The 461,373-nt window shown below is 65.2% G+C and carries 415 protein-coding genes, 4 tRNA genes, 2 CRISPR repeat arrays and 1 riboswitch (2 of these 422 running past the window's edge); of the genes, 229 read left to right on the top strand and 190 right to left on the bottom strand.

Annotation, left to right across the window (positions count from 1 at the left end):
• Together DND132_RS17020 and DND132_RS17015 are read left to right on the top strand one after the other, a co-directional pair.
• On the top strand, positions 1–86 hold the 3' portion of the coding sequence (locus DND132_RS17020; RefSeq protein WP_014324012.1) for a tRNA dihydrouridine synthase. Its footprint begins 934 nt before the window's first position; the window shows 86 of its 1,020 coding nt (coding positions 935–1,020); the start codon falls outside the window, past its left edge; the stop codon is at positions 84–86.
• Positions 87–148: 62 nt separating this feature from the next.
• Positions 149–1,153: a chemotaxis protein gene (locus DND132_RS17015; protein WP_014324011.1), complete on the top strand. Its 1,005-nt coding sequence runs from the start codon at positions 149–151 to the stop codon at positions 1,151–1,153.
• A 419-nt stretch (positions 1,154–1,572) separates the two neighbouring features.
• Here DND132_RS17015 and hypE read toward each other — a convergent pair whose 3' ends face one another.
• The 3 genes from hypE to DND132_RS17000 all read right to left on the bottom strand — a co-directional run bounded on the left by hypE (position 1,573) and on the right by DND132_RS17000 (position 4,629).
• The gene (hypE, locus tag DND132_RS17010) at positions 1,573–2,577 is read right to left on the bottom strand and encodes a hydrogenase expression/formation protein HypE (RefSeq protein WP_014324010.1); all 1,005 of its coding nucleotides are present in this window, start codon (positions 2,575–2,577) and stop codon (positions 1,573–1,575) included.
• Positions 2,578–2,714: 137 nt separating this feature from the next.
• A complete protein-coding gene (gene hypD, locus DND132_RS17005) occupies positions 2,715–3,809 on the bottom strand; it encodes a hydrogenase formation protein HypD (RefSeq protein WP_014324009.1) in 1,095 nt (364 codons plus the stop codon).
• Between the two features lie 145 nt (positions 3,810–3,954).
• Positions 3,955–4,629: a hypothetical protein gene (locus DND132_RS17000; protein WP_014324008.1), complete on the bottom strand. Its 675-nt coding sequence runs from the start codon at positions 4,627–4,629 to the stop codon at positions 3,955–3,957.
• Positions 4,630–4,827: 198 nt separating this feature from the next.
• Between DND132_RS17000 and DND132_RS16995 the strand changes: the two genes are divergently transcribed.
• The 6 genes from DND132_RS16995 to DND132_RS16970 are packed head-to-tail and all read left to right on the top strand — an operon-like array spanning position 4,828 to position 10,347.
• Positions 4,828–5,469: an HD domain-containing protein gene (locus DND132_RS16995; RefSeq protein WP_014324007.1), complete on the top strand. Its 642-nt coding sequence runs from the start codon at positions 4,828–4,830 to the stop codon at positions 5,467–5,469.
• On the top strand, positions 5,435–6,346 hold the full coding sequence (locus DND132_RS16990) for a D-alanine--D-alanine ligase family protein (protein ID WP_014324006.1): 912 nt from the start codon (positions 5,435–5,437) through the stop codon (positions 6,344–6,346). The genes DND132_RS16995 and DND132_RS16990 overlap by 35 nt, the downstream gene beginning before the upstream one ends.
• Positions 6,347–7,633 carry a 3-deoxy-D-manno-octulosonic acid transferase gene (locus DND132_RS16985; protein WP_014324005.1) on the top strand — a complete coding sequence of 429 codons (1,287 nt, stop codon included), beginning with the start codon at positions 6,347–6,349 and terminating at the stop codon, positions 7,631–7,633.
• Between the two features lie 18 nt (positions 7,634–7,651).
• On the top strand, positions 7,652–8,392 hold the full coding sequence (gene kdsB, locus DND132_RS16980) for a 3-deoxy-manno-octulosonate cytidylyltransferase (protein ID WP_014324004.1): 741 nt from the start codon (positions 7,652–7,654) through the stop codon (positions 8,390–8,392).
• Positions 8,392–9,516: a glutamine-hydrolyzing carbamoyl-phosphate synthase small subunit gene (gene carA / locus DND132_RS16975; RefSeq protein WP_014324003.1), complete on the top strand. Its 1,125-nt coding sequence runs from the start codon at positions 8,392–8,394 to the stop codon at positions 9,514–9,516. Before kdsB ends, carA begins: the two co-directional genes overlap by 1 nt.
• Before the next feature lie 30 nt (positions 9,517–9,546).
• Complete coding sequence (locus tag DND132_RS16970; protein ID WP_014324002.1) at positions 9,547–10,347, top strand: tetratricopeptide repeat protein; 801 nt, start codon at positions 9,547–9,549, stop codon at positions 10,345–10,347.
• A 354-nt stretch (positions 10,348–10,701) separates the two neighbouring features.
• Here the strand turns inward: DND132_RS16970 and gmhB are convergent, their stop codons facing one another.
• From gmhB to DND132_RS16945, 5 genes are all read right to left on the bottom strand, one after another.
• Positions 10,702–11,241: a D-glycero-beta-D-manno-heptose 1,7-bisphosphate 7-phosphatase gene (gene gmhB / locus DND132_RS16965; RefSeq protein WP_014324001.1), complete on the bottom strand. Its 540-nt coding sequence runs from the start codon at positions 11,239–11,241 to the stop codon at positions 10,702–10,704.
• A 2-nt stretch (positions 11,242–11,243) separates the two neighbouring features.
• Positions 11,244–12,254 carry a 4-hydroxythreonine-4-phosphate dehydrogenase PdxA gene (gene pdxA, locus DND132_RS16960; RefSeq protein ID WP_014324000.1) on the bottom strand — a complete coding sequence of 337 codons (1,011 nt, stop codon included), beginning with the start codon at positions 12,252–12,254 and terminating at the stop codon, positions 11,244–11,246.
• A gap of 74 nt (positions 12,255–12,328) precedes the next feature.
• Complete coding sequence (locus DND132_RS16955) at positions 12,329–12,814, bottom strand: NUDIX domain-containing protein (protein WP_014323999.1); 486 nt, start codon at positions 12,812–12,814, stop codon at positions 12,329–12,331.
• A 487-nt stretch (positions 12,815–13,301) separates the two neighbouring features.
• On the bottom strand, positions 13,302–13,913 hold the full coding sequence (locus tag DND132_RS16950; RefSeq protein WP_014323998.1) for an L-threonylcarbamoyladenylate synthase: 612 nt from the start codon (positions 13,911–13,913) through the stop codon (positions 13,302–13,304).
• Between the two features lie 10 nt (positions 13,914–13,923).
• Complete coding sequence (locus tag DND132_RS16945) at positions 13,924–14,514, bottom strand: TrmH family RNA methyltransferase (RefSeq protein WP_014323997.1); 591 nt, start codon at positions 14,512–14,514, stop codon at positions 13,924–13,926.
• A 183-nt stretch (positions 14,515–14,697) separates the two neighbouring features.
• On the opposite strand from DND132_RS16945, the gene DND132_RS16940 reads away from it, so the two are divergent.
• The 9 genes from DND132_RS16940 (at position 14,698) to DND132_RS16900 (ending at position 23,114) form a co-directional block, all read left to right on the top strand.
• Positions 14,698–15,093 carry a response regulator gene (locus tag DND132_RS16940; protein ID WP_014323996.1) on the top strand — a complete coding sequence of 132 codons (396 nt, stop codon included), beginning with the start codon at positions 14,698–14,700 and terminating at the stop codon, positions 15,091–15,093.
• 15 nt (positions 15,094–15,108) lie between these two features.
• On the top strand, positions 15,109–15,834 hold the full coding sequence (locus tag DND132_RS16935) for an Hpt domain-containing protein (protein WP_014323995.1): 726 nt from the start codon (positions 15,109–15,111) through the stop codon (positions 15,832–15,834).
• 9 nt (positions 15,835–15,843) lie between these two features.
• On the top strand, positions 15,844–17,541 hold the full coding sequence (locus DND132_RS16930) for a chemotaxis protein CheA (protein ID WP_014323994.1): 1,698 nt from the start codon (positions 15,844–15,846) through the stop codon (positions 17,539–17,541).
• A riboswitch (cobalamin riboswitch) is annotated at positions 17,537–17,713 on the top strand. Its footprint overlaps the gene before it by 5 nt.
• A gap of 126 nt (positions 17,714–17,839) precedes the next feature.
• The gene (locus DND132_RS16925) at positions 17,840–18,814 is read left to right on the top strand and encodes a sirohydrochlorin cobaltochelatase (RefSeq protein WP_014323993.1); all 975 of its coding nucleotides are present in this window, start codon (positions 17,840–17,842) and stop codon (positions 18,812–18,814) included.
• 4 nt (positions 18,815–18,818) lie between these two features.
• The gene (locus tag DND132_RS16920; RefSeq protein ID WP_014323992.1) at positions 18,819–19,868 is read left to right on the top strand and encodes a FecCD family ABC transporter permease; all 1,050 of its coding nucleotides are present in this window, start codon (positions 18,819–18,821) and stop codon (positions 19,866–19,868) included.
• On the top strand, positions 19,861–20,646 hold the full coding sequence (locus DND132_RS16915) for an ABC transporter ATP-binding protein (RefSeq protein ID WP_014323991.1): 786 nt from the start codon (positions 19,861–19,863) through the stop codon (positions 20,644–20,646). The genes DND132_RS16920 and DND132_RS16915 overlap by 8 nt, the downstream gene beginning before the upstream one ends.
• Complete coding sequence (locus DND132_RS16910; RefSeq protein WP_014323990.1) at positions 20,643–21,536, top strand: ABC transporter substrate-binding protein; 894 nt, start codon at positions 20,643–20,645, stop codon at positions 21,534–21,536. Before DND132_RS16915 ends, DND132_RS16910 begins: the two co-directional genes overlap by 4 nt.
• A 73-nt stretch (positions 21,537–21,609) precedes the next feature.
• Entirely contained in the window at positions 21,610–22,323 is a 714-nt protein-coding gene (cobI, locus tag DND132_RS16905) for a precorrin-2 C(20)-methyltransferase (protein WP_014323989.1), read from the top strand.
• Positions 22,320–23,114 (top strand): sirohydrochlorin cobaltochelatase, encoded by a 795-nt coding sequence (locus DND132_RS16900; protein ID WP_014323988.1) that lies wholly within the window; start codon positions 22,320–22,322, stop codon positions 23,112–23,114. The genes cobI and DND132_RS16900 overlap by 4 nt, the downstream gene beginning before the upstream one ends.
• A gap of 186 nt (positions 23,115–23,300) precedes the next feature.
• Here DND132_RS16900 and DND132_RS16895 read toward each other — a convergent pair whose 3' ends face one another.
• On the bottom strand, positions 23,301–24,197 hold the full coding sequence (locus DND132_RS16895) for an alpha/beta fold hydrolase (RefSeq protein ID WP_014323987.1): 897 nt from the start codon (positions 24,195–24,197) through the stop codon (positions 23,301–23,303).
• 124 nt (positions 24,198–24,321) lie between these two features.
• On the opposite strand from DND132_RS16895, the gene DND132_RS16890 reads away from it, so the two are divergent.
• Genes DND132_RS16890 through lipA form a run of 4 tightly spaced genes read left to right on the top strand, consistent with a single transcriptional unit; the run spans position 24,322 to position 28,447 of the window.
• Positions 24,322–25,878 carry an ASKHA domain-containing protein gene (locus DND132_RS16890; RefSeq protein WP_014323986.1) on the top strand — a complete coding sequence of 519 codons (1,557 nt, stop codon included), beginning with the start codon at positions 24,322–24,324 and terminating at the stop codon, positions 25,876–25,878.
• Positions 25,868–26,989, top strand: a complete 1,122-nt coding sequence (locus DND132_RS16885) for a small ribosomal subunit Rsm22 family protein (protein WP_014323985.1) — start codon at positions 25,868–25,870, stop codon at positions 26,987–26,989. Before DND132_RS16890 ends, DND132_RS16885 begins: the two co-directional genes overlap by 11 nt.
• Positions 26,989–27,648 carry a lipoyl(octanoyl) transferase LipB gene (lipB, locus tag DND132_RS16880; protein ID WP_014323984.1) on the top strand — a complete coding sequence of 220 codons (660 nt, stop codon included), beginning with the start codon at positions 26,989–26,991 and terminating at the stop codon, positions 27,646–27,648. Before DND132_RS16885 ends, lipB begins: the two co-directional genes overlap by 1 nt.
• On the top strand, positions 27,578–28,447 hold the full coding sequence (gene lipA / locus DND132_RS16875) for a lipoyl synthase (RefSeq protein WP_041915843.1): 870 nt from the start codon (positions 27,578–27,580) through the stop codon (positions 28,445–28,447). The genes lipB and lipA overlap by 71 nt, the downstream gene beginning before the upstream one ends.
• Before the next feature lie 136 nt (positions 28,448–28,583).
• Here lipA and recJ read toward each other — a convergent pair whose 3' ends face one another.
• The 9 genes from recJ to DND132_RS16830 are packed head-to-tail and all read right to left on the bottom strand — an operon-like array spanning position 28,584 to position 36,522.
• Entirely contained in the window at positions 28,584–30,293 is a 1,710-nt protein-coding gene (gene recJ, locus DND132_RS16870) for a single-stranded-DNA-specific exonuclease RecJ (protein ID WP_014323982.1), read from the bottom strand.
• Between the two features lie 18 nt (positions 30,294–30,311).
• Complete coding sequence (locus DND132_RS16865) at positions 30,312–31,172, bottom strand: HDOD domain-containing protein (RefSeq protein ID WP_014323981.1); 861 nt, start codon at positions 31,170–31,172, stop codon at positions 30,312–30,314.
• Between the two features lie 42 nt (positions 31,173–31,214).
• Positions 31,215–32,108, bottom strand: a complete 894-nt coding sequence (locus tag DND132_RS16860; RefSeq protein WP_014323980.1) for a tetratricopeptide repeat protein — start codon at positions 32,106–32,108, stop codon at positions 31,215–31,217.
• Positions 32,109–32,117: 9 nt separating this feature from the next.
• The gene (gene pyrF, locus DND132_RS16855) at positions 32,118–32,822 is read right to left on the bottom strand and encodes an orotidine-5'-phosphate decarboxylase (protein ID WP_014323979.1); all 705 of its coding nucleotides are present in this window, start codon (positions 32,820–32,822) and stop codon (positions 32,118–32,120) included.
• Positions 32,815–33,456, bottom strand: coding sequence for a guanylate kinase (gmk, locus tag DND132_RS16850; protein ID WP_014323978.1), 642 nt, complete (start codon positions 33,454–33,456; stop codon positions 32,815–32,817). Before gmk ends, pyrF begins: the two co-directional genes overlap by 8 nt.
• Entirely contained in the window at positions 33,457–33,711 is a 255-nt protein-coding gene (locus DND132_RS16845; RefSeq protein ID WP_014323977.1) for a DUF370 domain-containing protein, read from the bottom strand. It lies immediately after the preceding gene.
• A gap of 6 nt (positions 33,712–33,717) precedes the next feature.
• Positions 33,718–34,599 (bottom strand): YicC/YloC family endoribonuclease, encoded by an 882-nt coding sequence (locus DND132_RS16840; protein WP_014323976.1) that lies wholly within the window; start codon positions 34,597–34,599, stop codon positions 33,718–33,720.
• A 43-nt stretch (positions 34,600–34,642) separates the two neighbouring features.
• Positions 34,643–35,176, bottom strand: a complete 534-nt coding sequence (locus DND132_RS16835; RefSeq protein WP_014323975.1) for a DUF4416 family protein — start codon at positions 35,174–35,176, stop codon at positions 34,643–34,645.
• The gene (locus DND132_RS16830; RefSeq protein ID WP_014323974.1) at positions 35,173–36,522 is read right to left on the bottom strand and encodes a MiaB/RimO family radical SAM methylthiotransferase; all 1,350 of its coding nucleotides are present in this window, start codon (positions 36,520–36,522) and stop codon (positions 35,173–35,175) included. The genes DND132_RS16835 and DND132_RS16830 overlap by 4 nt, the downstream gene beginning before the upstream one ends.
• Positions 36,523–36,583: 61 nt before the next feature.
• Between DND132_RS16830 and DND132_RS16825 the strand changes: the two genes are divergently transcribed.
• Positions 36,584–37,201: a tetratricopeptide repeat protein gene (locus tag DND132_RS16825; protein WP_014323973.1), complete on the top strand. Its 618-nt coding sequence runs from the start codon at positions 36,584–36,586 to the stop codon at positions 37,199–37,201.
• Here the strand turns inward: DND132_RS16825 and mnmA are convergent, their stop codons facing one another.
• Positions 37,202–38,239 (bottom strand): tRNA 2-thiouridine(34) synthase MnmA, encoded by a 1,038-nt coding sequence (gene mnmA / locus DND132_RS16820; RefSeq protein WP_014323972.1) that lies wholly within the window; start codon positions 38,237–38,239, stop codon positions 37,202–37,204.
• A gap of 134 nt (positions 38,240–38,373) precedes the next feature.
• Here mnmA and DND132_RS16815 point away from each other — a divergent pair, with 134 nt between their 5' ends.
• The gene (locus DND132_RS16815; RefSeq protein WP_014323971.1) at positions 38,374–40,113 is read left to right on the top strand and encodes a dipeptidase; all 1,740 of its coding nucleotides are present in this window, start codon (positions 38,374–38,376) and stop codon (positions 40,111–40,113) included.
• A gap of 124 nt (positions 40,114–40,237) precedes the next feature.
• On the opposite strand, the gene gatA is transcribed toward DND132_RS16815, so the two are convergent.
• The 7 genes from gatA to DND132_RS16780 form a co-directional block, all read right to left on the bottom strand.
• On the bottom strand, positions 40,238–41,695 hold the full coding sequence (gene gatA / locus DND132_RS16810; protein WP_014323970.1) for an Asp-tRNA(Asn)/Glu-tRNA(Gln) amidotransferase subunit GatA: 1,458 nt from the start codon (positions 41,693–41,695) through the stop codon (positions 40,238–40,240).
• Positions 41,696–41,722: 27 nt separating this feature from the next.
• Positions 41,723–42,007 (bottom strand): Asp-tRNA(Asn)/Glu-tRNA(Gln) amidotransferase subunit GatC, encoded by a 285-nt coding sequence (gene gatC, locus DND132_RS16805; protein ID WP_014323969.1) that lies wholly within the window; start codon positions 42,005–42,007, stop codon positions 41,723–41,725.
• A 21-nt stretch (positions 42,008–42,028) separates the two neighbouring features.
• Positions 42,029–44,083, bottom strand: a complete 2,055-nt coding sequence (locus DND132_RS16800) for a type 1 periplasmic-binding domain-containing protein (protein ID WP_238528204.1) — start codon at positions 44,081–44,083, stop codon at positions 42,029–42,031.
• Positions 44,084–44,191: 108 nt separating this feature from the next.
• Entirely contained in the window at positions 44,192–46,108 is a 1,917-nt protein-coding gene (gene dnaK / locus DND132_RS16795) for a molecular chaperone DnaK (protein ID WP_014323967.1), read from the bottom strand.
• Positions 46,109–46,212: 104 nt separating this feature from the next.
• Entirely contained in the window at positions 46,213–46,842 is a 630-nt protein-coding gene (locus tag DND132_RS16790) for a nucleotide exchange factor GrpE (RefSeq protein WP_014323966.1), read from the bottom strand.
• Between the two features lie 175 nt (positions 46,843–47,017).
• Positions 47,018–48,496 (bottom strand): tetratricopeptide repeat protein, encoded by a 1,479-nt coding sequence (locus DND132_RS16785; RefSeq protein ID WP_014323965.1) that lies wholly within the window; start codon positions 48,494–48,496, stop codon positions 47,018–47,020.
• Positions 48,497–48,600: 104 nt separating this feature from the next.
• Positions 48,601–49,806 (bottom strand): aminopeptidase, encoded by a 1,206-nt coding sequence (locus tag DND132_RS16780; protein ID WP_014323964.1) that lies wholly within the window; start codon positions 49,804–49,806, stop codon positions 48,601–48,603.
• 173 nt (positions 49,807–49,979) lie between these two features.
• On the opposite strand from DND132_RS16780, the gene DND132_RS16775 reads away from it, so the two are divergent.
• The gene (locus DND132_RS16775; protein ID WP_014323963.1) at positions 49,980–50,954 is read left to right on the top strand and encodes a YheT family hydrolase; all 975 of its coding nucleotides are present in this window, start codon (positions 49,980–49,982) and stop codon (positions 50,952–50,954) included.
• A 76-nt stretch (positions 50,955–51,030) separates the two neighbouring features.
• Here the strand turns inward: DND132_RS16775 and DND132_RS16770 are convergent, their stop codons facing one another.
• The 4 genes from DND132_RS16770 to DND132_RS16755 form a co-directional block, all read right to left on the bottom strand.
• A complete protein-coding gene (locus DND132_RS16770) occupies positions 51,031–52,185 on the bottom strand; it encodes an MFS transporter (RefSeq protein ID WP_014323962.1) in 1,155 nt (384 codons plus the stop codon).
• A gap of 145 nt (positions 52,186–52,330) precedes the next feature.
• A complete protein-coding gene (gene clpB, locus DND132_RS16765) occupies positions 52,331–54,928 on the bottom strand; it encodes an ATP-dependent chaperone ClpB (RefSeq protein WP_014323961.1) in 2,598 nt (865 codons plus the stop codon).
• Positions 54,929–54,959: 31 nt separating this feature from the next.
• A complete protein-coding gene (locus DND132_RS16760; RefSeq protein WP_148267025.1) occupies positions 54,960–55,295 on the bottom strand; it encodes a chaperone modulator CbpM in 336 nt (111 codons plus the stop codon).
• Positions 55,296–55,305: 10 nt separating this feature from the next.
• The gene (locus DND132_RS16755) at positions 55,306–56,289 is read right to left on the bottom strand and encodes a DnaJ C-terminal domain-containing protein (RefSeq protein ID WP_014323959.1); all 984 of its coding nucleotides are present in this window, start codon (positions 56,287–56,289) and stop codon (positions 55,306–55,308) included.
• 140 nt (positions 56,290–56,429) lie between these two features.
• On the opposite strand from DND132_RS16755, the gene DND132_RS16750 reads away from it, so the two are divergent.
• Positions 56,430–56,987, top strand: a complete 558-nt coding sequence (locus DND132_RS16750) for a BON domain-containing protein (RefSeq protein WP_014323958.1) — start codon at positions 56,430–56,432, stop codon at positions 56,985–56,987.
• Between the two features lie 25 nt (positions 56,988–57,012).
• On the opposite strand, the gene DND132_RS16745 is transcribed toward DND132_RS16750, so the two are convergent.
• A complete protein-coding gene (locus tag DND132_RS16745; RefSeq protein ID WP_041915841.1) occupies positions 57,013–57,615 on the bottom strand; it encodes a PHP domain-containing protein in 603 nt (200 codons plus the stop codon).
• Between the two features lie 99 nt (positions 57,616–57,714).
• On the opposite strand from DND132_RS16745, the gene DND132_RS16740 reads away from it, so the two are divergent.
• Positions 57,715–59,037, top strand: a complete 1,323-nt coding sequence (locus tag DND132_RS16740) for a BPG-independent phosphoglycerate mutase family protein (RefSeq protein ID WP_014323956.1) — start codon at positions 57,715–57,717, stop codon at positions 59,035–59,037.
• Between the two features lie 2 nt (positions 59,038–59,039).
• Positions 59,040–59,588, top strand: coding sequence for a nucleotidyl transferase family protein (locus tag DND132_RS16735; RefSeq protein WP_014323955.1), 549 nt, complete (start codon positions 59,040–59,042; stop codon positions 59,586–59,588).
• Between the two features lie 205 nt (positions 59,589–59,793).
• On the opposite strand, the gene DND132_RS16730 is transcribed toward DND132_RS16735, so the two are convergent.
• Both DND132_RS16730 and DND132_RS16725 read right to left on the bottom strand, forming a co-directional pair.
• Positions 59,794–60,537, bottom strand: a complete 744-nt coding sequence (locus DND132_RS16730; protein WP_014323954.1) for a rhomboid family intramembrane serine protease — start codon at positions 60,535–60,537, stop codon at positions 59,794–59,796.
• Positions 60,534–62,222 carry a dephospho-CoA kinase gene (locus DND132_RS16725; protein ID WP_014323953.1) on the bottom strand — a complete coding sequence of 563 codons (1,689 nt, stop codon included), beginning with the start codon at positions 62,220–62,222 and terminating at the stop codon, positions 60,534–60,536. The genes DND132_RS16730 and DND132_RS16725 overlap by 4 nt, the downstream gene beginning before the upstream one ends.
• Positions 62,223–62,393: 171 nt before the next feature.
• Here DND132_RS16725 and upp point away from each other — a divergent pair, with 171 nt between their 5' ends.
• The 4 genes from upp to DND132_RS16705 all read left to right on the top strand — a co-directional run bounded on the left by upp (position 62,394) and on the right by DND132_RS16705 (position 66,276).
• Positions 62,394–63,020: a uracil phosphoribosyltransferase gene (gene upp, locus DND132_RS16720; RefSeq protein ID WP_014323952.1), complete on the top strand. Its 627-nt coding sequence runs from the start codon at positions 62,394–62,396 to the stop codon at positions 63,018–63,020.
• 95 nt (positions 63,021–63,115) lie between these two features.
• Positions 63,116–64,480, top strand: coding sequence for a uracil-xanthine permease family protein (locus DND132_RS16715; protein ID WP_014323951.1), 1,365 nt, complete (start codon positions 63,116–63,118; stop codon positions 64,478–64,480).
• A gap of 107 nt (positions 64,481–64,587) precedes the next feature.
• A complete protein-coding gene (locus DND132_RS16710) occupies positions 64,588–65,346 on the top strand; it encodes a glycosyltransferase family 2 protein (RefSeq protein ID WP_014323950.1) in 759 nt (252 codons plus the stop codon).
• Positions 65,347–65,448: 102 nt separating this feature from the next.
• The gene (locus tag DND132_RS16705) at positions 65,449–66,276 is read left to right on the top strand and encodes a mechanosensitive ion channel family protein (protein ID WP_014323949.1); all 828 of its coding nucleotides are present in this window, start codon (positions 65,449–65,451) and stop codon (positions 66,274–66,276) included.
• Between the two features lie 667 nt (positions 66,277–66,943).
• On the opposite strand, the gene hisA is transcribed toward DND132_RS16705, so the two are convergent.
• The 20 genes from hisA to DND132_RS16610 all read right to left on the bottom strand — a co-directional run bounded on the left by hisA (position 66,944) and on the right by DND132_RS16610 (position 85,446).
• On the bottom strand, positions 66,944–67,672 hold the full coding sequence (hisA, locus tag DND132_RS16700; RefSeq protein ID WP_014323948.1) for a 1-(5-phosphoribosyl)-5-[(5-phosphoribosylamino)methylideneamino]imidazole-4-carboxamide isomerase: 729 nt from the start codon (positions 67,670–67,672) through the stop codon (positions 66,944–66,946).
• Entirely contained in the window at positions 67,669–68,319 is a 651-nt protein-coding gene (locus DND132_RS16695; protein ID WP_014323947.1) for a hypothetical protein, read from the bottom strand. The genes hisA and DND132_RS16695 overlap by 4 nt, the downstream gene beginning before the upstream one ends.
• Positions 68,319–68,900, bottom strand: coding sequence for an imidazoleglycerol-phosphate dehydratase HisB (gene hisB, locus DND132_RS16690; RefSeq protein WP_014323946.1), 582 nt, complete (start codon positions 68,898–68,900; stop codon positions 68,319–68,321). The genes DND132_RS16695 and hisB overlap by 1 nt, the downstream gene beginning before the upstream one ends.
• Positions 68,901–69,012: 112 nt before the next feature.
• The gene (gene tatC, locus DND132_RS16685; RefSeq protein WP_014323945.1) at positions 69,013–70,404 is read right to left on the bottom strand and encodes a twin-arginine translocase subunit TatC; all 1,392 of its coding nucleotides are present in this window, start codon (positions 70,402–70,404) and stop codon (positions 69,013–69,015) included.
• A gap of 6 nt (positions 70,405–70,410) precedes the next feature.
• A complete protein-coding gene (gene tatB / locus DND132_RS16680) occupies positions 70,411–70,761 on the bottom strand; it encodes a Sec-independent protein translocase protein TatB (protein ID WP_014323944.1) in 351 nt (116 codons plus the stop codon).
• A 34-nt stretch (positions 70,762–70,795) separates the two neighbouring features.
• The gene (gene guaA / locus DND132_RS16675; protein ID WP_014323943.1) at positions 70,796–72,340 is read right to left on the bottom strand and encodes a glutamine-hydrolyzing GMP synthase; all 1,545 of its coding nucleotides are present in this window, start codon (positions 72,338–72,340) and stop codon (positions 70,796–70,798) included.
• A 67-nt stretch (positions 72,341–72,407) separates the two neighbouring features.
• Complete coding sequence (gene guaB / locus DND132_RS16670; RefSeq protein ID WP_014323942.1) at positions 72,408–73,862, bottom strand: IMP dehydrogenase; 1,455 nt, start codon at positions 73,860–73,862, stop codon at positions 72,408–72,410.
• A 70-nt stretch (positions 73,863–73,932) separates the two neighbouring features.
• Positions 73,933–74,640, bottom strand: a complete 708-nt coding sequence (locus DND132_RS16665; protein WP_041915840.1) for an ABC transporter ATP-binding protein — start codon at positions 74,638–74,640, stop codon at positions 73,933–73,935.
• 4 nt (positions 74,641–74,644) lie between these two features.
• A complete protein-coding gene (locus DND132_RS16660) occupies positions 74,645–75,439 on the bottom strand; it encodes an ABC transporter ATP-binding protein (protein WP_014323940.1) in 795 nt (264 codons plus the stop codon).
• Positions 75,432–76,697, bottom strand: a complete 1,266-nt coding sequence (locus DND132_RS16655) for an ABC transporter permease subunit (RefSeq protein ID WP_050814027.1) — start codon at positions 76,695–76,697, stop codon at positions 75,432–75,434. Before DND132_RS16655 ends, DND132_RS16660 begins: the two co-directional genes overlap by 8 nt.
• 69 nt (positions 76,698–76,766) lie before the next feature.
• Positions 76,767–77,669, bottom strand: a complete 903-nt coding sequence (locus DND132_RS16650) for a branched-chain amino acid ABC transporter permease (protein WP_014323938.1) — start codon at positions 77,667–77,669, stop codon at positions 76,767–76,769.
• An 82-nt stretch (positions 77,670–77,751) separates the two neighbouring features.
• Entirely contained in the window at positions 77,752–78,939 is a 1,188-nt protein-coding gene (locus DND132_RS16645) for a branched-chain amino acid ABC transporter substrate-binding protein (RefSeq protein ID WP_014323937.1), read from the bottom strand.
• A gap of 184 nt (positions 78,940–79,123) precedes the next feature.
• On the bottom strand, positions 79,124–79,726 hold the full coding sequence (locus DND132_RS16640) for a tetratricopeptide repeat protein (protein ID WP_014323936.1): 603 nt from the start codon (positions 79,724–79,726) through the stop codon (positions 79,124–79,126).
• Complete coding sequence (locus tag DND132_RS18120) at positions 79,716–79,862, bottom strand: CcmD family protein (RefSeq protein WP_014323935.1); 147 nt, start codon at positions 79,860–79,862, stop codon at positions 79,716–79,718. Before DND132_RS18120 ends, DND132_RS16640 begins: the two co-directional genes overlap by 11 nt.
• 28 nt (positions 79,863–79,890) lie before the next feature.
• Positions 79,891–80,553 carry a cytochrome c biogenesis protein gene (locus DND132_RS16635; RefSeq protein ID WP_014323934.1) on the bottom strand — a complete coding sequence of 221 codons (663 nt, stop codon included), beginning with the start codon at positions 80,551–80,553 and terminating at the stop codon, positions 79,891–79,893.
• Between the two features lie 2 nt (positions 80,554–80,555).
• Complete coding sequence (locus DND132_RS16630) at positions 80,556–81,233, bottom strand: heme exporter protein CcmB (RefSeq protein ID WP_014323933.1); 678 nt, start codon at positions 81,231–81,233, stop codon at positions 80,556–80,558.
• The gene (locus tag DND132_RS16625) at positions 81,227–81,892 is read right to left on the bottom strand and encodes an ABC transporter ATP-binding protein (RefSeq protein ID WP_014323932.1); all 666 of its coding nucleotides are present in this window, start codon (positions 81,890–81,892) and stop codon (positions 81,227–81,229) included. Before DND132_RS16625 ends, DND132_RS16630 begins: the two co-directional genes overlap by 7 nt.
• Before the next feature lies 1 nt (position 81,893).
• Positions 81,894–83,792 carry a heme lyase CcmF/NrfE family subunit gene (locus DND132_RS16620; RefSeq protein WP_014323931.1) on the bottom strand — a complete coding sequence of 633 codons (1,899 nt, stop codon included), beginning with the start codon at positions 83,790–83,792 and terminating at the stop codon, positions 81,894–81,896.
• 131 nt (positions 83,793–83,923) lie between these two features.
• Positions 83,924–84,364: a cytochrome c maturation protein CcmE gene (locus DND132_RS16615; protein WP_014323930.1), complete on the bottom strand. Its 441-nt coding sequence runs from the start codon at positions 84,362–84,364 to the stop codon at positions 83,924–83,926.
• 23 nt (positions 84,365–84,387) lie between these two features.
• Positions 84,388–85,446, bottom strand: a complete 1,059-nt coding sequence (locus tag DND132_RS16610) for a hemolysin family protein (protein ID WP_014323929.1) — start codon at positions 85,444–85,446, stop codon at positions 84,388–84,390.
• A gap of 131 nt (positions 85,447–85,577) precedes the next feature.
• Here DND132_RS16610 and DND132_RS16605 point away from each other — a divergent pair, with 131 nt between their 5' ends.
• A complete protein-coding gene (locus tag DND132_RS16605; RefSeq protein WP_014323928.1) occupies positions 85,578–86,588 on the top strand; it encodes a glycosyltransferase family 9 protein in 1,011 nt (336 codons plus the stop codon).
• Between the two features lie 16 nt (positions 86,589–86,604).
• Here the strand turns inward: DND132_RS16605 and DND132_RS16600 are convergent, their stop codons facing one another.
• From DND132_RS16600 to DND132_RS16590, 3 genes are all read right to left on the bottom strand, one after another.
• Positions 86,605–87,420 (bottom strand): hypothetical protein, encoded by an 816-nt coding sequence (locus DND132_RS16600; RefSeq protein WP_148267023.1) that lies wholly within the window; start codon positions 87,418–87,420, stop codon positions 86,605–86,607.
• 2 nt (positions 87,421–87,422) lie between these two features.
• Positions 87,423–88,097 (bottom strand): nicotinate (nicotinamide) nucleotide adenylyltransferase, encoded by a 675-nt coding sequence (gene nadD / locus DND132_RS16595; RefSeq protein WP_014323926.1) that lies wholly within the window; start codon positions 88,095–88,097, stop codon positions 87,423–87,425.
• 587 nt (positions 88,098–88,684) lie between these two features.
• Entirely contained in the window at positions 88,685–89,944 is a 1,260-nt protein-coding gene (locus tag DND132_RS16590; RefSeq protein WP_014323925.1) for a glutamate-5-semialdehyde dehydrogenase, read from the bottom strand.
• Positions 89,945–90,278: 334 nt separating this feature from the next.
• On the opposite strand from DND132_RS16590, the gene DND132_RS16585 reads away from it, so the two are divergent.
• From DND132_RS16585 to DND132_RS16570, 4 genes are read left to right on the top strand one after another with little or no spacing between them, the layout of a single operon-like run.
• Positions 90,279–90,932, top strand: a complete 654-nt coding sequence (locus tag DND132_RS16585) for a YfgM family protein (RefSeq protein WP_014323924.1) — start codon at positions 90,279–90,281, stop codon at positions 90,930–90,932.
• 55 nt (positions 90,933–90,987) lie between these two features.
• Complete coding sequence (gene iorA / locus DND132_RS16580) at positions 90,988–92,820, top strand: indolepyruvate ferredoxin oxidoreductase subunit alpha (RefSeq protein WP_014323923.1); 1,833 nt, start codon at positions 90,988–90,990, stop codon at positions 92,818–92,820.
• 2 nt (positions 92,821–92,822) lie between these two features.
• Complete coding sequence (locus DND132_RS16575) at positions 92,823–93,419, top strand: indolepyruvate oxidoreductase subunit beta (RefSeq protein WP_014323922.1); 597 nt, start codon at positions 92,823–92,825, stop codon at positions 93,417–93,419.
• 10 nt (positions 93,420–93,429) lie between these two features.
• Positions 93,430–95,013: a sigma-54-dependent Fis family transcriptional regulator gene (locus tag DND132_RS16570; protein ID WP_014323921.1), complete on the top strand. Its 1,584-nt coding sequence runs from the start codon at positions 93,430–93,432 to the stop codon at positions 95,011–95,013.
• 70 nt (positions 95,014–95,083) lie between these two features.
• On the opposite strand, the gene DND132_RS18400 is transcribed toward DND132_RS16570, so the two are convergent.
• A complete protein-coding gene (locus DND132_RS18400) occupies positions 95,084–95,734 on the bottom strand; it encodes a hypothetical protein (protein ID WP_014323920.1) in 651 nt (216 codons plus the stop codon).
• Positions 95,735–95,828: 94 nt separating this feature from the next.
• Entirely contained in the window at positions 95,829–96,377 is a 549-nt protein-coding gene (locus DND132_RS16565; protein ID WP_014323919.1) for a hypothetical protein, read from the bottom strand.
• 481 nt (positions 96,378–96,858) lie between these two features.
• On the opposite strand from DND132_RS16565, the gene msrB reads away from it, so the two are divergent.
• From msrB to DND132_RS18115, 3 genes are all read left to right on the top strand, one after another.
• A complete protein-coding gene (gene msrB / locus DND132_RS16560) occupies positions 96,859–97,989 on the top strand; it encodes a peptide-methionine (R)-S-oxide reductase MsrB (RefSeq protein WP_014323918.1) in 1,131 nt (376 codons plus the stop codon).
• Positions 97,990–98,337: 348 nt separating this feature from the next.
• Positions 98,338–98,799 (top strand): DUF6790 family protein, encoded by a 462-nt coding sequence (locus DND132_RS16555; RefSeq protein ID WP_014323917.1) that lies wholly within the window; start codon positions 98,338–98,340, stop codon positions 98,797–98,799.
• A 44-nt stretch (positions 98,800–98,843) separates the two neighbouring features.
• Positions 98,844–99,500 carry an SEC-C domain-containing protein gene (locus DND132_RS18115; protein WP_014323916.1) on the top strand — a complete coding sequence of 219 codons (657 nt, stop codon included), beginning with the start codon at positions 98,844–98,846 and terminating at the stop codon, positions 99,498–99,500.
• Positions 99,501–99,684: 184 nt separating this feature from the next.
• Here DND132_RS18115 and DND132_RS16550 read toward each other — a convergent pair whose 3' ends face one another.
• Together DND132_RS16550 and DND132_RS16545 are read right to left on the bottom strand one after the other, a co-directional pair.
• Complete coding sequence (locus tag DND132_RS16550; protein WP_014323915.1) at positions 99,685–99,867, bottom strand: hypothetical protein; 183 nt, start codon at positions 99,865–99,867, stop codon at positions 99,685–99,687.
• A gap of 100 nt (positions 99,868–99,967) precedes the next feature.
• Positions 99,968–102,247, bottom strand: a complete 2,280-nt coding sequence (locus DND132_RS16545) for a cysteine synthase (RefSeq protein WP_014323914.1) — start codon at positions 102,245–102,247, stop codon at positions 99,968–99,970.
• Between the two features lie 139 nt (positions 102,248–102,386).
• Here DND132_RS16545 and DND132_RS16540 point away from each other — a divergent pair, with 139 nt between their 5' ends.
• The 5 genes from DND132_RS16540 to DND132_RS16520 all read left to right on the top strand — a co-directional run bounded on the left by DND132_RS16540 (position 102,387) and on the right by DND132_RS16520 (position 107,445).
• Positions 102,387–104,156: a motility associated factor glycosyltransferase family protein gene (locus DND132_RS16540; protein WP_014323913.1), complete on the top strand. Its 1,770-nt coding sequence runs from the start codon at positions 102,387–102,389 to the stop codon at positions 104,154–104,156.
• Between the two features lie 99 nt (positions 104,157–104,255).
• Positions 104,256–104,453, top strand: coding sequence for a hypothetical protein (locus tag DND132_RS16535; protein ID WP_014323912.1), 198 nt, complete (start codon positions 104,256–104,258; stop codon positions 104,451–104,453).
• A 50-nt stretch (positions 104,454–104,503) separates the two neighbouring features.
• The gene (locus DND132_RS16530) at positions 104,504–105,124 is read left to right on the top strand and encodes a phosphatase PAP2 family protein (protein WP_014323911.1); all 621 of its coding nucleotides are present in this window, start codon (positions 104,504–104,506) and stop codon (positions 105,122–105,124) included.
• A gap of 1 nt (position 105,125) precedes the next feature.
• Positions 105,126–106,745 (top strand): ArnT family glycosyltransferase, encoded by a 1,620-nt coding sequence (locus DND132_RS16525; RefSeq protein WP_014323910.1) that lies wholly within the window; start codon positions 105,126–105,128, stop codon positions 106,743–106,745.
• Between the two features lie 70 nt (positions 106,746–106,815).
• Positions 106,816–107,445, top strand: a complete 630-nt coding sequence (locus tag DND132_RS16520) for a BON domain-containing protein (protein WP_014323909.1) — start codon at positions 106,816–106,818, stop codon at positions 107,443–107,445.
• Positions 107,446–107,976: 531 nt separating this feature from the next.
• Here DND132_RS16520 and DND132_RS16515 read toward each other — a convergent pair.
• Positions 107,977–108,900 carry a Gfo/Idh/MocA family protein gene (locus DND132_RS16515; protein ID WP_014323908.1) on the bottom strand — a complete coding sequence of 308 codons (924 nt, stop codon included), beginning with the start codon at positions 108,898–108,900 and terminating at the stop codon, positions 107,977–107,979.
• A 130-nt stretch (positions 108,901–109,030) separates the two neighbouring features.
• Between DND132_RS16515 and lpxB the strand changes: the two genes are divergently transcribed.
• From lpxB to DND132_RS16500, 3 genes are read left to right on the top strand one after another with little or no spacing between them, the layout of a single operon-like run.
• A complete protein-coding gene (gene lpxB, locus DND132_RS16510; RefSeq protein ID WP_014323907.1) occupies positions 109,031–110,170 on the top strand; it encodes a lipid-A-disaccharide synthase in 1,140 nt (379 codons plus the stop codon).
• A gap of 39 nt (positions 110,171–110,209) precedes the next feature.
• A complete protein-coding gene (locus tag DND132_RS16505) occupies positions 110,210–111,898 on the top strand; it encodes a glycosyltransferase family 2 protein (protein ID WP_014323906.1) in 1,689 nt (562 codons plus the stop codon).
• Between the two features lie 30 nt (positions 111,899–111,928).
• Positions 111,929–112,252 carry a hypothetical protein gene (locus DND132_RS16500; protein ID WP_014323905.1) on the top strand — a complete coding sequence of 108 codons (324 nt, stop codon included), beginning with the start codon at positions 111,929–111,931 and terminating at the stop codon, positions 112,250–112,252.
• Positions 112,253–112,495: 243 nt separating this feature from the next.
• Here the strand turns inward: DND132_RS16500 and DND132_RS16495 are convergent, their stop codons facing one another.
• Genes DND132_RS16495 through DND132_RS16485 form a run of 3 tightly spaced genes read right to left on the bottom strand, consistent with a single transcriptional unit; the run spans position 112,496 to position 115,025 of the window.
• A complete protein-coding gene (locus tag DND132_RS16495; RefSeq protein WP_014323904.1) occupies positions 112,496–113,296 on the bottom strand; it encodes a sulfite exporter TauE/SafE family protein in 801 nt (266 codons plus the stop codon).
• A gap of 11 nt (positions 113,297–113,307) precedes the next feature.
• A complete protein-coding gene (locus tag DND132_RS16490) occupies positions 113,308–114,324 on the bottom strand; it encodes an alpha-hydroxy-acid oxidizing protein (RefSeq protein WP_014323903.1) in 1,017 nt (338 codons plus the stop codon).
• A 2-nt stretch (positions 114,325–114,326) separates the two neighbouring features.
• Complete coding sequence (locus tag DND132_RS16485; RefSeq protein ID WP_238528192.1) at positions 114,327–115,025, bottom strand: FadR/GntR family transcriptional regulator; 699 nt, start codon at positions 115,023–115,025, stop codon at positions 114,327–114,329.
• A gap of 265 nt (positions 115,026–115,290) precedes the next feature.
• Here DND132_RS16485 and DND132_RS16480 point away from each other — a divergent pair, with 265 nt between their 5' ends.
• Entirely contained in the window at positions 115,291–116,640 is a 1,350-nt protein-coding gene (locus DND132_RS16480) for an APC family permease (RefSeq protein WP_014323901.1), read from the top strand.
• Between the two features lie 222 nt (positions 116,641–116,862).
• On the opposite strand, the gene DND132_RS16475 is transcribed toward DND132_RS16480, so the two are convergent.
• A complete protein-coding gene (locus DND132_RS16475; protein WP_014323900.1) occupies positions 116,863–118,056 on the bottom strand; it encodes a metallophosphoesterase in 1,194 nt (397 codons plus the stop codon).
• Between the two features lie 146 nt (positions 118,057–118,202).
• Here DND132_RS16475 and DND132_RS16470 point away from each other — a divergent pair, with 146 nt between their 5' ends.
• Positions 118,203–119,429, top strand: coding sequence for a mechanosensitive ion channel family protein (locus tag DND132_RS16470; protein ID WP_014323899.1), 1,227 nt, complete (start codon positions 118,203–118,205; stop codon positions 119,427–119,429).
• Here the strand turns inward: DND132_RS16470 and DND132_RS16465 are convergent.
• Positions 119,426–120,496 (bottom strand): DUF6765 family protein, encoded by a 1,071-nt coding sequence (locus DND132_RS16465; RefSeq protein WP_014323898.1) that lies wholly within the window; start codon positions 120,494–120,496, stop codon positions 119,426–119,428. The two genes, DND132_RS16470 and DND132_RS16465, sit on opposite strands and share 4 nt — an antisense overlap.
• Before the next feature lie 674 nt (positions 120,497–121,170).
• On the opposite strand from DND132_RS16465, the gene DND132_RS16460 reads away from it, so the two are divergent.
• From DND132_RS16460 to DND132_RS16450, 4 genes are all read left to right on the top strand, one after another.
• Complete coding sequence (locus DND132_RS16460) at positions 121,171–121,854, top strand: anaerobic ribonucleoside-triphosphate reductase activating protein (RefSeq protein WP_014323897.1); 684 nt, start codon at positions 121,171–121,173, stop codon at positions 121,852–121,854.
• Entirely contained in the window at positions 121,802–123,859 is a 2,058-nt protein-coding gene (locus DND132_RS16455; RefSeq protein WP_014323896.1) for a ribonucleoside triphosphate reductase, read from the top strand. The genes DND132_RS16460 and DND132_RS16455 overlap by 53 nt, the downstream gene beginning before the upstream one ends.
• A 163-nt stretch (positions 123,860–124,022) precedes the next feature.
• Positions 124,023–125,015, top strand: coding sequence for a ParA family protein (locus DND132_RS18110; RefSeq protein WP_014323895.1), 993 nt, complete (start codon positions 124,023–124,025; stop codon positions 125,013–125,015).
• Between the two features lie 57 nt (positions 125,016–125,072).
• A complete protein-coding gene (locus DND132_RS16450) occupies positions 125,073–125,669 on the top strand; it encodes a hypothetical protein (protein WP_014323894.1) in 597 nt (198 codons plus the stop codon).
• A 9-nt stretch (positions 125,670–125,678) separates the two neighbouring features.
• Here the strand turns inward: DND132_RS16450 and DND132_RS16445 are convergent, their stop codons facing one another.
• On the bottom strand, positions 125,679–126,101 hold the full coding sequence (locus tag DND132_RS16445; RefSeq protein ID WP_014323893.1) for a hypothetical protein: 423 nt from the start codon (positions 126,099–126,101) through the stop codon (positions 125,679–125,681).
• Positions 126,102–126,247: 146 nt separating this feature from the next.
• Between DND132_RS16445 and DND132_RS16440 the strand changes: the two genes are divergently transcribed.
• From DND132_RS16440 to DND132_RS16425, 3 genes are all read left to right on the top strand, one after another.
• Entirely contained in the window at positions 126,248–126,628 is a 381-nt protein-coding gene (locus tag DND132_RS16440) for a hypothetical protein (protein ID WP_014323892.1), read from the top strand.
• A 341-nt stretch (positions 126,629–126,969) separates the two neighbouring features.
• Positions 126,970–127,344, top strand: coding sequence for a thioredoxin family protein (locus tag DND132_RS16430; protein ID WP_014323891.1), 375 nt, complete (start codon positions 126,970–126,972; stop codon positions 127,342–127,344).
• A 5-nt stretch (positions 127,345–127,349) separates the two neighbouring features.
• Positions 127,350–128,057: a cytochrome c biogenesis CcdA family protein gene (locus tag DND132_RS16425; RefSeq protein ID WP_014323890.1), complete on the top strand. Its 708-nt coding sequence runs from the start codon at positions 127,350–127,352 to the stop codon at positions 128,055–128,057.
• A 133-nt stretch (positions 128,058–128,190) separates the two neighbouring features.
• On the opposite strand, the gene DND132_RS16420 is transcribed toward DND132_RS16425, so the two are convergent.
• A complete protein-coding gene (locus tag DND132_RS16420; protein WP_014323889.1) occupies positions 128,191–128,814 on the bottom strand; it encodes a D-sedoheptulose 7-phosphate isomerase in 624 nt (207 codons plus the stop codon).
• A gap of 208 nt (positions 128,815–129,022) precedes the next feature.
• On the opposite strand from DND132_RS16420, the gene purU reads away from it, so the two are divergent.
• Positions 129,023–129,904: a formyltetrahydrofolate deformylase gene (gene purU, locus DND132_RS16415; protein ID WP_014323888.1), complete on the top strand. Its 882-nt coding sequence runs from the start codon at positions 129,023–129,025 to the stop codon at positions 129,902–129,904.
• A gap of 49 nt (positions 129,905–129,953) precedes the next feature.
• Here purU and DND132_RS16410 read toward each other — a convergent pair whose 3' ends face one another.
• Positions 129,954–131,495 carry a hypothetical protein gene (locus DND132_RS16410; RefSeq protein ID WP_014323887.1) on the bottom strand — a complete coding sequence of 514 codons (1,542 nt, stop codon included), beginning with the start codon at positions 131,493–131,495 and terminating at the stop codon, positions 129,954–129,956.
• A 113-nt stretch (positions 131,496–131,608) separates the two neighbouring features.
• Here DND132_RS16410 and DND132_RS16405 point away from each other — a divergent pair, with 113 nt between their 5' ends.
• Positions 131,609–131,956 (top strand): zinc ribbon domain-containing protein, encoded by a 348-nt coding sequence (locus tag DND132_RS16405; protein ID WP_148267019.1) that lies wholly within the window; start codon positions 131,609–131,611, stop codon positions 131,954–131,956.
• A gap of 611 nt (positions 131,957–132,567) precedes the next feature.
• On the opposite strand, the gene DND132_RS16400 is transcribed toward DND132_RS16405, so the two are convergent.
• The 5 genes from DND132_RS16400 to DND132_RS16380 all read right to left on the bottom strand — a co-directional run bounded on the left by DND132_RS16400 (position 132,568) and on the right by DND132_RS16380 (position 136,172).
• The gene (locus DND132_RS16400; protein WP_014323885.1) at positions 132,568–133,110 is read right to left on the bottom strand and encodes a hypothetical protein; all 543 of its coding nucleotides are present in this window, start codon (positions 133,108–133,110) and stop codon (positions 132,568–132,570) included.
• 11 nt (positions 133,111–133,121) lie between these two features.
• Positions 133,122–133,328: a hypothetical protein gene (locus tag DND132_RS16395; RefSeq protein WP_041916227.1), complete on the bottom strand. Its 207-nt coding sequence runs from the start codon at positions 133,326–133,328 to the stop codon at positions 133,122–133,124.
• Between the two features lie 106 nt (positions 133,329–133,434).
• Positions 133,435–134,235 carry a metal ABC transporter permease gene (locus tag DND132_RS16390; protein ID WP_014323883.1) on the bottom strand — a complete coding sequence of 267 codons (801 nt, stop codon included), beginning with the start codon at positions 134,233–134,235 and terminating at the stop codon, positions 133,435–133,437.
• Positions 134,235–135,074 carry a metal ABC transporter ATP-binding protein gene (locus DND132_RS16385; RefSeq protein WP_014323882.1) on the bottom strand — a complete coding sequence of 280 codons (840 nt, stop codon included), beginning with the start codon at positions 135,072–135,074 and terminating at the stop codon, positions 134,235–134,237. The genes DND132_RS16390 and DND132_RS16385 overlap by 1 nt, the downstream gene beginning before the upstream one ends.
• 72 nt (positions 135,075–135,146) lie before the next feature.
• Positions 135,147–136,172, bottom strand: coding sequence for a rhomboid family intramembrane serine protease (locus DND132_RS16380; protein ID WP_014323881.1), 1,026 nt, complete (start codon positions 136,170–136,172; stop codon positions 135,147–135,149).
• 114 nt (positions 136,173–136,286) lie between these two features.
• On the opposite strand from DND132_RS16380, the gene DND132_RS16375 reads away from it, so the two are divergent.
• On the top strand, positions 136,287–137,384 hold the full coding sequence (locus DND132_RS16375) for a glycoside hydrolase family 3 protein (protein ID WP_238528190.1): 1,098 nt from the start codon (positions 136,287–136,289) through the stop codon (positions 137,382–137,384).
• A gap of 72 nt (positions 137,385–137,456) precedes the next feature.
• Here DND132_RS16375 and DND132_RS17895 read toward each other — a convergent pair whose 3' ends face one another.
• The 4 genes from DND132_RS17895 to DND132_RS16355 form a co-directional block, all read right to left on the bottom strand.
• Entirely contained in the window at positions 137,457–137,924 is a 468-nt protein-coding gene (locus DND132_RS17895; protein ID WP_014323879.1) for an META domain-containing protein, read from the bottom strand.
• A gap of 129 nt (positions 137,925–138,053) precedes the next feature.
• Entirely contained in the window at positions 138,054–139,400 is a 1,347-nt protein-coding gene (locus DND132_RS16365; RefSeq protein ID WP_014323878.1) for a TrpB-like pyridoxal phosphate-dependent enzyme, read from the bottom strand.
• A gap of 289 nt (positions 139,401–139,689) precedes the next feature.
• Positions 139,690–140,184 (bottom strand): GNAT family N-acetyltransferase, encoded by a 495-nt coding sequence (locus DND132_RS17890; protein WP_014323877.1) that lies wholly within the window; start codon positions 140,182–140,184, stop codon positions 139,690–139,692.
• A 3-nt stretch (positions 140,185–140,187) separates the two neighbouring features.
• A complete protein-coding gene (locus DND132_RS16355; RefSeq protein WP_014323876.1) occupies positions 140,188–140,919 on the bottom strand; it encodes an SIR2 family NAD-dependent protein deacylase in 732 nt (243 codons plus the stop codon).
• A gap of 156 nt (positions 140,920–141,075) precedes the next feature.
• Between DND132_RS16355 and icd the strand changes: the two genes are divergently transcribed.
• From icd to DND132_RS16330, 5 genes are all read left to right on the top strand, one after another.
• Complete coding sequence (icd, locus tag DND132_RS16350) at positions 141,076–142,218, top strand: NADP-dependent isocitrate dehydrogenase (protein ID WP_014323875.1); 1,143 nt, start codon at positions 141,076–141,078, stop codon at positions 142,216–142,218.
• A gap of 256 nt (positions 142,219–142,474) precedes the next feature.
• Positions 142,475–144,067, top strand: coding sequence for an acetolactate synthase large subunit (locus DND132_RS16345; RefSeq protein WP_014323874.1), 1,593 nt, complete (start codon positions 142,475–142,477; stop codon positions 144,065–144,067).
• A gap of 151 nt (positions 144,068–144,218) precedes the next feature.
• Entirely contained in the window at positions 144,219–145,304 is a 1,086-nt protein-coding gene (locus DND132_RS17885; RefSeq protein ID WP_014323873.1) for a class I SAM-dependent methyltransferase, read from the top strand.
• 138 nt (positions 145,305–145,442) lie between these two features.
• A complete protein-coding gene (locus tag DND132_RS16335) occupies positions 145,443–145,997 on the top strand; it encodes a HyaD/HybD family hydrogenase maturation endopeptidase (RefSeq protein ID WP_014323872.1) in 555 nt (184 codons plus the stop codon).
• Positions 145,966–146,223 (top strand): HypC/HybG/HupF family hydrogenase formation chaperone, encoded by a 258-nt coding sequence (locus DND132_RS16330; RefSeq protein ID WP_014323871.1) that lies wholly within the window; start codon positions 145,966–145,968, stop codon positions 146,221–146,223. Before DND132_RS16335 ends, DND132_RS16330 begins: the two co-directional genes overlap by 32 nt.
• 81 nt (positions 146,224–146,304) lie before the next feature.
• Here DND132_RS16330 and DND132_RS16325 read toward each other — a convergent pair whose 3' ends face one another.
• The 4 genes from DND132_RS16325 to DND132_RS16310 form a co-directional block, all read right to left on the bottom strand.
• Positions 146,305–146,634 carry a DMT family transporter gene (locus tag DND132_RS16325; protein ID WP_014323870.1) on the bottom strand — a complete coding sequence of 110 codons (330 nt, stop codon included), beginning with the start codon at positions 146,632–146,634 and terminating at the stop codon, positions 146,305–146,307.
• Between the two features lie 20 nt (positions 146,635–146,654).
• Positions 146,655–147,044 carry a hypothetical protein gene (locus DND132_RS16320; RefSeq protein ID WP_238528186.1) on the bottom strand — a complete coding sequence of 130 codons (390 nt, stop codon included), beginning with the start codon at positions 147,042–147,044 and terminating at the stop codon, positions 146,655–146,657.
• A 744-nt stretch (positions 147,045–147,788) separates the two neighbouring features.
• A complete protein-coding gene (locus tag DND132_RS16315; RefSeq protein ID WP_014323868.1) occupies positions 147,789–149,507 on the bottom strand; it encodes a nickel-dependent hydrogenase large subunit in 1,719 nt (572 codons plus the stop codon).
• A gap of 65 nt (positions 149,508–149,572) precedes the next feature.
• On the bottom strand, positions 149,573–150,559 hold the full coding sequence (locus DND132_RS16310) for a hydrogenase small subunit (RefSeq protein WP_014323867.1): 987 nt from the start codon (positions 150,557–150,559) through the stop codon (positions 149,573–149,575).
• 485 nt (positions 150,560–151,044) lie between these two features.
• Between DND132_RS16310 and DND132_RS16305 the strand changes: the two genes are divergently transcribed.
• The 4 genes from DND132_RS16305 to DND132_RS17880 all read left to right on the top strand — a co-directional run bounded on the left by DND132_RS16305 (position 151,045) and on the right by DND132_RS17880 (position 154,576).
• Entirely contained in the window at positions 151,045–151,344 is a 300-nt protein-coding gene (locus tag DND132_RS16305; protein WP_014323866.1) for an MTH1187 family thiamine-binding protein, read from the top strand.
• Positions 151,345–151,357: 13 nt separating this feature from the next.
• Positions 151,358–153,322 carry a sensor domain-containing diguanylate cyclase gene (locus tag DND132_RS16300; RefSeq protein WP_014323865.1) on the top strand — a complete coding sequence of 655 codons (1,965 nt, stop codon included), beginning with the start codon at positions 151,358–151,360 and terminating at the stop codon, positions 153,320–153,322.
• Positions 153,323–153,389: 67 nt separating this feature from the next.
• On the top strand, positions 153,390–154,043 hold the full coding sequence (locus tag DND132_RS16295; RefSeq protein ID WP_238528388.1) for a Crp/Fnr family transcriptional regulator: 654 nt from the start codon (positions 153,390–153,392) through the stop codon (positions 154,041–154,043).
• Positions 154,040–154,576 carry a GNAT family N-acetyltransferase gene (locus DND132_RS17880; RefSeq protein WP_014323863.1) on the top strand — a complete coding sequence of 179 codons (537 nt, stop codon included), beginning with the start codon at positions 154,040–154,042 and terminating at the stop codon, positions 154,574–154,576. The genes DND132_RS16295 and DND132_RS17880 overlap by 4 nt, the downstream gene beginning before the upstream one ends.
• Before the next feature lie 7 nt (positions 154,577–154,583).
• Here DND132_RS17880 and DND132_RS16285 read toward each other — a convergent pair whose 3' ends face one another.
• Together DND132_RS16285 and DND132_RS16280 are read right to left on the bottom strand one after the other, a co-directional pair.
• Positions 154,584–155,330, bottom strand: coding sequence for a UPF0280 family protein (locus tag DND132_RS16285; RefSeq protein ID WP_014323862.1), 747 nt, complete (start codon positions 155,328–155,330; stop codon positions 154,584–154,586).
• 247 nt (positions 155,331–155,577) lie between these two features.
• The gene (locus DND132_RS16280) at positions 155,578–156,231 is read right to left on the bottom strand and encodes a lactate utilization protein (protein ID WP_014323861.1); all 654 of its coding nucleotides are present in this window, start codon (positions 156,229–156,231) and stop codon (positions 155,578–155,580) included.
• 230 nt (positions 156,232–156,461) lie between these two features.
• Here DND132_RS16280 and rpmH point away from each other — a divergent pair, with 230 nt between their 5' ends.
• The 7 genes from rpmH (at position 156,462) to DND132_RS16255 (ending at position 161,947) form a co-directional block, all read left to right on the top strand.
• Entirely contained in the window at positions 156,462–156,596 is a 135-nt protein-coding gene (rpmH, locus tag DND132_RS18105; protein WP_071546398.1) for a 50S ribosomal protein L34, read from the top strand.
• Positions 156,584–156,955 carry a ribonuclease P protein component gene (gene rnpA, locus DND132_RS16275; RefSeq protein WP_014323860.1) on the top strand — a complete coding sequence of 124 codons (372 nt, stop codon included), beginning with the start codon at positions 156,584–156,586 and terminating at the stop codon, positions 156,953–156,955. The genes rpmH and rnpA overlap by 13 nt, the downstream gene beginning before the upstream one ends.
• Positions 156,956–156,962: 7 nt before the next feature.
• The gene (gene yidD, locus DND132_RS18100; RefSeq protein ID WP_081475961.1) at positions 156,963–157,244 is read left to right on the top strand and encodes a membrane protein insertion efficiency factor YidD; all 282 of its coding nucleotides are present in this window, start codon (positions 156,963–156,965) and stop codon (positions 157,242–157,244) included.
• Complete coding sequence (gene yidC / locus DND132_RS16270) at positions 157,214–158,881, top strand: membrane protein insertase YidC (RefSeq protein WP_014323858.1); 1,668 nt, start codon at positions 157,214–157,216, stop codon at positions 158,879–158,881. The genes yidD and yidC overlap by 31 nt, the downstream gene beginning before the upstream one ends.
• 45 nt (positions 158,882–158,926) lie before the next feature.
• Entirely contained in the window at positions 158,927–160,066 is a 1,140-nt protein-coding gene (locus DND132_RS16265) for a Jag family protein (protein ID WP_014323857.1), read from the top strand.
• A gap of 218 nt (positions 160,067–160,284) precedes the next feature.
• Positions 160,285–161,676: a tRNA uridine-5-carboxymethylaminomethyl(34) synthesis GTPase MnmE gene (gene mnmE, locus DND132_RS16260; RefSeq protein ID WP_014323856.1), complete on the top strand. Its 1,392-nt coding sequence runs from the start codon at positions 160,285–160,287 to the stop codon at positions 161,674–161,676.
• 1 nt (position 161,677) lies between these two features.
• Complete coding sequence (locus DND132_RS16255; protein ID WP_014323855.1) at positions 161,678–161,947, top strand: hypothetical protein; 270 nt, start codon at positions 161,678–161,680, stop codon at positions 161,945–161,947.
• A gap of 76 nt (positions 161,948–162,023) precedes the next feature.
• Here the strand turns inward: DND132_RS16255 and nhaA are convergent, their stop codons facing one another.
• A complete protein-coding gene (gene nhaA, locus DND132_RS16250; RefSeq protein ID WP_014323854.1) occupies positions 162,024–163,391 on the bottom strand; it encodes a Na+/H+ antiporter NhaA in 1,368 nt (455 codons plus the stop codon).
• A 202-nt stretch (positions 163,392–163,593) separates the two neighbouring features.
• On the opposite strand from nhaA, the gene DND132_RS16245 reads away from it, so the two are divergent.
• The 4 genes from DND132_RS16245 to DND132_RS16230 are packed head-to-tail and all read left to right on the top strand — an operon-like array spanning position 163,594 to position 166,268.
• A complete protein-coding gene (locus tag DND132_RS16245; protein ID WP_014323853.1) occupies positions 163,594–164,043 on the top strand; it encodes a pyridoxamine 5'-phosphate oxidase family protein in 450 nt (149 codons plus the stop codon).
• 9 nt (positions 164,044–164,052) lie between these two features.
• A complete protein-coding gene (locus DND132_RS16240) occupies positions 164,053–164,631 on the top strand; it encodes a GDSL-type esterase/lipase family protein (RefSeq protein ID WP_014323852.1) in 579 nt (192 codons plus the stop codon).
• A gap of 3 nt (positions 164,632–164,634) precedes the next feature.
• The gene (locus DND132_RS16235) at positions 164,635–165,675 is read left to right on the top strand and encodes a threonine aldolase family protein (protein WP_014323851.1); all 1,041 of its coding nucleotides are present in this window, start codon (positions 164,635–164,637) and stop codon (positions 165,673–165,675) included.
• The gene (locus tag DND132_RS16230; protein WP_014323850.1) at positions 165,672–166,268 is read left to right on the top strand and encodes an LOG family protein; all 597 of its coding nucleotides are present in this window, start codon (positions 165,672–165,674) and stop codon (positions 166,266–166,268) included. The genes DND132_RS16235 and DND132_RS16230 overlap by 4 nt, the downstream gene beginning before the upstream one ends.
• 29 nt (positions 166,269–166,297) lie before the next feature.
• Here DND132_RS16230 and DND132_RS16225 read toward each other — a convergent pair whose 3' ends face one another.
• The 3 genes from DND132_RS16225 to DND132_RS16215 all read right to left on the bottom strand — a co-directional run bounded on the left by DND132_RS16225 (position 166,298) and on the right by DND132_RS16215 (position 170,639).
• The gene (locus tag DND132_RS16225; RefSeq protein WP_014323849.1) at positions 166,298–167,920 is read right to left on the bottom strand and encodes an OpgD/OpgG family glucan biosynthesis protein; all 1,623 of its coding nucleotides are present in this window, start codon (positions 167,918–167,920) and stop codon (positions 166,298–166,300) included.
• 70 nt (positions 167,921–167,990) lie between these two features.
• Positions 167,991–168,722: a DsbA family protein gene (locus DND132_RS16220; protein ID WP_014323848.1), complete on the bottom strand. Its 732-nt coding sequence runs from the start codon at positions 168,720–168,722 to the stop codon at positions 167,991–167,993.
• An 81-nt stretch (positions 168,723–168,803) separates the two neighbouring features.
• Positions 168,804–170,639, bottom strand: coding sequence for a lysophospholipid acyltransferase family protein (locus DND132_RS16215; RefSeq protein WP_014323847.1), 1,836 nt, complete (start codon positions 170,637–170,639; stop codon positions 168,804–168,806).
• Between the two features lie 222 nt (positions 170,640–170,861).
• Between DND132_RS16215 and DND132_RS16210 the strand changes: the two genes are divergently transcribed.
• The 4 genes from DND132_RS16210 to DND132_RS16195 all read left to right on the top strand — a co-directional run bounded on the left by DND132_RS16210 (position 170,862) and on the right by DND132_RS16195 (position 174,098).
• Positions 170,862–171,296, top strand: coding sequence for a bacteriohemerythrin (locus tag DND132_RS16210; protein WP_014323846.1), 435 nt, complete (start codon positions 170,862–170,864; stop codon positions 171,294–171,296).
• A 169-nt stretch (positions 171,297–171,465) separates the two neighbouring features.
• Positions 171,466–171,753 (top strand): co-chaperone GroES, encoded by a 288-nt coding sequence (gene groES / locus DND132_RS16205; protein ID WP_014323845.1) that lies wholly within the window; start codon positions 171,466–171,468, stop codon positions 171,751–171,753.
• Positions 171,754–171,813: 60 nt separating this feature from the next.
• Positions 171,814–173,466 carry a chaperonin GroEL gene (groL, locus tag DND132_RS16200; protein WP_014323844.1) on the top strand — a complete coding sequence of 551 codons (1,653 nt, stop codon included), beginning with the start codon at positions 171,814–171,816 and terminating at the stop codon, positions 173,464–173,466.
• A 179-nt stretch (positions 173,467–173,645) separates the two neighbouring features.
• Positions 173,646–174,098: a hypothetical protein gene (locus tag DND132_RS16195; protein WP_014323843.1), complete on the top strand. Its 453-nt coding sequence runs from the start codon at positions 173,646–173,648 to the stop codon at positions 174,096–174,098.
• Positions 174,099–174,189: 91 nt separating this feature from the next.
• On the opposite strand, the gene DND132_RS16190 is transcribed toward DND132_RS16195, so the two are convergent.
• Together DND132_RS16190 and DND132_RS16185 are read right to left on the bottom strand one after the other, a co-directional pair.
• Positions 174,190–174,567 carry a PH domain-containing protein gene (locus DND132_RS16190; protein WP_014323842.1) on the bottom strand — a complete coding sequence of 126 codons (378 nt, stop codon included), beginning with the start codon at positions 174,565–174,567 and terminating at the stop codon, positions 174,190–174,192.
• Between the two features lie 251 nt (positions 174,568–174,818).
• On the bottom strand, positions 174,819–175,709 hold the full coding sequence (locus DND132_RS16185) for a LysR family transcriptional regulator (RefSeq protein WP_014323841.1): 891 nt from the start codon (positions 175,707–175,709) through the stop codon (positions 174,819–174,821).
• A 97-nt stretch (positions 175,710–175,806) separates the two neighbouring features.
• On the opposite strand from DND132_RS16185, the gene DND132_RS18395 reads away from it, so the two are divergent.
• Entirely contained in the window at positions 175,807–176,307 is a 501-nt protein-coding gene (locus DND132_RS18395; RefSeq protein WP_014323840.1) for an SMP-30/gluconolactonase/LRE family protein, read from the top strand.
• A 125-nt stretch (positions 176,308–176,432) separates the two neighbouring features.
• Here DND132_RS18395 and DND132_RS16175 read toward each other — a convergent pair whose 3' ends face one another.
• Positions 176,433–177,278: a tetratricopeptide repeat protein gene (locus DND132_RS16175; RefSeq protein ID WP_238528185.1), complete on the bottom strand. Its 846-nt coding sequence runs from the start codon at positions 177,276–177,278 to the stop codon at positions 176,433–176,435.
• Positions 177,279–177,492: 214 nt separating this feature from the next.
• Here DND132_RS16175 and DND132_RS16170 point away from each other — a divergent pair, with 214 nt between their 5' ends.
• Positions 177,493–178,719, top strand: coding sequence for a M48 family metallopeptidase (locus DND132_RS16170; RefSeq protein ID WP_014323838.1), 1,227 nt, complete (start codon positions 177,493–177,495; stop codon positions 178,717–178,719).
• A 337-nt stretch (positions 178,720–179,056) separates the two neighbouring features.
• Here the strand turns inward: DND132_RS16170 and DND132_RS16165 are convergent, their stop codons facing one another.
• Positions 179,057–181,480, bottom strand: coding sequence for a tetratricopeptide repeat-containing diguanylate cyclase (locus DND132_RS16165; RefSeq protein WP_014323837.1), 2,424 nt, complete (start codon positions 181,478–181,480; stop codon positions 179,057–179,059).
• 201 nt (positions 181,481–181,681) lie between these two features.
• Between DND132_RS16165 and panC the strand changes: the two genes are divergently transcribed.
• From panC to metK, 3 genes are read left to right on the top strand one after another with little or no spacing between them, the layout of a single operon-like run.
• Positions 181,682–182,530: a pantoate--beta-alanine ligase gene (gene panC / locus DND132_RS16160; protein ID WP_014323836.1), complete on the top strand. Its 849-nt coding sequence runs from the start codon at positions 181,682–181,684 to the stop codon at positions 182,528–182,530.
• Positions 182,531–182,535: 5 nt separating this feature from the next.
• Complete coding sequence (gene panD / locus DND132_RS16155) at positions 182,536–182,916, top strand: aspartate 1-decarboxylase (protein ID WP_014323835.1); 381 nt, start codon at positions 182,536–182,538, stop codon at positions 182,914–182,916.
• 36 nt (positions 182,917–182,952) lie between these two features.
• Entirely contained in the window at positions 182,953–184,122 is a 1,170-nt protein-coding gene (metK, locus tag DND132_RS16150; protein ID WP_014323834.1) for a methionine adenosyltransferase, read from the top strand.
• An 82-nt stretch (positions 184,123–184,204) separates the two neighbouring features.
• On the opposite strand, the gene DND132_RS16145 is transcribed toward metK, so the two are convergent.
• From DND132_RS16145 to DND132_RS16135, 3 genes are all read right to left on the bottom strand, one after another.
• Positions 184,205–185,437: an EAL domain-containing protein gene (locus DND132_RS16145; RefSeq protein WP_238528183.1), complete on the bottom strand. Its 1,233-nt coding sequence runs from the start codon at positions 185,435–185,437 to the stop codon at positions 184,205–184,207.
• Positions 185,438–185,563: 126 nt separating this feature from the next.
• Entirely contained in the window at positions 185,564–185,896 is a 333-nt protein-coding gene (locus DND132_RS16140) for a P-II family nitrogen regulator (RefSeq protein WP_014323832.1), read from the bottom strand.
• 46 nt (positions 185,897–185,942) lie between these two features.
• Positions 185,943–187,277, bottom strand: a complete 1,335-nt coding sequence (locus DND132_RS16135; protein WP_014323831.1) for an ammonium transporter — start codon at positions 187,275–187,277, stop codon at positions 185,943–185,945.
• 553 nt (positions 187,278–187,830) lie between these two features.
• Here DND132_RS16135 and DND132_RS16130 point away from each other — a divergent pair.
• The 15 genes from DND132_RS16130 (at position 187,831) to DND132_RS16060 (ending at position 203,254) form a co-directional block, all read left to right on the top strand.
• Positions 187,831–188,628: a 2-amino-3,7-dideoxy-D-threo-hept-6-ulosonate synthase gene (locus DND132_RS16130; protein WP_014323830.1), complete on the top strand. Its 798-nt coding sequence runs from the start codon at positions 187,831–187,833 to the stop codon at positions 188,626–188,628.
• A gap of 10 nt (positions 188,629–188,638) precedes the next feature.
• Positions 188,639–189,622, top strand: coding sequence for a 3-dehydroquinate synthase II family protein (locus tag DND132_RS16125; RefSeq protein WP_014323829.1), 984 nt, complete (start codon positions 188,639–188,641; stop codon positions 189,620–189,622).
• Between the two features lie 138 nt (positions 189,623–189,760).
• On the top strand, positions 189,761–190,867 hold the full coding sequence (pheA, locus tag DND132_RS16120; protein WP_014323828.1) for a prephenate dehydratase: 1,107 nt from the start codon (positions 189,761–189,763) through the stop codon (positions 190,865–190,867).
• Positions 190,864–192,204, top strand: a complete 1,341-nt coding sequence (aroA, locus tag DND132_RS16115; RefSeq protein ID WP_014323827.1) for a 3-phosphoshikimate 1-carboxyvinyltransferase — start codon at positions 190,864–190,866, stop codon at positions 192,202–192,204. The genes pheA and aroA overlap by 4 nt, the downstream gene beginning before the upstream one ends.
• 18 nt (positions 192,205–192,222) lie before the next feature.
• Positions 192,223–192,993, top strand: coding sequence for a prephenate dehydrogenase (locus DND132_RS16110; protein WP_014323826.1), 771 nt, complete (start codon positions 192,223–192,225; stop codon positions 192,991–192,993).
• Between the two features lie 246 nt (positions 192,994–193,239).
• A complete protein-coding gene (locus tag DND132_RS16105; protein WP_014323825.1) occupies positions 193,240–194,706 on the top strand; it encodes an anthranilate synthase component I family protein in 1,467 nt (488 codons plus the stop codon).
• Positions 194,687–195,259 (top strand): anthranilate synthase component II, encoded by a 573-nt coding sequence (locus DND132_RS16100; protein WP_014323824.1) that lies wholly within the window; start codon positions 194,687–194,689, stop codon positions 195,257–195,259. The genes DND132_RS16105 and DND132_RS16100 overlap by 20 nt, the downstream gene beginning before the upstream one ends.
• Positions 195,260–195,263: 4 nt before the next feature.
• On the top strand, positions 195,264–196,271 hold the full coding sequence (gene trpD, locus DND132_RS16095) for an anthranilate phosphoribosyltransferase (protein ID WP_014323823.1): 1,008 nt from the start codon (positions 195,264–195,266) through the stop codon (positions 196,269–196,271).
• A complete protein-coding gene (locus DND132_RS16090; RefSeq protein ID WP_014323822.1) occupies positions 196,261–197,031 on the top strand; it encodes an indole-3-glycerol phosphate synthase TrpC in 771 nt (256 codons plus the stop codon). Before trpD ends, DND132_RS16090 begins: the two co-directional genes overlap by 11 nt.
• A 1-nt stretch (position 197,032) precedes the next feature.
• Positions 197,033–197,659 carry a phosphoribosylanthranilate isomerase gene (locus tag DND132_RS16085; RefSeq protein WP_014323821.1) on the top strand — a complete coding sequence of 209 codons (627 nt, stop codon included), beginning with the start codon at positions 197,033–197,035 and terminating at the stop codon, positions 197,657–197,659.
• 9 nt (positions 197,660–197,668) lie between these two features.
• A complete protein-coding gene (trpB, locus tag DND132_RS16080; protein ID WP_014323820.1) occupies positions 197,669–198,832 on the top strand; it encodes a tryptophan synthase subunit beta in 1,164 nt (387 codons plus the stop codon).
• 9 nt (positions 198,833–198,841) lie between these two features.
• Positions 198,842–199,603, top strand: a complete 762-nt coding sequence (gene trpA / locus DND132_RS16075; protein ID WP_014323819.1) for a tryptophan synthase subunit alpha — start codon at positions 198,842–198,844, stop codon at positions 199,601–199,603.
• Positions 199,604–199,757: 154 nt separating this feature from the next.
• Positions 199,758–200,333: a class I SAM-dependent methyltransferase gene (locus DND132_RS16070; RefSeq protein WP_041915835.1), complete on the top strand. Its 576-nt coding sequence runs from the start codon at positions 199,758–199,760 to the stop codon at positions 200,331–200,333.
• Between the two features lie 297 nt (positions 200,334–200,630).
• Complete coding sequence (locus DND132_RS16065; RefSeq protein ID WP_148267017.1) at positions 200,631–202,214, top strand: ArnT family glycosyltransferase; 1,584 nt, start codon at positions 200,631–200,633, stop codon at positions 202,212–202,214.
• Between the two features lie 224 nt (positions 202,215–202,438).
• The gene (locus tag DND132_RS16060; RefSeq protein ID WP_014323816.1) at positions 202,439–203,254 is read left to right on the top strand and encodes a BON domain-containing protein; all 816 of its coding nucleotides are present in this window, start codon (positions 202,439–202,441) and stop codon (positions 203,252–203,254) included.
• Positions 203,255–203,352: 98 nt separating this feature from the next.
• Here the strand turns inward: DND132_RS16060 and DND132_RS16055 are convergent, their stop codons facing one another.
• Positions 203,353–204,135 carry a prepilin peptidase gene (locus DND132_RS16055; protein WP_014323815.1) on the bottom strand — a complete coding sequence of 261 codons (783 nt, stop codon included), beginning with the start codon at positions 204,133–204,135 and terminating at the stop codon, positions 203,353–203,355.
• 131 nt (positions 204,136–204,266) lie between these two features.
• On the opposite strand from DND132_RS16055, the gene DND132_RS16050 reads away from it, so the two are divergent.
• From DND132_RS16050 to DND132_RS16020, 7 genes are all read left to right on the top strand, one after another.
• A complete protein-coding gene (locus DND132_RS16050) occupies positions 204,267–205,556 on the top strand; it encodes a phenylacetate--CoA ligase family protein (RefSeq protein WP_014323814.1) in 1,290 nt (429 codons plus the stop codon).
• 12 nt (positions 205,557–205,568) lie between these two features.
• On the top strand, positions 205,569–207,113 hold the full coding sequence (locus DND132_RS16045) for a sialidase family protein (RefSeq protein WP_014323813.1): 1,545 nt from the start codon (positions 205,569–205,571) through the stop codon (positions 207,111–207,113).
• Between the two features lie 4 nt (positions 207,114–207,117).
• Positions 207,118–207,417, top strand: a complete 300-nt coding sequence (locus tag DND132_RS16040) for a hypothetical protein (protein WP_014323812.1) — start codon at positions 207,118–207,120, stop codon at positions 207,415–207,417.
• A 237-nt stretch (positions 207,418–207,654) separates the two neighbouring features.
• Entirely contained in the window at positions 207,655–207,918 is a 264-nt protein-coding gene (locus DND132_RS16035) for an RNA recognition motif domain-containing protein (RefSeq protein ID WP_014323811.1), read from the top strand.
• Between the two features lie 91 nt (positions 207,919–208,009).
• Positions 208,010–208,228, top strand: coding sequence for a translation initiation factor IF-1 (infA, locus tag DND132_RS16030; RefSeq protein WP_014323810.1), 219 nt, complete (start codon positions 208,010–208,012; stop codon positions 208,226–208,228).
• A gap of 176 nt (positions 208,229–208,404) precedes the next feature.
• Positions 208,405–210,060: a DEAD/DEAH box helicase gene (locus DND132_RS16025; protein ID WP_014323809.1), complete on the top strand. Its 1,656-nt coding sequence runs from the start codon at positions 208,405–208,407 to the stop codon at positions 210,058–210,060.
• Between the two features lie 110 nt (positions 210,061–210,170).
• Complete coding sequence (locus DND132_RS16020; protein ID WP_014323808.1) at positions 210,171–213,122, top strand: sensor histidine kinase; 2,952 nt, start codon at positions 210,171–210,173, stop codon at positions 213,120–213,122.
• 84 nt (positions 213,123–213,206) lie between these two features.
• Here the strand turns inward: DND132_RS16020 and DND132_RS16015 are convergent.
• A tRNA-Arg gene (locus DND132_RS16015) sits at positions 213,207–213,283 on the bottom strand.
• Positions 213,284–213,504: 221 nt separating this feature from the next.
• On the opposite strand from DND132_RS16015, the gene DND132_RS16010 reads away from it, so the two are divergent.
• From DND132_RS16010 to DND132_RS15960, 11 genes are all read left to right on the top strand, one after another.
• Positions 213,505–214,926, top strand: a complete 1,422-nt coding sequence (locus tag DND132_RS16010) for a DegQ family serine endoprotease (protein ID WP_014323807.1) — start codon at positions 213,505–213,507, stop codon at positions 214,924–214,926.
• A gap of 51 nt (positions 214,927–214,977) precedes the next feature.
• A complete protein-coding gene (ispE, locus tag DND132_RS16005; RefSeq protein WP_014323806.1) occupies positions 214,978–215,844 on the top strand; it encodes a 4-(cytidine 5'-diphospho)-2-C-methyl-D-erythritol kinase in 867 nt (288 codons plus the stop codon).
• Positions 215,845–216,212: 368 nt separating this feature from the next.
• A tRNA-Gln gene (locus DND132_RS16000) sits at positions 216,213–216,287 on the top strand.
• A 31-nt stretch (positions 216,288–216,318) separates the two neighbouring features.
• A complete protein-coding gene (locus tag DND132_RS15995; protein WP_014323805.1) occupies positions 216,319–217,257 on the top strand; it encodes a ribose-phosphate diphosphokinase in 939 nt (312 codons plus the stop codon).
• Between the two features lie 95 nt (positions 217,258–217,352).
• Positions 217,353–217,973, top strand: a complete 621-nt coding sequence (locus DND132_RS15990) for a 50S ribosomal protein L25 (RefSeq protein ID WP_014323804.1) — start codon at positions 217,353–217,355, stop codon at positions 217,971–217,973.
• A 131-nt stretch (positions 217,974–218,104) separates the two neighbouring features.
• Positions 218,105–218,722, top strand: a complete 618-nt coding sequence (gene pth / locus DND132_RS15985) for an aminoacyl-tRNA hydrolase (protein WP_014323803.1) — start codon at positions 218,105–218,107, stop codon at positions 218,720–218,722.
• An 82-nt stretch (positions 218,723–218,804) separates the two neighbouring features.
• Positions 218,805–219,320 carry a CarD family transcriptional regulator gene (locus tag DND132_RS15980; protein ID WP_014323802.1) on the top strand — a complete coding sequence of 172 codons (516 nt, stop codon included), beginning with the start codon at positions 218,805–218,807 and terminating at the stop codon, positions 219,318–219,320.
• 287 nt (positions 219,321–219,607) lie between these two features.
• Positions 219,608–220,972, top strand: a complete 1,365-nt coding sequence (gene rho / locus DND132_RS15975) for a transcription termination factor Rho (protein WP_014323801.1) — start codon at positions 219,608–219,610, stop codon at positions 220,970–220,972.
• A 428-nt stretch (positions 220,973–221,400) separates the two neighbouring features.
• Positions 221,401–222,837, top strand: a complete 1,437-nt coding sequence (locus DND132_RS15970; protein WP_014323800.1) for a beta-barrel assembly-enhancing protease — start codon at positions 221,401–221,403, stop codon at positions 222,835–222,837.
• A gap of 67 nt (positions 222,838–222,904) precedes the next feature.
• Positions 222,905–223,888: a bifunctional riboflavin kinase/FAD synthetase gene (locus tag DND132_RS15965; protein ID WP_014323799.1), complete on the top strand. Its 984-nt coding sequence runs from the start codon at positions 222,905–222,907 to the stop codon at positions 223,886–223,888.
• Positions 223,889–223,893: 5 nt separating this feature from the next.
• Positions 223,894–225,786: a chloride channel protein gene (locus DND132_RS15960; protein ID WP_041915834.1), complete on the top strand. Its 1,893-nt coding sequence runs from the start codon at positions 223,894–223,896 to the stop codon at positions 225,784–225,786.
• A gap of 10 nt (positions 225,787–225,796) precedes the next feature.
• Here the strand turns inward: DND132_RS15960 and DND132_RS17875 are convergent, their stop codons facing one another.
• Positions 225,797–226,981 carry a hybrid sensor histidine kinase/response regulator gene (locus DND132_RS17875; RefSeq protein ID WP_014323797.1) on the bottom strand — a complete coding sequence of 395 codons (1,185 nt, stop codon included), beginning with the start codon at positions 226,979–226,981 and terminating at the stop codon, positions 225,797–225,799.
• 95 nt (positions 226,982–227,076) lie between these two features.
• Between DND132_RS17875 and DND132_RS15950 the strand changes: the two genes are divergently transcribed.
• The 6 genes from DND132_RS15950 (at position 227,077) to DND132_RS15925 (ending at position 232,352) form a co-directional block, all read left to right on the top strand.
• Entirely contained in the window at positions 227,077–227,625 is a 549-nt protein-coding gene (locus DND132_RS15950; RefSeq protein WP_014323796.1) for a macro domain-containing protein, read from the top strand.
• Positions 227,626–227,634: 9 nt separating this feature from the next.
• Positions 227,635–228,174, top strand: coding sequence for an ATP-dependent protease subunit HslV (gene hslV / locus DND132_RS15945; RefSeq protein ID WP_014323795.1), 540 nt, complete (start codon positions 227,635–227,637; stop codon positions 228,172–228,174).
• 254 nt (positions 228,175–228,428) lie between these two features.
• Complete coding sequence (gene hslU / locus DND132_RS15940) at positions 228,429–229,814, top strand: ATP-dependent protease ATPase subunit HslU (protein ID WP_014323794.1); 1,386 nt, start codon at positions 228,429–228,431, stop codon at positions 229,812–229,814.
• A 7-nt stretch (positions 229,815–229,821) separates the two neighbouring features.
• Positions 229,822–230,610, top strand: a complete 789-nt coding sequence (speB, locus tag DND132_RS15935; RefSeq protein ID WP_014323793.1) for an agmatinase — start codon at positions 229,822–229,824, stop codon at positions 230,608–230,610.
• A gap of 107 nt (positions 230,611–230,717) precedes the next feature.
• Positions 230,718–232,139, top strand: a complete 1,422-nt coding sequence (locus tag DND132_RS17870; RefSeq protein ID WP_014323792.1) for a sensor histidine kinase — start codon at positions 230,718–230,720, stop codon at positions 232,137–232,139.
• A 15-nt stretch (positions 232,140–232,154) separates the two neighbouring features.
• Positions 232,155–232,352 carry a 2-hydroxymuconate tautomerase family protein gene (locus DND132_RS15925; RefSeq protein ID WP_014323791.1) on the top strand — a complete coding sequence of 66 codons (198 nt, stop codon included), beginning with the start codon at positions 232,155–232,157 and terminating at the stop codon, positions 232,350–232,352.
• 6 nt (positions 232,353–232,358) lie between these two features.
• On the opposite strand, the gene DND132_RS15920 is transcribed toward DND132_RS15925, so the two are convergent.
• From DND132_RS15920 to DND132_RS15905, 4 genes are all read right to left on the bottom strand, one after another.
• Positions 232,359–234,464 (bottom strand): acetate--CoA ligase family protein, encoded by a 2,106-nt coding sequence (locus DND132_RS15920; RefSeq protein WP_014323790.1) that lies wholly within the window; start codon positions 234,462–234,464, stop codon positions 232,359–232,361.
• A 76-nt stretch (positions 234,465–234,540) separates the two neighbouring features.
• Complete coding sequence (locus tag DND132_RS15915; RefSeq protein WP_014323789.1) at positions 234,541–234,912, bottom strand: hypothetical protein; 372 nt, start codon at positions 234,910–234,912, stop codon at positions 234,541–234,543.
• A gap of 43 nt (positions 234,913–234,955) precedes the next feature.
• The gene (locus tag DND132_RS15910; RefSeq protein ID WP_148267016.1) at positions 234,956–237,256 is read right to left on the bottom strand and encodes a mechanosensitive ion channel domain-containing protein; all 2,301 of its coding nucleotides are present in this window, start codon (positions 237,254–237,256) and stop codon (positions 234,956–234,958) included.
• A 69-nt stretch (positions 237,257–237,325) separates the two neighbouring features.
• Positions 237,326–238,051 carry an MBL fold metallo-hydrolase gene (locus tag DND132_RS15905; protein WP_014323787.1) on the bottom strand — a complete coding sequence of 242 codons (726 nt, stop codon included), beginning with the start codon at positions 238,049–238,051 and terminating at the stop codon, positions 237,326–237,328.
• 111 nt (positions 238,052–238,162) lie between these two features.
• Here DND132_RS15905 and DND132_RS15900 point away from each other — a divergent pair, with 111 nt between their 5' ends.
• A complete protein-coding gene (locus DND132_RS15900) occupies positions 238,163–238,537 on the top strand; it encodes a hypothetical protein (RefSeq protein ID WP_014323786.1) in 375 nt (124 codons plus the stop codon).
• A 63-nt stretch (positions 238,538–238,600) separates the two neighbouring features.
• Positions 238,601–240,649 carry a hydantoinase/oxoprolinase family protein gene (locus DND132_RS15895; RefSeq protein ID WP_014323785.1) on the top strand — a complete coding sequence of 683 codons (2,049 nt, stop codon included), beginning with the start codon at positions 238,601–238,603 and terminating at the stop codon, positions 240,647–240,649.
• Here DND132_RS15895 and DND132_RS17865 read toward each other — a convergent pair whose 3' ends face one another.
• Positions 240,650–243,973, bottom strand: coding sequence for a cache domain-containing protein (locus DND132_RS17865; RefSeq protein ID WP_014323784.1), 3,324 nt, complete (start codon positions 243,971–243,973; stop codon positions 240,650–240,652).
• Between the two features lie 263 nt (positions 243,974–244,236).
• Between DND132_RS17865 and DND132_RS15885 the strand changes: the two genes are divergently transcribed.
• The 6 genes from DND132_RS15885 to DND132_RS15860 all read left to right on the top strand — a co-directional run bounded on the left by DND132_RS15885 (position 244,237) and on the right by DND132_RS15860 (position 252,420).
• Positions 244,237–244,312, top strand: a tRNA-Thr gene (locus DND132_RS15885).
• Between the two features lie 248 nt (positions 244,313–244,560).
• Complete coding sequence (locus DND132_RS15880) at positions 244,561–247,590, top strand: type I restriction endonuclease subunit R (protein ID WP_014323783.1); 3,030 nt, start codon at positions 244,561–244,563, stop codon at positions 247,588–247,590.
• The gene (locus DND132_RS15875) at positions 247,580–248,785 is read left to right on the top strand and encodes a restriction endonuclease subunit S (RefSeq protein ID WP_081475959.1); all 1,206 of its coding nucleotides are present in this window, start codon (positions 247,580–247,582) and stop codon (positions 248,783–248,785) included. The genes DND132_RS15880 and DND132_RS15875 overlap by 11 nt, the downstream gene beginning before the upstream one ends.
• 3 nt (positions 248,786–248,788) lie before the next feature.
• Positions 248,789–249,928: an AAA family ATPase gene (locus DND132_RS15870; protein WP_014323781.1), complete on the top strand. Its 1,140-nt coding sequence runs from the start codon at positions 248,789–248,791 to the stop codon at positions 249,926–249,928.
• Positions 249,925–251,547 carry a type I restriction-modification system subunit M gene (locus DND132_RS15865; protein WP_014323780.1) on the top strand — a complete coding sequence of 541 codons (1,623 nt, stop codon included), beginning with the start codon at positions 249,925–249,927 and terminating at the stop codon, positions 251,545–251,547. Before DND132_RS15870 ends, DND132_RS15865 begins: the two co-directional genes overlap by 4 nt.
• A gap of 18 nt (positions 251,548–251,565) precedes the next feature.
• On the top strand, positions 251,566–252,420 hold the full coding sequence (locus DND132_RS15860) for a GIY-YIG nuclease family protein (RefSeq protein WP_014323779.1): 855 nt from the start codon (positions 251,566–251,568) through the stop codon (positions 252,418–252,420).
• Between the two features lie 23 nt (positions 252,421–252,443).
• On the opposite strand, the gene DND132_RS15855 is transcribed toward DND132_RS15860, so the two are convergent.
• The 3 genes from DND132_RS15855 to DND132_RS15845 all read right to left on the bottom strand — a co-directional run bounded on the left by DND132_RS15855 (position 252,444) and on the right by DND132_RS15845 (position 253,638).
• Complete coding sequence (locus tag DND132_RS15855) at positions 252,444–252,752, bottom strand: hypothetical protein (protein WP_014323778.1); 309 nt, start codon at positions 252,750–252,752, stop codon at positions 252,444–252,446.
• Positions 252,745–253,071: a DUF2958 domain-containing protein gene (locus DND132_RS15850; RefSeq protein ID WP_014323777.1), complete on the bottom strand. Its 327-nt coding sequence runs from the start codon at positions 253,069–253,071 to the stop codon at positions 252,745–252,747. The genes DND132_RS15855 and DND132_RS15850 overlap by 8 nt, the downstream gene beginning before the upstream one ends.
• 135 nt (positions 253,072–253,206) lie before the next feature.
• On the bottom strand, positions 253,207–253,638 hold the full coding sequence (locus tag DND132_RS15845) for a Ros/MucR family transcriptional regulator (RefSeq protein WP_014323776.1): 432 nt from the start codon (positions 253,636–253,638) through the stop codon (positions 253,207–253,209).
• A 436-nt stretch (positions 253,639–254,074) separates the two neighbouring features.
• On the opposite strand from DND132_RS15845, the gene DND132_RS15840 reads away from it, so the two are divergent.
• The 9 genes from DND132_RS15840 to DND132_RS18095 all read left to right on the top strand — a co-directional run bounded on the left by DND132_RS15840 (position 254,075) and on the right by DND132_RS18095 (position 262,942).
• Complete coding sequence (locus tag DND132_RS15840) at positions 254,075–254,923, top strand: hypothetical protein (RefSeq protein ID WP_014323775.1); 849 nt, start codon at positions 254,075–254,077, stop codon at positions 254,921–254,923.
• A 447-nt stretch (positions 254,924–255,370) separates the two neighbouring features.
• Positions 255,371–256,864, top strand: coding sequence for a primase-helicase family protein (locus tag DND132_RS15835; protein ID WP_014323774.1), 1,494 nt, complete (start codon positions 255,371–255,373; stop codon positions 256,862–256,864).
• A 286-nt stretch (positions 256,865–257,150) separates the two neighbouring features.
• Complete coding sequence (locus DND132_RS15830) at positions 257,151–257,735, top strand: primase/helicase family protein (protein WP_014323773.1); 585 nt, start codon at positions 257,151–257,153, stop codon at positions 257,733–257,735.
• 546 nt (positions 257,736–258,281) lie between these two features.
• The gene (locus tag DND132_RS15825) at positions 258,282–258,881 is read left to right on the top strand and encodes a tyrosine-type recombinase/integrase (RefSeq protein ID WP_014323772.1); all 600 of its coding nucleotides are present in this window, start codon (positions 258,282–258,284) and stop codon (positions 258,879–258,881) included.
• Positions 258,882–258,987: 106 nt separating this feature from the next.
• A complete protein-coding gene (locus DND132_RS15820) occupies positions 258,988–259,224 on the top strand; it encodes a MerR family transcriptional regulator (RefSeq protein ID WP_014323771.1) in 237 nt (78 codons plus the stop codon).
• Positions 259,225–259,226: 2 nt separating this feature from the next.
• Positions 259,227–260,249, top strand: coding sequence for a tyrosine-type recombinase/integrase (locus DND132_RS15815; protein WP_014323770.1), 1,023 nt, complete (start codon positions 259,227–259,229; stop codon positions 260,247–260,249).
• Positions 260,250–260,315: 66 nt separating this feature from the next.
• Positions 260,316–261,521, top strand: a complete 1,206-nt coding sequence (locus DND132_RS15810) for a hypothetical protein (RefSeq protein ID WP_014323769.1) — start codon at positions 260,316–260,318, stop codon at positions 261,519–261,521.
• Between the two features lie 217 nt (positions 261,522–261,738).
• On the top strand, positions 261,739–262,242 hold the full coding sequence (locus tag DND132_RS18390) for a dCTP deaminase domain-containing protein (protein WP_190275292.1): 504 nt from the start codon (positions 261,739–261,741) through the stop codon (positions 262,240–262,242).
• Between the two features lie 10 nt (positions 262,243–262,252).
• On the top strand, positions 262,253–262,942 hold the full coding sequence (locus tag DND132_RS18095; protein ID WP_014323768.1) for a dCTP deaminase domain-containing protein: 690 nt from the start codon (positions 262,253–262,255) through the stop codon (positions 262,940–262,942).
• A 963-nt stretch (positions 262,943–263,905) separates the two neighbouring features.
• On the opposite strand, the gene DND132_RS18380 is transcribed toward DND132_RS18095, so the two are convergent.
• From DND132_RS18380 to DND132_RS15775, 7 genes are all read right to left on the bottom strand, one after another.
• The gene (locus tag DND132_RS18380; protein ID WP_014323767.1) at positions 263,906–264,820 is read right to left on the bottom strand and encodes a hypothetical protein; all 915 of its coding nucleotides are present in this window, start codon (positions 264,818–264,820) and stop codon (positions 263,906–263,908) included.
• Positions 264,821–265,395: 575 nt separating this feature from the next.
• Positions 265,396–266,085: a GntR family transcriptional regulator gene (locus tag DND132_RS15800; RefSeq protein ID WP_014323766.1), complete on the bottom strand. Its 690-nt coding sequence runs from the start codon at positions 266,083–266,085 to the stop codon at positions 265,396–265,398.
• A gap of 7 nt (positions 266,086–266,092) precedes the next feature.
• The gene (hutI, locus tag DND132_RS15795) at positions 266,093–267,346 is read right to left on the bottom strand and encodes an imidazolonepropionase (protein ID WP_014323765.1); all 1,254 of its coding nucleotides are present in this window, start codon (positions 267,344–267,346) and stop codon (positions 266,093–266,095) included.
• 34 nt (positions 267,347–267,380) lie between these two features.
• Entirely contained in the window at positions 267,381–268,064 is a 684-nt protein-coding gene (locus DND132_RS15790) for an AroM family protein (RefSeq protein WP_014323764.1), read from the bottom strand.
• Between the two features lie 89 nt (positions 268,065–268,153).
• Positions 268,154–269,002: an ABC transporter substrate-binding protein gene (locus DND132_RS15785; RefSeq protein ID WP_014323763.1), complete on the bottom strand. Its 849-nt coding sequence runs from the start codon at positions 269,000–269,002 to the stop codon at positions 268,154–268,156.
• 190 nt (positions 269,003–269,192) lie between these two features.
• Complete coding sequence (locus DND132_RS15780) at positions 269,193–269,963, bottom strand: amino acid ABC transporter ATP-binding protein (RefSeq protein WP_014323762.1); 771 nt, start codon at positions 269,961–269,963, stop codon at positions 269,193–269,195.
• 2 nt (positions 269,964–269,965) lie between these two features.
• Positions 269,966–270,844, bottom strand: coding sequence for an amino acid ABC transporter permease (locus DND132_RS15775; RefSeq protein WP_014323761.1), 879 nt, complete (start codon positions 270,842–270,844; stop codon positions 269,966–269,968).
• Between the two features lie 522 nt (positions 270,845–271,366).
• Between DND132_RS15775 and DND132_RS15770 the strand changes: the two genes are divergently transcribed.
• From DND132_RS15770 to DND132_RS15730, 9 genes are all read left to right on the top strand, one after another.
• On the top strand, positions 271,367–272,674 hold the full coding sequence (locus tag DND132_RS15770; protein ID WP_014323760.1) for a hypothetical protein: 1,308 nt from the start codon (positions 271,367–271,369) through the stop codon (positions 272,672–272,674).
• Positions 272,658–273,767: a pyridoxal phosphate-dependent aminotransferase gene (locus DND132_RS15765; protein WP_014323759.1), complete on the top strand. Its 1,110-nt coding sequence runs from the start codon at positions 272,658–272,660 to the stop codon at positions 273,765–273,767. Before DND132_RS15770 ends, DND132_RS15765 begins: the two co-directional genes overlap by 17 nt.
• A gap of 183 nt (positions 273,768–273,950) precedes the next feature.
• Positions 273,951–275,426 (top strand): adenine nucleotide alpha hydrolase family protein, encoded by a 1,476-nt coding sequence (locus DND132_RS15760; protein WP_014323758.1) that lies wholly within the window; start codon positions 273,951–273,953, stop codon positions 275,424–275,426.
• Positions 275,427–275,511: 85 nt separating this feature from the next.
• Positions 275,512–276,312, top strand: coding sequence for a ThiF family adenylyltransferase (locus DND132_RS15755; protein ID WP_014323757.1), 801 nt, complete (start codon positions 275,512–275,514; stop codon positions 276,310–276,312).
• A 108-nt stretch (positions 276,313–276,420) separates the two neighbouring features.
• Complete coding sequence (locus DND132_RS15750) at positions 276,421–277,404, top strand: GNAT family N-acetyltransferase (protein WP_014323756.1); 984 nt, start codon at positions 276,421–276,423, stop codon at positions 277,402–277,404.
• Positions 277,405–277,714: 310 nt separating this feature from the next.
• Positions 277,715–279,148: a circularly permuted type 2 ATP-grasp protein gene (locus DND132_RS15745; RefSeq protein ID WP_014323755.1), complete on the top strand. Its 1,434-nt coding sequence runs from the start codon at positions 277,715–277,717 to the stop codon at positions 279,146–279,148.
• A 42-nt stretch (positions 279,149–279,190) separates the two neighbouring features.
• Positions 279,191–280,168: an alpha-E domain-containing protein gene (locus DND132_RS15740; protein ID WP_014323754.1), complete on the top strand. Its 978-nt coding sequence runs from the start codon at positions 279,191–279,193 to the stop codon at positions 280,166–280,168.
• A 13-nt stretch (positions 280,169–280,181) separates the two neighbouring features.
• The gene (locus tag DND132_RS15735) at positions 280,182–280,946 is read left to right on the top strand and encodes a proteasome-type protease (RefSeq protein WP_014323753.1); all 765 of its coding nucleotides are present in this window, start codon (positions 280,182–280,184) and stop codon (positions 280,944–280,946) included.
• 2 nt (positions 280,947–280,948) lie between these two features.
• Positions 280,949–281,791 carry a transglutaminase family protein gene (locus DND132_RS15730; protein WP_014323752.1) on the top strand — a complete coding sequence of 281 codons (843 nt, stop codon included), beginning with the start codon at positions 280,949–280,951 and terminating at the stop codon, positions 281,789–281,791.
• A gap of 170 nt (positions 281,792–281,961) precedes the next feature.
• A CRISPR array of direct repeats spans positions 281,962–287,638; the repeat unit is 32 nt; unit sequence GTTTCAATCCACGCCCCCGCGTGGGGGGCGAC.
• A 101-nt stretch (positions 287,639–287,739) separates the two neighbouring features.
• Positions 287,740–288,500: direct repeats of the CRISPR family, unit length 32 nt; unit sequence GTTTCAATCCACGCCCCCGCGTGGGGGGCGAC.
• A gap of 179 nt (positions 288,501–288,679) precedes the next feature.
• Here the strand turns inward: DND132_RS15730 and cas2 are convergent.
• From cas2 to DND132_RS15665, 13 genes are all read right to left on the bottom strand, one after another.
• Positions 288,680–288,973, bottom strand: a complete 294-nt coding sequence (cas2, locus tag DND132_RS15725) for a CRISPR-associated endonuclease Cas2 (RefSeq protein ID WP_014323751.1) — start codon at positions 288,971–288,973, stop codon at positions 288,680–288,682.
• Positions 288,974–288,975: 2 nt separating this feature from the next.
• On the bottom strand, positions 288,976–290,007 hold the full coding sequence (cas1c, locus tag DND132_RS15720; RefSeq protein WP_014323750.1) for a type I-C CRISPR-associated endonuclease Cas1c: 1,032 nt from the start codon (positions 290,005–290,007) through the stop codon (positions 288,976–288,978).
• Complete coding sequence (gene cas4 / locus DND132_RS15715) at positions 290,004–290,615, bottom strand: CRISPR-associated protein Cas4 (RefSeq protein WP_014323749.1); 612 nt, start codon at positions 290,613–290,615, stop codon at positions 290,004–290,006. The genes cas1c and cas4 overlap by 4 nt, the downstream gene beginning before the upstream one ends.
• A 2-nt stretch (positions 290,616–290,617) precedes the next feature.
• Positions 290,618–291,493, bottom strand: a complete 876-nt coding sequence (gene cas7c / locus DND132_RS15710; protein ID WP_014323748.1) for a type I-C CRISPR-associated protein Cas7/Csd2 — start codon at positions 291,491–291,493, stop codon at positions 290,618–290,620.
• 3 nt (positions 291,494–291,496) lie between these two features.
• Complete coding sequence (cas8c, locus tag DND132_RS15705) at positions 291,497–293,212, bottom strand: type I-C CRISPR-associated protein Cas8c/Csd1 (RefSeq protein WP_014323747.1); 1,716 nt, start codon at positions 293,210–293,212, stop codon at positions 291,497–291,499.
• Positions 293,209–293,877, bottom strand: coding sequence for a type I-C CRISPR-associated protein Cas5c (gene cas5c, locus DND132_RS15700; protein ID WP_014323746.1), 669 nt, complete (start codon positions 293,875–293,877; stop codon positions 293,209–293,211). Before cas5c ends, cas8c begins: the two co-directional genes overlap by 4 nt.
• A gap of 25 nt (positions 293,878–293,902) precedes the next feature.
• Positions 293,903–296,068 (bottom strand): CRISPR-associated helicase/endonuclease Cas3, encoded by a 2,166-nt coding sequence (locus tag DND132_RS15695; RefSeq protein ID WP_014323745.1) that lies wholly within the window; start codon positions 296,066–296,068, stop codon positions 293,903–293,905.
• Positions 296,069–296,247: 179 nt separating this feature from the next.
• A complete protein-coding gene (locus DND132_RS15690) occupies positions 296,248–299,325 on the bottom strand; it encodes a molybdopterin dinucleotide binding domain-containing protein (RefSeq protein WP_014323744.1) in 3,078 nt (1,025 codons plus the stop codon).
• Positions 299,318–300,289: an NrfD/PsrC family molybdoenzyme membrane anchor subunit gene (nrfD, locus tag DND132_RS15685; protein WP_014323743.1), complete on the bottom strand. Its 972-nt coding sequence runs from the start codon at positions 300,287–300,289 to the stop codon at positions 299,318–299,320. Before nrfD (DND132_RS15685) ends, DND132_RS15690 begins: the two co-directional genes overlap by 8 nt.
• A complete protein-coding gene (locus DND132_RS15680) occupies positions 300,282–301,001 on the bottom strand; it encodes a 4Fe-4S dicluster domain-containing protein (RefSeq protein ID WP_014323742.1) in 720 nt (239 codons plus the stop codon). The genes nrfD (DND132_RS15685) and DND132_RS15680 overlap by 8 nt, the downstream gene beginning before the upstream one ends.
• 230 nt (positions 301,002–301,231) lie before the next feature.
• Positions 301,232–301,882: a response regulator gene (locus tag DND132_RS15675; protein ID WP_014323741.1), complete on the bottom strand. Its 651-nt coding sequence runs from the start codon at positions 301,880–301,882 to the stop codon at positions 301,232–301,234.
• Positions 301,875–303,740, bottom strand: coding sequence for an ATP-binding protein (locus DND132_RS15670; protein WP_014323740.1), 1,866 nt, complete (start codon positions 303,738–303,740; stop codon positions 301,875–301,877). Before DND132_RS15670 ends, DND132_RS15675 begins: the two co-directional genes overlap by 8 nt.
• A gap of 83 nt (positions 303,741–303,823) precedes the next feature.
• Complete coding sequence (locus DND132_RS15665; protein ID WP_014323739.1) at positions 303,824–304,618, bottom strand: MBL fold metallo-hydrolase; 795 nt, start codon at positions 304,616–304,618, stop codon at positions 303,824–303,826.
• Between the two features lie 177 nt (positions 304,619–304,795).
• On the opposite strand from DND132_RS15665, the gene DND132_RS15660 reads away from it, so the two are divergent.
• The 3 genes from DND132_RS15660 to DND132_RS15650 all read left to right on the top strand — a co-directional run bounded on the left by DND132_RS15660 (position 304,796) and on the right by DND132_RS15650 (position 306,790).
• Entirely contained in the window at positions 304,796–305,773 is a 978-nt protein-coding gene (locus DND132_RS15660) for a lipoate--protein ligase (RefSeq protein WP_014323738.1), read from the top strand.
• 215 nt (positions 305,774–305,988) lie between these two features.
• Entirely contained in the window at positions 305,989–306,291 is a 303-nt protein-coding gene (locus DND132_RS15655; protein ID WP_238528178.1) for a carboxymuconolactone decarboxylase family protein, read from the top strand.
• Positions 306,292–306,400: 109 nt separating this feature from the next.
• Positions 306,401–306,790 carry a PaaI family thioesterase gene (locus DND132_RS15650; RefSeq protein ID WP_014323736.1) on the top strand — a complete coding sequence of 130 codons (390 nt, stop codon included), beginning with the start codon at positions 306,401–306,403 and terminating at the stop codon, positions 306,788–306,790.
• 161 nt (positions 306,791–306,951) lie between these two features.
• Here DND132_RS15650 and DND132_RS15645 read toward each other — a convergent pair whose 3' ends face one another.
• The 6 genes from DND132_RS15645 to DND132_RS15620 form a co-directional block, all read right to left on the bottom strand.
• Positions 306,952–307,260, bottom strand: coding sequence for a DUF6506 family protein (locus DND132_RS15645; protein ID WP_014323735.1), 309 nt, complete (start codon positions 307,258–307,260; stop codon positions 306,952–306,954).
• Between the two features lie 15 nt (positions 307,261–307,275).
• Positions 307,276–308,265, bottom strand: a complete 990-nt coding sequence (locus DND132_RS15640; RefSeq protein ID WP_014323734.1) for an NAD(+)/NADH kinase — start codon at positions 308,263–308,265, stop codon at positions 307,276–307,278.
• Between the two features lie 65 nt (positions 308,266–308,330).
• Positions 308,331–309,302 carry an alpha-ketoacid dehydrogenase subunit beta gene (locus tag DND132_RS15635; protein WP_014323733.1) on the bottom strand — a complete coding sequence of 324 codons (972 nt, stop codon included), beginning with the start codon at positions 309,300–309,302 and terminating at the stop codon, positions 308,331–308,333.
• Positions 309,303–309,350: 48 nt separating this feature from the next.
• Positions 309,351–310,310, bottom strand: coding sequence for a thiamine pyrophosphate-dependent dehydrogenase E1 component subunit alpha (locus DND132_RS15630; RefSeq protein ID WP_014323732.1), 960 nt, complete (start codon positions 310,308–310,310; stop codon positions 309,351–309,353).
• An 18-nt stretch (positions 310,311–310,328) separates the two neighbouring features.
• Positions 310,329–310,754, bottom strand: a complete 426-nt coding sequence (locus DND132_RS15625; RefSeq protein WP_014323731.1) for a Lin0512 family protein — start codon at positions 310,752–310,754, stop codon at positions 310,329–310,331.
• Positions 310,755–310,764: 10 nt separating this feature from the next.
• Positions 310,765–312,102, bottom strand: a complete 1,338-nt coding sequence (locus DND132_RS15620; protein WP_014323730.1) for a 2-oxo acid dehydrogenase subunit E2 — start codon at positions 312,100–312,102, stop codon at positions 310,765–310,767.
• A gap of 387 nt (positions 312,103–312,489) precedes the next feature.
• On the opposite strand from DND132_RS15620, the gene DND132_RS15615 reads away from it, so the two are divergent.
• A complete protein-coding gene (locus DND132_RS15615) occupies positions 312,490–314,490 on the top strand; it encodes a sigma-54-dependent Fis family transcriptional regulator (protein WP_238528177.1) in 2,001 nt (666 codons plus the stop codon).
• A 138-nt stretch (positions 314,491–314,628) separates the two neighbouring features.
• Here the strand turns inward: DND132_RS15615 and DND132_RS15610 are convergent, their stop codons facing one another.
• The 5 genes from DND132_RS15610 to DND132_RS15590 form a co-directional block, all read right to left on the bottom strand.
• A complete protein-coding gene (locus tag DND132_RS15610) occupies positions 314,629–315,429 on the bottom strand; it encodes a dimethyl sulfoxide reductase anchor subunit family protein (RefSeq protein ID WP_014323728.1) in 801 nt (266 codons plus the stop codon).
• A gap of 2 nt (positions 315,430–315,431) precedes the next feature.
• Positions 315,432–315,989, bottom strand: a complete 558-nt coding sequence (locus tag DND132_RS15605) for a 4Fe-4S dicluster domain-containing protein (RefSeq protein ID WP_014323727.1) — start codon at positions 315,987–315,989, stop codon at positions 315,432–315,434.
• An 11-nt stretch (positions 315,990–316,000) separates the two neighbouring features.
• The gene (locus DND132_RS15600; RefSeq protein WP_014323726.1) at positions 316,001–318,244 is read right to left on the bottom strand and encodes a molybdopterin-dependent oxidoreductase; all 2,244 of its coding nucleotides are present in this window, start codon (positions 318,242–318,244) and stop codon (positions 316,001–316,003) included.
• 33 nt (positions 318,245–318,277) lie between these two features.
• Positions 318,278–318,844 (bottom strand): TorD/DmsD family molecular chaperone, encoded by a 567-nt coding sequence (locus tag DND132_RS15595; RefSeq protein ID WP_014323725.1) that lies wholly within the window; start codon positions 318,842–318,844, stop codon positions 318,278–318,280.
• A 123-nt stretch (positions 318,845–318,967) separates the two neighbouring features.
• A complete protein-coding gene (locus DND132_RS15590) occupies positions 318,968–320,302 on the bottom strand; it encodes a LuxR C-terminal-related transcriptional regulator (RefSeq protein WP_014323724.1) in 1,335 nt (444 codons plus the stop codon).
• Between the two features lie 72 nt (positions 320,303–320,374).
• Between DND132_RS15590 and DND132_RS15585 the strand changes: the two genes are divergently transcribed.
• Positions 320,375–320,791, top strand: coding sequence for a hypothetical protein (locus DND132_RS15585; protein ID WP_041915828.1), 417 nt, complete (start codon positions 320,375–320,377; stop codon positions 320,789–320,791).
• A 75-nt stretch (positions 320,792–320,866) separates the two neighbouring features.
• Here DND132_RS15585 and DND132_RS17860 read toward each other — a convergent pair whose 3' ends face one another.
• Genes DND132_RS17860 through DND132_RS15570 form a run of 3 tightly spaced genes read right to left on the bottom strand, consistent with a single transcriptional unit; the run spans position 320,867 to position 325,090 of the window.
• Positions 320,867–323,032, bottom strand: a complete 2,166-nt coding sequence (locus tag DND132_RS17860; protein ID WP_014323722.1) for a tetrathionate reductase family octaheme c-type cytochrome — start codon at positions 323,030–323,032, stop codon at positions 320,867–320,869.
• Entirely contained in the window at positions 323,029–324,192 is a 1,164-nt protein-coding gene (nrfD, locus tag DND132_RS15575) for an NrfD/PsrC family molybdoenzyme membrane anchor subunit (RefSeq protein ID WP_014323721.1), read from the bottom strand. Before nrfD (DND132_RS15575) ends, DND132_RS17860 begins: the two co-directional genes overlap by 4 nt.
• On the bottom strand, positions 324,182–325,090 hold the full coding sequence (locus DND132_RS15570) for a 4Fe-4S dicluster domain-containing protein (protein WP_014323720.1): 909 nt from the start codon (positions 325,088–325,090) through the stop codon (positions 324,182–324,184). Before DND132_RS15570 ends, nrfD (DND132_RS15575) begins: the two co-directional genes overlap by 11 nt.
• Before the next feature lie 110 nt (positions 325,091–325,200).
• Between DND132_RS15570 and DND132_RS15565 the strand changes: the two genes are divergently transcribed.
• The 22 genes from DND132_RS15565 (at position 325,201) to DND132_RS15460 (ending at position 357,338) form a co-directional block, all read left to right on the top strand.
• A complete protein-coding gene (locus DND132_RS15565) occupies positions 325,201–325,881 on the top strand; it encodes a Crp/Fnr family transcriptional regulator (RefSeq protein ID WP_014323719.1) in 681 nt (226 codons plus the stop codon).
• A 430-nt stretch (positions 325,882–326,311) separates the two neighbouring features.
• Positions 326,312–327,556: an efflux RND transporter periplasmic adaptor subunit gene (locus DND132_RS15560; RefSeq protein ID WP_014323718.1), complete on the top strand. Its 1,245-nt coding sequence runs from the start codon at positions 326,312–326,314 to the stop codon at positions 327,554–327,556.
• Complete coding sequence (locus DND132_RS15555) at positions 327,556–330,657, top strand: efflux RND transporter permease subunit (RefSeq protein ID WP_014323717.1); 3,102 nt, start codon at positions 327,556–327,558, stop codon at positions 330,655–330,657. Before DND132_RS15560 ends, DND132_RS15555 begins: the two co-directional genes overlap by 1 nt.
• Before the next feature lie 180 nt (positions 330,658–330,837).
• Complete coding sequence (locus DND132_RS17855) at positions 330,838–334,053, top strand: transporter substrate-binding domain-containing protein (protein WP_050813989.1); 3,216 nt, start codon at positions 330,838–330,840, stop codon at positions 334,051–334,053.
• A gap of 205 nt (positions 334,054–334,258) precedes the next feature.
• Positions 334,259–336,217, top strand: a complete 1,959-nt coding sequence (locus tag DND132_RS15545) for an amylo-alpha-1,6-glucosidase (RefSeq protein WP_014323715.1) — start codon at positions 334,259–334,261, stop codon at positions 336,215–336,217.
• Between the two features lie 4 nt (positions 336,218–336,221).
• On the top strand, positions 336,222–337,508 hold the full coding sequence (locus tag DND132_RS15540; protein ID WP_014323714.1) for a glycosyltransferase family 4 protein: 1,287 nt from the start codon (positions 336,222–336,224) through the stop codon (positions 337,506–337,508).
• Positions 337,505–338,707, top strand: a complete 1,203-nt coding sequence (locus tag DND132_RS15535) for a glycoside hydrolase family 57 protein (protein WP_014323713.1) — start codon at positions 337,505–337,507, stop codon at positions 338,705–338,707. Before DND132_RS15540 ends, DND132_RS15535 begins: the two co-directional genes overlap by 4 nt.
• A 12-nt stretch (positions 338,708–338,719) precedes the next feature.
• Entirely contained in the window at positions 338,720–342,958 is a 4,239-nt protein-coding gene (glgP, locus tag DND132_RS15530; protein ID WP_014323712.1) for an alpha-glucan family phosphorylase, read from the top strand.
• A gap of 439 nt (positions 342,959–343,397) precedes the next feature.
• The gene (locus DND132_RS15525) at positions 343,398–344,798 is read left to right on the top strand and encodes a sigma-54 dependent transcriptional regulator (protein WP_014323711.1); all 1,401 of its coding nucleotides are present in this window, start codon (positions 343,398–343,400) and stop codon (positions 344,796–344,798) included.
• Positions 344,799–345,068: 270 nt separating this feature from the next.
• The gene (locus tag DND132_RS15520) at positions 345,069–345,341 is read left to right on the top strand and encodes a hypothetical protein (protein WP_014323710.1); all 273 of its coding nucleotides are present in this window, start codon (positions 345,069–345,071) and stop codon (positions 345,339–345,341) included.
• A 3-nt stretch (positions 345,342–345,344) separates the two neighbouring features.
• A complete protein-coding gene (locus DND132_RS15515; protein ID WP_014323709.1) occupies positions 345,345–345,695 on the top strand; it encodes a hypothetical protein in 351 nt (116 codons plus the stop codon).
• A gap of 26 nt (positions 345,696–345,721) precedes the next feature.
• Positions 345,722–346,285: a GNAT family N-acetyltransferase gene (locus DND132_RS15510; protein WP_014323708.1), complete on the top strand. Its 564-nt coding sequence runs from the start codon at positions 345,722–345,724 to the stop codon at positions 346,283–346,285.
• A gap of 12 nt (positions 346,286–346,297) precedes the next feature.
• Complete coding sequence (locus DND132_RS15505; RefSeq protein ID WP_014323707.1) at positions 346,298–346,570, top strand: hypothetical protein; 273 nt, start codon at positions 346,298–346,300, stop codon at positions 346,568–346,570.
• A gap of 54 nt (positions 346,571–346,624) precedes the next feature.
• Complete coding sequence (locus DND132_RS15500) at positions 346,625–347,269, top strand: SET domain-containing protein (RefSeq protein ID WP_014323706.1); 645 nt, start codon at positions 346,625–346,627, stop codon at positions 347,267–347,269.
• A gap of 89 nt (positions 347,270–347,358) precedes the next feature.
• Complete coding sequence (locus tag DND132_RS15495; protein WP_014323705.1) at positions 347,359–348,435, top strand: acyltransferase family protein; 1,077 nt, start codon at positions 347,359–347,361, stop codon at positions 348,433–348,435.
• Positions 348,436–348,471: 36 nt separating this feature from the next.
• Complete coding sequence (potA, locus tag DND132_RS15490) at positions 348,472–349,590, top strand: spermidine/putrescine ABC transporter ATP-binding protein PotA (RefSeq protein ID WP_014323704.1); 1,119 nt, start codon at positions 348,472–348,474, stop codon at positions 349,588–349,590.
• The gene (potB, locus tag DND132_RS15485; RefSeq protein ID WP_014323703.1) at positions 349,580–350,431 is read left to right on the top strand and encodes a spermidine/putrescine ABC transporter permease PotB; all 852 of its coding nucleotides are present in this window, start codon (positions 349,580–349,582) and stop codon (positions 350,429–350,431) included. Before potA ends, potB begins: the two co-directional genes overlap by 11 nt.
• Positions 350,428–351,195 carry a spermidine/putrescine ABC transporter permease PotC gene (gene potC, locus DND132_RS15480; RefSeq protein WP_014323702.1) on the top strand — a complete coding sequence of 256 codons (768 nt, stop codon included), beginning with the start codon at positions 350,428–350,430 and terminating at the stop codon, positions 351,193–351,195. The genes potB and potC overlap by 4 nt, the downstream gene beginning before the upstream one ends.
• On the top strand, positions 351,192–352,226 hold the full coding sequence (locus DND132_RS15475; protein WP_014323701.1) for an extracellular solute-binding protein: 1,035 nt from the start codon (positions 351,192–351,194) through the stop codon (positions 352,224–352,226). The genes potC and DND132_RS15475 overlap by 4 nt, the downstream gene beginning before the upstream one ends.
• Positions 352,227–352,453: 227 nt before the next feature.
• Positions 352,454–353,137 (top strand): CerR family C-terminal domain-containing protein, encoded by a 684-nt coding sequence (locus DND132_RS17850; protein ID WP_014323700.1) that lies wholly within the window; start codon positions 352,454–352,456, stop codon positions 353,135–353,137.
• Positions 353,134–354,225, top strand: coding sequence for an efflux RND transporter periplasmic adaptor subunit (locus DND132_RS15465; RefSeq protein ID WP_014323699.1), 1,092 nt, complete (start codon positions 353,134–353,136; stop codon positions 354,223–354,225). Before DND132_RS17850 ends, DND132_RS15465 begins: the two co-directional genes overlap by 4 nt.
• 2 nt (positions 354,226–354,227) lie before the next feature.
• Entirely contained in the window at positions 354,228–357,338 is a 3,111-nt protein-coding gene (locus tag DND132_RS15460) for an efflux RND transporter permease subunit (protein ID WP_014323698.1), read from the top strand.
• 102 nt (positions 357,339–357,440) lie between these two features.
• Here the strand turns inward: DND132_RS15460 and DND132_RS15455 are convergent, their stop codons facing one another.
• The 4 genes from DND132_RS15455 to DND132_RS15440 are packed head-to-tail and all read right to left on the bottom strand — an operon-like array spanning position 357,441 to position 362,105.
• Positions 357,441–358,952, bottom strand: coding sequence for an ATP-binding protein (locus DND132_RS15455; RefSeq protein WP_014323697.1), 1,512 nt, complete (start codon positions 358,950–358,952; stop codon positions 357,441–357,443).
• Entirely contained in the window at positions 358,945–359,481 is a 537-nt protein-coding gene (locus DND132_RS15450) for a YfiR family protein (RefSeq protein WP_014323696.1), read from the bottom strand. The genes DND132_RS15455 and DND132_RS15450 overlap by 8 nt, the downstream gene beginning before the upstream one ends.
• Positions 359,481–361,394: a TonB-dependent receptor plug domain-containing protein gene (locus DND132_RS15445; protein ID WP_014323695.1), complete on the bottom strand. Its 1,914-nt coding sequence runs from the start codon at positions 361,392–361,394 to the stop codon at positions 359,481–359,483. Before DND132_RS15445 ends, DND132_RS15450 begins: the two co-directional genes overlap by 1 nt.
• A complete protein-coding gene (locus tag DND132_RS15440; protein ID WP_014323694.1) occupies positions 361,395–362,105 on the bottom strand; it encodes a response regulator transcription factor in 711 nt (236 codons plus the stop codon). It abuts the gene before it with no gap.
• A gap of 256 nt (positions 362,106–362,361) precedes the next feature.
• On the opposite strand from DND132_RS15440, the gene DND132_RS15435 reads away from it, so the two are divergent.
• From DND132_RS15435 to fliD, 7 genes are all read left to right on the top strand, one after another.
• Positions 362,362–363,222, top strand: coding sequence for a flagellin N-terminal helical domain-containing protein (locus DND132_RS15435; protein WP_014323693.1), 861 nt, complete (start codon positions 362,362–362,364; stop codon positions 363,220–363,222).
• A 327-nt stretch (positions 363,223–363,549) separates the two neighbouring features.
• Complete coding sequence (locus DND132_RS15430; RefSeq protein ID WP_014323692.1) at positions 363,550–364,134, top strand: RNA polymerase sigma factor; 585 nt, start codon at positions 363,550–363,552, stop codon at positions 364,132–364,134.
• The gene (locus tag DND132_RS15425) at positions 364,131–364,808 is read left to right on the top strand and encodes a flagellar hook assembly protein FlgD (RefSeq protein WP_014323691.1); all 678 of its coding nucleotides are present in this window, start codon (positions 364,131–364,133) and stop codon (positions 364,806–364,808) included. The genes DND132_RS15430 and DND132_RS15425 overlap by 4 nt, the downstream gene beginning before the upstream one ends.
• Before the next feature lie 30 nt (positions 364,809–364,838).
• A complete protein-coding gene (locus tag DND132_RS15420) occupies positions 364,839–366,389 on the top strand; it encodes a flagellar hook protein FlgE (RefSeq protein ID WP_014323690.1) in 1,551 nt (516 codons plus the stop codon).
• Positions 366,390–366,416: 27 nt separating this feature from the next.
• Complete coding sequence (gene flgK / locus DND132_RS15415) at positions 366,417–368,426, top strand: flagellar hook-associated protein FlgK (protein WP_014323689.1); 2,010 nt, start codon at positions 366,417–366,419, stop codon at positions 368,424–368,426.
• A gap of 16 nt (positions 368,427–368,442) precedes the next feature.
• Positions 368,443–369,636, top strand: coding sequence for a flagellin N-terminal helical domain-containing protein (locus tag DND132_RS15410; RefSeq protein WP_014323688.1), 1,194 nt, complete (start codon positions 368,443–368,445; stop codon positions 369,634–369,636).
• 9 nt (positions 369,637–369,645) lie between these two features.
• On the top strand, positions 369,646–371,370 hold the full coding sequence (gene fliD, locus DND132_RS15405; RefSeq protein ID WP_014323687.1) for a flagellar filament capping protein FliD: 1,725 nt from the start codon (positions 369,646–369,648) through the stop codon (positions 371,368–371,370).
• Between the two features lie 222 nt (positions 371,371–371,592).
• On the opposite strand, the gene DND132_RS17845 is transcribed toward fliD, so the two are convergent.
• Complete coding sequence (locus DND132_RS17845) at positions 371,593–372,063, bottom strand: EF-hand domain-containing protein (protein WP_014323686.1); 471 nt, start codon at positions 372,061–372,063, stop codon at positions 371,593–371,595.
• A gap of 265 nt (positions 372,064–372,328) precedes the next feature.
• Here DND132_RS17845 and fdhD point away from each other — a divergent pair, with 265 nt between their 5' ends.
• From fdhD to DND132_RS15350, 9 genes are all read left to right on the top strand, one after another.
• Positions 372,329–373,114 carry a formate dehydrogenase accessory sulfurtransferase FdhD gene (gene fdhD / locus DND132_RS15395; RefSeq protein WP_014323685.1) on the top strand — a complete coding sequence of 262 codons (786 nt, stop codon included), beginning with the start codon at positions 372,329–372,331 and terminating at the stop codon, positions 373,112–373,114.
• A 231-nt stretch (positions 373,115–373,345) separates the two neighbouring features.
• On the top strand, positions 373,346–374,233 hold the full coding sequence (locus DND132_RS15390) for a formate dehydrogenase accessory protein FdhE (RefSeq protein ID WP_014323684.1): 888 nt from the start codon (positions 373,346–373,348) through the stop codon (positions 374,231–374,233).
• A gap of 60 nt (positions 374,234–374,293) precedes the next feature.
• Positions 374,294–375,178, top strand: coding sequence for a transposase (locus DND132_RS15385; RefSeq protein WP_050814024.1), 885 nt, complete (start codon positions 374,294–374,296; stop codon positions 375,176–375,178).
• A gap of 283 nt (positions 375,179–375,461) precedes the next feature.
• Positions 375,462–375,692, top strand: a complete 231-nt coding sequence (locus DND132_RS15380; protein WP_014323682.1) for a hypothetical protein — start codon at positions 375,462–375,464, stop codon at positions 375,690–375,692.
• Positions 375,693–375,716: 24 nt separating this feature from the next.
• Positions 375,717–378,743, top strand: coding sequence for a formate dehydrogenase-N subunit alpha (gene fdnG, locus DND132_RS15370; protein ID WP_014323681.1), 3,027 nt, complete (start codon positions 375,717–375,719; stop codon positions 378,741–378,743).
• Between the two features lie 12 nt (positions 378,744–378,755).
• A complete protein-coding gene (locus tag DND132_RS15365) occupies positions 378,756–379,481 on the top strand; it encodes a 4Fe-4S dicluster domain-containing protein (RefSeq protein WP_014323680.1) in 726 nt (241 codons plus the stop codon).
• Between the two features lie 295 nt (positions 379,482–379,776).
• Positions 379,777–381,000, top strand: coding sequence for an ABC transporter substrate-binding protein (locus DND132_RS15360; protein ID WP_014323679.1), 1,224 nt, complete (start codon positions 379,777–379,779; stop codon positions 380,998–381,000).
• Positions 380,997–383,006 carry an ATP-binding protein gene (locus tag DND132_RS15355; RefSeq protein ID WP_014323678.1) on the top strand — a complete coding sequence of 670 codons (2,010 nt, stop codon included), beginning with the start codon at positions 380,997–380,999 and terminating at the stop codon, positions 383,004–383,006. The genes DND132_RS15360 and DND132_RS15355 overlap by 4 nt, the downstream gene beginning before the upstream one ends.
• Positions 383,003–383,716, top strand: coding sequence for a response regulator (locus DND132_RS15350; protein WP_014323677.1), 714 nt, complete (start codon positions 383,003–383,005; stop codon positions 383,714–383,716). The genes DND132_RS15355 and DND132_RS15350 overlap by 4 nt, the downstream gene beginning before the upstream one ends.
• A gap of 3 nt (positions 383,717–383,719) precedes the next feature.
• On the opposite strand, the gene DND132_RS15345 is transcribed toward DND132_RS15350, so the two are convergent.
• Positions 383,720–384,298 (bottom strand): peroxiredoxin, encoded by a 579-nt coding sequence (locus tag DND132_RS15345; RefSeq protein ID WP_014323676.1) that lies wholly within the window; start codon positions 384,296–384,298, stop codon positions 383,720–383,722.
• Between the two features lie 9 nt (positions 384,299–384,307).
• A complete protein-coding gene (locus DND132_RS15340) occupies positions 384,308–384,838 on the bottom strand; it encodes a TlpA disulfide reductase family protein (RefSeq protein WP_014323675.1) in 531 nt (176 codons plus the stop codon).
• Between the two features lie 180 nt (positions 384,839–385,018).
• Here DND132_RS15340 and DND132_RS15335 point away from each other — a divergent pair, with 180 nt between their 5' ends.
• Complete coding sequence (locus DND132_RS15335) at positions 385,019–385,729, top strand: SIMPL domain-containing protein (RefSeq protein WP_014323674.1); 711 nt, start codon at positions 385,019–385,021, stop codon at positions 385,727–385,729.
• Between the two features lie 6 nt (positions 385,730–385,735).
• Here DND132_RS15335 and DND132_RS15330 read toward each other — a convergent pair whose 3' ends face one another.
• From DND132_RS15330 to DND132_RS15295, 8 genes are read right to left on the bottom strand one after another with little or no spacing between them, the layout of a single operon-like run.
• Positions 385,736–386,161, bottom strand: a complete 426-nt coding sequence (locus DND132_RS15330; protein WP_014323673.1) for a hypothetical protein — start codon at positions 386,159–386,161, stop codon at positions 385,736–385,738.
• 16 nt (positions 386,162–386,177) lie between these two features.
• Positions 386,178–387,032: a UbiA family prenyltransferase gene (locus DND132_RS15325; protein ID WP_014323672.1), complete on the bottom strand. Its 855-nt coding sequence runs from the start codon at positions 387,030–387,032 to the stop codon at positions 386,178–386,180.
• Positions 387,029–388,252 carry a cytochrome c oxidase subunit II gene (gene coxB / locus DND132_RS15320; protein WP_014323671.1) on the bottom strand — a complete coding sequence of 408 codons (1,224 nt, stop codon included), beginning with the start codon at positions 388,250–388,252 and terminating at the stop codon, positions 387,029–387,031. The genes DND132_RS15325 and coxB overlap by 4 nt, the downstream gene beginning before the upstream one ends.
• Positions 388,253–388,255: 3 nt before the next feature.
• A complete protein-coding gene (locus DND132_RS15315) occupies positions 388,256–388,549 on the bottom strand; it encodes a cytochrome C oxidase subunit IV family protein (RefSeq protein ID WP_014323670.1) in 294 nt (97 codons plus the stop codon).
• An 11-nt stretch (positions 388,550–388,560) separates the two neighbouring features.
• Entirely contained in the window at positions 388,561–389,157 is a 597-nt protein-coding gene (locus DND132_RS15310; RefSeq protein ID WP_014323669.1) for a cytochrome c oxidase subunit 3 family protein, read from the bottom strand.
• Complete coding sequence (gene ctaD / locus DND132_RS15305; protein ID WP_014323668.1) at positions 389,144–390,766, bottom strand: cytochrome c oxidase subunit I; 1,623 nt, start codon at positions 390,764–390,766, stop codon at positions 389,144–389,146. The genes DND132_RS15310 and ctaD overlap by 14 nt, the downstream gene beginning before the upstream one ends.
• Positions 390,767–391,669, bottom strand: a complete 903-nt coding sequence (locus DND132_RS15300) for an SCO family protein (RefSeq protein ID WP_014323667.1) — start codon at positions 391,667–391,669, stop codon at positions 390,767–390,769.
• A gap of 9 nt (positions 391,670–391,678) precedes the next feature.
• Positions 391,679–391,984, bottom strand: a complete 306-nt coding sequence (locus tag DND132_RS15295) for a c-type cytochrome (RefSeq protein ID WP_014323666.1) — start codon at positions 391,982–391,984, stop codon at positions 391,679–391,681.
• Between the two features lie 222 nt (positions 391,985–392,206).
• On the opposite strand from DND132_RS15295, the gene DND132_RS15290 reads away from it, so the two are divergent.
• The 8 genes from DND132_RS15290 to tmcA all read left to right on the top strand — a co-directional run bounded on the left by DND132_RS15290 (position 392,207) and on the right by tmcA (position 400,953).
• Positions 392,207–394,270, top strand: coding sequence for a methyl-accepting chemotaxis protein (locus DND132_RS15290; RefSeq protein WP_014323665.1), 2,064 nt, complete (start codon positions 392,207–392,209; stop codon positions 394,268–394,270).
• A gap of 307 nt (positions 394,271–394,577) precedes the next feature.
• Complete coding sequence (locus tag DND132_RS15285) at positions 394,578–394,985, top strand: TadE family protein (protein ID WP_014323664.1); 408 nt, start codon at positions 394,578–394,580, stop codon at positions 394,983–394,985.
• Between the two features lie 4 nt (positions 394,986–394,989).
• Complete coding sequence (locus DND132_RS15280; protein WP_014323663.1) at positions 394,990–395,379, top strand: TadE/TadG family type IV pilus assembly protein; 390 nt, start codon at positions 394,990–394,992, stop codon at positions 395,377–395,379.
• Between the two features lie 5 nt (positions 395,380–395,384).
• Positions 395,385–396,554, top strand: a complete 1,170-nt coding sequence (locus DND132_RS15275) for a pilus assembly protein TadG-related protein (protein ID WP_014323662.1) — start codon at positions 395,385–395,387, stop codon at positions 396,552–396,554.
• Between the two features lie 702 nt (positions 396,555–397,256).
• Positions 397,257–398,516, top strand: coding sequence for an electron transfer complex subunit TmcD (gene tmcD / locus DND132_RS15270; protein WP_014323661.1), 1,260 nt, complete (start codon positions 397,257–397,259; stop codon positions 398,514–398,516).
• Positions 398,517–398,529: 13 nt separating this feature from the next.
• Positions 398,530–399,189 carry a TmcC family electron transfer complex membrane anchor subunit gene (gene tmcC / locus DND132_RS15265; protein ID WP_014323660.1) on the top strand — a complete coding sequence of 220 codons (660 nt, stop codon included), beginning with the start codon at positions 398,530–398,532 and terminating at the stop codon, positions 399,187–399,189.
• Positions 399,190–399,221: 32 nt separating this feature from the next.
• Positions 399,222–400,541 (top strand): electron transfer complex ferredoxin TmcB, encoded by a 1,320-nt coding sequence (gene tmcB / locus DND132_RS15260; RefSeq protein WP_014323659.1) that lies wholly within the window; start codon positions 399,222–399,224, stop codon positions 400,539–400,541.
• A 10-nt stretch (positions 400,542–400,551) separates the two neighbouring features.
• Positions 400,552–400,953: an acidic tetraheme cytochrome c3 TmcA gene (tmcA, locus tag DND132_RS15255; protein WP_014323658.1), complete on the top strand. Its 402-nt coding sequence runs from the start codon at positions 400,552–400,554 to the stop codon at positions 400,951–400,953.
• A gap of 452 nt (positions 400,954–401,405) precedes the next feature.
• Here the strand turns inward: tmcA and DND132_RS15250 are convergent, their stop codons facing one another.
• The 5 genes from DND132_RS15250 to DND132_RS15230 all read right to left on the bottom strand — a co-directional run bounded on the left by DND132_RS15250 (position 401,406) and on the right by DND132_RS15230 (position 407,067).
• Positions 401,406–403,994, bottom strand: a complete 2,589-nt coding sequence (locus DND132_RS15250; RefSeq protein ID WP_014323657.1) for a PEP/pyruvate-binding domain-containing protein — start codon at positions 403,992–403,994, stop codon at positions 401,406–401,408.
• A 79-nt stretch (positions 403,995–404,073) separates the two neighbouring features.
• The gene (locus DND132_RS15245; protein ID WP_014323656.1) at positions 404,074–404,484 is read right to left on the bottom strand and encodes a sigma-54-dependent transcriptional regulator; all 411 of its coding nucleotides are present in this window, start codon (positions 404,482–404,484) and stop codon (positions 404,074–404,076) included.
• A gap of 27 nt (positions 404,485–404,511) precedes the next feature.
• Positions 404,512–404,883, bottom strand: coding sequence for a response regulator (locus tag DND132_RS15240; protein ID WP_014323655.1), 372 nt, complete (start codon positions 404,881–404,883; stop codon positions 404,512–404,514).
• A gap of 9 nt (positions 404,884–404,892) precedes the next feature.
• Positions 404,893–405,327 carry a response regulator gene (locus DND132_RS15235; RefSeq protein ID WP_014323654.1) on the bottom strand — a complete coding sequence of 145 codons (435 nt, stop codon included), beginning with the start codon at positions 405,325–405,327 and terminating at the stop codon, positions 404,893–404,895.
• A gap of 27 nt (positions 405,328–405,354) precedes the next feature.
• Positions 405,355–407,067, bottom strand: a complete 1,713-nt coding sequence (locus DND132_RS15230) for a sensor histidine kinase (RefSeq protein ID WP_014323653.1) — start codon at positions 407,065–407,067, stop codon at positions 405,355–405,357.
• 284 nt (positions 407,068–407,351) lie between these two features.
• On the opposite strand from DND132_RS15230, the gene DND132_RS15225 reads away from it, so the two are divergent.
• Positions 407,352–411,059 (top strand): DUF748 domain-containing protein, encoded by a 3,708-nt coding sequence (locus DND132_RS15225; RefSeq protein WP_014323652.1) that lies wholly within the window; start codon positions 407,352–407,354, stop codon positions 411,057–411,059.
• Positions 411,060–411,325: 266 nt separating this feature from the next.
• Here DND132_RS15225 and moaA read toward each other — a convergent pair whose 3' ends face one another.
• The 3 genes from moaA to ispH all read right to left on the bottom strand — a co-directional run bounded on the left by moaA (position 411,326) and on the right by ispH (position 414,250).
• The gene (moaA, locus tag DND132_RS15220) at positions 411,326–412,333 is read right to left on the bottom strand and encodes a GTP 3',8-cyclase MoaA (protein WP_014323651.1); all 1,008 of its coding nucleotides are present in this window, start codon (positions 412,331–412,333) and stop codon (positions 411,326–411,328) included.
• Between the two features lie 8 nt (positions 412,334–412,341).
• Positions 412,342–412,704 (bottom strand): molybdenum cofactor biosynthesis protein MoaE, encoded by a 363-nt coding sequence (locus DND132_RS15215; RefSeq protein ID WP_014323650.1) that lies wholly within the window; start codon positions 412,702–412,704, stop codon positions 412,342–412,344.
• A gap of 697 nt (positions 412,705–413,401) precedes the next feature.
• Positions 413,402–414,250: a 4-hydroxy-3-methylbut-2-enyl diphosphate reductase gene (ispH, locus tag DND132_RS15210; protein WP_014323649.1), complete on the bottom strand. Its 849-nt coding sequence runs from the start codon at positions 414,248–414,250 to the stop codon at positions 413,402–413,404.
• Positions 414,251–414,394: 144 nt separating this feature from the next.
• Between ispH and DND132_RS15205 the strand changes: the two genes are divergently transcribed.
• Together DND132_RS15205 and DND132_RS15200 are read left to right on the top strand one after the other, a co-directional pair.
• Positions 414,395–415,027 (top strand): TetR/AcrR family transcriptional regulator, encoded by a 633-nt coding sequence (locus DND132_RS15205; RefSeq protein WP_014323648.1) that lies wholly within the window; start codon positions 414,395–414,397, stop codon positions 415,025–415,027.
• Between the two features lie 119 nt (positions 415,028–415,146).
• The gene (locus tag DND132_RS15200) at positions 415,147–415,932 is read left to right on the top strand and encodes a glutaminyl-peptide cyclotransferase (RefSeq protein WP_190275290.1); all 786 of its coding nucleotides are present in this window, start codon (positions 415,147–415,149) and stop codon (positions 415,930–415,932) included.
• On the opposite strand, the gene lgt is transcribed toward DND132_RS15200, so the two are convergent.
• Positions 415,924–416,706, bottom strand: a complete 783-nt coding sequence (gene lgt, locus DND132_RS15195) for a prolipoprotein diacylglyceryl transferase (protein ID WP_014323646.1) — start codon at positions 416,704–416,706, stop codon at positions 415,924–415,926. The genes DND132_RS15200 and lgt overlap by 9 nt on opposite strands.
• Before the next feature lie 120 nt (positions 416,707–416,826).
• On the opposite strand from lgt, the gene DND132_RS15190 reads away from it, so the two are divergent.
• From DND132_RS15190 to DND132_RS15170, 5 genes are all read left to right on the top strand, one after another.
• Complete coding sequence (locus tag DND132_RS15190) at positions 416,827–417,573, top strand: hypothetical protein (RefSeq protein ID WP_014323645.1); 747 nt, start codon at positions 416,827–416,829, stop codon at positions 417,571–417,573.
• Positions 417,574–417,589: 16 nt separating this feature from the next.
• Positions 417,590–418,249, top strand: coding sequence for a hypothetical protein (locus DND132_RS15185; protein ID WP_014323644.1), 660 nt, complete (start codon positions 417,590–417,592; stop codon positions 418,247–418,249).
• A gap of 118 nt (positions 418,250–418,367) precedes the next feature.
• Positions 418,368–418,982: a 3'-5' exonuclease gene (locus DND132_RS15180; RefSeq protein WP_014323643.1), complete on the top strand. Its 615-nt coding sequence runs from the start codon at positions 418,368–418,370 to the stop codon at positions 418,980–418,982.
• 140 nt (positions 418,983–419,122) lie between these two features.
• Positions 419,123–420,340, top strand: coding sequence for a methyltransferase domain-containing protein (locus DND132_RS15175; protein ID WP_014323642.1), 1,218 nt, complete (start codon positions 419,123–419,125; stop codon positions 420,338–420,340).
• A 3-nt stretch (positions 420,341–420,343) separates the two neighbouring features.
• Positions 420,344–421,336: a glycosyltransferase family protein gene (locus DND132_RS15170; protein ID WP_014323641.1), complete on the top strand. Its 993-nt coding sequence runs from the start codon at positions 420,344–420,346 to the stop codon at positions 421,334–421,336.
• On the opposite strand, the gene arfB is transcribed toward DND132_RS15170, so the two are convergent.
• Positions 421,333–421,758: an alternative ribosome rescue aminoacyl-tRNA hydrolase ArfB gene (arfB, locus tag DND132_RS15165; protein WP_014323640.1), complete on the bottom strand. Its 426-nt coding sequence runs from the start codon at positions 421,756–421,758 to the stop codon at positions 421,333–421,335. The two genes, DND132_RS15170 and arfB, sit on opposite strands and share 4 nt — an antisense overlap.
• A gap of 103 nt (positions 421,759–421,861) precedes the next feature.
• On the opposite strand from arfB, the gene DND132_RS15160 reads away from it, so the two are divergent.
• Positions 421,862–422,350 carry a YchJ family protein gene (locus DND132_RS15160; RefSeq protein ID WP_014323639.1) on the top strand — a complete coding sequence of 163 codons (489 nt, stop codon included), beginning with the start codon at positions 421,862–421,864 and terminating at the stop codon, positions 422,348–422,350.
• 184 nt (positions 422,351–422,534) lie between these two features.
• Here DND132_RS15160 and DND132_RS15155 read toward each other — a convergent pair whose 3' ends face one another.
• The 10 genes from DND132_RS15155 to ispG form a co-directional block, all read right to left on the bottom strand.
• Positions 422,535–423,434 (bottom strand): class I SAM-dependent methyltransferase, encoded by a 900-nt coding sequence (locus tag DND132_RS15155; protein ID WP_014323638.1) that lies wholly within the window; start codon positions 423,432–423,434, stop codon positions 422,535–422,537.
• A 2-nt stretch (positions 423,435–423,436) separates the two neighbouring features.
• Positions 423,437–425,338, bottom strand: coding sequence for a 1-deoxy-D-xylulose-5-phosphate synthase (gene dxs / locus DND132_RS15150; protein ID WP_014323637.1), 1,902 nt, complete (start codon positions 425,336–425,338; stop codon positions 423,437–423,439).
• 21 nt (positions 425,339–425,359) lie between these two features.
• Entirely contained in the window at positions 425,360–426,253 is an 894-nt protein-coding gene (locus DND132_RS15145) for a polyprenyl synthetase family protein (RefSeq protein ID WP_014323636.1), read from the bottom strand.
• Positions 426,250–426,492 carry an exodeoxyribonuclease VII small subunit gene (xseB, locus tag DND132_RS15140; protein WP_014323635.1) on the bottom strand — a complete coding sequence of 81 codons (243 nt, stop codon included), beginning with the start codon at positions 426,490–426,492 and terminating at the stop codon, positions 426,250–426,252. The genes DND132_RS15145 and xseB overlap by 4 nt, the downstream gene beginning before the upstream one ends.
• 20 nt (positions 426,493–426,512) lie before the next feature.
• Positions 426,513–427,436 (bottom strand): M23 family metallopeptidase, encoded by a 924-nt coding sequence (locus DND132_RS15135; RefSeq protein WP_014323634.1) that lies wholly within the window; start codon positions 427,434–427,436, stop codon positions 426,513–426,515.
• A 20-nt stretch (positions 427,437–427,456) separates the two neighbouring features.
• The gene (locus DND132_RS15130) at positions 427,457–428,332 is read right to left on the bottom strand and encodes a M23 family metallopeptidase (RefSeq protein ID WP_238528176.1); all 876 of its coding nucleotides are present in this window, start codon (positions 428,330–428,332) and stop codon (positions 427,457–427,459) included.
• A gap of 33 nt (positions 428,333–428,365) precedes the next feature.
• On the bottom strand, positions 428,366–429,856 hold the full coding sequence (gene xseA, locus DND132_RS15125) for an exodeoxyribonuclease VII large subunit (protein WP_014323632.1): 1,491 nt from the start codon (positions 429,854–429,856) through the stop codon (positions 428,366–428,368).
• A 159-nt stretch (positions 429,857–430,015) separates the two neighbouring features.
• Positions 430,016–430,627, bottom strand: a complete 612-nt coding sequence (locus DND132_RS15120) for a LysE family translocator (RefSeq protein WP_014323631.1) — start codon at positions 430,625–430,627, stop codon at positions 430,016–430,018.
• A 128-nt stretch (positions 430,628–430,755) separates the two neighbouring features.
• Positions 430,756–432,498, bottom strand: coding sequence for a proline--tRNA ligase (locus tag DND132_RS15115; protein WP_014323630.1), 1,743 nt, complete (start codon positions 432,496–432,498; stop codon positions 430,756–430,758).
• Positions 432,499–433,572 (bottom strand): flavodoxin-dependent (E)-4-hydroxy-3-methylbut-2-enyl-diphosphate synthase, encoded by a 1,074-nt coding sequence (ispG, locus tag DND132_RS15110; protein ID WP_014323629.1) that lies wholly within the window; start codon positions 433,570–433,572, stop codon positions 432,499–432,501. It abuts the gene before it with no gap.
• A gap of 317 nt (positions 433,573–433,889) precedes the next feature.
• Here ispG and DND132_RS15105 point away from each other — a divergent pair, with 317 nt between their 5' ends.
• From DND132_RS15105 to DND132_RS15090, 4 genes are read left to right on the top strand one after another with little or no spacing between them, the layout of a single operon-like run.
• Positions 433,890–434,996 (top strand): iron ABC transporter substrate-binding protein, encoded by a 1,107-nt coding sequence (locus tag DND132_RS15105; protein WP_014323628.1) that lies wholly within the window; start codon positions 433,890–433,892, stop codon positions 434,994–434,996.
• Positions 434,997–436,067, top strand: a complete 1,071-nt coding sequence (locus DND132_RS15100) for a FecCD family ABC transporter permease (RefSeq protein ID WP_014323627.1) — start codon at positions 434,997–434,999, stop codon at positions 436,065–436,067. It begins immediately after the preceding gene.
• Entirely contained in the window at positions 436,064–436,819 is a 756-nt protein-coding gene (locus tag DND132_RS15095; RefSeq protein ID WP_014323626.1) for an ABC transporter ATP-binding protein, read from the top strand. The genes DND132_RS15100 and DND132_RS15095 overlap by 4 nt, the downstream gene beginning before the upstream one ends.
• A 51-nt stretch (positions 436,820–436,870) precedes the next feature.
• Positions 436,871–437,410: an FmdE family protein gene (locus tag DND132_RS15090; protein ID WP_014323625.1), complete on the top strand. Its 540-nt coding sequence runs from the start codon at positions 436,871–436,873 to the stop codon at positions 437,408–437,410.
• Between the two features lie 165 nt (positions 437,411–437,575).
• Here the strand turns inward: DND132_RS15090 and DND132_RS15085 are convergent, their stop codons facing one another.
• From DND132_RS15085 to DND132_RS15055, 7 genes are all read right to left on the bottom strand, one after another.
• Entirely contained in the window at positions 437,576–438,076 is a 501-nt protein-coding gene (locus DND132_RS15085) for a 4Fe-4S binding protein (protein ID WP_014323624.1), read from the bottom strand.
• 9 nt (positions 438,077–438,085) lie between these two features.
• Complete coding sequence (locus DND132_RS15080) at positions 438,086–439,165, bottom strand: hydrogenase large subunit (RefSeq protein ID WP_014323623.1); 1,080 nt, start codon at positions 439,163–439,165, stop codon at positions 438,086–438,088.
• A 9-nt stretch (positions 439,166–439,174) separates the two neighbouring features.
• Positions 439,175–439,543, bottom strand: a complete 369-nt coding sequence (locus DND132_RS15075) for an NADH-quinone oxidoreductase subunit C (RefSeq protein WP_014323622.1) — start codon at positions 439,541–439,543, stop codon at positions 439,175–439,177.
• 18 nt (positions 439,544–439,561) lie between these two features.
• Positions 439,562–440,005, bottom strand: a complete 444-nt coding sequence (locus DND132_RS15070; protein ID WP_014323621.1) for an NADH-quinone oxidoreductase subunit B family protein — start codon at positions 440,003–440,005, stop codon at positions 439,562–439,564.
• A gap of 3 nt (positions 440,006–440,008) precedes the next feature.
• Positions 440,009–440,857 carry a respiratory chain complex I subunit 1 family protein gene (locus DND132_RS15065; RefSeq protein ID WP_014323620.1) on the bottom strand — a complete coding sequence of 283 codons (849 nt, stop codon included), beginning with the start codon at positions 440,855–440,857 and terminating at the stop codon, positions 440,009–440,011.
• Positions 440,857–442,758 (bottom strand): NADH-quinone oxidoreductase subunit 5 family protein, encoded by a 1,902-nt coding sequence (locus DND132_RS15060; RefSeq protein WP_014323619.1) that lies wholly within the window; start codon positions 442,756–442,758, stop codon positions 440,857–440,859. Before DND132_RS15060 ends, DND132_RS15065 begins: the two co-directional genes overlap by 1 nt.
• Positions 442,759–443,081: 323 nt before the next feature.
• Positions 443,082–443,759 carry a phosphoadenosine phosphosulfate reductase family protein gene (locus DND132_RS15055; RefSeq protein WP_014323618.1) on the bottom strand — a complete coding sequence of 226 codons (678 nt, stop codon included), beginning with the start codon at positions 443,757–443,759 and terminating at the stop codon, positions 443,082–443,084.
• Positions 443,760–443,813: 54 nt separating this feature from the next.
• Here DND132_RS15055 and DND132_RS15050 point away from each other — a divergent pair, with 54 nt between their 5' ends.
• The 5 genes from DND132_RS15050 (at position 443,814) to DND132_RS18605 (ending at position 446,474) form a co-directional block, all read left to right on the top strand.
• The gene (locus tag DND132_RS15050; protein WP_014323617.1) at positions 443,814–444,245 is read left to right on the top strand and encodes a pyridoxamine 5'-phosphate oxidase family protein; all 432 of its coding nucleotides are present in this window, start codon (positions 443,814–443,816) and stop codon (positions 444,243–444,245) included.
• A gap of 52 nt (positions 444,246–444,297) precedes the next feature.
• Positions 444,298–444,374, top strand: a tRNA-Arg gene (locus DND132_RS15045).
• A 130-nt stretch (positions 444,375–444,504) separates the two neighbouring features.
• Positions 444,505–445,485, top strand: coding sequence for a 2-hydroxyacid dehydrogenase (locus DND132_RS15040; protein ID WP_014323616.1), 981 nt, complete (start codon positions 444,505–444,507; stop codon positions 445,483–445,485).
• A gap of 43 nt (positions 445,486–445,528) precedes the next feature.
• A complete protein-coding gene (locus DND132_RS17840; protein ID WP_014323615.1) occupies positions 445,529–446,158 on the top strand; it encodes a phosphatase PAP2 family protein in 630 nt (209 codons plus the stop codon).
• Positions 446,159–446,312: 154 nt separating this feature from the next.
• Positions 446,313–446,474, top strand: coding sequence for a hypothetical protein (locus DND132_RS18605; protein WP_190275289.1), 162 nt, complete (start codon positions 446,313–446,315; stop codon positions 446,472–446,474).
• A gap of 89 nt (positions 446,475–446,563) precedes the next feature.
• Here the strand turns inward: DND132_RS18605 and DND132_RS15030 are convergent, their stop codons facing one another.
• From DND132_RS15030 to DND132_RS15010, 5 genes are all read right to left on the bottom strand, one after another.
• Positions 446,564–448,330, bottom strand: coding sequence for a M14/M99 family metallopeptidase (locus tag DND132_RS15030; protein ID WP_014323613.1), 1,767 nt, complete (start codon positions 448,328–448,330; stop codon positions 446,564–446,566).
• Positions 448,281–448,988 carry a hypothetical protein gene (locus tag DND132_RS15025; RefSeq protein ID WP_014323612.1) on the bottom strand — a complete coding sequence of 236 codons (708 nt, stop codon included), beginning with the start codon at positions 448,986–448,988 and terminating at the stop codon, positions 448,281–448,283. The genes DND132_RS15030 and DND132_RS15025 overlap by 50 nt, the downstream gene beginning before the upstream one ends.
• The gene (locus DND132_RS15020; protein WP_014323611.1) at positions 448,985–450,244 is read right to left on the bottom strand and encodes a L,D-transpeptidase family protein; all 1,260 of its coding nucleotides are present in this window, start codon (positions 450,242–450,244) and stop codon (positions 448,985–448,987) included. The genes DND132_RS15025 and DND132_RS15020 overlap by 4 nt, the downstream gene beginning before the upstream one ends.
• Positions 450,245–450,409: 165 nt before the next feature.
• Entirely contained in the window at positions 450,410–451,708 is a 1,299-nt protein-coding gene (purB, locus tag DND132_RS15015; RefSeq protein WP_014323610.1) for an adenylosuccinate lyase, read from the bottom strand.
• A 126-nt stretch (positions 451,709–451,834) separates the two neighbouring features.
• The gene (locus tag DND132_RS15010; protein WP_014323609.1) at positions 451,835–452,146 is read right to left on the bottom strand and encodes an FmdB family zinc ribbon protein; all 312 of its coding nucleotides are present in this window, start codon (positions 452,144–452,146) and stop codon (positions 451,835–451,837) included.
• 423 nt (positions 452,147–452,569) lie between these two features.
• On the opposite strand from DND132_RS15010, the gene DND132_RS15005 reads away from it, so the two are divergent.
• Entirely contained in the window at positions 452,570–453,073 is a 504-nt protein-coding gene (locus DND132_RS15005; protein ID WP_014323607.1) for a hypothetical protein, read from the top strand.
• A 74-nt stretch (positions 453,074–453,147) separates the two neighbouring features.
• On the opposite strand, the gene DND132_RS18375 is transcribed toward DND132_RS15005, so the two are convergent.
• A complete protein-coding gene (locus DND132_RS18375) occupies positions 453,148–453,393 on the bottom strand; it encodes a hypothetical protein (protein WP_014323606.1) in 246 nt (81 codons plus the stop codon).
• Positions 453,394–453,577: 184 nt separating this feature from the next.
• The gene (locus DND132_RS15000; protein WP_014323605.1) at positions 453,578–454,174 is read right to left on the bottom strand and encodes a hypothetical protein; all 597 of its coding nucleotides are present in this window, start codon (positions 454,172–454,174) and stop codon (positions 453,578–453,580) included.
• A gap of 177 nt (positions 454,175–454,351) precedes the next feature.
• Here DND132_RS15000 and DND132_RS14995 point away from each other — a divergent pair, with 177 nt between their 5' ends.
• The 5 genes from DND132_RS14995 to DND132_RS14975 all read left to right on the top strand — a co-directional run bounded on the left by DND132_RS14995 (position 454,352) and on the right by DND132_RS14975 (position 460,435).
• Positions 454,352–454,624 (top strand): acylphosphatase, encoded by a 273-nt coding sequence (locus tag DND132_RS14995; protein WP_014323604.1) that lies wholly within the window; start codon positions 454,352–454,354, stop codon positions 454,622–454,624.
• A gap of 295 nt (positions 454,625–454,919) precedes the next feature.
• Entirely contained in the window at positions 454,920–456,335 is a 1,416-nt protein-coding gene (locus DND132_RS14990; RefSeq protein WP_014323603.1) for a HAMP domain-containing sensor histidine kinase, read from the top strand.
• 12 nt (positions 456,336–456,347) lie between these two features.
• The gene (locus tag DND132_RS14985) at positions 456,348–457,751 is read left to right on the top strand and encodes a sigma-54-dependent transcriptional regulator (protein WP_014323602.1); all 1,404 of its coding nucleotides are present in this window, start codon (positions 456,348–456,350) and stop codon (positions 457,749–457,751) included.
• Positions 457,752–457,865: 114 nt separating this feature from the next.
• Positions 457,866–458,819 carry a chemotaxis protein gene (locus DND132_RS14980; protein WP_014323601.1) on the top strand — a complete coding sequence of 318 codons (954 nt, stop codon included), beginning with the start codon at positions 457,866–457,868 and terminating at the stop codon, positions 458,817–458,819.
• A gap of 26 nt (positions 458,820–458,845) precedes the next feature.
• Positions 458,846–460,435: a DUF885 family protein gene (locus tag DND132_RS14975; RefSeq protein ID WP_014323600.1), complete on the top strand. Its 1,590-nt coding sequence runs from the start codon at positions 458,846–458,848 to the stop codon at positions 460,433–460,435.
• 19 nt (positions 460,436–460,454) lie between these two features.
• Here the strand turns inward: DND132_RS14975 and DND132_RS14970 are convergent, their stop codons facing one another.
• Positions 460,455–461,373: the 3' portion of an HD-GYP domain-containing protein gene (locus DND132_RS14970; protein WP_014323599.1), read on the bottom strand. The gene runs 821 nt beyond the window's last position; 919 of the gene's 1,740 nt are visible here — the last part of the coding sequence; its start codon lies beyond the right edge, outside the window; its stop codon occupies positions 460,455–460,457.

Below are 461,373 nucleotides of genomic sequence, written 5' to 3'. Positions count from 1 at the left end.
TGGAGGAGGCCGCGCGGGTCATCCGCGACCTGGAACGGGCCGACCCGGACACCCCCTGGCCCCCTGTTGACGACATTTGCCAATAACGTTTACAACCACCCCTGCGGTTTCAATCATTTCACCTCCTTGACAAGGAAACGGTACCAGCATGGCCAGCCAGTCCACCGACATTCTGCTTGAAGCGGGCACCAACGAACTGGAAATCGTCGAGTTCTATCTCGAGGAGGAGCCCAAGGCGTCCGACGAGGCCGAGCCCAACCAGGAGGACCACGCCCTCGAGGAGGGCCACAAGCCCAGCCGCAAGGGCTACTACGGCGTGAACGTGGCCAAGGTCCTCGAGATCATCCGCATGCCCAAGGTCACGGAGATGCCCGAGGTCTCCCACCCCGCCGTGCTCGGAGCCTTCAACCTGCGCTCCCGGATCATCCCCCTGCTCGACCTGTGCATCTGGCTCAAGAAGAAGCGCGTGGAGAACGAACCGCCCAAGGTCATCGTCACCGAATTCAACCAGGTCACCTCGGCCTTCATGGTCTCGGGCGTGACCCGCATCCACCGCATCTCCTGGGAGGACGTGGAAGCGCCCAACAAGTACGTCTCCGCCCTGTCGTCCGAGTCCATCACCGGCGTGGTCAAGTTCGACGACCGCATCGTCTTCATCCTGGACCTGGAGCGCATCGTCTCGGAACTCAACCCGGCCATGCGGTTGCGCTTCGACGACAACTTCGAGCTCGACGGCTACTCCGGGTACAAGGCGCTCATCGCCGACGACTCGCCGCTCATCCGCGAGATGATCCGCGACATGCTCGGCCAGGCCGGGTTCCAGGTGGAAAAGACCAACAACGGCCGGGAGTGCTGGGACCGGCTGGTGGAGATCAAGAAGCGCGCCCTGGACGAGGACCGGCCCATCACCGATTACGTCCAGGTCCTGGTCTCGGACATCGAGATGCCCATGATGGACGGCCACCACCTGTGCAAGCGCGTCAAGGAGGACCCGGTCCTGCGGGACCTGCCGGTCATCCTCTTCTCCTCCCTGATCACCGACAAACTGCGTCATCGGGGGGAGACGGTCGGCGCCGACGACCAGATTTCCAAACCCGAGATCACGCACCTCGCGCGCCGGGCTGCGGCTTTGATCGAGGCGCGGCGCGGGTAGCGGCTTCGATAGCGGGCCACCTCACATTTTTTCCTTGAGTTCTGGTCTTCGGATATTAGCGGCTTTCGATAGCGGGCCATCTGCACATTTTTTCCGGCCGCGCCAATCCTCACGTAGACGGCTACGCTGCGGTTGTCGCGGCCGGAAGAAAATGCACAGCTGACCCACTCTCGAAAGCCTAGCGCGAGCGCGGAGAGCCGCTGTCGGGTGCTGCGCACCCGAATCGCTCCAGAAGAATTGAACAATGGAAGGCCTTCGACTCAGCAATGAGACGAAGGTTTTTTTATGTGCGCGCACCCGCGAAGCGGATAGGAAAAGTTTAGGAAAGGATGGGGATGGGGGTCCGGGGGAAGGGGAAGGAAAGCCCTTTTCAAAGGGTTTTCCTTCCCCTTCCCCCGGCCGCCGGAGGCATTCTTTTTCTAGCAGATTCTCGGGAGTTGTTCGCCTTCGAGCATGCCGAGGAGGCGTTTGCCGCCGAGTTGGGTGACGAGGACGACCTTGCCGGGGTTGGCGTCGGTCATGGTGCCGATGCGTTTGGCATCGTGACCGAGCGGATCGGCGTGCATGATTTCGAGGGCCTTGTCCGCGTATTCGGCGGGCAGGATGCAGCTGAACTTGCCCTCGTTGGCCAGGTAGAGCGGGTCCAGGCCGAGGATGGAACAGCCGCCCTTGACCTCGGCCCGCACCGGGATGGCGGTCTCGGTCAGCTCGCAACAGACGTTGGAGCTCTTGGTGATCTCGTTCAGGGTGGTGGCCAGGCCGCCGCGGGTGGGGTCGCGCAGGACGTGGACCTCGGGCAGCTCGCGCACGAGTTTGACCAGCAGGTGGTTGAGGGCGGCGGAGTCGGACTGGACCTTGGCCTCGAAGTCCAGGCCCTCGCGGGTGCCGAGCACGGTCAGGCCGTGGTCGCCGATGGTCCCGGAGACCAGGACCGCGTCGCCCGTGCGGGCCGCGTCGCCGCTCGGGGCCGGGTCGGCGATGACCTCGCCGATGCCCGTGGTGTTGATGAAGATCTTGTCGCAGGCCCCCTTGGGCACGACCTTGGTGTCGCCGGTCACGACCTTGACCCCGGCGTGTTTGGCGGCCTCGCCCATGGACTGGACGATGCGCTCCAGGTCGGCCATGGGCAGCCCCTCCTCGATGATGTAGCCGCAGGTGATGTAGCGCGGCACCGCGCCCATCATGGCCACGTCGTTGACCGTGCCGTGCACGGCCAGCGAGCCGATGTCGCCGCCCGGAAAGAAGATCGGGTCCACGGTGAACGAGTCGGTGGACATGGCGATCCTGCCGGACAGATCAAGCACGGCCGCGTCGTTCAGGCGGTCTAGCTCGTCGTTGCCGAGATATTTCAGGAAGAGTTCGGAAATCAGGCGCTGGGAAGCGCGGCCGCCGCTGCCGTAGTCGAGTAACACCTTGTCAGACATGATATCAACCTTCCAGGCTGTTCAAAAACGTGCGAGTGCAAGGCGCAAGAAAAGTTCAAGGCCGCCGCGTACAAAACGTACGCAAGGGTTTGAACTTTTCGCAGCAACGCAGCAATCGTGCATTTTTCAACAGCCTGTTAATCCAATTTGTATTTGTAGTAGGCGGCGCAGGAACCCTCGGTGGAAACCATGCACGGGCCGACCGGGTTGGCCGGGGTGCAGGCCTTGCCGAACAGGGGGCACTGGTCGGGCTGCTTGATGCCCTTGAGGATGTCGCCGCATTTGCAGCCGGGCAGGGACGGGCCGTCCTTGATCTCGATGCCGAACTGCTTCTTGGCGTCGAAGGCTTCCCACTCGGGCCGGATTTCCAGGCCGGAGCCGGGGATCAGGCCCAAGCCGCGCCACAGGGCGTCGCAGGGCTCGAAGACCTCGTACATGATCTCCAGCGCCTTGGGGTTGCCGTTCTCGCCGACGATGCGCGTGTAGTTGTTGGCCACGTGGGCCTCGCCCCGGTTGCGCCACTCGATCATCTGGTTCAGGGACTGGAGGATGTCCAGGGGCTCGAACCCGGTGACCACGGCGGACTTGGCGTAGTTCTCGGCGATGAAGTTGTAGGGCGCAACCCCGATGATGGCCGAGACGTGGCCGGGCAGGATGAAGCCGTCGATGTTGATGGCTTCGTCCGACAGCAGCGCGTCCAGGGCCGTGGGCACGGTCTTGTGGAAACAGAGGATGCGCAGGTTGTCGATGCCCTGGTCGCGGGCCATCTTCATGGTCGCGGCGATGGTCGGGGCCGTGGTCTCGAAGCCCACGCCGATGAAGACCACCAGGTCGCCGGGGTTTTCCCGGGCCAGCTTGAGGGTGTCGAAGGGCGAATAGACCACCTTGACCCGCGCCCCGTCGGCCACGGCCTTCTTGAGGTTGCGGCCCTTGTCTCCGGGCACGCGCATGAGGTCGCCGAAGGTGGCCATGATGACCTTGTCGCGCCCGGCCAGGTCCAGGAAGGCGTTGACCTCGGACTCGTGGGTCACGCAGACCGGACAGCCCGGCCCGGACAGGTGGACGATCTTTTCGGGCAGCAGGGAACGCAGGCCGGACTGGAAGATGGCCACGGTGTGGGTGCCGCAGACCTCCATGAAGCGCAGCTCCCGGTCCAGCTCGGATTCCATCTTGTCGAGGATTTTCCGGCACAGGGCCGGATCACGAAACTTTTCCAGTAATTCGAAGCTCAAAGCATAGTCCTTTAGGCTGATTTCGGAACCGGATTCATCAGGTTAGCGACAGTCATATACCCTCTGAATGATATGGGCAAATGAAAAACCCGCCGTGTCGGCCGGTGGCCTCGGCGGGGTGAGGGAACGGGCCCGCGAAGGAGGTCTAGTCCGCTTTCCGCGTCCTTTGCCGGGCCGCGTCGCGGAGCATGTACAGGGCGGCCACCTGGGCCGCCACCAGGCTCAGGGGCATCAGGGCGGTGACGACCACGGCCAGGGTCCCGGACAGGTAGTAGGCCAGGCGCTCGGGGTGGATCAGAATGGCGATGGTCCGCAGCCCGTTGAACAGGGCGAACAGGGAGTAGCACACCCCGGCCGCGGTGACCGCCCGGTTGTCCATGGACGACAGGAAAAGGGTCATGGACAGGTTGGCGGACAGGATGAGCAGGACCACGCAGGTGAGGGTCAACCGGACCTGGTAGGCGGGGTCGATGTAGTAGAACCAGAAGACGCCCAGGGCCTCGCCCGCCAGGAGCGCGCACGACACCGACACGGCCAGGCGCCCCGGCCTGCCCTCGAGAAAGAGGTGGGTGCCCATCCAGACCACGGCCACCCCGCCGGTCAGGAGCAGGTGGGTGGCGAACCCCTTGATCCAGTCGCCGTAATAGAAGTCCGCGCCCACGCCGATGGCCGCCAGCCCGATGGCCGCGTAGCCCGTCGCCCACCAGGAAACGCCCGGCAGCCGGGGCTTCCGGTTCAGGCGGCGCATGCGCCAGGCCAGGATGAGGACGGCCAGTCCGCCCAGAAAGAAGGTCGCCTGCAAGATGACTTCGCCGTTCACGGACTCCTCCCACTATGCCACGCATAGCACAATCCTCGGGAGATCGCCAGAATGCGGGGGAAAAGAATAACATGGACTCCGGCCGGCCCGTTTTTCCGGGGGTGTCCGCTTTATTTTTTCGGGCCGGGCTGGTAGATGGAATCCATCGGATGCGCTTGTGCATCCCGGCCAACCCGACGCGCCCAGCGCACGCACGCCATGTCCGCCAAGGAAAACACCCTCAAGGCCTCCGGCCAGCCCCGGTCGCCGCTGCCCCCGCCGCCCCCCGCGCGGTTCGATCCCGCCCTGTTCGTCCCGGACGACGCCCGGTGCGTCCGGTACTGGGAGGAGTTCGCCATGCTCGACAACGTGGCCGAGCACAGCCGCATGGTCGCGACCGTGGCCACCTTCCTGGCCGAACGGGCCGTGGAAAGGGGCCTGGACGTGGACGTGCCCACGGTGCGCGCCTCGGCCATGCTCCATGACCTGGCCAAGACCTACTGCATCCGCCACGGCGGCAACCACAGCCAGCTGGGCGGGGCCTGGGTGGCCGAACTGACCGGCAATCCGGTCATCGCCTCCGGCGTGACCCATCACGTCTACTGGCCCTTCGCCATGGACCTGGCGCGCTACTTCACCCCCCTGGCCGTGCTCTACGCGGACAAGCGCGTGAACCACAACCGGCTGGTGTCCATCGAGGCCCGCTTCAAGGACCTGATCATCCGGTACGGCATCCCCCTGAATCTCCAGGACCGCATCAACGAAACCAAGCGGCAGGCCCTGGAGTTGGAACAACTGTTATGCGACACACTCGAGGTGGACCTCAATGCATGTGATTTTGATAGCGGGCGGCTGGTCTGACGAACGCGACGTCTCCCTGTCCGGGGCCCGGAAAATCCGCTCCGCCCTGGACGAACTCGGCCATGACGTGACCTTCTTCGACCCGGCGGACGACTTCCGGAACCTGCTCTCCATCGCCAAGGGCGCGGACTTCGCCTTCATCAACCTGCACGGCACGCCCGGCGAGGACGGCCTGATCCAGGCGGTCCTGGACAAGGCGGGCTGCCCCTACCAGGGCGCGGGTCCGGCCGCCTCCTACCTGGCCCTGAACAAGGCCGCCTCCAAGGAAGTCTTCGAGGCCAACGGCATCAACACCCCGGAGTGGCAGCTGATCACCCCCACCCAGGGGCGCGAAACCCCGCTCGAACTCTCCCTGCCCGTGTTCGTTAAGCCGGACAAGGGCGGCTCGTCGCTGGGCATGTCCCTGGTCAAGCGGGCCGAGGACTTTCCGGCGGCTCTGGACAAGGTCTTCGCCATGTGCCAGTCCGCGCTGGTCGAGACCTTCATCCCCGGCGTGGAGCTGACCTGCGGCATCCTCGGCAACGAGGCCCTGCCCCTGATCATGATCACCCCCCGCGTGGGGTCCGACTTCTTCGACTACGAGAACAAGTACGCGGCCGACGGGGCCGAGGAGATCTGCCCGGCACCGGTGGACGAGGGCCTGGTCCGGACCATCCAGGAGCAGATGCTCGTGGCCCACGCGGCCCTGGGGCTGACCGGCTACAGCCGGGGCGACTTCATCGCCACCCCAGACGGCGAGACCTACCTGCTCGAGGTCAACACCCTGCCCGGCATGACCCCCACCAGCCTGCTGCCCAGGGCGGCGGCCCACGTGGGCTACTCCTTCACCGAACTCATCGCCGAACTGATCCGGCTCGGCCTGGAAGGCAGGGGCTAGATGGCGAAGACCGCCGCGGACGTGGCGATCAAGGCCTACGGCCTGGCCTGGAAGGCCGCCCTGCCCCTGCTGCGCTTCAACGGACGGCTCCGGGAGGGCTGGGAACAGCGCACCCTGGGAACCGGGGTGCCCGCCCCGGCCCGTCTGTGGATGCAGGCGGCCAGCGGCGGCGAGGCCTACCTGGCCTGGGAGGTCCTCAAGCACCTCAAGCCGGTGGGCAACGAGACCCTGCGCGTGCTGGTGACCACCAACACCCTCCAGGGACACCAGACCCTGGTCCGGGCCGCCGAGGAGATCAACGGGCGCAAGGCCGGGCTGGCGGTCCAGCCGTGGTATTTCCCCTTCGACGCCCCGGACCTCATGCGCCGCATGGTCGAGCGGGTCCGGCCCGAGCTGGCCGTGCTCCTGGAGACCGAGATCTGGCCGGGCTTCCTTTCCGCCTGCAAGCGGCGCGGCGTGTCCGTGCTCCTGGCCAACGGGCGCATGAGCACCAAGTCCCTGGCCGGGTACATGGCCTGGCCCGGCCTGTTCCGGGCGCTGGCCCCGGACCGGGTCCTGGCCGTGTCCGAGACCGACGGCCGCCGCTTCGCCACCCTGTTCGGCCGCGACCGGGTCGGGGTCATGCCGAACATCAAGTTCGACCGCATGGGCGACGCCCGGCTCACGCCCCGCAAGGACAATCCCCTCCGCGACCTGATCGGTCCGAAGGACCCCTTCGTCATCTTCGGCTCGGTGCGCCGGGAGGAGGAGCACGACGTCACCCGGCTGGCCGCCGGACTCCTGTCCGCCCGCCCGGCGGTGGTGCTCGGCCTGTTCCCCCGGCACATGCACCACCTGGACCTGTGGCGCCGGGCCATGGACGGGGCCGGGCTCAACTGGGTCCTGCGCTCCAAGCTTTCCGGCCCGGCCCGACCCGGAACGGTCGTCCTGTGGGACACCTTCGGCGAACTGGTCCCGGCCTACGGGCTGGCCTCGGCCGCCTTCGTGGGCGGCTCCCTGGCCCCCCTGGGAGGACAGAATTTCCTCGAACCCCTGACCAGCGGCGTGACCCCGGTCACCGGCCCGCACTGGAAGAACTTCGCCTGGGTGGGCCGCGAGATCATCGACTCCGGCCTGGCCGTGGAGGCGAAGGACTGGCAGGACGCCCTGGAATCGTTGAAGAAGATTCTCGACGACACCCCGCCGCGCAGGACCGTGGCCGCAGCCGCGAACCGGTACATCCGCGACCGCCGGGGCGGCGCGGAAGCGGTCGCCAAACAGGTTGCCGATTTCCTGGATAATGATTAAGAACGCAGTGCAGCAGCAATGAGCGAATTTCCCGAATGTCACGGCATCATCCCCGCCAGGTACGACTCCTCGCGGTTCCCGGGCAAGCCTCTGGTCGAGATCGGCGGCAAGCCCATGTTCTGGCACGTCTGGTCGCGGGCCTCGGCCTGCCCCCAGATGACCAGCGTCACCCTGGCCACGGACGATGCGCGCATCTTCGACGCGGCCCAGGCGCTGGGCGTGCCCGTGGTCATGACCCGGCGCGACCATAGCAGCGGCACGGACCGCGTGCTCGAAGCGGCGCGGGCCCTGTCCATTGACTCGGACGCGGTCGTGGTTAACATTCAGGGAGACGAGCCGTGCCTGGAACCGGGCATGCTCACCGAACTGCTCCGGCCCTTCGAGGACCGGCGGGTCATGGTCACCACCCTGGCCACGTCCATCGGCCCGGACGAGGCGGCCTCGCCCGACCGGGTCAAGGTGGTCCGGGCAAAGGACGGCCGCGCGCTCTATTTCTCCCGCTCGCTGGTGCCGTTCGACCGCGACGGGAAGCTGCACGGGTTCCTGCTGCACATCGGGCTCTACGGCTTCCGCATGGAGGCCCTGGAACGGTTCGGCAGCCTGGACCCGAGCCCGCTGGAGCAGCGGGAGAAACTGGAACAGCTCCGTCTGCTCGAGGACGGCATCGATATTTACGTAACCGAGACGCGGCACGCCTGCCACGGGGTGGACAGGCCCGAGGACCTCGTCAAGGTCAAGACCATTCTGGAGAACCATTGATGAAAGCGATCCTTGCCCTCGAAGACGGCACGATTTTCCAGGGGACGAGCTTCACCGGCCAGGGCGAAGCCTCCGGCGAGGTCATCTTCAACACCGGCATGACCGGCTACCAGGAGATCCTGACCGACCCGTCCTACACCGGGCAGATGGTCACCATGACCTACCCGCTCATCGGCAACTACGGGGTCAACCCCGAGGACGTGGAGTCGCACAAGGTCCAGGCCGCGGGCTTCATCGTCAAGGAATGCTGCAAGAAGCCGAGCAACTGGCGCTCGACCATGTCCCTGCCCGACTACCTGACCCAGGCCGGGGTCATGGGCATCGAGGGCATCGACACCCGCGCCCTGACCCGCCACCTGCGCCTCAACGGGGCCCAGCGCGGCTTCATGGCCACGGGCGACGCCGACCCGGCCGAACTGGTCGAAAAGGCCCGGTCCATCGAGAACATGGAAGGCCTCAACCTGGCCGACCGCGTGTCCTGCGACCGCGCCTACACCTGGGACGGCAAAAAGCCCGCGTTCATCGACGATATCCGGGACTTCGCCTGGAAGGGCACCGGCCCCAAGCTGGCCGTGTACGACTTCGGCATCAAGTGGAACATCCTGCGGCTCATGGAGGCCGAGGGCTTCGACATGATCGTCCTGCCCTCCCACTTCACCGCCGCCCAGGTGCGCGAACTCGGCCCGGACGCCGTGTTCCTGTCCAACGGCCCCGGTGACCCGGCCGCCGTGACCACCGCCGTGGAGGCGGCCAAGGATTTGTGCCGGGACCTGCCCGTGGCGGGCATCTGCCTGGGCCACCAGATCCTCGGCCTGGCCATGGGCGGGACCACCTATAAGCTCAAGTTCGGCCACCACGGCTGCAACCACCCGGTCATGGACCTCCAGACCGAGAAGATCGAAATCTCCTCCCAGAACCACGGCTTCTGCGTGGACGTGGACGGCCTCGACTTCCTGGAAAAGACCCACGTCAACCTGAACGACAACACCCTGGAAGGATTCCGCCACCGGGAGAAGCCCATCCTGGCCATCCAGTACCACCCGGAAGCCGGGCCCGGCCCCCACGACAGCCGCTATTTCTTTCCGAGATTTCGTGATATGGTCAGGGAAAGCACCGGGGTATAACCCCCCGCCAACCTCAGCCGGGAACGCCGCATGTCCACTGATCTGATCAAGTCGCGCAAGAAGCTGAACTCCGTCGCCACCCTCCTGAAGCAAGGCAAGTACATGCCCGCGGTGCAGGCGGTCCACGACGGCCTCATTCTCTTCCTCAAGAATCAGGTCATGAAGAACGAGCGCGACGAGTTCGAGGAAATCCTCCAGAAGGTCACCTACGTGCTCAACTCCGACAAGGAGCTGCGCAAGATCTACCCCCTGGTCATCAGCTACGAGCCCGGCAAGGAGCGTCCCCTGCTCGACGCCATGCGCGAACTGCTCCAGGAGCTGCAAAAGGCCCTCAACGAGGAGGTCCAGGGCGACCTGGAGGCCCTCAACGCCCAGAAACGGGCCGAACTGGAAAAGGGCCAGGCCCACCTGGACGCCCAGGAATGGGACAAGGCCCAGGCCGTGTTCGACCAGCTGGTGCACACCTTCAGCGGCGACTCCGAGCTCAAGGCCGACATAGCCGACCGCTACCTCAACGCGGGCCGCTACAAAGAGGCCTACGCCATGTTGGACGACGCCCTCAAGGACGACCCCAACGCCATCCACCTCTACAACCGCATCGGCATGGTCCTGCGCAAGATGCAGGACTTCGAGACCGCCGAGAAATACTACCTCAAGGCCCTGACCCTGACCACCGACGACGAATACCTGCACTACAACATGGGCCGCCTCTACTACGACTGGCGCAAATGGGGCAAAATGGCCAGCTCCGCCAACAAGGCCGTGGAAATCAACCCCGACTTCGCCGAAGCCGTCAAAATGCTCAAATTCGCCCAGAAAAAAATGGGCTGACACCGACGACATCATTTCCCAACGAAAAGGGCTCCCTGACGGGAGCCCTTTTCGTTGGGAAATGCCTCCGGCGGCCAGAGGGGAAACTTTTGAAAAAGTTTCCCCTCTGGACTCCCCTTCCAAACTTTTTATCGCCGCTTCGCGGAGACCGTGCGAACGCGAAAAGCCCGACCTTTTCCCCCTCGCGGCCTCGTCCAAATAACTCCCTTCCCGGCGCCCGCACCCCGCTAAGCGGCACCAAGAAGTTTAGGAGGGTGAGTGGGGGTTGGGTGGTCCAGGGGGGAAGGGGGCGAGACGGAAGCCCTTTTCCAAAGGGTTCCCTCTCGCCCCCTTCCCCCCTGGGCGCCGCACAACCTACAACAAACTTTCGATGTACAGGGCGGCGGCGAAGAGGTCGTCGCAGACGTGGTCGGCGAGGGGACCGCATTTGGCTTCCTGGGCCGCGCCCTTGCCGGTGCGCACGAGGATGGTGGCGGCCCCGGTATTGCGGCCCAGGCTGATGTCGGCGGCCTTGTCGCCGATCATGAAGGCATGGGCCGGGTCGAAGTCGAGTTCGGCGGCGGCCTGGAGCATGAGGCCGGGGTTGGGCTTGCGGCAGTTGCACTTGTCCTGGGGCTGGTGCGGGCAGTAGAACACGCCGTCGATGGTCACGCCCTGTTCGGCCAGGAGGTCGACCATGCGCTGGTTGCAGGCGTGGACCGCGTCCTCGTCGTAGTAGCCGCGCGCCACGCCGCTCTGGTTGGTCAGCACGGCCAGGCCGAAGCCCATGCCCTGGAGCCGCTTGAGGCCCTCGGCGGCCTGGGGCAGGAGCTCCACGCCCTCGGGGTCGTGCAGGTAGTGTTTGTCCTTGATGATGGTGCCGTCGCGGTCGAGGAGGACGTAGCGTTTGAACATGCCTAGTCCGTTCGGCCGACCAGTTTTCGGAGCATGTCCAGGGCGGCGCGGAAGCTGTCGATGGAGGCCTCGCCCGTGCCCACCAGGTCGTAGCCCGTGCCGTGGTCCGGCGAGGTGCGCGGGTACGGCAGGCCGAGGGTGACATTCACGGCGCGGCTGAAGTGCAGCAGCTTGAGCGGGGCCAGCCCCTGGTCGTGGTACATGGCCAGCACGGCCGGATATTGTCCCTTGGCCGCAAAGTGGAAGATGGTGTCGCCCGGCACGGGCCCCACGGCCTGGATGCCCTCGGCGGCGGCCTGTTCCAGGGCCGGAATGATGGTCGTGATCTCCTCGTCGCCGATGCGCCCGGACTCCCCGGCGTGGGGGTTCAGTCCGCAGACCCCGATGGGCCCGTCCAGGCCGAGGGTGGTCAGGAAGCCGGCGGTCAGGCGCAGGCAGTGCAGGATGCGCTCCTTCGTGATCAGGCCGGGCACGTCGCGCAGGCGCGGGTGGGTGGTCACGAGCGAGACGCGCAGCTTGGGCGAGGGGTCGTCCGGGTCGTGGCCGCACAGGTACATGCACACGTTGTCGCGGCCCACGCCGAGCTTTTCGGCGAGAAATTCCGTGTGGCCGGGGAAGTCGAACCCGGCGGCGTTGAGCATGGCCTTGTTCAGGGGGCAGGTCAGCAGTCCCTGGGCCAGGCCGGACTTGAGGGCCGTGACGGCCGCGTCCAGGCTGACGCCCGCGCACAGGCCGCCCTCGCAGCACGCCTCGCCGGGCGGGAAAGTCACGTCGGCCAGTTCGGGCGGCTGGTGGATGTACACGCCGGGCTTCTTGTCGGCGATGGCGTCCAGGCTGTCCAGGGAGGAGAAGAAACGGGGCGCGCCCAGCCGGGCCAGTTCACGGTCAAGGGCCGGGGCCGGGCCGATGAGCAGGAAACGGTCCCCTTCGTCGCCGCGCTCCAGAAAATGGCGGGTCACCAGTTCGGGCCCGAGGCCGCAGGGATCACCGAGGGTAATGCATAGGGTTCGCATGATCGTCTCACCTTGGATGCGGTCTGTCCGGAAGATGTCCGGTTCCTAAAGGCTACGCCCGGCCCAGGTCCAAGTCAATGCGCGTCCGGACAGCCCTTGCCCCGGGCCTTGGCGTTGGCGAGGAAGTCCGCCAGGATCTTGGCGTGGTCGAAGGCCAGCTCGGGCCATTGCCCCATGGGAAAGACCGAGGCGTCGGCCGCGTCGTCGCCCGCCATGAGCCTTGCCGGGTCCACGGGCTCGCCGGTGTAGACCACGCTCATGGTGTGGCCGCGCGGGTCGCGGTTCGGGTCCGAGTAGACCCCGAGCAGCCCGGTCAAGCGCACGTCGAGCCCGGTCTCCTCCTTCATCTCGCGCACGGCGGCCTGCTCGCAGGTCTCGCCGTAGTCCACGAACCCGCCGGGCAACGCCCAGCCCAAGGGCGGATTGCGCCGCTTGATGAGAACCACGCCCCGCCCGCCCCCAGTCAGGTCCATGACGATGACCACGTCCACCGTGGGGGTGGGATTCCGATACACCTCGATCTCGCCCCCGCAGTGGGGGCAGGTCCGAACTCTGCCCATGACTCGCTCCTTGGCTGGTTCCAGACCGGACTGTTCCCAAACCCGGTCACGAAGTCAAACCCCGACCAGCGCGATTCCACTTTTTTTACCCCGCCGCCACGCCGCCGGGCGCGAACTCCCTCGCCGCGAGCCGTGGCCCATGCGCGAAGAAGTGTCGGCAGCGATCAAACAACATGCTGTTTTTACTTGGAATATTTGCAAAGCACAGACCATACGAGAAAGGCTTCATCGGACCGTCCGGTGAAGCCTTGGCTTTCTCGTGTGCAAAAAAAGGAAGAAGTTGCTTTGGATATAGCAACCCCCGTGCCATCGGGCCGACAGATGCGGATTTTTCAATAAAACATAATTAAATCAATGTGTTGCAAGACTACGTCGGACAAAGAAAAAATCCTGCGCCCTGAAAGGGGTACAAGATTTTTTACCTCGGACCGGGAACGGTCCATTTCCCGTGTATGCGGGTTCAAGTATTTTGACCCGCCGCGCGGGATCAGGCGTTGCGCACGGCCACGGAGAACCCCTTGTCGCACAGTTTCTTGATGGATATCTCGCCCTCGCGGATGATCTCGAGCTTGCTCGAACCGAGCAGGCGGACCACGGTGGAGGCCTTGTGCCCGCGCGGCCACGGCGGATCGAAGTAGGAGCCGTCGACCATCTCCAGGAGCGCGGGATCGATGTCCTCGGGCAGGGCCGCCGGGGGCTTGCCCGACAGGTTCGCGCTGGTGGCCACGATGGGCTTGCGGAACCGGCGGGACAGTTCGGAGGCGAAGGGATGGCCGGACCAGCGAACCGAAGTGTAACCCTCGTCGTCGGACAGCCAGGCGGGCAGGTCGGGCAGGGCCTTGACCAGGATGGACAGCGGGCCGGGCCAGAACGCGCCCGCCAGGTCGAGCAGGGAGCGGGTCTTTTCGCCGGTGACCAGGTCGAGCATGTCCATGCCCCCGATGATCAGGGGCAGGGGCCGCTCCTCGGAACGCCCTTTGACCTCGGCCACGCGGTTGCAGGCCGCCTCGCTGGTGGCGTCGCAGCCCAGCGCGTAGAGCGTCTCCGTGGGGTAGATGACGATGCCGCCGGAACGCAGGACCTTGAGCAATTCTTGCATGACAGTCTCCTTACCTCATATACCATTGGGGTTTGAGCGATTCCAGTTCCTCCCGCGAGAAGGAGGGTTCGTCGTACATGCCTGCGGCGTCCCGCTGGGTGAACGCCTGGTACAAAATGATGGCCGCGGCCACCGACACGTTGAAGCTCTGCACCATGCCCTGCATGGGGATGTATATCTCGTCCGGAACCAGGGCGGCCAGATCCGGGGACGTGCCCCGGTGCTCGTTGCTCAGGATGATCGCCGTGGGCTTGGTGAAGTCGAAGTCCATGACCGGCCGGGCCGAGTCCGAGAACCCCGTCCTGAGAACGCGCATGCCCCGCCCCTTGAGTTCGGCGACCATCTCGGCCGCGTCCACGTGCTCGGTGCGCTCGACCCACTTTGTGGCCGAGCCCGAACTCTTCAGGGCCAGGTCCGGCCACTGGGAGTCGGTGTAGTAGAGATGGACCCCGGCCACGCCGAAGGCGTCGCAGCTCCTGAGCACCGCCGAGACGTTGTGCGGGTCCCAGATGTTGTCCATGACCAGGGTCAGGTCCTTCTGCCGCCGGGCCAGCACCGCGTCGATGCGCCGTTTCCTCGCTTCCGTAATCTGTTTGGACATGCGGGGTTGGTATACATTCTGCTATGGTTTGGCAACCCCGGAGCACGTTCCGGACCGGCGCAAGCGGTGAGATTATAATGGAATGCGCATTATTAATTTTTATCATCATGTTGACATTTTTCCATTTTACATAGGAAAAGAAAGCCTGGAGCCCCTTTTCCCGGTAAGAAAGCGGAGTATGCAATGCGTGCACTCATTGTCGAAGACGAATTTTTGAGCCGCAAGGTCCTGCGGTCCTTCCTGATGACCCTTTTCGACGTGGACATCGTGGTCAACGGCCGGGAAGCGGTCGAGGCCTTCCGCATGGGCCACGGCGAGGGCAGGCCCTACGACCTGATCCTCATGGACATCATGATGCCCGAGGTGGACGGCATCGAGGCGTTGCAGAAGATTCGGGACCTCGAAACGGCCAACGACTACACCCCCAGGGTCAAAGTGATCATGACCACGGCCCTGGACGATCCCCGGACGGTCATCCGGACCTTTCACGACGGCGAGGCCTCGGCCTACATCGTCAAGCCCGTGGCCAAGGACAAGCTGTACGCCGAGCTGGAAAAGCTCGGACTTCTGCACAAGTAAGACCGAGGACAGGCCATGAGCGAAGACCCGATGGTTGAGGAATTCTTCTCCGAGGTGAACGACAAGTACTACCCCCAGGTCATGGAGGGACTCGAACTGCTCGAGGGCGCGGAGCTGGCCCAGGGCATCGAGATCCTGGCCCGGCCCCTGCATACCATCAAGGGCGTAACCGGCTTCATGACGGGCTTCGAGGAGGCCTCCCACTTCACCCACAAGATCGAGGATTTCCTGAAGAAGGTGCAGTCCGGCGAGGTGGAGTCCACCCCGGACAACGTGACCCTGCTGTCGCGCGGGGTGAACATGATCTTCCAGGTCCTGGAGCAGCTGCGCGAGGGCGACCTGGACACCGGGGAGCAGGAGGAGGTCCTGGGACTGATCAAGGAGGCGTCCTCCACCGAGCAGGCCGAGGGCGAGGCCCAGGGCGCGGGCGTGGACGTGGAGACCCGCGACGGCGTGACCGTCATCAGGGTCAAGGACCCGCGCGTGCACCTGGACGGCCAGTTCAAGCCCATCCTCTCGGCCATCCTGTGCATCGAGCCCGGCGACGCCGTGCTCCTCGACCTGTCCGGGGTACTGACCTTCGGCTCCGGGGCGTGGGCCGCCGTGGCGAGCATGGGCACCACCTTCAAGATCGCGGCCTGCAACGTCTCCCCGGACGCCCGTCAGACCCTCATCGGCTGGGGCTTCGACAAGACCATCTCACTGTATCCCGACAGGGAAACCTACTTCACCGCGCAATAAGGGGACGCCATGCAGGACAGCATCATCCAGTGCATCGAGGACATCGAAAAGCAGATCCTCGAGGTGGACGCCACCGGCCAGGGGGTCGAGGCGGTTGTCGACGCACTCGGCCTGTCGTGCATGCAGCTCTCCTCGGCAGGGGTCATCGCCCTGCTCGACATGCTGAAGGACGGCATCACCCCGGTCAACAGCGACATCATCTCCTCCCTGCTCGGCATCTGCGAGGCCCAGAAGAAGTTCTTCTTCGCCCTGGGCGGTCTGCTCGAGGGCAGCGCCGACGCCCTGGCCAAGATCCGGACCAAACCGTCCGCGCCCGTGGTCGAGGAATCCGAGGCGGAGGCGGCCAAGGCCTTCGAGGAACCGCCCGCCGCCGAGGCCGAGGTCCCCGAAGAGGCGGCCCCGGCCGAGTCCGCCCCGGCCGGCGAGCCCGACAAGGCCGACGCCAAGGCGGACAACCGGACCGACGCCAAGAGCTCGGCCACTGCCATCTCCTCCATCCGCGTGGCCACGGACCGGCTGGACCGGGTCATCGAGCTGGTCGGCAAGCTCATGGTCACCTACGCCGTCATCGCCCAGGGCGGGGCCACGAGCATGACCCAGATGGCTTCCAGCCTGCGCGAACTGGACAACGTCATCACCCGGCTCCAGCAGGAGGTCAACGCCATCCGCCTGGTGCCGCTCAAGCAGATTTTCATGCCCATGCACCGGCTGGTCAAGAGCCTGTCCCAGAAGATCGGCAAGAAGCTCGACTTCGAGGTCAAGGGCGACGAGCTGGCCCTGGACAAGACCATCGTGGAGTCCCTGAACGAGCCCCTGGTTCACCTGCTGCGCAACGCCGTGGATCACGGCCTGGAGGACCCCGCGGGGCGCAAGGCCGCGGGCAAGCCGGAGAGCGGCACCGTGACCCTGGCCGCCTGGCGCAAGGGCGACAGCGCCTTCATCCAGGTGTCCGACGACGGGCGCGGCCTGGACCCGGACCGCATCCTGGCCAAGGCCCTGGAAAAGGGGCTGGCCGACCCGGACAAGGAGTACGAGACCGAGGAAATCCTCCAGTTCGTGCTCCAGAGCGGCTTCTCCACCGCCGAGAAGATCACCGACGTGTCCGGGCGCGGCGTGGGCATGGACGCGGTGGTCAACGCCATCAAGGTCGCCCTGGACGGCGACGTGTCCATCGAGAGCACGCTCGGCAAGGGCGCGGCCTTCACCATCACCGTCCCCCTGGACCGCTCGGCCAACGAGGGCATCGTCGACGCCCTGGTCTGCAAGGTGGGCGGCGATACCTTCATCATGCCCAGCCGCGACGTGGTCGAGATATACATGCCCCGGCGCCACGACGTGGTCGAGCTGCCCGACGGCCGCGAGACCGTGGACGTGCGCGGCGAGATTCATGCCCTGCTCCGCCTGGCCGACCTCCTGGAGCTGACCCCGGAGATCGACAACATCGAGATGGCCCAGGCCATCGTGGTCCGGGTGGGCGACTACAAGGGGGCCATCCTGGTGGACGAGGTCCTCAGGCAGCAGCAGGTGGTCATCACCGGCTTCACCGTGCCCGTGAACGAGATCTTCGACGTGCCCATCCTGGGCTACGGCATGATGGGCGAATCCGACGCCCTGGTCATTGACGCCGAGGAGATGATCCAGCAGTTCCAGGCGCGCATCGCCCGGAACGCGCAGTCGTCCTTGACAGGAACGCCCGCCGGGGCATAGTGCTCAGTCTTCAGGTGTCCTCGGACTCGATAGGGAATCCCGTGAAAATCGGGAGCGGACCCGCCGCCGTGACGTCCTGCCGAACCGTCTCCATTCACGCCACTGGGCCTCGCCTGGGAAGGCGGAGACGGGAGGGACCAGCCGGAAGACCTGCCTGAAGCGATCACAAGGACTTGCCACGGTGGTACGTGGGCTTGCCGCCGAGGTATCGAAGGGAAAAATACGGACTCCCCTTCCTCTGAATTCGCTGAGGAAGGGGCTTTTCTTTTCCCTTACCCGCCCTTTTTCGGAGAACATCATGACGTTCGTCAGAAACGCCGCCTTCCTGCTGCTCGCCCTGCTCCTGGCCGTCCCGGCCCGGGCCGGGCACCACGACGAGGGCCCGGTCAAGACGGCCATCGTCCTGGCCGCCTTCGGCACCTCCTACCCCGAAGCGGTCAAATCCATCCTGAACATCAAGACCAAGGTGGAACAGGCCAACCCCGGCGTGCCCGTGCGCCTGGCCTTCACCTCCAACATCATCCGCCGCATCTGGCAGAAGCGCCAGGACGACGCGGCCTGGCAAAAGGCCCACGCGGACATCCCCGCCGAGGTCCTGTTCGTCAAGCACCCCCTGGCGACCATCGCGGACCTCCAGAACGACGGCTACCGCGACGTCGCCGTCCAGTCCCTGCACGTCTTCGCGGGCGAGGAGTTCACCGACCTGGCCGCCCTGGTCGACGGGCTCCGGTCCATCCACACCATGAAGGCCAAGAACGAGCCCTTCGTCCGTCTGGTCCTGGGTCGTCCCGCCCTGGGCATGCCCGGCGACGCCCGGCCATACGGCGAGGACATGGCCCGCGCGGCCAAGGCCCTCAAGGGCGACGTGGACCAGGCCAGGGAGATGGGCGCGGCCCTGGTCTACATGGGCCACGGCAACGACTTCTTCTCCACGGGCATCTACGCGGAGTTCCAGAAGGTGCTCCAGGCCGAGTACGACTACCCCATCTTCATCGGCTGCGTGGAGGGCTACCCGGCCTTCGACGACATGACCCCGCAGCTCAAGGCGTCGGGCGAGAGGAAGGTCCTGCTCAAGCCGTTCATGATCGTGGCCGGGGACCACGCCTCCAACGACATGGCCGGGGACGAGGACGACTCGTGGAAGGTCATGCTGACCAAACAGGGCTTCGACGTGACCACCGACCTGCGCGGCCTGGGCATGCTCGACGGCTGGGCCGCCATCTACGTGGACCATCTCGCCGACGCCATGACCCAAAAACCGGGCGCGAAATAACCGCATGACCGACGCCGCTCCCCGCACCCCCCTGCGCAACGGCCTGACCGTGGCCCTGCTCGCCGCCGGGCTGGCCGGGCTGGTCCTGGCCGCCTGCACCCTGGGAGTCGTCCACATCCCGCCGGACGAAGTCCTGCGCGGGCTGCTTGACGGCCTCACGGGAGGGGTGTCGGGAGCGGCGGATTCCCTGGACTCCACCGGCGCGGGCATCCTCTTCGACGTCCGGCTGCCGCGCATCCTGACCTGCACGGCCGTGGGCTTCGGCCTGGCCGTGGCGGGCGCGGTCTTCCAGGGGCTGCTCCTGAACCCCCTGGCCGACCCGTTCACCCTGGGCGTGTCCTCGGGCGCGGCCTTCGGCGCGGCCCTGGCCCTGCTCCTGGGGCTCGCCTTCCTCGGCCCGGCCACCCTGCTGGTCCTGGCCTTCGCGGGCGCGGCCCTGACGCTGGCCGCCGTCATCTCCCTGGCCGGGCGGGACGGCGAACTCTCCCCGGCCTCGCTCATCCTGGCCGGCGTCATCGTCTCGGCCATCCTCTCGGCGGGCATCAGCTGCATCAAGTACCTGGCCGACGAGCGCGTCTCGGTCATCGTCTTCTGGCTCATGGGCAGCTTCGTGGGCCGGACCCCGCAGGACGCGGCCCTGGCCGGCGCGGCCGCCCTGTTCGCCTTCGCGGTCTGCCTCTATTTCGCGCGCGACCTGAACGTCATGAGCCTGGGCACGCGCCCGGCCCGCAGCCTGGGCGTGAACACCGGCCGGGTGCGGCTCATCCTGCTGGTGACCGCCTCCCTGGTCAGCGCGGTCTGCGTGGCCGTGAGCGGGGTCATCGGCTTCGTCGGGCTCATCGTGCCCCACCTCATGCGCATGGTCGTGGGCCCGGACAACCGCTGGCTCCTGCCCGCGTCGGGCCTGGGCGGGGCCATCCTGCTCCTGGCCGCCGACACCGTGACCCGCGCCTTCCTGCCCCATGAGGTGCCCATCGGCGTGCTCACCGCCCTCATCGGCGGACCGGTCTTCTGCTGGATATTCAGCCGCTCGCGGAGGCTCTCCCGTGGATAGCGCGACCTTCGCCCTCCGGGACCTCGGCTTCGCCTACGGCGACGTCCCGGTCCTCCGCGATCTGGACCTCGGCTTCGCACCCGGCCTGCTGCACGGCGTGGTCGGGCCCAACGGCAGCGGCAAGTCCACCCTGCTCGCCCTGCTGGCGGGCCTGCTCAAGCCCACCTCGGGCGCGGTCCGCCTGGACGGCGAGGACGTCTCGGCCTGTCCCCCGGACCGGCTGGCCCGGCGCTGCGCCATGGTCGCCCAGGACCAGCCCCTGCGCTTCCCCTTCACCGTGGCCCAGACCGTGCTCATGGGGCGGCACCCGCACATCCCCCGGTTCGGCCGGGCCGACGCCCGCGACCGCGAGATCGTCGAGCGCGCCCTGACCGCAATGGACCTCGCGGACCTGCGCGGCCGCGCCGTGGCCGACCTGTCCGGGGGCGAACGCCAGCGCACGGCCGTGGCGCGCGGCCTGGCCCAGGACACCCCGGTCCTGCTCCTGGACGAGCCCACCTCGGCCATGGACATCCGTCACGCCATGGCGACCATGGAGGAGCTGGCCCGGCTGGCCGAGGACGGACGCACCGTGGTGGCCGTGCTCCACGACCTGAACCTGGCCGCCCGCTACTGCGACGCCGTGCTCATGCTGGACAATGGGGCCGTTCACGCCTATGGCAACGTGTCCCGGACACTCACCCCCGAAAACATCCACGCGGTCTTCGGCGTGCGCGCCGCCGTCCTGGACACCGAACACGGACCGCTCATCGCCTATATCCAAGGGAACCGATCTTGAAACGTTTCTTCCTGACCCTCGCCTTCATCCTGCTCCTGTGCTCCACCGCCCAGGCCCGGACCATCACCGACGACTCCGGTCGGACCATCACCTTCGACAAGCCGTTCACCCGGATCATCTCCCTGTACGGCGCGCACACCGAAAATCTCTTCAGCCTCGGCCTGGACGACCGCATCATCGGCGTGTCCACGGGCGAGGACTACCCGGTCGCGGCCCTGGACAAGCCGACCTTCAACGCCCGCGACGGCGTGGAGAAGTTCCTGGCCGCCAAGCCGGACCTGATCCTCATCCGTCCCATGCACATGCGCGCCTACACCGGGCTGTGGAACGCGCTTGCGCGCCACGGCGTCACCGTGGTCTCGCTCCAGCCCGACACCGTGGAGGCCATGTACGACTACTGGCGCACCCTGGGCAAACTGACCGGCCGCGACATGCAGGCCGAATACATGGTCGAGGACTTCCGCGACGGCGTGCGCCGCGCCGAGGACCGGCTGGCGACCATCCCCATGGACGAGCGGCCCGGCGTGTTCTTCGAGTCCATCCACTCCAAGACCGCCACCTTCTCGCCCGGCTCCATGCCCCTGTTCGTCCTGGAAAAGGCGGGCGGCATCAACGTGGCCGCCGACGCCCGGCCCCGCCACGGCACCAACATCGCGGACTACGGCCTGGAGCGGCTCCTGGCCAGGGGCGATAAGGTGGACGTCTACCTGGCCCAGCGCGGAACCATGAACGAGGTCTCGGTGCCGGACATCGTGGACGGCCCGGCCGCCTCGCGCATCAAGGCGGTCCTGACCCGCAACGTCTTCCTGGTGGACGAGCGGCTGGTCTCGCGGCCCACCCTGCGGCTCCTCGAAGGCATCGACAACGTCTTCCGCCTCCTCCACCCCTAGACCATCCCGAGTTGACGCGCCCGCGCAAAACAGACACAGTCGGCTACCGGCACAAACAGGACGGATATCCATCGTGACCAAGAAAGGCACCCTCTACGGCATCGGGGTCGGCCCCGGCGACCCGGAACTGCTCACCCTCAAGGCCGTGCGCGTCCTCGGCCAGGTGGACGTCATCTTTGCCGCCGCCTCCACCAAGAACGACTATTCCACGGCCTACGCCATCGCCAAGCCGCACCTCAAGGACGACGTGCGCATCGTCCGCCTGGGCTTCCCCATGACCAAGGACAACGACGCCCTGGAGGCCGCCTGGGCCGAGAACGCCCGGCTCGTGGCCGAGGTCCTGGACCGGGGCGAGGACGCCGCCTTCCTGACCCTGGGCGACCCCCTGACCTACTCCACCTACGGCTACCTGCAACGCACCCTGCTGGCCATGAACCCGGACCTGCGCCTGCGCGCCATCCCCGGCATCACCTCCTTCCACGCGGCCGCCGCGCGCATCGGCCTGGTCCTGTGCGAGTCCAAGGAGTCCCTGCTGATCACCTCGGGCGTGGCCGACTCCGCCCGCCTGGAAGAGCAGCTGAACAGCGCCGACAACGCCGTCATCCTCAAGGCGTACAAGAATTTCGATGAGATACGCGCCCTGCTGACCAAGCTCCGCCTGGCCGACACCACGGTCCTGGTCTCCCGTCTGGGCATGGACGACGAATCCATCCTCATGGACATCAAGGACGCCCCCAGGCAGCCGCACTACTTCTCCCTGGCCCTGGTCAAGAGGAACAAGGCATGAGCACCGCCATCGTCCTGGCCGCCTTCGGCTCGCGGCACAAGAACGCCATGGCCTCGCTGAGCCACATCGTCGAGCGCGTCCGGACGGCCTATCCCGACCTGCCCGTGCGCGTGGCCTACACCTCCAAGACCATCCGGGGACACATGAAGAAGGCGGGCGAGGCGGTGGACTCCGTGCCCGCCGCCCTGGACAGGCTCCGGGACGAGGGCGTGACCCACGTGGCCATCCAGTCCCTGCACCTCATCCCCGGCACCGAGTTCCACGAGCTGCTGGGCCTGGCCAACGAGCGCATGCTCAGCGCGGACGGCTTCCGCCGGGTGGAGGTCGGCTTTCCCCTGGTGGCGGGCGAGGCGGGCGTCGAGGCGGTGGCCGAGGCGGTCCTGACCATCGCCGAACAGGGCAAGGGCGAGAACGACGCCGTGCTGTTCATGGGCCACGGCACCAAGCACGACGGCAACGTCTACTACGAGGCCCTGCACCGCGCCTTCCAGGAGCGCGACCCGTCCGTGCACATGGGCGCCATGGAGGCCGAACCCGGCATCGACGCGGTCATCGAGCGGTTCCAGGCCGACGGCGTGAGAAAGGCCCACCTCCTGCCCTTCCTGTTCGGCGCGGGCTGGCACGCGGCCCGGGACATGGTCGGCGACTCCGAGACCAGCTGGAAGACCCGCCTGGAACGGGCGGGCATCGAATGCGAGGCGGTGCTCCGGGGCGCGGGCGAATACGACTGCCTGGTGGACATCTGGCTGAGCCACCTCCACGACGCCCTCAAGCGCATGGACCGCTGCTAGGGGCGGTTGCCCCCGGCCCCCCATCCCCTTTCCCTTCCGAAACTTTTTGTGCCGCTTCGCGGGGAGCGGCGAGGTGCGGCATGGTGTGCCGCTTCTCCGGGTTGGTACGGACTCGGTATGGGGGAACGCCTTTGGATCAGGCGGGCCGCATGGACCGCTGCCGGGGGCGCTTCCGCCCCATCTCCCTTACTCTTGAGCGGGCGACTGTTGCCGGTCCGCCGCCCCCATGTGTTCGGCCATGGCCTCCACGATGCGCGGCCAGACCGGCGTCGGCAGGTCGTGGCCCATGCCCTCGATGACCAGCAGCCGCGCGCCCGGTATGAGCCGGGCCGTCTCCCTGCCGCCCTCCAGGGACATGAAGGGGTCCCTGTCGCCGTGGATCACGAGCGTGGGGGCCTCGATCGAGGCGATGGCGGAGGGCCGGTAGCCGTGGGCCACGACGGCCAGCCCCTGGCGGGCCATGCCCTGCGGATGGTAGGACCGGTCGAAGCCTTCGCCCAGGAGACGGCGCAGCCGTTCCTCCTCGAAGGGAAATCCGGGGCTCCACAGCTTCCGCCACATGGCCACCTGGTGCGCGACGAATGCCCCGCGCTCGGCCGGGACGGGCTTGTACACCTCGGCCAGGACGTCGTCCGCGATCTTCGGCAGATCGGGGTTCCCGGTGCTCGACATGATGCACGTCAGGCTCAGGACGCGCGCCGGATGCCGGTACGCGACGGCCTGGGCGATCATGCCCCCGACCGAGGCCCCGCAGACGTGCGCCCTGTCGATGCCGAGGGCGTCGAGCAGGCCCGCGGCGTCGTCCGCCATATCCTCAAGTGTGTAGGCGGGCGTCACGGGCTCACCGGCCATGACCGCCGCCATGTCGGGCACGCCCGCCTCGTCGAACGTGGTGGACAGGCCGATGTCCCGGTTGTCGAAACGGATCACGTGGTAGCCCCGCCCCGCCAGCATTTCGCAGAACCCGGCCTCCCAGTAGATCATCTGGCTTCCCCCGCCCATGATCAACAGCAATGCGGGGTCCTTGCCGTCGCCGAACGTGTCGTACTCGATGTCGATGCCATTGGCCCTTGCCCGGGACATGTCGCCTCCCTTGGGGTTGATGCGCCGCCGACCAAGACCCCTACCAACTTCTCCCCCGGCCGCCAAGCCCATCCCGCCGTTTACACGGCCCCGCCCTTGGGCTAGTCTGCCCCCTGGAGACCACGTGAGCATACTGATACACACCTTCGACGGCGGGCGCTTCGCCCTGGAGCCGAGACCGGGCGACACCCTGGCCCGGACCATCTTTCTCTCCCGGCTGTGGCACGGCGTGCCCCTGTGCTCGGGACTGGGCAAGTGCGGCCTGTGCCGCGTGCGCTACCTCAAGGACGCGCCCGAACCGGCCCGCGAAGAGCTGAAAAAGCTCGGCCGCGACAAGCTCGACCAGGGGTGGCGGCTCTCCTGCCTGCACCCGTCCGAGCCGTGCGAGATCGAGCTGCCCGAGCCGGTGCGCAGCCCGCGCGCCGTGCGCGCCCTCAAGCAGGCGGGCGGCGATTTCGCCCTGGCCGTGGACCTGGGGACCACCTCCATCCACTGGACCGCTTTGGTGGACGGCGAGCCCGTGGCCACGGGCCGGGAGCTCAACCCGCAGATGGGCATGGGCTCCGAGGTCATGTCCCGGCTGGCGGCCGCGGCCGACGCGGAAGGCCGGTTCGTGCTCCGCGCCCTGATCACCGACCGCATCACTGAGCTGGCAGGGCTTGCCGAGCGCAACCTGGGCGGCCGGTGCGTGGCCCTGGCCGTGTCCGGCAACCCGGCCATGACGTACATCCTGCTCGGCAAAAAGCCCGACGACCTGGCCGCCGCGCCCTACCGGCTGTCCTATTTCGGCGGCGACGAGAAGCGGCTGGGCGCGGGACTGCCCCCCGCGTACATCCCGCCCCTGCTCGCGCCGTTCGTCGGGGCCGATCTGTCCGCCGGGCTGACCGCCATCGAATACGGCGGCACCCCGCAATACCCCTTCCTGCTGGCCGACCTGGGCACCAACGGCGAATTCATCCTGGCCCTGTCCCCCGAGAAACGGCTGTGCGCCAGCGTGCCCATGGGCCCGGCCCTGGAGGGCGTGGGCCTGTCCTTCGGCCGCACCGCCGGACCCGGCGCCATCACCGGCTTTCGGTTGACCCCCAAGGGGCTGGAGGTCCGCTATTTTGAGGACGCGGGCGCGGCCGACGCCGCCCGCGGCGGCATGACCGGCACGGGCTACCTGTCCCTGGCCGCCATCCTGCGCGCCCACGGCGTGCTGGACGAGTCCGGCCGCTTCGCCCAGGGGACCACCCCCCTGGCCGCCCGCCTGGCCGGGCAGGTGACCGCCGTGGACGGCGAGCCCGCCTTCACGGTCAACGAGGCGGTCCGCTTCCCGGCATCGGACGTGGAGGAGATATTGAAGGTCAAGGCGGCCTTCAACCTGGCCGTGTCCGCCCTGCTCAAGGCCGCCGGGATCGGTCCCGGCGCGCTCCGGGAGATCCACCTGGCGGGCGCGCTCGGCGAACATGTCTCGCCCGCCGACCTGGAGACCCTGGGCTTCCTGCCCCCCGGCTGCGCGGCCCGGACCGTCAAGGCGGGCAACACCTCCCTCCGGGGCACGGAGCTGCTCCTGAGCGACCCGCAGGCGCGGACCTTCGCCGAGTCGCTGCCCGAGGGACTGACCCTCGTGGACCTGACCGGCGACGCCGATTTCGGCGACCAATTCATCAAGAGGATGCGTTTTTCCTATGTCGATTGACGGCCTTTTTCCCCTGCTGACCGAGGACAACTGCGCGCAGCTCGACCGGTTCGAGACCCTGCTCAAGGCGGTCTGGCCGCTCAAGGGCAAGCACCGCGAGCAGCTCAAGTACGACATCCGCGACATGTCGCGCAGCCTGACCAACGAGCGGTCCACCCGGCGCAAGGAGTACATGACCGACGCCAAGTTCCTGTCGCCGTACCTCTATTATTTCCTGCCCTGGAACCTGTTCCGCCTGTCCCGGCTGTTCACCGGCCTGGAGCTGGACATCCCCGAGGACGGCCAGGTGGCGGACCTGGGCACCGGCCCGCTGACCACGGTCCTGGCCCTGTGGATGGCCCGGCCGCACCTGCGCGCGCGCAGACTCTCCTTCACCTGCCTGGACATCGCGCCCAAGACCATGCACACGGGCGTGCAGCTCTTCCAGGCCCTGGCCGGGAAGGACTCGCCCTGGCGCATCAAGACCGTCAAGGGCGGGTTCACGGAGCACATCCGCGACAAGGCGGACCTGCTCATGGCCGCCAACGCCTTTAACGAGCTGGACTGGTCCGGCCGGTCCACCCGGCCCCAGGCCGAGAAGCTGGCCGCGCACATGGTCGGGGCCACCAAGGACACCGGCCGCATCCTGCTGGTCGAGACCGGCGTGCGCCTGGCCGGGCGGATCATCAGCGAGATGCGCGCCCAGTTCCTGGAAAAGGGGTACAAGCCCATCGCGCCCTGCCCGCACACGGTCGAGTGTCCCATGCCCGCCATGGGCCAGGGACCCTGGTGCCACTTCAACTTCTCCACCAAGGGCGCGCCCGCCTGGCTGGAGGCCGTGTCCGCCGAGGCCGACCTGGCCAAGGACAACGTATCCCTCAACTTCCTCTATCTTTCGCCCGGCGGCGCAGCCCATCGGGGGCTGGTCCGGGCCGTGTCCGAACCGTTCAAGCTCCACGGCGGCAAAGGCCAGTACGCCTGCTCCGACCGGGGGCTGACCCTGCTCGAATACGCGCCGGGCATCCGGCCCCTGTTTCCGGGCCAGCAAATCGCGCCCGACTGGCCGTCCAACCCGAAGACGGACCTCAAGTCCAAGGCGCTCATCCTTCCGTACAAGGTCCAAGGAAAGTAATGAAGATCATCGACCTGGGGCTCATCGGCTACAAGGACGCCGAGGCCCTGCAACTGGAGACGCTGGACGGTGTGCTGAACGGCGACCGGGACAACACCCTGTTCCTGCTGGAACACCCCAAGGTCATCACCCTGGGCCGCCAGGGCGGGGCCGAGAACCTGCACCTGAACCCCGAACAGCTTGAGGCCCACGGCATCGAGCTGGTCCAGACCACGCGCGGCGGGAACATCACCTGCCACTTCCCCGGCCAGCTGGTGGCCTACCCCATCTGGCGGGTGGAGAAGCGACCCGGCGGCATGCGCAAGTTCTTCGACGACATGGAGCAGGCGGTCATGGACACCTGCGCCCACTTCGGGGTCGCGACCATCAGGCGGCCCAAGCATCCGGGCGTCTGGGTGGACGAAACGCGCAAAATATGTTCCATGGGCATCGGTGTGCGCCACTGGGTGACCTACCACGGCCTGGCCCTGAACGTGGCCAGCGATACCAGTCTTTTCAACGCCATCACCCTGTGCGGCATCCAGGGCGCGGTGCCCACTTCCATCTCCGCCGAAGCCGGGCGGGACATCCCCATGGAGGACGTCAAGCATGTCTTTACACGAGCCTTTGCAAAAGCCTTTGCGGATTCCGCCGTGGCTGCGGATCAAGCTGCCGAGTAACGAAAACTTCGCCAACACCGCGGAGCTGATCGGCGACCTGCACCTGAACACGGTCTGCCAAAGCGCCAAGTGCCCCAACAAATGGGAGTGCTTCTCCAAGAACGTGGCCACCTTCCTGGTCATGGGGGCCATCTGCACGCGCAACTGCGCCTTCTGCAACATCGCCTCCGGGGACATGGAGCCGCTCGACCCCACCGAGCCCGCCCGCGTGGCCGAGGCCGCCCGGCGGCTGAAGCTCCGCCACGTGGTCATCACCTCGGTCACCCGCGACGACCTCGAGGACGGCGGGTCCGCCCACTTCGCGGCCTGCATCCGGGCCGTGCGCGAGGTCCTGCCCGACTGCACCGTGGAGGTCCTCATCCCGGACTTCCAGGGCAGTGAACCCGCGCTCAAGACCGTGCTCGACGCGGGGCCCAACGTGCTCAACCACAACCTGGAGACCGTGCCGGTCCTGTACGACCACATCCGGCCCCAGGCCGACTACCGCCAGTCCCTGGCCGTGCTCGAGAACGCCAAGCGCCTGCGCCCGGACATCCCGACCAAGTCCGGGATCATGGTCGGACTGGGCGAAACCGACGAGCAGATCATGACCGTGCTGGACGACCTGGCGGCCATCGACTGCGACATCGTGACCATCGGCCAGTACATGCAGCCCAGCCGCCAGCACCCCATGGTCCGGCGCTACGTGGAGCCCGAGGTCTTCGAAATGTACGCCGAGGAGGGCAAGAAGCGCGGCATCCGCCACATGTTCAGCGCCCCGCTGGTCCGGTCGAGCTACAACGCCGCCGACTTCGTCTAGACGAAACGGAATCGAATGAAAACAACAGGGCCGACACGGTAATACCGCGTCGGCCCTGTTGTTTTCACGCCAACGGCGCGCTCCGGGGACCAAGCCACCCGACAATAGCCGTGCAACCCCCTTCCATTCCCGATTGCTAAAATATCCAGTCCCGAATCCGCAGGTCGATGCTCGGGACGCCCCGGAATCTATCTATCTTGGGGGTGAAGGCGAAGCGCATGGTCCGGCCCTGGACGGCGCGGGTCAGGGAGCCGGCCATTCGCCAGGCCTTGCCGGGCAGCTTGGTGCCGCTCTCCTGGTCTTCGAGGACGAGTTTGACGTGTTCGCCTTCGCGGCCGAACAGGGCGTGTTCGGCCACGCGGACGGGCCTGGTGGCGAAGACCGGTTCGGGATTGCCCATGCCGAAGGGCTGAAGCAGTTCCAGTTCCCTGAGCAGGGTGTTGTTGATGTTGGAGAAGGCCAGTTCGTGGTCGAGCTTGAGGGTCGGGGTGAGGGGCTTGGCCCCGAGTGTCTCGACCACATGGGCGTTGAACCGCTCGCGCAGGGCTTCGAGGTTCGAGGGGTCGAGGGAGAGCCCGGCGGCCTGGGCGTGGCCGCCGAATCCGGCGAGCACGTCGCTCACCTGGGCCAGACCGTCGTGCAGGTTGAACTCCGGGATGCTCCGGCCGGACCCCTTGAGCGGCCCTTCGGGACCGTCGGGTGCGCAGAGCAGCAGCGTGGGCCGGTAGTATTTTTCGGCCACGCGCGAGGCCACGATGCCGATGATGCCCGGATGCCAGTGATCGGCGAACAGGACCAGACCGGCCATGTGGCGCATGGTCTCGGCCTGGGCCAGGGCCTCGTCCGCGATCTCCTGCTCCTGGCGGCGGCGCTCCATGTTGATGGCGTCCAGTTCCTCGGCGATGGGCATGGCCGAGTCGAAATCCTTGGCCAGCAGCAGGTTCAGGGCCTTTTCCGGGTCGCCCATGCGCCCGGCCGCGTTGATGCGCGGAGCCAGATGGAAGCCGATCTGCCCGGCCCCCAGCTCGGCCTGGCGGGCGTAGTCGCTGACCACTTTGAGCGCGGCCATGCCGGGCCGCCTGGCCTCCTTGATGACCAGCAGGCCGTTCTTGACCAGGATGCGGTTCTGGCCGGTCAGCTTGACGATGTCCGCGATGGTCCCGAGGGCCACCAGGTCGAGCAGCGGGCGCACGTCCACCTTGTCGCCGGGCAGCAGGTTGTTCAGGGCGACCACGAGCATGAAGGCCACGCCCACCCCGGCCAGGTCGTCGCACGGACCGCCTTCGGCCAGGCGCGGGTCGCACACGGCGTGGGCCTCGGGCAGGGTCTCGCCGGGCAGGTGGTGGTCCGTGACCACAACGGTCATGCCCAGCTCGCGGGCGCGGGCCACGGGCGCGAGGTCCGAGATGCCGCAGTCCACGGTCAGGAGCACGTCCGCGCCCCGGGCATGGAGCGCCTCCACGCCCGGCACGTTCATGCCGTAGCCCTCCTCCATGCGGTTGGGCAGGTGGTGCATGACCTCCCGGCCGCGCAGGGCGAAGAATTCCTTGATGACCGCCGTGGCCGTGATGCCGTCCACGTCGTAGTCGCCCCAGACGGCCAGGGTGCCGCCCCGATCCAGGGCGCGGGCCAGGGTTTCGGCGGCCTCGGTCAGGCCGGGCACCGCTGCCGGGTTGGCCATGTGCCGGAGCAGCGGGCTGAGAAAGCGGTCCATGTCGCCCAGGTCGGTCAGTCCCCGGTTCCAGAGGATTTCGACGATGAGCGGCGAAACGTTCAGTTCCTCGGCCATGGCCGCGGCCGACGACGGTGCGGTCCCCTCGTTGCGGGGTTTCCAGATGCAAGGCAAGGTGATGATCCCGTGTGGTCAGGAGAGTATGTTCACGAATTGTTCGATGTCGTCCGAGTCGACCAGCTCCTCGGCGACTTCCAGGATGTCGTCCATGTCCACGTCCACCGCCTGGCAGAGGTCGTCCACCCGCTCCCCGTACTGCCCGTCCGGGTCGTCCACGGCGTGGACCACGCTGTCGGCAAGACTGATGACGTTGGACTCGTTGGAAAATTCCGGCGACAGGTCCGGCGAGTGATGCCAGTTGACCGGCTCCACCAGGGCGGCGGGCAGGTCCCAGGAGCGCAGCACCAGGGCGCCGATGACCGCGTGGTCCAGCCCCCAGTACTCCTCCTCGGCGTCGCTGTCGGCCAGCTCCCCGCTCTCGGCCAGTTCGCGGATGGCCGCCCAGTCCGAGGGCCGCTTCAGGGCGGTGACGAGCTTGCCGAAGTCGTGGAGCAGCCCGGAGGTGAACAGGTTCTCCGGCTTGCCCACGTCGGTCATGTCGGACAGTTCCTTGGCCACCATGGCGACCATGAACTGGTGCGCCCAGTAGCGCCCCAGGTCGAAATCCTCGGGCAGGGGGTAGCGCTGGGTCAGGCCGTTGACGCCCAACGCCAGGACGATGTTGCGGATCTCGGCCATGCCGAGCACGGCGGCCGCGCGCGGCACGGACTGGACCTCGGCCTGGAGACCGTAATAGGCGGAATTGGCCAGCTTCAGGATGCGGGCGGTAAGCCCCTGGTCCTTGCTCAGGGTCTCGCCCACGTCTTCCATGGAGGCCAGGGAGCCGTTGCCGGTCTGGACGAACAGCCGGCTCAGGACCTCGGGCGAGAACGGCAGGTCCTCGCGCATGAGCGGCAGTTCCTGAAGGAAGCCCTGGATCTTGTCCTGATTCATGAACACTCCTGCCCCGAGCCGCCCGGCGGCTCACCGGACGCCTTAATCCAGCTTGATGGGTGCGGAAGGGGCCGGTTTTTTCCCGTCCGCCGCAGCCGTATCGTCCCCGGACCGCGCGGCCGGCCTGACGGCCGACACGTCCGGTCCCTCGCCCTTGCCCACGTATCCCTTTTCCTTGAGAAAGGCCCAGAACTTCAGGCTCGCCTCGAGATTCGGGTTCAGCTCCAGGCTCTTGACCAGATATTTCCTGCACCCCTCGATGTTGCCCTTCTCGAAGTAGCAGCGGGCGATGTTGTGGAAGAGGTGCTCGTCGTTCTGAACCAGCTGCTCGGCCCGAAGATAATACTTCAGGGCCTGGTCGTACATCCTGTTCTTGCGCATGTTGATGCCGAAGTCGTTGAACAGGTGCTTGTGCTCGGTGTTGAAGGCGGCCTCCAGCCCCACCAGCCGCTCGAAGATGTCGTTGGCCTTGGCCTGGTCGCCACGGTCGAGGTAGGTCAGCCCCAGGCCGAAGTTGGCCCGGACGTTCTCCTCGTCGATGGCCATGGCCTGCTTGTACTCGAACTCGGCGGAGTAGGCCGCGCCCCGCTCGCGATGCTTTTCGCCGCGCACGATGGCCCCGTCCAGCTCCTTCATGGCCGGGTAGACCGTGGACACGTAGAACTCGGGTTCGGGGTTGAACTTGGTCAGGAAGTCGTCGCGCGGGATGTTGCGCTTGGGGCCGGAGGGCACGTAGTTCCGGTTCAGGGGCTGGACGGAAATTTCGCCGGAGTCGAGCTCCTCGGCGTCCCAGTATGTCTTCTGGATCGTCTTGCGCTGGGTGGTCCCGGTGCCGACCCTGGCCACGGTCTGCGTGGAGAAGATGCCCTTGATCTTCTCGGCCCCGTCCCGCACTATCTCGTGCCGCGTCTCGGCACCCTGCCCGTGTTCGGCCATCCAACGCTCCTATCGGGCCCGGTTCATCTCCTCGATGATTGCCCGGGCCGCTTCTTCGGGCCGTTCGGCCCCGGTGATCGGCCTGCCCACCACCAGGAAATCCGACCCGCTGCGCACCGCCTGCGCGGGCGTGACCACCCGCCGCTGGTCCCCGGCCTCGCTTGCGGCCGGCCGGATGCCGGGGGTCAGACAGGCGAACGCGCTCCCGCAGGACGCCTTGATCCGCTCCACCTCCAGGCCCGAGCAGACCACGCCATTTAAGCCATATTGCTTGGCTTTCACAGCCAGGTCAAGGGCCATCTCCGAGGGGCCGGGCGCGCCCGGGACGGGCAGGTCGCCCGCCGCCATGCTGGTCAGCATGGTCACGGCCAGGACCAGGGGCGGCTCCTGACCGGGCAAAGCGCCCTCAAGGCACCCCGCCATGGCCGCCTCGGCCATGCGCTGCCCGCCCAGGGCGTGGATGTTGACCATGTCCACGCCCAGCCGGGCCGCCGAGCGCACCGCGCCCTGCACCGTATTGGGAATGTCGAAGAATTTCAGGTCCAGGAAGACCTTGAAGCCCATGTCCTTGAGACCGGCGATCATTTTGGGGCCTTCGGCCGTGAACAGTTCCAGGCCGACCTTCATCCACGGGGCCGCGCCGCGAAGGGTCCGGGCCGTGGACAGGGCCGAGGCCGCGTCCTTGAAATCCAGTGCGACGACGAGTTCAGCCATTGTTCTTCCAGGTCTGCATGATGTTGTCGAGGATACCGGGCCTCAGCGACGGCTTGCACCGTCCGGCCAGGTACACGGCCTTGAGTTCGTCGTAGGCCTCGGCGAGGTCGTCGTTGACCACCCAGTAGTCGAACCACTCGGCCTGGGCCAGCTCGCCCGAGGCATTGGTCAGCCGTTTGGCGATGGACTCCTCGGAGTCCGTGCCGCGCCCCTTGAGACGGCGGACCAGCTCCTCGCGCGACGGCGGGAGCAGGAACACGAAGGTCCCCTTGTAGAAGGTCTTCTTGAGCTGCTTGGCGCCCTGCACGTCGATGTCGAAGAGCACGTCCTGCCCCCGGTGAAGCATCTCCTCCACCGGCTTGGTGGCCGTGCCGTAGAAATTGCCGTGGACCTCGGCCCACTCGCAGAAGGCCCCCCGGCTGCGCATGGCCACGAAGGTCTCGCGGGAGACGAAGTGGTACTCCCGGCCGTCCTGCTCGACGCCGCGCGGGGCGCGGGTGGTGTAGGAGATGGAGAAGCCGAAGTCCGGGTATTCCTCGCGCAGCATGGCGATCAGTGTGCTCTTGCCCGTGCCGCTGGGCGCACAGACCACCAGGACCTGGCCCAGCCGGAATTTGTGATCGTCAAAGGTCACCTATTCCCCCTCGTCCGCGCTGAACCGCTGCCCGATGGTCTCGGCCTGGATGGCAGACAGGACAACGTGGTTGGAGTCGGTGACGATGATCGCCCTGGTCTTGCGGCCCTGGGTGGCGTCGATGAGCCGCCCCTCGGCGCGGGCGTCCTCGCGCAGCCGCCGCATGGGCGCGCTGGACGGGTTGACGATGGACACGACCCGGTCGAGGACCACGAAGTTGCCGAAGCCGACGTTGAGTAATCCCTGTTTCTGCATGGCCACCTACTCGATGTTTTGCACCTGTTCGCGGCAGCGTTCCAGCTCCGCCTTGAAATCCACCACCAACCGGCTGACCTCGGTGTCCTGGGCCTTGTTGCCGCAGGTGTTGATCTCGCGGAAGGTCTCCTGGACCAGGAAGTCCAGCTTCTTGCCCACGTCGTCCTTGTCGGCCAGGACCTCGGCCAGCCGGTCCAGGTGGGCGTCCAGCCGGGTCAGCTCCTCGGACACGTCGAGCTTGTCCGTGAGGTAGGCCACCTCCTGGAGCATGCGGTCCTCGGAGAACTCGACATTGGCCGAGTCCAGCATGTCGGTGATGCGCTGCCGAAGCCCCGCCTTCTTGGCCTCGAGGATGTCGGGCACGCGCTCGCGGACCTTGTCGGCCAGGCCGCGCAGGGTGGCGAAGCGGGCCGTGAGGTCTGCCACCAGGGCCTCGCCCTCGCGGGCCCGGGCGTTCACCCAATCGGCCAGGGCGGCTTCGAGCCCCTTGTTCAGGCTTTCGGTCAGGCCGGGGTCGGGCTCGTTGGAGTTGTCCCGCCACAGGGACGGCATGGCCAGGAGCCGGTTGTAGTCCGGATTGAAAATCTCCTGCCGCCTCTCGGCCAGCTTCTCCATCTGACGGATCATGGCCGTGGCCATGGTCTCGTTGAAGGACACGCCGAGCACCTCGGCGTCCAGGACCTCGAGGTTCAGGGAGACATCCACACGGCCGCGCGAGGCGTAGGTGCGGACGACGCGCTCCCAGCCGTTCTCCAGGGAGCGCAGGGAGCCGGGGATGCGCCACTTCACGTCCAGAAAACGGCCATTGACGCTCTTGATCTCCCAGACGTGCGTCCAGGCGTGGGCATTGGTCTCGGACCGGCCGAAGCCGGTCATGCTTACAGGCATATGTTTTTCCTTGTGGTTGTAAGCCGCGTGTTGTGCGAAAGAATCACGTTTGCGGCTTGCTGAGCATGGTTTTATACGACAGGCGCAGCTTTGTCAGCCGCGTTTTCATGGCCTCCCCGGCATAGTCCGGGAAGGTCCAGGGAAAATCCACCCAGTGCTTGCGCTGCCACATGAGCGTCAGGTCCGCCCAGATGCCGTCCTTGAGATAGACCCGGTGGGAAAAATTCTTGCCCGTGGCCAGGACCAGGGACTGCTGGGTCAGGAAGCCGGGGTCCAGGTTGAAGAGCCGCCGCCCGTCCCGGGCGAAGCGTCGCTCCAGCCCGTTGGTCCACAGCTTGACGTCGGCCAGCTCATCCAGGGGACGCAGTTCGTCGAAGGCCAGCAGCCGCCGGGTGATGGGCGCGCCCAGCTCCTCGTCGTAGTAGTCGGTCTCCACGAAGGGGAACGGCTCCGAGGCCTGGAACGGGCCGAACCGCTCGGTCAGGACGGCCTGGACCTCGGGCCAGAACGCGTCCCAGTCCGCGCTCAGCACGGAGATGACCAGCATGCCGGGGTCCGGGGTGCGGGGCGTGCTCATGCCTCGGCCTCCTCCGGCCCAAAGGGCCCGACCACGACCACGCCCTTGTCCACGCGCAGGGGGCGCGCCCTGACCAGGGAACGCGGCGGGGCGTCCGGCGGGGTCTCGAACCGGCAGGCCGCATAGTACTCGGACACCCCTCGCCCGCGTGCGTCCTGGACGAGCACGTCCAGATGCGGCAGGTCCAGAAGCGTCTTGAGAAAGGCCGCCTTTTTCCGGCCCACGAGCTTGCGCAGCCGGGCGGCGCGCTCCTTGCGCACCGGCACGTCCACCGCGCCGGGCAGGTCCACGGCGCGGGTGCCGGGCCGCTCGGAATAGGGAAAGACGTGGCCGTAGGTCAGAGGCAGGGCCCGGCACAGGTCCAGGGTGTGCTCGAACCGTTCCTCGGTCTCGCCGGGGAAGCCGGTGATCAGGTCCGCGCCCAGGCCCATGACCGGCCAGAATGCCTTAAGCCGGTCCATGAAGTCCACGGCGGACTGCGGCGAATAGTGGCCGCGCCCCATGGCCTTGAGCACGTCCGGGTCCCCGCTTTGCAGGGAGAGATGCAGCTGCGGGCAGACCAGCCGGGACGCGCCGAGAACGTCCAGCGCCTTGTCGGTCAGCTGGCCCGGCTCCACGGACGAGATGCGCAGCCGCGCCCGCCCGGTCCACTCCGGGGCGAAGTTCGTTTCCAGGCGGGCCACCAGGTCCCAGAAATCCGGTTTGCCGGGCAGGTCGCGCCCGAAGTGGCGCAGGTTGATGCCGCTCAGGATGAACTCGCGGAAGCCCGCCCCGAGCAGACGGGCCACCTCGCCCTCCACCTCGGCCGGATCGCGGCTCACGGACCGGCCGCGCGTCAGGGGCACGATGCAGTAGGTGCAGAAATGGGAGCAGCCGTCCTGGACCTTGACCACGGCCCGGGCCCGGCCGTAGCCGGTGATGGAAAAGGGCGCGAACCGGACCCCTTCGGCCTTGTCCGGCACGTTCCCGTCCAAATTGGGGCTCGCTTCGAGGCTGCCCAAACCCGGACCGTCCAATCCCGGACCGTCCAGGAGCCGCGCCTTGTCCGCCTGGGAGACCACCCGGACCACGCCGGGCAGTTGGGCCAGCTCCTCGGGCATGACCTGGGCCGCGCACCCGGTGACGATGATCCCCGCCTCGGGGTTGTCGCGGTGGAAGCGGCGCACGGCCTGGCGCAGGTCGGCCACGGCGTTGGCGGTCACGGCGCAGGAGTTGACCAGGATCAGGTCCGCCGCGCGCGGGTCGTCCACCTCCACGGCGGACCGGCCGGTCCAGGCCTCGGCGATGGACCGGGTCTCGTACTGGTTTATCTTGCAGCCCAGGGTGGCGGTGTGAAAGGTTGTCATGCTAGAATATATCTGTCCGGTTCGTAAAAAAAGTTCATCCACACTAGCCGAGGTGGTCCCCATGAAGCAAACGATTCCCGCCCATCGCCGATCCGGCACCGCGTCCTCCTCCCTGGTCGGCCGCCTGGCCGCCCTGCTGGCCTGCCTGCTGCTGGCGGCCTGCGTGAACACCCTCGGGGTGGGCGTGGGCGTGGGCAACAACGGCGGCACCCGCGTGGGCGTGGGCATGGGCGCGGGCACGACCTCGGTGGGCGTGGGCGCGGGCGGGTTCGGGGTCGCCCTGAACACCTACGGCGACTTCCTGAACAACGGCCCGAACGAGGCCTATCTCAACAACAAGGCAGGAATCAAGCAGTTGAACGACGGAAATTTGGATGCGGCCCGCAAAATCTTCACCGACACCCTCGAAAAATACCCGGACCTGCCCGACTCCACCTACTATCTCGGCCTGACGCTCATCTACCAGGGCGAACGCGAGACGGGCTTCGGCCTGCTCAAGACCTACCGGGAACCCCTTTACTACCGGGCCACCAGCGCGGTCCAGCGCATGGCCGCCTACCTGGAGAAGAAGCCGGAACTGACCGCCGAGAAGATCCACAAGACCATGAACAAGGAGCGGCGCGAGGGGTTCGATCAGGACCTGCGCGAACGGATGGAGATGCGCCGCGACACCTGGTAGCTACAACGCCTTCTCGATGACCCCGCCGCCGAGCACGGTCCCCGACTCGTCGTAGACCGCCGCCACCTGGCCGGGCGTGGGCCGCGTGTGCGGCTCCAGGAAATCAAAATACAGCCTGCCGCCGGTCAGCCGCACCCTTGCGGGCTTGGCCTTCTGGCGGTAGCGGGTCTGGACCAGCACGGTCCCGGGCCAGGACTCCACCGGACACATGAGGTTGACCTGTCCGGCCACGCACCCCTTGGCCGCCAGAAACTCCTTCGGGCCCACGATCAGGGTGTTGCCGGGCACGTCCTTCTCGAGCACGTACAGGGGCTCGGACCAGGCGATGCCCAGGCCGCGCCGCTGGCCCTGGGTGTGCCGCCACAGCCCCTGGTGCCCGCCGACGACCCGCCCGTCCGGCAGAACCGCGGGCCCCGGACCGGGCATGTCCCCGCGCGAGGTCAGGAAGTGCTGGTAGTCGTCGTCCGGCACGAAGCAGATCTCCTGGCTCTCGGCCTTGAGCGGCGGGGTCAGGCCGTGGGCCGCGAGCACGGCGGGCACGTCCCGCTTGAGGGTCCGTGCCAGGGGGAACTCGGCCAGGCGCAGCTTCTCCACCGGGACCATGGACAGGAAATAGCTCTGGTCCTTGGACTGGTCCGCGCCGCGCACGAGCATCCGCCCCTGCGCCCGGTCCTCCATGCTGACGTAGTGCCCGGTGGCCAGCCGTTCCGCCCCGAGGTTGCGGGCCGCGTCGAAGAGCACCCCGAACTTCATGCGCGGGTTGCACATGGCGCACGGGTTGGGCGTCAGCCCGGCCTTGTACTCTGCCACGAACGGTTTGATGACCCGGTCGTCGAAGGACGCGTGCAGGTCCAGCGCGTGGAACGGCACGCCGAGCACGGCGCACGCCCCGGCCAGCCCGGTCGTGACCGTCTCCCAGGCCGGGGACGGCGGCAGGAAATGGCCGTGCACGGCCAGCAGCGGTTCGCCCCGCTCCTTGAGCAGGGCAAGGGCCAGCAGGCTGTCCATGCCGCCCGAAACGGCCACGGCGATGGTCATCGACATTCTCCCCTGTGCGTCATGTGCCGCATCCTACGAGACTGAGCGAAAAATGGGAAGATATTATACTGTTGCGGCCCGCCGGCGGCATGCTATGCTCGCCTCCGTTTCGGAACGTCATCAAGGAGCCCTGCATGAAATTCCCCATTCTTCCGGTCGCGGCCTTTTGCCTGGCCGTCCTGTTCGCGGTTCCCCAGGCCCCGGCCTGCACCACCATGATCGTCACACCCGGCGCCAGCGCGGACGGGTCCATGCTGGTCGCGCACTCGGACGACGACGAGCTGGGCGACCAGCGGATCATCTACGTCCCCGCCAAAAAGCAGGTGGGGGAACGAAAGATATACGCGGACGCCTACCGCTACCCGCGCATCGTCACCGACGACCGGGGGCCGGGATACGATACCCCCGGCTTCGAGCCCACCCCGTATCTGGCCAGGATTCCCTTTGAACGCATCTGGAAGCTGCTCGGCCGCAGACAGGAGACCTCGTTCGCCTATTTCGACGGCAACTACGGGATCATGAACGAAAAGAACCTGATGATGGGCGAGTGCACCAACGGGGCCAACTACGAGCCGCGCCCCAGCCGCAAGGGAAACGGTCGGCCGCAGCGCATCTTCTACAGCTCGGAGCTGTCGCGCATCGCCCTGGAGAACTGCGCCACCGCGAGCGAGGCCGTGAACCTCATGGGCGCGCTCATCGACGAGTACGGCTTCTTCTCCACGGGCGAGACCCTGCTGGTGGGCGACGGGAACGAGGCCTGGGTCTTCGAGATGTGCGCCCTGCCCGACGCCAAGTACCACTCGGCCTGGGTGGCCCGGCGCTTGCCGGACGGCGAATACTTCGTGGCCGCCAACACCTTCCGCATCCGCGACGTGGTCAAGGACGATCCGGCCAATTTCCGGTACTCCAGGCTGCTCATCCCCGGCCTGAAGAAGCTCGGCTGGTGGGACGAGAGCAAACAGGGGCCCGTGGACTGGCTGCGCGCGGTCTCCCCCGGCGAATACAACCACCCCTACTATTCGCTCCGGCGCGTCTGGCGGGCCATGGACCGGGTCAACCCGGACCTGGGGTTGTCGCCGTGGGTCAGGGACACCTACACCCGCGACTACCCGTTCTCCATCCCGCCCAAAAACAAGCTGGCCGTGACCGACGTCTTCTCCCTCTACCGCGACCACTACGAGGGCACGCAGTTCGACCTGACCAAGGGCACGGCCGCCGGACCCTACGGCGACCCGCACCGCTTTGTCGGGCCCTACGACGGCAACCAGAACAACGTGGACAAGGAGAAGAAGTTCCACGGGGCCTGGGAGCGGGCCATCTCGGTCTTCTACCAGGGCTACACCTTCGTCTGCCAGACCCGGCCCAAGGGTCCGGACATGACCAGGGGACTGGTCTGGTTCGGCCCGGACGTGTCCTATACCACGGTCTTCACCCCGTTCTTCGCCAAGGCCGCGCAGTTGCCCGCGTCCTACCAGACCGGCGCTCCGCAGCAGTACGACCCGGCCTCGGCCTGGTGGGCCTTCGACCTCCTGGCCAACTGGTCGCGCCTGAACTTCCGGCGCATGACCGAGGTGGACATCAAGCCCGCGCAACAGGCCCTGGAGGCCGAGGCCCTGGCCGCCCTCCCGGCCCTGGACAAGGCCGTGGCGGACAAGCCCGAGGAGGAACAGCGCCGCCTGGTCACCGCCTTCGGCGACAAGACCGCCGCCAAGGTGCTCACCACCTGGAAGGACCTGACCCACACCCTGTTCGCCAAGTACTCGGACGGCTACATCAACCTGCCGGACAGCGACGCAAAGGCCATCGGCTACCCGTCCTCCTGGCTGAACGCGACGGACTACCGCAACGGGCCGACCACCTACGACATGAAGTAACGCAAAAAGGCCGCCAATCCGGGCCAAGGGTCTTGGCCCCAAGCCGAAACCAATAATTCACCCAATAAAAAAAAGCCGGTTGCCGACAGATGTCGGCAACCGGCTTTCGCGTTGCGATACAGCCCTACAGTTCGGGCATGGACAGGGGCGGCAGGACGCGCTCCAGCCGTTCGGCCACGGAGAGCATGGCCTGCTCGGAGAAGGCCGGGCCCATGAGCTGGAGGCCCACCGGCATGTGCGAGTCCCTGCCGAGCCCAACGGGCAGGGACATGGCCGGGATGCCCGCCAGGTTGGCTGAAATGGTGAAGATGTCCATGAGGTACATCTGCAGCGGGTCGGCCTTGTCGCCCGTGACGAAGGCCGTGGTAGGGCAGACCGGGCCGGCGATCAGGTCGCACTGCTCGAAGGCCTTGTCGAAATCCTGGCGCAGCAGGCGGCGGACCTTGGCGGCCTTGTTGTAGTAGGCGTCGTAGTAGCCGCTGGAGAGGACGTAGGTGCCCATGATGATGCGCCGCTGCACCTCGTCGCCGAACCCTTCGGTACGGCTGGCGGTGTACATGTCGATCAACTCCTCGGCCTTCTTGTTGCGGTAGCCGAAGCGCACGCCGTCGAACCGCGACAGGTTGGACGAGGCCTCGGCCATGGCGATGATGTAGTAGGTGGCGATGGCGTATTCGGTCAGGGCCAGCTTGACCGGCACGGTCACGGCCCCGAGCTTCTCCATCTCAGCCACGGCGGCCCGGCAGGCCTCCTTGACCTCGGCGTCCAGCCCCTCGCCCCAGTACTCCTCGGGCAGGCCGATGCGCACGCCCTTCAGGTCCTCGCGGCCCAGGGCCGCCAGGTAGTCCGGGACCTCGACGTCCACGGAGGTGGAGTCCTTGGGATCGTGCCCGGCCATGACCTGGAGCAGACGCGCGGCGTCCTCCACGGACCGGGTCATGGGCCCGATCTGGTCGAGCGACGAGCCGTAGGCGATGAGCCCGAAGCGGGAGATGCGCCCGTAGGTCGGCTTGAGACCGACGATGCCGCAGAAGGACGACGGGGTGCGGATGGACCCGCCGGTGTCGGTGCCGAGCGCGCCGAAGCACTGCCCCGCCGCCACCGTGGCTCCGGAACCGCCCGAGGACCCGCCGGGCACGCGTTCCACGTCCCAGGGGTTGGCGGTCATGAAAAAGGCGGAGTTCTCGGTGGACGAGCCCATGGCGAACTCGTCCATGTTGGCCTTGCCGATGAACACGGCCCCGGCCTCCTTCAACCTGGCCACGGCCGTGGCGTCGTAGAAGGGCACGAAATTCTCGAGAATCCTCGACCCGCAGGTGGTCCGGACGCCCTTGGTGGTCAGCAGGTCCTTGAGGACCATGGGCACGCCCCACAGCGGCTTGGACGGATCGGGCCCGGCCGCGTCCAGGGCCTCGGCCTGTTTCAGGGCCTCGTCGCCCATGACCGTGATCAGCGCCCTGACCTTGGGCTCGGTGGCCTCGATGCGCGCAAGGCAGTGCTCGACCACCTCGACAACCTTCACGTCCCCCGCCTGGAGCAGGGCCGCGATCTCGGAAAGGGTCTTCGTATGCAGTTCAGACATTAATCAATCCTGAATGATGTCAAAATATTACACAATGCGCGGAACAATGAAGAACTGGCCGTCCTGCTCGGGGGCGTTGGCCAGAATCTCCTCGCGTCTGTAGTCCTTGCGCACCTCGTCCCGGCGCAGCACCGTGGTGTGCTTGACCGGGCTGTACAGAGGCTCCACGTCGTCCGTATCCAGCTCGCCGAGCTTGTCCATGTAGGCGAGGATGTCGCCGAGCTGCCCGGCGAACAATTCCAGCTTGTCCTCGGGCAGGTCGAGCCGGGAGAGGCGGGCGACCTTGGCCACTTCTTCGGGACTGATCTTCATGGTTGTCTCCTTATGCGCCGCCTAGGGGGTCGGCGGCAGGTCGGGGTTGCGGGCGGGCTTGGCCGCCTCCTCCAACCGCTTCTCGTAATTTTCCATGCGTTTCTCGCGCCGCGCCTGGGCGCGGGCGATGCTCTCGGCGAACTTCGCGGGGTCCACGATGCGCTTGCCGTTGGCCGCCGGGGTGAACAGGTACAGGTCCTGGCTGGCCGTGCCGTTCTCGTCCCAGGTCATGGGGGCCATGCTGAAGTCCATGTCCTCGGCCTTGAGGATGCGCTCGTTGACCTGGGCGCTGTCCCAGGACGCGGGCAGGGTGCCGAGCCTTCCGGCGAAGCGCAGGAAGTCGTAGCCCAGCGCCACCCAGAAGTCGGCCTGGCCCAGCCCTTCCTCGGTCAGGGCCGATTGCAGGGCCCGCCCGCCGTCGGAGCCGTCCCACCATGCGCCGGGGCAGACCGCCAGCCGGTAGTAGTGCTCGTCCACGTCGCGGGCGTCGTCCAGGGCCCGGCTCCACAGGCCGGGGCCGAGGAAGACCAGCTGGTCCCCCTCGTAGAAGAAGAAGTTGGGCAGCAGGGTCTGGGCCTGGCGCCAGCCGTCCGGGATGAACACGGCCCCGAAGTCCGGCATGGGCAGGGGCACGTCCTTGTTGTCGCTGAAGTCGGCGGGCACGTTCAGGAGCTTGCCCACGCGCCGGGTCCACTGCTTGAGATCGTGCGGCGGATAGGACTGCATGCCCTTGATCCGCCCGCCCAGCGGCGCGGCCTCACGGTAGAAGGTCTGGGCCATGGTCCGGCCGAATTTCTCCTCGGGGTAGAACACGGCCAGGTCGGTGATACCGAGCTTGTCCACGGTCAGGTGGACCAGGCTGCGCACCTCGTCGTTCCGGCTGGTGAAGAAGCGCCAGGCGTCCTTGCCCTCGGTCAGGTCGCCGAGGGAGGACAGGAAGGCGAACACGGCGCGCTTTTCGAGCACCCCGGCCGCCGGGGAATCGGCCTCGTAGAACCGCTTGAAGGCGTCGATGCGCAGGGGCCCGCCGACCACGGTGAAGTGGCTCGGCAGCTCGGCCAGCCGAGCCTCCCAGCCCGGGGCCTCGGTGTTGACGACCTTGATCTCCACGTCCACGCCCTCCTGGGCCAGCCGCCACTGGGCCAGCCCGGCGCCGCGCAGGATCTTCACGCCCACCTTGGCGTAGGGCCCGGTCACGGGCAGGGCCAGGGCCAGGCCGATGCGCGGCACGCCGTAGCGCGCCTCCAGCTCGGCCAGCTTGTTCCGCAGGGGGATGGGATCGGCCAGCTCGCTCGACGCGGCCAGGTCGCGCAGGGTCCGCCAGTCGGCGGACCACGCCTCCTTGTCCGAAGCGATGCGCACGCCGCGCTCGAAGGCGGTCAGGGCATAGGGGAACCGCCACTGGTTGGCCGGAGTGACCGCCCCGGCCAGGTCGTCCACCTGGGTGTCGTCCATGGCGGCCAGTTTCAGGGAAAATTCATGCTCGAACAGGGACCGGGCCTGGATGTCCGGGGCCTGGGCGTAGAACGTGTCGAGCACGTCCAGGGCCTGCGCGTAGTCCTCGTGGGCACGGAAGTAGTCCGCGTACCACAGGGCCACCTCCTGCTTGGTCACCCAGGGCACGTTGACCGCGTCCCGGACCCACTGCAGGTGGTTCTGCAAACGCTCGGTCTTGCCCAGGGCGGCCATGGCCCCTAGGTAGAGGCGCTCCCAGTCCGCCCGCTCCAGGGCGGCGGTGTCCTGGTTGGCCCACTGCTCCAGAGCGATGCGCGCCTGGTGGTAGTGGCCGTTCTGCGAGGCGGCCTCGGCCAGCCGGACGTAGACCACGGGCAGTTCGCTCCTGACCAGGTCGGGCCGTTCCAGGGCGGCGGCGTAGTAGAGTTCTGTGGCTTCCCAGTGCTTGGCCTGCCAGGCTGCGTCGGCCTCCACCAGGAGGTTGGGCGTGGACAGCATGTCCACGCTCTTGACGGGCTGGGTCCGGGGCGCGCAGCCCCAGAACATCAGGACGAGCAGGACCAGGGCGGCCGCTATCGTGACGGTATGGGCGGAGTTTTTCATGAGGACGGCTTGGTGCATTGTCGGTTCGGCGACGGCCGGTGGCCGCAACCAGATAAAAAAACCCGGCCCGCAATGCTGCGGACCGGGTAATGCTATACTTCGCTTGGCCTGTGAAGGCAAGCCGAACTACTTGACTTCGGTGTAGTCGGCGTCCACCACGTCGTCGTCATCCTTGGCAGAGGAGGAACCGGCGTCGGCTCCGGCCGCGCCCGCCGCCCCGCCGGGGTTGGCACCCTGGGCGTTCTGCTGGGCGTAGAGCTGTTCGGCCAGCTTGTGCGAGGCCTGGGCCAGTTCGTCGGCACGGGCCTTGATCTGGTCGGCGTCGTCGGCCTCGAGCGCCTTCTTGACGGCCTCGATCTTGCTCTCGATGTCCGCCTTCAGGGTCGCATCGACCTTGTCGCCCAGGTCGCGCAGGGATTTCTCCGAGGTGTAGACCAGGGTATCGGCCTGGTTGCGGGCCTCGATGAGGTGCTGCTTCTTCTTGTCCTCGTCGGCGTGGGCCTCGGCGTCCTTGACCATCTGGTTGATCTCGTCCTCGGACAGGCCCGAGCTGGCCGTGATCTGGATGGACTGTTCGCGGCCGGTGCCCAGGTCCTTGGCGTTGACGTGCACGATGCCGTTGGCGTCGATGTCGAAGCCGACCTCGATCTGCGGCACGCCGCGCGGCGCCGGCGGAATGCCGGTCAGCTCGAAGTTGCCGAGCAGCTTGTTGTCCGCGCACATGGGACGCTCGCCCTGGAAGACCCGGATGGACACGGACGGCTGGTTGTCGGCCGCGGTCGTGAAGACCTGGGACTTCTTGGTCGGGATGGTCGTGTTGCGCTCGATCAGGTGCGTCATCACACCGCCCATGGTCTCGATGCCCAGCGACAGCGGGGTCACGTCGAGCAGCAGGACGTCCTTGACGTCGCCGGCCAGGATGCCGCCCTGGATGGCCGCGCCCATGGCCACGACCTCGTCCGGGTTCACGGAGCGGTTGGGCTCCTTGCCGAAGAAGGACTTCACCTTGGCCTGGACCAGGGGCATACGGGTCATGCCGCCGACCAGGATGACCTCGTCGATGTCGGACGCGGACAGACCGGCGTCCTTCAGGGCCTTGCGGCACGGCTCCACGGTGCGGTCCACCAGGTCCTCGACGAGCTTTTCGAGCTTGCCGCGGCTGATCTTGACCATCATGTGCTTGGGACCGTTCTGGTCGGCCGTGATGAACGGCAGGTTGACCTCGGTCTCCATGGAGGAGGACAGCTCGTGCTTGGCCTTTTCGGCGGCTTCCTTCAGCCGCTGCAGGGCCATGCGGTCCTTGGACAGGTCGATGCCGTTCTCCTTCTTGAACTCGTCCACCAGGTACTCGATGATCCTGTGGTCGAAGTCCTCGCCGCCCAGGAAGGTGTCGCCGTTGGTGGCGCGCACTTCGACGACGTTGTCGCCCACTTCCAGGATGGAGATATCGAACGTGCCGCCGCCGAGGTCGAAGACCGCGATCTTCTCGTTGGCCTTCTTGTCGAAGCCGTAGGCCAGCGACGCGGCGGTGGGCTCGTTGATGATGCGCTTGACCTCGAGACCGGCGATCTTGCCCGCGTCCTTGGTGGCCTGGCGCTGCGAATCGTTGAAGTAGGCCGGGACAGTGATGACGGCCTCGGTGACGGGCTCGCCCAGGTAGGTCTCGGCGTCCTTCTTCAGCTTCTGCAGAATCATGGCGGAGACTTCGGGCGGAGAATATTTCTTGCCGCCGATCTCGACCCAGGCGTCATTGCCGTTGCCGGCCACGATCTTGTACGGACAGTGTTCCTTCCACTTGTTCACCTCGGGGGCATTCGCGGAACGTCCCATGAGGCGCTTGATGGCGAAGACGGTCTTCTCGGGGTTGGTGACGGACTGACGCTTGGCGATGTCGCCCACCAGCCGCTCCTTGTCGGTGAAGGCCACCACGGACGGGGTGGTCCGGCCGCCTTCGGGGTTGGTGACGCATTTCGGATCCTTACCCTCCATCACGTAGACGCAGGAGTTGGTGGTTCCAAGGTCGATCCCTATGATCTTACCCATATGTATGTCCTCCTAAGATATGAAAGTCGTATTCGACGTAAATTTTCGTTACTTTCTTCAATAATCACGCGTTGGCCCTTGTAAAGGCCGCGGCGGGAAAAAACCTACGGCTTGTTGACCATGACCTTGGCCGGGCGCAGCAGCCGCCCCTTCAGGCGGTAGCCGTTCTGGACCACCTGGGCGACGCGGTTGTCCTCCAGGGCGGGGTCCTGCACGGTGCCCACGGCCTCGTGGATCTCGGGGTCGAACTCGACCCCCCTGGTCGCCTGCACCGCCTCCAGGCCATGGTTCCTGATCGTGTCCAGGAAGATCTTGCGGGTCATGTCCACGCCGACCACGAAGTTCTTGCACTCGGGCGACAGATTGTCGGTGTGGGCCAGGGCCAGGTCCAGGTTGTCGAGGATGGGCAGCAGGTCGGCCAGGATGGACTCGCCCGCGTACTTCTTCATTTCCTCGGTCTCGCGGAGCAGCCGCTTCTTGACGTTCTCCGAGTCGGCCAGGGCGCGCAGACGGATACCTTCCGCCTCCTTGAACACGTCGCAGCCGGGACAGACCGACTCCTTGCACAGGGCGGTCAGCTCCTCCTTGCTCAGGGACACCTCGGCCTGTTCCCCTTGGGGCGCGTTGTCCACAGCCCCACGGGGGGCCGGGCCGTCGACGGCCGGTTCTTCAAATATCCGCCCCTCGTCGTCGTACAGACCGTTGATGGGCACTTCGTTATTGTTTTTCGCCATGAAATCAGTTCCTTGAGAAACGTATTTGGTAATGAAAAGGCTCGCGGGAAGCGAGACTTGAGGGGAAAATAAGCATGGGGATAAGGTTGTCAATAACCGGGAAGACAAGAAAACCGCACACCGGACGCCCTGTTTGCGCGACCGGGGCGGGACCGGCTCGGGACAGGGGGGAAAGCTACAGGCGGACGGGGCGGCCCCGGCCCGCGGTGACCTCGCGCAGGAGCTTTTCCGCGTCCTGGTAGCCGGGGGCGATTTCAAGAAGATAGGTAAGGATCTCGATCGCTTCACGGGGCATGTCCCCGCGCGCCAGGGTGGAGCCAACGGTGTAGGCCAGGGCGGGATTGTCCCGGTACATGTCCGGGTTGATGACCAGGGCGTTGCGCATGTGCTCCGCGGCCTGGCGGTACTGTTGCCCCTCGCCGTAGGCCAGGGAGATGTTGTACTGGATGTTCTCGTCCTCGGGGGCGTACCGGGCGGCCTCGCCGTAGGCCTCGATGGCCTCGTTCCACAGCCCCTGCTTGCGCAGGGAGATGCCCAGCCGGTTGTACACGGACATGGTCAGGGCGCTCTTGGAGTTCTTCACCAGCTCCAGGCTCCGGCGGTAGTACTTGGCGGCCATGCCGGGGTCGAAGCGGGAGGCCATCTCTGCGATGTCCAGCGACATCTCGCCCACCGCGCCCAGGGCCTCCTCCTTGGCCGCGTCGATGGCCTTGTCGAAATACTCCTCCGCTCCCTTGGAATCGCCCCGCTCGAAATGCATCTCGGCGATGCGGATCTTGCGCGAGCAGTTCAGGGGCGACATGTGGTCGAGCTTGCACAGGTACTTGAGGGCCTCGTCCCGGTTGTCGTCCTCGCAGTGCATGGCCGCGATCTTCTGCAACGGCTCCAGGTAGTCGCTGGAGACGTCCTCGGCCAGGCGGTAGGCGAGCATGGCCTCCTCCCGCCGGGCCAGCCCCTTCTTGGCGTCGCCCAGCAGGACCATGGCCGCCGCGTGCCGGGGCCAGCGCTCCAGGATGTGCTCGGCCACGTCCTGGGCCTCTTCGAACCGGTTGGCACGGACGTGTTCGCGCCCCTCGCAGACCAGGGCGTCCGCCTCGCACCGGGGCTTGAGCATGAAGGCGATCTTCTTGATCACGGAGTTGATGCTCGCGGGCTTCTTCAGGAAGGAGTCCGCCCCGTCCTCGTAGAACTGGAAGAGCCGCTCGCGGTTGATCTCCCGCGAGATCACGGCCACCCGCATGTCCGGGTACATGGGCTTGACGTGGCGCAGGTAGGAGATGGTCAGCTCCGAGTCCAGGGAGTACTCGAGAAAGAGGAAGGGGGAGGCGCCGTCCGCGCTCAGGCCCTTGAGCAGGATCGAGGCCGCGGTCAGGTCCTGGACCGCGTGCAGCGACCCGGCGGGCACGCCCACCGCCTGGCACACGGCGGAACGGAAGGTCTGGATGAAGGTCTTGTCGTGGGAGACGACCAGGAACACGCCGTTGTCGTCGGCAAAATCGACGATGACGTCGCGATACTTGTTCGCCACTTCCTCATCGGTCTTGACCACGTAGAGATTCTTGGTCTCGGAACGGCGCCGGGCCTCCAGTTCCTGCAATTCCGCCTGCTCGGTCCGGACCAGATAGAGACTTTTGTGCTTCTCGTTCTTCTTCATGGCGATACCCGCTGTTCTATACAACAGGTCAAACCGCGAAGACAAGAAAAATTCTTGGAATTTCAGAGGATGCCGCCCCGTTTTCCGAAGCGGGATTCCCACCGTCAGAGGCGGAATTGGCCGTTCTCGTAGATCAGCCTCGGGCTGCCGTCCCCAAGCCGGGCCGTGACCCGCTTGGGCTGGGTGTTGACCAGGTCCCAGTGCATGTCGGACGAGTTGAAGCCGAGCTCGTATTCCAGCTCCGGGGTGAGCAGTTCGGGCGGGCCGGAAAAGCTCTCGAGCACCGAGCCGCCCAGGGCCAGGTGGCAGTTGCCGAGCTCCCCGCCGTAGTTCTCGTCCAGCAGGGTGTGGGCCATGAACCGGTCCACCCTGGAGAAACGCCGGTCGGTCAGGGAGAACTCCCCCACCCGGCGCGCGCCCGCGTCCGAGTAGAGCTGCTGCTGGACGAACACCTGGCCGGTCCCGGCCTCGGCCCGCGAGGCGATGCCCCCGGAGAAGTCCAGGGCCATGTCCGCCACCAGATGCCCGTAGCGCAGGGTCGGCTGGTTGGCGTAGTAGGTCCCGTCCACCTTGCGCGCGTCCGGGGCCACGTAGACTTCGTAGCCGGGAATGTTGGCCCCGTTCACGCCCACGAAGCGGCGGTTGTCGCCGATGCCCACGGTCAGGTCGATGTCCTCGGACTCCACCCTGAGGGAGCGGATGACCATGCCGTCCAGCCAGGCGCAGACCTCGCCGACCTCCTTCTTCAGCCGCCGCCACTCGGCCGTGGGATCGGGCATGTTCAGCCAGCAGGCGCGCTTCAGGGCGTGGGCGTACTCGTCCAGCGTCATGCCCGCCCCCTCGGCCAGGGCCTCGGTGGGATAGAGGCAGGTGGTCCAGCCCATGCTCCCGGACTGCCTGCGCCGCTGGAGGATGCGCCGGTTGGGCGCGTCGGCCCGCCGGGCCTCGGCGATGGTCTTCGGGTTCACGGTCTGGAGATAGGTCAGGCTCTCCGGGGCGATGATGGTGATCACCCCGGAGGTCCGGGAGTAGAGCTCGGCCAGACCGGGCTGCTGGAAGAGGAGCTGGCCGTAGCTGGAGTTGAGGTAGCGCTCCATCTCCATGTAGGGCGTGGGCTGGGCCAGGGCCACGGGCATGAGGTGCATGTCCATGAGCCGGGAGTAAACCGCCTCGGCCAGGGCCAGGCCGGGGATGTCGTAGCGGATGAGGACCATCTCGCTGTTGCGCAGGGGACGCTTCCTGGACTGGTTCAGGGCCCAGGTCAGGACCTCGGCGTAGTTCTCCATGTCGGTCTGGTCGTACAGCGGCACGCGGGCTCCTCGGGTTTCGCGCCACGCATCGGGCGGTGATCCAGGGTAGCCAATGAGGCCGGGTCCGGGCAACCGTTTTCGCGCCCCCGACGCCGCCCCCCCCCGGAGGCGCGGGACGAACAAACCGCCGCGCACCGCTTTACTTCGCGGCCGGGCGGTCGTACACCACAGCCATGCCCGTACTGCCCATCCCCGACTATCGGCCCCCGTTCCCCTTCGCCTCGGGCCACCTGGCCACCCTGTACCCGCCCCTCTTCCGGCTCACGCCCCTGACCGCCCCCGAACCCGAACGCGTGGAGCTGGCCGACTCGGACTTCCTGGACCTGGACTGGCATCGCTCGCGCACGGGCGAGACCAACCGGCTGGTCATCGTCAGCCACGGCCTGGAGGGCAACGCTCGGCGCAAGTACACCCTCGGCATGGCCGTCATGGCCAACGCCCTGGGCTGGGACGCGGCCTGCTGGACCCAGCGCGGGTGCGGCGACGAGCCCAACCGCCTGCCCCGTTGCTACCACTCGGGCGAGACCAACGACCTGCACGAGATCGTCCTGCACTGCCTGGCCACGGGGCGATACGACAAGATCGTGCTCATCGGCTTCTCCATGGGCGGCAACCAGATCCTCAAGTACCTGGGCGAAGACCCGGACCGCGTGCCCGCGCAGGTGGCCGGGGCCGTGGCCTTTTCCACGCCCTGCGACCTGGACGCGGCCGAGCGGGTCATCTCCGCCCACCGCGTCTATTTCGAATATTTCATGCGCGGCCTGCGCGAGAAGATGCGCGAAAAGGGCGAGCGCTTCCCCGAGGTGGTGGACGCATCCCAGCTCAAGGGCATCCGCACCCTGCGCGAGTTCGACAACCGCTTCACCGCGCCCATCGGCGGTTTCGCCGACGCCGCCGACTACTATGCCAAGGCCTCCTCGCTCCAGTTCCTGCGCGCCATCCGCGTGCCCACCCTGCTGGTCAACGCCCAGAACGACCCCTTCCTGACCCCGTCCTGCTTCCCGGTGACCGAGGCCATGTCCAACGCCAGTCTGTTCCTGGAGATGCCGCTGTACGGCGGCCACGTGGGCTTCGTGGCCAAGGACCGGGACAACGTCTACTGGTCCGAGCGGCGGGCCGAAACCTTCCTGCGCGAAATTCCGGTCTGACCGTCCCCCCGGACAAAGCGAAAAAAGCCCGCGCGCATCTCTGCGCACGGGCTTTTCGCCGTCTCCGGCCCCGGGCCTAGTTGAACCGGCAGCGCTTCCTGACGGCCAGCAGGGAGAGCAGCGGGATCGCGGTGCCGAGCAGACCGAGCACGCCCAGAACCATGGGCTTGTCGGGCCAGTCCAGGGAGATGAGCTGCATGGACAGGGCCGCGACGAAGAATATCTCGAAGGTCAGGATGCCCGAGGCCGCTCCCACGTCCGTGTCCACCTGGTCGAGGATCATGGAATTGGAGATGGGCCGGGAGAAGCCCACGCTCAGCGACATGCAGAACATGGGCAGGGCCAGGGTCAGGGGCGTGCGCCCGCCGAGAATGAGCATCAGGATGGTCGAGGCGAACAGGAAGGCGAAGGTGGCGTAGAGCATGTGCAGGGGCTTGTACGTGCCGACCATCCGGGTGCAGACCAGGGAGCCGAGCATGAACCCGATGGCGTTGGCCCCGAAGTAGATGCCGAAGGCCTGTTCGGACAGGCCCAAGGTGTTGATGTACATGTCCGCCGAGCCGCCGATGAAGGCGAAGTGCGGCAGGGACATGAGGGCGAAGCCGGTGGCCAGGACCGCGAAGGGCAGGTTCCCGAGCACCAGCCGGTACCGCCCGGCCACGGCCAGGAAGCCGCCGCGGGTGAACTCCGTAAGCGGCTCCTTGAGGCGGAGTACGCCGTACAGGCCGATCAGGGCCATCCCGGCCTGGACCACGAAGATCCAGCGCCAGGAGGCGAACTTGAGCATCAGCCCGCCGATGGACGGGGCCAGCATGGGGGCCAGGGCCATGATCACCCCCATGTGGGCCAGGATCTTCTGCCGCCGAGCCCCATCATAGAGGTCCTTGGACAGGGCCAGGGCCAGGGCCGCCCCGGCCGCCGCGCCCGCCGCCTGGAGGCACCGGAACGCGAGCAGGAAGCCGATGGACGGGGACAGGGCGCAGCCGAAGGAGGCAATGATGAACAGGAGCAGGCCGCCGATGAGCACCGGCCTGCGCCCGAACCGGTCGGACAGCGGGCCGTGGATGAGCAGGAAGACGCTGAACACGCCCATGAACAGGACCATGGACAGGTTGGCCGTGGCGTAGGAGATGCCCCACAGTGTTTGCAGGGTGGGGATGGCGGGCAGGTACATGTCCGTGGACAGCGGCGGGAAGGCCGCCAGCAGTGCCAGCAGGATCAGGTTGGGCATGAACACCTCGGTAATTGTTGAAGGCGCAACCATCGGGAAAGACCGGGCGGATGTCAAGCGCGATTGCGGTACGCGGCCGCAGCAGGCCGTAAAAAGGCCGGCACCCCATTGGGGTACCGGCCTCGGATATCGTCGTGTTTTCGGGCTATTCGAAGACCAGCTCCTCGCCGCGTTCGTCCACGGTGACGGTCTGGCCGTCGGTCAGGTCGCCGCCGATGAGGCGCTTGGCCAGCGGCGTCTCCAGGTGATGCTGGAGGTAGCGGTGCAGGGGCCGCGCGCCGAAGGACGGGTCGTAGGCCGACTCGGCGATGAACGCCTTGGCCCGGTCCGTCAGGACCAGGTCGATGTTGCGGTCCTCAAGCCGCTTGCGCAGCCCGCCCACCAGCAGGTCGATGATGCCGATGAGCTGTTCCCGGGTCAGCGGCCGGAAGAGCACGGTCTCGTCCACGCGGTTCAGGAACTCGGGCCGGAAGTGGCGCCGCAGCACCTCGCGCACCTGGTCCTCCACGCCCGGCTTGAACTCCCCGTTCGCGTCGATGCCGTCGAGCATGTATTCCGCGCCCAGGTTGGAGGTCATGATCACGATGGTGTTCTTGAAGTCCACCGTGCGCCCGTGGGAGTCGGTCAGCCGCCCGTCGTCCAGAATCTGCAGGAGCACATTGAACACGTCGTGGTGCGCCTTCTCGATCTCGTCGAACAGGATGACCGAGTACGGCTTGCGCCGCACGGCCTCGGTCAGCTGGCCGCCCTCGTCGTAGCCCACGTAGCCCGGAGGCGCGCCGATGAGCCGCGCCACGGTGTGCTTCTCCATGTACTCGGACATGTCGATGCGGACCATGTTGTCCTCGGTGTCGAACAGGGCCGAGGCCAGGGTCTTGCACAGCTCGGTCTTGCCCACGCCCGTGGGGCCGAGGAAGATGAACGAGCCGATGGGCCGGGTCGGGTCCTTGAGCCCGGCCCGGGCGCGCAGCACCGCGTCGGCCACGGCCTGGACGGCCTGGTCCTGGCCGATGACCCGCTCATGCAGGACGTCGGCCAGCCGGAGCAGCTTCTCGCGCTCCCCTTCCATGAGCCGGGACACGGGGATGCCGGTCCACTTGGCGATGACCTGGGCGATGTCGTCCGGGCCGACCTCCTCGCGGACCATGCGCGGTCCGTCGCCGGTCTCCAGGGCCTCGTTGCGCTGGGCCAGCTCCTTCTCCAACTGGGGCAGCTTGCCGTATTCCAGCTCGGCGGCCCGGTTGTAGTCGGGAATGCGCTTGGCCTCGTCGATCTCGCGGCGGGTGGCCTCGATCTCGCTCTTCAGGGCTCGCAGCCGCTCGATGCCGGACTTCTCGTTCTCCCACTGGGCCAGCATGGCGGACTGGGATTCCTTGAGTTCGGCCAGCTTCTTCTCCAGCTCGACGAGCCGTTCGCGGGACGCCTTGTCGGTTTCCCGCTTCAGGGCCTCGCGCTCGATCTCGTACTGCATGATCTGGCGGTTGGCCGTGTCCAGCTCATAGGGCTGGGAGTCGATCTCGGTGCGGATCAGGGCCGCGGCCTCGTCGATGAGGTCGATGGCCTTGTCCGGCAGCTGCCGGTCGGTGATGTACCGGCTGGACAGCACGGCCGCCTCGACGATGGCCCCGTCCGCGATGCGCACGCCGTGGTGCACCTCGAACCGCTCGCGCAGGCCGCGCAGGATGGAGATGGTGTCCTCCACGGACGGCTCCTCCACCAGCACGGTCTGGAAGCGGCGCTCCAGGGCCGGGTCCTTCTCGATGTACTTGCGGTACTCGTCCAGCGTGGTCGCGCCGATGCAGTGCAGCTCGCCGCGCGCCAGCATGGGCTTCAGGATGTTGCTCGCATCCATGGCCCCGTCGGTCTTGCCCGCGCCCACGATGGTGTGCAGCTCGTCGATGAACATGATGATCCGTCCCTCGGACTCGGCCACCTCCTTGAGCACGGCCTTGAGCCGCTCCTCGAACTCGCCGCGGTACTTGGCCCCGGCCACGAGGGCGGACATGTCGAGGGAGAAGACGGTCTTGTCCTTCAGGCCCTCGGGCACGTCGCCCTTGACGATGCGCTGGGCCAGCCCCTCGGCGATGGCGGTCTTGCCCACGCCCGCCTCGCCGATGAGCACCGGGTTGTTCTTGGTGCGGCGGGACAGGATGCGGATGACGCGGCGAATTTCGGAGTCGCGGCCGATGACCGGGTCGAGCTTGCCCGAGCGGGCCTCCTCCACCAGGTCGCGTCCGTACTTCTTCAGGGATTCGTAGGTGGCCTCGGGGTTGTCCGAGGTCACGCGCTGCTTGCCGCGCACTTCCTCAAGGGCGGCCAGGACCTTGTTCTTGTCCAGGCCGAACTGTTTGTTGACGCGGCCCACGCCGGAATTGCCGGGCTCGTCCATGAGGGCCACAAAGACGTGCTCCACGGAGACGTATTCGTCCTTCATGCGCTTGCGCATGTCGTCGGCGGCGACCAGGGCCTGCTGCATGCGCTGGGTGACCATGACCTGGTCCGGGCGCGCGCCCGAGCCGGACACGCTGGGCATTTTTGCGATCTCGGCGTCGATGGCCCCGAGATAGGCGTCCGGGGCCACGCCGAGCTTGCGCAGGATCTGGCCTGCCAGGCCGTTTTCCTGGGCCACCAGGGCGTGCATCAGGTGTTCGCAGTCTATCTGTTGATGGCCGCTCCGAATGGCCAGATTCTGGGCCTCGGAAACGGCTTCCTGGGTCTTGCGGGTGAATGTGTTGATATCCATATGATGATTACCTCCTCACGAAATATGTCGGTCAGACGAGACGCTTGAGCTCCCCGACCTCGACCTCCAGCTCCTCGATCCGCTCGAGCAGGTCCACGATGATGGACCCGCCGTAGACCGAGACCTCGAGGTCGTGGACCAGGCGCATGAGCTTGTGGATGCGGTAGACGTCCTTGAGCCGGAACAGGTACTCCTCGGCCCCGGTCTTCTTGGGGCTGATCCAGCCGAGATCGACCAGTTCGCTCACCTCGGCGGGCTGGATGGAGGTCAGCTGGACCAGTTGGGCCCAGGCCACGTATTCGCTGCGCTCGGGCAGGTTCAGGCCCGGCATGTGCATGATCATTTCCTGCAATTTTCTCGTGGTCATTGTCCTACCCCTAGAACGTTCTCGGCTTGAAGTCCGAGACCTTCTGCAATTGTTCGAACAGGTCGCGCTCCTTGGCCGAAAGCCGCTCGGGAACCTGGATCATGATGCGCACGTACTGGTCGCCCTTCTTGGCCCCGGAGCCGAGGCCCCGGCCCTTGATGCGCAGCTTCTTGCCCGAGCCGATGCCCGGCGGAATCTTCATCTCCACGGCCCCGTCCAGGGTGGGAATGCGCGCGGTGGTGCCGAGCGCCGCCTCCCAGGGACTGAGCGGCAGGTCGAGGACGACGTCCGATTCGGCCACCTTGAACATGGGGTGCGGCATGAGCCGGATCTTCAGGTACAGGTCGCCCTTGGGTCCGCCGCCCATGCCGGGATTGCCCTGGCCCGCCAGGCGGATCTTCTGGCCGTCCTTGATGCCCGCGGGCACCGTGACCTCGAGGGTCTTGGTGTTCACGCGCGGGATGCCGTCGGGACCGGCGGTCTGCTCCTGGAGGGTGATGGACTTCTTGCCGCCCCGGTACGCCTCCTCGAGGGTCAGCTCGTAGGACGCCTCGGAGTCCGCGCCCCTGCGGGGACGCGCCTTGAAGCCGCCGCCGAAGTCTCCCTGCGAGAAGCCGCCCTGCTGGAAGCCGCCGCGGAACGAGCCGCCGCCCCCGCCGAAGATGGTCTCGAAGAAGTCGGAGAAGCCCGCGCCGCCACCGCCGAAGCCGCCGCCTCCGCCGCCGAAGTGGACGTTTTCGTAGCCCGGCGGCGGCTGGAAGTTCTGGCCATGCTCCCAATTGGAGCCGAACTGGTCATAGAGCTTGCGCTTCTTCTCGTCCTTGAGGACTTCGTAGGCCTCGTTGATCTCCTTGAACTTGTCCTCGGCTTCCTTGTTGTTGGGATTGAGATCGGGGTGATACTTTCGGGCCAGCTTCTTGAAAGCCTTGCCGATCTCTTCCTTGGAAGCGGTACGGGACACGCCGAGGAGTTTGTAGTAGTCTCTATATTCCATCAGAATCGTTTTCCTTGGACGAATTGTATTTTATTCAACGCCTACCTAAAGTAATATGCCTTTGCATGGTGTCAAGACCGGAATCGCGGCAACCGAATATTTTTCCACAGAGTTATCCACATACCTCGGAAGGAGGAAATATGCAGCGTCCCACTCTCCCGGCCCTTGTCGTGCTCATCCTCGGCCTGGCCCTGTCGTCCCTGGCCTGGACCCCGTGGGGGGCCATCTACGGCAGCGCGCGCGACGAGCGCAGCGTGGGCGATCAGGCCACGGACAAGCAGATATCCCTGTCCATCAAGGCAGACCTGGCGGACAAGGATTCCGGACTGGCCCTCAAGGTCCATGTCTATTGTTTCCTGAAGCACGTCTATCTGGTGGGAGCCATCGACGACACGGCCTTCCGCGCCTTTGCCGTGAAGACGGCCAAGGGGACCAAGGATGTGGCCAAGGTGACCACCTACTTCGTGGCCGAGTCGGACACCACGTCCGCCGACCTGGAGCTGGCCGCCAAGGTGCGCACCGCGCTCATCGGCAACGGGGACCTGAGCTCCACCCAGATCGAGCAGGAGGCCATGAACGGCGAGGTGGTCCTGCTCGGCATGGTCCGGAGCAAGGCGGACGCCGCCCTGGCCGTGAAGACGGCCAAGGGGGTCGAGGGCGTGCGCAAGGTCACGTCCTTCCTGATTCCGACCAAGTAGGGAGCGGGCCTGCGGCCCGGAGGGATCAGGCCGCCGAGCGGTGGCGGGCCGAGGGACGGCACAGTCCCCGGTTCAGGGCGTCGATCAGGTCCGCCTTGGAGTTGACCGGCACGGTGAACCGCGTGGGGCAGCGGCCCAGCTCTTCCAGGGCGTGGGCGTCGGACCCGGCCACGAAGGTCATGTCGTGACCCGAGGCCAGCTCCAAGGCATGGCGGTTCTCGGCGGCGGAGTTGCGCCCGTTCTCCACCTCGGCGATGGCGCACAGCCCCCGGTCAAAGATGACCGGGTCGGCCGGACGCCAGGTCCGGCACGGGTGGGCCGCGATGGCCGCGCCGCCCAGGGCGCGCACCTCGGGCAGCAGGATTTCGGCGGACAGCCCGTGGGGCAGGGAGCGGACGTCGCCGAAGAGCAGGTAATCGCCCTGGTCCGTGGTGTACTCCATGCCTACGATGAGCAGCAGCCCGTCCGGCTGGAATCCCTCCCGGCATTGAGTCAGGATGGACATGGTGTCGTGATCGGTGATACAAACGGCGTCAAGACCCAGCGACCGGGCATTGGCCAGGATTTCCGAGGGTTTCAGGACGCTGCACGGCGAACATGTCGAATGGACGTGTAGATCTATGAGCATATGCACAGTGTACACGCGCACCCGCCCTTTGCAATGAGATTGTATTAATGAGAATTGTTATCGGAATAGATTGTATCTATATATTCAGTGGGGTCGTCCGTGCCTGACACATGTCTGCTCATCCTGCTGGACGGCCTGGGCGACCGTGCCCATGCCCACCTCGGCCACCGCACCCCGCTCCAGGCGGCGGCCACGCCCTGCCTGGACCGGCTGGCCGGGCTCGGGGCCACGGGGCTGTACCACGCCTCCTTTTTCGGCCAGCCCCTGCCCTCGGAAAACGCCCACTTCGCCCTGTTCGGCGGCCGGCCTGACGAGTTCCCCGGACGCGGCGCGCTGGAGGCCCTCGGCGCGGGCCTCGACCTCGGCCCGGACGACGTGGCCCTGCTTGCCCACTTCGCCCACATCGGCCCGGACGCGGACAACCGGCTGACCCTGCTGCGCGACAAGGTGCCGATCGCGCCGGACGAGGCCGACGCCCTGTTCGCCGCCCTGCCGCCCTTCACGCGCGACGGCGTGACCGCCAGCCTGCACCCGGTGGGCGGCCTGTTCGGTGTGCTGGTGCTGCGCGGCGACGTCTCGCCCTTCGTCACCGACACCAACCCCATGGTGGACGGCCGCCTCCTGCCGCGTCCCCTGCCCCTGCGGGAGCAGGCCCACGACCCGGCGGCCCGGCGCACGGCCGCGTTCCTGGCCGACTACCTGGTCCGGGCGCACCGCATCCTGGCCGACCTGCCCATGAACCGCGCACGGGAACAGGCCGGACAGGTCCCGGCCGACGGGCTGGTCACCCAGCGGGCCGGGCGGCTCAAGCCCTGCCCCTCCCTGCGCGAACGGTACGGGTTGCGCGGCCTGTCCATCGCCACCGGGGCCATGTACGCGGGGCTGGCCCGGTTCACGGGCATGGAATTTCTCCGGGCGCGCGACACGGGCGATCCGGGCGCGGACCTGGCCGAGCGCATCCGCCTGGCCCTGGACCGGGCGGACGATTTCGACTTCATCCACGTGCACACCAAGACCCCGGACCAGGCGGCCCACACCAAGGACCCGGAGGCCAAGGTCCGGGTCATCGAGTCCCTGGACCGGGGGCTCAAAGGGGTGGCCGACGCCATCCTGGCCGACCCGCGTCTGCTCCTGGCCGTGACCGGGGACCACTCCACCCCGAGCTGCGGCGGGCTGATCCACTCGGGCGAGCCGGTACCGCTGCTGTTCGCGGGCGAGGGCGTGCGGAGGGACGCGGTGACCGCCTTCGACGAGATCAGTGTGGCCGGAGGCGCGCTGGGCTGCATGCGCGGCCGCGAATTCCTCTTTTCGGTCCTGAACTACCTGGACCGCGCCCGGCTGGTCGGCATCCACGACACGCCCGACCCGGTGGAGTACTGGCCCGGCGACCACCCCCCGTTCATCCTCGACCCCCAGGAGTGACCATGCACCCCCTCGGCTTCATCCACGGACGGTTCCAGGTCCTGCACAACGACCATCTGGTCTACCTGCTGGCGGGCAAGGCGCTGTGCGACCGGCTGATCATCGGCGTGACCAACCCGGACGCGGCCACCACCCGCGACGAGGCGACCAACCCGGCCCGGTCCAGCCGGGAGAACAACCCCCTGACCTTCGAGGAGCGCAAGGCCATGATCGAGGCCGCCCTGATGGAGGCCGGAGTGGACCGGCACGCCTTCTCGGTGATCCCCTTCCCCATCAACTGCCCGGAGCTGCTCGAACAGCGCGCCCCGCGCGACGCGGTCTACTTCCTGACCATCTACGACGACTGGGGACGGGAGAAGCTCAGGCGGTTCCGGGAGCTGGGCCTGAAGACCGAGGTCATGTGGGAGCGGCCCGAGCGTGAAAAGGGCATCAACGGCACGGCCGTGCGCGCGGCCATCCGCGACGGCGGCGAGTGGCGCTCCCTGGTCCCGCCCGCCGTGGCGGCATTGGTGGACCGCTGGCACCTGGCCGAACGGTTCCGGCACCCATAATCTATACTAGATATCGCACTCCGCGCCGAAGGCGCCATAGAGGGATGCAAGGGTGCGAGCCCTTGCCCGCCGACAAATCCGCAGGACAGCGGATTTGGACCGCGCCCGATAAGGCGCGGCCCCGTAGGGGTGAGCCCCAGGACGGGGCGAATCAAGGCGAAACCACCCGACATCGCCGCGAAGCGGCATCCACACCTGCTTCCTCTTACAACGCAGGCGGCGGCCCCGGCTCCTCGGGGTCGTAGTCCTTGCTGTCCGGGTTGTAGCAGTAACGGCAGCGGCCGGGTCTGCGGAACCAGCGGATGAGGACGATGCCGGTGAGGAAGCCCCCAACGTGCGCCCACCAGGCCACGTTCTGGGCGCTTTGGGCCGTGGAGTACACCCCGGAGAGGATCTGCATGACGAACCAGAATCCCAGGAACAGGGAGGCGGGGATGCGGAAAAAGAGGGGGAGGAAAAAGACCGGGATGAGGGTCAGGACCCGGCCGTGGGGGTAGAGCACGATGTACGCGCCCATGACCCCGGCGATGGCTCCGGACGCCCCGACCACGGGCAGGGGCGAGGTCCGCTCGAAGGCCATGTGCGTGGCCACGGCGGCCAGGCCGCAGAGCACGTAGAAGAGCACGAACCAGCCGTGCCCGGTGACGTCCTCGATGTTGTCGCCGAAGATCCAGAGCATCCACATGTTCAGGATGACGTGCAGCCAGCCGCCGTGCAGGAACATGTAGGTCAGGAACGGCCAGCCCATGGTGTCGGGGAAACCGGCCCAGGCCGCCCAGTCCGGCTCGAAGAACCGGGCCGGAACGACCCCGAACAGATAGAAGACCCGCGCCCTGGCCTCGGGCGGCAGGGAGAACACGAACAGGAAGACCACGAAATTGAGCGCGATGATGGTCGTCACGGCGTAGGGCCGGGTGACGCGCGGCACGTTGTCGCGGATGGGGATCACGCAGGGTTCCTCACGGCGTCGAGTTCGGCGGCCAGTTCCGGCCACAGGGCGTCCATGCGATCGGCGGCCTCGCGGTTGCGCCGCTCCCAGGCGGTCAGGGCGGCCTGATCCAGGCGGCGCGCGCCGTCGGCCAGTTCGGCCAGCCCCCGGTCGTTGTCCACGACGAGGTCGCAGGCCGCGAGCTTGTCGGCCTCGGGCCACTGCCAGGAGTCGAACACGGCCAGGACCTCGGGCGGCAGACGGCGCAGCTCGCGCAGCTCGCCGGTCCGCTTGGCCTCGGGACAACGCACCCCGGCCACCAGGTCCACCGCGCCGGTCTTGTGCCAGCCCCCTTCCAGGAGCAGGGGGACCTCGGCGTAGGCCACGGGCTCGTCCCGATGGGCCTGGAAAAACGCTTCGCACTGGTGGCGGACCATGGGGTGGATCATGTCCATGACCTCCCGGCGCATCCCCTCGGACGCGCACATGGCCGCGAACAGCGCCCGCTTGTCCACGCTCCCGTCGTCCAGGGTGTAATTCCCGCCGAACCGCTGCCGGATCATGGCCGCGCCGTCGCCGCCCGGCCCGTACAGCCCGGCCACGCACTCGTCGGCCGAGAAGCAGGGCCGCCCCATGTCGCGCAAGGCCTTGAGCAGGGCGGACTTGCCGCCGCCCGGCATGCCCACGATGCCCACCCGCAGGCATTCCCGGGTCAGCCCGGCGAGCAGCGCGCGGAAGTCCTCGGGCGGGGCCAGCCAGCGGGTCACCGGCTCGCCCGTGACCGGGTGGGGCACGGACAGGTAGAAGGCGTGGAGCATCTGGCGCGGGGCCAGCCCGGCCAGCCGGTCGGGCCGCCGCGACCATTCGGCGTTCTCGCGCGGGCCGTAGGCCGCGTCGCCGATCAGGGGGTGGCCGATGTGGGCCATATGCACGCGGATCTGGTGGGTCCGGCCGGTGTGGATGCGCACGGCCGCCAGGGAGGCCAGGCCGCGCGGACCGGTCCAGAGCACGCGGTAGTCGCTGCGCGCCTCGCGCCCGCCCTTGGGCAGCACGGCCATGAGGGTCTTGTGGGTCGGATGGCGTCCCATGGGCGCGTCGATGACCCCCTCGGCCAGCTCGGGACGCCCGTGGACCAGGGCCAGGTAGACCTTGAAGGTCTCGTGCCCGGCGAAGCTCGCGGACAGGGCCAGTCGGGCCGACTCGGTGCGGGCCACGGCCATGAGCCCGGAGGTGTCCTTGTCCAGGCGGTGGACGATGCCGGGCCGCTGCGGGTCCATGCCGCTGTTTTCGGCCGCGATGTCCGGCCATTGATGGATGAGCAGGTTGACCAGGGTGGGGCCGGGCTCGCTGGGCGCGGGGTGCACGGTCAGCCCGGCGGGCTTGACGATCACGAGCATGTGCTCGTCCTCGTACACGGCCTCGATGTCGCCCGACACCGGCTCGGGCGGCGAGGCCGGGCCCAGGGGGTCGGCCTCGGGCGCGGCGGCCCGGATGACCGCGACCTGGCCACGGGCCAGCTTGAGGTTGCCTTTGGTCGTGACCTCGCCGTCCACCAGGGCCAGGCCGGACTCGATCCAGCCCTTGACCCGGCCCCGGGAGACGCCCTCCCCTGCCAGTTCGCGGCCCCAGAACTTGTCCAGCCGGGTGCCCGCGTCGGACAGGGTCACGGTCCGTTCCCACCGCTGTTCGGATTTCTCGTTCGTCATGACAAAGGTGATATACCGGGAATCATTGGAAAGTAAAATTCAAATTGATTTTATGCACTCATCGTTGACAAAATTGGCTCTTGACCCCCCTCCGGCATCGGCTTAGAAAAAAGAAATTTTGCGCAATTGAAACTTTCTGTAGATATTATCAAAACCCAAAGAGAGGCAAAGATGGCCTTACACCTGGTTGACCACCCGCTGATCCGGCACAAGGTCGGTCTGCTCCGTCAGCACGACATTTCCACCAGCCATTTCCGAACCCTGGCCAACGAGATCACCCGCCTGCTGACCTACGAGGCGACCAAGGATTTCGAGACCGAAAAGAAGATCATCAAGGGCTGGGCGGGCAAGGTCGAGGTGGACTGCATCAAGGGCAAGAAGGTCACCGTGGTGCCCATCCTGCGCGCGGGCCTGGGCATGCTCGACGGCGTGTACGACATGATCCCCGGCGCCAAGGCGTCCGTGGTCGGCTTCTACCGCAACGAGGAGACCCTGGAGCCGGTCCAGTACTACGTCAAGCTGGCCAAGAACATCCAGGAGCGCATGGCGCTCATCCTGGACCCCATGCTCGCCACCGGCGGCACCCTGAACGCGACCATCAAGCTGCTCAAGGAAGCGGGCTGCAAGTCCATCCGCGGGCTGTTCCTGTGCGCCGCGCCCGAGGGCATCAACCGCATCCTGACGGAACACCCGGACGTGGACATCTACACCGCCGCGGTGGACGAGAAATTGAACGACGTGGGCTACATCATCCCCGGTCTCGGCGACGCGGGGGACAAGATATTCGGCACCAAATAGGCAACGGGGCACGCTTCAAAGCGTGCCTTTTTTTGAGACCCGAGGGGCAACACAGGAGTCGGGGGGCTCCGCAACCAAGAGAGGAGTCGGCAAACATGAGTGACGTGCATTCCACCGAGTACAATTTCAAACTAAAGGACGCGCTGCTCGGCGCGCAGATGCTCTTCGTGGCATTCGGCGCGCTGGTCCTGGTGCCCATCCTGACGGGCATCGATTCCAACGTGGCCCTGTTCACGGCGGGCATCGGCACCCTGCTGTTCCAGGTCATCACCAAGGGCAAGGTCCCGGTCTTCCTGGCCTCGTCCTTCGCCTTCCTGCCGCCGCTCTTCGCGGCCCAGCAGGGCGAGTTCACCTATCCCCAGATCATGTGCGGCCTGGTCGCGGCGGGCGGTCTGTACGTGATCATCAGCCTGTGCATCCGCTTCTTCGGCGCGGGCTTCCTGCACAAGCTCCTGCCCCCCATCGTCACCGGCCCGGTGATCATGCTCATCGGCCTGATTCTCTGCCCGGTGGCCGTGAACATGGCGATGGGTCACAACGGCCAGGTCTGGCTCGAACCCCAGATTCCGTCCATGATCGTGGCCGGCGTGGCCCTGCTGACGACCATCCTGGTCTCCCTGCTCGGCAAGGGCTGGCTCAAGCTCGTGCCCATCCTGTGCGGCATCGCGGCGGGCTACGTCTGCTCCCTGATCCTGGACGCCTCCGGCCTGACCGCCTCCATGTACAACGAATTCGTGGGCTCGGCCGTGGACGGCAAGATCAACGGCATGGGGTTGGCCCCGTGGATGGACGGCACCCTGATCTCCCTGGCCCCCGTGAGCCAGGCCAAGCTCTTCGCCATCCCGAACTTCTCCCTGCCCACCTGGAGCTGGGAGGCCATCCTCTACGTGGTGCCCATCGCCATCGCCCCGGCCATCGAGCACTTCGGCGACATCCTGGCCATCGGCTCCATCTCCGGCAAGGACTACGTCAAGGACCCCGGCATCCAGAACACCATGCTCGGCGACGGCCTGGCCACCTCCCTGGCCTCCATGCTCGGCGGCCCCCCGAACACCACCTACTCCGAGGTCTCCGGCGCCGTGGCCCTGACCCGCGCCTTCAACCCGGCCATCATGACCTGGGCGGCCATCACCGCCGTGCTGCTCGCCTTTGTCGGCAAGCTCGGCGGCTTGCTGAACACCATCCCCATGCCGGTCATGGGCGGCATCATGCTGCTCCTGTTCGGGGCCATCACCGTCATCGGCCTGAGCACCCTGGTCCGGGCCCAGCTCGACCTGCTCCTGCCGCGCAACATGATCATCGTGGCCATCATCCTGGTCTTCGGCCTGGGCGGCATGGTCCTGAACGTCGGCATCACCGATCTCAAGGGCATCGGCCTCGGCGCCATTGCGGGCGTGGTCCTGAACCTCATCCTGCCCTGCAAGGACTGCAACACCGAAAACGACCCCGCCGAACTCTAGCAACCCGTGCACCCAAGGCCCCCCTTCGCGCGAAGGGGGGCCTTTTCGTTTCGGATGGACCGCGCCGCCGTTAGCGGCTATGCTTCGCGGGTCCAAGGAGATTTGCCATGCGCGAAACCGTGACCGGCCTGGTCCTGACCTACAACGGCGAGCGGCTGCTCGAAAAATGCCTCAAGTCGCTCGACTTCTGCGACGAGCTGCTGGTGGTGGACTCGCAGTCCACGGACCGCACCCGCGAGATCGCCGAGGCCTGCGGCGCGCGGGTCCTGGTCCGCGCCTGGCCCGGCCCGGTGGACCAGTTCCGCTTCGCCCTGCGCGAGATCGGCACCACCTGGGTGGTCTCCCTGGACCAGGACGAGTTCCTGACCGACGAGCTGCGCCGCAACATCGAGGACAAGCTCGATGCCGACGAGCCCGTGGCGGGCTATTACGTGCCCAGGAGCTCCTTTTATTTCAACCGTTTCATGAAGCACTCCGGGTGGTACCCGGACTACCTGTTCCGAGTCTTCCGCAACGGCAAAATGGATGTCACGGCCTCGGGCGCGCACTACCACTTCAACCCGCGCGGCGAGACCCTGAAGCTCTCGGGCGACATCCTCCACTACCCCTACGAATCCTTCCGGCAGCACATGGACAAGATCAACTACTATGCCGAGGAGGGCGCGGCCGCCCTGCGCGAAAAGGGCCGCAGGGGCGGGCCGGGCCGGGCCCTGCTCCACGCCGTGGGGCGCTTCGTCAAGCTCTACCTGCTCAAGCTCGGCTTCCTGGACGGCACCGCCGGATTGTGCAATGCCCTGGCCGGATTCTACTACACCTTCCAGAAATACATCCGCGTGGAGGAGCGCGGGAAATGGGGTGACGGGTAGCCGATATTTCTTTCCATTTCCCCAATAAAATTGTTTCGATATCCCCTGCCTTGTGCTAATCATTCCCACATCGCGATCACATCCCATTTCTTTGGAGGAAACATGGACATCAACATTTCGCAAATGACGGATACTATTGTCAATTATGTCACGGAGTATGGCCTGCGCATCGTCGTGGCCCTGCTCATATTCGTTGTCGGACGGATCATCGCCAAGGCCCTAGCCAACGGGACCCAGAAGGTCCTGATCAAGGCCAAGGTGGACGAGACCCTGGCCACGTTCCTGAAAAACATCACCTACTACGCGCTGGTCGCCGCCGTGGTCATCGCGGCCCTGGGCCAGGCGGGCATCAACGTCACCAGCTTCCTGGCAGTACTCGGCGCCGCCGGCCTGGCCGTCGGCCTGGCCCTGAAGGATTCCCTGTCCAACTTCGCGGCGGGCGTCATGCTCATCCTGCTCAAGTTCTTCAAGAAGGGCGACTACGTCACCGCGGGCGGCGAGTCCGGCACGGTCACGGCCATCAACATCTTCAACACCGTGCTGACCACCCCGGACAACCGGGTCATCACCGTGCCCAACTCCGCCGTGCTCGGCGGGACCATCACCAACGTCACGGCCAACGACACCCGGCGCGTGGACATGGTCTTCGGCATCGGTTACGGCGACGACCTGCTCAAGGCCAAGAAGACCCTGGAGCGCATCGTCTCGGAAGAGCCGCGCGTCCTGGCCGAACCGGCCCCGACCATCGAGGTCTCCGAGCTGGCCGATTCCTCCGTGAATTTCGTGGTCCGGCCCTGGTGCAAGACCGGCGACTACTGGGGGGTGTTCTTCGCCCTGACCGAGAAGGTCAAGCTGGTTTTCGACCAGGAGGGCATTTCCATCCCGTTCCCTCAGCAGGACGTGCACATGTATCCCACGGACAAGCAGTAGGTTGCTGCAGGCGCAGCGAGCCTGAAGATTGATGGAAGGCCGCCCCTTGGGGCGGCCTTTTTTTGTGCTTGATGCGGGGGAAGGAAGAGGGAAGAGGAAAGAAGAAGAAGAGGAAGAGAAAGAGGAAGAGGGAGAGAAGAAAAGAGCCGTCGCTGGCGCTCCTCCAGGTTTAAAACAGCCCTCCCGGCGGGGTTCTTTCTTTTGCCGGCCCAAAAGAAAGAACCAAAGAAAAGGGCCGGGCCGTGGCGCGGCCGCCCGGGTTCGAGCGCCGAGAATCCGATCCGCTCGGGACGGCTCCATCCGAGCAAAAGTAGAGGGCGAGTCTCCACGGGAACGCCCCTTTTAAGGAATACCTCCGGGCCACGGGAGCGGAGCCGCCGCCGTCTCGCGGTCGGCTTCCAGGCCGAACAGGGCTCGCTGGGTGCTGGTGGGCCCTGCCGGGGTGGAAGGTTGGCCTTTGACGGGGTGTGCGGAGGACATCCTTTTGAAGGGGGATGAAGAGGCCTTTGGGGTGTACTATGAGTTGAGAGCCGCTGTCGGGTGTCTGCGCCACCCGAATCGCTCCGATGGGAAAAGAAAAAGGCCTTCGACTCGGTATCGAGTCGAAGGCCTTTTTGGGATTTGTTTTTTGCGGCCTGCGGGTGCGCAGGCAGTAAAATCGACGATTTTACTGGGCGTCGATCCAGGCGTTGGCTTCCTTGACGTCGAGGGTGCCGACGTAGATGGCCCGGCCGGAGATGGCGCCCTCCAGGCCCTTCTTGGACAGGGGGTAGAGATGCTTGATGTCGTCCAGGGTGTGGACGCCGCCGGCGGCGATGACCGGGATGGTCGTCTTGGCGCACAGGACGGCCAGGGCGTCGAGGTTGACGCCGGTCTGCATGCCGTCGCGGGCAATATCCGTGTAGACGATGAAGCGGATGCCGTCGGCTTCGAGCCGGGGCAGCACGTCGTCGATGGTCAGCCCCGCGTCCTCGACCCAACCCTTGGTCTTGAGCTTGCCGTCCACTGCGTCCAGGGACACGCCGATGCGGCCGGGCAGCGCCTTGCACAGGTCGGAGAACAGGGCCGGGTCCTCCAGGGCCATGGTCCCTATGATCAGCCGGTGCACGCCCGCCTCGATGTACTTTTGGGCCGTGGCGATGTCGCGGATGCCGCCGCCCAGCTGGACCGGGATGGTCAGCTCGGCGCAGATCGCCTTGATCAGCTCGAAATTCCGGGGCACGCCGGAAAAGGCCCCGTCCAGGTCCACCACGTGGAGGTAGCGCGCGCCCATGTCCTGCCAGGAGCGCGCCTGGGCCACCGGGTCCGGGGCGAACACCGTGACCGCGTCCTCCTTGCCCTGGGCCAGGCGGACGCATTCACCATTCTTGATATCGACAGCGGGAAAGAGAATCATAAGCCGAGTTCCGTGAGTTTCTCGTCGATGCCGTCCTGGGCCAGGCGGGTGGCGGTCACCCACTTGCCGCCCCGGGCGGCGAACTTCTTGGCGTTGTAGAGGTTCTCCAGCAGGGCCTGCTGGGTCTCCTCGTAGCGGGAGCGGATCATCCGCTCGTTCTTGACGTCGATGAGGTAGAAGTCGATGGCCACCGAGGCCGGGGTCTCCACGCCCGCGTCGCTGCCCACCCGCTCATGCCAGGTGGTCAACTGAGGCACCAGGAGAAAGTCTGCCTGGATGCACTTGCCCACGCCGAGCCAGTACTTCCACGCGGACACCTTGGGTTTGCCGGAGTCCTCGAACACGACCACGTCCTCGCACTGGCGCACGGCGTCCGGGGTGATGTAGTCGAAAACCTGGTGGGCGCGCAGGGTGTCCACCAGAATCATGTCCAGGGTTTCGAGGGTCCCGGCGGGCGCGGGCTTGCCCTCTTCCTCAAGGTAGCCGGCCAGCAGCTCCCAGTTGAAGGTCGGGTTGGTGAACCCGGCCACGGCCAGCTTGCCCTCGGGGCGCGGCACGGCCGCCGTGCGGGTCTTGCCGCAGCCGGCCACGGTAAGCAGGGCCACGCAGAGCAGGGCCAGTGCGGTGAAGACAGCGGAGCGTTTCATCAGTCGAGACTCCCTTTGGTGCTGGAGACGCCCTTGCGGCCCACCGTGACCGCCTGGGCCAGGGCCAGGCCCAGGGCCTTGAAGGCCGCTTCCAGCAGATGATGGCCGTTCAGGCCGTACTCGAATTTGACGTGCAGGTTCATGCCCGCCTTGTACGCAACGGACTTGAGAAATTCACGCCAGACGTCCTTTTCGTCGCCCGCGATGAAGTCGGGCAGGAGCGCGTCGTCATAGACGATGTACGGACGGCCGGACAGGTCCACGACCACTTCGGCCAGGGCCTCGTCCATGGGCACCTTGGCCGAGGCCACGCGGTTGATGCCCTGCTTGTCGCCCAGGGCCTCGGCCAGGGCCTGGCCCAGGCACAACCCGATGTCCTCGAGGCTGTGGTGGGTGTCGATCTCCAGGTCGCCCCGGCAGGTCAGGTCCAGGTCGAACCCGGCCCAGAAGGCGCACAGGGTGAGCATGTGATCCGCGAACCCGATGCCGGTGTCCACGTTCACGGTCCCCGTCCCGTCGAGGGTCAGGGTCAGTCTGATGTCCGTTTCCTTGGTGGTCCGAGCCACTGTGGCCTGGCGCATGGCGCACTCCTTTCCTGTAGAACGTAGCGTCATCCCCATACATAGAGGAAAAGACTAGAAAAATAAACAGGGCAGGCACCGGCTTTTGCGATGCCCGCCCCGGTTGCGGTCGTTACGGCGTCTCTTCCCCGCCGCCCTCGGCCGCCGCGTCCAGCTCGGCCTGGGCCTTGGCCTCGGCCTCGGCCAGCTTCTTCAGGTGGCGCTTCTCCTTCTTGCCGAAGAAGAAGGCCACCCAGATGCCGACCTCGTAGAGGACGATCAGCGGCCCGGCCATGAGGCACTGGGTGAAGGGATCCGGCGGGGTCAGGATGGCCGCCACCACAAAGGCGATCAGGATGGCGTACTTGCGCTTCTTGCGCAGCCCGGTGGATGAAACCAGCCCCAGCCGGGCCAGGAAGAAGATGAACAGGGGCAGTTCGAAGACGAACCCGAAGGCGAACAGCAGTTTCAGGCAGAAACTCAGGTATTCGTTGAGCTTGGGAACGAACTGGATGCCCTCGTTGGAGAATCCGGCAAAGAAGTCGAAGGCGTACGGGAAGACCTGGAAATAGCCGAACAGGGCGCCGCCGGTGAAGAACAGCCCGGACAGCAGGGCCATGGGCACCATCCACTTGCGCTCGTGGGAGTACAGGCCCGGCGCGATGAAGCCCCATATCTGGGCGAACACGTAGGGGCTGACCAGGAAGAGGCCCGCCACGATGGATATCTTGATGTGCGCGAAAAAGGCCTCTGCCGGGTAGGTGTACTGGAAGTGCCCTTCCCTGGCCACGGCCATGAGGGCCTTTTGCAGGGCGGCCATGAATATCTGCATCTGCTCGGGGTGGTGGAACCCGTTGGCCTCGAGCATCTTCTGGAAGACCGCGCCGAACTGCTGGTAGAACTCCGGGGTCAGCAGCGGCGTGGGACCGGCCTCGGCCTGCTTCTGAAAGACGTCGATCATGGGCTGCATGAGGATGTCGAACATCTGCCCGGCAAAGGAGTAGCAGGCGACCATGCCCACGCCCACGGCGATGAAGGCGCGGGTCAGGCGCGAACGGAGCTCGGCCAGGTGGTCGAGCAGGGACATCTGCGCCCCCTCGCCGTCGCCGGGCTCCTCGTCGTCCTCGTCTTCCTCGGGCTCGTCGGCATCGTCCTCGGGCTCGTCCCGCTGAATGCCGTCGGCCGGATCGTCCGTTCCGCCGTCGCCGGAACCGCCGCCAGCCGCCACGGGCACGGCCGCGTCGCCGGACTCGTCCGCGCCCTCGGCCTCGGCGGCCTCGTCCGCGTCGTCGGAACCGATCTCGGCATATCCGGGCAGATCGGAATAATCGGGCACGTACGCCGCATAGCCCGTCTCGGTCTTCGCCTCGGCGGAATCGGTCGGCGCCTCGACGGAATCAGCCGACTCCTCGGCGGATTCAGCCGGGTCCTCGTCCAACAGGGAAGGATCCTCGTCGGGCGTCACCGGGGTCTCGGCAACGGACTTCTCTTCGGTCTCTTTGACGTCGTCTTTATCGGAACGCATTCGAACCTAGGCCTTCTTCTCTTCGGCCCCGGCTTCCTCGGCCGTGGCCGCGGCATCCTTGGACGGTTCGGACGCGGGCGCGGCTTCGGCGGCAGCGGCCTCGGCGGCTGCGGCCTCCTCCTTGGCCTTGGCGGCCTTGCGCTTGGCCAACTCGGCGTCCACTTCCTTCTTGCGCGACTCGGCCTCGGCCTTGGAGACCTCCACGTCCAGGGTGGACTTGACCTCGTTGCCGACGCGCTTGAACTCGGCCACGCCCTTGCCCAGAGAGCGCAACAGCTCGGGCAGCTTCTGGGGGCCGATGACGATGAGGGCCACCACGCAGATAATCAGTAATTCGGGTCCGCCTATTCCAAACATATGCTCACCTGGGGCTGGGGGTTGCTCACTCGGGTTATTCCCATTCGATGGTGCTCGGCGGCTTGGAGGAGATGTCCAGAACCACGCGGTTGACGCCCTTGACTTCGCGGATGATCCGGTTGGACATGCGGGCCAGCAGCTCCGAGGGGAGCCGCGACCAGTCCGCGGTCATGGCGTCCAGCGAATCCACGATGCGCAGGGCGATGACGTTCTCATAGGTCCGGTCGTCGCCCATGACGCCCACGGTCTTGAGCGGCAGGAGCACGGCGAAGCCCTGCCAGACCTTGCGGTACCAGTCGGCGGCCATCATCTCGTTCTGGACGATCTTGTCGGCCAGGCGGAGGATCTGGAGGCGCTCCTCGGTGACTTCGCCGATGACGCGGATGGACAGCCCCGGACCGGGGAACGGCTGACGCCAGATGATGTGCTCGGGCAGGCCGAGCTCATAGGCCGCGCGGCGCACCTCGTCCTTGAACAGCTCGCGCAGGGGCTCCACCAACTTGAGATTCATGGTCTCGGGCAGGCCGCCCACGTTGTGGTGGGACTTGATCACCGCCGAGGGGCCCTTGAAGGATTCGGACTCGATGACGTCCGGGTACAGGGTGCCCTGCCCCAGGAATTCCACGCCCTTGATGGCCTTGGCCTCGCGGTCGAAGACCTCGATGAACTTATGGCCGATGATCTTGCGCTTCTTCTCCGGGTCCTCGACGCCCTTGAGGTTGTCCAGGAACTCGCTCGAGGCGTCCACCATCTTGACGTTCAGGTCGAAGTGTTCGGCCAGGAAGCCGATGACCTCCTCGCGTTCGCCCATGCGCAGCAACCCGTTGTCCACGAAGATGCAGTGCAGGTTCTTGCCGATGGCCTTGTGCAGCATGACCGCGGCCACGGTGGAGTCGATGCCGCCGGACAGTCCGAGCACGACCTTGGCGTCGCCCACCTGCTCCTTCAGGGATTCGATGGTCGTGTCCACGAAGGAGGACATGGACCAGGAGGCCTCAAGCCCGGCCACCTTGAACAGGAAGTTCTGGATGATCAGGGAGCCGTCCGTGGTGTGGGCCACCTCGGGGTGGAACTGGAGGGCGTAGAACTTCCGTTTCGGGTCGCCCATGGCCGCGAACTCGATGGAGTCGGTCTTGCCCATGGGCACGAACCCTTCGGGCAGCGCCTCGACGCGGTCGCCGTGGGACATCCACACGGTCAGGTCGTCCTTGTCCTTCACTCCGTCGAACAGGATGCAGTCGTTCTGGGCGGTGAACTGGGCGCGGCCGTATTCACGGTCCGTGGAGGCCACCACCCGGCCGCCCAGGTTGTGGGCCAGCAGCTGCATGCCGTAGCAGATGCCCAGCACCGGAATGCCCATGTCGAGGTATTCCATGTTCAGCGCGGGGCAGCCGCCTTCCAGGACGCTGGACGGGCCGCCGGACAGGATCAGGGCCGAGGGCTTGAACGCCTTGACCCGCTCGGGATCGACGTTGCAGGGGTGAATCTCGGAATACACCCCGGCCTCGCGCACTCGGCGTGCGATCAGCTGAGTGAACTGGCTGCCAAAATCAAGGATGAGTACTCTGTTGTCGTGCATGCGTTTCTCTCTAATTCACAATGGGAGAAATGAAAAGGCGAATTACCATTACCGGGGGTCGCCGGGGCTAGCCCTCGCCCCGGTAGTTGGGCGATTCCTTGGTGATGGTCACGTCGTGGACGTGGGACTCGCGCAGCCCGGCCGAGGAGATCTGGACCAGCTTGGCCTTCTCGTACAGCTCCTGGATGGTGGCCGAGCCGGTGTAGCCCATGCCCGAGCGCAGGCCGCCGATGAACTGGTACAGGGACTCGCCCACCTTGCCGCGATACGGCACCCGGCCGACGATGCCCTCGGGGACCAGCTTCTTGGACTTCTCCTGGAAGTAGCGGTCGGAGCTGCCCTTCTTCATGGCGTCGATGGAGCCCATGCCCCGGTACTGCTTGTAGGTCCGGCCCTGGAACAGGATGGTCTCGCCCGGGGACTCCTCGGTGCCCGCCAGGACCGAGCCCATCATGCAGGAGTGCGCGCCCACGGCGAGCGCCTTGACCACGTCGCCGGAGTACTTGATGCCGCCGTCGGCGATGATGCACCGGTCGGCCTCGCGGGCGGCCCGGCTGGCCTCCATGACCGCGGTGATCTGCGGCACGCCCACGCCGGCCACGATGCGGGTGGTGCAGATGGAGCCGGGGCCGATGCCGACCTTGACCGTGTCCACGCCCGCCTCGATAAGCGCCTTGGCGCCCTCGTAGGTGGCCACGTTGCCGCCGACCAGCTGGACCTGGGGGAAGGCGGCGCGCAGCTCGCGAACGGACTTGAGGATGTTCTCGGAGTGGCCGTGGGCCGAATCCAGGACCAGGAAGTCCGCGCCCGCGTGCAGCAGGGCCTCGGACCGGGTCAGGCAGTCCTTGCCGACGCCGATGGCCGCGCCGACCAGCAACCGTCCGCGACCGTCCTTGACCGCGTCGGGGTACTTCTTGTGCTTGTTGATGTCCTTGATGGTGATCAACCCCTTGAGACGGTTCTCCTCGTCCACCACGAGCAGCTTCTCGATGCGGTGCTGGTGCAGCTTGCGCTTGGCCTCCTCGTTGTCGATGCCCTCGGGCACGGTGACCAGGTCTCGGGAGGTCATCAGCTCGGAGACCATGGACTTGTCGTCCTGGACGAAGCGGATGTCGCGGTTGGTGATGATGCCCACCAGATGGTCGCCCTTGACCACGGGCAGACCGGAGATGCGGTACTCGCTCATGATCGCCTTGACCTTGCCCAGGTCGTCGTCGGGATGGACCGTGATGGGGTCGGAGATCATGCCGGACTCGGACTTCTTGACCCGGTCGATCTCCCTCGCCTGCTCGCGCACGGACATGTTCTTGTGGATGACGCCCGCCCCGCCGTGCCGGGCCATGGAGATGGCCATGCGGGACTCGGTGACCGTGTCCATGGCGGCCGAGATCAGCGGAATGTTCAGTTTGATCCCCGGGGTGAGGTAGGTGGACACGTCCACCGCGTCGGGCAGGATGTTGGAATATGCAGGCATCAACAGGACATCGTCGAAAGTCAGTGCCTTATCGAGTATTTTGCTCATGTCATTCCTCCAGAGCTTGGTTGGCTGTATACGACAAGGCCGAGCGTCGCGCCCGGCCTCGTTGTTCCCTTTATAGGCCCAGGTAGGCCCGTTTTACCTGCTCGTTCGCGAGCAGCTTGTCGCAGGTGTCGGACAGGACCACCCTCCCGTTCTCCATGACGTACCCGCGGTGCCCGATCTTGAGGGCCAGGTTGGCGTTCTGCTCCACCAGGAAGATGGTCGTGTTGTTCTCGCTGTTGACCTTCCTGATGATCTCGAAGATCTGCTTGACCACCAGCGGGGCCAGCCCCATGGACGGCTCGTCCAGGAGCAGGAGCGTGGGCCGGGCCATGAGCGCGCGGCCGATGGCCAGCATCTGCTGCTCGCCGCCGGACAGGGTACCGCCCTGCTGCCTGCGCCGCCGGGCCAGGATGGGGAAGAGGTCGAAGCAGTACTCCATGTCCCGCTTGATCTCCGCCTTGTTCTTGCGCATGAACGCGCCCATGTCCAGGTTCTCCTGGACGGTCAGTTCGGGAAAGATCAGGCGGCCTTCGGGCACCTGGCAGATGCCCCGGCTGACGATGGCGTTGGGCGAAAGCTTGGTGATGTCGTCGTCCTGGTACAGGACCTGGCCGCTGCGGGCCTGGACCACGCCGCAGATGGTCATCAGGGTGGTGGACTTGCCCGCGCCGTTGGCCCCGATCAGGGTGATGATCTCGCCCCGGTCCACATACAGGTCCACGTCGTACAGGGCCTGGATGTTGCCGTAAAAGCTGTTGACGTTCTTGAGTTCGAGCATCCTGCTAGTCATCGTGTTCCTCCCCGAGGTAGGCCTTGATGACCTCCGGATTCGCCGCGATCTCATCGGGCGTGCCGTCCGCGATCATCCGCCCGTAGTCCAGGACGTAGATGCGGTCGGACATGGACATGACCATCTTCATGTCGTGCTCGATGAGCATGATGGAGATGTTGAACTGTTCGCGGATGTGAAGGATCAGCTCCTCCAGGTCCCGGGTCTCCTGCGGGTTCATGCCCGCGGCGGGCTCGTCCAGGAGCAGGAGGAACGGGTCCGTGGCCATGGCCCGTGCGATCTCGAGGCGGCGCTGCTTGCCGTAGGGCATGTTCATGGCCAGCTCGTTGACGAACTCCGAGAGCCCGACCATCTCCAGCAGATCGTAGGATTTCTGGATGACCGCCTGCTCTTCGCGGCGCGTTGCCCGGTTGCGCGAGATGGCTCCCCAGATGGAGGACTTGGTCCGGCAGTGGGTGCCGATCATGACGTTCTCGAGCGCGGTCATGGACGGGAACAGGCGGATGTTCTGGAAGGTCCGGGCCATGCCCAGCTCGGTCACGAGGTTGGGCTTCTTGCCGTTGATGCGCCGGGTGTGCCCCTCGGCCTTGGGGTCGATGAGCACATCGCCGGCCGTGGGCGTGTAGATGCCGGTGATGCAGTTGAAGAAGGTGGTCTTGCCCGCGCCGTTAGGCCCGATCAGGGCCACGATCTCCTTGTCGTTGACCACGAGATCGACTTCGTCCAGGGCGCGGATGCCCCCGAAGTCCTTGCTCACGGCGCTGACGTTCAGGACTGGATTACTCATGGGCGGCCCCCGTGTCTGCGACCTTGTATTGATAGATCTTGCGCTTGGCGCTGATCAGTCCCTGGGGCCGGAAGACCATGACCAGGACCATGATGGACCCGAACAGGAGCATGCGGAACTGGGCGAACTCGCGCAGGTACTCGGGCACCAGGATGAGGATGACGGCCCCGGCGATGACGCCCCGGATGGAGCCCATGCCGCCGATGACCACGATGGAAAGAATGATGGCCGATTCCCAGAAGGTGAACGAGGCCGGGTTGATGAAGGTCGTCTTGGCCGCGAAGACCACGCCGGCCATGCCCGCCCAGGTGGCGCCCAGGGCGAAGGCCATGAGCTTGGTCTTCATCTTGTCGATGCCCATGGCCTGACAGGCGATCTCGTCCTCGCGCAGGGCCAGCCAGGCGCGCCCGATGCGGGAGTTCTGCAGCCGGTTGACGCAGAAGATGGTCAGGACCATCAGGCCGACCATGATGTAGAACATGTACAGGGTGGACCCTTCCACGTTGAGTTCGAGGCCGAACAGGCCGGGCCGGGCGATGGACGAAATACCGGAGGGGCCCATGGTCACGTCGCCCCAGTTCTCGAGGATCAGGCGGATGATCTCGCCGAAGCCCAGGGTGACGATGGCCAGGTAGTCACCCTTGAGCCGGAGCACCGGGAAACCGAGCAGGAGGCCGAGAACGGCCCCGAGGACCGCGCCCACGGGGAGCATGTACCAGAAGCCCAAGTGCCAATGCATGTTGCACAGGGCGTAGGCGTAGGCGCCCACGGCGTAGAAGGCCACGTACCCCAGGTCGAGCAGACCCGCCAGCCCGACCACGATGTTCAGCCCCAGGCCGAGCACGATGTAGATCAGGCAGGTGATCATGATGTTGGTCTGATAGAGATTGAAGACCAGGGGGAAGGCCACGGCGGCCAGGGCCAGCACGCCCAGGGCCGCGAGCTTGAAGACCGGATGGGACTGCATCTGGGTCAGCAGGGCCTCGAAGGGGGTCTCCTTGCGGGAGTCGTCCTTCTTGAGTTCCTTGCGGGCCAGCAGCCAGCGCCAGACGAAGGAACCGAAGAAGACGGCCGCGGCCACATAGCCGATCCGCTGCCAGTGCCAGACCACGGTGTGCTCGATGGTGTTCACCCGGATGACCATGATCGGGAAGGTCAGGAAGATGAACCACAGGGCCGCCAGCAGAGACTTGCGGACCGCCTGGGCGTACCCGTCGCACCCCGCGGCCAGGAAGTTCCTGACGTAGTTCTGGTTCATGGTGTTGTTTGCGTTGCTCACTGTATATTCCTTGCGCGGTGAGCGGCTTGTTCGAGCCGCGATGATGCCTTAGACCTTCTGGGTCTTTTCCTTGCCCATGATGCCCGACGGCCTGAAGATCAGGATGAGGACGAGCAGCAGGAAGGCGAAAACGTCCTCGTAGTCCGAGGAGACGTACCCGGTGGCGAAGGCCTCGGTCAGGCCGAGAACCAGGCCGCCGAGCATGGCTCCGGGCAGGGAGCCGATGCCGCCGAGCACTGCGGCGGTGAACGCCTTGATGCCCGCGATGAAGCCTATGTAGTAGTTGATCTGGCCGATGTGCGAGGCGATGAGCACGCCGCCCACGGCCGCCAGGCTCGAACCGATGATGAAGGTGGCGGAGATGACCATGTCCACGTTGATGCCTACCAGCATGGCCATCTTGCGGTTCTGGGCCGTGGCCCGCATGGCCTTGCCCAGCTTGGTGAACTTGATGAACAGCGTGAGCCCCACGCAGGAGGCGACGGTGGCCAGGATGATGACCAGTTCGGCCGAACTCATGACCGTGCCCAGTTTCTTCATGAAGCCGAAGTGCGGGATGAGCTCGGGAAAGGGCAGGAAGTCCGAGGTCTGGGCGAGCATGACGTAGTTCTGGAGGAAGATCGACATGCCGATGGCCGAGATGAGGGGCGACAGGCGGGGGGCGTTGCGTAGCGGCTTGTAGGCCATCTTCTCGATGGTGAAGCCGTAGGCCGCCGCCCAGATGACCGCGCACACGATGGCGATGACCAGGATGGCCGGGCCGGGGAAGCCCAGCATGGTCAGCAGCCCGGCCACGATGAGCCCGGTGAAGGCGCCGATCATGTATATCTCGCCGTGCGCGAAGTTGATCAGCTCGATGATGCCGTAGACCATGGTGTAGCCCAGGGCGATCAGAGCATAGATGCTGCCGCGGGTGAGGCCCCCCATGAACAGCTCAAGGAAATATTCCATTGTCGTGATTCCTGTTCATTAAATAAATCCAGGGGACGGGCTTTGGCCCGTCCCCTGGTATAATCCGCTTGGAAGCCTATAGTTACTTGACTTCCACGTAGTTGCCGTCTTTCACCTGGTACATGGAGAAACCGACGCCTTCGGCGTCGCCCTTGGCGTCGAACTTGATCTTGCCGACCGGGGTGTCCACGTAGCTGGTGCGCAGGGCGTTGCAGACCGCGTCGTAATCGGTGCTGCCGGCGACCTTGACCGCGTTCAGCAGGGCCAGGGCGGCGGAGTACGCCTCGGGGAAGAAGGCGCCGGGCTCGGTGCCGTACTTGGCCTTGTGGGCGGCGACGGCCTCAAGGTACAGGGGGTTCTTGGAGAAGTCCATGGGACCGGAGGCGTACACGCCCTCGGCGTACTTGCCGGCGACCTTGATGAAGGTGTCGTCCTTCACGCCGTCATCGGACAGGAAGGGAATTTCCAGGCCCTTCTTGCGCATGCCGGTGACGATCTTGGAGGCCTCGGGATGGTAGCCGCCGAAGATGACGCCGTCAGCGCCGGAGCTCTTGATCTTCTGGACAACGGCGGAGTAGTCCACCGCGCCGGGGGTCACGCCCTCGAACAGGGCGACTTCCATGCCGGGATCGGCCTCGACGAACTGCTTGGCGAAGGTGGCGAAGCCCTTGCCGTAGTCGCCCTTGTCGTGGATGACGGCGATCTTCTTGAGACCGAGGCTCTTGGCGTAGGAGACATCCAGGGCGGCCTGGGCGTCATCGGAGGAGATGGTGCGGAAGAAGTTCGGGTAATCGCCGGACTGGGTCAGCGGCGGGTTGGTGGCAGACGGGGACATGACCACGATCTTGCCGGACAGGTAGATGGGCAGCGCGGCCTTGGTGGCGCCGGAGCAGATGTGGCCCAGCACGATCTTCACGCCGTCGGAGAGCAGCTTGGTGGCGACGTTGGTGGCCAGCTCGGGCTTGCACTGGTCGTCCTGAGGCATGACCTCGACCATGGCGCCATTGATGCCGCCGGCCGCGTTGATCTTCTCGGCCACCAGCTCGGCGGCGTTGACGGTGGGCAGGCCATAGGACGCCAGATCGCCGGAATGGGCGCCGGCCACGCCGAGGACGAGCTTCTGGGCCGGAGCGGGCGCCTTGGCGACCTCGCCGGTTTCCACGTCGGCCTTCTTGTCGTTTTTCTCATCCTTTTTCGCTTCGCCGCCACAGGCCGCCAGCATGGCCGCCATGACGAGACACAGAGCAATCAGACTCAGCTTGACTCTCATGCTACCTCTCCTCGAAATGTATAAGGGTTCGTTACCACTCAATGTGCTAAACCGGTTGACCGCCGGAAATGCCGTCTCCAGCGGGTAAAGCCACGGAATGTGACATTGTAGTTATTTTCAGCCTCTTGTCAATCCTGTAGGGGGCTATGTTACAGAACACAACCACATGGGATCGTTGATGATCCTAATTGGCCAACTCCTGGCGGGCCAGCTTTATCATTTCCGCATCTTGTTTTTCCAAAGCCAGGACCTTTTCGAAGTATGTTTGGGCAACGTCCGGTTTTTGCAAATTATGCTTGTAAATCACGCCCAGATTGAAAAGCGCCAGGGTGTCCTCGGGGTCGACCTTGAGGATGGTCTCGTAGGCCTCCACGGCCTTGGGGTACTCCTGCTTGTTGAAGTAGGCAATGCCCACGGCCTTGAGCACCGTGACGTCGTCCGGCTTGAGCTGCCGGGCCTTTTCCAGCGGCTCCAGGGCGCGGTCCCAGGCGCGCATCATCAGGAACGAGTTGCCCAGGCCGACCAGGGCGTCCAGGTCGTCCGGGTTCTGCTTGACCCGGTCCATGTACTCCTTGACCCGGGACATGGCCCCGTTCATGGCCCCGCCCATGGCCGGGCCGCCCTCCCCTTCGCCCGCGTCGGCGAAGCTGCGCGAGGCCTGGGCCCGGACGAACAGGTTGGGGTTCTCCATGCGATAGATGAAGCTGGTCGCGAACATGGCCGCGAGCGACACGAACACGGCCAGGATCACGGCCTTGCGGCCGAACGGGACGCGGCTATCCGTCATGGTCGTCCCCCAGGAGTTCCAGCTGACGGATGCGCTTTTCCAGCCCGGCGGAGCGGGAGGCCAGGAAGGCCAGATAGCCGGCCACGCCGAGCCAGACGGCCACGTTGGCGATGAAGATGTAGACGGTTGCGGACATGGTGTATCCTCGCTGTAGCGTGTTGGTTTTATTCCTCGTCCCAGACGAGCATGGCCTCGAGACGGGCCTTCTGGCCGAGCTGGCGGATGCGGGTCAGGAGCATGGCCCCCCAGAGCAGCCCGAAGGCGACGAGCCCGGCGAAGACCGTGTACCACATGCGCGCCTCCATGCCCGAGCCCTGGCGGGCCAGGCCGTCGGGATGGGCGCTGCCCCAGAGCTTGGCCGCGAAGAAGACCAGGGGCACGTCCAGGAAGGCGACGATGCCGAGCACGGCGCAGACCAGGGCCTTGCGGTCGCGGCCCATGGGGGTGTTGCGCAGGACCAGGTAGCCCGCGTAGACGTACCACATGATCAGGGCGGTGGTCAGCTTCGGGTCCCACAGCCACCAGTGGCCCCATTCGGCCCTGGCCCAGGTGGACCCGGAGAGAAGGGTCATGGTGGCGAAGAGCACGCCCAGCTCCCCTGCCCCGGCCGCCACCCGGTCGTACCGGTCGCTGCGGGTGAACAGGTAGAGGATGGAGGCGACAAAGACCACGAAGAAGGAGACCAGCGCCCACCAGGAGCACGGCAGGTGCATGTAAAAGATTTTCTGCACCGGCCCGGACTGGGCGATGGGCGCGTAGTACCAGATCATGACCTGGTGGGCCACCAGGGCGATGCCCGCCAGGATGGCCAGTATGCTGACTTTCATAACTATTCTTCCCCACTATAGACGAACGGGAACAGGAACAGCCCGGCCCCGCCGAACAGGCAGTCAAAGGCGAAGATCAGGCCGAGCCACTTGTCGTAGCCCATGGTGTGCTCGGGCGAGAAACACAGGCCGAACAGGGTGATGCCGGACAGGAGCACGGGCAGGAGCAGCGGGAACACGATGACCGACAGCAGCGACTCGCGGGCCGCCTGCCCCTGGGAGAGCGCCCCGAGGAGCGCGCCGATGATGACCAGTCCGGCGTCCGCGCCGAACAGCGTGACCCAGAGCAGCCACCACGGGCCGTTGACCGTCTGGCCCAGGAAGGCCGCCGTGGCCGGGAGAAAGACCAACTGCGAGACGAACAGCAGGCCGAACCCGGCCAGTCCCTTGCCCAGCCAGACCGCGTGCACCGGCGCGGGCGAGGACAGGATGCCGATCCGCGCGCCGTTCATTTCCTCTATGGAAAACAGGTCGTTGAAGACCAGGACCAGACCGAAGGCCGAGGCCAGCCAGAAGATGGCCCCCGCGGCCTGGGGCGAGATGGCCCCGCCCAGCGGCTTGGACAGCGAAAACAGGAAGATCAGCAGCAGGCCGAGCAGGACCGCCTGGACCAGCCCCTGCCCGCCGGACAGGGAGAGCTTGAGGTCCTTTTTGGCGATGACCAGGGTGCGTTTCAGCATGCGCCCTCCGGAGTGTAGGCCGAGGCCGGACCGAAATACTCCGCCCGGCGGCCGCCCAGGGCAAGGACCGTGTCGGCCAGGGCCGCGTCCTCGACCACGTGGTGGCTGATCCAGACGATGGCCGTGCCCTGGTCGCGCAGCCCGGTGATCTCCCCGCGCAGCCGCCTGAGCGACGCCGGGTCCAGCCCGGTGCCGGGCTCGTCGAGAAAGATGAGCCTCGGGTCCGCCTGGTAGATGCGCGCCAGGTTGAGGCGCTGGGCCATGCCGCGCGAGAACGACCCGGCCTTTTCCTCGGCCGCCCGCTCCAGCCCGACCCGCTTGAGCAGGGCCATGAGCTCGTCCCGGGACGGGGAGAGCCCGTACATGGCCCCCCAGAACTTCAGATTCTCCAGGGCGGACAGACCGGGATAGAGGAAGGTGGCGTGGCCCAGGTAGGCCACGTCCTCGGGGTCGAGGTCGAGCACGACCTCCCCGGCCGACGGCTTGCTCAACCCGGCCATGATGCGCATAAGCGTGGACTTGCCCGCGCCGTTGGGACCGGCCACCAGCATTATCTCGCCCGGCCGGACCTCGCAGGATATCTCCTTGAAGACGAGCTTGTTGCCGAAGAACTTGGCCGCCCGCCTCACGGTCAGCAGCGGTTTGCCCGCGCCGGACATCCTAGCGGACCTCTCCGGGCCGGGGCGTGCGCCTGAGCAGCAGGAAGGCGAGCAGGCACATGATCGTGCCGCCGATCCAGATCCAGTTGACCAGCGGGTTGACGCTGATCTTGAAGCTCGCCTTGTTGTCCTCGGTCAGGCCGAGCAGCGTGGCGTAGAGCTCGTCGCCGAAACTCGGCACGGTGGCCACCTCGGCGTACTGCTGGTTGCTGAAATTCTTGTAGATACGCTTGTCGGGCCGGAGCACGCCCTTGTCCCGGCCGTCCTTGGTCACGGCCAGGGTGGCCGTGGCACGGGCCAGGATGTCGCCCACGTTGCGATCCTCCTGGAGGCCGGTGTAGGTCACGGTGAACTCGCCGATGGCCACGGATTCGCCCTGGGCCAGGACGACCTCGCGCTCGGTCTTGTACGGCCCGGAAAAGGCCACGCCCAGGGCCAGCAGCACCAGCCCCACGTGGACGCCGTAGGCCCCCCAGGACTGGCGCACGGCGCGCAGGGCCGGGTACAGGGCGAAGAGCAGCCCCACGCCGACCAGGGCGGCCACCGAGGCGGCGGCGGTCAGGGCGGCCAGGATGTTGGTCATGCCCGACAGGTAGAACCCGGCGAAGGCGACCACCAGGACCGCGGCCACCGCGCTCAGCCCCTTCACGTTGCGCACCCCGCCCTTCCAGCCCAGCCAGGGGCAGAAGCAGAAGATGAGCACCAGGAAGGCCATGAACGGCAGGCAGACCCGGTTGTAGAAATGGGCGTCCAGCCCCATGGGGGACGCGGTCCACAGGCGGCTGATGACCGGCCACATGGTCCCCAGGGTGACCACCAGGCCGAGCGCCAGGAGGAACCAGGCGGTAATGACCAGCATGCCCTGGCGGCTGAAGAAGTCGGACAGGGAGCGATGCACCTGCCGCTCGGACAGGAAGACGATCATCAGGGTCACGGCCAGGATGATCATCATGGACCAGAACAGGGGCTGGGCCACGCCGGACTCGCCGAAGGTGTGCAGGGAGTCGATGACCCCGGACCGGGTCAGGTAGGTGGAGAAGATGCACAGGACCAGGGTCAGGGACATGAGGAAGACGTTGGTCCGTTGCAGGGCGTTGCGCCGGGACTCGATGATGGTCGTGTGCAGCACGGCGGTGCCCGCGAACCAGGGGATCAGCGAGGCGTTCTCCACCGGGTCCCAGGCCCAGTAGCCGCCCCAGCCGAGCTCCATGTAGGACCACCAGCCGCCCAGAATGATGCCCGCGGTCAGAAAGATCCAGGCCAGGACGTTCCAGTTGCGGACCACCTTGATCCAGGACTTCCGCTCGCCCGCGATGGACGACGCCAGGGCCGCGCAGGCCGGGATGGTGTACAGGGCGAAGCCCATGAACAGCAGCGGCGGATGGAAGATCATGCCGGGGTTGCGCAGCAGCGGGTTCAGGCCGCGTCCGTCGCCCGGGGCCGGGACGATCTCGATGAACGGGTTGGACCAGCCGGTCAGCAGGAGCAGGAAGAAGCCCTGCACGGCCAGGAAAAAGAGCCAGAAGAAGAGCTTGGTGTCGGCGGTCAGGGACCTGTAGCCGGGCGTGGCCGCGAAGATCATGCCGGACACGGCGATGATCAGCTCCCAGCACAGCAGCGACCCCTCGCGGCCGCCCCACAGGGCGGTCAGGGTGTAGATGAAGGACAGGGCGTTGTCCACGTTGTTGTAGACGTAGCGGAAGGAGTAGTCCCGCGTGGTCAGGGCCGCCAGCAGGACCAGGGTGGAGAAGATGACGCCGCAGGCGGCGATGAACTGGCCCCGCTCGACGACCACCAGGGCCTCGCCCTTCCTGTTCCAGGCGGCGAACCCGGCGAATCCGGCGAGAAAGAGGAAGGCGAGCAGGGAAAACAGTAAACCGACGTATCCGGTCAGATGCATAGAGGCTCCTTACGACAAATTCGACAAGCTGGGAAAGGGATCGCCGGGCCGTGAACCGGCACGTCCCTCCGGCGGGTCCGACGGGGATAGGGGGGAAAGGACCGGGGCGCAATCATGTGAAAAAGATTTCACTAACCCGCCTGCCCCTGCTGCGCGTCCATCTGCTTGCTCTTCTCCTCGTACTTGGAGGGGCACTTGGTGACCAGGGTCCTGGCCACGAAGACCCGGCCGTCCGGCGAGAACTTCCCTTCCACGATGACCTCCACGTCGGCCTTGAAGGTGTCGGGCAGCGCGCCCTTGTATTCCACCCGCAGGGTCTTGTCGTGATCCACCTTGTCCACCAGGTCGAAGTCCGCCCCGAGCTTGCCGTCGGCGATGGACAGTCCCCTGGGCGAGACCTTGCCGAAGAGCCGGGCGTTGCCGATTTCGGCGCGGTCCTGGGCCAGGGCCTCGGTCACGTTGAGGAAGTAGACCGAATCCTGGGTCAGGCCGGAAAAGATGAGGTAGGACAGGCCGCCCAGGAAGAGCACCAGGGCGACGGCGTACACGATTTTGCTGGAATTCTTGGCCATATGGTTCCTTGCGCGGTGCGCAGCTAGTGCTTTTCCTCGTCCGGCGAGCCGTTCCGGGCGCGGGTCAGTTCGTCCCGCTGGGTGCGGGCGAGTTCCCGCATATCCGCCACCTGGTCGGTCTCGTCAATTATTTCACTGCCCAGGATCTCCTCGAGCACGTCCTCCAGGGAGACCACCCCGGCCACCCCGCCGTACTCGTCCAGGACCACGGCCAGGTGCATGCGGCTGCCAAGGAACTGGACCAGGAGCTTGTCCAGGGTGACGGTCTCCAGGACGAAGCGCACCGGCCGCATGATGTCCGACAGCTTGAGCTCGTCCCGGTCGTCGGCCAGGGCCTCGAGCACCAGCCGCCGGTAGACCACGCCCACGATGTCCTCCGGGTCCTCGTCGTACACCGGGATGCGGCTGTGCGGCCAGTTGGGATGCTCCTCCCTGGCCTGGGCCACGGTCATGTCCGCGGGCAGCGAGAAGACCACGGTCCTCGGGGTCATGATCCGCTCCACGGTCTTGGAATCCAGGGAGAGGATGTTCCGGATGGAGGTCTCCTCGTACTGCTTGATCACCCCGGAACGGCGCGTCAGGCTGACGATGGCCCGGATGTCGTCCTCGGTGTGGTCCGGCTTGGATTCCCGGTGGCTCACGGCCTTCGAGAGCACGCCCATGACGGCGATGACCGGCTTGAACACCCAGACCATGCCCCGCAGGGGATGGGACAGGGGCGGCGCGATCACGTCCGAATAGAGCACGCCCACGGTCTTGGGCATGATCTCCGTGAAGATGAGAATAATTACTGTAAAGCCCACTGTAAAGAGCCAAAGCGTGTCTTCGCCGTACAACTTGGCCCAGGCCCAGCCGGCCACGGACGCCCCGGCGGTGTGGGCGCAGGTGTTCAGCGTCAGGATGGCGGTGATGGGCTCGTCGATCTTGGATCGGAGCTTATGGAGCAATGCCGCCGACTTGCTGCCGCTGTCCTTGAGCTTCTGGATGTCGGCCCAGCTCATGGAATAGAGGGCCGCTTCGGCCAGGGAACAGAATGCGGACACGAAGACGGCCACGCCGACGGCGAGTATGAGAGTAACCATGGGTTCTTTTCACTTCCTGAAAACGGGAGGCACGAACAACGTGCATTACCGATGGATGTAGCAGATGCCACAGACCTGCGCAACACGCAACAGGCTTGACTTCCAGGGCGATTGAGGCGAACAGGACGGGCATGATTTCCCGCGCTGTCAAGCAACCCGCCGTGGTCTTCCGCCTCGGGCACATGGGCGACGTGGCCCTGGCCACCGGCGTCCTGTCCCACTGGCGCGAGCTCCTGGGGGACGCCTTCGTCTTCGTGACCAGGGAGGCCAACCTGCCCCTGCTCGAAAACCATCCCGCCGTGGCCGAAACCGTGGGCCTGTCCCCGGAGGACCTGACCGGCGCGGGCTGGTTCCGCAGGTGCGGCGACCTGGCCCGGCAATACGCGGGCGCCACGCTCGTCGACCTGCACGGCACCCTGCGCTCGCGCATCCTGGCCCTGCGCTGGAAGGGCGAGGTCCGCCGCTATCCCAAGTTCGGCCTGGCCCGCCGTTTGTTCGAGCGCACCCGCCTGGAACGCCTCCGCGTGAAGCTCGAGGCCCTGAACGTGCCCCAGCGGTACGCCCTGGCCCTGGACCGGACCGCGCCGCCGCGCGAGGCCGTGCTGCCGCGCATCTTCCTGACCGAAGCCGAGAAGGAGGCCGCCGCGAGGCTGCTCGCGCCCGTCTCCTGCGAGGGGCCGCTGGTGGCCCTGCACCCCTACGCCACCCACCCGGCCAAGCAGTGGCCCGCCGAAAACTGGATGCGGCTGGCCGCCCTGTTGGACGAGGCGGACATGAACTGGTTTGTGGTGGGAAGAAGCGACACGCCGCTGACCAACGGCCACGAGCGCGACCTGACCAACGCCACCGGCCTGCGCGCCACCTGCGGGCTGCTTGGCCGGGCCGACCTGCTGGTCACGGGCGACTCCGGCCCCATGCACCTGGCGGGCGGCGTGGGCACCCCTGTGGTCGCCCTGTTCGGCCCCACGGCCAGGGCCTGGGGCTTCTACCCGGCCGGTCCGCGCGACAGGGTCCTGGAACGGGACCTGCCCTGCCGCCCCTGCTCCCTGCACGGGGCCGGACGCTGCGCGCACGGCTTCGAGTGCATGACCGGGATCACCCCCGACACGGTCATGGACGCGGTCCGCGCCGTCCTGGCCTGATCTCCCGCGACCGCGTTCAGCGGCGCTTCCTGACCACGTAGCGCAGTTCGTCCGGGGTGAATTCCACGGGGTCGATGACCAATCCGTACACGTTGATGGTATCCCCGCCGTCCAGGATGACAACGCTGCCGGACACGGGCTCGTCCTTGCCCGGCTCGTATTCGCTGAACGCGATGGTCCCGCCGCAGACCCCCTTGTCGTCGCACCGGGCTTCCCGGTAGCGCTCCTCGAACCGCGTCCGGACCACCGGAAGCACGCCCGCGCCGGTCACGAACAGTCCGCGCTCGCCCCCGGTCCAGGCCTCGTCCAGGCGCGTCCCGGCGTCCAGGTCGAACCACGGGCGTCCGCCCACGACCCGGCCGGTGTGGTCCACGCGCAGGCCGAGCCGCCGCCCCGCCGGGACCATGGGCCTGGGGACCTCGGCCAGGAAGGTGTCGTCGCGCAGCATGAAATACACGGCCCAGCCCACGTCCGGGTCCAGCCGCCCCACGGGCGCGCCCAGGGGCAGGACCAAATCCATGGCCCGGACCGGCCGCAGGACCGGATACAGGACCTCCACCGCGCCGGACAGCAGCAGTTCGCCCGGCCGCACCGTCAGTTCGCGGTCCAGCTCCACGTCCACGCCCACCCCGGTCTTCGCGGGAAAGGGCAAAACCTTGAAGACCTCGCCGTCCGAGGGGACCACGGGCGGTTCCGGTGCGCTCCGCTCCGGCGGCATGGCCACCTCCACGGGTGTGGACGGCGCTTCTACCATGCCCATGATCAGGTAGGTGCCCCAGGCCGCGACCACGAAGAGCGCCGCGCAGGCCAGGGGCAGAAACAGCCGTTGCACGGTCACGCCCCCCGGCGCGCGCCCCAGTGGAGGGCGATCTCGTCGGCCCGCTCCTCCAGCAGGTCACGGACCCCGTCCGGCACGAGCAGGCTCAGGTTGCGGTGGTCCCGCCAGCGGCGACGGATGTGCCCGCCCTTGATGTCCAGGCGGGGCGTGTCCAGCAGCCGGATGGTGTTGCCGCCGGGCAGCCGCCACCGGCCCACGTCAGTGAGCGCGGTCTCGGGCTCGGCCTCGGGCCAGTGCTCGGTCACGAACCCGGCCACGTCGTCGGCCGCCTCCCAGCGGTTGACCACCACCAGCGAGGCCAGGGCCGGAATCTCCAGCCCGCGCCGCCAGGTGTGCAGCTCCAGGAAGGTGGACGCGCCGAGGATGAAGAAGAGCTCGTCGGCCGGGCCCTCGGTGCGGTAGCAGGTCAGGGTGTCGCAGGTGAAGGACGGGCCGGACCGCTCGGCCTCCAGGGAGTTGGCCCCCAGGCCCGCAATGCCTTCGAGGGCCCGCCGGACCAGCTCCAGGCGCAGTTCGAAGGGCAGCATGTCCCCGCCCCGTTTGTGCGGCGGCTCGCTCGCCGGAACCAGCTCCACCCGGTCGAGCCCGAGCTGCTCCAGGACCTCCACGGCCATGCGCACGTGCCCGGTGTGCACCGGGTTGAAGCTGCCGCCCAATATCCCTCTCTTCACGCCTGATCTCCTTTGTTGGGGACAGCATAGCCTTTCCTCCCCCGCCCGCGCAAGGCGGGCGGGGGAGGAAAGGCATGCCTCCGGCGGCCAGGGGGGAAACTTTTGAAAAAGTTCCCCCCCTGGACCCCCCTTCCAAACTTTTTGTCGCTCGCTTCGCTCGGGTCCGTGGTGCGGAAAAGGGCGCAAAAAAAACCGCCCCGAAGGACGGTCTATTCCATTCTCTTTTCTTCATCCCCGCGCCCGCACGGAGCGAGGCCGACAATCCCGCTTTTGTCACCGCGCTGGCGTCCTCTTCCTCCTCCGCGCTCGGAATAGGCTTTCGAGAGTGGGTCAGCCGTGCATTTTATTCCAGGGGGCTTTCACCGCAGCGTATTGCGGCATACGTGAGAATGAAAAAAACCGCCCCGAAGGACGGTCCATTTCTTTCAATTTTTTCAACCCCCCGCGCCCGCACGGAGCGAGGCTTTCGAGAGTGGGTCAGCCGTGCATTTTCTCCTGGGGGGCTTTCACCGCAGCGTAGCCGTCTACGTGAGGATGAAAGCCCCCCAGGAGAAAATGTGCGGATGGCCCGCTCTCGGAAGCCGCCACTACTCCCGAATTTGGCCTTCGCCCAGGAGGACGAACTTCGCGCTGGTCAGCTCCTTGATGCCCATGGGGCCATAGGCGTGCAGCTTGGAGGTGGAGATGCCGATTTCCGCGCCCAGGCCGAGCTGCGCCCCGTCGTTGAAGCGCGTGGTCGCGTTGGCCACCACCAGTGAGGCGTCCACCTCGCGAATGAAGCGCATGCAGTTGGCGTAGTCCTCGGACAGGATGGACTCCGTGTGGTTGGAGCCGTGGGCCGCGATGTAGTCCATGGCCTCGTCCAGGTCCCGGACCACCCGGACGGCCAGGATCAGGTCCAGGAACTCGTAGCCCCAGTCCGCGTCCACGGCGGGCCGGGCGAACTCGCCGAGCAGGGGCAGGGACCTGGGGCAGGCCCTAAACTGCACGCCCTTGGGGCCCATGGCCGCCGCCACCCTGGGCAGCAGGGCCCCGGCCACGTCCTCATGGATTAGCAGGCACTCCACGGCGTTGCAGCCGCTGGGGTACTGCATCTTGGCGTTCTCGATAATCGGCACGGCCTTGTCGATGTCGCAGGAGGCGTCAGCGAAGATCTGGCACACTCCCTTGTAGTGCTTGAGCACGGGCATGGTCGCCTGGCTGGTCACGGCCCGGATGAGGCCCTCGCCGCCGCGTGGGATGACCACGTCGATGTACTCTTCGAGCTTGAGCAGTTCGGTCACGGCCGCGCGGTCCGTGGTCGGCGGCACCTGGACCGCGTCGCGGGGCAGCCCGGCCCGCTCCAGGGCCGTGTGCATCAGCTCCGCCAGGCACTTGTTGGAGTGGAAGGCCTCGCTGCCGCCGCGCAGGATGACCGCGTTGCCCGCCTTGAGGCAGAGGATGCCCGCGTCCACCGTGGCGTTGGGCCGGGACTCGTAGATCATGGCCACCACGCCGAGCGGCACGCGCATGCGGCCCACGAGCATGCCGTTGGGCCGCTTGACCATGGACTCGATCTCGCCCACGGGGTCGGCCATGGCCGCCACCTCGCGGCACCCGTTGACCATGGACTTGAGCACCTTGTCGCTGATGGTCAGCCGCTGCACGCGGGCCTTGTCCAGGCCGCGCTCGGCCGCGGCGTCGAGGTCGAGCTTGTTGGCCTCGGCAATGGCCGGAGACTCGGCCTCCAGCAGGTCGGCCAGGATCAGCAGGGCGTCCCGCTTGGCCTTGCCCGATGCCGCCGAAAGCCGCCGCGCGGCCGCCTTGGCCCGCTTGCCCATCTCCACCATCTGTTCGCGTATGTCCATCCTCGCACTCCTTGAAAAATGTCATGGCCGCAACCGAAGGAAATTCAGTTCCGGCAGGCCCAATTTGCTAACCTCCGCCGGGGTCCGAAGTCAATTCCCCCGTTGACGAACCGAATACACTTTGGACCGGCCATTGCCGAAGGATTTACATTTTTTGTTATCGGCTCCGGCAACGGCTTGATTACTAGCGCTGTTTTTGGCTATTTTGCCTTTTCGCGCCAAAATAGCCTTTGACCTTTTTTACAATTTTGCTTATCAAGCCCTCTGCGTTGCCGGGCCTTGCTTCCCGGCCCGTCACCCACGAAAATCACCCTCATGGAGGCATGAAAATCCCATGGCTGCAACCAATCCCGTTCAACCCGACGTGCTGGCCGACATCGAGTCGCGCACGCCCCAATCCCTGCACCCCATCCTCGAAGCCGCCTTCAAGTACCGCAAGCAGCTGATCCTCGCGGTCTGCGCCATCCTGGCCGTGACCGTGGCCTACGCGGGCTACAAGGCCTGGGCCGCCCGGGCCGAGGCCAACGCCCAGGCCGCCCTTGGCGACATCATGGTCACCACCGTGGGCGCGGACCGGCTGGCCAAGCTCGAGGCCCTGCGCCAGGACGTGACAGCCTCGGTCAAGCCCGCCGTCATCCTCGAGGCCGCCCAGACGGCCATGTCCCTGGGCGACTACGCCAAGGCCCAGGCCTACTGGGAAGACCTGGTCGGCCTGACCGAGGGCGAGATGCAGTTCGTCGCCCGCCTGGGCCGCGCCAAGGCCATGGCCCTGGCAGGCAATGGCGCCGAGGCCCTCAAGGAGATGAAGGAGCTGGCCGGGCTGGCCTCCGCCGCCTACACCGTGCCGGTCTACCGGCAGCTCGCCCTGGCCGCCGAGGCCGCGGGCGACAAGGCCGAGGCCCTGGCCGCCTACAAGAAGCTGGACGGCGAGAACGTCGGCGACAAGGCCTACATCGAGTACAAGATCTCCCAGTTGGAAATGAACTAACCGAATCATCAAATAGAAAGGCCGGACGTTCACGCCCGGCCGCAGGAGAGGCAACATGGCAAATCCGCTCTTGGGTGACACCCCCGGCGTCACCCAGCTGCTCCTCGGCAACGAAGCCATCGTGCGCGGCGCCGTGGAGGCGGGCATCCAGGTGGTAACCTGCTACCCCGGCACCCCGTCCAGCGAGGTGCCCGACACGCTCTACCGCATCTCGCCCGAAGGCAAGTACTACTTCGAATACTCGGTCAATGAAAAGGTCGCCCTCGAGGTGGCCGGAGGCGCGACCCTGGGCGGCGCCATGGCCATGTGCACCATGAAGCACGTGGGCGTGAACGTGGCCGCCGATCCGCTCATGACCCTGTGCTACGTGGGCGCTCCCGGCGGGCTGATGCTCCTGTCCGCCGACGACCCCGGTTGCCATTCCAGCCAGAACGAGCAGGACAACCGCATCTACGCCCGCCTCGGCGGCATGCCGGTCTTCGAGCCCGCCTCGGCCCAGGAGGCCAAGGACATGGCCCGCGACGGCCTGCTCCTTTCGAAAAAGCACAGTGCGCCTCTGCTCCTGCGCACCACCACCCGCGTGAACCACCTGCGCGGCGCGGTCACCTTCGGTCCGGCCCCGGACCCGGGCAAGCCCGCCGGCTTCACCCGCAATCCGTCCCACAACGTGCCCATCCCGGCATTTTCCCGGCCCATGCACGTCCGCCTCATGGAGCGCATGGCCGCCCTGCAGGAGGAGTCCGAGAACTCCCCGTACAACACCGTTTCCGGCAGCGGCAAATACGGCATCGCCTGCTCGGGCATCTCCCGCGCCTACGTGGCCGACGCCCTGGACAACGCGGGGTTGGCCGACCAGGTCACCATCCTGGAGCTGGGCTTCTCCCACCCCCTGCCCGAGAACAAGTGCCTCGACTTCCTCAAGTCCGTGGACACGGTCCTGGTGGTCGAGGAGCTGGAACCGGTCCTGGAGAACGACCTCCGCGTCCTGGCCCAGAAGCACAAGCTCGACATCGAGATCAAGGGCAAGGACGTGCTCCCGCGCAACGACGAGTTCACCGTGACCATGGTCGAGAACGTCATCCGCGAGGGCCTCGGCCAGGGGCCGGTGCCCACCTGCGAATGTTCCCTGCCCGACCTGCCGGGCCGTCCGCCGAACCTCTGCGCGGGCTGCCCGCACCGCGGCACCTATTTCGCCGCGCGCAAGGTCTTCGGCGACGACGCCATCTACTCCTCGGACATCGGCTGCTACACTCTCGGCCTGCTGCCCCCCCTGCAGACCGCCGACTTCCTGCTGTGCATGGGCTCGTCCATCTCGGCGGGCAGCGGCATGGCCAAGGCCACCGGCCGGACCGTGGTCGGCTTCATCGGCGACTCGACCTTCTTCCATTCCGGCCTGACCGGCGTGGCCAACGCGGTCTTCAACAGCCATGACATCCTCATCATCGTCCTGGACAACCGGACCACGGCCATGACCGGCCACCAGCCCAACCCGGGCGTGGACAAGACGGTCATCGGCGACAACGACCATCCCCTGGACATCGAGACCGCCGTGCGCGGCCTGGGCGTCACCGAGGTGCGCACGGTCAACCCGTTCAACCAGAAGAAGACCATGGCCGCCATGGAAGAGCTGAAGGACATGACCGGCGTGCGCGTGCTCATCGCCAAGGAGCCCTGCCCGCTCTACACCCGCCGGGTCTACAAGAAGGTCGCCCCGCAGGTGGCCTATGTGGCCGAGTCCTGCACCGGCCGGTTCGACTGCCTGGACAAGTTGGCCTGCCCGGCCATGTACAAGGAAGGCGGCAAGGCCGCCGTCAATCCGATCCTGTGCAACGGCTGCATGCTCTGCCTCCAGGTCTGCGGACACATCAAAGCCAAGAAGAGAGGCTAACCATGGCCGATACCAAGAAAATCCGCATATTCATGACCGGCGTGGGCGGCCAGGGCACCCTGACCGCCACCACCCTGCTGGCCAAGACCGTCCTCAGCCAGGGCCTGACCGTGACCTCCGGCGAAATCCACGGCATGGCCCAGCGCGGCGGCGTGGTCGAGTCCACCGTGCTCATCGGCTGCAAGTCGCCCAAGATCGGTCTCGGCGAGGCCGACATCCTCCTCGGGTTCGAGCCCATGGAGACCATGCGCGCCCTGCCCTACCTGCGCCAGGGCGGCCTGGTGGTCTCGTCCACCGAGTACATGCCGCCCCTGTCCGTGGCCATGGGCAAACAGGACTGCCCGACCATCGACGACATCAAGAAGGCCGTGTCCACCTGCACGAGCAAGGCGTACTTCATGGCCAACCAGTCCATCGGCCTGGAGGCGGGCGCGGTGCAGGCAGGCAACGTGGCCATGCTCGGCGCCCTGTGCGCGGCGGGCGAACTGCCCTTCGGCCCCGAGGCCCTGGAGGCCGCCATCAAGGCGAACATGCCCGCCAAGATTCAGGCCGTGAACCTCAAAGCCCTGGAGCTCGGCGTCAAGGCCCTGAACTCCTAGAGAAAGTACAATGGCAACCAACACACAGGACCACTCCGGGGATCTCAGCTACCTGCACACGCTGAGGACCATTCAGGAGACCTTGAGGAAGGAAACGACCCTCGAGGAATCGCTCAACGCGCTCCTGAAGACCCTGGCCCTGGATATGGAATACGTCCGGGCGTTCATGGTCATCATGGACCCCAAGACCGAGAACCTGAAGCTCTCGCTGACGTACAGCCCGGCCCAGTCCGACGACGTGACCTACTCGCCGGGCCGGGGCATCATCGGGCGGGTCTTCGACTCGGGCCAGTCCATCAGCGTGCCGCGCATGTCAGACGATCCCGAGTTCCTGAACAAGGCCTTCGGCCGCAGCCCGGAGGAGCTCCGCAAGCTCGGCTTCATCTGCGTCCCGGTCATCAACCTGCGCTCGGACGAGTCCGAGGTCATCGGGGCCCTGTCCGTGGACGTGCCGCTCATCCCTGCCGACGACATGGCCGCCCACCGCGACTTCCTCGAGGTGGTGGCGGGCATCATCGCCGGGCACGTGGCCCAGCTCCAGGAGGAGATGGCCACCCAGAACCACCTGCTCTCCCAGGGCCTCATGGCCGGGGGAGCCGACACCACCCCGCCCAAGGACTTCGTGGCCGCCTCCAAGGCCATGCGCCTGGTCCTGCGCCAGTCCACCCAGGTGGCCCCGAGCCGGGCCACGGCGTTGCTGCGCGGCGAGTCCGGCACCGGCAAGGAGCTCCTGGCCGAGGCCATCCACCAGGCCAGCCCACGGGCGGACAAGCCGCTCATCAAGCTGAACTGCGCGGCCCTGCCCAGCGAACTCATCGAGTCCGAGCTGTTCGGCCACCAGAAGGGCGCCTTCACCGGTGCCTTCCAGACCAAGCGCGGCCTGTTCGAGGTGGCGGACCAGGGCACCCTGTTCCTGGACGAGATCGGCGAGCTGTCCATGGACGCCCAGGCCAAGGTGCTGCGGGCCATCCAGGAAAAAGAGATCCAGCGGGTCGGTTCCGAACAGACCATCACCGTGGACGTGCGCCTCATCTGCGCCACCCACCAGCCGCTCGAGGAGCTGCTGGAAAAGGGGCTGTTCCGCGAGGACCTGTACTACCGCATCAACGTCTTCCCCATCTTCATACCGCCCCTCAAGGAGCGGCGAGAGGACATCCTGCCTCTCGCGGAACACTTCCTGGCCGAATTCACCGACGAATACGGCAAGGAGGTCAAGCGCATCTCCACGCCCGCCATCGAGCTGCTGGTCATGTACCACTGGCCAGGAAACGTGCGCGAGCTGAAGAACTGCATGGAGCGCGCGGTCCTGCTCTGCGAGGAGCAGGTCATCCGCACCTACCATCTGCCGCCGACCCTGCAGTCGGCCGAGAGTTCGGCCACGGGCACCAACCTCTCCTTCGGCGAGGCCGTGGCCAAGTTCGAGCAGGAGCTGCTCATCGACTCGCTCAAGAAGACCGGCGGCAACATGCTGCAATCGGCCCGCGACCTGCGCGTGTCCTACCGGATCGTCAACTACAAGGTGAAGAAGTACAACATCGACGTGAAGAAGTACTCGCAGACCAAGAAAAAGCCCAAGAAGAAGCTCGAAGTCTAGCTTCGGCTGGAAACGATACGAAAAAAGGCGGCCCGGATGTGATCCGGGCCGCCTTTTCATATCCTGTTAACTACTTCCAGGAATAAGGGATACGCAAAGTTGGTCGTGGCGGTAAACTTATTGTATGAATTTCATTTCTAAACCGAAAGCAATGTCTAAATATGATTGCTATTACTTCATTATTGATCTCCACAACGCCATCATCACGCCACATAGTCAATAGCTTCATTTTTTTCAATTTTTTCCTATTTCTTCTTCCGTGATGGACTATATAATTCCTCAAATCTCGCATATCACCCCAAAAATCATGCTTCAAATCATCCTTGTTCGACAGACCAATCGCTATTGCAATTTCATTTTGCAAATACGCATCCCAATGCTCATATAAAGAAATCACACACATTCCACCTACAAGATTTGCATTGCGACCATTCTCTTCAGTCCTCTCACGAATATCTGCTACTTTTGGTCTATGTAGTCCAGATGCTGCAAACTCTCCCCCATAGAATTTCTCATGAGAAAAATTGAGTAAGCTTAGAAGTCCAGAACTTTTTCCTCCCATCAGTTTTATTAATTCTGACTGTTTCTCATCAAGGTTCACATTTATTAGACGAAACCCTATGCACGCATCTAAATAAAGACCATGAATAGAAGCCAAAAATTGATCGAACTCGTGATAAAGATCACGCAACCTGTTTCTGTCAATACTATCTATACTCATTTTCTTTATATGCAATTTACTTTGACAACATGCAACGAAAAAAGGCGGCCCGGATGTGATCCGGGCCGCCTTTTATATCCGTCGTGCGAAAACGCTATTTGAAGGAACGGGAGAACAAATCCTCCAGCGCCTTCTTGCCGTTTTCCTCAAGGAAGCGGGTGCCGGTGCCGGTGAAGTGGCCGGCGGTGATCTTGGGGGCGTCCACCGCGACCCACGCGCCGTGCTCCCAGGTGGACCATGCATCCTTGGCCTGGTCGAAGACGAACAGCTCCTTGTTGCAGATCTTGGCGAACTCCGCACCCCAGCCGGTGCCGCCCTTGACCGTGCCGTCGTCCAGGATGGTGCCGACCACGAAGATCTGCTGGCTGGCGTCCACCTGCCACATGATGGTCTGCAGGACCTTGCGCATCTTTTCCGCGTTGGTGAACTTGCGGTTCAGGAGCCTGGACACGTAGGTCAGGCTGACGTCCTTCTGGGTCAGTTCCTCGTCGGTCAGGACCCGCACGCCGCGGGTGCGCTCGATGCGGTGGCCTTCGAAGGTGAAGTTCACCTCGGACAGGCCGTGGTACTCGGCGAGCTTGCCGAACTGATTCTCGGCACCCTGGGCGCCGCCGCTGAAAAGAACGTAATTCTGGTTGGGCATGGTCTCTCCTTGCTGTGATTGAATGCGAAATTCGGTCGCGGCCTACGGCCCGACACGGGTACTATGCACATCACGGGGCCGCGAAGCAATGCCACTTGCCCCAAAACAAATCAAAAATCCACCCTTTTCCGGCAAAAAATACCGAATGGCCGTTTTTCCCGCGCCCCGCCCGAACTACGCGCACCCCCCAGCACGCCCCCGCGCGCCCTTCACGGGCTCCCGCGCAGCCCCTCACAAGCCCGCACCACCTTCCCCCCGTCACTTCCCCCACACCGCCCCCGCCCTCACACCATCAGACCCGCCTCACCGTCCCCGAAGCCCCTTCACCGCCAGGTCGCACCCTCCATCGCCCCCTTGTCGCCCCCCCCAACCACCACCGCCGCATCCCCTGCCGCCGCCCGCTCAGACCATTGACTTGGTCCGGTTCATGTCTATATATCTTCCGATAACAGCTACTATTAGCGAAAACGGAGGCGATCCCATGTTCCGCAAACCCGCGCTCATCGTCCTGGCCGGAGCCGTGCTCCTGGCCGCAGGAATCGGATCGACCCTGTTTTCGACATCGGAGGAACAGGCCATGGCTGACAACGGCAATACCCACTTCGAGACGGCCACCCTGGCGGGCGGTTGTTTCTGGTGCGTGGAGGCGGACATGCAGAAGCTGCCCGGCGTGATCAAGGTCGTCTCGGGCTATGCGGGCGGCAGCGAACCCGATCCCACCTACGAACAGGTCTCAAGCGGGACCACGGGCCACCGCGAGGCGGTCCAGGTGACCTTCGACCCTGCGCGCATCGGCTACGCCCAGATTCTCGACCACTACTGGCGCCACTTCGACCCCACGGACGGCGGCGGCTCCTTCGGAGACCGGGGGTTCCAGTACACCTCGGCCATCTTCTACCACGACAAGGCCCAACGCGCCGTGGCCGAAGCCTCGAAAAAGGCCCTGGACGAATCCGGCCGGTTCGATGGCCCGGTGGTCACCGCCGTCGTCGAATTCACCACCTTCTACCCGGCCGAGGGCTACCACCAGAACTACTGCCGGTTCAATCCCGTGCGCTACAAGACCTACCGCCACTTCTCGGGCCGCGACCGGTTCACGGCCGAGCACTGGGGCGAAGAGGCCGAGGCTGTGGTCAAGACGGCCCGCGCCCAAACCGAACCCCCGGCCCCCGAGCCCTTCCTCAAGCCCGCCCCGGACGTCCTCAAGCGCACGCTCACCCCGCTCCAGTACGACGTGACCCAGCGCGAAGGCACGGAACCGCCCTTCAACAACCGCTACTGGGACAACCACGCGGACGGCATCTACGTGGACGTGGTCAGCGGCGAACCGCTCTTCGCCAGCACGGACAAGTTCGATTCCGGCTCGGGCTGGCCGAGCTTCACCCGCCCCCTGGTCCCGGAAAACCTGGTTGAAAGGGAGGACCGCTCCCTCTTCGCCGCGCGCACCGAAGTGCGGAGCAAAGGAGGCGACTCGCACCTGGGCCACGTGTTCAACGACGGCCCCGCGCCCACCGGCCTGCGCTACTGCCTGAACTCCGCCGCCCTGCGCTTCATCCCAAAGGATGAAATGGCCGCCGAAGGCTACGCGAAATTCCTGTATCTCTTTGACTGAGCGACGCACCATGCCGCACCGTACAAGGGAGCCGTTCCGGGAGGGGGACGGCTCCCTTTTTGTGTGGGCAATCGCATTGTTGATGAAATCAGATGTTGAAGCCGCTGCGCGGCGATGGACGGGTGACTTGATTCGCCCCGTCCTGGGGCTCACCCCTTCGGGGTCGCGCCTTGTCAGGCGCGGTCCAAATCCGCTGTCCTGCGGATTTGTCGCCTACGGCGGACAGGGGCTTGCGGCGCAAAGGGGGTAGCCGAGGAAGGATGTTCGGGGTTTTGACGGCTCGGGCTTTTCGATATAGCGTGCCGTAAGGTCTCCACCCGACCGTCACCCGAACCAAGGGAGCGAAACATGTTCGTCTTCTACCTGGCCGCTGCCGCCGTCGTCCTGGCCCTCCTCAACATGCTCTTCACCGGCGCGCCCTTTTTCGCCACCCTCCTGGCCTGGCTCCTCGGGGTCCAGGTCGGCCTGGGCGCGCTCTGGGCCTTCCTCGGCCACTACTACAAATCCGACGAGGTCGCCGCCTACATCGGCTGGCGGCCGGGCAGCCCCTTCCAGAAGGAAATCGCCTTCACCAACCTCGCCCTGGGCGTCTGCGGCGTCCTCGCCTTTTTCCTCCGCCACTCCCCCCTGCGCGACGGCTTCTGGCTGGCCACCATCCTCTTCGCCACCTGCTTCCTGGTCGGCGCCTTCACCGTCCACGCCCGCGACCTCCGCGTAGGCGGCAACAAAAAACCCGGCAACGCCGGGCCCGTGTTCTTCGCGGACATCGGCATGCCGGTAATCTTGTGGGTGTTGTATTGGTTGCGGTAAGAAATCCACAGAATCAATATTAGTCGTCAGTGAAGAAATAAATCATGGAAATCGTACCTCCGAATATAACGGAAGAAGTCAAAGACTTTTGCTCCGAAATATCAACTGGACCACTAGTATATTTATCTATACAAAAAGAAAAATATTCTTTGCTTGATGAATGCTTTCCCAATGTTCAAAAAAAAATTGAACAAGATGGCGGGAATATCCTTTATGGTTGGAAAATATGGATGATACCGAATCTTTTTATTGAAGCTGAATTTCACTCTATATGGGAATCTGAGCAAGGTGATTGGATAGATATCACACCTAATCGCAGTGGAGAGAATAAAATTTTATTCCTTCATGATAAAAATAATGGATACAACGATAAACAAGTTAATAACATCAGGAAAAATTTATCCAACAACAGACTAATCGATGATTATATCTTAATTAACAATGCGTTGTATCATTTTACTAATTATGGAGAAAATTCATTCCAACGTGTCAGAACATTCGAAGATATAGATGCAGATATTCTAGAATGGATATATGAGTGGAAAGAAAGCCTTGAAGAACTTATTGAGATTGGTAATGGGCCAGGCTGTTCTTGTCCTTGCGGTTCCGGTCTGAAGTACAAAAAATGTCACGCCAAAGAACTACGGAAAATGGCTGCTGCTATAGTTAAAAAATTTAACGCGGATATCCGAAATAAATAAGAGAAGAAGCTAACTGCATTAAGAGTCTCCATTATGCAGCTGGTAATCGCATTCCCTTTTCCCCACTGCAGCTCTTCCGACAAAATACTTCTGTATTGTTGGCCCGACGGAAGACACAAAATCAAATCGAGTTGAGTTCGAGCAGCCTAGGAATCCCGACCATTAGCCGTCTACTCCACGGGACTCACGAGGACGGCTTGGCCTCCGCCAATGCCCGGAGCATGGTGTTGAAGACGCTGGAGGGGTTTTCGTTGCCGGCTCCGGCGGATTCGAGGGCCACGATGTAGGCCAGGATGTAGTCTTCCGAGACGCCCTTCTGCTTCAGGAGGGGCATTGCCGACTGGATGCTGTCCGTGTTCACTGCCATGGGATGAAGACCTCCGTATTTCTACCGCCACCGTACCGGCAAAATGCAAAAAGGGCCACCCTGGGGGCGGCCCTTTTTATTCTCGTATCGTGCAGGATTTCTAGGTGTTGAAGACTCTCGGCGCGCCGCCTGTGTCTTCCACCCGGAATCCGGCGGCGGCGATCTTGTCGCGCAGTTCGTCGGACAGGGCGAAGTCCTTTGCCTCGCGCGCCTTCTGGCGGTCGGCCACCAAGCCCTGGACCGGGACGGGCAGGTCGGACAGGGGCACGGGCATCTGGGCGGGGTCGAGGATGGCCAGGATGGCGTCCATGGCCTTGAGTTCGTCCAGGCAGGCCCGGGCGGCCGCGCCGGTCAGCCGGTCGTCCCCGGCCCACTGGTTGACCTGCTTGATGAACCGGAACAGGGCGGGCCAGAAATGGTGCAGCTTGAGGCCGTCGTCCATGGCCGTGCGGAAGGCCGCCTTGAGGTCGAAGACCGCCTGCTCCACGTCGGTCGAGACCGTGTCGCCGCGCGCGTCGAGCGCCAGGGTCAGGGCCACCGCGCCCTCCTGGATGCGCCGCCAGTTGCGCGCCCACATGGCCAGGTTGTCGGCCGAGGCGCAGAGCGGCTTGCGCGGGGCGGCGGACAGGAGCCACAGCCGGGCCGCGCGGAACCCGCCGAGGGTTTCGGCCACCGTGGCCAGGGTCTCGCCCTCGGCGTCCGAGGTCTGCTGGCAGGCGGTCCACGCCTGGACCTCGCGCCCGGCCGTGGACCAGATGGCCCGCAGGTTCTCCAGGTGCGGGAAGCGGTGCTTGTCCGAACCGATCATCACGTCCGTGCGCGGCAGCTCGTCGAGCGCCATGGCCGCGTGCTGCAAAAACCAGCTCGGCCGCACGTTGCCCCACTGGGTCTCCAGGACCTCGCCGCGCTTCAGGTCCATGAGCGAGGCGCGCTTGAGCAAGGTGAAATCCAGCGGGTTGTCCTTGACGTAGGCGTCCAGGTCCACGGTGCGGCCGCCCGAGACCTTGTCCATGTCCACGGTGCCGATCTCGCCGTACCGCTTGTCGCGGAACACGTCGAAGTAGACGCTGCGCAGCTTCTCGTAGGCCAGCCCCTTGCCCAGGAGCTTGCGGCACAGGGAAAGCGCGGTCTCGTTGCTGGCCGAGGACAGGGGAAATTTCAGTTCATCGGACAACCCCATAGCCCGGCCGCGCGCCAGGATGTCTTCGCGCCGCGACTCGGCCAGGGAGGCCCGGTCCGTGTCCGCCTCGCGGGCGGCCGCCAGGGTGCGGTCGTCCATGTCGGTCAGCCCGGCCACGCCCGAGGCCTTGACCCCGCGCCCGGCCAGGTGGCGGAGGAACACGTCGAGCAGCACCAGCCGCCGCCAGGAGTCCAGGCCGTCCGGGTTGTCCAGGCTCGGGCCCATGGTGTACGCGCAAAGGCCCGCGCCGGTGTTGAGCATCTTGTCCGCGCCCGTGGCCATGTCGAAAATCGTCACCCCGCTGCCCGACTGCCGCCGGTAGAGGTGGGTGGACAGGTAGCGCTCGCCCGAGTCCGGGAAGATGACTACGATCAGCCCCTTGTCCAGCCGCTCGGCCATCTGCAACGCTCCGCCCAGCGCCGCGCCCGAGCTCATGCCCGCGAAGATGCCCTCCTCGCGCGCCAGCCTGCGGCAGTTCTCGAAGGCGTCCTCGTCCTCCACGTGCAGGACCTCGTCCAGGGCGGTCTTGTCGTAGATGCCCGGCGGGTAGGATTCGAGCATGTTCTTGAGGCCCTGAATCTTGTGACCCGCGTAGGGCTCCACCGCGGCCACGTAGACCTTGCCCATCTCGTGCAGCCGTTTCGCGATGCCCATGGCCGTGCCCGAGGTGCCGAGCGTCATGACGCAGTGCGTCACCGCGCCGCCGGTCTGGTCCCAGATTTCCAGCCCGGTGCCCATGTAGTGCGCCTGGATGGAGGCCGGGTTGTTGTACTGGTCCATGAGCACGTACTTGTCCGGCTCCTCGCGGGCGTAGCGGTAGGCCTGCTCGATGGCCCCGTCCGTGGCCAGGTGGCCCGGCGTCAGCTCCAGCTCCGCCCCGTAGGCGGCCATGATCATCTTGCGCTCCTCGCTCGCCGTCTCGGGCATGAGCAGCTTGATGCGGTACCCCTTGATGGCCGCGACCATGGCCAGCCCGACCCCGGTGTTGCCCGAGGTGGCCTCGATGATGATCTTGTCCCTGGTCAGCTCGCCCGATCGCTCGGCGGCCTCAATCATGGCGGCGGCCACGCGGTCCTTGATGGACCCGCCGGGGTTCTGGCTCTCGATCTTGGCCAAAATCCTGACGTTGGGATTGGGGTTGAGGTGGCGAATCTCCACCAGCGGCGTATTGCCGATCAGCTCAAGCAGGTTCTTGTTCATCGTAGCGCCCTGAAATCATGCGGCTTGGGTTCTGGATCAATGCCCGCACCCTAGGGCAAAAACAGCCCCGGCGCAACTGGCATGCAAAGTGCATTTTCCCGGCGGAACCGTCCATTTTTTGAGCATGCGAGGCCGCGCCATGAATCCGTATCCGTTCCTAAAGGACAACATCGAATACCTGCAACGCACCGGGAATCCCATCTTCCAGTGGCTCTCCTCCCGCCCGTTCAACGAGGACAAGCTCAAGACGCGGCTCTTCCCCAACGAGGCCGGGCTCCTCGACTGGGAGATGGACAACGGCAAGGGAATGTTCGCCTCCCTGCCGCCCCAGGGGCTCTACGCCAACTGGGTCCACCCGGAAAAGGCGGTCACCTCGGCCACATTCATCGTCGGCTGCAACCTCGGCTACGGGGTCAACCACGTCCTGACCCACACCCCGGACACGCACAAGGTCATGCTCCTGGAGCCGCGCTCCGAGATGCTCCTGGCCTGCCTGGGCCAGACCGACTACCGCCCGTTCTTCGAGAGAAAGAAATTCCACCTGATGGTCCCGGACGAGCGCTTCCTGTCCGAGGTGGTCCGCAACCTGGACCTCCAGTTCATCTACGGCCAGATTCACCTCAAGAGCGACATCCCCAGCCGCCAGCTCGGCCCGGAATACGCCCGCTGGTCCACCTGGCTGCGCCACAAGCTCGAAAACTTCTCCCTGGAGCTGTCCACCCTGCGCCACCGCCAGGACGTCATGGTCAAGAACGAGATCGACAACTTCGCCAAGGCCATGCGCGACGGCAGCCTCAAGTCCATGGAGGGCAAGGGTGCGGGCGTGGGCGCGGTCATCCTCGGCGCGGGCCCGTCGCTCGAGACCATGGCCCCGCTGCTCAAGGCCAAGACGGGCCACGTGCTCTACACCTGCGCCCTCCAGACCGTGCCCTCCCTGCAGAACCTGGGCATCAAGCCCCACCTGTGCGCGGCCATCGACTACGACGCGACCATGCTCAAGGTCTTCGAGCGGCTGGACCCGGACTTCGTTCAGGACGTGCCTCTCGTCTACTCCACCAAGATCGACCCCATGGTCCTCAAGCGCTACCCCGGCCCGACCCTGCCCCTGTGGACCGTGGGCGGCGTGGGCACCTACGTGCTCAAGGAACGGGACCTGGTGCTCGACGCGGGCGGCAACGTCTCGGTGACCCTGTCGCGATTCCTGCGCTACTGCGGGGTCTCCCACCTGCTCCTGGCCGGGCAGGACTACGCCTGGATCAACGGCCGGTCCCACTCGGGCGGCCACCACAACCACACCACCGACCTGCACCGCCGGTCCTGGCACCAGACCACGCGCAACCTGGACGGCGAGGAAATCCTGACCACCCTGCAATACATGACCGCCAAGCGCGAGCTGGAGGAGGACCTCAAGCGGTCCGAATTTCCCGTCTTCAACCTCTACGGCGGCGGCGCTGTCATCGAGGGCGCCACCGTGGTGGACGTGGATACGGCCTACGACAAGGGCATCCTGGCCTCGGCCCCCGGCGCGGTGGAAGGCTTCCTGCGCGATCTGGCGGCCTGCCGCCGGGGCACCCCGCCCCTGCGCATGGAGCCGCGCTCGCCCCGCTGGACCACCTCCCTGCGCAACATGGAAAAGCACCTCGCCAAGCTGTTCAAAAATCTCAAGGCCAACCAGAAGGAAATCCACGCAGCCCTGACCCGAGTGGAGCTGTTCGTCAAGCAGGACCCGCTCTACGGCCCGTACCTGTTCAACGAGATCGTGGACCTGGCCGGGCTGACCAGGGCCAAGTCCGCCTTCGAGGCCGGGGACCTGGGCGAGTTCAAGCGCATCGCCAAAAACGTCCTGCGCAAGGTCCGCGAAATCGACCGCAAGGTCTGCCTTGCCGAGGACGAGCAGGCCGTGGCCTGATTCCGCACACAACACGCCAACCTCCCGCAAACACGGACGATCCGTTAAAAATCACGGGGTGCTTGTCTTTGCGGCGGTTCCGTGAAATAGTGCCCCGCCATGGACGAGAAGAAACCCTTTCTGACCGAGGACGGCACCCTGGTCATCCCCTTCGAGTGCTCGGACAACGCCGACAAGTACTGGAAACAGGAAGGCAAGTCCCTGACCGACATCCTCAAGGAACTCAAGGCGAGCCCCGAGGTCTGGGCCCGGTACACCCACGAGCCCTACCCCTCCAACGGGGACGGCGAGTCCTAGGCGCGCCGCGCCCGGCTTGCCTGGCTCCTCCCGATGGCTTATAAACCCGCATGCGCTGCACTTCCCTGAAACACTGGGCGCTCTATTCCGCGCCCCTGCTCATCGTCCTCGGCCTGCTCTGGTTCGGGTTCGGGAGCGAGCGGGAGGTGGCCGCGTTCTTCAAGGATCACCGCGCGGCCCACGCCGGGCTCAAGACCTTCCTGCGCCTGGTCACGGATTGGTGCAACCCCCTGTTCTACGTCTTCTACGCGGGCATGCTCCTGACCGCCTGGCGGTCCGGCAACCGCGAACGGCTGCGCTTCGTCCTCGTCCTGCTGGTGGTCCAGGGGGTGGTGGCCGGACTGGCCGTGCACTTCACCAAATATCTCATCGGCAGACCCCGGCCCGGCCAGGGCGGCTGGTACGAGCCGCTGTCCGGCCGCGCCGCCCAGGAGGCCCTGCCCTCGGGCCACACCACCGAGATCACCGGCTGGACCCTGCCCCTGGCCCTGCGCGCAGCGCGCGCGGCCGTGCCCCTGCTTCTCGGCCTGTTCCTGGCCCTGGTGGGCTTCTCGCGGGTCTACCTCGGCTGGCACCATCCCACGGACGTCTTCTTCGGCTGGCTGCTCGGCAGCGTGGGCGGTTTCGCCGCCGTGATCATCGCCGATTCCTCGCTTTTCAGGAGATCATGACATGAGCGTCGCCCGCACCATCTGGACCCGGCTCGAAAACCATCCCTGGCTGACCATGACCCTGGCCGTCCTGGCCCAGACTTGGTTCACCCTGAACAACCGCGCCCTGTGGTTCTCGGACGAGGTCCGCTACGCCGACGCCTACCGGAACCTGGCCCAGGGCGGCAAGTGGATGGTCCTGGCCCTGAACGGCCAGGCATACCCGGACAAGCCGCCGGTCTACTTCTGGTTCCTCTGGCTCATCGACAAGCTCACGCCGCTCGACCCGCCCGCCGTGTTCTTCGCGGGCGCGGCCTGCTCCGGCCTGTTCTTCCTGTTCGCGGCCTACGCCCTGGCCCGGACCCTCAAGTTCGACCGGACCACCTCGCTCGCCTCCTCCCTGATCCTGATCTCCACCTTCATGGTCGCGGCCCTGCTGCACTACTCGCGCATGGACCTCATGTTCGCGGGCCTGATCATCCTGAGCCACGCCGCCTTCTACCGGGCCTACACCGACAGGACCGAAGGCTGGTGGCCGGTCTGGGGATTCGCCCTGGCCGGGGCCGCCACCCTGGTCAAGGGGCCGCTCGGCTTCCTCTTTCCCCTGATGAACGTCGCCCTGTTCCTGGCCTTCAAGGGCGAACTCAAGCGGCTCTTCTCCCGGCGCACCGGGCTCGGACTGCTGGTCATGCTGACCATGCTCGCCGCCTGGGTGGCGGGCGTGATCCTGGCCGAGGGTCCGCGCTTCCTGATCGACACCGTGCTCGGCAAGCAGATCCTGGAGCGGGCCACCCACACCTTCCACCACAAGGAATCCTGGTGGTGGTACTTCGCGGCCTTCCCCCTGGCCTGGCTGCCGTGGACCCTGGCCGTGTTCGCGGCCCCGCTGCGCCGCCTCCTGTCCCTGTCCTTCTGGGGCGAGCTGTGGGGCGGACGCCGCCAGGCCGGTGCCAGGACCTTCCTGTGGATCATGTTCCTCGCCACCTTCATTTTCCTTTCGAGCCTGTCCGGCAAGGTCTTCATCTACGTCCTGCCCATGTTCCCGCCGCTGGCCATCCTCATCGCCGACGACCTGCGGACCATGAGCGAGGTCCGCGCCCGGCGGCTGTGGACCCTGGTGGGCGGCCTGTGGATCGTGGTGGGCGCGGCCCTGCTCCTGGTCGGCGACCTCATCCCCCTGCCCGTGCCCGTGCACGGCATGGGCATCTGCGCGGCCGTGCTCGTCCTCGGCGGCGGGGCCATCGTGACCGTGCGCGCCGAAGGGTTCCGCGCCGCGCTCCTGACCTGCGCCCTGGCCATGATCCTGTGGATCCACCCCGTGGGCCTGCTGGCCGCACCCTCCCTGGACGACGCCATGAGCCCCAAGCGCCAGGCCCTGGTCCTCAAGGACTACATCGAGCGCGGCTACGCGCCCTTCTCGGCCAGGGTCTACTCCGGCATCTACACCTGGTACGCCGACCACGATTACCCCGAGTACGACAACTACGCGCAGCTCATGGAGGAAATGGCCAAGCACGACAAGGTCGTCCTGGTCATGCGCGAGAGCCACTGGCGGGACATCGAGGACAAGCTGCCTGAATTCCACGTGGTGGACCGGCAGTCCATCGCGGGCCTGGTCCACATCCTGGCCATCAAGGGCTGACCGTGAGGGACTGACCGTCGCGATAGTGTTAGACATTATCTAGACCTTTCACTATACTCCAGGGTCAATGATGCCCGAAAAAGCGTGCCTGGCGGCGCTGGCCGTCCTCCTTTCCGCGCTCCTCGCCGGATGCGCGCTGTACCCCGCGGTCCAGGTGGCGGGCGGGGCCATGACCGGCTACGACGCCGTGGTCATGGCCGACGACTACCTGCCGCGAGACAACGTGGAGGGCGGGGCTCTGGGCATCGTCCACGACACCCAGCTGGAGCGCCGCCTGCGCGAGCGGCTGGAGCTCAACGACCTGCATCTGTCGGCCCACGTCATCGACTCCAGGGCATATCTCATCGGCCAGGTGCGCAGCCGCACCCAGGCCGACTACGCCATCCGCACGGCGGCCACGGTCCAGGGCATCCGGACCATCACCTGCAAGTTCTACCCCGCGCCCCCGGCCAGGGCGGCCGCCCGCGACGCGGCCCGCGACGAACTGCTGACCAGGGAGCTGGCCGAGCGGTTCGGCGAGACCAAACGCCTCCAGGGCACGGACCTGCGCGTGGAGGTCGTGCGCAGCCACGCCATCCTCATCGGCCGGACCCGAGACTACAGCCAGAAGACGGCGGCCCTCGCCATTGCGGCGGAGATCAACGGGTTGACCGAAATAATTGATTACATCACCGTTGAGGGTGAGGTGGCCAAGTCATAATCCGGCTTCCGCTGGCGGAGGGTGGATGCAGGACGGGGAGCGGCTTCCGATAGCGGGCCATCTGCACATTTTTTCCGGCCGCGCCAATCCTCACGTAGCCGGCTATCGCTGCTGTCGTCATCTCTAAGACCGAGCAAGCTCGGCCTAAGAACTGATGCACACTGCGGTTGTCGCGGCCGGAAGAAAATGCACAGCCGACCCACTCTCGACAAATCCCCAGGACAGCGGATTTGGACGTTGCGGTCTTTCCGCAACACCCCGAAGGGGTGAGCCCCAGGACGGGGCGAATCAAAGCCTAGTGCCAGCGCGGTAAGAGAGCCACTGTCGGATGCTGCGCATCCGAAGCGCTCCAGAAGAATGAAGAAGGAATGCCTTTGACCCAGGGGTGGGTCGGAGGCCTTTTTGTTGTGAATTGCCCCGCGAAACGGCGATACAAAATTTAGGAAAGGAAGGGGATGGGGGTCCGGGGAAGGGAGGAAAGCCCTTTTCAAAGGGTTTTCCTTCCCCTTCCCCCGGCCGCCGGAGGCGAATTTATTTGTTCAGGCCCGCGAAGATGCGTTCGAAGGTTTTGAGGACTTCGAGGCCGTCTTCGCCGGTGATGGGGACCGGGGTGTTGTTGCGCAGGGCGTCGAGGAAGGCGGTCAGTTCGGCCTTGATGGGTTCGCGGGCCACGACCGGCCATTCGCGCACGGAGTAGGTCTTGTCGGTCTCGGAGAAGGGCGAGTATTCCGTGACGCTCTGGGCGATGAGGTCGGCGACCACGAACTTGGACTTGCAGGCCACGCTGATCTTGCGGCTCCGGAACGGGGTCACCCAGTTGGTGGTGATCTGGGCCAGGACGCCGTTTTCCATCTCGGCGGCGATGAGGGCGGAGTCCTCGTGCTTGCCGAAGGAGGCCGAGGCCACCGCGTGCACGGCCTTGATGTCCGAGCCGGTCAGGTAGCGGATCAGGTCGATGTCGTGGGACCCGAGGTCCTTGATGACGCCCACGTCCTGGATGCGCACCGGGTACGGGCTGACGCGCTCGATATGCACGGAGATGACGTCGTCGCCGAGCAGGGACTTGACCCGCTCGATGGACGGGTTGAAGCGCTCCACGTGGCCGACCATGAGGGGCACGCCCTTTTCGCGGGACTTGGCCACCAGTTCCTCGCCCTCGGCGGCCGTGGCGGCCAGGGGCTTCTCGATGATCGCGGCCACGCCCCGGTCGAGCAGGCGCATGCCCGCCTCGTGGTGCAGGAAGGTGGGCACGCAGACGGACACGGCGTCCGGCTCGAAGGCGAGCAGCTCGTCCAGGGTGGCGAAGGTCCGCACGCCGAACCGGGCGGCCACGGCCTCGCGCGCCTTGGCGTCCACGTCGACCACGCCGACCACTTCCACGCCCGGCATTTCCGTATAGTTGCGCAGGTGGATGCCGCCCATGCGGCCCAGTCCGACCACTCCGACTTTCAACATGTGTGTATCCTCGTTCTGGAGTTCACGTTGCGAGTGTCTAGTACAGGGCAACGGCGGCCATGGCAACCCCGGCGAGAGGTGCGGACCGGTTCGTCTTGCGGCCGGGCGGGACATGGGCTACTGACTGTGCATGAGCACTGGCAATCCATCCGGCCCCATCTGGTTCAGCGTGGGCGAGGCCTCGGGCGACCTGCACGGCGCGGAGCTGATGAAGGCGTTCCGGGCCATGGACCCGGACGTGTCCTTCACCGGCATGGGCGGCCCGGCCATGGAGCGGGAGGGGTTCGTGCCGCGCCACTCCATGCGCGAGATATCCCTGGTGGGCATCACCGAGATCCTCGGCGGCCTGCCGCGCATCCTCAAGCTGCTCGGAATCATCAAGAAGGAGCTGGCGGCCCTCCGGCCCAGGGCCATCGTCCTGGTGGACTGCCCGGAGTTCAATTTCCGCATCGCGCGCATGGCCAGGAAGCTCGGCATCCCGGTCTACTACTACATCAGCCCGCAGATATGGGCCTGGCGCTCGGGCCGGGCGAACTTCCTGCGCGAATTCGTCCGCAAGGTCATCTGCATCCTGCCCTTCGAGAAGGATTTCTACGCCAAATACGGCATGGACGTGGCCTATGTGGGCCACCCGCTCATGGACGTGCTGCCGCTCGACCGGCTGGACGCCATGGCCGTGCGCGGGAACCGCATCGGGCTGCTGCCGGGCAGCCGAACCAGGGAGGTGACCTCCCTGCTGCCGGTCTTCGCGGACGCGGCCCGGCGGCTGGCCGTGGACCATCCGGACCTGGAATACGTGCTGGTCCGCGCGCCGGGCATGGACGAGGCGCTGCTGCGCTCCCTGTGGCCCACCGACATCCCGGTGTCCTTCGTCTCCCCGGACGAGCGCTACGAGACCTTCCGCTCCTGCCGGTTCATCATGGCCGCCTCGGGCACCGTGACCCTGGAGACCGCCCTCATCGGCACCCCGGTACTGGTGGCCTACAAGGTCTCGCCCCTGTCCGAGCTGGTCGGCAGACTGCTCATCAACGTCAAGTACATCTCCCTGCCCAACCTCATCCTGGGACGCGAGATATATCCCGAGTTCATCGGCCGGGACGCCTCGGCCGAGAACCTGGCCCGCACGGCCGGGGCCTGGCTGGACGACCCGGCGGCCTACGGCGAGGTCAAGGACGGCCTCAAGGTCCTGCGCACCATGGTCGGCGACCCCGGCGCGCCCGGCCGGGCCGCGCGCATCATCCTCGACGACCTCGAAGGGCCGGCCTGCTGACCGGCCCGGAACCGGAATTTCCGCAACTCGGCAAGAATCATGAACCACTTCGCCTTCCCCCGCACCCTGCCGCCCTGCGCGCCCATCGAGCCCGCCTTCCCGCGCCACCTGTCCGGCTGGCACCTGGGCATGGGCCAGGCCGAGGCGCTGCCCAGGCTGCTCCAGGGGCTGTTCATCCTGAGCGAGGACAACCCCGGCTGCCGCAACGTGGCCGTGGGCATGGCCCTGTGGGGCATGCAGACCTACCCGCTGGCCCCGGACGTGGCCCGCTGGGCGGTCCGGGGCGTCAACCTCGGGCTCAAGGCGGACCGCGCCCTGACCCGGCTCATGGTCCTGGCCGCCGACCTTGAGCGGCCCGCGGAGGGCGAGGCCACGGACGCCTGGTACGCCCTGGCCCGCCAGGACGACCGCAGCCTGATCCTGCGCTTCCTGGCCGTGGTCCTCGGCGACCCGGCCAAGGGTCTGGGCTGGCTGGAGCACGTCTGGCGGGACCTCCTGCTCCTGGGCAGACCGGAGATCGCCATGGCCGCCCTGGACATGGTCAAGTGGACCGAGGCCACCCTGCCCCTGCGGGCGCGGTTTGAGGCGGACCGGGCCTTCCACTGCCTGCCGCCCGAGGAGGCCCTGCCGGTCATCGAGGCGCTGGACCCGGCCACCTGGGGACTGTGGCGGGCCTATGCGGGCGGCGAGACCCTGCTGCGCATGGGCCGCAAGGGCGAGGCCAAGGGGGCTTTGGCCGGGCTGTGGCAGGCCGTCCCGTGGCACGTCAACCTGACTCTGAAGCTCCACGACATCTTTTTCCCCGCGCCCGTGGCCGCGCCCGAGGCGTGCGCCGAGGCGGCCGTGCTGGTCTACTCCTGGAACAAGGCGGACCTCCTGGCCGCGACCCTGGATTCCCTGCACGCCAGCGACATCGGCCCGGCCCGCGTCTTCGCCCTGAACAACGGGTCCACGGACCACACGGACCGGGTCCTGGCCAGGGCGGCCCGGCAGTTCGGCGCGGACCGCTTCCACGTGGAGACCCTGCCGGTCAACGTGGGCGCGCCCGCCGCGCGCAACTGGCTCCTGTCCCTGCCCGAGGTGCGCGGGACCAAATGGGCCGCCTTCCTGGACGACGACGTGGTCCTGCCCGGCGACTGGCTGCGGCGGCTGCTCGGCCCGGTGGCGGGCCGCGACGACATCGGCAGCGTGGGCTGCCGGATCACCGCCGCCGTGCCGCCCTTCGGCCTGCAATCGGCGGACTACAACATGATCCCCGCGCCGCCGTCCGAGCCGGTCCCGGACACCCTGCCCAACCGGGTGCCGCTCTACGACAACTGCGCGGGCGGCCCGGACACCGGGCTGTTCACCTACACCCGCCCCTGTCTGTCCGTGTCCGGCTGCTGCCACCTGGTGAGCCTGGCCTCCATCGAACGCACGGGCGGCTTCGACCTGCGCTACACCCCGTCCCAGTTCGACGACCTGGACCGCGACCTGCGGGCGGGGCTGGACAACACCCCGGCCCTGTACGTGGGCGGCCTGGCCGTGCGCCACGTGCAGCACTCGTCCCTGGCCAAGTCCCAGACCGCCCGCCAGATCGGCATGGTCATGGGCAACAAACTGAAATTGAACACCAAGTACTCGGATGAGGAACTGGCCCGCCTGGGCTGGGAGAACCGGACGCGCCTGTGGACCGACCTCGAACAAAAGGCCCGCGCCCTGGCCGACCGCCTGGGCCTCGGCGCCTGAGCCCCGCCCGTTCCCCGAGGGAGAAAGACCATGGAAGATGTCCGCGTGTACGGCGATTTTCACCGCGTGAACCAGGAGATGTTCGACAAGATCAAGGACATCTGCCCCTTCGAGCAGGTGGCCTACGACGGCGACGTCCTGCGCGTTGACCACGAGGGCAAGTACATCCTCATCGACGACTTCATCGAGGCCGTGCGCGACCTGTTGCCCGAAAACGGCTACGGCCACGTGGAGTTCATCGACCAGCTCGACTGGACCGTGACCCGCTACACCATCAAGCCCGGCAAAATCGAGGAAAAACTCATCCACGTGGACAACGTCCTCGACGCCCACCAGCACGAACACGGCCTCTAACCCCGATCTCACCCACAAAAAAAGGACCGCCCCGCAGTCCTCTCTTCTTCCACCCTGGAGTGATTCGGGTGCGCAGCACCCGACAACGGCTCTCTCCCCCGCGCCCGGAATAGGCTTGGGAGAGGGGGTCGAATGTGCATTTTTCGTGGACCTGTCTGATCCTCACGTAGCTAGGCTACGCTGCGGTCAGACAGGCCCACGAAAAATGTGCAGGCGGCCCGCTATCGCAAGCCGCCCGCCGTTCTACATGAATGCTTTATACAGCATGCGGGTGCCGACGAGGAAGAGGAGGATCGCGAAGATCTTCTTGAGCTTGGTCACGGGCAGGCTGTGGGCCAGCTTGGCCCCGAAGGGCGCGGTCAGGGTGCTGGTCACGATGATGCCGAGCAGGGCCGGAATGTACACATAACCGATGTGCGGGCCGGGAATGCCCTGCACGGACCAGCCGTTGACGATGTACCCGGTGGTGCCCGCCAGGGCGATGGGCAGCCCCACGGCCGCCGCCGTGGCGATGGCCGCGTGCATGGTCAGGTTGCACCAGGACAGGAACGGCACGGTCAGGGTGCCGCCGCCGATGCCGACCAGGGCCGAGAACACGCCGATGCCGCTGCCCGCCGCAAAGGTCCCGGCCTTGCCGGGCAGCTCGTGGGCGGCCTTGGGCTTGATGTTCAGGAGCATCTGGGTGGCCACGTAATACAGGAACAGACCGAAGAAGATCTTCAAGAACGTGGTGGACAGCAGGGAGGCGATCCACGACCCCAGGTAGGTGCCGATGATGATGCCCGGAGCCAGCCGCCAGAAGGCGGTGTAGTTGATGGCCCCGCGCTTGTGGTGGGCGCGCATGCTGGAGATGGAGGTGAAGATGATCGTGGCCATGGAGGTGCCCAGGGCGATGTGCTGGATGTGCTCCATCGGGAAGTGCTGCCACTCGAAGGCGAAGTTGAGCATGGGCACGATGACCAGGCCCCCGCCGATGCCGAGCAGCCCGGCCAGGACCCCGGCCACCGCCCCAAGGCAGACGTAGAGTATGTAGGTGGTGATCACGCGAGGCTCCTTTAGAACAGGACGTTGGCGTCGATGGAGGCGATGTCCTTGCAGCCGGTCAGGACCATGGCTCCGGAGAGCTGGGCCTTGATGGTCGCGTAGTACTTCTCGACCCCTTCCTGCAGGCCGCCCACGGCGGCCACGGACACCGGGCGGCCGATGAGCACGCCGTCGGCCCCGAGCGCCAGCATCTTGAGCACGTCCGCGCCGGTGCGGATGCCGCCGTCCACCAGGATGGTGATCTTGCCGTGGACCTTTTCGGCCACGTCGGGCAGGGCCTCGGCCGTGCCGGGGGTGTGGTCGAGCACGCGCCCGCCGTGGTTGGAGACCACGATGGCGTCCGCGCCCGCCTTGACGGCCAGTTCGGCCTCATCCGGGGTCATGATCCCCTTGAGGATGAACTTCGCGCCCCAGCCGTGCACCAGGTCGATGATCTTCTTCAGCTCGGACACGGGCTTGGGCGCCACGGGGCGGCCCATCTGGCGCAGGGTGATCAGCCCGGCCGCGTCCACGTCCATGCCGAACACGGTGCAGCCGGTCTTGCGCGCCTTCTCGAGCTTCTCGTTCAGCTCCTCGCCTTCCCACGGCTTGATGAACGGGATGCCCCGGCCCGCGTTCTTCTCGATGGCCGCGAACCCGGCCTCGTGGATGAAGGGCGGCACGCCGTCGCCGGTGCAGCCGATGACCCCGGCCGCTCTGGAGCCGCCGATCACGGCGTCGATGTAGTCCTCCTCGGACACGCCGCCGCCCATGTTGAAGGACACGCCGCCGATGGGCGCGGCCATGACCGGCATGGACAGGTCGATGCCGAGCAGGGTGGTGGAGGTGTCGGGCTCGGCCGCGTCGTGCAGCAGACGCATGTTCAGACGGAAGCCCTCCAGGGCCTCGACGTTGGCCTTGAAGGACGCGCCCGTGCCCAGGCCGCCCATGCCGGGCACCTCGCCCGCGCAGGCCTTGCCGTCGCAGACCTTGCACACTCGGCAGAATCCCTTCATCAGTTCTCGTGCTTTCTCTTTGATTTCCTTCATCGCTATCTCCTTGAGTATACTCCTCTTTGATTATCAAAGATGATTCTTTCCACTTCGTCGAGATGCTCCCGCATGGCCCGCTCGGCCTGCATGGCGTGGCCGTTCCTGACGGCCTCCACGATGGCCCGGTGGGCGGCCAGGGAGGCCTTGGCCCGCCGGGGCGACTGGACCTCCTCGGCCCGACTGCGCGAGAACCCCTCATGCAGGGCCGTGACCATTTCGCGCAACACAGGGTTGCCCGAGGCCTCGGCCAGGGCCTGGTGAAAGCGGTGGTCGATGCCCGCCCCGCTCTCGCCGTCCGCAATGGCCTGTTCCTGCTCCATGATGATGGCCTCGAGCCGGGTCTTGGCGTCCGGAGAGCCGTTGCGCGCGGCCAGGGCCGCGATCTCGGGCTCGAGCATCTTGCGCACCTCGAAGACGTCCTGGAGGCCGTAGTTCCCGGCCAGGACCGCCTCGATCAGCGCCCCCTCCCGGTTCCCGTCGTCCGGACGGCTGACAAAGGTCCCCGCGCCCTGGCGGCTGGTCAGCAACCCGGACTCTGACAGGATCTTGATGCCCTCGCGCACCGTGGTGCGGGACACGCCGAACTGCTCGGCCAGCCGGCGCTCGGCAGGCAGCCGGTCGCCGGGCTGCAACCGCCCGTGATCGATCATCTCCCTGATCTGGCTGACGATCTCGCCGGATATGCTCTTTCTGCTCACTGGTCTGGCTTCCATGGATACGCCTCGCAAAATTGGTTGGACCAATTGGATTTAGGTCATGTTGACCTGGGAGTCAAGCGACAATGCGCGCGCCGTGCCCGGCCGTGCGCGGTCGAGCCGAACGGATGCGGGAAAGGGCTGGACGTAACCGGGCCGGGGCGGTAATGGGTCCAAGGCCCGTCGCCGCAGGAGGTGCGGTCAAAGGGAAGGACGGGCAGCTATCGCAAACCCCCTATACGGCCCTACAGGGCGACCCAATATCATCATGAACAACCTACAAAAAAAGTACGGATTCTGGACCGCGACCGCCATGGTCGTGGGCATCGTCATCGGCTCGGGCGTATTCTTCAAGGCGGACAACGTGCTCGAGGCCTCGAACGGGAGCCTGCCCACGGCCCTGTCCGCCTGGCTCATCGGCGGCGTGATCATGGTCGTCACCGCCTACGTCTTCTCCAAGATCGCCACCCGCATCCAGAAGATCAACGGCGTGGTGGACTACTTCGAACAGGCCTACGGCAAAAACGCCGGATACATGGTGGCCTGGTTCATGACCTTCATCTACTATCCCACCCTGGTGGCCGTGCTGGCCTGGGTCTCGGCCAACTACACCCAGGGACTGATGGGCGTGGAGGGCGCCCTGTGGCCGCTGGCCTGGGGCTACCTGACGGCCTTCTTCCTGCTCAACTACTTCTCGCCGGTCCTGGCCGGGCGGTGGCAGGTGGCCTCCACCGTCATCAAGCTCATCCCCCTGGCCCTGGTGGCCGTGGTCGGGACCATCACCGGGATGCACTCGGGCATGACCATGGAAAACTTCACCACCGCGGCCAGGACCGTGTCCCAGGGAGGCGGCGGCCTGGCCCTGGCCACCCTGTCCACGGCCTTCGCCTACGAGGGCTGGATCATCGCCACGGTCATCAACGCGGAGCTCAAGGACGCCAGGCGCACCCTGCCCCGCGCCCTGGTGGTCGGGACCATCGCCGTGGTCTGCATCTACATGCTCTACTACCTGGGCATCTCGGGCGTGCTGACCAACGAGCAGGTCCTGGCCGAGGGCGACGCGGCCCCGGTGCGGGTCATCGCCCTCATCTTCGGCCGCCTGGGTGGCACCCTGCTCACGGTTTTCGTGATCATCTCCTGCCTGGGCACCCTGAACGGCCTGATCATGGGCTCGGCGCGCGGCATGTTCTCCATCGCCTCGCGCGGCCTGGGCCCGCGCCCGGACCTGTTCAGCAAGGTCAATCCCCTGACCAACAGCACCACCCTATCGGCGGTCATCGGCTACGTCCTCTCCTGCTTCTGGCTCCTGGTCTGGTACGGCAACTTCGCGGGCTGGTGGGGCAACTTCATGGACATCTCCGAGCTGCCCATCGCCTTCCTCTACGTCATCTACATCTCCCTCTACGTCTGGGTCATGAAGACCTTCACCGACCTCGGCCCCTTCAACCGCTACGCCTGCCCCTGCCTGGCCGGGGCCGGTTCCCTGTACATCATCTGGGGGGCCATCCAGAAGACCATGTTCCTGCACTTCCTGGTCCTGTCCCTGCTCATCCTGGTGGCGGGCGCGTGGCTCATGCACGGCGACCGGCCGCGCAACCGCCGACGCGAACGGGCCTGATCGAACGGCACGAACGGCAACGGGCCGACGCGCGCATTGCGTGCGTCGGCCCTTTTTTTGTCGAGAGTGAGAGAAATCAGGACATGAAGGCCGTTTCGCGGCGATGGACGGGTGACTTCGCCTCCGGTGGGCAAGGGTTCGCACCCTTGCATCCCACTAAGGCGCCTTCGGCGCGACCCTATCCGCTTCGCAAAGGCCGCGGGGGCCTTCCCCCTGATTCGTCTAGGCCCGTCGCAGGGTGTGCAGGGTGATCTCCGGGGCGGTGCCGATGCGCATGGGCGGGCCCCAGTAGCCGGTGCCCATGTTCACGTAGAGCAGCGTGTCCTCGTGCACGTACAGACCGCGCACGAAGGTCTGAAAGAGGTGGATGACGTAGTTGTACGGAAAGTACTGCCCGCCGTGGGTGTGCCCGGACAGCTGGATGTCGAAGCCCGCCTCGGCCGCGCCGTACACGGAATCGGGCTCGTGAGCCAGGAGCACGGACACGTCGTGCGGCGGAGCGCCCGCCATGGCCCTGGACGGCGAGGACGCCTGGCCCGGCACGGACCCGCCCATGCGCAGGTCCGTGACCCCGCCCAGCAGCAGCCTGCCCCGGCCCGTGTCGATGACCGCGTGCTCGTTGATCAGCGGGCGCATGCCCAGCCGCCTCGTCTCGGCGAGCCACTCGAAGACCCCGGAATAATACTCGTGGTTGCCGGTGCAGAACCACACCCCGTGCGGGGCGCGCAGGTCGCCGAAGGGCTCCACGTCCGCCTTGAGCCCGTCCACGGCCCCGTCCACCAGGTCGCCGGTATGCACGATGATGTCGGGCTCGAGCCCGTTGACCTCGTCCACCACCTTGCGCGCCCATCCGCCCCGGATGGTCGGACCGATGTGCGTGTCCGAGATCTGGGCGATGGTCAGGCCGTCCAGGCCGTCCGGCAGTCCGGGCACGGGCAGGTCGTTTTTGATGACCGTGGGCCTGCGCCGGGCGTTGTACACCCCGAAGCCCGCCATGGGCAGGGCCGCGGCCAGGAAGAGCCCGTTGGAGGCGTTCAGCAGGAAGCGCCGCCGGTCTCGGTCCGGACCCATGAAATAGGGCCGCCGGCTGCGCCGGACGAACAACCGCTTCACGCCGGAGACCGTGCGCCCGAACAGGCTCGGGATGTCGCGGGCCAGCATGAAGACCACCAGGATGGAAATGAACCCGAGAAAGGTGAACCCGATCCAGTCGATGGAGTCGCAGGCCACCAGCTGGACCCGGTCGGTGCGGTGCAGCATCCAGGTCAGCCGGTGCCCGAACAGGAGCAGGGCCAGCAGAAACCAGAGCGTCAGCTTGCGCTTGATGCCGATGTGCAGCGGATTGATCAGCCGCCACCCCAGGTACAGGACCAGCAGGGTGGAGACGGTCATGACGATGATGAACCAGTAACCCATGTATCGTTCCTCGGGACTTTTTCCCGGCCAGCATGGAGGACATCGCGCCCGTTGTCAAACCGGGTCCGCCCCCCTGCGGGCGGTTCTCAAGGCGGGGGGAATCTGCTAGAAACGGGGCAGACCACGCGCACAAGGAGCCGCACCCCGTGAACCTCGACCTGTCCCTCACCCTGCCCGTCACCCTCATCGACTCGGACCCGATCCTGGACCTCGCGACCAAGACCGGCCTCCTGATCGCGGGCGGCCTGATCGCCTTCTTCCTGGCGCGGGCGCTGCTGGTGCGCGGGGCCAGGGCCTTCGCCCACCGGACCAACAACAGCTTCGACGACTTCCTGCTCAAGGCCGGGTTCTTCTCGAGGGCCGCGCTCCTGGCCCCGGCCCTGGTCTTCTTCTGGGGGCTGGAATTCTTCTCCGGGCTCAAAGGGGTCCTGGACCACCTGATCTACGCCTACCTGGCCGTGGCCGTGGTCCTGATCCTGGCCAAACTCCTGGACGCCCTGTCCGGACTGTACCGGACCTTCGAGGTCTCCAACCGCCGCCCCATCAAGGGGTACGTGCAGCTCGTCAAGCTGTTCATCTACATGCTCGGCGGGGTCTCGGTGGTGGCCATCATGCTCGGCGAGTCGCCCTGGGGCCTGCTCTCGGGCATCGGCGCCATGACCGCGGTGCTCATGCTGGTCTTCCGCGACACCCTGCTCTCCCTGGTGGCGGGCATCCAGATGTCGGCCAACGACCTGCTCCACGCCGGGGACTGGATCGAGATGCCCGCCATGAACGCGGACGGCACGGTCATCGACATCGCCCTGAACACGGTCAAGGTCCAGAACTGGGACATGACCGTCACGGCCATCCCGACCTTCAAGTTCCTGGACACCCCGTTCAAGAACTGGGAGAGCATGACGCAAAGCGGCGGCCGCCGGATGAAGCGGGCCATCATGATCGACCAGTCGTCCATCCGCTTCGCCGACCCCGCCCTCAAGGAGCGGTTGATGAAGGTCCAGCACCTGGCCCCGTTCATGATCATGCGCCAGAAGGAGATCGACGCCGCCAACGCCGCGTCCGGGGCCGATCCGTCCTCGCCGCTCAACGGGCGGCGCATGACCAACATCGGCCTGTTCCGCTACTACGCCCGGGAATACCTGCGCGCCCACCCCAAGATCCGCCAGGATATGACCCTGCTCGTGCGCCAGCTCCAGCCCCACGCCGACGACGGCCTGCCGCTCGAGATCTACTGCTTCACCAGCGACACGGCCTGGGAGCTGCACGAGGACATCGTCTCCGGCATCATGGACCACTTCCTGGCCGCCCTGCCCGAGTTCGACCTGCGCGCCTACCAGCGCAACGCCCTGGTGGACACGCGCTCCGCCGACTAGACCACGAGCAGGTCCGCACCCGGCAGCACCTCGGTCAGGACCGCGTCCAGATAACGCCGCGCCGCCCGGTTGAAGAGGTAGGCGTGGGTCAGGGTCGCCCCCGCATTGTTCTCCATGACTGCGAACCGCCACGGCGCGTCGTCGTAGGCCACGTCCCGGTCCTCGGGCAGGGCCGGGAAGAGCGAGCCGTCCGCGATGCGCTCCCGCCACAGGCCGCAGCGCGCCGCCAGCTCGGGCTCGATCCGGCCCAGGAGTGAACGCAGGGCGCCCGAGGTCTGCCGGGAGAAGGAGGCGTGCCCGTCGCTCTGCTCCATCGACGGCAAGCCGTTGCGGTAGGCCCGGAACAGGGCGTGCAGCCGGGTGCAGGCGAGGTAAAAGGACCCCGGATTGTCCCGTTCCTCCAGGTCGTAGCCCGGATAGAGCTCCGGGGCGGTCTTGTACCGGAATCCCCACTTCAGGTACGGCAGGTCCGGGAAGGTGGCCACCGAGGCGTGCCCCAGCCGGGTCTCCTCGGCCACGGAACCGGTGAACCGCCCCTCGAAGGTCCGGCACACCCCCTCGGCCCAGGCCTCGAAGGACCCCTTGTTCCGGACCGTCAGGGTCCGCTGGTCGATGCGGTTGCGGTCCGACGCCATGCCGCAGAACCCGTAATGGGCATAGGTGTCCTGAAGCACGTGGCCGACCAGGCCGAGAAAGTGCAGGCCGTGAGCCTTTCGGCGCTCGCCCAAGGCCAGGTTCAGGACCGCCTCGGCCACGTGATTGTCCGGCTCGCCCCACAGGCAGATGAGCCGCCGCTCCCCGTCGTTGCCCTGATTGCCTGGCAGGAAATGGAACGGCAGCCAGACCTGCCACTGGTCAATGGTGTTGGAATTCTTGGCCAGCTCGAACATGCCGTGGGACGAGACCACGGGCAGGAGATACGCCCGCCCGTTCAGGGAGACCGGCGCGGCCAGGGTCGCGTCGTCCACGAACTGGTCGGCCGTGGCCACGATCCGCGCCTCCTCCGGCGCAAAGCCCGCGATGCGGGCCACCGCATACGTACCGTAAAAATGCATGTCCTTCTGCACGGCGCTCCTCCTTTGGTCCGCGTTTCACCGGACAATCTATACACCATCAACGCATCCTCGCCAAGAGGAACCGCAAAGCAGGCAAATCCCGTGCCGGAATTCCACCCCCAAAACAGCCCGAAATGGCCTTGACGGGCGCTGTCCCTTGGCGGGCGGGGGTTTGCCGCGAACCAGGAAAAACTCCCGAATAGATTGTTCTTTTTCCTGTGGAATACGGCCACTTTTCTGTTCCCAACCCGGAGCCCTTGTGGTAAGCACCTTTCAGCGCTTCACCGCCGATCTTTTCCCGCCCGTCACAATCCCCTTCTGTCGAAAACCAATCCCGCTGAAATCGAAAAAACTTTTTTCTAAACTTACTCTAGAAAAAAGTTAAATATTATGGCGTGTTCATCATTTAACAACAGTTGAAAACTTTTCCATAGTTATGATAATCGCTCACAACTGCTGATAACTCCGAAAATTCACTTATGTAGCTAAATGTTTTCACGCTCCCCCCTGTACAAAATTCCGGTGCTGGGATAGGGTGTGGCTCACGCGCTCACGCCTTTTTCCCTGCGGGAATCGCGTCCGCGCCCGCCCCGGGAGTGGTGACGGTAACAGCATCCCCGGACATTATCATTACTTACGCCATGCGCTGCCGCCGGGTGCGGTGCGTTGTTTCCCGAGGAGTCGAGATGAGCGAGCCGAAAGGGGCCTGGAATTTTGTCCGCGGGTTCGAGAACCTGAGCCTGTGCGATTGGCCCGGAAGGACCTCCTGCATCATCTTCCTGGGCGGCTGCAACCTGCGCTGCCCCACCTGCCACAACTTCCAGCTCGCCTGGGACATGCACTCCCTGCCGGTCATCGACGCGCAGCGCGTCCGGGCCTACCTGCGCGACCGCGCGGGCTGGCTGGACGGCGTGACCATCTCCGGCGGCGAGCCCACCACGGTGCCCGGCGTGGGCGAACTGGCCTTCGAGATCCGGAAGACCGGGCTGCCCGTGAAGATGGACAGCAACGGCATGCGCCCGGAAGTGGTCGCCGAACTCCTCCAGGAAAAGCTCGTCGACACCTTTGCCGTGGACGTCAAGGGGCCCTTCGCCAAGTACCCGTCCCTGACCGGCAACGCCGTGTCCGAGATCGCGGCGAGGGCGAACCTGACCCGCATCTTCGAGATGGCCGAGGCCCGGCCCGACGCCTTCTATTTCCGCATCACGCAGGTGCCCGGCCTGACCCGGGCCGACATCGCCGTCGCCCAAAGCTATCTGCCCCCCCGCCATGAACTGAAAATCCAGAAATACGTGCCCCCAAGGAGGACGCCGGAGCATGCCAAGCCAAATCATGAAGAGAGACGGCCGGCTGGAAACGTGGTCAACTGACCGCATCGCACAGGCCATTTTCAAGGCGCTCAGCGCCAGCGGGATCAAGGACCCGCTCCTGGCCCGGCGGCTGGCCCGTAAGGTCGAGAAGAAGCTCGACGGCATGGACATCCCGGAGCAGGAGCACGTCCAGAACATGGTCGAGCAGGTGCTCATGGAGGGTCGGCAGTACGACATCGCCAAGAAGTACATCCTGTACCGCGAGAAGCGCCGCCAGCTCCGCTCCCAGAAGGCGGCCTACCTGGACATCAAGGACGTCATCGACACCTACCTTGACCAGGCCGACTGGCGCGTCAACGAGAACGCCAACATGACCCACTCCTTCCAGGGGCTCATGCTGCACCTGTCCGGCACGGTCCAGGCCCGCTACGCCCTGGAGAAGTACCCCGAGGAGATCCGCCTGGCCCACGAGCACGGCTATTTCCACATCCACGACCTGTCCTTCGGCCTGGCCGGGTACTGCGCGGGCTGGTCCCTGCGCGACCTGCTCCTGGAGGGCTTCAACCTGGAGGGCCGCGCCTCGGCCGGACCGGCCAGGCACTTCGACACGGCGCTCGGCCAGATGAACAATTTTCTCGGCACGCTGCAGAACGAATGGGCGGGCGCCCAGGCCTTCAACAACGTGGACACCTACCTGGCCCCGTTCATCCGCGAGGACGGGCTGCCCTACGACCAGGTGCGCCAGTGCATGCAGAAATTCGTCTTCAACCTCAACACCACCTCGCGCTGGGGCGGCCAGTCGCCGTTCACCAACCTGTCCTTCGACCTGGTGGCCCCCAAGCACATCGCCAAGGAACCGGTCATCATCGGCGGCAAATACGACGACGAGCTGACCTACGGCGACTTCCAGGAAGAGATGGACATGATCAACCGGGCGTACATCGAGGTCATGCTCGAGGGCGACCACTGCGACCGCATCTTCTCCTTCCCCATCCCGACCTACAACGTCACCGAGGACTTCCCCTGGGAATCCGAGATCGGCGAGAAGCTCATGAAGCTGACCGCCAAGTACGGCGTGCCCTACTTCCAGAACTTCATCAGCTCGGACCTGAACCCCGAGGACGTGCGCTCCATGTGCTGCCGGCTCCAGATGGACCTGCGCGAACTGCGCAACAAGACCGGCGGCCTGTTCGGCGCGGGCGACCTGACCGGCTCCATCGGCGTGGTCACCCTGAACCTACCCAAGCTGGCCTACCTGTCCCAATCCGAAGACGACTTCCTGGACATGGTCGAGGAATACGCCGAGCTGGCCAAGGACTCCCTGGAATACAAGCGCAAGATCATTAACAACAACCTCGAAGCGGGCATGTTCCCCTGGTCCCGCCGCTACCTCAAGAACGGCTACAAGGGCCACTTCTCGACCATCGGCCTGCTCGGCGGCCACGAGGCCTGCCTGAACCTCATCGGCAAGGGCATCCAGACCGAGGGCGGCGTGCGCCTCATGCGCCGCACCCTGAACCACCTGCGCCGCATCACCGCCCGCTTCCAGGAGGAGACCGGCAACCTCTACAACCTCGAGGCCACGCCCGCCGAAGGCACCAGCTACCGGCTGGCCAAGATCGACAAGGCCCTCTACGCCGACATCAAGACCCAGGGCAACGGCACCCCCTACTACACCAACTCCACGCAACTGCCCGTGGGCATCTCCGAGGACGTGCTCTACGCCCTGGAGCACCAGAACCAGCTCCAGCCGCTGTACACCGGCGGCACGGTCTTCCACACCTTCCTGGGCGAGGCCGTGACCGATCCCAAGTCCCTGAAGAACTTCATCCTCAAGGCGTTCTCCAAGACCAAGATTCCGTACATCTCCATCACGCCCACCTTCTCCATCTGCAAGGAGCACGGCTACATCCTGGGCGAACACTTCGAATGCCCCACCTGCGGCCAGGAGGCCGAGGTCTACACCCGCATCGTGGGCTACTACCGGCCCGTGTCCCGCTGGAACAAGGGCAAACAGGCGGAATACACCGACCGCGTGGTCTTCAGCGACTGCCTGTGCAACTAATCGAGTTCTGAAGGCCCTCTTGAGGAAGGGGGCCTGAGGATAGTGGAATGTAATGCCCGCTGCCCCCCCGCAGCGGGCATTACGCATTTTGTCATCAAATTACGTATAACCATAGACAGTCTCTACCCTTTTCATTATCAAAACATTACCAGGAGGTATCAAAATGAAGGTAGTATCGATATTCAACAATAAGGGCGGAGTAGGAAAAACAACATACATGTATCATATTGCGCACTTACTCGAACATGAAGATAAAACGGTCCTTCTTGCTGACCTAGATAGCCAGTGCAATCTTTCAGCATACCTGATGCCCGATTCAGAATTGGAGAAAAGTTGGAAATCCGACCGAGGAAACAGTATATGGAATGCCATTGAACCTATGTATGAACGAACGGGCGACTTCAGAAAACGTCAACCTTCCCAGGTGAATTCATCTTACCCAAATTTGTATATTATTCCTGGGGACATTCTTCTCAGTAATTTCGAAGACACACTGGGCGACTCGTGGAATAGTGCAAAAGGTGGCGATGCTGGCGCACTACGAGTTCAAACTGCGATATACAGATTTATCATTTGGGCGGCACAACGAGTGAATGCCGACGTTGTAATGGTAGATCTTGGGCCAAATCTCGGCGCGTTAAACCGAACAATGCTTATCGCTAGCGACTACTTTATTGTCCCAATATCTCCTGACTTATTTTCAATTCGAGGAACTCAAAACCTCGGTGCAAAACTTGAAACATGGAGAAAGGAATGGCAGCAATGCAAGGATGCGTACAAGGGAAAAACAGTCCCCCTTCCTGAGGGCAAGCCAACTTTTTTAGGGTATGTAACTCAGCAACATAATGTACGGAATACTAAATCTGGAATGACTAACGGATGGAATATTTTTGGGCAACGGGTAGAAAGCGCAGTAAAGGATAATATTATCAAACGCCTTGATCCGATAGGACAAGTCCATCATTGGAAAAATAATAATTGGAACATTGGAAAGATTCCCAACTTGCACAGTTTGATTCCGTATTCGCTTGAAGCACGTAAGCCGGTTTTTGACTGCCGTTCCAAAGATGGACTTACTGGCTCACACATAACTAAAGCAAAAAATTCAAAAGCTCTTTTTATTCCCATCGTCAATAAACTTCTTGAAGTGTTATAGGTTATCGTAAAATACATGTATTTTTGCCTAAGGAATAACAAGAGATAGGCACTGCTCATGACGTATCTCAAGGAATTCAAGGGCGCTGTGTCGCGCACGAAGAAGCTGGGGCTGGGGGACGTGACGGTCAATGAGACGGCGGTGGTTCTGGACCAGGCCGTGCTCAACGCCATCGAGGCCACCGGGCACATTCCGTTCCGGCAGCGGGCGGTGCAGGGACTGAACGTCAACTTCGGCATGTTCCACATGCTGGCCAAGAAGTTCCACATTCCGGGCGGCGTGCTGACCATGGGCAACGTGGCCGTGAACGGGGAGATGCGCTTCCCGGTCACGCCCGCGCATTTCCGCAAGATGGTCGAGAACGAGTCGGGCGAGGACGCCTTGGGCACCTATCACATTTGGACCACGTTGCCCGGGGGGCTCATCCTGGACCACGTGCTGCCCTCGATCCTGGCCGGGGACGGGCTCCTCGAGGTGGACGAGGCCGTGCCCTCGGAGCGGTACCTGTACGGCCCGGCCGACGAACTGCCCCACGGGATCACCTACCACCCCATGGTCGCGGGGCTGGAATTCCTGATCGCCTCGGGCACCGTGGACCGCGAAGCCATGGAATACCTCATGGGCGAAAAGTTCCCCAAGCAGTACAAGGGCTGATCCGGCCCGTCAGTTCATCAGATTTCTAAGCCAGACCTGGAAGGCGGGTTCGACCTCGTCCGGGATGCGCACGAGGTCCGGGCGGCCCCGGACCAGCAGCACCCGGATGACCGTACCGGGCCGGTACTGCCGCCACAGGCTGTCCGGCAGCCGGGCCTCGGCCCGCCGCGCGATCCCGTCCCGGTCCACGTAGGTGTACTCGATGACCACCCTGGCGTGGGGATGGGCCTCGTCCGTATCCGTGCGCAGGTGCAGGACCAAGCCCGAGGAGACCTCCTCGCCGAACAGCCGGGCGCGCTCGGCGCGCAGGATGTCGTAGGGGATGGCGGCGATCCCCCAGACGATGAAGGCCACGACGGCCGCGCCCACCAGGATGCGTATGAGCCGCTGCCTGGGTGTGCGCTTGGGTGCGGAACCGGACAAGTAGACCATATTTCAAACGATACATCCCCGCCCGGCCCCGCGCAAGGGGAGGAAAAATCCGCCTTCCGCGCGGACCGTCCTTGCCATTCACCGGTGGCCGGAGTAACAGTACGAAGCGGCGACCGACCGTTGCCGACTTGAGGGAATCAACACATATGCCAAACGATATCAGGCAATTGGAAGAAAGCATCCTGCGCATGACCGCCGTGGTCCGTGCCAAGCAGGCCGCCCTGACCGCCCAGAGCTTCGGCGAGGAGACCGACCCGAAACTGCGCCCGCGCGGGTGGTGGGTCCTGGCCTGCGGCGAGCCCTTCGACGCGACCTCCTTCGACCAGCGCGAGCTGGCCCGCCAGCGCCTGCTGGCCGACACGCGCAAGGCGGGCCTGGTCCTGCCCGAGAACATCTGGGTCTGGGACGAAAACGGTACCGCCCAGCTGGTCATCAGCACGGTTCCCTCCATCCAGCGCGCCAACATCCTGGCCCAGAAGCTCCGCGAAAAGGGGCTGACCATCCGCATCAAGCGCGAGGATTTCTGATCCGGCGCGCGCCGACCGCAAGGATTTCGTCATGAAGAAAGCGGCCACCATTCTCACCCACGGACCAGCGGACCGGGAATACGGGTTCCCGGCCGGGGACGGGCTCCAGGACGACGTCCGGCCGACCTCCAACGACGCGGGAATCTCCATGGCGACGGCCCTTTTTTTGCGACAACAGTTGAAAAAAATGCCAAATGTAATCCACAACGCACCGCGAGACGGACGGGTTGCGCACTCGTTCCCAGCGGCACCGTTGCCGGAAAAACACTCAACCCGATAAAAGGATACGACTCGTGACAACAAGAATGACAATCCCGGCTTGCCTGCTTCTTCTCGCGTGCATGGTCCTTTTAGCCGCCCCCGCCGGGGCGCAGGAACCCGACGCGCCGGTCCCGGCGGCCGATCTGATTTCCGGCGAGCCCCACCCCATGCCCATCGCGGGGCTGGTCACCATGGTGGATATCGGCGCGCATTCCTGCATCCCCTGCAAGATGATGACGCCGATCATCGAGGAATTGTCCAAGGAATATGATGGACGGGCCGCCATCGCCTTCATCGACGTATGGAAGCATCGGGACGAGGCGTCCAGGTACGGCATCACCGCGATACCGACGCAGATATTCTACGATGCGCAGGGCAAGGAGCGGTACCGGCACGTGGGCTACCTGGACAAGGCGAGCATCGTCGCCAAGCTGACCGAACTCGGCGTCGAATAATCCCGATGGCCCAGTTGTTCATCCTCATCAATCAATGGATGACGGGCGGGGTGCTGCTCGGCGCGCTGGGGTGTTTCCTCTGGGGCATGGTCAGCGTCCTGTTCAGCCCCTGCCATCTGGCGTCCATCCCGCTCATCGTCGGGTACGTGGCGGGCCAGGACAAGATCATCGAGGGGAGGCAGGCCACGGTGTTCGCCCTGCTGTTCACCTCCGGCCTGTTCATCACCATCGCGGCCATCGGTGTGGTCTGTTCCCTGCTGGGCCGCATGCTCGGCGACGTGGGGCCCTACTGGACCATCGTCGTGGGGCTGGTGCTCCTGTGGGTCGCCCTGGACATGCTCGGCGTGTCCAAGTGTACCCTGTCCGGCGGTCTGATGGCCAGGCTGAAGCTCAAGGGGATGCTCGGCGCCTTCATCCTCGGACTGGCCTATGGCGTGTTGTCGGGGTCCTGCACCTTCGGTTTCATTGCCCCCATCCTCGCCATCATAACGGTCCAGGAGAAGATACTCACCGGCGTGGTCTTCATCCTGCTCTTCGCCACCGGACACTGCATCCCCATCGCCGTGGCCGGCGGCTCGACCGCCCTGGTCGGGAAGCTGCTCGCCAATTCGGCCTGGCAACGCGGCGGAACGGTGTTTCGCCGCCTGGCCGGAGGGCTGATCGCCCTTCTCGGGCTCTACTTCATCGCGAAACCGTTCTTCGGTGCGGCCTAGCCTCGGCCAATTCCGCCTTCGATCCCATTGCCCCAAAGGAAATGGCCCCGACTCGGTCGGGGCCATTTCATCAACCGCCTGTGAACGCCTCGTGAGCGATCACGGCGACATGTGGTCGATGCCTGTCTCGGGCCTAGCCCCTGGGTTCGGGCAGGTAGGGGGTCAGCTCGGCCACGGCCTCGAACAGGAAATGGTCCACCAGAAAGCAGAAGGCATGCCCGGCGGCGATGTGGATTTCCTGAACCACGGCGGTGTCGCCCGACGGCACCGTGACCAGGAAGTCGGACACGGCGGCCATCTCAGCGCCGCTCTGGCCGGTCAGGCCCACGGTGACGATGTCGTTGCGCTTGGCCTCGCGCATGGCCCGGATGACGTTGGTGCTGGTGCCCGAGGTGGACAATCCCACCAGGATGTCGCCGGGCCGCCCCAGGGCGAGGAGCTGCTTGGAGAAGACCTCGTCGAAGCTGTAGTCGTTGCCGATGGCGGTCAGGGCCGAGGTGTCCGTGGTCAGGGCCAGGCCGGGCAGGGGCGGGCGCTCCATGCGGAAGCGGTTGGTGAACTCGGCGGCCAGGTGCTGGCTGTCGGCGGCGGACCCGCCGTTGCCGCAGAACATGACCTTGCCGCCCCCGGCCAGGCACACGGCCATGGCACGGGCGATCTCGACCACCAGCTCGGCCTTGGTATCGAAGAAGGCCTTGCGTGCGGCCAGTCCGGCCGAGGCGTGATCCATCACTTTCTGAAGAGCGGATTCAGACATGCGTCCCTCGTTTGTGGTTGTCTTCGTAAAATAGTCAGCCCTGCCTATACTGCCGAAATCGGCCCTTGCCAACCCCCGCCGGACAACGGGCAAGGAAAAGACTTTTGTTCGACCATTTTTTGCGGTACAGCGCAATGTTGCGTCCGGCGCGGGCCGTTTCCCTGCCGGACCGAACTTCATTCAGAACGCATCAAGGCAATCGAAGACCATGACCGAATCCAAGGAAAGCACCGTCAGGCTGCTCATCACCTGCCCCGACCAGCCGGGCATCGTGGCCGCCGTATCCGGCTACCTGCACCGCAAGAACGCCAACATCATCCACTCCGACCAGCACTCCACCGACCCCGAGGGCGGCCGGTTCTTCATGCGCAACGAGTTCTTCCTGCCCGGCCTGGACATGGACGGCCTGGAGGAGCTCCGCCGCGAGTTCGCCGAGGAGGTCACGAACGGCTTCGTCATGGACTGGTCCCTGAACCCGGTCTGGGTGCCCAAGAGGATGGTCATACTATGCTCCAAGGTGGACCACGCCCTCATGGAGCTGCTCTGGCGCTGGAAACGCGGCGACCTGGACGCCGAGGTGGCCATGGTCATCTCCAACCACCCGACCCTGCAGCGCGAGGTGGAGAACTTCGACGTGCCCTTCCACCACGTCCCCGTGGGCCCGTCCCTGCGCGACAAGGTCAAGGCCGAGGACACCATGATCGAACTCATGAACGGCCAGGTGGACCTCATCGTCCTCGCCCGGTACATGCAGATCCTGACCTCGGACTTCGTCAAGCGCTACCCCAGCCGGATCATCAACATCCACCACTCGTTCCTGCCCGCCTTCGTCGGCGCGGACCCCTACCGCCGGGCCTACGAGCGCGGCGTCAAGCTCATCGGGGCCACGGCCCACTACGTCACCGAGAAGCTGGACGAGGGCCCGATCATCGAGCAGGACGTCATCCGCGTGACCCACAGCCACACCGTGGACGACCTCAAGCGGCTGGGCGGCGACATCGAGCGCCACGTCCTGGCCCGGGCCGTGAAATGGCACCTGGAGGACCGGGTCATCGTGGACGGCAACAAGACCATCGTCTTCCGCCGCTAGCCGCGCCCGAATACCCCGATTTCGCAGGAGACCGCCGCCCGGCAACGGGTCAGGCGGTCTTTTGCACGCCGTACTTCTGCAGGATTTCGGTCAGCCGGACCGTCAGGTTGGTGGTCGTCCGGGCCACCAGTTCCAGGTTGATCAGGACCATGATGTCCACCCGGAACACGGCCCGCTTCCACAGCTCGGCCAGCCCCTGTCGCAGCTCGGGTTCGAGGGAGAGCATGGCCATGGCGTCGGCCAGCTGCTGGGCCGTTTTGGGCTTGAACAGCAGGGTGCCCTCGCGGGTCACGTCGTTGCCGAAGAGCTGCTTCTTGCGAATCTTGGACATGCCGGGCAACCCGTCCACGGCCTGGGCGGACACCCGCCGGGCGCGGCCGCTGCGCACCTGGATCTTGCCGCCCTCCTCGCGCCCGCACTCCTTGAGAATCTGGATGAAGTGGTTCTCGAGCAGGAAAAAGAGGATTTTTTCAAGCACCGGCAGGCTGAAGTCCTTTTTCAGCGGCAGGATGCCCTGGATCTGGTCCGGGACCACGGCCTCCAGCGCCTTGTAGAAATGGTCGCTGGTCACGCCGATGGCGATGGACGCGCCCAGCCCCAGGCCCACTATCTGCTCAAGCACGAACTTGAACCAGGCCTGCTCCTTCTTGCGCTCCTCGGGGTCCTTGTCCCCGGCCTCGCCCCGGCGCGCGGCCTCGGCCTCGGCCACCCGCGCCCGGTACTGGGTCTCGAACTCCTCGGCCACCGGGTCCACGCAGGCCATGCGCGCCGCGTGCAGCAGCTCGCCCGCCGTAAACTTGTCGAACTGCGACAACACCTTCAGCCCCTTGACCAGCATGGCCTGGACCAGCTTGGCCCGCTCCCGGCCAGCGGGCTCCTCACGGGCCGCGATGTAGCTGTTCTGGATGCGGGTCTTGGAAATCTCCTGGTCCGTGGGGTTCAGTTTGGACAGGATATCGTCGAACAGGAAGCGGATGACCAGAAAGGTCCGCTCCTTGGCGATCTCGTACTTCCCGCCCTCCAATATCTCCCCGTGGGCCTCGGCCACCCGGCTGGCGATGAACTCCTCCACGAAGGCGCTCCAGAACGCCTGGTCCAAACGGTGCTTCTCGATGAGCGCCCCATAGGGCTCCAGGCTCTGTCTGCCGAAATAGCGCAGGACCAGCTCCTCGAAATTGTCCGTCACCAGGGCCATGGCGTAGACGATGCCCTGAGCGCACTTGACCAGCACGGCCTCGGTGTTCAGCAGGGTCGCCTCCAGCTCCTCGCGTCGCGCCGCGTCCCCGGTCTTGACCGCCTTGTCGTAGTGGGCCAGCAGGATGATGAACCGGCCCACGCGCTCATGGATGAACTCGTAGCCCGGATGGCCCACCCGGCCCGCCAGCAGCTCCCGCACGCTGCTGCGCTGCGCCTCGAGCATGGGATATTCGTTGATGCCCGGACTGTTGATCTCCAGGATCTCCAGCAGCATCTCCCGCTCGGTGACCTCGCGCAGTGAGGAGCGCTCCCTCAGGGCGCGCAATCGCTTCCAGTAGGCGTCGAGGCGCGTTTCATTGTCCGGCCTCGCGCCGCGTGCGGGTGCGTCTGTCATGGGCTCGATGATCCTCAATGTCGCTTGATACTTGCGTAATCCAATGCCGTCGCCGCGTGTCAGCAACAGCATTACCACCAACCGCGCCGGAGTGGAAGGGGCCGGGCCGCCTCTTGACCTTTCTCCCCTCGGGCGGCCATAACCTCCCTGTGATCACCTGCACCAAATGCGGCACCCGAAACGCCGACAACACCCTGGCCTGCGCCCGCTGCGGCAACAAGCTCCAATCCTCCCGCCGCGCCACGGCCGGCCCGGACACCGGCACCGCGCCGCTGGAACCGTTCCGGCACCAAGGCGTCTCCCCCGACCTTCTGCGTTCCCTCAAACGCATGCTCGAGGCCTGGGCCTACGTCCTCATCCTCGGCTCCGTGGCCGCCGCCTGCATCGTCTACCGAATCTGGTGGCCCCTCTACCCCACCGTCGCCCTCATCGCCCTGCTCCTCTGGCTGCGAAGGGTGTAGTCGAGGATGCCGCCTGCGGCGGCCAGGGGGGAAGGGGGGCGAGAGGGAAGCCGGGGGGAAGGGGGGCGAGAGGGAACCCTTTGCAAAGTGGCCCCCCCATCCCCCCACTCACCCTCCTAAACTCTTTGGGCCGCTTCGCGGGGGCGTAGTAGCATAAAAACCTACTCCTTACCCCTCGGTCCCGACACGCCGCTCTGCCAAATTTCCTTGTCCTTCGCCCCTCTCGGCGGCGTGGGCAACCGTCCCGAAGGGTTCGCGCCGGGCGGCCCTCCGAGGCCCGTGGCCGTCCGGCGCGAACCCTTCGGGACACCGCCCGCCCGCGCACAACCAATCCCCCGCCAACAATCTCCCCCTCTCCCGCCCCTTCCCAATCCGCACGTCATCGCGCGTCCGCACGCCCCTGCCGCAGGCACACAAAAAGTTTGGGAGGGTCCAGGGAACCCTTTTCAAAGGGTTCTCTGGCGGGGTCCGGGGCAGCGCCCCGGCCGCCGGAGGCGCCCGCCCGGCGAGGGCCCGCCGGAGGCATTTCCCCTCCCGCTCTCCCGCCTCAGGCACGCAAAAAGGCCCCCGCGCAAAGTCGGGGGCCTTGGGTGATTCGGTGGGGCCGGGGTTTATTGGGCCGGGGGCGTGCCCTGGGTATTGGGTTGTTGGCCCTGGGTAGCGGGTTGTTGTTCGGGCGGCAGGACTTCGAGGGCCTTTTTCAGGTCTTCCTCAAGCAGGTCCGGGATGGGACGGTCCCAGAATTTTTCCTCCTTGACGTCCTCTTCGGTTTTTTCGGTGCAGCAGACGATGGGGTCGGTGCGGGTGCATTCCGAGGAGGAGTATTCGACCACGGCGCATTTGCTGGCCGTGTCGAAGTCGTAGGGGATGGTCCGGGTGAGTTTGAGAAATTCCCTGCCCTGGACGCGGATCTTGTCTTCGCCGATGCCGACCACGAAGCGGGCTTCCTGTTTGGCGTAGAACACGGAGAAGAGGTAGATGTTGTCCCGGACCTTGGCCACGTAGTTGATTTCCTGGGGGTCCTTGCACAGGATGCGGCCCAGCACCTGCTTGCCCAGGCAGATGTCCATGTCCATGTAGTCCGAGGCGCGGGCCGGGACGGAGGTGGCGGCCAGGGCCAGGATCAGGGCCAGGGCGATGAGGATGCGTCGCATTGTCCTTCCTTTTATCCCAGGTCGAGGAAGAGCTGGAACCCTTCGGGGTCGCGGGTTTCGCACCGCTCCTTGCAGCCGCAGCAGCGGTAGTGGCCCTTTTTCAGGTACCACTGGGCCTTCCACGAGCAATCGCAGTTGAAGTACTCGTACACCGAGGCGTCCACGGCGCCCCGGTACCGGGTGTATCCTTTCTGTTTGAGCTGTTCCTTGTATTCCATGGTCATGCGCCCGGTTGTTTGTCGGGCCTCGGGTCAGGAAAAGATGTACACCGGCCGGGGATAATTTGCAAAAGCCATTCCATAGGAAAAAACAGCCCCTTACGCCCTAGGTGGTTTTCTGCGGGACGAGCAGGGAGAGGAAGAAGCCGATGGCGGCCACGGCGATGATGGACGCGCCCGAGGTGATGTCCAGGGCGTAGGAGAAGAGCAGCCCGGTGACGGTGAAAATGCAGGACAGGATGGTGGATACGATCATCATGACGTGCAGGGAGCCGGTCCGCCTTTCGGCGATGAAGGGCGGGATGGTCAGCAGGGCGATGACCAGGATGAGGCCGACCACGCGGATGATCATGACCACGCACAGGCCGACCATGACGATGAGCAGGATGTACAGGAAATTGACGGGCACGCCGCGGGACCGGGCGAACTCCTCGTCGAAGCTCATGACCGTGAAGCCCCGGTAGAAGATGAGAACCAGGAGGGTGACCAGGGCGGCCATGGCGGCCATGAGCCAGAGGTCCGAGCGCGGCACGGCCAGGATGGAGCCGAACAGGTAGCTCATGAGGTCCACGTTGTAGCCGGGGGTGAAGTCCAGCAGGATGATGCCCAGCGCCATGCCCGCGGCCCAGATGACGCCGATGACCGTGTCCACGCGCTCGCGGGCGTGCAGGGTGACCAGGGCCATGATCAGGGCCATGCACACGGTGAAGGCGGCGGTCACGGGCAGGACCGGCAGGCCGAGGAGGAAGGCCAGCCCCACGCCGCCGTAGGAGGCGTGAGCGATGCCGCCGGAGATGAAGACGATGCGGTTGACCACCACCAGGGTGCCGATGACCCCGCAGATGAGGCTGGCGAGCAGCCCGGCGGCCAGGGCGTTCTGCATGAAATCGTAGCTCAGGACGTCCATCACGCCTCCCCTCCCTTGTCGGCCGCTTCGGCGTCCGGGGCCGGGCCGTCCAGCGCGCCCTCGTGCGGGGCGAGCACACGGTGCGGCACGCGGCCGTGGGTGACCAGTTCCACCGGGCAGCAGTGGTCCCCGGTGCCGCCGTAGGTCAGGGTGAACATATCGTCGGTGATCTCCGGGGCGTTGTGGAAATGCAGGGTGTGATTGACGCAGGCCACGGACTTGACGCCCGAGGCCAGGAACGAGACGTCGTGGCTGACCATGATGATGGTCATGTCCCGGTTCAGCTCGTTGAGCAGGGAGAACAGGGACATGCGGCTGGCCGTGTCCACGCTGGCCGTGGGCTCGTCGAGCAGGAGCAGTTCCGGGTCGTCCACCAGGGCGCGGGCGATGAACACGCGCTGTTTCTGGCCGCCGGACAGCCGGGCCAGGCCGCGTTTCTCGAAGTCGAGCATGCCCACCCTTCGGAGTGCCCGGCGGGCCTTGTCGTGATCGGTCCCGGAGTGCCGCCCGGCCATGGCCTTGAAGCCGGGCCGGACCGTGCCCATGCAGACCGCCTCGAGCACGGTGATGGGGAAGGTGCCGGCCACCACGGTGTGCTGGGGCAGGTACCCGATGCGCCCCCCGGCCTCGCCCGGAGGCAGGCCGAGCACGCGGATGGCGCCCCGGTCGGGTCGGATCAGGCCGAGCATGAGCTTGAGCAGGGTGGACTTGCCCCCGCCGTTGGGCCCGAGCACGGCCAGGTAGTCGCCCCGCTCGATGCGCAGATCGACGTTCTCCAGCACCGGCAGACCGCCCGGCGCGTAGTACAGACCCTGTATGTCAACAACGGGCTCGGCCACGTGAAACTCCTGATGAAAACGGGTTGGAGGGACATCCATATCGATCAAGGCAACGTAGCACAAGCATTGAGATCACGCCAGCCAGGCCCAGCCCCAGGCCGCACAGGGCAGGCCCAGGGCCGCGAGGTAAAGCCGGAAGTCCGTCTCCTTGGAGGGCAGGCCGAAGCGGGTGGCGGCCAGCCCGACGAGGGCGCCCAGCCCGAGCCCGGAGAGGAAGCCGAAGAGGTGCGCCCCCAGGTCGATGTTGCCCTCGCCGTCGCCGACCCCGAGCATGGCCAGCAGCCCGAGCCCCGCGCCGAATGGGATGAGCGCGGTCCGAACAAAACGCAGGAAACGTTGGAACCACGGGCCGTTGCCCAATCCGTGCAGGCCGCCGCCCACGCCGAATGGGGCGATCCCGGCCAGCAGCCCGGCCGCACCGAAGGTGGCCGTGGAAAAGCCGATTGCGTCGTGATGGATGCCCAGGACCAGGGTGTTGAACAGGTTGCCGAGGATGCCGGAGACCACGGTCAGCAGCCAGGCCGCGCCCGAGCCGAGCCGCCGCGCGGCCAGCCAGATGAACACCCCGCCGATGGCCGCGTTCCCGGCCACGTGCGGGCCGTCCGCGTGCAGGGTCAGGGCCGTGCACAGCCGCCACCACTGGCCGGACAGGATGGCCCCGCCGTCGGCGCTGCCCAGGCGGACCCACAGGTCCGGGTACAGACCCAGGCCCGGATAGGTCCGCGAATAGGCCCAGTAGAAGAGGATGAGCAGGGCTAGGCCGAACAGGGTCGGCTCCAGCCCGCCCACGGGGCGAAGGTCGGCCAGCGCCACCCGGGCCAGTTCCGGCCGGTTCTCCTCGAAATACAGGTCGATCTCCTGCACGGCCCGGTCCGCGTACCACTCCTGGACCGTGACCGCGTAGCCCCAGCCCTGCTCGGCGGACAGCCGCCGCAGCCGGTGGGGCACGTGGCGCGAGGCCAGGATCAGGGACCACAGCTGGGCCTCCCGGTGGGACAGGGGATCGGCGTCCTCGCCCCGCACCAGGGGCACGAGGTCGATCCAGGCGTGGCGCAGGACGCGGCGGAAGAAGCCGGGACGGGCGGTGTGAACGGGCATGCGCCAATGTATAGCAATTCCGGCCCGGAGCAAACGGTTTCGCCCTTGCACCGGGGGGCGGCCCGCCCTATGCTGGCCCGGACCCGCAACCTCCAAGCCCCGAAGAGTCCCGCCATGCGCACCCGTTTCGCCGCCCTGCTCCTGCTGGCCTGCTGCCTGCTCCCCGCCCCCGCCCTCGCCCACGGTGCGGACCTGGACACCATGATCGGCCAGATGATCCTGGCCGGGTTCCGGGGATTCACCGTGAACCAACGCTCGACCATCGTCCGCGACATCCGCGAGCGTCACCTGGGCGGGGTCATCCTGTTCGACTACGACATGTTCTGGGGTGCCGGACAGCGCAACATCCGGTCCGTGGAGCAGGTCCGCAGGCTGGTCAAGGACCTCAAGGCGGGGGCCGACATTCCGCTCCTGGTGGCCGTGGACCAGGAGGGCGGCAAGGTCCAGCGGCTCAAGGCCCGGTACGGTTTTCGCGAGACCCCGTCCGCCGCGGACCTCGGGGCCGGGAGCGACGACGCGGTGCGCGAGGCCGGGGTCGTGGTCGGGGCCGACCTGTCGTCCGTGGGCTTCAACCTGAACTTCGCCCCGGTGGTGGACGTCAACGTGGACCCGGACAGCCCGGCCATCGGCAGGCTCGGGCGCAGCTTTTCGAGCGACCCCGAACGGGTGGCCCGGTGCGCCGGAATCTTCATGGACGAACTGCACCGGGCGCGCGTGCTCTCCTGCCTGAAGCACTTCCCCGGCCACGGGTCCGCCGGGACCGACTCGCACAAGGGGCTGACCGACGTGACCGCCACCTGGTCCGGGGCCGAGCTCATCCCCTACCGGGAGCTGATCGCGGCAGGCAGGGCGGACATGGTCATGACCGCCCACATCTTCAACGCCCGCCTGGACCCCGACTATCCGGCCACCCTGTCGAAAAAGGTCATCACCGGCCTGCTGCGGGGCGAACTCGGCTTTGACGGCGTGATCGTCACCGACGACATGGACATGGGGGCCATCGCCGACGAGTACGGCCGCCGGGAGGCCGTGCGCCGGGCCATCGAGGCGGGGGCGGACATCCTCCTCTTCGGCAACAACCTGTCCTTCGACGAGCACATCGTGGAAAAGGTCCACGCCCTGATCCGGTCCATGGTCGATGACGGCACCATCCCCAAAGCGCGCATCGAGGCGTCCTTCGCCCGGATCATGCGGCTCAAGCGGTCGCTGTAGGTCCCCTGGACAAAAAAACGCCGGTCGCCTTGCGGGCAACCGGCGGTCGGTGCGTTCCCGGAACGGGTCCGGCTACCAGAACAGGCCGGAGTCGCCGGAGGTGAAGACCACCTCGCCCTGGCTCTCGGTCTCCAGGATCAGTTCGTCCGAGCCGTCCTCCATGGACAGGCGGCGGACCTTGGCCAGCACGGTCAGGAAGGTGTACTCCTTCTCGTCCATGCCCGGCCCGCAGGACTTGCGGGTGGAGGCCAGGGGGCCGAACTCAAGGTAGTCGTCGGTCAGGGTGTAGGTGCCCGTGAAGTGGTTGCACCCGCCGAACCCCTCCACCGTGCCGTCGGCGTTGAACTTCAGGGTCCGCGCCGGATCCTCGTCGAAGTCGCGGGCCACGACCCTGCGCAGGGTCCAAGTCTTGCCCACCAGGGCCTGGCGGATGGCGCTCTCGTTCATGGTCTGGGTCTCGTGGGTCCCGCACCCGCCCAAGGCGGCCAGGGCGGCCAGGACCAGGGCGAGGCAACAGATTCTCTTCCAAACGATCCGCATAATTCGTCTCCTTGCTCAATGAATACGGGACCATGATTACCAGGGGTGGAGCCCGGTTGCAAGGAGGCGAAAAAACCCCCGGCGCGGAACTCCGGGCCGGGGGTGTGCTGCGGGGTGACGGAGGGGGGGCTACTTGACCACCGGGCAGGACTTGAGCGCCTGCTCGATGTCGCGCTGGGGCAGCTCGAAGTTGGTCAGGAGCCCCTGGTTGAAGGCGTCGTAGGAGGCCAGGTCGAGCATACCGTGGCCCGAGTACAGGAAGACGATGACGTCGTCCGGCCCGGCGGTTTTGGCCGCCTCGATGGCCCCCTTGATGGCGTGGGAGGTCTCGGGCGCGGGCAGGAAGCCCTCGGTCTGCATGAACAGCTTGGCCGCCTCGAAACAGTCGGTCTGGAAGTAGGCCACCGGGTCGCACAGCCCCTCGTGGACGATGTTGCACAGGATGGGCGCGTCGCCGTGGTAGCGCAGCCCGCCCGCGTGGATGGGCGCGGGCATGAAGTCGTGGCCCAGCGTGTGCATCTTGACCAGCGGGGTCAGCCGGGCCATGTCGCCGAAGTCGTAGCGGTACTCGCCGCGGGTCAGGGTCGGGCACGCCTTGGGCTCCACCGCGATGAACTTGACCGGGTCGCCCTCGAGCTTCTGCGGCAGGAAAGGCAGGACCAGGCCGCCGAAGTTGGAGCCGCCGCCCACGCAGCCCACCAAGTGGGTGGCCTTCTCGCCGATCATGGCCAGCTGCTTCTGGACCTCCAGGCCGGTGATGGTCTGGTGGATGAGCACGTGGTTGAGCACCGAGCCCAGGGCGTACTTGGTGTCGTCGTGGGTGGCCGCGTCCTCCACGGCCTCGGAGATGGCCAGCCCCAGCGATCCCTTGCAGTCCGGGTCCCTGGCCAGCATCTCGCGGCCCGTGCGGGTCTGGTCCGAGGGCGAGGCGAAGATGGTGCCGCCGTAAGTGTTGATGATCATCTTGCGGTACGGCTTCTGGTCGTAGGACACCCGGACCATGTAGACCACGCACTCCATGCCGTACTGGGCGCAGGCGAAGGACAGGGCCGTGCCCCACTGGCCCGCGCCGGTCTCGGTGGCCAGCCGCTTCACGCCCTCGGTCTTGTTGTACCAGGCCTGGGGCACCGAGGTGTTGGGTTTGTGCGAACCCGCCGGGGACACGGACTCGTCCTTGTAGAATATCTTGCACTTGGCCCCGATGGCCCGTTCCAGCCGGTCGGCGCGCACCAGGGGCGAGGGCCGCCAGATCCGGTAGACGTCCATGACCTCGGCCGGGATGTCGATGAACCGGTCCGTGCTCATTTCCTGGGCGATGAGGGAGTCGGGGAAGATGGGCGAGAGCATGTCCGGGGTCAGCGGCTCCATGGTCTCCGGGTTGAGGGGCGGGGCCATGGGCGTGGGCAGGTCCGGCATGGGGTTGTACCACTGGGTGGGCATCTGGTCCTGGGGCAGGAAAATCTTCTTCACTGACATGTGTTCCTCCGAACGGTTGCGCGATCGGGACCGATGCGGGCGGAAGCTTCCCGGCTCCCCGTCCGGCCCCTGCGGGTTGACGAAAAAAACCGTCGGCGTTGCAGCCGGCGGCATTTCCGATGTCCAACCGCGCGCGGAAGCACGCCGCCGCCAGGACCGGCAGCGGATCGCTTCATTGCGCGACTAGGAATCGGGCCGCTTGACGTTACGCCACCCGCGTCCACAAAAGTAATTGTATGATATGGGTGTATTCATAGACAAACCCATTACGCTCTTTCGAACATCCGCGTCAAGGCGCGGCGGGCTTTTCCGGCTCGTCCAGGGCGAGGACCATGGGCACGAAGCGGATGCCGTCGCGCTCCTCCTCGCCGCCCGCCGGGACGAACCCCATGGCGGCGTAGGCCCCGACCGATCCCGGCGAGGCATTGACCGTCATCCGGCCGGGTGTAGGGAGGTCCCGCAGGCAGCGCTCCCCGGCCAGCCGCATGAGCGTCCGGCCCACCCCGCGCCCCCGGTGCTCACCGGAGACGAAGAACAGGGCCACGTGGCCGCCGTCCGCCACGTCGATGACGCCGACGATCCCCCCGGCCCGCCGGGCGGCAAGGGCGAATCCCCTGCCCGATCTGCGGGAAAAAGAGGACCGGCACAGGAACGCCTCGAAGGCGATGCGCCCGGTCGAGGAAAAGCCGGGGGCGACGAAGGCGGCGAAGACCTCGCGCACCAGATCGCGGGCCTGCTCCTCCCGTTCGGGCGTCAGCAATTCATAGATGATGTCGGCGGCCATGGCTCACCCGGCCAGCCCGCCCGCCAGCTCGGGCAGGATGTCTCCGGCCGGGCCGTGCAGGGCGAAGTCCATGAACCCGGTGTTCGGGGTCGGCTCCATATTGACCTCCACGGTCACGGCCCCATGGTCCTTGGCCAGTTGGTAGAACGACGCGGCGGGCTGGACCAGATTCGAGGTGCCCACCGACAGGAACACGTCCGCCTTGGCCACGGCCTCTATGGCCAGCTTGAGCACGCCGGGCACGAGCGGTTCGCCGAACCAGACCACGCCGGGCCGCAGCAGATGGCCGCAGACCGGGCAGTCCGGCAGGTCCGGCAGCTCGGAGAAGTCCTCCCGCGCGTGGGAGCAGACCGTGCAGCACAGCTGCCACAGGGAACCGTGCATCTCGAGCACCTTGCGGCTGCCCGCGCGGGCGTGCAGCCCGTCCACGTTCTGGGTGATCAGAAGAAAATTCGGCATCTGGCGTTCCATGGCCGCCAACGCCAGGTGCGCCGCGTTGGGGTAGCAGTTCCCCACCAGCCTGCGCCGCCAGTTGTAGAATTCCCAGACCAGCTCCGGGTGCGCGGCAAAGGCGTCCGGCCGGGCCAGGTCCTCGGCCCGGTGGTGCTTCCACAGCCCGTCGCGGCCCCGGAAGGTGGGCACCCCGCTCTCGGCGGACACCCCCGCCCCGGTCAGCACGACCACCCGCCGGTCGCCGCCCAGCAACGCCTTGACCATCTCCAGTTCAGCCTGCACGATATCTCCGATTGTCCGTCATTTCGTCATGTTCAGGGCCGAAAACCGCGCCGGTACGCCATTTCCCCGGCCCGGCGCTTGCAATCCGGCCGAATAAACGTCATAGTCCGCTTCTTCATTTTGCAACCGTCCCGACCACATGCCCAGGAGGATACATTGGCTACCAGAACAGTCTATTACATCGAAGGCGACGGCATCGGCGCCGAGGTCTGGGCCGCAGGCCGCCCCGTCCTGAACAAGGCCGTGGAACTGGCCTATGGCGGGGCCAACCGGCTCGACTGGCAGGAACTGCTGGCCGGTGAGAAGGGCTTCGCCGAGACCGGCGAGTACCTGCCCCAGGCGACCATGGACGCCCTGTCCAAGGCCGACCTGGCCATGAAGGGCCCCCTGAACACGCCCGTGGGCAAGGGGTACCGCAGCCTGAACGTGACCATGCGCCAGGTCTTCGACCTCTACGCCTGCATCCGTCCCATCAAGTATTTCAAGGGGATCGAGTCCCCGGTCAAGCGTCCCGACCTGGTCGACATGGTCGTGTTCCGCGAAAACACCGAGGACGTGTACGCGGGTATTGAATATCAGTCCGGCACCCCGGAAGCCAGGAAATTGATCGAATTTCTCGTGGACGAGCTGGGCGCCTCCATCGACGCCACCGCCTCCGTGGGCATCAAGCCCATCACCCCGGCGGGCTCCAAGCGGCTGGTCAGGAAGGCCCTGGACTTCGCCATCGCCGAGGGCAGGCCGTCCGTGACCCTGGTCCACAAGGGCAACATCATGAAGACCACCGAGGGCGGCTTCCGCGCCTGGGGCTACGAGCTGGCCGACGAGGAATACCAGGGCCGGGTCGTGCGCGAGGGCCAGGACGGCGAGGGCGTGATCCTCAAGGACCGCATCGCCGACGCCATGTTCCAGAACGTGCTCATGTACCCCGAGCAGTACTCGGTCATCGCCACCACCAACCTGAACGGCGACTACATCTCCGACGCCCTGGCCGCGCAGGTGGGCGGGCTGGGCCTGGCCCCCGGCGTGAACATGGGCGACAAGCTCGCCTTCTTCGAGCCGACCCACGGCACCGCCCCGACCATCGCGGGCAAGGACATGGCCAACCCCGGCTCCCTGGTCCTGTCCGGGGCCATGCTCCTGGAACACATCGGCTGGCATGAGGCCGCCGCGCTGATCCACGCCTCGGTCGAGAAGACCCTGGCCGCCAAGAAGGTCACCGTGGACCTGGCCGCCCAGATCAACGGCTCCACGCGGGTGGGCTGCAAGGAGTTCGGCGAGCTGCTGCTGGCCAATCTCTAACCCCCGCTTTCCCGAACGTCCCGGCGGGCCGCGACCATGCGTCGCGGCCCGCCGTTTTTCTTGGGCGGCCCGTGCCCGGCTTGACCCCCGTCGCTCCCTTGGCTACCCTCTTTCATGGCGGAAACCGTTTTCCGCCGGGCCCCCGCCCGCCAGAGATCGCCCGTCCCGGCTCCGGGACGCCTGACCCTTCGGACACACGCCTCCGGCCCCGCCCGGACACCATACTCCGCAACACCCTGAACCAAGGAGTCGCCACATGCCTCAACATACCCCCGAAATCACCGAAACCGGCCAATGCATGGAATGCAACGGCGCGGACAGCCTGGTCGCCACGCTGGTCAACAGCGGCGTGGAGGTCTGCTTCGCCAACCCCGGCACCTCGGAGATGCACTTCGTCTCCGCCCTGGACCGCATCCCCGGCATGCGCGCGGTCCTCTGCCTGTTCGAGGGCGTGGCCACGGGCGCGGCCGACGGCTACGCGCGCATGACCGGCAAGCCCGCCTGCACCCTGCTCCACCTCGGCCCCGGCTTCGCCAACGGCATGGCCAACCTGCACAACGCCCGCAAGGGCCAGTCCCCGGTGGTCAACATCGTCGGCGACCACGCCACCTACCACGAGCGTTACGACGCGCCCCTGACCTCCAACGTGGTCGGCTTCGCCGAGGCCATCTCCCACTGGGTACGCCGTCCGCGCAGCGCCCGCAGCGTGGCCCTGGACGCGGCCGAGGCGGTCCGCGCCGCGCGCGTGGCCCCGGGTCAGGTGGCCACCCTGATCCTGCCCGCGGACACGGCCTGGCTCCCGGCCGAGCGGCCCGCGCCCGGACTGGAAGCGCCCGGCCCCGCGCCCGTGTACCAGGACGCCATCGAGGGCGCCGCCAAGGCCCTGACCAATGGCAAGAAGACCGCCATCCTCCTGCGCGGGGCCGTGCTCTACGGCGACGGCCTCAATGCCGCCGGGTGCGTTGCGGCCAAGACCGGGGCCACCCTGTTCTGCGACACCTTCACCCCGCGCATGCGCTCCGGCGCGGGCGCGCCCGTGGTCGAGCGGCTGCCCTACCGGGGCAAGGACGTCCTGGCCCGGCTCGACGAATTCGAGCAGCTCCTGCTGGTCGGGGCCGAGTCGCCGGTCTCCTTCTTCGCCTATCCCGGCCAGGAGAGCTGGCTGACCCCGCCCCACTGCGCCATCCTGACCCTGGCCCACGCCAGCGAGGACGGCAACAGCGCGCTCATCCGCCTGGCCGAGGCGGTGGACGCCGCGCCCGACTGCCCCATGGTCGAGCTCGCCCCGCCCAGCCTGCCCGCCGACGGCCCGCTGACCGCCGAGGCCGCCATGCGCATCGTGGCCGCCCTGCTGCCCGAGAACGCCATCGTCACGGACGAAGGCATCACCTCCACCCTGCCCTACGCCAACATGCTCGCCCAGGCCGCGCCCCACGACTACCTGGCCCTGACCGGCGGCTCCATCGGCGGCATCCTGCCGCTCTCCACCGGGGCCGCCGTGGCCGCGCCGGACCGCAAGGTGGTCTGCCTCGAGGGCGACGGCAGCGCCATGTACACGGTGCAGTCCCTGTGGACCCAGGCCCGCGAGAACCTGGACGTGGTCACCGTGCTCTACGCCAACCGCTCCTACGCCGTCCTCAACCAGGAACTCAAGCTGGTCCGGGCCGCGTCCAAGGGCGACAAGGCCCTGGCCCTCCTGGACCTGCACAACCCGTCCCTGGACTGGGTGCGCATCGCCGAAGGCTTGGGCGTAGAGGCCGTGCGCGCCGAGACCACCCAGGGGTTCGCCGACGCCCTGCGCGCCGCCCTGAGCGCCAAGGGCCCCCGGCTCATCGAGGCCGTCCTCTAGCCGCTCCGCGAAGCGGGCCGGGACTATCGCGTCCCGGCCCGCGCCGCGCTTTCTCCCACCACATCTCACTCCGCTCCGCCCGTGGCATGGGTCGTGCAATCCTTTTCCGGACGCCCGCGAAACGATCCGCCGGGCGTAAAGGAGCGCGACCGTGTACCTGCAGGAACTGCAACGGAACTGGAACACCTTCGGCCGGGAAGACCCCCTGTGGGCCGTGGCCTCACAGCCCGACAAGGTGGATAACGGCTGGGATGTCCAGGAGTTTTTTGAAACCGGCACGCGCTACGTGGCGCGCATCGTCCAGTGGATGGAAACCAACGGCCTGCCTGCGGGCCGGGGGGCCGCCCTGGACTTCGGCTGCGGAGTCGGAAGATTGACGCAGCCCCTGTGCGACCATTTCAAGACCTGCGTGGGCGTGGACATCGCCCCGTCCATGATCGCCAGGGCCAAGGAGTACAACCGGTTCGGCGCGCGCTGCGTGTATCGCCTCAACGAGACCGACGACCTCGGCCTGTTCCCGAACGGAAGCTTCGACATGGTCCACACCGCCCACGTACTCCAGCACATCCGGCCCGAGGTGGCGATCCGTTACATCGCCGAGTTCCTCCGCGTGCTCAAGCCCGGCGGCCTGGCCGCCTTCCACTGTCCCAGCGCCCCGGCGGTCTACGCCTATCCCGAGGAGGGCGTGTCGTGCGCCCTGTCCACCGGCCCCGGCCCCCTGTCCATGGAGCACGGCACCCGGCTGACCGTGCCCGTGCGCGTGACCAATACCGGCGCGCACTCCATCGGCATGGACAAGCGGACCAACGCGCCCGTGCGCCTGATCCATCACTGGTACAACCTCGACACCGACGAGCTGGCCCAGAACCACGGCCGCATGAACCTGCCCGGCACGGTGCTCGGACCGGGCGAGTCCCTGGACATGGACTACCGGGCCGCCTCCCCGGCCGCGCCCGGCAACTACGCCCTGGCCCTCACGGCCCTGGATTACCGGGGATGCTCCCTGGCCGCCCCCGAAGAGGCGCAGTGTTCGGTCGCGGTCCTGGTCCTTCCCGCCACGAGCGGGACCCAGGGTGCGGCCCTGGCGGCCCAACGGCCCTACAGCGAGACCCACGCCATTCCGGTGGAGACCGTGGAGCGGGTGGTGGCCTCGGCGGGCGGACGCATCCTGCACGTGGAGTCCCACCAGAACCTGCCTGGCGGCCAGGTCAGCTCCCTCTATTACGCCACGCGCTGAGGAGGCGGCCGGGCCACACGCTGAAGAGGCGACGAACGGGCCGCGCGTCCGGCCCCGAACGGCGTTTCGGGCCCGGTTCGGGCATGGTTTTCCGTTTTAGACCTTGCGAAAACCTTGGCTCTCTACTAAGTGAAAGCCATGCCTGAAAAAGATACACGCATTCTCATCCTGGGCGTCGGCAACATCCTGTTCACCGACGAAGGCTTCGGCGTCCGGGTGGCCGAGGATCTGGAGCAGAAATACCAGTTTTCCGACAACGTCACCGTGCTCGACGGCGGCACCCTGGGACTCAAGCTCATGGGCCCGATCATGGAGTCGGACTACCTGATCATCGTGGACATCGTGCTCAACGACGGCGAGCCGGGCGAGATATTCCGCCTGCTGGGCGAGGATTTGAACAAGGCGTGCGCCTTCAAGAATTCCCTGCACCAGACCGACTTGCTCGATACGCTGGCCCAGTGTAGCATCATCGGAAACGTCCCGGACGAGGTGGTTCTCTTCGGCATCGAGCCGGTCAACTACCACGACATGTCCGCCGCCCTGTCCCCGGAGCTCACGGCCCGGCTGCCGCAGATGGAAGCCCTGGTCCTCGATGAAGTGGAGCGCGCGGGCGGCTCCTACGCCCTTCGGACGGACAAGAACCCCGCAACGGAGAAGATCTATGTGCCTCGCGATACCAGCAGAAATTCTTGAAATCAGTGACGGCGTCGCCACCTGCAAGGTGGGCGAAGGCGACACCACGGTCCAGGCGTCCATCATGCTCATGGACGAGGACGTGCACATCGGCGACTACATCATCATCCACGCCGGGTTCGCCCTGCGCAAGCTCGACCCCAAGGAGGCGGAGGAAAGCCTCAAGATCCTCCGCGACATGGTCGAACTCCTGGGCGGCGAGAACTATCAACACGAGATGCTCTAGCCGTCCCAGCCGTCCCGTCGGACGCGCGAAAAGGCCCGGAACGAAACCGTTCCGGGCCTTTTTGCGTGCCGGGTGCGGAAGTTAGTGGCTCACGGTCTTGGAAAAGATGTTGATGACCGCCACCCCGGCCACGATCAGGCCCATGCCGAGCATGGCCGGAAGGTCCAGGGACTGCTTGTAGACGACCACCCCGGCCAGGCCGATGAGCACGATGCCGAGCCCCGCCCAGATGGCGTAGGCCACGCCCATGGGGATGGTCCGCAGGACCAGGGCCAGGAGGAAGAAGGCCAGCCCGTACCCGGCCACCACCACGGCGGACGGGCCGAGGCGGGTGAACCCGTCGCTCGCCTGGAGCGCGGTGGTGCCGATGACTTCGCAGACGATGGCCAGGGCCAGATAGACGTATCCCATGTTGCTCTCCAGCGAGGTCGTTACGGCCGGACGCGCCGCTTCCGGCCGGGCAGGAACGAGGTGCGCAGAAAAGTCGGGCTGGCGAAGGCCAGCGGGTTGCGGACCACCAGGTCCGGCAGGATGTGGTACCAGCGGTAGCCGAGCCCGTGGAAGTAGGCCCGGGCGCGGTCCAGATGCCCGGTCTCCCGGGCCGCGTGCAGGGCGGCGTCCCGCTGGCAGCGCGACCGTGCAAGCGGCCGCAGGATGCGCTCGCTGAACCCGTAGCGCAGGAGCATCCCCTTGATCCGGCGGTACTCCCGATGCCGCGACACGCCGTCGGCCAGGGCGAAGAAGGCGACCACCAGCCAGCACCCCCCCCACCAGCCCAGGGCAACACCGGCCGCCGCATTCCCGGCCGACCAATGGGCCACCCCGGCTCCCTTCAGCCCAAGGGCGAGCAAAAGCGCCCCGCTCCCGGTCACATACGGCCACGGCGCGGCCTTCACATACCGCACCCCGCGCCCCACCACGCCAAGTTTCTCTCCTCTCCGCATACCCCAACCCCTAGCCCACCAACCACCCAAAGGTCAAACCCGCCCCCCCAACCAGATGCCGTCATTCCCCCTTCGCCGCCCCTAGCGATTCGGGCGGCGCAGCCGCCCGACAACGACGCACCCGCACCACCCCATCGCCCCCCATCTCTTCACGACGCCCCAGCGATTCGGGTGGCGCAGCCGCCCGACAGCGACGCTCGCGCACCACTCCCCCCTCGACATCTCAAGCGCCTTGGGCGGCGCAGCCACCCAACAGCGACGCGACCGCACGGCCTCCCGCCAGCCCCCCTCCCGCGCCCCTCCCCACCCCCGATCCCGCACGGATCGAGGCTTCGCAGAGTGGGTCAGCCGTGCATTTTCCGAGGGGGGATTTGACCGCAGCGTAGCCCCCCTACGTGAGGATCAAATCCCCCCTCGGAAAATGTGCGGATGGCCCGCTATCCGAAGCCGCCGCCCGAAGCGGCAAATGTGCGGATGGCCCGCCATCCGAAGCCGCCGCCCGAAGCGGCAAATGTGCGGATGGCCCGCCATCCGAAGCCGCCGCCCGCAGGCGCAAGCCCGAAAAAAAGAGGCCCGGCATAAGCCGGGCCTCTATTTTTTCGCGCGTTCGCGCCTGCGCAATTACAGGACGCGGAACTTCTTGACGTTACCGGTCTTGTTATCAATGACATGCACGCCGCAGGCGATGCAGGGGTCATAGGAGTGGACGGTACGCAGGATCTCGACCGGGCGTTCCGGATCGGCGATCGGGGTGTTGTCCAGCAGGGCCTCTTCGGTCGGGCCGGGGATGTTGTTGTCGCAGCGGGGACCGAGGTTCCAGGTGGACGGGACCACGAGCTGGAAGTTGTCGATCTTGCCGCCCTTGATGCTCATCCAGTGGCTCAGGCCGCCGCGGGGGGCGTTGACGAAGCCGACGCCCTGCGCCTCGGAGGGCATGTCCCAATCCTTGCAGATGTCGAGGTTGCCCTTGGCGATGTTCTCCTTCAGATCGTTGACCATGTCTTCGGTCTTCAGGCAGGTGATCAGGCACTCGATACCGCGGGCGCCGGTGCGGCCCAGGGTCGAGAACAGGGCATCCGGGCCGACTTCCAGTTTGCCGAGCACGAAGTTGACGTACTTGACGAACTCGGGATGACCCAGGCCGTAGTTGACCAGACAGGTGGCCAGGGGGCCGACCTCGGTGGCTCTGCCGTCGTAGCGGGGAGCCTTCATCCAGGAGTACTTCGCCTTGTCGTCCAGGCTGGTGTACATGGGATCGGTGACGCCGGCGTAGGGATGCTTGGGCGTGTCGTCCTTGTACCAGGAGTGCTTGACGTGCTCTTCGATCTTGGTCGGATCAAAGGCCATGACGTCGGTGATCTTGCGGTCGAAGATGACGCCGGGTTTGATGTACCGGGAGTTCAGGTCGGCCTCGCCACCCTGAGCCGGGTATTCGCCGAAGCTCATGAAGTTGGTGGTGCCGCCGATCTTGGCCCAGTCCTTGTAGTAGCCGGCAACGGCGATGAGGTCCGGGATGTAGCAGTCGAGGATGAAGTCCTTGATGTCCGCGTACAGAGCCAGGAAGTCATTGATGTACTTGTCGGTCAGGCCTTCGTAGCAGGTCACGCCACCCATGACGGTGAACTGGGTGTGCGGGTTCTTGGCGCCGAACACTGCCATGGCCCGGGCGGCCTTGACCTGCAGGTGCAGGGCGTTGAGGTAGTGGTTGGTGGCCAGCAGGTTGACCTCGGGCGGCAGGACGTAGGCCGGGTGGCCGCCGAGGAAGTAAGCGTTGGTGAAGATGCCCAGACGGCCGGAGTCGACGATGCTCTTGACGGTGTCCTTGGTCTTCTGAAGGTCTTCCTTGGAGGAGACGATCTTGGGATCGGGGCGCACGGTCTTGGCGACGGCGGCGGCGATTTCGGCGGTCTTGCTGACGTCGGCGGACAGACAGCCGGTGACGTCAACGAAGTCCAGGGCATGCAGGTGATAGAAGTGCACGATATGGTCATGCATGAACTGCGCGGCCATCACCAGGTTGCGGATGATGGTGGCGTTGTGGGGCAGTTCCTTGTCCACGCCGACGGCGTTGTCGACGCAACGGATGGAAGCGAGCGCGTGCACGTAGGTGCAGACGCCGCAGGAGCGCTGGGTGAAGTGCTGGGCATCGCGGGGATCACGGCCTTTCAGGATGATCTCCAGACCGCGGAACAGCTGGGAGCTGCTGCGGACGTCAACGATTTTGCCATCTTCGACCACGGCCTCGATGCGCAGGTGACCCTCGATCCTGGTGACCGGATCAACTACTACGTCGTGTTTCCCGTGCGCCATCGGGGCGGCTTTGGGGGAGCAACCAGACATATTGTATCCTCCTTAAGAATTCTGATTCAGTCTGCGTTAGTTGAACGAAACCTGGCGACAACCCATTAGAGCTGGGTCAGGTCGCTGTAGAAGTAGGTCTCGCCATCCCAGTCGGCGCCGTCCCAGAAATCGGGCTGCGAGCAGCCGATGCAGGGATGGCCGGACTGAACAGGCCAGTTGTACTGGTTGAACTTGACCGTGGGGCAGTTGTTGAAGGTCTCGGGACCACGACAACCGAGTTTACGCAGACACCAGCCCTTGCGGGCTTCTTCGGAACCGAAGGAAGGTGCGAATTCGTCAGCGTCGAAATGCGCCTGCCTCGGGCAGTTGTCGTGCACGGTCTCGCCGTAGAAGGGGATCGGACGGCCGACGGCGTCGAGCTCGGGAACACCCTTGGTGAGGAAGTGCACGATGGTGCCGACCAGGGAGAACGGGTTCGGCGGGCAGCCGGGCACGTTGATGATGGCCTTGCCCGGGAACAGTTCGCCGATGCCCTTGGCAGCGGTCGGGTTCGGGGCGGCCTTCTGCACGCCGCCGTAGGAGGCGCAGGTGCCGTACGTGATGGTCGCGGCGGCGCCGTTGACGACCTTGGTGGTCGTGTCGAGCATGGTGTGCCCGCCGACCTTGCCGTAAGCGCCGGCCTCGTTGGCGGTACCGGCCGGAGCGGTCGGAACGCCGCCCTCGATGACGGCCACGTAGTTGCCGCCGTTGACCGTATCCCACAGGGCCTTTTCGGCGGCGTGACCCGCTGCGGCCATGATGGTTTCATGGTAGTTCAGCGAGATGTAGTCCAGGATGAGGGCGTCGATGTAAGGCTCGACGGTTCTCAGGATGGATTCCGAACACCCGGTGCATTCGGCGTTGTGCAGCCAGACCACGTTGGGCCTGTTGTCAGCTGTGAGGGCCTCGGCGACTTTCGGGGCGAAAGCCGGACCCATGCCCATCACTGCGGCCACGGTTCCGCAGAACTTCATGAAATCACGCCGGGAGACACCGCGCTTTTCCAGCCGTTCCACGGCACCTTCCTTGCCATGACCTACGGAAAATTTCATAGAACACCTCCGTAATAAAATGAGTCTGTTATGCTGAGAACACCGTTATTCCCAGCACAACCGCCGGGCACACGCCCGAACTCGGACCTAGACCGTCTCTTTGCCACGATTAACAAAAAAGTGACACGATCAACATTCTTTTTCCGAGTTCGTGCTATAACCCCCCGGAAAAATTAATTAACAAAGTCCTATCGCGCTTTACAAACAAAATCAATAGGCAACTTCAAAAAACTTTCAAGCGAATCGGCAAGCTAGGGTCCAGACGAGAACACGTGACAAAAATCACAGGACGTCCTGTCCGCAAGCCCCGGCGGGCCGTGGGTCGCACCGGCCCGGCCGCCCGAACCGCCCCCCTCGGAACGGCCGACTTCCGCCCGCAAGAGTCGGAAAATGACAAAACAAACAATAATTGATTCCATTCTTCCACTCCGGGTACAATTCGGCTAGAACAGGAGCCGAATCAACAATCCGAGGAGGACCTTTCCATGGGTGTCATCATTGATCTTTCCATCTTTCCCCTGGACAAGGGCGGTTCCGGCCTGAGCACCTACGTCTCCCGCGCCCTGAACGTCATCAAGGAGTCCGGGCTGAAATACCGCCTCTGCCCCATGGGCACCAGCATCGAAGGCGAATGGGACGACGTCATGAAGGTGGTGGACGGCTGCTACCGCGCCATCGCGAAGGACTCGGACCGGCTGTACATGACCATCAAGGTGGACGCCCGCAAGGGCCGCGACGACGGCATGAGCCAGAAACTCCACAGCGTGGAAAGCAAGCTCGCGTAGGGAGCGACCGCCCATGGCCGCACCTCCGGACAGACAGGCCGAACGGGCCGACGCCCCCCGCCCGGGGCCGCCCGGCATGTTCGACGCCAGGTCCCTGGTCTTCAAGTTCCTGGTGCGCATCCTGCCGCTTCTGGTGGTGGGTACTCTGACGCTCATGCTCGTGGTCGGGAACTTCACCCGGCACGACGCCATGACCAAGATCGACACCGACGTCGGCGTCTTCGCCACGGCCACCAGCCGCGTGCTGGACGGGCTGCTGTGGAACTACCAGACCGAGGAGATGGTCAGCGCCCTGGCGACCATCTCCAGCAACCCGGCCATGCTCGGGGCCGAGATTTACGACGAGAAGGGCGACCTCTTCCTGTCCTACGGCATCACGCCGGAGGACCGGGTGGACGGGCTCAAGACCGTGTGGCGGGACATCTACCGGCGCATGCCGGACGGGACCCGCGCGGACATGGGCAGGCTGGCCATCCACTACACGCACACCTTTGCGGAGCGGCGCTTCCGCCAGGAGTTCCTGTGGCAGATGATCTCCTACCTGGCGATCATCGCCGTGACCCTGGCCGGGGCGGTCTTCGCCTTCCACCGGACCGTGAGCCGCCCGCTCGATGCGCTGCTGGCCGCCATCCGCACCACCGGGGAGACCGGCCGCTGGACCGAGGCGGACTGGCGCAGCGACGACGAGATCGGCGAGGTCATCGAAGCCCACAACGCCACCCTGCGGCACATCGCGGCCAAGGAGGCGGCCCTGGCCGACAGCGAGAAGCGCTACCGCCAGCTCTTCGAGAACGCTCTGGTGGGCATCTACCTCATCGCGCCGGACGGCATGGTCATCGAGGGCAACAGGACCGTGGCCGACATCATGGGCTACCCGTCCACCGGCAGCATGGTCAGGGTCAGCGCCCTGAACCACTACGTGCACCCCGAGGACCGGAACCGGCTGTGGGAGCTCCTGCGCCGGGACGGGGAGGTCTCCCGCTTCCGGCTCCAACTGCGCCGCCTGGACGACACGCGCCTGTGGGCCGAGCTCTCGGGACGGCTGACCCCCGAGGGGTTCTTCAACGGCATCATGCAGGACGTCACGGACCAGGTGGCGGCCGAGCGGGCCATGGCGGAACGCGACGAACTGCACCGCGCCTTCTTCGAGGAGAACAAGGCGGTCATGATCCTGCACGACCCCCTGGACTCGACCATCCAGTTCGTCAATCCGGCGGCCTGCCGATACTACGGCTACAGCAACGAGGAACTGACCTCCATGACCATCCGCCAGCTGGACTGCATGAGCGACGACCAGATGTACCGGGAGCTCAAGGCGGCGTCCGAAGAGCGGCGCAACTATTTCAAGCACGTGCACACCCTCAAGGACGGCACCCGGCGGGACGTGGAGGTCTTCACCGGACCGGTCTCCCTGGGCCGCCGCCAGCTGCACTACTCCATCGTCCACGACGTCACCGAGAAGCGGCGGCTGGAGGCACGCCTCGAACGCATGGCCACCCGCGACCAGCTGACCGGGGCATACAACCGCCACGCCTTTTTCCAGCGGGCCCGGCACGAACTGGCGCGGGCCAGGCGGTTCAACCGCCCCCTGGCCGTGCTCATGTGCGACCTCGACCACTTCAAGGAGGTCAACGACTCCCACGGCCACGCCATCGGGGACGAGGTCCTGCGCACCTTCGCCCTGCGCTGCAGGGCCGATTCCCGCAAGACCGACGTCTTCGCCCGCATGGGCGGCGAGGAGTTCGCCGCCCTGCTGGTGGAGACCGACGCCGAACGGGCCGTGGAGGTGGCCGAACGCATCCGGGCCATGACCGCGTCCAAACCCGTCTCCACCGAGGTCGGCGACATGGCCGTGACCGTGTCCATCGGGGTGGCGGCCCTGAACGCCGAGGACTCCATCAACGAACTGCTCAAGCGGGCCGACGAGGCCCTGTACAAGGCCAAGGAATCGGGCCGCAACTCGGTGGTCCTGCGCTGACCGGCGCGGTCGCCGGACAGCCGGCAGCAATCATCCGCAACAAGGGAAAAGGAACCCCGCCGTGTCCATGATCACCCAGCAGAACGTCCAGTTGAAACCGGTCTCGCGCGGGAACTACCTGATGCGCAACGTGCTCAGGCACAACGTGGTCTTCACCGAGGGCGGCAAGGGCGACGCCGCCTACATCCTGACCGAGGGCAGGATCGAGATTTCCGGCACCGTGGCGGACCGCAAGAAGGTCTTCGCCATACTCAAGCCCATCTCCATCTTCGGCGAGATGGCCCTGTTCCTGGACGACGGCGTGCGCACGGCCACGGCCATCGCCCTGGAGGACTCCAAGGTCATCGTGGTCACGCGCGACGACCTGGAGGAATTCATGCGCCAATCGCCCAGGGTCATCGCCTCGATCATAACCGTGCTGGTCAACCGGCTCAAGGCCACCACGCGCAAGGCCATGAAGGTCCCGTCCGTGGGGCTCGGCGTGGTCCGCATCCTCGACCTCTTCTCCGCCTGCGGCACGACGGAGCTGAAGTACGACGCCACGGTCAGGAGCCTGGCCGAGGCCTTCGTCGCCGGACCGGAGCGCATCGAGGGCTATCTCCACGGCCTGGCCGACCAGGGTCTGGTGGCCATCGGCCGGGACGCGGACGACGTGCGCATCATCCGCATCCGGGAGCGGGACCTGCTCGGTGCGGTCATGCGCAACCGGGAGGAGGCGTGACCGACTTCCTGCGCACCGTCCTGCGCACGGACCGCTGCCTGCTGCGCCCGTGGCGCGCGGAGGACACGCCCCTGATCCCGCCCGTGGCCAGCACGCGGGACATCTCCTGGAACACCTCCTTCCGCTTTCCCCACCCCTTTGACGAGACGGCGGCCAAACGGCTGGTCCGCTGGAGCCGCGACGGCGCGGGCGAAGACAAGTGGCAGTTCGCGGTCTTCCTCGACGGGGAGCTGGCGGGCAGCTGCGGGACCGTCCGGGGCGAGGGCGTGGAGGCGCACACGGCCACCACGGGCTACTGGCTCGACCCGTCTCTCTGGGGCCGGGGGCTGGCCACCGAGGTCGTCACCGAGCTGGTCCGCTACATGCGCGACCAGACCGCCATCGAACAGCTCACGGCCACCTGCTTCGGCTGGAATCCGGCCTCGCGCCGAGTGCTGGAGAAGACCGGCTTCCGCCTGGAGGGCGTGCGCCGGGGGGTGGTCCGCAAGTGGGGCCGGACCACGGACCTGTGGATTTACGGCCAGTGGCTCTGAGCCCGGCCTAGTCCAGGGCCACCAGTTCCAGATCGCCCCAGGCGGCCACCTTGGCGTCGAACTGGGCGAAGACCCCGTCCAGCCCGTGGGGGGCCAGTTCGCGGGCCCGCTTCAGGACCCGGTCCAGATCCTTTTCCGAGTGGAGCAGATTGCCCAGGGCCGTGGCCGCGGCGTCGGCCAGCCGGGCGTCCCGGGCGCGCACGGCCACCAGGTCGCCGGTCCCGAGGCTCAGGGAATGGCCGATGGTCCCGCTGGAGGCGCACAGGGCCACGGGAAAGGCGTCGGCCGCCAGGCGCAGGCCGATGGACGCCCCGGACTCGGGCTCGGCCAGCAGGGCGACCACCCGTTCGCGCGTGGAGCACAGGTAGGTGTCCCCGCCGTTCTCCACCAGGATGTTCGGGCTGCGCGGCGCGAAGGCCTCGCCCACGGCCTGGGCCACGGCCCCGGCCACGGCGGCCATGGGCCCCACTCCGCACGATGCGGCCGCGTCGGCCATGGCCCGGACGATGTCCGGCGCGGTATCAGGAACGGCCACGGGCGTCAGGCTCTCGGCGAACTCCCGGTGAAAGAGAATCCAGTTCTTGATATCGCCGCGCACCTTGGTCACGAAGGCCGCGATCTCGTCGCGCAGGTCCAGCTCGGCGACCACGAGCAGGTCGGTCTGCTCCACGGCCACCTGAAAGCGGACCTCGCCCTCCCGGGCTCGGACCATGCGCCGGTAGCCGCGCTCCGAGGAAAGATGCTTCCCGCCCATCACCAGCCCCTCCGAACCGATGTTCCAAACACGGAACAACATACGAACACGTTTACGAACATTTTTTCCACACCACCCCCGGTTATGAACATTTTAGGAACACCCCTCATCCACACCAAACCCCGCAAAGCGGCACTAAAAAGTTTAGGAAGGAAGAGGGGATGGGGGTCCGGGGGAAGGGGAGAGGGAAACCCTTTTCTCAAAGGGTTTCCCTCTCCCCTTCCCCCGGCCGCCGGAGGCCTCCCCCTTAAAACCCCTCGTCGGCGTTGATGAGAACGATTTTGATGCGGCCTTTGGGGAAGGATTTTTCGGTGATCGTCCAGACGTTGCAGATGCGGTCGGGCGAGGAGCAGTCCATGCAGTAGCCGGTCTTGACGCAGGGGGTCTTCATGTTCAGGCGCATGGTGTTGACGGGCGCCACGTACTCCTTGATCCGCTCCATGGCCCGTTCCAGGTCGGGCACGAGCTTGTTGCGGCCGATGAGCAGGACCACGTTGCGCGGGCCGAAGGTGATGGCCCCCACGCGGTTGCCGTACATGTCGAGGTTGACCAGGTGGCCCTCGCGGGTCACGGCGTTGGTCCCGGTGAAGAAGCAGTCCGCCAGCAGGGCGCGGCGGCGCAGCTCGTACTTGTCCTCGGTGGACAGGGACTGGTCCCAGGTGTCCAGGGCTTCGTAGTCCGGGCTGTCGCGCAGGTAGTCGTACAGGCCGGAGGCGGCCAGGGTGGCGGACCCGCCCCAGGACACGGTTTTGGGCCGGATGTCCGGCAGGATCTCGTTGACCACGACCTCGCGCGCCCCGGCCGGGGTGTCGGCCATGTACACGTCGAAGCCGTTGTGTTCGAGCTGTTCCTTGAGATCGGCGAGGTTCAGACGCCAGTAGTTGTCCATGGGCTTGTCCATGCTGTCTCCGATATATACTTCCTTAGAAGGGTAAATTGTGGCAATTGGGAAAACGGTCGTTTTTTCACTCGCCAAGCGGTGAAAAAGCTTGTAGCAGAAAACCCGCCCGGCCGGAAGCGGGGTCCCGGAACGACCGTGAAAATAGCGCTTGACGGTCCCGGTGGCAGCGGTTATATGCTTCCGTTCAACGCAACTTCCAACAAAATTTCACTCTTCAGGAGATTACCGATATGAAACGCACGTATCAGCCCAGCAAATGCCGTCGCAAAAGAACTCACGGTTTCCTGGTGCGCTCCCGCACCAAAAACGGTCGCAAGGTGCTTGCCCGCCGCCGCGCAAAAGGTCGTAAGAGATTAGCCGTCTAGCTTGGAACAAGGAGCGCCGGCTGCTCAGAAGCCCTGAATTCAAAGCTTGTTACGAACAGGGCAAGAAGCATTTCACCCGAAGTTTCATCCTGTTCATCCTCAAGCGCAGCAGCCCCGGACCCGGTATACGTCTGGGGCTGACTGTCAGTAAAAAGATGGGGCATGCAGTGGCGCGCAACCGTATAAAGAGGGTGGTGCGCGAGTATTTCAGGCTGCATCAATTCGATTTTGATTTGCCTCTGGATGTCGTCGTTGTTCCGAAGCGGAACCTTGAGGCCAAGCAGCTGACCCTCGCCCTCGCCACAGAAGAGTTTACCCCGCTTTTAAGCCGTTTGCGGGCGGAAGCGGCGGCCTCTTAGAGAGGAAATGATGCGCTCCATTTTTCTGGCGCTCATTTGGTTTTACCAAAAACTCATCTCCCCCTTGCTGCCTCCGGCGTGCAGGTTCCATCCGACGTGCTCCGAGTACGCCAAGGAAGCCCTGATCCGCCACGGCGCCTTCAAGGGGAGCCTTCTTACGCTTTGGCGTCTCCTTCGTTGCCAGCCTCTATGCCGCGGGGGATTTGACCCCGTCCCGGCCGTTTGGCCCGATTCCAAAACCAAAGCGAGATTCACCCCATGGAGAAGAAGGAGCAAATCCGTCTTGTAATTGCCCTGGTCCTGAGCTTCATTGTCCTCTTCGGATGGCAATATCTCACCGGGCCCTCGGCGGAACAAAAGGCGGAAATGGCCCGCAAGGCCGCCGAGGCCGAGCAGAAGACGGCCGCCCTCACCCAGAAGACCCAAGACGCAGCCGAACTCGCCAAGGAAGCTGCTCCCGTTGCCGATTTCGTGCCCACCGACGGCGTGTCCGTCACGGTGGACACCCCGCTGTACACCGCCGTGTTCACTTCCCAGGGCGGCGTGCTCGAAAAGTTCATCCTCAAGAACTACCGCGAGACCATCCAGAAGGACTCACCGTTCGTGGACCTGGTCGGTCCCAACGCCTTCGCCAAGGGGCCGCTGGGCCTGATCCTGACCCTGAACGACAAGGAATACCACACCTGGAAGCGCGGCAAATGGGCCTTCTCCGGCTCCGACCTGACCCTGGCCGAGGGTGACGGCACCAAGACCCTGACCTTCACCGGCCAGGTGGACGGCTACCGCATCGAGCGGGTCCTGACCTTCCACCCGGACACCTATCTCATCGACGAGTCCGCCACGGTCACCAACCTGACCGGCACCGGGGCCGAGGGCGCCCTGTCCTTCACCGCCGCGGCCAAGTCCATGTCCGACGAGGACGACCGCTACAACCCGACCAAGATCGCCTACCTGACCAAGGACACGCGCAAGGAGATGACCGACCGCGACGACCTCAAGAAGGACGGCATCACGGCCCCGGCCGACCTCAAGTGGGGGGCCATCGAGTCCAACTACTTCCTGTTCGCGGTCATTCCCGGCGGCGAGAACGCCTCCCTGTCCGGCGGCGTGCAGGACGACATCTTCCGCATGGCCGTGACCGACAAGGCCACCTTCATGCCCAACGTGGCCAAGACCCTCAAGACCAGCTACTTCGTCGGTCCCACGGACCGCAAGATGCTGAACGCCATGCCCAACGACCTGGCCGACGCCGTGAACTTCGGCTGGTTCGACTTCCTGGCCAAGCCCCTGCTGGTGGGCCTGAACTTCTTCTACGGCTTCGTCGGCAACTACGGCGTGGCCATCATCATCCTGACCGTGATCATCAAGCTGATCTTCTGGCCCCTGTCCCAGAAGAGCTACGGCTCCATGGAAAAGATGAAGAAGCTCCAGCCCATGGTCGCCAAGCTGCGCGAGAAGTACGGCGACGACAAGCAGCGCCTCAACCAGGAGACCATGGCCCTGTACAAGACGTACAAGGTCAACCCCATGGGCGGCTGCCTGCCCATGGTCGTGCAGATTCCTGTCTTCTTCGGCCTGTACAAGGCCCTGCTCGGCGCCGTGGAACTTCGCCACGCGCCGTTCATCGCGCACCTGCCCTTCACCGACCTGCCCTGGCTGGCCGACCTGTCCGCCAAGGACCCGTACTACATCTCGCCGATCATCATGGGCGCGTCCATGTTCCTGCAACAGAAGATGACCCCGAGCGCGGGCGATCCCACGCAGCAGAAGATCATGCTCATCATGCCGCTGGTCTTCACCTTCATGTTCCTCCAGTTCCCCTCGGGCCTGGTCATCTACTGGCTGTTCAACAACCTCCTGTCCATCGGACAGCAGTTGATGATCGCCAGGAAGTCCAGGGTCAAGACCGCCGCGAGCAACGACTAACGCCTCCGGGGGGCTTCATCACCCCGGCTTGATAAGGATACGAGAATGAGCGACTTCAAGGAATTCCAGGGCAAGGACCTGGACGAAGCAATCGAAAGCGCATGTGACTATTTCAACCTGCAACGCGAACGCCTGGAAATCGAGATCCTGGCCGGAGGCTCCTCCGGCATCTTCGGCATCATGGGCGTGAAGAAGGCCAAGGTCCAGGCCCGGCCGCGCGCCCAGGTGAACGCCTCCGACATCCTCAACGGCGAGACCAAGCCGTCCAGGCCCAAACGCCAGGCCAAGCCCAAGGCCGAGCCCAGGGTCGAGGAAGCCCCGGCCAGGGCGGAAGAACCTCTGCCGGAAGAGCCCCTGGACGACGACGAATTCGACGACATCGAGGACATCGCGGACATCCGGGAAGCCGACGTGGTCGAGGAGTACGAGGACGAGCCCAACGGCAACTTCATCCCCGTGGAGGAGTTCAACGACGTCAACGGCAACGTGGCCCGGCCCGAGCCGGACGACGACGCCCCCCGCCGCGCCCAGCGCGACCGGAAGCCCCGCCAGCCCAAGGGCGGCGAGCGGAAGGGCCGCGAACGCAAGCCGCGTGAGCCCCGCGAGCGCAAGCCGCGCGAACCCCGTGAGCCCAGGGAGCCCCGCGAACCGCGCGAACCGCGCGAGGAACGTCCCCGCACCGACATGTCCGAGTTCGACCCGGCGGCCCTGGAGACCGCCGTGCGCGAGGTCATGGCCGAGCTGCTGACCCCCATCGTGGGCGAGACCCCCGTGGAGATCACCCTGGAATCCGACCGGGTCAAGGTGTTCATCGACGACGAGGAGAACTCCGGCCTGATCATCGGCCGCGAGGGACAGACCCTGTCCTCCATCCAGTACCTGGTCAACCGCCTGGTCTCCCGCAAGATGGAGGGATCGGTGCGCATCCAGGTGGACACCGGCGACTACCGCGAGCGCCAGGACGACAAGCTCCGCCAGATCGCCTGGCACCTGGCCGAGAAGGCGGACAGCCTGGGCCGGACCCAGTCCACCAAGCCCCTGTCCTCCTACCACCGCCGGGTCATCCACCTGGCCCTGCAGGACAACGAGGCGGTCTTCACCCGCTCCAAGGGCGACGGTCCCATGAAGCGCGTGCTCATCGTCCCGAAGAGCCGCAAGAGCAATAACGGCCGCGCACGGTACTAACGGCGCGGCTTCCGATAGCGGGCCATCTGCACATTTTTCGGGCTTCGTTAAATCCTCACCGTAGCTAGGCTACGCCACCGGTTTAACTTCGCCCGAGGAAATGCACCGCTGCCCCACTCTCGAAAGCCTTATGAATCCGAAAAGGCCGCTCACCCGAGCGGCCTTTTTCACGTCTGAACGGCTTTGCCATTCCGGCGAAGCTCCTGTAAGGAATCTCCATGCTCGATCCCCGGCACGCACAGGACACCATCGCGGCCATCGCCACCCCGCCCGGCGACGGCGGCGTGGGCATTATCCGCATCAGCGGACCCCGCGCCCGGGCCATCGCCCGCGCCCTGTTCCGACCCGCTGTCGCGTCCTTCACGGACTTCGCGCCCTACCGGCTGCACCACGGCCGGGTGGTCGATGCCCGCGAAGCGGTCCTGGACGACGTGCTCTGCGCCTTCATGCCCGGCCCGAACTCCTACACCGGCGAGGACGTGGTCGAACTCAACTGCCACGGCGGACGCACCGTGCTCGCCGCCGTCCTGCAGGAATGCCTGGACCGGGGCGCGCGCCTGGCCGAGCGCGGCGAGTTCACCTACCGCGCCTTCATGCACGGGCGCATGGACCTGTCCCAGGCCGAGGCCGTGGCCGAGATGATCCACGCGCCCACCAAGGCGGCCCTGCACCTGGCCCAGGTCAAGCTGTCCGGCCTGCTCGGGCGCAGGATCGCGGACCTGCGCGCCCGGCTCGAAGGGCTGCGCGCCCAGCTGGCCGTGGCTGTGGATTTCCCGGACGAGGAGCTGGAATGCCTCTCCCCGGACGAGCTGGCCGGAACCGTCGAGGCCGTGCGCGCCGACATCGCCGGGCTGCTCCGCGCCGTGGACCGCACCCGGGCCTGGCGCGAGGGGGCCCTGGTGGTCCTGGCCGGACGGGTCAACGCGGGCAAGTCCAGCCTGATGAACGCCCTGCTCGGCCGCAACCGGGCCATCGTCACGGACCGCCCCGGCACCACTCGCGACTACCTTGAGGAGACCCTGAACCTCGACGGGCTGTCCATCCGCCTGGCCGACACCGCGGGCATGCGCGCCACGGACGACGCCGTGGAGGCCGCCGGGCTGGAGATGGGCCGCGAACTCAGGGACCGGGCCGCCCTGGTCCTGCTCCTCCTGGACGGGACCGCGGCCGCCGACGCCGAGACCCTGGACGCAGCCCGGCGCATGGGCCCGGACAAGGGGCTGGCCGTGCTGAACAAAGCGGACCTCGACGCCTTCGACGAGACCGGCGGCGCACAGCTTGCGGCCCTCGGTTTCGAGACCCTGGCCGTATCGGCCAAAACCGGCGCGGGGCTGGACCGGCTGGCCGCGCGCATCCGCGAGCGGGTCCTGCGCGGCGCGGGACAACCCGACCCGGACGAACTCGCGCCCAACGCCCGCCAGGCCGCCGTGCTGGCAGAGGCCGACCGCGAGCTGGCCGGCCTGGCCGCCGACGCCGGGGCCGGAATCCCCTACGACCTCCTGAGCGTGCGCCTGGAGACCGCCTGCGACGTGCTCGCGTCCATCACCGGCGAGATCGCGGCGAACGACGTCCTCAACGCCATCTTCGATACCTTCTGCATAGGGAAATGACATGACCGACCAACCCGAAATTATCGACGTGCAGCACGTTACCTGCGGCCTGGTGCCGCTCATGCAGACCTACCTGGAGGGCTCGGAACCCGACGTGGAGAGCCTGTCCTTCAAGGTCCGCCAGGGCATCCAGACCGAGTTGTGGAACTCCTTCGGCACGGGCAGCCGCTGGCGGCTGACCGACATCCGTCAGGACCTGTTCTTCGACGTGGCCACCTTCGTGCGCGTGCAGGTCTCCGAGCTCGACCCCCTGGGTCTGGCCGACTTCTAGCCCCCGCTGCGGAACGAAAGAGCCCCCGCCGGTCCATGACCGGCGGGGGCTTTCGGTTGCTTGTCGCGCAGGCGGCCTAGGCGTCGGTGATGTGCTCCGCTCCGGCGGCCGGGGCTTCCGGGGCCAGGTAGCGCAGGACCAGGTAGCCGAGAATCCCCGAGACCAGGGAGGCGAACAGGATGGCGATCTTGGCCAGGGCCACCAGGGAGGTGCCCTCGTCGAAGGCCAGGTTGCCGATGAAGATGGACATGGTGAAGCCCACGCCCGCCAGGCAGGCCGCGCCCCACAGGTGGACCAGGGTGGTCCGGTCCGGGAACCGGGCCAGGCCGAGCTTGCTGACCAGCAGGCACGCCCCGGTCACGCCGACCTGCTTGCCCACCACCAGGCCGAGGAACACGCCCAGGGCCACCGGGGAGAACAGGTGGCCGAAGACCTCGGCGTCCATGGGCACGCCCGCGTTGGCCAGGGCGAAGACCGGCATGATGAAGAAGGAGACCCACGGGTGCAGGGCATGCTCGATGTTCTGCAACGGCGTGGTGGCCGCCTCGTAGGCGTGCTCCATGGCGTGCAGGGCCATCTGCTGCTCCTTGTTGGTCAGGACGTTCTTGCCCGGCGTGATGGCCAGCTCGAAGACCTCGGCGGCCTCGCGCAGCTCCGAGACGAAGGCGGCGCAGTTCATGCGCGTCCCGGCCGGGATGGTCATGGCCGCCAGCACGCCCGCGATGGTCGCGTGGATGCCGGACAGGAGAAAGGCGAACCAGACCACCACCCCGAGGACCAGGTACGGGATGGAGTGGCGGATGCCCCAGCGCAGGTTGAGCACGGCCATCAGGGCCAGGGCCGCCAACCCTACCAGCAGGGCCGTCAGGTTCAGGGAGGCGGTGTAGAAGACGGCGATGACCAGGATGGCCCCGATGTCGTCCACGATGGCCACGGCGGTCAGGAAGATCTTGAGGCCCACGGGCACCCGGTTGCCGAGCAGGGACATGATCCCCAACGCGAAGGCGATGTCCGTGGCCATGGGGATGCCCCAGCCCGCCATGGACTCGTGACCGGCGTTCAGCCCGAAGAAGATCAGCGCGGGCACGGCCATGCCGCCCACGGCCGCGGCCACGGGCATGATCGTCTGGCTCGGGGTGGACAGCCCGCCCACCAGGAGTTCGCGCTTGATCTCGAGCCCCACCAGAAAGAAGAAGATGGCCATGAGCCCGTCGTTGATCCACAAAAGCGCGGGCTTGGACAGGACCCAGCCCCCCACGCCCACGGTCAGCCGGGTCTGCCACAGCCCCTCGTAGGATGCGGCCCAGGGCGAGTTGGCCCAGATCAGGGCGACCACGGTGCAGGCCATCAGCGCGATGCCGCCGGCGGCCTCCATGCGGAAGAACTTGTCAAAGGAACGGAGAACGTAGTGGATGGGCAGTTGCCTGTCCTCGGGTCGGGTCATGGGGGGCTCCTGTTGCGGTTAACGACGCGAGTATACCAGTATTCCCATGGAGGGCAACTCCCGGCACGATTCCCTTCCATGTTACGGCCCGGCGACGACGGCCCGCCCGGATGATCACGGAAATGGAACCTTCGGAGGTTGCCTTCGGGTCCACGGGGGATTACTAGACTGTTTGCCGTTTTCACAACGACCGGAGGAAACCATGCGTAAAGGCGTGACCGACGACAAGGCCGTGGCGGCCGACATCCTGGACCGGGCCGAGGTCATCTGGCTGGCCCTGAACGACAGCGAAGGCCCGCACTGCGTGCCCGTGAATTTCGCGCGCGAGGGCGACACCCTGTACGTCCACTCGGGCAGGAAGGGCCGCAAGGCCGCCTGCCTGGACTCGGGAGCACCCCTGGCCTTCTCCGCCGCCGTGGACATGCGCCTCAAGACCAGCGACGAAAACGCCTGCGAGCTGGGCTACCGCTTCCGTTCGGTCATGGGCGGCGGCGCACCGCGCGCCCTCGATGGCGAGGACAAGCTGCGCGCCCTGGACCGGATCACCCTCAAGTACGCGGGCCGGGCCATGCCCTACAACGAAAAGGTCCTGGCCGTCACGGCCGCCTACGCCATCGACATCACGTCCGTCACCGCGCGGATCAAGGACTAGGAGGGAACCATGATCGCCTTTTTCATCGGCGACTCCCTGACGCTCGGCTGCGGCGACGCCTCCGGGCTGGGCTGGCCGGGCCGCATCGCCTCGGCCATGATGCACGCGGGCCATGACCTGACCTGGTACAACCTCGGGGTCCGGGCCAACACCACCACCAAGATCCGCGAACGCATGCGGACCGAGGTGACCCGCCGCTTCCTGCCCGGCCAGGACACCCGGCTGATCCTCTCCTTCGGGGTGGCCGACATCGCCAACGACGTGCCCGCCGCCCTGTCCTACGACAACGCGGAGGCCATCCTGGCCGAGGCCATGTCCATCGGGCCGACCCTGTTCATCGGCCCCATGCCCGTGGGCGATCCCGAGCGGACCGAGCACATCGTCCAGCTCTCCCTGGGCTTCGAGTCCGTGTGCGACCGGCTCGGCGTGCCCCATGTCCCGGTCATCGGCTTCCTCCGGGATTCCGCCGCCTACACCTCGGCCCTGGCCGACTACGACAATGTCCATCCCGCGGCCAAGGGATATGCCACCCTGGCCGATTACCTTCTGCAAACCCACGCGGTCCGGGACTTCCTCGGACTGGAGTAACATATGAGCGATCTGAAATCCTTTGCCAGCGACAACAACTCCGGGGCCCATCCGGCCATCATGGATGCCGTGGTCCGCGTCAACCGGGGGCACCTCAAGTCCTACGGCGACGACGAACTGTCCATCCACACCGACGAGGTCTTCAAGGAGTTCTTCGGGTCTGTGGCGCGCATCCACTACGTGACCACCGGCACGGCGGCCAACGTGCTCGGCCTGCGCTCCGTGACCGAGACCTACAACTCGGTGCTCTGCGCCGAGCAGGCCCACATCAACAACGACGAGTGCGGCGCGCCCGAGGCCTTCGGCGGCATCAAGCTGGTGCCCATCCCCTCCCCGGACGGCAAGCTCACGCCCGGCATGATCGCCCCCTACCTGGGGCACATTGGCTTCGTCCACGCCTCCCAGCCCCGGGTCATCTCCATCACCCAGCCCACCGAGGTGGGCAACCTGTACACCCTGAAGGAGATTGAGGACCTGGTGGAGTTCGCCCACGACCGCGACCTGCTGGTGCACATGGACGGGGCGCGCCTGGCCAACGCCTGCGCCGCGCTCGACTGCTCCTTCTTCGACATGACCACGGCGCTGGACATTGACTTCCTGTCCTTCGGCGGGACCAAGAACGGCTGCCTCATGGGCGAGGCCGTGATCTTCCTCAACCCGGACATCGGCCACGGCTTCCCCTACCTGCGCAAGCAGGCCATGCAGCTGGTCTCCAAGATGCGCTTCGTCTCGGCCCAGCTCGAAGCCTACCTGGCCGACGACCTGTGGCTCAAGAACGCGCAAAACGCCAACGCCATGGCCAAGCGGCTGGCCGAAAAGGCCGGGGCCATCCCCGGCGTGACCATCAAGGGAACCGTGGACTGCAACTCCCTGTTCGCCCACCTGCCGCCCAAGGCCACGGAGATCCTGCTGAAAAAATACTACTTCTACATCTGGAACGAGCACGACCAGACCGTGCGCTGGATGACCTCCTGGGCCACCACCGAGGCCATGGTGGACGAGTTCGTGGAGGACATCCGCAAGGCCATGGAGGCGGCGTCGTGAGCCGCAAGCTGAAGCGCCTGTGCGTCTACCTCGGGTCCAATCCGGGCAACAACCCGGCCTACGTGGCCGCGGCCGAAGCCGTGGGCCGCGAGCTGGCCGCGCGCGGGATCGGCCTGGTCTACGGCGGGTCCTCCACCGGGCTCATGGGCCGTCTGGCCGACGCCTGCCTGGCGGCGGGCGGCGAGGCCATCGGGGTCATCCCCAAGCGGCTGGTCGAGAAGGAGATCGCCCACCAGGGACTGACCGAGTCCCACGTGGTCAACTCCATGCATGAGCGCAAGCAGCTCATGGCCGACTTCTCGGACGGGTTCATCACCCTGCCCGGCGGCATCGGCACGCTGGAGGAATTCTTCGAGGTCCTGACCTGGAGCCAGATCGGCTACCACGCCAAGCCGTGCGGTCTGCTCGACGTCAACGGCTACTACACCTGCCTGGCCGAGCACATGGACCGCATGGTCGCCGAGGGCTTCCTTCTGCCCGACCACCGGCGCATGGTCCTGACCAGCCCCGACCCCGGCGAGCTCATCGACATGTTCGCCGAGTACGATCCGCCGAAGGTGGACAAATGGATTGAAATGAAAAAGGGCCTCTAGCGAGGCCCTTTTTCATTCGTGCGTGCGCCCTATTGCAGGTGCCCGGCGTTGTGCAGCTTGCGCTCGTCCGCCGGGGGCGGCGTCCACTGGTAGGTCCAGGTCTCGGACAAGGTTCGGCCGCCCGAGGTCAGGACCAGGCGCAGGTTGATCGGATTTTCGCTCTCGTCGGGCGGAACGAGGTCGAAGCGCACCCTGTAGCCGTTGACCGCATGGAGGGGCAGGACCGAGGACAACTCCACTTCGCCCGCCGAGGCCGTGATGGAGGCCTCGACCTTGGCGTCCCTGGCGAGACCGGCCAGCGGGCCGCCTGCGAAATCGACCACGAACCGCTTGCCGTAGTGCGTGCGCCGCTTGCCCGCCTCGCCGCCCAGCCCGGTGAAGGTGTCGACCGTCCGGGCCAGGTCCGCGGGACCGGGCGAGGCCGTGCCCCAGAAGAGATCATAGCTGTAGAGCAGTTCCCGGCCGGGCACCACGGGTTCGTCCGGGTGCCAGAAGGCCACGATGTTGTCGAAGGTCTCGTCCAGGGTGGGGATCTCCACCAGCTGCACCGACCCCTTGCCCCAGTCCCCGCGCGGGACCACCCACAGGCCGGGCCGCTTGTCGTAGTAGACCCCGTCGTCCTGGTAATGGTCGAAATTCTGGTCGCGCTGGAGCAGGCCGAACCCCCTGGGGTTGTCGTCCATGTAGGCGTTGAAGCGCAGGGAGCGCGGGTTGTTCAGGGGCCGCCAGAGCCACTCGCCCGCCCCGGTGTGCAGGGCCAGACCGTCCGAGTCGTGGATTTCCGGCCGCCAGTCGTAGCCGGTGCGCCGGTCGTTCTCGCCGACCATGTACATGCTGGTCAGCGGGGCGATGCCCAGCCGCTCGATGGGTTTGCGCGGATACAGGGCCGCGTCCACGCGCATGGCGAGGGTGTCGCCGGGGGTGATGTCGAAGCGGTAGGCCCCGGTGACGCTCGGCGAATCCAGGAGGGCGTAGACCGTGGCCGTGTCGCTGCCCGGCTCGGGCCGCTCCAGCCAGAAGGCGGTGAAGACCGGAAACTCCTCGGGCCGGGGCAGGGCCGTATCCACGGCCAGCCCGCGCGCGGACAGGCCGTACTGCATCTCCTTGCCCACGGCGCGAAAATAGCTCGCGCCCAGGAAGGCGACCACGTCGCGCTCCCAGTCCGGGGAGAATTGCAGCCGGAAGCCCGCGAAGCCCATGTCCCTGGGGAGCCTGGCCGGGTCGATGCCGGACGTGCCGTAGTCGAACAGCCCGGCGTCGCTGGCGATCCGCGTGGCCTTGCCGTCCTTGAGCGCATAGATGGCCACGGGCCGCTTGAAGTAGAGCCCGAGATGGAAGAGCGTGGCCTGGAATTTCGAGCCCCCGTCGCGCCACAGGGCGTGGTCCCGGTTGTAGCGGATGGCCTGGTACTGGTCCCAGGTCAGGTCCGAGACCGCCTCGGGAATCTCGCCGTCATGGTCGGCCCAGGGCTGCCCGGCCAGGGCGCGGGCCATGCCCTTGAGGGCGGCATAGTCGAAGGTTTCGGCGGAGCGCGATCCGGCGAAGGCCGCGTCGGGCAGGGCGGGCAGCGCCAGGCCCGCGAGAGCGAGCAGCAGCGCGGCCAGAAAAAACGCCCGGCGCGGGGCGGCCGGGGAAATACGGGCGATGGTCATGGGTGTCTCCTTGTCCCGGGGACGGCGCCTGTCCGGGGTCGTCATGCTTCCGGGGTCGGCCGGGGAACGGCTACCGGCACATCCCGGCCTCTTTCAAGACCTTGAGCCAAACGTCGGGGCCGAAGCCCAGGACCACCTGGTCGCCCGCCACGAGGATGGGCGTACCGGGGAGATGGGCTGCCTGGGCGAGCATGGCGCTCTCCACCACATGGGGTTCGTGCGCCTTTTGCAGCCGGACGTAGAGCTGCGCGATGGGCCCGTCCGCGAGCAGGTCCGGGAAGGCCTTGGTGAACTGGGCCAGGACGAGCATGCGCGCCTCCATGAGGTCCTTGACCTTGGGCTGCTGCAAGTCGTTGTAGCCGAAATCCACCAGTTTTTGCAGGCGGTCCGTGCCCGCCGCGTCCTCCAGGATCCAGGCGGCCATGTCCGAACCGATGAAGCTGCGGCGCGGGAAAAAGGAGAGGCGCAGTCTGCCGTACAGCTCGGGATACTCGCCCAGGAGCTTGTGGGCCAGGCGGCAGTGCCAGCACAGGGGGTCGGTGACCACGGCCACGTCCAGGGCGCCCGTGCCGTGCAGCTCCACCACCGCGTGGTCGAACAGGGCCCGGAACTCGGCCGAACAGCCGTCGGGCACCTTGGGCTTGTCCGCTTCGGCGGCTGCCGGGGATGTCCCCTCTGCCGGAGCCTGCGCCGGAGCCGCGGGCTTGTCCTTTTCGGACGTCGGTACGTCCGCCCGTTGGCAACCGGCGGACAGGAGCAGGACGGCGAACAGCAGGGGCAGGAGGATCAGGTATTTTCGCATGCGGGCAACATATGCTGTTCGCGCCGGAAAGCCAAGCCCGGCGCGGCCGTGCGGGCGATCCTCCCAAGGTCCGCCGTGTGCTCAGGCCGCCGCGCCGCTCCGGCGCACCGGCTGGATCGCCGCGCGGTTGTCCGCCCGGAAGCGATTCACCCCGTCGCGGCCCATGAACCGGGACAGGACCTTGGGGTCGGACTGGAGCAGATCCACCAGGATGAGGCCGTCCATGCAGTTGCCGAAATCCGGGTCCATGTTGAAGCCGATGATCTTGCCGCCCAGCTTGAGGTACTGCTTGAGCAACACCGGGATGGACCGGCCGTCCTCCACGTCGCGCACGAAGTCGGCCACGTCCTCGGGGTCGTCGAAGACCGCCTCGGGCAGGGAGAAGTCCAGACGCTTGAGCTTGCGGACCTTGGGCGGCCGCTTGGGCAGGGCCATGCGGGCCAGCTCCGGCAGGGAGCAGTGGCGCTCCATGAAGCCGACGATGAGCTCGCGGGCGATGACCGAATACTCGCTGGAGATGGACACGCAGCCGAAGAGCCGGTGGTAGCGCGGGTTGCGGACCACGTACTCGGCCAGCCCCTTCCACAGCAGGAGCAGCGGCTGGTAGCTGCGCTGGTACCGGGGGACCACGAAGGACCGGCCCAGCTCCAGGGCGGGGCCCAGCTCCTCCAGGAAGCCCGGCCGGTAGTTGAACAGGGTCGAGGTGTACAGGCCGGACACCCCCTGCGCGGCCAGAATCTCGTCGGTCCGGGCGAAACGGTACGCCCCGGCCACCTCGCGTTCCCTGTGGTTCCAGAGCACCAGGTGATGGTAGGTGTCGTCGAACCGGTCGATGTCCATGGCCCTCCCCGTGCCCTCGCCCACCTGGCGGAAGGTTTCCTCGCGACGGATGCCGATCTCGCGCAGCAGCCGGGGGATCTGGTGGGCCTGGGCGTGGAACACGGTGAAGTCGCCGCTGGTCAGCAGGATCTGTTCGTCGTCCAGGCTGGCCGCCTCGGAGGCGAGGATGTGCCTGCCGCGCGAATTGGCGATGGGGTCCATGCGCCGCCTGGTCTCGCGGTGCTTGAAATGGAAGCGCGGCTTGTCCTCCCGGCGCAGGAGGTAGGTCCGGAAGCGCAGGTAGTCCACCACGGCCTGGTCGCCGTCCAGCTCGGCCAGCTTGTCGTGGGGAATGACCGTGCCGAGCCGCACGCCGATGACGTCGCGGGCGGCGTGCTTCAGATTCTCGTGGGGCAGGAGCACGGTGCGCAGCCGGGGATGGATGAGCCCCAGCGTCTGGAACAGGCCGGAGTTGCGGCCGCTGAAGAAGACCGGCAGGGCCGCCGCCCCGGTCCTGCGGATGATCCGCCCGATCATGGGACTCCAGTTCGGGTCGCCCACCCGGCGCTTCCTGACCTTGAGGCTGGAGACCTCGCCCGCCGGGAAGACCACCAGCATGCCGCCGTCCCTGAGCCAGCGCATGGACGCCTTGAGCCCCTTGATGTTCTTGCGCGAGGACTCGGCCCCGCCGAAGGGGTCCACCCGGATGATCAGGTCGTCCATCTCCGGGATCATGCCGAGCATGAAGTTGGCCATGATCTTGATGTCCGAGCGCACCTCACGCAGGATGCGCACCAGCAGGAGCCCCTCGAGGACGCCGAAGGGATGGTTGCACACGGCCACCAGCGGCCCGGTGCGCGGCACCCTGGACACGGGCTGGCCGTCCACGGAGAAGCGCACCCCGAGCAGGTCCATGGCCTTGTCCACGAAACAGCCCTCGCACTCGCCCTGTTGCAGGGTCGAGTAGAGCGAGTTCAGCGTGTCGAGTCTGAGGACCTTGGCCAGCGGGCGCCTGACCATGGAAAACAGGGTGTGTCGGACAGGGTCGTTGAAGGGCGAATCCAGATTGAACAGCGGACCGGCGAGGCGATCTTCCATTATCCTTCCTCCTGATATGGTTGCCCGACCATACTCGCGGCCCGCGCCCCGTTCGCGCCGTCCGCATGACGGTTTCGCGCTTTTTGGTGACGCCTCCCCGGCGGCCGTGTGACGCCGGGCGAACGCCCCTCCCCTCCGAAAAAGGACCGGCGGACGCGTGACATATTTCGGGATTCCCGGTATGGGTGCCTGAAAAAGCAACCAGCGTTACAGGAGAAACGCATGTCAGCCAAACAGAACCCGGCCGGATTCACGCCCGAACTCACCCTGGGCGTCCGCGAACTCGACGAACAACACGAAACCCTTTTCCGCATGCTCGACCGCATCGACACGGTCTCCCCGGACATGTACCGCCAGCTGGACGACGACGAGACCGACGCCATGCTCGACATCATGAACGATCTCAAGGACGCCGCCCTCCAGCACTTCGGCTATGAGGAGAACCTCATGGACGAGACGGACTACCCCGGCCTGGACGACCAGCAGGACGCCCACGAGCGGTTCATAGACGACCTCATCCGCCTGGAGGCCGAGCTGATGAACGGCACGTCCGTACCGCCGGTCAAACTCCACGCCTTCCTGGCCGACTGGTTCGCCGACCACGTCCGGGAGCTGGACCGCCCGTTCGCGGAATTTCGCAATAAATCCGCGATCTAGGGCCTGTCCGCCCGCCATCTTTCCGGCTACCCCGCCGTCCCGCGACGGGCCCGACTTTTTTTGCCCGGTCGGGTTGACACCCGCCATGCCGTGTTTATGTAACTGCAAGCCGGATGGCGCATGCCTTCCGGCGCACAAATTCAAAAATCCATTTTGGAGGTATAAGAGGATGAAATTGAAACCGCTGAACGACCGCGTCCTGGTCAAGCGTCTGGAAACGGAAGAGAAAACCGCGGGTGGCATCTACATCCCGGATTCCGCCAAGGAAAAGCCCATGAAGGGCGAAGTCGTGGCCGTCGGTCCCGGCAAGCTGGACGAAGACGGCAAGCGCGTGAAGCCCACCGTCAAGACGGGCGATATCGTCCTGTTCGCCAAGTATGCGGGCTCCGAGATCAGCATCGACGGCGAAGAGCACCTGGTCATGCGTGAGGACGACATCCTCGCCATCGTCGAATAGCTCCATTCCCGGCACGAATCCAACGCAATCACAAATTTACCTAGTTAAGGAGAATACACCATGGCGAAAGATATTCTTTTCGATGCCAAGGCCCGCGAAAAACTGAAAGCGGGTGTGGACAAGCTGGCCAACGCGGTCAAGGTCACCCTCGGACCCAAGGGCCGCAACGTCGTGATGGAGAAGTCCTTCGGCTCCCCGGTCATCACCAAGGACGGCGTGTCCGTGGCCAAGGAGATCGAGCTGGAAGACAAGTTCGAGAACATGGGCGCCCAGATGGTCAAGGAAGTCGCCTCCAAGACTTCCGACGTCGCCGGTGACGGTACCACCACCGCCACGGTCCTGGCCCAGGCCATCTTCACCGAAGGCGTGAAGCTGGTCGCCGCCGGCCGTTCCCCCATGTCCATCAAGCGCGGCATCGACAAGGCCGTCGAAGCCATTGTCGAAGACCTCGAAAAGGTCGCCAAGCCCACCCGCGACCAGAAAGAGATCGCCCAGGTCGGCACCATTTCCGCCAACAACGACGCCACCATCGGCAACATCATCGCCGAGGCCATGAACAAGGTCGGCAAGGAAGGCGTCATCACGGTCGAGGAGGCCAAGGGCCTCGAGACCACCCTGGACGTGGTCGAAGGCATGCAGTTCGACCGCGGCTACCTCTCCCCCTACTTCGTGACCAACACCGAGCGCATGGCCTGCGAGATGGAAGAGCCCCTGATCCTCATCAATGAGAAGAAGGTCTCCAACATGAAGGAGCTGCTGCCCGTGCTCGAGCAGTGCGCCAAGATGTCCAAGCCCCTGGTCATCATCGCCGAGGACATTGAGGGCGAGGCCCTGGCCACCCTCGTGGTCAACAAGCTGCGCGGCACCCTGAACGTGGTCGCCGTCAAGGCCCCCGGCTTTGGTGAGCGCCGCAAGGCCATGCTCAAGGATATCGCCATCCTGACCGGCGGCCAGGTCGTTTCCGAAGACCTCGGCATCAAGATCGAGAACCTGACCGTCAACGACCTGGGCTCCTGCAAGCGCGTGGTCGTGGACAAGGAAAACACCGTCATCGTCGACGGTGCGGGCAAGCCCGCCGAGATCAAGGGCCGCATCCAGCAGATCCGGGCCGAGATCGCCGACTCCACCTCCGACTACGACCGCGAGAAGCTCCAGGAGCGTCTGGCCAAGATCGTGGGCGGCGTGGCCGTCATCAACGTCGGTGCCGCCACCGAGACCGAGATGAAGGAGAAGAAGGCCCGCGTGGAAGACGCCCTGAACGCCACCCGTGCGGCCGTCGAGGAAGGCATCGTGCCCGGCGGCGGCGTGGTCCTGGCCCGTGCCGGCAAGGCCGCCCTCAAGGTCAAGGCCGCCGACGACGACGAGCAGGCGGGCATCAACATCATCGCCCGCGCCGTGGAGGAGCCCCTGCGCCAGATTGCCGCCAACGCCGGTCTGGAAGGCTCCATCGTGGTCGAGAAGATCAAGGAAGGAAAGGGCGGTTTCGGCTACAACGCCGCCACCGACAACTACGAGGACCTGATCAAGGCCGGTGTCATCGACCCGAAGAAGGTTACCCGCACCGCCCTGCAGAACGCCGCTTCCGTGGCCGGTCTGCTGCTGACCACCGAGTGCGCCATCGCCGACAAGCCCGAGAAGAACCCCGCCCCGGCCGGCATGCCCGGCGGCATGGGCGGCATGGGCGGAATGGGCGGCATGGGCGGCATGTACTAAGCCACCCCGCGCCTCAAGCCTGAACGAATCAAACCGGCCCCGGTCCACATGGACCGGGGCCGGTTCTTTTTTTCCGCCGAGTCGTCGGCCGCCCCGTGAAAACCGTTGTTCTTTCACAGACGATTGTATATTCAGAGGAGAATCACCAACTTTCATCCACCCAAGGCAAAGGAGAAACGATGTCCATTCCGAGTAATGTGAAGAGGCTGGTCGCCGTGTGCCTGCTGGTGGCCGTCCCGGCCCTGTACGGCTGTCCGGCCCTGCTGGTCGTCTACCTGATCTCGGCCACCGACGGCGACAACGTGACCGTCACCGCCGAGATCCCGCGCAACGCGGATGAAATCTACAATACCGCCATCAAGCTCACCGAGGAGGACGGCGGCCGGACGTACACCGTGATCGAGGCCGACCCGGAACGGAAATTCCTGCGCGTGGAGGCCCTGGACCAGACCTGGTGGTTCGAGATGACCCTGGTGCAGCTCAACGGCAGAAGCGCCCAGCTGATCATGATCGGCGTCAGCCCCGGCGACGAGGAAGAACAACGCAACCGGGGCCTCGTCGCCGTGGAGCGCATCTGCACAGACCTCGGCGTCCGCTACAAGGTCGTGGAAAACAACCAGCCCCAGGGCTAGCACCCCTTACCCGCAAACGAAACCGGCCCCGGTCCATGTGGACCGGGGCCGTTTTTTGTCGCCTCACGCGGCCGGAAAGGAACGGCGTCCGCTAGCGGATCACCTTGTTCGCCAGCAGCTTCTGGATGCCGATCACATCGCTGCCGCCCTTGAGGGTACGCTGAATGGGCTCGTGGCGGCCGGAGACCCAGAGCTTGAGTTCGGCGTCGAGGTCGAAATGCCCGGCGGTCTCCACCGAGAACGAATTCACGGCGCGGTAGGGGATGGACAGGTAGTCCACCTTCTTGCCGGTCACGCCCTGCTTGTCGATGAGCAGGAGGCGGCCGGAGGTGAAGACGTACATGTCTCGCACGACCTTGAAGGCGCGCTCCACCCGCTCGTTGTCGCCCAGGATCGGGGCCAGTTCGTCCTGCACGTCGGAAAGCGAAACCTCGGTCGCGTTGCCCATCAAGCCGTCAAGAAATCCCATGGTACTGCCTTTTGTTCAGGGTGATCGAATACCAAAACCTCAACTCGCCGATCCCAATACCACATCCCCCGCCCCACCCACAACCGCACCCGCCCGACAAAACCTCCACCACCCCGCGCCCGCACCCCGCGAAGCAGCGACATAAAGTTTAGGGAAAGGAGAGGATGGGGGTCCGGGGGAAGGGGAGGAAAACCCCTTTTCTCAAAGGGGTTTTCCTCCCCTTCCCCCGGCCGCCGGAGGCATGCCTTTTCTCAATGCACCTCGCGGAATTCGCGGGCGACGTCGAGGAACTTCTGAAGGATGGCGGACTGGTTCTTCTTTTTCCAGAGCGCGGTGATCTCCCATTGGGGCAGGTCGCCGGTCAGGGGGCGGAAGGTCACGCCCGAGCGGTAGCTGGCCGCGCTGGAGGCGGGCACCAGGGCGCAGCCCAGGCCGGTGGCCACCAGCGCCACGGTGGACTGCTCGGTGTTCACCTCCTGGACGATGTTGGGCATGAACCCCGCCTTGTGGAAGGAGCCGATGAGCGAGCGGTACAGGGCGGGCTGGGCGATGCGCTGGTTGAAGATCAGCGGCTCGCCCTCGAGGTCGGTGAGGTCCAGGACGTCGCGCTCGGTGAAACGGTGCCCCTCGGGCAGGGCCAGGACGTAGGGCTCGCGCAGGAAGAGCATCGAGTTGAGCCCCGAGGTGTCGTGGCCGAACAGGCGGACAAAGGCGATGTCCAGCCGGTCGCCGCGCAGCAGCGGCAGTTGCTCGGTCGTGGACTGGGCGGAAAAATCCAGCCGGATGCGCGGGTTGCGTTCGCGGAAGGCGCGGATGGCCCGGGGCAGCTTGGACAGGGACGCCGGGCCGATGAACCCCACGCGCAACTGCCCTTCCAACCCCTTGGCCATGTCCTGGATGCAGAGCACCGCCTCGTTGAGCCGGTCGCGCACGTCCTTGCACCGCCGGAGAAACTCCTGGCCCTCCGGGGTCAGGGCCACCTTGCGGCTGGTCCGCTCAAGCAGCATCACCCCGAGTTCGTCCTCGAGACGCTTGATCTGCTGCGACAACGGCGGCTGGGCGATGTGGCACCGCTCGGCGGCCCGCCCGAAATGCAGCTCCTCGGCCACGGCAATGAAATAGGTCAGCTGTCTCAGTTCCATGATTCAGAGCTAATACATATTAATCTTCGTGTAAATATGTATTGGACATATTAATGCACCATTTCTACCGTGTCCCCAAGCAAAAAGGAGGCACGACATGCAGGGTTGTTTTCGTATCAGAACGGTTTTCCTGAGTATTTTTGTTGCAGCCGCGATCCTGGCCGGGACGGGCGGCGCGGCCTGGCCCGAAGACGAGGCGAAAGTGGTCGGCGGATCGCGAGCCGACGGCGGGTCGCGGGTAATCGGCTCGGGGCTGCCGGGCACGGCCGGGCTGGTCCTGGACGGCCGGGGCTATGCCTACACCATGGACCGCGAGGCCGGGACCATTTTGTGCGTGCCGCCGGACGGCCGCCCCATGGTCTACGCTCACGTGGACGGCCCCACGGCCCTGGCCGTGGACCGGTTGCGCACCCTCTTCGTGGGCACGGCGGGCGGCGACATCTTCGCGGTCACGCCCGACGGCGCAATGGACCGGGTGTTCCGTTGCGGCTGCCGGGTGTCCGGGTTGAGCCTGGACCGGGACGGCAACCTGCTCGTGGCCACGGACAAGGGCGCGCTCCTGCGCCTGGTCCGCGAGGACCTGCGCTTTTCCGACTAGTCCTCCACAAACCGGGCGGGACCGGGGCGCGCCGCGCACGCTCCGGCCCCGCCCGCCTCGCCGCCGAACGTCCCCTGCCGGGACGGACCGTTACAAAAGAAAAAGGGGAATGGGGCCGATCCGGCCTAGAAATTGAGGTCGTGGCTCTTTTTGGCCGCGCCCCCGGACTTGGTTCCGGAGAATATCTTGGGCTCGGCCTGCTTCATGAGCCTGGCGGCCTCGGTGTTCAGCGGGTTGCGGTCGTAGGCGGCCTTGGCGTTGTTGAAGACCTCGCCCCACTCCCGTTTCTGGAGGTGTAGCTTGGCCAGGCGCAGGTACAGATTCTCGCTGGGCCCGAGCCAGCGCATGGCGTCCTTGATGGCGGCCATGGCCTTGTCGTTCTCGTGCAGGCCCTCGTAGCAGAGAATGAGCGCGTTGTGGGCGCGCATGTCGCTGTTCTGGATTTCCAGGGCCCTGTTCAGGTAGGGCACGGCCTCGGCAAAGAGGCCGAACAGGGCCATGCGGTTGCCGATGTCCGAGTGTATGCCCTCGATGTCCTGGAAGTATTCGGCGATCTTGCTGTAGAGCTTGCGGGCCTCCAGGGGCTGCCCGGCCTGAATCAGTCTGGCCGCCTTGATGAGGTTGTCGTCGAGCACGCCGAGACGCTTGCGCAGCTTGGCCACGCGGGCCTTTTCCATGGCCTCGCCAAGCTTCTTGTGCAGCCGCATGAGGGTCTGGAAGAACGCCTTTTCCCGGCCCTTCCGGTAGGTCAGGCCGTCCGGGAAGAGCTTGCGGATCATCTTCATCTTGTTCAGATCGCGCAGGGCCTCTTCGAGGTGGGCCTGAATCTCGAACTTCTCCGCCCCGAAGACCTGGCTGGTGACCATGCCCCGGATGGCGTTGGCCAGACACTTGAGGGTCCGCAGGTAATCGTTTTTCTTGGCATAGGCGCGGGCGCGCGCGATGTCCTCGCGGATTTCCTTGGCGGTCATGGGGCTTGCTGACATGGCGTCCTTCGTGTCGAACAATACGGTAAACGACAGCCGCAAACTAATACAGGCACGGAAAATTGGCAAGCTCGGACGCGATTATCCCGCATTTCCGAGCCACTAGACCATACGCCCGCGCACCTTCGGTTGACGCGCACAGGCCAAAACGTATAGCGTTACCGCTCATTGCGATCCCTTCTCACTCCGGGAGACGAGCTTGAACATCTACCTCGCGATCATCATCGGTTCCCTGCTGGCGGTCTGGTTCCTGAACCTGCTGTCCGACCGGCTGTCCGCCCTGGCCATGCGCCCCGCCCCGCCCGAAGAGCTGTCCGACGTCTTCGACGCCGAGACCTACGCCAAGTCCCGGGCCTACACCCTGGCCTCCATGCGCTTCTCCATGGTATCCGAGACCTTCAACACCCTGATCCTGGTCACGGCCGTGGCGGCCGGATGGTTCAACGTCCTGGACCAGCTGGTCCGCGCCGCCGGGTTCGGCCCGCTGCTCACCGGGCTGGCCTACATCGGCGGACTGGCCCTGGTCAGCTCCATCCTGGGCCTGCCCTTTGAAATCTACCACACCTTCGGCCTGGAGAAACGGTTCGGCTTCAACACCACCACCCCGGCCACCTTTGTCCTGGACCGGGTCAAGGGGCTGGTCCTGGCCGCGATCATCGGCGGCGCGCTGGTGGCGGGCATCCTGGTCTTCCTGGACAAGACCGGGCCCTACGCCTGGCTTTTGTGCTGGGGGTTCGCGGTCCTGCTCTCCCTGGGGCTGACCTACGTGGCTCCCACCTGGATACTGCCGCTGTTCAACAAGTTCACGCCCCTTGAGGACGACGAACTGCGCGACAAGCTGGAAGCCTTCGCGGACAAGGCCGGGTTCGAACTGACCGGCATCTTCGTCATGGACGGCTCCAAGCGGTCCACCAAGGGCAACGCCTTTTTCACCGGGTTCGGCAAGCGGCGACGCATCGCCCTGTTCGACACCCTCATCAAGGAGATGGACGCGGACGAGATCGTGGCCGTGCTGGCCCACGAGGTCGGCCACGCCAAACTCGGGCACATCAAGAAGCGGCTGGTCACGGGCGTCCTCAAGGCCGGGGCGATCTTCTACCTCATGTCCCTGTTCCTGGACTCCGAAGGGTTGTTCGCGGCCTTTGGCATGCAGGACATGTCCCTCTACGCGGGGCTGGTCTTCTTCGTCCTGCTCTACACCCCGCTCTCCCTGATCCTGTCCGTGGCGGCCAACGCCATGTCCCGCAAGCACGAGTTCGAGGCCGACGCCTTCGCCGCCCGCACCACGGGCCGCCCCGAAACCATGATCTCCGCCCTGAAAAAACTGTCGGTCTCCAACCTGTCCAACCCGACCCCGCACCCGCTCACCGTCTGGCTCGAATACAGCCACCCCCCGGTCCTGGCAAGAATCCGCGCCCTGTCGTAGGCGGGCCTCCGGCGGCCCTCCGGGGGCCCCTTCGGGGAGACCAGGGAACCTTTTGAAAAAGGTTCCCTGGACCCTCCAAAACTTTTTGTCGCCGCTTCGCGGGGTGCGAGGGCGTTCATTTTGGCATGCACAGACCGCGAAACAGTCGATTTCGCGAGTCCGCACCTCGCCGAAGGCGCGATAAAAAGTTTAGGAAGGAAGAGGGGATGGGGGTCCGGGGGAGCGGCAGCTCTTGGCGAGTCCGCGAGCCTTAGAGATGGCGACAGCAGCGATAGGGGAGAAGGGAACCCTTTTCTCAAAGGGTTCCCTTCTCCCCTTCCCCCGGCCGCCGGAGGCCCTACCCCGCCGCTCTCGCGGCGACGATGGCAGCTTCTTCGCCTTTGCCCTGGGCTTCGAGGGCTTCGACCAGGGTATCCCAGTAGCCGTCCACGCCGGGGGCCAGGGCCGAGGACTGGCGGGCCAGGACCTCGGCGATCTGCGGGTCTTCGCCCTGGTCGAGATAGAGTTTGGCGAGCATGTGCATGGCCTGGTGGTCGTTGTGGTCGGCGTTGAGCGCCAGGTGCAGGTATTCGCGGGTGGCCTCGATGTCGCCCTGTTTGTAGGCCACGCGGGCCAGTGGGCGGAAGACCAGCCGTTCGCCGCCGGGTTGTTCGGCGGCCTTTTTGTAGAGGTTAGCGGCCTTCTTGAGGTGGTTGGCCTTTTCCTCGATGGAGCCCAGGCGCATGAGCGAATAGACGTGGCCGGGCTCGGCCTTGAGGCACTGGCGGTAGGCCTTTTCGGCGGACTTGAGGTCGCCCAGGCGGTGGTTGGCCCAGCCCAGGTTGTACAGGGCCAGGACGTCCTTCTTGTCGAGTTCGACCACGTGCTGGAACTCGTGGCGGGCCTCCTGGAAGCGGCCCAGCTGGGCGTAGCAGATGCCGAGCGAGTTGCGGGCCAGGAGGTTGTTCTCGTCGTCGAGCAGAGCCAGCTTGAACTCCTCGATGGCCCCGTAGATGTCGCCGTCCATGAAGCGGCGGTCGGCCGAAAGGTTGAGGGAAATGGAGTCGAACACGGCCACGCGCGGCTCGGGCAGAAGCAGGGCGTGTTCCAGGGCCTTGCGGCAGTTGTCGAGCATGTCGGCCCGGTCGAAATTGAGGAACGGGTAGCGGGCCGACCCCACGGACAGCTTGAGGCCGAGGTTTTCGGCGGCCATGGCGACCAGCTCCAGGGAGCGGTCCATGAGGGTCTGCCGGTCCGCGCCCTTGGTGAAAAAGATCATGCCGTTGAGGCCGAATCGGCCGCCGGTGGCCGCGTCGCCGAACACGCCGCGCGCCAGGCGGGCCACGTCGCGAGCCATGTGGTCCATGCCGTCCTGGTAGCGGTCGCTCTCCTCCGGCTGGTCCAGGATACGAATCAGGGACAGGCCGAAGGACTCGGGCTTGAGCCGGGCCTTGGCGAACCAGGAGACGAATTCGCCGTATCGCAAAAGCTGGGTCGCGCCGTCATGGCTCGGCATGGAGTCGTCCTTTATTTCCTGTTCGGGCGAGAACAGGCTTTCGTCACCCTCGATGAGGTTGAGGCGGTCGCCGGGCTCCACGGCCCAGGCAGCGTCGCCCAGGTGCAGGGCCTCGGCGAAGGCGATGTCGTCCTGGACCTCGACCAGGACCACCTCGCCCTTGTACAGGGCCGGGTAGCGGCCGGACAGCCGCTCGTCCTCGGTCAGGGAGGCGGAGGCGATGCCGCCGGACTTGGGCGAGCGGACCAGGAAACGCTGGCCCACCTTGGCCCCGGAGGCCTCGCCCAGGGACACGACCATGCGGTTCATGGGCAGGGTCTCGAGGACCCGGCCGCCCTTGGACAGGATGTCGGCGTAGCCGAAGACCCGGTTGCGGCCCTGGTCCTTGGCCACGGCCACGCCCTTGCGCGCCTTGCGCACGATCATGCGCGCCTGCTCGGACGGGGTGCGCCGGAACTGCGCGCCCTCCAGCCCCTGGGGATAGCAGACGTAGCCCAGGCTGCCGGTGATCGTGATGGTGTCGTTGGTGATGTCGTCGGTGAAGGACAGCTTGCTCAGGCCCGAGCGGATGACCTCGGACAGCTGGAAACAGGCGTGCGGCTTGGCGTCGGGCACCAGGATGGCGAACTTGTCGTTGGCGAAGCGCGCCACGGTGGTGTACTTGGGGCAGACCATGTGGAGCAGCCGCCCCACTTCGCTCAGGATGTCGTCGCCCTTGAGGTAGCCGTACCGCTCGTTGATGGGCTGGAAGGTGTCCAGGTCGAGGAAGATGACCCCGAAGGTCCCGGAGAAGGTGATCTCGGGCTCGCGGGCCTCCATGCCCGCCCGGCAGGACCCCGTGGCCAGGCAGTCCTGGACCTGCTCGATGGCCTGCTCCAGCTCCTCGAAGAAGAAGTTGCGCGAGTACAGGCCGGTCAGGGGATCGGTGACCGCCTTCTTGTACAGGGCCAGCTTTTCGAGCACGGAGGTGGCCAGGGCCATGAGGTACTTCGGAGCCGTGGCCGGGGCCTTGAGGCGCACGCCCTTGGCGATGAAGAAGCACAGCATCTCGCCCTTGAAGACCATGGGCAGGATCAGCTCGTTGTCCTCGGCCCGGAACTCCGGCTCGGGGACGACGGCCGCCTTCTCCCTGGGGAAGAACAGGCTGTAGGAGGTGAAGGGCACGAACTCCGCCATGCAGTCCTTGATGGTGTGTTCGAAGTCGATCAGCTCCTGGGGAGTGAGCGACACGGTCCGGTCCGCGAAGATGTCCTTGTTTGTCCTCATAATGGCCGACGGTACAACGGGGACCGTTTTTTCTCAAACAAAACTTTGGCCGAAGGGGCGTCGCGGAAGCTATTTTTTCCACCGAATCCGGCCCCTTCCGGGCGGGACGCCGACGACTATATCAATACATCCAGATATAAACATTTTGTTTGACTCCCCCCGGTAAATCTGTCAGGTGTTCACCAAGCTCCGAGGCGAACCATGAACATCATCACCGATCCGACAGAATTGCAGCGCCAGTGCCTGACCTGGCGCAGGCAGGGGCACACCATCGGCCTTGTGCCGACCATGGGCTATCTGCACCACGGCCACACCTCGCTCATCGACCGGGCCCGGCCCGAGTGCGAGCGGCTGGTGGTCTCGGTCTTCGTCAACCCGACCCAGTTCGGCGAGAACGAGGACCTGTCCACCTACCCGCGCGACTTCGACAGCGACCGCGCCAAGGCCGAGGCGCACGGCGTGGATCTGCTCTTCGCGCCCGAACCCGGCGTCATGTACGCGGACAACCACGCCACCTGGGTGGAGGTCCCCCGACTGGGCGCGAACCTGTGCGGTGCCACCCGGCCCATCCACTTCCGGGGCGTGTGCACGGTGGTCACCAAATTGTTCATGCTGACCCAGGCCGAGGTGGCCGTGTTCGGCGAAAAGGACTGGCAGCAACTCGCCGTCCTGCGCCGCATGGTCCGCGACCTGAACATGCCGGTCAAACTCATCGGCCACCCCATCGTCCGCGAGGCGGACGGCCTGGCCCTGAGCTCCCGCAACGCCTACATGACCGAGGCCGAGCGGGCCGCGGCCCCGAACATCCGCAAGGGGCTGCTCAAGCTGGCCGAAAAGGCCCGCAACGGTGAGCGCGACTGCGAGGTCCTGAAGCGGTTTCTGGCCGACGAGTTCGCCGTGACCCTGCCCATGGGCCAGGTGGACTACATCGAGATCGTGGACCCTGACGAGATTTCGCCGGTCAAGACCGTTGCCCGCTCCGCCCTGGCCGCGGTGGCCGTGCGCATGGGCAAGGCCCGGCTCATAGACAATATATTGATAGAGGGTTAATACTCGTGGCTCAGAGATGTTTTTTGAGCGCCAAGATCCACGGCGCGACCATCACCTGTGCGAACCTGGAATACCGGGGCAGCATCTCCATCGACACCAAGCTGATGAAGACGGTGGGACTGCTGCCCTACGAGCAGGTGGACGTGTACAATTTGGACAACGGGGAGCGGCTGACCACCTACGCCATCCCCGGCGCACCGGGCGAGATCTGCCTGAACGGCGCGGCCGCCCACAAGGGCGGGGTCGGGCAGCGAGTGATCATCGCCGCATACATGTGGCTGGACGAAAACGAGGCCAAGACCCGCAAGCCCCGGGTGGTCATCGCCGGCAAGAACAATACCGTCGACGAAATCCTTGAGTGCGAACTCATCAACCCGGATTTCTAGACGTCAGCAAGCAGCACAACCCCCAAGGAGGGTCCGATGCAGATTGAAGGCAAATACCTGTTCACTTCCGAATCCGTGACCGAAGGCCACCCGGACAAGGTCGCCGACCAGATTTCCGACGCCATCCTGGACGCCATCATCGGCCAGGATCCGAACGCCCGCGTGGCCTGCGAGACGCTGGTGACCACCGGCCTGGCCTTCATCGCCGGCGAGATCTCCACCACCGCCTTCGCGGATTTCCCGGAGATCGTCCGCGCCACCATCAAGGACATCGGCTACAACAGTTCCGACACCATGGGCTTCGACTGGCAGACCTGTGCGGTCATCTCGTCCATCGACAAGCAGTCCCCGGACATCGCCCAGGGCGTTGACCGGGTCAAGCCCGAGGACCAGGGCGCTGGCGACCAGGGCATGATGTTCGGCTACGCCACCAACGAGACCCCGACGCTCATGCCCACCCCCATCTACTACGCCCACAAGCTCTCCCGCCGCCTGACCTACGTGCGCAAGGAGGGCATCCTCGACTTCCTGCGCCCGGACGGCAAGACCCAGGTCTGCGTCCAGTTCGACAGCGGCAAGCCCGTGCGCATCGACAACGTGGTCGTCTCCTCCCAGCATGACGCCAACATCGCCTACTCCGACCTGAAGGAGGCCATCCTCCAGGAAGTCATCATGAAGACCCTCCCGGAGGAGCTGCTCGACGACCACCTCAAGACCTACATCAACCCCACGGGCCGGTTCGTCATCGGCGGCCCGGTGGGCGACTGCGGCCTGACCGGCCGCAAGATCATCAACGACACCTACGGCGGCGCGGGCGCCCACGGCGGCGGCGCCTTCTCCGGCAAGGACCCGTCCAAGGTGGACCGCTCCGGGGCGTACATGGCCCGCTACGTGGCCAAGAACGTGGTCGCCTCCGGTCTGGCCGACATCTGCGAGGTCCAGATCGCCTACGCCATCGGCGTGGCCCAGCCCGTGTCCGTGGTCGTCAGCTCGCGCGGCACCGGCCAGGTCAACGACGAGACCCTGACCAAGGCCGTGACCGAGGTCTTCGACATGCGCCCCTACTTCATCCAGGAGCGCCTCAAGCTGCGTCGGCCCATCTTCCAGAAGACCACCAACTACGGCCACTTCGGCCGCGAGCTGCCCGAGTTCACCTGGGAGCAGACCGACGCCGTGAACGATCTGCGCACCGCCTGCAAGATCTAGTTCCGCGCCCCGTTCCGAAAACAAACCGCCCGGTCCGGCATATGCCGAACCGGGCGGTTCCCTTTTGAGCGTGCGGCCAACCCTATCGGGGGCCTCCCTCTTCGGCCCGGATCATGTCCACGCACAGAATGCGATGACGGCCGCTGCTCTTATGGTAAAAGACGTGGGAAATGGTGATGCACAGGTTGCCCGAGGCGAGCGAAATGTACGGCCGGGTGGTGAACTTCTCGAGCCCGGCCTGGATGGGCAGGAAATATTCCTTGAGGGAGTGGTCCGCGCCCACGCTGGCGGGTTCGTACAGGAACCGCTTGCAGGTCTTGAGGCGCGTCGGGTCGCAGACCGTGTCGGTGATCTGGTTGCCGCGCATGTCCAGGACGTAGAGGCACTCCACGCCGTCGTAGGTATCGACGAAATTGGAAAGGACCTGGCCCATGTCCTTGGCCAGGGTCTCGGCCAGCTCCTGGCACATGGTCAACACGGTCAGGTCGTAGCTGGAATAGAGCCGCTTGTCGTCGGCGATCTGCTGGGTGCGGTTGGCCCGGTGGCGTTCGGCCAGGGCGTCCACCTTGCCCGCCATGCCGGGCACGGCGTCGAGTCCGGGCGCGGGCCGGGCGAAATAGAACCCCTGGAACACGTCCACCCCGTTGCTGAGCAGGCACATGGCCTCCTCGGCGGTCTCCACGCCCTCGGCCAGGACCAGGCAGCCCAGCCGGTTGGACATCTGGACGAAGCTGCGGACCACCTCGAGCTTGTGGAAGTGGCGGTCCACGCCGTTGATGAGCGTGCGGTCCAGCTTGATGACGTCGGGCTTGAGCAGGGGGATGCGGTCGAGGTTGGAGAAGCCCGCGCCCACGTCGTCCAGGGCGATGAGGAAGTCGTTCTCGCGATAGAACTGGACGAAGGCCATGAGGGCGTCCATGTCCTCGCACCGGGATTCTATGATCTCGATGATCACGTTGCTCGGGCTGATGCCGCAGCGGGTGACCAGGTTGAGGACGTGGCAGGAGCCGCGCGTTTCCTCGTTGATGCAAGAGGCGTCGATGTTCATGGAGAGCATCAGGCTCTTGTCTTTTCTGTGCAGGGCGGCGAAGGATTCCGCTGCATTTGTTCGGCAGGCCCGGTCCAGTGCGAGCCGGGATGCCCTGTCCCGGGCCTGCTCGAACAGCAGGGTTGGAGGTATGATTTCTCCGCTTTGGGGGTCGAACCCCCTGCTCAGCGCCTCCAGTCCGACGACCGCTTTCCGCTTGAGCGATACCTGGGGCTGGAAGTGCGTGATCAACGAACGGTTTTCAATGATCTTCTGTATGTCGGGCACTGCGGTCAACACTGAAATACCTTGCCAGTCGGCCGTTACGTTTATCCACCCAGTGCCCGAATCCGTCGCATGGGGCCGGGGCGGCGATCCCGCCGCCCCGGCGCTCCTATGCAGTCGCAATCCATCCTAGAGGATGCCGTCCTCACCGGTCCTGATGCGCAGGGCCTTGGTCAGTTCGGTGACGAAGATCACGCCGTCGCCTTCGCTTCCGGTCTGGCCGGAGGACAGGATGGCGTCGATGGCCTTCTGTTCGAAGTCGTCGTTGACGCCGATCTCGAGGCGGACCTTCTTGAGCAGGTTCACTTCCATCTGCACGCCGCGGTAGGTTTCGGTGAATCCCTTCTGGCGGCCCGAGCCCAGGATGTTGGTCACGGACAGGGAGTAGATCTCCTTGGCGTAAAGTGCCTGCTTCACGTCGTTCAGCTTTTCGGGCCTGATGTATGCTATGATGAGCTTCATTGTATATTCTCCTTAAGAATGATCTCTGGTTACTTCGACGCGTCGACTACTCGTTGCTGAAGAGCTGGAAGCCGTTGTAGGCCTCGGAGCCGTGCTCGCCGATGTCCAGACCCTTGAGCTCCTCTTCCTTGGAGGCGCGGAGGCCGACGACACCCTTGAGGACGTTCATCAGGATGAAGCCGCAGCCGAAGGCCCAGATGAAGATGGCGCCGACGCCGAGCAGCTGCACACCCAGGAGGTGGACGCCGCCGCCGTAGAACAGGCCGCCGTCAACGTTGAACAGACCGGCGGCGATGGTGCCCCAGGCGCCGCAAACGCCGTGGACCGAGGAGGCGCCGACCGGATCGTCGATCTTGAGGACCTTGTCGATGAACTCGATGGACAGGACCACCAGGACACCGGCGATCAGGCCGATGACGATGGACGCGCCGGGGGTGACGGTGGCGCAGGGGGCGGTGATGCCGACCAGGCCGGCCAGGGCGCCGTTCATGGACATGGAGATGTCGGGCTTGCCGAAGCGGAACCAGGCGAAGACCATGGCGGCGAGCGTACCGCCGCAGGCGGCCAGGGTGGTGTTCATGGCGATCAGGCCGATGGCGTCATTGGCCTCGACGGTGGAGCCGGGGTTGAATCCGAACCAGCCGAACCACAGGAGGAAGACGCCCAGACCGGCCAGCGGGATGTTGTGGCCCGGAATGGCGCGCGCCTTGCCGTCCTCGGAGTACTTGCCGATGCGCGGGCCGAGCACCAGGGCGCCGGCCAGGGCGATCCAGCCGCCCACGGAGTGGACCACGGAGGAACCGGCGAAGTCGCAGAAGCCGAGGTTGGCCAGCCAGCCGCCGCCCCAGACCCAGTGGCCGGAGATGGGGTAGATCACGCCGGAGATGACCATGGAAATGATGACGTAGGTGCCGAACTTGGTGCGCTCGGCCATGCCGCCGGAGACGATGGTGGCGGCGGTGGCGGCGAACACGGACTGGAAGAACCAGAAGGTGTAGGTCCAGGGCAGGTCGGCCTCGGTGATGCCGGCCAGGGCGTAGCCGGAGGTGCCGATGAAGCCGCCGGCGTCGGCGCCGAACATGATGGCGTAGCCGAACAGGAAGAAGATGATGGAACCGGCGGCGTAGTCCAGGAAGTTCTTCATCATGATGTTGCCGGCGTTTTTGGCGCGGGTGAAGCCGCACTCGACGCAGGCGAAGCCGGCCTGCATGAGCATGACCAGGGCGGCGGCGATCAACGTCCACAGAATGTTGGCGTTGGACTGGGTGAGGACCTCCACTTCCTGGGCGTGGGCGAAGGTGGGGGCCAGGACTGCTGCCAAAGCGGCCACGCCTATGGCGAGCCTCTTGGAAACATGGGTCGGGGACTTTCTCGAAAACATTGCAATACTCCTCTTTGAATGGAATGCGTTTCTAACCTGCCCTCCCTCTATCAAGAGTCGTGCCAATCACGGTTTTCATTGCTATTCACGTAAAATCGCCGCTCGCAGGCGGTTTCAGATGGTCACATTTTTTCATTTTTGTGATAAAGTACATTTTTGCAGGGTGAAAATTACCCCAAAATTGTCAATATGTAAAAAATTGTCAAAACACCCTAAAAATGACCGCCGGTCGCAAATTAATCATGCGATTCACGCTATCTCCTTGAAATCGTGAAAAAAGTTTTTGTTGACACCACGGCCGCAACCGTGTAGCTCTATTGGCCATGAACTCCACCACCGTTTCCAACGCATACTTTTCCAACTTTTATTTTTGGTATTGGTTTAGCCATGCCCGCGGGCTTGGAAGAGGTGCTGTGTAACCTGTTGGTGGATCACACAAGCGAAAAAGAACTTCTTCAAGGGCCGCGGGCGAAAGCCGGCGGCCCTTGTTTTTTTCATCGGCCGCCGGACCCGCCGCTCCTTGAGGGCAACAACCGCAAAAGGAGAGAGAACCATGCACATCGGTAAAGCCATCCGGCTGGAGCGCATCTTCAACCGCAACACCGGCCGGACCATCATCGTCCCCATGGACCACGGCGTGACCGTGGGCCCCATCGACGGGCTTGTCGACATGCGCGAGGCCGTGGGCCGGGTCGTGGACGGCGGGGCCAACGCCGTCATCGAACACAAGGGGCTGGTCCGCTGCGGCCACCGCGCCCAGGGCAAGGACATCGGGCTCATCGTCCACCTGTCCGCCTCCACCTCCCTGTCCCCCTTCCCCAACGCCAAATCCCTGGTCGCCTCGGTGGAGGACGCCATCCGCCTGGGCGCGGACGCCGTGTCCATCCACTGCAACCTCGGCGACGAGACCGAGGCCGCCATGCTCGGCGATTTCGGCCGGATGTCCTCCGAGGCCGCCAACTGGGGCATCCCGCTCCTGGCCATGGTCTACGCCCGCGGCCCCAAGGTGAAGAACGAATACGATCCCGCCGTCGTGGCCCACTGCGCCCGGGTCGGCACCGAGCTCGGCGCGGACGTGGTCAAGGTCAACTACACCGGCGACAAGGAGACCTTCGCCCGCGTGTGCGACGCCTGCTGCATCCCCGTGGTCATCGCGGGCGGCCCCAAGCTTGACAGCACCGAGGCATTCCTTCAGATGGTCCATGACTCCCTGGAGGCGGGCGGCGCGGGATTGTCCGTGGGCCGCAACGTCTTCCAGCACGAGAATCCCACCCGCCTGGTGGAGGCCCTGAACATGATCGTCCACGGCGACGAATCCGTCGAGGCCGCCCTCAAACACCTCAACGCCTAGCGAAGCCGTCATGAAAAAAGTCATCTTCAAATCCGTACCCTTCGACAAGAACCTGATCACCCTGGCCCTGGAATCCGGCGTGGACGCCGTCATGGTCGAAAAGGACCGGGCCGCGGACGTCAGGGCCCTGGGCCGCGTGACCGTCATCACCCCCGAGGACATGCCCGTGGTCGAGCTGACCAAGAAGGCCGACGAGGACGTGGCCGTCAAGGCGATCCAGGCGGGCAAGGACGTGGTCCTTAAGAAAGGCTGGGAGATCATCCCGGTGGAGAACATCCTGGCCCAGGTGGACCGCCTGGCCCTGGAATGCGAATCCCTGGACCGCGCGGTCCTGGCCGCGGGCATCCTCGAACGCGGCTGCGACACCATCGTGGTCCTGCCCGAAGGGGCCGCCGACCTGAAGCGGATCGTCGCCGAACTCAAACTCTCCCAGGGAACCATGGAACTTCAGACCGCCACCGTCACGGCCATCGAACCCACCGGACTGGGCCACCGCGTCTGCGTGGACACCATCTCCATGCTCAAACGCGGCCAGGGCATGCTCGTCGGCAACTCCAGCGCCTTTTCCTTCCTGGTCCACGCCGAGACCGAGTCCAACCCCTACGTGGCCGCCCGCCCCTTCCGGGTCAACGCGGGCGCGGTCCACGCCTACACCCAGATGCCGGGCGACAAGACCACCTATCTCGAAGAGCTGGCCGCTGGCACGGACGTGCTCATCGTCGGCGCGGACGGGTCCACCTCCCTGGCCACCGTGGGCCGGGTCAAGGTCGAGGTCCGGCCCATGCTGCTCCTCACCGCCGAGGTCAAGACCGATTCCGGCGTCAAGACCGGCCAGGTCTTCCTGCAGAACGCCGAAACCATCCGCGTGGTCTCGGACAAGGGCGACCCCGTGTCCGTGGTCACCCTCAAGGTCGGCGACAAGATCCTGGTGCGCACCGACCAGGCCGGACGCCACTTCGGCATGCGCATCAAGGAGGAGATCAAGGAGGGCTAGCCCCCCATCTCCTTCCCCCGCCTCGACGTTCCCGCCGCTTCCGCGCGGCGGGGGTTGAGAAAATGCGGGCAATGAAGCAAGACAGTAGGAATACGAGTGAACGGCGCCCCGGCAGCCGGAGGCAAACCTGGAGAGACCATGGCCGACCAGACCAAAGACCAGACCGACATCCCCGATCTCGGGGAACTGCGCGATTCCATAGACGTCCTGGACAAGCAGATCGTGGACCTGCTCAACAAACGGGCCGAGCTGTCCTTGAGCGTGGGCCGTTACAAGGCCGCCACGGGCGAGGCCATCTACAAGCCCTTCCGCGAGCAGGAGGTCATGGACAAGATCGCCGACTCCTCGCCCGGCCCCCTGCCGGACAAGCACCTGCGGACCATCTACCGCGAGATCATGAGCTCGTCGCGCCACCTGCAGCGGCCCGAGCGGGTGGTCTACCTCGGCCCCGAGGGCACCTTCTCCTATTTCGCGGCCATCGAGCACATGGGCTCGTCCGCCTCGCTGACGCCCAAGTCCAACTTCGAGGAGATATTCCGGGCCGTGGCCGAGGAAGGGGCCGAACTGGGGGTCATCCCGCTGGAGAACTCCATCGAGGGCACCGTGGGCCAGGTGGTGGACCTGTTCATGAAGTACAAGGTCTACATCCAGGCCGAGGTCTTCAGCCGCATCAGCCACTGCCTCATCTCCCACGCCGACAAGGTGGACGACGTGGAGGTCATCTACTCCCACCCGCAGCCGCTGGGCCAGTGCCGCGAATGGCTGCACGCCCACCTGCGCGACGTGCCGACCATCCCCATGGAGTCCACGGCCGAGGCCGCCGAGGTGGTCGCGGGCAAGAAGGCCGCCGCGGTCATCGGCCACCGCAAGCTCGCGGACATGCACGGCATGAACGTGCTGGCCGAATCCATCGAGGACCTGCCGGACAACTGGACCCGCTTCGTCGTCATCGGCGCGGCCCCGTCCCAGGAGGACAAGCGCGACAAAACCTCCATCCTGTTCACCACGCCCAACCGGCCGGGTGCCCTGGCCCGGGTGCTGACCACCCTGGCCCACCAGGGCATCAACGTGACCAAGCTCGAATCCCGTCCCTTCCGGGGCGAGAAATGGAAATACGTCTTTTTCGCCGACCTGGCCTGCGACCTGGGCGGCGGCCGGTACGAGGACGTGCTGGAAGACATCCGCCACCAATGCCTTACGCTGCGCGTGCTGGGCACCTACCCCACCCAGGAGGAACTGCAATGAGCAAGAATCCGATCATCGTCAACGCACCGGCCAGCAAGTCACTGTCCCACCGCACCCTGATCGCGGCGGCCCTGGCCGGGGGGGTGTCCAACATCTCCTCGGTCCTCGAGTCCGACGACATCACCCGGACCCGCGACTGCCTGACCGCCTGCGGCGCGTCCATCGTGGAAAAGGACGGCGTGCTCGTGGTCACGGGCATGTCGGACGGGCCAAAGGGGGGCAACGCGGACGGCAAGCACAAGGACGAGACTCCGCACGAGCTGTTCATGCACGAGTCCGGGACCACCTGCCGGCTGATGACCGCCGTGGCCGCCGCGGGCAAGGGCACCTTCCGGGTCCACGGCGCGCCGCGCATGCACGAGCGCCCCATGGCCGAGCTGACCACCGCCCTGGCCGCCCTTGGCGCGAAGTTCGCCTTCGAGGGACAGGAGGGCTACCTGCCCTTCGTCATGACCGCGAACGGCTACAAGAAAAAAAGCGTGGAGATCACCCTGGAAGAGAGCAGCCAGTACCTGTCCGGCCTGCTCCTGGGCGCGCCCCTGGCCGACCACGAGACGACCATCTCGGTCATCGGCGAGAAGGCCGTGTCCTGGCCCTACGTGGCCCTGACCCTGCGCATCATGGAGGACTTCAAGGCCGGGTTCGCCGTGGAGATCCTCGACGGCAGGGAGTGGAAGGCGGTGCCCTGGCGCTCGGTCAAGGGCGTCAAGCCGGGCAAGGTCCGGTTCATCGTCCAGCCCATGGGCTACGAGAACACCGGCTACCAGGTGGAGGGCGACTGGTCCAACGCCAGTTATTTCCTGGCCGCCGGGGCCGTGGGCACGCGGCCGGTGCTCCTCAAGGGGCTGGCCGCCGACTCCCTCCAGGGCGACCGGGCGATCATGGACATCCTCAGCCAGATGGGGGCGTCCATCAAGGTCAATTTCGACGGCATCCTGGTGGAGCCCGGCCCCCTGCGCGGCATCAACGTGAACATGGGCCGCTGCCCGGACCTGGTGCCCACCGTGGCCGCCGTGGCCGCCTTCGCCGCCACGCCCACGACCATCGGCAACGTCGCCCACCTGCGCCTCAAGGAGACGGACCGGCTGGCCGCCTGCGCGAACGAGCTGGCCCGCGTGGGCTGCGGAACCGAGGCCACCGTGGACTCGCTGATCATTCGGCCCGCTCCCCTACCGCGCGACAGCGAGGTCAACTTCACCACTTACAACGACCACCGCATGGCCATGTCCATGTCCCTGTTCGAGCTGGCCGGAATCAAGGTCAACCTTGACAATCCGGCCTGCGTCGGCAAATCATTCCCGGGCTTCTTCGAGGAATGGAAAAAGATCGTCGGCTGATCCCGACGCGGTAAGGCAATGGCAACGGCAATCGAGCATATCACCATCGTGGGTGCGGGCGGACAGATGGGCGGACGCTTCTCGGCGGACTTCGCCGGGCTCGGCCTTTCCGTCACCGGCCTGGGTCGGCGCTCCTCGGACGAGGACGTGCGCGCGGCCCTGACCGGGTGCGACCTGCTCCTGCTCAGCGTGCCGGTCACGGCCATGAACGCCGTGCTCGAACGCATGGCGCCCCACCTCAAGGAACCGACCATCCTGTGCGACGTGGGCTCGGTCAAGGTCCTGCCCGTCAAGGCCATGCTCGCCCGCTACTCGGGCCCGGTGGTCGGCACCCACCCCCTGTTCGGCGCGGTCATCCCCGAGGGCTTTACGCCCCGCGTGGCGGTCATGCCCGGCCGCGACCGGGACGCCGACGCGGCGGACCGGGTGGCCGACCTGTTCACCCGCTGCGGCTACGAATGCTTCGCCTCCACCCCCGAGGCGCACGACCGTGCCATGGCCTACATCCAGGGTCTGAACTACACCTCCACCGTGGCCTTCCTGGCGGCGGCCCGCGACGTGGAGGGCATCGGGAATTTCGTCACCCCGTCCTTCCGCCGCAGGCTCGACGCGGCGGCCAAGATGCTCACCCAGGACACGGAGCTGTTCGAGATAATCTCCGAGGCCAATCCCTTCCTTCAGGAAGTCAGCCGCAAGTTCATGTCCTATCTCAGCCTGGCCGCCGGCGGCGATCTCGACCTGCTGGCCGACCGGGCCCAGTGGTGGTGGCGTAACGAAAAGTCTTATTAATGGGGTGCGGCGTTTCGCCGGGCACACGATTACAACCGTAACCGAAGCCGCACCCCGATCCGGGATGCGGCTTCGTTTTTTCAAGGAGAACAGTGATGAACGGTACGTGAAAGAAATCGGAAAATCGCAAGAAGATCAAGGGATGGCAGGTCATACCCAGGCCATATCATTAAGGATAACAGCTTCAACGACGACCATTGCGCGCGGGGCTCCCGCCTCGCCGACAACGGTTGTGAAGGATAGACAATGCAGAAAATAACCCTCACGCAGCACGGCAAATGGTTGCCTGCCGACGTGCAAACCACCATCTCCCTGTACATGGGACTGGTGGGCGACCAGCCCGGCATCCTCCTCGAATCCGCCGAGGTGGACGGGCGGCTCGGCCGCTACTCCCTCATCGCCTTCGACTACCGGCTCATGCTCCACCCCGTGGACGGCAAGCTGGTGGTCGAGACCCCGGACGACCGGCTCGCGCCCCTCAAGGCATTCGCGGGCATGGACTATCTGGCCGGGATCAAGGAAGTCATCAAACATCTCTCCATCGAACAGGAGACCACCGGCGGGTCCGCCGCCATGGGACGCGACCGCCTGCCCGCCCTGACGCGCGGCCTGTACGGCTATTTCGGCTACGGCGTGGCCGGGATGTTCGAGCGCAAGCTCAAGGACGTGTGCAGGCCCGAGGACGCCGAGGCGTGCCTGGTCCTGCCCGGCCAACTGGTCCTCTTCGACCACCTGCGCCACTCCTGCTGCTACCTCTCCCTGGACGAGGGCGCCACGCCCATGCCCGCGCCCATCCAGTGGGGCGCGGACCTGACCGCCCCCGAGGCCGGGACCCCCAGGGTCCACCCCGGCAAGGAGGAGTACATGGCCGGGGTCCGGCGCTGCAAGGAGCTGATCGCCGAGGGCGAGTGCATCCAGGTGGTCCTGTCCACCCGGTTCTCCGTGCCCCTGCCCGACGAGCCCTTCCGCATCTACCGCCGCCTTCGCCAGGCCAACCCGTCCCCGTTCATGTTCTACATGAAATTCCCGGACTGCCCGTCCATGGGCAGGACCTGCGGCACCACCCTGCTCGGCTCCTCCCCCGAGATGATGGTCCGCTCGGCCAGGGGACAGCTTGAGGTCCGGCCCATCGCCGGCACCCGCTGGAGGGGCGAGACCGAGAAGGAGGACATCCGCCTGGAAGAGGAACTCCTGTCCGATCCCAAGGAACGGGCCGAACACGTCATGCTCGTGGACCTGGGCCGCAACGACCTGGGCCGCATCTCCAAGCCCGGCACCGTGACCGTGGAAAAGTTCATGAACGTCGAGCGGTTCTCCCACGTCATGCACCTGACCTCCTACGTGGAGGGCGAGCTCAAGGCGGACCTGGACGGCGTGGACGTGCTCCAGGCCACCTTCCCGGCGGGCACCCTGTCCGGCGCGCCCAAGATCCGGGCCATGGAGATCATCGCCGACCTGGAGCCCGAGGAGCGCGGCCCCTACGGCGGCTGCATCGGTTGGATGGGACTGGACGACGGCGAGGTCTCCCTGGACACGGGCATCACCATCCGTTCCATGTGGATCCGCGATAACGTCTGCTACTGGCAGGCGGGCGCGGGCATCGTCTACGACTCGGACCCCGAATCCGAGTGGAACGAGTGCAACAATAAGGCCCGGGTGATCCTCGAAGTCATCACCGGCAAGGGAGGCACCGATGTTTTTGCTGATCGATAATTTCGACTCCTTCACCTTCAACCTGGTGCAGGCGTTCCAGCAGCTCGGGGCCGACCCCGTGGTCATCCGCAACGACCGCGAAGAGGTCCTGGAACTGGCCGTGAGCGGCGAACTCGAACGGGTCTGTCTCTCCCCCGGCCCGAGCAACCCGCAGAACGCGGGCTTCTGCCTGGAATTCCTGGCCCGGCTGCCCAAGGAGATCCCGGTGCTCGGCGTCTGCCTGGGCCACCAGACCCTGGGCCACTTCGCGGGCGCCCCGGTGGAGCGCGCCGGGCGGATCATGCACGGCAAGACCTCCGAGGTCTTCCACGAGGGCCGGGGCGTGTTCGCCGGGCTGCCCTCCCCGTTCACGGTCTGCCGCTACCACTCCCTCATCGTCCCGGCGGAAAAGGCCGCGGACAAGATTGAGGTCACGGCCCGCACCGAGCAGGGCGAGGTCATGGGGCTGCAATACAAGGACCGCCCCTGGCACGGCGTGCAGTTCCACCCGGAATCCATCCTCACCCCCGAAGGCCCCAAACTCCTTGCCAACTTCTTGAACATAAAAGGATAATATCATGACCATAGCGGAAATTCTCGAGATTCTGGCCCAGAAACGCGCCCTGACCGACGACCAGGCGGACTTCATGTTCGAAGAACTCATGACCGGCAACCTGACCGAGGCCCAGGCCGGGGCCTTCCTCATGGGGCTGCGCGCCAAGGGCGAGGACTCCACGGACCTGGCCGCGGGCGTGCGCGCCGTCATCTCCCACGCGCGCAAAATTCCCGGCTTCGACGGCAACCGTCCCGAGCCGGTCATCGACACCTGCGGCACGGGCGGCGACGGCCAGTGCTCCTTCAACTGCTCCACGGCCGTGTCCCTGTTCCTGGCCGACATGGGCTACACCGTGGCCAAGCACGGCAACCGCGCCCTGTCCTCCTCCTGCGGCTCGGCCGACGCCCTGGAGGCCCTGGGCATCCCCCTGGAGCAGACCCCGGAGGAGGCCGCCGCGGGATTCGAGAAATACCACTTCGCCTTCCTGTTCGCGCCCGCCTACCACCCGGCCTTCAAGTACATCATGCCCGTGCGCAAGCAACTCGGCATCCGTACCCTGTTCAACTTCATGGGCCCGCTGACCAACCCGGCCCGGCCGTCCCACCAGCTCCTCGGCGTGGGCGACCCGGAGCGGCTCTTCCTCATGGGCGAGACCCTGCTCCTGACCGGCGTGAAACGGGCGCTCATCTTCGCGGGCGCGGGCGGCTTCGACGAACTGACCACCTGGGGAGTGAACCGGGGCTACGTCATCGACGACGGCCGCATGGACAAGGCCGTGGTCGATTCCGCCGCCCTGGGCTTCCCGCGCCACGCCCCGGAGGACGTGCGTGTCACCGGCAAGGAGGACGCCGTGGACAAGCTCCGCCTGATCCTGGCGGGCAAGGGCCCCGAGGCCATGATGGACATGGTCGCCCTCAACCTGGCCGCCTGCCTCAACCTGCTCGACAAGGGCACCATGGCCGAATGCGCCGACATCGCCCGCGACGTGGTGAACAAAGGACTGACCAAAGGAATCCCCTATGCTGAATAAGTTCCGCGAGGCCAAGCAGCTCGAGATCGAGTCGCTGCGCAAGGACTTCATGGAGGGGCGCATCCCCGCCATGTACCAGGGTGAACGCCCCTCCTTCACCGAGGCCATCCGGTCCAAGGGGCCGGGGGCGATCATCGCCGAGTTCAAGCCGGCCAGCCCGAGCAAGGGCGTGCTGCGCACGGATCTCGACCCCATGGAGGTGGCCGAGACCTACGCCAAGAACGGCGCCGCCGCCATCTCCGTGCTGACCGAGCACAAGTACTTCAAGGGCACCCCGGACTTCCTGTTCATGATGAACGGGCCGGGGCTGCCCCTGCTGCGCAAGGACTTCATCTTCGACCCGCTCCAGGTGGCCATGACCGCGTCCAGCCCGGCCTCGGCCGTGCTGCTCATCGCCCGCATGTGCGACGACGCCGCCCACCTGAAGCAGCTCATCGACATCGCCCGCATGCCCGGCCTGGCCCCGGTGGTCGAGATATTCGACCAGGCGGACCTGGACCGGGCCCGCGAGGCCGGGGCGGACATCATCCAGGTCAACAACCGCGACCTGGACACCCTGACCACCACCCTGGACCAGGGCCGACGCTTCATCAAACAGAAGCGCGACGGCGAGCTGTGGATCTGCGCCAGCGGCGTGTCCACCCGCGCCCAGGTGGAGGAGATGGCCTCCTTGGGCTTCGACGCCGTGCTCATCGGCACCTCCCTCATGGAGGCCGACGATCCCGGCGCCAAGCTGGCCGAACTGGCGGGAGTGAAGTAGCATGGCGCGCCCCCTGGTCAAAGTCTGCGGCATGACCCGCATGGAGGACGTCGAACTCTGCGTCGATCTTGGCGTGGACCTCATCGGCTTCATCTTCCATCCCGGCAGCCCGCGCAACGCGGACCCGGACTTCGTGGCCTCGGTCAAGACCGGCAAGGTCTCCAAGGTCGGCGTGTTCGTCAACCAGACCGCCGACGAGGTCATCGAGACCATGGACCGCTGCGGACTGCACGCGGCCCAGCTGCACGGCGGCCAGAACGTGGACTTCTGCTGGAAGATCGGCCCCGACCGGGTCATCCGGGCCTTCTGGCCCGAGACCTACGCCTCCCCCCGCGCCCTGGAGCGCGACCTGGAGGCCTACTCCGAGGTCTGTGGCCACTTCCTCCTGGACGCGGGCGTGAGGGGCCAGGGCGGCACCGGCAAGTCGATTAATATCGAGATACTGCAACATATTGAAATACAAACACCTTGGTTCCTTGCAGGGGGCCTCGGGCCGGACAACGTCAGATACGCCCTGACGGCCAATCCCTCCGGCCTGGACTTCAACTCCGGCGTGGAGCGCGCGCCGGGCATCAAGGACGAAACCAAGCTGCGGGAAATCTTCCGGATTCTCGCGGAAATGGAATAAGGAATCACCATGAAGAAAGGATACTTCGGCGACTTCGGCGGCCAGTTCATCCCCGAGCTGCTCATGCCGCCGCTCATCGAGCTTGAAGAGGCCATGAAAACCATCCTCCCCAGCGAGGAGTTTCAGACCCGCTTCACCAATATGCTCAAGGAAAACGTGGGCCGCCCCTCGGCCATCACCTACTGCCCGAACCTGTCCAAGGACCTCGGCCTGGACCTCTGGCTCAAGCGCGAGGACCTGAACCACTCGGGCGCGCACAAGATCAACAACACCCTGGGCCAGGGGCTGCTGGCCAAGATGATGGGCAAGGAGGTCCTCCTGGCCGAGACCGGCGCGGGCATGCACGGCGTGGCCACCACGGTCGCCGCCGCCATGCTCGGCATGAAGGCGGTCATCTACATGGGCGCCACCGACGTGGTCCGCCAGGCCCCCAACGTGGGCCGCATGCGCCTCATGGGCGCGGACATCATCGCCGTGGAGTCGGGCACCAAGACCCTCAAGGACGCCATCAACGCGGCCCTGCGCCGCTGGATCGCGGACCAGGAGACCACCCACTACTGCTTCGGCACCGCCGCCGGACCGCACCCCTTCCCCACCCTGGTGCGCGAGTTCCAGCAGATCATCTCCAAGGAGGCGCGGGCCCAGTTCATGGAGCGCAACGGGGGCGACCTGCCCGACGTGGTCGTGGCCTGCGTGGGCGGCGGCTCCAACGCCATCGGCATGTTCCACCACTTCATCCCGGACGAGTCCGTGAAGATCGTGGGCGTCGAGGCGGCGGGCACGGGCGAGCCGGGCTGCTACAGCTCCGCGCCCATCGACCACGGCACCGAAGGCGTGCTGCACGGCATGAAGACCAAGCTGCTGCAGACCCCGGACGGCCAGATCGAGCCCTCCCACTCCGTGGCCCCTGGCCTGGACTACCCCGGCGTGGGACCGGAACACGCCCACCTCGACGCCATCGGCCGGGTGGACTACACGGTCATCAACGACGCCCAGGCCATCAACGCCTTCAAGGTCCTGTCCCGACGCGAAGGCATCATCCCGGCCCTGGAATCCTCCCACGCCGTGGCCTACGCCATCGAGAACCGCGAGCAGTTGCAAGGCAAGTCCGTGCTCGTCTGCCTGTCCGGGCGCGGCGACAAGGACCTCGGCATCCTCGACCAGATACTCTAGGAGATCGTCATGAATCCCATGCAGATACATATTGAAGAGGCCCGCAAGAAAGGCAAGGTCGGCCTCATCCCCTTCCTGCCCGCGGGCTTCCCGAACCGTGAGCGGTTCTGGAAGGAGCTGGCGGAACTCGACGCGGCCGGGGCCTCGGTCATCGAGATCGGCATGCCCTTCTCCGACCCCGTGGCCGACGGCCCGGTGGTGGAAAAGGCGTCCCTTAAGTGCCTCGAAGACGGCATCAACCTGACCTGGATCCTCACGGAGCTCAAGAAGCGCAAGGGCCAGTTCAAGGCGGCCCTGCTGCTCATGGGCTACCTCAACCCGGTCTACCAGTACGGGCTCGACAAGTTCGGCGCGGACTGCGAGGCCGCGGGCGTGTCCGGCCTGATCATCGCGGACATGCCCCACGAGGAGTCCCAGTTCGTCAAGGACGCGGTCGAGCCGCACGGCGTGGCTCTGGTCCCCCTGGTCGGCCTGAACACCACCAAGGAACGCATGAAGCTCTACGCCGACGGTGCGCAGGGGTTCTGCTACTTCGTGTCTGTGCTCGGCACCACGGGCCAGCGCGACGCCCTGCCCGCGCGCATCAAGGAGAAGCTCAAGGAGGCCAAGGAGGTCTTCGACATCCCCGTGGCCCTGGGCTTCGGCATCAAACATCCCGACCAGCTCAAGGAATTCGAGGGCCTCATGGACGCCGCCGTATTCGGCTCCGCCCTCATCTCCCACATCGAATCCGGCCGCTCCAGCGACTCCTTCATGGAGCCCTGGAAGTAGCCTCCGGCGGCCAGAGGGGGAACCTCTTGAAAGAGGTTCCCCCTCTGGACTCCCCCTCCAGAACTTTTTATCGCCGCTTCGCGGGGTGGGTTATCGGTCGATTGACGGGGCGAACGGGTGGTGTTACTTTATTTAAATGAGTAACACGAAATCCTTGCAAACGGACGATGGGCCCCGCAAGGGGTATGGGCCGACCAGTTTCTGGTTGCAGGAACCGGCTCCGGTCTTCGCGCACCTGGACCTCCGGCCGGGCCAGGTCTTCCTGGACGCCGGGTGCGGGGCCGGGGAATATTCCCTGTACGCCGCGCGCCTGCTCGGCGAGACCGGCCGGGTCATCGCCGTGGACAATATCGCCCTGTCCACCGACGCCCTGAACAACCTGCCCGCCCGGCCCGGCGAGGCCCCCATCACCGCCTTTGCCGGGGACATCATCGACACTCTGCCCATCGACCCGCACTCCGTGGACGCGGTCTTCCTGTCCACGGTCCTGCATATCAAGAAGGTCCGCGACCGCGCGCCCGAGATGTTCCGCGAATTCCACCGCGTCCTGCGCCCCCACGCCGTCCTGGCCGTGCTCGAATGCAAAAAGGTCGAGGCCGACTTCGGCCCGCCCCTGCACTCCCGCCTGTCCGATGCCGATGTCCGCGCCCTGGTCCAACCCCACGGCTTCTCCCATACCTCCACCCTCGACACCGGCCACGCCAACCTCATCTGCTTCGAGGCCGTATAGTTGAAGAATGCCTCCGGCCCCCCATCCCCTCTCCCTTCCTAAACTTTTTGTCGCCGCTTCGCGGGGCTGTTCACAACAAAAGGCCTCCGACTCAACATCGAGTCAAAGGCCTTTATTCTTCCTCTTCCTGGAACGATTCGGGTGCGAGCCACCCGACAGCGACTCTCTCCCCCGCGCCCGGAATAGGCTTGGGAGAATGGGTCAGCTGTGCATTTCCAAATGTACAGATGGCCCGCTATCCCAAGCCGCCGCCCGTAACTTGCCACCTTCCTCCGAATAATATACTTGAAGCGCGTCATGACGATGCCCAGAGACACATACTCACCCAGGCTGGATGTCCTCGCCTTTTTCATCATTCTGGTGTCTTTCGCCGTGCGCTACTGGTTCGTGGCCTCCGGGCAGCTGAACCTGGTGCAGGACGAGGCGCAGTATTGGGATTGGATCAGGCGGCCGCAGTTGTCCTATTATTCCAAGGGGCCGCTCATCGCCTGGATCATCAGCCTGTGGACCTGGGTCTTCGGGAACACCGAGCTGGGCGTGCGCTTCGGGTCCATCCTGGGCATGACCGGCATCCAGGCCGCGCTCTATCTCGGGGTGTCGCGGGTCTGGCGGGAGTACCGGCTGGCCGTGTTCGTGCTCTTCGCGGCCGCGACCATGCCCCTGCTCAACGGGCTGGGCATCCTGGCCACCACGGACTGCCCGCTGATCCTGTGCTGGACCGTGGCCTTCTTCGCCCTGGCCTCGGCCACGCGCCACGACACGGAGCGCGGGGTATCCAACCTCCCCTTCGCGGTCCTGGGCCTGTGCATGGCCGTGGGCATCCTGGCCAAGTACATGATGCTCGCCTTCCTGGGCGTGGCCGTGCTCTACGCGGTCATCCTGCAATTCCGGGGGCAGCTGCCCGAACGGTTCTGGCTACGCTTCATCGTCGCCGGGCTCATCGGCTCGGCCGTGGGGCTCGCGCCCATCGTCATCTGGAACATGGACAACGGCTGGGTGGCCTACAAGCACGTGGCCAAGCTGACCTCGGGCGTGGGCGGCAGCGACTGGCTGCCCGACCGCATCGGCCCGTTCTTCGAGATGCTCGGCGCGCAGATCGGCCTGCTCTCGCCGTGGTGGTTCTGGTTCATCCTGGCGGCCACCGCGGGCGCGGCGCGCAAGGCCTGGGTCGGCCCGGTGGGCCGGTTCGACGCGGACTACCGCCGCGACCTGCTGACCCTGCTCTTCTTCTGGCCCCTGTGGGGACTGATCACCCTCAAGGCCCTCTTCTCCAAGGTGGAGGCCAACTGGACCGCCGCCGCCTTCGCCACGGGCGCCATCCTGGCGGGCATGGCCTTCAAGGCCTGGTGGGACGCCCCGAATCGCCGGCCGCGCGGTCGCATCATCCTGGCGGGCGTGGCCGCCGTCCTGACCCTGGCCATCTTCGTCTCCCCGCTCCTGCCCCTGCCCGACTCCCTGAACCCGACCCTCCGGCTCAAGGGCTGGGCCGACCTTGGCCACAAGGTGGACGAGGTCATCCGCGCCGAGTTCGATGATCCCGCGCGGGTCTTCGCCATGTCCGACAACTACGGCTTCACCTCGGAGCTCGCCTTCTACCTCGAAGGTAAGCCCATCACCTTCTGCACATGGAGCGAGGACCGGCGCATGAACCAGTACGACCTCTGGCCCGTTCCCGGCCAGGACAAGCTCGGCTGGAATGCGATCATGGTCCGCAAGCGGTTCCGCGACCAGCCCGTGCCCGAACTGGACAAGATGTTCACCTCCGTAAGCGAACCCATCTTCTACCAGTCCTCCTTCAAGGGCGGCGAGGGCCGCAAGTTCACCATCATCGTCTGCAAGGGGTTCACCGGGTACTGGCCCCGCCGTGCGGGCAAGTTCTAGACCGGCCGGAGTCCACTTTTACTGGACCGTTCGATCCCTGGTTCGGCGATTAATCCACGATTAGTGGATCATCCTTTTCCCCAACGAAAACTACTGTCTTTACGAAACCTTCGCCCCTCTAGGGCCAAGGAGAAATGTCCCCGTTCCCGACCTTTCTGGCAGGGTTCTTGCTGTTTCTTGCGCAGGGTGGAGCCTGAACGCCAAATTATGGGGGGACGGTACGAATGTTCAGACTCAAATTGTTTATCGTGATCGCAGGGGTCCTGCTGCTGCCCGGTTGCGCCATGGTGCCCTTCGGCATCGGGCTCATTCCCGGAGCGCCCGCCTACGTCTCGTCGATCATCGGCAGCGGACAGTCCGTGTACGAGACGGCCATGGACGAGCGGACCACCGAGCAGCAGATGCTCGACGCCATCGTGGCCGGGCACGCCCAGGCCGAATTGTACCGGGACAAGCAGATTCGGGCGAACCAGATCACCACTTACTGCTATTTCGGCAAGCTTTACCTGGTGGGCGAATACGACTCCCAGGAGCAGCTCAAGTCCATCTACCAGTGCATGGAGAAGGTGGACGGCAAGCGCGAGATCATCAGCCGCCTGTACCTGCACGACGAGAACGAGGACAACGATTTCTTCTCGGACCAGGCCAAGTACGCGGAGCTGCGCACCCAGCTCATGGCCGACTTCGAGGTCACCTCCACGCCCGTGGAGGTGCAGATCGTCCAGGGCGACATCATCTTGCTCGGGGTCATCCACGACAAGACCGAGCGCGACCGCATCGTGGCCCACGCCATGAGCATGGACGGCATCAACCGGGTGGTCTCCTACCTATACCACCAGGAGAACGCCGGACCCGAGCCCCAGATCATGACCGCCCAGCTGGCCCCCGCGCCCAAGCCCTCGTCCGTGCCGTCCAGGGACATCCCGCCGGCGCCCAAGACCAAGTCCAAAACCCAGAAGACCAGGCCCAAGGTCGAAAAAAAGGCCGCACAGGAAACCCTTCCCGTGCTGGCCGTCACCAACCCCGACCGGGGACGGTGATCCGCCCACCCTCCAATCGGCCAAAGGCCCGATTCCCCGAAACCGCTCGACCGCATCGGGCGGTTTTTTCGTGCCCGCCGGAACCGGAGGCGAAAGGCCTAGTGCTGCCACCAGCGCAGAAGCTGCGGGCCGTAGAGCAGGTAGAGCAGGCAGCCCAGGCTGAGGAACGGGCCGTAGGGCACGCGCCCCCGGATGCCGCCCCTGCCCGGACGGAGCATGTAGTAGACGGAGCCGAGCGCCCCGGTCACGCTGCCCACCAGGATGGTCGGAGCCAGCCCGCTCAGCCCGGTCATGGCCCCGATCATGGCCATGAGCTTGACGTCGCCGGTGCCCAGCCCCTCCTGTCCGCGCCACAGCCGGTAGAGCTGTTGCAGGACCCAAAACAGCCCCGCGCCCACGGCGGCGCCCAGGAGGGCCTCCTGCCAGGTGGGGCCTGTCCGGAGGAAGAAGCTGGCCGCCAGGGCCATGGCCGTGCCGCCCAGGGTGATGCGATCGGGCAGCAGGAAGGTCTCGAAGTCGATGAGGCTGCCCGCGATGAGCATGACCCCGAGGATCAGGTACACGCCCCACTCCGGACTCAGCCCGAAGGTGTGGGCCGAGGCCAGGGCCCAGGCCATGCAGGCCACTTCCGCCAGCACGTACTGCACCCCGATGGGCGCGCCGCAGTGTCGGCAGCGGCCCCGGAGCAGGAGGAAGCTGACCAGGGGGATGGTCTCCCGCCAGGCCAGCCGCGCGTTGCACGAAGGGCACTTGGAGCCGCCCGGCCGACAGATGGGCTCCTCGTCGATCCAGCGCTGGATGAAGATGGTGGACAGGCCGCCGAGTTCGAGTCCGGCCACGGCGGCGGCGAGGTAGAAGGCCCAGGTGGGGATGATGTCCATAACGTCCTTGGGGCTTGAAGATTCGCGGCTTTTGCTGCATGAATACCGCTGGCGCAACAGTATTGAAGTTACCGGATTTCCCCTTCCGGCACAAGAGACGCGCCGTCGCACACGCATCAATGGAGCCGCACATGGACCACCGTTTCATACCGCATTTGACCGAGGAACAGATCGCCGACATCCAGCTCGAAGGCCTCAAGTGGACCGTGGGTCATGTGTATGCCGACAGCCCGTTCTACCGGGCACGTTTCAAGGAGCTGGGCGTGGAGCCGGGCGACGTCACGTCCCTGGACGACCTGCGCAAGCTTCCCTTCACCACGGCCGAGGACCTCAAGGACGGCTACCCCATGCCGCTTCTGTCCGTGCCCGAAAGGGACGTGGTCCGCATCCACGGCTCCAGCGGAACCACGGGCAAGCGCAAGATACTGGCCTACACCCAGAACGACATCGACGTCTGGAAGGACATGTTCGCCCGCTGCTACGAGATGGCCGGGCTGACCGTGGAGGACCGGGTCCAGATCTGCGTGGGTTACGGGCTGTGGACCGCGGGCGCGGGCTTCCAGCTCGGCTGCGAGCGGTTCGGGGCCATGGCCCTGCCCGTGGGGCCGGGGCTGCTGGAAATTCAGCTCCAGATGCTCACCGACCTCAAACCCACCTGCATGTGCTCCACGGCCTCCATGGCCCTGCTCATGGGCGAGGAGGTCCAGAAACAGGGGCTGGCCGACAAGATCAACCTGAAAAAGGCCATTTTCGGTTCCGAGACCCACACCCCCAAGATGCGCCGCCAGTTCGAGGAGGCTCTGGGGCTGGAGGACAGCTACGACATCATCGGCATGACCGAGCTGTACGGTCCGGGCACGGGGCTCGAATGCGACGCCCACGACGGCATCCACTACTGGGCGGACTACTACATCACCGAGATCATCGACCCCGAAACCCTTGAGCCCGTGGCCCCCGGCGAGGTCGGCGAGATGGTCGTCACCTCCCTGCGCAAGGAGGCCTCGCCGCTCATCCGCTACCGCACCCACGACCTGACCCGGCTCATCCCCGGCCAGTGCGCCTGCGGTGTGACCCTGCCCCGCGTGGACAGGATCATGGGCCGGTCCGACGACATGTTCATCTTCCGGGGCGTGAACATCTACCCCGGCCAGATCGGCTCCGTGCTCGAACACTTCAAGGAGCTGTCCGCCGAGTACAAGATCTTCCTCAGCCGCAAGGACGGCCTGGACCACATGGCCGTGCACGTTGAACGCGCGCCCGGCGCGACGTCCGGGTGCGACGACGACTTGGCCAAGGCCCTGGCCGACGAGATCCGCAAGAACATCCTGGTGCGCGGCGAGGTGACCATCCTCGGTCCGGGCGAGCTGCCGCGCAGCTTCTCCAAGACCAAGCGGGTGGAAGACTCGCGCGCCGAGGAGTAGCCGGGGACCGGCATGCCCAGCCTGTCCGAGCAAGCGGACCGCCACGTGGTCATCGACCGCCGGGACGGGCGGTACCTGGCCTTCCCGGACGTGATCCGGGCCCATGACGGCACGCTGATCGTCGCCTACAACGAGGCGGACCGGCACGTCCGCCCCACTCGGCGCGTGCTCGTGATCCGGACCAGCCGCGATGACGGCCGGACCTGGTCCGCGCCCGCGTACCCCGACTCCCCGCGCAGCCACAGCCCGCGCCTGAACGTCTTCCCGGATGGCCGCATCGTCCTGTCGGACAGCTCGCGCTTCTTTTTCGAAAGCCCCGACCACGGGCGCACCTGGCGTCCCTTCGAGGCCGCGGGGCTGACCCACGACATGCTCGACCGCGCCCTGGTCCTGGACGACGGCGGCTGGCTGACCACGGGTCACCGCCATCTGGGCGACAAGGAGCACCCGGCCATCCGCCAGCCGCCCACCGAGCAGGTGGTCTACCGCTCCACGGACCGGGGCCGGACCTGGGCGCGGCTGTCGGTCATGGCCGCCGAGCGCAACCTGGTCCTGTGCGAGGCCTCCATGACCCGGCTGCCCACGGGCCGCATCCTGGCCCTGCTGCGCGAGAACAGCTTCGTATTCGAGCCCATGTACCTGGTCCACAGCGACGACGACGGGGCCACATGGTCGCGCCCCGCGCCCACCGCGCTCATGGGCCACCGCCCTACCATGGGGCCGCTCGCCGACGGGCGGCTGCTGGTCACCTACCGCAACACCGGCCCGGACTGGGGTACCTGCGCCTGGCTGGGCACGGCGGCGGAGCTGGCCTCGGATTTCCGGGTCCACGGCCGGGCCGCGGACCCGGCCAACCCGACCTTCTCCGCCGAGGGCATGCGTGTGCGCAACGATGCGGGCAACGGCTCCGTGGTGCGCTACGCCCTGCGGCCCATGACCGACCCGCGCAGCGCGACCCTGGCCCTGGAGGCCGAGGTCCGGGTGGACCGGGCCGGGCAAAACGGCTGCGCCGTGCGCGTGGGCTGCTGGTGGCGGCTGACCCCCGGGGCCATGGTCCCGGACGCGGACCCCGCCCAGGCCGTGCCGCTTGCCCCCGGCCGGTTCCACCGGCTGCGCTTCGAGTACGCGGCGGGCCGGGTCGCGGCCTTCGTGGACGGGGAACGGCGGGCCGTGGTCGCGGTGGACCCGGATCACGCCGAGACCCGGCCGGTGCTGTTCGGCGCGCCCTATCCCTTCGAGGACAACGCCGTGGACTGCACCTGGAGACGCCTTTCCCTGAACATCCTTGAACCCGCCTACGGCCGGGTGTATGCTTGGCATTGGACCGCCGGGGACGGGGTGCCGGACGCATGGGTCCGGGAGCGCGTCCTGGAGTTGCGCAACGACCGCCACGCGGCGGCCCCGGATTTCGGCTACTCGGGCTGGGCGCGGCTGGCCGACGGGAGCTTCTTCTGCGCCTACCACCACGGCGGGGCCACGCAGCCCGGCTACGAGCCCCTCAAGACCGCCTTCGTGGCCGGGACCCGGTTCTTCGAGGACGACTTCAAGCGAGGATGACACCATGGAACGCGCCGACATCAAACGGATTTTCGAGGCCTATTTCGAGAAGTACAAGAAGACCGAGGGCGACCGCACCTCCTGGTCCGCCTTCTGGACCGAAATGACCGGCGAGGGCGTGCTCGAACTCAACCTGACCCGATGCCCGCGCGGGACCATCTTCAAGATATTCATCGACAAGAAGAAGGTGGCCGAGGTGGCGGGCTGGGACGAATTCTTCGCCACCATGGACGCCATGGCCCAGGAGCGGCCCGGATTGTACGACCCGGACAGGATTTTCCCGGATATGGAGTCCATTATCTAGGAGATATTCCTGCTCAAATCATTTTTCCCTTGACGAATCCCCTTTCTCCCACGTAAGGGGCTCTACTACAGTGGTCGGTGGCGTCCATGGGGACGCAGCCGGTTTCGGCCGGTCCGCACCGACAATGGGTGGAATGATTTCAGGTTCCGCAGGGCGCACGCGCCGCCGTTTCCTCGATCTGGTTTCACCGGGCGTTAGGCGCCGTTTTTTTCACTATTTTTTGGAGTTTGGTACGTAATGGCTAAGAATATCTATGTGGGCAACCTGCCCTGGAGCGCCACGGAAGAGGATGTACGCGCTGCGTTCGAGACCTTTGGGGAGGTCATTTCCGTCAAACTGGTCAACGATCGCGAGACCGGTCGCCCGCGCGGCTTCGGCTTCGTGGAAATGGACGACCAGGGCGCCCTGGCAGCCATCGAAAGCCTGGACGGCTCCGACTTCGGCGGCCGCAACCTCAAAGTCAACGAAGCCCGTCCCCGCCCCGAGCGCCCGCGCTGGTAGCGCGGCCGCCCGTCAAGAGAAGACATACCCCAGCCCGCCCTTTCCCGGGGCGGGCTTTTCCCGTCCCCTGTAACAAGAGGTAAAAAAATAGATGCCAAAAGAAGAAGGAATCGTCGTCCAGGGCAAGGTTGAGGAAGCCCTGCCCAACGCCATGTTCCGCGTTGAACTCGAAAACGGTCACACCGTGCTCGCCCACATCTCCGGCAAGATGCGCAAGTTCCGCATCCGCGTCATGCCCGGCGACACCGTGACCGTGGAACTCTCCCCCTACGATCTCACCCGGGGCCGCATCACCTTCCGTCCCAGGTAGCCGCCCCCGGCGGCCGGGGGAAGGGGAATGGAGGAGTCGAGAATCTCCTCCCTTCCCCTTCCCCCGGACTCCCCCCTCCCTCTCTCCCCCTTCGAGACCTCCGGCGGGCCGCGATGTCGCCCTGTGGCGCGCCGTCCGGACAGACCACGTTTTTCACGTTTTACCAAAGGCACACCATGACCAGTTTCCAGGAACTGGGGCTTTCCGGATCCACCCTGGACGCCCTGACGTCCAAGGGGTTCACCGCCCCCACCCCCATCCAGGCCCTGACCATTCCCCGACTGCTCTCCGGCACCCGCGACATCGTGGGCCAGGCACAGACCGGCACGGGCAAGACCGCGGCCTTCGGCCTGCCGGTCATCGAAGCGGCCGAGGAGGGGGCGCGCCGCGTCCAGTCGCTCATCCTGGCCCCCACCCGCGAGCTGGCCATCCAGGTGGCCGAGGAGATCGACTCCCTCAAGGGCGGCAAACGCATCCGCGTGCTCCCGGTCTACGGCGGCCAGGCCATCCACATGCAGCTCAAGGCCCTGCGCCAGGGCGTGGACGTGGTCGTGGGCACCCCCGGCCGGATCATGGACCACCTGGAGCGCGGCTCCCTGCGCATCGACCAGTTGACCTACTTCATCCTCGATGAGGCGGACGAGATGTGCAACATGGGCTTCGTGGACGACGTCCGCGCCATCCTGGCCTCGGCCAACGCGGACCGGCGGACCCTCATGTTCTCGGCCACCATGGGCGGCGAGGTCATGGCCATCGCCAGGGAATTCATGGGCGACTTCGACGTGGTCCGGGTCAAGCCCGAGGTCTCGGACGCGCCCCTGACTCGCCAGGTCTTCCACGAGATCGCCGACTCCGACCGCTTCGAGGCCCTGTGCCGGGTCATCGACGCCCGGCCGGACTTCTACGGCCTGGTCTTCGTGCGCACCCGCGCCGACGCCGACCTGGTGGCCGCCCGCCTGACCCAGCGCGGCTACCCGGCCGAGCCCATCCACGGCGACCTGAACCAGGCCCAGCGCGAGAAGATCCTGAGCGGCTTCCGCGAGCGCAAGGCGACCATCCTGGTGGCCACGGACGTGGCCGCGCGCGGCATCGACGTGCCGGACCTGACCCACGTGGTCAACTTCGCCCTGCCCCAGGACCCGCAGACCTTCGTGCACCGCACCGGACGCACGGGCCGCGCGGGCAAGCAGGGCGTGGCCATCACCCTGATCACGCCGAACGAATTCCGCAAGCTCATGTACATCGCCAAGAGCACCGGCATCGACATCGCCAAGGAGCCCCTGCCGCGCATCGAGGACGTCATCCACTCCAAGAAGCGCAAGGTGGTGGATGAACTGAACGCCATCCTGGAGGCGGAAGGCCACGGCGCCTATCTGGCCATGGCCGGGGAACTGCTCCACGACAGGCCCGCCGAGGAGGTGGTCGCCGCCCTGCTGCGCAGCGCCTTCGGCGAAGAGCTGGTCGAGTCCGGCTACCGCCGCATCGAGCCCGTGGGACCGGCCGGACGGGGCCGGGCCGACATGACCTGCGCCCTGGGCCGCGCCCACGGCATGAACCCCAAGCGGTTCGTGGACTTCATCGCCTCGGCCGCGAACGTCAAGCAGTGGGCCATCCAGCACGTCCGGGTGCAGAACGACCGGACCACCTTCACGGTCCCGGCCGCCGAGGCCGACCGGGTCATGGAGCGGGTCAACAGCCGCGAGGGAGAAACCCTGGTCACCAGGGACGAGTCGCGGCGCAAGCCCCCCGGCCGCAAGTTCCCCCAAAAAGGGTGGAAGCCCGCGGGCAAGGCCCCGCGCACCCAGCGCCGCAAACCCCAGCCGGGCCGCTAGGAGAACACCTCCGCGCCCGAGGACGAGGAGTTTATCCTTGGCGGGACGGCGTTTTATCATTGCTTCTTTTCGGGCTCCCCGCTACGGTTGTCACGCTCACTGGAGAACCCATGAAAGGCGACGAACGCAAGACCAAGGCAGAGCTCATCGCGGAGCTCGACGACCTCCGCGCACGGTTCGACAGCGTACGCGACCAGGCTTGGCCGCCCATCGCCGACGAGTTCCCCCTGTTCATCTTCGAGATCGACCGGGACGAAATCTTCCGCTACGCCAACAAGCACGCCCTGGAGACCTTCGGGTACGATGAGGAGGACCTCCGGACCGACCTGCCCCTGACCGCCATCATCCACCCGGACTCCATCCGGCGCGCCCGCCTGAACCTCGCCCGCGTCCTCAACGGCGAGGACTTCGAGCACGAGGAATACATGGCCATGCGCAAGGACGGCTCCGTGGTGCCCATCAAGACCTACACCCAGCCGGTCAGGCGGGACGGGCAGGTCGTGGGCCTGCGCGGCGTGGTCATCGACGTGTCCGAGATCCGCCAGGTGGAGGACGCCCTGCGCTCCAGCGAGACCCACTACCGCATCCTGTTCGAGACCACGGGCACGGCCATGGTCCTGCTGGGCAAGGACGCGACCATCCGGCGCTGCAACTCGCAGTTCTGCCTCATGTCCGGCTGCACACGCGAGGAGATCGAGGGCAAACTGGGCTGGACCGACTTCGTGCCCCCGGACGAACAAAAGCGCATGGAGCGGTTCCAGGAGGACCGCGCCCGGAAGATCGGCCATCCGCCCAGCGACTACGAATTCACCTTCCTGACGCGGGACGGCGTGCGTAGGCGCATCCACCTGTTCGTCCGCAACGTCCCCGACACGGACGACCGGGTCTGCTCGCTCATCGACGTGACCGAGCGCGACGAGGCCCTGCACGCCCTGCGCAAGAGCGAGGAGCGTTACCAGCTCATGGCCAGAGGCGCCAACGACGGCCTCTGGGACTGGTACCTGGCCAGCGACGAATGCTTCTACTCCCCCCGCTACCGCGAGATTCTCGGCTACACCGAGGAGGAGTTCCCCAACTGCGTGGACTCCTGGCTGAAGAGCCTGCACCCGGACGACCGGGAACGGGCCATGGCCGCCAACATGCGCTGCATCGAGGGCGAGATCGAGCAGTTCCAGGTGGAATTCCGCCAGATCCACAAGGACGGCTCCATCCGCTGGATTCTCGGGCGGGGAGGCAGTACGCTGGACGAGAACGGCAAGGTCTACCGCCTCTCCGGCACGCACACGGACATCACCCAGCGCAAGCAGGCCGAGGACGCCCTGCGCGAGAGCGAGGAGCGCTTCCGGCTGATGATCGAGCACGCCAGCAGCGGCATTTTCCAGGCCTCCCCGGAAGGGCGTTTCCTGACCGTCAATCCGGCCCTGGCCCGGATGCTCGGCTACGACTCCCCCGAGGACATGGTGGGCAACGTCGGGGACATCGGCACGGACATCCTGATCAACGACGCGGACCGCCAGGCCTTTCTCGACGGCATCTACGCCCAGGGCGAGCTGCAGAATTACGAATACCACTGCCGCCGCAAGGACGGCGGCGCCATATGGCTGGCGGGCAACACCCGCATGGTCCGCGCCCAGGACGGCGCGGTGGCCTACTTCGAGGGGTTCCTGCAGGACATCACCGCGCGCAAGCTCAACGAGCGCACCACCCACGCGCTCTACGCCATCTCCACGGCGGTCAACACCACCCGCAACCTGCGCGACCTGTACCAGACCATCCACGCCATCATCGGCGAGGTCATCGAGGCCCGGAATTTCTTCATCGCCATGCTGGACGAGAAGAACGACATGCTCCGCTTCGTCTATTTCCAGGACGAGATGGACGACTATTTCGACATTCCCAACATCAGCGACCCGGGCCAGAGCAGCCTGACCATCCATGTCTTCCGGACCGCCGCGCCCCTGTATCTTTCCCAGGCCGACCCCGGCATCGAGGAGCGGCTGGCCGCCATCGGGGTCATCGGCACCCCGCCCGCGGCCTGGCTGGGCGTGCCCCTCAGGCAGGGCGAGCGCGTGGTCGGGGCCATGGCCGTGCAGGACTACGCCAACCCCCGGCAGTATTCCGACGAGGCGGCCACCTTCCTGACCGCCGTGTCCGAGCAGGTGGCCATGGCCATCGAGCGCAAGACCATCGAGGAGGCCCTGACCCGGCTCAACGAGGAGCTGGAGGACAAGGTCGAGCAGCGCACCGCCGAGATCGAGGCCCGCAAGGCAGAACTCGAGGAGGCCAACCGGCGGCTCATGACCCTGGACGAGATCAAGTCGTCCATGGTCTCGTCGGTTTCCCACGAGCTGCGCACCCCGCTGACCTCCATCCGGGGGTTCGCCAAGCTCTGCGCCAAGGACTTCACCCGCCACTTCCTGCCACTGGCCAGGGGCGAGCAGCTGTCGGCCAAGGGGCGGCGCATCCAGGGCAACCTCGGGATCATCGACACCGAGGGCGAACGGTTGACCCGGCTGATCAACGACTTTCTGGACATCAACCGCATCGAGTCGGGCAAGGCGTGCTGGAACGACGACACCCTGAACCCGACACGGGTCATCCGCGAGGCCGTGGCCTCGGCCTCGGGCGGCTTCAACGCCTCGCGGTCCGTGGAGCTGGTCACGGTCCTGCCCGAGACCGTCCGGCGCATCAAGGCCGACCCGGACAAGATCAAACAGGTGCTCATCAACCTGCTGAACAACGCCTACAAGTTCACCCGCCAGGGCCGCGTCACCGTGGCCCTGCTGGAGCATGCCGAGAGCCTGACCGTGTCGGTCGTCGACACGGGCTCGGGCATCCCGGAGGACGAGCTGAACTACATCTTCGAGAAGTTCCACAAGTCCCGCCTGGGCGACACCGTGCGCAACGAGGCACAGGGCACGGGTCTGGGCCTGGCCATCTGCAAGGAGATCGTCGAGCACTACGGCGGCACCATCCGCGTGCAGTCCACCCTGGGCCGCGGCAGCGTCTTCACCTTCACCCTGCCCACGGTCCCGGCCGACGACAACACCTGCCCCGAATAGCCGCCGCACCGCTCACGATCCCGACCTCCCGCGAACACGCCAAAGAAGAACCCGCTCTCCAAAGAAAGCGGGTTCTTGATGACATGGTGCCCCCAGCGCGATTCGAACACGCGGCACCAAGATTAGGAATCTTGTGCTCTATCCACCTGAGCTATGGGGGCACGTTCCGGCAGGTGCCGGGGAATCGTTCCTAGCCGACGGCGGGTGAAAAGGCAAGCCTTTCGTGGCCTGGGGCGGGTTGCCGGGCGCGGAAGAAGCCCCGCGCGGGCGAAATGCATGTGCAAATGCGGGCACACTATTTACAACAGAAAAAAAAGAGCTATATACGGCAAAGGCGGTATGAGCCGCCATCCTGTTTTCCGCATCCTGTATGGAGGCAAATATGAATCGTAAGGCAAAACTTCTCACCCTTGTCCTGACCCTTGTGCTGTCTGTGCCGGTTATTGCACAGGCGCGCGACCTGCCCGTGTTCACGGAGCTGGCCGCCAAGGCGGGCAAGGCCGTGGTCTTCATCTCCACGGAAAAAACCGCCCAGGCCCCGTCCATGGAGCAGTTCCGGCAGCAGGTTCCCGAAGGACACCCGTTCCACGAGTTCTTCAAGCGGTTCGACCAGTTCTTCGGTCCGCAGGGACAGCAGCCGCGCAAGATGCTCGGCCAGGGCTCCGGCTTCGTCATCTCCCCCGACGGACTCATCGTCACCAACAACCACGTCATCAACGGCGCGGACAAGGTCACCGTGCGCTTCCAGGACGACAAGAAGGAATACCCGGCCGAAGTCGTGGGCGCCGACCAGGAAACCGACCTGGCGGTCATCAAGATCAAGGCCGACCATACCCTGTCGACCCTGAAGTTCGGCGACTCCGACAAGCTCCAGGTGGGCGAGTGGGTCCTGGCCATCGGCAACCCCTTCGGCCTGGACAACACGGTCACCGCGGGCATCATCTCGGCCAAGCACCGGATCATCGGCGCCGGTCCCTTTGACAACTTCCTCCAGACCGACGCGTCCATCAACCCCGGCAACTCCGGCGGCCCGCTCCTGGATATGGACGGCGAGGTCATCGGCATCAATACCGCCATCAACGCGGCCGCCGAGAACATCGGCTTCGCCATCCCGTCCACCCAGGCCGCCAAGGTCATCGCTCTGCTCAAGGAAGGCAAGGCCCCGCAGCGCGGCTGGCTCGGCGTGACCATCCAGCAGGTCAGCGAGACCCAGGCCAAGGCCCTGGGCCTGGCCGAACCCGTGGGCGCGCTGGTCGCCTCCGTGGGCAAGGGCGCTCCGGCCGACAAGGGCGGCGTCAAGCAGGGCGACGTGATCCTCGAGGTCAACGGCCAGAAGATCGAGGACAACAACGACCTGCTCAAGAAGATCGCGGGCCTGGCCCCCGGCGAAAAGGCCGACCTCGTGCTCTGGCGCAACGGCGAAAAGGTAACCCGCACCGTCACCCTGGGCCAGCGCAATGAAAAGGCCCTGGCCGCCATGGCCCCGAACCAGCAGGATCAGGGTCCGGCCGCCGCCACCGTGCTCGGCATGGCCCTCAAGCCGCTGACCGACCAGGAAGCCCAGGCGCTGGGTCTGGACAAGACCCAGGGTCTGCTCGTGGTCAACGTGGACCCGAACACGCCCGCCGGCGAGGAAGGCATCCGCCAGGGCGACGTCATCCTCCAGGCCAACCAGAAGGACGTCAACTCCGTGGCCGACCTGAACGACGTAATCAAGAGCGCGGAGAAGCGCGGCGCGGTCATGCTCCTGGTCAAGCGCCAGGGCCGCAACAGCTTCGTGGCCCTGCCCCTGGACAACAAGTAAGCCATCAACCCACAGGGGGGCTCCGCAGGGAGCCCCCCTTTTTTTACTCCCATGGAAGCAGACACCCTCATCGCCCCGGCCAAGATCAACCTGCACCTGGAAATCCTCGGCCTGCGGGACGACGGCTACCACGAGCTGCGCACCCTCTTCTACCCGGTGTCCGCGCCCTGCGACGTCATCGAGGTCCTGCCCGGCCCGGACGACGACTTCTACATCCGCTGCCCCGGACGCCCGGAGCTGGAGACCACGTCCAATATCCTTTACAAGGCATGGAAGGCCTTCGGCGCGGCCACGGGATTCCAGCCCGGCATCTTCGTCACCCTGACCAAGCGCATCCCCATGGGCGGCGGCCTGGGCGGCGGCAGCTCGGACGCGGCCGCCCTGCTCCGGTGGCTCAACCGGGAGGCGGGCGACAGGGCGCTGCCCCTTGAGGCCATGATCGAACTGGCCGCCGGGCTCGGCGCGGACGTGCCCTTCTTCCTCCTGGACGGCCCGGCCTGGGCGGGCGGCATCGGCGAGGCCCTGACCCCGGCCGAGGTGGACCTGTCCGGCGCCACCCTGATCCTGGCCTGCCCGGCCATTCACGTGGACACGGCCTGGGCCTTCCGCGCCTGGGACGAAAAATGCGACGCGCCCAATATCCATGAATCCTTGACATCCGCAGGGGGGGGTACTAAGAATCCTTCTCCCGTTTCGCCCCGGGAGATGACGAACGACTTCGAGCCGGTCGTCTTCGAGGAGTACCCATCCCTGAGGGATATCAAGCAAACACTCCTCGCCCACGGGGCCGAACACGCCGCCATGAGCGGCTCGGGAGCCTCCCTGTTCGGCATATATCGGGACAGGGGTTCTGCCACGTCCGCAGTCCGGGCTCTCGAAAAACAGGGGATTGAAATTTTTCAGGTGGACTGCCCCTAGGGGCACGAAACCGGATAAGGGCCGGACCAGACCGACGTCGCCGCCCCCGCCACCGTGCCGGGGACACCACCCGAACGCGACGCCCCGAAAGGGATGCAAGTCGATGGTCGAAGCGGGCGCAGCGAAATTCGCGACCGACGCGTATGGCAATACGCATGGGTCCGGATTTTGCATTGCGAAAACCGGCCGCTTATCGACAGCCCCGAGCCGACGACGGCAGGCTCCAGACAGGGAGCAGGGCAAAAAATGTCGAGAAGTGGTCGAGCGCAAGGCGCAAACAAAATTCGGGACCGCCGCGTGTCGTAATATGCAAGGGTCCGGATTTTGCGCAGCAACGCAGTGATCGGCCGCTTATCGACATTTTTTGCTGGGGCGTCGTCAAGCGGTAAGACATCAGGTTTTGGTCCTGACATTCGGGGGTTCGAATCCTCCCGCCCCAGCCAGAATTTAACCACGATTGCACAGAGGGTAGTCATGCACGGTGAACTGAAAATCATCAGCGGGTCCGCAAGTCCGAAACTGGCCGACGCCATTTGCGAGCACCTCGGCACCAAAGCGTCGCCGGTCCTGCGCGAGCGCTTTTCCGACGGCGAAATCCGCATCGAGATCGGTGAGAACGTCCGGGGCGACGACGTCTTCGTGGTCCAGCCCACCTGTTCCCCGGTCAACTTCCACCTCATGGAGTTGTGCCTGATGCTCGACGCGCTCAAGCGCGCCTCCGCCTCCCGCGTGACCGCCGTGGTCCCCTATTTCGGCTACGCGCGCCAGGACCGCAAGGTCGTGCCCCGCGCGCCCATCTCCGCCAAGCTCGTGGCCGACCTGCTGTCCACCGCGGGCATGCAGCGGCTGGTGACCATCGACCTGCACGCCGGGCAGATCCAGGGCTTCTTCAACGTGCCCGTGGACAACCTCTTCGCCGCGCCCGTGCTCATCGAGTCCCTGCGCGACCGGGACGACGACTTCGTCATCATCTCCCCGGACGCGGGCGGCGTGGAACGCGCCAGGGCCTACGCCAAACGGCTGGGCGCCACCCTGGCCATCGTGGACAAGCGCCGCGACGCGCCCAACCAGGCCAAGGCCATGCACATCATCGGCGACGTCGAGGGCAAGGTGGCCGTGGTCATCGACGACATGATCGACACCGCGGGCACCATGTGCGCGGCGGCCAACGTGATCATGGAGAACGGTGCCAAGGACGTGCTCGCCTGCGCCACCCATCCGGTCCTGTCCGGCCCGGCCTGCCAGCGCCTGGAGGAGTCCGCCTTCTCCGAGGTGGTCGTCACCGACACCATCCCGCTGGGCGACAAGCAGAACCTGTGCAGCAAGCTCAAGGTCCGCTCCGTGGCCTCGCTGCTGGCCAAGGCGATCAACAACGTGCACACGGAATCCTCGGTTTCCGTGCTGTTCACGTAGAAATTTCGTGTAAACGGGCCGCAAGGCCCCGAACCATTTAAAGCGCGAGCGTCCGTCCATGGTGGACGGCCAGGGCGTAACAAGGAGAAACTATCATGGCAGATCTGCTGAAACTGAACGTTCAGGAACGGTCCGAGATGGGCAAGGGCCCCAACCGCCGCCTCCGTGCCTCCGGCATGGTCCCGGGCATCTACTACGACGCCAAGGGCGCCAACATCCCGGTCAAGGTGCAGATGGTCCCCCTCCAGAAGACCTACGCGGCCGTGGGCAACTCCCAGGTCTTCGAACTGGTCCTGGAGCGCGGCGGCAAGACCGAGACCATGCCCGCCCTGCTGTGGCGCGTGCGCAACGAGCCGGTCAAGGGCGTGCCCGAGCACGTGGACTTCTTCGGCGTGGACCTGACCAAGGAAATCAAGGTCGCCGTCCCGTTCGAGATCGTCGGCAACTCCAAGGGCGTCAAGCTCGGCGGCGTGATGGAGCAGTACCGCGAGCACATCGAGGTCATCTGCAAGCCCATGGACATCCCCGAGGCCATCGTCATCGACATCACCGACCTGGATGTCATGGACCATGTCCACATTGAGGACGTGACCTTCCCCGAAGGCGTCACCCCGGTCTTCGAAGAGAACTTCGCCATCCTGTCCATCGCCGCGATGCAGGAAGAGGGCGAAGGCGAAGAAGGTGAAACCGCCGCTCCCGAAGCCGCGGCCGAATAACCCCGCGCAATCACCAAGTCACCACATCCCGGAGCGCGATGTCGTGCTCCGGGATTTTTTTTGCTTCCCGGCGAAGAGCCTGATACATTGCCTTTCGCGGCGAACCGCCGCGCGGAGAACGGACCCGACTCATGGATTTCAAAGGCGCCATAGTGGGACTGGGCAATCCCGGTCCCGAATACGCGAACACCCGGCACAACATCGGGTTCATGCTCGTGGACCATCTCCTGCAACTTGCCGGTGAGCGCAAGTCCATGCACCTTGAGAAGATCGAGGAGTCCGGCGACTACGACCTGTGGCAGTGCAAGTTCGCCGGGGCCTTCCGGCTCCTGGCCAAGCCCCTGACCTACATGAACCTGTCCGGCAAGGCCGTGGCCCGCATCTGCGGCCGCCACGCCATCGAACCCGGCGACCTGGTGGTGGTCCACGACGAGCTGGATCTGCCCGTGGGGCGCATGAAGTTCAAGCGGGGCGGCAGCGACAACGGCCACAACGGGCTCAAGTCCATCCAGGAACGCCTCGGCACCCCGGACTTCCACCGGCTGCGGCTGGGCATCGGTCGGCCCGCCGACCAGTACAAGCCCATCCCGGACTGGGTCCTGGAGCCCTTCGACCCGCAATCCGCCGCGCATCTGCCCGAAATCATCGCGCACGCGGCCAAGGGACTGGACATCTTTTTCCGGCGCGGCATGGGATTTGCCCAGCAGCACGTCAACGCCTTTTCCCTCCCGGAAGAAGAATCGGAGTAATCGTGGACTCTTCCCGTCCTTTTAGATATAATGTCTTTCTGTCGCATGCAAAAATGTAGTCTTTTCAAGAACTGAGGTCCCCGTGTTCAAGGTCGATGAATTGGTTGTGTATCCCTCCCAGGGCGTGGGGCGCGTGGAGCGTGTCGAGTCCCAGGAGATCGGCGGCGTCAAGGCCGATTTTTACATAGTCCGCATCTTGAGCAACAACGTGACCCTCATGGTTCCCGTGGCCAACGCCGTGAACGTGGGCCTGCGCTCCGTGTGCCCGGCCGACGTGGGCCAGGCCATCTTCGAATCCCTCAAGGACCGCACCGGATTCACCGGCTACACCGGCCAGAACTGGAACCGGCGCTACCGCGAGTATTCCGAGAAGCTCAAGAGCGGCGACCTGGCCGACGTGGCCTACGTGCTCAAGGAACTCTTCCTCATCGGCAAGGACAAGGAACTGTCCTTCGGCGAGCGCCGCCTGCTGGAGCAGGCCATGGGGCTGGTCTCCATGGAGCTGGCCTACTCGCTGGACCGCAGCCAGGAGGAGATCAAGGGGGACATCAACGAGATGTTCGCCGACGTTATCGCCGCGCAGGAGAAAAACGACTAGCAGGGCTTGTCAAGGCCCCTGGTTTCAGGTAACTGCCTCGTTGTGCCGCACCGCGGCATTCAGATTATCCCACTCCCACTTGGTTTTTGAGACGTCCCGAGGCTGTCAGCGCAACTTCAACGAGAGGTATGCTCCCGTCCCCTCACACCCGAACCGTCCGGCCGGAAAGGTTCATCCGCGACATCCCGAGTCCGACGCCCCCCGCGGCCCCCGCGCCGCCCCATCGCTATCGTATCTCTTGGTCAGATTTGACATAATTCCCAAAACCTCAACAAGAATTTCCCAACATGGCCACCAAAAAAGCTGATCCAGAAAGCAAAGGCAAAGGCACCGCCAAAAAAACCACTCGTAAAAAGGCCGTCAAGCCGGACGAGCAACCCGATGCCAACGGCAACGGCGGCAGCCTGAACCTCACCGAACTCAAGCAAAAATCCATGCAGGATCTGACCGATCTTGCCATGTCCTTCGAGGTGGAGAACCCCTCCACCATGCGCAAGCAGGAACTCATCTTCGCCCTGCTCCAGCAGTGCGCCTCCCAGAACGGCCAGATCTTCGGCGAGGGCGTCCTTGAGATCCTGCCCGACGGCTTCGGTTTCCTGCGCTCGCCCATGTACAGCTACATGGCCGGCCCCGACGACATTTACGTCTCCCCGTCCCAGATCCGCCGCTTCGGCCTGCGCAAGGGCGACGTGGTCTCGGGCCAGATCCGCCCGCCCAAGGAAGGGGAACGGTATTTCGCCCTGTTGCGCGTGTCCGAGATCGGCTTCGAGGACCCGCAGCACTCCAAAAACCTGGTCCTGTTCGACAACCTCACCCCGCTCTACCCCGAGGAGCAGCTCAGGCTCGAAAACGGCGCGACCAACTACTCCGCCCGGATCATCGACCTGCTCGCGCCCATCGGCAAGGGCCAGCGCGGCGTGATCGTGGCCCCGCCCCGCACCGGCAAGACCATCATGCTCCAGACCATCGCCAACTCCATCAACGCCAACCACCCCGAGGTGGACCTCATCGTCCTGCTCATCGACGAGCGGCCCGAGGAAGTGACCGACATGCAGCGCACGGTCCACGCCGAGGTGGTCTCCTCCACCTTCGACGAGCCGCCGACCCGGCACGTGCAGGTGGCCGAAATGGTCATCGAGAAGGCCAAGCGACTGGTGGAGCGCAAGCGCGACGTGGTCATCCTGCTCGACTCCATCACCCGGCTCGGCCGGGCCTACAACGCCGTGACCCCGTCCTCGGGACGCGTGCTGTCCGGCGGTATCGACGCCAATGCCCTGCAGCGGCCCAAGCGCTTCTTCGGCGCGGCCCGCAACATCGAGGAAGGCGGCTCCCTGACCATCATCTCCACCGCGCTCATCGACACCGGCTCGCGCATGGACGAGGTCATCTTCGAGGAGTTCAAGGGCACGGGCAACATGGAAATCTACCTGGACCGCCATCTGTCCGACAAGCGCATCTACCCGGCCATCGACATCAACCGTTCCGGCACCCGCAAGGAAGAGCTGCTCCTGGAAGAGGAGGTCCTCAACCGCGTGTGGATCCTGCGCAAGCTCCTCTCCCCCATGAACTCCATAGATTCCATGGAATTCCTGCGCGGCAAGATGAAGGGCACCAAAAACAACCGTGAGTTCCTTGATTCGATGAGTAAATAGGGACGGGAGGCGGCTTCCGATAGCGGGCCATCTGCACATTTTTTCCGCCCGCGCCAATCCTCACGTAGGCGGCTACGCTGCGGTTGTCGCGGCCGGAAGAAAATGCACAGCTGACCCACTCTCGAAAGCCTAGTGCCAGCGCGGAGAGCCGCTGTCGGGTGGCTGCGCCACCCGAATCGCTCCAAAGAAATGAAGAAATGGCCCCCGACTCGGGTATGAGTCGGGGGCCTTTTGTTGCGGATGAACCCGCGAAGCGGCCATAAAAAGTTTGGGAATAGAAGGGGATGGGGGTCCGGGGGAAGGGGAGGAAAGAACCCTTTTCAAAGGGTGCCCCTCTTCCCTTCCCCCGGCCCCCGGAGGCTCTTCCCAGGCTTGTGCAAGGATCGGCCGGTGGTTGCTTTGGGCGGGCAAATGGTTACTATGGCGCCATGCGCAGAGTGACCGCCATAGTTCCGGCCCTGTTGGCCGCCCTGATGCTGGTCGTGGTTCCGGCGGTGAACGCCCGTGCGGATTTGCTGGGCGGGAAGATGACCCTGCGGGACGAGAACAAGATGGGTCACGATTTCGACCAGATTCTCCGCGCCCAGCAGAACATGGTCGGCGACACGTACATCACCGACTACGTGGCCGAGGTGGTGGCCCGGGTGGTCACGGGCAAGCGGCCCATGCCCTTCCACGTCAAGAGCGCGGTCATCGCCAATCCGCTGATCAACGCCTTCGCCATCCCCGGCGGCTACATCTACATCTTCACCGGGCTGATCCAGTCCGTGGACACCGAGTCGCAGCTGGCCGGGGTCATCGCCCACGAGTTGGCGCACGTCTCCCAGCGGCACGTGGTCAGCCGCATCGAGAAACAGAAGAAGGTCACCCTGCTGTCCACGGCGGGCATGCTGGCCGGGCTGCTGCTGGGCATCGCGGCGGGCGGCGGCAACGCGGCCCAGGCCGGACAGGCCCTGGTCATCGGCTCCCAGGGCGCGGCCACGGCGGCCATGCTCCACTATTCCCAGGACGACGAACGCGAGGCGGACCACGTGGGTCTCAACTCCCTGGTGGCGGCGGGCTACAATCCCGAGGGCATGCCCCAGACCTTCGAGATCATGCTCAAGAACAAATGGTACGACAACAGCTCGAGCATGCCGAGCTACCTGTCCACCCACCCCGGCACCGCGGAGCGCATCACCTACCTCAACGACCGCATCGCGCGCATGCCCAAGGAATTTCTCGAGCGCAAGGACGACAACACCCGGCTGAAGCGGGTTCAGGCCCTGATCCGCTCGCGCATGTCCCCGGCCAACACGGCCCTGGCCTACTGGGACGACATGAAGCAAAGCGACTACACGCCCATGGACTGGGTGGGCCGGGGCATCACCCTGGAGCGGCTCAAGCGTCTGGACGAGGCCCAGACGGCCTTCGAGAAGGCCCTGTCCCTGGCCAAGGACGACCCCCTGGTGGTCCGCGAGGCGGGCATTTTCTACTTCAAGAGCGGCCAGGCGGACCGCGCCCTGGGCCTGTTGCAGAAGGCGTCCATCATGAACAAGGACGACGCCATGGCCCTGTTCTATCTGGCCCGGCTCCAGGCCGAGGCCAAGCAGTACGGCGAGGCCGCCCGGAACATGCGCAAGGTCAACGAGCTGGTGCCCGAGGACTGGGAGGTCCACCATCACCTGGGCATGATCCTGGGCGAATCCGGCGACGTCTTCGGCGGCAACCTGCACCTGGCCTACGCCGCGGTCTATTCCATGCGCCTGGACAAGGCCCGGGAATACCTGAAGCGGGCCAATGAGCTGGCCCAGACCCAGGAGCAGAAGGACCAGGTCAGGGAGCTGGAGGACGCCATCCAGGCCCGAGCCCAAATCGGAAAGTAGCCCACCCTTGTGCACCGGGGTGTTTTGGCGTAGGTTGCATATTTTTCAAACAGGAACACCCTATACAATGATCGTCGCACGGACCATACAGGACATCCAGGGCGTCATCGCCGGGTCATGCGTGACCATCGGCAACTTCGACGGAGTCCACAAGGGTCATCAGAAACTCATCGCGCTGGCCTGCGAGCGGGCCAAGGCCCGGGACCTCACGAGCGTGGTCGTGACCTTCGACCCCCATCCCCTGCGGGTGCTGCGCAACGACCGCACCCCGCCGTTCATCACCTTGACCGAACAGAAGCTGGAGCTCATCTCCCAGTACGGGCCGCAGGTCTGCCTGCTGCTCGAGTTCACCATGGACATGGCCCGGCTCTCCCCAGAGGAGTTCGTCAAGACCTACCTGGTGGACGGGCTCAAGGTGAAGGACATGATCATCGGCTACGACTACCACCTGGGCAAGGGACGGGCCGGAAACTTCGAGACCCTGTGCGAACTGGGCGGGAAGTACGGCTTCACCGTGGACCGGCTGGACCCGGTGACCATCGACAACGCCATCGTCTCCTCCACCCGCATCCGCGACCTGGTCCAGGCGGGCCACGTCTGGGCGGTGCGCCCCCTGCTCGGCCGGTTCTACCAGGTCACGGGCGAGGTGGTGCACGGCATGAACCGGGGCGGCAAGCTGCTCGGCTTTCCCACGGCCAACCTCAAGCTGGTGGACGAGCTCTTTCCCAAGCCCGGGGTCTACGCCATCTGGGCCGAGGTGGACGGCGCGGTCTACGAGGGCGTGGCCAACATCGGCAAGAACCCGACCTTCGGCAACGACGTCCTGTCCGTGGAGGCCCATCTGCTCGACTTTTCCGGCGACATCTACGGGGACGTGATCCGGGTCCACTTCGTGCAGCGCATCCGCGACGAGAAGAAGTTCAACGGCCTGGACGAACTCAAGGACCGCATCGCCAAGGACGTGGAACTGGGCCGACGCATCCTGGCCCAGCCCGAGGCGGCCATCAAACTGACCCATCCGGACTTCCACCGATGCCCGGAGGTCCGCTGAGTCCCATGCCTTTTCACAGACTGATCAATTACTGGAAGGATTTCGTCAAATCCTACCGCACGGTGACCTCGTTCCGATGGCTGATCATCGGCGTGGTCGTCGGCACCCTGTCCGGGCTCGTGGCCGCGGGCTTCTTCTGGCTGGTGGAGAGCGGCAAGTTCCTCATCCAGCACCATCTGGCGGGCATCGTCTCCCCGGACCCGGCGGGCGAGGGCTTGTTCGAGGGTCCGGCGGGCCAGTTCCGGCCGTGGGTCATCCCGGTCTTCACCACGGGCACGGCCCTGCTCACCGGCTGGCTGGTCAAGACCTTCATCCCCGAGACCATCAACGGCGGAACGGACGGCACGGACGCGACCATCAACGCCTTCCACAACAGCGGCGGCATCATCAAGGGCCGCGTGGCCATCATCAAGGGACTGTGCTCGGTCCTGACCATCGCCTCGGGCGGATCGGCCGGACGCGAGGGCCCCATCACCCAGATGGGCGCGGGCATCGGCTCCTGGCTGGCCAAGCTCATGAACATGTCCGCCAAGGAACGGCGCATGCTCCTGCTGGCCGGCGCGGCGGGCGGCCTGGGGGCCATCTTCCGCGCCCCGCTCGGCGGCGCCCTGACCGCCGTGGAGGTCATCTACCGCGAGGACTTCGAGTCCGAGGCCATCCTGCCCTCGGTCATGAGTTCGGTGGTCTCCTACTCCATCTTCACCTTCTTCTACGGCACGGACCCCATCTTCGGCATCCCGCGATTCACCTTCCACGACCCGCGCGAGCTGATCTTCTACGCCCTGCTGGCCTTTGTCTGCGCCGCGGTGGGCTGGCTCTACGTCAAGACCTTCTACACCATCAAATATCACGTCTTCTTCCCCCTCAAGGAGAAGATCGGCCTGGTCTGGTCCATGGGACTGGGCGGCCTGGCCATGGGGCTGCTCGGCATCCTCTACCCCTACACCGCCCAAAACGGCCTGGTCACCGGCGGCATCCTGTCCGGCGGCTACGGCTGGCTCGAACTGGCCATCCTCGGCCAGATTCCGGCCCTGGGCATGTGCTACATCATCATCGGCAAGACCCTGGCCACCTCGGTGACCATCGGCTCGGGCATGTCCGGCGGTATGTTCGCCCCGGCCCTGTTCGTGGGCGGCATGTCCGGCGGCCTGGTGGGCAAGCTCGGCCACCACTTCTTCCCGAACATCGTCACCCAGCCCGGCGCGTACATCCTGGTCGGCATGGCCGCCTTCTTCGCGGGCGTGGCCAACGCCCCCATCGGCCCGCTGATCATGGTCACCGAACTGACCCAGGGCTACGGCCTGCTCGCCCCGCTCATGCTCGCCTCGGCCCTGTGCATCGTGCTCGGACGCGGCTACTCCCTCTACGAGCACCAGGTGGAGAACAAGTTCGACTCCCCGGCCCACGCCGAGGACGCGACCATCAACATCCTCGAACAGATGCACGTCTCGGACTTCTACAACCCCGGCGACGTCATCGTCCTGGAAGAGGGCACCACCCTGAAGGCGCTGACCGACATCATCGCCCACTCGGACCAGTTCTACTTCCCGGTCCGCAGCCAGGACGGCACCTACGTGGGCATGGTCTCCATCCACAACGTGCGCAGCTGGATGTTCGAGGAGGAACTGCACGAACTGGTGGTGGTCCGCGACCTCATGTCGCGGCCGGTCTACGTCCGCCCGGACTACGACCTGTACCAGGCCCTGCTCCGCTTCGTGAACACGGACTACGGCCAGATTCCGGTGGTCTCCGAGACCGACACCTCGGACATCCTCGGCCTGATCAACCGCGACGACGTGTTCCTGGCCTACGCCGAGGCCATCGCCGAGGTGAAGGGCGAGGGCCAGGGCGAGGCCGCCCTGAGCGCCGAACTGCAACCCCCGGCCAAGGCAAGCTGATACAAACGGACTAGGCCAGGGGCAGGTCGAAGACGACCGCCGTTCCGGGCCGTTCCCCGTCCTCCGTGGCGGGCGACAGGACGAGCAGGGTCCCGCCGTGCTCGTCGCAGATGACCCGCTTGACCTTGGTCAGCCCCATGCCCACGCCCTGCGCCTTGGTGGTGAAGAAGGGATCGGTCACGTACGGCAGGACCGCCTGGTCGATGCCCGGTCCGTCGTCGGCCATGCGGATGCCGTAGCGCTCCCGGCCGGGAACGGTCAGCCCGGCCTCGGCCAGCTGGTCGGCGAACATGCCCGGCCCGCCTTGGACGGTCAGACGCACGCGCCCCGTGCCGGAAAATTCCACGGCATTGACCGCGATCTCGGCCAGGGCCGTGACCACGATGCGCTCGTCCACCCTGACCAGACCCGGTTGCAGGCCGCCGTCCACCATCAGCTCCCGGCCCGAGGACGCCGCGAATCCGCGCGCCCTGTCCAGGGCCGCGTCCATAAGCCCGGCCGCCTCCACGTCGGAGAATTCCCCCACGGACAGGGAGACGTACTCGCTGATGACCCCCACCAGGCTCTCCAGCCGTAGGCTGTCCTCGCGCACGGCCTCGGCATAGGAGGCCAGCGAACTGCCCTCCGGTACCTTGCGCAGGAGCAGCCCGGCGATACCGCCGATGGACATGACCGGGTTGCGGATCTGGTGGGCCATGGCGTCGGCGAAGTGCTTGAGGCTCTCCACCCGCTCCCGCTGGGCCCGGACCACCTCGGCGGTGCGCTCCCGGACCCGCTCCTCCAGGGCCTCGTTGTGGCGCTGCAACTGCTCCCGCGCCAGCTTGAGGTCCAGATGCGCCCTCACCCGGGCCTGGACCACGGGCGGACTGATGGGCTTGGCGATGTAGTCCGAGGCACCGGCGCGCAGTCCCCTGGCCTCGTCGTCCGGGGCGTCCAGGGAGGTCACGAAGATGACCGGGATGTCCCGCGTGGCCGGGTCTTCCTTGAGCCTCCGGCAGACCTCGTGGCCGCTCATGCCCGGCATCATCACGTCCAGCAGGATCAGGTCCGGCCGGGGGTCGCCCGCCGCGCGCTCCAGAGCCGTGGCCCCGTCGGTGGCGGCCAGCAGGGTGTACAGGGGATACAGCGCCTCGATCATGATGCTGATGTTCTCGGGCTGGTCGTCCACCAGGAGTATGGTCTCGGTCTTGCTCATTGCCGCCACCATAGCACGAACCCACGGCTGCCGAAAGTTTTTCGCGCACCGTCCCCCTTGCCATTTCGCCCCGAGGCCTTACCTAACAAGGCGTCATGCAGAGAACATGGAGCGCAGGCCCCGGACGGCTGTCCGTCCGCGAAGGCGACATCACCCGGCTGACCGTGGACGCCGTCGTCAACGCGGCCAACTCACGCCTGGCCGGGGGCGGCGGCGTGGACGGAGCCATCCACCGCGCGGCCGGGATCGACCGGCTCCAGGCTGCCTGCCGGGAGATCATCCGCGAGATAGGTTCCCTGCCGCCCGGCGAGGCGGTCATCACGCCGGGCTTCGGCCTGCCCGCACGGCACATCATCCACACCGTCGGCCCCATCTGGCGCGGCGGCGCAAACAGCGAGCCCGAGCTGCTCGGCAACGCCTACCGCAACAGCCTCGCCCTCGCCCATCGACACGACATCCAGACCCTGGCCTTTCCGGCCATCTCCTGCGGCGTCTACGGCTATCCGGTCGAAGACGCGGCGCGCATCGCGCTCACGGTCCTCAAGGAAGGGATCGAGGCGGGACTGGTCATTGAAGCGGTCATGGTCCTGCACGGCGAAGCGGCCTACGACACCTGGTCGCGCATCGCCGAAGACATCCTGTAAGGAGCACCCATGGAACTCAGAGGAACGACCATCGTTGCGGTCAAGGACGAAAACGGCACCGCCGTGGCCGGTGACGGCCAGGTGACCCTCGGCCAGGCCGTGGCCATGAAACACACCGCCCGCAAGGTCCGGCGCATCTACAAGGACCGTGTGAGCATCGGCTTCGCCGGGGCCACCGCCGACGCCTTCACCCTGTCCGAGCGGTTCGAATCCAAGCTCGAAACCTATGCTGGCAACCTGCTGCGGGCCGCCGTGGAGCTGGCCAAGGACTGGCGCACGGACAAGTACCTGCGCAAGCTTGAGGCCATGCTGCTGGCCGCCGACGGGGAGCACATCCTGATCATCTCCGGCACCGGCGACGTCATCGAACCCGACGACGGCGTGGCCGCCATCGGCTCGGGCGGCTCCTACGCCCTGGCCGCGGCCCGCGCCCTGCAACAGAACACCGACCTCCCGGCCGAGACCATCGCCCGCAAGGCAATGGAGATCGCCGCCGACATCTGCGTCTACACCAACAACCACATCACCATTGAGACGCAGGCCAAGTGATTGTCATGAAGATGCGGGAGGGAAACTTTTGGAAAAGTTTCCCTCTCGCGCTCTCCCTTCCAAACTTTTTGGCGCCACGCCGCCTGGAAGGGATGAGGAACGCGAGAAAAAACATGGCGGCGTGGAGGGTGCGTCCTCGATGGGACGTGCCATATAATCGAGAACACTCCCACGCCGACAGGCGTGCGATAAAAAGTTTTGGAGATTCTTAAGAACCTTTTTCAAACGGTTCTTAAGCCGCCGGAGGCATCCACATGAGCAATCTGACCCCCCGTGAAATCGTATCGGAACTGGACAAGTACATCATCGGCCAGGAGGCGGCCAAACGCATGGTGGCCATCGCCATGCGCAACCGCTGGCGCAGGCAGCAGCTCGATCCGGAGCTGCGCGACGAGATCGCGCCCAAGAACATCATCCTGATGGGCCCCACCGGCGTGGGCAAGACCGAGATCGCCCGCAGGCTGGCCCGCCTGGCCAACTGCCCGTTCTTCAAGGTCGAGGCCACCAAGTTCACCGAGGTGGGCTACGTGGGCCGCGACGTGGAGTCCATGATCCGCGACCTCATGGAGATCGGCGTGAACATGGTCCGCAAGGAAGAGACCGAAAAAGTCCGCATCAAGGCCGAGAAGAACGCCGAGGAACGTCTCCTCGACCTGCTCCTGCCCGGCAAGAAACCGCAGCCCGGCGGGGCCATGGGCTTTTTCCAGGGCGGCCAGGACGGCGCGGTGGAGAAGATCGAGCCGCCCAGAGAGGACGCCACCCGCGAGAAGTTCCGCCAGATGTTCCGCGCGGGCCAGCTGGACGAACGCGAGGTGGAGATGCAGGTCACGGTTCAGAGCGGGGCGTCCGTGGAGATCATGGCCATCCCCGGCATGGAGGAGATGGGCTCCAACCTGCAGAACGCCTTTTCCAACATGTTTCCGGGCAAGCGCAAGGCCCGCAAAATGAAGATCAAGGACGCCTACCAACTGCTCATCGACGAAGAGGCCGACAAGCTCATCGACCCGGACACGGTCAACGAGCTGGCCAGGGAGCGCGTGGAGCAGCAGGGCATTCTGTTCATCGACGAGATGGACAAGATCGCCTCGCGCCACGACCAGATGGGTGGCGGCTCGGCCGACGTGTCACGCGAGGGCGTGCAGCGCGACCTGCTGCCCATTGTCGAGGGCAGCGTGGTCAACACCAAGTACGGCATGGTCAAGACCGACCATATCCTGTTCATCGCGGCCGGGGCCTTCCACTTCGCCAAGCCGTCGGACCTCATCCCCGAGCTCCAGGGCCGGTTCCCCCTGCGCGAGGAGCTGGCCTCCCTGCACAAGGAGGAGTTCTACAAGATCCTGACCGAGCCCAGGAACGCCCTGACCGTGCAGTACAAGGCCCTGCTCCAGACCGAGGGCGTGACCGTGGACTACACCAGGGAAGCCCTGGAGGAGATCGCGGTCATGGCCGAGAAGATCAACGAGGAGACCGAGAACATCGGCGCGCGCAGGCTTTACACCATCATGGAGAAGATCCTGGCCAACCTGTCCTACGAGGCCCCGGACAAGTCCGGCAGCCAGGTCGTCATCGACCGCGACTACGTGGTGGCCCAGCTGGGCGAGGTCATCGAGGACCGCGACCTGTCGCGTTACATCCTGTAGGCCGGACATGCGTATCCCCGTCATCGGCGTCCCCCTGGACCACAACTCGTCGTACCTGCGCGGCCCGGCCAAGGGACCCTTCGCCCTGGTCCAGGCCCTGCACTGCGATTCTGCCAACCTGTGGACCGAGACCGGCTTCGACCTGGGGCCGGTCCTGGACCACCGGGGGGCGCTCGGCCTGAACGACCCGGATACGGCCTTCGCGGTCATCGAGGAGGCCGCGTTCCAGGCGGGACGGGCCGGTCTGCGCCCCATCTTCCTGGGCGGGGACCACTCCGTGACCCACCCCCTGGTCCGGGGTCTCGGGCGGGCCGTGGGCGATTTCGCCATCCTGCACTTCGATGCCCACCCGGACTGCTACCACGAGTTCGAGGGCAATCCCCATTCCCACGCCTGCCCCTTTGCCCGGATCATGGAGGCGCAATTGTGCACCCGGCTGGTCTCGGTGGGCATCCGCACGGCCCACGGGCACCAGCGCGAGCAGCGGGAGCGGTTCGGCATCGAGTGGCTGGAGATGAAGGACCGGGCCAACTGGCCGAAGCTCTCCTTCGACGTCCCGGTCTATGTCAGCGTGGACCTGGACGCCCTGGACCCGGCCTTTGCGCCGGGGGTGTCGCACCACGAGCCGGGCGGCCTGAGCACACGCGAGCTGCTCGACGTGCTCCACGGCCTGGACGCGCCGGTCATCGGGGCGGACGTGGTGGAGCTCAACCCGGACCGCGACCTGAACGGCGTCACGGCCATGACCGGGGCCAAGATCCTGCGTGAAATCGCGGGCATGATGCTCTCCGCCTGATCCCGGACCGGCTGCGGCGAACCGCATTCTAATACCCTTGCCGGATTCCGGTCGTCTGCTATGATCCGTCCGGAGACCGCATCATTTTACCCCAGGAGCGCCACGACATGGCCGAAAGCGGACGCCGCGACCATACCGCCCGCATCCCTCCCGGAGGGCTGCGCTGGCTTATCCTCCTCGGCCGCCGACACGGCCCGCACAGCTATCCGCTGCTCGGCATCCTGTGCCTGGCCGTGCTCTGCGCCGTGGCCCTGCCCCTGATCAACGCCCTGGTCATCTATCCGACCTACACCAAGATCATGATCGGCACCTTCGAGGATTCGGCCCGGAGGCTGGCCGTGCTGACCATCCCGCCGTCCATCAAGCATGCCCGCCTCGGCCCGGCGGTCCTGGACACCCCCAGGTTCCTGGCCGACGTCTACCGGCTGGAGACGGACTTCGGCCTGCTCAAGGTCCGGGTTCTCGCCCCGGACGGCATGATCCTCTACTCCACGGAAACGGCGGAGATCGACACGGTGGAATCCGGACCCGAGTTCCGGGACGTGGTGGCCAAGGGCAGGCGGTACGCCCGCCTCGGGGTCCTGCACAGCGAACCGGTCCTTGGCCGGACCACGACCATCGACACCGTGGCGGCCTTTGTCCCGCTCATGCGCGGCAACGACTTCCTGGGGGCCTTCGAACTGGTCTTCGACGTGACCGGTCCCAAGCGGGAACTGGAGCGGTTCAACCTTTACGCCACGGCGGGCTCCTTCGTCATCAGCTTCGCCCTGCTCGGCGTGGTCCTGGTCCTGATCCGCCAGGAGGCGGCCAAGGAACACTCGCGGCACCAGGCCGAAAAACTGCGCGAGGACGTGGAGCAGATCACCCGCCACGACATCAAGACCCCGCTCCTGGGCGTGCTCAGCGGCATCACCTACCTGGAGAACTTCACCGACCTGGACGCGGACCAGCGGGAGATGCTCGACGACATGCGCCGGGCCGCCAACACCGGCATGGAACTGATCAGCCGGTCCCTGGACCTCTACAAGATGGAGACGGGGACCTACGAATACCTGCCCGGCGAGGTGGACGTCCTGTCCGTGTGCCGCCGGGTGACCAACGACCTGTCCGGGCTGGCCCGCAGGGCGGGCGTGATCATGGAGACCCGGTTCGAGGACAAACCGCTCGCGCGCGAGGAGGTCCTGGTCCTGTCCACCGAGGAGAACCTGTTCTACGCGGTCCTGGCCAACCTGGTCAAAAACAGCGTGGAGGCCTCCGGCCTCGGCGACAAGGTCTCCGTGCACCTGCGGGCCGACGCGGGGAAGGGCGAATTTTCCGCCGCCGTGCACAACCCCGCCCCGGTGCCCGAGTCCGTGCGCGCCAACTTCTTCGACAAGTACGCCACGGCCGGAAAGCGCACGGGCACCGGCCTCGGCACTTACTCGGCCCGGCTCATGGTCGAGGTCATGGGCGGCCGCATCCACATGGACTCGTCCGAGGAGCGCGGCACCACCGTGACGGTGACCCTGCCCCTCAAACCCCGAACCTGATCCGTCGAGGAAATCATGCCGTTCGTCAACATCCGCATCACCAACGAAGGCGCCACCACCGAACAGAAACAACGGCTCATCAAGGGCGTGACCGACCTCCTGGCCGACGTGCTCGGCAAGAATCCCAAGACCACCTTCGTCATCATCGACGAGGTGGACACGGACAACTGGGGCATCGGCGGCGAATCCGTCACCGAAATCAGGAAGAAATAGGCCCGGCTACACGCTCAGGGTCATGCGCACGTCGGCCACCATGGCCCGCTCGTTGTTGACCAGGACCGGGTTGAACTCGGCCTCGAGCACCTCGGGCAGGTCCTGGGCCAGCCGGGACATGACCATGATGATCCGCTCCAGCGCGGCCAGGTTCACGGGCTTGTCGCCCTTGAGCCCCTTGAGCAGCATGTAGGACTTGATCTCGCGCACGATCTCGAAGGCGTCCTGCCGGGACAGGGGGGCGAGCTTGAAGGAGATGTCCTTCATGATCTCCACGTACACCCCGCCCAGGCCGAACATGAGCATGGGCCCGAACTGCTCGTCGCGCTTGAACCCGATGATCACCTCGCGCACGCCCGGAGGGGCCATCTCCTGGACCAGGCAACCCGCGATGTAGGCGTCCCGGCGCATGCGCTGCGCCCGCGCCGTGATCTCCTTGAAGGTCTCCATGACCTCCCGGGCATTGAGCAGATTGACCGCCACCCCGCCCACGTCGGTCTTGTGCGAGATGTCCGGCGAGGCGATCTTGAGGACCACGGGATAGCCGATCTCCTCGGCGGCGGCCACGGCCTCGTCCGAGGTGCGGGCCAGCTTCGTCCTGGGCGTGGGCAGGCCGTAGGCCCGGAGCACCTGCTGGGCCTCGAACTCCACCACCTCGGGCTGCCTGCGGCGCAGATGGTCGTCGATGACCGCGCGCACGGCCGCCATGTCCCGCTCCACCTCGGCGTACTCCGGCTCGGGCCGATTCTTCCACAGGTAGTACTGGTACATTGCCTCGATGGAATGGACCGCCGGCTCCGGGAAGGCGTAGCACGGAACGCCCGCCTCCATGAGCATCCGCCGCGCCCCGGCCACCTTGGTCTTGCCCATGAAACAGGCGAAGACAGGCTTGGCCCACTTGCGGGCCGTGCGGATGACCGCCTCGGCGGCCTTGTCGATCTCCACCGAGGCCGTGGGCGTGAGCAGGACCAGGATGGCGTGGACCATGGGGTCCTCGCCGATGACCTCCAGGGTCTGGCGGTACCGTCTCGCGTCGGCGTCGGCCACGATGTCCACCGGGTTGTAGAAGGCGGCGTAGCTGGGAAGAAAGTCCTGAAGCTTCTCGATGGTCCGGGGGGACAGCTCGGCCATGGACAGCCGGGAGCGGTCCGCCGCGTCCGCGGCCAGAATGCCGGGCCCGCCCGCGTTGGTGATGACGGCCAGGTTCGGCCCCTTGGGCAGGGGCTGGGAGGAAAAGGCCTGGGCCAGGTTGAACAGGGTGGCCACGTCGCCCACCCGGATGACCCCGGACTGGTGGAACGCGGCCGTGTAGCTCTGATCCGACCCGGCGATGGCTCCGGTGTGCGAGCTGGCGGCCTTGGCCCCGGCCGCGGTGGTGCCCGCCTTGATCATGATCACCGGCTTGTTCAGGCTGGCCCGCCGGGCCTCCCTGAGGAACGCCTCGCCGTGCTCCACGTTCTCGATGTAGCCGAGGATGACGCGGGTGGCCTCGTCCCGGTTGAGGTAGTCGAGCATGTCCGCCTCGTCCAGGACCGCCTTGTTGCCCAGGGAGACGAACTTGGAAAAGCCGATGTTCGCGCCCATCGCCCAATCCAGAATGGCCACGCACAGGGCCCCGGACTGGGAGAAGAAGGCGATGGAGCCGAGCCCCGGCAACCCCGCCGCGAACGAGGCGTTGACCCCGGCCGCGCCGTTGATCATGCCCAGACAGTTGGGCCCGAGCAGGCTGATGCGATACTCCTCGCACAGCGCCTTGAGCTCCTGTTCGAGGTCGTACCCCTCCTTGCTCGCCTCCTTGAACCCGGCGGTGATGACGATGGCCGACTTGGTCCCGATCTCCCCGAGACGGCGCACGGACTCGATGACCGCCTTGGGCGGCACCGAGATGACGGCCAGGTCCAGGCCGCGCGGCAGGTCCCCGATGTCGGTGATCACGGGCAGTCCCTCGATCACGCCGCCCTTGGGGTTCACGGGCAGGAGCTTGCCGGTGTACCCGGCCGAGAGCATGTTGGTCACGACGGTGTGCCCGACCTTGCCGGGCGTGGCGGAGGCCCCGATGACGGCCACGGCGTCGGGGTGGAAGAAAGCGTCTAGATTGTCCTTGAGGGTCAAAGGCCGGACTCCTGGTCGGGGTGGTGATTGGCAATGGGCCACCCTAACCCGAAAGCGGCCGCAAGAAAAGACGCGATCAGCGCATCAGCCAGGCCACGGCTTCCTCTTCGCGCTCGAACACCCGGTAGCTCAGGGAGCGGTTGTGGTACACGGTCTCGCAGGCCCGGTACTGCTCCATGAGCCGGGGGTTGCACAGGCAGGCGGACCGCCCGCCCATGGACTGGATGTTGTGCTCCTCCAGCAGGTCGGCCACCTGGATGATGTCGTGGGGGTCCAGGCGCAGCTCCAGGCCGCGCTCGTCCATGAGGAAGCGGGTCAGGTGCGAATCCAGCCCCTTGTGGACCATGGTGCGTATCTTGCGCAGCAATTCCTCCGGGGTGTCGATCACCCCGGTGACCACGCCGACGACGTAGCCGTCGCGAATTTCGAACAACAGGTCAAACGACATGATGCTCCGGGCGCGGGGCCGGGACCGGGCCCGGCCCGCCCTGTTAATGTTTCTTCTTCTTGGCGCCTTCCTCGGCCACGAGCTGGGAGGCGGCGGCCGCCACCTGGGCCTCCTCCTCGGGGGTCAGCTGCTCGTGTCCGGGGATGTGCACGGACACGTAGGGCTTGGCGAACTCGATGCCCGCCTCGGCGAAGTACTTGCGCATCTTGGCCAGGACCAGCTTGCGCAGGGTGAACTGGCCGCCGGGCTTGGTCATGAACTTGACCCGCATGCGCATGCCGTACTGCTCCATGGCCTTGACGCCCTGGCTCTTGATATCCGAGAGCATGAACTCGTTGAGTTCCGGCACCGCCCTGATTTCCTTGTTGATCCGCTTGATGATCTTCTTGATCTCGCCCAGGTCCGTGTCGAACGGGACCAGGTACTGGAGCTTCATGACCGCCCAGTCGCGGGTCATGTTCTGGACCTCTTTGATGGACCCGAAGGGGATGGTGTACAGCGGGCCGAGATGGTGCCGGAGCTTGAAGGAACGGACCGAGATCTCCTCCACCGTGCCCATGGCGCTGCCCACCACGATGTAGTCGCCCACCCGGAAGGCGTCGTCCATGAGGAAGAAGATGCCGGAGATGATGTCCTTGACCAGGGTCTGGGCCCCGAAGCCGATGGCGATGCCGAAGACCGACGCGCCCGCGATGAGCGGACCGATGTCCACGCCGAGCGACGACAGGATGATCAGCACGGTGATCACGGACAGAGCCGCGAAGATGAACTTCTTGACCAGCTGGAGCAGGGTCGCGAACCGGTCGCCGCCGGGTCCGCCGCCGCCCTCGCCGCCGCCCTCGCCTTGGTCCTCGGCGGGCTCGTCCTTGGCCTTGAGCCGCTTCTCGATGTAGTTCGAGATGAACACCCAGAAGATGTAGGCCAGGACCAGGGTCAGCAGGATGTCGAAGCCCGCGCCCACCGTGGCCTCGCCGAAGGCCAGGTTGATGCCCCAGATCCGGAGCAGCAGGAACGCGGCCCCGGCCAGGACCAGGATGCGGAAGCCCACGGACAGGAAATGCTGGAACTTGCCGATGTTGGGCACGCCCTCCACCACGGTCTCCTCATCCTGGTCGTCCACGGGCGCGTCCGCCAGCCCGGAGGCGAAGGCCACCAGCCGCTGGCAGCCCCAGTCCACCAGCAGGTAGGACGGGACCAGGAGCAGGGTGTAGACCCCGGCGAGCATGGCCTCGCGGCCGAAGACGAGCAGCCCGACCACCCAGAAGAACCAGAAGCCCAGGGCGTAGACGATGACGCCCACGTGCCACGAACCGGCCAGCTGAAACCGCAGGGAGTTGGGCGGTACGACCCGCCGGATGGCCTCGGCCACGGGCCGCTTGTTCCACAGGGCCAGCAGGCTGACCATGGCGGCCACGACAAAGCCGGTCCCGGCCATGATCATCAGGTAGACCAGCTCGCTGCCTCGGGTCATCTCCACCAGGGAACTGGCCAGGATGCCCACGGCCACCACCCAGGCCACGCGCACGATCCACCGGAACAGATACCGGGCGGAGTCGTCGCCCAGGGGCAGGAAGCGCAGCCCCCCCATGTCCGGGGCCAGGATGAACCGCGCGACCAGCCGGACCAGCTCCACCACGAGCATGGCCGCCAGCCAGATGAAGATGACAGGGCGGCCCTTGGCGGGCTCGTTGAAGATCATCAGATAGGGAATCAGGGTGATCAGGGCCACGCAGGCCACGGCGAGCAGGTCGAAACCGGCCCGGGCCAGGAGCCGTCCGGCCTTGACCGCCAGGGACGCGTTCGGCTCCACGTCCTCAAGGCGCCTGCGCAGCCCGGAGGCGCGTCGGACCACGACCCAGCGCGACAGGAACCACAGGACCGTGACCACGAGCAGGCCGAGGCCGAGCTCTCCGGGCGGGTGCACGCCCTCGCCGGTCAGGGACTTGCGGAATGCCTCGGGCAGCAGCCTCGGAGCCTGGGCCGCGCCGGAAAAGAGATAGGCTAACCGCTCCCGAACCTTCTGCACGAACTGCTTGGCCCGGACGATGGCGCCGGCCACCCCTGCGGGTCCCTGCTCGACGGCCGGGGGAGCCGCGTCCTTGCGCAACTCCTCGATGAGCAGACGGCGGACCTGCTCGTCGCTCATGGAGGCCAGGATCTCGTTGAGCTGGTTGGGGGTGGCGTCGGGCGGGATGACCGCTTCCGCCTTCTTGCCCTTGCCCCCGCCGGAGCCGCCGGTCATCGCGGCCAGGGCCGCCGGTGAGGAAGCGAGGGCCGCGCCGGGCCCGGCCAGAAGACAGGCCAGGCACAGGACCGTGGCCAGAAATGTGGTTCGTGTTCGCATGACGCCCCCGGAGAGGTTGACGGATTCAATATCTCCCACTGTGTAACAGCCTGAATAAACAGTTGTAAACTAAAAAGAGAACGACTCCGAGTCTCCCATGCGGGCGTAGCGGAAGACCGCCGACGGGCCGGGCTCCACGGTCCGGGTGAACCCGTCCAGGACCGAGGTCTCGCCGAAGGCGTGCATGGGCACGAACACGGGCGCGCCGATGATCCGGCACGCCTCCACGCCCCCGGCCAGATTGTCCAGCCTCGGGTCCACGTTGGCGAAGGCCACCTGCGGCTTGAAGTCGCGGACCCGCTCCATGGCCGTCCGGAAGAAGGTCCGGGTAAACTCCGTCTCGGCCGGGGCAGCACCGGGCCAGATCCACTCGGCCAGGTCCCCGCCGTAATAGAAGCGAAAGCAGCGGTCCTCCACCAGGAAGGCCACGCCCAGGTCGTTGGACATCGTGGTCCCGACGAGCATGCCGCCGAAGCCGTAGGTCTCGTCCGGCTCCACCAGGAGCACCTGGCCGTTGTCCGGCACGGCCTCGGGCCGCAGGTCGGCCACGTCGTCCGAGAGCACGTAGCGCACCTGCCGGGCCGTGCCGGTCACCGAGGCGAGGTCGCCGTTGCAGTGGTCCGCGTGGCCGTGGGAGATGAACACGGTCAGGTCGGTCCCGGCCACGGCCTTCCGGACCAGGTCGTCCGCCCCGTCCGGCAGGTGTTCGTTTTCGGGATAGTCGAAGAGACAGGTCCGTCTGTCCGTCCGCAGGAGAAAGGCGCTGTGATGGATGTAGGTGATGGTGCACTGCATGGTTTCGCCCCGGTTGTTTTTTCTTCGGCGTACCACAAAGTGTTGCCAGTGTCCCCATTCTTGCATGCGGGACCGGAGACGGATATACAGGCTATAGATGGGGGTGTAGTCATGACAGCAAGCGTATCGATCATGCCCTGCGCCGACCACCTGCGGGTGACGGTCGTGGGCGACATCCGATCCATCGACGAGATCATCCACTTTTCGACCCGATACCGGGCCGCCGCCAGGCAATACGGGCTGCGCGGAATCCTCCTCGACTACCGGCGGGCCGTCTTCCATCTGGACTACCACGACCTGCTTGAACTGGCCGAATACGCGGCCGACCGGCATTTCCAGCTGGACGGCCTGCGCCTGGCGGCCCTCTGCGCCCCGGAGCATCTGGCCCAGCACCGCCGATACGAGACCATCGCGGCCAACCGGAGCACCGCCTATCTCGTCTTCACCGACGAGACAGAGGCCATGGACCGGCTCTCGGCCTCCTGACCCGGTCCTGGCGAAGCGCGCCCGATTCCTGTATCGTCGCCTCGCGCATCCCCAGGAGGTCTCATGCTCTTCATCGGCGTCGATACCGGCGGCACCTTCACCGACTTCACCTACGTCCACGGCCGGGAGACCGGCACGTTCAAGACCCTGTCCACCCCGCACAACCCGGCCGAGGCGGTCCTTTCCGGCCTGCGCCGCATCCTGGCGGAGCGACTGCCCGGCGCGACCCTCGGCGACGCGGACCTGGCCGTGGTGCACGGCTCCACCGTGGCCACCAACGCCATCCTGGAACGCAAGGGCGTGCCCACGGCCCTGGTGACCAACGTGGGGTTCACCGACGTCATCGAGATCGGCCGCCAGAACCGCGCCGACCTGTACGACCTGCACTACCGGCGCCGGCCGCACATCGTGCCCCCTGCCCTGCGCTTCGGCCTGCCGGGCCGGATCACCGCCCAAGGCGAGACCCTGGTCCCCTGGGACGAGGACGCGGCCGGGGAGGTCGTCGAGCGCATCCGGACGTCCGGGGCGCGGTCCGTGGCCGTCTGCCTGCTCTTCTCCTTCCTCGACCCGGGCCATGAGCGGCGCATGGGCGAAAAGCTCCGCGCGCTCGGCCTGCCCGTGTCCCTGTCGAGCGATATCCTGGCCGAGTTCCGCGAGTTCGAGCGGACCTCGACCACGGTGGTCAACGCCTACGTCTCGCCGATCATGACCCGCTACCTGACCGCCCTGCAACAGGGTCTCGGCGGGCACGAGTCCGGGCCCAAAGCCGAGGATGAAGCCGGAACCGGGCGCGGCCCGGCGCTGCGCATCATGCAGTCCAACGGTGGGTCCATCTCGGCGGACACGGCCATGCGCGAGTCCGTGCGGACCATCCTGTCAGGCCCGGCCGGGGGCGCGGTGGGCGCGCTGGCCCTGGCCCGCGCCGCCGGGTTCGACAAATTGATCACCTTCGACATGGGCGGCACCAGCACCGATGTCAGCCTCATGGACGGCGCCCTGCCCCTGACCATGGCCTCGTCCATCTCCGGCTATCCGGTCAAAGTGCCCATGATCGACATCCACACCGTGGGCGCGGGCGGCGGGTCCATCGCCGCCCCGGACCCCGGCGGGTCCCTGGCCGTGGGCCCGGAGAGCGCGGGCGCGGACCCCGGCCCCATCTGCTACGGCCGGGGCGGGACGCGCGTCACCGTGACCGACGCCAACCTGTACCTCGGACGCATCGTGCCCGACCGCTTCCTGGGCGGGGCCATGACCCTGGACGAGGACGGCGCCCGGCGCGGCGTGGAGCGTCTGGCCGGGGAGCTGGGGCTGCCGCCCGCCGAACTGGCCGAGGGCATCCTGGCCGTGGCCAACGCCAACATGGAGCGGGCCATCCGGGTCATCTCCGTGGAAAAGGGATTCGACCCGCGCGAGTTCACCCTCCTCTCCTTCGGCGGCGCGGGCGGCATGCACTGCGCCGAACTGGCCCGGCTGCTGGGCATGCCGCGCGTCCTGGTGCCGGTGGATCCCGGCATCCTCTCGGCCACGGGCATGCTCATGGCCGACGTGGTCAAGGACTACTCGCGCACGGTCATGCGCTCGGCCGACGACTTCCCCCTTGAGGCCATGGAAGCGGCCTTCGCCGAACTGGAGCGGGACGGCCGCGACGAGCTGGCCCTTGAGGGCGTGCCGGACGACCGGGTGGTCCACGAGCGGTTCCTGGACATGCGCTATCGGGGCCAGTCCTTCGAGATCGTGGTCCCCTTCGGCCCGGACATGACCGAGGCCTTCCAGGCCCTGCACGAGCAGCGCTACGGCTACCGCAACGCGGACAAGCCCGTGGAGGTGGTCAACGTCCGGCTGCGCAGCCGGGGCATGGCGGAGGAACGAGAGATCGCGCCGTCGCCCCCGGACGGCGAGGCCGTGCCCGAGGCGGCGCGCCTGGGCGTGCGGTGGATAATTTTCGGGGGTGTCGAAAGCGAGGCCGCCGTGCTGGACCGGGCGGCCCTGAAGCCGGGCAACCGGTTCACCGGCCCGGCCGTGGTCACGGAATACACCTCGACCATCGTGGTCCCGCCCGGGGCCGAGGTGCGCGTGGACCCGTGGTCCAACCTGGTCATGGAACTGGGCTGATCAGTCCCGGCCGCCGGGCAGGATCACGTGGAAGACCGCGCCCCTGCCCCCTTCGGACCGGGCCCAGACCCGGCCGCCCAGCTTCTCGACGACCATGCGGCACAGGGCCAGGCCGAGCCCGGCGCCCTTGATCTCGTCCACTAGGGTGTCGCCGGTGTCCACCTGGTGGAACGGCTTGAAGATGGCCTCGAGCTCCTCCTCGGGGATGCCCTTGCCCGTGTCGGCCACGGTCAGTTCCAGCCCCTTGCCGTCTGGGCTGGCCACGCGCACGGAAATCTTCCCGTCGCGGGTGAAATGGCAGGCGTTGCCCAGCAGGTGGCCCAGGACCCGCTCCAGGTGCTCCGGCAAGACGTTCAGTTCCGGCAGGTTCTCCTCCATGTCCAAGGTCACCTCGAGGCGATCGCGGCCGATACACTCGGCGCGGGCGTCCTCCACGGCCCGCCGGATGGTCGCGGCCACGGGATAGGTCGCCTCGGTGCGCAGGTCGCCGCCCGCCTCCATGTCGGCCAGCTCCATGAACTGCTCCACCAGCAGGTTCAACCGCCGCCCCTCGGCCTCCAAAACGTCCAGGTTGCCCAGGGCGCGATGCAGGCTCTCGCTGTTGCCCGCGCCGCCCAGGGCCCGGTCCAGCTCCTTGCGCGCCAGGGCGCCGTAGCCGAGCACCGAGGTCAGCGGCGTGCGCATGGTGTGGGACACGGTGGTCAGGAAGGAGGACTTGAGGTCGTCGAGCCGGGTCAGCTCCGTGTTGGCCCGCTTCAGTTCCTCGGCCTTGAGGGCCAGGGCCGAGGTGCGCTCGGCGATGATCGCCTCCAGGTCCTCCTCGGCCCGCTTCAGGGCGGTGATGTCCACCAGTGAGACGAGGTCGGCGGACTTGCCGTTGACCCGGGTGGTCCGGGAGTGAATTTCCACCCACTTGACCCGGCCCGTGCCGGTCACCGCCCGCCAGCTGTAGGCCGAGACCGTGTCGGCCTCCCCGGCCTGCTTGCGCCGGGCCTGCTCCACGACGAAGTCGCTGTCGTCCGGGTGCAGGTAGCGGACGAACCCGCCGGGCGGCAGGGCCATGAGCTCCTCCACCGGGGCCTCGACGATGTCGGCCGCGGCCCGGTTGATGAAGATGACCCTGTTCTCCTGGAGGACGCACAGGCCGAGCATGGTCTGCTCGGAAAAGGTCCGGAACCGCTCCTCGCTCTCGGTCAGTTCGTCCAGGATCAGGGCCACGTTGAGCCCGTCGGCCAGACGGCGGCCCGCCTCGGTGAACAGACGGATCTCCTCGCTGGTCCAGACGCGCGGCTCCCGGCAATGGTGCAGCCCCAGGACCAGCGCCGGGCCGACCCTGGGCCGGATGGCGAACATGAGCTGTGAGCGGATGTCGTACCGGTCGGTGATCTCCCTGGGGACCGTCCGCCCGCTGAAGGGGTCGAAGGCCAGGGGCACCGGGCTGTCCAGCAGCATCCTCATGTCTCTGCGGATATTGTCGTCCACGGCCAGGACCACCTCTTCTTCGACGACGAACTCGGGAGAGGTCTCGTTGACCACCACGCGGAACTCGTCCGCCTCGGGGTCGCACGGTTTGAGCAGCCAGGCCCGGTCGGCCCCGAAGGCGACCCGGATGGCCTCCACCGTGGTCCCGAGCATCTCGCGGGTGGAGGTCCCGACGTGCATGGCCCGGTCGATGCGGTCCAGGGTCTCCAGGAAATGGATGTGGTTGTAGTACTCCTCCTCGGCGTGCTTGCGGTCGGTCACGTCGAAGACCACGCCGTCGAGGCGCTCCGGCCCGCCCTGCTCGTCGTGGAGGATTCGCCCGCGCTCGGAAACCCAGCGGATCTCGCCGTCTCGGCGGATGATCCGGTAGTCCGCCAGGTAGGTCTGGCGGTGCTCCAGCCCCTGGCGCAGGGATTGGGCCACCCACTCCCGGTCCTCGGGGTGGATGATGGACTGGAAGGTCCGGCCGCCGCCCTCCATGAAGTCCTCGGCCGGGTAACCGGTCACGTCCAGAACCGTGTCGCTGATGTACCGGTTCACCCAGACGCCCCTGAAATCGCTGTGGTAGATGATGCCCGGCACGTTCGCGACCAGGGAGCTGAACCGCTCCAGGCTCTCGGACAGGGCCTCCTGCGCGGTCTGGCGCTCGGCGACCATGTGGTTGGCGGCCTCGGCCAGGGTCTTGAACTCCGCATAGTCCAGGGAGGCCACGTCGATCTCGCCCCGGCCCGAGGCGGCCCGCTTCCAGACCGTGGTGAAGGAGGCCACGTTGTTCTCAATGTTCCGGGCCAGGCGGCGCGACAGGTACAGGGCCAGCAGACTGAGCGCGGCCATGCCGGACAGGATGAGCAGGCCACGGTCCTGGATGTGCTGTTCGAGCTGCTTGCGCTTGAGCTCGACGACCCCTTCGATGTCGCCCACGAAGGCCCCGGTGCCGATGTACCAGCCCCAGTCCGGAACGAGCCGGGCATAGCTGACCTTGGGCTCGTTGCGCTCCCCGCTCAGGGGCGGCATGACGTAGTTCACGAACTCCCCGCCGCGCTTGGCCGCGGCGATGAGTTCCTGGACGATCTTCACGCCGTTTGCGTCGGTGACGGCCCACATGTTCCGGCCGGGCACCGGGCCGAGGATGGATACCCCTTCCATGGTCCCGCCGAACAGGGAACCGTTCTTGGCGTAGCGGATGTCCGCCAACTGCCGCAGGGCCGTTTCCTTGACCGTTTCCTCGGCCATCTCGAGACAGGCCCCGGCCACCACGCGCAGCCCATGGGCCCCGAACTCGTTGACCTTGACCAGCAGGGTGTAGCCGTTCATGCCGTCGGCCACCTTGAGGTCCAGCCTGCGCTGCCCGTTGGTCACGCCCTCAAGTTCGGCCTCCACCTGGGTCAGGGCGTCCTCGCGGTCAACCCATTTGGGAAAGGGGGAAAAGAGATAGATGGTATTGTCGCGGATGGCGTAGAGTCGCGCCTCGCTGCGGTCCAGGGCGGCCATGAGCCGGACCGTGGCGATGCGCAGCACCGTGCCGTCGGTCCCCTTGGCAAGGTCGCGCGCCAACACTTCGTTCAGGGCCCGGACGTCGCGCATCCTGGAATCGAGCCTGCGCCCCAGGGTGTCGGCGGCGGACCGCCGGAGCCGTGCGATCAGCTCGATGGCGTCGTCCACCTCGCCCTTGACCAGGCTGCGGCGCTCGGCGTAGCGCTCCTCCCGAATCCGGTCGGCGTCGGCCTGAAAGTCGGCGTACATGGAGTACAGCCAGGTCCCGCCGATGACCAGAATGGAGATCCAGGAAACGGCCACCATGCCCAGCAACCCGGCTCCGCCGATGGTCCGTCCCTTTCTCACCCTACAAGTCTCCCGTTAACGCTCAGGCAGTCCATTGATTTCTTGAACAAACCGTCCAGGCAACCCACAATACCAACCTCCCCAGGAAAAGCCACCCTCTTATTTCGCCCGCGCCCCGCCGCCCGTCCGGCCAAACCCCGGCGCTCCCGCCCTTCCCGCCCCCTCGGCCGGCCCCACACCCCCTCATATTTTCCGGCCGTCCCCAACGCGCTTTTTACCTTGACCACCCCCGGTCACCTGGGATAAAAATCGATTCCCGTTTCGCCAGGATAGCTCAGTTGGTAGAGCAACTGATTCGTAATCAGTAGGTCCGGGGTTCAAATCCCCGTTCTGGCTCCAACGAAATCAAGCGCTTATGAGAAATCATAAGCGCTTTTTTCATGCCTTGGTATACGCCCTGGTATACAAATTGGGACAAGGGGATGCCCTGGGGTGGCCGGGGGTGTATATCCTGTGCCCAAGAATTTTGACACATATGCTTTTGATTTGAAGGGATATTTGCTAACTCTTGACGGCCTTTACGAAGCACGCTTAAAGTTTTCAATCTGGCCTGAAAAGATCATCATGTTATAGCCTACGGATTCCAAATGACAGAACAACAAATAGAGCAAGGCTTGATCGGCGAACTGACTGATCTTAAATACACATATCGCGACGACATCCGCGACCGCGCTACCCTTGAAAGCAACTTTCGCGAGCATTTTCAGGCCCTCAACCGCGTCCAGCTCACCGACGGCGAATTCAAACGTCTCCTCGATGAAATTATCTCTCCCGACGTCTTCACCGCCGCTACCATGCTCCGCGAGATCAATGATTTTACCCGTGATGACGGAACCCCGCTCAACTACACCCTCGTGAACATCAAGGACTGGTGCAAAAACACTTTCGAAGTCGTTAACCAGCTCCGCATCAACACTGACAACAGCTTCCAACGCTACGACGTGATGTTGCTGATCAACGGCATCCCCGTTGTTCAGATCGAACTCAAGACCCTCGGCATCAGCCCCCGCCGGGCCATGCAGCAGATAGTGGACTACAAGAAAGACCCCGGCAACGGCTATACCAAGACCCTGCTCTGTTTCGTTCAGCTCTTCATCGTCTCCAACCAGACCGAGACCTATTATTTCGCCAACAACAACGACCGCCATTTTGCTTTCGACGCCGATGAAAGTTTTCTGCCCATCTACCAACACGCGGATGAAGACAATAACAAGATCACACACCTGAGTGACTTCGCCGAGTCCTTTCTGCCCAAGTGCACCCTTGCCACGACGATCAACCGCTACATGGTCCTCGTCGCATCAGAGCGGAAGATGCTCATGATGCGCCCCTACCAGATATACGCCGTCAAGAACATCGACCAAAGCATCCGTGAAAACCGGGGGAACGGCTATGTCTGGCATACCACAGGCTCGGGCAAGACCCTCACCTCCTTCAAGGCCTCCACGCTCCTCAAACTCAATCCCGACATCCACAAGTGCCTCTTTGTCGTCGACCGCAAAGACCTCGACCGTCAGACCCGCGAAGAGTTCAACCGCTTCCAGGAGGGCTGCGTCGAGGAAAACACCAACACCGCCGCCCTTGTACGCCGCCTTATCTCCGACGACTATGCTGACAAAGTCATCGTCACGACCATTCAGAAGCTTGGCCTCGCCCTCGACGAAACCAGCAAATACAACAAGTCCGACAAAAAGAATGGGAAGGCCACCTTCAAGGAACGCCTTGAACCGCTCAGGGACAAGCGTATGGCTTTTATCTTCGATGAGTGCCACCGCTCTCAGTTCGGCCAGACCCACCAGACCATCAAAAATTTCTTCCCCAAGGCACAGCTCTTCGGCTTCACCGGCACGCCGATCTTTCCCGAGAACGCCACTACCCGGCAGATCGATGGAAATATCCAGACGCTCCGCACCACCAAGGACCTTTTTCAAAACGAATTCCCTGCTTACACCATCACCAACGCCATCGAGGACAAGAACGTCCTTCGTTTTCATGTCGACTACTTCAAACCTGACGGAGAGAACCTGCCCAAGCCCGGCACCCCCGTCGCCAAACGTGCCGTTATCGACGCAATCCTAGCCAAACACGACGCGGCTACCGGCGAGCGCCGTTTCAACGCGATCTTCGCCACCGCCTCGATCAACGACGCCATCGAATACTACGAGCTTTTCAAGCAGATTCAGGCCGAGCACCAGGCAGCCGATACAGACTATGTCCCGGTCAGAGTTGCCGCCGTCTTCTCTCCGCCAGCAGAGGGCAATCCCGACGTCAAGCAGCTTCAGGAAGACCTGCCCCAGGAGCTTGAAGATAACCAGCAGGAGCCGGAAAAGAAAAAGGAAGCCCTCAAGGCCATCATCGCCGACTACAACGCCAGCTATGGCACGAATCATTCCATTGGCGAGTTCGACGCATACTACCAGGACGTCCAGCAGCGCATAAAGGACCAGAAATTCCCCAACCGAGACCTCCCCAAAAAGGGCGCGGAAAAGATCGACATCACTATTGTTGTCGACATGCTCCTGACCGGTTTTGACTCTAAGTACCTGAACACCCTCTACGTCGACAAGAACCTCAGGTATCACGGCCTGATCCAGGCATTTTCCCGCACTAACCGCGTCCTTAACTCGGCAAAGCCTTACGGCCACATCCTTGACTTCCGTGGGCAGCGGGACAGGGTCGATGAAGCTATCCGTCTGTTCTCCGGCGCAAGGGCCGAACAGGCGAGGGAAATCTGGCTGGTCGACGAGGCCCCCGTGGTCATAGAGCAACTCAAGGCCGCCAAGCAGGAACTCGACGACTTCCTCCAGTCTCAAGGCCTCGACCCGCGTCCCGAAGCCGTCCCCAACCTCAAGGGTGACGAGGCCCGCGCCGCCTTTGTCAAGCAGTTTAAAGAGATTCAGCGTCTTACGACTCAGCTTGACCAGTACACCGACCTCACTGAAGAGCAACGTAAGGAGATTGAGCAGGCCCTTCCCAAGGACGATGCCCGGGCTTTCCGTGGCGTCTACCTCGAAACCGCCAAACGCCTCAAAGCCAGGCAGGACAAAGCAGGAGGCAGTGCAACAGTCGGAGACAGCGACAGGGCCACGCAGGACGTAATCGACCAGCTCGATTTCGAGTTCGTCCTCTTCGCCTCCGCCGACATTGATTATGACTACATCATGAGCCTTATCTCCCGCTTCAGCGGACAGGCGCCGGGTCAACAGGAAATGAAACGAGAAGAGCTCGTTCGCCTCATTCGGTCCGACGCGAAGTTCATGGGCGAACTCGACGAGATTACGGAGTACGTACGGACGCTCGAAACCGGCAAACCCCTTACCGAAGAAGATGTTCGTGTCGGCTACCAAATCTTCAAAGGAGAACGCCACGCATCTGAACTCGCAGCTATAGCCCACAAGCACGGGCTGACGAACGAAGCGCTGCAAACCTTTGTGGATGCCATCCTCGACCGTATGATTTTTGACGGCGAACAGCTCACTGATCTCCTGGAACCTCTCGACCTGGGCTGGCGCGAACGGCGCGAGAAAGAACTGGCGCTGATGGACGATCTGGTACCGCTTTTGAAAAAACGCGCAGACGGCCGGGCTATCTCCGGATTGAACGCATATGAGCAGTAAGGCAGATACGATGGGAGAAAAAAACAAACACGCATTGATGCCGAAACTGCGGTTTCCGGAGTTTCGAAACGATTCAGGTTGGGAGGAAGCTTTTTTGGGTGATTTAGTCGAAATCGTTTCGCCTCCCAAAAAAATCAAGACTTCTCGATACCTCCGCGAAGGTCGATTCCCTATCATTGATCAATCGCCTGACGTTCAATGCGGTTGGACGAATGATGTTGACACACTAATTGACAATCCTTTGCCCCTAATTGTTTTCGGAGACCATACTTGTGTACTAAAATTGATCAATCGGCCGTTTGCTCAAGGGGCCGATGGGATAAAGATTTTTAAGCCGAAGCGTACTCCCAGCACTGAATTCTTGTATCACTTTCTCTGCGCCCACCCGCTTGAGATGGAAAGTTATAAGAGACACTTTTCCATTTTGAAGGGTGCCCAAATCTTCTATCCAGAAGTTGAAGCCGAGCAGAAAAAGATCGCCAACTGTCTCAGTTCGCTGGACGAATTCATCGCCAACGAAGTGAGTAAGTTAGAGGTCCTACGTGACCACAAGTGCGGCCTAATGCAGCAACTCTTCCCCCAAGAGGGCCAAACTCAACCCCGACTTCGCTTCCCGGAATTTCGGAATAAACCGGGTTGGAGCAAATGCAAACTCGGTGATCTGGTAAGCATTTCTAGCGGGAAGAGCCCATCCCAATATGCTCTTTCTAGCGATGGCAGATACCCCTTTATTAAAGTGGAGGACTTGAACAACTGCACGAAATATCAAGTCAATAGCAGAGAGTACTGCAATGATGCAAAAGGTGTTGTTTCAGAGGGAGCGCTTTTGTTCCCCAAACGAGGTGCAGCGATTGAGTTGAACAAAATTAGAATAACATCGGTTGGAATTCTGTTTGACACAAATCTTATGGCGATTATCCCCCACGACGCGACGGAATTGGAATTTCTTTTCTACTATCTTTCTTGTGTTGGGCTTTCTCAGATTGCAGACACATCAACAATCCCGCAAATCAACAACAAACACATAATACCATTTATAGTTTATAAGCCTCTGCGCTTAGAACAACAAAAGATTGCCGACTGTCTCACCGCCACAGACGACAGCATCGCCGCACAGGAGGCAATGATCGACGCCCTCAAGACCCACAAACGCGGCCTAATGCAACAGCTTTTCCCCGCGCCGGAGGAGCAGTAGGTCATGCCTGAACCTGTCCCCTTCAACGATCTGTCCGATCTGGCCAAACACATGCGCGGCGAGTTGGAAAAGAAAAAGTTCATCCTGCTCTACGCCTACAACGGTACGGGGAAAACGCGCCTGTCCACGGAGTTCAAGAGCCTCGGCAAGGACGATAACAATGAGGGAAAACACGACACTCTCTACTTCAACGCCTTCACTGAAGATCTATTCACCTGGGATAATGACCTGGAAGGGGACAGTGAGCGCACACTGAAGCTCAACGCCGATTCCAAGTTCTTCGCTGGCCTTGGAGAACTGGAGATGGACAACCGCATCCGCCCATTGCTCGACCGCTACGCGGATTTCGATTTTCGAATCGACACGGATGAATGGAAGATACGCTTCTCTCGCACTGTCACGACCGGCGAAGGCGAAGACGCCAGAATCGACACCGTTGACAATATCAAGGTGTCGCGCGGCGAAGAAAACATCTTCATCTGGTGCTTCTTCCTCGCCATTGTCCAGCTTGCTCTTGACGGAGCCGAAGCCTACAGCTGGGTGAAATACATCTACATCGATGACCCGATTTCGTCACTGGATGAACAGAACGCCATCGCTGTGGCGACCCATCTGGCGAGGACGCTCAAGAGAGCGGATAGTACGTTAAAGACAGTTATTTCAACTCACCACACTTTATTTTTCAACGTGCTATGCAATGAATTGAAGCCGAGGAAAAAGAACCCAAACCGTTTTTTTCTGGCTCAAAATCGATCAGCACCGGGGTATCTTCTCCATAACACCGGAGACACGCCGTTCTTCCATCACGTGGCCGCGCTGGCCGAGCTATACGAGGCGGAGCGCAGCGGGAACATCTACACGCACCACTTCAACATGCTCCGCGCGATCATGGAGAAAACGGCCAGTTTTCACGGCTATGCAAATTTCTCCGACTGCATCAAACGACACGATGACGATATCGACGGCGTTCTGCATACTCGAATCGTCAACCTGCTGAGTCACGGCAATTACTCGCTCTATGAGCCGCGCGAGATGATGGAGGAGAATAAGGAGCATTTTCGCACCATCCTGCACGAGTTCCTCGAGCGCTACCCGTTTAATCCGATATTATTCAATGAAACCGACACGGAAGAGACTATATGACTGAAAGCAACCAGAAACGACTCGGCCAAATACTCTGGGACATCGCCGACCAGCTGCGCGGCGCGATGAACGCGGACGATTTCCGTGATTACATGCTCGCATTCCTGTTCCTGCGCTATCTCTCAGACAATTACGAGCAAGCGGCAAAGAAGGAGTTAGGGAAGGATTATCCCGACCCGAATGCGGTGGATAACGGAGGCCGCACCCCCCTGTCGGTGTGGTACGACAATAATCCCGGCGATATAGCCGCATTTGAAAAACAGATGCGCCGCAAGGCCCATTACGTCATCAAGCCGGACCACTTGTGGACGAATATCGCCTACATGGCCAAGACACAGAACGATGAACTGCTGAACACATTGCAGGAAGGTTTCAAGTACATCGAGAACGAGTCGTTCGAAAGCACCTTCTCCGGGCTGTTTTCCGAAATCAACCTCGGCTCGGAGAAACTGGGTAAGACCTATCAGAACCGCAATGACAAACTTTGCACGATCATCACCAAAATCGCCGATGGACTTGCGGATTTTACGACCGATTCCGACACGCTGGGCGATGCCTACGAGTACTTAATCGGCCAGTTCGCCGCAGGGTCAGGCAAAAAGGCGGGGGAATTTTATACGCCCCAGCGTATCAGCGACATATTGTCCGCCATCGTCACTCTCGACGGCCAAGATCCCAAGACTGGCCCCCGAAAAAAGCTGGCAAGCGTGATGGATTTTGCCTGCGGGTCGGGGTCGCTGTTGCTGAACGTCCGTCACAAAATGGTCAATGCCGGTGGCAGCGTCGGTATGATCTACGGACAGGAAAAAAACATCACGACCTACAACCTTTGCCGCATGAACATGCTGCTGCACGGGGTGAAGGATTCCGAATTCGAGATTTTTCACGGCGACACGTTGACCAACGACTGGGACAAGCTCCGCGAACAAAACCCCGCAAAGAAGCCGACGTTCGATGCGGTAGTAGCCAATCCCCCATTCAGCTACCGCTGGGAACCGAATGAGGCTCTCGGTGAAGATATGCGGTTCAAGAACTACGGGCTGGCACCTAAGAGCGCAGCCGACTTCGCCTTTCTCCTGCATGGGTTTCACTACCTCAAGGATGAAGGCGTGATGGCGATCATCCTGCCACACGGCGTCCTGTTTCGTGGAGGCAAAGAGGCCGCGATTCGTCGGAAACTGCTCGAAGACGGACACATCGATACGGTTATTGGACTACCGGCGAACCTGTTCTACTCGACGGGTATTCCCGTGTGTATCCTCGTACTCAAAAAATGCAAGAAACCCGATGATGTCCTGATCATAAACGCTGCCGAGCATTTCGAAAAAGGAAAGCGGCAAAACTATCTGAACGCCGAGCACATCGACAAGATCATCGATACCTACCAGCAGCGGCCAGAGAAGATTGAACGGTACGCCCGGAGCGTTGGGCTGAAAGAAATCAGAGACAACGACTATAACCTGAATATCTCGCGCTATGTCAGCACGGCCGAGCAGGAACCAGAGATCGACCTGAAGGCGACCCACGACAAACTCGTCGAGGCGGAGAAGGCGGCCAAGGCGGCCAAGGAAAAACACAACGGGTTTCTTAAGGAACTGGGCCTGCCGCTTTTACCGTAAGCATGACCGGAGCTTCTTATGTCGATCCCCTATTCCATACGTATGTTCCTTCCCGATGGTGACCCTGACGGTCTGCGGTTGATTGAAAAGTCCAACTGGACTGGCTTGGGAGTGGTCTTTTCACGCTCCGGCTACAAAGATGCCCTCAAGCGGGAAGAGTTCCAACGTACGGGCGTCTATGTGCTCGTCGGGACTTCAGAAGAAAGCAGTCTGCCGACGATCTACATCGGCGAAGGCGATCCAGTACGTCCTCGGCTGGACAGCCACTATGTCAAAAAGGATTTTTGGACCTGGGGTGTGCATTTTGTCACCAGCAACCAGAGCCTCAACAAAGCCCATGTGAAGTACCTGGAAAGCCGCCTCATCAAGTTGGCGAAAGATGCCAAGCAGTGCAATCTGGATAATTCCAATGACTCAAGTAAGCCGACTCTCTCTGAGGCAGATGTGGCCGACATGGAAAGCTTCATCCAGGACATGCTCAAAGTTTTCCCGCTGATAGGACTGTCCGTTTTTGAGAAGCCGGATCAAACCAGAGGGGCAAGGGAACTGCTTCACATCAAAGCCAAAGGCATCAAAGCTAAAGGCTACGAAACAAGTAGAGGGTTCGTTGTTCTTAAAGGCTCCGAAGCTGTAACTGAAGAAGTCCCCTCCATCCACCAATACCTCACCAATTTAAGGACTGATCTAGTCAAAAAAGGCGTACTTGAAGGTCGGAATGGGCACTATGTGTTCACCGAAGACTATATTTTCTCATCACCAAGTACCGCTGCTGGCGTTATTCTAGGAAGAAGCTCGAATGGCAGGACCTGTTGGAAGAGTCCTAACGGGATGAATTTAAAAGCGATTCAGACTGCGAATACGATGGAAGGCTAACAATTTGCGAGGCAATGTGATTCCTATCCCGCCATCACTTCCGCGATAACGTCCACAAACCGCTTCACCGTCTTCCTGCACAGAACCAACAGCCCCGGCACCATCGCTATCTCAGCAAGGGTGAAGTACCCCCACTTGGCGTTTTCGAAGTCGCCGTCTTGGACGACGTACCCGAAGTAAAGCCCCTTTCCATTAGCCTCCGTCGCCATCCAATGGGAGTCCGAGTCAAGACGGAAGAAGTGAAGCCATATCTCCTTGTCCTCGAAGAGGACGCCCTCGGATTCGCCCAGCCTGGGCATTTGAGACTCGTGCTTCCTCCATCCCTCAGCCATGCAGAGCCTCCCTGTGCCGTTCAGTCATGATCTCCGTGAACTCCCGCACCTGCCAGCCGTCCTCGATGCAAACCACGAACGGCCCCACCCGAAGCTCAGTCAGCTCCGACAGCGAAAAATACCCCCACTCCGCGTTCTGCATGTCGCCGTTCAGGATGGCGTAGCCAAAAAAGGTATCCTTCCCGTCGAACTCGGCGGCATACCAGTGGGACTCGCCCATGAAGAAATGAATCCAGATCAGTTTCTCCTCGGCGGGCGTGTCCTCGGTCTCATAAAGCCGGGGCATCCTGGGGATCAGCCCCTTGGCCTTGCTCGTCATATATCGCTCCTGCCGCGCCGCCTGGGCGCGTATTCTCAAAAAGTTGGTGAACCATGACCGGTCGAGGAGCCAACGTGCCCCTGCCCGGTCCCTGGCAAAGAGAAGGCCCGCCGTGATCACGGCGGGCCTTCCAATTTAGGCATCCTTGCCTGCGGCCTTCGCGGGCTTCTTCTTGTCGTCAGGTTTCTTGCCCGTCCGCGTCCAGAGCTTCATCTCCTTCATGCGCTCTGAGCGGGCCTTGGCCGTCTCCCGGCAGGAAAGCGGAGTCCGCTTCTTGTATCCCCACTTGGCCCGGTACTCGTCGGGCGTCAGCCCGTGCGACTCCAGGTGCCTCTTCGAAAGGGTCTTGAAGGTCCGTCCGCACTCCAGGCACACAATGGACTTGTTCCTGATCGCCCGCTTGGGGTCGACGGGCGGCTCCTGCCGGGTCGGCGCGGCCTCCCCGTTAGCCAGCTCGCGCAGGCCGTCGCTGAGATTCTTGACCATCTGACACGCCTCGTCGGCAGTCATGGGCCTGACCCCAGCCTGCGCTTCCACGATCCTCATCGCTTTTTCGACATGATCCATACTCATCTCCTTGTTTTAGCTTGAGATCTAAGGAGACGTCATTATCTCGCCCTTTAGGTTTCGTACACCCCGACGCGAAGACTTTCATCCAACTAAGATTCCTACCAAGCACATGAGCATAGTGTTCAAAAAATAACGCCGATGGAGAGGAATCCGCTAAAGCTACTATCTACTAACTCTGAGCGATGTGATCATTTGTCTCTGTTTACCCTATATTCATAATAATGGCGGCAGGGAAAATTTTGAGCGCTCCCCTCCCGTCTCCCAAAACTGCAGTTACCGAGAAGCGTCGAAAAAAATCCGCGGGTTTTACCGTGATCAAAGTCAAAAACGAAAACAGCGCAGGGAGGAACCGGCAAAGACCAAAATATCGAATAATCAGTCACACAACAGCGGTGAGCATATTAAAAACGAAAAACACAACAAGAGGTACAAAATGAAAGAGATATTAAAAGTGGGCATGATGGGGGATATTGACGACATCTCAGAAAGCGATGCCCCTAAGCGTAACGCCCTGATCAAGGCGTATAGGAGATACGGCAACGTCGCGGCCCAAGCCGCCAACAACATGGATGGCCTCGATCAGGAAATCGTCAAGGAAGCATGGGCAGAAGGAGGGGCTCACTCGGCTGCAGCTGCCGCAGTCGCTCATGTGCTCCTTCCCCGTATCAACTCCAAGCTCGAGGAGGCGATGGTTAACTCCGTCGTGCCAACGTGCATAGCCCTTAATCAGCTCGGCGTGTATCAGCCCAACGCAATCGCCCTGAGCATCAGCCATGGCATCGCACAGTACGTCATCGAGGACTTTACACGATGGGGTCACTTCCCTGTTGAAGTTGCCGTCAGCCGCGCGGATCGAGGTTACTGGGAGTCTGTAGGATCTGCCATAACGGTCATGAAGCAGGACTGTGTAGGCTGCGGGGCCGAATACGCAGCCCACACCCACCAGTTACTGGCACACAGCCTCGCAGACACAGCAGCAAGCCTAAACCTTCCGACAGGCTGGACTATGGGAATCATCCGTTCTCTACAGGACGAAACGGTCAGAGGCATCGCAGGCAGATACGAGGCGCGTGAAATCGACCCCAATCCCATCCGCGAGGCTATGGGCTTGGGAAGCAGAGGCCTCCGGCCAGGCGACATTGCCTACTATCTGGCCTGGTACCAGGCGCTTAACACCCACATCGTTGGGCTACACCAAACCGACTCGTGGAGAATGAGCACTTGGCCCCGAAAGAGACACATCCGCAAGAAGCAGGTGATTTCCATAGGCCAGGCTGCGTAACGGTCAAGTAATAGGTGGCCCCGACCTGGGAAGGTCAGGGCCACTACTGCGGCGGTCATCTTCCCCTGCAATCCGATTCCCAACGGCGTCCTCAGCCACCACGACCAACCATTCAACCACCATCAGGAAACAATTTTAATTAACCATCCTAAGCAATTAGCCATCAATGCCACTTATGCCATCAAAAACATTTAAAACAACACCGTATAAACAGGCCAAACTGGATTGGGGACTGCCAGTGGCGAGCGTGCCCCGGGTGCCCGCACCCGGGGCACAGCACAACGCTCCCGCAAAATAATTTTTATCCAAAAATGCTCTCCAACATGGGGAGTTCAACTAAATATAACGGTCAGCCGCACTCGCGCTGACGCTTCGCAGGAGTGTGCCACCGACAAGGAGTCGGAGGGTAGCACCCGGCACTAACGAAATTGTAGGACGGAAACCTGCATGAATGAAACGTCAAAGGAAATGATCCAGAAAATCCTGAACCCAAACTACGACCAGGGGATGATCACGGACGACAATGTCAGGCCAGAGGGACTACAAGCCCTCCTGTGCATGAACGAGATGTACTGCCAGGCCATGCACGACGGGGCCATGATGATCATGGAGCGTACCCACGACCATCGCGGAGCCAAAGAAATCAACGCGATGAAGAAGCTCGACCTGTACGACAGGCACGAGGCCGACACGATCTTGGTTAAGCACATGACCTCAAACGGCGAGTCATGGAAGCCGATGCAGATCGCTAAATACTGGTGTAAGTGGAAATACAAGAACCAGAAACTCAAAACCGTGTTCAGTCCCCGCCCCTTGTCCAAGGATGTAGCCACACGTTTTTTCAACATGTACCCTGGTCTATCAAAGGAACCGAAAGCGGGCGATTGGTCTCGCATTCAGACGCATCTTCGCGACATATGGTGTAACGGAGACGAGGAGTTGTTCGGGGCAGTTATGAACTGGATGGCGCACCTTGTACAAAAACCTTGGGAGAAGCCGGGCGTGGCATTAGTCGTCACCGGTGGAAGGGGAACCGGAAAGTCGACTATATTCGAATGCATATTTAAACCGATACTAGGAAGCCTATATTGCAAGGTTTCGCACCGTAACCACCTCTCAGGTAACTTCAACGCGCACCTTGCGACAAAGCTGTTAGTGGTCAACGAAGAGGCGTTCTTTCACGGGGACCATGAGGCCAACGAGGTTGTCAAATCGATGATCACTGAGGAGCTGATGGAAATCGAACCAAAGGGTGTTGATATTCGGGAAAAAGAAACCTTCATGAGGGTGGTGTTTTTGTCGAACAACGAACACGTCATCGCGGCATCGACGGACGAGCGTCGATACTTGGTTCTAGAAAGCTCATCCGACAGGGCACAAGACCAGGAGTACTTCAAGGGTCTCCGCCATGAAATCAACAACGGCGGGATTGAAGCGTTCCTCCACGCCTTGATGAGCTGGAAGATCGACATGGACAAGCTCAGGACTCCCCCCAGGACGAAAGGCCTCTTCAACCAAATGCTCCACAGCTTGAATCCATTCCAACGATGGACGTACGAAAAGTTTCTCCACATCGGTGACGACCACCCCTGTATCAAGTGGAAAACCAAGGTTTCCTCGGAGGATCTGTACCTTTGCTACAATGACTGGCGACATAACCTGAGGGACTGCGATGTGCGCACCGGTGCCAACAAAATAGCTGACGCCGGTGCCATCACCAAGGAGATCCATAAGCTCTTTGGATTTCCAAGAACCAGAATCGGAAACCAGCGCGGCTTCGTCCTTCCCTCCCGCGATGATGCACGCCAGATTTTCGAGAAACACGTCAAGATGACGGGCATATGGGACGATTTTGAGGCGGACGAAGGCGAGTTCTTCGACGACTCCTCCAAATCCGAATCCCGAGGCTTCGACGACCTGGACGACCTGCTCAACGACTAAGTCCAATCCCCAGTCATAACGCCCCCGGCAAAGCCGGGGGCTTTCTCATTGGATTAACCAATAAGGGCCTTTAGGGATTCCTCTGAAGGCCCTTTCCATTTCGTCAGCATTTTCGTTCTGCAAACCCAAAAATCCAATAAGGGCACCTCCTGAGTCGCTGTCACTACGACGCGTATCCGCCCCCTGAAAAATCTTTCAGTCCACATAAATAATATCTGAGAGGCATGAGGATCGTCCACCTGCCTAGCACACGTTCTAAATTATTATATGTAATACGGAGAAAATGATGTTGAACGACATAAATTTTCAGGAACTTTTCACCGATCTCGGCCTCGACTCGACCGTCAAGGGCGGTAACCTCGTCTGCCCGTTCTGCGGCAAGCACGCGTTCAGGGAGTACCACGACAACGGCGTCGCTCGGTGCCACGCATGCGGATGGGCAGGCAACGCCATCAACCTCGTCGAGCAAGTCGAAGGTGTGGATGAGGTCAAGGTCATCTTGATGCGCATGCACCTCAGCGATGTTGAGAGCGACGCTCGACGTTCATGGTATGAGGCTATTCGTAAGCTGGCTAAGGATCTCGACTTCCTGGCCCAAGCCCGCGCCTACTTCGCCTTCTACAAATCCGATCGCATGGGCGCGTCCTATTACCAGAATCAGTGCGGATACAGCCGATCTCATTTCTCGAGAGTTCTGAACGGCCAGTTCGAGAGAGTCTCGCCCAAAGCCTGGAATGAGATCGTGGCGTTCTTGAGGAGGTCGCTTAACGTCGACCAGCTCAGGAAAGACATGATGACGGGGTCGACTTATTGGCTAGAGGACATCAAGGACAAAGAATTGCTTAGGGAGTGCGTGAATAAGTTCAGATAGTCAGCCAACTTCACCTAAGGCAAACAGAAATGGGCATTTGTAGGCATGGCCTGCAAATGCTTTTTTTGCATTTCAGGGATGGCTATTTTGAAACACACGCGCTGTTTGGTTGCCCCACCCATCAAGTTCCATTCAGCCAATTACGATTCGGAATCCATTGAATGGGCCATTGTGCGCTGCGCGCATGACCACGCTCACCGGAAGAGGTGGGCGTTGCCCACCCAACCGATGAGCGATGCTCATTGCTGTATTTCTTGAAAGAAATCCACCCAGGCTGAATCGCTCCCGCCGCTTCACCTCTGCTTGCTATTATTTATCGGAACACTGTTTCCACGGATGTGCTTTTCCGCACTTTTCCAAAAAAATTAGCATTTTTCATCTCGACCCACGTTCACGGCAACTATCGGGTAATGTTAAGTTTTTCCTATTAGTTAACATTCTCAAAAAAACGGCTGTGATTTTGACAGCTTATCGACTTCCCAAAAACGTCCGTCTTGAGAATGTTAAAAAAGCACGCAAAAACAGATGGATACTTAACATTCGAAAATGAGTCCCAGAAACGACAACCACCCGCCCAAGGGAAGTTCCATCACCGTCGAGCCCATCCGCTCCCTGGACGCAATCTCGGCCATCAAAACGATGCTCCACGGCAAGCCGCGTGACCTGTTGTTGTTCGTCATTGCGACCAACAACGGCATCCGTTGCGGAGACCTCCTGCGGCTCAAGGTCGGAGACCTTCGCGGCAAGAACGTCGACGACACCATCGCCATCAAGGAGTCCAAGACTGGCAAGATTAACGTCCTTGCCGTCAACGATTCAGTCCACGCGGCACTGACGCGGTTCCTCGCGTCAGGCTCGCTTAGCGACGGCGAGTACCTGTTCCGTTCACAGAAGGGAGAGAACACGCCCCTGACCATCCAGTCCGTCAACCGCATGGCCAAATCGTGGTGCCGCGATGCTGGCCTCAAAGGCAACTACGGAGCCCACAGCCTGCGCAAAACCTTCGGCTACGTGCAACGCGTCCACTTCGGCGTCGGCTTCGAGGTCCTGTGCAAGCGTTTCAATCACGCCTCGCCAGCCGTCACCATGCGCTACCTTGGCATCAGCGACACGGAAGTGGTCAGTATCCTAAAGAATTCAATTTAATTGGGCGAGGCAAGTTTACTTAGGCCCCCGATTTTTAGTCCTATGAAAATGGAGAGAGCGACTCTCCCCGTTTTTCCATCAACCATAAAACTGGAGGTTACCAACGATGAGCAGACCGCTCCATGTCGAAAGACACTTCTTCAACCAGCGCGAGGCAGCTGAATACTGCGGATACAGCACCGCGAAATTCAGGCAGTTCGCTAAGGAGTATGACATCCCGAAGTGCGGCCCGAACAGGGACAGGTACCGCAAGGTAGACCTGGACAGCTTCATGGCTTGCCCCGGCGACTTCTTCAATCCCCTGCGCGTGCGCAAGGCCGGGTTCGTCCCGGTGGAGGTGTAGGGATGGCGGTAGGAATCACCAAAGACGGGCGCTGGTTCGTCCAGTACCGCGTCGCCCACAGCAAGAGCCCGAAGAAGGAGTATTACGGGAAAGGGACCGAGGCCAAGAAGGCAGCCCACGAGCGCAACGCAGAGATCAACCTGATGAAGGCTCGCAAGGAAGAGATCAGGACGGGGCACATCTACCTGGACGAGCTCGGACAGATCTACCTCAACCACGAGAAGGCCCGTGGCCGTGAACGGAAGTTCCTCACCGAGATGGCGAACAGGCTGAACAACTCGTACCTCCCTGCGCTCAACCACGCGCCGATCCACAAGCTCAAGGCCGAGGACTTCAACGTGTTGGCCCTTGAATACGCAGACCTGTCGCCTAGCTCGTTCAACCGCTACATCACGTACCTGAACGTCATGTTCAACTTCGGCGTTGAGTTCGAGTACATCGAAAAGAACCCGATGGCGGCTTGGCGAAAGCGCGTGCTGAAACGCGAGAAGCACCGCGACTTGCCCATCGACAAGGACGACATCGATGCCATCCTCGCCCACTCGCCGCTGCACGTCTACAAGGCGATCAGGCTGATCATGAAAACGGGCTGCCGTCCGGGCAAGAGCGAACTACTCAAGATCAAGTACAGCGACGTGGACTTCCACAACAAGCTCGTCAGGATTCGCGGAACCAAGGCGGCCAGGAGCGACAGGTACGTCCACCTTCTCGACGACATCCTTGAGGAAATCAGGGAATGGCAGAAGACGGCGACTTCCGAATACATAGTCGAGTACAAGGGCGAGCCTGTCCAAAGCTACATTAAGGCATTCCGCACCGCCGTGAAAAACTCAGGCATCGACAAGAAAGTGGTGCCCTACCATCTCCGACACTACTTCGCCTCCAGCCTGATAGCCAAAAAGGCCGATATCAAGGCGGTGGCCTCCGTCATGGGCCACTCCGGCCCGGCGATGCTGTTCAATGTGTACTACCACCTGATCGGCGACGGCGAAAAAGAAGCTATCGAAAAGCTGTCCGAGAACTAAGCCCACTAACAGCTTGGGTGCTGTCTTGTTGCCCCGAGCGCTATCTTTCCAAGCCTGGACACAACAATGAAAAATCCCCTTTCCATCGCGAATGGTAAGCTCGTCAACGACGGGATGCAGCCAACCGCAAAGGCCAAGCTCGCCCTTCTGACGGATTCCGAGGACGGCCAGCCCTCTTTCTCGTTCATCCTCGAAAACCTGGGACTCCACGCCTGCATGGAAGCCATGGATGCCGCATCCTACAAGCAAGAAAATTTCATCGACAAGACGCTCAGGTTGCTTGTCCTAGACGCGGCGTACCGCGTCATGCCCTTATGGGAAAACGCCGAAGTCTGCCAGGATGGCCTCAGAGACCTCATGCGCATGGCCCATCTCTGCGCGCACGGGGAACTGGACCACGAGGAACTCCAGGGACGCCTCTGGGAAGTGGCTCAGCCCATCATGAGGGAGCGCCTGTCACACGGGGAAATGAGCGTGGCGAAGGAGGCCAGGGACTGCGCCCTGCTCTCCGCGTCCCTCAAGCTGATCCCGGCCCTGAACCGTGCGGTCGAAGCTATGCAGCTACACCACAGCATAACGGCCCGAGTCAGCACATACGCCTGCAAGGGAAACAAGGGGCACGCCCTGCGCTACGCCTGGGAGCAAGGCGGAGCGATCTCCTTTGGCGCAACATACGGCGTCACGTCCAAGCACGTCCTGGCCGCCGTCGAAGCCGAGATCTGGCACGTGGCCTACACCATCGCTGACGAACTCTTAGGCCTTATCCGATACGAGATTGTCGAGATCAACGAAAAGGAGATGAAAGTGTTCCTCTTGGAGGCCCTGGCATCAGCAGGGAAGGACATCGCGGAAAATGTCGTTCACAAGGGCGCACGGCGCGTTATCGACGCGGCTATGGTTGCTGGATCGTTCGAGGAGGCAAAGGGTTTAGCGCACGATGCCGCTCAGGGAGTTTTTAGGGACGCCTGTTCCGATCCCGACATGTACGAGGAACTTGCGATCGGCAGGACTGCCATCGCCGCTGCCTGTCACGATTTCCAGGACGAGGACACCTTCGCTATCTGCCACGCCCTGTACCATTTCCATGAAGGGAGCTTCTACAAGGTCCATCCGCTCAATCAAAATGCTGATGAGATCACACGGAAGATCGCCCTGGACGCCAGGAATGGGCTTTGCTTGGAGCAAATGGCGTATCCTGCGGCAAGCCGCTACGCTGGAAAGGCTGAGACAGGCATCCTGGCTGAAGTACTGGGGCGACTGTTGGCTCCATAATATTAGACTCAACAGGCTCCGCTGCTACGCGAGTCGATATTTCCCGCCAATAGGGTGAAACAACAATTGCAACCAACTGACTAAATTATAAAATAATAAAAAGATAGTTAGAAGGTCAAAAATATCTCCCTAGAAACTTGTTCTTTCACCGCCAAAAGGCCTTGAATCACGAACTCATTTTTGATATAGAATTAAAAATAAAAAAATGGAGTATTTTATGGATTTACTGACAAAAACTAACATCAAAATTCTAGCAACCCGCGACTACGAAATGATAACCCATTTCGAAGAGTCAAATCTTCACAGCGTATTTTACCATTTTCGCATCGGCGATTTTATATTTAATGACAAAAATCGAGAAATGCAATCTATCACCCTCCAACCTCAAGAGAGTGTTGCCGTGATAAGTTTCGAACGTTTTAATATTCCAGATAATATTATTGTGTCCATCTCTACAAAATCAACTTTAAATCTAAAAAAAGTTGTCATGTTCGCTTCAGCATACATTGATCCGTTATTTGAAGGTAGACTTGAAGTTTTACTCTTAAATACATCACAAAATACAATTAGCCTTAATAAGGGTGACATCTTAGGAAAGCTATACTTTTACAGATTTAACAACAACGATGATGTTTTTCACAATTCTGACGCTGACAGTGAAGAGCTTTTAAAACGGAAGAAATATTCTATTAGTGATGATGTTGGTAAATATTGGTCTTAGGAGTATAATAATGATAGCGAATAACGACCTTAAATCATTATTGACGAATGATCCTAGCAGATCTGATAAAGTTCGTATCATTAACGCTGACTTTGATAACAATCTAAAAATGAGTACTTACGACTTTCGAGTTGGTGAGCTCTACGTCTGTGGAGACCAATGCAGCTTCACTGAACTGAAAAAAAACCATGACCATGTCATGATATATCCAGGAGATAAATGCACATTTGCCACTCTAGAAAAAATATTTATGCCCTCTACAAGAGATATTACGGGCCTTGTTGCTTCTCAAGCACGTCTTTCACTTAAGGGTGTATCCAGTATATCAACATTTGTTGACCCTAACTGGGAAGGTGGAGAACTTTTGATAACCATTGCAAACAATGGCTCACATCCTATTAAAATGAAATACGGAGACACTCTTTGTAGAGTTGCTTTTTTTAAACACGCGCAAACCATATCAAATCCAATTACTAGCGACTTATTAACATCATATCTCAAAGATTTGGACAAAGAAAACTATAAACAAAAACAGCGGAAGAAAAATTTATGGGCAGCTTACATAATTATTACTGGACTTATAGCAGGAATATCTTTTTACTTTGGAGACACCAACACTGCTGCTATAGTAGCAGCATTGTGTTTTTTCATGGGCAACAGGGTCTTAAATCGCATTGAGCGGGTAGCCTTTTCATATTAACACAACATAACCAAAGGGTAACTGGTTACAAATGTACCTCAGGTTGGATTCGTACACAGCTAACGAGTTCGCCAGCAAGCCACCTTCCTAACCCTTTGGTTTTCAGACGTGAGAGTATGTTGGGAAAACGAAAAGATTGGCACACGAAGCCGCTCAAAGCGTTTTCAGAGACGGATCTTGCGCAACCCATCACGACTTCGAGGACGAGGACACCTTCGCCATATGGCACACCTTGCACTATCTCCACGAAAAGAGCTTCTTCACGGTCTGACGGCTGTAGGCGCTTCCCGGTGCTATTCGTCTTGCATGTTTTGCAATGGATCGCAGATCATGACGGACTGATCGTTAATCAGTAAGTCGTGACTCTAACCGCTTGGGATCACGCAAATTCTGGGAAAACCTTAAATCATAACAAATCAAAAAATCAAAAGTAAACGCCCTAAAATCATGTATTTTTCCTTGGTATACCGAGTGTATACCAGGATACGCCTTTTGGTCCCGGTATACAAAAATTGGCAAAATAAGTTCAATTATTTCAGCACTTATTTTCCAGACATTTTCTTCGTAATCAGTAGGTCGTCGGTTCAATTCCGATTCCTGGCTCCAGCGAAATCAAGCGCTTATGAAAAATCATAAGCGCTTTTTTAGTATTTAACCTGAGGCCAAAGACTGCGTCCTGCTCTCCGCGTCCTTCAGGTCCCGGTCCTGCACTATCTCCATGAGGGGAACTTCTACAAGGTCCATCCGCTCAACAAAAAGGCTGATGAGATCGCACGTGAGATCGCCCTGGACGCAAGGAAGGGGCTTTGCTTGGAACTGGTGGCGTATCCTGCCGCGAGCCGCTACGCTGGGGAAGTTGAGACAAGCATCCAGGTTGAAGTCCTGCAACGGCTTTTGACAAGCACTTAATATCACAATTCAGTGGTCCAACAAAGTGTACCCACTTCTAAATGACACCTATTTCTATGCATCTACATGATCGTAGTCGACAATACACCACCCGCAGTCATCGAATTTTAAATTATACTTTGTCGCAGGAAATTCCTGATCAATCATAGTACCATTTACTATCGTTCTAATTACACCGGAGACAACAACGGATGCCCATTTCCCAGTTACATTTTCTTTATATGAGAGTCCGTTCACATCATATGAAGTTTTTTCTACATTTCTTTTTGTCTTGACTCTCAAACCAAACAACTCATGGCAGTATTGATAATATTTTTTTTCTTGCTTAGAAGATTCCCAAAACAAAGATGATTCACGTGGGCATTTGAACATCATGCCTTGTCTTGATTCAAAAAATGATTCAATAATACATTTTGGTGTTGCAGATTTAAAATCTGGTAGCTGATAATCAACCACATCAAAGCATACGCTATTGATGTAAGTTGTTAACACATCGTACATATTATTGAGTGATTCTGCCGCAAGATTATCGGTTTTAAAGACTTCTCCAACAACATTTATACTCCAATATCCATTAGCTGGAACGATTGATATCAAGCTGTCACTTACTTTTTCTCTGCACCTTTCAGTGAAGGGTCTCATATCCTCCGACAAGTTGTTGTCCCAAACCGGCCCAGCGACATCGTGAGCTAGGGCAAACAACTCAACAGCGCCACCAACAATGCCCGAACCCAGTCGACTAACCTTTGACCGGGCAAACAACATCCAGCCACATTTATTAAGGTCGACATCCAACTCTTTATCCAGATGGTAATTGAGGCCAAATGGTTTCAAAGAATCAGTTCCGATCTTATCCAGGAACTCCTCCACCAACACACCGTATTGCTTTTGGTATCCATCTTTGATCTCTTTAATTTCTTTATTCCGATCTATTTTATCAGAGATCGTATTTCTTATTTTGTTGAACATAACACCCCCGTTCTGCTCGTCATGTTTACCAGATGTACACACCTATCCGTTGCAGGCGAGGCTACCGCGCTAGGCCTACTCTTTAATTAATCTATACACGGGTAAGAATACAAACAAACTTTCCCGCCCATTTAATAATTCCTCTTCATATCCTGTAGATACGAGGATAAACTATTTCTCCCCAACAAACTAAAGACAAAGCAAGTTGAATTAATTATGCGCCTATCATCCATACATTTTCAAAAGCCAGTAAGTCGTCCCTCTAACCGTTTGGGAGCACGCAAATTCTGGATAAACCATTAAGCATAATAAATCAGAAAATAAAACTAACCTCCAAAAATTTATGAATTTTATTCTGGCATACTTAGTGTACACCAAGATACCCCCTTTTGCCCCACTATACAAAATTTATCGAAATAGGTTCAATTATTTCAACACGTATTTTCCAGACATTTTCTTCGTAATCAGTAGGTCGTCGGTTCAATTCCGATTCCTGGCTCCAGGAAAGATAAAGCCTCACAGCGTGTTATGACGCTGTGAGGCTTTTTCATTAGACGGACTGTTCTGGCGTCTTCTTATCTTCGGCCCAGGCGGGGTGCTTGCTCCTGGGAGCGGATCTGATCTATTACGAAATCTTTTCCGTTGGGGATATAGTCATCCACCCATTTCTTTGCGCCTTCCACGTCGCCCGCGAGGACCATCTCCGTCATCTGGCGATGATTGGCGACCTCATTTTGCGTGTCATCCCGATCGTTCTCGATACAGGCGATGATGACCTGCAGGGTCTGCATCAGGCTTTCTTCCAGTTCCACGAGCTTCAGGCTCCCCGTCAGTCCCACAAGGGCCTTGTGGTAATTGATGTGCGCATTGGCGATAACCACCTGGTCATCCTGGTTTGCGACGGCTTCATACGCGGACGTGCTGTCTTCCAGGGCGCGCAACAAGTGATCGGGGGCCGTGGAAATGCACTCACAGGCCTTGATTTCCAGGATATGGCGGGTCAGGAAAATGTCGTCTATTTCATCAAGACTCAATTTCCGAACCGAGGCCCCCTTGTTTGGCAAATGCACCACAAGCTCTTCCGTCGACAGGATACGCAGGGCCTCCCGCACCGATCCTCGGGAAACTCCAAGAGAGCGGGAAAGCTCAACTTCCTTGAGTTGATCCCCAGGCAGAAAGGCTCCCTTGAAAATGGCGCGCCGCAGTGTCTCGGCTATTTTTTCAACGCCGCTCACCTCGGCCCTTTTCGTCAGATCGGTTTGCATTATTCCCCTACTTTGTCGCTTGCCAGATAACGTTCCCCTGAGAAATCGCCGCCTCTACCAGGGGGGCACCGATTGCCGTCCCCAGCTGGTTTGGATGTTCACAATTGAAAATTGTTACATCGCCGCGTTTCCCCACATCCAATGAACCCCGATCCCGATTTTTACCCAGCGCGTATGCGGCGTTCAAGGTTGCGCCGACAATAGCCTGCGCGGGCGTAAACCGAAACCAGGAACACGCCGCAGCGATGGTCAGCGGCAAAGAGGTGGCCTGAAAGGACGAACAGTAATCGGTAGCCACGGCCACGGGCACGTTGTTCTCCATGAACAGCCGTCCGTTGGCCTTTCTGTCATCAAGATAGAATTGCTCGGCTATCGGCAACAGCACGGCAACGGTGCGCGTGGCTCCCACGGCCTGGATTTCGGCATCCGGCGTATAGGTCAGATGATCCGCGGAAAGCGCGTTTCCCTCGACGGCGGTACGCCAGCCAAGGGAATCGGAAGAGGCATCCGCATGAACACGCACAGGTAACCCCAAAGCGTGAGAACACTCAATAAGTTCTTTCGCCTGCTCCTTGGAAAAGTCACCGTTCTCACAAGAGAGGTCCTGGGACTCCGCGATGCCCTGCTCCAGTACCGCCGGAAGCATCTCGTTCTTGACGCTTGCCACGAACGCTTCGGCACTGCGACCGTCCTGAGGAGCAATGTGCGCCCCGAGAAAGGTGAACACGATATCCATCCGGGTCTGTTTGGAGGCCTCTTTGAGCAAACGCAAAAGACGCAGTTCCCCATCCCTGTCCAACCCGTAACCGGATTTCACCTCAAGCGTGGTCACGCCGCCGGACGCAATCTGTTCAAAGGCCCGTACCGCCTGGCGCACGAGAGCTTCATCGTCGGCCCTGCGGGTGTTCTCGATAGTGGACCAGATGCCGCCGCCCTCTTCCCGAATCTCCCTGCCGTCGGCTCCCTCGAGCCTGCGGACGTATTCCCAGTGACGGTTTCCGGCAAAGATCGGATGCGAATGGCATTCCACCAGTCCCGGCAGGACAGTTTTGCCGGTGGCGTCCAAAACAGGGGCATCATCGCGAAAATCGTGCAGGACACGGTCGGTCCGCCCCACGGCGACGATCTTCCCCTCCCGGATGGCCACGGCCCCGTCGGGGATGATGTTCAACTCCCCCTGGGCCCTTCCCGCCCTCGGTTGATTGCCGTCGGAAACACAGGCCAGACTCTTCGCATGCACTATGGTCAGGTTGCCTTTCATTTCATCCTCCACTGGACCAACTTGAAAAACAGACTCACATGAGCTCCTGAAGGGCGCGGGCCATGATGCTGGTCGCATTCAATGTCGCGATCCCCGACACGCTGCGCACCAATTGGCGCTGCTCCTCCGTGAAGCCCATGTCGTCCAACAAAATATACTTCGCCCCGGACGCCTTTGCCGTGCGCGCCGCCTCGGAGAGGCGCTCTTTTCCGTCATACGGAGAAGAAACCGCTGTCGACACCCGTGCGGCGTAGGGCTGCCACTGCGCCGGGGCGGCGGGCATGTCGGACTCCGGCCCGATTACACACAGGTGCGAGTGCCGGGCCACTGCCGCGACAACGCAACGGATAAACGTAATGGGCTCTATGAGCCGGGGCACGGCGTGCTTGAGCGCCGGGAATTCACCGGAACAGAGCAGAAAAAATATATCGCACAGCGTTTCAAGCTCCCGCCCCGCGGCGATCAGACGCGGAAGCAAATGCCTTTTCGCGATGCACACACCTTTGGGCTCACCGTTCTCCCGAAGCACGCAGGTCTCTATGCCCGGTTCTCCCTCGACGGGAGCAAGGTTTCTGATGGATTCCTCGGACAATCCGTCAAGCCCGCCCCGCTGTACGAACCGCACATCGGGCCCCAGGATTCCGCGCAGAGAGGGCTCCACATCCGTACGGGGCGATTGACCGAGGGTCAGTATACCAAGCGTAAATGTATCTTTCATATCTCCCTGTCAGGGGAAAAATTCCTGTTGTCAGACAAGGAGAAGCCACCCTTGGACAAGAGTGGCTCCTCCAGACAATTCCACGAGACCTAATTGACGGCTTTACCGTTGATCAGCGGTTGAGTCAGAGCACCGGACTCGGCTCCCCACTTCTTCATGATCGCCATATAGGTGCCGTCGGCGAAGACCTTCTGCAGCGCCGCGTACACCGCGTCACGCAGCTGGGCGTTGTTCTTGCTGAAAGCGATGCCGTAAGGATTGGACTCCAGCAGCGGTCCGACGGCCACAAAAGCCCCCTTCTGCTGCACATTGGCCCAGCCCAACGCCTCGGGGCTCAGAGCGGAGGCCTGAGCGCGGCCCTGCAACATCTGCATGCGGGCGGAGGCGGCAGAGTCGACGGCCATGATGTTGATGCCCGCCTTGCCCTTGGAAACCAGGTTGTCCTCATTCCATTTCTGCATGGTGGTCAGGTAGTCCGTTGCAGCGGAAACGGCCAGGGTCTTTCCGTCCAGGGCCTCGAGGTCGGTAATCTCACCCGCAAGGGCCTTTGTGGTGAAGCACTGGGTCCCGGAATTGAAGTAGTCGATGAAGTCCAAGGACTCACGGCGGACAGCGCTGTCGGACATGCCGGAGATGACCATGTCGACACGCTTGGTGTTGATGGAGTTGATCAGCTGGTCGAACTGCTGGTCATCGTACTGGATCTTGACGCCCAACTCCTTGGCGATGGCCTCGACCAGCTCCACATCGATGCCGACCAGGGTATCGGTACCGGGCTCCTTGAATTCCATGGGCGGGAAAATACCGTTGATGCCGACAATGATTTTTCCGCTTTCCTTGATGGAGTCAGGCAGCAGATCGCGGCTTTCGCCGGCAAAGGCCGTCCCGACCAGACCCAAGACGAGCAAACACAGAACAATGGCGGTGAATTTCTTCAAGACTCTCTCTCCTCTCACCTTTTATGGAATGGGTTACAGTTCATACGTAATACGGCAGAAGGCATGGGCCTGAAGGGACAACAATCCATTCATCCTCACGAAGGGTTGCGCCTTCCGGCAAACACCTGATCCCGTATTGGCCGTAATTATTACGAAATTGAGGGGCACTTTTCGCTCCCGGAAGCTGGGATCAATCGATGGAACCCAGAAAAGCCTTTGTGCGCTCATGCCGGGGGCTCTCGAATATATCGATCGGGGTCCCTTGTTCCAACACGTTGCCCTCGTCCATGAAGACAACTTTGTGCGCCACGTTCTTGGCAAATTCCATCTCGTGGGTGACCACGACCATGGTCATGCCGCTTTCGGCAAGGTCGCGCATGACCTTGAGGACGTCCCCCACCAGTTCAGGATCCAAGGCGCTGGTCGGTTCATCGAACAGCATGAGTTCGGGCTCCATGGCCAGGGAACGGGCGATGGCGACACGTTGCTGTTGGCCGCCGGAAAGTTGTTTGGGAAATCGATCCGCCCAATCGCGGAGTCCCACCTTTTCCAACAACTCGTAAGCGCGGGCCCTTACCTCTTCCGGGTCCTTCTTCAACACGGTAACCGGGCCTTCCATGACGTTTTCCAGTGCGGTCATGTGCGGGAAGAGATTGAAACTCTGAAAAACCATCCCGATTTTCATGCGCATCCTGCAGAGCTCGTTTTCATTCTGCTCGTACAGTCGGCCATTGCGCTCGTTTATCCCCACCAATTCGCCGCCGACATAAATCCGGCCGGCATTAATCCTTTCCAAGTGATTGATGCAACGAAGAAACGTGCTCTTTCCGGAGCCGGAAGGCCCAAGCAGGCACAGGACCTCGCCCTTGTTCACTTCGAGAGTGATTCCTTTGAGAATCTCGTGTTCGCCAAAGGATTTATGGACATTCAATGCCCGAAGCATCGGTTCGGTTTGAGGCATGACTAGGCTCTCCCCTGTTGCTTTTTACCCAAAACATTAGACTTGAAGACAGCAAACAGGCTCCGACGGGCGGAGAACGAGTGCCCACGATTGAATCTGCGCTCGATTCCCACTTGGAAAAAACTCAGCAACGTCACGACGATCAAGTACCAACCAGTAGCAACTATGAGCAATTCCATGACCTTGGCATTGACGAAATAGATAAGCTGCGCCCGATGCAACAGTTCGGTAAAGGCTATGGCGCTCGCCATGGAGGAGGTCTTGAGAAGACCTATGAATTCATTCCCCACCGGGGGAACAATGACCCGCATGGCCTGGGGCAAAACAATTCGCCGCATGGCCGTCAGACGGGTCATCCCCAAGGTTGTCGCGGCATCGACCTGCCCCTTGTCCACCGAGAGAATGCCGCTCCGTACGATTTCGGTCATGTACGCGCCCTCATTGAGGCCGAGGCCGAAAAGAGCGGCAACGAACGGCGTCATGACGTCCACCATCCGGTATTCCGCGAAGCCGAGATTCACGATCGGGAAGATCAGTGCCAGATTGAACCAGATCAGCAATTGCAAATACACGGGGGTGCCGCGGAAAAGCCAGATGTACAGCCCGGAAAACCAACGAGTGACGGGATTCTTCGACAGCCGCATGACGGCAAAGACAACGCCCAGAATCAGACCGACAATCATGGAACAGACCGTGATGAGGATGGTATTTCCCAGGCCACGGATGAGCGCCGGCGAGAAAAAGAACTTGCCCACCACGGGCCAGTCGATCTGGCCGACGATGAATGCGTTGACGATGAGGCCAAGGAGGGCGATCAGGATGGCACCTGAAACCCAGCGCCCGTAATGCCTAAGGGGAATGATCTTGTCGTTTGTTTCCATCTCGATTCCATTGGTCCTTGGTGCCGCGATACGTTCCGGCCTTGCAGTCGGTTTCGACTGGATAAGGACCGAACAGGCAAATATTGTCCGACAATCTTTGTCCTACAATATTTCCGGCGTCAAGCGAAACTTGCGGAGGGCCCCGCCTGGACTGCCGGCGTTGCATTATTGGTTACTCCCGATGCGAGGTTACCGACATTGTCATTGATCTGGGAAAAGACAGGAAGGAGATGCAAACCGACCGATAGGGCCCACGTTACCGGACCGCCCAGCGCTTTTGCATGGTCGTCCGACGCGCTGCGCCGCCCGGCGGGACCAGGCCCAAAGGGGCGGCACTCCGGAGTGAACAACAATTTGTCATTCCGAGCGAAAAGAAGCATAGTTGCGCCGTTTGACAACAGCCGTCACGGTTCGCGGGGGTTCGGGTGCAAAGCCTGCCTGCGATGACCGTTCCGGCGGACCTTTCGTCATGGCGTTCGGCAAGTGCGCCGAGTTCTCTCAATTGCATCAGCGAGTATTTCCGTGAACACATCCGTGCCGTGCATCCGTCTCCATCTCCCTGCCGAGGCCGCCTGGGCCGGGCTGGTGCAGGCGGCGGCCAAACAGGCGGGAGCCGTTTTCGGCTTGGACTCGGCCAAGACCATGCGTCTGGCCCATTGTTCCGAAGAGTTGCTGTTGTTTCTCAGTTCGGCCAAGGCCGGCGAGATCGAAGCGACCCTTCGTCCCATCGCCACCGGAGCGGAGATACGGTTCTCCTTCTCCTCGTCGGGCGTCAACCTTTCAGCGATGAATCTGACGTATGTCCACGATACGAAAAGCGAGGAGTGCGACCTGACCTGCCTGCCCCTGCTGCTGGCCTCCCGGATGACCGACGGGTTTAAGGTGGGACTGGAGGGCCTGCGCATGGAAATCGTCCTGCGGGTGGACAAGGTCTATCCCGAACCCGCGCCGCTCCCGGCGGAGAGGGTCCGGGTGCAGGGAACTCCGGTCTTTTCCCCGGCCGTGGACACGGACACGCTGTTCGAGGCATGCGGCACCCTCGCCGGGCTCTACCCGGGACATTTGGTGCCGGAGTGGTGTGCAAGTCCGGGCCGGACATCAGACCTTGTCCGGGGCGGAGAACTCTTCGCCACCGAGGCCCGCGACGCGGCCGGTCGCCTCTGCGGGATCATTTTCTGGAAAATGCGTTCCGAACAGAGCGTCACGTTTTTCGGGCCCTACGATTTCTCCACGGACGGCTCCGTGGCCGATGGACTGACCAACGCCCTGCTGCAGACAGTGGGACGAAGCCGGGCCAAAAACGTGTTCAGCAGCCTGTCCACGCTGCCGCTGTCGGACCACGGCTTCGAGTTGCTGGCCAACCTGCCGTACCGGCTCACCGACTCGCCTGATCCGGTGACGCACTCCGTATGGGGCCGCATGCTCCAGGAGGATTTCGGCGCGGCGGTCTGGGCGCATGAGGACTTCGCGGACTTTCTTCGCGGCCGCTACGATTCCCTTGAGATGGTACGCGACCTGCGACCGGTGCACGATTTCGGCGAAACAATCCCGGACGCCTCGGTAATCGGCGCGTGTCTCACCCCGGGCCTGAGCGAAGCCTTCCTGCACCCGGAGCTCAACGGGGCGGACATCGGCGACAACCTGGCCCGGCACGTGGCGAGCCTTTCGTCCTCGGGCTACCGAAACATCCTGTTCGAGATCGATCTGGCCAAAGGCTGGCACGCCGCCCTGGGCGGCCCCCTGAAGCAATGCGGCTTCCGGCCCGTGCTCATGCTGCCCCACGGCGGGCAGTCCGATACCCTGATCTTCCGCCATGACCCTGAAGCTTGACCATCTCGTCCCGGAGTACATCCGGCTCTTCGATCCGTACCGGCCGAGTCCGCCGGACAGGGAGTTGATGCGGCTGAACGGCCTGACCCATCTGCATCGCCTGAACAACAACGAGAACACACTCGGGCCTTCGCCCGCGGTGCGCGAGCTGCTGGCCGGAATCGAGGCGGGCATCGTGCCCATCTATCCCCATGGCGACAGCCAGGACCTGCGGGAGGCGCTGTCCGGAGTCCTGGGCCATGACCGGTCGCGGTTTCTGGTGGGCAACGGATCATGCGAACTGATTTCGAGCGTGGTCAAGGCCTTCTGTGAGCCCGGCGACAACATCATCACCGCGGACAAGACGTTTGCGGTCTACGAATGGGTGGCGCGATTTTCCGGCTTCGAGCCGCGTTTGATCCCGCTGGACCGCAATCAGCGATTCGACCCGGATGCCATGCTCGCCGCCATGGACGGCCGGACCAAGATCATCTTCGTGTGCAATCCCAACAATCCCACCGGGACCTACTGGGATGAAGAAACCATGCGCCGCTTTCTGAACGCCTTGGACGGACGGTGCATCGTGGTGGCGGATGAGGCCTATTTCGAATACGTGGAACGGCCCGACTATCCGGACTGCATCCGCCTGCTGGACGAGTACCCCAATCTGGTGGTCTTCCGGACGTTCTCCAAGATGTACGCCCTGGCCGCGCTGCGCGTGGGCTACCTCTGCGCCGGCGAGGAGGTCACGGACATCATCAGCCGTGCGCACGTGGCCTATTCCGTGAACACCCCGGCCCAACAGGCCGCCAGGGCAGCGCTGTTGGACCAGTCCCCGTTCATCGAGGAGACCCGGGCAATGGTCCGTCAGGGACGCGAGTTGATCCACGAAACCTGTGCCGAACTCGGCTTCGAGCACATCATCGGCGAGGGGAACTACGTCATGATCCGGACGCCGCTCTCCGATACCCTGCTGCAACGCAAACTCCTGCGCCGAGGCTTTTTGGTTCGCACCATGACGGGCTTCCGCTTCCCGAACTGGATCCGCGTCAGCCTGGAGCAACGGCCTGTGCTGGAGGAATTTTGTTCCGTCCTGACGGACATGTTCCGATGAGGATTTCCCGGTTGACGATACGGCCACCGGGCAATCCGCACTGAACGGCAAGGGAGCCGTCCCGGATCGTCCGCCTGAGGGGAGGCACTTGTTTTAGCAACTGATTGGCAATATTATTCACAGGTTCCGACTGATTCGGATATACGGTTCAACCATTCTGCCCAGCCAGCATCAGGAGAAACCATGGCGCTCCCCACTCGTCCGACTCTTCAATATCGTTGGCAACCGCGCGAAGACGGAAACAAGACCGTTCTGGTCTATTACGGATTGCGCAATCCCCCACGGCACACCCGGTCCATTCTGGAAGTCGCTCCGGAAATTGCAGAGGGCATAGCCTCGCTGGATGGGGGCCGCACTCTTGCCGACCTGCCGGAATCCTTGACCGGACATCCCGACTTTGCGCGTCTGGCCGAAGAGGGGGTCATCGTCGACGCCACGAACGTCCGGAAACCCGCCACGCCGGAACACCGCCAGCGGTGCATCCGTTGCGTCAATGACGATTACCTCATTCCGGGCCTCGAATTCGACGAGAACGGCCTGTGCGCTTTCTGCCAATGCTATGAACGGGCGGAAAAGGCGGGGGCCTCGGCCGGTCCGCAAAATTACATCACCGAAGCGGAATTGCTCGCGGCGGCGCGCAACAACACCCAATCGCGTTTCGATGTCATGGTGCTGTGCACGGGCGGAAAGGACTCCACCTATCTCTTATGGTTACTGGCGAAAAAACTCGGCCTGCGGGTCCTGGCCGCAGCCTGGAACATGCCCTACACCAACGACACCTGTCGTGAAAATCTCCGACGGTCCATCGAGCTGCTGCCGTCGGTGGAACTGATCGAACGCACCCTGCCCAGGGACATGATACGGCAGGCCATGCGGGAACAGTTCGCGGCCATCGGGATTCCCTGTCTTTGCCCCACCGTGGCGCACGTCCTCTTCTTCCCTGTGGCCGTGGAGGAACGGATTCCCTTCATCATGCAAGGGGTCGAGGAGGTCCAGCTCGCCGTGTTCAGCTACGTCATGAGCGAATTGAAATCCCCGCGTACGGCCGCGAAGGCTCCCGCTCCCACCCAACGGGAAATGACCCTCAACTTTTTCGACATGGTCGCCAACGCCCCCGAGCCTTGTTCGCCGCACGCCATAACGGCCGAGTTCCTCCGCTACCAACGCTCCGTCCGACAACGCCTCGCGCCCTTGTACCGCCAACTCGACCGGACCTTGGACGCGGCCCGCAGGGACACGACCCTTGCCGTGCCCGAACTACGCCGATTGAAGACCAACGAGACCTATGGCACCTGGAAGGAGGTCGGCGAACTGATCAAAAAGGAGATGGCGTGGGAAATGCCTCCCGGACACAAGGGGATGCTCCATACCAGTTGCCGCATTGAGACCGTCAAGGATCACTGCCAGTTCATGCGGTTCAAAAATATGCGCAGCACCTTTTTCCCCCAGTCCGTCGTCGAGGTCGGCGCGGGCGTCTATTTCGGGCTGATCTCCCGGGAGGAGGGGTTGGCCGAACTGAACCATCTCGGATATAACGGGGAACCCGACTCCCTTGCCCCGTTGCTCGACGACCTCGGCCTGCGGGGAGAGACTCCGGAAGGCCACGGGGAAATGTGTTTCTCCTTGTTCGACTGCCGGGATTGCGCAGGGCAAGGATAGGTTCCTTCATCGCCGACACCGGCATGCTTCGTCTTGCCGACACTTGCGCCATGGCCGTCACCGAGCCATGGGCCGGGAGGTAGTCATGGATTTTTTGAGCCGAACCCGCCCGATCATGAAAGAAAGCGGTTTCACGATCCTCAGGGACAAGGAGATCGCCTTTGCCGGGCTCGGCGGCGTGGGCGGAGGGGCGTTTCTCGCCCTGGTTCGTTGCGGCGCGAGCCGGTTCAGGCTGGCGGAGAACGGCATCTTCGATCCGCCGGACATGAATCGCCAGGCAGCGGCCTTCGGCTCCACCATGAATCGACATAAACTCGAAGTATACATGGAACTTGCCCTTTCCATCAATCCCGACCTGGAAATGGTGCCGTACCCCGATGGCGTCAACGCCGACAACCTGGGGGGCTTCCTGGACGGGGCGGACGCCTATGTCGCGGTCATTGATGCGGAAAAGGGCGAGGATGTGAAAAGGATGACCCCGGCCATGCAGGAGCGATACGGAGTTCCGGTCTTCACATGCGGGGCCGTCGGCTTCGGGGCGATCATGGTCAACTTCGCGCCTGACGGGATGAAGGCGGACGAATTCTGGACCCTCGCCATGAAGGACGATACCGGGGGAGGCCTTTTGCCCACTTCCATGCAACGCCATTTCTGCGGCCCGGCCATGGAGCGGATACGGCAGGGACTGTCATCGGGAAAGGTGGCGACCACGGCCATCGGCGGGCTGGCCGCCAATGCCCTGCTGGCCAACGAGGTGCTGGCCTATTTCCTGGCCGGCACGGGCCTGGTGGAGCGCTCTCCCGTATTCGCCCCGAACTATGTGGCCCTAGACTTCATGACCCAGCGGATGCGGGTGGCCGACATCACCCGGCCAGGGGAACCCTGATCCCCGTCCGGCCGACCGCCCCCCCCTCCGCCGGGCGGTCCGGGCTGCGGTGACGGCAACCGTCGCGCCTTTCCGCGAATTCCCGAAAACCCTCAACCCGATAACACGATGAGCAACGAATTCCGCATCACCCTGTTCACTCCCGAAGACGCCCCTGATGTCTCCCGTTTCTACAAGGAGACGTATGGCGACGGCTTCCCGCTCAAATACGTCTACGACCCGGCGGAAATCTCCCGGCGGTACGACGGCGTGAACCATCGGACCACAATTGTGCGCGATGGCGAAGACAGGCTCGCAGCCATGGGCAGCCTCTTTCGCTTTGCGCCCAATCCCCTGCTCTATGAAGCCGGTCAGTTGATGGTCTCCAAACGACACCGGGGCAAAGGGCTGTCCAACATCATAGGACGTGTGGTCCTCGAGGAATTTCCGACGCAGATCCCCGTAGACGCCGTGTTCATCGAGGCCCTGTGCAGCCACACCCTGTCCCAGCCTTCCGCGACCAACTGCGGGCTGCTCCCCACGGGCGTGGAGTTGGAGCGGATTCCGCCCATGGGACCGAAACAGGACAATGGGGTCGTCGTCAACACCTCCCTGCTCACGCTTTTCCGTATCTACAGGGATACCCCGCATACCATCCACCCGCATCCCGACTATGTCGAATTCATCGAACGGCGCAATCGGGCACTCGGGATCAAACGGACCGTCGAGCCGGGAGCTTCACCCGTTCCCCCATCGACCAATGCGCAATCGGATGTCCTGCGGGACGCCTCCATGGCCACGCTCACGATCTTTCGAGCGGGCAAGGACTTGCCCGACGTGCTGGCCCGGTTCCGGGCCGAGGCCGCCGGATGCTCCATGCACGTTCGGTTGGACCTGGGGGACCGGGCAACGCCCTGGGCCATCGACGTCCTGCGCGGCGAACGGTTCTTCCTGAGCGCCTATCTTCCCCTCTGGTTCGGGACGGACGGCATCCTCCTCCAGAAGCTGCCCGCCGCCCCGGATTTTTCCGCGCCGCGGTATGGCTCGGAGGCGGCGAAATCCATGGGTGATGCCGTTCTCGCGGATTGGGAGGCGGTGACGGGTTCGAACTGATACCGCGCCCCCGTCGCTGTCGATGAACGGGGAGTCGGGGGCAGACTCCGTGCCCTGCCGTCCGAACGGCCCCGATTCACCCTCCCGCCGACAGCCCACCCCCTCCTCCACAAGCCATCGGAACGTTTCGCCTGCCCACCCACCGGGTGAATCCGCCCCGGCTTCGGATCGCTTTTCCAAAAATGTAATTTTATATAATAATATCAACCGAGAATAATGATTAGTTGTACTTTAATGTGAATGGGTGTAGCTGTGGACACTGGCGGCCGCTCCTGAGGCGGGCCGAAACCGCTAACCCCACAGAGGTCCCATGGATTTCAAGGACTACGACATCGGACCGCACTACGACGAGATGTTCGCCGCCCCCGGCGTCCCGCGCCCCGGCGCGCAGCTGCTCGTGGACAAGATCATGAGCCTCGGCATGGAGGAGATCCAGTCCAGGCAGCAGGCCGCGGAGCAGGCGTTCTACGATCTCGGCATCACCTTCACGGTCTACGGCAACGACGAGGGCACCGAACGGATCTTCCCCTTCGACATCATCCCCCGGATCATCGAGGCGGCCGACTGGAACCGGCTGGAGCTCGGGCTCAAGCAGCGCATCGAGGCCCTGAATCTGTTCATCGACGACATCTACCACGACCAGAAGATCATCAGGGACGGCGTGGTGCCCGGCGACGTCATCTTCACCGCCGAGGGGTACTTCGAGGAGTGCCTGGGCATCGACCCGCCCGGCGGGGTCTGGTGCCACATCACCGGCACGGACCTGGTGCGCGACGACAAGGGCGTGTTCCACGTCCTGGAGGACAACCTGCGCTCGCCCTCCGGCGTGTCCTACGTCATGGCCAACCGCCAGATCCTCAAACGGACCTTCCCCCAGGTCTTCGCGGCCGCGGGCATCCGGCCCGTGGAGGACTACCCGGCCCATCTGCTCCAGACCCTGCACGACGTGGCCCCCAACCGGAACGCCAACCCGACCTGCGCCCTGCTCACCCCCGGCATCTACAACTCGGCCTACTACGAGCACTCCTACCTGGCCCAGCAGACCGGCATCGAGCTGGTCGAGGGCCGCGATCTGGTGGTCAGGAAGGGCGTGGTCTACATGCGCACCACCAAGGGGCTCAAGCCCGTGGAGGTCATCTACCGCCGCGTGGGCGAGGACTTCCTGGACCCCACGGTGTTCCGGCCCGACTCGCTGCTCGGCGTGCCCGGCATCATGGACGCCTACCGGCGGGGCAACGTCACCCTGGTCAACGCGCCGGGCACGGGCGTGGCCGACGACAAGGTCGTCTATGCCTACGTGCCCGAGATCATCAAATACTACCTGGGCCAGGAGGCGATCATCCCCAACGTGCCCACCTACCTGTGCTGGCGGGACGAGGACCGCGCCTACGTCCTCGACCACCTGGACGAGCTGGTGGTCAAGGCGGCCAACGAGTCCGGCGGCTACGGCATGCTCGTGGGCCCGCACTCGACCAGGGAGGAGCAGACGGACTTCGCGGAGCGCATCAAGGCCCGGCCGCGCAACTACATCGCCCAGCCCACGGTGAAGCTCTCGCGCGTGCCGGTCATCGTGGACGGCGGGTTCGAGGGGCGGCACGTGGACCTGCGGCCCTACGTGCTCTACGGCGGCGAGATCCGCGTCATCCCCGGCGGACTGACCCGCGTGGCCCTCAAGAAGGGGTCGCTGGTGGTCAACTCCTCCCAGGGCGGCGGCAGCAAGGACACCTGGGTCCTGGCCCGCTAGCGGGCACGGGGACCGCCACTTAACGTTTCGAGAGGAAAGACCATGCTTTCACGCGTTGCCGACGCGGTATACTGGATGAGCCGCTACCTGGAGCGGGCCGTGAACCTGGCCCGGCTGGTGGACGTCAACTGGCTGCTGACCCTGGACATGCCCGAGAATTTCGGGGAGCAGTGGGAGCCCCTGGTGGCCACCACGGGCGACCGCGCCCTGTTCTTCGAACGCTTCAAACGGGCGGACCGGGAAAACGTCCTCCGGTTCCTGCTCTTCGACACCGAATACACCAACTCCATCCGCTCCTGCCTGCGCATGGCCAGGGAGAACGCCCGGACCATCCGCGAGATGATCCCCACCGAGATGTGGGAAGAGGTGAACATCTTCTACCACATGGTCGAGCGCGCGGCGGACCGGCCCGAGACCGTGGTCGTCAACCCGTTCTCGTTCTGCAACGAGGTCAAGCGGCGCGGCTTCATCCTCGGCGGGGTCTCGGCCGCGGCCATGACCCGGGACGAGACCTTCTACTTCACCCATCTCGGGAACATGCTGGAGCGCGCGGACAAGACCTCCCGCCTGCTGGACGTCAAGTACTTTCACCTCCTGCCCAAGGCCGAGGACATCAACTCCACCCTGGACCACATCCAGTGGAGCGCACTGCTCAAGGCGGCCTCCGGTTTCCAGGCCTACCGCCACCGCTTCGGGCCCATCTCGCCCGGCAGCGTGGTGGAGTTTTTGCTCCTGGACCACGACTTCCCCCGCGCCGTGCTCCACTGCCTGACCGTGTCCCGCAACTCCCTGCACCAGATCACGGGCACGCCCATCGGCCACTTCTCCAACCTGGCGGAAAAGGTCCTGGGCCAGCTGGTGGGCGAGATGTCCTTCCACTCCGTGGAGGAGATCATCGGCCGGGGCCTGCACGAGTTCACGGACAACCTGCAGACGCGCATGAACCAGGTGGACGAGGCCGTGTCCCGGACCTTCTTCAGCGTGTCCGACGAGCCGCTTGACTCCCCCGGCGAACAGTGAGAACAATCGCGCCATGACATTCTGCCTTGGAATCAACGTCGAGGAAGGGCTGGTCGGCATCGCCGACACGCGCATCACCTCCGGCAACGAGATCATCACCGCGCGCAAGGTCACGGCCTACCAGAACGGGTTCGGCGCGTTCTTCGTCATGACCTCCGGCCTGCGCAGCGTGCGCGACAAGATGATCACCTATTTCGAGGAGCGCCTCGACACCATGGAGGAGCGCCCCGACAAGCTCTACAAGATGGTCAACCTGATGGCCGAGGAGCTTCGGCGCGTGTGCGGGGAGGACGAGGCCTACCTCTGCCGGGGCGGGCTGAACATCAACCTGCACACCCTGGTGGGCGGTCAGCTCACGGGCGACTCGACCCACAAGCTCTATCTCATCTATCCCGAGGGCAACTGGGTGGAGATCGGCCAGGGCACCACGCCCTACCACATCATCGGCGAGGGCGGGTACGGCAAGCCCGTGCTCGACCGCACCCTCCAGCACGGCGATCCCCTGCACTTCGCCCTCAAGGTCGGCTGCCTGGCCTTCGACTCCACGCGCATCTCCGCGTCCGACGTGGATTTCCCGGTGGACGTGGTCCTCTACTCGCGCCACAGCCACGAGATCGTGGAGCAGCGCTACGAGGCCAAGGACCTGGCCGACATATCCAGTTGGTGGCAGAACCGGCTGCGCGAGAGCGTCAACGAGCTGCCGTCCGAATGGATCGAGAACATCGCGGCCAAGCTCCAGCGCGTGCAGCGACGCATGGGCCGGAACGGGACGGGCTAGGCGTGCGCTTCACCCTGCGCCACCTGACCCGATACGCCTACTCCCGGCCGGTTTTCCTCGAACCCCACACCTTTCGCCTGACCCCGAGGCAGGACGCCTGCCAGCGCGTGCTGGCCCACGAACTGCGCATCAACCCCGCCCCCGCCGGACGCTTCGAGGGCACGGACGCCGAGGGCAATCCCTTTGTCCAGGCCTGGTTCGACGGCCTGACCGAGACCCTGACCGTGGAGGCCCTGACCACGGCCGAGACCCTGCGCGCCAATCCCTTCGGCTTCCTGCTCGACGACGCGGCCTGCCGCGTTCCGCCCGCCTTTGCCCCGGCCGAGGAACGGGCCCTGGCCCCCTGCCTGCGGACCGACGCGGCCGACGACGCCGTGGCCGCCCTGACCGGCTCCCTCCTGGACCGCTCGGACGGGCGTGGCCTGGACTTCCTGCTGGAACTCAACGCCTGGATCTTCGGCAACGTGGCCAAGGTCATCCGCCGGGAGCCCGGCATCCTCGCCCCGGCCACGGTCTGCCGCGAGCGCCGGGGAGCCTGCCGCGACTCGGCCGTCCTGTTCATCGCCTGCTGCCGCCGGGCGGGCATTCCGGCCCGGTTCGTGTCCGGCTACCAGTCCGGCGACGACGCCCAGGACAAGCGCGACCTGCACGCCTGGGCCGAGGCCTACCTGCCCGGCGCGGGCTGGCTCGGCCTGGACCCCACCCACGGCCTGCTCACGGCCGACCGCCACCTGGCCCTGGCCGCCTCCCACGACCCGGCCCAGACCGCCCCGGCCCAAGGCGCCTTCCGAGGCACCGACGCCACCGCCACCCTGACCCACACCCTGACCCTCACCGTGGAATAACCCCGGATTCCCGGAGGTCACGGAACTGACCGGACACCCCCGGTTTCAGCCCTCGCGCACCATTCTCCGCAACCACCAACGGTGAAGCCTTGCAAGTTCCAGATTTCACGCTCCACGTCCCGCGTGGGGAGCGACGAGTTGCCGGAGCAGTCCCTGGTGTCCACGGTGTCGTTTCAAACCACGCCCCCGCGTGGGGGGCGACACAGGGCGGACCAGATTTTGCGCGAGTCCGCGTGGTTTCAATCCACGCCCCCGCGTGGGGGGCGACTCCTGGGCATGCCGCCGGTCGCAGTCATTGCAGGTTTCAATCCACGCCCCCGCGTGGGGGGCGACACCATGCGGACCTTTGCGCTACTCCTCGGGGCGGTTTCAATCCACGCCCCCGCGTGGGGGGCGACCATGATCACCGACGCCCTGATGATGGAGGAGGTGTTTCAATCCACGCCCCCGCGTGGGGGGCGACCAGCACCGCCGTTGCCGATGGCCCCGACGCCCAGGTGTTTCAATCCACGCCCCCGCGTGGGGGGCGACGACCAGTCGATGCACTCCGCAGCGGTGCGCCAGGGTTTCAATCCACGCCCCCGCGTGGGGGGCGACCATCCTGTAGAGCTTTCCTGCCTATTCATTGCAGTTTCAATCCACGCCCCCGCGTGGGGGGCGACGTCACTGAGACCGTGGTCACGGTTTTCGAAAACAGAGTTTCAATCCACGCCCCCGCGTGGGGGGCGACGGCCAAGGCGATCAAGGGCATCCACGCGACGTGGTTTCAATCCACGCCCCCGCGTGGGGGGCGACCAACCGTCAACGGCACCGAACTTACACTGACCGACGTTTCAATCCACGCCCCCGCGTGGGGGGCGACCACGCGATACGGCATTTATCGGCGTCCCTGCTCGACAGTTTCAATCCACGCCCCCGCGTGGGGGGCGACCCCATGGCAACCACGACTACACCCTGGCAGGTCAAGTTTCAATCCACGCCCCCGCGTGGGGGGCGACCTCACGGAACAGGTCAGTCTCGCCGCCGGAGAAAGTTTCAATCCACGCCCCCGCGTGGGGGGCGACCAGGCCTCGATGGGGTGGGTGTACCCCCCCGAGCGTTTCAATCCACGCCCCCGCGTGGGGGGCGACCTTAGGCTTCGGCGGCTCGGGCAGGGCGAGAGGCGGTTTCAATCCACGCCCCCGCGTGGGGGGCGACTCACGATGCGCTCCCCTGGTTGGAGTTAGGATTGTTTCAATCCACGCCCCCGCGTGGGGGGCGACTGTTGCTGGTGGCGACGGTAGTCCTGGGCTTATAGTTTCAATCCACGCCCCCGCGTGGGGGGCGACTCGTCGGCCAGCGCCTCGCATATCAGGATCTGCTCGTTTCAATCCACGCCCCCGCGTGGGGGGCGACTTCGACTCCTGGTCCGGTGCATATGCGGCCACGGTTTCAATCCACGCCCCCGCGTGGGGGGCGACTACTACAGGTGCCGGGCGCATACGAGCTGGGGCAGTTTCAATCCACGCCCCCGCGTGGGGGGCGACCCAGGCCGCCCCAGTGCAACGGGTGCGAGGAATGGTTTCAATCCACGCCCCCGCGTGGGGGGCGACGTGTGCTGGCGCTCTACGTCGACGGCAGTTTCGAGTTTCAATCCACGCCCCCGCGTGGGGGGCGACGTCCGGCGATAATCGCGATTCCAACCGCCTTGATGTTTCAATCCACGCCCCCGCGTGGGGGGCGACAACGTTTGAGGATGTTCCTGGAACGTCGCGGTCTGGTTTCAATCCACGCCCCCGCGTGGGGGGCGACCGTTCCCGTACTGCTCGCCCTTGCCCTGGGGCTCGTTTCAATCCACGCCCCCGCGTGGGGGGCGACCTCTTGGCGGTGGCTCCGAATCTTATTAGCAACGGTTTCAATCCACGCCCCCGCGTGGGGGGCGACCAGCCCACGCTGTCCAACCTCAAGACCTGGACAGGTTTCAATCCACGCCCCCGCGTGGGGGGCGACAACGTTTGAGGATGTTCCTGGAACGTCGCGGTCTGGTTTCAATCCACGCCCCCGCGTGGGGGGCGACCCGGAGGAGTAGCATGCAGCAACGATTTACTTTCGTTTCAATCCACGCCCCCGCGTGGGGGGCGACCCGGCAGACAGTGACCGTCGAGCGGCAGAGCATGTTTCAATCCACGCCCCCGCGTGGGGGGCGACTGGGATCAGGGCAGACACAGGCACCCCGCTTGCCAGTTTCAATCCACGCCCCCGCGTGGGGGGCGACCGAAGCCAAGCGTTACAAGGGGTACAGCCTGACCGTTTCAATCCACGCCCCCGCGTGGGGGGCGACTTTTTCCGTGTCTGGATATGATCTGTATTACATGTTTCAATCCACGCCCCCGCGTGGGGGGCGACCCGACTTTTTGAGGTTAAGCTTTTCGGCACGCTCGTTTCAATCCACGCCCCCGCGTGGGGGGCGACCATTTTGTGTTACCTATTTATTTAACGGTGTCACGGTTTCAATCCACGCCCCCGCGTGGGGGGCGACGAGACGGGAGGACATGCCGGGCGACTACGCCACGGGTTTCAATCCACGCCCCCGCGTGGGGGGCGACAGTTCGCCATCGCGGCAGGCACGGCGACCATCGGTTTCAATCCACGCCCCCGCGTGGGGGGCGACTGGAGTATCAACGGACATTCTTTCATAAGCAGGCCGTTTCAATCCACGCCCCCGCGTGGGGGGCGACCAAACACCGGCTTTAATCGCCCGGTGAATAAATCGTTTCAATCCACGCCCCCGCGTGGGGGGCGACATGAGCGTGTTGACCGCCCTGGGCAAGGGCATCCTGTTTCAATCCACGCCCCCGCGTGGGGGGCGACACGGGCTGCACGCATCGGCCTTGCTCCAGGCTGCGTTTCAATCCACGCCCCCGCGTGGGGGGCGACGCCGGAGTAGGTGGTCATGGTCAGATCGCCGGTGTTTCAATCCACGCCCCCGCGTGGGGGGCGACGGACGGCCTCGCCAAGCGGGCAAAGACGGTAGCCGTTTCAATCCACGCCCCCGCGTGGGGGGCGACAATGTCTGGAGGCTCCCCGCGTCCTTTTTGTCTAGGTTTCAATCCACGCCCCCGCGTGGGGGGCGACAACGCCTCGGGCTACGAAGTATCCACGGACGCGGTTTCAATCCACGCCCCCGCGTGGGGGGCGACCGCAGTAGCCGAAATGGAGCCGCTCAAGGCCTCCAGGTTTCAATCCACGCCCCCGCGTGGGGGGCGACTACTTGGCCCCGGACGGAGACGCGGGCGATCTGACGTTTCAATCCACGCCCCCGCGTGGGGGGCGACTTCACAGGCTTCCCGCAAACAGCACACCGCCTCCTGTTTCAATCCACGCCCCCGCGTGGGGGGCGACGGCGCAGTTCCGGGGACCGTCTCGTGTCGCCGGACGTTTCAATCCACGCCCCCGCGTGGGGGGCGACAACGCGGTACTCGCTACCGTATCCGACGTGGCACAAGTTTCAATCCACGCCCCCGCGTGGGGGGCGACACCGGCAAGACCATTTGGGAGGACGGCAACACCGTGTTTCAATCCACGCCCCCGCGTGGGGGGCGACCGCTGGCGAGCCTTTCACCTTCCGTCTTGTGGTTGTTTCAATCCACGCCCCCGCGTGGGGGGCGACGGCCGCAGACTGTCCGTCGCCCTGCCCAGCAGACCGTTTCAATCCACGCCCCCGCGTGGGGGGCGACGCCCTGACCCTGGCCAGCAACATGCCGTGGGGCGGGTTTCAATCCACGCCCCCGCGTGGGGGGCGACCCGTATCGCGTCTATTGGCGCAATCCATACACAAGTTTCAATCCACGCCCCCGCGTGGGGGGCGACTCCCGATCAGCGAGTCGCACAGCGCCATCACGTGCTGTTTCAATCCACGCCCCCGCGTGGGGGGCGACATCAAACCGCCTATACCGTTTCTGATTACGCTTTGTTTCAATCCACGCCCCCGCGTGGGGGGCGACCCCACGTCGCCCGCCGTGCTGGAGATCACCGGAGGTTTCAATCCACGCCCCCGCGTGGGGGGCGACTTACTGCTCGGCGGGCTGTTGGGTTTCGCGTGAGTTTCAATCCACGCCCCCGCGTGGGGGGCGACGGCCCCGTTGAGGACTTTGAGCCTGGACGGCTCCATGTTTCAATCCACGCCCCCGCGTGGGGGGCGACCTTTTGCCGGTTATCGTCCCACACTCGCACCTGTCGTTTCAATCCACGCCCCCGCGTGGGGGGCGACCACGAACTCGATGGTCTTGACCTTGGGGTCCATGTTTCAATCCACGCCCCCGCGTGGGGGGCGACGCGACAGCACTAATAAGCTCATTATTCGGGCGGCTGTTTCAATCCACGCCCCCGCGTGGGGGGCGACGTGCGCGGACATCGCCAAGATGCTGGACGGGACCGGTTTCAATCCACGCCCCCGCGTGGGGGGCGACTAATCGCGGTCGTCGTCCCCCGACAGTTCGAGGGCGTTTCAATCCACGCCCCCGCGTGGGGGGCGACTGGTCGCTGCCGCGCCGAGCCCGAGGGCGGTGCGCGTTTCAATCCACGCCCCCGCGTGGGGGGCGACCGGCATTTTCCTATTGGCAAAAAACTTTTCAGAAAAGTTTCAATCCACGCCCCCGCGTGGGGGGCGACTGCTCCACCGCCGACACATACTCTCCGCGTGGAGTTTCAATCCACGCCCCCGCGTGGGGGGCGACCCTCCGGGCTCCACAAAGCCCTCGCCTATGGCGCAGTTTCAATCCACGCCCCCGCGTGGGGGGCGACGGCCGGAGTGGTGGTTTTCGTGACACTCATTGGCGTTTCAATCCACGCCCCCGCGTGGGGGGCGACGGCGATGTCCGACATATCTACGCAGATACGCCGGGTTTCAATCCACGCCCCCGCGTGGGGGGCGACCCCGACAAGGATACCCGAAACCGCATCTTCGACGAGTTTCAATCCACGCCCCCGCGTGGGGGGCGACATCGCCTGGACGTGCACCCGGATGCCCCGGAGACGTTTCAATCCACGCCCCCGCGTGGGGGGCGACGCCCGGTGCCCGCTGCGGGTCTGGGCGATATGGTCCGTTTCAATCCACGCCCCCGCGTGGGGGGCGACTCGTTTCAGTTGATAATATTATCAATTGGTAATGAGTTTCAATCCACGCCCCCGCGTGGGGGGCGACGTTAAACCTCACTCACGTCTGTGACGCGCAGGAGGTTTCAATCCACGCCCCCGCGTGGGGGGCGACCGACGTCCCACTTGTAATGGTTGACGTAGGCGAAGTTTCAATCCACGCCCCCGCGTGGGGGGCGACACAGGTTATCTCACCAAATTTCAAAGCGTAATCAGTTTCAATCCACGCCCCCGCGTGGGGGGCGACCGGTGATCTCGCGCCGGTCAGACATGGCCAGCATCAGGTTTCAATCCACGCCCCCGCGTGGGGGGCGACCCTGCCTCTGTCCAGCCTGCCCTCGCAGCGACTGGTTTCAATCCACGCCCCCGCGTGGGGGGCGACATTTTCCCCTTTAGTCTTCGTCAGCGAAAAATTTGTTTCAATCCACGCCCCCGCGTGGGGGGCGACGTCAGGGCGGGCAAGTGTTTCCTGCCGCCTATCGGCGTTTCAATCCACGCCCCCGCGTGGGGGGCGACCAGCGCCGGGTCCCCGGCGATCGTCACCGGGGTGGTTTCAATCCACGCCCCCGCGTGGGGGGCGACCCGCGAGGGCGTGGCCTCGTCCTGGACCGTCCTCGTTTCAATCCACGCCCCCGCGTGGGGGGCGACACATGTCGGCCCGTCGCTCCGCCGGAACATTGATGTTTCAATCCACGCCCCCGCGTGGGGGGCGACGCGCGGACATCGCCAAGATGCTGGACGGGACCGGTTTCAATCCACGCCCCCCGCGTGGGGGGGCGACCTACCACAACGAGTCAGGAGGATAGAAGCGGACTAGTTTCAATCCACGCCCCCGCGTGGGGGGCGACCAGGAGCACGCGACTACCTGACACCTGGAACCAGTTTCAATCCACGCCCCCGCGTGGGGGGCGACCTTCGACGGCATCACCGAGAAGCGTGATCCCGAGTTTCAATCCACGCCCCCGCGTGGGGGGCGACCTCGCGCGGCGGCCGGTCATGCAGGATCATGGCCCGTTTCAATCCACGCCCCCGCGTGGGGGGCGACCCTGGCCAAGCGCGTGCGGCCCAGGCTGCGCAAGTTTCAATCCACGCCCCCGCGTGGGGGGCGACGGTTCGCCGGTGACTTGGATGAGGTCCAGTTGCCTGTTTCAATCCACGCCCCCGCGTGGGGGGCGACTCCTGCGGTTTTGGGACGTAATCCAACAGGTAATGTTTCAATCCACGCCCCCGCGTGGGGGGCGACGTTCATTTCTGTGTCTGGCTACGATCTCTATTACATGTTTCAATCCACGCCCCCGCGTGGGGGGCGACGCATCCGCAGCCTACGAACCGGGCGCGGAAATAGGTTTCAATCCACGCCCCCGCGTGGGGGGCGACGGGTATGGCGGCGCGGGAAGCGGCTTTATCAATAGTTTCAATCCACGCCCCCGCGTGGGGGGCGACATCTAGAGCTTCCAATATCTCATGGCGATACCAACGTTTCAATCCACGCCCCCGCGTGGGGGGCGACTCATGCCCCGCAGCTGCCCGGCACGCTGCCGGTCGTTTCAATCCACGCCCCCGCGTGGGGGGCGACTGTGGGGGGGCCGAAGGTCCTCTTGGCGCGGGTTTCCAGGCGGGACTCCGCGAACAGGCAGGAACGGGTCGGCCACACCATGTCCCATGGCGGGACATGATTCTTCAATTACCTGAAATGACCGATTATTGGCAACCGCGCGAACCTCCCGAGGATTTTGCCACCACTTGGGGTTCGCGCTAGAGGATCAGGGCGTCCGTTTCCGGATCGTAGGCGGTGCCTGAGCCGTGCTGCTCCACCCGCCGCTGCCAGTTCTTGCCCAGAAAGTAGAAGCGCAGGCTGTCTCGCTCCTCGTCGTAGGCCTCGAGCAACCGATGGCGCAACTGGACCCACTGGGCGGGCTCGACCACGCATTCGAACACGGAATATTGCACCCGTTGCCCGAAATTTTCGCAAACCTTGGCGATCTTGCGCAACCGCCGCTTGCCGTCCGGCTCCTCGAAACTGACGTCGTAACTGACCAGTACCAGCATACTCACTTCCAGAAGTAGGGCGGATAGCCGTCCAAGTCGCCGCGCACGGCCCGGGCCATGAGCTGCGCCTGCACGTGAAAGGCCAGGCCGAGCGCGATGCGTTCCTTCAGGAACGGATGCATCACCTCGTCCTGCTTGCGTTTCTGCCAGGCCGTGAGGACCGCCTTGCGCGTGTCGTCATCCATGAACACCGCGCCGCTTTCCTTGCGCACGAAGCCCCTGGCGCGCACCTCGCCCCGGTTGATCAGTGACAGAACCAGCCGGTCGGCCAGAACCGGCCGGAACTCCTCCATGACGTCCAGGGCCAGCCCCGGACGGCCCGGCCGGTCGCGATGCAGAAAGCCCACCTGCGGATCGAGCCCCACCGCCTCCAGGGCGGAACGCACGTCGTGGGCGAGCAGAGTGTAGATGAAGGAAAGCAGGCAGTTGGCCACATCCAGCGGCGGCCGCCGGTTGCGGCCCACGAAGCGAAAGGCGGGGTCCTCCGCGAGGATCAGGTTGCCGAAAACCGCAAAATAGGTGTTGGCCGCCCGTCCTTCCATACCGCGCGCCTCGTCCAGGGAGACCGGGCGACGAAGGCGCTCTGCGCAGTCGTCGAGCACGGCCACGGCCCTGTCCAGGGCGTCGCGGTCAACACGCCCCCCGTGGTCGCGCAGACACCGACGGAGCACGGCCCGTGAGTTGGCGACCTTGCCGACGATGACCGACCGGGCCAGGCGCGACGCATCGTCCGGATCGTCGGCCAGCCGGTACTGGGCCCGCCGGAGCAGGACATTGCCGCTCTGCGGACCGCGCACCCCGGCCAGATACCGCCCCCGTTCGGTCAGAAACGAGACGGCCAACCCTTTTTCACCGCAGTGGCCCAGCAGAAACGGGCTGCACAGCACGTTGCCGAAGCAGACGATGCCGCCCAGCACGTGGGCCGGGAAGCGGCGCTTCTCCCCGTCCTCGGTGCGCACCACCACGCACTCGCCGTCCTTGGACAGGTAGCTGCCCTGGGAGGTGACGTAGAGCGTGTTCAGCAGTTTCTTCACGGGTCCAACCCCCTTTGCAGATAGCTTTCCACGTGCCGGGAGGTGCCGGGCATGCATGCGTCCCGGAGCGAGCAGCCCCTGCACAACTTGCCCGGCACGGGTTCGGGCGTTGCGGCCGCCTCGATCATGGCGTGCAGTTCGCGGCAATGCCGCTCCACGGCCTCCCGCAAAGGGGCGTCGAAGACCACCCGTTCCCGGCGGCGGGGCTTGCCGTAGAAGATGGCCCCCTCGGGCACGGTCACGCCGAGCATCTCCTCCAGGCACAGGGCCTGTGCGCAGAGTTGGACCCGGTCCCAGTCCTCGATCTTGGGGCTGCCGCGCTTGTACTCCACGGGATACGGCGCCTCGCGGCCGTCCGGCCCGGGCCGCAGCTCGACCACATCGGCCACGCCGTACAGCCCCAGCCGGTCGCTGCGCAGGGGCACGGCCCGGTCCTGGACCACGCCCCCGCGCCGACCGGCCCCCCCGGCATCGGCACGCAGGTGCAGAAGCCGTCCCTCGGCGGTGAACCGGTTTTCCTCCCAGACCTTTTCCACGTGGATGAGCGCGCACTGCCTCGGGCAGTACAGATAGTGCTGCAACGCGGAAAGGGGCAGGGTCCTATCCACGGCTAGAACTTCACGTCCACGGCGACCGTGTCGGGAATGGCCCCCTTGTCCACGGCGACCGCGTAATCGGTGAAGGAACGGGCCGGGCCGTCGCCTTCCCTGCGAGTCACGGTCACGGCCTCGAACAGCTTGTGGGCCGGGGCGTTGCCCAGGGCATCCTGGTGCTTGAAGACGATCAGGCCGCGCGGGCTCATCTTGCCCCGGGCCGCCGAGTGGTCGTGATCGAACATGCCTCCCAGGGCCTGCCACAACAGTTCCAGGTCGGCATCCGAGAAGCCGGTCCCCTTGTCGCCCTGGGCCAGGTTGGCCGAGACAAACCCCTCGGCGCGGTACAGACCGTAGGGCACGATGTGCTTGCGGCCCATGGTCCGGTTGTCGCCTTCCTGGGCCTCGGCCTCCTTGCTGGTCTCCACGGCCATACGGGTGATGGACACCTCGGCCGGGACGATGGGCTCGATGCTCTTGGCGAAGGTCAGTTGCACCGGCCCGCGCACCTGGCCGCAATTGTTCTCCTTGGTGGACATGACCGCGCCGAAGGTGCGCACGTCGAAGAAGTTGGCGCACATCCAGTTGCGCGCGGCCGCGATCTGCTCATCCTTCTTTTTGAGCTTCTGGACCTCCTCGGTCTTGTAGGCGGGTTCGCGAGTCTGGGAAAGCACGCCCTTCTCGGCCACGTAGATGTTGTACCCCTCGGCCCCCTGCTTGACCACGTCCACGTAGTTGCGGATCTTGCGCTTGAGGCAGACGTCAGTGACCAGGCCAAACCCGGTCTCGGGGTCGATGCGCGGGGTGTTGCCCGCGTCCGGGTCGCCGTTGGGGTTGCCGTTCTCCACATCGAACAGGTACACGAATTCATAGCGGTTATTGATGACGGTCATGGTCTAGTCCTCCGTATTCTTTTCTTTTTTGGTGTAGAAATCCTGGCGCTGCTGATAGTAGCCAAGAATGAACATGCCCTGCTTTTCCGAGGCCATGGAGGCCGGGAAGCCGGTTGCGGCGTCGATGCCGCCCACGATCTCCTGTATCGCCTTGTCGAGATTGACCGCCCAGCCCGGCTTGTCCTTGCGGATCTTGGCCAGCCCATGCTGAGCGTTCTTGACGATGATCGGAAAGATCCGGGCCGGGGTGGCGGCCGCGGAGGCGAAGAAACGATCCTTCACCGTGGCGTTGGCGCCGGGGACCGCCTCCTCCTGAATGCGTTCGACAATGGCGAACAGCCGACCCAGGCGGTAGCCAATGTTCGTGTTGGTGGTATCGAGGGTCATGGGAATCTCCTGTTTTCTGTTGCGAACGAGAAAGGCCTTGATCATCGCCGCCCGCAGGTAGTTGACCTCCTTGTCGGCCCGGATGCGGCCGATGGCGGCGGACAGCAGGGTCTGCGGATAGGGCAGCCCCTGGACCACGGATCGGACGAGCTGGCCGAAGAGCAGCGGCGACATGTTTTTCGCGTCCCGCTGAGGCGCCAGCTCCTTGAGCAGCTGCCACGGGCTCGGGTGCTCGGGCTCGCTGTCGAAGCGGCGTTGCAGGGCCAGGGTGCGGTAGTGCTCGCCGACGTTCTCCGCCATCTCTCCCACGGTGCCCACATGCCAGAAGCGCACGGACAGCCGGGCCGCGTTGGGCGACAGGCCGAGCACGTAAAACGGAGTTTCCGCCCTGCCCAGCGCCTCCGGATATTTCCCGCGGGCCACGGCCGACAGATACCCCTCCAGGCGGGCGGTCAGTCCGTCGTCCTCGGCCCGCTTGCCGCCCATGGCGTGGCCGAAAAACGGTTCGGCCTCGCCCGGCGCATCGCTCCAGAAGACCACGGTGGTCTCGCCCACCTGGACCTTGCGCGGACTGTCCGGCGCGAGCAGGTGGTTGAGCGCCGTGGCGTAGCCGAAGGCCGCCCGTTCCAAGACCGGGGAGTTGAGGTTCTGCTTCTTGCCATAGGACTCGGCCGCGTCGATGTTGAAGGAAATGAGCGAGGCCCCTGCGGTCTGCGCTCCGGGCACGCCCTTGATCTTGGCGTGGGTCGGCGGAATGGGCCCGACTTCACCGGTGACCAGGCAACGGCCCGTTTCGAACTCGTCGTTGGCCGCGAGATGTTCACGCCAAGCCTGGCGGAATGCGGGCCGGTCGTGCAGGAAACCGGGCTCGCCGTCGAGCATGAAGACCACGTTGAGCCCGACCATGTCCTCCCAGCCGGGCAGTTCCTGGGCCCGCGCCGGGTCCCAGTCGGCGAGGAAGGCCAGCAGGGCCCGCGCCCCCTCGTCGTCCACGCCGTCCAGCACCTCGTCGGCCAGGCTCTTGAAGGCCGCATGGGTCCTCGCCGTGCGTTCGGGATTGTCTCCCCCGTCGTCCCCCAGGACATAACCGGTATTGTCCCAGGCAAAATTGGAAGCAACGCCCACCGTGCGCACCACCGGCCCCGGCACCTCGATGCGGTCCGGGCGACCCTTTTCGTCGCGCAGGTCCATGGGACGGCCCGCCAGGTTGCCCGACCGGTCCAGGGACAGGCAGAAATGCACCCCCTGGCGGCCGAAACCGAACTCGGGTACGTCCGCCTCGGGGTCCGCCCGCAGCCGATCGTAATATTGATTCAGGGCCTGGAGGATCATGAGGCCACCCCCTCGCGTTCGAGCGCCCTGGCCACCTCGACCACCCCGCCTTCCAGGGCCGGGCGGAAGAACAGCGGGGCCATGTCGTTGCGGTAATCAAGGTCGTAGAGCATCCAGCCCAGGTCGCGCGGAGGCTCGTCGGCCAGGGGCGAGGCCGGGACGTCGCCCTCCACGGGCTCGAAAAACGCGGCGAACTCACGACAGCCGAGATAGGGCCGCTGGAAGCACTGCCCCTTGCCCGCGCGGCGGTTGAACATGTCCAGATGCTTGCCGTCGTTGCGGTCCTCGGCGGACGTGTATTCGAAGTGCGCCTCAATGACGTACTCCACGTCGCGCAGGACCAGGGCGGCCCGCTGCTGGCGGTTGTCCTCGATGAACAGGCGCAACGGCTCGCCTCCGCCCTTCATGGCCGCGTTCACGCCCGACGCGCCCTTGACCGGCACCTTGGCGGACACCTCGTTGCGGCGCACGTTGTCGAACCGGATGGGTTTCATGACGTGGATGCGGTCCACCACCCAGCGGATGGACGGCTTCCAGTACACCGCTTCCAGAATCCCCCGCGCCGCCGAAGGGGTCATCACGTCGTAACTGACGCGCTCCACCTTCATTTCCGGCCGGGTGAAGCAGGCATACTCTCCCCAGACTCTGAGTTTGACTCCTGACACGAACGTCACCTCCGTGTTGTAGTGCCTATGCCAAAAAATACTCCGGATCGGTCGGACCGGGCACCCGCAGACCGAACAGATCGTCGTAGAACTCCATCCGACAGAGCGCCTCGCACCCGTCGGCGACCGTCTCCACTGCCCCGGCCTCGTCCAGGGCGCGGAACTGGCGCTCGTAGACCTGGACCGTGTACTGCTGGAGTTTGCGCAGGATGCCGCCGGGGTGTTCCGCGTACCGCAGCGCCTCCACCAGCTCCCGCGCCCGGCCGTCCCAGGGCACGACCAACGGGACCATGGGATTGTCGATGAGCCGGAATTCGTCCGCCGCCCGACGGAAATACCACTCCCCCCGCTCGTTGCTCAGGGCGTCCAGAATCCGCTTCCGGTCCAGGCGCTCCCGCTTGAGCCAGTAGTGCAGGCCGAAATACTGCCGGATGGCCTCGGGCGAGAACGGGTCGCCGCCGTGGGGCCCGCGCAGGACGGCCGCCGCATGCTCCGCCTGGGCCGAAAAGGCACGCGGCAGCCCTTCGGCCGGATAGAACACGGACACCGGGGCCGCTTCATCGCGCTCGCCCTCCCGATTGCACCGCCCGGCGGCCTGGGTGATGGAATCGAGCCCGGCCATCTCGCGGACGACCTCGGGAAAGGAGACGTCAACCCCGGCTTCGACAAGCTGGGTGGAGACCACCCGGCACGGCTCCCCGGCGCGCAGCATCCCCCTGATCTCGGCCAGCCGCTCCGAGCGGTGGGCCGGGCACATGAGGGCGCTCAGGTGGCGCGCCCCAGGCTCGTCACGGACCAACTTGAACAACTCGGACGCGCGGGCGCGGGTGTTGACGATGCAAAGGACCTGCTCCCGCTCCCGCACCATGTCGGCCACCTCGGACAGCTCCAGTTCGCCGAGGTCGCGCAGCTCCGTGCGCCGGAAGGCCTCATGCAGCCGGGCCGGGTCCGGGGCCAGCTCCCGGCCGTCGAGCCCGGCCAGGCCCGGCGCGAAATCCTCTCGGCGCAGGGCGGGCTGGGTGGCCGTGCACAGGACCACGCTGCACCCGTAGTGCGCGGCCAGCTCCTCAAGAGCCCGCAGGCACGGGGCCAGGAAGTCCACGGGCAGCATCTGGGCCTCGTCCAGGACGATGACCGACCCGGCCAGGTTGTGCAGTTTGCGGCAGCGAGAGGTTTTGGCCGCGAACAGCGACTCGAAGAACTGCACGTTGGTGGTCACGACCACGGGGGCGTCCCAGTTCTCGCAGGCCAGCCGGTGGCGGCGGGCTCCGGCGGATTCGCGGGCGTTGTCCTCGTCGCCGAAGGCGTTGCGCGGGTCGAAGTTGCTATGGTGCTCGATGACCGCGCCTGCGGGGAAGATGTCCCGGAAAACACGCGCGTTCTGCTCAATGATGGAGGTATAGGGGATGACGTAAACCACCCGGCGCAGGCCGTGCCGCAGGGCGTGATCCAGGGCGAAGGCCATGGAGGTCAGGGTCTTGCCGCCTCCGGTGGGCACGGTCAGGGTGAACAGGCCGGGGTCGAGGGCCGCCTTTTCCCGGCAATGGGACAGGATCTCCGCGCGCAGGGAATTGATGCGCCCCTCCCCGGCGAACGCGGCCAGGTGCCTGTCCAGGAGTTCGCGCAGCTCGCCGAGCGCAGGACCGGGCTCGCGACGACCGCTCTCCGCCGCGTCCATGAAGGCCTCGGTGTCCAGAAAGTCCGCGTCCACCAGGGAGGAGAAGAGCATGCGTGTGAAAAAGGAACACTGAAAGCCGCTTTCCGGCGTGAAAGGCCAGTCGGGCGGCCGGATGCCGTCCGGGACGTCGCGGCCCGGCAGGACGAAGGCCCGTTCAAGGATCCGCCCCAGCGAGGTTCCATGGCCGGAATCATGGAAGTCCGGCAGTCCTCCGTGGTGCCCGGCAATGCAGTAGGCGGCCATGCGCCCGAAACCGGTGCCCAGATTTTCGAACAGCCGCGCCCCGGCCCCCTTGTGGTCGGCGTGGCCGGTGTTTTCGCCGGTCAGCCTCTGCTGAAAGCGGGGGTTCCGCTTGCCTATGTCGTGGAACGCCCCGAGGACCCGCGCCCAATCCGCAGCGCCGAAGGCGGCGGCGAAATCCGCCCCCCTGTCCGCCACATTGCGCAGATGCTCCTCAAGCAGCTGCCACTCTTCCGGGTCCGAGTTTTCCCTGGAATGCGCATAGATGGCCATGCCGTGTGCTCCTGTTTGCGGATGGGATAGCACAAAAGAACCGGCAACAAAATATACAATTCACGACATGTGCCGCTCAAGCCGTCCGGACCCGCCCCGCCAAGGGTGAGGCCCCCGGGAAACCGGGGGGTTTCCGCGGGGGCCTCGGGTAAGGGGAGTTTGGTTATGAGGAGGAAAGGTCAGCCGATTTTCTTGATGCGCACCGGGATGCCCTGGCGGGCGGCCGCGCCGGTTTCATGTTCCTGGAGGGTGGAGACGCCCCGGCGGGTGGGGTCGTTGGGGACCAGGTCGTTGAGGCTGAAGCCGTTGGCCGCGCCGGGGTTGGCCTTGATGACATGACCGTCCACAATGACGTCGGCCGCGCCCAGGGAGCGGTGGCCGAAGCCGTGCTCCACCGCGACCACGCCGGGGGCGACCACGTCGCCGACCACCACCGTGGCCCGGGCCGAGGCGGCGGGACTCGTGATCTCCACCTCGTCGCCATGGGCCAGGCCGAACCGGGCCGCGTCGCGGTCGTTGACCATGACCATGTTCAGGGGCTTGATGGCCCGCAGCCGGTCCAGGACCACGGCGTAGGAGTTGATCAGGTTGGACTTGAACGAGGTCATGACCAGGGGGTAGTCCGCCTCGGTCCAGACCGCGCGCAGTTCGCTGCCGTCAGTCAGTTTGGGCGGCATGAAGGTGGCCACGCCCAGGTACGGCTCCCCGGTCTGGGAATTGATGGCGGTGCCCACCTGCTCGTTGTAGATCTGGAGGGTCTTCTTCCACCGCCCGCCGAGCCACTCGCCGTCGTAGCTCTTGCCGTAGGGGGCGAACCGCCCTCCCCGGCTGTACACGGCGGCCACCGGACCGCGCTCGTCCTCGCGCAGGGTCCGCTCGATGTCGGGCAGGATACGGCCGATGCCGGACAAGGCGATGTCCTCCTCGCTCGGGGCGGGCAGGACCTGGTCCTTGAAGAAGGCGATGTTGGCCGCCAGGCGCAGGTAGTAGTCCTCGGGCCCGTGCAGCGGGGCCGCCGTGCCGTCCGCCGCCGGGATGGCCTGGTCGCCGAACCCCGGCAACCCCATGCGTTTGGCCGCCTCGATGAGGAACTGCTCCATGCACACCGGACGCCCGTCCGAGGTCTTCTCCTGCTTGGGCGCGACGGCGGGCCAGCGTGCCGTGGACATCTTGGTCAGCACCCCGGACCACGCCCCGGAGAACCCGCCCCAGCCCTCGAACATGCACGGGTCGGGCACCAGGTAGTCGGCATAGGCGTTGGTCTCGTTGTGGAAGGTGTCGATGCCGATGATCAGCGGCAGGCTCGCGGGGTCCTTCAGGGCCTCGTCCACGGCCCGGTGCAGGCCGCCGTGGCCGTAAATGACGTTGCCGGTCCAGTTGATCCAGCACTTGTAGCGGAACGGGTGGCCGTTCACGTGGGAAAGCAGATGCTCGGCGGGCATGTTCGGCGGGGTGAACGGGTACCAGGGGTACCGCGCCGGGTACGGGTTCTGTCCCGCCGCCTTCTTTTCCTTGAATTCCGTGGACTTTTGGTACGGTGCGCGGCAGCGGATGGCCGGGAACCCCTTGGCCTGGATCTGGCCGGGGAACTTGTTCAGGTCGTACCGGGGGCCGTTCATGGCCGGGCCATGGTAGTTGCCCGCCGTGGCCGAGATGCCGCCCTTGGCGTTGATGTTGCCGATGAGCGTGTTCAGGGTCAGGACAGTGAAGGTGGCGTTGGCGCCCGAGGTGGACATCATGCCCCCGTGCACGTCCACGGCCGCCTTTTTGCCGTGGGCGGTGAACTCGCGGGCCAGCTCGACGATCCGCTCCACGGGCACGCCGCAGCGGGCGGACATCTCGTCCAGCCCGTGGGCCATGGCCTGCTCCTTGAGCAGCCGGAAGGCGGTGGCCACCCGCACGATCTCGCCCGAGGCCAGGGTCAGCTCGCCCGCGAAGTCCAGGACGCCCTCGTCGCAGGCGTCGAAGGAGACGGGCTTGTCCGTGGCCGCGTCCACGACCACGAAGGCCTCGTCGCTCCCCAGTCCGAGTTGGGCCGCGCGCAGGAATTTGCCCCGGCTCCCGCCCGAACGGACGACCAGATAGGTGGCGTTGCAGATGCTGATCTCGCCCGCCTTTTCGGCGGCGGCCGTGTTCGGCCGGACCAGGAAGTTCCGATCATAGCGCTCGTTCTCGATGATCCAGCGGATCATGCCCATGGCCAGGGCCGAGTCCATGCCGGGGTTGATGGGCACCCAGCGGGAGCGCTCGCGGGCCGCGTCCGAGGCGGGCATGCGCAGGACCGGGTCGATGACCGCATAGTGCAGGTCCCCGTCGGTGCGCGCCGAGGCCAGGATGCGGGCCGAGCGGTTGAACGGGTTGCCCGCCTGGGACGGCGCGGTGCCCCAGAACAGGGCGAACTCGCAGTTGGCCCAGTCCGGCTTGATGTGCGCGTTCTTGGTTAGGTCGTCCATGAACATGCCCGAGCCGATGCGGAAGGACAGGCCGCAGTACGCCCCGTGCTTGCCGAAGTTCTTGGTCCCGAAGGCGTTCATGCCGAAGCGGCGGAAGAAGAAGTCGCTGCGCCCGTCGTCCACGGCGTAGGTCAGGAGCAGCTGGTTGCTCACCGGCCCGAACTCCGGGTGACCGGGGTTGGCCGGGGTTTTCAGGTCGCGGATGGCCCGCAGGCCGTCCACGTGGCCCTCGCCGAACAGGTCGCCGCCCTCGACGACCTCTTCGAGCAGTTGTTCAAAGGAGATGTGCGTCCACCTGTTCTCGCCGCGCTTGCCTGCGCGCTTGAGGCAGCGGGTGATGCGGAAGGGGCTGTGCGCGGTCTCGAACATGGCCGCCCCGCGCCCGCAGACCGCGGACCGCTGGGCGTGGCCCATGTCCTTGTCGGCGGACAGGCGATCCAGGGCCTCGCCCACGGGCATGGACATGGGGAAGTGCTTTTCATGGGACAGGGGGTTGTACGGGTTGCCCGCCACCCGGACCACGTCGTCCGTGGCGTCGTCGATGTGCAGGCGCACGCCGCAGAAGGTGGTGCAGCCCCAGCACTGGTTGAAGGCCATGTGCTGCCCTTCGCCCAGCCGGACGCCCTCCGGGGTGCGTTCGTATTCCGGGGCCAGGGACTCGGGCGAGACCCTGGCCGGGTCCTCGGGCATGGCCGCCTGCGCGGCCTCGGCGCGGCCCGGCTTGAGGAGCGCGCCCGCGCCGAGCATGCCCAGCCCGGCCACGGCCAGGGTGTTCTTGACCAGTTCGCGTCTGTTCTTATCCATGGGAGTGCTCCCTCCTTGCCAGGGCGACGTTGCTGAAAAGACCGCCCAGGACCGCGCCCAGGCCGAGCAGGAAGACCAGGCTCACCGCCAGGATCAGCAGGGACTTGGCCGAGACCAGATGGGCCACGGCCCCCGCGTCCACGGCGGTGAAGGACTTGCGGGGAATGGACTGGCCCAGGAAGATCAGCCGGACGTAGAAACCCAGGCCCGCGCCGTAGGCGAACAGCCCGGCCAGGGCGGTCAGGCCCCGGGCCTTGAGGGCGATCAGGCCGAGCACGGCCGCGACCGCGCCGATCAGGGAAAGCGCGGTCCAGGCCGAGGGCGCGGCCAGCACGTAGCCCTCGGGCGGGGTCAGCAGGAAGCCCGCCCCGGCGCAGAGCAGGGAGGCCGCGATCATGACCGCCGTGAGCCAGGTGGGCATGGACCGGCCCTTGAACGCGCCGAGGAGCGCGGACAGCCCGGCGGAGCCGGACAGCCCGGCCAGGACGAAGCCCAGAGGCAGCGCCTTGGCGTGCCACATGACCCGGCCCGGCAGGTAGCCGATCTCGCGCGAGGCGTAGGTCAGCACGCCCAGGGCCAGGAAAACCGCCAGTCCGGCCACGGGCCGGGCGCGGCCGTCGCCGTCGCTGTCCAGGTACAGGGCCAGCAGGGACACGCCGAGAAAGACCGGGAGCAGGAAGGTGCCGATGGTCGTCCAGGAGCTGAAGGACGGCGAGACCATGAACATGTAGAGATGAAAGGGGTTGCCCAGGGACAGGGCCAGGGCGCCCAGCCCGGTGATGACCGAGGCGATGCCCGTGGTCAGCAGCCCGCGCCGCACGTCCGCGCCGCGTCCGGCCAGGGTCAGGCCGCCGCCCAGCAGGACCGCGCAGGCCGCCGCCGTGAGCAGGGTCAGGGCCAGGGGCTCCAGGACCTCCCAGGTGATGGCCGGGGGCACGTTGACCAGTTCGATGACCTTAGGCATGTCCACCTCCCGCCGTCATGGCGCCTTCGGCCATGGGCAGCCCCACGTTGACCGGGCTCTCCAGGAAGGCGTTCAGATTGATGTAGTAGACGTTGGGCCTGGTGCCCATCTCCGGGGCCAGGACGTTGACGTCGCCCTGGTGCTCCCTGAGGGTCCGGACGACCAGGCTCTGCGGGTCGTTCAGGTCGCCGAAGATGCGCGCCCCGCCCACGCAGTTCTCCACGCAGGCGGGCAGCAGCCCGGCCTGGAGCCGGTGCACGCAGAAGGTGCACTTGTCCGTGGTGTGGGTGACCGGGTTGATGTACCGGGCGTCGTAGGGGCAGGCCTGGACGCAGAAGCCGCAGGCCAGGCACTTGTCGCTGTCCACCAGGACCAGGCCGTTCTCGTCCTTGTAGGTGGCGTGCACCGGGCAGACCGGCACGCAGGCCGGTTCCTCGCAGTGGTTGCACAGCCTGGGCAGCGGGGCGATGGTCGGGGCGATCCCGGCGTCCTCGATGACGAACTCGCCCACCGTGGCCCGGAACTTGCCCACCGGCACACGGTTCTCCACGGAACAGGAGACCGAGCACGAATGGCAGCCCACGCACCGCCTGAGATCGATGACCATGGCGTACCGGGGTTTGCCGCCCTCCGCACGCACTTCCGTCGCCGTGAGCGCACCCAGAGCGGGCACCCCGGCGCAGGCGAGCTTGAGAAATTTCCTTCTGTCCATGAACTCCTCCGGTTGCGCTTCGCGCGTTTACCCGGAGAATGCGACGGATTCGCCACCGGAACAATCGGGAACCTTCTGATTTGACGGTTCCTTCCTCACCCGGTCGCCCCTGGGACATCTTTCTTTTTATTTCATTATTACAGTGTATTGCAAAGCGAACGCGGCGCAAGACCGCGCGCGGCCCGCGATCCGGGGTGGGGAATTTCCCTAAGGGGCGTGGCGGGAGCGTGTCAGACCGAGATGAGCCCGTGGCGGATGGCCAGCTTGGTCAGGTCCGGGATGGTCCCGACCTCGAGCTTCTCCATGAGGTTGTACTTGTGGGTCTCCACGGTCTTGGGGCTGATGTGCAGTTCGGCCGCCGCCTCCTTGACCGTCAGGCCGTCGGCCAGGAGCCGGAAGACCTCCAGTTCGCGCGGGCTGAGGTGGTCGAAGAGGTCCTCCCGGCCCGACCGCTCCGGGGAGAGCTGGCGCAGGAGCGCGGCCGGGTCGATGGTCGTGAAGTATGTCTTCCCGGCCATGACCGCCTCCACGGCGGCGCACAGGTCGGCGGGCGGGCCCTCCTTGAGTACGTGGCCCGAGATGCCCGCCTTGAACAGCTCCAGGATGAACCGCTGGTCCGAGTGCATGGTGTAGATGATGATCCGCGTCCGCGGCGAGACCTGGCGGATCAGCCCGGTGGCCTCCACCCCGTCCATTTCGGGCATGGAGATGTCCATGATGACGATGTCGGGCGCAAGTTCCCGGGACAGGGCCACGGCCTCGGCACCGTCCGTGGCCTCGCCCACGATCTCGATGTCCGCCTTCGGGGCCAGCAGGCTGCGGATGCCCGCGATGACGACCCGGTGGTCGTCGACGATGAGCAGGGTGGTCTTCTTATGCATCGTTTGCGCTCCCGATATCCAGTTCGGCCAGGATCTGGGTGCCCCGGCCCGGCGCGGATTCCATGTGGAAGGTCCCTTCCAGCTGGACCATGCGCTCCTTCATCAGGGTCAGCCCCAGGCTGCCCGAGGTCCCGGCCCGCGCGGCCACGGCCGCCTGGTCGAACCCCTGCCCGTCGTCCTCGATGGTCAGCCCCAGCCGCCCGTCGCGGCTGATCAGGCTGATGTGCACCTGGCGCGCCCCGGCGTACTTGACCGTGTTGGTCAGGGCCTCCTGGGTGATCCGGTACAGGGCCAGTTCCTTCTGGCCGTCGAACCGCCTGGGCACGCCCTTGTGGAAGAAATGGATGTCCAGGTCCGTGGACGCGCGGTACTCGTCGAGCAGGGCCTCCAGGGCCTGGGCCAGACCGAGGTATTCCAGGGTGTCGGGCCTGAGCCCCTTGGAGATGGACTTGATGTCCCGCTGGACCAGGGTGATCTTGTCCGCCGCGCTCTCCAGCTGCCCCTTGCAGCAGCCGTCGGCCGAGGCCAGGGATTCCAGGGCGGCCTGGAGGTCCAGGCGCAGCGTGGTCAGCAGCTGGCCGGTATGGTCGTGCAGCTCGCGGGCCACCTCCCGGCGGTCCTCCTCCAGGAGGTTGATCAGGTCGCGGGACAGGAGCTTGCGCTGCTCATGCTCCCCTTCCAGCCGGTGGTGGATGCGTTGCAGCGCCTCGTTGGCCTCGGCCAGTTCGCGGGTGCGCTCGCGCACGCGGTCCTCCAGCTCCTGGTGGGCCCGGTGCAGGGCCTGCTCGGCCTTGAGCCGGGCGTCCAGCTCGGACTTGAGGGTGGCGGTCTTGGCGTCCACCTCGGACTCCAGCTCCGAGGCGTGGAGCAGCAGCCGTCCGGTCAGGGGCCGCAGCAGCCGCCACAGCCCGATGACGCAGACCGCGTAGATGAGCAGGGAATACAGGGCCAGCTGGATGAGCCGCAGCCTGAGCGGGTTGTACAGCTCGCGCTCGTTGACCGACACGGTCAGCCCCCAGCCCGCGCCGCCCGCAGGGGTGTAGGCCGTGACCTCGTCCCCGGCCGTGAGGATGCCGCCGCTCCCGGCCACGGCCCGGCGCAAGGCCTCGGCCTGGCTCGGCGTGGGTGCGGCCGCGCGGCCCGTCCCGTCCGGGAACAGGCGGATGTCCGGCCCGGCCGCGTAGCCCAGGCAGACCGTGCCCGCGCCCCGGACGTTCCGGCCGCGCTCGATGATTTCCAGGAGCCGGGCGATGTCCATGACCACCAGGTCCGTGCCCACCCGCTGCCCCGTCCTGGCCAGGATGGGCGCGGCGACGACCATGCACGGACGGCCCTCCGGGACCACGGGCGGGGAAAAGCGCACGTCGTCTGACGGCCCGGCCGCGTTCCCGGGCGCGCTCCCGGCCATGTCCCCGACCAGGTTCGGCGGAACCGGCGCGCCCACCGAGGCCACCGGGCGGCCCATGCGGTCCAGCCGGGTCAGGCCGACCACCTCGCCGGACAGGTCCATGGCGTCCGCGAGCTTGGGCCGGGTGAACGCGGCCAGCTCCTCCAGGGAGCGCCGGCCCGCATTGTAGGCGGCCAGCTCCTCGCGGATGCGGGTCCGGCTGGTCACCTGGCGCGACAGGTCAAGCGCCCGCCGGTACCACTCGCCCACGGCCAGGCCGCGCGTCTCGGCGATGTGCGCCAGCCCGGCCTCCTCGGCCTGCTTGAGCTGGTGGAACAGGGTGGCCACCACGGACAGCCCCACGCCCAGGGCCAGGACCAGCAGCGCCCCGGAGGCGTAGAGAAAGAGCCGCCGCTTGAGGCGTTCGGACAACCGGGAATCCGGGGTGGGCGAGGACGCGGGTGTGTTCATGGCCATGCCTGCCGCGCGGGGGCGCGTCCCCCATCAGTAGCCGCATTCGCCCGCGACCGCAATGCGGCCCGACGGAATCCGCCCTACTCCATGGGCGGGCAGAGGCTCACGTGGGGAGAGGCCGCGGCGAGCACGTGGACCGGCATGTCCGGCCGGGCGTACTTCTGCATGGCCCGCTTGACCGTGAAGGCCAGGTGGAAGGGGTCCCGGGCCTCGGACGGCATGTGGTAGATGACCACCTCCAGCGGCCGGAAGATGTCGTCGATGATCGCCTGGCCGTTCGGGTTGTGGTAGAAGATCGGGTTGACGAAGGCCGCGTCGATGGGCACGTCCCTAAGCGGCTCCTCGTAATAGGCCGCGACGTGGTCCGCGTCGCCGGTGAAGAGCAGGCGCATGGTCCCCAGGGTGACCAGCAGGCAGTCGTTGCGCACCTCCTGGAACTGCTTGCCCATGTGCCGCGTGCCCACGGCCGTGACCGTCAGGCCGGGCTCGGGCGTGACCGTGCGGGCCTGTCCGGGATTGAGCCCCATGGTCCAGTACGGCACGGACCGGCGTTCGAGCACGCCGATGAGCCGTTCCAGGTCGGGCGACCCATGGGCCGCGTCCGGCAGGAAAACCCCCTTGACCGGCCGCCGTTCCAGGTGGTCCAGGACCAGCTCCGGGGTGAAGTGGTCCGGGTGCTCGTGGGTGAACAGTAAGTAGTCCAGCCGCGCGAAGATGCCCTCGCCCCGGCCCATGCGGGCCATGTCGCCCGCGCCCACCCGGTCGAACGGATGCCCGTCCTGATCGTGCATGCCGTCCACGAGCAGCCCCAGTCCGTTCCCTCGGACCAGTACGCCCGCGTTGGCCACCAGGTCGATATCGATGCAATCGGTCACGTGTTCCCTCCTTTCGCGCTCTCGGTGCAAAGGTCATACCCCCTTCGCCCGTCCGAGGCCAGCGGCATGCGCGCCCCTTGCCCGGCGGTCCGGAGCCGGGTATAGGGCGGACGGCCCGGCCAGATCCCCCGCCTCCCCGAGGCCCGTCTTTTGCATCGCCCGGGCAAAGGAGACAGCATGCGATACATATACAACCAATCCACCGACCCCACCTTCAACTTGGCCGCCGAGGAATGGCTGCTGACCGAATCCGGGGACGAAATCTTCATGCTCTGGCGCAACCGGCCCGCGGTCATCGTCGGCCGGAACCAGAACACCCTGGCCGAGATCGACGAGGCCTTCACCCGGGAGCGCGGCATCCCGGTGGTCCGCAGGCTGAGCGGCGGCGGGGCCGTGTTCCACGACCTCGGGAACATCAACTTCACCTTCATCAACAACGGCAACCCCTCGGAAGGCCTGGACTTCGAGCGCTTCACCGTGCCCATTCAGAAGGCCCTGCGCTCCATGGGCGTGGAGTGCGTCTTCAGCGGCCGCAACGACCTGCTCATCGACGGCAAGAAGTTTTCGGGCAACGCCCAGCACTTCCACGGCGGCCGCATCCTGCACCACGGCACCCTGCTCTTCTCCTCGGACATGACCGACCTGACCGGGGCCCTGCGCGTGGACCCGGAAAAGTACCGCGACAAGGCGGTCAAGAGCGTGCGCTCGCGGGTGACCAACATCGCGAGCCACCTGCCCGTCGCCATGGAGGTCACGGACTTCATCCGGGCGCTCATGGACTTCGTCTCCGGCGGCGCGTCGCCCGACGACATGGCCCTGAGCGACGACGAAACCGCCGTCATCAAGACCCTGGCCGACAGGCGCTACCGCACCTGGGACTGGAACTTCGGCTCCTCGCCCGCCTACAACTTCTCCCGGCGCACCCGCACCGAGGGCGGCCTGCTGGACGTGAACCTGTACGTCAAGAAGGGACGCATCCTCAAGGCGCGGCTGTTCGGCGACTACTTCGGCGTGCGCGACGTGGACGCCCTGGAGGAGCGGCTGCTCGGCTGCCGCCACGAGCGCTCCGAGCTCGAGGCCCGGCTGGCCGACGTGCCCCTGGACGAATACCTGCACGACGTGACCCTGCCCGTGCTCCTGGACTGCCTGTTCTGAGACCTGTCCCGGCCGGGCGGACTTGTTCGAAATCCGATCAATGTTCACGTCCGGGACAGGCTCCGGCCCCATTTCCCCATTACCGCAATCCGATATCGCCAACAACACATTGATTTTACAAGGAAATACTACTGGGGCATACTCCTTGCTGTATAGCTGCATCTCAACTTTAAAACCCAGGAGAAACTCTCATGGATGCAGCTGAAAAAGCTTCAATGACTTTGGCAAAAATGACCCAGCGTGCGGGTAAGGTCTTCCCCAATTACCTTGCCTTCACCAAGGAAATCAGCCAGGTTGGTCCCATCGACCACAAGACGCAGGAACTGATCCACATCGCCTGTTCCGTGATGTCCCAGTGCGACATGTGCATCTCCCTGCATATCCAGTCCGCGGCCAGCCTTGGCGCCTCCAAGGAAGAGATCATGCAGGCGGCCCTGCTGGCCTGCGCCATGGGCGGCTCGCCGAAGATCATGCAGATGCATTACGTCTTCGATGAATTGGAAGACCTGTTCGACTAACCGAACGGCGGTATTGTATCGGGACCGGGGAGGGCGCACGCGCCTTCCCCGGCTCCCGATGGTCCGCCGTCGAAAAACGGCGGGCGCACGGCCCGCACCCGAGGCAACCATGGATATCAAGACGCATGAAGGCATTGACCGCTCCCTGTGCGGGGAACCGGTCGAGATCCGTGAAGGCGGCAGCACGGTGCGGCTGACCTGCACCCCGAACATGGCCGCCGACGCGAGCGGCCTGGTGCACGGCGGGTTCATCTTCGGCCTGGCCGACTACGCGGCCATGCTCTCCGTCAACCATCCCAACGTGGTCCTGGGCGCAGCCGAGACGCGCTTCCTCAAGCCGTCCCGCGTGGGCGACGTGCTCGTCGCCGAGGCGCAGGACCAGACCCCGCAGGAGCGCAAGCATCTCGTGCAGGTGGAAGTCTCGTGCGGCGAGGACGTGGTCTTCAGCGGCACGTTCACCTGCTTCGTGACCAAACAGCACGTGCTCGCCGGTTCCTAGTCCCCCCGAACCATTCCGACAAAAAGGCGAAAAATCAGATGAGGAGGCCGCTACGCGGCGTCTTCAGCTGATTTGTCGCCTCCGACGGAAGGGGTTCGCACCCCCCGCATCCCCGGGTTGCGCCTTTGGCGCGGCAAACCGGGGATGTGTCGCTGTTTCGGCTAGCCGAACAGGGTGTCGCCGCTGACGTTGTTCAGGCCGGGGTGGATGTCGAAACGAACCACGCCCACCGGGACGTTCACGGCCGCGGCGATGCGCGCGGTGCCGGCCGCGCCGAAACCGCCGCACAGCTCGATGGCGGCGATGCCTTCCTTCTCCACCAGTTCACGGGCCACGGCCTCGGCCTGGGCATAGTCCTTGACGGCCACGGCCACGAGCTCCACGGCCTCGGTCTTGACCCAGTTGCGGTTGCGCGCGGGATCGGCGCCCGGTGCGACGAAGATGAACGCGGCCTTCAGTGCGTTGCTCATGATTGCTCCTTGCGATTATGACGGTTGACGGAACAGCCCCTCGGTCCTGGCCAGGGCCATGGTTTTGTCCACGTCGATGACCATGGGGCCTTCGGTGTTCAGACGGATGGCTGCCCTGGACCCGCTGTGTATCTCAACCTCGCGTTCGCCGTCCAGGGCGATGAGTCCGGGGCTGGTCTCGATGGGAAATATCTGGCCGGGGGCCATCTCGGAGATGCCGCAGATGGGCACGTCGGCGAACATGCCCGGCGCGATGGCCGCCGTGACCACCACCGGGGACCCGGCGCCCAGCCGCAGGGCCAGGCCGACGGGCTCCTCCGGGCTGATGGAGCGCAGCTGGCCGCCGATGGCGGACAGTCCGATGGACCCGGCGCTGCACCGGGTCATGAACAGCTGGGGGACCTTGTCCATGTGCCACACGGCCTTGGAGGCGAGAAAGACGTCCTCGTACACGGCCGCGTCCACCAGGGCCATGTCCACGACCTCGTTGTTGATCAGGATGTCGAGCCTGCAGGACCGGTAGCAGCAGGACTCCACCGGCAGGCGACCGCTGGCCACCAGGCCGGCGGCCAGCCCGGCCACGGTGGCCTCCCCCATGATGGGGAAGACGTTGTTTGTCCCCGTGGAGAGCGGCAGAACGGGAATGGCTGTCGAACCTTTGCAGGCCGCCCGGCTGGTGCCGTCGCCGCCGAGGATGACGAGGCACTTTGCGCCGAGGGTTTCCATGATGCCCGCCGCGATGGTGGTGTCGGTCTGGTTGTTGCGGATGGGCATTTCCACCGGCTCCACGGGGATGGAAGGGGAGATGGCGTTGAGGGCCCTCGGCACGATGGCGTACCCGTCGGGCATGTACAGAATCTTGGTCACTCCGGCCTTTTCCAGGCCGAGAATGAGCCGCCTGACCATACGCACTTTTTCCTGGTTGTCGAAAACAGACCCGTGGGCCACCAGGCGACGGATGTCCTTGCCGGAAGCGGGATTGGCCAGAATGGCTGCGATGCTCAATGGGGCGCCCTCATGAAATGCGGCGGGGAGAGCGGCCGAAGCCGCCCTCCCGCCAGGCTATGGGATTAGCGAAGACTCTTGACGGCTTCGACGATGTTGTCCGCGTTGGGGATGTAGAACTGCTCCAGCGGCGGAGAGAACGGCACCGGGCAGAACGGGGCGCCCACGCGCTTGATGGGGGCATCCAGGTAGTCCAGGGCCTCTTCGGCGACCATGGCCGCGATCTCGGCGCCGGGACCGGCGAACTGCACGGCCTCGTGGGCCACGACCAGGGCGTGGGTCTTCTTCACGGAGTCAAGGATGATGTCCTTGTCCAGCGGCAGCAGGCAGCGCGGGTCCACGACCTCGGCGTCGATGCCGTCGGCCTTCAGACGTTCGGCCGCCTCCAGGGCGGAGTTGACCATGAGGGAGGTGGCCACGATGGTCACGTCCGCGCCCTCGCGCTTGATCTCGCCCTTGCCGAGCTCGATGGTGTAGCTCTCGTCCGGGACCTCGCCGGACATGCCGTAGAGCAGCTTGTGCTCCAGGAAGACAACCGGGTTGTCGTCGCGGATGGCGCTGATCAGCAGGCCCTTGGCGTCATAGGGGGTGGAAGGGATGACGACCTTGAGGCCCGGGATGTTCATGAACCAGGACTCCAGGGACTGGGAGTGCTGCGCCGCGGCGCCGATGCCCGCGCCCTGAGGCATGCGCAGGGTCATGGGAACGGTGGTCTTGCCGCCGAACATGAAGCGCATCTTGGCGGCCTGGTTGAACAGCTGGTCCATGGCCACGCCGATGAAGTCCACGAACATCAGCTCGGCCACGGGCCGCAGACCGGCAGCGGCCGCACCGGCGGCGGCGCCGACGATGGTGCTCTCGGTGATCGGGGTGTCCATGACCCGCCGCTCGCCGAACTGGTCGAACAGACCCTGGGTGACGCCGAAGCAACCGCCGAACCGTCCCACGTCCTCGCCGAGAATGAAGACGTTCTCGTCGCGCTCCATTTCCGACTTCAAAGCTTCATTGAGTGCCTGAAGATATGTTTTTTCGGACATTGTACTCTCCATTGAATTTTTAAGGATTCGAGAAAGGTGAATCGCCGCCTAGGCGTAGACGTCGTCCATGAGCGCGCTGGTCTTGGGCATCGGGCTTTCCTTGGCGAAGGCCACGGCTTCGTCGATGTCCTTGGCGATGCTTTCCTTGATCTTGTCCGCTTCGTTCTGAGTCAGGGTCTTGCCCTCGACAAGCTTGGCCTCGAACCGGGGGATGGGATCCTTGGCCATCCACTCTTCCAGTTCCTCGGTGCAGCGGTAGGTGCAGGCGTCGCCCTCGAAGTGGCCGCGCCAGCGGTAGGTCTTGCACTCGATGAGCGAGGGGCCCTCGCCCTTGCGGGCGCGCTTGACGGCCTCGGTGACGGCCTCGTACACGGCCAGCACGTCGTTGCCGTCCACCACCACGCCGGGCATGTCATAGGCGGCGGCGCGGTCGGCGATGTCGACCACGGCCATGGACTTGCACTGCGGGCAGGAGATGCCGTAGCCGTTGTTCTCGTTGACGAAGACCAGGGGCAGCTTCCAGGCGGAGGCCGCGTTCAGGGCTTCCTGGGTGGTGCCCTGGTTGGAGGCGCCGTCGCCGAAGAAGCAGACGGTCACGTCCTTGGTCTGCTTGTATTTCGAGGCCAGGGCCGAGCCCACGGCCAGGGGACCGCCGCCGCCCACGATGCCGTTGGCGCCGAGGATGCCGAGGTTGAGGTCCGCGATGTGCATGGAGCCGCCCTTGCCCTTGCAGTAGCCGGTGGAGCGGCCGAAGATTTCGGCCATCATCAGCTTCAGGTCGCCGCCCTTGGCCAGCAGGTGGCCGTGGCCGCGGTGGGTGGAGGTGATCATGTCCGCGTCGGTCAGGGCCGAGCAGGCGCCGGTGGCCACGGCTTCCTCACCGATATAGAGGTGCACGAAACCCGGAATCTCGCCGGCGGCGAAGAATTCCTGGAGCTTCTGCTCGAACAAACGAATTTTGTTCATGGTTTCGTACATGTGAACCAATGTCTTCTTGCTGAGAGCCATTGCTTTCTCTCCTGTAGGTTATTTGGCCTTGGCGGCGCATCCGCAGGCCTGGTTTTTCGATCCATCCGCTCCCGCGGCCAGGTCCGTCTCGATGGAGACGGTCAGGGCCGCACAGGCCGCGACGATGTTGCTCACGCCCGGGGCGAAACAGGGGACCTCGATGCCCGGCACGCTCATGCCGCCGGGGACCACGGTCAGGGTCTTTTCGCCGATGGGGATGCAGGCGAGCACCGCGTCGCGGTCCACGCCGTCGGGATTCGGAACGGCCACGTCCGCGTGGACGTGCACACCCTGGAATTGATCACGGCCGCAGATCTCCACGATGCCGCACAGGCATATGCGGGACACGGCGTCGCGCACCGCCCTGACGGCGGCCTTGGTCATGTCCTCGCCGTGCAGGTCGGCGGCATAGCCGAGTTCGATAGCAAACCGTTTCAGCGCCATGGGGTGCCCCCTAGACGATCATCAGGCCGGGCATTTCCAGCATGTCTCCCAGCTCGCGCAGGAAGGCCATGGCCGGAGCCCCATCCGTGGTCATATGGTTGAAGGTCAGGGACAGGGTCATCATCTGGCGCGCGACGATCTCGCCGTTGTGCACCGCGGGCTTCTCGACGATGCGGCCGACGCCCAGGATGCCGGTCTCCGGCGGATTGAGGATGGGCGTGAAACCGTCCACGCCGAGCATGCTCACGTTGCTGATGGTGAAGGTGCCGCCCGTGATCTCGTCCATGTTCAGGCCGCCCTTGCGAGCCCGACCGGCCGCGTCGCGAACCTTGTCCTTGAGTTCTTCCAGGCCGAAGGTGTCCGCTTCCTTGACGTTGGGCACGATGAGCCCCTTGTCGATGGACACGGCGATGCCGAGATTGACGTGCGGATGCAGATGGATGCCGTCCGCCTGGAGGGTGGAGTTCATGACCGGGTGACGCTTCAGTGCGCGGCACACGGCGTAGGCGATGATGTCGTTGTACGACACACGGTAGTCCGCGTTGCGCTTGTTGCGCTCGAGCAGCTTGGCGCGCAGGCCGACCATCTCGGTGACGTCGAGCTCGACGAACACGGTCAGCTGGGCCGCGTTCTGCAGGCTGGCCTGCATGTTGTCCGCGACGAGCTTGCGCACGCCTTCCATGGGCACGATGGTGTCCTTGGCGGGCGCAGGCCCGGCGGCGGGCTGGGCGGCCGACGGGTTCATGGCCCGCAGGATGTCCGCCTTGGTGATCTTGCCGTCCTCGCCGGTGCCGGTCACCTGGCTGAGGTCCACGCCCTGCTTGCGGGCGAAGTCAATGGTCTTGGGGCTGGCGTTGATCCCGGCGTAGGCGGAATCAGCGGCGTCCTGGACGTCCTTGGCGGTGATCTTGCCGTCCTTGCCGGTACCGGTCACCGTGGACAGGTCCACGCCCAGTTCCTTGGCCAGCTTGCGCGCTGCGGGCATGGCCGGAACGAACTTGCCGTCCCCGGCCGGGGCAGCGGCGGCGGGCTTGTCGGCAGCGGCGGCGGGGGCCGCTTCGGCCGCGGGTTTGGCCGCACCGGCGGGAGCCGACGCATCGACGGCTTCGCCCGGGGCGGCGATGATGGCCAAAACGGCCTGGATCGGGGCCACGTCCCCCTCGGGGACGATGATTTTGGCCAGGACGCCGCTGGCGGGCGCCTCGACCGAGTTGGTGATCTTGTCGGTCTCGACTTCGAACAGAGGCTCCCCGGCTTCGACCGGGTCCCCTTCGCCCTTGAGCCAGCGTGCGACCTTACCTTCTTTCATGGTCAGGCCCCACTTGGGCATAATCACATCATGAGCCATAACCAAGTCCTCCTGGTTTTTTTTGCATACGTTGCCGGAGGGATTGCAACGCTGGTGCCAAGCGGCATAGGTCAATGATTCAAGCCGGATAACAGTATATATTACTGTATGTACCGGCTAAGTGTTCGGTGGATGAACAACTGGAGGCCTTTCTCCGCCAACCTGTCCAGTACACCGCATCACGCTGATTTAAAAAACTTAATCCTTATTTTGGCTCCCTGGAAGCGTTCAAAAATCGAACACTTGACAGTTTTTTACCCTTGGAGGACAAAAACCATGCGGTCATAAAGATTTCTTGTGTCAGTCCGGAGGTAAGGCATGCACCTGCTCCTCAGAGATGGAAACGGATTCGAAATACGACGGGACCCGCACGCGCCGGATGCGGCGGTGACGCTGCCCATATCCTGCGCCCATAAACAGCGGAACGCCCAACTGAGTTACTCGAACTGGAAACAGTTCGTCGAAGGCAAACGCCTGAAAAACAAAAACGTGGACCGGGCCCTGCTGGACTCCTGGCAACGCTGCAAGGACATGGCCGTTGATCCGGCCCCGCGCAGCTGCTGGGACTTTCTGCCCATGAACCAGCTGGAGCAGTTCACCACCACCCTGGAAAAGATCTGCGGCGAGGTCGAATCCACGGCCTACGAGGTCATCAAGGGCAAGGGGCTGCTCATGACCATCGTCAACGCCGACGCCCGCGTGGCCCGCACCTGCGGCGACATGGACGTCCTGCGCGAGGCGGACAAGCTGAACTTCGGCCCCGGCGCCAACTGGTCCGAGTCCTGCGTGGGCACCAACGCCATCGGCACCGCCCTGGCCACGGGTCGCCCCATGCAGGTTTTCGCCTCGGAGCACTTCTGCGAGTCCCACCACAGCTGGAACTGCACCGCCGCTCCGATCCTGGACCCGCGCGGCAACGTCTGGGGTTGCTTCGACGTCTCCGGTCCGACCTCGTCCGACCACTCGGGCGCCATGGACCTGGTCCTGCACGCGGCCCGCGCCCTGGAACAGAACCTGAGCCGCCTCTATTGTTCCGAACTCGAAGGCCAGATGGCCTCCCTGTTCTCCTCCATGTTCAACTCGGTCATGACCGGCGTGCTGTTCCTGAACAAGTCCGGCAGGATCACCAGCGCCAACAACACCGCCGAGCTGCTCCTGTGCCGTCCCGGCGGCGCCCTGCGCGGCCGCAAGGCCGAGGAACTCTTCGACATGGGTCCGTACCTGGCCCAGGCCAAGAACGCCTCCCTGTGCGAGCCGGTCATCGTCAAGTGCCTGGTCAACCCCGGCCTGTACATCCGGGTCATGCCGACCTTCAGCGCCAGCGGCGCGTGGCTGGACACCATCGTCACGGTCAGCGAGACCCAGCGCTCCAGGCAGTTCACCACGGGTCCGGCCGCCTCGCCCCGCAAGCCTGCGGAGCCCGAGGAGGTCAAGGGCTTCGAGCACGTGCTCCACGGCAGCTCGGCCATGCGTCAGGTCATCCGCCAGGCGGCCAACGCAGCCCGGACCCCGTCCACGATCCTGCTGACCGGCGAGTCCGGCACCGGCAAGGAGCTGTTCGCACGGGGCATCCACCAGGCCGGTCCCAGGGCCAAACAGCCCTTCGTGGCCGTCAACTGCGGCGCGTTCTCCGAGGAGCTGGTCCAGAGCGAGCTGTTCGGCTACCGCGAGGGCGCCTTCACCGGCGCGGTCAAGCGCGGCCGGGTGGGCAAGTTCCAGAAGGCGGACAAGGGCGTGCTCTTCCTGGACGAAATCTCCGAAATGCCCATGTCCCAGCAGGTCAATCTGCTCCGGGCCCTGGAGGAGCGGGCCGTGGTCCCGGTGGGCGGCACCAGCCCCCTGCCCGTGGACGTGAAGATCCTGGCCGCCACCAACAAGAACCTGCGCGAGCTGGTGGACCAGGGGCGGTTCCGCGAGGACCTCTACTACCGGCTCAACGTGGTCACCATCGCCATCCCGCCCCTGCGGGAGCGCGGCAACGACGTGACCCTGCTGGCCGAGTACCACCTGAGGCGGCTGTGCGACTCCTTCGGCATCCCCTGCCCGGCCATCGCCGCCGAGACCAGGGAGCTGCTCGCCGGCCACGAATGGCCCGGCAACGTCCGCGAGCTGATCAACTGCCTGGAGTACGCGGCCAACAACCTGACCGGGGACCTGCTCCTGCCCGAGCACCTGCCCCACTACCTCCTGGAACGGACCAGCGGCAAGGCCGTCTCCGGCAACGGGCACGCCAAGGGCAAGGGCTTCCTGCTCAAGCAGCGCGAGGCCAACGCCATCCGCGAGGCCCTGGACTTCCACGACGGGAACATCAGCAAGACGGCCAAGGCGCTGGGCATCGGGCGCAACACCCTGTACGCCAAGATGGAGCGCTACCACATCGAGGGCTGACCCCTCTCCCGATTCCGAACAACGGCGCCCCGCAGCGAATCTTCGCTGCGGGGCGTTTTGTCGCCGGGGGGAAGGAGGACCCGCTCCGGCCGAGAGGATGCGGGCGGGACCGGCAAGTCCCGCCCGGTGTGGAGGTTGCTAGTACAGGCCGCCCATGTTGGCGGCGGCGTGGATGGTGTCGGCGAAGAACCCGGCGCGTCCGGCCAGTTCGCCGAGCAGGGCCAGGAGCGGCAGCCCGGCCGGGATGGTCCGGAACTTCCAGACCACGCCCAGGCAGGCGATCAGCACGGCCACGTGCGCCCAATAGAAGCCCGAGCCCAGCCAGGCCTGGGCGGTCATGCGCATGACCGCGCCGCCCGACAGCCAGACGCACGGGGCGACCAGGTTCAGGACCAGGCCGACCACCAGGGCCGTGGTGAAGATGCGGGTCATGAGCGGGGCGCGCTCGCTGCCCGCGAACCAGCTGCCGAAGCCCGAGCCGAGGATCACGGCCGAGGTCAGGAAGAAGCTGAACGGCAGGGCGTTGTTCAGGGCGGGCAGGGCCGGTGGCGCGTAGGTCATGCCCGCTGACACGATGACGCCCAGGCCGAGCAGCGTGCCGAGCCAGGCCAGCACGGGCCTGCCCGCCTTGCCCGCCAGGAGCACGGCCAGCACGGTCACGCCGGTGAACAGCCCGGCGAACAAGACCTCGCGGCTGAGCCAGGCCGTGCCCAGGTGCTTGAGGGCCGTGGGCGCGGACAGGGGATGGCCCAGGTGGAACAGGGAGCCGAACATGCCCAGGATCATGAGCCCGGCGATGAGCCGCCATTCGCTGCGGGCGTCGCCGGACTCGGCCCCGTCCCCGTCGGCCGTGGTGCGGACCACGCGCATCAGGGTCAGGCCGATGGCCGCCTGGGAGAACACGGTGAACAGGACGAGCGGAATTTCCATGGATTGCATGACTACCTCCTGACCATCTTGGGGGTTTGGGGCAGGACGAACCGGGTGGACGGGTTGAGACTCTCCATCCGGGGGTAGCCCGCCGGGTACTGGACCTCGTTGGTCTCCTCGAAGTCGGCCAGGTCGATGAGTTGCAGGGCCTCCACGGGGCAGGCCTGCACGCAGGCGGGCTTGAGCCCGGCGTCCAGGCGCTCGTGGCACAGGCTGCACTTCTCGGCGCGCTTCTCCACCGGGTTGTACTTGGGCGCGCCGTAGGGACAGGAGCGGATGCAGTTGCCGCAGCCGATGCACTTCTCCTGATGGTGGACGACCACGCCGTCCTCCCGCTTGGTGTACGCCTCCACCGGGCAGACGTTCAGGCAGGCCGGGTTCTCGCAGTGGTTACAGGAGAGCGACAGGAAGGCCCGCTCGCGGTGGGGGTAGATCTCCTCGCTCAGGGGGTGGACCTGACGCCAGACCACGCCCTCCACCTGATGGTAGTAGTTGCGGCAGGCCATGGCGCAGGTGAAGCAGCCGATGCACCGCTCGGTGTCGACCAGGAATGCGTATTGCTTTTTCATCATCGTTCTCCTTACGCCCGCTCGATGTCGGCGAACTGGTCGTGGATGGCCACGCCCGGAGCCCCGGCCTTGAACGCGCCCATGTCGGCGGACTCGTCGTCCACCAGGTTCTGGACGTTGAAGTCATTGCCCCGGCCGAACCATGCCTCGTACATGAGCAGACAGTCCTCGGCCACGTTGTCGGTCAGCTTGACCCTGGCCTTCTGCTCGCCCACCTTGTTGAACACCCGGACCGTGTCCAGGTCCGCGATGCCCTTCCCGGCGGCCGCCTTGGGGTGCATGTAGATGAAGGGTTCCTTGTCGTACTCGTGCATCCAGTCCAGGTTGACGAACTGGGAGTGCAGGCCGAACTTGGTGTGCGGGGTCAGCAGGCGGAACTTGTCGTAGTTCTCGCGCCCGGACTTGAACTCGGGCAGGGCCTTGTGTCCATTTCCGGCGCACAGTTCGGACTTGAACTCGTACTTGCCCGACGGGGTGGCGAAGGTCTTGTCGCTCCACGCCGCCGAAGACTTGAGCCTGGCCTTGACCGGCCCGTTGCGCAGGGCGGTCCAGTCGTCGATGCCGAACATGTCGTAGATGGACTGGTTGAACTCCTTCTCCATCCACTCCTTGGTGTCGATGTCCCGGGGGAAGGTGCAGGAGCCGGGGGCCAGCTCGTTCATCTTCCCGGACAGGGCCGCCGCGATCTCGATGTTGGACTTGGTCTCGAACATGGGCTTGATGGCCTGCTCGTTGATGGACAGCCAGTAGTGCCAGTAGGAGACGTTGACCGTCCATTCCTCGAACAGGGTGGTCACCGGCAGGACGATGTCGGAGTTGGCCACGGTCTCGTTGAAGAACTGGTCCACGGTGACGACCATCTCCAGCTTGTCGAAGGCCTTTTCCAGCTTGGGCCGGTCGAAATCCTGGCCGAAGGGATTCTTGCAGGAGACCCAGAGCATGCGGATGGCCGGGTCCGCGGTGTCCAGGATGGCCTGGGCGGTCTTGTTGATGTTCACGGTGCGGTCGGTGTAGCTCGCCCCGGAGCCGCTGGTGAAGTCGAACTCGCCCTTGGCCGCGCCTCCCAGGAATCCCTTGGACCCCTCGGGCTGCTTCTGGATCAGGGCGTGGTAGTTGAAGCCCCAGGTCTGGAGATGGCCGTAGCGCGCGCCGCCGCCCTCCTTGCCGATGTTGCCGGTCATGGCCACCAGGGCGTCGATGGAGCGCACGGACGCCCCGCCGTTGGTGTGGCGCTGCATGCCGTAGCCGATCCAGATGGTCGCCGGGTCGGCCGAGGCGAACTCCTCGGCCACCTCCATAATCTCGCGGGCCGGGATGCCGGACTGTTCGGCGGCCCACTCAACGGTCACGTTGTTGCGCAGGTAGTCGGCGAACTCGTCGAAGCCGAGGCCGTGATTGCGGACGAAGTCCTCGTCCACCAGCCCCTTGTCCAGGATGTGCCGGGCCATGCCCAGGGCCAGCGCCCCGTCCGAGGCGGTCCGGGGCTGCCAGAACACGTCGCCCTTGGCCGCGGTCTGGGTGAAGACGGGGTCCACGACCACGATCTTGGCCCCGCGCCGCTTGGCCTCCATGATGTATTTCATGGAGTGGACCGAACACCAGGCCGGGTTCGCGCCCCAGACGATGATATAGCGCGCCTTGACCATGTCCTCGGGGTCGTTGCACCACATGTTGCCCATGTCGTAGTTCTGGGCGTCGATGCCCGCGGGCCAGCACGGGGTGCCCACGAAGCGGGTGGTGTAGCCGAGCGAGGACATGAGCCCTTCCACGCCGTAGTTGGTGATGCCGAAATTGCCGGAATACTTGGTCATGCCCAGGCCGAGCAGGCTGCCGTCCTCCTCTTTCAGCTGGAGCATCTTCCTGGCGATCATGTCCAGGGCCTCGTCCCAGGACACCCGCCGCCACTTGCCGGACCGGCGGCCGTCCTGGACCATGGGGTACTTGACCCGGTCCGGGCTGTAGGGCCGCCGCGTGTAGCTGTAGCCCTTCACGCACAGGCCGCCCTTGGTGAAGGTGGACTCGGGCGCGCCCTCGATGAACTGGACGACCCCGTCCCTGACGTAGGTCTTGATGCTGCACGTGTCGTAGCAGTTGCGCGGGCAGGCGTTGCGGAAGACCTGGTAGTCGCCCTCCTCGAAAGCGGCCGCGCGGGCCTGATCGGGCACCAGCAGGGAACACGGCAGCATGGCCGCCGCGCCCGCCGCGGCCGCCCCTTGCAGGAATCGCCGTCTGCCGAACATACGTTGTTTCGTCATATGATCCTCCTCCAGATCACGTTGAAAGGTTGCCTATGCCTGGCCGGCCCCTGCCGGGGGCCGGATCGATTCGAGCCAGCCGCCCAGGGCCGCCACGGCCATGCGCACCGGCGCGGACACGTCCGGCTGCGCCTCCACGGCCCCGATGAAGGCCGGGACCCAGCCGGGCAGGTGTTCGCCCATGAGCCACTCCCGGACCTCGGCCGGGACCGGGTCGTCCGCCGCTCCCTCGCCAGGACCCGGCAATGCCGCGGCCAGGTCCAGCTCGAAGGCCAGGTGATCGTCCGGGGTGCGCCCCTGGTCCGGGACTCGGAGTCCCAGGGCGCGGTAGGCCTCGCGCACGTCCAGGGTCGGCCCGCCCATGAGCGCGGGCTCCACCTGGTAGGCCGAGGCGTAGGGCGGGGCCGGGACGGCCATGGGCCCGACAAAGAGCCGGTTGAAGTCGTACTCCGCGCCGGTCCAGTCGGTGTCCGGCGCAAGCTCTCGGTGAAAGAGTCCGGAAACGGCGAGCGCCGTGCGCCTCAGGTCCGTTGCGTCGCGCGACGCGAAGAAGTCCCGAAGGGCCCGCGCCTGGTCACGAATGTCTGTCTGGTCCGCCATGTTTCACCTCCACTGCACAACATACGGGAATCATGATTACCGAGTATGATAATGTTGCGCGAAGGCGACAGACGGGAAAGTGGGGATAGAATGGGTAGGCCGTCCTACCCATTCAGGTGTGGATCAGGCGGTCAGTCCCAAGGTCTTGAGGTGGGCGTACAGGCTGACGCTCTTGCCGTGCAGGCCGAGCTTGCGCCGGATGTTCTTGCGGTGGGTCTGGACGGTCTCCAGGGAGATGTTCAGGGTCTCCGCGATCTCCTTGGACGGGTGCCCGGCCTGGATGAACTGGGCCACGCGGGTCTCCATGTGGGTCAGCTTGAGGAGCAGCGGGTCCGAGCCGCCGCTGCCGGGCGCGAGCCGCGCCAGCTGGTCCTTGGCCACGGTCAGGTAGCCCTTGCGGATGGCCGCGTCGTCCTCGTTCTCGATCCGCTCCAGGGCGGGCAGGACCAGGTTGTTGACCTTGGCCGAGACCTCGCCCAGGAGCTGCTCCCGCTCGCGGTCGATGGACTGGAGCACGTTGCGCAGGGTGATGTTCATCTCCTCGAGCTGCTCCTTTTCGCGGCGCAGGGCCTCGGTCCGCTCGGAGACCACCCGCTCCAGGGTCTCGCGCTGGGCCGCGTGGGCCGTGATGTTGCTGAGCATGAGCATGTACTCGTCGCTGGCCATGGACACGCTGCCGATGGAGTTGATCTGCATGCGGTAGATGACGGCCTCGTCGAACGGGTTCATCTCGCAGGACGTGCCCTCGGGGTAGTACTTGAGCAGGTCCTCCATGGACTGCCCCTCCATGGACAGAACGTCCCAGATGGGCGCGCCGATGACGTCCCGTCCCTCCAGCACGGCCTGGACCGCCCGGTTGGCCTTGGTCACGCGGCCGTCGCCGCCGACCACCAGAATCAGCTCGGACGAGGCGTCCAGGATGTTCTCGTAGCGGCACTTCTCCAGGGTCAGCAACCGGTTGGCCTCGTCCAGCTTCTGCGCGGCAAGGTCCGGCAGGATGCGCGTCCAGTCGCGCACGAAGAGGACCTCCAGGGCGTCGCCGTAGAGCTTGACGTGGCGGCGCGCCTGGACCTTGCTCTCGTAGGAGCCGTCCAGCTTCTCAATGACGTCCACCAGGCTGTGGATGAAGGTCTTGAAGCAGCCGATGTACATGTCGGCGGTGATGCCGCGCATGCGGTGCCGCCGGGCGGACTCGATCTGCGGGCGGCCCCACTCCCCCTCGTGGCGGATGAGCCAGGGGAAGTCCGGGTTGGCCAGCCCCCGGTCCCGGTGCTCCCGCATGGGCGCCAGAAAGTCGGACAGGGCCAGGAGGCAGTCCGCCCGCTTGGCCGTGGTGTGCTCCAGGTAGCCCGCCTGCTCCATGCGGACGGACCAGCGCTCCAGGAAATAGTCCTCCTCCTGCTCCATGGCCAGGAGCATGTCCCAGTAGTGCCGCTGCTCGCCCGACCGGTTCTTCATGCCGCCTCCCTCGCGTATACCCAATGGATACCCATGTCTTGCAATATACCGGACCCGGCGTATGATCAAGGCATGAAAAAGCGCACCCTCCCCACCCTGTTCGCGGCCTGCGCCGTCCTGGCCCTGGCCTGGACCGCGCTCCTGTCCGGCCCGGCCCTGGCCGACGCCCTGCACACCTCGGTGCCCGGCGGCCGGGTCCACCTGGACGGCGCGCCCAAGGTCGGCCAGCCGGTCAAGGTCGTCTTCGACCTCAACGGCTACCGGTTCCCGGCCGGGGCCTACACCGCCGTGAACCTGGAGTTCCCGAACCGGCCCGAGGGCGACAAGCCCAAGGTCCGGCCCGGCTATCCCGAGACCACCGTGACCTTTGCCGTCCCCGGCGAGTACACGGTCATCATCCTGCTCAACGAGGTCTCCAAGTCGAGCTGCGGCGGGGTCAAGGCCAAACCGCTCATCGACGCTGTCCTGGACCTGCACGTGACCCCGTAGCCGTCTCCCGGAACAAAGAGAAAGGCCCGGCGTCAGAAGACGCCGGGCCCGGTTGTCGGTTGCGCAGTCTCGCGCCTACTTCTTGTCCGGCCCCTGGCCGAGCGGCAGCTGGGTGAACCGTCCGCCGTAGAGGATCGGGTCGCCCTTGTAGCCGAGCTTCCTGAAGTCGATGTAGTCGGTCTGGCCGATCAGGTCGCCCACGTCGCGGCCCATCATCTTGAGCAGCTCGAAGTCCGCGCCCTTTTCCGTCAGTTCGCGGAACTTGATGTTGCGCGTATCCTGATGGCAGCGGTCGCAGGTCTTTTCGCCCTTGAGGCTGTCGTGGCACTGCACGCAGGACAGGGCGTGCTCCTTGGGCATAACCTCGTGCTCGATGCGCCAGTACATGTCCGTGGCCACCCACATGTAATCGCCGCTGTAGGCCAGGTTGGCCTTCTTCATGCCCTCCTTGAAGGCGGTCTGCCAGTCGGCGCCCTTCCAGTAGGCGGTCTTGTCATCCTTGTTGTACGGATACAGGTGCGGGATGAGCAGGTACCGGTACTTGGCGTCGGCAGGCTGGATGCCGGACATGATCTTGAACGGCGTGATCCGCGAGTGCGGGTCGCCGATGGAACCGATGGGCTCGGTGATGTTGGTCTTCACCATGTTCGCCTTCTGCTCGTCGGTCAGGTGCTCGCCGGACTTGAAGCCCTTGGCCTCGGGGTTGATGACGTCGCCGAGCAGCAGCCGGCGCATGAACCCGTTGTACCAGGCGTACTCGGGCTTGACCGACTCGCCCCAGCGGAAGTCGCCCTTCATCCAGTTGTAGTCGGGCTTGCCGTACTTGTCCTTGCCCACCTTGCGCTCCTTGTCGCCGGTGGTGGACCAGTCCCACCACGTCTTGGTGGGGGTGCACTTGGAGTAGATGGGCGAGTGGCAGGTGTTGCAGGCCACGGTCTCGCAGTGCTTGTTCAGGTGATGATCGAGCAGGGTCTCGCCGTAGTGAGGCTTGGAGGTATGGCAGTCCTCGCAGGCGCGGGAACCTTCGGCCACCGGGGCCGAGGTGGACCTGCCCGATATCTTGTGGTTGCGCGTCTTGTGGCACTCCGTGCACTCGAAGTTGTACCCGCCCATGTGGACGTCGCAGTTGCGGTCCGGCCAGTACAGTTCCGAGGACATGTCCGCGTGCTTGACCGCATCGCCCCCGCCGCCGCTGAAGTGGCAGGCGCCGCAGGTCTTGCGGCTGGTGGGGCCGACGTTCCCGGCCACGTAGAGCAGGTCCACCTTGGGGTCGGGCATGCCCGCCGCGGGCGGGGCCTTCTTGTAGCTGCCCGTGGTGTCGTGACAGACCAGGCAGTCGAGGTTGTTCATATTCTTGAAGTCAAAGGTGGAGTCCTTCCAACCGTATCCCGCATGGCATGATGTGCAACGAGCCTCGTTGCTGATGGGGGATATTCAGAAGTTGTTGAGCGTCGTGGTCCCCTTTCCGGACATGACGCTCTGTCTGTGTTCCACCGTGTACGGGGACGGGCCGCGCCACAGCCAATGGGCCGAGTCGAGCATGTCCTCGCCCGCCTGCTCGTGGCAGCGCAGGCATTCCTGGGTCACCTGTTGCGGGGTGGGGTTCTCCGGGAGCTTGACCAGCTCCTTGTGGTCCACCGGGCGCTTGGTGTGGCAGCCTTCGCAGCTGACCGGACCCTTCTTCATCTTCTCATGACAGTTCATGCACTGCATGTGGTAGGCGGCCTTCAGCCCGATGCGTTCGGGATGCTCGGCCGAGAAGGAGTCCTGGTGGCAGGAACGACAGGCCACGGTCTCCGAGGCCTTGGGGTCCTCGGGGCGGTAGTGGTGGCAGGAGGCACAGTCGCCGCCCAGGGCGGCCGCATGCTTGGCATGCATGAACCGCACGGGCTCGTACTTGCGCTCGTAGGTGTCCACCAGCGGACTGTCGAGCAGGAAGTAGCTGTGCTTGATGTCCTTGGGCCCGATGCCTAGCTTGCGCAGCCGCTGCTGGCGCAGGACCAGGTCCTCCTTGAGGACCTTCTCCACGAACGGGTAGGCCTCGCGGGCCACCTTCTCCGCCTTGACCTCGTCGGCGGGCGACCAGCCCTCGGGCATGGGGGTCAGGTCCTTGCGGGACTTGGCCGGGGGTTCGGCGGCCGCGCCGGGCGCGGTGGCGGCCCGGGAGGGCGTCAGCCCCGCCAGGACCACGGCCGCGACCACGATGGCCAGCCACCCGAGTCTCTTCATCTCCCTCATCATTGGGAAACCTCCTGTCGTTGGGCGGAAAGCACCGGGAACCAGGTCACAATCAGCCGGTAGAGGAAGAAGATCGTGGCCACGGCTCCGGCGGTGACGAGTATCTCGCCGATGGCCGGGTAGTACGGGTAGTTCGCATACGGGGCCTTGAAGGAAACCACGAACACGTTGAACCGGTTGAGCATCACGCCCGAGACGATGAGCAGGGCCGCGATGAACAGCCACCTGCGCGAGCGGCGCACCGCCGGGACGAGCAGCATGAGCCAGGGCAGGATCACCCCGAGCCCCACCTCCACCAGGAAGGAGTTGCTCTGGGCCGAGCCGTCCAGCAGGGTCGTGTACGCCCCGCGCGAGATCAGGTCCCCGACCTTGAGGGCCATGTACACGCCGAGCAGCAGGATGGTGATCCTGGACAGCGGCGAGAGCACGTTCATCTCCGACTCCAGCCTGAGGGAGGAGGTGGCGATGGTCGTCTCCACGATGACCATGGGATAGCCCACGGCGAAGGCCGAGGTCAGGAACAGCAGCGGTTGCAGCGGCGTGGCCCACAGGGGCGACGTCTTGGTCGGCGCGATGACCATCAGGGTGCCCAGGCTGGACTGGTGCATGCAGGACAGCACCACCCCGAGGATGATGAAGACCCACATGGTCTTGTCCAGGATGCGGTCCAGGAAGGCCAGGAGCTTGATCTTCCCGCCCAGCCGCTCGGCCAGGACCGGGATGAACTCGATCCACAGCACGGTCACGTAGGTCATCACGCACATGGCCACCTCGAACAGGGCCGAGGTATGGTTCTGGTAGACGATCGGCTTCCAGATGGCCCAGGACCGGCCGATGTCGAAGAACACGGCCAGGGCCACGAAGGTGTAGCCGAGGGCTGCGGTCAGCAGCGCGGGCCGGGTCACGGCCTCGTAGTAGTGGCGGCCCAGGATGTGCGCCAGGAAGGCGGTGGTGAAGCCGCCCGCGGCCAGGGCCACGCCCGAGGCCACGTCCAGGCCGATCCAGATGCCCCACGGGTAGTGGTTGTTCAGGTTGGTCACGGCGGCCAGCCCGTAGGTGTAGCGCACGACGAGGGTCAGGGCGGCCGCGATCATCAGGGCCAGCATGACCAGCACGCCGGGCGTCCAGAAGGGCCGGTCCACGGGTTGGGGCTTATGCGTCATCACCGCCCTCCTTGTTGTGCTTGCGCGAGGTCGCGCCCATGACCGCCCCGAGGACCCCGAACAGGGCCAGGGGGGACCACAGGTAGCTGAACAGCGCGCTCTGGATGGTCTCCGTGGTCTGCGGCATGGGCCGGGTCGGCAGGGTCTGGAAGCCGACCTTCTCGAAGGGCACGTTGGAGATGTACAGCCAACTGGTGCCGCCCACCTCGTGCTCCCCGTAGATGTGGTCGATGTACTTGCCGGGATCGCCCTCGATGCGCCCGCGGGCCAGCTTGAGCAGCTCGCCCCGCCGTCCGAAGGTGATGGCCTCCACCGGGCAGATGGACGCGCAGCCGGGCTTGCCGCCCTCCTTGGAGATGCGCTCGAAGCAGAACGTGCACTTGCGCACCCTGGGCAGGATGGGCTTGTCGTACTCGTAGGCCGGGATCTCGAAGGGGCAGGCGGCCATGCAGTAGCGGCAGCCGATGCACTTGTTCACGTCGTAGTGCACGGCCCCGTTTTCCTTCTTGGTCAGGGCCCCGGTGATGCAGGCCGAGACGCAGGCCGGGTCCTGGCAGTGCATGCACTGCACCTTGACGAAGGTCGGCGCCAGCTTGTCGCGGTCGTCGATGCGCCCCGGATAGTACCGGTTGATCACCGTGAACGCGTTCTGGTCCGGCCTCCGCTTGGCGTCGAGCACGGTCAGGTCGTCGAACTTCACGGCGGGCTCGGGCAGGTCGTTGACCTCCTTGCAAGCCTGTTCGCACTTCCTGCACCCCACGCACCGGGACAGGTCCACCAGGCAGCCGAACGGATCGGGCGGCGCCTTGGATTCCCACGCCTGCGCATTTCCGGGCACCGCCGAGACCGCCCCCGCGACCCCCAACGCTCCCAAAAATCCTCTGCGGGAAATTGTCATCAGTATTCCTCCTTTCATTATAGACCATTACCGAGTATTCACGTCTGTAGCATAGGAGAATTTTTCCATTGTCACATTGATCGCGATCAATTTTTATGGGAAAAATTGTCATGGACACCTTCCGCCTGCTGCGAAAAACCCCCCTCTTTTCGGGCCTTGAGGACGAGGCGGTCATGGCCCTGGCCAGCCGCGCCCGGCTCAGCCGCTACGAACCCGGCGAACGGGTCATCAGCCGGTCCGACGAGACCCAGGCCTTCTTCGTCGTCCTGTCCGGGCGGGCCAAGATCTTCCGCAGCACCCCGGACGGAAAGGAGCAGATCCTCTATCTGGTGGAGGCGGGCCAGCCCTTCTGCTTCTGCTCGGCCTTCACGGACCGGCCCTATCCCGTGGACGTGGCCGCCCTGGAAAAGAGCCTTGTGGCGGGCATCCCGTCCGAGGACATGGAGGACCTGGCCCGGCGCCAGCCCATCCTCCTGCTCAAGATCATGCAGACCCTGGCGGGCAGACTGCTGGAAACCATGAACCTCGTGGAGTCCCTGGCCCTGCACGGCACCCAGAAGCGCATCGCCTGTTTCCTCCAGCACTCCGAGGGATGCTGCGCCGCCCGCCCCGGCGACCCCTTCTCCCTGCACATCTCCCACACCGAGATGGCCCGCATCGTCGGCACCAGCCCGGAGACCCTGTCCCGCGTCATCCAGAAGTTCAAACGCCGCCGCCTCATCGAGGCCTCGGGCCGGAACATCCGCATCCTCGACCACGACGGCCTGGCCGCCGCCCACGAAACGGAGTGAGCACAGGGGCCGGGCGCACCCCCGGCCGCCGCGCCCGAGGGCCGTTTGACGATTTCGGCAATCGGACCCGAGCCTGCGCGCTCCCCGGCGCACGGCCCCACGCCGTCGATAAAAAATTAATAAATAAAAAGTGATGGGACAGGCCCGAAACAAGAACGGAGCGGTTCGCGACCGGGAGCCTGCCGCCCCGCCCGCAGCTTCCCCCGCCATTTTTTTCGGAACGGCAAGAGAGCGGATCGCTTGAGGATTCTCCGGGCGGTGACATGCCCGGACCCGGCCCTCCGACCTTCCCCGGAGCGGACCCATTGTGTTTGCGTTTCTTTGCAATTATAAACGCGGGCAGTATGAATTGAACAACCGTCCACCGGGTCTCCGCGCCCGGACGGACTTCCGGTCCCCGCCCGCACGGGGCCGACGACCTGGAGGGCACGTGCCTCGCTCATCTGTCTCTGTTCCGCATGGAAACCGGCCCCGGAAACGGGTTCCCGGCCCGGTCCTGGCCGGGCTGCTCTGCCTGCTCGCGGCAGCCCTGCTCGCGGCCTGCGGCGGCAATGAAAACAAGGCCAAACGGGAGCGCGTGGTCCCGGTCACGGCCGTGGCCGCCGTGCGCGAGAACGTGCCCGTGACCCTATCCGCCGTGGGCAACGTCACCCCGCTGGCCTCGGTGGAGATCAAGTCCAGGGTGGGCGGAATCATCGTCAAGCAGTTGGTCCAGAACGGCCAGGACGTGGAGGCGGGCGACCTGCTCTTCCAGGTGGACCCGCGTTCCTTCGACCTGGCCATCAAGGAGGCCCAGGCCCGGCTCGACCGCGACCGCGCCCACCTGAACAAGGCCAAGGAGGACCTGCGCCGCTACTCCAAGCTCCGCGAGCTGAACGTGGTCGCCCAGGAGTCCTACGACAACACCTTTGCCGAGGCCACCTCACTGGAAAACACCATCCGGCTCAACGAGGCCGCCCTGGAGCAGGCCCGGCTCGACCGCGACTACGCCGCCATCCGCGCCCCCATCTCCGGGCGGGTGGGCATCGTCCAGGTCAACGTGGGCAACGTCATCAAGGCCAACGACGACCGCACCCTGTGCGTCATCAACCAGATCCGGCCCATCAACGTCTCCTTCACCCTGCCCGAGCGCTACCTGGGCGAGATCATGGAGCGCCGCAGACAGGGGCCCATGCGCGTCAGCATCACCCCGTCCGGCATGACCTCCACGCCCGTTGACGGGGATTTGGCCGCCGTGGACAACGCCGTGGACACGACCACGGGCACCATCCGGCTGCTGGCCTCCTACCCCAACGACGACACCCGGTTCTGGCCCGGCCAGTTCGCCCGGGTGGAGCTGACCCTGCGGACCCTCAAGGACGCCCTGCTCCTGCCCACCGGGGCGGTCCTCCAGGGCATGGACGGGCCTTACGTGTACGTGGTCAAGACCGCCGGGGACGACCCGGCGTCCGGCACCGTGGAGCCGAGGCAGGTGGTCACCGCCCACATCGTGGGCAAACGCACGGTCATCCGGTCCGGCATCGAGCCCGGCGATATGGTGGTCCTGGACGGCCAGGTGGGGCTGAGCCCCGGCGCCAAGGTGTCCATCAAGAACATGGGCAAAAACGCGGCCAAGGCCGACGGCAAGGGCGCGGCGGGGACTCCCGCCAAGGCCCCGGCCGAGGACAAACAATAATGAATCCGTCCGCCCTGTTCGTCCGCCGCCCGGTCATGACCACCCTGGTCATGACCGCCATCCTGGTCTTCGGCGTCATGGCCTACTTGCGCCTGCCGGTCAGCGACCTGCCCAGCGTGGACTTCCCGACCATCGAGGTCTCGGCCTCCCTGTCCGGGGCCAACCCCGAGACCATGGCCTCGTCCGTGGCCACGCCCCTGGAAAAACAGTTCTCGACCATCGCCGGGCTGGACTCCATGACCTCCATCTCCAGCCTGGGCAGCACGCGCATCACCCTGCAGTTCACCCTGGAGCGGAACATCGACGACGCGGCCCTGGACGTGCAGTCGGCCATCACCACGGCCCTGCGGCGGCTGCCCGACGACATGACCTCCACCCCGAGCTTCCGCAAGGTCAACCCGGCGGACTCGCCCATCCTCTATCTTTCGCTCTCCTCGCCGACCATGCGGCTGTCCGACGTCAACGAGTACGCCGAGAACTTCATGGCCCAGCGCATCTCCATGGTCAACGGCGTGGCCCAGGTCCAGGTCTACGGCTCCCAGAAGTACGCCGTGCGCATCCAGCTCTCGCCCGAAAGGCTGTCGGCCATGGAGCTCGGCGTGGACGAGGTGGCCGAGGCCGTGCGCAAGGGCAACGTCAACCTGCCCGTGGGCACCGTGGCCGGCCCCGTGCGCGAGTACATCGTCCGCTCCAGCGGCAAGCTCATGAACGCCGAGGACTACAAGCCCCTGGTGGTGGCCTGGCGCAAGGGCGCGCCCGTGCGCCTGTCCGACGTGGCCGACGTGTTCGACTCCGTGGAGCAGACCAGACGGCGCAACTGGTACAACGGCCAGCCCGGCATGGTCCTGGCCATCCAGCGCCAGCCCGGCACCAACACCGTGGAGGTGGTCAAGGCCGTGCGCGCCCTGCTGCCCTCCTTCCAGTCCCAGTTGCCCGCCGCCATCAACCTGAACGTGCTCTACGACCGCTCCGAGTCCATCAAGGAGTCCATCGGGGACGTGCAGTTCACCCTGCTGCTCACCGTGGGCCTGGTCATCCTGGTCATCTTTCTCTTCCTGCGCAGACTGTCGGCCACCATCATCCCGAGCCTGGCCCTGCCCATGTCGGTCATCGGCACCTTCTCGGTCATGTACCTCTACGGGTTCAGCCTGAACAACATATCGCTCATGGCCCTGACCCTGTCCGTGGGCTTCGTGGTGGACGACGCCATCGTCATGCTCGAAAACATCGTCCGCCACGGGGAGATGGGCAAGTCCACCCTGGAGGCGGTCATGGACGGTTCGAAGGAGATCGCCTTCACCATCGTGTCCATGACCATCTCCCTGGCCGCCGTGTTCCTGCCCGTGCTCTTCATGGGCGGCATCGTGGGCCGCCTGTTCCACGAGTTCGCCGTGACCATCTGCGCCTCCATCCTCATCTCCGGGCTGGTCTCCCTGACCCTGACCCCCATGCTGTGCAGCCTGATCATCAAGCCGCACAACGGGGAGACGCATCACGGCAAACTGTTCAACCTGTTCGAGCGGGGCTTCGAGGGGCTGCGCCGGTTCTACGCCCGCACCCTGGACTGGACCCTGCGCCACCACCGGCTGACCATGCTCGCCTCCATCCTGGTCCTGATTCTTACCGTGGTCCTGTTCCGGGCCATCCCCAAGGGCTTCCTGCCCACCGAGGATGCGGGCCGCCTGATGGTCTCCACCGAGGCCGAACAGGGCGTGGCCTTCGACATCATGAAGGAGCGCCAGCAGCAGCTCATGCGGATCGTGGCCAACGACCCGGCCGTGCAGAACTACATGTCCGTGGTCGGCGGGGGCGGCCCCAACCGGGGCGGCAACTCCGGCCGCCTCATGGTCGATCTCAAGCCGCGCAGCGAACGCGGCCCCATCGAGGGGGTCCAGCAGCGGCTGCGGGCCAAGCTCTCGCAGGTGCCGGGCATCCGGGCCTTCGTGTCCAATCCCCCGGCCATCCGCATCGGCGGGCGCAGTTCCAAGGGCCAGTACCAGTACACCCTGCAGAGCCCCGACACCGAGGTCCTGTTCCAGGCCGCAGCGGACATGGAAAAGCGCATGCAGGAGCTGCCCGGCATCCAGGACGTGTCCTCGGACATGGAGTTCGACAACCCCGAGCTGGCCATCGACATCGACCGCGACAAGGCCTCGGCGCTCGGCATCTCGGCCTACCAGATCGAGGACGCCCTCTCGACCTCCTTCGGCAACCGCAAGGTCTCGTCCATCTACGCGCCCACCGACACCTACGACGTCATCATGGAGCTGGGCCCGCAGTACCAGTCCAACCCGGACGCCCTGGCCATGCTCTCGGTGCGCTCCGCCAACGGCAAGCTCGTGCGCCTCGAAACCCTGGCCAAGTGGGGCCTGGGCGTGGGCCCGCTGTCCGTCAACCACTCGGGCCAGCTGCCGTCCGCGACCATCTCCTTCAACCTGCCGCCGGGAGAGTCCCTGGGCTCGGCCGTGGACGCGGTCTCGAAGCTGGCCGCCGAGGTGGTCCCGGCCTCGGTCTCCACCAGCTTCCAGGGCGAGGCCCAGGCCTTCCAGGACTCCATGCGCGGCCTGTGGGTCCTGCTGGTCATGGCCATCCTGGTCATCTACATGGTGCTGGGCGTGCTCTACGAGTCCTTCGTCCACCCGCTGACCATCCTGTCCGGCCTGCCGTCGGCGGGCGTGGGCGCGCTCCTGACCCTCATGGTCTTCGGCCAGGACCTGAACATCTACGGGTTCGTGGGCATCATCATGCTCATCGGCATCGTCAAGAAGAACGCCATCATGATGATCGACTTCGCGGTGGAGGCCCAGCGCGGGCACGGCCATGGCGCGGCCGAGGCCATCCGCGAGGGCGCGCTCATCCGCTTCCGGCCGATCATGATGACCACCATGGCCGCGCTCATGGGCACCCTGCCCATCGCGCTCGGCCTGGGCGCGGGGGCCGAGGCCCGGCGTCCGCTGGGACTGGCCGTGGTCGGCGGCCTGCTGGTCTCCCAGCTCCTGACCCTGTACTTCACCCCGGTCTACTACATGTACCTGGACGCGGCCCAGCAGCGGTTGAACCGCCTCTTCGGCCGGGCCGGGAGCCACCCCTCCACGGACTAGACGGCCCTGCCCGGACCGGGATCGCGGACCGCCGCCGCGCGCCGTGGGGAAACGCCCCGCGGCCGCGTTTCCGTCGGCCGGAATCGGATTATCATTTGACCTGTGCGGAGAATGCCATAACAATGTGCAGACCCAATGCGTCTCGTGTTTTCCCGCTTTTCCGATATCGGCGGTAACCCTATGGCCCTGTTCCGATTCATCCTGACGATCCTGCTCCCGGCGGTCCTGGTCTCTCTGGCCGCGCCCGCCCTTTCCCCGGCCGAGGACGTCCCGGCCGTGCTGCGTTCCGCCAGCGAACTCGACTATCCCCCCTTTGCACTGGCCCGGCCCGACGGCGCGGCCGACGGCTTTTCCGTGGACCTGCTCAGGGCCGTGGCCCGCGAGGCCGGGCTCGAGGTCCGCTTCAAGGTCGGGCCGTGGGCCGACATCAAGCGGGAACTGGCCGAAGGCAGGCTCGACGTCCTGCCCCTGGTCTCCTGGTCCCCGGAGCGCGACGCCTTTTTCGACTTCACCATCCCCTACCTGCAGATGCACGGCTCCATCTTCGTGCGCAAAGGGACCAGGGACATCGAAAGCGAGGCGGACCTCAAGGACAAGGTGGTCCTGGTCATGCGCGGGGACACGGCCGAGGAGTACGCCGAACGCAACCACCTGGCCGGGAAGCTCCTCCCGCAACGAAGCTACGTCCAGGCCCTGCGCATGCTCTCGGAGGGGCAGGGCGACGCGGTCCTGGTGCAGCAGGTGGTGGGCTGGCAGATCGTCAAGAAACTCGGGCTGACCAACATCGAGGACGTGCGTTCGCCCCTGGACCCGACCCTGCGGCCGGGCGGCCCGGGGCCCATGTCCGGGTTCGTCCAGAAATTCTGCATGGCCGTGCACGAGGGCGACCACGCCCTGCTGGCCCGGCTGAACGAGGGGCTGGCCATCGTCTTCTCCAACGGGACCTACGACCGGCTGTACCTCAAGTGGTTCAGCCCGATCCTGCCCCGGCCCAAGCCCTCCTTCCTCCAGACCGCCCGGCAGTCCCTGGTCTTCGTCCTGCCGCTGGCCCTGGTCATGGCCGTGGGCGGGCTGATCTTCCTCAAGATTCAGGTCAACCGGAAGACCGCCCACCTGCGCGAGGAGATCGAACAGCGCACGCGGGCCGAGGCCCAGGTGGCCAGGAGCCGGGAGTGGATGCACTCGCTCCTGGATCACCTGCCCCTGTCCGTATACCTCCAGACCGGGAAACACCGCATCGCCTTCGCCAACGAGCACTTCCGGCGCACCCTGGGGCGGTGCGAGGACGGGCCGTGCCACGAGGTCATCTACGGACGCCGGGAGCCGTGCGTCCACTGCCGCACCAGGGAGGTCCTGGAATCGGGCCGGGCCCTGACCTGGGAGACCACCACCAGGGACGGGGCCACCCTGCTCGTCCGCAACCTCCCCTTCCGGGACATGGACGGCACCCCGGTGGTCCTGGCCGCGGCCATGGACATCTCCGGAATGAAACGCATCGAGGTGGCCCTGCACGAGAGCGAGAACCTGTACCGCACCCTGATCGACAACATGCCGGACATCGTCATGCGCTTCGACCGGGAGTCGCGCCACCTCTTCGTCTCCAGGAACGTCCTCGAACTGACGGGGGTGCCCGCCTCGGCCTTCCTCGGCAAGACCAGCCGGGAACTCGGCATCGATGAGGAACTGTGCCGCTTCTGGGACGAACACATCCGCCGGGTCTTCGAGACCGGCGAACCCCAGGCCGCCGAGTTCCACATGAACTGGAGGGGGCGCTCCAGCCACTTCGACTGGCGGCTCTTCCCGGAGCGGGACGAGAGCGGCGAGGTCCAGTCGGTCTTCTCCCTGAGCCGCGACATCACCCGCCAGCGCTCCCTGGAAAAGGAGTACGAACTGCTCTTCCACCGGATGCTCGACGGGTTCGCCTCCCATGAGATCATCTGCGACGAGGCGGGCGTGCCCGTGGACTACCGCTTCCTGCGGGTCAACCCGGCCTTCGAGCGGATCACCGACGTGACCGCCGCCGACATCGTCGGCCGGACCCTGCTCGAGGTCTTCCCCGGCACCGAGCGCTATTGGATCGAGACCTACGGCAAGGTCGCCCTGACCGGCGAGCCCATCCACTTCGAGCACTACGCCGCCGAGCAGGACAAGTTCTTCAACGTCAGCGCCTTCCGGCCCGCGCCCGGCCAGTTCGCCTGCATCTTCTCGGACATCACCGAACGGGTGCTGACCTCGCGCGCCCTGGTGGAGGCCAAGGACCTGGCCGAATCCGCCAGCCGGGTGAAGTCCGAATTCCTGGCCAACATGAGCCACGAGATCCGCACCCCGCTCAACGGCATCATGGGCATGCTCCAGCTCCTGCGCGCGGGCGACCTGACCGAGGAGCAGGCCGAATACGCGGCCTACGGCATCAAGGCGAGCCGTCGGCTGACCCGGCTGCTCACGGACATCCTCGACCTCTCCCGCATCGAGGCGGGCAAGCTGGACATCCGCGAGGAGCCCGTGAACCTGCGCGACACCCTGTCCGGGCTGGAGCAGATGTTCGCCGTGGCCGCCCGGTCCAAGGGGTTGTCCCTGGTCTTCGACCTGCCCGACGACCTGCCGGACCGTCTCTTCGGCGACGACACCCGCATACAGCAGGTCCTCGTCAACCTCATCGGCAACGCCATCAAGTACACCGAGACCGGCGGGGTGACCGTGGAGGTCACGACCCTGCCCCGGCTGCGGCCGGACACGGTCCACGTGCTCTTCACGGTCACGGACACCGGCATCGGCATCCCCGACGACAAGCTGGGCACCGTGTTCGAACACTTCACCCAGGTCAGCAGCGGCTTCACCCGCCACTACCAGGGGGCCGGACTGGGCCTGGCCATCACCAAGCGCATGATCGGCCTGCTCGGCGGGACCCTGGCCGTGGACAGCGAACCGGGACGGGGCACGGTCTTCGGCCTGTGCGTGCCCCTGCGCCCGGCCGACGACCGGCCCGCCAGGACCACGGCCCTGCCCCCCGACGCGCCGCTCCCGACCCTGCGCGTCCTCCTGGCCGAGGACGACCGGGTCAACAGCCTGGCCGTGTCCGGCCTGCTCAGGCGCATGGGCCACCTGGTCCGGGCCGTGACCGACGGCGAGCAGGCCCTGGCCACCCTGCGCCGGGAGGACTTCGACCTGGTCCTCATGGACATCCAGATGCCGGTCATGGACGGGGTCCAGGCCACCCGGGCCGTCCGCCAGGGCCAGGCCGGTCCGGACAAGGCCGCCATCCCGATCATCGCCATGACCGCCTACGCCATGACCGGCGACCGCGAGGACTTCCTGGCCGGGGGCATGACCGACTACATCGCCAAGCCCCTGGACGGGGCCGGCCTGGAAAACGTCCTCCGGCGGAACATCCCCTAGACGCGTTCCGCCGCCCGTCCGGCGGCCATTCCGGACGACCGGCTCCCGCCTCCACACGTCATTCCGTACCGTTTGGCGAATATTCCGTTATGGAGACATTTTTCCCTTGCAACTGGCGGGGTTTTGCTATCAACTTGAATCATCGGAAATACCCCTTCCAGGGGCAGCTCACATCTTCACAACCTCTTTTCCACAGGTGGACATCATGCTGCACATTTCCAGAGACGAGTGCGTCAACACCGAGACGGCGACCAGGAAGGAATGGATCGACGTCAACGGTCTCGGCGGGTACTCGTCCAGCACCATCATCAACTGCCACACGCGCAAGTACCACGGCCTGCTGGTCGCGGCCCTGACGGAGCCCAAGGGGCGCTTCGTCCTGCTTTCCAAACTGGAGACCTCGGTCCTGGCCAACGACCGGGAGTTCCTGCTCTCCTCCAACAAGTACCCCGGCGTGTACCACCCCACCGGCCACCAGTTCGTGGACTCCTTCGACCAGGGCCTCTACCCGGCCACGACCTACCGCATCGGCGACGCCCTGATCCGCAAGTCCTTCCTCATGATCCACGGCAAGAACACCGTGCTGGTCTGCTATGAACTGCTTGAGGGCAACGTCAAGCCCGCCCTGCGGCTGCGCCCCCTGCTGGCCTACCGGGACATCCACACCCTGACCCGCGAGAACATGTTCCTGCGGCCCAAGTCCTACCCCGAGCGGAACGGCCGCAAGATCCAGCCCTACGAGGGCATGCCGCCCCTGTACATGGGCACCAACCGGACCTCGGAGTTCTTCCCCGGCCCCAAGTGGGTCTACAACATCGAATACCTCATGGAGCGCACGCGCGGCTTCGACTACCAGGAGGACCTGTTCTGCCCCGGCATGTTCGAGACCGTCCTGGAAAAGGGCAAGCCCGTGATCTTCGCCGCCTCGGTGGAGCCGCTCGGCAACCTGGAGCACCAGCGCAGGAAGGAGATCGCCCGGCGCGAGGCCGAGTTCGCGGCCTGCAAGGACCGCAGCAAGCCCGAGCAGTGGCTCAAGTACTTCTCCGGGCAGTTCCTAATCCGCAACGGCTCGGGTTTCGCCTCGGTCATCGCGGGCTATCACTGGTTCGGCGAGTGGGGGCGGGACACCATGATCAGTCTGCCCGGGCTGACCTTCCACGCCGGCCGCAGGGCCTTCGGCGAGGAGGTCCTGGCCGCCTACGCCGGGCTGACCCGCGACGGGCTCCTGCCCAACTACCTGGACCAGAACTCCGACCACCTGGCCTACAACTCGGTGGACGCCTCCCTGTGGTTCTTCTGGGCCGTGCAGGAATACCTCAAGACGCGCGGCTCGAAGAAATTCATCATGGACAAGGTCTATCCGGCCTTGCGCGACATCGTGGCCGCCCACCTGGACGGGCGCGTGCCCCTGTGCGGACTGGACCCGGACGGGCTGCTCTGGGCGGGCAACGAGCACACCCAGCTGACCTGGATGGACGCCCAGGCCTACGGCCGCCCGGTCACCCCGCGCCACGGGGCGGCCGTGGAGATCAACGCCCTGTGGTACAACGCCCTGGGCTGCTTCCTGGAGCTGGCCGAGACCGAGGACGATGTCCTGGCCGGGCGCGCCCGCGAGGCCGCCGACCGGCTGCGCGCCCACTTCACGACCCGCTTCTGGAACGACCGCGACAACTGCCTGTGCGACGTGGTGAACGAGCACGGCCAGGACCGGCGCATCCGGCCCAACCAGATCTTCGCCCTGTCCCTGCCGCACACCATGCTCGACTTCCACCACATGCGCGCGGTCATCGGCGTGGTTCAGGCCCACCTGCTGACCCCCTATGGCCTGCGCACCCTCTCGCCCCGGGACCCGGCCTACTCGCCCTTCTACAAGGGCGACGCCGACTCCCGCGACTCGGCCTACCACCAGGGCATGGTCTGGCCCTGGCTGGCCGGACATTTCGGCCAGGCCCTGCTGCGCCAGGCCGAGGACCGCGCCGGAACCAAGGCCTTCCTGCGCAAGTACTTCAAGCCGATCCTGCGAGAATTTCCCGACGACTTCTGCATCAGCGCGGTGCCGGAGCTGTACACGGGCAACCCGCCGCACGCGCCCAAGGGCGCCGTGGCCCAGGCGTGGTCCATGGCCGAGGCCATCCGCCTGAACAAGCTCCTCAAGGAGAAGTAGCCCCATGCGCGTACTCATGTTCGGGTGGGAATTCCCGCCATTCATCTCCGGCGGCCTGGGCACGGCATGCCTGGGCCTGACCAAGGGGCTGGCCCATCTCGGCACCGACATCCTGTTCGTCCTGCCCCGGCTGGACTCCGACGAGGAGGGCGGCCACCTGACCCTGCTCGGGGCCAACCGGCTGCGCACCAAGGTCGGCGTGACCGAGATCCGCAAGCTCCAGGAACGGCTGTCCGTGCTCGAGGTCCTCTCGCCCCTGCGACCGTACCTGACCGAACGGGAATACCATTCCCTGCTCGAAAGGAACGAGCTGATCACCACCGAGGACATCTTCGGGGAGCTCAAGAACGACTTCAAGGGCGGGTACGGCAAGGACCTCATGGCCGAGATCGTGCGCTACAGCCTCATCGGCGCGCACCTCGGCCTGACCGAGAAGTTCGACGTCATCCACGCCCACGACTGGCTGACCGCCCCGGCGGGCATCGAGGCGAAAAGGGTCTCGGGCAAGCCCCTGGTGGTCCACGCCCACGCGCTCGAGTTCGACCGCTCGGGCGAACACGTCAACCAGAAGGTCTACGACATCGAGCGGGCCGGGTTCGAGGCGGCCGACCGGATCATCGCGGTCAGCCACTACACCAAGGAGACCATCGTCAACCGCTACTCCATCGACCCGGACAAGATCACCGTGGTCCACAACGCCGTGACCAAGGAACGGCGGCTGGGGCAACTGCGCGTGAAGAAGCCGTTCAAGGAGAAGCTGGTCCTGTTCCTGGGCCGGATCACCTTCCAGAAGGGGCCCGACTACTTCGTCGAGGCGGCGGCCAAGGTCCTCGAGAACCACAACGACGTGCGCTTCGCCATGGCCGGGACCGGCGACATGTTCCCGCGCATGGTCGAACGCATGGCCGAACTCCGCCTGGCCGACCGCTTCCACTTCACCGGCTTCGTGCAGGGCACCGACGTGGAGCGCATCTACGCCATGAGCGACCTGTACGTCATGCCCAGCGTGTCCGAGCCCTTCGGCATCACCCCGCTGGAGGCCATGGTCTTCGACGTGCCGTGCATCGTCTCCAAGCAGTCCGGCGTGGCCGAGGTCCTGGAGCACGCGGTCAAGGTGGACTTCTGGGACGTGGACCGGCTGGCCTTCGAGATCGAGGACATCCTGACCGACGAGAAGCGGGCCAGGACCCTGGTTGAACAGGGCCGGGAAACCCTCAAGAAGATCCAATGGGACCGGGCCGCCGAAAAGGTTCTCGACGTGTACCGGCAACTTACCGGAGGGCGCGCATGATTTCCGTCTGCTTCTACTTCCAGGTCCACCAGCCCATGCGGCTGGACAAGAGCTATTCCTTCTTCCAGATGGGCCGCAGCCACCACTACCGCGACGAGGCCGCCAACCGCGACATCATGCGCAAGGTGGCCGAAAAGTGCTACCTGCCCGCCAACCGGATGATGCTCGACCTCATCGAGCAACACCAGGGCAGGTTCCGCATCTCCTACGCCATCACCGGCGTGGCCATGGAGCAGTTCCAGGAGTTCTGCCCCGAGGTCCTGGAAACCTTCCGGGCCCTGGCCGATACCGGCTGCGTGGAGTTCATCGGCGAGACCCACTACCACTCCCTGGCCTTCCTCTTCTCCAAGGAGGAGTTCCGCCGCCAGGTCAAGATGCACAGCCGCATCCTGGAGGAGTTCTTCGGGACCAAACCCGTGACCTTCCGCAACACCGAGCTGATCTACAGCAACGACCTGGCCCAGGAGATCGAGAAGATGGGCTACCGGGCCGTCCTGGCCGAGGGCGCGGACCAGGTCCTGGGCTGGCGCTCGCCCAACTTCGTGTACCAGCCCGCGGGCTGCTCCAAGCTCAAGGCCCTGCTCAAGAACTACCGTCTGTCCGACGACGTGGCCTTCCGCTTCTCGGACCGGGGGTGGAGCGAGTGGCCCGTGACCGTGGAAAAATACGCGGACTGGGTCCACAAGGTGGCGGGCAGCGGCGAGATCATCAACCTGTTCATGGACTACGAGACCATCGGCGAGCACCAGTGGGCCGACACCGGCATCTTCGAGTTCTTCCGCAAGCTGCCCGAGGCGATCCTGTCCCGGGACGACTTCGTCTTCGAGACCCCGGGCGAGGCCGCCGCGCACCTGGACCCCATGGCCCAGCTCGACGTGCCCTACTTCACCTCCTGGGCCGACCTGGAACGCGACGTGACCGCCTGGCTGGGCAACCCCATGCAGGACCAGGCCGCCGAACTGGCCTACGCCCTGGAAGACAAGGTTCTGGATTCAGGGGACGAGGACATCATCGCCACCTGGCGGGAGCTGCTGACCAGCGACCATTTCTACTACATGTGCACCAAGTGGTTTTCCGACGGCGACGTGCACAAGTACTTCAACCCGTACGACACCCCGCATCAGGCGTTCATTACCTACATGAACGTGCTCAACGACCTCGCCCTCCGGCTGGACGGTTCGGACAGGCGGCAGGGGTAGGAGAAAAAAGCCATGGATAAAAGCTGGCTGTTCGAAGTTTCCTGGGAAGTGTGCAACAAGGTCGGCGGCATCTACACCGTCATAAGCAGCAAGGCCCCGCAGGCCAAGGCGGCCTTCGACAACCGTTACGTGGCCGTGGGTCCGCTGCTCGACCGCAACCCCGGGTTCCTGCCCTCCGATCCGCCCGACACGGTCCGCCCGGCCCTGGAACGGCTCAAGGCCTGGGGCATCGAGACCGCCACCGGCCAGTGGGACATCCCGGGCAAGCCGCTGGTCCTGCTCATCGGCTTCCGCAACGCCTTCCCGGCCCACGACAAGCTCCTGTTCCAGCTGTGGAACGACTATGGCGTGGATTCCATGGCCGGAGGCTGGGACTACATCGAACCGGTCCTGTTCTCCACGGCCGCGGCCATGGCCATCAAGGAAATCAGCGAGGACGTGGGCGAAGGGGCCGACGTCTACGCCCACTTCCACGAGTGGATGTCCGGGGCGGGCGTGCTCCACCTGAAGAAGCACGCGCCCTCGGTGTCCACGGTCCTGACCACCCACGCCACCATGCTCGGCCGGGCCATGTCCGGGGCGGGCGTGGACATCTACAAGCGGCTCGAAGAGATCGAGCCGTCCCAGGAGGCCAAGGCCTACGGGGTCACGGCCAAGCACTCCATGGAGTCGGTCTCGGCCCGCGAGGCGGACTGCTTCACCACGGTCTCCAACATCACCCGGCGCGAGGCCTCCAACCTTCTCGGCACCAACCCGGCCGTGGTCACGGTCAACGGCTTCAACCTCGATGGGTTCGCCGACCCCACGGCCGTGGCCCAGACCCGCAAACGTTCGCGCAAGCAGCTCCTGGACCTGGCCGCCAACTTCCTCGAACGGGACCTGGACCCGGCCAAGACCCTGCTGGTGGCGACCTCCGGACGCTACGAATTCCACAACAAGGGCATCGACCTGCTCCTGGACGGGCTGGGCGACCTGAACGAGGAGCTGGCCAAGTCCGGCAAGGACGTCACCGTGGTCGCCTTCCTGCTCGTCTCCTGCGGCTACGCGGGCTTCAGCGACGAGGCCCGGCGCCGCCTCAAGCAGGAGCGCTACGACATCGAGAAGTACGCGGGCATCTCCACCCACCACCTGGGCGACGCGGACCACGACCCCGTGGTCATGAAGTGCCGCGAGCGCAAGCTGGACAACGAGGCCGTGAACCGCTGCTGCGTCATCTTCATCCCGGTCTACCTGGACGGCAACGACGGCGTGCTCAACCTGGAATACTACGACGCCCTGGCGGGCATGGATCTGACCGTGTTCCCGTCCTTCTACGAACCGTGGGGCTACACCCCCATGGAGAGCGCGGCCTTCGCCGTGCCCACGGTGACCTCGGACCGGGCCGGCTTCGGCCAGTGGATCATGGAGCGGCACCCCCAGGGACACCCCGGCGTGCACGTCCTCAACCGGCTGGAGGACGACTACGAGACCGCGCGCGAGAACCTGGCCCTCTACCTCTCGGACTTCACCCGCTGGACGCCCGAGGAGCGCGTCTCTCGCAGCAAGGAGGCCCGCAAGATCGCCGAGGAGGCCACCTGGGCCCACTTCTATCCCCGCTACCTGGAGGCCTACGAGTACGCGGCCGACATCCGCACCGAACGCATCGCGGGCGTGCAGCGCATGGTCGCCGCGCCCGGCGCGGAGATCAGCTTCTCGGGCGTGAACACGACCCAGCCGAGGCTGCGGTCCTTCACCGTGGTCACCGAGCTGCCCGCGCCCCTGGCCCGGCTGCGCGACGTGGCCGAAAATCTCTGGTGGGTCTGGCACCGCGACTCCCAGGAGCTGTTCGAATGGATGGACGCGGACAAATGGCACGAGAGCGGCCACAACCCGGTCCTGTTCCTGGACACCATGCGCCGCGACCGGCTGGCCGAACTGGCCGACGACCCGGAATTCATCGGCCGCCTGAACTCGGTTCTGGAGCGGTTCGACGCCTACATGGCCGAGAGCGCCAAGGCCGACGTCAGGGGCATCACCTGGAAGAACCCGGTGGCCTACTTCTCCATGGAGTTCGGCCTGCACGAGGCCATCCCGGTCTACTCCGGCGGCCTGGGCCTGCTCTCCGGCGACCACATCAAGTCGGCCAGCGACCTGAACCTGCCGTTCATCGGCATCTCCCTGCTGTACAAGAACGGCTTCTTCCACCAGCGCATCAACGGCAACGGGGACCAGGTGGTCGAGTACCACGAGAACAACTTCGCCACCATGCCCATCACCCCGCTCCAGCGGAACGACGAAAAGGTCATGATCACCGTGGACCTGCCGGGCCGCACCGTGTACGCCCAGATATGGGAGGTCCACGTGGGCCGGGCCAGGCTCTACCTGCTCGACACGGACGTGGTCGAGAACTCCCGCTCGGACCGGGACATCACCTCCAAGCTCTACGACCCGACCTCCAAGGGCCGCATCGAGCAGGAGATCATCCTCGGCGTGGGCGGCATCCGGCTGTTCACCGCCCTGGACATCGTCCCGTCGGTCTACCACCTCAACGAGGGCCACTCCGCCTTCCTGCTCTTCGAGCGCATCCGCCAGCTCATGCTCCTGGACGGGGTGGACTTCCCCACGGCCAAGGAGATCGTCCGGGGCAACACCGTGTTCACCATGCACACCCCCGTGCCCGCGGGCAACGAACGGTTCGAGAAGTCCCTGGTGGAGAACTACTTCCGGGGCTACGCCGACGAGATGGGCGTGCCCTGGGACGGGCTGTGGAACCTCGGGCACATCTACGCCGAGGAGGCCGACCACCTGAACATGACCGTGCTGGCCCTGCAGCTCTCCTGCAAGCGCAACGGCGTCTCCCGCCTGCACGGCGACGTGTCCCGGCGCATGTGGCAGGATCTGTGGCGCGGCTTCATCCTGAGCGAGGTCCCGGTGGGCCACGTGACCAACGGCGTGCACATCACCTCCTGGCTGGACGAGCGCGTCCGCCACGACATCGAGGAGTCGTGCAGCATGTCCGTACACCGCCAGCTCCTGGAAAAGACCGACTGGGGCTGCCTGGACGGCCTGGACGACCGGCGGCTGTGGGACACCCACGTGGCCCTCAAGCACCGCCTCTATGACGAGGTGCGCCGCTCCATCGCCGCCCAGTGGACCCGCGAGGGCGAACCGCCCAACCGGCTGCACGCCTTCCTGAACGAGCTCAACCCGGACCACCTGACCCTGTGCTTCGCGCGGCGTTGCACGGCCTACAAGCGGCCCACCCTGATCTTCCACAACCTCCAGCGGATCAAGGAGATCCTGACCAAGGCCGATCGCCCGGTGAACATCATCTTCGCGGGCAAGGCCCACCCGGCCGACACCATGGGCGCGAGCTACATCAACCTCATCTGCCGGCTGGCCAAGCAGGACGACTTCCTGGGCCGGGTCATCTTCCTGGAGAGCTACGACATCCGCCTGGCGCGGCTGCTCGTGTCCGGCGCGGACGTCTGGCTGAACAACCCCACCCGGCTCATGGAGGCCAGCGGCACCAGCGGCATGAAGGCCGCGGTCAACGGCGTGCCCAACTGCTCCATCCTGGACGGCTGGTGGGACGAGGCCTTCGACGGTACCAACGGCTGGGCCGTGGGCAGCGGCCTGGTCTACCAGAGCCAGGTCAACCAGGACATCGTGGACGCGGACAACCTGTACGCCACCCTGGAATCCGAGGTGGTCCCCGAGTTCTACGACCGGGGCGGCGACGGCGTGCCCCACGCCTGGCTGCAACGCATGAAGGCGTCCATGCAGACCGCCTTCCGCCAGTATGGCACCCACCGCATGGTCCGGGACTACATCGACGACATGTACCTGCCCGCCATAGAGCTGTCCAAGCTGCGCGCCAAGAACAACAACGAACTGGCCCTGGGCCTGGGCGAATGGCGCACGCGCATCCCCGGCCGCTTCGCCACCGTGAACATCAAGGAGGTCAAGGTGGAGGGCATCAGCGGCGACGTCTTCCGCCTGGGCAACCGGCTGACGGTCTCGGCCAAGGTGGACCGGGGCCAGCTGCTGACCGAGGAGATCGTGGTCGAATTCGTGGCCGCCACCCCGGACGAGGAGACCGTGGTGGACTGCATCCCCATGCAGCTCAAGCACACCGAGGGCTCCACCCTGCTCTACCGGGCCACCTACAGCCCGGCCGAGTCCGGGCTCGTGCGCTACGGCGTCCGCGTCCTCCCGACGCATCCGGGGTTGGCAAGCAAGTGCGACCCCAGATTGATAAGGTGGAGCTAGGAGGGAGACGGAGAGCGGCTTCCGATAGCGGCGCACCTGCACATTTTTTCCGGGGGCTTTCATCCTCACGTAGACGGCTACGCTGCGGTGAAAGCTCCCGGAAGAAAATGCACAGCTGCACCACTCTCGCAAGCCTAGTGCGAGCGCGGGGAGAGAGCCGCTGTCGGGTGGCTGCGCCGCCCGAATCGCTCCAAAGATTGAAGAGAAAGAGGGGCTCCTGACTTGGAATTGGTCAGGGGCCTTTTTCTGTGTTGCCTCCCCGCGTAGCGGCGATAAAAAGTTTGGGAGGGTGAGGGGGATGGGGGGTCCCGGGGGAAGGGGGAGAGGGAAACCCTTTTCAAGGGTTTCCCTCTCCCCCTTCCCCCGGGCGCCGCAGGCGCACTTTTGAATTGTCTCGGGGGCGGCATCGAAGTACAAGGTGGCTGGAGACACTATCCGCATGCGCAAAATGCTTGTGATTACCCGCGACGGGAGCCGGTCGGAGGAGATCGGCGGTTTGCTCGGGAAGGACAAACGACTGGGGACGGGGACGGGCGCGGTGGCCGCCAACGAGGCGCCGGACCGCGAGGTGGACACCCTGTTCGTGGACGTGGAATCCCTGCTCGGCAGGCATACCTCCGTGGCCAAGGGGCTGGAGGGGCTGTGGGCCCAGTATCCGTCGGCGGCCATCGTGGTCCTGGCGGACGAGGCCACCACCCACCATGCCGTGGACGCGGTCAAGGCCGGGGCATTCGACTATCTGACGCATCCCATCGAAAAGGAAGAGCTGGACCTGATCGTGGACAAGGTCCGCGAGACCGACGTGCTCAAGTCCGAGCTGGACTACCTGCGCGGCCAGTTCTGGAACGAGGATTCGCTCGAATACGTGGACACCCGGAGCAAGGCCATGCGGGACGTCTTCGTCAAGATCCGCCAGGTTGCCGGGACCCGGACCACGGTCCTGCTCACGGGCGAGACCGGCACGGGCAAGTCGCTCATCGCCAAGCTCATCCACGCGCACAGCAACCGCAAGAGCCAGCCGTTCATCAGCGTGCACTGCGGGGCCATCCCGGACACCCTGGTGGAGAGCGAGCTCTTCGGCCACGAGAAGGGGGCCTTCACCGGCGCGGTCCGACGCAAGCTCGGCAAGTTCGAGCTGGCCCACGGGGGGACCATCTTTCTCGACGAGATCGGCACGGTCTCGCAGTCGGTCCAGGTCAAGCTCCTGAACGTCATCCAGGAGCGCTTCATCCAGCGCGTGGGCGGCGAGTCCGACATCCCGGTGGACGTGCGCATCATTGCGGCCACCAACGAGGACATGCTCGAGCTGTGCGAGCGCGGCAAGTTCCGGCGCGACCTGTTCTACCGGCTGAACGTCTTTCCCATCCGCATCCCTCCCCTGCGCGAGCGGATCGAGGACATCCCCAGGCTGTCCGAGGTCTTCATCCAGCAGTTCAACGGCCTGCTCAACACCGAGGTCAAGGGCATCCATCCCCAGGTCCTGGACCGCCTCCTGGAATACGAGTGGCCGGGCAACGTGCGCGAGCTGGAGAACGTCATCGAGCGGGCCTGCATCCTGGAGACCGGGGAGGTTCTCATGCCCGAGAGCTTCCCCCCGGATCTCCTGGACAACCAGGGCGAGGTGGTCACCTCGCCGGTCAGGACCAGCCTGCCGCTCAAGGAGGCGCGGCGCATCACCGTGGACAAGTTCGAGCGCCAGTACCTGTCGAGCCTTCTCGAACAGTGCGGCGGCGTGATCAAGGACGCGGCCCGGCGCGCGGGCGTGACCACGCGCCAGCTGTCCAAGCTGCTGGGCCGCCACGGCCTGGACAAGATGGACTTCCGCAAGAAGAACTTGTAATTCCGTTTTTGGCCATATCGGAACAAAAAATTCTTTTTCAATTGCAACATGCTGATTATATGATGTTTATTCATGTCACCTCAGCACCCATCAGGCCCGAAAATGAAGGCTATCCCGAACCTGCCGACCGGCATGGCGAAAAACAGGAATATAAAATTCCTGTAATTGTTCTGACGGTGAATGATTTTATCAAAGAATTTCAGATAATTATGGATTTGGCATGCTCCATGCTTTTCCTGCCACTTCAAAACCACCCGGTTGAGAAGAGCGATGCTGCAAGAGGAACAACACCGAAACGACACGGTCACCGTCAGGGGCATGGTCGTCCCGCGCCAGTGGGACGAGCAGTTCCGCGTGACCGAGGTGCTGATCGCCTGCAAGGACGAGCGGGAAATCTTCGTGGAGAACTTCAAGAGCCTCCCGAACCTCCTGTCCCTGTCCAGGACGGAGGCGGTCTTCACCGGCGTCGTCCGCAAGGAACGCGGTGTGGAGTCCATGGTCGTGGAGAGCTTCACCCCCGTGGAAAACAACATCTCAGGATAGCCCATGCGTAAGCAACTGATTCCCTTGCTTCTGGCCGCAGTTCTCTGTCTCGTTCCCGCCCTGTCCGCCCCGGCTTCGGCCGCGGACGAGGCCGTGACCGTCTGGGGACTGGTGGTCAACACCGATTTCGGCCTGGTCCTCAAGGACGGCGACACGGAATACCTGCTTCTCGGCGTGAAGCAGGACCCCTCCACCCTGGAGGGCCGGACTTGCGAGGTCACCGGCACGGCGACGAACTCCCTGGGTATCGAAACCATCAATGTCGATACCATCGAGGTCGTCGGCGACACCTCGTCGATGAATTACACCTCCATGAACCTGCAACGCGGCGGGCGGTCGAAGACCCTCGCCTGACGGGCCTGCACGGCCTCGAGATCACCATGGACACGACAACCAGAGAAGAAGGCGTCCGCGAGGACATGCGCGAGGTCCGCATCTCCTCGGGCATCACGCCCGAAGACGTGGAAACCATCCTGAACATGGCCGCCTCCAGCGGGCTGTTTTCGGCCGACGCCATGCTGTCCGCCGAGGACATGGCCTGGGACTGCGCCTACGGCAACGGAGAGGAGGCCCAGACCTTCCTCCTGGCCAAGGCCGACGACGGGGCCGGAGAGCGAATCATCGGCTTCGTCTGCTACGGCCCGATCATGTACTGGCCCGGCGAATACGAGCTCTACGGCATCACCGTGGACCCCGAGTTCCGCAGGCTGGGCATCGGCTCGGCCCTGGTGGCCGAGATGATCCGCCGGGCGGCGGCGGAAACGGGAAAATCCGTGTTCCTGGAGACCGGCGAGGGGCGCGCCTTCGAGAACGCCCGCCGGTTCTACGAGGCCAACGGCTTCTCGGTGCAGCACCGGTTCTGCAAGCAGTTCATCCCCATGGAGGGCGGACTGGTCTACCGGCTGAACATCGACGAAGACGACGCGGACAACAACTACCAATAGGAGCGGGAGAAAATGGCTACCGACGTATATGAGGATTCCCTGTTCGGACAGATACTCCCCCTGGACTGGGATGATGAGACCGTATCCGGCGTCGTGCTGCTGGTGGACGGCGAGGAGGAGTTCATCGTCGAGCCCGACGAGAACGGCGAGAGCCTGATCGAGTACATCGACAGGTGGGTCACCGCCGAAGGCGTCGTGGTGGAGGACGAGGACCAGCTGCGCATCAAGGTGCGCAGCTACACCCTGGAAGACGAGATCGACTACGACACCGACGAGGACTGGTAATCCGGTTCCGACGACCTCGAGCGTGCTCCCGCCCCGGCGGGAGCGGTGATTCCCATGATGCATCCCATGACCGAAGTGCGCTTCGTCGATCCGACCATCGGGTACGGCGTGATCGCCGCCGGGGACATCCCGCGGGGCACCATCGTCTACGTCCGCGACCCGCTTGAGGCGGCCTACGCCGCCCGCGCGGCCAACCGGCCCGACCGGGTCCGCGACCTCGGCAAGACCGTCTACGCCGACGAGTCCGGCGTGCACGTCGTCAGCCGCGACAACGCGCGCTACGTCAATCACCGCTGCGACGCCAACGTCATGGCCACGGCCTACGGCTTCGAGATCGCGGTGCGGGACATCTGGAAGGGGCAGGAGATCAGCGAGGAATACGGCCTGTTCGACCTGGGCCGGGACATCCCCCTCGACTGCGGCTGCACCCGCTGCCGCAAGGCCCTGCACCCCGACGACCTGGAACGGTACCACGCGGCCTGGGACGGGCTCATCCGGGACGCCCTGTCCCGCGTGGCCGACGTCCACCAGCCCCTCATGGCCTTCATGGACGACGAGACCAGGCACCGGCTGCGCGCCTATCTCTGCGGCGGGGAACCCTACCGCTCCGTGGCCGGACTGCGCCGCCACGGCGCGTCCCTCCCGTCCGCGATCCCTCCCGACAACCTCAGGCCCGTCCCGCTCGGGTTCAACGGCTGAAGGATTGAGGCGCATGGCCGCGGTTAAAACCGCGTACGACACCCCGCCGGACCAAAGCGGTCCGGTTTCCCGCAGAGGGAGGTAACGCCATGGGCTTCATCCGCCTGCTGCTCGCCTTCGCGGTCTTCAACTCGCACTTCACGGCCTTCGACAACCTTCCCATGGTGGACGGCCACGAGGCTGTGCTGACCTTTTTCGCCATCTCCGGCTTCTACATGGCCCTGATCCTGGATCGGACCTACGGCAGCGCCCGCGCCTTCTACCTGAGCCGGTTCCTGACCCTGTACCCCATGTACGTCCTGGCCCTGGTGGTCAGCCTGGGGCTGCTGACCAGCCTGGACGTCCACTCCCTGACCGACCGGGAGACCCTGCGGGCGATCATGACCGACCCCGCCGCCTTCCTGGTCATGGCCTGGACCTCGGCCACCACCGTCGGCCAGGAGCTGCTCTTCTCCCTGGCCCGCCACCCCGAGGGCGGCCTGTACTTCGTGACCAGCAGCCGCGAGGCCCTGTGGTCCGACGCCCCGCTCATCCAGGCCTGGTCCCTGTCCCTGGAGGTGACCTTCTACGCCCTGGCCCCGTTCCTGGTCAGGCTGCGCACCCGGACCCTGCTCGCCCTCATGGGCGCAAGCCTGGCCTGCAAGCTGGCCGTCATGGCCTCGCCGGTGGCCGACGTGGTCCTGTTCAAGCGCTTTTTCCCGCTGGAATTCTGGCTGTTCGCGGGCGGCATCCTGGCCTACCGCGCCCACCGGCGGCTCGACCCGGACCCGCGCTGGTACGACTACGCGCTCTTCCCGGCCCTGGCCGGACTGGCCCTGACGGCCGACCTCGCGGCCGGCCCCCTGCGGCCGTTTCTTTTGCCCGGAGCGGCCCTGCTGACCATGCCCCTTGTCTTTCGCGGCTTCAAACGGTTACGATGGGACCGGTTCGCGGGCAAGGTCAGCTATCCGTTCTACCTGCTCCACTACATCGTCATCGCCCTGTTCGAGACCTACATGGACGACCCCGAGGGGGCCTACGTCCTGGCCGTCGCGCTGGCGGCCGCCGTATTGGTCCACCTCCTGTTCAACCCGGGCATCGAGTGCCTGAAAACGAAACTGCGTCGCCGCCACGCGCTTCCCGTCCCGGCGGACACGGCTGTGCTCCAGCCCGTGGTCCTGCCCTGACAACGCCCGCCGCGACTTCATCCTTCGAGGAGCTACATGACACAACCTGTCGTCGCCCTGTCCGGCGTCACCAAGACCTTTGACGGGGAGACCGCCGTCGAAAACATCTCCCTGTCCATCGAGGACGGGGAGTTCGTCACCCTGCTCGGCCCGTCCGGGTGCGGCAAGACCACCATCCTGCGCATCCTCGGCGGGTTCGAGGAGTGCGACGGCGGGCGGGTGGAGCTGGACGGCCGCTCCATGGCGGGCGTGCCCCCGGAGTCGCGGGCCGTGAACACCGTGTTCCAGAGCTACGCCCTGTTCCCGCACATGAATGTCTTCGACAACGTGGCCTTCGGCCTGCGCATCGCTGGCCAGGCCGAGACCGAGGTCCGCCGCACCGTGGACGAGGCCCTCAAGCTCGTCCGTCTGGAAGCCATGGGCAAACGCATGCCCTCGGAGCTGTCCGGCGGCCAGCAGCAGCGCGTGGCCATCGCCCGGGCCATCGTCAACAAGCCCCGGGTCCTGCTCCTGGACGAGCCCCTGTCCGCCCTGGACTACCGGCTGCGCAAGCAGATGCAGAAGGAACTCAAGCTGTTGCAGCGCACCCTGGACATCGCCTTCGTCCTCGTCACCCACGACCAGGAGGAGGCCTTCTCCATGTCCGACCGGGTGGTGGTCATGAACGACGGGCGCATCGAGCAGGTGGGCACCCCGCGCGAGATCTACGAGGAACCGGCCAACCTGTACGTGGCCCGCTTCGTGGGCGAGATCAACGTCCTGGACGGGACCATCACCGGCCGCCGGGCCGAGAGCTACACCGCCGAGGTCGAGGGCGCGTCCGTGCTGGTCAAGGCCCGGCGCGAGTTCGCCGAGGGCGACCGCGTGCACGTGCTCCTGCGGCCCGAGGACTTCCGCGTGGAGGTCATGAAGGACCTGGAGGAGTCCCCGGACCTGGCCGACAAGTTCGCCAAGGCCCTGCTCAAGGGCACGGTGGACGGCACCTGCTACCGGGGGGCCACCTACGACGTGGACATCACCCTGGACGACGGCAAGCGCATCCTGGTCACCGAGTTCTTCGACGAGGACAGCGAGAGCCTCTACTTCCACGCCGGGGACCGGGTGGCCGTGGGCTGGTTCGAGGGCTGGGAGGTGGTCCTGCCCCATGAAGGATAACCTGTTCAAGCGGCTGGTCGTCACCGGCGTGCTCGGCTGGATGGTCCTGTTCGGGGCCGTGCCCACCCTCATGCTCCTGGCGGTCAGCTTCCTCAAGCGCCACCCGGACGACCTCATCGAGCCGGTCCTGTCCTTCGCCAGCTACCGCGAGCTGCTCCAGCCCGCCCTGGGGTCCATGCTGGCCGAGTCCATGGTCATGGCCGCCACAGCCACCCTGCTCTGCCTGGCCATCGGCTACCCCTTCGCCTACATCGTGGCCCGGGCGGGCAAAAAGTACACCAAGACCCTGCTCCTGCTGGTCATGATCCCCTTCTGGACCAACACGCTCATCCGCACCTACGCCCTGGTGGCCGTGCTCAAGGCCGACGGCGTGGTCAACAAGTTCCTGCTCTTCCTCGGGGTCATCGACGCGCCGCTCAAGCTCATGTACACGCCCACGGCGGTCTTCATCGGCCTGGTCTACACCCTGCTGCCGTTCATGATCCTGCCGCTCTACGCGGCCATCGAGAAGCTGGACCTGAAGCTCCTGGAGGCCTCGCGCGATCTCGGGGCCAGCCGCTTCTCGACCTTCCGCAAGATCACCGTGCCCCTGACCATGCCCGGCATCGTCTCGGGCTGCATGCTCGTCTTCCTGCCCGCGCTGGGCATGTTCTACATCCCGGACATCCTGGGCGGAGCGCGGACCATGCTGCTCGGCAACTACATCCGCGACCAGTTCCTGGCGGCCCGCAACATCCCGCTCGGGGCCGCGGCCTCCATCGCCATGACCGTCATCATGGGGCTGATGCTCGCCCTGTACTACAAGAGCGTGCGCCGGGCCGGAAGGAAGGTGCGCATATGAACATATGGGTCAAGCGGGTCTACGCGGCCCTGGTCTACGTCTTTCTCTACCTGCCGCTGGTCGTCATCGCGGTCTACTCCTTCAACGCCTCCAAGTACTCCCTGGCCTGGAAGGGGTTCACCCTGCGCTGGTACGGCGAGCTGATCCAGGGCACCACCCTGATTGACGCGGCCCTGCGCTCCGTGACCATCGCCGTGGTCTCGTCCACGGTCTCCTGCGTCATCGGCACCCTGGCCGCCTTCATGCTCCACCAGTACCGCTTCAAGGGCCGCCGCGCGGTCTTCGCCGGGGTCTTCGTCATGATGATGTCGCCGGACATCGTCATCGGCATCTCCCTGCTGGTCCTCTTCCTCGGCATCGGCCTGTCGCTCGGCTTCTGGACCCTGCTCATGGGCCACGTGACCCTGTGCGTGCCGTTCGTCACGGCCACGGTCTACGCCCGGTTCAAGGGGTTCGACCCCACCGTGGTCGAGGCCGCCCGCGACCTCGGGGCCGCCGAGTACCAGGTCTTCCGGCGCATCGTCCTGCCCATGGCCGCGCCCGGCCTCATCGCCGGGTGGCTCCTGAGCTTCACCCTGTCGCTGGACGACGTCATCGTCTCCTTCTTCACCACGGGGCCGACCTACGAGGTCCTGCCCCTGCGGATATATTCCATGGTCCGTCTCGGCATAAAGCCGGACGTCAACGCGCTCAGCGTGGTGATGATCATTATAACCGTGGCCGCCGTCCTCCTGTCGCGGCGGCTGCTCAAGGAGAAGTCATGAAAAAGCTACTGCTCGCAATCGTCCTGACCCTCGCCTTCGCGGTCCCGGCCCTTGCCGGCAGCGGGGAGCTGTACCTGTACATCTGGTCCGAATACATCCCGGACGAGGTGGTCGAGAACTTCACCAGGGAAACCGGCATCAAGGTGCACATCTCCACCTACGACAGCAACGAGGCCATGTACGCCAAGATCAAGCTGGCCGGGGAAGGCTACGACCTCATCGTGCCCTCGTCCGACTACGTGGGCCTCATGCGCCGCCAGGACATGCTCCTGCCGCTGGACAAGTCCAAGCTGACCAACTTCCCCAACCTCTCCGCCAAGTTCACGGACCAGCCCTTCGACCCGGACAACACCTTCTCCGTGCCCTACATGTGGGGCTCCACGGCCATCGCCGTGAACACCGGCACCCTGGGCGAGAGCGCCGTGACCTCCTACGCCGACCTCTGGAAGCCGGAGATGAAGGACCGTCTGCTCCTGCCCAACGACCCGCGCGAGGTCTTCGCCATCGCCCTGAAGAGCCTGGGCTACTCCCTGAACGACACCGACCCCGCCCACCTCAAGCAGGCCTACGAGAAGCTCAAGGGCCTCATGCCCTACGTCCGCGTCTTCGACTCCGACTCGCCCAAGCAGGCCCTGCTCTCCGGCGAGGTCGCCGTGGGCGTGATCTGGAACGGCGAGGCCTACGTGGCCAACCAGGAGAACCCCGAGATCAAGTACGTCTACCCCAAGGAGGGCTTCTCCCTGTGGATGGACTCCCTGTGCATCCCCAAGGGGGCCAAGAACCTGGATGAGGCGCACACCTTCCTGAACTACCTGCTGCGCCCGGACGTGGCCGCCGCCATCTCCACCGAGATGGGCTACTCCACCCCCAACGAGGTGGCCTCCGAGTTCCTGCCCGCCGAGGTGCGCGACAACCCCATCGTCTACCCCGACGCAACCACCGCCTCCCGCGGCGAGTTCCAGGACGACATCGGCGAGGCCATGAAGACCTACGAGGACTACTGGGTCAAGCTCAAGGGCTCCAACGAGTAACCCCGCCCCCCTCATCACCGCCTCCCCAAGGGCCGGACCCCGCGTCCGGCCCTTTCTTTTGCGTGTGCCTAATTAGGGGGACAGTATACCTAACTCCACCTCTTCGGGTCGCAATAATTAGGTATACTGTCCCCCTCATTATATCTTAAACGAACGTTTGACAAAGAGTTGAGGGCGGGCGTATACAGGCACTCTTTCCACCCTGAAGACCATCCCCGGAGGCAGGCATGAGCAGCAAAGGACGCAAGTCCCTCAGACAGGCCCAGGGCGAGGAGACGCGCGCCACGCTGCTCCGGACCGGCGCGCGGCTGTTCGCCCAGAACGGCTACAACGGCGTGTCCATGCGCACCCTGGCCGCCGAGGCCGGGGTCAACCTGGCCACCGTGAGCTACCATTTCGGCGGCAAGTCCGGGCTCTACGAGGCCATCATCCGGGAGATCGTCATCGTCCGCGATCAGATCTTCCCGCCCCTTGAGGAGGTCGAGGCCAGGCTGGCCGACGCCGACGCCACCCCCGAGGCCAGGGGCGAGGTCGTGGACTGGTTCATGGGCACCATCATGGACGGGCTCCTGGGCCCCACCGACTACGTCTGGGGCACGGTCATCATCTCCCGCGAGCTGGTCCACCCCACCGAGCTCTATCCCAAGCTGGAGGCGGCCTTCTTCAATCCCAACCTGGACGCCCTGGCCGCCCTGGTCCGGGGGACCGCCGCCCATTGCCTGGGCGAGACCGACGCGATCATCACCGGCCACCTGATCATCAACACCGTCATCAAGCTCCTCGAAGGCCAGTTCCTGCTCTGCAAGCGGCTGGGCTGGGCGTCCTACGAGGGACACATCGAGGCCATCGAAGCCATCGTCAAGACCCGCATCCGGGGGCTCCTCGGCCTCCCCATGGAGAACATGCAATGAACCGCCTCCTCCCCCTCGCCGCCGTGCTCTGCCTGACCCTGCTCGCCGCCTGCGGCCGCAAGCCCGAGCCCGTGCCCGAGCCCGTCCGCCCGGTCAGGACCACCCGCGCCGTGCGCACCGACAGCAGCAAGCTGTGGTCCTTCGCGGGCACGGCCGAGGACGCCCTGGCCACCCGGCTCTCCTTCCGCGTGGGCGGCAAGATCGTCGAATTTCCCGGCAACCAGATCGGCCGCAAGTTCGCCGTGGGCGGAATCATCGCCCGCCTGGACCCGTCCGACTACGAGCTGGAGCTCCGGCAGGCCAGGGCCAACATGGAGCAGGTCCGGGCCAACTACGTCCGTGCCAAGGCGGACCTCGAACGCAACACCCGCCTGTACGAGGGCCGGGTCATCTCGCGCGGCGAACTGGACCAGGTGGAGGCGGACTTCAAGTCCTACGAGGCCCAGCTCAGCGCCTCGGCCAAGCAGCTCGACATCGCCGGCAAGCGGCTGGGCTACACCACCCTGCGCGCGCCCTTCGAGGGCTGGATCGGTGAGGTCGAGGCCGACGTGCACCAGAACGTCAGCGCGGGCCAGGCCGTCGCCACCTACAACGCGGGCCGCCAGATGAAGATGTACATCTCCGTGCCCGACACCCTCATCGCCCAGGTCGGGGAGGGGGACGAGGTGGCCGTGGCCTTCGACGCCCTGCCGGGCCGGACCATGCGGGGCAAGGTGGAGGAGATCGGCGTGGAGTCCGGCACGGGCTCCACCTACCCGGTCAAGGTCTACCTGGACAACGCGGACCGCATGGTGCGCAGCGGCATGTCCGGCCACGTCAACTTCACCGGCCTGGGCCACGCCAAGGCCGCCTTCTACCTGCCCCCGGCGGCCGTGGTCGGCGAGCCCGACGGCTCCCACGCCGTCTGGGTGGTGAACCCCGAAACCTCCACCGTGACCCGGCGCGACGTCAGCGTGGGCCAGCTCACCCCGGTCGGAGTCGAGATCGAGGGCGGCATCGAGGACGGCGACATCATCGTCATCCGGGGCGTGCACAGCCTTGAGGAGGGCCGCAAGGTCCGCCTGCTCAAGGCCGCGTCGGAGGGCTGACCATGAACCTGGCCAAGTGGTGCATCACCAACAACCGCACCTCCCTCGTCATCTTTCTGCTCATCGCCGTCAGCGGCGTGATGACCTTCTTCTCCATCCCCAAGGGCGAGGACCCGGACTTCACCATCCGCGTCGGGATCATCTCCACGGTCTTTCCCGGGGCCTCGCCCCAGCGGGTGGAGGAACTGGTCACCGACAAGCTCGAGGAGAAGATCCGCGAGATCGACGGGGTCAAGACCGTGGAATCCCAGTCCATGTCAGGCCTGTCCATCATCAAGGTGGAGTTCGAGGACTCCATCAAGGACATGCAGCCCTACTGGCAGAAGCTGCGCAACAAGGTGGACGACGCCGCACCGGACCTGCCCGAGGAGGCCCAGACCCCGGTGGTCAACGACGAGTTCGGCGACGTCTACGGCATCGTCATCGCCCTGACCGGCGACGGCTTCTCCTACCGCGAACTCAAGGACGCGGCCGACGACATGCGCGACGAACTGCTCAAGCTCAAGGGCGTGGGCAAGGTCGAGCGCTGGGGCGTGCAGGACGAACGCATCTTCGTGGACTTCACCAACTCGCGCATGGCCGCCGCCGGGGTCAGCCCCTTTGTCCTGGCCCAGATGATCGACAGCCAGAACACCCTCCAGCCCAGCGGTTCGAGCATGGTCGGTCCCGAGCGCATCGTCATCGAGCCCACCGGCGAATTCAAGGGCGTGGAGGACATCTACTCCCTGTCCATCCGCCCGCCGGGCAAGAAGACCTCGGTCCGCCTGGCCGACGTGGCCGACATCTCGCGCGGCTTCTCGGACCCGCCGTCCACCATGGCCCGGTACAACGGCAAGCCGTGCCTCATCCTGGCCGTGTCCATGGCCGAGGGGGGCAACATCACCGAGCTGGGCGACCGCATCGCCCAGCGCCTGGACCAGCTCAAGGCGAACATGTTCGTGGGCCTGGACACCAACCTGGTCGTGTTCCAGCCCGACTACGTCCGCAAGGCCATCAACGACTTCATGGTCAACCTGCTGGAGTCCTTCGCCTTCGTCGTCGTCATCATCCTGCTCTTCGCCGGGCTGCGCACGGGCGTCATCGCCGGGTCCCTGGTGCCCATGGCCATGCTCGGCTGCATCGCGCTCATGCCCTACTTCGACGTGGGGCTGCAACGCATCTCCATCGCCTCGCTGATCATCTCGCTGGGCATCCTCGTGGACAACGGCGTGGTCGTGTCCGAGGCCATCCTGGTCCGCCTGGCCGCGGGCGAGGATCGCCTCAAGGCCGCCACGGGCGCCGTGGCCGAGCTGTGGATGCCGCTTTTGGCCGCGTCGCTGACGACCATCTTCGCCTTCCTGCCCATCCCCCTGGCCACCACCCACCCGGTGGGCGAGTTCTGCTCCTCCCTGTTCGTGGTCGTCACCCTGACCCTGGCCTGCTCCTGGGGGCTGTCCATGTCCATGGTCCCCATGATGTGCTACTACCTGCTCAGGCCCAAGCTGACCGTCCAGACCTTCACGAGCCGGATCTACCGCTTCTACCGCGCCCTGCTCCTGTGGTCCCTGCGCCACCGCACCGTGTTCGTGGCCGGCATCGTCCTGTGCTGCGTGGTCGCGGGCTGGGCCTTCCAGTTCCTGCCCAAGATGTTCTTCCCGCCCAACGAGCGGGCCCAGTTCACCATCGACTTCTGGCAGCCCTACGGCACGGACATCACCGCCACCGAGCGCCGCGTGGAGCGGTTGGAAAAGGTCCTCATGGGCGACGCCGACGTGACCGGCGTGGGCGTGTTCGTGGGCCACGGCGGCCCGCGCTGGTACCTGCCCCTGAACCTCGAACAGAAGAACGACAACCTGGCCACCTTCGTGGTCAACACCGCCTCCATCGAGTCTGTGGATCAGGTCATCAAGCGCACCCGGCGGACCCTGGAGGACAACTTCCCCGACGCGGACTACAGCCTGAACAAGCTCATGAACGGCCCGCCCGTGGGGGCCAAGCTCCAGATCCGCCTGTCCGGGACGGACATCGAGACCCTCTACACCCTGCGCGACGAGATCGTGCCCCTCGTCGAGCAACAGGCGGGCATCACCCGCGTCTGGGACGACTGGGGCCAGTGGACCAAGAAGATGATCGTCCAGGTGGACCAGGACAAGGCCCGCGAGGCCGGGCTGTCCAGCTTCGACGTGGCCGTGTCCCTCCAGACCGCCATGTCCGGACTGCCCGCCTCCAACTACCGCGAGGGCGACACCATCATCCCCATCCTGCTGCGCAACGACGAGGGCTTCCGCAACCACCTGGACAAGCTCGACAGCCTCAACGTCTACTCCTACGACACCGGCATCAGCGTGCCCCTGTCCCAGGTGGCCACCACCCGCCTGGACTGGCAGCCCTCGGACATCCGCCGCCGCGACCAGGGCCGGACCATGACCATCAAGGCCGACGTGGCCGACGGCTACTACGCCCAGTCCATCCTGGCCAAGGTCCGCCCGGCCGTGCAGCAGCTCATGGGCAAGGCCGACTGGCCGCTGGGCTACAACGTCGAGTACGGCGGCGAGTTCGAGGAGAGCGCCGAGGCCCAGGCCGCCATCAACGCGAACATGCCCCTGGCCATGGGACTGCTCGTGCTGGTGCTCATCTTCCAGTTCAACTCCGTCCGGCGGCCCCTGATCATCCTGCTGACCCTGCCGCCCATGATCATCGGCATCTCCACCGGCATGCTGGCCACCAACTCGCCCTTCGGGTTCATGGCCATGCTCGGCATGATCTCCCTGCTCGGCATCATCGTGAACAACGCGATCATGCTCATCGACCGCATCGAGATCCAGCGCGGGCGCGGCCTGGACCTGGCCGACGCCATCGTGCTCTCGTCCATGGAGCGAGCCCGGCCGATCATCATGACCGCCACCACGACCATCATCGGCATGGTCCCGCTCTCCCTCCAGGGCGGCGAGATGTGGCGGCCCATGGCCAACCTGATCATGTCCGGCCTGACCGTGGCCACGGTCCTGACCCTGGTCCTCTGCCCGGTCCTCTACTCCCTCTTCTTCCGCCAGGGATTCAAGGGCTACCGCTGGGACCCGGCGGTCATCGAACGGGGCAGCGACCTCAAGGCCGACAACCTCCCCGCGGAATAACCCGCACGACAAGGGGCCGCCGGAGACATGCTCCGGCGGCCCCTTTTTCGCGAAAGGTCCGCAATCCGCCCCGGACGGCCGCGCCCCGCCGATCCGGCCCGCCTAGCGGCGGAAGGTGATGCGCAGGGTGGTGCCGGTCTCCTCGCCCGTGTTCATGGCGATGTCCGCGCCGTGGGTCCGGGCGATGAGCGCGGCGAAGTAGGTGCCGAGCCCGGTGCCGTTCTCCTTGCCGTGGGTGACGTACTTCTCGAAGAACCGCTCGCGGACCTCCGGGGGCACGGGCGTGGGGTTGGTCACGGTCAGGCCGGGCCGCCCGGCGTGGTCGTCCTCCAGGGAGACCACCACCTCGTCGCCCGGCCGCGAGGCCTCGATGGCGTTCTGCACCAGGTTGCGGCACATGGTCCGCAGAAGCGGGCCCTCGCCGGACACGGAGTAGGTCTCGTCGCCGACCACGTCCCGCCCCTTCAGACGGATGGCCAGCCGCACGCCCGAGCTGTTCAGCTGCGGGGCCAGTTCCTCCTCCAGGTCGCAGAAGGTCTCCACCAGATCGATGGGCAGCCGGTTCAGGGCGTAGACGCCCTTCTCCATCTTGAACATGTCCAGGTGGTTGCGGATCATGTCGAGCATGCGGTACCCGGCGGCGCGGATGCGCTTGATGAGCTTGACCTGCTCGGCGGAGAGATCGCCCTGCTGGAGGAGCAGTTCCGGGTAGCCGATGACCAGGCTCAGGCCGGACTTGAGGTCGTGGCGGTTGATGCGCTCCACCTCCTCGCGGATCATCTCGGCCTGGGCGCGGCGGCGAATCTCGCTGTACAGCTGGCGGTTGTTCTTGAGCAGTTCGAGCTGCTTGACCTTGAGTTGCAGGGTCCGTTCCTCGACCCGCTGTTCGAGCATCTCGCGGTGCCGGTTCAAGCGGTCGTCGCGGTCCTCGATGCGCTCGAGCATGGCGTTGAACTCGGCCACGAGCACGCCCAGCTCGTCGTCGCTGCGGTAGTCCACGCGGCGGGAGTAGTCCCGGCTGCCGGAGATGTCGCCGATGGCCTCGGTCAGCTCGCGCAGGGGGTCGCCGAGCCTGCGCCGGAACGTGCCCGCCAGCTTGAAGCAGAAGACGAACACCCCGAGCAGGATGAGCCCGCCGCTGACCAGGTAGGACTTGAGCAGCCCCCACTGCCCGGCCAGGGAGACGTTCAGGACCACCAGGCAGCCGGTGCTGCCGCAGGGAATCCCGGCCGCCACGGTCAGGGCGGACAGGGAGGTGGTCACCCCCGGCCCGGCCAGGGAGGCGAAGTCCGGCGGCGTGCCGTACACGGCGAAGGGCGCGGCGTTGCCGAGGTACACGGCCGCTCCGAGCACGTTGGGATTGAGGGACAGGGTGCGCAGGTTCTCGGCCGCGGCCTCGGGATCGTCGAAGTCCACGGGCGCGGCCAGGGAGCGGGCCATGAGCTCGGCCAGGGAGCGGGCCTTGTCCACGCCCTCCTGACGGTAGGCGTTGACCATGGGGATGGCGTTGAGGAGAAAGCTCAGGGCCAGGGCCACCAGGGTGGTGCCGAGGATGGCCGCCGCGATCTTCCGGCCCAGGGGGGTCATCTTGGGGGGGCGCGCGGGCTTAGTCACGGGGCGCCTCCCGGTAGATGCGGGCCAGTTGCAGCAGCCGGGAGCTGATGGTCAGCCCGGCCCGGCGGGCCGCCTCGGGGCTGACCTCGAGCTTGAGGCGGCCGCCCTGCATGACGAAATTGATGATCGCGCCCAGGGCCGGGCCGTCCGGGTCCTGGGTGATGGTCAGCACGGGCCTGTCCGCCACGCGCTTGAGGATGGCCGCGACCTCCCGCCGGGACGCGCCGACCAGGACGAGCACGTCGCACTCGGCGGGCCACTGGACCAGCTCGAAGGCGGGGTCGCCGTTGTCCGGCGCCGGGAAGTAGGGGCGCAGCCGGGCCGGGTCCGTGGCCGCGACCACGAAGGGACGGCCCGGCGCCGGGCCCGCGCCCTCCGGCCAGGCCGCATACTTGACCAGCCGCTGCACGTACAGGGCGCGCAGCTGGTCCGGGGTGGCGGTCAGGCGCGTCCCGCCCAGGGCCGGGAGCGACGGCAGGAGCAGCGCCCAGGCCAGGGCGGCGACGAGTATCGGCCGCAGCGCACCCATCAGAAGTCCCAGGTTATCCGGCAATCCAGGCTCGGGCCCACGGCCATTTCCGAGAACTGTTCGTGGGAGCCGCCGAGGTTGCGGCCGATGAGTTCGAGCAGGAGCGCGTCCGAGACCCGCCAGGAGGCGTGGGCGTCCACGTTGAAGTAGGCGGGCAGGTGGAGCTGGTCCGGGCTGTCGATGTAGCCGAGAAAGAGGTCGAAGCCCACGTCCTTGAGCGGCTTGGTCAGGATCTGCAGCTTGACCTCGCCGCCGAACCCCTCTTCGGGCATGGAGTCGCCCACCGGCCCGGACTCCAGGCCGTAGAGGTTCTGGTAGATGAGGCTGACCGAGGGCTTGAGGGTCAGCCAGTCGGCGGCGGTCCACTCGAACATGGCCTCCAGGCCGTAGGCCGTGCCCTTGAGGGAGTTGGTCACCTTGGCCGTGTGGGTGGTCTTGTCCAGCTCGAGCATGAGCAGTTCGGAGTAGTCGTTGACGTACAGGGAGAGGTCGAACCGGGCGTCCTGGGTCAGGGCCTGACGGTAGCCCGCCTCGTAGGAGACGAGTTTTTCGGTCTTGAGGTTGCCCGGCGCCTCGACCTGGTAGTCCGTGCCCCCGACGTTGATCACGTAGGTCCCGCTGCGCTGGTAGCGGGTGTCCGCGCGCACCCCGCGCGACACGGCCAGCCAGTACTCGGCGTCGTCCCGGGTGTGCAGCAGGCGGACCGTAGGCTGGAGCTCAGTGGTCCCCTCGCCCAGGGCGTCGGCCTTCAGCCCGGCGATGAAATAGAGGGACTCCGGCAGCAGGGTGATGCGGTCGCGCAGGAAGCCGCTGCCGGTCCAGGTGTAGATGTGCTCCCGGTCGATGTTCGTGTTGCTCCCGTCGTGCACGTCGTCCCAGAAATACTGGGTGCCCAGGCCCCAGGTCAGGTAGTGGCGGCCCATCTGCTCCATGGCCGAGGTCAGCTCGGCGTCCAGGACGTTCACCCCGCCGTCCAGGTCGGCGAGCATGGCCGTGTCGCGGGTGTAGGAGGTCCGGAAGCGCAGGTTGGAGTCCAGGCCCGTGGCCCGGTCCCAAACGAACTGGGCGTAGCCGTTGACGTCGCTGCGCGAGCGGGTCTCCGGGACGCCTCCCGGACCGGGACCGCCGGGACCGTCCTCCTCGGTGTTGGAGCGGACCAGGTCGCACTGCACGGACAGGGCGTCGGTGAAGGCGTTCTCCCAGTCCGCGCGCAGGCCGCCCTGGACCTTGTTCCACTCGTTGCCGTCGCGGTCCCCGTGGCGGCTGGTCAGCCAGTTGCCGTTGAGGTACTGGCCCGTGCCGTAGACCGCCAGGGCCGAATTGTCGCCGGTCTTCACCCCCTGGCGCACGGTCTCGCCCACGCCCCGGGTGCCGCCCGTGGTCACGGACTGTCCGCCCTGCAGTTCGAAGGCGTTCTTGGTGATGATGTTGATGACCCCGGTGAAGGACTCCGCGCCCCACAGGCTGGTGCGGGTGCCGCGCACCACCTCGATGCGCTTGATCATGCTGATGGGCACGATGTTGTCCCACTGCACCCCGGTCATGACCGGCGAGGTCACCGGCCTGCCGTCCACCAGGACCAGGTGCTTGTTGCTCAGGATGCCGTTGAAGCCCCGGATGCCGACGGCCCAACGGTCGGTGTTGGTCTGGGCCACGTGCACGCCGGGCACGAGCTGCAACGCCTCGGGCACGTTGGTCGCGCCCGACCGGAAGATGTCCTCCTCGGTCAGGACCGTGACCGCCGCCGGGATGCGCGACAGGGGCTCGGTCCGGCGGGTGGCGCTGGCCACCTCCACCTGCATGAGCTCCTCGAGCCCCAGCTCGGACAGGTCGTCATCGGCCAGGCAGGCCGTGGACCAAAGCAGCAGGAAGACGATGCACAGGGAAACCGGCCGCCACCGGTCGAGCCCCATCTACACGGCCTCTTCCTGGGGGACGGCCAGGAGATAGCCCCGCCCCCGGATGGTCTTGATGCTGACGTTGCGGTCCAGCTTCTTGCGCAGGTTGCTCATGTGCACGTTGAGCACGTAGTCGTCGAAATCCTCGTTACGGCCCAGCGCCTTCTCCATGAGGCTCACGCGGTCCACCACGTTGCCCATGTTCAGGGCGAGCATCTCCAGGATGTCGAACTCGGTGGAGGTCAGGTGCACGGGCAGGCCGCCGATGGTCATGTTCCGGGCGTTGCGGTTCAGGTGGACCTCGCCGATCTCGATGCCCGGCTTGGCCTTGACCGCGGCCATGTCACCGGCCTCCTCGGCCCCGCTGCCGTAGCGGCGCAGCACCGCGCGGATGCGGGCCAGCAGCTCACGCAGCTGGAACGGCTTGGACACGTAGTCGTCCGCGCCCATCTCCAGGCCGACCACCCGGTCGATCTCCTCCCCGCGCCCGGTGAGCATGATGACCGGCACGCCGGACACGGCGCGCAGCTTGGTCAGCACGTTGAACCCGCTGGTATCCGGGAGCATGACGTCCAGGATGACCAGCTCGTAATCCCCTTTCCGGGCCATTTCCAGACCGGCGCTCCCGGATACGGCCGCATCGAGGCCGAGCCCCTCGCCGCCGAGATAGGCCTGGAGCATTTCGGCCAGTTCAGGGTCGTCGTCGATCAGCAACAGGTCTTTCATCAACACACTCCTTTTGAATGCATCATAAAGATTCAGAAGAAATTATGATATAAAATCCGAATCAATTAATGTTAAGAACATTAAGAAACCTCAGTTTTACATTCAGCAAACCGCCGCCGGCCGCCGAATCTTTGCCCGGCATATTTTTCCTCCATGAACGTTTGCCCCTGTCCGTTTCGTATACATGGGCAATTTTGGTTCTCCGATCATCGTGACGGAGAAAATGCATGGAAGCATAACCATTCAAGGAGGAATCATGGCTCTCGTAGTTAACAACAACCTTATGGCAAGTGCCGCCGCCCGTAACCTGAACGGCGCCTACAGCGCGCTGAGCACGTCCACGGAACGCCTGTCCTCGGGCCTTCGCGTCAACTCCTCGGCCGACGACGCCGCCGGCCTGGCCGTCCGCGAGCTCATGCGCTCGGACATCTCCACCCTCAACCAGGGCATCCGCAACGCCAACGACGGCATCTCCATGATCGAGACCGCCGACGGCGCGCTGTCCGTCATCGATGAAAAGCTCATCCGCATGAAGGAACTGGCCGAGCAGGCCGCCACCGGTACCTACACGGACGCCCAGCGGCTGATCATCGACTCCGAATACCAGGCCATGGCCTCGGAGATCACCCGTATCGCCAACGCCACGGACTTCAACGGTATCTACCTGCTCAACGGCAACCTCTCCGCCGACGGCGTGACCATCCACTTCGGCACGGGCAACGACGCCGCGGAGGACAAGTACGACGTGACCATCGCCAACTGCACGGCCTCCGCCCTGGGCGTGGGCCTGGCGGCGGGCGTGGACAAGGCGGGCGCGGTGGTCTCCACCCAGGCGGCCGCCCAGGCCGCCCTGGACGCCCTGAACGACGCCATCGAGTCCAAGGACAATGTCCGGGCCAACCTCGGCGCCATGCAGAACCGTCTGACGGCCACCATCTCCAACCTCGAAATCCAGGCCGAGAACCTTCAGGCCTCGGAGTCCCGCATCTCCGATGTGGATGTCGCCACCGAGATGACCGAGTACACCAAGGAGCAGATCATTACCCAATCTGCCGTGGCGATGCTCTCGCAGGCCAATTCGCTCCCGCAGATGGCCCTGTCGCTCATCGGCGGCTAGTCCGCACCTTCTCCAACCGTGGGCCGGTCCCCTTAGGGACCGGCCCTCAATGGTACTATCGTCCGGCATCCCCGGACGGTTGCACTTTTCACGCATGAGAAGGAAAAAATCTCCCCTCCCCCGCCACGCGCCCGGTCCGGGCCGCCCCGCGCCCCTTTCCCCACGAATCAACCTTAAATTTTCTTCAATTTCTCAGGCGATCTGCCCCGTCGAACCGGAAATCTTTATTTCACGTGAATGTCGCTCAAAGAAAAATCGATACGACTTTAATCCAACTTGATGTTGGTCGGCACCTGCATTGCTCAACTGGAATGCAGGAGGTTAAAAATGAGCAGCACAGTAATGGAAATCCAGAAACGATATGACGAGATATCATATGACCGTCTGTTCAGTGAACATTCCAGACTCATATATAAGCTCATCATAAACTTTGTGAAGTCCAGGAGTATCAACCTCCAGAGTGCGGAGATAGATGATATATACCAGGAAATCGCCCTGAAGATTTTCAAGAACGACTATATCTCCCGCTACAACGACGAGAAGTGCTCCTTCATCACCTGGCTCAACATCATCTGCCGCACCACCGCCATCGACTACTACAGAAAGAAGCTGCGCTGGATGGAGTCCGTGCTCACCGACGCCCCCCAGAGCAGCTCCGAGGGCGGCCTCGACGCCAACCTGTTCAGCCTGCCCGCGGGCGTGCTGACCGACCGCCAGGCCGAGGTCGTCACCCTCTACTACCGGGACGGACTGATCGCCTGCGAGATCGCTCAGAAGCTCGGCATCACCTCGCGCACGGTCCGCAGCATCAAGTTCCAGGCCCTCGACCGGCTGCGCATCCACTACGGCGCCTCCGCCCCCCTGGCCGAAACCGACGAGCCGGAGCCGTCCGAAAGGAGGAAGGTCTCATGAGCATCGACACCACCAGCTACTACGAGTCCCTGCTCGCGTCGTACACCGACACGACCACGACCACCGAGAGCGCCACGTCGCTGACCTCGGACGACTTCATCACCCTGCTGTGCACCGAGCTCGAGTACCAGGACCCCACCGAGCCCGTGGACAACACCCAGATGGTCGATCAGATGACCCAGTATTCCCAGCTCGAACAGCTCACCGAGATGAACGAGAAGATGGACACCCTGACCGACGCCCTCGACGCTCAGGGAATCTCCTCCGGACTCGACTACCTGGGCAAGGAGGTGGAGGCCGACGGCTACACCATCAACAAGGACGGGGACGACGTCTCCTCCCTGTACCTGACCCTGGACGACGACGCGGCCGAGCTGGTCGTGAACATCTACGACACCAGCGGGTCCATCGTGGACACCCAGACCTTCACCGGGCTTGAAGCGGGAACCGTGTCCTTCGCCTGGGACGGCACCGACTACAACGGCGACGAGGCCGATGACGGCAACTACTACGTCCTGGCCACGGCCACCGACGAAGACGGCGACGAGGTGAGCTGCTCGACCTCGACCACCGGCACCGTGACCGGCGTGAGCAATTCCGACGACGGCGTCGTCCTGACCCTCGATGACGGCCGGACCGTGTACCTGGCCGACGTGACCTACGCCACCCAGTAACCCCGACCGAATCCAGCAAGGAGCGACATCATGAGCATCAGCGGTTCCATGTATACCGGCATTTCCGGCCTCCAGGCCCAGAGCCAGGCGACTTCTGTGGTCAGCAACAACCTCGCCAACTCCACGACCACCGGCTACAAGTCCGTGTCCATCGCCTTCGAGGACGTGTTCTACTCCACGGTCTACGCCGGGGGCTCCCTCGGCCAGGTGGGCAACGGCGTGACCACCTCCTCCCTGACCACGGACTATTCCCAGGGGGCCTACGAGACCACCAACTCGGTCACGGACGTGGCCATCAACGGCGACGGCTTCTACATCGTGGTCGACCCGGACACGGGCAACACCTACTACACCCGCGACGGCGGCTTCACCCTCGACACGGACGGCTACCTGGTGGACTCCCACGGCAACCACGTCCAGGGATGGGAGACCGAGGACGGCTCCATCACCGGCGGGCTGGTGGACATCCAGATCGACAATTCCCAGTCCCCGCCCCAGGCCACCGGCGAGGTCGCCATCCAGGTCAACCTGGACTCCACCGAGACGGACAACACGACCTCCTCCACCAACCCCTACGCCGCCCTGTTCGAGATCTACGACGGCACCGCGGACCCGGCCCTGGACGACTCGCGCTACGCCTACCAGACGACCATCACCGTCTACGACGAGAACGGCGCGTCCCACGACCTGACCGTGTACTACGATCCCGTGGAGACCGACGACGGCTCCATCGTCTGGGAATACATGGTCTGCTGCGACGCCAGCGAGGACATGCGCGACTTCGAGGGCACGGACATGGCCGACACCAGCGCGGCGGGCCTGCTGGTCACCGGCACCCTGACCTTCTCCACCTCGGGCGACCTGCAGTCCATGACCGCCTTCACCCTGTCCGACACCCCGACCGACACCACCGACCCCCTGGCCGAGGAGAACTGGGTCCTGGCCGACTTCGACAACGACGGGCTGCCCGTGTTCGAGTGCAACTTCACCGGCGCGGACGAGAACCAGACCGTGTCCATGAACTTCGGCCTCTCCAACTCGGACTTCGCCACGGGCACGGGCTGGGACACCACCGGCGGCATCGACTCCCTGGACGACATGACCGCCGCGACCACCCCGGACGAACTGCCCTCATTCAACACCGGGGTCCTGTCCACGGCGGCCACCACCAGCACCACCTCCAGCTCGGCCACCTACACCCTGAGCCAGGACGGCTACGCGCCCGGCGAACTGACGGACATCACCATCAACGAGAACGGCGTCATCGAGGGTAGCTACACCAACGGCCAGAGCCAGGAGCTGTACACCTTCGCCCTGGCCGACTTCACCAACACCCAGGGGCTCTACTCCGAGGGCGGCAACCTCTACTCCGCCACCACCGAGTCCGGCCAGGCCCTGGTCGGCACGCCGGGTTCGGCCGGGTTCGGGACCATCGCCTCCAACTCCCTGGAGCAGTCCAACGTGGACACCGCCACCCAGCTGACCAACCTGATCATCATCCAGGCGGCCTACCAGGCCAACTCGAAGATCATCACCACGGCGGACACCCTGCTGTCCACGGCCATCGGCCTGAAGCGCTAGACGTCAAAGACCTGATCGGAGGACGCGATGATCAACAATCTCTACAACATCGGGAAGACGTCCCTGCAAAACGCGCAGGTCTCGGTCAACAACGCGTCCAACAACATCGCCAATGCGGACACCACCGGCTACCAGCGCACCACGGTGGAGTACGACACGAGCAGCTCCATCACCATCAACGGTCTGACCGTGGGCACGGGCGCGGACATCACGTCCATCCAGTCCGAGTGGGACAAGTTCGTGGAGGCACAGTACCTGGACGCGGTGGCCGACCTGGCCACCCAGTCCAGCGCGCTGGACTACCTGGACCAGCTCGATTCCCTGCTGAACCAGTCCGACGGCGGCCTGTCCGACGTCATGGAGGAGTTCTTCGACGCCTGGAACGAGCTGGTCACGGACCCGGACTCCCTGTCCGCCCGCGAGGACCTGCTCGGCACCACCGAGACCCTGGTCTACGCGCTGAACTCCACCTCCTCCACCCTGGACACCATGGTCGAGACCATCAACGCGGACATCCAGGACCAGGTGGACGAGGCCAACCAGTTGATCAGCGACATCGCCGAGGCCAACGCGGCCATCGCGGCCAACCCGGACGACAACCAGGCCGTGTCCGACCGCGACCAGATGATCCGGGAGCTGGACGCCCTCATCGGCGTGGACGTCCTCTACCAGTCCGACAACACGGTCACCATCCTGACCGAGGAGGGATATTCGCTCGTGGACGGAACCGACACCCACAACCTGGTCTACGCGGACATCGGGGTGACCCAGTCCCTGGTGCGCGGCTCGGACTACGACGGGACCCTGAACTTCTCGGGCGAGTCCGGCGAAGAGCTGCTCATCGAGTTCGTCTCCTCGGGCCCGGACGGCACGGCCCAGTTCAAGGTCTCCACCGACGGCGGCAGCACCTGGCTGACCGACGACAACGGCGACGTCATGCTCTACACCGCCGACGGCGAGGACAACTCGGTGGAGATCGAGGGCATCACCCTCTGGTTCGAGGACGGCACGGCCGACCACGCCGAGGGCGACCGCTACACGGTCATGGCCAAGTCCGGCCTGTACTGGGAGTCCGGCGACGGCGGCCTGAAGAACATCACCCCCCTGACCGACGACAGCGGCGACAACGTCTCCGGGCGGACCTCCAGCGGCAGCCTGGCCGGTCTGTTCACGGTCCGCGACGATACGGTCTACGACACCATCGCCGGGCTGGACGACCTGGCCGAGTCCATCATCTGGGAGGTCAACTCGGCCCACTCCCAGGGCGCGGGGCTCGAACACCACACGTCGCTGACCGCCAGCTACTCCGTGGACGACTCGTCGGCCATGCTCAGCAACAGCGGCCTGCACTACGAGGACAACATCGAGGCGGGCGAGCTGACCCTGATCACCTACGACGCGGACGGCAACGTCTCGACCACGGCCATCCTGTCCATCGACCCGGCCACCGACTCCCTGGACGACGTGGCCGCCGACATCAACGCGGCCTTCGCCGGGGAGCTGACCGCCACCATCACCGACGGACAGCTGATCCTGTCCTCGGGCACGGACATGGAGTTCGAGGTCGCGGGCGACACCTCCGGGCTCCTGGCCGCGCTGGGCCTGAACACCTACTTCACCGGCACCGACGCCGGGACCATCGGCATCGACGACTACGTGACCACGAACACCTCGCACCTCAACACCGGCGTGGTCGGCGAGGACGGCCTGACATCCTCGGGCTCCAACGAGGTGGCCTCGATCATGGCCGAATTGGGCGAACAGACCGTGACCGTGGGCGGTACCGAGACCACCCTGACCTCGGCCCTGGCCTCCCTGGTGGCCTCGGTGGGCGCGGCCGCGTCCGCCGCCGAGCTCCAGCAGACCTACGCCCAGACCTCGGTGGACTACCTCTACGAGCAGCAGGCCTCGACCTCCGAGGTCAACGTGGACGAGGAGCTCATCGAACTGACCAAGTACCAGCAGGCCTACGAGGCCGCCGCACAGATCATCAGCGTGACCAGGGAAATGATGGAAACCGTCCTGGACATGGTCTGATCCAAAGGAGCCATCCATGCGCATCAGCACGGCACAGATCTACTCGCTCAGCCTCAACCAGATGAACTCGGCGCTCAACGACGTCACCAAGCTGACGATCATGAACGCCAGCCAGAAGCAGGTGAACAGCCCGTCGGACGACCCGGCGGGCATGGGCAGGATCGTCGAACTCAGCGGCTACGGCAACTCCCTGACCGGGTACATCGACAACTGCGGCGTGGCCCTGGACTACCTGGGCACGGCCGACGACGTCCTGGGCACGGCCAGCGAGACCATCACGGCGGCCCTGGAGCTGGCCGAGCAGGCCTCCACCGAGACCTACACCGACGAGGAACTCGACATGATGGCCCTGGAGATGCAGGGCTACCTCGACGCCCTGTACGCCATCGCCAACACCCAGGTGGGCTCGGACTCCATCTTCGCCGGGGACGACACCGGGGACAACGCCTACGAGATGGGGTTGGGCGTGACCCTGTCCAATGACGCCCTCGCGGCCTCGGACTTCGTCTCCCTGACCGGCGAGGTGGACGACACCGTGGCCGTGCGCTTCACGTCAAGCGGGACCGTGGGCACCGACGCCCTGGACTACGAATACTCCACGGACGGCGGCGACACCTGGACCTCGGCCACCCTGGCCGCGGGCGACACGGTCCTTGACCTGGGCGACGCCCAGGTGGAGCTGGCCGCGTCCACGGCCGTCACGGCGGCCGACGACGACGGCGGGGGCTCGCTCTTCTACCTGCGCCCGGCCTGCGTCTACACCGGCAGTGCCAAGGCCATGTCCGTGGGCATCTCCGAGAGCACGTCCGTGGACATGAACTCCGTGGGCAGCGACATCTTCGGGGGCGTGGACCCGTCCACGGGCCAGGCCTACGGCTCGCCCAACCTGTTCGAGACCCTGTCCGACTGCATCGTCCACATGCAGAACGGGGACTCCGAGGCCGTGGCCCAGTGTCTCGAGGACCTGGGCGACTGCCACGAGACCGTGGAGACCGGCGCGGCCGACATCGGCGCGCGGGAGAACAAGATCACCTACACCCAGACCTCGCTCTCCCTGGTCAAGTCGCTGACCACCAACTCCATCAGTTCCATCGAGGACGCGGACGCCACCCAGCTCGTGGTCGAGTTGGAGCAGGCCAACTACGTGTACGAGGCGGTCCTGTCCACCTCGTCCAGCATCATGAGCATGTCCCTGCTCGACTACATCTAGGAGGCCGTCATGGGCTACGTTTCCTCCCTTTCCAGCACCGTCGAGGCCTACGAGCCGCTGACCACCTCCGGGGACATCTCCTTCTCGGGGCTCGGCAACGGCACGGACTTCTCCGAGATCATCGACGCCATCGTGGATTCCGAGAGCTACCAGCTGGAGGAATACGAGGACCAGAAGGAGGAGTACGAATACCTCATCGACCTCATGGACCAGCTCTCGGACGAGATCGACGAATTCAACGACATCCTGGACGACATGGACGAGCCCGACGAGTTCTACTCCATGGTCGCCGAGGTCAGCGACGACCAGGTGGAGGTGGACGCCGACGGCGACGCCGAACCGGGCATCCACACCATCTCCGTCAACCAGCTGGCCCTGAACGACGTCTGGGTGAACATGGACACCGCCTACGAGTCCGAGGACACGGTCATCGCCGACGAGGCCACCACCCTGACCGTGAACTACGGCGGCGAGGACATCACCATCGACGTGGCCGCCGGGACCACCCTGGAGGGGCTGATCACGACCATCAACGGCTCGGTGGACGCCCGCGACAAGTTCGAGGCCTCCATCATGAACGACGGCGACGCCTGCTACCTGATGCTCAAGAGCTGCGACGCGGGCGCGGACAACAACATCACGATCACGGACACGGGCTCCCTGAGCGGCATGAGCGCGGGCGGCTTCGTCAACACCCAGACCGGCCAGAACTCGCAGATCAAGGTGGACGGCTTCCCGCCGGGCGAGGGCGACTGGATCGAGCGCGACTCCAACGCCATCGACGACGTGGTGGACGGCTTGACCTTCAACCTCAAGGACACCACGGACGGCGACACCCTCCAGGTCTCGGTGGAGTACGACACCGACGACATGTACGACACCATCCTGGAGTTCCAGGAGTCCCTCAACGCCATCATCGAGGACATCCAGATCCTGACCGGCCGCGTCACCGAGGAGCAGGACACGGACGACGACAGCGAGACCTACACCCTGGACAGCTACGCCCTGGACATCGTCTACAACAACATCAAGTCCATCCTGTCATCGTCCGCCCTGGGCTTCACGCGGTACGACGAGGAGACCGGCGGCGACTACTACAACGCCCTGTCCCAAATCGGCTTCTACACGGACACGGACGAGGACTCCGACACCTACGGCCAGCTCCTCCTGGACGAGGATGAGCTGGAGGACGCCCTGGACACGGACGCCGCGGCCGTGGCCTCCCTGTTCTCGGCCAGGGCCGAGGGCGAGTCGGACAGCGAGGACTTCCAGGTCATCTCGGTCATCGACGGGGTCACCGGAGCGGGTGAGCACGAGGTCAAGTACACCATCTCGGGCGGCGAGATCACCTCGGCCACCATCGACGGCGAGGAGGCCGCCATAGACGGCCAGACCATCCTGGCCACCTCGGGCGACGCCAAGGGCCTCTACCTGTCCATCGCCTCGGGCGCGGACGGCGACTACGAGGGCACGGCCCGGGTCAAGCAGGGCAAGATCGGCGAGCTGTCCGACGCCCTGGACACGGTGACCAACGCGGAGACCGGCTCCCTGACCATCCTCATCGACCACTACGAGGAGAGCGTGACCAGCCTGGACAACCAGATTTACAATGAGGAGAAACGGTTGGACGCGTTGGAGACGTCACTGGAGCGCAAGTACGCCGCCCTCGACGCCCTGCTCGCCACCTACACGGCCCAGGGCGACACCCTGACCTCCCTGCTCGAGGCCCTGTAGCCGGGCATCAAACCGGGCCGGGCCGGACGCGCGCCCTTCGGCCAGGGCGGCCGGAGGCAGGCCGGGATTGTCGCGCAGCACGCTCAGGACCCTCTTGAGGCGGTCCAGGGGGATGGGGGCCGGGTAGATCATCGCTCACGCCTCCTTTCGGGGGTAAAAAAAACGGCCGCCCGCGAGGGGCGGCCGGGGACCGAGGTCCCTAAGGAAGGTCTGTGGGACCGGTCACGCGCTCAGGCTCAGGGCCGAGGCGTACGAACCCATGTCGTAGGAACCGTCCTGCATCTGGCCGTAGGCCAAGGCCCCGGACGCCTGGTCCGAGGAGGACGACCCCATCATGTCCAGCAATTGCTGAAACTGCTCGCTGTCGCCGGTCTGCTCAATGCCGGAGAACATGCTCCCGGCCTGGAACATGGACGACATCGAATTGATCTTCGACTGGGCGTCGGCCTCGAGCTCCTCCTGGGAGACGAACCCGTCCTGGTTGGTGTCCAGGGCGTCGAAGGCCTCGTCGTCGATGGTCTCGCCATCGCCCACGGAGAACTCCGACTGGCTGAGCTGGCCGTCCCCGTCCGAATCCATGGCGTCGAGGAAGTCGGTGGACATCTGTTCGGCATCGGGTTTCTCCGTCGCCTTCATCATGCCGCCCTGCATTCCCATCATGCCGGTCATGGAACTCAACGATTGAATTTCCATAGACATCTCCTGGTTAATCCGCTCTCTTCCAGCCCCCCGGCAACTGCCGACGACAGTCTCCCCTTCCCGTGGGCGGAAGGCGGGCGGGAGCGGACCGTTCATAATCCTTATCGCGGCGTCCGGTCACCGGGATACCGGCCGGTCCATCAAGAATTGTTAAGGTCAGCGCCGCCCGCCCCAGTGTGAGAGTCAGGGTAAAATGGGTCCGCTTGCCCGAACCCGCCCCCCGGTTATAGGAAGGGGGCGGAAGGGAGCGGAGGCGGCCATGAGCGCGGAAACACACGAATACGACGTCCACGAATACCGGCGGGGGTTCACCCGCAAGAGAATCAGCGCCATCCGGGAGGTGCCGCTGACCATCGTGCTCAACGGGCGCGAGGTGGTCACCCTGCTGTGCACGGCCAAGTACCCGGAGTACCTGGCCGTGGGCTTTCTCAAGTCCGACGCCTTCATCTCCAGCCCGGCCCAGCTCACGGACCTGACCGTGCGCGACGAGGGCGACCGGCTGGTGGCCGAGGTGGAGGTCTGCCACGACCCGTGGAAGGACCGGGTCATGGAGCGGTCCATCACCTCGGGCTGCGGCAAGGGCACCAACTTCGGGCGCAACGTGGCGACCATCTCCAAGCGCAAGGTCGGCGGCGACGTGCGCGTCACCCCGGATCAGATCCTGGCCCTGGCCGGGGAGCTGCACGAGCGCTCGGTCCTGTACAAGACCACGCGCGGCTGCCACAACTCCTCCCTGTGCACCCCGGACGAGATGCTCCTGTTCCGCGAGGACATCGGACGGCACAACGCCATCGACATGATCTGCGGCCAGTGCTTCCTGGACGACGTGGCCGTGGACGACAAGCTCATCGTGACCACCGGCCGGGTGGCCTCGGAAATCCTGCTCAAGGTGGTCCGCATCGGCGTCCCGGTCCTGGCCTCCACGGCCGTGGCCACCAGCTTCTCGGTGGAACTGGCCAGGAAGACCGGCATCACCCTCATCGGCAACATCCGCGCGGACAGCTTCTGGGTCTACAACGACACCGGCCGGATTATCGGCTTCTGACCCCCTTCCCGCTTTGGGTCATGATTTTTTCGACCTTTGTAACCCGCCTGTTTTATTGAGCCATTCTATAATAAGTATGTCCACTTTAGCATAATTGTTAAATTTAATTCCATGTATTCCAATTGGTTGACACTGTTTGGTGTAAAACCTTGAGTAAGTGTAAAACCTTTGGCAAGATGCGTCACGCACTCCTACTGTTTTTCACGATAGGAAAACACTTTGGAGAACAACATGGAACGCGACATGACCCTTGAAACGAGCAGGCTCGACCGCAAGCTCGCCCAGCTGAGAAAGAAGTCCTACATATCCGCCGAACTCATCGATCTGCTCGACGAGGTCACGCACCTGCAACTGGCCGCCCTGCCCGAAGCCCGGGTGGTCCTGCCGCCGGACGAGGCCCTGACCCCGCCCGAGGCCGTGCTCCAGGGCGTCTCGCTGATCAACCGCGAGGATTTTCCCTTTGACCGGGCCCAGGCCGAGAGCCTGCTCGGCAAGCTCGTCGCCCTGGTCCGCAAGGCGGGCGGTCCCCTGGGCGAAGGCGCCGGGATCGTGGCCGAGGCCCTTGAGGCCGGGGACCTGACCCCGGACGAGCTGTTCCGCCGCTTCCTGGACGACGACACCGCCTTTTTCGGCCGCTGGGCCGAGCGCATGCAGGACGCCCCCCGGACCCTGCCCTTCCTGGTCATGGCGGCCATGGGCCCGTCCATGGAGGCCGCGGCCGGGCTGCTCGCCGAAAAGCTGCCCGAGGTGAAGGTCCAGCCCGTGGGCACCTGCCCCATCTGCGGGTCCATGCCGCTCATCTCCTCCCTGGAACAGAAGGAGGGGTTCCGGCACGCCACCTGTTCATTCTGCCGCCACCACTACCGGATCAAGCGCATCAGCTGCCCGGTCTGCGGCGAGGACGACCAGAAGAAGCTGACCTTCTTCACCGTGGACGAGGAGCCCGGCTTCCGGGTGGACGTCTGCGAGTCCTGCAAGAGCTACGTCAAGACCATCGACTTCCGGAACCTGGACCGCGTGGCGCTCCCGGTCCTGGACGACCTGGATTCCCTGGCCCTGGACTATGTGGCCGCGAACCAGGGATACCGACGGGCGACCCTGTCCGCCTGGGGGTTCTAACCGCGGGAGGGGCCCATGCCCGAAGCACCACGGGACGTCATGCCGAACAGTTCGCACATCATGCCGGCCATCGTTTCGCCGGACCACGGCGCGGCCTTCGAGGCCCTGCTGCACGACGAGGACAAGGCCAGGGACTACCTGCTGGAGCTGGCCTGGCCCACGGGCGACCCCTTCTGCCCGCGCTGCGGCCACCGCAAGGTCTACTCCCTGTCCGGAGAACGGCTGCGCTGCGCGGCCTGCAAGTACACCTTCCAGCCCTTCTCGGGCCGGTGGATCAACAACGGGGCTCTGAACCCGGCCGAATGGCTGCGGCTCATCGTCCTGTTCGTGGAGGAGCGCTCGGTTCACCAGATGAAGGAGGAACTCGGGCTGTCCTACAACACGGTCTACAAGGCCCTGACCGCCATCCGCTTCGCCATCCTGGCCAACGCCCTGGACGCCCGGCAGCTGATCAGCCCGGCCACGGGGCTGGACTCCTACCTCAAGGGCAACCGGCTGACCGGCGGGCCGCGCGAGATGCGCATGGACACCATCCCGGTCTACGGCATCCTGCGCCGCGACGACCTGGTCTTCATCGACCTGGTGCCCGGCTTCCAGGCCGAGACCCTGTTCCACTTCCACATGAACTTCCACCTGAAGCTCATCCGCTCGGGCAACCTGGTCTACACGGACCGCTACAAGGAGTACGACGCGCTCATGTTCTGCGGCAACGACTCCCTGCCCTACGAGGTCATCCGCCGCTACGACGAGCCCCCGCACATCGACGCGGTGCACGACGAATTCTGGGGATACGCCCAGTCGCGCATCAAGAAGTTCCGGGGCATCTCCTGCCAGCGCTTCCCCCTGTACATGAAGGAGCTGGAGTTCCGCTTCAACAACCGCGAAAAGCCCCTGGCCGAGATCCTGGCCGCCTACCTCTGCGCCCTGGTGCCCGACACCGACTAGACGGGCGCACCCGACGCGCATGCCGAGGCCCGGTTCCGCCAGAGGAACCGGTCCTTTTCAGGCCCGAAAACCCCTTTTTGGGCGGATTTTTGCCGGTGTCAAACCGTGGGGCGGAAATCGACTTATGCCAAAATTGACATAAAGTGGGCCCAGCAATAGCGCCATCCTGTTAAAATGAACATGTTTTTTCCTGTGTGAAAAGTTCCACAAGACGGGATTTTTTGCCGCCTCGCCCCGAATGCATCATAAGGGGGATAACCAAAGCAATGGGAGAGGCACGCGCATGCGCATGAACAACCAACACTTGCCGACTGGAGCCGCCGCCGGCCCCATGCCCTTCGCGGGGCTGGGGTTGAACGCGACCGAGGTCCGTCTGGCGGCCGAGACGATGGCCCCCGTGTTCCGCAGGAGCTGCGCGGAACCCGCCGTCGCCGAGACCGTCCGCGGCCCCGCCGTACTGTCCGGCGGCTACAAGCTCCTCGTGGCCCTCGGCCGCGAGATCCGCGGGCGCTGACCCGCACTCAACACAGGAGGTAGAATGCACACCAACCGGAGAAACTTCCTCAAGCTCTCCGCCGTCGCGGCAACGGCCACGGCGTTCGGCGGGCTCGGGTTCGGCTGCAAGGCCAAGGCGGCGACGCTGCCTGACCACGCATCGGCCCTGGACCCGAAATGGAGCAAGCAGACCACGACCGTATGTTGTTACTGCGCCGTGGGCTGCGGCCTGGTCGTCAACACGTCCCTCAAGGACATGAAGGCCATCAACGTCGAGGGCGACCCCGACCATCCGATCAACGAAGGCGCCCTGTGCGCCAAGGGCGCCTCCATCTGGCAGCTGGCCGACAACGACCGCCGTCCGGACTCGGTCCTGTACCGGGCTCCCTACTCCAACAAATTCAAGAAGGTCTCCCTGTCCTGGGCGCTGGAAACCATCGCCCGCCGGATCAAGGACACCCGCGACGCGACCTGGACCGAGAAGAACGCCAAGGGCCAGGTGGTCAACCGCTGCGACGGCATCGCCTCCCTGGGCTCCGCCGCATTGGACAACGAGGAGTGCTGGGCCTACCAGACCATGCTCCGCAGCCTCGGCCTGGTGTACATAGAGCACCAGGCACGTATCTGACACAGCGCGACTGTTGCGGCTCTGGCAGAGTCGTTCGGACGCGGTGCGATGACCAACCACTGGATTGACATCCAGAACTCCAATTGTGTTCTCATCATGGGCAGCAACGCTGCCGAAAACCACCCCATTTCCTTCAAGTGGGTGACCAAGGCGCAGGAAAACGGCGCCACCCTGATCCACGTCGATCCCCGTTTCACCAGGACCTCGGCCAAGGCCGACTTCTACGCGGGCATCCGCTCCGGCGCGGACATCGCCGTGCTCGGCGGCATGATCAAGTACATCCTGGACAAGGACCTGATCTTCCACGACTACGTGGTCAACTACACCAACGCCTCCTTCATCGTCGGCGACAAGTTCTCGTTCAACGACGGCCTGTTCTCCGGCTACAACGAGTCCACCCGGACCTATGACAAGTCCAACTGGGCCTTTGCCATGGACGCCGAGGGCAACCCGAAGAAGGACCCGACCCTGAAAGATCCCAAGTGCGTGTACCAGCTGCTCAAGAAGCACTACGAGCGCTATGATCTGGACAAGGTCGCCGACATCTCGGGCATGAAGAAGGAAGACCTGGTCAAGCTGTACGAGACCTACGCGGCCACCGGCAAGGCTGACAAGGCCGGGACCATCATGTACGCCATGGGCTGGACCCAGCACACCGTGGGCGTGCAGAACATCCGTACCATGGCCATGATCCAGCTGCTGCTCGGCAACATCGGCGTGGCCGGCGGCGGCGTCAACGCCCTGCGCGGCGAATCCAACGTCCAGGGGTCCACGGACCACTGCCTGCTGTACCACATCCTGCCCGGCTACCTGGCGACCCCCCTGGGTTCCCAGCCCGACCTGGCCGCGTACAACAAGGCCAACACGCCGGTCTCCCACGATCCCAAGTCCGCCAACTGGTGGGGCAACTTCCCGAAGTACTCCGCCTCGCTGATCAAGGCCATGTGGCAGGAAGACACCCCGGAAGACGCCTACCAGTATCTCCCGCGGCTCGACTCCCTGTCTGCCATGGAATACTCCTGGCTGACCCTGTTCGACAAAATGGACAAGGGCAAGTTCAAGGGATTGCTCGCCTGGGGCATGAACCCCGCCTGTTCCGGCGCCAACGCCAACAAGAACAGACAGGCCATGGCCAAGCTGGACTGGCTGGTGAACGTTAACATCTTCCCCAACGAAACCGGATGGTTCTGGGAAGGACCAGGAATGGACCCGTCCAAGATCAAGACCGAGGTCTTCTTCCTGCCCTGCGCCGTCTCCATCGAGAAGGAAGGTTCCATCACCAACTCCGGCCGCTGGATGCAGTGGCGCTACAAGGGACCGGACGCCCCCAACGGCCAGAAGCCGGACGGCGACCTCATCTATGACCTGATGAAGGAAGTCCGCCACCTGTACGAGAAGGAAGGCGGCGTCTACTCCAAGCCCATCACCCGGCTGACCTGGGACGCCATCGCCACCGACGGCGTGTTCGACTCCCACAAGACGGCCAAGCTGATCAACGGGCACTTCACCCGCGACACCACGATCAAGGACAAGCTCTACAAGAAGGGCGAGCAGGTTCCCAGCTTCGCCTTCCTGCAGGCCGACGGCTCCACCTGTTCGGGCAACTGGCTGTACTGCCACTCCTACACGGAGAAGGGCAACATGGCCGCCCGCCGCGACCTCAACCAGACCGCGGAGCAGGCCAACATCGGCCTGTACCCGAACTTCTCCTGGTGCTGGCCCGTCAACCGCCGCGTGCTCTACAACCGCGCCTCGGTTGACCTCAAGGGCAACCCCTACAACCCGCAGAAGGCGGTCATCGCCTGGAACGGCGAGAAGTGGGTGGGCGACGTGCCCGACGGCGGCTGGGCCCCCGGAACCAAGTACGCGTTCATCATGCGCAAGCACGGCTTCGGCCAGCTGTTCGGCCCCGGCCGGGCCGACGGTCCGTTCCCGGAATACTACGAACCGCTGGAATGCCCGGTGAAGTCGCATCCCTTCTCGAGCACCCTGCACAACCCCACGGCGCTCAAGTTCGACGCCGAGGAAAAGGCCGTGTGCGATCCCAGGTATCCCCTGATCGGCACCACCTACCGCGTGACCGAGCACTGGCAGACCGGCCTCATGACCCGAAACTGCGACTGGCTGACCGAATGCGAGCCGCAGATCTTCGTGGAAATGAGCCCGGAACTGGCCGAACTGCGCGGCATCGAGAACGGCACCAAGGTCATCGTGGACTCCCTGCGCGGCTCCCTGTGGGCCAAGGCCATCGTGACCAAGCGGCTCAAGCCGTTCACCATCCAGGGCACCGTGGTCCATCAGGTGGGCCTGCCCTGGCACTTCGGCTGGACCTGGCCCAAGGATGGCGGCGACTCCGCCAACCTGCTGACCCCGTCCGTAGGCGACCCGAACACGGGCATCCCCGAAACCAAGGCCTTCATGGTCAACGTCCGTAAGGCGTAAAGGAGGAATGACATGAGCAAGACATTCTTCATCGACCTGACCAAGTGTACGGCCTGCCGTGGTTGCCAGGTTGCCTGCAAGCAATGGAAGAAACTGCCCGCCGAGAAGACCGAAAACTGGGGCTCCCATCAGAACCCCAAGGACCTGTCCGGCACGACCCTCAAGCTCGTCCGCTTCCAGGAAGTGGAGGGCGACAACGGCATGCAGTGGCTGTTCTTCCCGGAACAGTGCCGCCACTGCGTGGAGCCGCCCTGCCTGGATGCCATGACCATTCCCGGGTCCATCATCCATGACCAGGAGACCGGCGCCGTGATCTACACCGAACTGACGGCCGACGAACCTGACAAGGAAGCCTTCGCCATGGCCTGTCCCTACAACATCCCCCGGGTCAACGAGGAAACCGGCCAGGTGGTCAAGTGCGACATGTGCGTCGACCGCGTCAAGGTCGGGCTGCTGCCCGCCTGCGTGCAGACCTGCCCGACCGGTGCCATGAACTTCGGCGACCGGGACGAGATGCTGGCACTGGCCGAGAAACGGCTGGCGGCCGCCTCGGTGAAATACCCCGATGCGGAACTGGTGGATGCCGACTCGGTGCGGGTCATCTACCTGGTGCAGACCGATCCGGACAGCTACTACGAGTCCCTGTCCGCGGACGCCTCCGACGTCCGTCGCGGCCCCATGTCCAGGAAGCAGTTCCTGGCCAGCCTGGGCCGTCCGGTCAAGCGCATGACCTCATAACGCTCCTACTCCACCCCGGCGCGGGCCTCGCCCCGCGCCGGGGTTTCTCCCTCTGAACACCTCATGCGGGAACACCTCCGTAAGCCACACCGTCCGGCAGCCGAAAGGCCCCGGGGCTGACGGAGTTTGCCATGACCTCGGCAGGCGCGTACTGCCGGGGTCTTTTTCTCCCGGACGCAGGGGACGGGCGGCGATGTTGCTTTGTGGGGAAATGGACCTGTCTTGTGTTTTGGCCGACGAGACGGTAACGGATTATGGCAACGCCTTGCCGCCGACCCCAACATGGAGCCGTACCTTGCGAAACGCCCCTCTCCTCTGCATCCTCCTCTTCCTGGCCCTGGGTCTCGCCGGCTGCGGCCGGTCCGAAAAGGCCACCGCCGAGGATGCCGGTACGCCGGGGGTGTCCGACACCGAAATCATCCTCGGGTCCTCCCTGCCCCTGTCCGGCCACGCGGGCTACCTCGGCACCCAGACCCTCCAGGGGGCCCGGGCGTACATCCGCTACGTCAACGAGCGCGGCGGGGTCCACGGCCGCAAGATCCGCATCGAGGCCGACGACGACTCCTACGACCCGCCCCAGTGCCTGGCCAACACCCAGCGGTTCATCATCGACAAGAAGGTCTTCGCCCTGTTCTGCTATGTGGGCACCCCGACCACGGTCAAGGCCCTGCCCCTGGTGGAGGACGCCCACGTCCCGCTCATCGGCATGTTCACCGGGGCCAACGCGCTCCGGCAGCCGCCCAACCGCTACGTGGTCAACATCCGCGCCTCCTACTACCAGGAGACCATGGCCGCGGTCCGGCACATGGTCGAGGACCTGGGGTTGACCAAGATCGCGGTCTTCTACCAGTACGACGCCTACGGCTTCGACGGCCTCATCGGCACCGAGCTGGCCCTCAAGAAATTCGAGTTGGAGCCCGTGGCGCGCGGCTCCTACATCCGCGGCACCCTGGATGTCCAGGACGGCCTGGACCGCATCCGCAAGTCCGGAGCCGAGGCCGTGGTCATGATCGGCACATACGGGGCCTGCGCCCGGTTCATCAACCTGTCCGAGGAAGAGGGCTACAACCCGATATTCTACACCGTGTCCTTCGTCGGCGCCGAAGAGCTGGCCTGGCGGGTGGGCAGGGCCTCCCCGGCCCACGTGTTCATGTCCCAGGTGGTCCCGCCGCCGGTGGAGTCCGACGACCTGAACGACTCGGCCTCCAACTATGTCAAGCTGCTGCACCGCTACTACCCTGACGACACCCCGAGCTTCGTGGGCCTCGAAGGGTTCCTCAACGCCGAGATCCTGGTGGAGGGATTACGCCGGGCGGGCCGCGACCTGACCCGCGAGGGGTTCATCAAGGCCATCGAATCCATCAAGGACTTCACCCTCGGGCCGGGGCTGACCATCACCTACGGTCCCTTCGACCGCCAGGGGCTGGACGCCATCCACTTCACCAAGCTGCACGACGGCAAGTTCATCCCCTTCACGGACTGGGCCGAGTTCAAGAAGGAACTGGAGACCGGCAAATGACCACCGGCGAACGGCTCTCCTCCCGATTCGCGCGCATCGGCCTGCGCGAGAAGCTGCTCGTCTCCATGCTGGCGGCGGTCCTGTTCATCTCCGTGGCCATCGCCCTGGTCTCGCGCTGGATCCTGGTCTCCTCCCTGACCAACGAGCTGGAGATGCGCGGCTTCGCCATCGCCCACTCCGTGGCCGAGCGCGGCGGCTCCTACATCCTGGACAACGACATCCCCAAGCTCCTGGTCCTGATCTTCGACGAGGCCAGGCTCAGGCAGCGCAAGGACCTGGTGGCCTACATCTTCATCGAGGACCAGGCTGGCCGCATCCTGGCCCACACCCTGACCCACACCCTGCCCGACAACCTGCGGGCCAACACCCTGCCGCCGGGCAAGGCGGACTCCATCAAGCTCATGGAGCTGGGCAACCAGGAGGTCTACGACCTGGCCGCGGCCATCAACGAGGGGCTGTACCGCATCGGCACGGTCCACGTGGGGTTGAACAAGCGGCACATCGACACCCTGGTGGGCAAGCTGCGCGTGGCCTTCCTCGGCTTCATCTCGGCCGTGGTCATCATCACCATCATCCTGTCCTCCTGGCTGTCCAAGTACATCACCAAGCCGGTCTCGGACCTGACCCGCCTGTCCGACGAGATCAGCCGGGGCAACTTCGACATCCCGCTCAAGCTCGGCTCGGGCGAGGACTGGAACTCGGCCGAGTGCCCGGCCTTCACCAACACGGACCTGCCCTGCTGGCACTTCGACCAGTCGCGCAGCGGCCAGACCCCGGCCGAGACCCACCGCAAGTGTGCGGACTGCGCCTTCTACCGCAAGCACGAGGGCGACGAGGTGGTCCAGCTCGGCGACTCCTTCCGCAACATGGTCTGGTCCATCAAGCTCTACCGCCGCCGCCTGCGCGAGTCCGAGGAGAAGTACCGCTCCCTGTTCGACTCCGGCCCGGACCCGATCTTCGTCGTGGACTGCGCCAGCGGGACCATCCGCGACGCCAACCCGCGCACCATGGAGCTCTACGGCTACTACAAGGAAGAGATCATCGGCATGAAGTTCCTGGACCTGGGTCCGGAGCACAACGCGGACTGCCTCGACTACTTCATCGAGGGCGGCGGGGGCTGCATCTATTTCCCCAAGCGGCTGCACTACAAGAACGGCGGCGAGCCCTTCTTCGTGAACATGCACGCCTGCCCCATCTCCTACCGGGGCAAGCAGGCCATCATCATCGCGGTCACGGACATCACCGAACTCATCGAGAAGGACGCCCAGCTCATCCAGGCGGCCAAGATGAAGTCCCTGGGCGAGATGTCGGCGGGCATGGCCCACGAGATCAACCAGCCCCTCAACGCCATCAAGGTGGGCAGCGAATTCCTGTCCATGATGCAGGAGGAGGACCTGGCCATCCCCAAGGAACACTTCAAGGAAGTGGTCAACGAAATCTCCGCCCAGGTGGACCGGGCCGCCGAGATCATCGACACCCTGCGCTCCTTCGGCCGCAAGTCCGACCTCATGGAGGAGTCCGTGGACCTGAACCAGCCGGTCCGGGCGGTCCTGTCCATGATCCGGCGGCAGTTCGAGCTGGACAACATCCGCTTCGAACTCGATCTGGCCGACAACCTCGCCACGGTCCAGGCCCACTCCAACCGGTTGCAGCAGGTCATCTTCAACCTGGTGACCAACGCCCGCGACGCCATCGACGACGTGTCCAACGAGGACGCGGACGGCGACCGGCGCATCCGCATCCGCACCGGCAACCTGGATCACCGGGTCTTCATCGAGGTGGAGGACACGGGCTGCGGCATCGACGAGAAGGACCAGCAGAAGATCTTCGAGCCCTTCTTCACCACCAAGGAAGCGGGCCAGGGCATGGGCCTGGGCCTGGCGATCACCTACGGCATCATCAAGGATTACGGCGGAGAAATCCGCATCAACAGCACCAGGGGGCGCGGCACGATCTTCCGCATGGAATTTCCGGCCGCCAATTCCCGGGGAGAGACCAAGGCATGAACCACAAAGTACTGGTCATAGACGACGAAAGGCCCACCCTGAAGATGTTCACCCTCCTGCTCACCGCCTACGGCTATGAAGTGCTGACCGCGGAGAACGGCCTGGAGGGGGTCGAGATCTTCAAGCGGGAATCCCCGGCACTGGTGCTGACGGACATCAAGATGCCGATCATGGACGGCATCGAGGCCCTGAAGGCCATCAAGAAGCTCAATCCCGCCGCCGAGGTCATCGTCATCACCGGCCACGGCGACATGGACCTGGCCATCCAGGCCCTGAACCTCGACGCCACGGACTTCATCAACAAGCCGCTCAAGCGCGAGGCCCTGGAAAAGGCCCTGACCCGGGCCAGGGAGCGCATGACCATCGCCCGCAACGCCGAGGGCCAGGTGGTCCTTGAGGAGAAGAGCCGGGCCGCGGTCATCGGCGTGCGCGGCAACGTCTCGGCCATGACCATGCCCCGGCTGATCGAAGCCTTCGAGCAGGCCGTGGCCATGGGCAAGGAGGCCGTGCTCATCGAGTTCGAGAAGAACGCCTCCATCAACGGCGCGGGCATCACCGGCCTGACCGAACTGCTGCGCGGCCACACGGGCGGCACGCGCATCTTCCTGGCCGGACTGTCGAGCAACTTCCGGTCCGTGTTCGAGACCCTGGGCATCACCAGGTTCGCCGAGCTGTTCGACCGCGAACGGGAGACCCTGACCGGCGACTAGAGGCTACTCGGCGAGTTTTTCCAGTTCGTTGACAATGCCGCCCAGGTCGGGCCGCGAGTTGATGTCGTGGACGTCGATGTAGCGGATGATCCCCTGCCTATCAATGATGAAGATGGCCCGCTCGGCCGTGCCGTCGCTCCTGAGGACGCCCAGCGCGCCCGCCGCCTTGCCGTGGGGCCAGAAATCGGACAGCACCGGGAAGTTCAGGCCGTGCATGGCCTTGACCCACATGGCCTGGGACGGGGTGTTGTCCTCGCTGATGCCGATGACCTCGGCGCCCAGGTCGTGGATCATGTCCAGGGCCAGGTTGTAGCCCGGCCACTGGTCCGAGCAGACCGGGGTCCAGGCCGCAGGCACGAAGGACAGGACCACGTTTTTCTTGCCCAGGTAATCGTGCAGGGAGACCGTGCCGCCCTTGATCTCGCGCAGGGTGAAGTCCGGGGCCGGATCGCCGACCTTGACCTTGAGGGTCGAGTCCGTGGGCTTGAGCTTGCCCGGATCGAAGGTCTCCATGTGCCCGGCCAGGGCTCCCGGGGCCAGCAGACACCAGGCCAGCAGGGTGAACAACAGCGCGCGTTTCATGGCTACCCCCTATTTTCCCACCAGTTCCAGCATGTTCTTCAGGAAAGCGTCCTTGTCCTTGATCTCGCCCTCGTGGAAGAGCAGGATCGCCCGCTTGCGGTCGCGCATGTCCACCAGGTAGTAGGCCGGGGTCCCGACGTTGCCCACGGCCTTGTGGGCCGTGTAGTCCGGGTCCTCGAAGAGCGGGAATCGGACGTCGAACTTCTTGCGGTAGAAGGCCACCTCGAACGGGGTGTTGCCCGCCGCGATGCCCACGAAGCGCACCTTGTCCGCCTTGTCCGAGGCCAGGGTCTTGGCGAACATCTCGTTCACCCCTGGCGCGTCGTGCTGGCAGATGGGGCAGTACATGCTGAACACCTCCACGAGCACGAAGTCCGAGGCGATGTCCGAGAGCCGGGCGTCCTGTTCGGGCACGCCCAGGTACTGGCGCTGTTCCGGGCTGATCTTGCCCTCCAGGGCCACGTTCGGGAAGAGGTCCGCGGCCAGGGCTCCCGTGGACAGGAGCAGGCAGGCGGCCAGGGTCATGATATATCGTTTCATCGTATTTTCCTCATTGGGTTGCAGGTCGGATTTCGGGTCGGATACCAGAATATAGTCTAACCGAAAAACCGGGAAAACGGCAACGCCCGACCTCTCTCGCCCGCTTCTGCACCTTGCCCGGCCCCGGCGAACGAGGTATCCTCCAAAACCGATCCACACCCCAACCGCAAAGGACGCCCCATGGAACGCAGACCTCTCGCCCCTTCCCTTCTGACCGGCCTCATCCTGGCCGTCGGCTTCGTGGCCGGCTGCTGGGTCCTGGCCGGAGCCCTGGTCGATTTCAAGGCCATGGACCGCTACGTCTCGGTCAAGGGACTGGCCGAGCGCGAGGTGGCCGCCGACCTGGCCATGTGGCCCATCAGCTTCAGCGTGGCCGCCGACACCCTGCCCGACCTGGACGCGGCCCTGGCCCGCTCGCGCGCCGAGGTCATGGCTTTCCTCAAGGAGCAGGGGCTGGACAAGGCCGAGATCATGAACGCGGCCCCCAGGGTCCAGGAGAACCAGTACGACTCCCCGAACCGGCAGCCCGCCCACCGCTACACGGCCCAGGCCGTGATCACCGTGCGCTCGGGCGACATCGCCACGGTCAAGAAGGCCATGTCCGTGGCCGGCGAGCTGGTCCCGCGCGGGGTGCTCCTGGTCCAGAACTACGAGTTCCGCCCGACCTTCGCCTTCACCGGCCTGAACGCCGTCAAGCCGGACATGATCGCCGAGGCCACCCGCAACGCACGGGACGCGGCCCGGCAGTTCGCCGAGGACTCCGGCTCCCGCGTGGGCGGCATCCGCCGCGCCTCCCAGGGGTATTTCTCCCTCCAGGACCGCGACCAGTACACCCCGGAGATCAAGAAGGTCCGGGTGGTCACCAGCGTGGACTACTTTCTCGAGGACTAGCCCGGACTAGCCGAGCAGCAGGAGGCGGACGGCCTCCGCGCCGGACCAGACCTGGTACAGGGCCAGGGCGAAGGCGGCCGCGTTGGCCGCGCCGTGGGCCAGGGCCAGGCCGGGCCGCTTGCCGCTCGGCTTCTGCAGGATGAAGCCAGTGACCAGCCCGGCCAGAAGGAGCGGCAGCATGATCAGGCCGACCGCGTGATGCGGCCCGGTCAGTCCCGCCGTGCCCCAGGCCCGCTCGGCCGCGTACGCCCCGATCACCAGCCCCGCCAGCCAGGTCCAGACCACGATCTTGCCGTACCGGACATGCCCCTTCCAGTCGAAGGCGCACTTGCGTTTCAGGTGCTGGAAGCGGAACCGGTTGACGCCCATGCGCAGGACGTGGACGCCGAGGAGCAGGGCCGCGAGTTGGAGCAGGGGATGAATCCAGAGCATGGTCGTCCTTGAGGGCTCAGGTGGTGGCGAGGAGGAGCGTGGCGAGCCCCAGGGGCAGGGAGCAATGCATGGCCGCCAGGGCGGGGCGCGGGTGGTCCGACGCGGCCAGCCAGGCGGCGGCCGCCCCGGCCAGGAGCAGGACTGGCGGGACGAAGGCCCGCAGGGAGGCCGGTCCGGCCAGCCCCGCGAAGCAGCCGAGCGCCGTGAAATAGGCCGCTACCCAGACGCCCATGAGCCCGGCCCGGAGCTTCGGGTCCAGGCCCGGCCCGAGCACGGCGAACCCGGCCCGAATGTAGTCCGCGCGGTGCTTCTCGGCCAGCAGCCAGAAATGCGGCACCTGCCAGAGATAGAAGATGGCCGTGACCCCCAGAATGTGCGGGTCGAGCACGGGCCCCCCGGCGGCCAGCCAGCCGGTCAGGGGAGGCGCGGCCCCGGCCACGCCTCCGGCCAGCAGGGCCGTGGGCGAGACCGTCTTCAGCGGGGTGTACAGCCCGTTGTAGACCGCGACCACCGCGAGCCCGGCGAGCAGCACGGGCCACCCCCCGGCCAGAAAAAAGAGCAGCAGCCCGGCCCCGCCGAACAGCCCGGCCCGGAGCGCCCCCCGTCCCGGCGTCATGCGCCCCGAGGCCAGGGGTCGCTCCCGGGTGCGGGCCATGCGCGCGTCGCGCCCGCGCTCCTGGACCTGGTTCAGGGCCGAGCACCCGCCGCAGAGCAGGAAGGCCCCGGCCGCCGCAGTGAAGGCAGCACCCATCTGCACGCCGCCGTGGAGATGGCCGTGGTAGAGCGCGCCGAACAGGCTCCCGGCCGCCACGGCCAGGCTGACCTTGGGCCGGATCAGGGCCGCCATGGACGCGAGCCGGTCCGCGATCATTGGTCGCCCTCCTTGCCCAGGGATCTGATATAGCCGAGGAGCTGGTCCACGGACGCGGCGTCCAGGTCGTCGAAGGCGGGCATGCCGTCGTCGAACCCGTCGGGCACGTTGGCCGAGGGATCGGTGATGGCCCGGCGGATGTAGTCGTCGTCCGCCTTGAGGGCGTAGGGCTTGCCGTCGGCGGTCCTGCCCTTGCGCTCGGCCCCGTACAGGCCGAGGAAGGTCGGGCCCACGTCGTCCTCGCCCGTGGCCGTATGGCAGCCCAGGCAGCCGAGTTCGTCGGCCAGGGCCGCGCCCTTGTCCTCGGCCTTGCCGCCCTTGAGCAGGTAGGCGGCCATGATGTCCAGCTGTGCGTCGGACAGCTCGTCCCCATAGGGCGGCATGCCGTCGTCCCACCCCTTGACCAGGGCCGCGCCGGGGTCGCGCACGGACTGACGGATGTACGCGGCGTCGGGCGTGATCGTCTTTTCCGTGCCGTCGCGCAGGATCACGGTCTCCCGCCTGCCGCCCAGGTCGAGCAGGCTCGGGGCGTTCTCGGCGGAGAGGTCCTGGGAATGGCACTCGAAGCAGCCGTACTCCTCAAGCAGGGAGAGGCCCAGTTCCTCCTCCTCGGGCTCGTCCCGGCCGTTCAGCCAGGTCTCGAACTCCGCCTTGTCCACCACCCGCAGGATGGTGATCATGTCCGCGTGCTTGAGCCCGCAGTACTCTGCGCAGAAGATGTCGTAGTCGCCCACGGTGTCGGACTGAATCCAGGCGTCGGTGTCCATGCCCGGCACCAGGTCCCACTTCACGCGCATGGCCGGGACGTAGAAGGAGTGGATCACGTCGCGGGTGGTCAGGGTCAGCTTGACCGGGGTGTCCACCGGGATGACCAGCTCCCCGGAGGTCTTGCCGTTTCCGTAGGTGAACCGCCAGGACCACATGCGCCCCTCCACGGCCACGGTCATGGCCCCTTCCGGGATGGTCCGCATGGCCTTGAACGAGGTCCAGCCGGTCCAGAACAGGCCGAGCACGATCAGGGTGGGCAGGACGGTCCAGAGAATCTCCAGGCCCACGGACCCCTTGATGTCCGTGGGTACCGGATTGCGCCGCCAGTTGTAGCGCCACAGGAACCAGAGCATGGTCGCGGTCACGGCCACCAGGATGAACACGGCGAACCCGAGAATGATCAGGAAGGCCTGGTCCACCTGTCTGGCCGCGCTGAATATCTGCGGATACATGGCCTACCTGTTCGCCGTGTCGAAAAAGGTGAATCCGATGAAGATGGCCAGGATGACGAAGGCCACCAGAACCATGATCTTGAGGGTCCGGTTCTCATACTTGAGGTGCATGAAGAAAAAGACCACCAGGGACGCCTTGACCGAGGCGATGGCCATGGCCGCGACCACGTTCAGGAAGCCCAGGTGGATGGTCGAGACCTCCACGGTGACGGCCGTCAGGACCATGAGCGCGGCCCAGACCGCGATGAACAGGCCGTAGCCCGGCCCGTGGCGTTTCGTCTGCTCGTGTTCGTTCATGCCGCCTCCGCCTAGGTGATAAGGTAATAGAGCGGAAAGAGGTAGATCCAGATGAGGTCCACCAGGTGCCAGTACAGCCCGGCGTTCTCCAGGGCCACGAAGTGATCCGGGGTGCAGGCGCCCGCCGCCATGCGGGTCCAGACCCACAGGAACACGCCCATGCCGATGATCACGTGCAGGCCGTGCAGGCCGGTCATGGTATAGTAGAGGGAGAAGAAGGCCTGCTTGCCCGGCTCCCACTGGATGAGCGTCTCCCCGCCGGGGTAGATGCCCGCGTGAATCTTGTGGGACCACTCGAAATACTTGATGACCAGGAAGCAGCAGGCCAGGGCCAGGGTGACCGCCATGCACGCCTTGGCCGTCCGGGGGCTGCCCTTCCGCAGGCCGACCACGGACAGGGCCGCGAACAGGCTCGAGGTGATCAGGACCACGGTGTTGGTGGTCCCCAGGGTCACGTCCAGCAGCCTGCTCGCCTCGTGGAACTCCGTGGGGTAGCGGCCGAGCGTCACCGAATAGAGCACGAACAGGCCGCCGAAGAGCAGGATCTCCGTGAACAGGAAGATCCACATGCCCATCTTGGCCCCGAGGTCGTCCCTATGCGCCGTCATCGTCCCTCGCTTCGCTGAAGTCGTAGGGCCCGTGGGTGACCACCGGCTCGGTGTCGAAGTTGTGCGTGGGCGGCGGGGACGGCAGGGTCCACTCCAGGGTGGCCGCCTTCCACGGGTTGCGGCCCACGGGCTCGCCCCGGTAGCGCGAATGGATCAGGTTCCCGAGCATGAGCGCGAGCCCCACGAAGGTGATCCACGAGCCGTAGGTGGACAGCTGGTGCAGGGAGGTGAACTGCGGCAGGTAGTCGTAATAGCGCCGGGGCATGCCCTCCAGGCCGAGCAGGTACATGGGGAAGTACAGCCCGTTCAGGCCGACGATCAGGATCAGGGCCGCCGTGGTCGCCAGCCTGCGGTTGTACATCCTGCCGTACATCTTGGGGAACCAGTAGTGGATGGCGGCGAACATGCCGAAGCCCGTGCCGCCGAAGATGACATAGTGGAAATGGCCGACCACGAAGTAGGTGTCGTGGACGTGCATGTCCGTGCCCGCGGAGCCGAGCACCAGGCCGGTGATGCCGCCCATGGCGAAGAGCAGGATGAAGCCGAGCGCGAAGACCAGCGGCGGCTCCAGCCGGATGGACCCCTTGTACATGGTGGACAGCCAGTTGAAGACCTTGATGGCCGAGGGCACGGCCACGATGAAGGTCAGGAAGGAGAAGACCATGACCGCCGTGTCGGACATGCCGGACACGAACATGTGGTGCGCCCAGACCAGGGAGCCCGCGAAGGCGATGGCCAGGGACGAGCCCACGATGGTCTTGTAGCCGAAGATGGACTTGCGGCAGAAGACCGGGATGATGTCCGAGACGACCCCCATGGCGGGCAGGATCATAATGTACACCGCCGGGTGGGAGTAGATCCAGAAGAGGTGCTGGTAGAGGATCGGGTCCCCGCCCCGCGCCGGGTCGAAGATGCCCATGCCGAGCAGCCGCTCGACCACGATCAGGACCACGGTGATGGACAGGATGGGCGTGGCCAGGACCTGAATCCAGGCCGTGGCGTACAGGGCCCAGGCGAACAGGGTCAGCCGGGTCCAGGTCAGCCCCGGCGCGCGCAGCCGGTGGATGGTGACGATGAAATTCAGCCCCGTGAGGATGGACGAGAAGCCGAGGATGAACACCCCGGCCACGGCCACGGACACGTTGGTGGTGGTCACCGCCGAGAACGGCACGTAGAAGGTCCAGCCCGTGTCGGGCGCGCCCCCGCCGGTGAACAGCGAGACGAGCGCCGTGGCCCCGCCGATGACGTAGAGCCAGAAGGAGAACATGTTCAGCCGGGGGAAGGCCACGTCCTCGGCCCCCAGCTGCAGGGGCAGGAAGATGTTCCCGAAGGCCGCCGGGATGGAGGGGATGACCACGATGAAGATCATGATCACCCCGTGCAGGGTGAAGACCGCGTTGTAGGTCTGCTGGTCGATGAAGTCCTTGCCCGGCCAGAAGAGCTCCAGCCGGATGAGCATGCCGAGGCACACGCCGACCACGAAGAAGGCCGTGATGCACCACAGGTAGAGCATGCCGATGCGTTTGTGGTCAACGGTGAACAGCCACTCGCGGACCCAGGACCCGCCCCCCGGTGCCATGAACCCCGCGTTCACCGCGTCCGTCGTCATCTAGCGCCTCTTCCTTTTCCTGCCGCCGAGCAGCAGCCAGGCCAGGAAGACGGCCACGAACCCGACGATGGTGAACCCGGACACGCGCAGGATGTCGAAGACGTAGCGCCGCCCCTGGGGATCGTAGTTGTAGCAGAACGAGAGCAGCCGCTTCACGGACAGGCCGGTCTTGCCCTGGGCCGCCTCGGCCCCGGCCATGGTGATGTCGAAGGGCAGGAAGGTGGAACCGTACAGGTAGCGGACCACCTTGCCGCCGGGCGCCACGGCGATGGCCGCCACTGGGTGGGCCCACAGCCCGCCCTGCCTGCGCACGGTGAAGCCCAGGGCCGCCAGGGTGGCCTTGATGGAGGCCTCGTCCCCGGTCAGGAAGCTCCAGTCCTCGGCCGGCCAGGCCGCGCCCGCGATGGCCGTGTAGTTGCGCTTGGCCCGGGCCGCGTCCTTGACCGTCTCGTGCGGGTCGAAGCTCAGGGAGACCACCTTGAGTTCCTTGCCGGGCGTCAGCTTGACCTCCGGCAGGATGGAGGCCAGCGAGCCCTGGAGCAGGCTGCACACGTCCGGGCAGCGGTAGTAGACGGGCAGGAGGAGGAGCGGCACGTCGGCCAGCTCCGGCAGGCTCACCCGGTTGCCTGCGGCGTCCACGAAGGGCACGTCCGGCAGCTGCGCGCCGAGGTGCTCCACGATGCCCACAGGCGCTTCCGGGGCTTCGGCCTCGGCCTCGGCCATCATCTTGGCGTGGTCGTGCGGGGCGTCCACGGGCTGCCCGGTCATGGTCCGGTCCGCATGGCCCGCGTGGTCCGACGACTGTGCGGACGCGTCACGGGGCATGCCGTCGGTCCCGCCGGTCGCCCAGCACGGGGCGACCAGCAGGACGACGAGCAGCAGCGACGGAATCGTGAAGCGCATCGGCCCCGCCTAGAGGGAACCGATGTAGTCGGCCAGGGCCTTGATGTCGTCGGCGGTGAACTTGGAGACCATGCGTTCCATGGTCTTCTTCTTGGCCCCGCCGTAGGTGCCGTTCTGGTAGCCCGTGAGCTTCATCTCGATCTCCTTGGCGGACTGTCCCTTCAGGACCGCGCCGCCGCCCGACGGGGAGGATTCGGTACCGTCGCGGTGGCAGTTCGCACACCGTTTCTTGTACAGTTCACCGCCGTCCACGGCAAAGGCGGCGGTCACGCCGAAGCAAAACACGACAGTCAACGCAATCAGCAGTTTCTTCATTTCGTCCTCTGTTCAGGCTAAGGGTTGCAGTTCGATTCCTGTTCACCATCCTACGCATTTTTCATTTTTTTTCCACCGCAGGGGCGAAATAATCACGCCCCTCGCCGAAACCGCCGTGTATTCGCCGCCATCAATATTCTAATAGCGCATTTCTTCGAACGGACTATACGATTTGGGCAAAACCGAGCCCCGACCGGCCCGCCAACACAGGGAGATACGCATATGGGCATCAAATGGAAGCTGCTTTTGATCACCGGCCTGCCGGTGTCCGCCATCCTGATCATATTCGCCGTTGGGCTGACCAGCTTCAGCATCCTCGATTCGCACATGGCCATGGTCAACGGCCTGCAAACGGATCAGGCCACCCTGATAAACGCCGACCGCGACGCCTACCAGGCCCAGGCGGCCATCGAGCAGGCCCAACAGGCCGCCTCCCAGGAGGCCCTGAACAAGGACAAGGCGGACTGCGCCGAGAACATGCAGCAGACCTGGGAACGGATCACCGGCCCGGCCGCGAACTTCACCCCGGACATGGACAAGGACTTCTCCGACTTCAAGAGCAACTTCCAGGCCTGGGAAAACAACAACAGGTCAATCCTCGCCCTGACCACCGAGACCCTGGCCGCCAACCTGACCCGAAACGAGGCGGAACAGGCGGCCCTGGCCTCCTTCGACGCCATGCGCGAGATCGTCAACCAACTCGGCGAGACCGCCGAAAACCGCCTGAAAAGCCCCCTGCTGCCCGAGACTGAACGGCTGCGCGCCGAGGAGGCCCTCGGCCTGATCCTCAACGCCGACCGCGACGCCTACCAGGCCTACGTGGCCCAGCTCCTGATCATCCGCAGCCTCGACCCCGCACAGATCAAGGCGCAGGCCGACGCGTTCACCGAGAACCTGGAGCAGACCCGCGACCGCGTGACCAGGGGCGCCAGGCTCCTCGGCCCCGAGGGGCAGCGCCTGGAATCCTCGTTCCTGTCCATGCTCGACACCTGGGCCGCCCACAGCCGCCAGGTGGTGGACCTGTCCACGGCCAACGCCGACAAGAACCTCCGGCGGATCACCCAGCTGAACGAGAGCATGAAGGCCTTCGCGGCCATGCGCTCCTCCATCGACCGCCTCGGCCAGCTGGAAGTGACCCGCGTCGAGACGCAAATGGCCGAACTCGGAGCGGTGGTGCAGCGGACCATCTGGATCTACGTGGCCATCTCGGCCCTGTTCATTCTGGCCTCGGTGATCCTGACCCTGGTCTTCTCCACCCGGTTGGCCGCCGTCATGAAGCGGGCCGCTCGGGTGGCCGAGTCCCTGGCCGGTGGCGACTTCACCGTACACCTGGACGTGAACCGCGGGGATGAGATCGGCCAGCTGGCCAAGGCCATCGGGGCGATGATCGACAAGCTCCGGGCCATCGTCTTCGACGTCCAGGACTCGGCCTCCAACGTGGCCGCCATCTCCGAGGAGCTGGCCGGCTCGTCCCAGTCCATGAGCCAGGGGGCCACCCAGCAGGCCGCCGCCGTGGAGGAGGTGTCGGCCTCCATGGAGGAGATGTCCTCGAGCATCAGCCAGAACTCCGAGGGCGCCTCCAAGACCGGAGGAATCGCCATGCGCACCGCCGAAGAGGCCCGCCAGGGCGGCGAGGCCGTGCGCCGGACCGTGGAGGCCATGACCCAGATCGCGGAAAAGATCTCCATCATCGAGGAGATCGCCCGGCAGACCAACCTGCTGGCCCTCAACGCGGCCATCGAGGCCGCGCGGGCGGGCGAGCAGGGCAAGGGGTTCGCCGTGGTCGCGGCCGAGGTGCGCAAGCTGGCCGAACGCAGCGGCACCGCCGCCGCCGAGATCGGCGAGCTGTCCGCCGCCAGCGTGGACGTGGCCGCCCGCGCGGGGAAGATGCTCGACTCCATCGTCCCGAACATCGAGGAGACCGCCGAACTGATCCAGGAGATCTCGGCGGCCAGCAACGAGCAGAACGCGGGCGCCTCCGAGATCAACTCCGCCCTCCAGCAGCTCGACTCCGTGGTCCAGACCAACGCGGGCTCCTCGGAGGAGATCGCCTCCACGGCCGAGGAGCTGTCCTCCCATGCCATGCGGCTCGAAACGACCATGGCCTTCTTCAACCTCGGCCAGGAAGCCGGGTTCCGGCCCGCCGGACCGGCCCCGGCCGGGACCAGATCCGGATCGCGGCCCGCAGCCCTGCCCAAGGGCGCCGACCGAAGCGCGGTCCCCGAACCCGTCCAGGGTCTGGACATGGACATGGGCGACGGGAACGACGCCTTCGAGCGGTTCTGATTCCCCACGCCACCGTGCACCCGCCAGGGCGGTCCCGACCACGGGGCCGCCCTTTTTCGCACGCCTTTCCATTGCTCCGGCCGATGTCTCGGACGGTTGGGAACGGCTCGTCTCAATCCAGAATTAATGGACACAGGACGGTCCCGACTCCATCATTCCTGGACACGCGCCAGCGCTTACGATGGGATTTGGTTTTTGGTCACATTTTTTAATTCAAGTATATCAATATGATATAAATTTTATTTTACACCCGTACATGGCATGTCACTTGCTATGCGTAATGCACATTCCTTAATTGGAGGATGCCATGATGAGACTAAACAAGACGCGCAGGAAGACGCGGCACGGGCTGGCCGCCGTGGAGATGGCCATGCTTCTGCCGGTTTTTCTGTTGCTGTTGATGGGGATAATGGATGCGGCCCGGCTCTTCTGGACCCAGGGCGTGGTCCGCGACGCCGCCTTCGAAGGCGCGCGCATGGCCGTGCTCAACGAGCCGACCCTCGACCAGATCAAGACCGTGATCCAGCGAGAACTGACCGCGGGCGGCGTCAGCCAGGAGTCCTCTGTGGAAGTGGGCGCGCGCGAACCGTCCCAGCCCGTGGACGTGACCGTGTCCGTGCCCTTCGAGTTCCTGGTCATCGACAACCTGATCCCGTCCTTGAGAGACCGGTGCAGCCAGGTCGCGGCCACAGCCGTGATGACGCACGAGAGGTAACGCCATGCGCAAGAACCAAGACACCCGGCGCGGCAGCGCGGTCATGGAATTCGCCCTGCTCATGGCCCTGCTCCTGACCCCCCTGCTGGCCGGCATCTGGGACGCCGCCCAGATGATCGACATGAACCAGGTCCTGACCCGAGCCGCCCGAGAGGGCGTGATCATGGCCTCGCGCGGCGACGACCCCACCGAGACCGTGCGCTCCTATGTGGCGGCCGAAGGGCTGTCCACGGACAACCTGACCGTGTCCGTGGAGTTCGGCCCCGAGGACCGCGTCCTGGGCCAGGAAGTCTCGGTCTCCCTGAACTACAATTTCGCGGACAACACCGTGTACCCGTGGGGCAACCTCATGCCCGACGGCATGACCACGGTGGCCCGCGCCAAGATGGAGTAACGGCCATGCGTACGCACTTCCGCAGACCGGACAACGAAAGCGGCTTCGCCACCGTGATGGTCAGCCTGTGCATGGCGGCCCTCATGGGGCTGACAGCCCTGGCCGTGGACCTGGGCCGGGCCTACCTCAAGCGCAGCGCCCTTCAGACCGCGGCGGACGCCGGGGCCCTGGCCGGAGCCAACTCCCTGCTGGCCGCGGGCAAGGACCTCGACAAGCTCCGCCTCATCGTGACCAACTACACCACCCGGAACCTGACCGACGCCGACGGGCCCGCCAAGGCCCTGACCGACGCGGACATCGTCTTCCTGCGCGACGGCGTGCCCGACGAGGAGCAGCCCAACCAGGTGGAGGTGACCGTCACCCTGTCCGGCGAACGCGAAAACGCCTTCCCCCTGTATTTCGGCAAGGCCGTGGGCAAGCCAGCCATGGACATCGTCGTGACCTCCAGGGCCGGACTGGCCGGCATGTGCTCGAGCAAGTGCTCCAAGCCCTTTGTGGTGCCCACCAAGTACGAGTGGGACGACGACGCCGCCCCCGGCACCAAGTACTACCAGAACGGCACCCTGGATGTGGACAGCCCGCAGGAGATGGCCACCATCGTGGTCCTCGGCTACACCCAGGACGACGTGGGCACGCAGATCGTCATCAAGCCCGGCGACCCGAGCCTGGCCATCGTCCCCGGCCAGTACAACCTGGTGGACCTGCCCCCGGTGAACAAGGGCGACCCCATCACCGGCGCGGCCATGGTCAAGGAGAACATCGAGGGCTGCACCGGGTCCAACAGCTACGCCACCGTGGCCCCCGAGGACGAACTGCTCCTCGAACCCGGAAACTCGGCCGGGCCGGTCAAGGCCGGAGCCAACGTCCTCATCGGCCTCGACCCCTACGCCACCTGGGACACCTCGACCAACTCCATTGAAGGCAGCTCCTTCAGCGATCCCATGGACAGCCCGCGCGTGGTCATCATCTCCTTCTACGACCCGCGCTACCCGCCCAGCGGCGGCCGCAACACCCTGATGGTCTACGAACTCGGCGCCTTCTTCATCGAGAACGTGGACAGCGCCGGAAACGTCACCGCCCGGTTCATCAACACCGTGGCCGTTGACCCGGACTCCGACGGCACGGACTGCCTGCTGCGCATCAGCCGCCTCATGCTCGATTCCAGCCGGTCCTAGACCGCCGAACACACCATAAAACCGATCAGGGGACGCCCGCCGGAAACGGCCGGCGTCCCCTTTCGTTACCGACGAAAATCCCCCCTGTCCGGGCGGCAACAGGCCGCCAACCCCGCCGCCGGGCCAAATCCGGGCATTGTTTGACCATTTTACCGAAAAATAACGAACCGAACCGGTCTGAAATAGTCATTTAACTCTGAAAAGAATGGACTATTTTCTTGCCCTGTGCTTATACATAGCCTTGTCTCAGGCCAAGAGGTTGCGAGCGGCAAGGAATCTGCTGAAATGTATGGATATTCCTTGTCGCGATGTATCTTGGACCGAGGCCCTAGCTGGTATCAGCAACGGAATCGAGGGTGCACTTCGGGAAGGGATGCACATCCTGGTTCGGACGGCCCAGGCCGCCGGACCGCCTCGAATCCTTGGGAGTCGAAATCGTCATGCCCGGCGACCCCGGGCAGGCCGCGCGAAGCGGGCCTCAGTGCCCGAGGTCGGCCGTCCCTTGGATTCAGACACGCCCGCCGGGCTGCGCGCAGCGAACCAGGCGGATGGCTGCAATCCGATGACCCTGTCGGGATGGGCCGAAGTGAATGCCGTCCGACGAACACGACCCCCACGTTGAATGAACGGTCTCGCCGCCCGAGGGTGGGACGATTTTCTGCCGCTCCCATGGGGAGCGGTGTCACAACACAAGGGGGTGCTATGGGAAAAATCTCCTCATGGGATTGGGAACCCGGCCAAAAAACGGTCGTTAAATCCCTCTCCCCTCTCGAAGGACACGAATGGCAGGAAGAGCCGTACGTCTCGCCTGACGGCGAGACCATCGCCGCCATCGTCAAGATCGGCGACGGCGAGTTCTCCGTTCGGACCAACGACTCGGTCTGGGAAGCCACGTTCGAAAAGATCTGGTATCCGAAATTCTCCCCGGACGGCCGCCTGACCGCCATCTGCCAGCAGGACATGGAATGGGTCCTGGTGGCCGACGGCGAAGCCATGGGCGAAACCACCGACTACATCTGGGACACCATGTTCAGCGAGGACGGCTCGTCCATCGCCACCATGTACAAGTCCATGGAGCGGTACGGCATGTGCGTGAACGGCGAGCCGTGGGAAAACCTGTTTGAAAACGCCAACATGCCCGCCTTCTCCAAGAACGGCGAGCACACCGCCGCCGTGGTCCAGGCCGAAAACCTGGCCGCCGCCGACCTCGAAGGGTTCAAGCGCGGCGTGTACACCGTTGCCGTCGACGGCGAGGCCTGGGCAGGCCGCTACGTGAACATCTGGAACCCGGTCTTCAACAACGAGGGCGACTCCCTGGCCGCCACCTGCCGGACCACTGTCTACGCCCACACCATCGTCGTGGACGACAAGCCCTGGGACGCGACCTACAACCAGGTCTGGGAGCCGATCTTCTGTCCCAAGGACGGCAGCGTCGTCGCTCCGGTCCGCGTGGCCGGCAAGTGGGGCGTGGCCAAGGACGGAAACATCCTCTGGGAACCCCGCTACGTCCAGTGCTTCTACCTCCAGTATGACGCCTCCGGCGAAAAACTGTGGTCCGTGGTGGCCACCAGCTACGGCCAGTTCACCGCCTGCGTGAACAACGCCTCCTGGGACGAAACCTGGCCCACCGTGTCCGACCTGGTGGTCAGCCCCGACGGCCAGCGCGCCGCCATCCTGGCCTCCGAGTACAACAAGGACTTCCGCATCGTAGTGGACGGCACCGCCTGGGCCGGCACCTACGACATGGTCTGGCCCGTGGTCTTCTCCCCGGACTCCTCGACCGTGGCCGCCAAGGTGGAAAAGAACGGCAGATTCCGGATCCTGGTCAACGGCAAGTCCTTTGAACGGGACTTCGACGCCGTGTGGCCCCCGATCTTCAGCGAGGACGGCACCAAGGTGCTCATCCGCGCCATCGAAAACAACAGCTACGTCCGCATCGTCGCGGAAGTGTGCAACTTCTAAAGGGGGAGCTGATATGACTGCATTCTACGCCTTCGTCACCGGCCCCCTCGCCTGGATCGCCTTCGGCGTCTTCATCCTGGGCGGCATCTACCGGCTGGTCAGCATGTACTCCCAGGCCAAGGCCAAGGACGGCTCCTCCATCGCCTACATGAGCTGGTACTACGGACTGCGCTCCATCCTGGTGTGGATGATCCCGTTCAAGTCCATGGGCTGGAAATCCGATCCCCTGATGACCGTGACCACCTTCATCTTCCACCTCTGCTTCCTGCTGGTGGCCGTATTCCTGGGTGCGCACGTCGTCATGTGGAACACCGCGTTCGGCATCAACCTGCCGAGTCTGCCCGCGCAGTTCGGCGACATCGTCAGCTTCGTGGCCCTGCTCGGCTGCGCCGTCTTCGCGTACCGCCGCCTCGCGCTGCCGCACGTCAAGGGCGTCACCCGTTGCCAGGATTGGTTTGCCCTGATCCTCGTGGCCCTGCCGTTCCTCACCGGCGTGCTGGCCTACCACCAGGTGGGTCCGGTCCTGCTCATGACCACCCTGCACGTGCTCTCCGGGGAACTGCTGCTCGCTCTGATCCCGTTCACCCGTCTGAGCCACGCGCTGTTCGTCCTGTTCACCAGGGCGTACATGGGTTCGGAGTTCGGCGGTGTCCGCCATGCCCACGACTGGTAGGCCAAACCATTACGCAACGCGAGGTACGAATAATGAGTCACATTGCTGACAGAATCATATCGGACGTCGGCCTTGAAGCCGGCGTCGCCGCGCTGACCACCGACAAGATCGAGGAAGTGGTCAACCGGACGCTCAAAGGTGAAACCGGTGCCAAACTCCGGGCGTACAAGGAGACGTGCATGCGGTGCGGCCTCTGTTCACAGGGCTGCCACTTCTACATGTCTCACGACAACGATCCGAGCTATTCGCCCGTGAACAAGGCCACCCAGACCATGTACGAACTGATGGACAAGAAGGGCCGGGTCTCGCCCCAGCGCATCTACGAGATGGCCCAGATGGCCTACACCGAGTGCAACCTCTGCAAACGGTGCGCCCACTACTGTCCCATCGGCATCGACACCGGCTACATCATGTCCATGGTGCGCCGCATCTGCTACCTGCTGGACGTGGTCCCGCAGTACATCCGCGACACCGCCCACTCCCACGCCTCGACCATGAACCAGATGTGGGTCAAGGACGACGAGTGGATCGACTCCCTGCAGTGGCAGGAGGACGAGGCCCGCGACGAGTTCCCGGACCTGCGCATCCCGCTCGACAAGGAAGGGGCCGAGATATACTACTCGGTCATCGCCCCGGAACCCAAGTTCCGGACCCAGCTCATCTATCAGGCCGCGGCCATCATGAACGCCGCCGGCGTTGACTGGACCATGCCCTCCCATCCGGGCTGGGACAACTCGGACATGTGCATGTTCGTGGGCGACTTCGAAAACATGGGCCGCCTCAAACGCGCCCACTACGAGTCCGCGCAGAAGCTGCGGGTCAAGCGCATCGTCATGGGCGAGTGCGGCCACGCCTTCCGCTCGGTCTACGACATGGGCAACCGCTGGCTCGGCCACAAACAGATGCCGGTCCCGGTCATCCACGCCATCGACTTCTACTGGGAGCTGATCAACGAGGGCAAGATCAAGATCACCCACCAGTACGAGAACCCGGTGACCATCCAGGACCCCTGCAACATCATCCGCGGCCGCGGCCTCATGGACAAGCTCCGCGACGTGGTCCACTTCCTGTGCAAGGAAGTGGTCGAGATGGTGCCCAACCGCGAGCACAACTACTGCTGCTGCGCGGGCGGCGGCGTCATCAACTGCGGGCCGCCGTTCAAGAACACCCGCATGACCGGCAACCGGGTCAAAGCGGAACAGCTCAAGGCGACCGGCGTGCACGATGTGGTCATCCCCTGCCACAACTGCCACGGCGGCATCGAAGACATCATCGGTTACTATGATCTCGGGATGCACGGAAAGTTCATCAGCGACATCATCTACGAACTGATGGAAAAACCGGAAGTCTAGGGAGGACGCCATGCACAAAAAGAATACCTTCATGCTCGCGGCCTCCATGGTCACCGTCATGCTGCTGGTCATCGTCTACATGGCCCCCACGGCCTTTTCCCAGGACGACATGACCCAGGTGCCGGTGGACGGCTTCGCCAAGTTGGAGCGTCCCCGCGTCCCGTTCGCCCATGACGCCCACAACGAGAAGGCCGGCCTGGACGACTGCGTGATCTGCCACCACTCCAAGAACGACGACGGCACCCGGAACCTCGAGACCTCCTCCGAAGGCGAGCCCTGCAGCTCCTGCCACGCGGAGAAGCGCACCGACGGCGGCACCCCGCTCATGCGGGCCTACCACCTCCAGTGCCAGGGCTGCCACAAGGAACAGGGCAAGGGCCCCATCGCCTGTGGCGAATGCCATGTGAAGTAGGGAGCAAGACCCTCGAAAAAATGAAGGCGATCCCCTGGCGGGGGTCGCCTTCTTTTTTTCGGGGTCTAGGGAAGCGGCTTGCGATAGCGGGCCATCTGCACATTTTTTCCAGGGGACTTTCATCCTCACGTAGACGGCTACGCTGCGGTGAAAGCCCCCTGGAAGAAAATGCACAGCTGCCCCACTCTCCCAAGCCTATTCCGAGGACGTCCAAGCGGCGGGGGAAGAGCCGCTGTCGGGTAGCTGCGCACCCGAATCGCTCCAGAAGAAGTCAAAAATGAAAGGCCCTCGACTCGATGTTGAGTCGAAGGCCTTTTGTTGTGAACCGCCCCGCGAAGCGGCGATAAAAAGTTTAGGAAGGTGAGGGGGATGGGGGGTCCGGGGGAAGGGGGAGAGGGAAGCCCTTTACAAAGGGTTCCCTCTCCCCCTTCCCCCGGCCGCCGGAGGCATCTTCATTCGTCCTCGGTCGGGGGGTCGAACATTTTGAAGTCCTTGAGGAAGCGTTCGCGGCGGCGGGCCACGGCGGCTTCGTCGGACATGATCATGTCGAGCTGGCGGGTGTGGGTGATGAGGTAGCCGATGATCTTGAGGCGATGGCCCATGGTGTCGTGGTCCAGTCCTTCGACGCGGGCGAACATGTTGTCCTGGCGCACGCGGACGCGGAAGTCGTACATCTCGAGGATGTCGCCCACGAAGCGGGCGCGGCGGATGCGGCGCTCCATGTTGGCGGCCCCGCCCTTGAACTGGAAGGAGGCGTAGTTCTCGCTGATCCGTTCGCCCACCAGGGCCTCGACCCCGCAGAAGTGGAAGCCGAAACGGGACTGGAGCGAACAGTAGTTCTTGGAGACCATGAAATAGTTCTTCTGGGTGTAGCGGGTGCCCGAGGACGGGATCAGGTCCGGGTTCATGGTCGCCTCGAACATGACCGACATGAGCCCCCGGCCGTGGACCGGCGGCGGGCCTTCCCAGGGCACGGCCTGCATGCCCGCCCAGAGCATCTGCATGGGATAGGAGACGATGTGTTCGAGCAGGATGCAGCGGTCCTTGCGGGCCAGCCCCTCGGGGGAGAAGCCGTCGTCCAGGTTGAGAATCCAGAACTGCTTGGGCACGTCGCAGATGAGCTGGCGGCTGGCGGCCTCGATGTAGTCGTCGTGGGTGCCGAAGGCGAACATGACGTTCACGGCCCGCTCGTGGCAGTAGCGCATGACGTCGTGCAGGGTCCGGCAATTGACGGGCTTGAACTCCGGGGACTCCGGGTTGGTCAGGTTCAGGCGGACGATGTGGCGGGCGGCCTTGCGCAGGGCCGCCTGGACCGGGCTGCCGCGCATGATCCGCTGCCGGGGGTGGTCCTTGAGCAGGGCCTCCACCGCGCCGTCGTACACGGCGCGGCCCTCGGCGTCCACGGTCAGGATACGGCCGTTCTCGAAGCGGCCCACCGCGTCCTTGACCCCGAACAGGGCCGGGACGCCGAACTCGCGGGCCACGTTGGCCAAGTGCCCGGCCATGCCGCCCTGCTCCGAGATGAGCGCGCTGGCGCGGTCGAGCAGGGCCGCCCTGCTGGGCAGTGCCTGGCGCAGGATCATCACCCCGCCGTCCGGGAAACTCAGGGCGTCCACATCCTTGCGCACGGTGAAGGCCGGGCCCACGCCCACGCCCGGGCTGGCGGTCCGTCCGCCCTTGAGCACCGGCTCGGGCAGGTTGGCCACGGGCGCCTCGCTCTCGCCCGAGGACACGCGCATGAGCGGGCGGCATTGCAGCAGATGGAAGGCCCCGTCCGCGGTCATGGCCCACTCGATGTCCTGGGAGATGCCGAAATGTTCCTCGATGCGCACGGTCTCGCGGGCCACGAGCAGGGCCTGTTCCTCGGTCAGGGAGGGTTGCGAGCCCTTGTCTCCGGTCAGCTCCTCGCGGCACACGCCCTCGTCCTGGCTGCAGACGTACATGTCGATCTTGTCGGCCACGTGGACCTCCTCCAGACGCAGGGGGTCGCGGGCCACGATGAATTCGTCGGTCCCGGCCGTGCCGTCCACCACGGGCTTGGGCAGTCCCCAGACCGAGCTGATGGACACGCGGTCGTCGCGCACGTTGATCGGGTTGCCGGAATAGGCCACGCCGCCGGCCATGGACTGGACCATGGTCATGCAGCCCACGGACATGGCCACGTCGTCGTCGCGGATGCCGTGGCTCAGCCGGTAGGCCATGGCCTGGCGCGAATACTTGGAGGCGACCACCTCCTTGTATGCGTCGAGCAGGGAGGCTCGGTCCACGTTGAGCACGGACCGGTACTGGCCCGCGAAGGAGGAGCCCTCGATGTCCTCGCCCAGCGCGCTGGAGCGCACGGCCAGGTCCGGGAGGGCGCCGAGTCCGGCCGCCAAATTGTCGTAGGCCTCCAGGATGGCCTCGGCCAGGTCGTCGGGCAGGCGGGTCTCCATGACCAGCTGCATGATGCTCGACGAGGCCTGGAACACGGACTCGCGGTCGTCGCCCGCCATGGTCTGGATGAGCCGGTCGATCTCGGTGCCGAGACCCTGACTCTGGGCGAAGCGGTGGTAGGCGGCCACGGTGATGACGAAGCCGGACGGGATGCTCAGGCCCAGACTGGACCCGGCCTCGCCGAGCATGGCCATCTTGGGGCCGCACAGGTCGGCGTGGTCGCGGTTGACCTCGGTCAGGTCGATGACCAGGCTGCCGCTGACGGCATGGTTTTCAGGCTCCAGCTCCTCCATGATCCGCTCGTTGATGACCTGCATGGCCGCGACCAGCTCCCTGTGGCCCTGGGATTCCAGTTCACCCAGGTGGCGGACCATTTGGTAGATGGAGGTGGAGATGCGCGTGCACAGGGTGCGCACGAAGTGCATGCCGTAGGGGGTGAAGCCGCGCAGGGCCTCCTCCAGCTCGCCCATGAGTTCGTGGGCGCGGGTGTTGGCCTGGATGAGCAGCCGGAAATGGTCGTAGCGGGTGGCGAAGACGCGACGCATCTCGGCCCGCTCCTCGGGGGTCTTTTCCTTTTTGCGGAACCGCAACCGGTCGAACAGGCCCATTGGGTGTCGTCCTTTGAAGATAGCCTAGGTCAGGGTCTCAGGGTTCTCTGGTGAATGTCGGGGAAGGCCGGGCCGGGAATCAGGAGCTGCCGGCCCTGGCCGCGATGCGGTCCTCGTGGTGCCGCTTGCGCTCGGAGGCGTCCTCGAGCTTGTAGAGCAGTTCCTCGAACTCCACGGGCTTCATCAGGTAGTCGAAGGCCCCGAGCTCCATGCCCCGGATGGCGATCTCCATGCTGGCGTGGCCGGTGAGCATGACCACCTCCACCAGGGGATTGATTTCCTTGATCTTGTGCAGGGCGGTCAGACCGTCCATGCCGGGCATCTTGACGTCCAGCAGGATCACGTCCGGCTGGAAGGTCTTGAGCCGCTCCAGGGCCTCTTCGCCCGAGCCAGCCTGTTCCACGGTCATGCCCCGGCGCGTGAGCCGCTTGCACAGGGTGTTTCGAAAGGATTCCTCGTCGTCCACGAGGAGCGCTTTTATGTCGGCCATACGCCACTCCCGTCCTGTCGTTTCCGTTTATCCGGCCACGGCCTCCCCGACCTTGTCGAGGAGATCGTCGAGGTCGCACGGCTTGAGCAGGTAGTCGAAGGCGCCGGACTCGACGCCCTCCCTGGCGGCCTGCTCGGAGCCGTGGCCGGTGAGCATGATGACCGGCAATTCCGGCACCATCTTCTTCATTATCTGCAAGACCTCTATGCCGTCCATATCTTCGAGCTTGAGATCCAGGACGGCCACGTCGAAATCGTTGTCCCTGAGCACCCGAATACCCTCGCTCCCGCTGCCCGCCGCGGTCACGGCGTAGCCGCGCTTGCGCAGGCGCTTGGCCAGCACCTCGAGAAAGCCGAGCTCGTCGTCCACCAGGAGCACGCGGATGGGGGTGTCGGCCATGGCCGCCTCCTAATCGCCCCTGCGCAGGACGATGTGTCGGGCGCGGGCCTCGAGAATCTTGTCCTCGTGGGCCTGCTTCTTGTCGTGGGCCTCGCCGATCTTGGCCATGAGTTCGTCCAGGTTGCACGGCTTCATCATGTAGTCGAAGGCCCCGGACTTCATGCCCTCGATGGCCGACTCCACGGTGGCGTGGCCGGTCAGCATGACCACCTCCACCAGGGGATGCTCGGCCTTGATCCTTTTCAGGACCTCGTTGCCGTCCATGCCCGGCATCTTCACGTCCAGGACGACCACGTCGAAATAGATCTCGCCCTTGTCCAGGGCGGCCAGGGCCTGGGCGCCGTCGTAGGCCACGCCCACGGTGAAGCCCCGGTTCTCCAGCCGTTTGGCCATGGTGTCCACAAACCCCTTTTCGTCGTCAACGAGGAGTACTCTTGCAGGCATCTCGCCCTCCCGATGGTTGCATGGTCGTCACGCCTCCGAATCCTCGTCGTCCGCATCGTCGGGCGATCCGGCGGGCATGCTGATGGTGAATGTGGTGCCCCGGCCCACGGCCGAGTCCACGGAGATGGTCCCGCCCATCTTGTTGACGATCCCGTAGATGATGGACAGGCCGAGCCCGGTCCCCTTGCCCACCGGCTTGGTGGTGAAGAACGGGTCGAAGATGCGCGACAGGTTGGCCTCGGGGATGCCGGACCCGGTGTCCGAGACCAGGGTCAGCACCGTATCGCCTTCCTGGCGGGTGCTGATGTCCAGGTTGCCCCCGCCCGGGTCCATGGCGTCGATGGCGTTGTTGACCAGGTTGAGGAAGACCTGCTGCATCTCCGACGGGCTCGCCTTGATGGGCGCGATGTTGTCGCCCAGGCTGGTCTCGATGACCACGTTGGCGTACTTGGCCCGCTGGGCGGACAGCTCGGCGATCTCCCGGACCAGCTCGTTGAGGTCGAAGGACATGACCGTGGGATCGATCTTGCGGGCGAAGGACAGGAGCTTGTGGGTGATCTCCTTGCAGCGCGCGCCCTGGGTGCGGATCTGGTTCAGGGCCCGCTGGACCTCGCGCTCGTTGTCGCTCTTGGACAGGCCCTCCTCCAGGAGGTCCTGGATCCAGCCCGCCTCCTCGACCATGATGGCCACCGGGTTGTTGATCTCGTGGGCGATGCCCGCGGCCAGCTCGCCGACCGAGGCCAGCTTGCCCGCCTCGATGACCTGCTCGTTCAGAATCTCCTTGGCCGAGTCCGCCTTGGCCACCTTGCGGGCCATGCGGCGGCTCATGAGATAGGCCATGACCGTGATGGCCAGGCCGCCGAGGAACAGGATGACGATGGCCAGGTCGCGGCTGCGATTCAGGGTGGCGAAGGCGTCGGCCGCGTCCTGCTGGTAGACCATCAGCCAGTCCCCGTCCTTGATCAGGCTGGTCACGAAGATGGTCTTGCGGCCCGTGGCCGGGTTGTCCATGACCGCCATGGCCGCCCGGCCGCCCCGGTCGCCGTCCCCGGAGACGGACCGGGCCAGCTCGCGCAGGAACGGGACCTCGGCGGTCATGTCCCGGCGCGGGGTGGTCTGAAATTTTCCTTCGCGGTTGATGATGTAGGCCATGCCGGTCTCGCCGATGCGGATGTCCTCCACCAGCCGGTTGAAGGCGATGAAGTCGAGCGTGGTGCGCAGGACCCACTGGCGGCCGTCGGCCCGCATGCGCAGGGCGATGATGAAGTGCGGCACCCCGCGCATGCCCAGCCCCACATCGCTGACATGGACCGTGTTCCGGCCCACGGCCTTGAACCACGGCTCGCGGGAGTAATCCAGCCCCTGGAGCAGGAACGGCCCGGAATAGGCCACCTGAATGCCCCGCTCGTCGATCAGCCCCAGGTCCACGAAATCCGTGCCGTGGCCCCTGGTCAGGGCGTCGTGCAGGGCCTCGATGCCCTCGGGCGTGGCCAGGTGTCCGAGGTCGATGACCTCGGCCAGGACCCGGATCTCGGCCACCTTCTCGTCCAGGTAGGCGTCGATGGTCTGGTCGTGTTTGAGGACCAGCTCGCGCAGGTGGGCCTCGACCTTTTCCTCGTAGGCCACGCTGTACTGGTACCCGGCGATGAGCACGACCACGAACAGGGGGGCGAAGGAGACCAGGATGATGGTGAACATCATGCTCTTGGCCAAACCCTGATAATAATGCACGTCGGACATGGCACGCTCCGGTCGGCGTTCATGCGCCCCGGGATCGCGGGCCGGGCACCGGACCCCGCAGGCACTTTCATTCGCCTGCAACATACACCGGATATCCACAATATGGCAACAAAATCCGCATATTCCATGCCACCGGATAAAGCGGGGCATTTCGCCCCGACCAACCGGCCGAATACGTCCCTACCTCAAGAAACCACAGGACCGTTCTCCATTATGGATTCTCCAGTCAATTTCGGCTAGAATGGGTCATCGTCGGAAACACTTACCCTCCGGACAGGTTCAACATGCTGGCTTTCCTCGACAAGATACACTTCGGCACCCCGCTCCTTCGGCGCATCGTCTTCTGGCTGCTGACCGCCTTCGTGGTCTACACCCTATTCGGCTTCTTCGCCGTACCCCCGATCCTCAAGTCGGTCCTGGTCAGCCAGATCAAAGAAAACCTCAAGCGCGAGGCCAGCCTGGGCGACATCCGATTCAATCCGCTCAACTTCCACCTGGAGGCCTCGGACCTGCACATCAAAAACCTCAAGGAGGAGGGCGACCTCCTCTCCCTGGGCCACCTGGAGGTCGCGCCCGGCGCCTCCTCCATCTGGAAGCTGGCCCCGGTGGTCAGCTACCTCAAGCTCGACGGGCTCAACGTCAACGTGACCTTCTACGGCAACGGCAAGTACTCCGTCTCCGACCTGCTCGGCACCCCGGACAGCGTCAACCAGGAGCAGCCCAAGCCGGAGGAAAAGGGCGCCATCTTCCCCTTCGCCCTGTACGGCCTCGAGCTGACCAACTCCATGATCACCTTCGACGACCGGCCCCGAGGCAAGAAGCACGTCATCGCCGACATCCACCTGCGCGTGCCGTTCACCTCGAGCATCGCCAAGGACGTCAAGGAGTTCACCCAGCCGGTGTTCACGGCCGTGGTCAACGGCGACCCCGTGGAGCTCAAGGGGCGCACCCTGCCCTTCGATAAGACACTGCGGACCGAGTTCGAACTGGGCGCGGTGGATGTGGACCTGCAACAGTACTGGAAATACATGCCCATCAAGACCCCGCTCGAACTCAAGAGCGGGCGGTTCACCTCGGACATTTCCCTGTTCTTCGAACGGCCCGAGGCGCAGCGCATCAACCTCTACCTGGGCGGCGGCGGGACCCTGACCGACCTGGAGCTGACCGCGCCGGGCGACGGCCCGGTCTTCTCCATGAAGAAGCTGGCCTTCGAGATGGAGCGGTTCTCCCTGGGCGACAACGCCCTGGTCGTCAAGCGGGTCTCCATGAGCCAGCCGTTCTTCAAGGTCGTGCGCCGGGCCGACGGCGAGATCAACTGGACGGGCTATTTCCCCGGCTCCGAGCCCGGCCCCACCGGCCCCAAGGTCAAGACCGAGGCGGACACCAACGCCGCCTTCGTCTTCGACCTGCGCAATTTCGAGATCAAGGACGGGACCGTGGATTTCAGCGACCAGTGCGTCAAGGGCGGCTTCCGCCACACCTTCCCGAAGCTCGACTTCACGGCCGAAGGGCTGTCCACCCGGCCCGAGCAGACCACGGTGTTCAACGGCTCCTTCGGCTCCGAGGGATTCATCTACGTCAAGGGCGAGGCCACCGTGACCCCGCCCACGACCAAACTGACCTTGTCCGGCAAGGACCTGGACGTGCCCCTCTACGCCCCGTACCTCAACGAGGCCCAGCCCCTGCTGGTGGACTCCGGCAAGCTCGGCTTCTCCGTGGACCTGGATTTCAGCGAGCCGGACGGCAAGCCGCAGGTGACCGCGCAAAACGGGACCCTGAACCTGGCGAACCTGGCCGTGCGCAAACCCGAGGCTAAGGAGCCGAGCCTGACCCTGGGAGCCCTGGACGTGACCGGCGCGACCCTGGACCTGGACGGCCGCAAGGTCGGCGTGGCCGAAGTCAAGGTGTCCGAACCGGCGGTCCGGGTGGTCCGCGAAAAGGACGGCCGCCTGGACCTGCAACGGATATTCGAAGAGGCCGCCAAGACGGGCGAGGAGGTCGCGGTCGAGACCGGGACCGCGCCCGAACCCCAGGGAACCGCGGACAACGGACCCGAGACCCCGTGGACGGCCACGGTGGATCACGTCGTGGTGGAGGACGGTTCCGCCGACTTCCAGGACCTGGCCCTGGCCCAGCCGACCCGGCTCGGGCTGCGCAGGTTCAAGCTGGACCTGACCGACATCTCCACGGAAAAGGGCGCGCGCATGCCCTACTCCGTCAGCGCGGGCTGGACCGGCGGCGGCTGGTTCTCGGCGCGCGGCAGGGCGTCCATCGACCCGCTGGAGTCGAACGGCTCCATCAAGGTCAGCAAGTTCGGGCTGCGTCCCCTGGACGGCTACCTGGCCCAGGACACGGACCTGCTCATCGCCGACGGCGCGGTCCACGCCGACCTCGACTACACCTTCACCGGCGGCGAGACCCCGAAGTTCACGGCCAAGGGCAGCACCGCCCTGTCCGACCTCAAGGTCAAGACCACCTTCGAGGACGACGAGCTGGCGGGCATCGACCGGCTGGACGTCAAGGGCATCGACTTTGTGAACGAACCCATGGTCCTGGCCGTGGGCGAGATCAACCTCAACGGGCCGCGCGCCCTGGTCCACTTCGACAAGGACGGCCGCCTGAACGTCCGGCGCGCCCTGCGCCTGCCCGAACCCGCGCCCGCGCCCGCCGAGGGTGCGCCCCAGGCCGAGGACAAGGCCGGTGCGGCGGCCGCCCAGCCCGCCCCGGTGCCCGAGGCCGAGGTCAAGGAGATCGAGGCGCAGACCGAGGAGCAGGCGGCCGAGGAAAAGCCGTTCTTCGAGACCCTGACCGTGGGCAAGGTCGGCATGCAAAACGGCGCGCTCAAGTTCCGCGACGAGAGCATCCACCCGTCCTTCGCCACCGAGCTGACGGGTATGACCCTGAGCCTGACCGACATCGGCCAGACCCCGGAGGCACGGCCCAAGGTGGACTTCAAGGCCAAGATCGGGCCCACCCCCGTGGCCGTGACCGGCGTGGTCAACCCGGTGATCCGGCCCATCTATTCCGACCTGACCATCTCGGTGAACGGCATGGAGCTGGTGCCCCTGACCCCGTACACCCTCAAGAACCTGGCCTACCCCATCCAGAAGGGGCGGCTCTATGCGGACGTGACCTTCAAGACCGACAACTGGGTCCTGGACGCCAAGAACAAGTTCTTCATCGAACAGCTCGAACTGGGCAGAAAGGACAAACGGCCCGACGCGCCCAACATCCCGGTGGAGTTCGGCCTGGCCCTGCTCCAGGACTCCAACGGCGACATGCAGCTCAACCTGCCCATCACCGGGCGGCTGGACGACCCCAACTTCCGCATCGGCGGCATCGTCTTCCAGGCGATCATCAACATGCTCTTCAAGGCCCTGACCTCGCCCTTCTCGCTCATCGGCTCCATGTTCGGCGGCGGCGAGAACATGGACTTCGTGGTCTTCGAACCGGGCCGCGCGGGCTTGAGCGCCCAGGGCGAGGACAAGCTGAACACCGTCATCAAGGCCCTGACCGAGCGCACGAAGCTCAAGCTTGAGGTGGACGGCGTGGTGGACCCCGTGGCCGACAGGAACGGGCTCGTCCAGGTCATCCTGGAACACAAGATCAGGCAGGCCAAGTACGACGACCTGCCCCGCTCCAAGCGGGCCGAGACCACGGTGGACCAGATCACGGTGGCCCCGGACGAGTACGAGGACATGCTCTACGAGGCCTACGCCGCCGAGCCGGACGACGAGGGCGTCAAGCCGACCACCCTGTTCGTCACCGACCGCCAGCCCGTGGACGTCATGGAGAAGTTCATCCGCGACCGCATCGACGTCACCGACGAGATGCTCCATCAGCTGGCCATGGACCGCGCGGACGCGGTCAAGGAGTACATCATCACCCGCGATCCGGCCCTGACCGACCGCGTCTTCCTCCTGGACAAGGAGACCAAGTCCGACGGCAAGACCGGCGTGCCCAAGCATCGCGCCGACCTGGGTATTGATTGATGGACGCCGGCTTCCCATAGCGGCCCGCGTACATTATTCCCCGGGGCTTTGATCCTCACGTAGGCCGACTACGCTGCGGTCAAAGCCCCGGAAAGAAAATGCACGGCCGCACCACTCTCGAAAGCCTCTGTGCGGCAAGGAAGAGAAAAGGCCTCATCGGTTTGATGAGGCCTTTTTTTATGGAGAAAGGTTTTGGAGATGCAAGGCGGCGGGGCGAAGCCGTAGCCTTCCACGGCGCCCCCCCGGCAACGAAGCGGATTCGGCGCCTACCCGCCGATGGAGGCCATGCGGGTCTTGCAGACGCCGTGGTCCGAGGCGCGCATGCGGCGCAGCAGCTCGTTGCCGATGGGCTTGTTCTTCCCGGCCAGGCGGATGATCTTCTCCACCTGTTCCAGACCGAGTTTGGCATGGCGCAGGGCCGGACGCAGCCGGTAGACCTTGTCCGAAAAGAGGCAGGTCCGCAGGTTGCCGTCCGAGGTGATGCGCAGCCGGTTGCAGGTGGAACAGAAGTGATCGCTGTAGGGCGAAATGAGGCCGATGCGACCCAGGCCGCCCTTGATGTCGTACATGCGCGCCGGGCCGTGGCGGCGCTCCCCGGACTTGACCACCGGGGTCAGTTCGGCGAAGGCGCGGGCATCGGCCAGTATCTCGGCCGCGGTCCAGACCCGGCTGTCGTCCCAGCCCGTCTCCGTGCCCACGGGCATGAACTCGATGAACCGCAGGTCCAGCGGGTGGGTGCGGGCGAACTCGATGAAGTCGCCCACTTCGTTGTCGTTGACGCCCTTCATGGCCACGGCGTTGACCTTCACGGTCATGTTCGCGGCCAGGCAGCGGTCGATGTTCTCCCGGACCACGGCGAAATGGTCGCGCCCGGTGATGGTCACGAACTTGTCGGCCTGGAGCGTGTCCAGGGAGATGTTCACCCGTTTGATGCCCGCAGCGGCCAGCCGATCCACGTCCGGGCCGATGAGCGTGGCGTTGGTGGTCACGCACAGGTCCATGTCAGCGAAGCGCTCGGCCGCACGGATCATGAAGTCCCCGAAACCCTTGCGGACGAAGGGCTCGCCGCCGGTGAAGCGGATCTTCTGCACCCCGAGGTTGCGGGCCATGCCGATGAAATCCATGATCTCCTCGTAGCGCAGAATCCTCGGGTGCGGGATGAACTCCAACCCCTCGCCCGCGCAGTAGGTGCAGCGCAGGTTGCAGCGGTCGGTCACGCTGATGCGCATGTAGCTGACCTCGCGGCCGTGCTTGTCCTCAAGGTGCTCGTGCATGGCTCGTCCTAGGCGAAGATTTCTTTCTTGGTCACGGCCTCGGACTTGATGCGGTCCAGCAGGTCGGCCAGGGCGGGCTTGACGTTCTCGCGGATGTCGCCCGCCACAATCAGGAACAGCACGTCGTCGCCGGGCTGCATGAGGCCCGAATTGGCGTGGCACCAGGCGCGGAAAATGCCCTCGCGGCCTTCGATCTCCTTGCGGATCTCCTCCATCTTCTCGAAATCGGGCGTGATCTCGATGGACGTCACTTCCTCGCGTCCCTTGCGGGACCAGCCGCGGACCACGCCGTTGTGCACCAGGATCATGCCCACGTTCTCGGCGAAACCGGGTTCCTTCTTCAGATCGGCCAAGGCCTTGTTCAAATCCATGTTCTGACTCCTCGTTGTCACATTCGTACCCGGTGAGGGTATGCCCTCCACCCGGTCCCGACAACCATTTTGTTGTTCCCCCGGATCGGACACCCGGCGGACGCGAAAAATAATACCAACGCCCGGAGAATAGGCTATGCTTGACCAAACGGCCGCACAGGCCGCCCGAAAACGGCACTCCTCCCATAGCTGACGGTTGACCGGCATTGCACCAGGAGAGGACGCGTTCCCCGGACCCAAGCCCTCCACACGGCCGGTGCCTGCAACGTGACCTGGATGCCGCAAACCGTCCCGAGCGGGGCCAGGGTCAGCTCCCGGTGCAAAACCCGGTCCGGGACCGCCTGGCCCCTTTTGTCGCCCTGAGCCGGAAGGGGAAGATGCCTCCGGCGGCCAGGGCTCCGCCCTGGACCCGCCAAAGAACCTTTTGAAAAAGGTTCTCTGAACTCTCCAAAACTTTTTGTCGCCGCTGCGCGGACCGTGTGAACACGAAAATCCGCGCGTCTTTCCAACCGCCCTGCCAGCTCCTTCCACCGTCCCGCCAAACGGCCCTGACTTCCGCCACCCTCCCCGCGAAACGGCGATAAAAAGTTTAGGAGGGTGAGGGGGATGGGGGCCCGGGGGAAGGGGGAGAGGGGCCCCTTTTCTCAAAGGGTCCCCTCTCCCCCTTCCCCCGGCCGCCGGAGGCATCTTCCCCGCCCTACAAGGGCTGGAGTCCGGCGAGGACCCTGTCGATGAGCACGCGGGGGGTGGAGGCACCTGCGGTGACGCCGATGCGTTTGTATCGGGCAAGGTCGTTGAGCGGGAGTTCCTCCACTGTTTCCACATGCTTGCAGGGCGTGCCCTGTTCGGAGACCACTTGGGCGAGGCGACGGGTGTTGCCGCTGTTGTAGCCGCCGACCACGACCATGAAATCCACGTTCTTGGCCAGTTCCTTGGCCTCGGCCTGACGCAGCTTGGTGGCGTCGCAGATGGTTTCGAGCACGGTCACCTCAAGGTCGGCGCGTCCGGTCAGGTCGGCCGCGATGGACTCGAAGTGGACCCGGTCCTGGGTGGTCTGGGCGGCCAGGACATAGCGCCTGTCCGGGGTCAGCGGGTACCGCGCCAGCTCCTCGGCCGAGCTGAAGACGAAATGTCCGTTCTGGGCGTAGCTGACCAGCCCGGCCACCTCGGGGTGGTCGGCCTCGCCGTAGAGGAGCAGCTCGCCGTTGTCGGCGGTGTTCCGTTCGATGAGCAGCTGGGCCTTCTTGACCCGTGGGCAGGTGGCGTCCTTGATGCGCACCTTGCGGTCGCGCAGGGCGTCCTCCACCTGGCGGGTGATGCCGTGGGCGCGGATGACCACGTGGGCCCCGGCCGGGACCTCGACGGGATCGTGGACCATGACCACGCCCTTGTCGGCGTAGCCCTTGAGGACCTGCGGATTATGGATGATGGGGCCGAGGATATAGATGGGACGGCCGTCGGGCTCGGCGACCAGTTGGTCGAGTTTGGTCAGGGCCATGTCCACGCCCATGCAGAACCCGGCGGTTTCGGCAAGAATGACTTCCACTGGCTGCGCTCCTTGGCGGATGTACCGGGAATGGTCGGTTCCGGGAAAACCCTTGACTTGCCGACGCCTCTCGGGAATAGAATTCGTCAAACATACGTTTCAAGCAATATAGACGGCGTTTTTCGCGCCCGCAGGCTATTAATTATGAACGAATCACCGGACGTCAATACCAAAACGGCGCTTTTGCTCGCCGCCATGGAGGTTTTCGCGGACAAGGGCTTCGACTCGGCCACGGTGCGCGACATCTGCGGCCTGGCCAAGGCCAACGTGGCGGCGGTGAATTACCATTACGGCAGCAAGGACGGGCTGTACGCGGCCGTGCTCGAGGAGATCTTCCCCAAGGGCGAGGAATGGATCTCCGGCGACGACGCCGGGCTGCCGCCCGAGGAGCGGCTGCACCGCTTCATCCGGGGGCTGGCCGAGGACATCTACACCCGCAATTCCGGGCACCTCGCCCACAAGTGGGCCATCTTCCTGCGCGAAATGGCCAAGCCCAGCCGCAACCTGGACCTCATCGTCCAGCATCAGGTCCAGCCGCGCGCCGAAGAGCTGCGCGACATCCTGACCCTGCTCCTCGGCCCGGACGTCCCGGAACAGACCCTGGCCTATTGCAGCTCGAACATATGGGCCCTGATGCTCGACCACCTGCTGACCCAGCCCATCCTGGACCGGCTGACCCCGAACCGGCCCAACCTGGGACTGGACGTGGAGGGTTTCGTGGACCACGTGACCCGCTTCGCCCTGGGCGGCATCAACGGCGTCAAACAACGCGCGTAAGGCGTGCGGCGGACCGGACACCCTCCCCAATGATGCACCGGCACACCGCACCCTTCCCCCCGGAGCGGGGCGCGGCGTCCCCGGAGGTCCCTCCCCGCTCCGTCTTCTCCCGAAACCCCATGCGCCCGCTGAACGTCTGCTGCCTGCTCCTGGCCCTGGCGGTCCTGTTCCTCCAGGCCGCGCCCGTCCGGGCCGCCACTCCGGTCATCCCCTGCCGGGTGATCGCCGAATACCCCCACGACGCCGGAACCTCCACCCAGGGGCTCTTCTATCGCGACGGCGTGTTCTACGAATCCTCGGGCGGCTACGGCCACTCCTTCCTGGCCGTGGTGGACCCCGCCACCGGCCGCCGCCTGAAGACCGTTCCGGTCCCGGCCGAACTGTTCGCCGAGGGCATTGCGCCCAGGGGCGACGTCCTGCGCATGCTCACCTGGAAATCGGGCATCGGCCTGATCTACACCCTGGACGGGCTGGAACCGGCGGGCCGGTTCGCCTACCGGGGCACCTGGGACGCAACCCAGGGCTGGGGGCTGGTCTTCGACGGCAAGCGGTTCGTCATGTCCACCGGGGCGTCGCGGCTGGAATGGCGCGACGCCAGGACCTTCGCCAAGGTCGAGGAGTTGCCCGTGACCGACGATGGACGACCGGTAAGCCTGCTCAACGAGCTGGAATTCGTGGGGAAATGGCTTTACGCCAACATCTGGAAGTCGGACCGGGTGGCGATCATCGACATGGGCGACGGCACGGTCCGCGCCTGGCTGGACCTCGCGTCCCTGCGCGGGCGGCTGCACCCTGCGTCGGGCGTGGCCAACGGCATCGCCTATGACCCGGCCACGGGGCGGCTGTTCGTCACCGGCAAGTGCTGGGACCGGCTGTTTGAAATCGAAGTTCCGAAATTACGCTGACTTGCGATAAGCCCAAATCAACCAACCCGCGCCGAACAGGATCATGGGCAGGCAGAGCACCTGGCCCATGGACATCCAGTGCAGCGCCACGAAGCCGAGCTGCCGGTCCGGTTCCCGGGCGAACTCCACCAGGAAGCGGAACAGGCCGTAGCCGAGCAGGAAGAGCGCGCCCACGCACCCCTTGGGGCGCGGCTTGGCCGAGTAGACCCAGACGATGACGAACAGGAGCGCCCCTTCCAGCGCGGCCTCGTAGAGCTGCGACGGGTGACGCGGCAGGCCGCCCGCGCCGGGAAAGGGCATGGCCCAGGGCAGGTCCGTGTAGCGGCCCCACAGCTCGCCGTTGATGAAGTTGCCGATGCGTCCGAAGAAGAGGCCCGGCGGGACCAGCGGGGAGACGAAGTCGCCCACCTCGGGGAAGGTCATGTCGTGGGCCCGGCCGAAGAGCCAGCAGGCCAGGAGCACGCCGAGGCATCCGCCGTGGAAGGACATGCCCCCCTCCCAGACCGCGAATATCCTGAGCGGATTGGCCAGGTAGAAGGACGGGTTGTAGAACAGGACGTAGCCGATGCGCCCGCCCAGAACCACGCCGAGGATGGCCCAGGTCAGGAAGTCGTCCATGCGCTTGGGGGTCATCTTGTTCCACGGCTTGGTCGCCCGGTAGCGCCCCAGCAGCCAGCCGGACAGGATGCCGAAGACGTACATCATGCCGTACCAGCGCAGCTGCAACGGGCCGAGGGAGATCATGACCGGGTCGAATTGGGGATAGGTGAGCATGAAAAAGGGGCTCCACGGGCAAGGACCGTATTTGTTTTCCGCAAAAAATCGGATACGCTGAAGGACAACGCACAGGGTGTCTTTTTTTTCACCGCCGCGTCAAGCCCAAAGCGGACCGCCATGCAGAAGCCACAGGAACTCGACATACTGGAGATGCCCGTTGAGGGGCTGGCCGCCTATTGGCTGTCCATCAAGAAGATCATGGACGCGCGCAAGGGCCGCGACATCCTGGACGAGGAGATCGCGGCCACCTCGGAGCCGTACATCCTGCACCTGCTCGAAACGGCCTTCTCCGCCCTGGACGCGCCCCTGGTCCGGAGGCTGGCCCAGGCCAAGCGGGACATCCTCATCGACGACTACCGGACCAAGATCGACCTCATGCGGCTGGCCATCTACGCCATCGCCTCGGGCGAAAACCCGCGCATCACCCTGGTCCGCATGGACTCCAAGTTCGCCCACCCGCTGATGACCGAGGACCGCGCCTTCGACATGGCCACGGCCATGTTCGACGCCCTCAAGCCCCGCGGCGTAGACATGGACATCCTGCTCTCGGTCGACCACAAGCTCAAGGCCGACCGGCTGCTGGTCAAGCTGCTCTTCTTCGTCATGTACGCCCGCCGCGAGGGGCGGCAGAACCTGGACCGCTTCATCCCCCACCTGGGCTCGCGCTTCTTTTCCGAGGGCGTGTCCCTGGCCATCGACAATTTCGAGGCCGACTTCCTGGCCAACCATCTGGAATCCATACGGGACCGGGTCATGGTCGAGACCGGCCGCAAGATGGACATGGCCCTGGAAATGGCCCTGGCCATCCGCAACAAGACCGCTTACGACGATATCTTCCGCATAGCCAGGACGTACCTGTCCTGAACAAGGAGACTTTCACATGCGCAAACAATTGACCGCAATCACCGTCATCGTGCTCCTCATGGCCGCGGCCCTGCCCGCCCTGGCCGACTCCGTGACCCTGGGCGACCGCTACTTCCAGCGCGCCTGGCGGGTCTACGTCACCCGCAACAACGCCAAGGCCATTGAGTACTTCAAGGGTTCGGCCAAGGCCTACGGAGAGGCCCTGACCCAGGAGCCCAGGGGGCGGACCATGAACTTCCAGTCCTCCCTCGACAAGGCGGGCATCGCCATGTACTTCGCCGGGGAATACGACCTGTGCATCAAGACCCTGAACGAGGCAATGGGCGACAAGGACAAGATCTGGGACGCCGCCCTGTTCATCGCCCTGGCCCAGGGGCGGAAGGGCGACCAGGAGGCCACCCTCAAGGCCTTCGACAAGTTCCTGGACGCCAACTCCTCCCAGCGGCTGATCACCTCCGAGATGGCCAGGGTCCTGCCCGGCGTCAAGCAGGGCACCATCGCGCTCAAGGACGCCATCGACGCCATCGAGAAGGAGACCCAGCACCAGTTCGTGGAGAACGTGGCCCGGTACAACGGACGCCCCGGGTTGATCCCGGCCACGGATGCCTGCGGCGGGGCCTACTGGTGGCGCAAAAACAGCACCCCCTGCACGAGAAACGCGCTCCGTTTCGAATAGGACGAAAAAAAAACGCGCCCGTCCGGCTCTCTTCCGGGCGGGCGCGTCACCTTGTGCTTGACGAATTTGCGGGAATGTACAACGATCCCTCAAACTTTCTAACGCACAAGTACATTTCATGACCACGGACAGCCTCGACATCCCGCAACAGTACCTCCGCGCAATCACCAAGGCGGAGATCAACGACATGCCCCTGCGCCACTACGAGGGGAACATTCTGGTCGTCCGCACCGAATCCGATCTCGAACAGGCCCTGTCCGGCATGCGCGCCTCCTCCCTGCTCGGCTTCGACACCGAAACCCGGCCCGTGTTCAAGAAGGGCAAGAAGCCCGGACCGCCGTCCCTGCTCCAGCTGGCCACAGCCGAATGCGCCTACGTCTTCCAGCTGGGCGTCCTGCCCCTGGACAAGGGGGTCTGCGACATCCTGGCCAACCGGCGCATCCTCAAGACCGGCGTGGCCGTGCGCGACGACATCCTCGGCCTGCAGAAGCACGCCCGGTTCAAGCCGAGCGGCTTCGTGGACCTCTCGTCCATCACGGCCAAGTACAACCTCCAGACCCACGGCCTGCGCAACATGGCCGCCAACCTGCTCGGCTTCCGCATCTCCAAGTCCGCCCAATGCTCCAACTGGGCCAAGGACAAACTCTCCCGGCAGCAGGTTCTCTACGCCGCCACCGACGCCTGGATCAGCCGCGAGCTGTACCTGGCCCTGGAAGAACTCGGCCTGACCTAGCCTCCCTCGCGCCGGGGTTCCCCTTGGCATGTATCGTGCAATTTTGCCCCAGGCGGGCAATTCATGCCCTTGATCCGCCGTTTTTCTGACGGGCCGTCTTGCGTCACGACCTGCAACAATTTGATTACATTGGATATGCCATGAGAGAGTCGAACGCCACCCCTGCCGCCGCCTCGGTCGCCGAACCCACCGCCGCCCAGGCCGCGCCGGGACGAATCTACCGCTTCAGCCCCAAGGTCATCCTCATCGCCGGGCCGCCCGCGGCGGGCAAGAGCCACGCGGCAAAGCAACTGGCCGGGGACCTGGGCTACGACCTGCTGCGCCTGGACGCCTTCACGCCCGAGGTGGCGGCCCGCTACGGCGGGGACATCGAGACCGTGCGTCGACCGGAGACCTACAAGGATTTCAAGGACCTCTTCGTCCGACAGCTGCGCCCGCGCCGGTTCCGCGACCTCGTGCTCGAAGGCTGCCGCGTCAGCCACCCGCACATCCACCAGGCCTTCCTGGACGCCCTGGACGACATCTACTCGCCCTTCACCGTGGTCCGGCCCTTCTACCTCAACCCCTCGCGCGACGTGCGCATGGAGCGCTTCGCCCTGCGCCGGGTGCGCAAGACCAAGGAGGCCCTCCGCGCGGGCAGGCCCATCCCGGCCGGGACCCCGTTCTGCGAGACCCTCGAACCGGTCCTGAAGGGCTACGCCGTGGTCGCGGACACGGACGACATCATCCGCTGGGCCGAGGCGCACCGCGACGCCGCGCATCCCGGCGTGCCCGAGGCCGACCGCCCGGTCTTCAAGGCCATCGCCGAGGCCGACTCCTTCAACCCCTTTTACCAGACCATCGAGTACCGGGGCCGCACCCTGGTGCCCGGCTTCACCCAGTCCGGCCTGGCCTGGGAGAACATCCTCAAGCTCGGCGTGGACTTCGCGGGCAAGACCCTGTGCGACTACGGCTGCATGCACGGCTACTACACCTTCAAGGCCGAGGAGCTGGGCGCGGCCGGGGTGGGCCTGGACATGGACCGTGGGGCCGTGGACCTGGCCAACTACCTGGCCTCGGCCAAGGGTTCGGCCTGCCACTTCATGGTCTACGACATCACCACCCCGCTGCAGCGGAAGTACGACATCATCCTGGCCCTGAACGTCCTGCACCGCACGGGCAAGTTCGAGCTGACCACGGCGATCATGTTCGCCCACTGCAACGAATGCATTCTGGAAGTGGGCGAGGACCAGCTGCCGGTGATCATCGCCGAGGCCACGCGCCAGGGATTCAAGCTCCGGCGGAACATCCCGTCCCACCGCCAGCAGTCGTGCATCGGCCCCAGGCGCATCCTGCACATGGCCCGTCGGGAGGCCTAGTCCGTGAAGCGCATCGCCTGGATCGGCGGCTACTATTTCCGGCCGCAACACACCCGGGACGCGGGGTTCGAGATCGTCAACATCCCCCTGGCCGGGCCGGAACTCCTGACCTGGACGGACATCGTCGAACGCTGCGAAGGCGCGCCGGACATCGTCCTCTACGCGGACCGGTCCATCCCGCCGCCGCTCCTGGGCGTGGAGTCCTATCCCTGCGCCACGGCCTTCTACGCCATCGACTCGCACATCCACTCCTGGTACCCGATCTACGCCCAGGCCTTCGACCTGGTGGCCGTGTCCCTGCGCGATCACATGCCCCGCTTCCGGCGGCGGCTCGCGGACGACCAGGTCCTCTGGCTGCCGCCCTATCCCCTGCGCGACGAGCGCCCGCCCGAGCCGCCCCCGGCCAAGGAGTGGGACCTGCTCTTCGTGGGCACCGTGAATCCCGAGACCACGCCCGTGCGCCATGAATTTCTCAAGGAGCTCAAGGCCCGGCTGCCCAACCTCCACGTGACCAAAGGCGAGTTCGGCGAACTCTTCCCCAGGGCGCGCGTGGTCCTGAACATCGCCGAGCGCGGGGACCTCAACTTCCGGGTCTTCGAGGCCCTGGCCACCGGGGCCTGCCTGGTCACCCCCGCCATCGGCCACGGCCAGGAACGGCTGTTCACGGACGGGGTGCACCTGGTCACCTACCCGCCCGACGACATGGACGAGCTGGTGCGCATCGTCTGCGAACTGCTGGCCGACCCCGCGCGCTGCGAGGCCATCGGCCGCGCGGGATACGCCGAGATCGAGGCCCGCCACCGGGCGCGCCACCGCGCCAAGACCCTGCTCGCGGCCATGGACGCCGTCACGCCCGAGACCGTGGCCAAGCGGCGCGCGGACGCGGCGCGCATCCGGGCAAAATACCTGAAGGTCATGTACCTGCACCTGGCCGAGGCCTACGCGGACATGCCGCTCGGCGAGGGCTACCTGCGGGCCGCCCTGGGCAGGGTCTAGTAGTCGGAGATGTCGGGGGTCCTGCGGTCGCGCTTGCGCTGGGCCGTGCGTTGCTTGCGCTCCAGCCGCCTGCGCTTGGCCGAGCGGGGCACGCGGGTCTCCTTGCGCGGGGCCACGGGCGTGAGCGCCCACTGCATGAGCTCCACGAACCGGTCCACGGCGGATTCTCGGTTGGTCTTCTGGCTGCGGTAGACCTGACTGGTCACCTGGAGCACGCCGCGCTTGTCCATGCGGCGCCTGAGCTTGCCCTGGACCACCACCTTCTGCAACTCGGTCAGGCTGGGGGAGCCCTCCACGTCGAAGAGCAGCGTCACCCGCGTGTCCGTGGTGTTGACGTGCTGGCCCCCGGGGCCGGAGCTGCGGCAGGCGGTGAAGCGCAGCTCGCTCTCGGGGATGGAGACGGTTTCGGTGATGCGGAGCATGCCCGCAGGGTGCCACGCCCGGCCGCGCGGGGCAAGCGCTTACTCATTGACAGCCGGGCGGTTTTCTCTACAATCCGCAGACCAAAACCAAGCGAGGTATCCCATGTCTCAAGAATGTCCCTGCGGCTCCGGCCTGGAACTGGCCAAGTGCTGCGGCCCCTATATCTCCGGTGAGGCCGTGGCCCCCACCGCCGAAGCGGTCATGCGCTCGCGCTACACCGCCTACGTGCTCAAGGAACTCGACTACCTCAAGGCGACCCTCGCGCCCGAGGCCCAGACCGACCACGACGAGGAGTCCGTGCGCAAGTGGGCCGAGACCGCCGAGTGGCTGGGCCTGACCATCCACGACACCTGGGCGGGCCTTCAAGGCGACGAGGCGGGCATCGTGGAGTTCACCGCCGAATACGCCATCGACGGCGAGAACCAGAAGCACCGCGAGCGCAGCCGGTTCCACTTCATGGACGGCAAGTGGCTCTACGTGGACGGCCAGATGGTCGCCGGACCGCCCATCCGCAAGGAACCCAAGATCGGACGCAACGAGCCCTGTCCCTGCGGCTCGGGCAAGAAATACAAGAAATGCTGCGGGCGCTAGCGCGCGGCGGCCGGAGGAGGGGGAGCGGGAACGCCGCCTAGCGGCTCGCCCCTCCCTTTCCTCCGGGCTCACCTCTCCTCACCCTTCCCGAACCTCTGCGCCCATCGCGGGGCGCGCGACAAGCCGCCGGGCCGAGCCCGTGCGCGGTCCGTCTTCCCTTGCGTCCGATGGGCGGAGAGCGGGATCAGGCGGTCTTTTCCAGCCAGAGGGAGGCCTCGAAGGCCTGGTCCGGGAGGGGGATGGGCCAGCCCGCCACGGCCTGGGGCATGTATCGGCGCACGTAGGCCGAGGCGAAGCACGCCCGGAAACGGTCGCCCCCGGCCAGCAGGGACGCGGCCAGGAGCTGCTCGTTGTAGCCGCGCCAGCGCCAGATGTCCGGGTAGCCGTTGGGCAGGAAGATGTCGTGGACGTGCACCCGCACCCCGGCGGCCAGGGTGGGCAGAACCCGGTTGAACAGGGTGTCCGCGTCCGAGCCGGGCATGCCGATGTGGCTGCCGTCGAAAAACAGGATGTCGTTCGCCGCAAGCGTCCCGAACAGGGCCGGGTCCGCCTGGTCCAGGGTGGTCCGGACCACCCGGTCGCAGAGGTGGTCGATGCGCCGCCTGGGCTCCGGGTCGATGGACGTGAACCGGGTCGAAAGCCCGCCGTCGCGGATGGCCCTGGCCATGAACCGCGTGGAGTGGCCCGAGCCGATCTCGATGATCCGGGCGGGCGCAAGCTCGCGCACCAGGGCATAGGCGGCCGCCCCGTCCAGGCCGGGAAACCAGCTCTGGTCGAAACGCGGTCGGTCCACGTCGTCCGGGTCGGCCACGGCGAATTGCGCCAGCCGGTCCAGGTGCTTTTCGATCAGGGAGAGGGTCGCTTTAAACGGGGCGCGGTCCGCGTCCCAGGCCGTCTTGAGCCATTCGTACCGGTCGCCCTCGGTGAAGGGCGCAAGGTCACCGGCCCAGCGGTAGGGAATGAAGAATCCAGGTGCGGCCTTGCAGACCCCTCTGCGGCGGCGCAGGCCGGACACGCCGCGCAGGTACCGCTTCGGCCGCGTCTCGGGGCCGGTCCCGGTCGGGAGCGTGTCGCGGGCGGCCATCGCTACCCGCAGAGCGTCTTGAGCGCCCGCTTGATGCCGTCCTTGTCGATGCCGAGCATGTGGCGCAGCTCCTTCTGGGCGCCGTGCTCCACGAACTCGTCCGGGAGGCCGAGCTGCCGGACGTGCTTGCCGTCCAGGGCGTCGTGCGCGGCCAGCAGTTCCAGCACGGCCGAACCGAACCCGCCGGCCAGGGCGTTCTCCTCCACCAGGAGGATGCGGTCGAACCGTCCGGCCAGTTCCAGAATCCGTTTCTCATCCAGGGGCTTGACGAACCGGGCGTTGAAGACCGCCGCCTTGAGCGCGCCCTCCTCCTCCAGCTCCATGGCCGCCTCCACCGCCGGGTAGACCCGCGAGCCGATGGCGATGACCACCGCGTCCTCGCCGTCGCGCATGAGTTCGCCCCGGCCGATGGCGATCGGCTTGGGGTTGGCCGAGACCTTGGCCCCGACCCCGGTGCCGCGAGGATAGCGGACCGCGCATGGGCCGTCGTGCCCGAAGGCCGTGACCATCATCCGGGCCAGTTCGGCCTCGTCCTTGGGGGCCATGACCACCAGGTTCGGGATGTGGCGCAGGTAGCTCATGTCGAAGGCCCCGTGGTGCGTGGCCCCGTCCTCGCCCACCAGGCCGCCCCGGTCCAGGAAGAAATTCACGTTCAGGTTCTGCAGGCAGACGTCGTGCACGATCTGGTCGTAGGCCCGCTGCATGAAGGTCGAGTAGATGGCCACGGCGGGCTTGTACCCCTGGGTGGCCAGTCCGGCGGCGAAAGTCACGGCGTGCTGCTCGCAGATGCCCACGTCCACGAAGCGGTCCGGGTAGTTCTTGCCGAAGCACTCCGTGCCCGTGCCCTCGGGCATGGCCGCGGTGATGGCGATGATCTTGTCGTCCTTGGCCGCCAGCGAACACAGGGTGGACCCGAAGATGGCGGTGTAGGACGGCAGGCCCGAGCCGGAAAACTTGCGCGCCAGACCTGTCTCGGGGATGAACTCGCCCACGCCGTGGTAGTGGGACGGGTCGGACTCGGCTGGCTCGTACCCCTTGCCCTTCTTGGTCATGACGTGGACCAGGACCGGCTTGTTCAGCTTCTTCACCTCTTCGAAGACCTTGACCATGGTGGCCGTGTCGTGGCCGTCCAGCGGCCCGACGTAGGTGAAGTGGAAGGCCTCGAACAAAATGCCGGGGGTGAAGAAGGATTTGACCGAGTCGCCGTACCGCTTGGCGTATCCGGCCAGGTCGCCGCCGATCTTGGGGATGGTCGCCAGCAGCCCCTCCACGTCGGACTTGAGCCGCTGGAGGAACGGGGTGGTCATCTTGCGGCTCAGGAACTGGGACAGGGCGCCCACGTTCTTGGAGATGGACATCTCGTTGTCGTTCAGGACCACGACCATCTTGCGGCCCAGGTCGCCCGCCTGGTTCAGCCCCTCGAAGGCCAGCCCGGCGGTCAGGGAGCCGTCGCCGATGACCGCCACCACCTCGTGGTCCTCGCCCTTGAGGTCGCGGGCCATGGCCATGCCCAGGGCGGCCGAGATGGAGGTGGACGAGTGGCCCACGCCGAAATGGTCGTAGGGGGATTCGGCCATGCGCGGGAACCCGCTGATGCCGCCCTTCTGGCGCAGGGTCTCGAAGGCGTCCGCCCGGCCGGTGAGCAGCTTGTGGGCGTAGGCCTGATGCCCCACGTCCCAGACCAGCTTGTCGCGCTCCAGGTCGAAGGAGCGGAACAGGGCCAGCGTCAGCTCGATCACGCCCAGGGACGGGGCCAGGTGGCCGCCGTGGGCCGAGACCTGGCTGATGATGATGTCGCGCAGCTCCTGGGCCAGGGTGTCCATCTGGTCCCCTTCCAGGGCGCGGACGTCGCCGGGCTTATGTATCTTGGACAGAATGGCTGTCTGTTTCGGATCTTTGATCATGAGTGGGAAATCCTAGTTCAATCAATACACCCTGTCCACTATGTATCGGGCCAATTGCCACAGGAACTCCTGTTCGCACCCGAAGTAGCCGGATAAATTGGTCAAGGCCTCGTCGACATACTCCCTGGCCAGGGTCTTGCTCCTGTCCAGGCCGAGAAGCGAGGGATAGGTGGTCTTGCCCATGGCCTCGTCGCTGCCCACGGGCTTGCCCAGGGTGGCGGTGTCGCCGACCACGTCGAGCACGTCGTCCACGATCTGGAAGGCCACGCCGATTTTACGCCCGAACCGCCGGGCGTTGTCCACGTCGCTCTCCGCCGCCCCGGCCAGGATGGCCCCGCACTCGCAGGCCGCGGTCAGCAGGGCCCCGGTCTTCATGGCGTGCATCTTCTTCAGTTCATCGAGGGGCACGCCGGTGCGCCCGGTCAGCTCCATGTCCACGGCCTGGCCGCCGACCATGCCGCCCGATCCGGCCGCCCGCGCCAGGACCGCAATGGCCCGGAGCACGCGCTCGGCGGGCAGCCCCTTGACCAGGCACGTCTCGGTCATGAGCACGAAGGCCTCGGTCAGCAGGCCGTCGCCCGCCAGGATGGCCGTGGCCTCGTCGAACTGCTTGTGGTTGGACGGCCGCCCGCGCCGCAGGTCGTCGTCGTCCATGGCGGGCAGGTCGTCGTGGATCAGCGAATAGGTGTGGATGCACTCCATGGAGGCGGCAAAGGGCATGGCCTTGTCCGCGTCCCCGCCGAGCAGGCCGTTCCAGGCCAGGACCAGCACGGGCCGCAGCCGCTTGCCCCCGGCCAGCAGGGAATATTCCATGGACGCGAGCAGCCGCGCCGGGATGTTGCGGTCCCGCAGGCAGCCGACCAGATACGCCTCAACGAGGGCCGCGCGGCGGCCGAGGTCTTCCTTGAAGGTCACTGCTCGTCCTCCGTGTCCGAGGCCAGCGCCTCCAGGGCGTCGAACTCCCGGACCAGCCCCTCGGACACGAGCTTGACCTCGTGCCGGGCGGTCTCCAGCTGCTTGCCGCACGCCTTGACCAGCGTCAGCCCCTCCTTGTACAGGGCCACGCCCTCCTCAAGGGGCAGATCGCCGCGCTCGAGCTGTTCCACCACGAGCTTCAGCCGCTCCAGGCGGTCTTCAAATGTATCGTTCGCCACGGGGTCCTCCCTGGGCTGAATTAATCAATCTTCCACAATTCCGGCATATTGTCGCCGGACGTCTGGAATAAAACCTCCGGATCGACCACTGCGCCGAGCACGAAGGCGGCCAGGTGCAGGTGCGCGCCCGTGACCCGCCCGGTGGCCCCGGACAGGCCGACCACCCGGCCGGCCTCGACCATATCGCCTTCCCGTACGCTTGTCTCGGACAGGTGGCAATACAGGGTGAAAAATCCGTTGCCGTGGTCCACGAGGACGCTGTTTCCGCCATAATAGAAAGCGTGGACAAGGACAACTCTTCCGGCGGCCGCGGCATGGATGGGCGTGCCGAGCCAGGCCCGGAAATCCAGGCCCGTGTGCCGGGCGGCCACGTTGCCGTTGAAGGTCCGGAACAGCCCGAACCGGCTGAGCATCCTGCCCCTGACCGGCCGGAAAAAGGGAACGGTCCAGTACCGCTCGGGCGAGACCTCGGCCAGGGCGGCCCGCAGCATCTCGCGTTCCCCCTCGATGCGCGCCCGCTCGGACTCCGGCGGACGGACCATCTTCGGAGGCACGGTCAGGGTCTCGGTCTCCCATTGGGACTCGACGACCTCGACGGTCCGCGAAAAACGCCGCTCATGCCCCCAGATGCGGGCCACGACCTCCACGGAATGGTCGCCGGGCTCGCCGCGCAGGTCCGCGCCGAGCAGGACCTCGGCCTCGGACTGTTCGCCGGTCCGGGTCACGGACGGGTGCACGCCGCGCCCGTTCCAGCGCACCTCCAGGTCCTCCAACGGGTACCAGGTGGCGATGCGCACCAGGAACGGCTTGCCCGTCCCGACCCGCTCCGGGGCCAGGACCTCGACCATGTCCCCGGCCTCGGCCGTGGCCGACAGGCAGGCCAGAAAGGCGAGGGCATACAGGAGCGGCCAAAGCCGCCGTTGAAAATGCGTGTGCGAACTCATCGAAATCTATCGACAATCCGTCATTGCAGCAGGCTGTCTGCCGAGTCCCGGAAGAGCGGCGCGGGATCGACCAGGTCGCCCTGGACCGACAGGGAGAAGTGCAGGTGCGGCCCGGTGGCCCGGCCGGTCATGCCCGTCAGGCCGATGGTCTGGCCGCGCCTGACCGCGTCGCCGACCTTCACCGTGGACTCGGACAGGTGGAAGTACATGGAGACCACCCCGTTGCCGTGGTCCACGTAGACCGAGTTGCCCGCGTAGTAGTGGTCGCCCACCAGGATGACCCGGCCGTCGTCCACGCACCTGACCGGGTTGCCCTTGGCCGAGCGGAAATCGAGCCCCCGATGCGGGTTCCTGGGCTTGCCGTTGAGGATGCGCTGCGACCCATAGACGGACAGGACGACGCCGTCCACGGGCCGCTCCAGCGGCAGGTGCCACTGCCGCACGGCCGAGACCGTGCGCTTTGCCGCCGAGGTCTGCTCGCCCTCGGCCGCGATGCGGGCGTGGACGTCCTTGGGCGGGGTGACCATCTTCTCGGGCAGGGTCAGCTCCTGCTTCGGATAGTCCTCCGGAGTGATGCGCACGGTCCGGCGCAGGGTCCGCTCCCGCCCGTCCACCGAGGCCGTGACCACCAGCTCCTCCTTGCCGGGCCGTTCGGTGAGCACGTCCGTGCCGAGCATGGCCAGGGCCACGTGATGGCCGTTCCAGACCGAGACGGACGGGGCCACCTCGCGCCCCTGCCAGCGCACGGATACGGCCGCCAGCGGCCGATCCGAGGTCAGCCGCACCAGGAAAGCCTTGCCCACCCCGGCGCTGCGCGGTGCGGCCAGCACCAGAGCGGACATCGCGTCGGCGGCCCGGACCGGTCCGTTCAGGGGAAGGCCCAGCAGGGCCGCCATAAACACCATCCACAAAAACCGTCGCATAAACCGTCATTCCTCGTTGGGTCGAGTGTCCGTGACCGTGGCCGCCACGCGGCCGTCACGGACCGTGATATCAAGTGCGTCGCCCTTCGTCACCCGTCTCGGGTCGCGCAGAAATTCGCCGGTCCCGGCCACGCGCACCAGGGCGTAGCCGCGTTCGAGCGGCCCTTCCGGGTCCAGCCCGCGCAGTCCGGTCTCCAGCACGGCCAGCCGCTGGGCCATGCCGTCCAGCCGCCCCTGCCCGGATGAGGTCAGCCGCTGGCCGAGCCCGGCCACGCCCTCGGCCAGCCGGTCCACCCGCTCCGGTCCGAAGGCCCGTTCCAGGCGGCGCGCCAGCCCGGCCGCGTCGCGCGACAGGCCGTCCAGCCGGTGCGTGCCGAAGGCGCGGTCCAGTCCCTCGGCCGCGCGCACGGTCTCCCCGGCCCGGTCGAAATAGTGGTCCAGCCCGGCCCCCTGCAAACGGGCCATGAGCGCGGAAAAGCGGTCCTCCATGCGCTCCAGTCGCCGGGCGGGCGACAGCCAGACCAGCGCCTTGCGCAACTGCTCGAACGCCCCCGCCTTGTCCGACAGCCAGCCCTCATAGGCCCGGTTCAACCCCAGGTCCAGCGCGTCCACCCGCTGGGCCAGGGTCTCGCGCCTGGGCCACAGCTCCTGGGCCGCGTGGGACGGGGTGGCCGCGCGCTTGTCGGCCACGAAATCCGCGATGGACACGTCCGGCTCGTGGCCCACGCCGGTCAGCACCGGCAGCCGCGCCCGGTAGATGGCGTCCGCCACCGCCTCGGTGTTGAAGGCCCACAAATCCTCCAGCGATCCGCCACCCCGGATAAGCACGGCCACCTCGGCCCAGCCCTCGGCGTCCACCAGGTCCAGCGCCGCCGCAATCTGGCCCGGCGCGCGGTCGCCCTGGACCAGCACCGGATAAATCCGTATTTCGGCCCCGGTGCCGCGCGTGTCCGCGATGCGCAGGAAATCCCGGATGGCCGCCCCGGATTTCGAGGTGATCACCGCCACCCGCCTGGGGTCGCGCGGCAGGCCGAGCTTGCGGTCCTCGTCGAAATATCCCTTCTCCGCCAGTTTCTTCTTCAGCGCCTCGAAGGCCACGGCCAGGTCGCCCACGCCCCGGGCCTGGACCAGTTCGGCCACCAGCTGGTACTGGCCGCGCGGCTCGTACACGTTCAGCCGCCCGGCGCAGAGCACCTCCAGGCCGTCCTCCAGGCCGCTCCCGGTCAGCGCCGTGCCGCCCTCGGTCTCCTCGATCTCCCCGGTCAGCGGGTTGACCATGTCCCCGCCCTGCCGGACCGGTTCGGCCGACCGCTGCGAGGACTTGAACCAGACCACCGACAGCGCCGCGTCCCCGTCCGTCAGCGTGAAATACACGTGCCCGGACGCCGGACGCGCCAGATTGCTGACCTGCCCCCGCACCCACACGAACGGGAACTCGGCCTCCAGCAGCGCCTTGACGGACTTGGTCAGCTCGGAAACGGTCAGAATGTTGGACAAAGATGCCTCCGGCGGCCGGGGGAAGGGGAAGGAAAACCCTTTGAAAAGGGCTTTTCCTTCCCCTTCCCCCGGACCCCCATCCCCTTCCTTTCCTAAACTTTTTATCGCCGCTTCGCGGGGTGGGAGGGGGACGGGGGCGGTTGATTTACATTACAGTGACTACTCCGACGCGATGGCCGCGCCCGCGCCGATCATGATCGTGCCCGCCGTGCGGTTCATGATCTTCCACAGCCGTGTCGAGCGGATGGCGTTGCGGCCGCGCGCGGCCAGCCAGGCGTAGACCAGCGGGACCGTACCGATGATCGGGACGATGATGCCCATGACCAAAGCCACGTCGGTGGCGGTCAGGGACGCCATGTCCACGAAGCCGGGCAGGAAACCGCAATAAAAGGCGATGGCCTTGGGGTTGCCGAGCGTCACGCACAGCCCGGCCAGGAAGCTGCGGCCCGGACGGACCGGCAGATCGCACCGCGCCTGTTCGAAATTCGGCCTGGCCCGCCAGCACTTCACGCCCATGTAGATGAGATAGGCCGCGCCCGCCCACTTGAGGACCGCGAAATACGGCCCGATCTGCGAGGCGACCCAGCCCATGCCGAACAGGGCCGTGAGCAGGTAACACACATCGCCCAGGGCCAGCCCGCAGGTGAACCCCGCCCCGGCCTTGAACCCGCGCGCCAGGGACTGCGCCACCACGGCCGAAATCCCCGGCCCTGGTATGCACGCGAACACCAGCGTGGCCAATGCCAGCGCGATTCCACTTTCCAACGTCATTTTCTCTCTCTCCCGAAGGTTGTGTCCGGTCAATCCGTGGCATACCACCCGGCGGACCGGACCGACAATAAAAAAACCCGGCGCGGTCGATTCCGCGCCGGGTTGGCATGACGATATATGTCCGGAATCTATGGGGTCTCAAGTCCCCAGTTATTCCAGATCTGATTTCGCCAGTCGGCGAAGGACGCGGCGAAGGTGTCGAGGGGCAGCTCGACCTTTTCGCCGGTCTTGCGGTCCTTGGCCTCGATGATGCCGTTCTTGAGGCCCTTGCCGCCGAGCACCAGCTGCATGGGGTAGCCGATCAGATCGGCCTCGGCGAACTTGACGCCGGGACGCTCGCCCCGGTCGTCGAAGGCCACGTCCACGCCGAGCTTCATCAGTTCGGCATAGAGCTCCTCGGCCTTGTCGGCCACGTCCTGGTCCTTGCCGCCGAGCGAGATCAGGCAGACCTCGAAGGGCGCGATGGACGGCGGGAAGCAGCAGCCGTTCTCGTCGAAGTTCTGCTCGATGGCCGAGGCCACGATGCGCGAAACGCCGATGCCGTAGCAACCCATGATCATGTACTGGGACTTGCCGTTCTCGTCCAGGAAGGTGGCTTCCATCTTCTTGGAATACTTGAGCCCGAGCTTGAACACGTGGCCCACCTCGATGCCCTTGGTGAACTCGATGGCGCCGCCGCATTCCGGGCAGGCGTCCGTGGGCTCGATGACCCGCAGGTCCGCATACTGGACGATGTCGCAGTCGCGGCCCAGCGCCAGGTGCAGGACGTGGGTGTCGCCCTTGTTGGCTCCGGCCACCCAGTCGGTCCCGGCCAGCAGCTCGTGGTCGGCATAGATCGGCACCTCGGGGTCCAGCCCGGCGGGACCGGCAAAGCCCACGGGCGCGCCCGTCAGCTTGCGGACCAGGGCCTCGTCGGCCAGCTCGATCTCGTTGCCGCCCACCAGGTTGCGCAGCTTGACGTCGTTCAGCTCGCGGTCGCCGCGCACCAGCCCGGCCACGGGCTTGCCGTCCACCACGAAGAGCAGGGTCTTGACCAGCCTGTCGGCGGGAATGCCGAGGAAGGTGCAGACCTCCTCCACGGTGTGCGCGCCGGGGGTGGCGACCTCCTCCATGAGCGGCACGACCGACTCGTCGGCGGGCGCGCCCTTGGGGGCGTTGACCTTGGCCTTCTCCAGGTTGGCCGCGAAGTCGCAGGACAGGCAGGAGGCGATGGTGTCCTCGCCGGTCTCGGCCAGGACCATGAATTCATGGGAAAAGCTCCCGCCGATGGCCCCGGAGTCCGCCTGGACCGGCTTGAAGCGCAGGCCGATGCGGGTGAAGGCGGCCTTGTAGGCGTTGAACATGTCCCAGTAGGACTGCTCGGCCCCCGCCTCGTCCTTGTCGAAGGAGTAGCCGTCCTTCATGATGAACTCGCGGCCGCGCATGAGCCCGAACCGGGGGCGGATCTCGTCGCGAAACTTGGTCTGGACCTGGTAGAGGTTGACCGGCAGCTGCTTGTAGGACTTGATCTCCCCGCGCACCAGGTCGGTGATGACCTCCTCGTGGGTGGGGCCGAGGCAATAGTCGCGGTCGTTGCGGTCCTTGAACCGGAGCAGTTCCTTGCCGTAGTAGTCCCAACGGCCGGTCTCCCTCCACAGGTCGGCGGGCTGGACCGTGGGCAGGAGCACCTCAAGCGCGCCCGCGCGGTTCATCTCCTCGCGCACGATCTGGGCCACCTTGTTGATGGCGCGCAGCCCCAGCGGCAGGTAGTTGTAGATGCCGCTGGTCAGCTTGCGGATCATGCCCGCGCGCATCAGGAGCTTGTGGGAGACCACCTCGGCGTCGGCCGGGTCCTCCTTCAGGGTCGGGATGTAGTAGCGGGAAAGACGCATCTAGTCGGTTCTCCTTTCTTCCAGAAATTTCTCGATCTCTTTCATGAATTCGGGCAGCAGGTTGGCGTTGCCCCTGACCTTGCGGACCACCTCGCCCTTGCGGAAGATGATGCCCAGGTCGCGGCCCCCGGCGATGCCGATGTCGGCCTCTTTCGCCTCGCCCGGCCCGTTGACCACGCAGCCCATGACGGCCACGGTGAAGACCTCTTCGACGCCCCTCAGCGCCGCCTCAACCTGCTCGGCCAGGTCGATCAGGCCGATCTCCGTGCGGCCGCAGGTGGGGCAGGATATAATCTCCGGGCCGCGTTCCCGCAAGCCCAAGCTGCGCAGGATCTCGTAGGCCACGCCGATCTCGGCCACGGGGTCATGGGTCAGGGACACGCGCATGGTGTCGCCGATGCCCTCGTAGAGGAGGATGCCGAGCCCCACCGAGGACTTGACCGCGCCGCGCACCAGCGTGCCCGCCTCGGTGATGCCGATGTGCAGGGGGTAGTCCACCTGCTCGGACATGAGCCGGTAGGCCGCCACGGTCTTGAGCACGGACGAGGTCTTGAGCGATATCTTGATGTCGTGGAAATCGCGCGCCTCGAGCATGCGCACGTGCCGCAGGCCCGACTCGACCATGGCCTCGGGCGTGGGGCCGCCGTATTGCCTGAGCAGGTCCTTTTCCAGGGACCCGCCGTTGACCCCGATACGGATGGGCGTGCCGCACGCCTTGGCCGCCCGGACCACGGCGTCCACCTTGGCCTCGTCCCCGATGTTGCCGGGGTTGATGCGCAGCCCGTCGAAGCCCGCGTCCAGCGCGGCCAGGGCCAGCCGGTGGTCGAAATGGATGTCCGCGATGAGCGGCACCGGAGACTGTCTGCGGATGTCGGCGAGCACGGCGGCCGCCGCCTCGTCGGGCACGGCCAGGCGCACGATCTCGCACCCGGCCTCGGCCAGCCGGTCGATCTGGGCCAGGGTGGCCGGGACGTCGCGCGTGTCCGTGTTGCACATGGACTGGACCCGGACCGGGTTGTCCCCGCCGATGCCCACGCCCCCGATGTTCACGACTCTTGTCTGTTTTCGCTGCATAAGGACACGCACGTTACGCAATTTCCGTTGCCAAGCCAAGGGGCCCGGCAGGGGGAAACGCGGCCCGGTCCGCCACCCGGCCGACAACACGCCAAACAACGGCACGGGCGGCGAACCACCCCGCCCCACCCCGACCGGCGCCCCCCCATGGTCCGGGTCCGTCCCTTCGGGCGGTAGCCAACCCCAACAGTCCGTTTTCATTTCCCTCTTGACGTGCCGGTCCCTTTTATTTAGGAACAGCGTAGTATTACAGATTTCATATTCGTAGCAATTTTTGTGTTTGAAACACAAATTTGTATGCTCTACAAGGTGTCTAAATGAAAAAACTTCATCTCATCTGCGCCATTCTCCTGCTCGTCCTGGCCGCACCGTCCACGGGCGCGGCCCGCACCCTGACCGACTGCGTGGGCCGGACCAACGACCTCCCGGACAGGATCGACCACGTCATCTGTTCCGGTTCCGGCTGCCTGCGGCTGCTGACCTACCTCGGGGCCCAGGACCGCATCGTGGCCGTGGACGACATCGAGACGCGCCGCCGGAAGTTCGACGCCCGGCCATACGCCCTGGCCAACCCCCAGTTCAGAAAGATGCCCATCTTCGGGGAGTTCCGGGGCCACGACAACCCCGAGTTGATCCTGACCCTGGAGCCCCAGCCCCAGGTCATCTTCAAGACCTACACCTCGTCCATGGGCTACGACCCCCGCGAACTCCAGGACAAGACCGGCATCCCGGTGGTGGTTCTGGACTACGGCAACCTGGGCGAGAAACGGCCCGCCCTGTACAAGAGCCTGCGCCTCATGGCCAGGGTCCTGGGCCGGGAAGAGCGCGCCGAGGCGGTCATCAAGTACATGGAGGGGCTCATCGAAGACCTCGGCCGGCGCACGGGCGACGTGCCCGGCCAGGAGCGGTCCACGGTCTACCTGGGCGGCGTGGCCTTCCGGGGTCCCCACGGCTTCCAGTCCACGGAGCCCGCCTACCCGCCCTTCCAGTTCGTCAACGCCGTCAACCTGGCCTACGAGGCGGGCAAGGCGGGCCAGGGCCTGGCCCAGTCGGACATCGCCAAGGAAAAGATCGTCGAGTGGAACCCGGACGTGCTCTTCCTGGACCTGGCCACCCTCCAGATGGGCGACGACGCGGGCGGCCTGTTCGAGCTGCGCACGGACCCGGCCTACCGCATGCTCTCCGCCGTCAAGGAGGGCCGCGTCTACGGCGTGCTGCCCTACAACTGGTACACCCAGAACTTCGGCTCCATCCTGGCCGACGCCTACTTCATCGGCAAGGTCCTCTACCCCACCCGCTTCGCCGACGTGGACCCGGCGGCCAAGGCCGACGAGATCTACACCTTCCTGGTGGGCAAGCCGGTCTTCAAGGACATGAACGAACTGTTCAAGGGCATGGCCTTCCAGCCGGTGCCGGTGAAGTAGATGCACTTCTCCGACGGACAGGTGCCCGCCGAGTACCGGCGCTACATCGGGCTCAAGCTGGCCGCCGTCGGCCTGACCGGCGGGCTCCTCGCCCTGGCCCTGGTGGTCTCCATCTCCCTCGGCGCGGCGCACATCCCCGTGGCCGGCGTGAGCCGAACCCTCATGGGCTGGGCCGTGTCCAAGCGGTTCGACGTGATCGTCTGGAACATCCGCCTGCCCCAGGCCCTGGCCTCCATCGTGGCCGGTGCCGGGCTGGCCGTGGCGGGCGCGGTCATGCAGTCCGTCCTGCGCAACCCGCTGGGCTCCCCCCTGACCCTGGGCATCTCCCACGCGGCGGCCTTCGGCGCGGCCTTCGCGGTCATGATCCTGGGCGGCGGGATCATGGGCTCCACCAACGCGGACGCCGTGAACATCACCCATCCCTACCTGACCACGGGCGTGGCCTTCCTGTTCAGCCTGGGCACCGCCTCCGTCATCGTGGCCATGTCCCGGCTGCGCGGCTCCTCCCCCGAGGTCATGATCCTGGCCGGCGTGGCCCTGAACGCCCTGTTCACCGCCGGGACCATGCTCCTGCAATTCTTCGCCGACGACGTGCAGCTGGCGGCCATGGTCTTCTGGACCTTCGGCGACACGGCCAGGGCCTCCTGGTCCGAGCTGGGGGTCATGGCCGCCGTGACCCTGGCCACCTCCCTCTATTTTCTGGCCAACGCCTGGAACTACAACGCCATCGACGCGGGCGACGAGACCGCCCGGGGGCTGGGCGTGCGCGTGGACCGGGTGCGCATGATCGGCATGCTGCTGGCCTCCCTGCTCACGGCCGCGATCATCGCCTTCCTGGGCATCATCGGCTTCGTCGGCCTGGTGGTCCCGCACATGGTCCGCCGGGTCATCGGCTCGGACCACCGCTTCCTGCTGCCCGCCTCCATCCTGGCGGGCGGCCTGCTCCTGCTCCTGTCCGACACCGCCGCCCGGCTGGTCCTGGCCCCGCACATGCTGCCGGTCTCGGTCCTGACCGCCTTCCTGGGCGCGCCGGTCTTCATCTATCTCATCATACGGGGGCAGCGGCGATGATCCTCTCCGTGACCGGCCTCGACTTCGCCTACAACGGCTCCAAGGTCCTGCGCGACGTGCGCTTCGACCTGGACGGCGGGGAGCTCATGGCCATCCTCGGCCCCAACGGCGTGGGCAAGACCACCCTGCTCAAGTGCATCAACGCCATCCACGCCCCCTGCGCGGGCAAGGTCCTGGTCGAGGACCGCGACGTGCTGAAGCTGCGCCCGCACGAGATCGCGCTGGGCATCGGCTACGTGGCCCAGCGCAGCGAGACCGCCCGCCTGACCGTGTTCGACGCCGTGCTCATGGGCCGCAAGCCGCACATGGTCTGGCGCGTGGGCGAGGACGACCTGAAGATGGTCGATGCCGCCCTGAAGCGGCTGCACATGGCCCACCTCGCCCTGCGCTGCATCGACTGCCTGTCGGGCGGGGAGCTGCAAAAGGTGGCCATCGCCCGCGCCCTGGTCCAGGAGCCGCGCCTCATGCTCCTGGACGAGCCCACCTCCAGCCTGGACCTCAAGAGCCAGGTGGACATCCTGACCATGCTCCGCCGGGTGGTGGACGAACACCGCATCGCGGCGATCATGACCATGCACGACCTGAACACCGCCCTGCGCTACGCCGACAAGGTCCTGTTCCTCAAGGACGGGCGCATCCACTCCGCCGGTCCGGCCTGCGAGGTCACCTCCGCCGTGGTCGAGGAGGTCTACGGGCTGCCCGTGAACATCCACACCGTCCAGGGCCACCCGCTGGTCGTCCCGGCCGCCTGACCCCGTCCCCCAACCTCAAGCCCCCCCATCGCAACCCAAAGGAAACACGCCATGTCCTCCACCACGCCCCAGGAAACCATCGACGCGGCCATCCGCTTCCACGGCCACCACTGCCCCGGCCTGACCATCGGCATCCGCGCCGTGGAGCTGGCCCGGCGCGAACTCGGCGACCTCGACGGGCTGGACCTGGTGGCCGTGGCCGAGACCGACATGTGCGGCGTGGACGCCATCCAGTTCCTGACGGACTGCACCTTCGGCAAGGGCAACTTCATCCACCGCGACTACGGCAAGAAGGCCTTCTCCTTCTTCGACCGGAAAACCGGCCGGGGCTTCCGCGCCCTGCTCCGGGAGACCGGCCAGCCCCTGCCGGGCGACGACCGCCTGGCCGCCATCCGCCATTTCATGGACCTCGACCTGGACGACATGTTCACCGTCACCCAGGCCACCTGCCCGCCCCCCAGGCCCGCCGCCGTTCTCGAAAGCCTGCCCTGCGCCCGGTGCGGCGAGATGACCATGGAATCGCGCACCCGCCGCTTCGCCGGAAAGACCTACTGCATCCCCTGCTTCGCGGAGATCGACCAGAAGCTGTAAGGAAGGAATTCCTTCGGACTTCCTTCCGGACTTTTCGGCGCCGCCGCGCGGGGTGCGGGAGCCCGGCCGTTGCGACGGAATGTGTCCCTTGCCGAATACATCGAGCGAAAGAAAAGCCCCCGCATGGAATGTGCGGGGGCTTTGTTGTTCATGGTGCCGGGACGGCTATTTGTCGTCCTTCTTGGCCTTTTTCTCGGCCTTGGGCTCGGCCTTGGCCTTGGCTTCGGCTTTGGCTTCAGGCTTGGCCTCGGCTTTGGCTTCAGGCTTGGCTTCGGGCTTGGCTTCGGGCTTGGCCTTGGGCTCGGCCTTGGAGGCGGCCGCCCGCTTGGGCTTGAGCGGGGTGCCCTGTTCGATCCAGACGGCCTTCTCGGTCACCGGCTTGCGGTGGACGTCCTTCATTGACAGGCTCTTGGTCGGGCAGCTGTCGCGGCAGATGCCGCAGTACACGCAGGCATAGGGGTCGCACTGCCAGGTGCCGGCGTCCTTGTCCACGGTGATGCACTGGCTGGGGCATTTGCGCGAGCAGGTGCCGCAGAAGATGCACTTGTTGATGTCGATGACCAGCTCGCCCCGGTAGTTGGGGAACGGATCGCGCACCTCGTAGGGATACTTGCGGGTGGCGGGCTTCCTGAGCAGGTTCTTGATGACGGTGGATGTGAACTGCATGCGGTCCTCCTAGCGTTCGGTGCAGCTGATGCACGGGTCGATGGACAGCACGATGACCGGCACGTCGGCCAGCTCGCACTCCGGCAGCATGGCCAGGAGCGGCGGGATGTTGGCGAACGTGGGCGTGCGGATGCGCAGCCGGTCCAGGTTCTTTGTGCCGTTGCCCCGGATGTAGTAGACGCACTCGCCGCGCGGCTGCTCCACCCGGTGGTAGACCTCGCCCTCGGGCGGGTTGCCCTTGACCTTCACGGCCAGCTCGCCCTCGGGCAGCTTGGCGATGGCCTGGCGGACCAGGTCGATGGACTGGAGCACTTCGCGGAAGCGGACCATGCCGCGCGCCCAGCTGTCGCCCGAGGTCTCGACCACGGGTTCGAAGTCCAGGAACGAGTAGCCGCCGTAGCCGAGCATGCGCATGTCCTGGGCCACGCCCGAGCCGCGCAGTGTCGGTCCGGCAGCGCCCAGCTCCCAGGCCTGCTCCTTGGTCATCACGCCGATGCCCACGGTGCGGGCCCTGACCGTGTACTCGTTCATCAGGGTGTCCTGGATGGCCTTGACCTCCTTCTCCACGATGTCGATCTCGGACAGTATCCAGCGGATCTGCTCCGGGGAGAGGTCGGTGCGCACGCCGCCGATGACGTTGACGGACACGATGACGCGCGAGCCGGTGGTGGCCTCGTTGATGTCCATGATCCGCTCGCGGATCTTCCAGAACTGCATGAACAGGGCCTCGAAGCCGAAGGCGTCGGCGAACAGGCCCAGCCAGAGCAGGTGGGAGTGGGCACGGTGCAGCTCGCTCCAGATAACGCGCAGCAGCTTGGCCCGGTCCGTGACCTCGATGCCCATGAGCTCCTCGATGCACTCGGAGTAGCAGGTGCCGTGGATCATGGAGCAGATGCCGCAGACACGCTCGCAGACGTTGATCATCTGGTTGAAGTCGCGGATTTCGCACAGTTTTTCCAGGCCGCGATGGACGTAGCCCAGGGCCGGGATGGCCTCCTTGACGATCTCGTCCTCGACCTTGAGGGTCAGGTGGACCGGTTCGGGCAGGACGGGATGCTGCGGGCCGAAGGGAATTACGGTAGTTGCCATTTCAGCCCCCTATGCCTTGGGCCCGATCTTGACGTTGGAGGCCAGGGGAACCTGGGTCACCTCCGGGTCAAGCAGGAGCGTGCGGTTGAAGTCGAGGACCAGGCCGTCGAACTTGACGTTCCACTGGTCGCGTATTTCGTTTTCCACCAGCAGGGCGGCGAAGTAGACGCCGGACACGCTCGGGATGGGCTTGTCCATGTCGGCGACAAGCCGCAGGTGGGTGGTTTCCAGGTTCTTGTCGAAGTGGTAGAGGATGCCGATCTGCTCCTCCCCCGCCCGGTAGGTGGAGAAGGTGACCAGCCTCTGCCCGTCGTTCTTCATGTTCATGACCTCGCCGACCACGTTGTCGAGGGTCACGTCGATTATCTTGCCTTGCATTGTTTACCTCGCGTGAAGCTACTTGGCTTCTTCCACTTTCTGGGCGAACTTGGCCAGTCCGGCCACGACGCCGTCGATGATGGCCTCGGGCTTGGCCGGACAGCCGGGGACGTAGACGTCCACGGGGATGACCTTGTCCACGCCGCCCACGACGTTGTAGGCCTCGCGGAAGATTCCGCCGGTGTTGCCGCAGGAGCCGATGGCGATGACCGCCTTGGGCTCGGGCATCTGGTCGTACAGGTTCTTGAGCACCTTCTTGTTCCGGTGGTTGACCGTGCCGGTGACCAGGAGGACGTCGGCGTGCTTCGGGTTGCCCACATGGACGATGCCGAACCGCTCCACGTCGTACAGGGGGGTCAGGCAGGCCAGAACCTCGATATCGCAGCCGTTGCAGCTACCGCAGTCGAAATGCATGATCCACGGTGACTTGGCGCGAGATTTCTTGATGAATGATCCGAACATGATTTACCCCGCATACAGCCAGATGAGGTTAACGACCGCCAGTCCCATGCCGATCAGCCAGACGCGCTTGAGCATCCAGCGCCAGGTCATGCGGGCCATGGTGTTGTCCACCAGGATTTCGAGCAGGTAGGTGGCCGCCACCAGCAGGACCATCCAGGCCACGTTGGTGTGCCAGAAGAGCGCGCACAGGCCGAGCACCAGGATGGTCTCGTACCAGTGGGCGACCTCGATCAGGCCGAGGTAGGGGCCGGAGTACTCGGTGAGCACGCCCTTGACCAGTTCCTGATGGCCGTGGTGGGAGGTGGCGAAGTCGAACGGCGACTTCATGAGCTTGATGGTCAGGGCGAAGCCGAGCGCCAGGTACAGCAGCGGCATCTTGGCCAGAAGCGGCGTGTCCATGGCCCAGACGGACTGGATGGAGAAGCTGCCGGTGACCATGTAGAAGCCGACGAAGACCAGGACGAGCACCGGCTCGTAGGCCAGCATCTGCATCAGCTCGCGCTGCGCGCCCACCTGCGAGTACGGGGACTTGGCCGACAGGGCGCCCATGACCAGGAAGACCGAGCCGATGGCCTGCACGAAGAAGATCAGCAGCAGGTCGCCCTGGGCGAAGAACAGGGCCACGGACACGGCCGCGCCGATGAGGTACACCCAGGCGCAGAGAATCTGCCACTGGTTGACGACCATCTTCTCCTTGCCGAAGAGCTTGGCCACGTCATAGAAGGCCTGCGTGATCGGAGGACCCTGCCGGGACTGGAGCCAGGCGGTGATCCGACGGTCCAGACCGGCGATCAGGCCGCCGAGCAGCGGCGCGCACACGAGTCCGATGATGACGAGAATGAGTGTTTGCATCAGAGCGCCCCTCCCAGCATGAGGACGATCAGCGCGACCGCCAGTGCGTTGAAGATGGGCGTGAGCTTGGCTTCAGCGAACAGCTCGCCCAGGTACAGGTTGCCGGAGGAGAACGGCACGTCGCCGTTCATGGGACCGACGTAGGTGCCGTCCGCCGAGGGGGAGTTCACCCCGCTCAGGTAGGGCGGCATGATCTTCACGTGGCGGTAGCCCGAGGCGGCCTTGACCGCGTAGAGCAGCCCCAGGCCCAGGGCCAGGAACAGCGGCACGACCACGAAGGTGCCGTGGGCCGATTCCAGGGAGCCGAAACCGACCACGAACGGCGCGGATCCGATCCAGGGGGCCAGCAGGGAGTTGTAGATCCACGGCGAGGCCAGGGACAGGACCACCGCGCCCAGGCACAGGGTCAGGAGCGGCAGCCGGGTCAGCAGGGGCTGGGACTCGGTCTTGGCCCCCGGCTCGCGGGTGCCCATCATGGAACCGGCCCAGCGGGCCAGGTACACGACCATCAGGGCCGAGCCCAGGGCGAGCATGATGACGATGAAGATGTTGCTGTCGGCCGAGGCCTCGATGGCCATCCACTTGCCGAGCAGCACGCCGAACGGCGGCAGCATCATGGTCAGGATGCCGATGATGGTGATCAGCGCCGTGCGGGGGTTGGTGCCGTACAGGCCGCGCATGTCCTCGATGTCCCTGGAGCCGATGGCCTGCTCGATGGTGCCGACGCACAGGAAGAGCAGGGACTTGGAGATGGCGTGGAAGAGGATGAGGATCAGGGCCGCGGTCAGGGCCAGCGGGGTGTTGATGCCCGCGCAGCAGATGATCAGGCCGAGGTTGGCCACCGTGGAGTAGGCCAGGATCTTCTTGCCGTTGGACTGTCCCACGCCGAGGGCGGAGCAGGCCAGGAAGGTGAACGCGCCGCAAACGGCCACGCCCGTGGACAGGAAGGTGCCCGCGAACATCGGGGCGAACCTGAGGACCACGAACACGCCCGCCTTGACCATGGTCGAGGAATGCAGCAGCGCGGAGACCGGGGTCGGGGCGACCATGGCCCCGAGCAGCCAGGACTGGAACGGGACCTGGGCGGCCTTGGTGAACCCGGCCAGGCAGAGGAAGGCCAGCCCGGTGAGCAGGGCCGCGTCGGTGGAACCCAGCGCCAGCATGGCGCTGATGTTCAGGGTCCCGGCCTTGCCGTAGACCAGCATCATGCCGATGACGAAGGCCAGCCCGCCCAGGGCGTTCATCCACAGGGCGCGGACCGCGTTCCTCGTGGCGATCTCGGTGGCGTCGTGGCCGATGAGCATGAACGAACAGAAGGTCGTCACTTCGAAGAAGAAGTACATCCACAGGATGTTGTTGGACAGGACCAGGCCGTTCATGGCCCCCAGGAACAGGACCATGTAGAAGAAGAACCTCGGCTGGCGCGACTTCTTGAGGTGCAGGTGCGCCTCGTGTTCCTTCATGTAGGGAATGGCGAAGATGCAGATGATCGAGCCGACGATGGAGATGACCAGGACCATGATCAGGGAAAGCTGGTCCCCTGCCAGGGCCGGGACCGCCTCATGGCCGACCATGACCGACTCGAACCAGGCGAGCAGCACCACCTGGGCCAGGGTGAACCCCTGGATGAGCACGCTCTTGTGTTTGTAACCGTAGAAGTAGATGACACCCAGCAGGGCGAAATCCAGGACCGTGACCAGGAAATCGCTGCCGATGCCCAGGAATGAGCCGACCTCGATCGGCGCAAACGTCCCCTGCGCGAGCAGCCCCAACGCCGCAAGCGTCAGGATGCCTCCGGTGGCGAGCACGGTCAGCTTCCGCACGGCCTCGGACCGGACGAAATAGCAGACCACCGCCGCCGCCACCGGCAGCAGGATGAGAAGCACTAACAGATTTGACATGAAGACCTCGTTTCAGAAGATGAAGAACGAGTACAGCAGGCACCTGGCAGACGGTTCACCTCCAACCGAAAACCAGTGCGTTTGCACTTACCCTTAGCCTAGTAAACAATTGTCCATAGGAAAAGTTGACTCCCAGGTCAAGGCCCAAACTCGACATTTTATTCTTTCTTTGAAATGTCATAACCATATGTATTCACATATTAAAATTAGACAATGACGTTTTTGGAGAAATTACCCAGAAGGCGGCGGGGAATATGCCGGGCAACGGGCCGTGATCCGCTGGGCGGGGCCTCCGGCCCGTTCGGGCGCAAGGCGGTTTCCGATCAGAAATAGCCCAGGCCGGTCAGGGCGGACAGGACCGCTTCCTTGTCCCTGGAGCGGCCGGACCGCTCGCCCCCCGCTCCGTCCGGGAGCGTGGTGCAGGGGCGGCAGCCCAGGGAGCGGTAGCCCTGGTCGTAGAGTTCGCAATGGGGCAGGTCGAAGCGGGCGTGGAAGGCCCAGATGTCGGTCTCCGTCCAGTCCAGCAGGGGATTGACCAGGATGTGCGGCGGGTCGTCGCGTTCCTCCAGCTCCAGCCGTCCGACGCGGTCCGGGTGCTCATCCCGGCGGATGCCGGTCAGGAGGAAGTCGGCGGCGGTCTCCCGCACGGCCCGCTTGAGCGGCAGGACCTTGAGGTCGCGGCAGCAGGTCAGCGGGTCCCGGGCCAGGGGGTAGCCAGCCAGCGGAACCTCGGGCCGGGCGATGAACAGGTCCACGCCCCACTCCGCCGCGATCCGGTCGCGGAAGGCCAGGACCTCCGGGAACTTGCAGCCCGTGTCCAGGTTGATGGCCCGCACCGGCCCGGCCCCGGCCTGGCCGAGCAACGCCTTCCACAGGAACAGGACCACGGTGGAGTCCTTGCCCCCGGTCCAGGCCACGCGGACGCGGACCGGATCGCACCGGCCGAGCAGGCCGGTCAGCAGGGCTTCGCTGTGCAGGATATTTTCTTCGAGGGTGGGCATGACACGGTATCCATTATAATGGCGGACCTCCTGAAGTTGCCGTAGGGAAACTCCATGAGCAAGGAAAAAATGCACCTCATCGACGACCTGATCACCGGAGAAGAGACCTGCGTGCTGGCCACCACGGACGGCGTGCGGCTCCACTGTTCCCTCATGCGCTTCTTCGCGGACCATGCGGCCATGAAATTCTATTTCCTGTCGCCCGCGTCCTCGCAGAAAAACCGCAACATGCGGGAGCACCCCCACGTCTGCCTGATGATCGACCGGCGGGACCAGGACCTCGCCCTGTCCATCCAGGGGGTCTATTCACCCATCCGGAAGCGCCAGACAGCGGAGGCCATCACCCGCCTCTTCCTTATGAAATTCCCGCAGATGGCGGAGCTGGCGGCAAACCCGGACGTGGAGCTCATCCGCGTGGACGGGCGGTCCGCCACCCTGTCCGGCGGCCCGGAGGACAATTTCACCACCAAACTGAAAAATTCCTGAAAAAAGCCCTTGACGCCCCGGACGCTTGGGCATAAATAGTCACTTCCTTAGCGCGCCCGTGGCTCAGCTGGATAGAGCATTCGGCTACGAACCGAAAGATCGCACGTTCGAATCGTGCCGGGCGCACCACGAAAGTGAAACCCCCTGGAGGCCTTGCCCACAGGGGGTTTTTCACGTCCTTTCACCCGCCCGTCGACTCCCGCCCATTGACTCCGCGGCCAGAGGACCGCATGCTGCGGAAAACACCAAGGAGAGCGCAATGGCCAGACCCAAGGTATACATCACCCGGGAGATTCCCCGTGCGGGCATCGACCTGCTCCGGCAGGCGGCCGACGTGGAGGTCAACACCGAAGACCGGCCCGTGACCCGCGAGGAACTCTTCGAGCGCATCGCGGACTGCCAGGGCGTCATCGGTCTACTCACCGAGCGCATCGACGCCGCCTTTTTCGACGCCGCCCCCGGGCTCAAGGGGTACGCCAACTACGCCGTGGGCTTCGACAACATCGACGTGCCCGAGGCCACCCGGCGCAAACTTCCCGTGTCCAACACCCCGGATGTCCTGACCAACGCCACGGCCGAGTGCGCCTGGGCCCTGCTCCTGGCCGTGGCCCGGCGGGTGGTCGAATCGGACGCGGTCATGCGCTCGGGCGACTGGCCCGGCTGGGGTCCCATGCAGTTCATCGGCGGAGACGTGAGCGGCAAGACGCTGGGCATCGTCGGCGCGGGCCGCATCGGCACGGCCATGGCCCGCATGAGCCGGGGCTTCGACATGCCGGTCCTGTACACCAGCTCCTCGGGCCGCCGGAACGCGGTCCTGGACGCCGAGCTGAACGCCCGGCTGGTCCCCTTCGAGGAGCTGCTGGAGCAGTCGGACTTCATCTCCCTGCACACCCCCCTGACCCCCTCCACCCGGCACCTGTTCGGGGCCGAGGCCTTCCGGCGCATGAAGCGGACCGCCTACCTCGTCAACACGGCGCGCGGCCCGGTCATCGACGAGCAGGCCCTGCTCGCGGCCCTCAGGGCGGGCGAGATCGCGGGCGCGGGGCTCGACGTGTACGAACACGAACCCGCCCTGACCCCCGGCCTGGCCGAACTGACCAACGTGGTTCTGCTGCCGCACATAGGCTCGGGCACGGCCTCGGCGCGCACGGACATGTCCGTGCTGGCCGCCCGCAACCTGCTGGCCATGCTCGAGGGCAAAAAACCCGAGACCTGCCTCAACCCCGAAATCTACGACTAGGCCGCCCGCGCGACCCGACGCACGCCCTGAAAGGAACCCGACCATGCGCACCCTCCTGACCCGCACCGGCCTCATCGCCCTGGCCACCGGACTGCTCATCGTGATCTGCTACCTGTTCGTGGACCGGCCCGTGGCCGAGGCCGCCCTGACCCTGCGCGACACGGTCTGGCACAAGGGGGCCGGGCTCCTGTCCCAGGCGGCCAACGAATTTTTCTTCAACGTCCTGGCCGCCGCGATGCTCCTGGCCGGGGCCGTGGACCGGCTGGCCAACGGGCCCTCGGCCCGCGCGCGCAACCTGCTCTATGTCAGCCTGTCCGTGGCCTCCGCCATGCTGGTGGGCGACGTGCTCAAGGAACTCTTCGGCCGGGCCCGGCCGCCCCTGCTCTTCACCAAGCAGGTGTACGGCTTCTTCCCCATGGCCGGGGACTACATGCACTGTTCCTTCCCCTCGGGCCACACCCTGCGCATCTTCTCGTCCATGACCGCCCTGGGGCTGGTCCTGCCCAGGCTGCGCACGCCCGCCCTGGCCCTGGCCGTGATCGTGGGCATAAGCCGCGTCCTGGCCCTGAAGCACTACCCCTCGGACGTGCTCTTCGGCGCGTTCATCGGCGTAACCGCCGCGGTCTGGGGCTGGCGGCTCCTGCATCCCACGGACGGCCGTGCCACGGATTAGACTTCCCTCAACCCACCGAAATAAAGGGTTTTCTCCAACAGGGAACTGTGCTAACGGGCTGTCCATGAAGTGTTTGAGCTGTGGGGCGATCCTCCGCCCGCAAGACCATCAGTGCCGCCGTTGCGGCCGGGCCGTGCAGCGCCCCGGCGATGCCGTGGCCCGAAAGATGACCCTCCCGCCGCGCGTGGCCGTGACCTGCGGGACCCTTCTGCTGGCCGTGGCCGCCGTGCTGTTCCTGTACGGAGCGGGCGCGTTCGCGGCCGTGCTCCTCTGCCTGGGCGCGCCCCTGGTCCTCGTCGGCCTGCTCATGGGCTGACCACGCCGCCGGCCCCCACGCGACAAGCCCCCGTCCGGACGATTCCGGACGGGGGCTTGTCGCGTGGGGCCGGACGCCGTCGGCGCGTCCTAGCGCAGGCCGGGGGTCTCCCGGCTGGCCAGGCCGCCAGCGGTGAAGGTCATGGTCCCGATGTCCCCGAAGGTCGTGGCTTGGCGCACGGTCAGCTCGAGCGGACGGCTGTACTCCACGGTGAAGGACTGGCCCTCGTCGATGGGCCTGTCTCCTGCCGTGGCCAGCAGCTTGTCGTCCGGGCCGTTGCTCCAGGCGGACTCGAACACGTACTCGCCCTCGGGCAGGCGATAGCTGCCGCCCGCGATGAAGGGCACGAGCAGATTCTGGCCGTGCCGGTCGCCCAGCCGCAGGGCCAGGACCGTGCGCGGTCGGATGTCCACGTAGAAATTCGCCTCGGGCGCGCCGGGCGTCTCGCGGGCCACCCGGAAACGGGTCGCGCCGGGCCGGTCGGACGCGAGGGCGTACTTGGCCATGAAATTGTCCGGGTCCAGGATGATCTCCCAGCCCAGGTCCTGGCCGTTGTTGGCCCAGGGGATGGCCACGAACCCCTTGAGATTGATGACCTCCTTGAGGTCGCTGCCCCACATGCCCTCCAGGATGAGCTGATCGCCGAGCACCGCGTGCAGGGTCTCGCCGTCGCGCACGAAGACCGGGTTGCCGTTGAGCCAGCAGACGAACACCGGGGTGTCGTCGCCGGGCGCGCTCGGCAGCTTGCCGGTCCAGCGGACCTTGGCCTCGGCCACCTTGCGCCCGTCCGAGCGCAGCTCCAGCTCCGAGAACGGCTCCAGGACCATGCGCCGGGCGCTGATCAGGTTCACGCCGGGCCGGTCCGAGGCGAACAGGGCCAGTTCCGGGGAAAACTCGCTCGACCCCGAGGACACGGGCTTCACGGCCAGGGTCGTGCCCGGGGCCAGGTTGATGACCCCGTCGCGGCCGAGCGTGCGGCCGTTGACCTGGACCTCCACCCCGGTGCGGGCATAGGCCTGGACGTCTTCGTCCGTGAACTCCGGCGGGGTCAGCTCCACGCCCAGCCGGTGCAGGAGCATGCGCGTGGCGGTCAGCTGCTGGCGGACCTTCCAGCCGATCTGGGTGATGGACTTGGAGACCTCCACGGCCATGGCCGGGATGTTGTGCTCGGCCAGGGCGTAGCAGGTCAGGGACTTGCGCATCTCCGGGTAGCTGGTCCCCTGGTCGAAGGTCCGGGTGTTGAACAGCTTGAACTTGTAGTCGCTGGCGTCGATGTTGTCGTTCAGCTCGTCCAGCACCGAGTTGACGGTCCGGGCCAGGTCGATCTTGTTGTAGACCAGGGTATCCACGATGATGGACTGGCCGTACCGCTTGGGGTTGCGCAGGTTGTCCACGTAGGTCGGGTTGTAGAAGCCGCTGCCCTCGTGCAGGTGGATGAAGGCGTCCGCCTGGTTGAGCAGGAAACGGATGACCCTGGCCACGCGGTCCTCGTAGAAGCGGTTGTAGTTCTGGTCGAAGCGCCGGTTCATGTCCACGTTGATCTGCCGCTTGCACAGGTTGATGGACGGCACGTTGGCGCGCGGCAGGACGATCAGGTTGCCGCGCAGGACCGTGGACCGGGAGAGGAGCTGGGCCGTGATGTATCCCGAGGACTCGTCGCCCTGGATGCCGCCCTGGACCATGACCGTGGGGCCGGGCTGTTCGCCCTGGAGGTAGGTGACCTTGAGGGGATATTGGGTGCCCGCGAAAAAGGAATGCTCCCACGACCCGGCCGGGGCGGTGGAGGCGAAGACGAGAAGGATCAGGCTAGGAAGCCAGAATGTGATAGAAGGGATACGTTTCGGCAAAAATGACATCGCCATCCTTTCCCTTGATCTCAAGACGCAGCCCGAACAGGTCCTTGCGCTCCATGCCCTCGGGCAGGAGGAAGGTGGTCTGGATGCGCTTGAAGCGTTGGATCTGGAACGACAGGTCGTCCTTGTTGGTCTCGGCGTCCTCGACCGCGCCGCTCTTGGTCAGGTAGATGAAATCCGCCTGACCCGCCATGGACTTGGAGGCCTGGAGATTGTTCAGCTCGAAGGAGACGGTCAGCTTGCGGCCCGACAGCTTGGCCTGCATGTTCTCGACCCCCACCTGGCGGGTGTCGGTGCGGGTGAAGATCGTGTTCAGGTTGACCTCTTCGCGCGGCTGGGGCTGCTCGGCCTCGGTGGTGGCCGCCGACAGCAGGGACTGCAGCTCCGCCGGGTCGTAGGACTCCAGGATCTTCTCCATGTTGCCCAGCCGCTCCAGGCGGACCTCGGCATCCACCAGCCTCTGCTCCAGCCCTTTTTTCTCCGACTGGAGGGCGGCGTTGATCCTGAACCCGCGCACGCCCATGTAAATGCCGCCCGCCGCGCAGAGCAGGAGGAATATCTGGCTGAAGACGAACATCTTCAACCAGAACGGGCTGAGACGGTACCGGGTCACGTCCCGGTCGTCGCGCATGAAGAGCACGCTGTACTTGGAATCGCTCATCTCATCCGTCTCCACTGCTCGCTGTCGATTTTCCAGGTATCGCCTTCGGGTACCAGGATCAGGGTCTTGCGCCCCCTGTCCCCATAGCCGCTGGCGTCGGCGTACACCTGGTCAAAGGCCACCTTGAGCCCCTTGGGATGCAAAGCGACTTTCAGATCATCAACCTCCAAGGTAACAGGAGGTTTCTCCTCCCACAACGTCTTTTTGTATTCGGCGATGCGGGTCGCGCCCCGCCGGTCCCCTTGCTCGGCGTCGGGCTCGTAGAATTTCTCGTAGGCGGCCACGTCCCCGGCGAGCCATGCGCGGCGCCACTTCTCGACCACCTCGCGGGCCTCCCCGGTCTTGGCGGCCAGGTACTGGGCGTCCAGCGGCTCCGAGGCCGGGACGTACTCGCGCCCGGCGATGCGCCAGTCGCCCTGTTCGTCCTGCACCCAGTAGAACCGCTTGCCCGTGGTCGAGGCCATGCCCTGGGTGCGGTAGTACTGGTCGAACCAGGTCACCCAGTAGCCGGGGCCGGGCACGGCCCGGACGTTGCCGACCATGACCTGAATCCAGGGCTGGGAGGCGAAGATGTTGCGCTTGTTCTCCTCGAACCCCTCGAAGTCGAGGCCCTCGGACTGTTCGAGCAGCGGGCCGTCGTAGTAGGAAAAGAATTTCTCGTCCTTGGCGCCCCAGTCGCGGGCCCAGGCCTCGAGGGTCTTGGCCAGGGTCAGGGCCGTGACCTCGCTCTCGCCAGGCTCCGGGGACCAGTTGACGTCGTCGGCGATGACCACCGGGGTGCCGTAGGCCGCGTCCAGGGCCACGTCCTTCATGTCCGGGACCTTCAGGGCCACGCAGCCGAGGGTGTCGCGCGGCAGGAAGGTCTTGCCCCGGCCGTGCAGCCAGATGCCGGACCCGGTCTTGCCCTTGATGCGGTCGATGGGGTTGGGATAATTGAGGGAATAGGCGATGTTGCCGTACAGGTCCCAGTCCAGCGTGCGGTTGATGCGGTGGCCCACGAAATAGACGCCCACCGGGGTGCGCATGTCGCCTTCCACGGCCTTGTCGCCCATGGACTGGCCCGTGGTGCAGGGGAAGCGGCGCACCTCGTGCAGGGGCGACTGCTGTTCGAGGACGATCAGTTCCTGCGCTTCCTTGTCCACGGCGATGATCCGCTTCGGCCCGTAGGAATGGGACGAAAGCAGCGGCGCCCAGCCCCCGGCCACGGCCGTGGTCGCGGACAAGACGAGTGTCAGGACGAAGAAGGCTACCCGCATCTGATGTTACTACCGCTCCTGCGTTACCCCGAACCGGGCCGCGCGTTTCCCCGGCGAGCCCCGTCTCCCGGCGGCCGCAAAGGCCTGCTGGGCGAACACGGCGTCGCGCGTCGGCCCCGCTGCCGTTCCCCGGATCATGAAGACCGCGATCCGGGTCCGGTCATCCTATTTTCCTTGGAAGACGCGCTCGAAGATCACGTCCTCATACCGTTTGTAATACGAAGGGTCAAAAGCTTCGTCAAGTTCGTTAGAATCGAGATGTTTGTGCACTTCCGGGTCGTTACGGATCTCGTCCTCGAACTGGACGCGGTTCTCCCAGCAGCGCATGGCCACCTTCTGGACCATCTCGTAGGCCTCCTGGCGCTTGAGCCCGGTGTCGATGAGCTTGTTCAAAACCCGCTGGGAGTAGAACAGGCCGAAGGAACTCAGCAGGTTGCGCTCGATGACGTCCTCCTTGACCACCAGCCGCTCAAGCACGCCCGCCATGCGGTGGAGCATGTAGTCCATGAGCGCGGTGGAGTCCGGCATGATGACCCGCTCCACCGAGGAGTGGGAGATGTCGCGCTCGTGCCACAGGGCCTGGTTCTCCATGGCCGCCAGGGAGTTGGAGCGGATGACCCTGGACAGGCCGCAGAGGTTTTCGGCCGAGATGGGGTTCTTCTTGTGGGGCATGGCCGAGGAGCCCTTCTGGCCCTTGGTGAACCCCTCCTCCACCTCGGAGACCTCGGTGCGCTGCAGGTGCCTGAGCTCCAGGCCGATCCGTTCGATGCCCCCGGCCAGCATGGCCAGGGCGGTGAAAAACTGGGCGTAGCGGTCGCGCTGCACGATCTGGGTGGAGTGCGGGTCCGGGGTCAGGCCGAGGAAGGCGCAGGTGCGCTCCTCCAGTTCGGGCCCGGAGTGGGCGAAGGTGCCCACCGCGCCGGACAGCTTGCCCACGCGGATGTTCTCGCGGGCCGCGTCGAAGCGCGCCTTGTGGCGGGTGAACTCGGCGTAGAACCCGGTGAACTTCAGGCCGTAGGTGGTCGGCTCGGCGTGGATGCCGTGGGTCCGGCCCATGCACAGCAGCCCCTTGTGCTTGTAGGCCAGCCCCTTGAGGACCTCGAGCATGCGGTCGATGCCCTGACTGATGATGTCGCCCGCCCGGGTCAGGAGCAGTCCGTTGGCCGTGTCCACGATGTCCGAGGAGGTGCAGCCCAGGTGGATGAAGCGGGAACTCGGTCCGACCTTCTCCTCCACGGCAGACAGGAAGGCGATGACGTCGTGCTTGGTGGTCTCCTCGATCTCCAGGATGCGGTCCACGTCGAAGTCGGCCTTCTCATGAATCTCGTCGCAGGCGGCCTGCGGGACCCTGCCCATGGCGGTCCAGGCCCGGACCACAGCCAATTCCACTTCCAGCCAGACCCGGAACTTGTTTTCCAGGGTCCACAACGCCCGCATCTCGGGACGGGAATACCGTTCAAGCATCGTCTTGTTCTCTCCGTGTTAGGGTGCTCGGCCGCGCGAACGGCATACTATGGCAACGGCGGCGCAAAAACTCAAGGGCCGCGAGCCCATAAAAAAAGGCAGCGTGATGCTGCCTTTGACGCGTGCCTAGGACGCGGAACCCGCGCTGGACGTGTCCGCCTTGGCGGGGCAGGCCGGAGCCTTCTCGGGCTTGGCCTTGGATTCGGAGCCCGCGTTGTCCGAGGGCGCCTGCGCTTCGCCGGGCTTGTTCCCGGCGCTGTGTCCGCCATAGCCGTCGGCGAACCAGCCGCCCCCCTTCAGGTGGAAGGAAGAGTGGGAAATAAGCTTCTTGGATTCGCCGCCGCACTCCGGGCAGCGCATTTCGTGTTCCTCGAATCCGGACTGCCACTCCTCGAAAACGGCGTGGCAGGATTGGCATTGATACTCGTAGATGGGCATGACTGAAAACGTTCCTTCGACGGCAAAGGCGAATGTTGTTGCGCCTCATGCGGGGCGCGGGTGAACCCCGGAGCCGCACCCAAGGTGCGGCCCGGCGAAAATCCGTGCGCCGACGCGCGGCGCACGTGCGCGGCCGGTTAGGCCTTGGCTTCTGCCTTGGCTTCCCGGATGCGGGCCTTGATGGCCTTCTGGCGGCGATGACGCTTGCGGTCCAATTCCTTCATGCGTTCGTGCTTCTTGTGGCGTGCCATGTCTGTCTCCTTGATATTACGGCCCGGTGCGGGCTTTTCTGTCTTGCGAGCCGCACTTCATATAACAACTGCCTCCGCTTTGTCTACCCCCGTCGCGCCCGATTTCCCCTTGACTCGAAACGGTATGATGTCCATATTCCCGACTCCAAGCAAACCACCAGAGGGAAATGCCATGCTCAGAAGCGTCAGCGTGAAGAATGCCATCAGGGATGCCGTTGAAATCTTCCAGTTCGACCAGTGGATCCGGTTCTACTTCGCGGTCGAGAAGGACGGCCAGTTGCGCATCGAGATCCCCGAGGAGCGCATGCTCGAGATCGAGAAGAGCCACCCGGTCCTGCACCGCTTCGCGGACCTGGTCAACGACGCCCCCCTGGACTACAAGCGCTCCCAGGACAACGTCTGCTCCTTCGTGGCCGCGCGCCTGGACGGCGAGAAGTACGAACCCACGGTCCTGCCCCAGGTCTTCGACGACGCCAAGTTCAAGGTGGAGATGTACCTCTTCAACGTCTGGCTGAAGATGCACGAGCCGCACCTGGACGAGGGATACATGGACTTCGACGGCTGGATGGAGATGTACGAGGGCTGGAACTCCCTGGACGAGGTCAAGGAGTATCGGACCAAGCTCATGGAGAGCGGCGCCGACCCCCAGATCCCGGCCTGCGGCACAGCCCAGTAGCCCGCCCCCGCGGCGCGCAAAAAGCCCCCGGAACCAGGCGGTTCCGGGGGCTTTTTGCGTGGTCCGGGGGGGACTCAGCGCTTCTTGGACGGACGCTGCTGCGGGTCCTGCTCCACGCCGGTGACCTTGCCGCCCTTGCCCTTGATGATGACCGTGGACGGTTTCTTCTCCTCCTCCTGCCGACTCTTCGCGTTGCCGTTGCGGCCGTCTTCCTGTTTGGAGGCCACGAGCCAAGAACCCGGCGGGAAGCGGACATCCGCCGCCCATGCCGGAGAGAGCATCACGAGAGTGAGGACTGTTGCCAATAGGATCTTCTTCACTCGGGCCTCCTGACCTGCTCGAAGCAAAGGACGTGCCGCGCAGAAAATCCAATGATTCCGCATAGCCGACCCTGCCCGCGCAATGCGTGCGCACCCAAAAGTGCGCACCGGGAACCATCCGTTCCCATCGGCCCGATGGTATCCGGCCCGGTGCGGCCAGTCAACGGTCCGGCCAAAGGGCCGGTCAGTAGCGCAACCGGTCGTCCAGGTAGAGCGAGAGCACGGCCTTGTCCACTGTCTGCCGGGCCTCCCGGTCCGCCGGGTCCACGAAGGCCGTGAAGGCCAGCATGCCCTTGCGGGTGTAGACGATGTAGGCCAGGCTGACCACGGTCGTGCCGTTCCCGGCCACCTCGGTCTCGATGCGCAGGGTCTTCTTGTCCGGGAAATAGTCCGCGCCCTTGAAGACCGTCACCGGGTCGCCCGGCAGCCGGACCCGCTCGCGCAGGGAACGGGTCAGGGAACGGACCAGGAACCGGTTGAAATTGGAGATGTCGGCGTCGAGCATCCGACGGCCGGGCTTGACCTCCACCAGCAGCCGGCACGCCCGTCCGCCGTGCGGATCAACGTAGCCCGCCCGCCAGTCGGGGGCCGCGCCCTGCACCGGACTGGTCCCGCAGGTCCGCTCGAAGGCGTCCAGCGAATCCGGCGTGGCCTCGGTCCAACTTTTGGGCAGCCAGATTGTGTAGCCCATGTCGGCATTGTAATAGGGCAACGAAGCCCAGACCGGGGCGGAAAAGACGATCATCGCGATGAAGGCGACGAGAAAAAACAACGCGCGCATGGGGGAATTCCTCCGCTTCACGAATGCGAAGCGCTCAGAGCAGGACAAGACCATACACCAGACCGCCTGCCCAGGCAACCGTAAAGGAGGCCAATTTCTGCCCCGGTCCCCTTTTCACTTCATCGGTTTTGCCCTATATATTATTTGTGAGCGGAAACACGAAATCGGAGGTTCATCATGCTGAGTTACACTTGTGTCGTTGAAGGCAAGGTCACGGGCGGCAATTTTCAGTCATGGGTCCAGGACTTGGCCCAGCAGCTCGGACTGAAGGGCTGGGTCCGCAACATCGCCGACCACAAGGCCGAAATCCTGATCCAGGGAGACGCCGAGAAGTTCGCCGCTTTCCGCGAACACCTCAAGAACGAGGCCCCCATCGTGGACAAGAAGAACATCACCTGCGGCTCCCTCGACCACGACAAGACTTACGACGTCTTCTCGATCCGGGGCTGATCCAGCCGCCCCGGACAGACCGGCCTGCCCGCCGCGCCCCCCGGCGTGACGGGCGGGATTTTTTTGGGAGACCGCGCTGTTGTCCGGCGACAGGGGAAAGCACGTTTGCATGCCGCTGCGCGGCGATGTCGGATGATTTCGCCTCTGGCGGGCAAGGGTTCCCACCCCTGCGTGCCATGCATGCGCCCGCGGCGCGGTTGGCGGGAGCCTTGCAGCGGTTTTCCGGTTCTTTTGCGAGGAGGACGCCCTCCTTCCCTGTTTGCCCTGCCCCGGAGAATGCATTAAGAGTCATGCCATGCCCGAGGCCCGCCACCTGAACATCGCCACCAAGCTGACCATCTGGGCCTGCGCCCTGATCGCGGTCTTTTTCGCCACCTCGGCCTACCTCTTCCACCAGGTGCGCAGCGACGCCGACATCGCCAGCCGCATGGTCACCGAGAACCACGACCTGGACTCGGCCATCCAGCGCATGCTCGAACGCCTCTACAACGTCCAGAACAACATCCGGCGCTACCGCATCCTGGGCGGCGACCAGGCCGCCGTGGGCTTCATCGTCGAGGACCTGACCCGGTTCGGCGAAATCCTCAACGAGACCATCAAAAAGCATCCGCGCTACGCCGACGAGTGGAAGGACCTGACCGCCGAGTACCAGATCACCCTGGACCCGGCCAACTCGCCGGGCGACAACCTGGCCCCGGACGCGACCGTCCGCGACTGGACCGACATCCTGGAACAGTCCCTGCTGGACAACCAGGCCGACATGGAGTCGCGCCTGACCCTGCTCCGCGACGCGGGCCGCCACGCCGCGGACGTGGGCATGTACGGACTGATCTTCTGCCTGGTCGTGGGCGTGGGCGGCAGCCTGCTCCTGGCCTGGACCCTGAACCGCTCCCTGAGCGAGGTCCGCCGGGGCATCCGCGACCTGGGCACCGGGGCCACCCCCAGGGACGTGCGCATCCTGTCGCGCGACGAGCTGGGCGAACTGGCCCTGGCCTTCAACGCCATGGCCGCCCGCCTGCGCCGCGAGGAGCGCATGCGCGCCGACTTCGTGGCCATGCTCTCCCACGAGATCCGCACCCCCCTGACCTCGGTGCGCGAGGCCGTGGACCTCGTCGGCTCCGGGACCTTCGGCGAGGTCAACGAAAAGCAAAAGCGGTTCCTGGACATCGCCGGGCAGGAGTCCGAGCGCCTCTCCGACCTGCTCACCCGGCTGCTCTCGGTCTCGCGCATGGAGGCCGAGGAACTGCACCTGAACCCGGAGCGCGTGGACGTGGCCGGGCTCGTCGAGTCCACCGTGGAGCGGCTCGTGCCCACGGCCCGCGCCGCCTCGGTGACCCTGGAATCCGAGGTTGAGCCGGGGCTGGCCGTGCGGGCCGACCCCGCGCACGTCCGACAGGTGCTGACCAACCTGGCGGGCAACGGCGTCAAGTTCTCGGAGCGCGGGGGCACGGTCCGGCTGATCGCCGAGCGCAGCGGCCGGGAGGTCCTGTTCAGCGTGGCCGACGACGGGCCGGGCATCCCCGTGGACGAGCAGGAGCGCATCTTTCTCAAGTACTACCGCGAGCCCGGCGTGCGGGACAGCATCGACGGGGCCGGGCTGGGCCTGGCCATCGCCCGGCGCATTGTCCTGGCCCACGACGGGCGCATCTGGGTCGAGAGCGAACCGGGCCGGGGCGCGACCTTCCGCTTCACCCTGCCCGCCATTTCCTGACGAGGACGGACCATGACGAAACCGGACATTCCGACCATCCTGGTGGTGGACGACGACGAGAACATCCTGCAGGTGCTCGAGGCGCGCCTGCTCTCGGCGGGGTTGAGCCCGCTGCTGGCCGACCGGGCCGAAACCGCGCTCGAGATGCTGGCCGACGAGTCCGTGGACCTGATCATCTCCGACGTGAAGATGCCCGGCATGGGCGGCGGGGGCCTGCTCCGCGAGGTCATGGAGCACTGGCCGCACATCCCGGTCATCATGCTCACGGCCCACGGGACCATCCCGGACGCCGTGGGCTCCATCCAGGCCGGGGCCGTGGACTACCTGACCAAGCCCTTCGACGGCAAGGAACTGGTCCGCCGGGTGCGCACCCGGCTTGAGGCGCGAGGCGAAACGGTCCTCCCCGGAGCCGCCGCCCCCGCGCCGGCCGCAAAGCCCGCGACGCCGACCGCCCCGACCGCCCCGGCCGCGAAATCCGCCGGCCCGCGCGGCCTGATCGGGGGCGAGGCCCCGGCCATGGCCCGCTTCCTGGAACGCCTGGAACGGGTGGCCCGGTCCACGGCCACGGTCCTGCTCTTCGGCGAGTCGGGCACGGGCAAGGAGATGGCCGCGCGTATCCTGCACGAGGAGAGCCCTCGCTCCGGCGGCCCCTTCGTGGTGGTGGACTGCGGCTCCACCCAGCCCACCCTGCTCGAAAGCGAACTCTTCGGCCACCTCAAGGGGTCCTTCACCCACGCGGTCAAGGACAAGAAGGGGCTCATCGAGGAGGCCGACGGCGGGACCCTGTTCCTGGACGAGATAGGCAACATCTCCCCGGACATGCAGGCCCGGCTGCTGCGCTTCCTCCAGGAGGGGACCATCCGCCGGGTGGGCGACACCCGCGAGCGGGCCGTGTCCTGCCGGGTCGTGGCCGCCACCAACGCGGACCTGCCCGGAATGGTCGCGGACGGGACCTTCCGCGAGGACCTCTACTACCGCCTCAAGGTGGTCACCCTGACCATCCCCCCCCTGCGCGAGCGGCGAGAGGACCTTCCGGCCCTGGTGGACGGGCTCCTCGACCGGCTCTGCGCCCGCCAGGGGAGGCCCCGCGTCCGCATCAGCCCCGAGGCCATGCGGCTGATCGAGGCGCACCCCTGGCCCGGCAACGTCCGGGAGCTGGAGAACGCCCTGGAGGCGGCCCTGGTCTTCTGCCCCGGCGAGGTCATCGAGCCCGGCGACCTCCAGTTGGAGGCCCCGCCCGAGGGGTCCCCGGCCGCGACCGGCTCCAGCCTGTCCCTGGAGGACAACGAGCGCGAGACCATCGTCCGCGCCCTGGAGGCCGCGAATGGGGTCAAGAAGGACGCCGCCGACCGGTTGGGCATCAGCCGCCGGGCCATCCACTACAAGATCAAAAAATACGGCATTGGCGAGGGATAGCGGGCATCCGGCCGCATTTTGCCGCATGTCCGGGGTTGCGCCCGGCAAACCCCTTGTATATGTTCAAGGTCACGATACCGTCGGGCCTGTAGCGGTCCGTGGAGAGACCAGTTCATGAGCGAAACCAAGATCCTGCTGGAGTCGGGCACCAACGAACTCGAGATCGTCGAATTCTACCTCGACGAATCCCGTCCGGGCGGCGACTACCGGGGCTATTACGGCATCAACGTGGCCAAGGTCCTGGAGATCATCCAGATGCCCGAGCTGACCGAGATGCCCGAGGCCTCGCACCCGGCCGTGCTCGGCGCCTTCAACCTGCGCAGCGAGATCATTCCCCTCATCGACCTGGCCGGATGGCTGCGCAAGAAGCGCACCGAAAAGGAGCCGCCCAAGGTCATCGTCACCGAGTTCAACCGGACCAAGAGCGCCTTCCTGGTCTCGGGCGTGACCCGCATCCACCGCATCGGCTGGCAGGAGGTGGAGGCCCCGAACAACTACGTTTCCTCCCTGACGGTCAACTCCATCACCGGCGTGGTCAAGATCGCCGGACGGATCACCTTCATCCTGGACATGGAAAAGATCTGCATGGACCTGAACCCCGGCGTCGAGCCTGACCTGGAACCGGCGGAAGCGGTCCGCGAGACCGTCGCCCACAGGAACTACCGGGTTCTCCTGGCCGATGACTCGACCATGGCGCGCAAGATGATCGCCAACATCCTGACCACGGCCGGGTTCAAGGTCCACGCCGAGGAAAACGGCGAGCTGGCCCTGCAATACCTGCTCAAGGCCAAGGCCCGGTCCCGGGCCGAGGGTATGCCCCTGGCCCACTACGTCAACCTGGTGGTCACCGACATCGAGATGCCCTCCATGGACGGCCACTCCCTGACCCGGCGCATCAAGGAGGACACCGACCTCAGGCACCTGCCGGTCATCCTCTGCTCCTCCATCATCACCGCGACCCTGCATCACAAGGGCATCGCCGTGGGCGCGGACGCCCAGATATCCAAGGCCGAACTGGGCGAACTCGCTCCCAGGGCCCTGAAACTGCTTGAAGCCCAGGCAGACTAGCCCGCTCCGCCGAGGCAAAGAACACCATGAAATCCGCTGTAGCCAAGAAGTTCTTCGCCTATCTGGCCAAGCACTATCCGGTCATGTGCGCCTCGGGCGCCTTCCCGCTCATGCCGCCCGTGACCGACGTCTCCAAGTGGCTGGACCGGCTGGACGACCTCTCGGGCCGGTCCATCCGCAGCCACGTGGCCGCCCTGGAGACCTTCCGCAAGAATTTTCTGGCCGAGGCGGACAAGGCCTCGGACCCGATGGACGAGGCCAGGGCCAGGGCGCTGGCCATGAACGCCAGCGGGGTCATCGCCGAGCTGGACGGCAGCCGCGCCTGGGAACACGCCCCGGAGCTGTATCTCCAGGTGGCCTTCACCGGCCTGGAGCAGGCCGCCGACCTGCCCGCCAAAAACGAGCGCGCCCGGCAGAAGCGGTTCATCAGCCGCCTCAAGGCCATCCCCGCCCTGCTGACCCACGCCACCGAGAACATCGAGGCCGCCAGCACGGCCAGCCGGGCCGCCTCCCAGACCATGATCCGCGAGTGCGCCCGCTACCTGACCGAGCTGGGCGGGCAGGAGCTGGGCCGGACGGGCAAGGCCCCCCGCTTCCTGGCCGACGTCCTGACGGCCCTGCGCGAGTACGACCGCTTCGTCACCTCCCGGCCGGAAATTCCGGACCCGGACGGCCCGGATTTCCGCTACACGGCCGAGCGCGTCCTGGGGACCACCCGGTCCGTGGAGGAGCTGCGCGACCTGGCCGAGGCCGAGTACGAGGCCCGGCTGACCTCGCTGCATCGCCTCGAATCCGAGATCGGCGGCGGGTCCTGGCGCGAGCTGTACGAGGGCTACGAGGGGCCGCCCACCGACGGCCTGGCCCCCCTGGACCTGATCATCCGCGAGATTCACCGGCTGCGCGCCTTTGTCCTGGAAGGCCCCCTGGCGGGCGTGTTCGCGGACTCGGGCCTGCGCATCGACCCCCAGCCCCGGCACATGGCCTCCACCCTGCGGCCCATCCACCACGACCCCGTGCTCGGGGCCTGGGAGAACGAGCCGTCCCGCTGCTACGTCAACCCGCAGATATTTTCCGGCAACCGCTTCCGCGACACCCCGGCCCACCTGGCCCGCATGCGCCGCGAATTTCCCTTCCTGGCCGCGGCCCAGACCTATCCCGGCCGCCACCTGCTGGACTCCCAGCGCCGCGCCCTGGACGACCCGTGGCTCCGCCAGTCCACCAACCCCGTGTTCATGGCGGGCTGGCTGGCCTTCTCCGAGCATCTCCTGGACGAGCTGGGCTATCTGGAAACCGATCTGGACCGGCTGGTCCGCCACGCGCGCGGTCTCAGGCGGGCGGCCCTGGCCCGCATCGACACCGAGCTGGCCGTGGGCGGCCTGGATCAGGACCACTGCATGGACATCCTGGAACGGGCCGGGTTCTCCCACGAGGAGGGACTGGCCGAAGTGCGGCTCATCCGCACCGCGCCGGGCCACCGGACCATGCCCATCCTCGGCCTGCACGAATTGACCGAGCTGCGCCGCAAGTGGCAGCTGGACCTGCCGCTCTTCTGCAAGGCCCTGTTCGCCCAGGGGCAGCTGCCCCTGCCGGTCATCGCCGAGCGCCCGGTGCGCTGAACATCCGCCGATTGACGGGTCAGAGATTGGCCAGGTTGCCCAGGGCCGACAGGTGCGTGGCCCTGGTCACCTTGACCTGTTCGGAGAGGGACTCGATGTTCTCGATGTTCTTCAGGAAGAATGCCGTCAGTTCCGCGTCCAGCTTGCCCTCGTCCACCTCTTTCTGGAGGATCTTCATGGCCTCGCTGCGGGTGTAGGCGGGCTTGTAGTGGCGCTCCTGGGTGACCGCATCGTAGATGTCCACAATGGCCATCAGGCGGCTCTGGAGCAGGATTTCCTCGCCCTTGATCCCGTCGGGATAGCCCGAGCCGTCCATGCGCTCATGGTGCTGGCGGATGATGGTCAGAAGGTGACTGAAGTCGTCCTGCATGGGGATGTGCTGGAGGATGCGCTCGCTTTCGGCCGGGTGGCGCTGGATCTCCCGGCGCTCGTCCCTGGTCAGGTTGCCGTAGGCCAGGAGCAGATTTTCCAGCTCGTCGTCGTAGAGGTAGCGCAGGTCGGCCCCATTGCGGCGCATGACCCTGGTGCCCAGCTTGCGGACGTACTCCAGGTCGGCGGCCTCCGGGACCATGGCCCTGTTCACGTTGCACAGGCACTCGTAGGCCCGGCCCCAGTCGAAGTCGTCGAACTGGCCCAGGAGCTGGAACCGCGCCCGGACCACGTCCATGCGCCGCTCGGGCAGCCGGGTGCGCTTGGTCAGGACGTCCTCCTTGATGCCGATCTTGCCCACGTCGTGCAGGATGCCCGCGTAGTAGATCTCGCGCAACTCGTCGTCGTTGAACTGCCCGCCCCGGTAGCCTCCGGCCTCGTTCAGGGCGTGGGCGAAGGCCACGGCCAGATGGGCCACGCGCTCGGAATGACCCGCCGTGTACGGGTCCCGCGCGTCGATGGCCTCGGCCAGGGCCTGGAGGATGGCGCTCATGAGCTTCTGGACGCCC

The organism is Pseudodesulfovibrio mercurii, assembly GCF_000189295.2.
Taxonomy (GTDB): Bacteria; Desulfobacterota; Desulfovibrionia; order Desulfovibrionales; family Desulfovibrionaceae; genus Pseudodesulfovibrio; species Pseudodesulfovibrio mercurii.
This window is presented reverse-complemented; position numbering and strand designations above follow the sequence as displayed.

Bases quoted from the DNA above. Each gene is read 5' to 3' on its own strand.
- DND132_RS15050 (WP_014323617.1), top strand. From the start codon at position 443,814: ATGAGCAAGGAAAAAATGCACCTCATCGACGACCTGATCACCGGAGAA.
- DND132_RS15645 (WP_014323735.1), bottom strand. From the start codon at position 307,260: ATGAGCAACGCACTGAAGGCCGCGTTCATCTTCGTCGCACCGGGCGCC.
- iorA (WP_014323923.1), top strand. From the start codon at position 90,988: ATGGCAAATCCGCTCTTGGGTGACACCCCCGGCGTCACCCAGCTGCTC.
- rho (WP_014323801.1), top strand. From the start codon at position 219,608: ATGGCCACCAAAAAAGCTGATCCAGAAAGCAAAGGCAAAGGCACCGCC.
- DND132_RS16540 (WP_014323913.1), top strand. From the start codon at position 102,387: ATGAATCCGTATCCGTTCCTAAAGGACAACATCGAATACCTGCAACGC.
- DND132_RS16825 (WP_014323973.1), top strand. From the start codon at position 36,584: ATGAAGCAAACGATTCCCGCCCATCGCCGATCCGGCACCGCGTCCTCC.
- DND132_RS15780 (WP_014323762.1), bottom strand. From the start codon at position 269,963: ATGCCTCAAACCGAACCGATGCTTCGGGCATTGAATGTCCATAAATCC.
- DND132_RS14980 (WP_014323601.1), top strand. From the start codon at position 457,866: ATGAGCGAAACCAAGATCCTGCTGGAGTCGGGCACCAACGAACTCGAG.
- DND132_RS16635 (WP_014323934.1), bottom strand. From the start codon at position 80,553: ATGAAAGTCAGCATACTGGCCATCCTGGCGGGCATCGCCCTGGTGGCC.
- DND132_RS15905 (WP_014323787.1), bottom strand. From the start codon at position 238,051: ATGCAGTGCACCATCACCTACATCCATCACAGCGCCTTTCTCCTGCGG.
- pheA (WP_014323828.1), top strand. From the start codon at position 189,761: ATGGCCGACCAGACCAAAGACCAGACCGACATCCCCGATCTCGGGGAA.
- nhaA (WP_014323854.1), bottom strand. From the start codon at position 163,391: ATGACCCGACCCGAGGACAGGCAACTGCCCATCCACTACGTTCTCCGT.
- DND132_RS15120 (WP_014323631.1), bottom strand. From the start codon at position 430,627: ATGACGTTGGAAAGTGGAATCGCGCTGGCATTGGCCACGCTGGTGTTC.
- upp (WP_014323952.1), top strand. From the start codon at position 62,394: ATGGCCTTACACCTGGTTGACCACCCGCTGATCCGGCACAAGGTCGGT.
- DND132_RS15960 (WP_041915834.1), top strand. From the start codon at position 223,894: ATGCCTTTTCACAGACTGATCAATTACTGGAAGGATTTCGTCAAATCC.
- DND132_RS16695 (WP_014323947.1), bottom strand. From the start codon at position 68,319: ATGAAACGCTCCGCTGTCTTCACCGCACTGGCCCTGCTCTGCGTGGCC.
- DND132_RS15475 (WP_014323701.1), top strand. From the start codon at position 351,192: ATGAAAAAGCTACTGCTCGCAATCGTCCTGACCCTCGCCTTCGCGGTC.
- guaA (WP_014323943.1), bottom strand. From the start codon at position 72,340: ATGCACGACAACAGAGTACTCATCCTTGATTTTGGCAGCCAGTTCACT.
- DND132_RS15970 (WP_014323800.1), top strand. From the start codon at position 221,401: ATGCGCAGAGTGACCGCCATAGTTCCGGCCCTGTTGGCCGCCCTGATG.
- DND132_RS15680 (WP_014323742.1), bottom strand. From the start codon at position 301,001: ATGGACAGAAGGAAATTTCTCAAGCTCGCCTGCGCCGGGGTGCCCGCT.
- DND132_RS15500 (WP_014323706.1), top strand. From the start codon at position 346,625: ATGATGCATCCCATGACCGAAGTGCGCTTCGTCGATCCGACCATCGGG.
- DND132_RS15800 (WP_014323766.1), bottom strand. From the start codon at position 266,085: ATGCAAACCGATCTGACGAAAAGGGCCGAGGTGAGCGGCGTTGAAAAA.
- DND132_RS15555 (WP_014323717.1), top strand. From the start codon at position 327,556: ATGAATCCGTCCGCCCTGTTCGTCCGCCGCCCGGTCATGACCACCCTG.
- DND132_RS14995 (WP_014323604.1), top strand. From the start codon at position 454,352: ATGCTGAGTTACACTTGTGTCGTTGAAGGCAAGGTCACGGGCGGCAAT.
- DND132_RS16475 (WP_014323900.1), bottom strand. From the start codon at position 118,056: ATGGGTTACTGGTTCATCATCGTCATGACCGTCTCCACCCTGCTGGTC.
- DND132_RS16105 (WP_014323825.1), top strand. From the start codon at position 193,240: ATGCAGAAAATAACCCTCACGCAGCACGGCAAATGGTTGCCTGCCGAC.
- DND132_RS16410 (WP_014323887.1), bottom strand. From the start codon at position 131,495: ATGACAGACGCACCCGCACGCGGCGCGAGGCCGGACAATGAAACGCGC.
- DND132_RS16220 (WP_014323848.1), bottom strand. From the start codon at position 168,722: ATGCGAAAATACCTGATCCTCCTGCCCCTGCTGTTCGCCGTCCTGCTC.
- DND132_RS16610 (WP_014323929.1), bottom strand. From the start codon at position 85,446: ATGGTTACTCTCATACTCGCCGTCGGCGTGGCCGTCTTCGTGTCCGCA.
- DND132_RS16770 (WP_014323962.1), bottom strand. From the start codon at position 52,185: ATGCCCAACCTGATCCTGCTGGCACTGCTGGCGGCCTTCCCGCCGCTG.
- pyrF (WP_014323979.1), bottom strand. From the start codon at position 32,822: ATGGCTGAACTCGTCGTCGCACTGGATTTCAAGGACGCGGCCTCGGCC.
- DND132_RS15335 (WP_014323674.1), top strand. From the start codon at position 385,019: ATGGAACGCAGACCTCTCGCCCCTTCCCTTCTGACCGGCCTCATCCTG.
- DND132_RS16885 (WP_014323985.1), top strand. From the start codon at position 25,868: ATGTCGATTGACGGCCTTTTTCCCCTGCTGACCGAGGACAACTGCGCG.
- DND132_RS16325 (WP_014323870.1), bottom strand. From the start codon at position 146,634: ATGGGATACGTCTATCTGGCCCTGGCCATCGTCTGCGAAGTCATCGGC.
- DND132_RS15280 (WP_014323663.1), top strand. From the start codon at position 394,990: ATGCGCAAGAACCAAGACACCCGGCGCGGCAGCGCGGTCATGGAATTC.
- DND132_RS16525 (WP_014323910.1), top strand. From the start codon at position 105,126: ATGAGCGTCGCCCGCACCATCTGGACCCGGCTCGAAAACCATCCCTGG.
- DND132_RS15895 (WP_014323785.1), top strand. From the start codon at position 238,601: ATGCTCTTCATCGGCGTCGATACCGGCGGCACCTTCACCGACTTCACC.
- DND132_RS16790 (WP_014323966.1), bottom strand. From the start codon at position 46,842: ATGGCGAAAAACAATAACGAAGTGCCCATCAACGGTCTGTACGACGAC.
- ispE (WP_014323806.1), top strand. From the start codon at position 214,978: ATGGAAGCAGACACCCTCATCGCCCCGGCCAAGATCAACCTGCACCTG.
- DND132_RS16590 (WP_014323925.1), bottom strand. From the start codon at position 89,944: ATGGACATACGCGAACAGATGGTGGAGATGGGCAAGCGGGCCAAGGCG.
- DND132_RS16425 (WP_014323890.1), top strand. From the start codon at position 127,350: ATGGCCCAGTTGTTCATCCTCATCAATCAATGGATGACGGGCGGGGTG.
- DND132_RS16710 (WP_014323950.1), top strand. From the start codon at position 64,588: ATGCGCGAAACCGTGACCGGCCTGGTCCTGACCTACAACGGCGAGCGG.
- DND132_RS16125 (WP_014323829.1), top strand. From the start codon at position 188,639: ATGAAAAAAGTCATCTTCAAATCCGTACCCTTCGACAAGAACCTGATC.
- DND132_RS15445 (WP_014323695.1), bottom strand. From the start codon at position 361,394: ATGGGGCTCGACCGGTGGCGGCCGGTTTCCCTGTGCATCGTCTTCCTG.
- DND132_RS15060 (WP_014323619.1), bottom strand. From the start codon at position 442,758: ATGTCAAATCTGTTAGTGCTTCTCATCCTGCTGCCGGTGGCGGCGGCG.
- msrB (WP_014323918.1), top strand. From the start codon at position 96,859: ATGTTCCGCAAACCCGCGCTCATCGTCCTGGCCGGAGCCGTGCTCCTG.
- DND132_RS15350 (WP_014323677.1), top strand. From the start codon at position 383,003: ATGAACCACAAAGTACTGGTCATAGACGACGAAAGGCCCACCCTGAAG.
- DND132_RS16830 (WP_014323974.1), bottom strand. From the start codon at position 36,522: ATGACAACCTTTCACACCGCCACCCTGGGCTGCAAGATAAACCAGTAC.
- DND132_RS15225 (WP_014323652.1), top strand. From the start codon at position 407,352: ATGCTGGCTTTCCTCGACAAGATACACTTCGGCACCCCGCTCCTTCGG.
- DND132_RS15435 (WP_014323693.1), top strand. From the start codon at position 362,362: ATGGCTCTCGTAGTTAACAACAACCTTATGGCAAGTGCCGCCGCCCGT.
- trpD (WP_014323823.1), top strand. From the start codon at position 195,264: ATGACCATAGCGGAAATTCTCGAGATTCTGGCCCAGAAACGCGCCCTG.
- DND132_RS18390 (WP_190275292.1), top strand. From the start codon at position 261,739: ATGGATTTACTGACAAAAACTAACATCAAAATTCTAGCAACCCGCGAC.
- DND132_RS15380 (WP_014323682.1), top strand. From the start codon at position 375,462: ATGCGCATGAACAACCAACACTTGCCGACTGGAGCCGCCGCCGGCCCC.
- DND132_RS15845 (WP_014323776.1), bottom strand. From the start codon at position 253,638: ATGGATCATGTCGAAAAAGCGATGAGGATCGTGGAAGCGCAGGCTGGG.
- DND132_RS18110 (WP_014323895.1), top strand. From the start codon at position 124,023: ATGAAGGTAGTATCGATATTCAACAATAAGGGCGGAGTAGGAAAAACA.
- DND132_RS16955 (WP_014323999.1), bottom strand. From the start codon at position 12,814: ATGGGCAGAGTTCGGACCTGCCCCCACTGCGGGGGCGAGATCGAGGTG.
- DND132_RS15135 (WP_014323634.1), bottom strand. From the start codon at position 427,436: ATGAGTTCGCACACGCATTTTCAACGGCGGCTTTGGCCGCTCCTGTAT.
- DND132_RS16020 (WP_014323808.1), top strand. From the start codon at position 210,171: ATGAAAGGCGACGAACGCAAGACCAAGGCAGAGCTCATCGCGGAGCTC.
- DND132_RS15040 (WP_014323616.1), top strand. From the start codon at position 444,505: ATGGCCAGACCCAAGGTATACATCACCCGGGAGATTCCCCGTGCGGGC.
- DND132_RS15450 (WP_014323696.1), bottom strand. From the start codon at position 359,481: ATGGGTGCGCTGCGGCCGATACTCGTCGCCGCCCTGGCCTGGGCGCTG.
- DND132_RS15075 (WP_014323622.1), bottom strand. From the start codon at position 439,543: ATGCAAGGCAAGATAATCGACGTGACCCTCGACAACGTGGTCGGCGAG.
- DND132_RS15745 (WP_014323755.1), top strand. From the start codon at position 277,715: ATGGATTTCAAGGACTACGACATCGGACCGCACTACGACGAGATGTTC.
- DND132_RS15585 (WP_041915828.1), top strand. From the start codon at position 320,375: ATGAAAAAGCGCACCCTCCCCACCCTGTTCGCGGCCTGCGCCGTCCTG.
- DND132_RS15850 (WP_014323777.1), bottom strand. From the start codon at position 253,071: ATGACGAGCAAGGCCAAGGGGCTGATCCCCAGGATGCCCCGGCTTTAT.
- DND132_RS15230 (WP_014323653.1), bottom strand. From the start codon at position 407,067: ATGTCCGACGTGCATTATTATCAGGGTTTGGCCAAGAGCATGATGTTC.
- guaB (WP_014323942.1), bottom strand. From the start codon at position 73,862: ATGAGCAAAATACTCGATAAGGCACTGACTTTCGACGATGTCCTGTTG.
- DND132_RS15925 (WP_014323791.1), top strand. From the start codon at position 232,155: ATGCCGTTCGTCAACATCCGCATCACCAACGAAGGCGCCACCACCGAA.
- DND132_RS16575 (WP_014323922.1), top strand. From the start codon at position 92,823: ATGGCCGATACCAAGAAAATCCGCATATTCATGACCGGCGTGGGCGGC.
- DND132_RS15160 (WP_014323639.1), top strand. From the start codon at position 421,862: ATGTCTCAAGAATGTCCCTGCGGCTCCGGCCTGGAACTGGCCAAGTGC.
- DND132_RS15190 (WP_014323645.1), top strand. From the start codon at position 416,827: ATGCAGAAGCCACAGGAACTCGACATACTGGAGATGCCCGTTGAGGGG.
- DND132_RS16605 (WP_014323928.1), top strand. From the start codon at position 85,578: ATGATTTCCCGCGCTGTCAAGCAACCCGCCGTGGTCTTCCGCCTCGGG.
- DND132_RS16500 (WP_014323905.1), top strand. From the start codon at position 111,929: ATGGAAGATGTCCGCGTGTACGGCGATTTTCACCGCGTGAACCAGGAG.
- DND132_RS15605 (WP_014323727.1), bottom strand. From the start codon at position 315,989: ATGAAAAAGCAATACGCATTCCTGGTCGACACCGAGCGGTGCATCGGC.
- gmhB (WP_014324001.1), bottom strand. From the start codon at position 11,241: ATGTTCAAACGCTACGTCCTCCTCGACCGCGACGGCACCATCATCAAG.
- DND132_RS16050 (WP_014323814.1), top strand. From the start codon at position 204,267: ATGGACCACCGTTTCATACCGCATTTGACCGAGGAACAGATCGCCGAC.
- DND132_RS17890 (WP_014323877.1), bottom strand. From the start codon at position 140,184: ATGGCCGCCGACATCATCTATGAATTGCTGACGCCCGAACGGGAGGAG.
- panC (WP_014323836.1), top strand. From the start codon at position 181,682: ATGAACATCATCACCGATCCGACAGAATTGCAGCGCCAGTGCCTGACC.
- DND132_RS16555 (WP_014323917.1), top strand. From the start codon at position 98,338: ATGTTCGTCTTCTACCTGGCCGCTGCCGCCGTCGTCCTGGCCCTCCTC.
- DND132_RS15025 (WP_014323612.1), bottom strand. From the start codon at position 448,988: ATGAGCGATTCCAAGTACAGCGTGCTCTTCATGCGCGACGACCGGGAC.
- DND132_RS16535 (WP_014323912.1), top strand. From the start codon at position 104,256: ATGGACGAGAAGAAACCCTTTCTGACCGAGGACGGCACCCTGGTCATC.
- DND132_RS15875 (WP_081475959.1), top strand. From the start codon at position 247,580: ATGAGCAGTAAGGCAGATACGATGGGAGAAAAAAACAAACACGCATTG.
- DND132_RS15510 (WP_014323708.1), top strand. From the start codon at position 345,722: ATGGACACGACAACCAGAGAAGAAGGCGTCCGCGAGGACATGCGCGAG.
- DND132_RS16735 (WP_014323955.1), top strand. From the start codon at position 59,040: ATGCACCCCCTCGGCTTCATCCACGGACGGTTCCAGGTCCTGCACAAC.
- DND132_RS16715 (WP_014323951.1), top strand. From the start codon at position 63,116: ATGAGTGACGTGCATTCCACCGAGTACAATTTCAAACTAAAGGACGCG.
- DND132_RS15100 (WP_014323627.1), top strand. From the start codon at position 434,997: ATGCACTTCTCCGACGGACAGGTGCCCGCCGAGTACCGGCGCTACATC.
- DND132_RS16480 (WP_014323901.1), top strand. From the start codon at position 115,291: ATGAACAACCTACAAAAAAAGTACGGATTCTGGACCGCGACCGCCATG.
- DND132_RS15835 (WP_014323774.1), top strand. From the start codon at position 255,371: ATGAATGAAACGTCAAAGGAAATGATCCAGAAAATCCTGAACCCAAAC.
- tmcD (WP_014323661.1), top strand. From the start codon at position 397,257: ATGGGAAAAATCTCCTCATGGGATTGGGAACCCGGCCAAAAAACGGTC.
- DND132_RS15200 (WP_190275290.1), top strand. From the start codon at position 415,147: ATGCGCCCGCTGAACGTCTGCTGCCTGCTCCTGGCCCTGGCGGTCCTG.
- clpB (WP_014323961.1), bottom strand. From the start codon at position 54,928: ATGGATATCAACACATTCACCCGCAAGACCCAGGAAGCCGTTTCCGAG.
- DND132_RS16900 (WP_014323988.1), top strand. From the start codon at position 22,320: ATGAGCACCGCCATCGTCCTGGCCGCCTTCGGCTCGCGGCACAAGAAC.
- DND132_RS16645 (WP_014323937.1), bottom strand. From the start codon at position 78,939: ATGAGAGTCAAGCTGAGTCTGATTGCTCTGTGTCTCGTCATGGCGGCC.
- DND132_RS16625 (WP_014323932.1), bottom strand. From the start codon at position 81,892: ATGTCCGGCGCGGGCAAACCGCTGCTGACCGTGAGGCGGGCGGCCAAG.
- dxs (WP_014323637.1), bottom strand. From the start codon at position 425,338: ATGATCAAAGATCCGAAACAGACAGCCATTCTGTCCAAGATACATAAG.
- potC (WP_014323702.1), top strand. From the start codon at position 350,428: ATGAACATATGGGTCAAGCGGGTCTACGCGGCCCTGGTCTACGTCTTT.
- DND132_RS16640 (WP_014323936.1), bottom strand. From the start codon at position 79,726: ATGACGGATAGCCGCGTCCCGTTCGGCCGCAAGGCCGTGATCCTGGCC.
- DND132_RS15750 (WP_014323756.1), top strand. From the start codon at position 276,421: ATGAGCAACGAATTCCGCATCACCCTGTTCACTCCCGAAGACGCCCCT.
- DND132_RS17855 (WP_050813989.1), top strand. From the start codon at position 330,838: ATGGCCCTGTTCCGATTCATCCTGACGATCCTGCTCCCGGCGGTCCTG.
- DND132_RS15540 (WP_014323714.1), top strand. From the start codon at position 336,222: ATGCGCGTACTCATGTTCGGGTGGGAATTCCCGCCATTCATCTCCGGC.
- DND132_RS15660 (WP_014323738.1), top strand. From the start codon at position 304,796: ATGCGATACATATACAACCAATCCACCGACCCCACCTTCAACTTGGCC.
- DND132_RS16190 (WP_014323842.1), bottom strand. From the start codon at position 174,567: ATGGGATTTCTTGACGGCTTGATGGGCAACGCGACCGAGGTTTCGCTT.
- nrfD (WP_014323743.1), bottom strand. From the start codon at position 300,289: ATGCCTAAGGTCATCGAACTGGTCAACGTGCCCCCGGCCATCACCTGG.
- pth (WP_014323803.1), top strand. From the start codon at position 218,105: ATGGATTTCAAAGGCGCCATAGTGGGACTGGGCAATCCCGGTCCCGAA.
- DND132_RS16040 (WP_014323812.1), top strand. From the start codon at position 207,118: ATGGAACGCGCCGACATCAAACGGATTTTCGAGGCCTATTTCGAGAAG.
- DND132_RS15535 (WP_014323713.1), top strand. From the start codon at position 337,505: ATGATTTCCGTCTGCTTCTACTTCCAGGTCCACCAGCCCATGCGGCTG.
- lgt (WP_014323646.1), bottom strand. From the start codon at position 416,706: ATGCTCACCTATCCCCAATTCGACCCGGTCATGATCTCCCTCGGCCCG.
- DND132_RS16615 (WP_014323930.1), bottom strand. From the start codon at position 84,364: ATGGCCAAGAATTCCAGCAAAATCGTGTACGCCGTCGCCCTGGTGCTC.
- DND132_RS16865 (WP_014323981.1), bottom strand. From the start codon at position 31,172: ATGAATCAGGACAAGATCCAGGGCTTCCTTCAGGAACTGCCGCTCATG.
- tmcA (WP_014323658.1), top strand. From the start codon at position 400,552: ATGCACAAAAAGAATACCTTCATGCTCGCGGCCTCCATGGTCACCGTC.
- DND132_RS15005 (WP_014323607.1), top strand. From the start codon at position 452,570: ATGCTCAGAAGCGTCAGCGTGAAGAATGCCATCAGGGATGCCGTTGAA.
- DND132_RS16215 (WP_014323847.1), bottom strand. From the start codon at position 170,639: ATGGAAGATCGCCTCGCCGGTCCGCTGTTCAATCTGGATTCGCCCTTC.
- DND132_RS15290 (WP_014323665.1), top strand. From the start codon at position 392,207: ATGGGCATCAAATGGAAGCTGCTTTTGATCACCGGCCTGCCGGTGTCC.
- carA (WP_014324003.1), top strand. From the start codon at position 8,392: ATGAAAGCGATCCTTGCCCTCGAAGACGGCACGATTTTCCAGGGGACG.
- DND132_RS15790 (WP_014323764.1), bottom strand. From the start codon at position 268,064: ATGAAAGATACATTTACGCTTGGTATACTGACCCTCGGTCAATCGCCC.
- cas2 (WP_014323751.1), bottom strand. From the start codon at position 288,973: ATGCTGGTACTGGTCAGTTACGACGTCAGTTTCGAGGAGCCGGACGGC.
- lpxB (WP_014323907.1), top strand. From the start codon at position 109,031: ATGAGCACTGGCAATCCATCCGGCCCCATCTGGTTCAGCGTGGGCGAG.
- DND132_RS16400 (WP_014323885.1), bottom strand. From the start codon at position 133,110: ATGCGACGCATCCTCATCGCCCTGGCCCTGATCCTGGCCCTGGCCGCC.
- DND132_RS15250 (WP_014323657.1), bottom strand. From the start codon at position 403,994: ATGGGCCTGTTCGACCGGTTGCGGTTCCGCAAAAAGGAAAAGACCCCC.
- DND132_RS15090 (WP_014323625.1), top strand. From the start codon at position 436,871: ATGTCCTCCACCACGCCCCAGGAAACCATCGACGCGGCCATCCGCTTC.
- DND132_RS15865 (WP_014323780.1), top strand. From the start codon at position 249,925: ATGACTGAAAGCAACCAGAAACGACTCGGCCAAATACTCTGGGACATC.
- metK (WP_014323834.1), top strand. From the start codon at position 182,953: ATGCAGATTGAAGGCAAATACCTGTTCACTTCCGAATCCGTGACCGAA.
- DND132_RS15215 (WP_014323650.1), bottom strand. From the start codon at position 412,704: ATGGATTTGAACAAGGCCTTGGCCGATCTGAAGAAGGAACCCGGTTTC.
- DND132_RS15285 (WP_014323664.1), top strand. From the start codon at position 394,578: ATGATGAGACTAAACAAGACGCGCAGGAAGACGCGGCACGGGCTGGCC.
- DND132_RS15900 (WP_014323786.1), top strand. From the start codon at position 238,163: ATGACAGCAAGCGTATCGATCATGCCCTGCGCCGACCACCTGCGGGTG.
- DND132_RS15055 (WP_014323618.1), bottom strand. From the start codon at position 443,759: ATGCCCACCCTCGAAGAAAATATCCTGCACAGCGAAGCCCTGCTGACC.
- DND132_RS17850 (WP_014323700.1), top strand. From the start codon at position 352,454: ATGAGCAGCAAAGGACGCAAGTCCCTCAGACAGGCCCAGGGCGAGGAG.
- DND132_RS15020 (WP_014323611.1), bottom strand. From the start codon at position 450,244: ATGCGGGTAGCCTTCTTCGTCCTGACACTCGTCTTGTCCGCGACCACG.
- DND132_RS16800 (WP_238528204.1), bottom strand. From the start codon at position 44,083: ATGCACCAAGCCGTCCTCATGAAAAACTCCGCCCATACCGTCACGATA.
- DND132_RS17870 (WP_014323792.1), top strand. From the start codon at position 230,718: ATGGCCGAAAGCGGACGCCGCGACCATACCGCCCGCATCCCTCCCGGA.
- DND132_RS16785 (WP_014323965.1), bottom strand. From the start codon at position 48,496: ATGAAGAAGAACGAGAAGCACAAAAGTCTCTATCTGGTCCGGACCGAG.
- DND132_RS15570 (WP_014323720.1), bottom strand. From the start codon at position 325,090: ATGACAATTTCCCGCAGAGGATTTTTGGGAGCGTTGGGGGTCGCGGGG.
- cas8c (WP_014323747.1), bottom strand. From the start codon at position 293,212: ATGATCCTCCAGGCCCTGAATCAATATTACGATCGGCTGCGGGCGGAC.
- DND132_RS16430 (WP_014323891.1), top strand. From the start codon at position 126,970: ATGGTCCTTTTAGCCGCCCCCGCCGGGGCGCAGGAACCCGACGCGCCG.
- DND132_RS15995 (WP_014323805.1), top strand. From the start codon at position 216,319: ATGCACGGTGAACTGAAAATCATCAGCGGGTCCGCAAGTCCGAAACTG.
- purB (WP_014323610.1), bottom strand. From the start codon at position 451,708: ATGCTTGAACGGTATTCCCGTCCCGAGATGCGGGCGTTGTGGACCCTG.
- DND132_RS15310 (WP_014323669.1), bottom strand. From the start codon at position 389,157: ATGACGGCGCATAGGGACGACCTCGGGGCCAAGATGGGCATGTGGATC.
- DND132_RS15765 (WP_014323759.1), top strand. From the start codon at position 272,658: ATGACCCTGAAGCTTGACCATCTCGTCCCGGAGTACATCCGGCTCTTC.
- DND132_RS16450 (WP_014323894.1), top strand. From the start codon at position 125,073: ATGACGTATCTCAAGGAATTCAAGGGCGCTGTGTCGCGCACGAAGAAG.
- DND132_RS16310 (WP_014323867.1), bottom strand. From the start codon at position 150,559: ATGAAATTTTCCGTAGGTCATGGCAAGGAAGGTGCCGTGGAACGGCTG.
- DND132_RS16985 (WP_014324005.1), top strand. From the start codon at position 6,347: ATGGCGAAGACCGCCGCGGACGTGGCGATCAAGGCCTACGGCCTGGCC.
- DND132_RS16895 (WP_014323987.1), bottom strand. From the start codon at position 24,197: ATGTCCCGGGCAAGGGCCAATGGCATCGACATCGAGTACGACACGTTC.
- DND132_RS16755 (WP_014323959.1), bottom strand. From the start codon at position 56,289: ATGGAATATAGAGACTACTACAAACTCCTCGGCGTGTCCCGTACCGCT.
- DND132_RS15840 (WP_014323775.1), top strand. From the start codon at position 254,075: ATGAAAGAGATATTAAAAGTGGGCATGATGGGGGATATTGACGACATC.
- DND132_RS15880 (WP_014323783.1), top strand. From the start codon at position 244,561: ATGACAGAACAACAAATAGAGCAAGGCTTGATCGGCGAACTGACTGAT.
- DND132_RS18395 (WP_014323840.1), top strand. From the start codon at position 175,807: ATGCAGGGTTGTTTTCGTATCAGAACGGTTTTCCTGAGTATTTTTGTT.
- DND132_RS15515 (WP_014323709.1), top strand. From the start codon at position 345,345: ATGCGTAAGCAACTGATTCCCTTGCTTCTGGCCGCAGTTCTCTGTCTC.
- DND132_RS16515 (WP_014323908.1), bottom strand. From the start codon at position 108,900: ATGTTGAAAGTCGGAGTGGTCGGACTGGGCCGCATGGGCGGCATCCAC.
- coxB (WP_014323671.1), bottom strand. From the start codon at position 388,252: ATGTATCCGCAGATATTCAGCGCGGCCAGACAGGTGGACCAGGCCTTC.
- tmcC (WP_014323660.1), top strand. From the start codon at position 398,530: ATGACTGCATTCTACGCCTTCGTCACCGGCCCCCTCGCCTGGATCGCC.
- DND132_RS16010 (WP_014323807.1), top strand. From the start codon at position 213,505: ATGAATCGTAAGGCAAAACTTCTCACCCTTGTCCTGACCCTTGTGCTG.
- hslU (WP_014323794.1), top strand. From the start codon at position 228,429: ATGAGCAATCTGACCCCCCGTGAAATCGTATCGGAACTGGACAAGTAC.
- DND132_RS17840 (WP_014323615.1), top strand. From the start codon at position 445,529: ATGCGCACCCTCCTGACCCGCACCGGCCTCATCGCCCTGGCCACCGGA.
- hutI (WP_014323765.1), bottom strand. From the start codon at position 267,346: ATGAAAGGCAACCTGACCATAGTGCATGCGAAGAGTCTGGCCTGTGTT.
- DND132_RS15625 (WP_014323731.1), bottom strand. From the start codon at position 310,754: ATGGCGCTGAAACGGTTTGCTATCGAACTCGGCTATGCCGCCGACCTG.
- aroA (WP_014323827.1), top strand. From the start codon at position 190,864: ATGAGCAAGAATCCGATCATCGTCAACGCACCGGCCAGCAAGTCACTG.
- DND132_RS16445 (WP_014323893.1), bottom strand. From the start codon at position 126,101: ATGGTCTACTTGTCCGGTTCCGCACCCAAGCGCACACCCAGGCAGCGG.
- DND132_RS16775 (WP_014323963.1), top strand. From the start codon at position 49,980: ATGCCCGTACTGCCCATCCCCGACTATCGGCCCCCGTTCCCCTTCGCC.
- DND132_RS16660 (WP_014323940.1), bottom strand. From the start codon at position 75,439: ATGAGTAATCCAGTCCTGAACGTCAGCGCCGTGAGCAAGGACTTCGGG.
- DND132_RS15565 (WP_014323719.1), top strand. From the start codon at position 325,201: ATGGACACCTTCCGCCTGCTGCGAAAAACCCCCCTCTTTTCGGGCCTT.
- DND132_RS16335 (WP_014323872.1), top strand. From the start codon at position 145,443: ATGCCTGAAAAAGATACACGCATTCTCATCCTGGGCGTCGGCAACATC.
- DND132_RS16195 (WP_014323843.1), top strand. From the start codon at position 173,646: ATGTCCATTCCGAGTAATGTGAAGAGGCTGGTCGCCGTGTGCCTGCTG.
- DND132_RS15495 (WP_014323705.1), top strand. From the start codon at position 347,359: ATGGGCTTCATCCGCCTGCTGCTCGCCTTCGCGGTCTTCAACTCGCAC.
- speB (WP_014323793.1), top strand. From the start codon at position 229,822: ATGCGTATCCCCGTCATCGGCGTCCCCCTGGACCACAACTCGTCGTAC.
- DND132_RS15650 (WP_014323736.1), top strand. From the start codon at position 306,401: ATGGATATCAAGACGCATGAAGGCATTGACCGCTCCCTGTGCGGGGAA.
- DND132_RS15505 (WP_014323707.1), top strand. From the start codon at position 346,298: ATGGCTACCGACGTATATGAGGATTCCCTGTTCGGACAGATACTCCCC.
- DND132_RS16650 (WP_014323938.1), bottom strand. From the start codon at position 77,669: ATGGAATATTTCCTTGAGCTGTTCATGGGGGGCCTCACCCGCGGCAGC.
- DND132_RS15690 (WP_014323744.1), bottom strand. From the start codon at position 299,325: ATGGATAAGAACAGACGCGAACTGGTCAAGAACACCCTGGCCGTGGCC.
- DND132_RS16380 (WP_014323881.1), bottom strand. From the start codon at position 136,172: ATGCCCGTTCACACCGCCCGTCCCGGCTTCTTCCGCCGCGTCCTGCGC.
- DND132_RS15600 (WP_014323726.1), bottom strand. From the start codon at position 318,244: ATGACGAAACAACGTATGTTCGGCAGACGGCGATTCCTGCAAGGGGCG.
- DND132_RS18115 (WP_014323916.1), top strand. From the start codon at position 98,844: ATGGAAATCGTACCTCCGAATATAACGGAAGAAGTCAAAGACTTTTGC.
- DND132_RS16835 (WP_014323975.1), bottom strand. From the start codon at position 35,176: ATGAGCACGCCCCGCACCCCGGACCCCGGCATGCTGGTCATCTCCGTG.
- DND132_RS15990 (WP_014323804.1), top strand. From the start codon at position 217,353: ATGGCAGATCTGCTGAAACTGAACGTTCAGGAACGGTCCGAGATGGGC.
- DND132_RS15830 (WP_014323773.1), top strand. From the start codon at position 257,151: ATGTTGAACGACATAAATTTTCAGGAACTTTTCACCGATCTCGGCCTC.
- DND132_RS16705 (WP_014323949.1), top strand. From the start codon at position 65,449: ATGGACATCAACATTTCGCAAATGACGGATACTATTGTCAATTATGTC.
- DND132_RS15595 (WP_014323725.1), bottom strand. From the start codon at position 318,844: ATGGCGGACCAGACAGACATTCGTGACCAGGCGCGGGCCCTTCGGGAC.
- DND132_RS16085 (WP_014323821.1), top strand. From the start codon at position 197,033: ATGGCGCGCCCCCTGGTCAAAGTCTGCGGCATGACCCGCATGGAGGAC.
- DND132_RS18095 (WP_014323768.1), top strand. From the start codon at position 262,253: ATGATAGCGAATAACGACCTTAAATCATTATTGACGAATGATCCTAGC.
- trpA (WP_014323819.1), top strand. From the start codon at position 198,842: ATGAATCCCATGCAGATACATATTGAAGAGGCCCGCAAGAAAGGCAAG.
- DND132_RS15675 (WP_014323741.1), bottom strand. From the start codon at position 301,882: ATGCATAAGAAGACCACCCTGCTCATCGTCGACGACCACCGGGTCGTC.
- DND132_RS15365 (WP_014323680.1), top strand. From the start codon at position 378,756: ATGAGCAAGACATTCTTCATCGACCTGACCAAGTGTACGGCCTGCCGT.
- DND132_RS15965 (WP_014323799.1), top strand. From the start codon at position 222,905: ATGATCGTCGCACGGACCATACAGGACATCCAGGGCGTCATCGCCGGG.
- DND132_RS16375 (WP_238528190.1), top strand. From the start codon at position 136,287: ATGCGCACCCGTTTCGCCGCCCTGCTCCTGCTGGCCTGCTGCCTGCTC.
- DND132_RS15340 (WP_014323675.1), bottom strand. From the start codon at position 384,838: ATGAAACGATATATCATGACCCTGGCCGCCTGCCTGCTCCTGTCCACG.
- DND132_RS16990 (WP_014324006.1), top strand. From the start codon at position 5,435: ATGCATGTGATTTTGATAGCGGGCGGCTGGTCTGACGAACGCGACGTC.
- DND132_RS15095 (WP_014323626.1), top strand. From the start codon at position 436,064: ATGATCCTCTCCGTGACCGGCCTCGACTTCGCCTACAACGGCTCCAAG.
- mnmE (WP_014323856.1), top strand. From the start codon at position 160,285: ATGCTCGATCCCCGGCACGCACAGGACACCATCGCGGCCATCGCCACC.
- DND132_RS15115 (WP_014323630.1), bottom strand. From the start codon at position 432,498: ATGCGTCTTTCCCGCTACTACATCCCGACCCTGAAGGAGGACCCGGCC.
- DND132_RS16065 (WP_148267017.1), top strand. From the start codon at position 200,631: ATGACGATGCCCAGAGACACATACTCACCCAGGCTGGATGTCCTCGCC.
- DND132_RS15460 (WP_014323698.1), top strand. From the start codon at position 354,228: ATGAACCTGGCCAAGTGGTGCATCACCAACAACCGCACCTCCCTCGTC.
- dnaK (WP_014323967.1), bottom strand. From the start codon at position 46,108: ATGGGTAAGATCATAGGGATCGACCTTGGAACCACCAACTCCTGCGTC.
- potA (WP_014323704.1), top strand. From the start codon at position 348,472: ATGACACAACCTGTCGTCGCCCTGTCCGGCGTCACCAAGACCTTTGAC.
- DND132_RS15590 (WP_014323724.1), bottom strand. From the start codon at position 320,302: ATGAAGAACCGGTCGGGCGAGCAGCGGCACTACTGGGACATGCTCCTG.
- DND132_RS16135 (WP_014323831.1), bottom strand. From the start codon at position 187,277: ATGTTTTCGAGAAAGTCCCCGACCCATGTTTCCAAGAGGCTCGCCATA.
- DND132_RS15240 (WP_014323655.1), bottom strand. From the start codon at position 404,883: ATGGCCGACACCCCCATCCGCGTGCTCCTGGTGGACGACGAGCTCGGC.
- DND132_RS15950 (WP_014323796.1), top strand. From the start codon at position 227,077: ATGCAGAGAACATGGAGCGCAGGCCCCGGACGGCTGTCCGTCCGCGAA.
- DND132_RS15620 (WP_014323730.1), bottom strand. From the start codon at position 312,102: ATGGCTCATGATGTGATTATGCCCAAGTGGGGCCTGACCATGAAAGAA.
- gatC (WP_014323969.1), bottom strand. From the start codon at position 42,007: ATGAAGATCAGTCCCGAAGAAGTGGCCAAGGTCGCCCGCCTCTCCCGG.
- DND132_RS16130 (WP_014323830.1), top strand. From the start codon at position 187,831: ATGCACATCGGTAAAGCCATCCGGCTGGAGCGCATCTTCAACCGCAAC.
- yidD (WP_081475961.1), top strand. From the start codon at position 156,963: ATGATGCGCTCCATTTTTCTGGCGCTCATTTGGTTTTACCAAAAACTC.
- DND132_RS17895 (WP_014323879.1), bottom strand. From the start codon at position 137,924: ATGCGGATCGTTTGGAAGAGAATCTGTTGCCTCGCCCTGGTCCTGGCC.
- DND132_RS16940 (WP_014323996.1), top strand. From the start codon at position 14,698: ATGCGTGCACTCATTGTCGAAGACGAATTTTTGAGCCGCAAGGTCCTG.
- DND132_RS15070 (WP_014323621.1), bottom strand. From the start codon at position 440,005: ATGTTCGGATCATTCATCAAGAAATCTCGCGCCAAGTCACCGTGGATC.
- DND132_RS16570 (WP_014323921.1), top strand. From the start codon at position 93,430: ATGGCAACCAACACACAGGACCACTCCGGGGATCTCAGCTACCTGCAC.
- DND132_RS15385 (WP_050814024.1), top strand. From the start codon at position 374,294: ATGCCGGCCATCGTTTCGCCGGACCACGGCGCGGCCTTCGAGGCCCTG.
- hisB (WP_014323946.1), bottom strand. From the start codon at position 68,900: ATGCGCCAGGCCACAGTGGCTCGGACCACCAAGGAAACGGACATCAGA.
- DND132_RS16725 (WP_014323953.1), bottom strand. From the start codon at position 62,222: ATGACGAACGAGAAATCCGAACAGCGGTGGGAACGGACCGTGACCCTG.
- DND132_RS15430 (WP_014323692.1), top strand. From the start codon at position 363,550: ATGAGCAGCACAGTAATGGAAATCCAGAAACGATATGACGAGATATCA.
- kdsB (WP_014324004.1), top strand. From the start codon at position 7,652: ATGAGCGAATTTCCCGAATGTCACGGCATCATCCCCGCCAGGTACGAC.
- DND132_RS16455 (WP_014323896.1), top strand. From the start codon at position 121,802: ATGCCAAGCCAAATCATGAAGAGAGACGGCCGGCTGGAAACGTGGTCA.
- DND132_RS15825 (WP_014323772.1), top strand. From the start codon at position 258,282: ATGAGTCCCAGAAACGACAACCACCCGCCCAAGGGAAGTTCCATCACC.
- DND132_RS15105 (WP_014323628.1), top strand. From the start codon at position 433,890: ATGAAAAAACTTCATCTCATCTGCGCCATTCTCCTGCTCGTCCTGGCC.
- DND132_RS15315 (WP_014323670.1), bottom strand. From the start codon at position 388,549: ATGAACGAACACGAGCAGACGAAACGCCACGGGCCGGGCTACGGCCTG.
- DND132_RS16345 (WP_014323874.1), top strand. From the start codon at position 142,475: ATGCCTCAACATACCCCCGAAATCACCGAAACCGGCCAATGCATGGAA.
- DND132_RS15630 (WP_014323732.1), bottom strand. From the start codon at position 310,310: ATGGCTCTCAGCAAGAAGACATTGGTTCACATGTACGAAACCATGAAC.
- DND132_RS16025 (WP_014323809.1), top strand. From the start codon at position 208,405: ATGACCAGTTTCCAGGAACTGGGGCTTTCCGGATCCACCCTGGACGCC.
- DND132_RS15465 (WP_014323699.1), top strand. From the start codon at position 353,134: ATGAACCGCCTCCTCCCCCTCGCCGCCGTGCTCTGCCTGACCCTGCTC.
- DND132_RS15740 (WP_014323754.1), top strand. From the start codon at position 279,191: ATGCTTTCACGCGTTGCCGACGCGGTATACTGGATGAGCCGCTACCTG.
- infA (WP_014323810.1), top strand. From the start codon at position 208,010: ATGCCAAAAGAAGAAGGAATCGTCGTCCAGGGCAAGGTTGAGGAAGCC.
- DND132_RS15440 (WP_014323694.1), bottom strand. From the start codon at position 362,105: ATGAAAGACCTGTTGCTGATCGACGACGACCCTGAACTGGCCGAAATG.
- DND132_RS16930 (WP_014323994.1), top strand. From the start codon at position 15,844: ATGCAGGACAGCATCATCCAGTGCATCGAGGACATCGAAAAGCAGATC.
- DND132_RS14985 (WP_014323602.1), top strand. From the start codon at position 456,348: ATGACGAAACCGGACATTCCGACCATCCTGGTGGTGGACGACGACGAG.
- DND132_RS15635 (WP_014323733.1), bottom strand. From the start codon at position 309,302: ATGTCCGAAAAAACATATCTTCAGGCACTCAATGAAGCTTTGAAGTCG.
- DND132_RS15870 (WP_014323781.1), top strand. From the start codon at position 248,789: ATGCCTGAACCTGTCCCCTTCAACGATCTGTCCGATCTGGCCAAACAC.
- tatC (WP_014323945.1), bottom strand. From the start codon at position 70,404: ATGCGTTCCGATAAAGACGACGTCAAAGAGACCGAAGAGAAGTCCGTT.
- trpB (WP_014323820.1), top strand. From the start codon at position 197,669: ATGAAGAAAGGATACTTCGGCGACTTCGGCGGCCAGTTCATCCCCGAG.
- DND132_RS16045 (WP_014323813.1), top strand. From the start codon at position 205,569: ATGCCCAGCCTGTCCGAGCAAGCGGACCGCCACGTGGTCATCGACCGC.
- DND132_RS16390 (WP_014323883.1), bottom strand. From the start codon at position 134,235: ATGGACGTCCTGAGCTACGATTTCATGCAGAACGCCCTGGCCGCCGGG.
- DND132_RS16035 (WP_014323811.1), top strand. From the start codon at position 207,655: ATGGCTAAGAATATCTATGTGGGCAACCTGCCCTGGAGCGCCACGGAA.
- rpmH (WP_071546398.1), top strand. From the start codon at position 156,462: ATGAAACGCACGTATCAGCCCAGCAAATGCCGTCGCAAAAGAACTCAC.
- DND132_RS15815 (WP_014323770.1), top strand. From the start codon at position 259,227: ATGGCGGTAGGAATCACCAAAGACGGGCGCTGGTTCGTCCAGTACCGC.
- DND132_RS16280 (WP_014323861.1), bottom strand. From the start codon at position 156,231: ATGGACAAGCCCATGGACAACTACTGGCGTCTGAACCTCGCCGATCTC.
- DND132_RS15325 (WP_014323672.1), bottom strand. From the start codon at position 387,032: ATGATCGCGGACCGGCTCGCGTCCATGGCGGCCCTGATCCGGCCCAAG.
- DND132_RS15910 (WP_148267016.1), bottom strand. From the start codon at position 237,256: ATGCGAACACGAACCACATTTCTGGCCACGGTCCTGTGCCTGGCCTGT.
- tmcB (WP_014323659.1), top strand. From the start codon at position 399,222: ATGAGTCACATTGCTGACAGAATCATATCGGACGTCGGCCTTGAAGCC.
- DND132_RS15425 (WP_014323691.1), top strand. From the start codon at position 364,131: ATGAGCATCGACACCACCAGCTACTACGAGTCCCTGCTCGCGTCGTAC.
- DND132_RS16530 (WP_014323911.1), top strand. From the start codon at position 104,504: ATGCGCTGCACTTCCCTGAAACACTGGGCGCTCTATTCCGCGCCCCTG.
- DND132_RS14975 (WP_014323600.1), top strand. From the start codon at position 458,846: ATGAAATCCGCTGTAGCCAAGAAGTTCTTCGCCTATCTGGCCAAGCAC.
- flgK (WP_014323689.1), top strand. From the start codon at position 366,417: ATGATCAACAATCTCTACAACATCGGGAAGACGTCCCTGCAAAACGCG.
- hslV (WP_014323795.1), top strand. From the start codon at position 227,635: ATGGAACTCAGAGGAACGACCATCGTTGCGGTCAAGGACGAAAACGGC.
- DND132_RS16165 (WP_014323837.1), bottom strand. From the start codon at position 181,480: ATGAGGACAAACAAGGACATCTTCGCGGACCGGACCGTGTCGCTCACT.
- DND132_RS16815 (WP_014323971.1), top strand. From the start codon at position 38,374: ATGAAATTCCCCATTCTTCCGGTCGCGGCCTTTTGCCTGGCCGTCCTG.
- DND132_RS16395 (WP_041916227.1), bottom strand. From the start codon at position 133,328: ATGGAATACAAGGAACAGCTCAAACAGAAAGGATACACCCGGTACCGG.
- DND132_RS16265 (WP_014323857.1), top strand. From the start codon at position 158,927: ATGAGCGACTTCAAGGAATTCCAGGGCAAGGACCTGGACGAAGCAATC.
- DND132_RS15080 (WP_014323623.1), bottom strand. From the start codon at position 439,165: ATGGCAACTACCGTAATTCCCTTCGGCCCGCAGCATCCCGTCCTGCCC.
- DND132_RS16235 (WP_014323851.1), top strand. From the start codon at position 164,635: ATGAGCGATCTGAAATCCTTTGCCAGCGACAACAACTCCGGGGCCCAT.
- DND132_RS16225 (WP_014323849.1), bottom strand. From the start codon at position 167,920: ATGACCATCGCCCGTATTTCCCCGGCCGCCCCGCGCCGGGCGTTTTTT.
- DND132_RS15180 (WP_014323643.1), top strand. From the start codon at position 418,368: ATGACCACGGACAGCCTCGACATCCCGCAACAGTACCTCCGCGCAATC.
- DND132_RS15155 (WP_014323638.1), bottom strand. From the start codon at position 423,434: ATGGCCGCCCGCGACACGCTCCCGACCGGGACCGGCCCCGAGACGCGG.
- DND132_RS16950 (WP_014323998.1), bottom strand. From the start codon at position 13,913: ATGCAAGAATTGCTCAAGGTCCTGCGTTCCGGCGGCATCGTCATCTAC.
- DND132_RS16140 (WP_014323832.1), bottom strand. From the start codon at position 185,896: ATGAAGCTCATCATAGCATACATCAGGCCCGAAAAGCTGAACGACGTG.
- DND132_RS16210 (WP_014323846.1), top strand. From the start codon at position 170,862: ATGTCAGCCAAACAGAACCCGGCCGGATTCACGCCCGAACTCACCCTG.
- purU (WP_014323888.1), top strand. From the start codon at position 129,023: ATGACCGAATCCAAGGAAAGCACCGTCAGGCTGCTCATCACCTGCCCC.
- DND132_RS15695 (WP_014323745.1), bottom strand. From the start codon at position 296,068: ATGGCCATCTATGCGCATTCCAGGGAAAACTCGGACCCGGAAGAGTGG.
- DND132_RS16935 (WP_014323995.1), top strand. From the start codon at position 15,109: ATGAGCGAAGACCCGATGGTTGAGGAATTCTTCTCCGAGGTGAACGAC.
- DND132_RS16300 (WP_014323865.1), top strand. From the start codon at position 151,358: ATGGCCGCACCTCCGGACAGACAGGCCGAACGGGCCGACGCCCCCCGC.
- DND132_RS16110 (WP_014323826.1), top strand. From the start codon at position 192,223: ATGGCAACGGCAATCGAGCATATCACCATCGTGGGTGCGGGCGGACAG.
- DND132_RS15525 (WP_014323711.1), top strand. From the start codon at position 343,398: ATGCGCAAAATGCTTGTGATTACCCGCGACGGGAGCCGGTCGGAGGAG.
- ispG (WP_014323629.1), bottom strand. From the start codon at position 433,572: ATGCAGCGAAAACAGACAAGAGTCGTGAACATCGGGGGCGTGGGCATC.
- DND132_RS15860 (WP_014323779.1), top strand. From the start codon at position 251,566: ATGTCGATCCCCTATTCCATACGTATGTTCCTTCCCGATGGTGACCCT.
- yidC (WP_014323858.1), top strand. From the start codon at position 157,214: ATGGAGAAGAAGGAGCAAATCCGTCTTGTAATTGCCCTGGTCCTGAGC.
- DND132_RS16255 (WP_014323855.1), top strand. From the start codon at position 161,678: ATGACCGACCAACCCGAAATTATCGACGTGCAGCACGTTACCTGCGGC.
- DND132_RS17875 (WP_014323797.1), bottom strand. From the start codon at position 226,981: ATGAGCAAGACCGAGACCATACTCCTGGTGGACGACCAGCCCGAGAAC.
- DND132_RS15390 (WP_014323684.1), top strand. From the start codon at position 373,346: ATGGAACGCGACATGACCCTTGAAACGAGCAGGCTCGACCGCAAGCTC.
- DND132_RS16920 (WP_014323992.1), top strand. From the start codon at position 18,819: ATGACCGACGCCGCTCCCCGCACCCCCCTGCGCAACGGCCTGACCGTG.
- arfB (WP_014323640.1), bottom strand. From the start codon at position 421,758: ATGCTCCGCATCACCGAAACCGTCTCCATCCCCGAGAGCGAGCTGCGC.
- ctaD (WP_014323668.1), bottom strand. From the start codon at position 390,766: ATGACGACGGACGCGGTGAACGCGGGGTTCATGGCACCGGGGGGCGGG.
- DND132_RS15345 (WP_014323676.1), bottom strand. From the start codon at position 384,298: ATGAAACGCGCGCTGTTGTTCACCCTGCTGGCCTGGTGTCTGCTGGCC.
- tatB (WP_014323944.1), bottom strand. From the start codon at position 70,761: ATGTTTGGAATAGGCGGACCCGAATTACTGATTATCTGCGTGGTGGCC.
- DND132_RS16550 (WP_014323915.1), bottom strand. From the start codon at position 99,867: ATGGCAGTGAACACGGACAGCATCCAGTCGGCAATGCCCCTCCTGAAG.
- DND132_RS16460 (WP_014323897.1), top strand. From the start codon at position 121,171: ATGAGCGAGCCGAAAGGGGCCTGGAATTTTGTCCGCGGGTTCGAGAAC.
- groL (WP_014323844.1), top strand. From the start codon at position 171,814: ATGGCGAAAGATATTCTTTTCGATGCCAAGGCCCGCGAAAAACTGAAA.
- DND132_RS16100 (WP_014323824.1), top strand. From the start codon at position 194,687: ATGTTTTTGCTGATCGATAATTTCGACTCCTTCACCTTCAACCTGGTG.
- DND132_RS16745 (WP_041915841.1), bottom strand. From the start codon at position 57,615: ATGCTCATAGATCTACACGTCCATTCGACATGTTCGCCGTGCAGCGTC.
- DND132_RS17845 (WP_014323686.1), bottom strand. From the start codon at position 372,063: ATGGAAATTCAATCGTTGAGTTCCATGACCGGCATGATGGGAATGCAG.
- DND132_RS16630 (WP_014323933.1), bottom strand. From the start codon at position 81,233: ATGCTGAAACGCACCCTGGTCATCGCCAAAAAGGACCTCAAGCTCTCC.
- glgP (WP_014323712.1), top strand. From the start codon at position 338,720: ATGGATAAAAGCTGGCTGTTCGAAGTTTCCTGGGAAGTGTGCAACAAG.
- DND132_RS16565 (WP_014323919.1), bottom strand. From the start codon at position 96,377: ATGCCCAACCAGAATTACGTTCTTTTCAGCGGCGGCGCCCAGGGTGCC.
- DND132_RS16055 (WP_014323815.1), bottom strand. From the start codon at position 204,135: ATGGACATCATCCCCACCTGGGCCTTCTACCTCGCCGCCGCCGTGGCC.
- fdhD (WP_014323685.1), top strand. From the start codon at position 372,329: ATGAGCGCGGAAACACACGAATACGACGTCCACGAATACCGGCGGGGG.
- DND132_RS16860 (WP_014323980.1), bottom strand. From the start codon at position 32,108: ATGGCCGAACACGGGCAGGGTGCCGAGACGCGGCACGAGATAGTGCGG.
- gatA (WP_014323970.1), bottom strand. From the start codon at position 41,695: ATGTCTGAACTGCATACGAAGACCCTTTCCGAGATCGCGGCCCTGCTC.
- DND132_RS15545 (WP_014323715.1), top strand. From the start codon at position 334,259: ATGCTGCACATTTCCAGAGACGAGTGCGTCAACACCGAGACGGCGACC.
- DND132_RS15355 (WP_014323678.1), top strand. From the start codon at position 380,997: ATGACCACCGGCGAACGGCTCTCCTCCCGATTCGCGCGCATCGGCCTG.
- lipA (WP_041915843.1), top strand. From the start codon at position 27,578: ATGTCTTTACACGAGCCTTTGCAAAAGCCTTTGCGGATTCCGCCGTGG.
- DND132_RS15760 (WP_014323758.1), top strand. From the start codon at position 273,951: ATGGCGCTCCCCACTCGTCCGACTCTTCAATATCGTTGGCAACCGCGC.
- DND132_RS16440 (WP_014323892.1), top strand. From the start codon at position 126,248: ATGCCAAACGATATCAGGCAATTGGAAGAAAGCATCCTGCGCATGACC.
- DND132_RS16315 (WP_014323868.1), bottom strand. From the start codon at position 149,507: ATGTCTGGTTGCTCCCCCAAAGCCGCCCCGATGGCGCACGGGAAACAC.
- DND132_RS15855 (WP_014323778.1), bottom strand. From the start codon at position 252,752: ATGGCTGAGGGATGGAGGAAGCACGAGTCTCAAATGCCCAGGCTGGGC.
- DND132_RS15065 (WP_014323620.1), bottom strand. From the start codon at position 440,857: ATGCAAACACTCATTCTCGTCATCATCGGACTCGTGTGCGCGCCGCTG.
- DND132_RS15755 (WP_014323757.1), top strand. From the start codon at position 275,512: ATGGATTTTTTGAGCCGAACCCGCCCGATCATGAAAGAAAGCGGTTTC.
- DND132_RS15030 (WP_014323613.1), bottom strand. From the start codon at position 448,330: ATGTCATTTTTGCCGAAACGTATCCCTTCTATCACATTCTGGCTTCCT.
- moaA (WP_014323651.1), bottom strand. From the start codon at position 412,333: ATGCACGAGCACCTTGAGGACAAGCACGGCCGCGAGGTCAGCTACATG.
- cas7c (WP_014323748.1), bottom strand. From the start codon at position 291,493: ATGACCGTCATCAATAACCGCTATGAATTCGTGTACCTGTTCGATGTG.
- DND132_RS16585 (WP_014323924.1), top strand. From the start codon at position 90,279: ATGGCTGCAACCAATCCCGTTCAACCCGACGTGCTGGCCGACATCGAG.
- DND132_RS14990 (WP_014323603.1), top strand. From the start codon at position 454,920: ATGCCCGAGGCCCGCCACCTGAACATCGCCACCAAGCTGACCATCTGG.
- DND132_RS16090 (WP_014323822.1), top strand. From the start codon at position 196,261: ATGCTGAATAAGTTCCGCGAGGCCAAGCAGCTCGAGATCGAGTCGCTG.
- DND132_RS15610 (WP_014323728.1), bottom strand. From the start codon at position 315,429: ATGCAATCCATGGAAATTCCGCTCGTCCTGTTCACCGTGTTCTCCCAG.
- DND132_RS15915 (WP_014323789.1), bottom strand. From the start codon at position 234,912: ATGTCGTTTGACCTGTTGTTCGAAATTCGCGACGGCTACGTCGTCGGC.
- DND132_RS16655 (WP_050814027.1), bottom strand. From the start codon at position 76,697: ATGAACCAGAACTACGTCAGGAACTTCCTGGCCGCGGGGTGCGACGGG.
- DND132_RS16285 (WP_014323862.1), bottom strand. From the start codon at position 155,330: ATGGGCGGGAAGCATCTTTCCTCGGAGCGCGGCTACCGGCGCATGGTC.
- DND132_RS15185 (WP_014323644.1), top strand. From the start codon at position 417,590: ATGCGCAAACAATTGACCGCAATCACCGTCATCGTGCTCCTCATGGCC.
- potB (WP_014323703.1), top strand. From the start codon at position 349,580: ATGAAGGATAACCTGTTCAAGCGGCTGGTCGTCACCGGCGTGCTCGGC.
- DND132_RS18400 (WP_014323920.1), bottom strand. From the start codon at position 95,734: ATGAGTATAGATAGTATTGACAGAAACAGGTTGCGTGATCTTTATCAC.
- DND132_RS16545 (WP_014323914.1), bottom strand. From the start codon at position 102,247: ATGAACAAGAACCTGCTTGAGCTGATCGGCAATACGCCGCTGGTGGAG.
- mnmA (WP_014323972.1), bottom strand. From the start codon at position 38,239: ATGACCATCGCCGTGGCCGTTTCGGGCGGCATGGACAGCCTGCTGGCC.
- DND132_RS16925 (WP_014323993.1), top strand. From the start codon at position 17,840: ATGACGTTCGTCAGAAACGCCGCCTTCCTGCTGCTCGCCCTGCTCCTG.
- DND132_RS16365 (WP_014323878.1), bottom strand. From the start codon at position 139,400: ATGTCAGTGAAGAAGATTTTCCTGCCCCAGGACCAGATGCCCACCCAG.
- DND132_RS16520 (WP_014323909.1), top strand. From the start codon at position 106,816: ATGCCCGAAAAAGCGTGCCTGGCGGCGCTGGCCGTCCTCCTTTCCGCG.
- lipB (WP_014323984.1), top strand. From the start codon at position 26,989: ATGAAGATCATCGACCTGGGGCTCATCGGCTACAAGGACGCCGAGGCC.
- DND132_RS16305 (WP_014323866.1), top strand. From the start codon at position 151,045: ATGGGTGTCATCATTGATCTTTCCATCTTTCCCCTGGACAAGGGCGGT.
- DND132_RS15330 (WP_014323673.1), bottom strand. From the start codon at position 386,161: ATGCTCTGGATTCATCCCCTGCTCCAACTCGCGGCCCTGCTCCTCGGC.
- DND132_RS15010 (WP_014323609.1), bottom strand. From the start codon at position 452,146: ATGCCCATCTACGAGTATCAATGCCAATCCTGCCACGCCGTTTTCGAG.
- DND132_RS16845 (WP_014323977.1), bottom strand. From the start codon at position 33,711: ATGCAGAAACAGGGATTACTCAACGTCGGCTTCGGCAACTTCGTGGTC.
- DND132_RS15655 (WP_238528178.1), top strand. From the start codon at position 305,989: ATGACTTTGGCAAAAATGACCCAGCGTGCGGGTAAGGTCTTCCCCAAT.
- DND132_RS15085 (WP_014323624.1), bottom strand. From the start codon at position 438,076: ATGCAGTTCACATCCACCGTCATCAAGAACCTGCTCAGGAAGCCCGCC.
- pdxA (WP_014324000.1), bottom strand. From the start codon at position 12,254: ATGCGAACCCTATGCATTACCCTCGGTGATCCCTGCGGCCTCGGGCCC.
- DND132_RS16060 (WP_014323816.1), top strand. From the start codon at position 202,439: ATGTTCAGACTCAAATTGTTTATCGTGATCGCAGGGGTCCTGCTGCTG.
- hypE (WP_014324010.1), bottom strand. From the start codon at position 2,577: ATGTCTGACAAGGTGTTACTCGACTACGGCAGCGGCGGCCGCGCTTCC.
- DND132_RS16760 (WP_148267025.1), bottom strand. From the start codon at position 55,295: ATGACCACGAGAAAATTGCAGGAAATGATCATGCACATGCCGGGCCTG.
- DND132_RS16995 (WP_014324007.1), top strand. From the start codon at position 4,828: ATGTCCGCCAAGGAAAACACCCTCAAGGCCTCCGGCCAGCCCCGGTCG.
- DND132_RS15820 (WP_014323771.1), top strand. From the start codon at position 258,988: ATGAGCAGACCGCTCCATGTCGAAAGACACTTCTTCAACCAGCGCGAG.
- DND132_RS15000 (WP_014323605.1), bottom strand. From the start codon at position 454,174: ATGCGCGCGTTGTTTTTTCTCGTCGCCTTCATCGCGATGATCGTCTTT.
- DND132_RS15275 (WP_014323662.1), top strand. From the start codon at position 395,385: ATGCGTACGCACTTCCGCAGACCGGACAACGAAAGCGGCTTCGCCACC.
- DND132_RS16750 (WP_014323958.1), top strand. From the start codon at position 56,430: ATGCAGCGTCCCACTCTCCCGGCCCTTGTCGTGCTCATCCTCGGCCTG.
- DND132_RS15420 (WP_014323690.1), top strand. From the start codon at position 364,839: ATGAGCATCAGCGGTTCCATGTATACCGGCATTTCCGGCCTCCAGGCC.
- DND132_RS18120 (WP_014323935.1), bottom strand. From the start codon at position 79,862: ATGTCCGCAACCGTCTACATCTTCATCGCCAACGTGGCCGTCTGGCTC.
- DND132_RS15775 (WP_014323761.1), bottom strand. From the start codon at position 270,844: ATGGAAACAAACGACAAGATCATTCCCCTTAGGCATTACGGGCGCTGG.
- DND132_RS16185 (WP_014323841.1), bottom strand. From the start codon at position 175,709: ATGGAACTGAGACAGCTGACCTATTTCATTGCCGTGGCCGAGGAGCTG.
- nrfD (WP_014323721.1), bottom strand. From the start codon at position 324,192: ATGACGCATAAGCCCCAACCCGTGGACCGGCCCTTCTGGACGCCCGGC.
- DND132_RS15410 (WP_014323688.1), top strand. From the start codon at position 368,443: ATGCGCATCAGCACGGCACAGATCTACTCGCTCAGCCTCAACCAGATG.
- DND132_RS16245 (WP_014323853.1), top strand. From the start codon at position 163,594: ATGCGTAAAGGCGTGACCGACGACAAGGCCGTGGCGGCCGACATCCTG.
- DND132_RS15520 (WP_014323710.1), top strand. From the start codon at position 345,069: ATGCTGCAAGAGGAACAACACCGAAACGACACGGTCACCGTCAGGGGC.
- groES (WP_014323845.1), top strand. From the start codon at position 171,466: ATGAAATTGAAACCGCTGAACGACCGCGTCCTGGTCAAGCGTCTGGAA.
- DND132_RS18380 (WP_014323767.1), bottom strand. From the start codon at position 264,820: ATGTTCAACAAAATAAGAAATACGATCTCTGATAAAATAGATCGGAAT.
- fliD (WP_014323687.1), top strand. From the start codon at position 369,646: ATGGGCTACGTTTCCTCCCTTTCCAGCACCGTCGAGGCCTACGAGCCG.
- DND132_RS16490 (WP_014323903.1), bottom strand. From the start codon at position 114,324: ATGAAGGAAATCAAAGAGAAAGCACGAGAACTGATGAAGGGATTCTGC.
- DND132_RS16175 (WP_238528185.1), bottom strand. From the start codon at position 177,278: ATGACCGCCAAGGAAATCCGCGAGGACATCGCGCGCGCCCGCGCCTAT.
- DND132_RS15175 (WP_014323642.1), top strand. From the start codon at position 419,123: ATGAGAGAGTCGAACGCCACCCCTGCCGCCGCCTCGGTCGCCGAACCC.
- DND132_RS16840 (WP_014323976.1), bottom strand. From the start codon at position 34,599: ATGCCTGTAAGCATGACCGGCTTCGGCCGGTCCGAGACCAATGCCCAC.
- DND132_RS16240 (WP_014323852.1), top strand. From the start codon at position 164,053: ATGATCGCCTTTTTCATCGGCGACTCCCTGACGCTCGGCTGCGGCGAC.
- DND132_RS15235 (WP_014323654.1), bottom strand. From the start codon at position 405,327: ATGCCTGCAAGAGTACTCCTCGTTGACGACGAAAAGGGGTTTGTGGAC.
- DND132_RS15300 (WP_014323667.1), bottom strand. From the start codon at position 391,669: ATGCGCTTCACGATTCCGTCGCTGCTGCTCGTCGTCCTGCTGGTCGCC.
- DND132_RS15245 (WP_014323656.1), bottom strand. From the start codon at position 404,484: ATGGCCGACATAAAAGCGCTCCTCGTGGACGACGAGGAATCCTTTCGA.
- DND132_RS15810 (WP_014323769.1), top strand. From the start codon at position 260,316: ATGAAAAATCCCCTTTCCATCGCGAATGGTAAGCTCGTCAACGACGGG.
- DND132_RS16330 (WP_014323871.1), top strand. From the start codon at position 145,966: ATGTGCCTCGCGATACCAGCAGAAATTCTTGAAATCAGTGACGGCGTC.
- DND132_RS15735 (WP_014323753.1), top strand. From the start codon at position 280,182: ATGACATTCTGCCTTGGAATCAACGTCGAGGAAGGGCTGGTCGGCATC.
- DND132_RS15295 (WP_014323666.1), bottom strand. From the start codon at position 391,984: ATGAAGAAACTGCTGATTGCGTTGACTGTCGTGTTTTGCTTCGGCGTG.
- hisA (WP_014323948.1), bottom strand. From the start codon at position 67,672: ATGATTCTCTTTCCCGCTGTCGATATCAAGAATGGTGAATGCGTCCGC.
- DND132_RS16420 (WP_014323889.1), bottom strand. From the start codon at position 128,814: ATGTCTGAATCCGCTCTTCAGAAAGTGATGGATCACGCCTCGGCCGGA.
- DND132_RS17015 (WP_014324011.1), top strand. From the start codon at position 149: ATGGCCAGCCAGTCCACCGACATTCTGCTTGAAGCGGGCACCAACGAA.
- DND132_RS16970 (WP_014324002.1), top strand. From the start codon at position 9,547: ATGTCCACTGATCTGATCAAGTCGCGCAAGAAGCTGAACTCCGTCGCC.
- DND132_RS15130 (WP_238528176.1), bottom strand. From the start codon at position 428,332: ATGGCGGCCCTGCTGGGCCTTCCCCTGAACGGACCGGTCCGGGCCGCC.
- DND132_RS16620 (WP_014323931.1), bottom strand. From the start codon at position 83,792: ATGCATCTGACCGGATACGTCGGTTTACTGTTTTCCCTGCTCGCCTTC.
- DND132_RS15205 (WP_014323648.1), top strand. From the start codon at position 414,395: ATGAACGAATCACCGGACGTCAATACCAAAACGGCGCTTTTGCTCGCC.
- DND132_RS16505 (WP_014323906.1), top strand. From the start codon at position 110,210: ATGAACCACTTCGCCTTCCCCCGCACCCTGCCGCCCTGCGCGCCCATC.
- DND132_RS16665 (WP_041915840.1), bottom strand. From the start codon at position 74,640: ATGCTCGAACTCAAGAACGTCAACAGCTTTTACGGCAACATCCAGGCC.
- DND132_RS16295 (WP_238528388.1), top strand. From the start codon at position 153,390: ATGATCACCCAGCAGAACGTCCAGTTGAAACCGGTCTCGCGCGGGAAC.
- DND132_RS16945 (WP_014323997.1), bottom strand. From the start codon at position 14,514: ATGTCCAAACAGATTACGGAAGCGAGGAAACGGCGCATCGACGCGGTG.
- DND132_RS15670 (WP_014323740.1), bottom strand. From the start codon at position 303,740: ATGAACACACCCGCGTCCTCGCCCACCCCGGATTCCCGGTTGTCCGAA.